The sequence below is a fragment of the Rheinheimera sp. B2H12 genome (assembly GCF_059620065.1).
On the sequence record NZ_CM184363.1, the window covers coordinates 459,726 to 921,098 of the forward strand.

Here is a 461,373-nt window from a genome sequence, read left to right on the forward strand (position 1 = left end):
GCCCGACAGCTGGCGCAAGGCCAAAAACCGACACTACAGCAAGTCTTGCTGACGCCAGCCAATGCAAAACGCGTTACGCAGCAGCTGGCGCATATGCGTGGTGCGGCGATGAAACTTGGCCAATTGTTATCGATGGATGCCGGCGACCTGTTGCCACCGGCGCTCAGTGGCATATTGGCGCAGCTCAGAGCGCATGGCAGCCCGATGCTACCGGCCCAACTGGCTGCTGTGCTGAAGCAAGAATGGGGCGCCGACTGGCAGCGTCAATTCAGTCACTTTAGTTTTGCGCCGCTTGCGGCCGCTTCGATTGGCCAGGTGCATGCAGCAAACCATGACAATGGCCGGCCGCTGGCCGTCAAAATCCAGTATCCGGGCATCAGCACCAGTATCGACAGCGATGTGGATAATGTGGCGACCTTGTTACGCATTAGCGGGTTGCTGCCGCAAGGACTGGCTATCGAGCCATTGCTGGCCGAAGCGAAACAACAGTTGCATCAAGAAGCGGATTACCTGCAGGAAGCCTGCTACCTACAGCGCTATCAGCAGCTGCTCGCCGCAGATCAACGCTTTTTACTCCCAGCGTTATACCCTGAGCTATCCAGCCGTCATATTCTGACCATGGGCTTTGTCGACGGCGTCGCACTGGATGAGTTAAGCCGGCAACCACAGGCGCTGCGGGATACCGTGATGAGCTGGTTGTTTGAGCTGTTATTTCTGGAGATCTTTCGTTTCCGGTTGGTCCAAACCGACCCGAACTTTGCCAACTACCGCTATAACCTGGCCGCCAATCAGCTGGTCCTGCTGGATTTTGGTGCCTGCCGCGATTATAGCCAAACCGTCAGTGACGGTTATCGGCAGCTGTTCCGTGGTCTATTGCAACAAGACCAAAGCATCCAACTGCAGGCGCTGCAACACATTGGTTATTTCAGTACCGACATAGTGCCAGCCCAGCAACAAGCCGTGCTGGATTTGATCAGCCTGGCGGCGGAGCCCCTGCAACAAACTGTGTATGATTTTGCCGCTTCAGATTTAGCACCGCGCATGCGTGACGCCGGATTGCAGCTATCGACCCGCTTGCGCTATTGGCATACGCCACCGGTCGATGCGTTGTTTTTACATCGTAAAATGGCAGGATTATTTTTACTGGCCAAACAGCTGCAGGCCAAAGTAGCGGTGCGGGCCTTGCTGGAGCCATTTTTATAAGCTTACCGGCAAGACCTGTCAGACTGGCTGGTAACGCTGTCAAAACTAGAGTTTGTAACTTGGACAAATATGAACTGATCTTTGAGAATGAATTTCGGATCAACCAAAGGTCCGCAACTAAGGCAAAGCCAGCATTTATTTTTTCCGAGAGCCTAAGTTTTGGGCCACTACTTTTCGCTTAAAACGCTGATCGTGCCGCAGCAAAAGCGGACGGCAGAAACCAGAATGAGTTATAGGTGTCTGCGGGGTTAGAAGCCAGAGCATGATGCTCTGGCCTCTTCGTTTTCTACAGTACGAACCTGTGTGGCTGGGTTTTCTTTACTAACCCCTGAGCGTTACAAACTCTTCGGCCGAAGTCGGGTGAATAGCAACGCAGTTGTCAAAATCGGCTTTGGTGGCGCCCATTTTAATGGCGACGGCAAAGCCTTGCAGCATTTCGTCGGCGCCAAGGCCGATGACGTGCAGGCCCACCACTTTTTCGTCAGGGCCGGCGCAGATTAGTTTCATCCGGGTCGGTTGGCGGTGTGAGGTTAACGCGCTGTACATGGCGGTAAACTCACTGTTGTAGACCTTCAGGTCGTCGCCATAACGTTGCCGGGCTTCAGGTTCGGTCAAGCCTATGGTGCCGATGGCCGGATGGGAAAAGACCACGGTTGGCACCAGTTCATAATCCAGATGTAACTCAGTTTTGCCATTAAACAGCCGCTCCGCCAGCCGGCGCCCTGCGGCTACTGCGACCGGGGTTAATGCCAAGCGGCCGGTATTGTCGCCAATGGCATAAATACCTGTGACATTGCTGTTCTGGTATTTATCGGTGCGGATAAAACCCTGCTCATCAGTCACCACACCAGCAGCGGCCAGATTTAACTGATCAGTTGCTGGCGCGCGGCCAATGGCCCAAATCAGACAATCCACCGTCAGGCAGGCACCATTTTGTAAGCTTAATTTTAAAGCGCCGCTGGCCGTTTTCTCGACAGCCTGCACCTCGCTGTGTGGATGCAGCGTCAGGCCATCGCGGGCCATTTGTTGCACCAGCGTATCCGACAGTACCGGATCAAAACTGCGCAGTGGTTTATCATGCCGCACCAGCAGATGCGTCTCTGTACCCAGTGCATTCAGTACACCGGCAATTTCCACTGCGATATAACCAGCACCGACCACAGCCACTGATTCCGGTTGCTCGGTCAGGGCAAAAAAGCCATCGCTATCGATACCAAGTTCAGCCCCCGGGAGCTGCGGCCACTGTGGCTTGCCGCCGGTGGCGATACAAATATGATCGGCACTATAGTGCTTGCCGTTGACTTCGACAGTGCGGGCATCGACAAAACGGGCAAAACCCTGAATCACAGTGACATTGTTTTTTGCCAGCACCCGATCGTACGAGGCATGGATCCGGCCTATATATGCTTGCCGACTTTTGATCAGGGTTGACCAGTCCAAAGCCTGGGCTGTGACGTTAAAACCATAATCCGGTGCCAGTTGCAGTGTTTCGGCCACCTGACCGGCAAACCACATGGCTTTTTTAGGGACGCAACCGACATTGACGCAAGTGCCGCCCAGCGCTTTAGCTTCGATAATGGCGCATTTTTTGCCGTGGCTGGCGGCGCGGTTGGCGCTGGCGATGCCGCCGCTGCCACCGCCAATGGCGATATAGTCAAAATGTTCGGTCATCATAGCGTTTCCTGTGGTGAAGTCAGTGCAGTTAGCAATAAGGCTGAGGTCAGTTATATGGGGTTCGGCAGGCAATTACAAGGGCAGGCCAGGGCAAGCGGCAGCCGACAGTGGGCTGATTTGGTAGGCGATGCGGTGAAACCGCTGTATAGTAACACAGTGCTTTATTCTCGATAGCTTCAGGAAAATCTCAGCGATGATCAATTCGTTACTACCGTTTTATCCAGACTGGCGCGGAACACAGCATACCGCAGGGAGAGGCTGATGACGCAGTGGGGGCTATGGGCAGGTTATGGCCTGGCGGGGTTAGCATTGTTGTGGGTGCTCGCTTTGTGGCGCAGGCTCGCCGGGCATGACAGCCAACAGACAGAATTACAGCTGCTGGCCGCCCGTTTACAGGCGCAATTAGAAGCGGCGCAGTCGCAGTTGCAAGAACAAAAGCAGCAGTATTATCAGTTGCAGGATGAGCAGCGCCAGCAGCAGCAACATTATCAGCATCTGAAAGAAAAATATGATCGGCTGACCGTGCTGTTGCAAGAAAGGCAACAGCAGTATCAGGCGCAACTGACGCTGTTGCAGGACAATAAATTGCAACTCAAACAAGAGTTTGAGTTGCTGGCCAATGATATTCTGCAACGGAAGGGCGCCGAGTTTAACCGCCAGAGCCAACAGAGTTTACAGCAATTATTGCAGCCGCTGCAGGCGGATATGAAAGGTTTTCGGGACAAAGTTGAAGCTATTCACACCGAGGAGCTGAAACAGCGCTCAGAGCTGAAAACTGAGCTGGTGAATCTGCAAAAACTCAATTTTGCCATTACCGATCAAGCCGCCCGGCTGACCAATGCCTTACAGGGACAAAAGAAAACCCAGGGCAATTGGGGTGAATTGATGCTGGAAAATGTGCTGGAAAACTCAGGTCTGCGCGCCGGGGTGGATTATCAGCGTGAAGTCAGCTTTCAAACGGATGAAGGCCGGCGCCGGCCGGACGTGATTGTTTATCTGCCACAACAAAAACATCTGGTGATCGATGCCAAAACCTCGTTGGCCGCTTATACCCGATTGATGAATGCTGAGCTGGACACCGAGCGTGAGCTGGCGTTGGCTGAGCATTGTCAGGCGGTGCGGGATCGGATCAACGAATTGGCCGATCGCAATTATTACCAACTGGCCGGGCTCAACTCGCCAGAAGTGGTGTTTATGTTTGTGCCTATTGAATCGGCTTATGTCGAAGCGCTGAAACATGATCCACAACTGTATCAGAAAGCGCTGGAGCGCAATGTACTGGTGGCAACCCCGACGACTTTGCTGACCAGTCTGAATATAGTGCGGCAACTGTGGCGCTTTGAAGACCAGAATAAACACAGTGCCGAGCTAGCGAATCGGGCAGAAAAATTTTATGCCAAGCTGACCGCTTTTCTCGACAGTATGCAGGGGGTTGGTAAACAGCTGGAAAAAGCCCGCGAAAGTTACGACAAAGCTTTTGCGCAACTGTATAGCGGTAAAGGTAATTTAATTAAACAGGCCTCTGAATTTAAAGAATTAGGCGTGGCGGTTAAAACGGAATTGGCCGCCGAGTTGGTGGAAAAAGCCAGGCTTGAGCTGCCGGAAGGTGGCAGCTTGTGAGCTGGCGCTGCTGGCTTCACTGGTGTTGCAGCCTGCTGTTCATGAGCGGTCAGGTGGCAGCGACCGGCGTTTTGCCTGTGGCAGCACAGCCTTGTGTGCTGGTGGCGCATCTGAACGAGAGTGCAGACAATGTGGCCGGGCAACAAACCCAGCTGCCGCGTTGGTTCGATCTGCATCGGCGGTTATTGTTGTTGCTCACCGATACCGCTGGCTGTCAGTTGCGGGTGGTGGGTAGCCCCTGGCCACGATCGCTGGCGTTATTAAAACAAGGTCAGATAGATTTGATGCTGACCATGTCCTATACCGAACAGCGCAACCAGTTTGCCGATTTTATTGGTGCCCATTATCTGGAAGAGTCAGTGCTGGTGCTGAGAAAAGATCTCATTACCAAGGTCAAACAACTGGCCGATATCCGCTTTTTGCCCGGCCAGATTGGGGTGCTGAGGGATGCCTACTATGGTGAGCATTTTGCAAAATTAGCGCAGGATAAGCAGGTCCAGCCTTTTTTACTTTATGCCAACTCTTTGACACAAAAGCTCAATATGCTGAAAAAGCAGCGGGTGCTCGGCATGATCGAAGATAAAACCCAGTTTCTGGAGTGGAGTCGCAGCGAGCCTGCGCTGGCGGCCGATTATCAGATTGCGCTGATTTTACATCAGGCACCTGTCTATATTGTGGCCAGTCGCCGCAGTGTGCCAGCGCCAGTGCGGCAGAAATTACACCAGGCCTGGCAGCAGGTCTACGGCGGGCAACAGCATTTGGCAATTCTGGCTGAATTTGGCTGGTCTTTGCCATGAGTATGTTGCTGGCTAACCAAATACTTTGCTGTCAGAGCTGAGTCAGACCGAATCGGAGAATGGCGATGGCACATGCTTCTTTATCGTTGGGACACACTGTACAGCCGCAGGCGCTGAGTGAACTGCGCCCTGTCGCCTGGGTCGGTGGTGCTATGGATCAGCACACCCGCTTATTGCAGCGCCACCGGGCTTTGGATCAGCATTATTTCCAATGGTTTCAGCAACGGGAGCTGGCGGCATGGCTGCAAGCTCAAGCCGGACCCGCCTTATTGATTGGTCACAGTTATGGTGCTTGTACCGCAGCCGCCGTGGTCGCCAGTGGTATTACAGTCGCAGAACTGGTGACTATAGATCCGGTCAGCTGGCGTAAGCCATCCGGGCCAGCAGTACGGCGTTATGCCGGCCACTGGCGCAATTATCTGGCGGGCGATCAACGACTGAATTGGGCCAATCTGGTGGCCAGAGTGGGGGGGCAGTGGCAACAATGGCCAGCTCAATACGCGCATCAGCACCAGATATTGGCGGCCGATCATGCCACTGTGGTGGCGGCAGTGTTGCAATTATGGCGTCAGGGCAATTAAGTCTGCCTGCCAAAGTATATTTTTTAGATTGTTTGTTGATAATTTTTATATATTTTGTGTTTTTTGGTTGTTTTTTCGCGCCTTGGCGGCAAGCTGATCAGGCTGAATTGGCAGCACCCATATGCAGGTTTATTCTGCGTTGAAAAGGACACAAAAGTTATGAAATTACAATTAGAAAAAAAAGAACTGGTGCAATTATCTGATGATCCACAAGTATTGCCTTTAGCAATGACTGATGAAGTGGCTGGTGGCAAACATAAAATTCCATCTCAAATGTTGTCTGCCTTTTGCCAGGAAACACATGATACACCATGTGACGACCGTTAAATCCGGCTCGTTCTGTTAAAAGGTGATGTCAGCTGCTGATGCATTGGTTGTGCTTGGCAGCTGCCGCGATTTAGTCGCATTTCATTCTTATTTTCAACCTGAGCTTTGACAGTGTCTATGTCCCAGCCCTATTCAGACCAAGCGCTATCATCAAAGGCTGTTGTTATTGAGGCTATTTCAACGCAGTTACAGCGGATTTATCAGCAATGCCAGTCACAATTTAGCCGTATCAGCGATCCCTCTTTATTCACAGGACAGGCTGGTCTGGTGCTGTTTTGCTGGTACTGGCAAAAATGTCAGCCGCATCACCCTCAGTTGGCTGCGGATAGTCCTTGGCCGGAGCTTGATGTCTCTGTCCTGGTGAATCAGTTATTGCAGCCTCGGCAGCCTGGTGACAGCATCTCTGCTGTACATTTGCCTGGTGTTGCTTGGTTGCTGGAGCTGTTATTACAACAATCAGACTATGAGGCTGAGTTTAACCACCACTATAGTCAGCAGCTACAGCAGTTGTTGTCGGGAGTCGACCACTGGTCTGGCGAAATTGAACTGACGTTGGGGTTGGCTGGTTTGGCAGTGTTTGTCCGACGTCGCGCTGCGGTCAACGCCGATGCAGTGCAAACCTATCAGCACATCTTACGACTATGCGCTGGTTTGGCGGTTTATCCGCAGCCTGGCCTGGCGTATTGGCCAACCGCTGTGGGCTCATTTTTTCGCAAAAACAGTACTGCGGTGACCGAAGTGAATTTAGGGTTAGCGCACGGCATGCCTGCTGTTTTGGCGAGTATCATCCCTGCAATCAAGATACCAGCGCTCAGCTATCAGGCCAGCGGGTTATTAAACGCGGGTTGTCAGTGGTTGTTACAACAGCAGTTGCAGCAGGCTGACAGTTGTTTTCCTTATCGGGCTGGTGCTGGTGCTGACAGCAGATTGGGTTGGTGTTATGGCGATTTGTCATTGGCGCTGCTATTGGCGCGGGCAGGTCAGGCACTACAAAGCGCTGATTTGCTGGCGCAAGCACATCGTATCGCACTGCACGCTGCCGCACGGCAGCAGCAATCAGCCAGAGTCACAGATGCAGCCCTTTGTCATGGCAGTGCCGGTTTGATGCTGCAGTTTCGGTTATTACAACAATTTTTTCCGGATCCGGCGTTGGCAGAAGCGGCTTGTTACTGGCGGCAATTGACGCTGCAATTACTGCCACTTGCCATCGAGCAACAGGATGCCGGGTTGCTCAATGGTACTGCCGGCATTGGGCTGGCCTTATTGGTCGAATTGGGTGCTGATACGGTCTGGACTGAGGCCCTATTGCTCAGTTAGCCTGGCAGCAAGGCCCAAGATGATTGTGGTCAGAAAAGGGCTGTGTTGTCTTGGGCGGCAACAGGCTGTGCCAGTTGCAGCATAATAGCCGTGAGTTGCTGCCATTGCTGCTCCAGTTGCATCCAGTCGGTTTGCTGATCTTCTGGCAAGGCCGCTTGTTCCATAGCAGCAGCCTGCCTGGCCAGCTCGGTCAACCCAAACAAGGCCGCAGTGCCTTTAATGGCATGCGCCTGATAGCGGATCGCAGCCGCATCCTGTTGCTGTAGCAACTGTTGTAATTGTTGCTGCAACTGTGGCAAGGTCGACACAAAGCGCTGGGTCATTGCTGCCAGCTCGGCCGCTGGCAACTGTAATTGAGGTTTGGCCGGTAAACTGGGGAAAAACTGTTGTAACAAGGCGGCAAACTGGCTGCGGTCAACAGGTTTAGCCAAATGGCTGACAAAACCCGCCGCCAGATAACGTTGCACTTCATGCGCCATGGTATTGGCGGTTAACGCGACGCAAGGCGTATCCACCCCGGCGGCTTTGAGCAAGGCAATGGCACTGATGCCGTCCATTTTTGGCATCTGAATATCGGAGAAAATCAGTTCGAAATCGTCGCGCATCGCGGTCTCGACCAACTGCTCACCATTTTCTACCGCCACTACTTCCAGCCCGGTGTGTTGTAGCATTCTGACCAGTAATTGCCGGGTGTCGGCCTGATCTTCGGCCAGCAGCACCCGACCGCGGATTTGTTGCCGGCTGAGCTGTGCCGGCATTTGCTCGTCGGCATGCAGCGACAGCGGCGGCAGTTGTTGCAACCAACAACTACCATCGGCAGTTTGCAAAGTAATAGTGGCGACAAAACAGCTGCCCTGCGCTGAGCTGCTGGCAAGTTGCAGTTGGCCGCCGAGTTTCTCACACAATTGACGGGCAATCACCAACCCAAGGCCAGTGCCACCAAACTGGCGTTGGACTGAGGCATCTGCCTGACCAAAGGGCTGAAATAACAATTGTTGCTGGGCCGGGCTGATGCCAATGCCGGTATCGCAAATCCGAAATTCTAATTGTTGTTCCATGCAGGTCAGTTGCAGACTCACCTGGCCTTTAGCGGTGAATTTCACGGCGTTATTACACAGGTTCAGCAAAATCTGTTTCAGCCGGGTTGGATCGGTCAGCACCAATGATGGCAATGGAAAATGAAAATCTAATTGAAATTGCAGACCTTTTTGTCTGGCTTTGTCGGCAGATAACTGCACGACTTCCTGTAACAGTGCTGGCAGTGCCACTGGCAATAATTCAATGTCCAATCTGTTAGCGGCAATTTTGGATAAATCCAGCAGATCATTGAGCAGTGCCTGCAAATGTTTGCCATTCTGACAAATAATCCGGATCGCCTGTTGTTGTTCGGTTGCTGCAAATTCACCGGCCAGCATGGCTTCGGCGTAGCCAATCACCGAGGTCAGTGGTGTGCGGATTTCATGGCTGATGGTCGCCAAAAAACGGTTTTTCGCTTCATTGGCCTGGATCAGTTGTTGCGACAGTTGCTGCAACTCCAATCGTTGTTGCACCAGTTTCAACTGGGTTTGCACCCTGGCTTTGACGACCTCGGCGTGGAAAGGTTTATGAATGTAATCTTGAGCTCCGAGTCGCAGTCCTTGTTGTTCGTGTTCAGCCGATTGTAGGCCAGTAATAAAAATCACCGGCACCTGACATGTCAGCATGTCGGCGCGCAAGCGTTGCAGGGTTTCAAAACCATCCAGGCCCGGCATTAGCACATCCATCAGAATCAAATCCGGCACTTGTTGCTGACATTTATCCAGCGCTTGCTGGCCACTCTGTGCCAGTCGGATCAAATAATCCGGCCGTAAAAATTCTGCCAATACTTTCAGATTGGATTTTTCATCATCGACCAGTAACAAGGTTGCTTTGCCGGACATTAACAGTCTCCATTCTGATTGTTCGCTGTCCATAGCACCCGGTTTTTGCCCTGGTGTTTGGCTTGATATAACATCTGATCGGCGGCTGCCAGTGCCTGCTCGGCCGCATCCTGCTGACAGGGCAGGAAACTGATGCCGCCAGCGCTGAGGCTAAGCACCTGGCCGGCAGGCAGATGCGGGATTTGTAATTCCAGCACCGCCTGCAAACATTGCTGCACCAGTTGCTGCCCGGCAGGTGCCGGGGTATCTGGTAACACCAGCACAAATTCTTCGCCACCATAACGAGCGATAAAATCAAAAGGGCGTTTTAATTGCTGACTTAAGGTGCTGGCCACCTGCTGTAAGGCCCGATCACCAGCGGCATGACCAAATTGATCGTTATATAACTTAAAGTTATCAATATCCAGCATCACCAGCGATATCGGCCGCTGCGATCGCATTGCTCCCCGCCATTCCTGCAGTAAGATCTGTTCAAATTTACGCCTGTTGGCGATAGCGGTCAGTGGATCCAGATGGGCCAGTTGCTCCAGCAACATGCGTTGCCTGGACAGTTGCAAATGCAGCTGGATCCGGGCTTTGACAATCACACTGTGAAAAGGCTTATTAATATAATCACAAGCGCCGAGCAACAACCCCTGTTCTTCATGGCTGACATCATTCAGCGCCGTGATGAAAATGACCGGAATAGCGCTGGTAATAGCTTCGTGTTTCAGTCGGCGGATCACTTCAAAACCGTCAATGCCGGGCATCAGCACATCCAGCAGAATTAAATCTGGTCTGAGTTCACAGGCTTTACGAAAGCCCTGTTCGCCATCCTGCGCCAGCACAATATCGACCTCTGGCCGCAACATATCGCTGAGAATTTTCAGGTTGGCTTTTTGATCATCAACAATCAACACCCGTTGTTTCTGCGTTGTAGTCACCATCACCATCCTAAAGGTCTTACTCTTGCTGGCCCAGACCACCCGAGTGGCGCTGTGATCTGCATTGAGTGTTACAAAGAACCGCCAGATGTCAAATCCGGCTGGATACCGCGCATAGCCTGTCAGTCAGTGAGTTCGGCCAGTAATAACTGACATTGTTTCTCGGCTCTTTCGTATTCTAAGTCACTGATATCGTCTGCAATTTGGCATAATTGTGGCCATTGTGGCAATGATTTTGCCAGCACCAGTAACTCAGCGACCAAACTTTCAGCATTAAAATCTGAGTCTGCCAGCAAAGGTAACAGCAACTGCAACCCTTGTTGTAAATTACTCAGTTGTTGTTGCCGTGCTATGACTTGTGGCAATTGCGCCAGTTCGGCCAGTAATAGCGCTAGCTGCAGGCCAAGTTTCTGATAAAGCTCTGGTTTTTGCTGCTGATGCTGCAGGCTGGTCTCGGCCTGTTGACATAATTCCGACAGGGTATAAGCCCCAATATAAGCGCTGGTTGATTTCAGTGAATGGACCGCCAGATACAGAGCCTGCCAGTCTTGCTGCTGACAAAATTGTTGCAGCAAGGCCGGCTGTTGCTGGTGCTCGCGGCTGAAATCCTGCAACAAGGTCAGATAAAGCGCTGTCTTACCGCCCAGTTGTTGTAAAGCGCGTTGACTGTCGATAGATTTCAGTTGCTGCAGCTGTGCGAACTGGGCTTGCAACTGCAGATCCTCAGTCGTGTTTGGTTGAGGCCGGACCGGGTCTGGCTGCGGCTGACTGACTGCCGGCAAATACTTCAGCAAGGTCTGATACAGCCGTAGCGGTTCAATCGGTTTAGTCAGATGATCATTCATGCCAGCGGCTTTGCTTTTAGCAATATCCGCCGGCATGGCATGTGCTGTCATCGCGATCACCGGTAAGTCGGTTAACAACAGTTGCTGGCGAATATATTGACAGGCGCTGAGTCCATCCATCCGCGGCATCTGAATATCCATCAGCACTAAATCATAATGGCGTTGTTGCAGACTTTGTAAGGCGGCATAACCATCTTCGGCGATATCCAGCTGTACTTTGCTGTCTTTGAGCATCCCTATTGCCACCTGCCGGTTGATCGGGTGATCTTCGGCCAATAAAATACGGTAGGCAGATAAATCCGGCAGCAGTTGTTCTTCCGGTACTGCCTGCCAGGGCTGAATGGCATCCTGTTCCAGTAATTGGTAAACTGCATCCAGCAATTGCGATTGATTCACTGGTTTTTCAATAAACTGGTTAATTTGTACATCGGCCAATCTGGTTTTGGCTTCTTCTTTATCATAAGCAGACACCATCAGAATATGGGGCGCTTGGTCCAGTTGCTGAATACGGCGGCTGGTTTCAATGCCATCAATGCCCGGCATCCGCCAGTCCATCAGTACAAAATCATAGGGCTGATTCTGCTGACGGGCCTGTTGCACCATGTCAATGGCCTGATAACCATTATCAGTCTGCGCGGCCTGGATCCCGAGGTCCTGCAACAGATTGATCAGCACAGTACGGGCCAGCGCAATATCGTCGACCACTAAAGCCCGTAACGGTGGCAGCATGCCGCGCTGGTAACTGACTTGTTGCTCGTTGGCGGCGGCGAGTTGCAGTCGGAAATAAAAGGTGGTGCCAACCCCTGGCGTGCTGTCCAGCCAGATCCGACCTTGCATCAGTTCACATAATTGTTTACAGATCGCCAGCCCCAGGCCGCTGCCGCCATATTTACGGGTAATAGAATCATCGGCTTGGTGGAAGGATTGGAACAGTTGTTGTTGCTGCTCAGCATTGATACCGATGCCATTGTCGCTGACGGAACCCTGAATTTCTAATTCTGCACCTTCACGGCTAATCAGTTGTATTTTAATGCCGATGGCCCCCTGATCGCTAAATTTAACTGCATTACTGATGAGGTTCACCAGAATTTGCTGGATCCGCAGTGGATCGCCCAGCAGGTAGGGTGGCAGCTGTGGGTCCAGTTCACACACCAGTTCCAGTCCTTTGTGATGCGCCCGCAATGAATTCAGATTGATAGCCTTTTGTAGCACTTTATCCAGTTGGAAACGGGTGTGTTCCAGCTCCAGCTTACCGGCTTCAATTTTGGAAAAGTCCAGAATACCGTTCACCAGACTGAGCAGGGTCTCGCCGGATTCCTGAATTTTGCTCAGATAATCACGCAAATCAACATCCTGCGCGCCCTTCGCCGCCAGTCGGCTTAAGCCAATGACAGCGTTGATCGGGGTGCGGATTTCATGGCTCATCCGGGCCAGAAAGGCTGATTTAGCAGCGGTGGCATCTTCTGCTTTAATTTTGGCACTGGCGAGTTCCTGGGTTCGTTCCCAGACCTTTTGCTCCAGGGTTTTGTTAGCGGTGATCACCTGACGGTACAGGCGGGTGTTTTCAAACAAAATTGCTGTCTGATTGGCCAGCAACTGCAGTAAATTAATCCTGTCTTCGGTAAAAGCGCCGGTCAGTTCGGCATGCGCCAGATACAACATGCCATAGAGCTGGCCGCCGACTATCACCGGGATCACCAGCACTGAAGCTGGCAGTACAGTGCCGCTGTCGGTTGCAAACAGCGTGCTGTCGGCTTGCACGTCACTAATCAGCACTGGTTGCCCACTGCGGCGCACCATCGCCTGCAAAGACGCAGACAACTGGATCTGCTGTTGGCCGATCGGACTAGTGGCGGCTGGCTGTAATTGTTGCTGCTCATCGAGCAACAACAACTGGCCAGTCTGGGCGCCGGCATTTTCCAACATTAAATCGATCATCCGCTGTAAAAAGGCGGCTAAATCGATCTGGCCACTCAGCGCTTCGGCCGCTTTTAACACTGAGACCATATCCAACTGCTGAGGCTGTGCCTGTTGCACTGCCGGATGCTGTTGCTGTAACTGCCGCACTTTGGCATGGGCCTGCCACTGCTGATAGCTCTGCAGCGCCTGTTGTTGGTAAAGCCTGGCAAAGTCAGCTTTTTGCTGGCGTAGCCAATAAGCAGCAGCGGCTTCCTGTGCCAGCGCCAGATGCTGACGCATGCCACTGCTGCGGCTTAACCGGATCGCCGCGTCATAATATTGCCAGGCATCTGGTTGCCAGCTCAGGCAAGCCAATTCGGCTTCCAGTAATGCCACTTTATGTTGGTGATTGGCGCCAGCGCGTTTACTCCACTGTTGCAACATCGCCAGATAGCCGCGCGCCAGCGGCAGCCACTGCGAGGCTTGGAGCTCGCTCTGTCGGCTCAGCCGGCAACACAACAAGCCGGCGGCAAAATAAAACTCGGTCTGGTGGTACAAAGACATCGCGACCGGGGCCAGCGGCAAGCTGGCCTGATAGTGTTGCAGCGCCAGTTCATCCTGTTGATACAACAGGGCTAATTGTAGTTTCAGGCTATGGTAACAAAACAATAAGGTTGAATTTTGTTGTTGTTGCCACTGCGCCACTTGCACTGTTTCGTCAAAAGCCTCACCTATCAGTGCCAGCGGATCAGCTTGCTCAGCTTGTAAGGTCTGCACAAATTGCTGCCATAACCGGATAAATTCCAGGTTGTAGGCAAAACCTTTGGCAGCTATAAAATCGCGGTATTTCTGCAGATCTGCGGCCACTTTATCCAGCGCGACGCCACTTTGTACCTGATAGAAACTGAAAAACAACGCCGAGTGGACGGCATATTCCTGATTGCCAAGCGCTTGCGCCTGATAGACATTTTGTTCCAGCAACTGCAGACTGTCGGTGAGTGGAGCATTCCAGTGCAAAATAGTGCTGGCACGCTGGAACATCAGTTCTGGCAGATACTGTCCCTGATATTGCTTATTCACCACTAAAGCCAGATCTGAAAATTCCAGTGCTGGTCTGAATTGACCATAAGCGCCGGATAAAATACTGGCGTAGGTCGAATAGGCTTTCGCGGCAATAGCACTGTTGCCGTGGCGCAATGTCAGGCTGAGCAGGGCATGGCTGACCGCCATATATTGCAGTGGACTGACGATATAAGCCACTGTCAGTAATACGTTCAGAATTTCCAGTGCCAGTTGCAACTCCGCTGACTCAATGGCGGGTGATAAGGCTAAAGCGCCAATCTGCTCTGGATCATACAGCTGTTCCAGTTGTTGATATCGCTGCACGATTTCGTCCAGCGGCAGCAGTTCGACCCCAGCTTTTGCCAGCACAGCTGTGGCTAGGCTAAAGGCCGGTGCAAACTGATGTTCGGCAAACCAAATCAGGATCTGCAATCTGGCCAGTTGCATCTGCGCCAGCAAATCCAGTGCCTGTTGCTGTAACTGGCTGCAGTGCTCAATCGCCTGGCGATATTGTTGCGTTTGATACAAGGCCATCGCTTGGCCAAAACCGGCGCTCCAACGCAATTCAGTGGTATCAGCCGGGCAAATCAGCTCAGCCTGATGATAAAACACCAGTGCCTGTTGCCAGGCATTACTATTTTTCGCCACGGCGGCCGCTCGTAAATTCAACTCTGTCACCGTTAAGGCACCGTGATCTGCAATAGCGGCAGCTCCTGCTGCATTCAGATGACCGACCAGGGCAAAGAGTTCGGTATTGCTATAACCACGCTGCTGCTGCAGAAAATAACTGGCAATAGCGCGGTGCAGCAAGCTGGCCTCTGCTGCATCTGATAAACCTTGCGCGGCCTGTTGCAGCCGATCGTGATTAAAAGTCAGTTCGGTAATAGCCGCGCCTCGTTGTGGGCTATAAGCGGTCATAATGCCAGTTTGCACCAGGGCGACAATGGCGGCTTCTAATTGCGGATAACTGCTGTGCAACACGCTCAGCAGTAAATCGACTGCCACTCTTTCGCCACATAAAGCCGCGACTTTCAGCAGCTCTTGGGCATGGTCGGGCAGTTGCCTGATCCGCTCTATGGTCAGCTGTACCAGATTATCGGTGATTTGTTGGCGGGAAATCGCTGACAAATCCCATTGCCACTGGCCCTGGCTGTCACAGAATAACCACTTCTCCTGCTGCAGGCGGAATAAAAATTGCCGGACAAAAAACGGATTCCCCTGCGTTTTTTCTTGCACCAGCGCAGCCAGCCTGACCACATTGGCTAACGGTTGGTGTAGCACATCGGCCAGCAAGGCTTGAATGGCTGGTAACGACAGCGGCTGCAACACCAGTTGTGGCAGCCGAACCGACGCCTGCTGCCATTGCTGCAGCAGATGTTGCAGCGGATGCACTGCGGTTAGTTCGTGGTCGCGATAACAGAGCAACAGCAATAATCCAGCCAGTTGATCGGGTTGCCATAAGGCTTTTAACCAATGCAGACTAGCCAGATCGGCCCATTGCAGATCGTCCAGTTGCAGCACCAGCGGCCGGTGCAACTGATGGCAGAACTGCACTATCTGGCGGAAAAGTTTCAGCAGCAATTGGTCAAACGGCTGTTCCTGCTGCGGTTGGGTCTGACTGAGGGTTGCCGTGACCGCCAGCAGGGGTTGCCACTGCGGCAACCACAATTGTAGTTGCAGTAATTCATCCGGCTGCCATTGGCAGAGTGGCTGATACCAGGCTTGTAGCTCACTTTCACTGAGTTGTAACAACTGCGCCGCCAGCACAGTCAAAGCCTTCGCCAGCGCACTGTAGGGTTCACTTTGTTGATATTGTTCGAATTTACCCCGGCAAAAAAAAGGCCTGTCTGTCAGCGTCTGCTGATATAAGGCTTCAATCAGTGCTGTCTTGCCAACACCGGAATAACCGCAAATCAGTTGCAGTTGCTGCTCGTGCTGTTGCACCCGCTGATAGGCTTGTTGTAACTGTTGTAGTTCGGCTTCGCGGCCAAACAACTGGCTGGAAAACTGCAGTTGCTGATCGCCTAACCGCAAGGCCAGCGGGCGCAATTGCAGCGAACCCCCTTGCCGGCTTTGTTGCAGTGCTTTACTCAAATCATGCCAGACACCGTCAATCAGACTGTAACGCTGATTTGGATTTTTTTGCAACAAGGTGAGGATCAAACTGGCCAGATCGGCAGGGACGCTGTCCAGTGGCGGCGGTGGCAATGCCAGATGCGCATGGACCAGCTCAATCGGCTGTTGCTGCATAAAAGGGAAATGACCACTGGCAATAAAATAACATAAGACGCCGAGGCTATATAAATCACTGCGTTGATCCAGCACCGCATGGATCCGGCCTGTTGCTTCCGGGGCTGTGGTGCGCAATAACGCTGGATCCAACTGTTGCGGATTTTGTTGACGATGACTGGCGCTGATAGTACTGACGCCGGCATGGTCCAGCAGCACCAGGCTGTTGCTCTGAGCATGATAAAAAATCGCCTGTGGCCTGATTTCACCGATCACCAGTTGCTGCTGATGAAAACGTGCCACCAGCTCGGTCAGTTGTAACATCAGCGCCAGCCTAGCGGTTAAATCCTGCTTCGGCAGTTGACTGCAAAGTTGCAACAGATCCATTGTCAGCGCGGTTTTTGGGTAACTCCAGTATAAAAATTGATTATCTGACCATTGTTCCTGCGGCTGTGGCAGATCCGGCTGTAACCGGCAAGCACGCTGCAACACTTGTCCGGCGGATAAATCAGCGGGCAGCGGATACTGACAAATCCAGACCGCTTCGCCACGGCGGACGCCCTGAAACAAGCGACTTGTTGAAGAAAAAGCAGGTTGTTCAGTAACTTCTGAGAATTGTTGCCAGGCCAGCATCAGGGCGACTCCATGGACATATCAGGCGATGTTGTTCAGCTTATGCAGGTTGTCGGCAGGATGAAAGGGGGATTGTTGGCATTTTTCGGGAAAAATGTGGAAAAAAGTGCAGATTTTTGCGTTGACACTGGCTTCTGTCACAATCATCCGGCTATGCTTAGGTTCTTCAATGACCTGCACCTGGATGTGGCGACCGGCAAGTGATAGCCATCGACAGTTGTGAGCGCCTGTATTTTGAGCAAGAAAAACCAATTCCGTCCTCAGTTTGTGGCCGAGCATGCTGCTTTATCACCTGCAAAGGCTGGCCTTCAGCCTGGATTATCCAATCTCAGGCGAAATCTGTGCGCCGGTCTCTGTGTCATGCTGGCGGCACCTGCGAGTCTGGCGGCAGCGAGCAAAGCCGTTGCCGAGACCGAACAACAACTGGAAGTGATCACTGTCTATGCCCAAAAACGGCCACAGCCGAAAGTGGAAGTGAGTGTCGCGGTCAGCAGTATTGGCGGCGAAACCCTGGCTGCCCGCCGGCTTGGCAGCACCACAGCGCTGGATGGCATAGCACCGAATTTCAGCGCGTCCAATGTTTCCGGTGAAGGCACGACACCTGCACTGAATATCCGCGGAGTTGGGGTGTTTGATTACAACACGTCCACTATTTCACCGATAGCCGTTTACAGTGATGATGTGGTGGCTGGCGGTGCCAACTTTCTCAATGGCAGTCTGTTTGATCTGGCTCAGGTCGATATTTTGCGCGGGCCACAAGGCACTTTATTTGGCCGCAACAGCACAGGTGGCGCCTTGTTGTTGCGCTCGCAACTGCCGGAACAGGACTTTGGTGGTTATGTCAGTGCCGATATTGCCCAGCAGCATAGCCGTACCTACACTGCCGTATTAAATAGTCCGCTCGGAGACGATACTGCGGCCAGGCTGGCGCTGCACCAGCAGGATTATCAGTTCAGTATGCAGAATGTCTTTCCGCAGGGTCAAAATGGTGGCATGAAGCATCAGCATGCGCGTTTATTGCTCAGCTCCAGTCTGCAAGACTGGCAACTGTTACTGAAGCTGCAACAAGATCACTCGCGCGGCGCGCCCAAACCCATTTACAGCGCAGGTATTCTGGCGGCTGATGGCGAGCTTTGTGCACCAGCTCAGGTGGGCAGCCGGCAATGCAGTGATGCCTTTGGCTGGGTTGGGCCTAATGATGATTTCTGGCAAACCGAAACTGATACCTATGACAAGGGTCACAGCACAGATACTGACCATGCCAGTGTGCAACTCAGTCGTGAGCTGGCGGATGGTTATTTGCTGAAAGCCATCACCGGCTGGAAACAACTCACGCGACAACATAGTTTTGACTCCGATGGCCCGGGCAATTTTATTGAAGGTGCGTTGGGCTCAGCGCAGGATTTTTTCAGTCAGGAAGTTAGCCTGGCGGTCAGCAGTCCGGGGCGTTATTGGCAAAGCGGCTTGTTTTATCTTGCTGATGAACTGACGCAGCAGAATGAACTGGATTTATTCCGCGATTTTCGCCAGGTGCCGGGTCTGACCGATATTCCAGCCCATTTTTTTTATCATAACCAATTGGATAACTATTCCTGGTCGGCTTTTAGTCAGTTGGAGCAGCAGTTGTGGCAACAATGGACGCTGACGGTCGGTGCCCGTTATACCGATGAAGAAACCCGTTATCAAAGCCGGGCTGATCTGGATACGGTGGCAGCTTTTATCCCGCAGTTATGGCAATTGCGTGGCGAGGTGAAGGATCAGCACTGGTCAGGCAAAGTGGCGCTGTTACAACAACTGCAGCCGGATTTAAGCTGGTACGCCAGTATGTCCCGGGGTTTTAAAGCCGGCGGTTATAATGCCGGCTTTAGCAACAGTCCGGCGCAGGCTGCGGCTTCTGAATATGGTGCTGAGACGCTGAATGCCTGGGAAATTGGCGGCCACTGGCAGCCCAAAGCTGGTAATTTGGGTCTGGACTGGGCTGGGTTTTATTATGATTATCAGGACCAGCAGGTTTTTGTCAATCAAAGTAGCGGCACTGCGCCCATCCATGTGCTGAAAAATGCCGGTGATTCGCAAATTTATGGCCTGGAAACCGAATTCTGGTGGCGGCCTGAACCTGCTGCAGAGCTGCGCCTGGCGGCCGGCTATCTGCCGAAAGCCCAGTTAGGCGCTTATCAGACGGATGTGGTGCTGGTACCGGAAAATCGGTTGCCATTTAGCTCGCGCTGGCAATTGAGTGCCGAATTGCAATATGACCTGTCCGCCTGGTGGTCTAATCTGCGACTGGCGATAGGCACGGTCTGGCGTTCCTCCTTTTATTTTGACCAGTATCAGAACGCCTATACCGAACAACAAGGTTATGCCTTATGGCATGGTCGCTTGAGTTATCAGCCAACACCAGAGTTGGAATTTTCGCTGTGGGGTAAAAACTTGTTGAATAAAGAGTATACAGAACTTAAATTTGATTCGACCGCAGCACTGGCTGCGATCACTGAACTGCGCGGCGAACGCCGTCAGCTTGGCTTCGGCCTCAGTTATCATTTTTAAGCCGGCAGCCCGCCGGCGCAACAAGGAAAGTCTATGCGTTGGCAATTAGTCTGGCCCGTTCTGGCTACGTTACTCCTGCCGTTACTGGTGTCCTGGTGGGTCTATCCAACCCACCTGCCACCTGGTTTTGGTGAATTTCCTCCTCAATATGTCGCGACCGCGCCCGGTTTTAACCTGTGGTATTTCCTGGCGGTGTCGGTGGGTGTGGTCTGGATCAGTCTAATGATGTTCTGGCCAGCGAAAATGGGTTTTAAAGGCGCAACGCCAGCCCCGGCCTTGCCAAAGCAGCCATTGCCCTGGTGGTTTTATGCCGGTCTGGTGGTGACTGGCTTTTTCTGGTGGCTGATGTGGTCACATTCGATGGCGTTTGGCGACTTGGTGTACTGGTCTTTTACACCATTGTGGTGGGGTTTTATTTTTGTGCTGGATGGCGTGTTGTACCATCGTAATAATGGTCAGTCGCTGGTGTCGAAACAAGGCAAATTGTTAGGCTTTATGGCGCTGGTGTCTATTGTCGGCTGGGCTTATTTTGAATTCTACGACTACTTTGTGCTGGCCAACTGGTATTACCCGGATGCCTATCAGGCACCCTGGAGCAAAACCGTGCTGGTGCTGGAGTTTCTCATCACCTATAGCACTGTGACACCGGTGATCCTGCTGTGGTATTGCCTGCTGAATACCTTTCCAAAGCTGGTGGCTCGTTATAAAAATGGCCCGGTGCTGAAGCTCAATGGCAATCTGCTGATTACGGTCGGTGCTGTGTTGATTGGCCTGATGGTGCTGTATCCATACCCCTTGTTTTGGGTGGTGTGGATTGGTCCTTTTGCCGTGATGACCGGGATTTTGTTGAAGCTGAATATCTGGAATCCGTTTACCCCTATTGCCCGTGGCGACTGGAGTGCAGGTTTGCTGATTGGGATGGCATCGTTGCTGAACGGTTTGTTCTGGGAAGGCTGGAACTATGGCAGTCATGCGCTGGTGGCTGAGCCGCTGACCAACCCGAATTATTGGGTCTATAACATTCCTTATGTTGATGTGCTGCACTTCTACTCTGAAATGCCATTTTTGGGTTATTTTGGTTATATCCCGTTTGGCGTGCTGGTGTGGCAGGTGTTGATTTGGTCTGGCAAGCTGACTGGTATCAGCACCGATTTAACCATTTTACCGCCAGAGACCGACCGTTGAGTTGATGTCGCTGTTGTGGTCAGGCCTGATTGTCGTCGCGGACATTCGTCATAGACATTCGTCATAGACATTCGTCATAGACATTCGTCATAGACAGTCAGGCTTTTGCTGAGCAGCCTTGCTCTGGTCGCAGTTTCCGGCGTTTTTGCCGCATCGATTGGTAGGCTGTGACAAATTTGTTATGCTCTGGGTCAATATAAAAACCAGTCTACGGAGCATTTGATGAAGTACCTGACGATGAGCGCTATCACTTTGGCATTATTAACCGGCTGCGGCCCAAAAACAGAAACAAATACCACTGCAACCACGGCACAAGCAGTGCAACCTGCGGCAGTGGCGAAGTTGCAATATCCAGCCACCCGCCAGGCGGATACTGTGGATAGTTACTTTGATGTCAAAGTGGCTGATCCGTACCGCTGGCTGGAAGATGACCGCAGTGAAGAAACCGCGGCTTGGGTGAAAGCGCAAAATAAAGTGACCTTTGATTACCTGGCGCAAATCAGTTATCGTGAGCAAATTAAGCAGCGGCTGGAAGCACTGTGGAACTATGAAAAAGTAGGCACGCCAAGCAAAGAGGGTGACTACAACTATTTCAGCAAAAATGACGGTTTACAAAACCAATCGGTGATTTACCGGCAAAAAGACGGCGGCGCTGCTGAAGTCTTCCTGGATCCAAATACTTTCTCTACCGACGGTACCACCTCACTGGCCGATTTACAGTTTACCGAAGATGGTAAAATTGCCGCTTATGCCATTTCTGAAGGCGGTAGTGACTGGCGTAAAGTCTTTATTATCAACGCTGAAACTAAAGAAAAACTGGAGCCAGAACTGGTTGATGTGAAGTTCTCCGGTATTTCCTGGAAAGGCAATGAAGGTTTCTTTTACTCCAGCTATGACAAGCCACAAGGCAGTGAATTATCTGCTAAAACTGACCAGCATAAACTGTATTACCATAAGTTAGGTACAGCACAAAAAGACGATCAGCTGCTGTTTGGTGCTACTGAAGCTGAGAAACACCGTTATGTCGGTGGCACTGTGACCGAAGATGGCAAATACCTGATTGTGACGGCCGCCAATGCGACTTCAGGCAATAAACTGTTATTAAAAGACTTAACAGATGCCAACAGCAAATTTATTACGCTGGATGGTGAGGGCAGTGCCGATTATCAGTTGATCGATTCTGTCGGTGACAAGCTGTATTTCGAGACCAACTTTAAAGCACCAAACAACCGCCTGATCGTGATTGATGCCAAGAACCCGGCACAGGATCAGTGGCAGGATGTGATCCCTGAAACGAAAAATGTGCTGAGTGCCGCTAAAGGTGCCGGTTTCTTCTTCGCCAATTATATGGTGGATGCCGTTTCTAAAGTGCAGCAATACGACTACACCGGCAAACTGGTGCGTGACGTGCAGTTACCTGGGGTTGGTTCTGTTGGTGGTTTTAGCGGTAACAGCAAAGACAGCACGCTGTATTATGGTTTCACCAATTACAACACGCCGGGCACCAGCTATAGCTACAACCCGCAAACCGGTGAATCAGCAGTTTATTTCAAACCAGCGGTCAAATTTAACAGCGATGATTATGAGTCTAAGCAGGTGTTCTACACCTCGAAAGATGGCACTAAGGTGCCGATGATCATCACCCATAAAAAAGGTCTGCAACTGGATGGCAGCAATCCAACCCGGTTGTATGGGTATGGTGGTTTTAACGTCAGCCTGACGCCAAGTTTCAGTGTGGCTAACCTGGTGTGGATGGAAATGGGTGGCGTCTATGCGGTGCCTAACCTGCGCGGTGGTGGTGAATACGGTAAAGACTGGCATAACGCCGGTATTCAGCTGAAAAAACAAAATGTGTTTGACGATTTTATCGCTGCAGCTGAATACCTGATTGCCAACAAATACACCTCAAGTGCCAAACTGGCGATCAGCGGTGGTTCAAACGGTGGTCTGTTAGTTGGTGCTGCCATGACCCAAAGACCTGAGCTGTTTAAAGTGGCGCTGCCAGCGGTCGGCGTGTTAGACATGCTGCGTTACCATACCTTTACTGCTGGCGCCGGCTGGGGTTATGACTATGGGACTGCCGAGCAAAGCAAAGAAATGTTCGATTACTTAAAAGGCTATTCACCAGTGCATAACGTGAAAGCCGGTGTGGCTTATCCGGCCACTATGGTGACAACTGGTGACCATGATGACCGGGTGGTACCAGCGCATTCCTTTAAGTTTGCTGCGGAGCTGCAAGCCAAAGCGGGTGGCGACAATCCACAGTTGATCCGGATTGAAGTGAATGCCGGTCACGGTGCTGGGACCCCAGTGTCGAAAATGATTGAACAAACTGCGGATGCTTTTGGTTTCACCCTGCATAACATGGGTGTGAAAGAGCTGCCGAGGCCATAATTGTTGGCCTGTACAGATTAGCTGTACAGATTAGCTGTACAGATTAGCTGTCCAGCCAGCCTGGACTGAGTCAGCTGTTGTTAAATAAAAATCCCCCGCCGTGAAGCGGGGGATTTTTTAACGGTCACAGCTCGCATTTGTACGCAAGCGGAGGCGCTGCCTCAGCTGTGAGTGGTTAATACTGCTTGCCAAAACCTTTTTTCGGCCGGCCTGGTTTCTGCTGGCGGGTCACTTTGATGGTTAATTTTGTCTCGTCAAGCGGCAGCGTAACCGTCTGCACCGGGACTTCCTGCTGTTGCCATGGATGCCAGAGCTTTAACTGATAGCTGCCGGCTGGGACATCGGCAAAAGTCACCCTGCCTTGCTCATCCGTCACCGCTAAAAACGGGCTCTCGCCGACATAAATATAAGCTTGCATATAATCGTGGATATTGCAGCCAAGCGCGACGACACCTGCGGTGTCAAATAACACCGGCGCTTCTGGTTTGTCGGCATAGAGTTTGAGTTCAAACACTTTTGCTGGCGAAAATGAATACACATGATGGCGGGTTTTATCAAGGTTAGGAAAATCGACGGCGGTGCCGATTGGTACCGCTGACACAAAGGGCCGAAAAATTAAATCCTGCTGTGCTACTTTGGCTGTTTGCTGCAACTGCGGCTTATGGTTCGGATCCAATAACTCCACCACCGCATCGGCCAACGGCAGGCCTTGTTGATCAACCAGCACAAATTGTTGTGGCGCAGCTTGCAGCAAAGTCGCGCTCAGCATCAAGCCAGCACAGAGCAGTTTTAATACCATCAGAGTCCAGCCTCAACCAAATCAGAATGAAGTTTAAGTATAACAGCAGCTCAGCATGAAAAAACCACCCTAATGGTGTTTCCCGGTCTTGCCAACTGCTATGCTCAGCGCTCCACTGCTGAACTATGTAAAACGATGATCAAGCTCGATAAACCTATGCTGAAAATTGGGCGTCGCTGGCCGCAAGCCGTCATGCCAGCGCTGCTGTTGTTACCATGGTTAACGCAGGCTGGCGAATTGCAGCCTGAATTCACCTGGCAGGCGAAAGGCGAATTGAGTCTTTTGCAAATCCAGACGCAACCCGCCGGGTTAGCCCCCTGGTGGCAAGGCGGTACCGGCCAATTGGCGTATCAGCAGCAAGGGCTGCAGGCAGGGCCGCAATTATTGGCGCTGCAACTGGCAACTGACAGTCCTTGGTCGGCGACTGTGCATGGTCAATGGCATCGGATCCCTACCGCGGATCTTGGCATCACTGAAGCCTGGTTAAGTTATAGCCCTTTACCTGTGGCCGGTTATCGGCTGCGGGCCAGAGCCGGTTATTTTTATCCGGCGCTGTCACTGGAGAATACCGATATTGCCTGGTCTTCGCCCTACAGCAGCAATTTTTCCGTGATCAATAGCTGGCTCGGTGAAGAATTACGCGCCCGGGGCTTGGAAATCAGTCTGAGCCGGCCGGGCCGGTTTTTTAATTCTGCCGCCAGTTGGCAGCTGGTTGGCGGCTTATTTCAGGGCAATGATCCGCTCGGCTCTATCCTTAGTTGGCGTGGTTTTGCCAGCCATCCGTTTCAAAGCAATATTGGCGAGCAAGTCCGGTTTGCCGATTACCCCAGTATCCGCAGCGGTCCGTTGGCGGCACAGCCGGCCTGGGTGCAGCCGACCCGGGAATTGGATCACCGCACTGGCTTTTATACCGGTCTGCACTGGTTATATCAAAACGACACTGAAGTGCGGTTTTATCATTATGACAATAATGGCGATCCGCTGGTGATACGGCATGGCCAATACGCCTGGGATACTCAGATGCAAAGTCTGGCCTGGCAACAGCAGTTGAGCGAACACTGGCGATTGATCAGTCAGTATCTGACCGGCAGCACTGCAATGGGACCAGAAGCTGTCATGGTGGCTTTTAACAGCTGGTACAGCCTGTTGCATTATGATGCCGGCAGTTATCGGCTGAACCTGCGTTATGATCACTGGATACAACAAGATCAGGATCTGTATAGCGCAGATGATAACAATGGCCGCGGTCATGGCTGGAACCTCAGCCTGCAGTTGCCTTTATCGGCTCATTGGATGCTGGCGCTGGAGTGGAGCCGGCTCAACAGTTATCAGGCCAGCCGGGCGCAGTGGCAAGACTGGCCGCTACAGCAGAATTTTCAGCAATGGCAACTGTTACTGAACTGGCGGATTGATTAATACACAAAACGCTGCAGGCTGTTGCTGTGCTGGTGCCGCACTATAAACCAATTCTTTCGGTTTGCATTGGCGGGGCATCCTCCGGTAGCCAGCGTCGATAAATCTGTGCAAAGCTGCCATCGGCTTTGAGACTTATCAGCGCATCTTTCCATTGATCAATCTCGGCGCTGGGGGTTCCCTGCGAAAACGCAATATAAAGATGATTCTCTCTGATGGTATAGAGGGATTTGACGTCATCCATGCTGGCGCCTGCTTCGGCCAGAATACTCGGTGCGGTCAGATTGGCATTGCACCAGAGATCAATACGTTGCTTCAGCAGTTGTTTTGCACTCATCAGTGGGGTGGACGCAGGCGCGATATTATTAAAACCATGCTCCAGCAACAATTGTTCTTCCACGGAAGCACGGTACACACCGATGCTTTTTGCTTGTTTGGCATCCTCAATTGAGTTGATTTTCAGCTCACTATCTTTCAGGGCATAGCAGTTGGTGGTGCCAACCGCCACTGGACCCACCAAACTAAAGATGCGCTCGCGTTCAGGGGTACGTGTCATGGTAAACAGCATGGTATTGGGTTGTTCGGTGATCATTTTCCAGCCGCGGGCCCAGGTGATGACATGGATTTGGCTTTGATTATTGATGCGTTGTTGGATTGCCTGCACCACTTCTACCGCTAAACCACTGGGTTTACCAGCTACCGTAAAGCTGATTGGCGCCCATTCTTCGGTATAAATAGTCAGGCTCTCTTGCGCGACAGAAGTGTTGTGGCAGAGACAACTAGCAAGCACTAAAGGGGTAATACATTTCATCAATAACCCTACATCAATTTTAGGCCAGCCTGATGGCAATCTGATAAGTAAAGATGACATGTCGGCAGCTCGCAAGCAATCGCCGTAAAGTGTTCAGATTGGTAATGTGAAGTACTGGCGATGTTGCAATCGCTTTGAATTCTGTAGATACAGTCTGTAATGTTCAGCTGTTAGCAGAATGCAGGAGTGGGTTAAAGATGCACATCGGCATATTTGGTTAGGGAGATTGCCTGTAAAGCATATTTGCCGATAATGGCAAATCATCCTGAGATGACGCCAATATTCTGTAGCCGTAATGCTGAGCAACTGGCGACTCTGGCACGGCAATATCGTGTTGCAGAGATTTATACAGAGCGGACGATTTAATCGAAGCGCGACCTGATGCGGTATTGAACAATAGTGCCACGGGTTCGTACCTAGCGCTAGCCCGAGCCCTGCTCACCCAGTGCAGTCCGGTGTTTGTTGATAAACCGCCGTTTTATCCCCCGATCCAGCCGCTTGGTCATTATGTGGCTTTAGTGCAGCGACAGTTACAGAAAAGTAGACCTCGCCTGCCTGCACAGTCGAGGGTATTTATTTACGATGATTTTTTTCATGTGCTGGATACGCGGCGTTATATCGCGCCGGGGCTGTCAATGTGCAAACGCTGTTTTGTTGCTATGGCGGCGGCTTTTATAGAAAAAATTCGTAGCAGCAATGCCAGTGATTATGTCAGACATTCTGGCACCTCATCATTTTGTAGATATATAGTGATGAATGTAAATTTAATTGTTTTTGTATATCTATTGCGTAAACAAATAAGGTTGCCTAAACTTATAATTTATGGGTTCGCGCAGGCATAGAACTGTTAATTTTTTCATTTATTTAGTAATATAGAAGGTAGTTTTTAGCTTTTGATATGTAATCTGTCATTTCTATGAGAATACAATAATTTGAACGTCCGCAATATTACATAATGGATGATTTTGTCAATGGTAATTCATGGTGAATGTATTGATTAATTTTTCCTGTAGGTGATTTTTATATTGCATACGGTGTTATAGATAACTTTTTACTGCTTGGACATAATTATTTAATAGGGGTTTATGAAAAAAATATTTTTTATTCTACTGTTTGCAGGGGCATTAAAAGCGGAAACTACGTGGATACCCATCGCGAATGGAGATGTGACTATTATTATTCCATTTATCCCAAGAGATATATATCAGCAACCTTTAAATTTAAATATTGCAGATGATGTTGTTTCTTGGCAAGACGTATTGCATGCAAGTAACTATTTAGTGCAGGGTCTTACCTCTAATGATGAATGGATAGACATTGTCGTTACAAAAAATACAACTGAACGATTTGATAACAGATTCGTAGGGTTCGGGAAAATTCGAGTTAAAGCTTGTAACTATCTGACATGTGATCAAACAGGGCACTATGCAACACTAAATGTAGTAACTAAGCCTACTTATCGGTATAAAAAATATTCCTATGATGCATTAGGGCGTTTAGTATGCGAAAAAGACAGCGAATATGGCTCGGTAAAGTATGAATTGGATGCTGCAGGGAACAGAAAATCTGTTACCCAGCACACATGTGAGTGATATTTCAATCTCGCACTTAGTAGAAGTGTCAGCTGTTGGTGCTAATTTTAAGGAATCAATAATTTAATGTTTAAAATTTATAAGCAAAAAAATAATAAAATCGCAGTTTTATTACTTGTAACCTCTTTTATTTGCGCATTCGCATTTCCTGTGTTTTCAGAACAATTAGGCATATCACCAAATCCTCCCTACATTGGTATGCCAGAGTACAATGTGACAGATAGTAATAATATAAACGTGGTGTCTGGTAATCTAAGTTATAATTTAGAGGATCTTAAGATTGGGAGCGGAAAACATATCCTTAATCATAGTGTCCATATCAATTCAAATGATTTAGCTAACATTAGAGCATCTAAAGTTGGTTATAAAGACAAATATGATGGTGGAATCACTATAAGATTTGATGAAATACCTGGAGATAATCATTGTACAGTCGGCCGGAACAAAATTTTTGAATACATTTATGTTTATGATCACGAATCATCATATAGATTTTTACTAGAGAAAGGTTCATTTAAAAGTTTGTCAGATGTTAAGATAAAGTTGGATGTTTATGATAAGAATACTTATGTTATTACGAAGCCTGATGGAACTAAGGTGTACTTCTATTCTTATAAAAATATTCCAGCAACTCTAGACACAGGCTTTAGGCCTGAAGCGATCATGTCAAAAATTGTTTCTGCTGATGGATTTGAAATTTCTATACACAGAAAAGTTATGCATAACGGAAATCTGGGGCAAATAAAAAGTGTTACGTCGAACAACGGTCTACAGTTAAAATACATATATGACAGTGAGAAGCGCCCTTTAGCACCAAATAAGGTTTTGACAGCAGAATTAGCTGAAATGCAAAGTTACTACGGTAATGAATGGTTTGTTAACTTTCCAATAAAAATAATAGCAATAAATAATGCAGTCGAAACATGTCCTTTGCTGGATGATACATGCACTTTGAAACGAGTATGGCCGCAAGTAACTTACTCTTGGCCTGGTGGAATGCCTGCAGCTATGTTCATAGGCAATAGTGAGTTTGAACTGACTGACTATCGTGGGGTTAAAACAACATTTCGACATTTAGCGATAGACATGTGTAGAGACTACGAACCAGTTTCAATGTCAGCTGTTGGTTGCATCAAAAATACCAGATTTTATCCGCATATTGTAAAGGTAGAAAACAATGCTGGGATGGAGATTGATTATCAATATAAAGATACTATTTCATCATACGATAAGTATAAAGTCATTACGGAATCTTGTAACAATGGTCGATGTTCTTCTTATAATATTGGCGCTAACGTCACAAAATCTGAGTTAGGCGCTTGTAGAGAGCTACAATATACTTATGGTTCAACGTCTACATATAAAGGAGTAGTAAATTTTCATAACAGCTGGGAAAAATTAGGCGAATACAGAATTTCTGTGCCATTTTACATTGATGCATGGGATAAAAGAATTTATCTGGCTAAAAATCTGTCTAATGAAGTTAATAAAATTGAAAGCAAGTTGGATGGCGGAAAATCAAATTACGAGTATGACTCTTTGGGAAGACTGAAAACAGTAGAGGAGAATGGTGCATACAAAAGAATATCATACCCTTACTCATATAATGGGATATGTAGCAATTTCCGTTTTTGTCATAAACCGATTTATGTAAGCAATTTTCACGAAGAAAAAGCAACTAATGTTCATGCAACCTTTTATGAATATCATCCTGAATCAGGAAATATATCTTCAATTACATATCCTAAAGACAACCAGAATAAAGTTTTGCAAAGAGAATATAAGTATAAAAAATTGTTTGCAAGGTATCTAAACGTGAATAATGAAGTAGTTGAATCAGGAAGTCCTATATGGTTAATTTCTTCAGAATTCTACTGCCAAAATAGCATTTTAAAAGATGGAGTATGTTCAGGAAATGATAAAGTAACTACTAGTTATTACTACGGAGAAGGTAGTGGTTCTAATAATCTTTTTCTGATGGGTATGATAACTACTTCTGAAGCTGACAGTGCAAGCCGTACTTTATGCTATAAATATGATAATTATGGTAATGTAATAGAACAGAGCCAACCAAAATCTGGTATTACAGACTGTAACAGCGGTAGGGAGTTTTAAGAATGAGCAAGGTTAAAAATATTTGTTCAGCTGCTCTAAAATATTTATGTAAAGATGTTGCTTATTTAAGCTTGATATTTAGCATGTTTTTTGCTGGAACAGCTACAGCTTATCAGTCTGCAAAACCATATACTGATGCATTTCGTTATAATGTTCATGGTCAAATAACAGGTAAGATTAGTCCAGATCCTGATGGTGCAGGGCCGCTTCGTTATTCTGCTATCAGAAATAGTTATGCCGCCAATGGACAGTTAGTTTCTGTAGAAAATGGTGAGTTATATGAATGGCTTAATGAAAGCTATGAACCGAAAAATTGGACAGGTTTCACAGTTTTCAATTCGACAATTTATACCTACGATGCTCAGGGACGCATGGTCTCTGAGGCAGTAAAAGACAATTTTGGTCAAACTCAATCTTACAAACAAATGAGTTATGACTTGTATGACAGACTTGAATGCTCTGTCATCAGGTTTAACAAATCTTTATTTGATTCACTGAGTAAGAATGCATGTATTTCAACAGTGAATTCTGAAGGGGATGTTGATAGAGTTACAAAATATACTTATGACAGTATTGGTCAAATTTATGTAGTCTATAAAGCCTTTGGAACTCCGCTGCAGCAAGCTTATAAAACTAATGAATACTACGATGGTGATAAAGCAGGATTAATAAAAAGCGTACAGGATGCTAATAACAACAAAACTAGTTATTTTTATGATGGCACACCTGGGCTACTAACGAAAACTATCTATCCTGACCGCAGCGTTGAATTGTTTGAGTATGACTTACATAAGAATGTTAAAAAGAAAATAAAACGAAATGGGGCTGTTATTAATTATAGCTATGATGCTCGTCAACGTTTAATTATGACAGATTATGATGATAATTCTAAAATAAAAGATGTCTACCACAAGTATGATCTACGCGGACTGGTTTTAGAATCAAGAAGTGGCTCTTATGATGATACAAAATGGATTATAAATTCATTTAACGGTTTTGGTGATTTAGTTACAACTGTAACTGCTCAGGGCTATTACCCGACTATTAATAAACGTGAAATACATCATGAATATGACCAAAACAGTAATCGCGTTAGAATAACCCATCCTGATCGTAGTTACTTTGTATATGAGTATGACGGAGTAAATAAGCTAAAAAGCATACATGAAAATGGGGCTGAATTACTAGTTTCATTGAATTATTCAAATCAAGGATATGTTCAATCACATGTTCGAGGTAACACTTCATCAACCAATTATACTATGGATAAAATTGGTAGGTTAGTTTCTTTATCTCAAGATCTTGATGGTCGCAGTAATGATGTAACAGAAAATTTTGGCTATAATAGCGCCAGTCAAATGTTAACGATAGAGTCAAGTAATCACATATACAGTCATGACAGTAATGATTTGGTTGTCGGTAGTTATTCAGTCAATAACCTTAATCAATATACATCAGCTGGCGGGAGAACTATCAGTCATGATCCAAATGGCAATCTGATTTCTGATAGTTACAATACATATACCTACGATAACGAAAATAGACTAATTACAGTTTCTGGTCAGGATAATGCTTTATTAGATTATGATCCTCTTGGTCGTTTATATTCGATCACTGTACAGGGGCAGAAAAATTATTTTTTGTATGATGGTGATTATTTGATAGCCGAGTACAATTCTGCAGGTGATGTTATCAAAAGGTATGTTCACGACGCAGGAATTGATCAACCGTTAGTGCAGTACAAAAATGGTGTGATAAATGCAAATAATCGTCAATATCTTCATGCCAATTATCAAGGGTCAATTATTGCGTTAACGAATACTGATAAAACGCTAGCTCATATCAATACATACGATGCTTTTGGTATTCCTAAGTCATCAAATCAAGGTCGATTTGGGTATACCGGACAGTTGTATCTCCATGAGGTTGGATTAAATTACTATAAAGCGAGGATTTACAATCCAAGAATCGGCCGCTTTATGCAAACCGACCCGATTGGCTATGAAGATGATATGAACTGGTACGCTTATGTTGGAAATGATCCGATCAACCATATTGATCCAACTGGTGAAGCGAAGTATAAAGGAGACAAAAGCGGGATTGCAGCAGCCAACCTAGCCGCACGAGCTGTTGTAGCGGTTACTGAAAAGGGCTCGCCAATTAATAATGCCGCTCAGAGTGTTGCGGATACCACGCAGAAGTTAATTTATAATGATTCTGGATACAAAAAGCATGGAAATTCTGCACGGCAGTCTCAGAGTGGGGATGTTTCTCGTAAGCCCGTTGATGGACAAGCAGCGCTGAACAATTCCTTTCCTCTTGGAAAAAATACTAAAGCTCGTGTAGGCGTTGACGTTAATAATAGAGAAGTTGTTATTCTCAAAAATAATTCAACACCAATTAATGAATATCATGGCTACGTTCCAGGAAAACTCACGACACAAGAGGCAAATGTGGTAAAGAAAAACTTTGGTGGCGTTGTTGAAGTTAGTAAAAATGGAACTTGCAAAGTTAAATGTTAAGGACTAAATATGAAGCCATTTAACTATTATGGTTCTGCTATTAAAGCCACCCCGCTGCATTATTGTGAAACATATGATGAAGCAATAGAGTATCTTGAACAAGGATGGCGAGGAGATGAGCTATGCACAGGTATTTCTCCATACGTGCATAGTTGCGATGATATTCAGATTCTCGAAGAGTGTCTTAAGCGTGGAGCTAAAACTAGCAATGATATTTTGAAGACATCTGCCTTACATAGTCATAGCAAACTCAGCTTTATAAAATTACTAGTATCGTATGGTGCCGATGTTAACTACGTAAATTGGAATGGCTCAACACCTTTACACGCAGCGGATTACTTAGGCGTCATTAAATTTTTAATTTCGCAAGGAGCAAACCCCAATATATTAAATAATGACGGATTATTGCCAGGAGACGATTACCCTTCAGGAATTAAATGGGAGAAAATGAAAAATTATCTCCTTCAAGTTCGAAATTTTAAAACGTAATAATAATCAGAGCCTACGTTATAAAATAGGAAGGCCAAACGTGGCCACCCACAATATAAAAAGTTGTAAAATGGGCACCCATAAACCGGTGTCCTTTTCTTCGTCCAAACCGCGCAAAATCGCCAGCAGCTTGATCAGTCATTTCCAGTAGAACTGAACAACGTTCCACAGCAGGGCTGTCATTTTGCTGCAGCGCCTACATAGCTCTATAAAAAACGAACGTCCGCAATTAAGGCTAAGCCAACGTAATCGGTAATCGTAACACCAACCCCACATTCCCCCGTTAGCTAAACCACCATACCCTGTTTGCACAATTCACCAAACAGGGTTTTTTATGATCCGCAGAACTTCCGAACAATGGCTGGCGCTGATTGACCAGCACAAAACCAGCGGTTTAACACAGACCGAGTTTGCTAAACAACAAGGCATCGACCCGAGTTATTTCAGCCAGCGCAAATGACAATTACTTGCCTGGCAACAGGATGACAGCGACGGCTTTGTCGAACTAACACCGAACGGCATGCTGTTTCGTCAACCGATGATACTTAAAAAACGCGATGTTGAACTGCATCTACCTGCCGGAACTGATGCGGTGTGGGTCGCCACACTGCTCAAGGCAATGTCGCTATGAAGATGTTTATCGATACGCCTAAAATCTATCTGCACAAACAACCGGTCGACTTCCGTAAGTCTATCAATGGCTTGTCGATGTTGGTTGAGCATGAGATGCAGCAGTCGCCCTTTAGCGGTGCGCTGTTTGTGTTTTGTAATCAGCAACGCACCCGTTTAAAAGTGCTGTATTGGGACCAGACCGGCTTTTGCTTGTGGTACAAACGGCTGTAGGGGAATTTAAGGACACCCATAAACCGGTATCTTTTTTTTGATTCGTAAGCGTAACAACAACCTAACCGTTCATTCTACGGCGTCTTTAAGCCCTAATTCCCACGCGATAATCTATTTCACAGGAGGACGATCATGGCAAGAATTCATCACAGTGCCGCGCAGTGGCAACACTTTATTCAGTGATGGCAGGCTTCAGGCCAAAGCGCTGGCCAATTTTGTAAGTTGCATGGCTTGAGATACGTCACTGCAAACCATCCTTGAAGGTTACCAGCTAGCCTTGCCTCTTGAGCAAAAGTTGTGATCAAGAGACTGGCAGCTGTACGCCGTTTCAACAATGGCTAGAGTCAAGGGCAAAGTCATGCTTCGACCAGAAGGCGGATGGAAATTTAATCAGCATAACTGAGAAAATTGACGGAGCCTGAACGCTGGCTACGTCAATTCATCCCACTGAAGACTGTCAGTCATCTGTTGCGGAGCAAAAAATAGCATAACCTGCCACTGATTGCGCTGTGATCAGATGTCTGCCGCCAACATGTTGTGATCATAATGTAACCATCTGCAGTGGTTTAGCTGTGTTACAAGATATTTTTCATAATAGCGCAGGACCAAAGTACCAGTTTTTCAAAGGCGCCCATGCTGGATGAGCCGCATTCGTACAGTTATTGGATGGATCATCAAACCAGAATTGAACATTTCTGTCCGCCAGTTTGGCTGACATCAGAATTGACAGCATTGATTTGCAGGTTTCTGGAGGCACTCCATTATAATTCTCTGACACAGCACACAAATAAACCCAATTGATACTTCCAAATGACGCAACGAGTATGCCTGATGGTCCAACTACAACATTAGTAACCTTACCAACACATTCATATGCTTGTGCGCTGGCGCTAAATAAAGCTATAGATGTCAAAATGCATGTTATTACTTTTTTCATGGTTGCTCCGGAATTATTGAAATGTTGATGATTAAGTGTTTATAAACGCGATGATTTGAGGGCTGCTTATTATTTTTACTGCCAGATATGCGTTTATTTATTTTTTTGAAAGTTAAATTTTATTGTTCTTATATGGAACCTATGTTTTTGCTGTTTTACTCAAGTGCCAATTTTCAATCAAGTTTCCTGTCTAGAATTTTTTCAGTGACATTGAGAATGTTTCATGTAAATTAATTGATCTTTAATTGCAATAATCAATTCTATTGTAAGCGTAGTTTTCGATCATATCAAAATGTTTGTTATTGAAAGTGCAATATTCTGTATCAGTCAACCGTCAGTCAATCTGATGGTTCAATCCTACGGCGACTTGACTTGACAGCTGTTGAGGCACTGTTTGACTTGTAATTTCACCGGGCAGCAGATATTTTTGCCTTTATGCGAGGGTGGCGGGCAGGTTTTCGGTGAACAAAATTTTGAGGAAGGGGGCTGTGTTCGGCTGGCTGGCTGTTAGTCTGGCGATGGTCTTTGCCGCCGCGAGTCATGCTGCATCGGCTGGGTCGCTGCAGTCGTCGCCTGCTCCGTCCGGCAGTAGTCCCGCGCAAACGGTGTTATTGCTGCACAATGGGGATCGTCTGACCGGCACTTTACTGCAGCAGGATGAGCAGCAGTTTGTGTTACAGCTGGCTTATGCCGGTACTGTCAGTATTCAGCGTCAGGCTGTACAAAAGGTATCGACTGTGGCTGCGTCTGCAGCCGCTAAGACCGCTGCCGCCAGCACAGCGCCGATTGCCGCTGAACTAGCGAGCCTCAGCAGTCACTATGATTTGGATCTCAGTGCCAGCAATCGCCATGGCAAGCAGCAGGCCGAAAGTTACAGTGTGCAAAGCAGCAATGAATGGCGGCTGGCCCCCTGGCGCTGGTCGGTTGATGGTAAGTTTGATTATGAAATTAAAGAAACCGCCCGCAAAACCCATCAGTATCAGCTCAATCCCGGGCTGGATTATTTTTATAACGACAGCCTGTTTGGCCGGCTGAAACTGGATTACAGCTATAACTACCTGGCCAGCGACTATAAAAACCGTGACTGGGCAGCGGGTCCTGGCCTGAGTTTCTTTCGCGATAATGAGAATATCCGGCTGGAGCTGATGCTGTTGCTGGGTCTGAAACAAGCCTATTTCCGTGGTGATTTATTTTTACAGGGGTTGCTGAATGGTCAGGATCAGGTCGATTTTCGCTTTGCCTCGCTGGAGTGGGATCACTATTACCGGTTCAGTCAGCCCAAATTTGAGGTGTACAGCACAGGCACCCTGCTAAAAATGCTGAATCAGCCGCTGGCGCTGCTGGATTTTCGGTATGAACTCAATGCCACTGTCGGCCTGCGCTATTGGTTGAATCAGCAGATCCGGCTCAGTTGGTCGCTGGAATACGACAGAACCGCCTTGGATCTGATCCTGACTGGACTGCCGGAGATGCCACTGGATGTGCAGGATGTGCGGCAAAAACTCAGTATTGGTGCCAGATTCTGAATTTTGCACCCTCAGTCAGTTTATCCCCGCGCAGAGCTGCAGCCAGCTGCTTATTCTAGTTAAGAATATTAAATCGAAATTCAGGCTAAATGACAGAATATGTAATAGGCTAATATAGTTGCAACTTATTAAATAGGGATCTGTGATGCGCTTATTTGTTGTTTCTCCGCTGGCTTTATTCGTTTCCGCGATGGTGGCTGCCCCTGCAGTGGCCCAACAAAGTAAAGAAGACAGCATTGAAAAAATTTCGGTGATTGGCAGCCGGTTGTCAGTGCGTACTGCCACTGAAACGGCATCGCCGGTTGATATTATTGATGAAACCCAGCTAGCAGCCACCGGTGCTATTGAAACCGCCAAGGCGCTGCAGTTGCTGGTGCCAAGCTTTAACTTCCCAACCTCTTCAGTGACCGATGGTTCAGACGCAGTGCGCCCGGCCAGCTTACGTGGTTTATCGCCGGATCATACGCTGGTGCTGGTCAATGGCAAACGCCGGCATGGCTCGGCCCTGGTGCACCTGAACGGCACTATGGGGCGTGGCAGTTCGAATGTCGATTTAAATGCCATTCCGGTGGCAGCCATTAAGCGAATTGAGATTTTACGGGATGGCGCTGCCGCGCAGTATGGTTCTGATGCCATTGCCGGGGTGATCAACATTGTGCTGAAAGATCAAGCATCCGGTGGCAGCCTGAATGCCAGTACCGGCCAGACCTTTGAAGGCGATGGTGATTATTACAAAACCAGCCTGAATGCCGCCTTGGCGCTCGGCACTAACGGTTTTTTAAACCTGACGCTGGAACATCAGGATAAAAACAACACCAACAGAGCTGGTCTGGATCCGCGTGAGCAATACAACAAAATTAATGGTCAGCCTGATCCACGCGAAGCGGGTTTTAACCGGCTCAATCATCAGGTCGGTGATGCCGCTTACCAGCACAGTGCGGTGTTTTTTAACGCCGGTCTGCAACAAGGTGACACTGAGTGGTATAGCTTTGGCGGTTTTAGTTCACGTGATACCCAGTCCAGTGCATTTTTCCGCTTGCCGAAGGATGCGCGTAATATTGCCGAGCTTTATCCGGATGGTTTTTTACCGCAGATAGCGCCGACTTCGGATGATCATTCGGTCACTGCCGGGGTGAAATGGCCGCTGCTGGGCTGGCAACTGGATTTTTCTGCCGGTACCGGTCGTAGTACCTACGCTTATTATGTCAATAACTCACTGAATGCCTCTGTCGGTCCGACCAGCCCCACCAGTGCTTATGCCGGTCAGTTAAAAAATCAGGAACAAAACTACAATCTTGACGCCAGTCGCCGTTACAGCTTTATCAATGATTCCGAACTGGTGGTATCGACCGGTATTAGCCGGCGGCAGAACAACTACCGGATTGAAGCTGGTGATGAGCTGTCGTGGAAAAACTATGGTTATCAGAATAAAGCCGGTGGCATTCAAGGCTTTGGTGGTTTTACACCGGAGTCCAGAGTGAATGAATCGCGCCATAACAGTGCGATTTATCTGGAACTGGAAAATGCCCTGACCGACAATCTGACCTGGGGCAGTGCCGCCCGGTTGGAAGACTATTCAGATTTTGGTCGCGAAAGCAGCTTTAAATTGTCGGGCCGTTATCAACTGACCGACGCCTGGGCTGTGCGTGCCACCGCCAACGATGGTTTCCGCGCCCCGAGTGTGCAGCAACTGTATTTCTCCAATTTGTCGACGCTGTTTGTCGCCAACCCACAAACCGGTGTGCTGGTGCCAACCGAATCCGGTACTTTTAACAATATTTCAGCGGTCACCCGGGCTATTGGTCAGGGCGATTTGCAGCCTGAAAGTGCGCGTAGTGTCAGTGCCGGTATCACTTATCAGGGCGAGGATGGTTTCAGTCTGACGCTGGACAGCTATCAGATTAAGCTGGAAGACCGGATTATTCTGACTGGCTCTGTCACCCGTGCTGACAGTGCGACGCTCAATGCAGTGCTCGGCACTTCAGGGGCCAACAGTGTCAGATTTTTCACCAATGCAGTGGATACCACCAGCCGCGGGGTGGAAGCTGTGTTGGCTTATCAGTGGCAAACCAGTGGTTATGGCGACTTTAACAGCAGTTTAAGTCTGCAGTATAACGACAGTGATATTGATCAGATCAAAGTGCCGGCGCTGTTGGACGGGCTGCAGGCTAAGCTGTTTGATCGGGTGGAGCAGGTGCGGCTGACCAAGGCTAATCCGGCCAAAGCTGGGGTTTGGTCGCTGGGTCATCAATTGGGCGCGCTCAAAAGCAGCTTGCGGCTGAATTATTTTGGACCTTATACCTTAGGTTACGCCACGGGCGATAAAGAGTTTGCCGCTAAAACCACGGTCGATTTAACCCTGGGTTATGCTGTGACTGAGTCCTTTGACGTTACCTTGGGTGCCAGTAACCTGTTTGATGTCTATCCGGATGAACAGCCGGTGGTGAACAGCTTTAACGGTATCTTTAAGTACCCCAATACCAATGCACCTTTTGGTTTTAATGGCGGTTCTTATTATCTGGATCTGACCTATAAGTTTTAATGCTGCGCCGCAGCTCACAGCGCAGCAAGGTTAGCGCTGTGAGCCTTGCGGGGACTGGCGGCTTACTGCCAATGCTGACTCACTTGCTGCTGATCTGGTCGCCAGTCTTGGTCTAGCCAGTTCAGCAATTGCAAGCTGTAACTGGCAGCAAACAACAGATGTTGTTGGGCGGGGGCCAAATTCCGGCTTAACCAGATTTTTGGGGTTTGACCTGGAAAAGACATCGCCGCCACCATCTGGCCGCCATTCGAAATGTGTAACCCCTGAAAATTTGATGCAAAATCAGGTAGTTGTCGCCACTGATTGTCAACTTTTTCTACGCCATGGTGGATAGCTGTCAGTGGGTAGACGTCTGAACCAGATTGCAGCGTCAGTACAGGCTGCTGTTGCTCAGTGAGTGTGACCGTCAGTTGCCATTGACGGTCCGCCTGTTGTAAAACACAGGATAACCGGGTTTGTTGCCGGTCCAGCTCCCGCGCATGCTGGTTATTCTGTTCAACGCCAGCGGTTTTTTCTTGTTGTGGCCTGACTGTTTCCTGCAACAAGCTCTCATTCTTCAGTTGGCACTCCACTTTGATACTCTGTGCGCCATCACTGCTGTGAAATTGATACTCCCGTTTCTGTCGGACCTTGTAATGCTGCACCTCTGGGTCCTCATCCGAAAACAACTCATAAACCACTTTCTCCAGAGCATTGCCGCCTGGGGTCAGACTGTGTTTAGTGGTCGAAAGCCAACTGATATCGACCCGACTGATGGCAAAAGGACCACTTTGCTGGGCATAGCTGTCTCCAAAGACGGAGCTGGGTTGTTTCAGTTCATATTGCACTGCATTGGTTAAAAAAGGCGTCGGCAGCGGCACTGAATAATCGCTGACGCTTTTACAAGCCGTCAGTCCTAACAAAACAGTACACAGCGTTGGTACAGTGGCGAACAATTTCATCAGGCTCATCCTTGCTGGGGTCGGGATCAAAAGTGACTTTAGTGTACTGGAGCACCTCGGGTGTTGTGAAGACTAGAGCGTGTTGACTTTTGGTGTGTGAATTTTGTTCAATCGGGGGCCGCCAGCCCGCGAAAGGAGCTGCGAAGCTTAGTGATCTAAGCGAGTAGCGAGTGACAAAGGGCTGGCAAGTCCCCGGTTGAACCCTACGGGCAGCGTTTGGCTGACCTTTCTACGGCGTTATCGCCCGCTCATGTAGAATAACTACACATCGCGGGCTCTGCCTTGTATAAAAGCCAGCCAAACAGCTGCAAAAACATACACCAAAGGTCAACACGCTCTCATTAATATACTGAAAAATACTCTGCTTGCTGCCTGCGGATCAGTTGCTGAATAGATGCAATAAGCCCTTTTCTGACTAAAACGATTCAGTTTAACTTTTTGTCCGGCCTGGTTTTTTTGATTTGCGCCAATCTGGTGCAGTTGTTCCTCTGTCTGCACTGCCATAGCGCTTAGTTCGGTGGCTGAATACGTATTCATCTTGTGCATTTGGGCAGGGCTGCTTATTAAATGAACGTGTGTTTCAGAAAATGCTGAAGCAGTGTCAACAGCCATGGTGCAACAGGGCACCTGGTCATTATAAAAATCAGTCATGTTACTGGCACAACACCATTTCAACACCAGCACGGGGATAGAGGCATGTCAAAGTTTAAACTCAGTGTGTTAACGCTGACACTGGCTGCTGCCGGCGTGTGCCCTTGGGCACAAGCGATGCAGCAAACCAGTCCGGCGTCAACGCAAGTCAGTGCGACCAGCAGCTCAGACGACAACAGCAATAAAACGGCTAATAACAGCAAAGAACAAATTGAAGTGATCGAAGTGCGCAGCTTTGCTGGCAGCTTGATTAAATCGCTGAATTTGAAAAGATTTAACGATACTGTTTCCGAAACCATTTCGGCGGACGATTTAGGCGCGCTGCCGGATGTGTCGATGGCGGATGCCCTGACCCGGTTGCCTGGGGTGTCGGCGGTACGGACCGGTGGTCAGGCGTCAGAAATTAATATTCGGGGTATGGAAGGCGGTTTTGTGTTTTCGACCTTAAACGGCCGCGAACAGGTCTCCACCAGTGGTAAACGTAATATTGAGTTTGACCAATATCCGTCGGAACTGATCCAGTCTGCCGCTGTGTATAAATCACCCAAGGCCTCCTTGATTGAAGGCGGCGTTGCCGGCAGCGTCGAACTGCAAACCGCCAGCCCACTCAATGCCAGAGAGCAACATAACGTGGTGGTGAATGCCCGCGGCAGTTACAACGACCGGGCAGATGAAGTGTCTGATGCCACTGAATTTGGTGATCGCTTTAGTTTGTCTTATCAGGGCAAATATCTGGATGACACTTTAGGTCTGGCGCTGGGTTATGCCCGGTTGTTTCAGCCCAGTGTGGCCACTCAGTTTGTCGGTTTCCAGTATACCGATGAACTGGATTTGGATGGTGTGAAAGGTGACAGCGCGCAAGAGCTGGTCAGTGAAGGTTTTGAACTGCAGCACCGTGGTGGTGAAGAAACCCGGCATGGTTATGTCGCCGTGCTGGAGTGGGCACCGGATGACAAACTGAAAGTCAAAGCAGATGCATTTTTATCCAAATTTGATACTGAAGCTTTTGCCCGCGGGTTCCGGGTTAAATTCAAAGGGCCGACCGCTATTATCACCAATCCGGTGATTGTCGATAACGTGATGGTCGGCGGCACTGTGCAGCGTAAATCCAGTAACAGCGATACGCTGGTCGAGATGGTCAATGATGACAATACCGACCTGGATGAAGTACGCAGCTTTGGTTTTAATACCGCTTATCAGCTGACGGATAACCTGAATTTGAGTCTGGATATTGCACACTCCTCCTCAAAAAGTAATTTCCGCAATGGTTTGTTGTGGTCGCTGGTGGCGCAGGATGCGACGGCGGCTAAACCTGTGCTGGATCCCAATGTTTCAATAACTTATCAGCTCAACGGCCTGAATTTACCTGGGGTTGGTTTTAACCAAGCCGCTGCTTTTACTGATATTAACCGGATGATGGTTAGCCAATACGGCATCTATCCGACCATCAACTCGGATGAAGTGGATGCGTACCGGCTGGACGGTCAATACAAACTGGATAATCCGATTATCGGCTCGATTGAAGCTGGGGTGCGTTATTCTGAGCGGGATTACACCAACGACCGGCAAGTCTTTGTCTATGGTGCCGATAATCAGTTCCTCAGTAGTGAACCACCACTGCGGTTAACCGCCGATATGGTGGAAAAAGTCGACTTTAAAGGTGACTTTGCCGCTTTTCCCAGCTATTTAGCGATAGATATGCAAAAAGCGCTGAATGCCTGGTTCCCGAATGGCGTGCCGCAGCCTGTCCAAACCTGGGGCAATGGTTACACCGGCTTAGCGGATTCGCAGCGGGTCAATGGCGGCAAACAGACACCCTGGAGCTTGTTTGAAAGTGGCGATGTGTTTGAAGATGTGCTGGCAGCTTATCTGCAAGCCAATATCGATACTGAAGTGTTTGGCCTGGGCCTGACCGGTAATATCGGTGTGCGGATGGTCGAAACTAAACAGTTTGCCACCAATATGACCTTCGTCGATGGCGATCCAACCCAAGGCGCGCAGTACATCACCGATGAAGTTGGCCTGGTCAGCGATGATTATGCGCTGGGTTTAGTCGGGATGAAATACCGTGATTATCTGCCACAACTGAACCTGAATCTGGCGCTGACGGACAGCGATCAACTGCGCTTTGCTGCCGGTCGGGTGATGTCACGGCCACCGATCCATCAGTTATCCGCCCAAACCAGTTTTAACATTGCCAGTAATGGTGATGTCAGTGGGAGCGCCGATAAGAGTCCGTTTTTAAAGCCTTTTTATGCCGATCAGTTTGATTTGTCCTATGAGAAATATTTTACCGAAACTGAAGGCGCCTTTGTGGCGGCGTTGTTTTATAAAAATATTAAGTCCTTTATCCAGCGTGACACTATCGCTGATTTTGACTTTGCAGCCGCAGGCTTCCCATTACCGGCTTATGTGCCAGGGACTGAGCCGGGCAATCCGGACGGCTTACCGCCAAGAACACCAGATCCGATCGGAACTTATAATACTGCGGTCAACAATGACGAGGGCGGTTATATCCGTGGCGCTGAATTGGCCTTTACCCAGGTCTTTAAGTTTTTACCTTCCTACTGGTCAGGGTTAGGGATCAGTGCCAGTTATTCCTACACCGAAAGTGAAATCAGCACTGAAGTAATGAATGGCAAGCAAAGCTTTAAAGCTGACCTGAAAGGTCTGTCGCCGAACGTCTACACAGTGACGCTGTTTTATGAGTATGGCGATTTTGAAACGCGGTTCAGCACCAGATTCCGTGATGATTTTATTTCCGACCAGTCGGCGGAAAAAGATCAGGAAGTGCGTTATGACGCTGAAATGGTGATGGATTATCAGGCGTCCTACCAAGTCAATGACAATCTGGGGTTACTGTTTCAGATCAACAACCTGATGGATGAACCAACCAAAAGCTACTGGGGACAACAGGCCTACACCGGCACTATCCAGTATTTTGGCCGGCAGTTTTATCTGGGCGGTAACTACACCTTTTAACAGCTGAATATAAGCGCTGGCTGAAGGTATTGTCCTTGAGCCTGATCCCTGATTTGCGGAGTATTTAGGTTATGCGAACCATCTTCATTGTAAAATCACTGAGCCTGCTGACGGCTGCAGTGTTGTTAACGGCCTGTGGCGGCGGCGATTCCACCGCACCGGCCCAGCTATTATTGACCTGTAATTCACCAGAAGTACCCAATGCGGCTGGCACTGCTTGTGTGGCGCCGCAGCCAATCAAATGTAAAGCACCGACCTTCCCGGATGCGAAAAACGAAAGTTGTGTCATTGGTTACAATGCCAAATTGCCAGCGCCTGTGGTGACGCCAGCGGCGGAACAGGCCGTGCTGTTTTTTAATAAAAAAGGCAGTTATGACGGTTATCGGCTGCATACCTGGAACAATGAAAGCTGTGACGCTTATCTGGACAATTCACTGGCCAAATCCTGGGATAATGGCCTGGAACCGAATGGGGTTGATCCCGTCTATGGGGCCTATTGGCTGCTGAATCTTAAACCTGGGGTGGCTGGTAAAGCGGGTGCCTGTGGTAATTTTATTATCCACGTCGGTACTGATGATGCCGGTAAAGCCATGGGTGCCGGTGACTTTAAAATGGATTTAGGGCCAAAAGAGCCGGCTAAAGTGGCGCGGATGAGCTTTACCTTTAATGGTAATTCCTCGGTCTTTATTTATCCGGTCGATTCGCTTGGCGTGCAAATTGCAGATAACGCCGCGCACTGGCTGGATAAAAATACCTTTGTCTGGAATGGTGATACCAGCGGCGTCACTAAAATCAAATTGCACCATGCGGCTCAAGCCGATTTGGCGATTGATGATGATTTAGTGTTAAGCGGCGAGACCTTAGAGCTGGCGCCAGCCACGTTATCCGACGCCCAAAAAGCCCGGATCCCCGCCTTAGCGAACTGGCCTGCGTATCAGGTCAACCTGAGCAGCGAACAAGCCAAAACCCTGGTAAAAAATCAGTTAGCTGTGGCCGCTTATGATGCTAGCAATAAGCTGTTGACGGCGAGCTATGTGCAGGCGGCCAAGGTACTGGATGATCTGTACACCAGTGGTGCGCAAGATGCGAATGAAGCAACTTTGGGTGTGCAATATCTGGCGGGCACTATTAAAACCTCGGTCTGGGCACCGACTGCACGCTCGGTCAAACTTAAAGTCTATAACAGCAGTAAAGCCTTAACTGCGACTCAGCCGATGACGCTGGACGCTGCCACAGGGATTTGGAGTTACAGTGCGGCCACCGCCACGCTGGATAAACAGTTTTATCGCTTTGAGCTGGAGGTTTATCATCCACAAAGCAAAAAACTGGCAGTGACAGAAGCGACCGATCCCTATTCAGTGAACGTAGCTACCAATGGCCGTTACAGTCAGTTTGTCGATCTGAACGCCGCTGAGACTAAACCTGAAGGTTGGGATAATCATCAGATTAAGGCCGCGACAGCGCCGGAAGATATCGTGATTTACGAAGGACATATCCGCGATTTCAGTGCGATGGAGCCAACGGTTACCGCCGCTCATCGCGGTAAATATCTGGCCTTCACTGAACAGGATTCGGCACCGGTGCAACATCTGAAACAGCTGGCTGACAGTGGTTTAACTCATTTCCATCTGTTGCCGGCGACAGATATGGCAACTGTGAATGAAGATGCCAGTAAAAGAGTGGATTTAACCAGCACAGTAGCGGCTTTGTGTAAGCTCAATGCCAAAGCCAGCGTCTGCCAGGAAGCGCCGGAAAAAACCTTGTTGGATTTGATGCAGTCTTATCAGAATTCCGGTGAAAACGCCCAGGCGCTGGTGGAAAGCATACGTGGTAGCGACAGTTTTAACTGGGGTTACGATCCGCATCACTTTAATGTGCCAGAAGGTTCTTATGCGTCAAGCCCGGAAGGTGTGGCTCGGATCAAAGAAATGCGGGCGATGAATATGGCGTTGCATGGCTTGGGACTGCGGGTGGTGCTGGATGTGGTGTATAACCATACCAATGCCGCCGGTCTGAACGACAACTCTGTGTTTGATAAAATTGTGCCAGGTTATTATCACCGGTATAACCCGGTGTCAGGTGCTATTGAACGCTCGACCTGCTGTGACAATACCGCCACTGAACATGCCATGATGCAGAAGTTTGTCGAAGACTCGCTGGTCACCCTGGCAAGTGCCTATAAGTTTGATGGTTTCCGCTTTGACATTATGGGTCATCATCCAAAAGCCGGTATTCTGGCTGCCCGCAGCGCAGTGCAAAAAGTCGATGCCGACACCTATTTCTACGGCGAAGGCTGGAATTTTGGTGAAGTGGCTGACGATGCCTTGTTTGAACAAGCGCGGCAAGCCAACATGGCCGGTACTGAAGTGGGCACTTTTAATGACAGACCCAGAGATGCAGTGCGTGGTGCTAAATTGTTTGCCAATGATGCTGATGTGGGCAGTAAACAACAGCAAAACTACATCGAAATTGGCTTAGCCGGTACCTTAAAAGACTTTGTGCTGAAAGACTATCAAGGCAATACCGGTACTGCTGGCGGCGTGATCTGGAACAGCCAGCCAGCGGGTTATGCCACAGATCCGGCCGATATCATTAACTATGTCTCAAAACACGACAATGAGTCGCTGTGGGATAAATTACAGCTCGAACTGGCAGCAGACGTCAGCCTGAGCGAACGGGTGCGGATCCACAATATCGCACTGGCGATCCCCCTGTTGAGTCAGGGTATCCCTTTCCTGCAAATGGGCGATGATTTGTTACGCTCCAAGTCGCTGGATAGAAATAGTTATGATGCCGGCGACTGGTTTAACCGGGTTGATTTTAGTAAAACCAGCAACAACTGGAATGTTGGTTTACCACTGGCGCAAGATAACAAAGCCAGTTGGGACAAGATCAAAACTGTTGCCTTTAACCCACAAACGGCGGCCCAACCGGAAGATATCCAATTTGCTGGCACTGTGTTCCAGGAGTTCTTAAAAATCCGCAGTAGCAGCCCATTATTCCGGCTGACCACAGGGGAAGCTGTAATGGCCAGATTGGGTTTTCATAATATTGGTAAAAATCTGACTCCGGGTTTAATTGTGATGAGTCTGGATGATGGCACCGGGCTGGCAGATTTGGATCCGGCTTATGACGCCATCGTGGTGGTGATCAATGGCACTGACCAGCAGCAAAAGCATAAGGTGGCTACTGCCAGTGGTTTTAGCCTGCATCCGGTGCAGCAACAGTCGGTGGATGCTGAGCTGGATGCTGCTGCCTTTGTGGCCGCAGGTGCAGATGGCGAATTTGTAGTGCCGGCTTATACGGCTGCGGTCTTTGTCAAACCGCAACAAGGCGCACAGGGGCAAGGTCTGAAAGCCGATGCGACTATGGGCGCAGCGGATATCGCGCCTTATGGTTTGACGACGGTGTTTGTCCGCGGCAGCATCAATGGCTGGGGCGAAGTCGACGCCTTCACTTATGTCGGTGAAGGGGTATACAGTGCCCGTATCAATATTGCCGCCGGTGATTATGAGTTTAAAATCGCTTCAGGTGATTGGTCGACTGTTGATTTTGGTGCCCAGTCCGGTCAGGTCGATGTGCTGTTGGATGGCCAGAAAACGCTGGCAAAATCTGGTGCTAATATGAAACTGAGTCTGGCCAAAACCTCCAGCTACGTCTTTACGCTGGATGCCAGTGTGCCGACAGCGCCTGTGCTCACAGTGACCGAGTATGTGCCTTTTGCTGCTACCAAAGTTTATATCCGTGGTGGCATGAATGGCTGGGGTGAAGTCGATCAACTGAGCTATGATGGTGCCGGCAGCTACAGTGTGACACTGGATCTGGCAGCAGGGGATTACGAGTTTAAGGTTGCCTCTGCCGATTGGTCGACTGTCGATTTTGGCGGTGGCGCCGATGGCCAGAATGTGACTTTAGCCACAGACAAAGTGCTGGCGCGTAGTGGCAGTAACCTGAAACTGAATCTGGCCGTCGCCGGTCGTTATCGCTTCAGTTTTAATGCCACAGATACTGCAGCCCCTGTGCTCAACGTCAGTAAGTTATAAGCTGCAACATCAGCAACAGGCTGTTATCCGGCTGGTGTTGATGTGATAAACCCAACGCCACAGCAGTTTGCTGTGGCGTTGTTATTTGCGTAGCTGCAAGGCTTTTGAGGTTAGCTGTGATGGTCGTCTGTTTAATTGCCACAAGTTGTCTGTTTTTTTTACAATTAAAGTTTGAAAACTTTACACTATAATTTTAAATTATTGTTTTATATATATTTATTTTAATGGCGTACTTTATGCTTCAGGTCGCAGGGATTTTGGTATGGATATAAAAATGATAAAAAACATAGCGTTAGTCGTCGCACTTGCGACAGCCAGTTTTAGCAGTCAGGCCAGCAGTATTCAGTACGCGGGTTACAGCCGGGCAGACAATAGCAATATAGTACAAGGTTTTGGTTTGCAATGGCTCAGTTGGCAGAGCACCAACCATCAAAGTATCGATGCCGCATTGGCCACACATAACGGCTGGCGGTTGGCGAGTAATCAAGAGATGGCCACTTTGTTTAACCACTTTGGTTTTGGCGGGATCACCTGGACTGTCAGCGAAGATGAGATGCTGCTCAATGATGGCTGGACCCTGACTGAAGACAGCAGTTATGACTATTTTCTGCAGTTGTTTGGCGTAACTGAATCAGGCAATAACGGTCCTTGTGTGCAAAGCTGCTTCTACCAAACGGATCCGGACTTATCCACTGCGGCGTTGTTTGGCAGTGATGCCAATGGTAATGGCAAGTATAATGCCGTGGCCATTGTCAGCGATGCCACTTATAAACATCCGACCAAAGGCGATGTCCGTTGGGATCAGGAGGCTCGCTGGTACGGCGAATCGTTCGAGCGCAGCATGGCAGAAAGCGGACGGGGTGTTGCCCTCGTCAGGGATGCCACTGCATTGTCGGCGCAACCTGTGAATGCCCCGGCGACACTAGGTTTAGTGGCGCTTGCCTGGGTAGCACTGCGATTGAGCAAAAAACGCTGAGCTCAAAGATGGCGGGTGAGATGCGGACTGGCTCAAACCCGCTGTTGGCTGCTGTCGCTGCCTTAGGTTTTACCATTGATACTGTTGAGTGGCTGCTCGTTTCAATCAATATCATCCGCTGCCGACGGCTTGGCGATGTCATGGATAACCGTCATTGGATCGGCAAGCCGCTTTACACCGCCGCTATTTATCCTTAAATTAACTGCTCTTACCAGTCATTAACGCAGGCGTCATGGTGCAACATACCGAAACTTTATTGCCTTATATCGCTGATATTTTTCAGCAAATGCCGTTTAATCAGTTGCTTGGGTTACAGGTCACGGCTTTTACCGCCGAGCAGGCGGAAGTGCGGTTTGATTTCCGGCCTGAGTTAGTCGGCAACCCGGTACAGCAGATTTTGCATGGTGGCGTGATCAGCACTGTGCTGGATGTGGTGGGCGGTATTATGGCCGTGGCTTGCGCGCTGGAGAAACTGGAGCAGATTGATCCGGCATCGCTGGCAGCAAAATTAGGCAAAACCGGCACCATCGATTTACGCAGTGATTATTTAAGGCCAGGCCGGGGCAAGCAATTTATCGCTACAGCGCAGGTGATTAGGGCTGGCAACAAAGTCTGTGTCTGCCGGATGGAGCTACATAATGAAGAAGGCGTGCATATTGCGCTGGGAACCGGCACTTATCTTGTAGGCTGAGTTAGGCTACACTAACGGCCTTTTCACAGCCGCCGGGTTGTGGTGACTTTGCGCCCGCACAGTCAGGCCCGGCTTTGCGCCGGAGGCGCTTGTCATGCAGTTAAGTCGGGAACAAAAAATTGGCGGCAGTTTTGCCGTCAGTGCTTATACCTTATGGGGCATTGCGCCGCTTTATTTCAAACAACTCGCTTTTGTGCCGGCAATGGAAATTCTGTTGCACCGCATTGTTTGGTCTTTTTTATTACTCGCCATCATTCTGACTGTCTTGCAACAATGGCCCAAAGTGCAGGCGGTATTACGCCAGCCTAAATTACTGGCAGCCATGCTGGGGACGGCGTTATTGCTGGCCGGTAACTGGGGGCTATTTATCTGGGCGGTTAATAACGGCCATATGCTGGATGCCAGTTTAGGTTATTACATCAATCCACTGCTGAATGTCCTGCTCGGCATGCTGTTTTTAGGCGAACGGCTGCGTAAATTACAATGGGCGGCGGTCGCGCTCGCTGCGATTGGCGTGCTGATCCAATTGCTGACTTTTGGCTCTTTGCCCTGGATTGCGCTGGTGCTTGCCGGCAGTTTTGCCCTGTATGGCTTATTTCGCAAAAAGCTGGCGGTTGATGCCATCAGTGGATTGTTTGTCGAGTCGTTATTGTTGCTGCCGTTGGCACTCTGGTATTGGTGGAGTGTCGCTGATTCTGGCGCTGCCAACTTAATGGCCAACAGCCTCAGTCTGAATCTGACCTTGATGGCAGCCGGTATTATTACCACCATTCCGCTGCTGTGTTTTATCGCCGCCGCCAGACGGTTGCAGCTGTCAACGATGGGCTTTTTCCAGTATATAGGCCCGAGTTTTATGTTTGTATTTGGCGTGTTTTTGTATCAGGAGCCACTGGCGTCAGAGCGCTTGCTGACCTTTGGTCTTATTTGGACCGCTTTGCTGGTGTACAGTCTGGATACTTTCTGGCAATTAAGACAAGGCCGCCGGCAGTGATACGGGTGCACTCTGTGCACTCGTTTGGCTCAGGCTGCTGCTTTGCGGCAAGCAGCCAATCACAGCTTTAAGCCTGGGCGTAGATATCCCGATAGCCCAACCAACGCCTAATCAAGCCTTCGCAGGCGCGTGGGTCCAGTTGCCATAAGCGGGCGGCCGCTTGCTGCGCTGGCGCTATCAAGGCGCTGTCACGGCTTAAATCGGCAATTTTAAAGCTGGCAAGGCCAGTCTGGCGGGTGCCCAGCAGTTCGCCCGGGCCACGGATCTCCAGATCGCGCTGCGCAATGACAAAACCATCATTACTTTCTCTAAGGACTGCGAGTCTGGCCTGAGCTGTTGGCGATAAAGGCGCATGATACAACAACACACAATGACTGATAGCGCTGCCACGGCCGACCCGGCCACGTAGCTGGTGTAACTGTGCCAGACCGAGCCGCTCCGGATTTTCGATGATCATCAGGCTGGCGTTGGGTACATCGACGCCCACTTCAATCACAGTGGTCGCCACTAATAATTGGATCTCGCCTGCGCTAAAGGCTTGCATTACCGCTTGTTTTTCACTGCTCTTTAACCGGCCATGCACCAGGCCGATCTTTAACTCTGGTAATGCGATGGCCAGCTCGGCGGCGGTGTTTTCCGCCGCCTGGCACTGCAACACGTCTGATTCATCAATCAGGGTACAGACCCAATAAGCTTGCCGGCCTTGTTCCTGTACGCCTTGCCGCACTCTGGCCACCACTTCTGCCCGCCGGCTGTCCGGGATCACCACAGTGGTGACTGGCGTACGGCCCGGCGGCAATTCGTCGATCACCGAGGTATCCAGATCGGCATAAGCCGTCATCGCCAATGTGCGCGGGATCGGGGTGGCAGTCATCACCAACTGGTGTGGGTACTGGCCACTGTGGCTGCCTTTTTCCCGTAGTTCCAGCCTTTGATGCACACCAAAGCGGTGCTGTTCATCAATAATCACCAGCGCCAGCGCGGCAAATTGCACCTGCTGTTGAAACAATGCATGGGTGCCGATAATCAAGCCAGCACTGCCATCCTGGATCTGCTGCAACTGCGCATCCCGTGCTTTGCCTTTGGTTTTGCCGCCCAGCCAGGCGACTGTGATAGCCAGGGGTTCAAACCAACGACGGAAGGTGGCCGCATGTTGCTCCGCCAGCAGCTCGGTCGGAGCCATCAGCGCCACCTGACAACCGGCTGCAATCACCGGCAGCGCCGACAAGGCCGCCACCAGCGTTTTGCCGGAGCCGACATCGCCCTGCACCAGCCGCAGCATTGGGGTCGGTTGGGCAAGGTCTTGTAAAATCTGGCTGACTACCCGTTGTTGGGCGCCGGTCGGCTGAAAAGGCAGGCTTTGTAAAAACGCCGGACTCAGGCGCTGATCCGCGGCAAAGGGCCGCGCCGGCTGGCTACGGCTTTGCCCCCGGATCTGTAGCATACTGAGTTGCTGCGCCACTAATTCTTCAAAAATTAATCGTTGTTGCGCTGGATGTTGACCCGCTTCCAGCAGCTGTAATGACGCATCCGGTGGCGGCCGGTGCAAATAGAGCAGTGCCTGACTGAGTGACCAGGCTTGTGGGGTCAGCACTGGCGCTAACAATTCTTCCGGCGCACAACGTTGCAGTTCCTGCAGCGCTTGGCTGGTCAGTGTGCGCCAACTGGCTTGTTTTAAACCTTCAGTGGTGGGGTAGACTGGCGTCAGGGTTTCGGCCACTTCAGCCGGCCCATCGTCCTTGACGATTTTATACTCAGGATGCAGCATTTCAACACCGCGCATGCCGCGTTTCACTTCGCCAAAGCATCTGAGCTGCACGCCAGGCAGCACCGCATTTTTTTGCGCGGCGCTAAAATGGAAAAACCGCAGTGTGATACTGGCGCTACCGTCTTGCAGTACCACCACCCAACTCCGTCTTTTACCAAAGATGATGTCACTGCTGACCACCATACCCTGCACCGATACTTGTTGGGCTGGCCAGGCATCCGCAATAGGGCAGATACGGGTTCGGTCTTCATAACGCAGTGGCAAATGGAATAATAAATCCTGTACCGACTCCAGCCCGAGTTTGGCTAATAAAGCGGCGGTTTTAGCGCCAACCCCTTTCAGATGAGCAATAGCCAGGTTGGCCAGCAGAGTATGTTGCAAAAGTTGATCGCTGTGTTGACGGCATCAGATAGTCATATGATAACGGATTACCGATGAAAACAAAGTCTTCGCTTGGTACAGGCGTCATTTTGCTGCTCGCAAAGCGACAGGCTTATTGTTCCGCCAGAAAAGTCGGGCCAATTTTTTCCTGCTCGATCCGATACAAGCGCTGCACAGTACCATCCTCAACCATGCTGTTGATGGCTTGTTCGAGCTTGGTTTTCATGGCTGGATGTTTACTGTGGCGGGAAAAACCAATATGCACATAGCGGCGCTCGGCAAATTTAAAACTAAGCGCGGCTTTGCGAAATTTGTAGTGGAGTTGCGGATTATTGCGGATCACTTCCAAAGAGCTTTGGGTCGGCACTATCAGGCCATCGACCCGGCCTTTGCGCAATAATTCAAAACCTGCCAGCGTACTGTCGACTTCCAGATGCTGGCGTTGGCTTTTTAATAGCGTCATCAGCGTGGGGTTGTAAGTATAGTTACGGACTGTCACCAACCGCAGCTGCGACAACTGACTAAACTGATCAATCAGCCGTTGATCGCTGGCCTGCAGATACAAGGACTCCGGAATATTTTCATTGTAAGGCAGCAAATACATCAGTTGTGCCCGTTCTGCCGTATGGTTCAGATTGACCATTAAATCGGCTTCACCGGTACTGATCTGGCGAAAGCAGCGAGCCACCGGGGTGCGGTTACTGTAAGCCAGGGCAAAATCAGCCCGCCGTGCCAGTTCCTGCATCAGATCGACCGAAGGGCCGATCGGCGGATTGCGGCCGTGAAATTCATGAAAACGTGGGAAATGATCAAGGCACCAGTGCAAAACAGGTTTGTCGGCGGCTTGAACCGAACCCGACAGCAACAGCCAGCTGAGTATGATGCCTGCCATCGACTGCAAAGGCCTGTAAAGCCCTTGCAGACGATGGTGGCGTAGCACTGTCAGCGCACTTAGCATAAGAACGTCAGCATCATGTGACTCTGCTCGTCTGCAATTAGTTGGTTGAAGGCACTTCCATCACGCCATCAATTTCAATCTGACTGGCTCTTGGTAAGGCGCTGACCTGGACTGCGGCTCTTGCCGGGTAAGGGGCGCTGAAATGACGGGCCATGATTTCATTGACGGTGGCAAATTTGCTTAAATCGGTCAGGAAAATATTCACCTTCACCATATCATTTAAACTGCCGCCCGCCGCCTGGCAGACCGCGCTCAGATTCTGGAATACCTGTTCAGCCTGTTCGGCAAAATCTTCCGACACCAGTTGCATACTGACTGGAGACAATGGGATTTGACCAGATAAATACACAGTAGTGCCAATTTTCACCGCCTGACTGTAGGTGCCGATGGCAGCTGGCGCTTGGGCCGTGTTGATAATAACTTTCGACATTAAGATTATTTCCTTCGATAAACTTTCAGTACATCCGGTGTGACACGGATTTTGCGCATCACATTGGCTAAGTGGATCCGATCCCGTACCGACAAGGTGATTTTAATCACATAATCGCCGGTATCACGGTCATCGGTGGCCAGATCCTGAATATTGGAGTCCAGGCTGGCAATCACTGTGGTCAGTTTCGCCAGCATACCTTGTTTATTCACAATAAAGACACGAATATCACATAAAAATTGTTTGTCGCCGGTTTTATCCCAGCGCACCGGGAAATATTTGCCTGGTTCTTTTTCCCAGCCGCGGATATTACGACATTCGGCGCGGTGGACGTTCAGGCCTTTGCCTGGTGATGCGCTCGCAGCAATGGCATCACCCGGAATTGGACGGCAACATTTGGCGAATGTGGTGAGCATCCCTTCCGAGCCAACAATAAAAGCCTTGGGTCTGGCTGGTAACACCTGCTCGGTGGCACTGTCTTCATCAAATTCGCCGAGTAAACGGCGGGCGACTGCAATAGGCAACTGATTGCCCAGGCCAATATCAATACAAAGCTCATCCAGCGTTTTTTGTTTGCTGTTTTGCAGCACTTGCTCAATCCGCTCCGATGCGATGGAGGCCAGTGGCACTTCGCCCAAAGCCGAACTAAGCAGTCTTTTACCTAAGGCGATGGCTTCGCTTTGCTGTTGTTTTTTCAGGTAATTACGGATGCCCATAATGGCGCGGCTGGTTACTACATTATTCAGCCAGTTGGCGTTGGGTTTACCACCGGTACTGGTGATAATCTCCACCGTCTGGCCGGTTTCCAGCGGTTTACTCAGTGGATAGGGTTTGCGATCCACCCGGGCACCAACACACTTGTTACCGATATCGGTATGCACCGCATAAGCAAAGTCGACGGCATTGGCACCGATTGGCAATTCTACAATTTTACCTTTTGGCGTAAAGACATAGAGTTCATCCGGGTACAGTTCTGATTTGACGTTTTCGACAAATTCATAAGTGTTGCCAGCGCTTTGCTGAATTTCCAGCAAACTTTGCATCCAGCGCCGGGCACGGATTTGTGCTGTGGTATCGCCTTGTTCACCGGATTTTTTATACATCCAGTGGGCGGCAATGCCGTTATCGGCCATCTCATCCATTTCACGGGTACGCATCTGAATTTCGACCGGGATACCATGCGGGCCAATCAATGAAGTATGTAAAGACTGATAGCCGTTTTGTTTTGGAATGGCGATGTAATCTTTAAAACGGATTTCAATAGGTTTATACAGGTTATGCACCACACCGAGCACGCGGTAACAGGAATCGACACTGTCGACCAGCACCCGGAAACCATAGATATCCATCACATCGTTAAACATCAGCTCTTTGCTTTTCATCTTGCGATAGATGCTGTACAGATGTTTTTCCCGGCCTGACACTTCAGCCTGAATACCGGCATGGCGGATGCGGGCTTCAATCTCATTCTGAATTTTTTCAATCACTTCGCGTCTATTACCACGCGCCTGTCGCACTGCGGTTTCCAGCGCCCGATAGCGCATCGGGTACAAAGCGCGAAAACCCCAGTTTTCTAATTCGTTTTTGATATTGTGAATACCCAGCCGGTTGGCGATAGGGGCATACAGTTCCAGCGTTTCTTTGGCGATACGACGGCGTTTTTCTGGCTTTAAGGCGCCGATGGTGCGCATATTGTGCGTGCGGTCGGCGAGTTTAATCAGAATGACGCGGATATCCTGCGTCATCGCCATAAACATTTTCTGCAGATTGGTGACTTCAAACTCTTTGATATCTTTAAACTTTACTTTATCGAGTTTGGACACACCCTGCACCAGCTCCGCCACAGTGCTGCCAAAGCGCTGTTCCAGATCTTCTTTGCTGTATTCAGTGTCTTCAATCACATCATGCAGCAAAGCCGCCATCAGGGTTTCATGATCCATCCGCATCTCAGCCAGAATACTGGCTACTGCAACCGGATGGGTAATATAAGGTTCGCCACTGGAACGGGTTTGCGGTGCGTGTGCATCCCGAGCCAGTAAATAAGCTTGCTGCACCATGGCAACCTGCTCAGCTGGCAAATAAGCACTGATCTGCTGTTTCAGACCTTCAAATAAATACACTGCAACAAACTCCGCTTCAACAAGTCAGGTTTAGCCCCGCTATCGTTGAAAATATACGTGGAAATTGGCTGGTTGCCAATGTTTGGCTGCGGGTGGCTTGTGAAGAAAGCGGTAATTTTGTGGTCTTGAACCGCACTGGCTGCTCTGAATGAATGGCGATATTGCCTGCTGAAAACATTTGCATACAACTGCGACTTGCTCAGTCACGCAGCAATATGGCATCAATTGCTGCTCAAAGCGTGGTATTTAAGCATGCATGGGGGACAACATGCTGCAGCATAAACGTGAAGACTTAAAAACATTTTTGTTGCTAGCCACCGGTATGTGGACAGAGCTCGCGTTGTTACAAGCAGTGCGACAGTCAAAAACGCTGCTGATACTGGTGGTACTGAAGCTGGTGTTATTGGTGGGGATCGCCGGATTGCTATGGTATTTCGGTTGACATTTGTGCAGATGCAACAAATTTGCTGGGAGTCAGCTGGCTGTTGCAATTGTGTTTTTATGTTTAACAATTGGCTTTCTTTTCCCTAGTTAAGTTACAATCTTTAACCAGATGAAATAAGTTGATTTGGTATTGTACGATGGTGGTGAAATGATGATTCTGAAAAAGTTGCTCCCTGTTATGGCGATGTTGTGTGCTAATCACTGTCTGGCATGGGAAGCCGAAGTGACCAATGTATTACAGCATGGCGATTATGTTGCGGTGTATTTAAATCCTGATCCTGGCATTGGCAAATGTGCCGCCGGGCAGCCTTATTTACTCCGCGCTGATGGTACACCGGGCAATGAGCAGAAATTCAGTATGCTGCTGGTGGCGATGACAACCGGAAGAAAGATTTCCGGTTATGCAGATAGTTGCAGCACCGCTATTTGGGGGGTATCCAGACCGACCATTGAAAGATTACATTTAAGCAAGGCCTGATTTTCAGGTTGCACCTGTGCTGCAGCAATGTCCGCTCATCGGCTTGTGATCAAGCATAAGGTAAAACAACAAACCGGCCTGGAGGGCCGGTTTGTCAGCAGTCAGCTTTATCGGGCAATGGATTATTGCTCAGTGCCGATAATGGCGGCAACAGCGGCCATTTCTGAAGCTTCTTGTTGCAGCTGATCGCGGCGTTCCTGTTGGTCCAGGATAGCGGCTGTGATATAGCCTTTTTCAATTTCCCGTAGCGCTACGACTGTTGATTTATCGTTTTCGATATCAACCATCGGCTCTTTGCCTTCGACTGATAATTGGCGGGCGCGACGCGCTGCAACCAGGATCAGATCAAAACGGTTACCAATTTTATTTACTGCATCTTCAACTGTTACGCGAGCCATTCACCACTCCGGTATTCAAATTCTGACAAGACCGCATAGTCTACGCTATTTCGGTTAATTCGCCAACAGGCTGGCAAGTAAAGCCTGCTGCCGTTGTTGCTGTTTTACTAGACTCAGCCGGTGACTGAGCACGACATGCTGCAGATCCTGCAGACATTGCTGGAAATCATCATTAACCAGCACGTAGTCATATTCATCGACATGACTAATTTCACTTTGTGCCTGTTGCATCCGTTTGGCGATTACGTCCTTGCTGTCCTGACCCCGTTGATTTAAGCGGCGCTCTAATTCAGCCACGCTTGGCGGCAGAATAAAAATGCCACGCACTGAAGGCACTTGCGCTTTGATCTGGCGGGCACCTTGCCAGTCGATATCTAAAAAGACATCACGGCCCTGCGCCAGTACTTGTTCAATGGCGGTGCGTGAAGTGCCGTAATAGTTGCCAAAAACCTCGGCCCACTCTAAAAAGTTGCCTTGTGCAATCAATGCTTTAAATTCATCGACTGACACGAAGTGGTAGTGCACCCCGTCCACTTCACCCGGTCTTGGTGCGCGGGTGGTGTGCGAAACACTCAGTTGCATATCCTGGTGCTGACCCAGCAAGGCATGAATTAAACTGGATTTACCGGCGCCACTTGGCGCTGACAAAATAAAAAGATTACCGGGTAAATGTTGCATCAGCACACCTGAGGGAAAAACTAAAGGCAATAATTTTACGTGCAGTGACTGCCGGCTGCAAATTTAAAAATACTGCCGGCTCTGTCTTGATGCCGCCGGCTGTTATTTTTTCCGGCTGGCTTTGACTGACAAGGTCAGCTGAAACCTGGCCATTACTTCATCGCCGTGCAGTGAAGGGCAGGTGATCCGCACTGAGACGGTCTGGTTAATACGTTGGCCACTTTGCAGTGAATCGGCCAGCATCTGGTCAATCATCGCGCCGTCATCACTTTCAAACCAGACTTCGGCTTCTGGTCGTTTTAAAAACTCACCCTGCACATCTTTAAAGGCAAAATTGGCGTTGATACCCAGCTCTTTTGCTTTGCTAAACACCAGAAAAGCACCAGCCAGATCAGCGCCAATCGCCAACGCACCAAAATAGATGCTGCCGAGGTGATTTTTGGTTCGCCAACTGTGTGGCATGCTGATGGCAAGACTGGTGCTGGTCATTCGCCGAATGCGTGGCGTACAAAAACCAATCAGTGGAATGTAGCGCCAGCCAAACCACCACAGCCCCAAATTGGCTTTGGTTAACGATGTCATACAGGATTGCCTTGTCAAAGTCTCAATAAAGCCGAGCTTAGCACTCTGCTACTGGTCGGACAAGGTGCCTGTGGTTTGTTGTTGCCACAGCTGTTCAAATTCCAACTGTGCTTGCTGGCGTAACTCGGTACAAATCACCATCAGATGGGTTAACCTGACGCCAAAACAAAAACCAGGCTCCCGATAATAATCCAGCCAGGCTTGTAACTGTTTGCCCTGATATTTGGCTTTACTGACGATACTGGAAAATGTCAGTTGGCGCGCTGGCTGTGCGGCAGTTGCGATGGCCTGCCGGATGCGGCGCTGCGGTAAGCTGTTGCTGTGCGAGCCGCTCGCATGCTGTTGGCGCTGGCCGGCTTTGGCCAGCATTGCAGACTCTGCTGTTGGGCTGGCGCAGTGAAAATGCAGTTGTTGGGTGAGTTGTTGTTCGTTGGCTTTGATGCGCTCTGATAACTGCAAAGGCAGCCCGCTGCGTTGCTGCGCCCGCAAGTCAGTCAGTTCAACATTCAGTTGCTGACATTGTGATTGGCTGAACTGTTCGACCGCGGCAATTTGACTGATAAAAAATAACAGCATCAGCCCAAGCACAATCTGACAACCCAGCCAGAGCAAGGTGGTGCTTTTCATGATGTGTAAATTTATAGTGAATTAAAGGTGATTAAATATTGTTGAGGATGCAGTGTTTGTCCAGTCTGAGCAGAAAAAAACACCACAAGGGACCGCAAGCAGGCTTGTGAGTCCTTGTGATGTGGCGCTGATTCAGTTAGTGACGGACAAAACTGGTGCTGGTGATATGCATCACACTTTGTACCTGCTGTTTTGCCACTTGCTGCGGGCCTTTACTGGTGTAGCTGCTGACCAGCAGATATTGGCCGGACTCAGTGGCGGGCAGCTTAATTTTACCCTGGCTGTCGGTGACAAAGGTTTTCGACCAGAAGCCAGGTTTGTATAGTTGCAAACTGTGACCTGCCAGCGGTTTGCCTTGAAAGCTCAGCATAAATTCATCACCACCAGCCTTGAGCGGGGTAAATTCGAAATCTAACAGCGGCGCCTGATGCTGCTGACCAGTGCGGGCATATAAAATGCCGGCTTGTAAACCGTCCTCGGTTTGCCAGGGTTGCCAGACGCTGTCGGCGTAAAAACTGACATCCTTGCTACCTGCTGGCACCAGCAAATGGTCTGGTTGGACTTTCACCGCCAGTTGAGTGTTTTTACCTGCTTCCGTCAGAATAGCGTCTTTAAGCTGCAGCAGGCTTTCGCCTTGCTCCAGCTCAGTGCCGGGTTCACCAAAAAAGACCCGTACCGCTCCGGCGGCGTCACGTTCCAGCCAGACTTCATGGCCCGTGGCAGTCAGGCTGCATAGACCAAGCAGAGCGGCGGCGATCAATGATGATTTCATTTGAGTTCCTTGTTGATTAAAGTGCATAACGCAGGGTGAGGTTGCCGTTGCGCGGTTCTCCGTGATCGGCGTAACCCCACATCGAGCGGTAATAATGCTGATCCAGCACATTATTCAGATTCAGCTGGATTGAGAGCTGTGGACTGAGCTGATAATTCAGCATCAGATCCAGCAGCGAATAAGCCGGTTGTTGCTGCCGGTAAGGCACCGGCGGTGTCAGCCGGATGCTGCCTTCGTAATAACTGTCGCTTTGCCAGCGCCAACTGACGGCCAGATCCAGATCGGCCACAGTGGCGGATAAATCATATTTCGCCATCAGTTTCAGCACTTGAGCCGGCAAGTAAGTTTGCCGCAGCTGACCTTGTTTATCTTCAGCGGTATTGCGGGTGTAACCGCCGCTAAGCGTCAGGTCGTCAGTCAGTGCACCAGCCAGTTCCAGTTCATAACCATCAGTGGTGATCCCATCCACACTTTGGTAAATCCAGTAGCCGTTCGGTAACTGACCCAGGCCGGCAAATTCCGGTTCGCGGTCTTTTTGCGTGCGGTAAATAGCGGCCGACATATTCAGTGCACCGGCAAAAAAAGCACCTTTAACGCCAGCTTCAATATTGCTGCCTTCGGCGGGTGGCAGTAAGTTGCCATCGGCGCCAAAATAGCTGCCTGGTTTAAAAATTTCGGTTTTGCTGCTGTAAAGTGCCAGTTGCTCGGTCAGATCGTACACCAGGCCGACATAAGGAATAAAAATACCGCTGTTGTCGAGGCCGGCCGGCTTGGTGCTGCCAATTAAATCCTGATCCTGATAGGACCAATTGCTGAGCCGGCCACCTAACATCAGTTTTAACGGCTCTGCCAGTGTCAGCCGCACTGTGCCATAGACACCGGACTGACGTTGTTCGCTGCGCCGGCCATTACTGGGGCTGGTCGGGATGGCTGGGGGCTCGAAATTGCCAGCATCGCGCAGATGGTAAATCCGCAGGTTTGGATCTGCGGTATCGGAGTTGTAGTTCAGGTTATCAAACAGGTTTTTGCCGGCATTAAAGCCAACCACAGCGCTGTGATCCTGGCCAAATAAACTGAATTCGCCAGTGCTGTAGAGGTTAAAGCTATGAGTGTCCGACAGCCGTTCATGCAAAGCGGCATTGGTTTTATCCCAAACGCCGACAAAAGCGCCGCTGCTTTTGTCAATATAATCGCCCGGATAAAATGCCAGTGCATCGATAGTGGCGTGACCAAACCGATAGGCGCTGTACAGCAACCAGCCATTGTTAAACCGATGTTTCAACTCTGCCATCAGGCTATGTTGACTGACATCCCAGTAGGTCCAGGGCTGCGAGGTCGAAAAATGACGACCCAGTTCAACCGGACTACCATCGGTGTAGAACGCCGGGTTGGAGTTCCAGTTAAACACGCCATCGGTATTATTTTGCTGATAATCCGCCAGCAACGACAACTCAGTGGCTTCGGCCAGATGGGTTTCCAGCACGCCATAAAAAACCTGGCTGCGCCGCTGATAGCGGTCAACAAATGAATGTTGCTGCTGGACTGCGGCGACAGCCCGGCCTTTGACGGAGCCGGTTTCGTTCAGCGCTGAGCTGACATCGGCGCTCAGCCGGTAACTGTCCCAGGAGCCGACACTGGCGCTGCTGCTGAACTTTTGCTCGCGGCTGGGTCTTTTACGGATAAAGTTGACGGTGGCGGACGGCTCACCTAAACCACTTAAAATACCAGCCGCGCCTTTGAGCACTTCCACCCGTTCGGCGATCACCGGATCTAAGCCCTGATCCATCGAGCCGCTGTAGACATGAGAGGCTGAAGTGGTGATCAGGCCATCAATCTGGACCCCGGTATCCAGCGCATAACCGCGGACAAAAATCTGACTATTTTCCGAGGCATCCCCAACCATAGTGACGCCCGGCGTGTGATTCAGCACAGCCTCCATGCTGTGCAGATTTTTATCGCTGATCAGCTGGGCTGTCACCAGGGTGACACTTTGCGGCGTTTCTTTGAGCGACATCACCAGGCCAGTGGCGCTGTTCATGCTAGATGCGGTGTAGCTGCCACGCACTGAGATATGTTCAGTGTCGGCAGTGGACGCCGTTACTGGTCTGCTGTGACGGGTGGTGGCCGCGGCCAGCGAAGCAGATAACAGGCTCAGGCACAATGGCAACAATAGCACAGCATTAAACGAGCGGGGGCGGGCTGAGCCAGCAACGGGCATGATAAAACTCCTTGTGATCAGCGGTATTGCTACAAAAGCAGCAGCAGGCTAAGTTTAATCGGTACGTTAAGGTAAATGAGAATGGTTATCATTATATTGATTTTTCTATGCCAGTCTATGTTTTTCTGCGCGCCATCACGACTGTATGGCGGACTGCAGCAATGCGGGGCTGCTTAGTCATTGAGAGCGGGATAGTTGGAACTGATAGTCTGAAGCTTGCGGGCTCACATGGCCGGGCGAAGATTGCGGTTGGCGCTGCACCACTGCAGACAGCGTCAACCGCCACGTGCTATGTGACAGCGCCGTCAGGCTGCGGTTTGCTGGCGTCTGTGCCAGAACTGGGCTTGCTGCCAGCGCTGTTCACTCTGATAAAAATGCCGGCGTAATTGCTGATAAGCGGCAAAATGCGCCAGAATGTCCTGCTGATAGAGCTGGCGGCCGGTCAGCGCAGTCGGGCCTGCCGGATGGACGGCGGCTTGCTCCGACTGCAGCTCCGATACCACCAGTCTGGCGGCATGGCAGGCGGAACTGATGGCAAAACCCAGCCCCATCGATGAAATCGGATCAAAAGCGCACACCGCATCGCCAACCGCAATATAACGCTGCAGTTGGTGACTGTCGTTATACTGGCTGCCGGCATTGCGCAGCCAGGGTTGCATCGACAACGGCTGACAATGCTGCAACCGTCGTTTCAGTTGCTGGCTTTGCTGCAACCACTGCCACCAGTGCTGTTGCTGATTCAGCCGGAGCTGGCTTAGCAGATCGGCATCAGAAAAAAAAGTCGCGACATACTGCTGATTTGGCAATCTGGCCGCATACCACCAGCCATATTCAGTACTTTCAATCAGTTGTTCCTGTGCAGCCGCCACCTGATCCGGACAGTGGAAAAAACAACCGGCCCCCATCAGTTGGTCCAGCTTATGAGTCTTGCCGCCGAGTTGTCGACACAAGGCGCTGTTGCGGCCACTGGCGTCAATCAGATATCTGGCCCGGATCTGAAAGTCGGTTTGCTGTGGATGACTGCACTGCAACAGCCAGTCTGCAGTCGCGGCTGGCGCAGTGACCGTACAATGAGTGCGTGGAAATAACGTACCGCCTCGGGCTACCACTTGCTCAATCAACGTAAAATCAAAAGCTTGCCGATCCAATTGCACACTGGCATTTTCACTGCTGAAGATGGCATGCCGCACTCTGGGCAAATCACTGCCCCAATACGTGGTATCGCCATAACAGGGCAAAAAGCAAGCAGCAGGGAAATCTGTTTTCTGTAACTGCAGATAGTCCAGTAAACTGAACAGGCTGTCAGAGACATGTTCGCCGACCCGTGGCTGGCTGAAATCTGATTGTTCCACCACCACCACTCGCAGACTGGAATAGGTTAACACACTGAGGGCGGCGCAAGCCCCAGCCGGGCCTGCGCCGATAATAACCACATCAGTGCTGATGCTGTTGTCATGTAACATAAAGTGTTAACGTCTCACTCTGGTGCCAGAGCGCGGCGTACCCAGACCGCCGGCTGCCACGGCAATAGGCCGGAATGCCCGTTGTTCCAGCGCTTGCACCATCTGGGCGGCTCTGGCACTTTTGGCTTTGATCTGCTGGGTATTTTGCTCAATATAAAACACCGGAATGGTGGTTTCGTTATCATCCGGGTTGCCGGTAATAGTGCCAATACCAACTTCCTGATACGAGAAAATCTCGTGGTTGCGTTCTGTTTCAGTAAAGTATGGATAACCTGCGGCCTGATTGTTTTGATCACGAATAAACGCCAGCGCCGACCAGTGTTCCACCATCTGGACAAAAGTGTTAACGCCACGGGCATAATTGGCTTGTTGCCCGGCTGGTAAATGTGATGCCGCCTGTCCGGCGGCAGTGATATCGCCGGTCAGTACATCCCATGGACTTTGTGGCGGCCACCAGTAAGCATAATAAGTAGGTGGTAAGGGTTTACCATCCGTTTTATTCACTTCCGGTACCGTAAAGTTGACGGTTTGCACCGTACACTGGAAGAAATCGGCCTGCCATGGGCAAGCCATCCGTTTGGTCAGATCGCCTGGCTGACAACTGCCTTCGGCACATTCGTCACGGGACGGCGTTAAGCCGGTATGCTGGTAGCCATTTGGACCCATTTCATCGGCGATCTGATAAGGGGCAGCATAAATGGCCGGGTTTTGCATACTCCAGGTGACTTCAATGCCCGGACACATCGGCAAACCAACGCAATTACCGACGCTGCCCTGATCCAGCGGATGCACGGCGAATGGCGCGGCATCGGCCCTATTGTCAAAGCGGCCTGCGGCCCATTGACTGAGCAAAAATTGCTGGGTTTCATTCAGCGCCAGAAATTTCATAATCAGATCATTACTCACCGAGTTACTGCCGGAATTCAGCGGTAGCATCGGAAAGTTATCTTTAAACAGCACTTGCTGAGGTTGATCCGGTGACGGATCACCTTCTTTATTCAGGCCGCGGAAATAAGAAAAATACTGTTGACGGTTGGCCAGGTTCGCTTCGCTATTGTCCGCATAATCAAACTGCCGCGAATTAAAGGCGTTCATCGCCTGCACATTGGAAACCCACTGATAACGGCTGAGTCGTTCGACAATAGGTTGAATATCACGCTGATAATTGGCACGAAAATCCGGGTTAAACTGGCCCGAGCTATAGAGTTCCGGCACCAGATTAAAAAAGCGGACGCCAACATCAAACATCGTGTCAGATAAGGTCGAAATATTGACTATTTCCGGCGCAAAATCTGGCGACCCCACCACCACCCAGGCCTGCAACTGCTCAGTCCTGCCATCCTGAAAGGTGACGGTGCAATACACCGGACCATCGGAAATATCATCGTGCCAGGTATTGGATCCACCGTAGCTGGTCAGCGGCTCGTTGCCACCGGCATGACCATAACCGCCGAGCACGATCAGCCGGCCCAGGCTGTCAGTCAGCAAATCACCCAATGTGGTGACGGCGGTGCCGTACAAGACGGTACTGGGCGGATAAGACACCGGATAGCCGGCTGGCGCATGTGCCTGATCAAAGCCGATACTTTGCTGGCGGCCACTGACCACACGCGGGCCCGGATCGATGATCAGTTGTTGTCTGGCCTGTTCACCCACCAGATTCGGATTACGCAGCGGGACCTGTTGTTGCTGATAACTGTTTTGCGGACCATAGAGTAAATTGCCTTTTAACTCGCTGTACTGATACCAGGCGGCTTTTTTATTCGCCAGATGGACAGTCCACTGAATCGACTGCACGCTGGGGCTGTCGAGCGTCAATTCAGTGCCGTCATCTTGCAGCAACTGAAAGGGCTGCCCCTGACGCCGGACGCGGCCAACAGCATCTTTAAAGTGCTGGACCGGACCACCTTTATTACCAAAAGGATCGGCTTCAAAGGGTAATTGGCCAATTTGTTCCGGGGCCAGGTAAAACTGTTCCGGGCTGTTGCCTAAGCGGGCAACACCAACGGATGGGTGAATACGCAGAGCCATAGCTATGTTCCTTGTCTGGCTGGAATTGCAGTCTCAAATGACTGGCAATAGTGGGCGTAACATTCGGCAGCGCAATCAGTTGTCGGCCGAACCTTGCTACCAGTGCCTTTGCTGTGTCAGTCAAAGGCTGTTCAAGGCTAGCCGAGCAAGTAGAAAATGTTGTAGCAAAAGCATGATATTGTGCTGATATCGCTGTGATGCGGTGATAAAAATGGCTGCTATTTCAGCTTGATGCCGTCGTCGCAGGCCAAAAAATCTGCAGTTGTGGCCAGAGTTGTCGCCAGTTTTTTTGCCTGATCCGTTCGGTAAAAACGGCTGGTCTGGGGTGGAGCGGATTCATTTCAACCTGCAAAGACCAGTTGGCGGCCAGACCGAAGGCGGTGGTGAAACTGAGCCTATCATTGGCATCCAGATGCACACCGACACAGGTCGGAATTTCTACCCAGCGGCTGATGCCATCGGCACAATGTTGGTAGGGGGCATGACCATGCTGTAGATGCATCCGGGCTTGATTGCGCACTTCAAAGCGATAACCCGGTAATTGTTGCTGCAACCAGGCCTCTGCCTGTTGTTCGCGCTGACAGCTCACATCAGTGGCATCGAAATACACCAGGTCAATATCATTCAGTGGCGTCATCGGCAACTGATGCAGATGATCCCAAATGGCATTGCGTAAAAAACCAGCGCCCAGATACCAGTCCGGCAAATTCAACTGACGCGCCAGCTGCAGGCAACGCCAGCGGAATGCATCCTGTTGTAATAAAGTGGCTGTGCGTGCGGCGAAGTCCATGCTTATTCTGCCCATCGCTCTTTGATGGCTAAGATCTGGGGTAACTGACTGCTCAGCAGATCGACCAGGGCCGGTTCAAAATGCAAGCCGCGTTGTTGCTGCAGATAGTCCAGCGCCGCTGCCACTGTCCAGGCTTGTTTGTAAGGTCTGGTGCTGGTCAGGGCGTCAAACACATCACAAATCGCCACAATTCTGGCTTCAAGCGGAATTTGCTCGCCCGCCAGACCAAAAGGATAACCGCTGCCATCCCATTTTTCATGATGGTACAGCGCCACTGTTTTGGCACTTTGCAGCAACGCTGAATCACAATCGCCAATAATTTCAGCACCAATCAGCGGATGCCGTTGCATTTGCTGAAACTCCTCGCTGGTCAGCTTGCCGGGTTTGAGCAGAATGTGATCGGGAATACCAATTTTGCCAATATCGTGCATAGGCGCGGCATGCAGCAGGTTTTCTGCCGCCTGCGCACTGAACCCATAAGCCAGTGCCAGCACCTGCGCATAATGGCTCATCCGCAGAATATGCAAACCGGTTTCATTGTCTTTATATTCGGCAGCCCGGCCCAGTCGTTGGATCACCTGTAATCTGGTGTGTTTTAAGGTTTCGGCCTGCACCAGCGATAAATGGGTTTTCACTCTGGCTTTCACTACGGCCGGACTGATAGGTTTAGTAATGTAATCAACAGCGCCGACGGCAAAACCCTGGGCTTCATCCATTTCTTCTTTTAAAGCAGTGACAAAGATCACCGGAATGGCTTGGCTGGCAGGATCGGCTTTTAACTGGCGACAAAGATCAAAACCTGTCATGCCTGGCATCATCACATCCAGCAGAATTAAATCAGGCCGTTGTTGCTGTACCAGTTGCAGCGCTTCAGCGCCACTTTTGGCAAACAACAAGCGGTAATCCTGTTGCAAAATGGTGCGTAACACCCGTAAGTTGGTGGGCTCATCATCCACCAGCAATAAGGTTGGTTGTTCAGTTAGCATCGGAACCTCGCTGCCCGCTGGCAAGGTTGAACGCATCGCTCTGCAACTGCTGTTGCAGTCTGAGTAACAATTGCCCACCTTGCAGAAAATCAAAATCGTTGAGACTGTCCAGCAATAGTTGTACTTGACTTTGCCATGGCCCCTGATACTTCGCCAGTAATTCCAGCACCTGGTCATCCAACTGATGCTGTGCCACCAGCGGCACCAACTGTTGCAGGATATCGGCCAGTAACGTTGCGCTGACGCTGCTTTGGGTGTCGGTTACCTGCTGTTGCTGTTGCGACAATTGCTGGTATTGCGCGATAAACAAGGGCCAGCAATGCCATATTTTTTCAAGCAATTGTTGGCAGCGCTGCTGCTGCTGTTGCCGCGCCGCTTGTTCCAGCTCGGCACTGACTTTACTTAATGGATCCAATGCCAGATTGCCACTACTGCCTTTGATCGCATGCGCCAGTTGTTGCAGCGCCGGATAATCACCCTGTTGTAACCAGTCGCTGGCTTGCTGTAACAAAGGCTGTTGCTGCTGCAGAAACTGCTGCAAGGCAGGTAGATAGACCGACCATTGCCCCCAAAGTTGCAGTGCTTTGCTCTGATTCAGCATTGTTGACGACGGACGCTCTGGTAAGGCTGCGACGGTCAATGGCGGCAGAATGTCCAGTTGCAGCACAGTCGCCATTTCCAGACATAAGGCAGAAAAATCGACTGGTTTACTGGCGAAACCTTGCATTCCGGCGGCTGTGGCGGCACTTTTATCTTCCTCCAGCACGCTGGCGGTTAATGCAATCACCGGCAATCTTGGCCTGCCAGTAGCTTGTTCTTCTTGTCGTAATAAACGACAGGCCTGTAACCCATCCAGCACTGGCATCTGAATATCCATCAGCACCAGATCAAACTGCTGTTGCCGCACGGCCTGTAGCGCCTGCTCGCCATTGCTGGCAGTCCAGACCTGATGACCGGCGCGCTGCAGCAGCAGTTGTAACAGTTCCAGATTCTGTGGAATATCGTCGGCGATCAACAGCCGCAGCGGCGGTAACTGCGGCACATAACCGCTGCTTGCCTTGCTGCTGGCGACGCCAGGTTGCAGTGGCAAACGAAAACTGAAGCAACTGCCGACACCTTCGCGGCTTTGTACGCTGATAGCACCGCCCATCAATTCAACCAGTTGTTTACTGATGGTGGTGCCTAAGCCTGTACCGCCAAAGCGGCGGCTCATCGATGCATCGGCTTGGGTAAAGGCTTCAAAAATATGCTCCAGCCGATCATCAGCAATACCGATGCCAGTATCTGTGATGCTAAATTGTAGCCATTGCATGCTGGAGTCCGCTGCGCCAGCAACATCGGTCAGCAGTTGCACCTGCACCAACACCGAACCTTGTGCAGTAAATTTGATGGCATTCCCAATCAGATTCGTCAGCACCTGTCGCAACCGTTCCGGTGCACCGCGATAGTACTCACCCAGTTGCTGATCAAACTCCAGTTGCAGCGCCAGCTGTTTTTTTCGTGCCTGGATCCAGAGCGTAGAGACCACCGCATCCAGCACTGCTGGCAGCGAAAAGTCCTGCACTTCAAGTTCCAGCTTGCCTTTTTCCAGTTTGGCGCTGTCGAGAATATCATTCAGTAAATGTAACAACGAATGCGCCGAACTATGGATGGTTTGCAAATGTTTATGCTGTTCAGTGCTGAGCGACGAACTGAGTAACAGATCACTAAAACCAATAATGGCGTTCATTGGGGTGCGGATTTCATGGCTCATATTGGCCAGAAAGGCAGCTCTGGCTTCGGCAGCCTGCTCAGCTTTGTCTTTGGCTTCCCGCAGTTCAGTTTCCATTTGCTTGCGCTGGCTGATGTCCATGATAAAGCCGTCCAGCCATAAAATATCGCCCTGGCTATCGCGGATAGCTTCACCTTGTTCCAGCACCCAGTGTACTGAATCATCCTGATGCCGGATGCGGTATTCCAACTGATAACTGCCACTGAACAGCTCCAGTTGCTGCAGTTGCGCCTGATCGTCCGGATGCACCAGCTCCATCCAACTGCGACGCGGTGCTGGCAGCATAAAATCGCTGGCCGGATAACCACTGATGCTGCTGATGGCATCACTGATAAACAACATAGCCCAGTCCTGCTGGTACTGGCAGCGATAGGCAGCCCCTGGAATATTACTCAGCAACGAGCGTAGTTTGGCTTCGTTCTCCTGCAGTGCCTGTTCCATTTGCCGTCTGACACTGAGGTCGGTAATAAAAGCGACAAAAATATCTTGCTCCGGCAACCGGACATGGCCGATCGCCAACCGCACCGGCAATGGCTGGCCATTTTTATGCACGGCCTCGACATCACGGCCCACGCCAATAATTTTGGCGTTACCGCTGTGCAGATAATTCTCCAGATAAGAATCATGCTCGTCACGGATCACTTCAGGCGTCAGCAGATTCACATTTTGCCCAAGTAATTCAGCTTGTTGCCAGCCAAAAATTTGTTCAGCAGCTTTGTTCATGCTGAGGATCAAGCCCTGTGCATTAATAGTCACAATGCCATCGACAGCGGTATCCATCATGGCACTCAGCCGGCTTTCATTGGCTTTTGCCTGAGTGCTGGCCTCGCGATATTTCAGCAGCAGATTAATTGCGACCACCAGGCTGCAAATCACCAGTGTGGTAAAGCTAATCGCCATCGCCAGTACCAGCGGCATTTCACTGGCAGCCAGCTCAGGTCTGAAGCCGGCGGGGGGCACAAAGCGGGCTGCGGCCATGCCGGTATAATGCATGCCACTGATGGCACTGCCCATCACCAGACTGCTCAGCAGCGTCAGCCAGTGTGGTGCCAGTTGCAAACGTTTCAAACCAAAGCGGATCCAGATCGCCAGCACTGCTAACACCACAGCCACCAGGATGGAAAACAAAAAGGTGGTTAAATCGTATCGCAGCGCCACTGACATTTGCATCGCCGCCATGCCGCTGTAGTGCATAGTGCCGATACCGGCGCCAACCAGCAGGCCGCCGCTCAATAATTGCGGTAGCTGCAAGCGTTTTTTACTGATCAGATCCAGCGCCACCCAGGACGCAGCGATGCTGGGCAACATCGATAAAAAGGTCAGTCCCGGCTGATAACTGACGTCGGTACAGAGCGAAAACGCCAGCATGCCGATAAAATGCATCGACCAGACACCACCACCGAGCGCAATACTGCCGCTGCCCAGCATCAGTAAACGCAGTGACTTTTTCTGCACACTGATGGCCTGAACTGTGATTTGGATCGCCATGGCCGAGGCAAATACCGCAATCAGTACTGATAACAGCACCAGTCCCGGGCTGTAGGTACCGGCCAACAGCAGTGGATCGGTCGGGTAGTCAAACCAGGGGGCTAACCAGCTCATCATGTTCTCCTTAGGCGGCGCTGACTTTGTCGCTATGGTGCTGCCGGAGTGGCCTCATCAGTTCAAAGCAATTTTAGTTGAAAAAACTATGGCGGCAGCTGTGGTGGGTCGGTTTGAACCCCAGCAGTAACGCAGTGTTGGTCTAAATGACTTTATACTGCAGAGGTAAGCATATGATTACAAGGTTATTTTTTTATTTGTTTGCAAAAGTGGCTGCAGTTTCCAGTCATTTACCTGCCTGCTATCAGTTTTACACTCTATTCACCTGCAGACTGCAGCCGGGCCCTGAGCGGCGAATTTCACTGCAGTCCGGCAAAGAGTAAAACGGCGGCTTGCTGAAATCTATCTACGGACTACACTTTGTTAAATATTTTGATTAAAAGTGTTTTTTATGTTTAGGTTTATTCTATTACTGTGCTGTCTGCTCGTCGCTGCAGCCAGCAAACCTGATTTGCTGCTGGCACAGTTGTACGACGAAAGCATTGATGTGCGGCAGTATTGGATCAGCGAAAAACTCGATGGCGTGCGGGCGTTTTGGACAGGTCAGCAGCTCGTCACGCGTGGCGGTCAGGTGATCGCCACGCCGGACTGGTTTATTGCGCAATTTCCAGCGCAAGCCTTAGATGGCGAGCTTTGGCTGGGGCGGAATCAGTTTGCGCAGACTTTGAGTATTGTCAGTAAAGCACAGCCGGTGGAGCAGGAATGGCGGCAGATCCGTTATGCTATTTTTGAATTACCGAACGCTGCCGGTACCTTCACTGAGCGCATCGCAGCGATGCAAGCGCTGGTGCAGCAGTCCAACAGCCCTTATCTGTTGTTGATCCAACAATTTCGCTTACAGAGCAAAGCTGAATTAATGGCGAAACTACGTCAATTAGAGCAGCAAGGTGCTGAAGGCCTGATGTTGCACCATCAGGCTGCACTTTATAAAACCGGCCGCAGCGCTGATTTACTGAAACTAAAAAGTTATCAGGATACCGAAGCTGTCGTCATTGGCTATCGTGCCGGCAAAGGTAAATATCAGGGTATGGTAGGGGCATTAGTGCTGAAAACTGCAGAAGGTAAAACCTTTGCCATTGGCAGTGGCTTAACCGACGCGCTGCGGCAACAGCCGCCCCCGATTGGCGCGCTGGTGACATACAGGTTTAATGGCCTGACCAAAAATGGTCTGCCGAGGTTTGCCCGGTTTTTGCGGGTCCGGACTGACTAGCCAGCCTTGGGGCGACTGGGCGCTACTCAGCGGTTGCGTTTGGGTTAACCTTGGGTTGCAGCGTCGGTTTTTGCTCAGTCCAGAGTAACAAGGCATCCAGCGCCGGACACAAGGCTTGTCCCCAGGCCGTTAAGCGATATTCAACCTTGGGTGGCACTTGCGGATACACTTGTCGCTCGACCAGGCCATCGGCCTGGAGTTTTTTCAGTTGTTGCGCCAGCATTTTTTGCGAGGTAGCGGGGATCAGTTTTTCTAAGTCAGAATAACGTTGTACTTTGCCGTCAAACAAATGAAACAGGATCTGCAGTTGCCAACTGCCATCGAACAATTTAATTGCGGCCAGGGTGTCAGCCGCTGCGCTAGAAGGCGTATAAATCTTTCTCATCAGTCAGTGACTTACTTTTTTGTGCGTTCTTGTTTATCGCTCAGTCTAAGCAGAAACTGTTTCCCCAGCAACCTAACCAGGGAGACACTCAGATGAATAGTCCACTCAAAGCCCCGATCCAGCATTTTTTTACTGCCAGTCATCAGCAGGACCCACGCCAGTTGCAACAGTGTTTTCAGCCGGATGCTCTGGTGTTGGATGAAGGCGGCAGTTATAGCGGCCACAGTGCTATCGCCAACTGGTTTGTAGCCACCCGGCAGCACTATCAATTTAGCCTCACCCCGCTGCATAGCAGTAGCCGGCAGCAGGAGGAAGTGGTGGTGGCCGAAGTCAGTGGCAACTTCCCCGGCAGTCCGATCCAGCTTAGCTATAGCTTCTTGTTACAGCACGACAAAATTCAACAGCTGAAAATTAGTTGAGGTTGGCAGCGCAAAGAGCTGCAGCGAATTGGGGTCATCATCTGTATTACCGCTGTGATGACCCGTTGCAAGGCTAGTAGATAGAGTGGTCCTTGCTAAGCATCTGTATGGCCTGAAAAAAGCGTAGCGCCGCAGCTAGCTCTGCTGCTAGCATCCACTGCTTATTCAGCTTACTGAGTGCATGATGAAGACAAAACAACTTCTGACCACGAGCTGCCAACTCTGGATGGTCAGTCTGCTCGTGGCAGTGATGCCAGCTTTGGCCACCCCTGACATGGCGCCAGGGCCTGCAACAATGGTTGAAAACCGCTTGGCCATTTCAGACAGTAGATTTCTCGCTTAATGGGAAGTTGCCAGCGGCGACAAGCGGCAGTGGCGAATAACGCGCGGATTGGTTCATTCAGCGGTATCAGGACCGGATCCTACAGCATTAACGCGGCGACGAACCTCGGCAATATTATGCGGCACTATGCCGTTTCTATTCCAGCCAACGGTCAAATCAGCCCAGCTATCGGACTGCACAGCAACAGCATGTTCAGCATCTACTTCGGTTGCAGGCTTGCTGACTGTGCTGGTGAGCTGGGGGCGGCGGAGAAGGGCTCTGATTTTCCGGAAAGTATTCAGGTATTTGCTCAATTTGGCGCGCATGGTTGTTCTTGATGGAGATAAGCTTGATATAAAGCGGCAGCATAGGGCTGAATGGCCCTCCTTACAAGAGGTGCCATTACTGCTGGTTAAATGGCGCTCCCGCAGGGCCGGGGCAAAATATCCTCATATGGCGTTAAATTCCTTCGGTTTAGTTCACTAAACCTTCAGAAATTTGCCTTGTCTGAGTCCTATTTTGCCCACGGCTGCTGCCGTTTTTTAAACTGTTCGGTGCTCTAGGAAGTGGTGATAATTTTCAGCTGACGACCACTCTGGTAAACGTTTTCAATTCTTCACTAAAGATGCGAATGCCAGTCCACTTAATGAAAAACACTAACCAGTAAATCTGGTTAGCGAATAAGATTTTCCGTTTCCGTTCCGCCACCATCGAAATGCCAGCATTGCTGCCACAAAACAATTCGCTTTGCCGTAAGCCTGTCAGTGGAAATATCTGCTCAACGAATTTTGGTCGGTCTGCCGCCACAGGATTTTCGCAGCTATGAATTGCTTTGAGGATATGGCCCTGCGAATCAATCAGATTTTACTTAGATAAATCATCGTGTTGAATTTGTTGTTTTAGCCAAAGCAGTAGGTTATTGGCGAGGTCAATTTGTAGTTGCAGTTGGTTGTCGCCACTTGGGATCGCATTGATGGCATACTCAAAAATCTTGGTCAGAAAACGCGAAAACCAAGCTGCCGTTTCGCTGGTGCTGAGCTGGCACTCATCCAGATAAAAACGCTCGCGATCCAGATTTGCTTGCACTAGCTGGGTTATTCATTGCTGATAAATACCAAGTGGTTGCCTGTGTTTTGTTCCATCTGATGAAGTTTAGTGAAGGTCTTTGTGCGCAGCTTCTCAACCAGCAAACACGCGTTCCCTGTGATACGACAGATATTTCTGGTGGCTGTCACGAACTTTCAGCGTCATCTCAGGACGGATCCCGAGCATACTGGGGCGTTCGAGGGTTGAAGACAGCAAAATGCGACCACTTTTCGTAAAACTGATAAAACCTTTATCGAAGGCTTTATCCAGATTGGCTAGTAACAACAAGCCATTATTTGGATCAAGCCGTTCGAAATTATCGGCAGCGCGCCAAGGTTTAATATGTGATGCCACCAGCATGGCGGGCATTGGGTAGCCGGTGACTGCACAGCCTTGCCATTGCTGTAGCAAGTGTTCGCGAAAGCGACCTTGGCCGAGACGGCTATTGATCAACACTGTTTTTTCAGTCGGGGATAGACTTGTTGATTGTAGAATTTCATCCACATCAGCAGTTACATCGACTTGGCCGATATCCGCCAAAAACTCGCCATAGCTTTTTAAAGCATTGCTATACATTGCTTTGCCTTTGAGATCTTTGGCTTTAAATTCGGCAAGTTCACGCAATGGGGTAATGGTTTGCTGATAATGGTGGTAAGAGCTTATCTCGGATAATTTTCTATCAGTTAGACGATGCTGCTGTGCCAGATCACTGAGGCTCCCTTGGACTGCACCTAAATAATTTCGGACAGTTTTTGTCGACTTCCCCATTTGCTCTGCCCAGCGCTGATACAGCTCAGGTAAACGGGTTAAGTTGAGTGTAAGCGCTAAACGCAGGTCGGCGCTGATAATGCTGCTTTGAAAAAACTCAAATAATTCATCATCAAGATATGCAAAAGCGACTTTACTTTTGCTGTAGCGATCGACTTTGCTGGCATCTACCTCTGGTTGGAAGTGCAGGTGCCAAAAGCCTTCAGAGCGTAAATGGAAAAACGGATTTTCCGGGGTATCAGCGTCGTTCCCTGCACGTAACCTGGCAAAATGCAGGCTAAAACAATGTTTTAGTTCGGCATTTAATTCAATATGGTTATTTTGAATGGTTCCCATGCAAATTAAATCCATCACCGCCAACAACATACAGACTTTATGCGGTTTGCTGTGGCCATGTTGGCGCAGGGTATTTAAGTCTTGGAACTTTTGCAGATAAAACTCTAAGCTCATCCGTGGGTTACCTTGTTCATCCCTTTTTTAGTACCACAGTCTGCCACAGCACATCGCTGCGGCCAAGGACATCAGCAGCTAAGTGGGTAGTTAAGACTGACGAGAGTGAAAGTTGATGCTCAGAGATTAAATCGAACACCTCGTCGACACTGACAGGATAACTACTGCGGCCATCGGAAAAGTCGCCATGGCGCAGCGTCAGAACTAACAGTGCTTCAGGAGCCATCAGGCTGGCAAGCACTGGCAAAGCCAAAGCTCGCTCTTTGGCTGTTAAGTGCATCCACACGGCAGACAGCAGTACCAAGTCAAAACTTTGTTGCAGACCAATCACTTTGGGTAAGTTTGGCAATTGGTCGGCCAGCCACTGAATATCTGGGCGCGGAGCTGGGAGTTGTTGCCAGAACGAGATGGCTTGTCTTCGCAATACATCTGCAGGTTCAACAGCGGTCACGTGAAAGCCAAGCGATGCCAAAAAGCGTGCGTCGCGACCAGAGCCCGCGCCAATGTCCAGCGCCCGTCCTTGCGGTTGTTGGGGTAACAAGCCGAGCCAACAGTGATGCACTTCGGCGGCCGACGCTGTCTCATATTGGCGAAAAAAATCTGTCGCCTTGTCGTTGTACAAGCTCATGCCGAGATCCTTTGATATTGCAGATGTTGTCATCAATACTTTGCAAATCTATGCACCAAAAATCAGCTTTTGCCAACCACTACTTTTATCACCTCAGCCAAATTAACCCCAACCAATTCTCTTAAGTCCCGCTCAATGCAGCTTAATCTAAGCAGCAAGTTCGGTGCTGGGTTGGAATTTCTGCATCTAGGCTTACGTGGCTTTGCTGTTGTCATACTTGCTTTTGTGCTTGTACTGGCATGTAATGGCGCCGTTTTGTTGTCATCAGCCACAGGTAAACGTATGAAAAAGATGGTCAGAGATATTGGATTGTTTGTCGTTGCGCCCATCGTGCTGCTGGGCGGGTTGATGGTCTGGATGTTTGCTGCCACAACGCCATCCTGCAGCAATGGCATCACCCAGCAAGTACTCTCACCGGACGACCGCTTTAAAGCCGTGGTGTTTGTGACCAGTTGCAACACAGCGCCTGGCTTTAGTAGTCATATTTCCATTCTGGCCAAAGATGGCATCCTGCCAGAAGGCCCGGGCAATCTGTTTGCCAGTGAGGGTCATCCGGAACAGTTGGGGCTCACAGTGCAGTGGCTGTCTCTGGAAAAAGAACATTTGCAGTTGCAGGTTGTCAGCCTGCAGCGGGGCACAGTGTTGCATGCCGATCCGGTTTGGTCTGTCGACTCCAACATCACTGCGACTTATCAATTGGGCACACTACCTGCCAAATCTGGACACTGACAGCGCCGAACCGGCTTTTGTTTCAAACTTGTGGCAGGCAGTTGTCCAGCGTGTTGTTGAAGCTCACCGCAAAACCGAATTGTAGTATCGTGATCTGGTTGAGTGATCTTTCAGGCAGTGGTTACTTCGTTATTCACCTCCCAATTCCCCACCACACAGTGGATATTGAGAGGTGATATTTCTGGCAAAAAGGGAAAAAAACTTTGTAAATCAAGCTAAATTAGATTTTTAATTGATTCGGTGTTTGGATCTGACTTGAAAATTCGTCTTTAAAATAAATACGTTGCAACACTTTACAGCGATTTTTTTCGATCGCCACGCATATCACCACGTTCACTGGCTTGTTACCACTTGTTGCACTTTCGCCTAATGACCAGTTTCAGCGGTAAGCCAGATACGTTTAGGTCAGCGAAGAGCGATGGCAGACCTCCAGCTAAGGTGCTCACAAAAAAGCGAATTTCGGCTATGCTGTTGATGCTGAAATTCGATTTTGCTGAACTCAGAATCTCAGAACGTAACACTCCAAATATCACGACCTCATTCAGCACTTTACTGCACATCAATACTTGAATGCCAGTGCGGTTGCATATGGTCCGTTCAGAGGTTGCTCACGTACAAATTAAGTCTTGCGACTGAGATACTGCACCGTATAAAGGAAAAGTCCAAATGAAAAAATTAACAGCTTTATTGTCGGCTTTGTTAATACAAGCGATTTTTAGTCAATCAGCATTCGCACAGGATGGAAAAACCGCTTTAGTGCCTTTGCCATCGGTCGACGACTTCTCTAAAGGCGAAGATGGCTGGCACTTAGGGCTCGGCTTTGGCGTTGAATATGAAACAGCTTACGAAGGATCAGACGAATTTGGATTGGAAATCGAGCCTGCTGGCGGACTGCAATGGCGTAACGGTGACGATGTTTTCTTTTTTGCCGGTGAAGCCCTCGGCTGGCGTGGTGTTCGGGCTAATACCTGGTTGTTCGAGGCGCTCGTCGGCTTTGATGAGGGGCGGAAGGAAAGTGATTCTGACGACGGTCATTTGTTTGGGCTCGGTGAGCAAGAAGAAGGCGCTGAATTAGTGTTGCAAGCGCGTCGTGCGTTTGATGCCGATTGGCGCTATTGGCTGGTTGGTCGTATCGTGACGGGCGGTGACGGTAATCTGGGTCTGTTTGGTGTAGGTCGCCGCTTCGGTAATCAAAACGACGGCACAGGTTCTGAAGTGAACGTTGTGGTGGTTGTGCACGACAGTGAATACGCCAACAAAGGTTTCGGCATCAATTCAGCTCAAGCGATTGCATCCGGTTTCAATGAAACAAATCTGAGTGGTGGATTACGCTCAATTGGCGTCAATTACAATTTCCGTCATCATGTTCATGATAATTGGCAGATTTATGGCGAAGCACTTTTTGAATATTTTAGTAGCGAAGTTCGAGATAGCCCAATCGCCCGAAGTGACTATGAGGCCGAAATAGGCGTCGGTTTTATTTACATATTCTAAAAAGCTTTGCGAGTTAACTTGGTTCTTGATCGAAGAACATAGCGGGGCTGGCGCTTCTCGGAGTTTGTTGGTGGAACAACAGCAGTTATCGCGCGACAACACCCGCCTGGTACGTCTGCGCAAAGAAGCAGAATACGACTTCGGGCCAGTCCGGAGGCGCTGAAATAGCCTGCACGGCGTGGCATATGGCCAGAGCAACTGACGCCACTGCTGCAAGGGCATCACCTGAATTACGGTCAAAACGTGCTGCCCACCGGAGCCACAGGCGGCGGTAAAACCAATCTGGCCTGCACACTGGGGGAACAAGCCTGCCGACAGCAGTTATTTAAAGCAATTAAGCCAGCTGCAAAAGCTGAGCTTGCTGAATATGGACGACTGAGGATTCGCAGGGTTGAAAGTGATGAGAAGTTAAAAACTGCAGTAGTGTAAGCAACATATACTAGCAGGCAAATTGCTGGCACAGATTAACCCTGCTTTTTAGCAGGGAAGATCGTTGTCACCCGGCAACTTGGCACAGCGCCGTTGCTATTTTCAATCCCTACAGATAATGCCCAGCAGGGCCAGCATCAGCAATCTGCGCCAGAAAGCCCACCATTAACGCCTGAACCGAATGTCATTATCACTCTAGCTAGAGCAGTTGATTGACCAAGAGGCCATGCTGACTGGCAGAGAAAACGGCCTGCCAATCTTATTGGAGTTATCGCCTCATAGGGAAAGTTGTATTCGTGAAGAATTGAGGAAGATACGTTACGAGCGTTTGGTACTTCAATCTTGTTGGCAAGTGCTTAGTGAGTTTGGCTGGCGCTAACTCAAGGATACTGCGGTCTTCAACGGTCAATGTAATAAAAAGGTTTGTTTTTGTTGAGGTGAAAGCATGGATAATTAATTTAGTCATGGAAATAAGAATGATTGCCATTTACAATGCGGCTGCATTTATGGACAAATCAAGAGGACGTTATGAAGTATCCGTTAATCCCTGTCGTGACCTTATTGGGCCTGTCAGCGCAGCTGATGGCACAAACGCAATCTGCTCCGGGCAAGCTCCCCGAGGTGATGGTGTCTGGTGAGCTGTTATCCCGCAGTGCGGATGAAAGTGGCCAAAGTCTGGTGATCCTGGACGAAAAAACCTTAACTGAGCGTGTTGAACTAAGGAGCGTGCGGGATGTATTGCGTGAGATCCCAAATATCACCGATGTCAGTGGTACTGGCAAGGCACCGACGGTGCGCGGCGTTGATGGAACTGGCCCGGCTGAAAATGCCAATGCGTTTTTTGCCGGCAGCCGACCGCGGCTGAACTGGCAAATTGATGGTCGCTCAGCCACATACAATGAGGTGGTCTTTGGTGATATGGGGATCTGGGATCTACAAAGCATTGAAGTGTTTCGTGGGCCACAAAGTACTTTGGTCGGCCGCAATGCGATAGCCGGCACAGTCTTAGTCAGGACTCAGGATCCACAAGCAGAACAGCACTCAGCGGCACGCTTTGAAGCTGGCAATTTTTCGCAAAAACGCTTGTCACTGATGCATAACCAACCAGTCAGCGACAGCGTCTCATTGCGACTGGCTGCGGATGGATTTGGCCGTGAGTCTGCGGTGCATTATGACGATGTGGCCAGTGTTGGCGATCCTGCCGATATTGACGGTCACACAGTACGCGGCAAATTATTGTATGACCCCAAAAATGCTGAACAAACCCGTTTATTGTTGACGGTGACCGATGTCAGTTTTAGCGGTCCCAACGGTGAAATTGTGGTACGGCCATTTAAACAAAAGCGTTCGAATTATCCACAACAACCTGTGCATCAGCCACATACCACCAGTGCCGGCATTGAATTTAGCCGCTTTATCAGCGATGCAGTTGAACTGGAAATTGACGCCTCGGTAACCGATTTTACTTTTAAGCGTAAAACCGCGCCTGATGGCAGCCGGGCCGAAGTTACAGCGGATGAATATGTGGTGGAACCACGTCTACGCTACACCAGTGATAATGACAGTGAGTGGGTGGCAGGTACCCGGTTGTATCGGGCTGATCAAACGGAGTGGATCCAACTGGCAGGTATTCAGCAATTTACCGATCAATCCGATGCGTTTTCGCTGTATACCGAAGGATCGCTACCGCTCGCTGAGCAGTTTGAACTGACGCTTGGGGTGCGTTATGAAAAGGAGGACCGCCAGCGTGAGGGCGGTGACCCGACTCGCCGGTTGGTCAATATAAACGCCGATAAAAGTTACGATGCGTTATTGCCCAAACTTGGCCTGAGCTATCAGCTTAGCGATACTCAGGTCATTGGTGTGTTGTACTCCCGTGGTTTTAACGCCGGCGGTGGCGGTATCACCTTTGCTTTTCCAATTGTGAATTATGAGTACAACGAAGAGTATGTTGACTCTTTTGAAATTTACGGCCGCCAGCAGTGGCTTGACGGTACTGTGAAAACGACGCAGAACTTGTTTTACTCCTTGTACAAAGACATGCAATTGCCCTTTGATTTAACACCACAAAATGCCATCGACGAAGCTTTCGTGGTACGTAATGCCGATGGCGTGCGGGTACAAGGGCTCGAGCTTGGTTTGTCTTGGCAGTTGACACCGCAGTGGCATCTGTTTAGCAATCTGGCTTTGCTGGATACTGAGATCACTGATTACCCTAATTCTGGTATTGAGGGGCATAGGTTGTTTACCGCGCCGCCAGTTTCCCTGCAGTTTGGCAGCAGTTGGCAACAACAGCGTTGGCATGTGGTATTAAGCGGCCAAATCACCGGCGGTTATTACAGTAGCATCACCAATAACCCAGCCGGCAAAACCGACACATACGGCGCCTTACACGGCAGCGTCAGTTATCAACTGACGGATGCAATAAAGCTGTATCTGACTGCGCGCAATTTATTGGACGAAGACAATCCAATCGCTTTGTATCCGGGTGTGGCACCAAGTGGTAGTACGTTGCCGGATGAGCAGTTTGATACTGCGGTATTGCACCAGCCAAGGACAGTGACTATCGGCGCCCATTTTAATTTCTAAGCAGGCACTCATTTTCGCCATGAACCAAAGCGACCGCGGTGGTTCATGGTCCTGTGTATGGCCATTTAATGACTTAGTTATGCTGCTTTATGCACTGCATGCACTGCAAATGCAGCGAGCAAAGGCCCAGTGAAGGAAAACAACAAATGAGTTTATTGCAACATGATAGCCAGTTTTGGCCCGTCGCATTGACGTTAAATCGTGGTGAGGCCTCGCTGGCACAACATCTGGACTCGTTAGCAAGTTGGGATGCTTGGTTTGCCCGGGGTGAGCCGTTTCATGTGATCCGGGTATATTTGGATGCTGAATCGCTAAAACATCCTACAGGAGTCGGTCCGGCCACCCAACGCTGGATGCAAGAGGGCGCGGCAGAGCAGATGCGCCATTGGGTGCAATCAATGTTGATTGTGGTGCCGCCAGAGTCTTACGAACGGATGAAAAAAATGAGTGTCCGCAAAGCGTTTGGCATCCCAGGCGGTTTGTTTCCGTCGTTGGAGGCGGCCTATGCATGGCTGGCGAATCCAGCGGAACCGGTGAGCGGTTTACCCATTGCAGCACCGCTGTTACAGGCATTACAGCAACAGGTTGCGGCGATTACATAGTCACCTGCGTTAATTTGCTTAAGCATTGCAAGCTCAAATTCATGGGGTGGATGCTGATGAGAAAGTTGTTTGTCTGCGACAGCTGCGCCGCCAGCAAATGGCGGCGTTTTTCCATAAAATTGAGCCTTGCCTGATTGGCCTAGAAGCTTGTGCCAGCGTTGATTGTTGGGGCCGGCTGCTGCAAAACATGGAGTTGATTGCCGTCCAGTTCGTCAAACCTTATGTCAAAACCAATAAAAATGATGCAAACGATGCTGCAGCAATTTGCGAGGCACTCAGTCGGCTGCGTCTGCGCTTTGTACCAGTTCAAAATGGCTAAGTAACAGGATTGGCAGACGCTGCATCGGGTCCGCATAGCGCTCATCAGAGCACTGCAAAGGTCAACCAAACCCGCGGCCTTTTGGCGAAATATGCTGTCATAGTGCCGCCATCCGGGTTGCTCGACCAGCTGGCTAGCTCGAACAACCCGGTCTATGTGTAATGGTGGGCCGGTGCAATGATGTGCCCTTAGACTAAACGTGCTACCAGTTCAGTGTTGGCCACTTGTAGCGCCTGACGCTCGTGCAGCAGTAACAAACACTCATCGATGAGTAAATCGACATCATCTCCAAGCACTGCCGTTTGTGCTGCAAAGGCAGCAGAACGCAAGGCTCGGCGCAAACTGGTCTGGTTTTCGCCACCGCCAACCACAAGATGTTCACGGCTGCCTAAAATCTCAAAACCGGCTGCACGAACCCATTGTGATACATCCTCAATCGGATGCTGATACATTGCCAAGGGCGCGTCCACTAAACGGTGCCGCCATGCAGGCCGGTCGAAGACTTCTTGCAGGGTATCACGCAACATAAACCCCTGAGCCCGCGGTTGCCCACAGCTCCATTGCAATACCAAATGGCCGCCAGGTGCGACAGCGCCAGCCAGTTGCAGCACTGTCGGGCGGGCGTCTGGCAGCCAGTGGAGCATCCAAAAACTACTGGCGAGCTGATAGCTGCGTGCTGGCAGTTGTAACTGCCGGGCATCACAGACTTCCACCCTGACTGGCAGGCCCTGGCAGCGGTTTTGCGCGGCGGCCACCATGGAGGCTGAGACGTCGGTGGCATCCACTTGCCAGCCTTGTCTGGCTAAGGCTTCAGCAAGACGACCACTGCCACAACCAGCATCAACTGCGCGTCCGGCCGGCAAATGATGCCAGACACCGATACTATCCAGTGCCTGCCAGGCAGCGCGGAATTGTCCTTCATTACCGGCTTCGTATTCTGTGGCCGACCATTGTGGTGCGACGGGCTTCTGTGCCTGGGTCAATGTGGTGATTGGCCGCTTGAAAGTTTCTGCAGTCATAAATTAGCTGTTCCTTGAAATGTAACGTTATGGCGTGATTGTTGAATACTGTTGCTTAGTTGCTGACGAGCGATCTTGCCAACAGCGGTACAGGGGATTTCGGCGACAAATTCCAGTCTATCTGGCAGCATAAATCGTGCTGTACCTAACACACTGAGGTATTGACGTACGGCAGCTAGCGTCGGTGGCGCCGTTGCGTCAGTCAGCACAAAAACAGCACAGACCTGCTCACCAAGCCGCTCACAAGGCAAACCGACCACCGCGACGTCTTTTATGCCATCGAGTTGCGCCAGCATTGCTTCTAAGGCTTCGACTGCAACAGTCTCAGCGCCACGGCGGATCACTTCGCGTGCCCGGCCTTCGACGATAAGATGGCCTGAACTGAGTTGTCGGACTATATCGCCAGAACGGTAGTAGCCATCAGGGCTAAATGCACGTTGATTGGCATCAGCTGCTTTGTAATAACCTCGCAAGGTATAAGGGCCGCGGGTCCAGAGTTCACCACTTTTGCCGGCAGGCACATCGTTGCCTTGTGTATCGACAATCCGGATCTCGTCAAAAGCAGACAGCGGACAGCCTTGTGTGTTGTACACCAGCATGTCAGGGTCAGACAGGTGGGTATAATTAAGCAGCCCCTCGGCCATGCCAAAAACCTGTTGCAAAGCACAACCCAGTTCAGGGCGAATACGTCGGGCGGTTGCGCTGTCGAGTTTAGCGCCACCAACTTGTAATAACCGCAGGTTGGCTGGGGCTGTGCCTAAGTTCGCGGCATACTCCAGCCAGACCCGCACCAGAGGAGGGATTAACGCAGTGACGGTTGCCCCGGATCGCGCCAGATAAGGAAAAGCAATATCTGGGCTCGGGGACGGGCACATGGTCACACGGGCACCCACTTGAAAGGCGCCGAGTAATCCTGGGCAGGCCAGTGGAAAATTATGAGCCGCCGGCAGGGCAACCAGGTAACAATCGGTTGGTCCCAGTCCAGCCGCTTGGGCGCTCGCGGTGGCGTTGTACAAATAATCCCGGTGGGTTCGTGGGATCAACTTAGGTAAGCCGGTCGTGCCACCGGAACACAACAATAATGCGGTGCCGGCAGCATCAACCGCATTCCCGGGCAACGAGAGTTGTGGGTTCGCCGGGCTGAGTAATGAACTCAGGCTGCGATGAGGGGTATTTTTGTCGGTGTCGATAAAGACGTGCTCCAGACCGGGGATGGCTGTGCGTAGCTGGCTGCCGAGTTCATTGAAATCCATGCCTGCTTCGCCTGCGCTTGCCAGCCAAGCGCGGGCGTCTGTCAAACGAATAAAATGGGCGATTTCTCTAAAGCGATGGCCGGGCAAGGCCATCACTGGGATCACACCCACGAGCAACACGGCGAACAAGGTAATGACAAAGGCACAGCTGTTATCAAGTTGCAGGACCACCCGATCACCGGGTTTGAGGCCAATAGCCTGGAAGCCAGCCGCCATGTTACTGGCGGTTTGGTATAACGCTTGCCCAGACCACTCTTGCCAGCTGGTTCCGGCAAAGCCTGGTCCGCTCAGTGCCACCGGTTGTGGGTGCGTTTGCAGAACATGGCTAAGCCACTGTGCCAGGTTTTGTTCGCCCCAGAGGCCGGCCTGGCGATATTTGTCAACTGCAGAGGCTGGCCATAATGTCAGTCCATCAAATGCTGGATTAGTGGGTTCACTCATACCACCCCCTCCGAAGCCGCCAATAAGGTGGCGTCATCAAACTGCAAGATCTCGCAATAAATAGTAGCAATTTGTTCGATATGCTCTGCCGCTGCTGAGTTGGCAATTGCACTTGCGATGCCGGCGATCGTCGGGTTGTGAAACAACCGTTGCATATCGATGGCCGTCACGCCAAAAATCTCGCGGATTTGTGCGACGAGGCGATTCGCCAGCACGGAGTCACCACCGGCGGCAAACAAATTCAGGTGAATATGCTGACCATCACCACCTAGTACCTGAGTCCAGAGTGCTGCGACAGCTCTCTCTAACAAGGTGCGTGGTGGAGTAGCCGTTTGTTTGTGGCTGGTGATAGCCGCAGAGGCTGTGGCTGGCCGAACCCGCTCGGCGGGTAAATAGTCACTCAGGCAAGTCGACCAGACAGCGGGTTGATGTGCCAATGCTTCAATAGAGCGGCAGAAATAGCCAAACATGGCGTCCAGCACGCCGGCGACAAAGGCGTCCTCACGGCAGTCCCAATTAAGCAATATGCCTTGGTCCAGTTCGGTGATTTGGGCATCGAGTAATACTTGTGGACCTTGTGAGATGATCCAGATGGGGTCGCCAAAAACACGTCTGACCGCCGGATCAAACAACTCGCCAAGGTTCAGTGCGCTGGTAAATACCACAGGTGCTGTGACTTGTTTGCCTTGCAAGCGGCCCAGATCACGTAACACCTGCACTCCTGGGTAATCAGCATGCGCCACATCTTGATGTAGCTGGTTTTGCAGTTGTCTGGCGTGTTCAATAAAGGTTTTACGTTTGCGCAGGTCGACATCCAGCATCACTGAACTGCTGAAATCGCCAACAACTCCTGCATAACTTGGCCCCTCCAAAGGGCGTAAAAACAGCGGCACGTTTAATAAGAAACGCGCTTCGCTACTCCAACCGGCCAGTGTTTCCGCCAGTACGGTAGCGAGCACTGCAGCAGGTGTCAGGCCGTGTTGATGGCATTGGCTGTACAAAGCGTTGCGTAAATCGCTATTAAGCTGCAAGTGTCGTCTTGATGTTTGGGGTGTATCGCCAAATGTGGGCTGCAGCGGCAGTTGTGGGCCTGCGGGTAAGTCGGCCAAACGTTGTTGCCACCAGTGGCCAGCGGTGGCTTGAATGCTTGGCCAGCGCTGTTCGTTATTGAAACGAAATTGCCGGTAAGTGGCTTCAAGTGGCGCTAGTGGTGTGGTGAGATCGTCGCAGAGCAAAGCCAGTTCCCGCAGCAGGGTGCGGTAGCTGACGGCATCGGCGCAAATCATATCAAGGTCCAGATGCAAACGCGTGTTGCCATCTGGCAGCAGGCTTAATGCAATCGATAGCACTTCACCAGCCGTAATGTCCAGCATTTGGGCTGAATACCGCGCTCGAAGTATTTCCAGCCGCTGGTCAGCCTCAACTGCAGATAAATGGCGCAAATCCTCTACATGTAGTTTTAGTTGCTGCCCATCTGGTCGTTGGATTTGTTGTCCATCGGCAGTGACTTGTAAGCGTAATGATGGATGACGCTCACCCAATTGCTGTAGTGCTGCGGCTAACCGCTGTGGATCAGGTGACAAATGCGCCTGTGAGCCAGCATGTTGAAACTCTGTATAGAGATGTGCCGAAACACCACCAAGTGGTTGAGTCGGCTCACGACCAACCCAATAAGCGTACTGCATCGGGGCCAGCGAAAAGGGTTGTGTTGCGTTGGCAGGCAGCGAGGCTACTGAAGTAACCGCGGCGCTCTCCATCGGTAGTGGTGGTAATGCCAAATAGTCTGCCCAAGCGCTTGCACGCGGGTCACGTGCCAAGGTGGCAAAATCAACCTGATGGCCGGCAGCGCGCCAACTGGCGGCTAACTTCATCAAGGCGATTGAATCCAGACCTGCCACAAACAAGTCGGTATCGGCGGTGAGTGTTGTGACATCGACCTGCAGTTGTTGTGCGATCAATGGCAGTATTTCGGACAATTGGGCCGAGGAAGCGACGACATCATTCATTGAAATAATCTCCTGATTGCAACTTGCGTGTCACGGCGGTTGCAGCGTAGTTGGGGGTCAAATTGGTTTTGCCTTAGCGGCCAGTCGCGTACGCAACAGGTTCAAACGTTGTTGCTGTGCGTCTTGCTGCTGGGAGCGCCAGAGCGCCAATAAGGTCGCCTGATCCAACTTGCCATTTACCGTCAGCGGCAGGTCGGCGATGACTAAAAATGCTGTTGGGATACAATGCACTGGCAGCGTTCTGGCAAGAAATTGACGCAGCTCGGCCGGTACAGGCGGCGTACCTGCAGTCGGTTTGACCACTAGACAGGCCAGCAGCTCCTCCGCAGCACCGGTCGTATCAGATGGCAATGCAAGCAGGGCACAACGTTGGATGGCAGGATGGCTTGCCAGCGCAGATTCGATTTCGGCGGGTTCTATCCGAAAACCACGGATCTTGAGTTGCCGGTCGGCACGCCCCAGATACAGCAGTTGCCCGTCCCGCCGGATGGCGAGATCGCCCGAACGATAAAGGCGCTGGCCCGGCTCGGTTGGGTTGGCAATAAAGCGGCTGGCGGTTAAATCAGGCCGGCCAAGGTAGCCGTGCGCCAGCTGCATACCACTTACATAAATTTCACCAACGCAGCCATCTGCGACCGGCTGCAGCAGTTGATCAAGCAGATGTAATGTCAAGCTGGAAATGGCGCTGCCGATAGGACTGCCGTCCAACGATGCCATGGCTTGGGTTAATTCCAGCCAAGTCACATGCACTGTTGTTTCGGTGATGCCATACATGTTTATCAAACGGGGTTGGCCTTCAGGGTACAAGGCCCACCAGCGTTTGATTTGACTCATGTTCAGCGCTTCCCCACCAAAGATCACCTGACGCAACAGCAGCGGCTGAGTATCCCTGGTCAGTCGATGCTCTTCACTATCGAGCAGTTGATAAAAAGCCGATGGGGTTTGGTTGAGCACTGTGACCTGTTCGGTGCGTAATAAACTGGCAAATGCTTCGGCTGACCAGGCGATTTCCTGCGGCACGATAATCAGCTGTCCGCCGGTGGTCAGTGCTCCCCAAAGTTCCCACACCGAAAAATCAAACGCGAGGGAGTGAAACAAAGTCCAGCTGTCAGTATGGTCGCAGCCAAGCTGTGGCGTGACCGCGTCCAGCAACGTCAGTACCTGCTGGTGACCAATCAGCACCCCCTTCGGGTTGCCGGTCGAACCGGACGTAAAAATGACGTAGGCGACAGCCAGTGCTTGAAATGTGATTGCTGGCGGAGTCTGTGCCGCGCCTGGTGTGGCGACGTCTGGCTTAGCTGATTGTCCCGGCGCGTCTGGCGAGTGGCTAAGCCAGCGGATTTTGGCGCTAAACGCTGAGGGCACTTCGTCTTGCCACAGTAGCCGGGCGATAGCGGGCTGCGTGATCACCAGGACTGGTTTTGCTGCGTTGATCATCCAATCGACCCGTTCTGTGGGGTAATTGGGGTCAAGGGGGACATAACCCGCACCGGCTTTTAACACTGCTAATAACTCAATGACTAGTTCCAGACCACGGGGTAGCAGCAAGGCGACCAGATCACCTGCTTTAACCCCATCGGCTTGTAATTGCTGTGCGCGGTTGTTTGCCAAAGTATCTAACTGTCGGTAGCTGAGTTGCTGCTGACGAAATTTGAGCGCTATTCGCTCTGGCCAGCGTTGCGCCTGCTGGCTTACACGGCCATGCAGGCTATCCGGCAAAATGGAACCTCCGGCCGTCATGATTGGTCCGCCTGTGCCAAAAGCTGCAACGAGAGTGGCCGCAGATCAGTCCAATGCAATTGTAACCATTCAACGCATTGTTGGTGTGACCAAGGACCTTGCTCACAGCGCCAGCCATTGGGAATTGCTAACATCGACGGCCACATCGAATACTGCTGTTCATGATTGCTTAGCAGCAAAAAGTTAATGGACTCATCGTCAAACAAATTGTCACTCATGGTCAGTCTCCACTGTAGTGCAAACAGGCGCCTGCCTTGCGCCAGCTAGATCGGTTGTTGGGAAGGGCGCCAGTGCTGCGACAAGCAACCCCAGTTGGTGACGGAAAGTGTCCAGCAAGTGACGGGCGTCAAGCTGGCTAACGGTGGTTGGGTCGTAACTTAACCGCAACGCAGTGTTCTTTGCTGGATAAATAAATAACCCGGCGGTGTAGCCAATTGAGTCACGCCAGTGCTGCTCTTGAATCAGTGATACAGCGGATTGACCGGTTTTGCTGGTCAATTGGATTTGATCAGCGTCCAAAGCGTTTTCGATCACCAGCAGTGTGTCGAACAGCTCGCCAAGTTGCAGGCTGGCTGCCAACGTATCGATGCGCACCGGATGCAGCAATTGCCAGTCAAACTGGTTGGCCTGCAGGTCGCGCAGTTGTTGCGTAAGCGGCAAGGTATTTGTGGTGTTGATGCGCATTGGCACCAATTGCGTGACTAGCCCAACTAAACTGGCAAGACCCGGTAGAGGCAATGCACGTCCTGAATCAAACAAGCCAAATACCAAATCCTGTTGCCCCAGTGTGGCACTGAGCGTATGTGCCCATGCCAATTGAAACAATGCGGCAGGCGACACGCCAACTTGTTTGCAGCCTGTCACGAGCAGGTCGTGCTCTGTCTGTGGCAGAGTGTCATGTAAATCAGCACTCTGAACACGACGGCGACGTGTTGGGCGCAGCAAGGTCGTCTGGCTGAGGCCTTGCAGCTTTTGATTCCAATAGCGGCGGGCAGGTGCAGTGTCTTGTTGCTGTAAATAATTGAGATAGTCTGGCCAACTGAGCACTGGTGCTTCATCAACGGTGCTACCGATAGCCCCGGAGAGCCAATCGTGCAAGACTCTGGGCACTGACCAGCCATCGAGCAACAAATGGTGACTGTTGATCAATAAACGCCATTGAGCCTCATTGTGTTGTATCACCAAAAAACGCAATAAAGGCGGGGCGTCGAGGCGAAACTGATGCTGATACCATTGGCCACGTAGTTGTGTCAGCATCCCTGTTTGCTCGCTGGCCGGCACAGCACGCCAATCAAGCGCTTGCCAATCCGGGGTTAATGCGGTTGGGATAAAAGTTGTTGCACTGTCTGTGATAAAACCAGCGCGCAGTGCCGAGTGACGTGCCATCAGAGCGGCAGCGCTTTGGTGTAATGCAGCGGCAGTTAAAGTTAGTGTGGTTGGGCCAGATAGCAACAACTCCAGCTGCGTAGTCCAGGGATCTTCAGCCTTAGCGCAATGACGCAACATTTCATACTGCAGCGGGGTGACTGTATGCTGTTGTGCCGCGAGGATTTGATGCGGCCAAGTAGCTGGTTCGTCAGCAGGTTCAACGCCACTGAGCATATTGAACAACTCAGCTAATACTGCGAACAAACGCGTCAGATCGTCTTGAGTCATGCTGTTTTGAGGTGCAAGTGAGGTGAACTGTAAAGTTCGGCCATCAGCCACAGTGCAATAAAAGGCATTGATATCCAGCTGATGGCGTAGCGGCCAATGTTCACCACAAGCCGCACTCAGTACTTCCAGCCGAGGTTGGGCCACCCAGTGTTTTGCCTCGCTGACACTGCCGATTTCGCCAAGAAAGTTAACACCCAGTAGCCAAGGCTCAGCTGACAAAGCGTCAGGCCGCTGTTGATGGTGGTCGGTTTGTTCAATGGCACTGCACCAAAGCTGCAACAACCGACTGATAGATGCATAGCTTTCGTTGTTATTGATGGTGCTGCTGGTTGTGTTGGTGCTGATTAGAGGCACTCTATGCTCTGACGCAAACCAACCGATAGTGCGTGATAAATCTTGCCTGCGGTCGAACTGGCGCCCCTGTTGTTCAATCACCACAATCAGCTCGTTGGCGGGCGGGATTAAGCCGGCTTGTTGTGCAGCTAATGCCACGATGGCAGGTATTAACACGGCGACCGGCATGCCAAGTCGACGAGCGATGATTGCTGCTGGGCATTGCCCGTTTTGTTCAGCTAAAGACCAACTGAGTTGGCTGGCGTTGGCAAGCGTGGGTGGCGCTGTCTGTGGTTTTGTGACGTCAGTCTTAACAGCAAAACGCGGCAATGTTGCTGACCAATTGCGCCAGGCGGTTGGCACTGGCGAGAGTGCAAGGGGCTGATTTTGGCTCAGGGCCTGATAACCTTGTGCCAAATCCGCCACTAAAATATGCCAGGAGCTGGCATCGATGACGAGGTGATGCACGGCTAACCATAATGTCGCGCCTTGCAACGGCTCTGCTGGCTGCAATATGGCTGACATCATAATTCCTGCGTCTGGCGCAAGTTGTTCACAAAGGGCGCGTGCCAGCATCACGGCATGGCTGGTTGACGGTAGCCCAGCGACGCTTTGCTCAGCGCCGCTGTAAGCCAGTGTCGGCAGCAGCCGAACCGGTGTGGCTTGCTCAACTGGGGGAATTTCCAGATATGGCGTTGTTGTATTGGACTTTGTGGTATCGGGCCTGACCAACCGCGCCCGCAGCATGGCATGGTGTTGTATGAGTGCGTTCAGCAGGCTTTCGATTATGGGTTTATTGATGTCGTCAGGTAGCGGGATACTGACAATTTGGGCGAAACGTTGTAGTGGTAGTTGTTGCGCCAGATAGCTGGCCATCAAAGGGGTTGGCAGTGCGATGCCGCAATCGTCATTGTCGTGGCGTAACCAAGTTGCAGCCTGACTGGGGTCGGGACTGCTTAGTAGTGGTGCTAACCGGGCGACCGAACGCGCATCGAAGATTTGGCGTGCCGTCAGGTGGATGCCTTGATGCCGCGCCAAGCTAACCAAACGGATCACCGAGATACTATCGCCACCCAGCTCAAAAAATCCGTCATCCGGGCGCACCTCTGGGTGGCCCAACACCTGTGCCATTAACTGGCACAACTGATGTTCCAGCGGCGTTTGAGCCAGACGACTTGGCGCCATTTCTAAAGCCGCTGGCATCACCAAAGCACGCCGGTTGATTTTGCCATTCGGTAATCTTGGCAAGCGTTGGATAGGGATCACAAATTTTGGCTGCAGGTGACTGGGCAGACTGGTGGCAAAAAGCGCCTGCAACACTTTGATATCCACCAAGTGCTCCGCGGTCTCAACAAAACACAATAACTGCAAATGTCCGAGTAGGTTTGGGCGAGCCACGACGGCACAAGGTCGCTGCGCCAAGCGTTCGAGACTGGCTTCCACTTCCAAAGGTTCAACCCGAAAACCACGGATCTTGACTTGCTCGTCGATGCGGCCGATATATTCTAACTGTCCGTTGGGTAACCAGCGGACTCGATCGCCGGTGCGGTAGAGCCGGGAACCAGCTTGACCATGCGGATTGGCAATAAACTGTTGCGCGGTCAGATCGCCACGGTTCAGGTAGCCGCGGGCCAAACCGTTACCTGCGATTGCCAGCTCGCCGGCGACGCCGGGGGGCGCCAGTTGCCAGCAAGTATCCAGCACATAAATTTCAGCACCGGCGACCGGTCCGCCGATATTGGGTGGGCTTGCAACTTGTACTTTGGCGATGGTGGAATCCACACATGCTTCGGTTGGACCGTAGAGGTTAAAACCGCTGGTATTGGGCAACGTCAGGATCCGGTCCCACAGCGCCTGTTTCACCGATTCGCCACCAAAAGCAAGCAATGCAGGCACATGTGGTGGCAAAAAACGGCCTTGACTGTCAGTCAAACCAGCTTGTAGCCAAGGTAATACTTCAGCAAGCATGCCAGGAGTAAGCTCAATAAAATCTAACCGGCGGCTGATAATTTCCCGTGCTAATCCAATGGGGTCCTGCATGATATCCGCATCAAACAGGTGGATTTCATGGCCATCGAACATCCACAAAGTAGGTTGCCAGGCAGCATCAAAAGCGAATGACCAAGCGTGACCAATACGGAGCGACCGCTCACCGGTGTGACGGTAGGCGGTCTGATATAGATCCTCACGGTGGCTGCTGAGCAAATTGACAAAAGCAGCATGTGGTACAACCACCCCTTTAGGTTCGCCGCTAGAGCCTGACGTAAACACGATGCACACCGGATGTGCAGGCTGGAGCTGTTGCCGGCGTTCACTGTCGGGGATATTGTCAGTAGATAAACCAAGTGCCTGTGCGTTACGCATGGCGTCAGCAAATGTCAGCGTGATTGCATTGTGCTGTGCGAGCTGGTCGGCCATCGTCGATTGCGGGTCAGTGATAAACAACAAAGCGGGTTGGGCCAGTCGAACCACCCGGGCGATATAATCAGCTGGATAGGTTGGGTCAATTGGCACAAAAGCGGCACCTGCTTTTAAAGTTGCCAACATCACCACAAACCAATCAGACTGTCGGGGTAGGGCAATGGCCACCCGATCCTCCGGACCAATATCTTGCGTGATAAGCCAGCGTGCCAAGCGATTGGCACGGCCATTTAAGCTGGCGAAACTGATCCCGCCGGTGTGGTGGGGCATGTTAGTGTGGGCAATCGCCAGTGCGGTGGCATTGGGCTGTTGTCGCACTGTTTGCTCAAAACATCCCACCAATGTGTTGCTTGTTGTGGGCAAAGCAGACCGATTTCCCCAACGACTTAGTTGCTGCTGTTCACTTGGTAATAACAGCGAGTGGCATGCCAGTGGCTTATCCGGCTCAGCTACACAGGATTTCAGTAAAGAAGCCAAACGCTGTAAATGATTAGGCACGGTTTGCTCGTGAAATAATGCGCGTCGCCAGGTTGCCTGCAGCTGCAGCTGGTCTGATTGCAGTAGGGCGTCAAATGACAAATCAGTTTGTGTGGTACCGTTAAAGTGTTTTTGCCAGTCCACTTGCAAACCAGCCATTTGTGGCGCTGCCATACCGTGGTGCAAAAAGGTCACCATAGTATCAAGTAGTGGGTTTTGGGTGGACCCGCGCGGGATTTGTAAATGTTCCAGCAAATACTCAAAGGGGATATCAGCGTGGGCGAAGGCTGCGCGGCAGCGTGTCACGCATTGGCGGAGCAATTCGCGAAAACTCCATTGGCTGGCAACGGCCAAACGTAACGGTACAACGTTGCCAAAATTACCAATCACATCCTGCAGTTCAGCTAACTGGCGATGTGAAGCAACAGTGCCAATGGTGACTTCTGTTGCGCGTGACAACCGAGTGAGCATCAAGGCGATAACGGCAACAAGTACTTCAAAAGGGGTTGCTTGTTCTTGAGCTGCTAGTGCCAGAAACGCCTTTGATGATGTTTTATCTAAAGTCTCACTACACCATGCTCCAGCTTCATCTGCACCTGCACCTGCTGAGGCGGCAAAATCTGTTGGAAATCTCAGGGGGACTGGTAACGGGGACAATTGACTTTGCCAGAATGTCAGTTGCTGATCACGTTGTGTTGACGCCTGTTGCCAGTGCGCGCGGTGCCAGGCCGCGAAATCGATGTACTGCAACGGCATGCTTGGGTGATGCGCGGGTTTGTCATCGATGAAATGCTGATAACCTAACGCCAGTTCTTGAGAGAAAATGCCAAATGACGGGCCATCCCAGGCGATATGCTGGCCGACCATCACTAGCACATGTTGCTCTGCGGTTATGGTCACCAACACTAATCGTAATGGGCTTTTGGCGCTCAGATCAAAAGGTGAAACGCTGGCTTGTTGTGCGATGTGCTGTAACTGTCCGATGCGTTCATCAGCCGCAATAGTGCTGAGATCTGCCACCTGCCAATCCACAGGTAAAATGGCCAGCACTTGTTGACTGGCCACACCGTCGTCGCCTAGCTGATAAATAGTACGAAATATGCTGTGCCGCTGGATGATTCGGTCAACACTTGCTTGCAGTGCCGCGGTATTGAGGTTGCCGTGCAAATGCCATAACACACAGACATTGTAAGCTGAGGCGTTGGGGTCCAACGCATGCAAAAACCACATCCGCTCTTGTGCATGTGACAGTGGGATATGGTGTTGCGCTAAGACACGACTAATGGTGCGCGTTGTTTCCTGCTGACGGCTGGCCGAATGTGTCTGTGCCGGAAGTCCTCTTGAGACCGCCAAACGTTGCGCGAGTCGTTGCCGTAATTCAACTGTTGTCATCGTCATGTCCTATCGAAATCCATTTTCAGTATCAATATACGGGCAAATTTTTACTAATGCTAGTTGTAATGCAAATAATTAGCATTTACATTAATGTTTGTTTGAGTGGTCATTCACCACAACGGAACGTTACTTAACCTATAAAGGAACCCATCGTAATGACAAATGACTTGTTGGCCCCCACAAAGAAGCAGCACCTGATGCTGGAACAGAAATTAAGTGCCGCAGCACAGCTGGCTGATAGTCAATTGTTTACGGATTATCTGATTTATGAGCAGGATGGTAATTGTTGGTTTGGCGGCGGCGTGGTGCGTTCCGTGACATTGTTTGCTGATCGTCTCGAAAGTCGACATGGTGAGGTGGTGTCGGTGCGAAAAGTCGCAGGTAGCGAACTTTGTCAGGCCCTGGCTACTGAGTTGGCTGGCTGGCAAGGGGAATGGCAAGCAGGAGGCTGGGCATGTTTTGAACTGGCATATGCGTTGAATGCACCGCATTTATTAACCGAAGCCGAGCGTGCCGGCGAGGTCCCGTTGCTGTATCTGTGCCAGCCACAAGTTGTCGTCGAGTTGGGTGATGAGACCCGTATTGTCACTGACTCACCGGCTTTGGAGTGGCAATTAACAGCTTTGTTAAACAATAAGCCAGCACAACAAGACTACCGATATGCCGAGTTGAACATCGGCGAAAATCTGCCATATCAAAACGCGGTGCGTGAGGCGATCGAGAGTATTAATCGGCATGAGTTGGAAAAAGTTATTCTGTCGCGAAAGTTGTTATTGGATTTTACGCCGGATTTTGTCGCGACTTGGTTGACTGGTCGTCAGCATAATAATCCGTCTCGTTCATTTTCATTACAACTTGCTGGCTGGCAAGCCAGTGGTTTTAGTCCGGAAATTGTGGTGTCAGTTGATAAGCAGGGATGTGTTACCACAGAACCGTTGGCAGGAACCCGTCGACTCGACGGCTTGATAGCACAAGACCTCTCGCGTTTTAACGAGTTATATCGTGATCCAAAAGAAACCCATGAGCACGCAATCTCTGTGCGTCTGTCAGTGGAGGAGATGCTTGCGGTCTGTGAGCCATCAAGTGTGGTGGTACGTCAGTTTATGGAACGAAAAGAACGCGGATCAGTTCAGCATCTCGCGTCGACAGTTTGTGGTCAGTTAGCGGCGCAAAATAATGCTTGGCATGCGTTTGTCAGTTTGTTTCCTGCTGTCACAGCATCTGGCATTCCCAAGCGTGAATCTTTTGCAGAGATTAGACGTCTGGAAAAAGACAGTCGTGGTTTGTACGCAGGCGCAGTGCTACGTATCAATCATGATGGAACTTTGGATGCAGCTTTGGTGTTACGGAGTTTGCTTGGTCATCAACAAACCGCTTGGTTGCAAGCCGGCGCAGGGGTCGTCAGTGCGTCAAATCCACAACGCGAATTGACGGAAACTACAGAAAAGCTGAGCAGTGTCGCGCCTTGGGTTGTTAAGCGAGGTTGAGCAACGACTTGAGTTAAACGATGCAGTCAGGCGTTAAACAAACAATAGGCAAATACCATGGATAGTTCGAAGGGAACGGTCGTTTACGATTTGGTTGGGGTTGGTTGTGGCCCCTCAAATCTTGCTTTGGCCATTGCGTTAGAGGAGAAAAAATCAGGCCAACAGGCCCTAAATGCGGTATTTCTGGATAAACAAGCAGAGTATTGCTGGCACGGCAATACGATGACTGGCCACAGTGATTTACAGATTTCATTTTTAAAAGATCTGGTATCGCTGCGTTCACCCACCAGCCCATATTCATTTATCAACTACTTGCATATACATGGCCGTTTGGTGGATTTTATAAATCTCGGCACATTTTATCCAAGCAGGCTGGAGTTTAATGATTACCTGCGTTGGGTCGCCCAGCATTTTGCCGGCCAGTGTTGTTACGGCCAAGAAGTAACGGCAATTGAACCTGTTGTAACTGCTGGGCAGGTTAAAACAGTGCGCGTCTGGTCCCGTGATACCCAAGGCAGGACATCAGTCAGAGAAACACGGGCGGTGGTGATCAGTGCTGGGGGCACACCAAGCATCCCTGATCTGTTTCAACCCTTTCTTGCGGATAAGCGCATTTTTCATCACGCCCAGTATTTGCCTTCGCTTGCGAAGGTGGCGGCGAATAAATCGATGCCACTGCGGGTGGCAGTGATTGGGGCCGGACAAAGTGCTGCCGAAGTCTTTTTGGATCTGCAGCAGCAATATCCGTCTGCCAAAGTTGAGTTAGTTATCCGTAACTTTGCTTTAAAGCCGGCGGATTCCAGCCCTTTTGTGAATGAAATTTTTAACCCTGATACCACTGAGTTGCTATTTCGGCAGCCTGCATTGCAGCGTCAGCAATGGTTGTATGAGTATCGTCACACCAATTATGCAGCCGTTGATACATCGATGATCGAACAAATTTATGGCATTTTTTATCGCCAGAAAGTTGCTAAAGCGGCTCAACATGTTTTGCGTAATTTGTCTGTTGTTGAACACGTTAGTACAACAGCACAAGGTGTCCAGCTGACACTTCATCGGCTGGATAGCGGCGAACGGCTGGTCCAAGAGTATGACCTGGTGGTGCTGGCGACTGGCTATCAACGCCAAACACACCGTGAGCTGTTGGCGCCACTTGCCCCATATCTAGGGAACTACGACGTTGACCGCAATTACCGGCTGGAAACGACCGCAGATTTTCAGGTGCCAGTTTATCTGCAAGGTTATTGCGAGTCGTCACATGGGCTTAGTGATACTTTGTTATCTGTGCTGGCTATCCGCTCGGATGAAATCAGTACAGCATTGTTGGCTGCGCTCGATGGACCTGCACCATCAGCTGTGGTTGGAAAAAACGCGCATAGTCATCGGTTGTATCACGAAGAATGGCCAACATAAGCTGGTTTAAAAAGCGCTGATCGAAGCGCTTTCCCGCTTTACCCTGGTATCGGCCCGCCAATTTTCTTACACCAGAGATTGATGTAAATTGGCTTTGTGGCGCTCGATAATGCTGTTGTTGATTATGATGAAATTACAGCGCGATAGAACACAAGGAATACAAGGATTGCAGGATGACAACGAAATTCGGTGAACTCTGCCAACTGCTGTTAGTTGAGTCAGACCTCGGTGGTGCTGTCGCTGGTGCTTGCGCTGGCCCTGCCTGCATCCAACGTTGGTTTTCCCCGACGATGCCAGTCTGGCAGCGATTAAAGACCGCCAATGTTGTGATGAACAACACCAGTAGCGACGAGATTGACCGCAAAAGTCAGGCTAAACACATCAGCACCATCCAACCACTTCTGACGGCTGTACATCAAAGTGTTTCACAATTTTTTCAGCTGTTTCCGCAACATCAATTGATGTTGCTAAGTGGCGATCATTCCAGTGCTTGTGCTGCGGTGGCGGGCCTGAAAAACGCCTTTCCGGGCAGTCGCATTGGTGTCATTTGGATTGACGCACATGCTGATATCCATACACCGCTATCGACACCGAGTGGCAATTTACATGGCATGCCATTGGGTGCGATGTTGCGTCCAACAGCACCTGCGGGATCAGCAACACCGCTTTGGCTGCAGATCCAAGCGATGTGTGCAGGTGCCTTGCGAAGCGAGGACCTGGTTTATATTGGTATTCGTGATTTAGAAGCAGCCGAATGGCAAGTGTTAGAGCAGTTAAATATCCGCCACTGGACCGCGGCGCAGCTCGAACAATCAGGGACTGTCGTGGTTGCGTGCAACACTTTGTTGCACTTAGCTGAGGTTGATTTTATCTATTTGTCGTTTGATATTGATGCGCTGGATGCTTCGATTGCCATGGCTACGGGCACTCCGGTCACCGCAGGTTTGACCGAGCAGCAGGTTCAGACGCTGTTGCAGTTTTTCCTTGCAGATCAACGAGTGAAACTTTTTGAGGTGACCGAGTTCGCGCCTGCTCTTGATGAGCAAGGGATAACCGCCATGGTGTTGTCTCGATTATTGACTCAGGTGCTTCCTGCTTTAGCTGTGCCAAATCAAACCTTGACCGCGAACGGGTAGTGACGTTGTTTCGGGTTCATCCTGTGCACAACGACGTTCGTTAAGGAATCCACCGATGACGGTGGAAGCGTACCTGGATTCATTACAACGGCAGAAGCTGCCAATTTTGTCTCCAAATTACGCCAATTTGCCATGATACTATAAAAGTTCCGTAGGGAACTTTTGCCTGCTTTTATGTGCTAATTCCTGAACCCAACCAATTCATCCAAGGTGATTTACCCCCCAGTCAGTAGAGTTTGTATGCTATTACCCCCCAAAATACCCACCAATCAGTGGGCATTGAGAGGTAAAATATCTTGACGAAAAAAGGAAAATTCTTTTAAATCAATGGCTGTTAAGTTTTTGATTTTATTCGATATTTTTGATTTTATTCGATATTTTTGATTTGCTCTGATGTCTTTATTTTATTTAAAATCAATGACTTGAGTTGATTTTTAGTGATTTAAAACACGCTTACCCCCATATTACCCCCCACTTAAAAACACAGAAAAAGACGATAAAAAAATCATTTTTTAGGGTTGGAGTTTTGCGACGCTCGATGAATTGCAGTTCATTTATCATCTAATTGTTACTGCTTCCCACAACCGTTGTCGTGGTTCGCTTTCCATGCTATTAATAGAAACTTATATGCTTCTATTTATAAAAAAGAAACTAATGTGTTTCTTTTTAGATGCCCATATTGATAGAAAGTTTTGGAGCAGTCCATGGCAGATCCGTTATTGACACAAATGAGACAAAGAAGGCTGCAGCTGTCGCTGAAACAGCAAGACATGTACATGCGGGTGGGTATTTCGCGTCAGCAATATCACCGTATTGAGAATAAAGGTAATCCACGACTGGATACTCTTGAACTGATTGCGCAAGGCTTAAGTACAGAGTTGATGCTTATACCCAAAGAGCATGTTGAAGCAGTTAAAAAATTGCTAGCAACAAATTTGGTGAATAGCGAGTTGGTGGAGGAGCAAACAGACGAGCAAAGTAGTTTAGTAGATGATCCCTGGCAAAATTTGCTGTGAGTTTTTGCTGAGGGACTGACACATTTGAGTTCAGTTAAAGGTGGGATAAATGGAAAAACTAAGGCTGTTAGAACTGACATTACATGACAACTTAGTGGGGTATCTGGCTGGATTCCAAAGTGGCCGTAATGTTCTTTTATTTGATGACTCGTTCAGGAACGATTCCAATCGTGCAACATTAAGTGTGATCACCCGTCCAGACTTTCCAAAATCAGACCCATTGCTGGCGCAAGATTGGGTTAAAAACCACAAGCTGCATCCAATATTGTCCAATCTTTTGCCTGAAGGTTCATTACGTGAACTGATTGCACAGGGTCTGAAAGCGCATGTTGATCATGAATTTAAACTACTTGGTGCATTAGGACATGATCTGCCTGGTGCATTAATAGCAACGCCAATCAGGGCTGATCAAGTTCCGGCCTCGCTCAAACAACGGTTGCGCTTATCAAGTAATCAACCCTTTGAAATCACTGATGAAGAACGAATTCAAAACGATAAGTTTTCGTTGGCTGGCATACAAATCAAATTTTCAATGCGAGAAAACTCCGGCCGTTTCACATTAGGATTTAATGGTGCTAGTAAGCCTGAGCTAGGTGATTGGATCATTAAAACGCCTTCAGTAAAGCATCCAAATGTACCTTTGAATGAATACACAGCGATGAAATTAGCTGAGGCGGTTGGCATTGATATACCAGAAGTTCGACTGGTTGAGATGTCGCAACTCGACAACTTGTTGCCAGTCAACTTGCCAGAAGAGCAGTTCGCGTATGCGATTAAACGATTTGACCGCGAAAAAATGCCAACATCTCAAAGTGACCCGCAAAGCAGTGTGCTTCAACGCATTCACATGGAGGATTTTGCCCAGGTTCTGGTGAAGTACCCTTACCAAAAGTATGATTCAGCCAACTATGAACAAATTGGCCGCGTGATCCGTCAATTTTCAGCTGAACCAAATGCTGACTTGCAGCAATTTGCGCGTCGATTATTGGTTAATATTTTGTTGGCAAATGGCGATGCCCATCTGAAAAATTGGAGCCTGATCTATCGCGATCAAAAAAATCCAAGGTTGTCCCCAGCTTACGATATTCTGACAACCAGCCTATACATAAAAGATGAGCGTCAACTTTCGCTTAACCTTGCAAAAAACAAAGATTGGTATCAGGCCAATCTTGAACACTTTAAATTCTGGTCTGAGCAAGTGGATGTGCCTTGGCGAGTCATTAAACCGCATTTGGATGATACGCTCGAAAAGGCGAGGGATTTATGGCCTTCACTGATAAGCCAAATGCCTATCACTGATGCTCATAAAACTAAACTTCAAGAGCACTGGAAGTTATTGCGTACTGATTTCAGGGTTTAGGGCCGAGCCAGGTCATTTTAGCAGCGCAGCGGCAACGACGTTCGTTAAGGGGATCCACCGATGACGGTGGAATCGTATCTGGATCCACTACAACGGCAGAAACTGCCAATGTTTGTATCCAAGTTGCGCCAATTTGCCATGATGCTATAAAAGTTCCGTAAGGAACTATTGCCTGCTTTTACCTGTGCGAATTCCTAAAAACTGCCAATTGATTCGAGGTGGTTTACCCCCCCAGTCAGTCGAGCTTGTCTGCTATTACCCCCCAAAATACCCACCAGTCAGTGGGCATTGAGAGGGAAAATATCTTGACGAAAAAAGGAAAATCCTTTTAAATCAATAGATGTTAAGTTGTTGATTTTATTCGACGTTTTGTATTTGCTCCCGCATTTGCTCAATCAATACCTTCAGTTCCACTGCGGTATTGGTGATCTCGGTCGAAATCGCTTTTGAGGACAAGGTGTTCGCTTCGCGGTTGAATTCCTGCATCATAAAGTCGAGTCTGCGGCCGACGGCGCCGCCTTGTTTCAGGCTGTGGCGAGTTTCTTTGATGTGAGCGTCGAGGCGGTCGAGTTCTTCGGCGACGTCGGATTTTTGTGCCAGGAAGGCCATTTCTTGTTCGAGACGGTTATTGTCCAGATCGGCTTTGATTTCCTGTAAACGGGTATGCATTTTGTCGCGTTGCCATTGCAGGGCTTGCGGCAGGTGGGTGCGCAGCGTGGCGACGTGGCCGGCGATTTGATCGAGCCGGTCGCGGATCATTTGTTCAATGGCGGCGCCTTCACGGCCACGGCCGGCCTGGAAGTCTTTTAAGGCCAGTTCAAAACCGGCCAGCAAATCGCTTTGCAGACTGTCCATATCGGCTTCTTGCGTTTCCATCACGCCTGGCCAGCGTAAAATGTCAGTGACATTCAGCTGTGCTTGCGGGCATTTGTCCAGCAATTGCTGCGCGGCTTGCAGCAGTTGGGCGGCAAAGGCGTCGTTAATTTTCAGCTCGCTGCTTTGATTGGCGGCGGTGTAGCGCAGGTTAATTTCTAATTTTCCGCGATGCAGATTTTGCCGCAGTTTGTCGCGCAATAGTCCTTCAATACCGCGAAATTGCTCAGGTAACCGAAAATAACTCTCGAGATATCTTTGGTTAACTGAGCGAATTTCCCAGACGGCGTTACCCCAGTCGGCTTTAAGTTCATGGCGGGCGAAAGCGGTCATGCTATGGATCATGCGATTGTCCTGTTCAAAAGTAAGCAAAAAAACAGTATACCCAGAAGCAGGGCATTAGGCGAATGGCAGGATTTTTGTTATTTGTGCCACCCCTGACGGGTTTAGGCGGCGAGCGGGTGCGGCCTTGCTGTCAGTTCCTGTCGCTTTGCACCAATAGTTGCCGGTCTGTTGATGGCAATCTGCCTGCCAAGCCCCTATAATGGCCGATTGAAAATTCAGCCAAACCAGCAAACAGAGGTCCTTCATGCGTCCAAGCGGCAGAACAGCCAGTCAGATCCGTCCTATCAGTTTCACCCGTAATTTTACTGCCCATGCCGAAGGTTCGGTGCTGGTGGAATTTGGCAATACCAAAGTGCTGTGTACCGCATCTGTTGAAGAAGGTGTGCCCCGGTTCATGAAAGGCCAGGGCAAAGGCTGGATCACGGCGGAATATGGCATGCTGCCACGCGCCACTCATACCCGTAACGACCGGGAAGCGGCACGCGGCAAACAGAGCGGCCGCACCATGGAAATTCAGCGCTTAATTGGCCGGGCATTGCGGGCGGCAGTGGATTTGTCCTTGTTAGGCGAAAATACCATTATGTTTGACTGTGACGTGATCCAGGCTGACGGCGGTACCCGCACTGCGGCTATTTCCGGTGCTTGTGTGGCGTTATGTGATGCGTTAACGCACCTGCGTGCCAAAGGCGCCATTAAAACTAACCCACTGAAATATATGGTGGCTGCGGTTTCAGTCGGCATTTATAAAGGCGAAGCTGTGGCTGATCTGGAATATCTGGAAGATTCTGCCGCCGACACCGATATGAACGTGGTGATGACCGAAACCGGCAAACTGATTGAAATTCAAGGCACAGCCGAAGCTGAGCCATTTAGTTTTGAAGAAATGCAAGACATGATGGCCATGGCCAAAATTGCCATCCGTGAAATTATTGATGAACAAAAACGTGTATTAGCCTGAGGTGGTGATGAAAGCTTTTCAGATTGAATTTATTGAGTTTGCCCTGAGCCGTCAGGTGCTGAAATTTGGCTCTTTCACTTTGAAGTCAGGTCGCACCAGCCCGTATTTTTTTAATGCCGGTTTGTTTAACACCGGTGGTGATTTAGCCAAACTGGGTCGTTTTTACGCCGCAGCCATTCAGGACTCAGGCATTGAGTTTGATGTGCTGTTTGGCCCGGCTTATAAAGGCATTCCTATTGCGACCACCACTGCCGTGGCGCTGGCAGAGCATCATCAGCGCGATGTCCCTTATTGCTTTAACCGCAAAGAAGCCAAAACCCATGGTGAAGGCGGTAATTTGGTCGGTTCTGCGCTGCAAGGCCGTATTTTGCTGGTGGATGATGTGATCACGGCCGGTACTGCCATTCGTGAATCGATGCAAATTATTCAGGCGCAAGGTGCTGAGCTGGCAGGGGTGCTGATTGCGCTGGATCGGCAGGAGCGGGGGCAGGGCGAACTTTCTGCCATTCAGGAAGTCGAACGCGACTTTGGCACCCAGGTCATTTCTATCATTGGTCTGAACGACTTGATCAATTACCTGCAAGGCAAGCCTGAGTTAGCTGAGCATTTGGATGCGGTGACGGCTTATCGTGCCCAATATGGCGTGAGTCTGGCTTAAGGTCCGATTATTTCAGGTTTTGTTAAGCAAAACCTGCGATAACACAGCCTAGGCTGCAATGTTTTACCACAGACGGGAGTTTACTGTGCTTAATAAACCCAATGGCACTGGATTTGGTCGTATCCTCAAAGCCACTGAATGTTCACGCAAAGGCTTTGTTGCCGCCTGGCGCTTTGAAGCTGCTTTTCGCCAGGAAGCGGCGTTGGCGATTGTACTGCTGCCACTTTCTTTCTGGCTGGCTGATTCGTTGCAGCACTGGGCTGTGCTGGTATCGGTGTTATTACTGGTACTGATTGTTGAACTGCTGAATTCGGCGGTGGAAACTTTGACCGACCGGGTCAGTCTGGAACGGCATGAATTATCAGGCCGGGCCAAAGATTTGGGTTCGGCTGCTGTGACCTTGAGCCTGACCATTGTGACTGTGGTTTGGGGTGTGGCGCTTTATCAGCAACTCGCCGGTTAATGCGGCGGAGTGAGTGAGTAAAAACGGGCAGTTGCCCGTTTTTTTGTGGGTGTGGACTGATGGTAGCGTCTTAAGGTCGGGAACCAGCAAAGCCAACTGCTGTTAGCGCGGCTCGCCAAACAAACTATCGCGAAATACCTGCCACTGCGCATTAAAATGTGAGGTCGGCAAGCGGCTAAACCCAGAGCGGACAAACTGGTGAATTTTGCCTTCACAGCTGGCCAGCAGCAAGTTGGCCAAATCGCCTTCATCTTGCAGAAAACTTTTGCCTTCGCGTAACTTACGCTCGCGCAAACATTGTTTGAGCTGCAGTTCCAGTTTGTCGAACAACAAGGCCACCCGTTCCCGCAGGCGTTCCTGCTCACCCTGCAGGGCATCGCCGGTCAGGATGCGGCAGATGCCGGGGTTACGCTCAGCGAACAACAACAGCATATGCAGGATCAGTTCAATCCGTTGTTCGGTTTGTTTATGCTCCAGCAAAATGGCGTTGATGGTACTGAGTAACGTGGTTTCGATAAACTCGATTAAACCTTCAAACATCCGCGCTTTGCTGGGAAAATGCCGGTACAGTGCCGCTTCAGACACACCCACAGCAGCGGCTAGTGCTGCTGTGGTGATACGTTGCCCCGGATTGTTTTCCAGCATGGCGGCCAGCGCCTGCAGGATTTCTTCTTTGCGGTTATTACTTCGGACTGTTGCCATCTGTGGTACTGCTCAGTTTCAAATTCATCACCAGGGTCGAGCCGTTGTGCGGCCTGTGGTTTGGCCTTGTTTAGTGGCGGCCGGAATGGCCAAAACCACCTTCGCCGCGCTCTGACTGATCAAAGTCAGCCACCAGGCTAAAGTCCGCTTGCACCACCGGCATAAACACCAGCTGCGCGATGCGATCGCCAGGTTGAATGGTAAAACTGTCCTGACCACGGTTCCAGGTGGAGACCATCAACTGACCCTGATAATCCGAATCAATTAGTCCGACCAGATTGCCCAGCACAATACCGTGTTTATGGCCAAGGCCTGAGCGTGGCAGAATGGTGGCGCATAAATTGGCATCACCAATATGAATGGCGATCCCTGTTGGGATCAACACAGTCTCACCCGGATTTAACGTCAGCGGTGCATCCAGCAGCGCCCGTAGATCCAGACCGGCTGAGCCTGGCGTCGCGTAGGCCGGTAACGGATATTCAGTGCCGATGCGCGGGTCGAGGATCTTCAGTTCAATGCTTTTTTTCATGGTGGTATTGCTCAACAATCAATTGGATAAGTGAAGTGGCTAAAGCTGATTTGTCCTGCAGCGCCAGTGGTTGGGTCAGATCTTTGCCATACAGCGTGATGGCATTTTGTTCGCTGTTAAAACCTTGACCGGCAACAGACACATCATTGGCACAAATCAGATCTAAATTTTTTTCTGCCAATTTGCGTTTGGCGTATTGTTCGACCTGTTCGGTTTCAGCGGCAAAACCAACCGTATAAGGTCGTTGTGACGTTAATGCGGCAACGGCGGCAATAATGTCAGGATTTTTCACCAGTTGCAGCGTTAACAGCTCGCTGTCAGCGGTTTTTTTCAGTTTTTGTGGCGCCACAGTCGCCATCCGGTAATCGGCAACCGCAGCGCAACCGATAAAAATATCCTGCTGGACTGCAGCCTGCAGTGCGGCCTGATACATCTGTTCTGCACTTTGCACATCAATCCGTTGCACTCCGGCCGGAGTATCGAGCTGGACCGGGCCGCTGATAAGGGTGACAGCAGCACCGGCTTTGGCTGCGGCTGCAGCCAGTGCAAAACCCATTTTTCCTGAGCTGTGATTACTGATAAACCGAACCGGATCAATGGCTTCACGGGTTGGACCCGCAGTGATGGCTATTTTTAAACCTTGCAGCGGTTTTGGCTGTAGCCGGAAGTAATCAACCACCAGTTCGGCCAGTTGTACCGGCTCCAGCATCCGGCCCATGCCAACATCACCACAAGCCTGTTCACCAGCCGCCGGGCCATAAATGTGAATATTTCGTGATTTTAAAGTTGCTAAATTGGTTTTTGTTGCTATGTTTTTATACATCTGTTGATTCATCGCTGGCGCAACTGCCAGCGGTGCATCAGCAGCCAGAATACAAGTGGTCAGCAAGTCATTGGCCATGCCATAACAAATGCGGGCAATCACATCGGCTGAAGCTGGCGCCACCAAAATAAAATCAGCCCAGCGCGCCAGCTCAATGTGACCCATCGCGGCTTCGGCAGCTGGATCCAGCAAAGACTGGCCAACCGGATGGCCAGATAATGCCTGTAACGTCAGCGGGGTAATAAATTCTGCTGCCGCCGGAGTGAGGATCACCCGGACTTCAGCGCCGCGCTCTTTTAAGCGGCGCACCAGATCAGCAGATTTATACGCAGCAATACCGCCGCTGATCCCAAGCAGAATATGTTTACCTGCCAGCGGCAGGGCAGAGCAAGCTGTGGACATAACCTGATATCCAAACCGAAAAAACTGGGCACTAAGATAACATGAACCACAACGCAAGGACGAGCGATGAACATCAAACATTGGCCTGAAGCGGAGCGGCCGCGCGAAAAATTGCTGGCGCATGGTGCCGCAGCCTTATCAGATCCTGAGTTGTTGGCCATTTTTCTCGGCCATGGCTTCGGTGGTCTGGATGCCTTGGCACTGGCGCGGGAGTTACTTGGCGAATTCGGCGGCCTGAAACCTTTTTTTGCCGCCAGCCGGCTGCAGTTTTGTCGGCAACGCGGCTTGGGACTGGCACGTTACGTGAAAACCCAGGCGGTACTGGAATTATGTCGCCGCTGTATTTATCAGAATCTGCAGCGTGAAGCCGTGTTTACCGAGCCGGCGTTGGTGAAACATTATTTGCAATACAGCATAGGTTTAGAGTCGCGTGAAGTCTTTATGTTGTTGTATCTGGATAGTCAGCACCGGTTGATCAAAGCCGAACCGCTGTTTTACGGCACAATAGATGCAAGTCCAGTGTATCCGCGTATTGTAGTTCAGAGCGCTTTAGCGCATAATGCCGCCGCCGTTATTTTGGCTCACAATCATCCATCCGGAGTTGCTGAGCCGAGTCGCGCTGACAGAGCTATAACGGAGCGCCTGACCCAAGCCATGGCTTTGGTCGATATCAAGTTATTGGATCATTTTGTGGTCGGCGACGCAGAGGTCATTTCCTTTGCAGAACGCGGCTGGCTTTAAGATCTGATTGGATCGCAAGCAGGATCGGTTAAATTCGAGGCAGAATTACCTTGAATTTTTGGCCGCTATCGTGTATAAATTGCGCCCTTTCAGAAATCCGGGGCATTCTTCCAGGCCAGAAGGATGACGATAGCTCGAGCTGAAGTAATTTTGGAGAAACATTGACATGTCTAGAGTGTGCCAAATCACTGGTAAAGGTCCGATGGTAGGTAACCGTCGTTCACACGCCAACAACGCAACTAAGCGCCGTTTCCTGCCTAACCTGCAAACTCACCGTTTCTGGGTTGAAAGCGAAAACCGTTTCGTATCTCTGCGTCTGACCACGCGTGCGATGCGTATCATCGATAAAAATGGTATCGATGCAGTTTTAGCTGATCTGCGTAAGCAAGGTCAAAAGGTTTAAGGATTAGAAAATGCGCGATAAAATTCGTTTAGTTTCTACTGCTGGTACCGGCTTTTTTTATACAACTGATAAAAACAAGCGCACCATGCCAGAAAAAATGGAAATCAAAAAATTCGATCCTAAAGTGCGCAAGCACGTGATTTTCAAAGAAGCGAAAATCAAGTAATCGAATAAACAGAACCCGGCAATTGCCGGGTTTTGTGTTTTTACATCACGGTAAAAATTTTATTCAGACCAGTTTGGCAAGCAAACTGTGCCAAAACCTACCAGACGTTTTGGTGTTTTTACAGTCCGGCCTCAACCAGAGGCTGAGGCGTATGTCCGGCAAAACGCAAAACTATTTGCGTTTTGAGATCCCGAAAACACCCTTCTCTCTCTGATTCAGTTGACTGCCTTTGTTGAATTGCCCCGACGCTTCGCGCCGTATCGAGGCAAAGCTACCGCTGATAGCTGGCATCGATTGGATTCCGTTGTGCGGAACTTTTATCCCGTGTGATGTTCACATCATCAGGTTCTGTGCTTGGGTGACTAGGTTTGTGCGTCACAATCTATTACACTGCATTATCAAAGTTAAAAGGCTGGGGCTATGGCACTGAGTAAGCGCGACTGGAACAATATAATTATTTTCAGTGTATTAGCGATGCTGTTGTTATTTTTCTTTATTCCGCAGCAACTGATGGAACAACAACAGAGCCCGAATGCTCAGCAACAATTGGTCACTGCCGATGAACCTTTATTACAACTGCAGTTTGAAAGCACCAGTTTGCAACAGGCCGGCACTGAATGGCGTTTTCAGCCAGCCCTGGCAGAATCGTCCTTATCTCCAGCGCAATTGGCTCAATACTGGCAGCAAATGCAGTTGCCTGTGCCTTTAACGAAAAAACAAGCAGCCAAAGTTGAACTGGGCTCGCAGCCGCTGCGACGGGTGGTGTTATTACTGGCCGGAGCACAAGCACCGCAACATTGGTGGCTGTATCAGCAACAACAGCAATTTTATCTGCAACGCCAGGGTATGGCGGCCATCTATCCGTTAACCGCCGAGCAGGCCGACCAACTGATGCCAGCCGAGCTTAATCAGGTGGTTGAATAAGTCAGCCACCATTGTCTGCTGATCTCTGTCTGAGTCTGCGCGCAAATCCGAGGAATTTATGCCTGAATTACCCGAAGTCGAAGTCTCCAGACTCGGCATCAGTCCGCATTTACAAGGCCGAACCTTACAGCAGGTGGTGGTCCGACAACGTCAATTACGCTGGCCAGTGCCGGATGAAGTGCTGGCGATTCGGCAGCAGCCGATCCTTGGTGTGTCCCGACGCGCCAAGTATCTGCTCATCCATCTGCCAACCGGAGATATCCTGATCCATCTTGGCATGTCCGGCAACCTGAAATGGTTAGCGGCCAGTGTGGCTGCTGGCAAACATGACCATGTCGACTGGTTACTGGATGACGGTACTGTGTTGCGGCTGAATGATACCCGGCGTTTTGGTGCCGTATTATGGCAAGCAAAAGGCAGTGTACACCCGATGCTGGCTGCGCTGGGTCCGGAACCTTTGACTGAGGCGTTTACGCCTGAATTGTTATTTGCCTGCTGCCAAAAGCGCAGCAGTGCCATTAAACTGGTGTTGATGGATAATCATGTGGTGGTTGGGGTGGGCAACATCTATGCCAATGAAGCACTGTTTAAAGCGCGGATTGTACCGACCCGGCCTGCACGGCAGTTAACCCTGGCCGAATGTGCGGTACTGGTCAGGGTGATCCAGCAAACTTTGGCTTTTGCCATTGAGCAGGGCGGCACTACGCTGAAAGATTTCAGTCAGGTTGATGGCAAACCCGGTTATTTTAAGCAGGAATTATTGGTGTATGGCCGTGGAGGTCAGGATTGCCCGCAGTGTCAGCACCAACTGACTGAAATCCGTTTAGGGCAGCGCAGTACTGTGTTTTGTCACCATTGCCAGCAATAACACCGTCAGGCAAATAGGCGCTGGCCATTCGTTCTGGGCCAGCACAGTCTGCTGTCGTTTAAAACTCGCGTTTGGCGATCAGGCGCCAGCGCCAGCCGGATAATTCAGGGTTGTCGGTGACAGGTTTGGCCAAATCAATACTGATAATGCTACCGCGGCTGGAATGGCTTGGCAGGATCCGCAAACCAAGGCCGTAGCCATATAAAGCATCCTGGTCCAGCTTGTTTTGTGGCAGTGGATGATCCCAGGCCCGACCGGCATCGACAAAACCGGCAATCGCCACATCAAATAATTGATAAACATGCCAATTGGTAATATAGCGGTATTCACTGGACGCGATCAGCGCTTTGTTACCGGTTTGATAATACAGCGGAAAAGCCCGCATGCCATCGTCACCGCCAATGGTCAGTAACTGATCCCTAAACAAATTTTTACCAACGGACCAACGCAACTGGCTGATCCAAACCTGGTTTTCGCTGAGGTGGCGAATATAACGCAGATGGCTGCTGAACAGTTGCTGGCTTGGGATCTCGTCGGCGTCCAGTTGCATATAAGCACTGCTGAGTACCAGCCAGTCCCTGTCCGATAAAGCCCAGTTTTTTTCCAATGACGCTTGCCAGTGCCAGCCGCTGCTGCTGGCGCCAAGACCGCTTTGTAAGCGGCCCAGCCGGATATTGGCCTGCCAGCCAAAATTAATGTCTTCGGTGCGGTTAAATAAAAAGAAGTTCTGCAGTTTCTGATAATCCGATTGCAGAAATTCCCAGCCCAGCCAGACCTGAGACAAATCACGATCGGCCGGCTCCGGCCAAAACGACTGCTCGTTGTTACTAAACTGATGTTCGTCCAGCGTCACCCCGACCAACAGATGTTGCACCTGATTCTGTTGTTGGCTGATTTTCCAGCCGGTATGCAGATCCAAAAACTGGGCTTTGCTCTGATATTCATTCACTTCGTCGCCAAGCCAGTATTCAGTCAGATCTTTGATATTTTTTGCGATGGTAAAACCATAAGCCCGTTCAGAATTGAGCCGGTAAAAAGGTTTTTCCAGATTCAGCAGATAACTCTCGCCATCCGAGTTATCAGCGTAAAACATCGAAGTACGCCAGTGATTGCCGAAAATGTTCGGCGAGACAAATCTGAGCTGGAAGCCATCCCGTTCACTGTCATTGTAATATTCGGCCTGCAACTGATTACCGCTACCAAGCAGGTTATCTTCGGCAAAACCCAGCGCCGATTTGGTTTCGCCCCCTTCATGACCAAGATCGATTTTTGGCAATAACGACCAGTTATCCCAACTGGTGACAGTCACCACCACAGCCGCAGTGTCAGCGCAATAGTGGCTGACTTCGACTTCAGCATGACGCAAATAGCGCCGTGCCCGGAGTAACCGCTCTGTTTCAGCCAGTTCTGCCAGATCGAGCTTATCACCTTCGGTGAATAACAGATCATCCCGCAGCGTCCCTTCGGTGGTTACCACATGATATTCATTGGCAAAACGATGAAACCACAGGGTATTTTTAGCATTTAAATCAAAAATATCGTTACGGACAAATTCAATTTTGGCAATCTTCAGCGGGCCGGCCGGTAAGGACTGACCGGCGCCATGTGGCACACATTGGGCGGCACTGCCAGCAGACAGACTAAACAACACCGCAGCAACAACATATTTCAACATGGGGTTTTTCATCCTGGCAAACGACCTTATCTGCTTTGAACGCGACTGCGAAATAAAGTTTAGTACAGGCCTGTGATTCGTTTGATGTGACCTGTGTCTGGTGACTCTTGTTTAGTTAATGTTTTTTCTACAGAAATTGCAAGTCGCAATCCAGAGATCCGCTGAGGTGTCATTTGGTAGGTCAGACAGGATTTCCACCAGCACGCGGGTTTGGTCGCCGGTTGCCAGCTTGCGGCCATCCACAAAAGCCGTTACACTGCGCCGCAAACCAAGGGGTGCGTAAAGCTGAGACGCCGCAAGGCGAACCCTTAGAACCTGATCCGGATCATACCGGCGGAGGGATGGTACTTCTCACTTCCTTATACGCGGATGATCCTTCAATCAACATTGGAGTCGTTCGTTGATGCTGCCGAAATTTTCCCTGACTATTACCGCTTTATCTGTGCAATTACTGTTTGCAACTGGTGCATTGCAAGCTGCTGAGCAGCAAGTCCAACTGCAGGATATTGAAAGAATCGCTGTGCAAGGTGATTTTCGCCAGACCAATCTGCAAAAGCTGCCCGGCAGTGTGGTGTTGGTGTCAGAGCAGGAATTGCAGCGTCAGTCGGCGCAACATCTGGACGATCTGTTACAGCAAATCGGCAATCTGAATTTTGCCGCCGGCGCCTCGCGTGGCCGTTATCTGCAGGTGCGTGGTGTTGGTGAGCGCAGTGAATTTGTTGATACCATTAACCCTTCGGTCGGTTTGTTACTGGATGGCATTGATTATTCTAGTTTAGGTTTGCCGAGTTTGTTTGATTTGCAACAACTGGAAGTATTCCGCGGGCCGGAAGCGACCCGATTTGGTGCCAATGCCATGGCAGGCATGCTGAATGTCATTACCAATCAGCCGAGCTACAGCCCGGAAACCCGTTTATCCGCCACCCTGGCCAATTACCATAGTCACCAATTAAGTTTCAGCCACAGCGATAAAATCAATGACCAACTGGCGTATCGTTTCGCGGCCGATCAGCAACAATCCGATGGATTTATCCGCAATAATTTTTTGCAGCGCAAAGATAGCAACAACATCGACGAAAACCATCTGCGTGGCAAACTGAACTGGTTAGCGACTGAAGATCTGACACTGGATTTGGTGCTGAACTGGCATGATATCGACAACGGCTATGATGCGTTTTCGCTGGATCGTAACCGCGTGACTTTATCCGATGAGCCGGGTCAGGATCAGCAAGACATTAAAGCGGGTGCTATCAAAGCGCATTATCGCGGCTGGGACAGTGTTGATAGTTATACCCAATTGAGCGTGCTCAATGCCAACTCGGATTACAGTTTTGATGAAGACTGGAGTTTTCAGGCTATTCACAAAGATGCTTATGCCACCACTGATCAATATGTACGCGACCGCCACAACCTCAGTTTGGATCAAAGGCTGCAGGCGAAAGACAACCATTGGGTGGCTGGTGTTTATGCCAGTTCGCAACAAACCGATTTGACCCGCAATTATGGTGATTCTTTTGCCAACACTCTGACTGTGTTTAATAGTGAACTGACACGCGAGCATCTGGCGTTTTACGCTGAATATCAGCAGCCATTGCATAACGCGCTGACCTTGACCTCGGGACTGCGGGCTGAACGTTATCAGGATGAATACCTGGACAGCAATCAAATTGCCCAGCGCGGCGATGACTGGATGTGGGGCGGTAAACTCAGTCTGAATTATCAGGTCAGTCCGCAGGCGATGCTGTATCTGCTGGGCTCTCGCGGTTATAAAGTTGGCGGCGTGAATGGGGAAGCGCTGGCGAAAGCGCTGGATCCATCCTTTGCAGATATTGCGGCCAAGTTGCAGCAACAACCGACCTTTGCAGCCGAAATACTGTGGAATGCCGAATTTGGTGTGAAAGCCGCCACTGCGGATCAAAAGCTGGTCAGCCGGGTCGCCGGTTTTTATATGTGGCGCGAAGATATGCAGGTGAACTCCTGGATCAATCGTGGCACCAAGTTTATTGGTTATCTGGCGAATGCCGGCAGCGGCCGCAATTACGGTATTGAAATGGAAAACCGGTTGCAACTATTGCCTGAGCTGGCGCTGGAACTGAATGCCAGTGTGCTGCAGAGTGAAATTCGTCATTTCCTCACAGATAAAGGTGTGGACCAAACTGGCCGGGAGCAGGCACATGCGCCGGATTTCCAGTACAGTCTGGGGCTGGATTATGCCTTAAGTTCAGCCCTGAGCCTGCAAGCCGCTGTGCAGCATAAAGACGGCTTTTATTACTCGGACTCTCACAACAGTCAAGCCGAGGCGATGACACTGCTGAATCTGCGGCTGAATTACAGCTGGCAGCAACTGACGCTGGCATTGTGGAGTCGCAATGCGCTGGATGAAACCTATGGTGTGCGTGGCTTCTTTTTCGGCAACGATCCGCGCGATGGTTATGAAGACCACGTGTATGAGCAGTTTGGTGAACCACGCCGGGTTGGTGTGACAGTCAGCTATCAGTTTTAACCGGAGTTAAAGATGCAATTATCTATCGAAATTAGTAAGTACCCACTCACTGCCGATTATATTGAACCTATAGTTGGTTTTATTGCCGAGCTGAATCGCGAACCTGGCCTGCAGGTGGTGACCAACACCATGAGCACTCAGGTATTTGGTGAATATGAAACCGTGATGGCGGCGCTACAGCGTTGTATCCGTTGGTCGTTTGAACGCTATGGCAAAGTGGTGTTTGTGGTGAAGTTTATCCACGGTGATTTACGGCCATGACAGAGCTGCTGAGCGGTCTGCTGCAGGGGTGGCAATTACAGTCAGGCATTGAACTTTTTGCTACCTTACTGGCATTGTCTTATACCCTGCTTGCTATCAAGCACAGTTTATGGTGCTGGCCGGCAGCGCTGCTCAGCACTTTGCTGACGCTGCATATTATGGTGCAAAGTCAGTTGTTTACCGATGCACTCTTGCAGCTGTATTATGCCGGTATGGCCATTTATGGCTGGCTGAACTGGCGACGGATGACGGCGCAAAGTCATGGCGTGCCGGAAACTGTGGTGGAATGGGATTGGCTGCGACATCTGCAACTGATTAGTGGTACTGCCGCCGCCGGTGTGCTGCTCGGTTATCTGATGGCCACTTATACCAGCACAGATTTTGCTTATCTGGGCGCACAAATCAGTTGTTTTGCTGTGGTCAGTACCTGGCTGGTGGCAAAAAAAGTGGTGTCTAACTGGTTGTACTGGTTTGTGATTGATGCAGCTTCGATTTATATGTATCTGCAAAAAGATCTGTATTTCTTTAGTGCATTGTTTTTAATTTATACCGTGATCGTCATTATGGGGTATCTGGCATGGCGCAGCAGTTATCAACTGCAACAGAACAGCAAATCTGGCATTTATGTCAGCGGTTAGAGTTTTTCGCCTATCATCTGCCGCTGTCATTGCAAAAGCTGGCGACCAGCAGTACCAATGATAACTACTATATCCATACCCAGCGCGGCCATTATTTGCTGCGCCATTATGCGCCTTTTGTCGAAGGCGTATGCCGGCAGCAAGAATTGCGTTGTCAGCATGCGGCTGCCGCTGTGGGTATTGCGGCTGCCCCTTTGTGCCTGAATAACCATCAGCGGATGCTGGTCAGTGACTTTATTACCCATAGCCGGCATTTTGACTGGCAACTGCATCATGGTGAACTGGCGCAACTGGTGGACAAACTGGTGAGTCTGCATCAGCTTAAAGTGCAGACGCCATTGTTAGAACCCTGGCAATATTTGCAGCAATTACATAGAGCCATTGCAATCAGCCAGTGGACGAGCAGCGATGAGGCTGGCTGGAAACAGTTATTGCAGGCAGCGGCCAGTTTGGCGGCTTTATCCAAAGATATCGTGCTTTGCCATATGGATTTGCACAGCGGTAATATCTTATTACAGCAGCAGAAAATCTGGTTGATTGATTTTGAATATTGCCAGTTGGCTGATAGTTGTTTTGATTTGGCAGCCTTGTCGTTAAATCTGGCGATGACGGCAGCCGAAGAGCAGCAAATGTTGTTATTTTATTTGCAATACCGGCCACAAGCGGCGGTCGATTTAACGGAAAAACTGCAACTGGCGAAACAGCTTTACAGCGGCTTTTGCTGGTTATGGTATAAAAGCCAGCCATCCGCGGCGCAAAAAGCTGAGCTGGCGAGGTTGAAGCTGCGGCAGTTGGCACTGCCGCCAGAACGAAGCTTAAACTGATTTCAGTCAGGCTGTAAGGCTGAGACTGCTTGCTGCTCTGTTATCATCACAGCGGCAGTTGGTTCAGATACCACCCAGACGTTCAGCCAATACCTTATAACGCTTGACGTCTTCTTCATCAAACATCGGTTTACCGTTGTCATCTTTACCTGCTGAAACTAATAAGTTTTCGCGTGCCAGTCGTTCTACTCTGCTGTCCTGAATTGCCAGAAATACCGCGACTTCTGCTACTGTCATTAATGCCATGATCATGTCTCTGTTGGAATAATCCTTATAATATAAGCCTAAAAAGGTCAGTTTGTGAATAAAGAGCCGCAGTTGGCAAAAAAAACCAACGCAGCAGCGTGATCACCCTGCTTTTTATCGCAAGGCCACTGGAGCTGTTGCTGTGAGCGTGTTAAGTTTTGGTTTGCAAAAAGCAATAATCACATGAAGTAAACATTAAAGAGACCTAAACAATGGCAACATCAATCCATTATCTGTGTAGCGCAGTGCTGGCGGCTGCAGTGCTGCAAATAACTGCAGTGTCGGCAGCGACAGTCACGGCGCCGATTGCGGCTGAGAAACCTTATCTGGTGAAATCGGCGCATGGTGACCGCAACGATCCTTATTATTGGTTACGGGATGATCAAAGAACTGCGCCAGCAGTTCTGGATTATCTGAATGCGGAAAACCAGTATTATCAGCAATATGCCGCAAAATATCCGCAAATGACGAAAACCCTGACCGATGAAATTATTGGCCGGATCAAACAAGATGACAGTTCGGTACCGGCTGTGAAGGGCGATTACAGTTATTACACGCGTTATGAAAGTGGCAAACAGTACCCGATATACGCCCGTAAAGCCAAACAAGGTGGTACTGAACAAATCATGCTGGACGTCAACAGCATGGCTGCAGGCAAAGATTTTTACCAGATTGGCAATTACGCGGTCAGTCCGGATCAACAGCTGTTGGCCTATGTTGAAGATTTAAATGGCCGCCGCAGCTACACCGTCAAGATCCGCGATTTGCGCACTGGCAAGGACTTACCGGATCAAATTAAAGGTGCTGAAGCATCACTGGCTTGGTCTGCTGACAGTAAGCAGCTGTTTTATGTCGAAAAAGATCCGCAAACTTTACTCGGCAACAAAATTAAACGCCACACTTTAGGCCAGGCCGCAACCACGGATCAGCTGTTATATCAGGAAAAAGACAATAGTTTTTATATCGGCGTTGGCAACAGCAGCGATGATAAGTACGTGGTGATTTCGACCAGCAGTACTGTATCCAGCGAAATACTGGTGCTCAGAAGTGACGACAAGAGTGGCCAGTTTAAATCACTGGCGCCGCGGCAACGTGATTTTCAGTATGAAGCGGATCATTTGGGAGACCGCTGGATCATCAAAACGGATTGGGACGCGCCAAACTACCGGCTGATGGCGGTCAAAGACAGCGACATTGGTGATCGCCAGCGCTGGACCGAATTGCTGGCGCATGATAGCAAAGTCTTTATCGATTCTTTTCAGCTGTTTACTGATTATCTGGTGCTGAATGAGCGCAGTGATGCGCTGGACAGAGTCAGACTGTTGCCATGGGCCGATTTAACCAAAGCCCAGTATCTGGCGTCGGATGAGCCAGCCTATGTGTCCCGCACTGACAACAATCCGGAGCAAACCACCGACTGGTTGCGTTACAGTTATACCTCGCTCACTACGCCAGCGTCGATTTTTGAACTGAATATGAAAACCGGTGAAAAACGTTTGCTGAAACAACAGGAAGTGTTGGGTGGTTTTGATAAAAACAATTATCAGACGGAACGGGTTTGGGCGACAGCCAAAGATGGTAGTAAAATTCCGGTTAGCTTGTTGTATAAAAAAGGCCTGAAAAAAGACGGTACCGCGCCTCTGTACCAATATTCTTATGGCTCTTATGGTATTTCCAGCAGTCCGGCATTCCGCTCGACCGTGTTATCCTTAGTCGACCGTGGTTTTGTCTATGCCATTGCGCATATCCGGGGTGGCCAGGAGATGGGGCGGCAATGGTATGAAGATGGTAAGTTATTGAACAAAATCAATACCTTTACTGATTTCATTGCAGTGACTGATTATCTGGTGGCTGAAAAGTATGCTGCCAAAGACAAAGTCTTTGCGATGGGCGGCAGTGCCGGTGGTCTGCTGATGGGGGCTATTGCCAATATGGCACCGGAGAAATACCGCGGTTTAATGGCGCATGTGCCTTTTGTCGATGTGGTGACCACGATGCTGGATGAGTCTATTCCGCTGACGACCAACGAATTTGATGAGTGGGGCAATCCGAAACAAAAAGTTTATTACGATTACATGCTGTCGTATTCACCTTATGATCAGGTGAGAAAACAGGCTTATCCGGCCATGCTGGTGACCACCGGGCTGCATGATTCACAGGTGCAATATTTTGAGCCTGCCAAGTGGGTGGCGAAATTGCGTACCCATAAAACTGATCAACGTCCATTGTTATTCCGCACCAATATGGAAGCAGGGCATGGCGGTAAGTCGGGTCGTTTCTCCCGGATGATCGAAATTGCCGAAGAATATGCTTTTGTGCTATCGCTGCTGGAACCTCAGTCCTAACTGAAGCGCCGGCCTGTTGCTGCAGGCCGGCTGTTTTCTGCTCACGCTCTGCTAACAATTATCTAACCCACTGATTTATCTACAGCTGACGGCTATTCTCTGAACATGCCTAAAAAGCTGATTTTCGGCTTTCTGCGCGCTATCTTCATCCGGCTGTGATAGACAAGTTCGGTGAATCTCGGTATAAGAATCTGACTCAGATAGCATTTTTTGCAAAATTTCTGCAAGTTCCGGGCTGGAAATTATCGCACAGCAGTGAAGCTGGGCTATCTTTGTTCGAACAGGATCAGATCAGCACTGTCAACCAAATAAAAATAACTGCGGGTACAGGGTATGAAAGCATCAGGCATGTCGCTAGCAATTTACACTAACTTTCTTGGTCAGTCGCCAAACTGGTACAAACTGACAATTATTTTGTTTTTATTTCTTAATCCATTGGTTTTTATCAATAATCCATATATAGCCGGCTGGCTGTTAGTGATTGAATTTATTTTCACTTTGGCGATGGCGCTCAAATGTTACCCATTGCAACCCGGTGGTTTGCTGGCGTTGCAGGCGATTGCGATGGGTATGACCAGCACGACCAAGGTGATGCATGAAGTCTCAGTGAATATTGAAGTGATATTGCTGCTGGTGTTTATGGTGGCTGGCATTCACTTTGTCAAAGATTTACTGTTGTTTGTTTTTACCAAACTGCTGATCCGGGTCCGCTCTAAAATTGGTATTTCGCTAGCATTTACCACGATGGCGGCTTTTTTGTCGGCCTTTTTAGATGCCTTGACGGTGGTGGCGGTGATTATTGCCGTGGGGATAGGTTTTTACGCTATCTACCATAAAATTTCCTCCGGCAAAGGTTTTATTGACCCCCATGATCACAATGCTGACCATGAAGTCGCTGAATTATCCCGGGCTGACTTAGATGCCTTCCGTGGTTTTTTACGTAACTTGCTGATGCATGCCGGTGTTGGTACCGCTTTAGGTGGGGTTTCAACTATGGTTGGCGAACCACAAAACCTGATTATTGCCGCCGCCGTGGGTTGGGATTTTGCTGAATTCGCTTTGCGGATGGCTTCAATTTCTATCCCGGTGCTGCTTTGCGGCTTACTGACCACTGTGGTGGTAGAAAAATTCCGTATTTTTGATTTTGGTGTACGCCTCCCTGCCACTGTACAGGACGTCTTGATTGCTTATGACAATTACCAGAGTGCAAAAATGGTCAGCACTGATAAAGCGAAGCTTTGGGTTCAGGGCATTATCGCTGTGTTGCTGATCTTATGCCTGAGTTTGCATATTGCTTCTGTCGGTCTGATTGGTTTGATGGTGATTATTCTGGCGACGACTTTTTGCGGTGTCACCGATGAACATGCCATCGGCAATGCTTTTAAAGAAGCCTTGCCATTTACGGCCTTGCTGGTGGTTTTTTTCTCCATAGTCGCGGTGATTATCGACCAGCACTTATTTACGCCGGTGATTAACTGGGTACTGACCTTTGATGGTCAGTTGCAACTGGCGGTGTTATTCCTGGCCAATGGTGCTTTATCGATGGTCAGTGACAATGTGTTTGTCGGTACTGTGTACATCAATGAAGTGAAAGCTGCCTGGGAAGCCGGTAAAATCAGCCGTGAGCAATTTGAATTGCTGGCGATTGCCATTAATAGCGGTACCAACTTGCCAAGTGTGGCAACACCTAATGGTCAGGCTGCATTTTTATTCCTGTTGACCAGTGCACTGGCACCATTAATCCGGTTGTCGTACGCCAAAATGGTCTGGATGGCGATTCCTTATACCATAGTACTGACAGTGGTCGGTCTGCTGAGCACAGTGTTTATTTTACCGGAAGTAACCAGTTGGATGTACCAGGCAGGCTGGATCCATCATTATGTGCCAACTGCTACTGCAGTGAGCGGTCACTAAAAAAATGGGGTTTTATCGTTGGTAAAGCCCCGTTCACCGGCAGGACGCTTTAAAACACAGGCAACAGCCCCCAGAAAAGCATGGTAATCATCATCTGAAGTCGCGGGAGAAAACACACCGGGTGCCAGTTTGATATCAACAACATAAACTACAACCGGCAACATCATGCCGGTTGAACCAGAGAGGATCCTGTACTTTGATGACCCTGCTATGGATTGTGCTGTTGCCTTTAGTTGGCAGCCTGATGGCACTGATTGGGCGAAATTTACCCCGAAGTTATCTGGCGCTCGTCGTCGCGTTATTTCCAATCTCGGCATTGGCTTTGTTACTACAACTGTTGCCGGCGGTATTGGCTGGGCAGGTCCTGAGTTATCAACTGGACTGGCTACCGTTACTGGGATTATCCTTTACGCTGGTGTTGGATGGTCTGTCACTGCTGTTTGCGTTGCTGATCCTCGGCATCGGTCTGCTGGTTATCCTGTACGCCCGCTATTATTTGTCGGAACAGGATCCGATGCCGAAATTTTACGCCTGTTTGTTGCTGTTTATGCTGGCGATGCTCGGCATTGTGTTGTCTGGCAACCTGCTGCAATTGTGGTTTTTCTGGGAATTAACCAGCCTCAGTTCTTTTTTGCTGATTAGCTACTGGTGGCAGCAAAGTGATGCCCGTAAAGGGGCGCGGATGGCGTTAACCGTCACTGCCGCTGGCGGTTTGGCACTGCTGGCCGGTATTGTATTATTGGGCCAAATTGTCGGCAGTTATCAGTTAGATGTGGTGATAGCCAATGCGGCAGTCCTGCAACAACATGCGGCTTATCCGGTGGTGTTGGTGCTGATCCTGCTAGGCGCTTTTACCAAATCGGCGCAATTCCCCTTTCATTTCTGGTTACCCAATGCCATGGCCGCGCCTACGCCGGTCAGTGCGTACCTGCATTCGGCGACTATGGTTAAAGCCGGTATTTTCTTGATGGCCCGGTTATACCCGGTGCTGGCCGGCACTGACTTATGGTTTGTGATTGTCAGTTTAACCGGACTTGCCACTTTATTGGTTGGTGCTTATTTTGCCCTGTTTCAGCATGATGTGAAAGGCTTGCTGGCCTATTCTACGATTTCACATCTGGGCCTGATCACCTTGTTATTAGGGTTGGACACTGATTTAGCTGCCGTCGCCGCTATTTTCCATGTGATGAACCATGCCATTTTTAAAGCCTCACTATTTATGGCGGCCGGTATTATTGACCATGAAACCGGCTCAAGAGACATGCGAAAAATTAATGGCTTGTGGAAATATATGCCGGTGACGGCAACGCTGGCTATGGTCGCTTCGGCTTCGATGGCCGGGGTGCCGCTGTTGAATGGTTTCTTATCAAAAGAAATGTTTTTCACTGAAACCCTGCATCAGGGCGTACTTGGTTCGTTAAGTTGGCTGATCCCGTTATTGGCGACAGTGGCGGCAGTTTTTGCGGTGGCTTACTCGGCGCGTTTTATCCATGACGTGTTTTTTAATGGTGAATCCGTTGGGCTGAGTAAAACGCCACACGAGCCACCCCGTTATATGCGGGTGCCGATGGAAATCCTGGTCGCCATTTGTATTCTGGTCGGGGTATTCCCGCAGTTTGTGGCTGGTGATTTATTACAGCAAGCCGCCCGTGCCGTTTTGGCAGGTCAGGTCCCTGTATATAGTCTGGCAATTTGGCATGGCTTTAATCTGCCATTGCTGATGAGTGTGATTGCCTTGATCGGCGGTATTTTGCTGTATATCAATCGTAAAGCCTTGTTTTTATTTCAGGCCGGTTTTGTGCAGCAGGGTGCTATCTATCGATTTGAAGCTGTGATGCAACGATTAGTACACCGTTGCCGCTTTTGGCTGGAACAGGTTGAAGCCGGTGGTTTTCAGCGTTATGCCTTGTGGGTGCTACTGGCAGTCTTGCTGCTGGCTGGTGCGCCGCTGTTGGAGCTGACCAGTTTGACCGGTGCCAGAGCCGCGCTGCCACTGGATCCGCTGGTGTTCGCTGGGGCTGTGGTTATGATGATCACGGCCATTGCCACTGTGTTGCTGATGCGGCAGCGGTTATTGGCACTGGTGATGATCTCTGTGGTTGGCTTGATGGTGAGCTTGGCATTTGTCCGTTTTTCCGCACCTGATTTGGCGTTGACGCAATTATCGGTGGAAGTCGTGACCGTGGTGCTGCTGATGTTGGCGCTGTATTTCCTGCCGCATAAGTCAGTAAAAGAATCATCGCCAGGCAAAGTGATCTGGCACCTAGTACTGGCGGCGGCTGTTGGTGTTGTGGTTGGCAGTCTTGCTTATGGCATGATGACACAGCAAGCCAACTCTATTGCTGGCTACTTCTTGGCAAATGCCAAAACCGGTGGTGGTGGGACCAATGTGGTGAATGTCATTCTGGTTGATTTTCGTGGCTTTGATACGCTGGGCGAGATTACCGTGCTGGGGATTGCCGCGCTTGGCATCTTTAAATTACTGACCGGTATCCCACGATTTATGGCTGGTGCAGATGGTGAAGGCCGGCGCTGGACGGCTGATCGGCATCCGTTACTATTGGCTGTGGTTTCCCAGGCGTTATTGCCGCTGGCCTTGCTGGTGTCGGTGTATATTTTCTTCCGCGGTCATAACCTGCCCGGAGGTGGTTTTGTGGCAGGTCTGATCACTGCTGTCGCGATGATTTTACAGTATGTCGCTCAGGGCGTGGATTGGGTCAAACCCAGATTACGGCTGGAGTACTCCAGTCTGATTGCGGCTGGCATTTTGCTGGCCACCGCCACCGGCGTAGCCAGTTGGTTGTTTGACCGGCCTTTCCTGACCTCCTGGTTTGATTATTTTACTATCCCGTTGTTGGGCGAAATTGAATTGGCCAGTGCTATTGCCTTTGACTTAGGGGTGTACCTAACCGTCGTTGGTGCCACATTGCTGATCCTGGCCAATCTTGGCAAGCTGACGACCCGTTACCGTCCCGTGCATAAGGAGCAAGCTTGATGGAATTATTGATGGCTGTGGTGATAGGTGTGTTAACCATGTGTGGGGTGATGATGATCCTGCGCGCCAGAACTTTTGCTGTGATGCTGGGACTGACGATGCTGTCTTATGCGGTGAATTTATTTATTTTTACCAGTGGTGGTTTAACCGCCGGGCAGGGCGCAGTGCTGGGGCAAACGGCACAATATACCGATCCTTTACCACAAGCGCTGGTGTTGACCGCTATTGTGATTGGTTTTGCCATGACGGCTTTTCTGGTGGTACTGGCGATTCGTGCCCGGGCTGAGCTTGGGAATGATCATGTGGATGGTGCTGAGTTAAAAGCAGCGCAGTCACTGCCGAAAAAGCGGGGGCGCTAATGCAACATGCTGTAATTTTACCCATTTTAATTCCTTTGATTGTTGGTGCGCTGTTATTACTGCCTCCTTTGCAACAGTCAGCACAAAGCAGACGCTGGCTCAGTGGTGTTGGTATTGCACTGTTGTTAGCTGTATGCGGTTGGAATCTTAGCCACAGTAGCGATGGTATTAGTCAGTATTATTTGTTAGGGAACTGGCCGGCACCTTTTGGTATTGTGCTGTTGCTTGACCAGATTTCAGCGTTGTTTGTGGCGCTGACCGCAGTGTTGGCTGCCGGTGCATTTATCTACAGTTGTGCCGGTGAAGACGAGCGTGGTGCGTATTTTCAGTCGTTATTGCAGTTTTTGCTGATGGGGATTAATGGGGCATTTCTGACGGCGGATTTATTTAATTTATTCGTCTTTTTTGAAGTGCTGCTGATTTCTTCTTATGGCTTGCTGTTGCACGGTGGTGGCAAGTTACGCACCAAAGCTGGTCTGCATTATGTGTTATTGAATCTGTTGGGATCGGCCATATTTCTGCTGGCGCTGGCATTGCTATACGGCGTGACCGGCAGTCTGAATATGCAGGATATTGCAGTTCGAATCACTGAGTTATCTGCGCAGCAGTTACTGTTATTAAAATCTGCCGCCGCTTTGTTATTGATTGTATTTGGCTTAAAGGCGGCCATTCTGCCATTACATTTCTGGCTGCCGTCCGCCTATGCGGCAGCGTCACCCGCTGTGGCTGCTTTATTTGCCGTGATGACAAAAATTGGTGTCTATTGTCTGTTGCGGGTATTCCATACTTTGTTTGCAACGGATGCCAGCCTGCTAACCGACTTTATCCAGCCGCTGTTGTGGTGGACCGGCTTGCTGACACTGGCACTGGCTGCGGTTGGTGTGGTTGCAGCCCAGAGCCTGAAACGACTGGTGGCTTATCTGGTGTTGTTATCGGTTGGCACTATGGTGACCGTGTTGTCGATAGGCACAGTGGCTGCTGTGGCGGCTGTGTTGTATTACAGCATCCATTCGACCCTGATTGCGGCTACGTTGTTTTTACTGGTGGATTATCTGTCTCAGCAACGTGGTACCGTGGCGGACCGGTTGGTTTCAGCCAGACCCCTAGCGAATCCGCTGTTGATTGGCGGTTTGTTTTTTCTTTGCGCTATCACAGTGATTGGTATGCCACCTCTATCTGGTTTTGTCGGGAAAATCTGGTTGTTGCAGGCAGCGACTGAGGGGACGCAGCGGTTCGGTTTATGGTTCACTTTGCTTGGCAGCAGCTTGTTCGTGCTGATTGCGCTGAGTCGGGCCGGCAGCACTGTGTTCTGGCGGGTCAGTCAACAACCGGCATTACCGGCACATGCATCAGGCAGGCAACTGGGCGCTATTGTGCTGTTATTGCTGAGCAGCCTGTTACTGGTAGTGCTGGCGGCACCTGTGATGCAATTTTGCCTGGATGCCGCCCTGCAGTTGCAGGCCAATGACGTCACTGGAGGTCAGGCATGACAGCTTTACTGCAGCGTATTTTTCCAAGTCCAACCCGCAGCCTGTTGTTGTTTGTGGTCTGGTTGTTGCTAAACAATAGTGTGGCTCCTGTGCATCTGGTCGCGGCCTTGCTGTTAGCTGCACTGATCCCATTACTGACAGCTGGTTTTCGTGATCCGCAACCACGGATCAAAAAACCTGGGCTGGCCATTGTGTATGTATTAAGGGTGTTGCTGGATATTGTGGTGGCAAATTTGCAGGTGATCCGGTTGGTGCTTGGACCCAATCAGCGGTTAAAGCCTGGTTTTGTGCTGATCCCGCTGCAACTGACCGAATCCTTGCCGCTGACCATTTTGGCAGGCACTGTGTCATTAACACCTGGCACCGTCAGTGCGGAAATTCTGCCATATGAACATGAATTAACCACCGCTGCGACCCAGCGTTTTTTACTGGTGCATGTGCTGGATTTACAGGATGAAGCAGCCTTGATCCAGAGTATCCAGCAACGTTACGAAGCACCTTTACGGGAGATGTTCTGATGCTGCACACTGTGTTGATTGTGGCCATGCTCCTGATAGGGCTGGCGTTACTGTTAAATTTGTTGGCGTTACTGCGCGGTCCCTCGTTACCAGATCGGTTGCTGGCGCTGGATACAATGTATATCAATAGCATTGCGCTGTTGTTGTGTTATGGCATTTATGGCGCTAGTCAGCTGCATTTTGAAGCAGCGCTGTTGATCGCCATGCTGGGCTTTGTCAGTACAGTCGCAGTCTGTAAGTTTATGTTGCGCGGCGATATTATCGAATAGAGGGCTGAAATGAGTATACTGGAGTGGATAGTGGCAGTGCTGGTGATCCTTGGCGCTTTGTTTGTATTACTAGGCTCGGTCGCGCTGGTGAAATTACCCGATTTTTATACACGGCTGCATGGCCCGACCAAAGCAACCACCCTTGGGCTTGGTAGTTTAGTGCTGGCGTCGCTGTTATTTTTTAATGGCATCCAAGGCGAGCTTAGTCTGCAGCAGTTGCTGATTGCGTTGTTTTTGTTTATTACTGCCCCTGTAACGGCTTATATGCTGATCAAAGCCGGTATTCATCAACAGTTAAAGGCGACTGCAGCCACCAGTCGACAGGAACTGCTGCAGCATCATAAAGCCAAAGCTCAATAACTCAGTTTTCGTCAAAGCCGTTGCTGATCAATTCAACCACGGCTTGCAGCGCGGCTTCTGCTTCGTTGCCGGAGCTGATGACTTCAACATTTTTGCCTTTACTGCTCGCCAGCATCAATAACGCCAATACACTGCTGGCGTCTGCGGTTTTGCCTTCCTGCTGCAGTTCAATTTTAGCGTCTAGCCGCTGACAGAGTTGGGCCAGTTTAGTGGCAGCTCTGGCATGTAAGCCCAGCTGATTGACGATAGTGACGGTTTGTGAACATCTATTTGCCATGGTGTCTGACCAATTCCCGATGCCGGATCTGTACATCTTCTCGCAGCGTCCGGAAACTTGCTGCCAGCGATTCCACAATATACACGGAACGATGCTGACCACCGGTACAACCTATGGCAATGGTCAGATAACTACGGTTATTCCGTTCCAGCTGTGGCAGCCAGGTGGTAATAAAACTATTAATTTGGTGGGTGTATTTTTCAACCACAGCCTGCGACTCCAGGAAGTCGATCACCGGTTGATCCAAGCCGGTCAGAATTTTCAGCTCAGGCACCCAATGTGGGTTGGGCAGAAAGCGGGCATCAAACACATAATCGGCATCCTTGGGGATACCATATTTAAAGCCAAAAGACTCAAACAGGATCACTAACCGGCCGGTTTTCTGACCCAGGATCCGCTCTCTGAGCTGTTCGGTCAGTTGGTGAACGTTCAGCTCAGTGGTATCAATATATAAATCAGCGCGGCTGGAAATAGGGTCCAGCAGTTGTTGCTCACGCTGAATGGCTTCATCCAGCGACATCGCCTGATGTGACAACGGATGTAATCTTCTGGTTTCACTGAATCTTTTGATTAGACTGGTATGGTCTGCATCCAGATATAGAATGGTCAGTTCCACTTTGCGTGGTAAATAAGACAGGATCTCGGTCAGTTCTTCCGGTTCCTGTGGCAGGTTGCGTACATCAATGCTGATAGCAACCCGTTCATATTGTCCCATCACGGCGTTTGCCAAGGTTGGCAATAAATTGACCGGGATGTTATCGACACAATAATAGCCAAGGTCTTCCATCACCCGCAGTGCGACTGATTTACCTGAACCGGATCGTCCGCTGACCACCAGAAGTTTCATTTTCCTGCCGCCATCTCTGAATGGGTTAACAATAACTGATATAAACCGGCATCAGATTCTGCATGCCTGATCTTACGCGTCAAATCTTTCTGACTGAGTAGCCTGGCAATGCCTGCCAGTGTACTGAGATGAGTCTGGCACTGATTTTCCGGGATCAGGATCGCACAGAAAATATCAACCGCCTGATTATCGATAGCATCAAACTGGATCGCATCCTGGCTGACCACAAAGATCAACACCGGGCTGGTGACATCTTTCAATTTGCCATGCGGGATGGCGATACCACCGCCAATACCGGTCGAACCTAGTTTCTCCCGCGCCATCAGCGCTTCAAAAATGCTGGATTCCGGTAATTGCGGCAATTGCTGATGGGCAAGCTCGGCAATATATTCCAGAATGCGTTTTTTACTATTAAAAAGGACCGCACTTTTTGTGCAGTCCTTCGATAACATTGAGCTTAAGTTCATAAGTCCGTAATCAGTGACGAGAAATTTTCTCTTTGTGTTTAATAACTTGTCGATCAAGTTTATCGATCAACTGGTCGATCGCGGCGTACATATTATCATCTTCGCTGATTGCAAACACCTCTCCGCCGTTTAAATGCATTTTGGCTTCGGCAATTTGTTTTAATTTCTCCACATTCAGCACAACATGGACGTTGTTGATGTGGTCAAAATGCCGTTCAAGTTTTGAAAACTTGCTGTCTACATACTCTCTCAGTGCTTCAGTAATTTCAACATGGCGACCAGTTAGATTGATTTGCATAGACATTTCCTTCTTTGATGAGCACTTATAGCAAGCTCTTGCGCTGATTTGACGGCGGAATGTACAGAGACTCACGGTATTTGGCGATGGTCCGCCTTGCTACGTTGATGCCCTGTTCAGAAAGAATTTCTGCCATCCTGCTATCGCTTAACGGCTTTGCAGGATTCTCCGCTGCCACCAATTTTTTAATAAAGGCTCTGATGGCGGTCGACGAACATTCGCCACCACTCTCTGTACTTACATGACTGGAAAAGAAGAACTTAAGTTCAAAAATTCCACGTGGTGTATGCATAAATTTCTGGGTGGTCACCCTGGAAATGGTCGATTCATGCATGCCAACCATCTCAGCGACATCATTCAGCACCATAGGTTTCATCGCTTCTTCGCCATGTTCAAAAAATGCCTGTTGTTGCTGCACTATGCAGTTGGCAACTTTGAGCAGAGTTTCATTCCGACTCTCCAGACTTTTCAGAAACCATTTGGCTTCTTGCAGGTGCGAGCGGATAAACTGGCTGTCCGATGAATTACGGGCATGGCGTGACATCGCCGCGTATTGTTCATTAATTTTAATCTTTGGAAAGGCATCCGGATTTAATTCAACCATCCAGCGGCCTTTGACTTTTTTCACTGATACATCGGGAATGGTGTATTGCTGCTCTTCCCGGATCACATCGGCCCCTGGTCTTGGGTTCAGGCTGTGGATCAGACGCATCACTTCCCGCAAATCATCTTCTTTCAGTTTAGCCACCCGCATCAGAGAACGGAAATCACGATTGGCTAAATATTCACTATGATGACGAATAATATCGCAGGTTTGCGCAAGGAAAGGGGTATCTGGATCAAATTGACGCAATTGCACCAGCAAACATTCCTGAATACTGCGGGCACCCACCCCAATGGGATCAAAAAACTGGATGCGTTTAATCACGGCTTCGACTTCATCAGCTTCCACTTCTGGCATGCCAAGCGAGTCCAGAATGTCTTCAGTGCTGATGGTCAGCAGGCCATTGGCATCGATCGCTTCAATAATAATTTCAGCAATCGCCAGATCGGTATCAGAGAATGGGGTTAAGCGCATTTGCCAACGCAGATAATCCTGCAGGGTTTCAGTGGTCTCGCCCTGAAACACCATGTCTTCGTCACCGTTGTAAGTGCCGGAAACCGGGGCTGCACTGACCATATCGTCCCAGTTGCTGTCGAGTGGTAAGTCTTCTTTGATGTTTTGTTCCGTCATCGCCTCACTGCTGTCAGGGATGTCAGGTTCACTATGTTCATCGTTATTAAAACTGTCAGTCTCAGGATGTTCACGGCGGTCAGAATCAGCCGCAGCGCCGTTGTCATTGAAGTTGGTGTAGTCATCATCAGCTGCTTCGAGCAGCGGGTTTGCATCCAGCGCTTCCTGAATTTCTTGTTGTAATTCAATCGTTGACAATTGCAGTAGCTTAATCGCCTGCTGCAATTGCGGCGTCATGGTCAGCTGCTGTCCAAGCCGGAGTTGTAAAGATGGCTTCATGTACTTCTGGTCACTCCTGACGGCCAGTGAAACTGGCTTTTTGCTAACTATAGCCTGAATTGCTCTCCGAGGTATACATCTCTGACCTGCTGATTGGCTAATACTTCAGCCGGTGAGCCGGAAGCAATCAGTTCTCCATGACTGACAATATAGGCAATTTCACAAACATCAAGGGTTTCCCGGACGTTGTGGTCGGTAATGAGCACCCCAATACCGCGGTCACGCAGGTGCTGGATAATTTTTTTGATATCCAGTACTGAAATGGGGTCAACCCCGGCGAAAGGTTCATCCAGTAAAATAAAGGCCGGATTAGCCGCCAGCGCTCTGGCGATTTCAACCCGGCGTCTTTCACCACCAGACAAACTCATGCCCAGGCTATTGCGGATATGGGTAATGTTAAATTCATCCAGTAACTCATCGGCTTGTTGCTCGCGCTCTATGGCGGATAAGTTTTTCCGGGTTTGCAGAATCGCCATCAGATTATCGTAGACAGTTAATTTGCGGAAAATAGAGCTTTCCTGGGGCAAATAACCAATGCCTTGTCTGGCTCTGGTGTGAATAGGATCAAAGGTAATGTCCTGTTCACCCAGCGTGATAGTGCCTTTGTCCGATGGCACCAGTCCGACAATCATATAAAAAGTGGTGGTTTTGCCGGCACCATTAGGTCCGAGTAAACCGACGATCTGACCGGCATTGACTGCCAGACTGACATCTTTAACGACCTGACGGCCCTTGTAACTTTTGGCCAGATGGGAAGCGACTAGTGTTTTCAAATTATTTTTTCTCAGGTGTGAAAATAGTACTGACACGTTCGTTGTCTTTACCGCTGCTGGCGTTCAGGCTTTGTTTAGCTAAGTCATATTTGATCACAGAGCTGCGGACCAGACTGCCGCTCTGATTAATTTCAGCTTTACCGGTTAATGTCAGGATCCGGCTGGCAAAGTCATAGCGAATTTCGTTCGCCATCGCTTTGATTGGTTTGTCACCTTCCAGTAACTGGGCATATTCTGCCGGCTGACCGGTGGCAATAAACACTTCTTTGCCTTCACCAGCTGAGCGGTCAACTTCGAGCTTGTCTGCTTTGATACTCAGACTGCCCTGGGTGACTAATACATTACCAATATACAGCAGCTTTTTATCTTCGATACTGCCGCCAAAATTATCAGAAGTGACGCTGACAGCCTGGGCAAAATCGCTGTCTTTGGCCAGGCTACTGTAAGCCAGCATACTGAGCAGAAGGGCTAGAAAAATTTTATTTTTCATGACGGTAGACCGTTCCTTTGTGTTGTTTTAACTTAAATTTTTTGCTGGCTAAATCAATACTGACGCCACGTCCGGTGATGGCAAAACCGTCGCCGGTGATCAGCACGCCAGCATTGGTCAGTAATAACTGCTGTTCGAATAAATATTCCAACTGCGGCGTTTCTAGCTTTTGAAATAACTCGTCGGTTTTCAGATTGTCCAGTGTGACGTCCTGATCCAGTACCACTTTATCATCCGGGTATAACACGCCATTACGGCTGCTGATCTGCCATTTTGGCAGTTGCTGCTCAAAAATGGTATAGGCTGGCTGGTCGAGCTGAATTTGCCCTAGCTGTTCAAAATGCGACATCTGGCTGGCGCGGATCATACCGGACAAATTGCCTTGCTCGTCAAAGCTGGTGCGGATTAAATCATAAGCGACAAAATCCGGTGCCATGTCGTTTTCTGTCTGTAGTTGCACCGGATCCTGCAGATCCAGCCAGACATATAAAGCTGCGCTGCCGGCCAGCACCAGTAAAAACCAAAAAAATTGCCGGATCATGAGCTGCTGCCAGTAAAACGGGCAAATTGCTGCTGACTGATCAGCAACAGATCACAGAGCTCGCGCACGGCACCAAAACCACCACTCAAACTGGTGCAATAATCACTGTGCCGCCGCAGATAGGGATGAGCGTCTTTGACGGCCACACTCAGCCCACAATGTTGCATCACAGCCCAATCTGACAAATCATCGCCGATGTAAGCGATTTGCGCTGGCGTCAGCTGCAATTGTTGCTGTAATTCGGTAAATGCTGGCATTTTATTTTCTTGCCCCTGATAGACATAAGGCACAGTTAACGAGCGCATCCGGTTACTGACAATGTCAGACTTACGGCCAGTAATGATCGCAACTTCAATGCCAGCCTGACGCAAGGCTTTAATGCCATAGCCATCGCGGGTATGGAAAGCTTTTAATTCTTCACCCTGATTACCCAGATAGATGCGGCCATCGGAAAATACGCCATCAACATCACAAATCAGCAACCGGATCTGACTGGCTTTTTGTAATAAGCTCTCTGCTACCTGCTGGTACAATTCGCTGAATAAATCAGACATCAAATCACTCCGGCTTTCAGTAAGTCGTGCATGTTCATGGCACCAATCGGGATCTGCTGTTCAGACACCACAATCAGGCCGTTAATTTTGCGCTGTTCCATAATTTTTAACGCCTCTGCCGCCAACATCTCTGGTTTGGCAGTGATACAACGTCTGGTCATCACTTCGGCAATGGCGGTGTGATGAATATCGAGTCTGGAATCAAGAATACGACGTAAATCACCATCAGTGAAGATGCCCTGCAGCACACCGTCTTCGTCGACGACTGCGGTCATGCCAAGGCCTTTTTCGGATATTTCTAACAGAGCTTGCTTAATGGAGGCTGAAGTGAGCACTTGCGGGATCTGGACGCCCTGATGCATCACATCGGCCAGCCGTAATAATAACCGGCGGCCTAAGCTACCGCCTGGGTGAGATAAGGCAAAATCATCCGCAGAAAAACCACGAGCTTCCAGCAAAGCAACTGCAAGCGCATCGCCCATCACCAGTGTGGCGGTGGTACTGGCGGTCGGAGCCAGTCCTAATGGGCAAGCTTCCTGTTCTACTTTGACACATAAATGGATATCAGCCAACCGCGCCAGTGTGGACTGCGGATTGCCGGTCATTGCAATCAGTTGAATACCCTGGCGTTTGAGCACCGGGACTATCAGGATCACTTCTGCGGTTTCACCAGAGTTGGATAATGCCAGCACTATATCGTCTTTGGTAATCATGCCAAGATCACCATGACTGGCTTCGCCCGGATGGACAAAAAAGGCTGGGGTGCCGGTCGATGCCAGCGTGGCGGCAATTTTGTTACCAATATGGCCGGATTTGCCCATGCCGATCACGATGACCCTGCCTTTACAACTCAGCATTTGCTGACATGCTTGTTCAAAGCTGGCATCAAGATATTGATTTAAACCGTTAATCGCAGCGGCTTCAATAGCAAAAACGGTTCTGGCTTTGGCACAAAAATCGGTGGTCACGCTTTTTCTCCTGCTGCCGTGAGGCAGATGACAAGGTTTTATTAAGCTGATATTCAGCTTGGTGCGACAAAATGCGAATACTTTGTCAATGCAATCACATGCAGCGCAGTAGTGATGGCTGGTGGCGGCGGGTCTGCGGTCCAACACCCAGACGCTAGCCCTGATGGTCAGGGATAAAACACAATTGAGAGCTATTTTCCTGTTTCTGTCAGGGAATTGCAAAAAAAACCTCTGTCATTGCTGACCTTTCGATGACAGCAAATGATTATTACAATTTTTTCTACCTATAGTGACAGCTTTTGCGGGTAAAATGCACAGCACAAATAAACGTCAGTGTTGCATCCCGCCACTATCGTCATTATATTGCGCGGCGTTTTGCCGGGTCGCCGAATGGATCAGCGGTTCTGCACCAATGATGGGAATGAGTTTTAACTTATGAAGAAACAGGACGTGGCAACGCCACTGGTTGATATCCGCAATCTGACTTTCCGCCGCGGTGAGCGTGTCATTTATGATGATATGAGCATGCAGTTTATGCGCGGTAAAGTGACGGCCATTATGGGGCCGAGCGGTATCGGCAAGACTACTTTATTACGGCTGATTGGTGGCCAGCTCAAACCTGATCAGGGTCACATCTGGTTTGATGGTCAGGATATCCCGACGCTGCCGCGTAGGACTTTGTATCAGGCGCGAAAAAAAATGAGCATGCTGTTCCAAAGTGGGGCGCTGTTCAGTGACATGTCGGTGTTTGATAACGTCGCTTTCCCGATCCGCGAGCACACCAAATTGCCGGAACAAATTATCCGGATGATGGTATTGATGAAGCTGGAAGCTGTGGGGTTGCGTGGTGCCCGTGATCTGATGCCTGCCGAATTATCCGGTGGTATGGCGCGACGAGCGGCTTTGGCACGTGCTATTGCCCTGGATCCGCAACTGATTATGTATGATGAACCTTTTGCCGGTCAGGACCCGATTTCAATGGGCGTGATAGTCCGGTTGATCCGATCATTGAATGATGCGCTTGGGCTGACTTCTATTGTGGTCTCTCACGATGTCAACGAAGTGATGAGTATTGCCGATTATGTCTATGTCGTGGCCGAGCGGCGGGTAATAGGTCATGGTACGCCGGAGCAATTACGGCAACATGAATCGCCACTGGTGCAGCAATTCCTGCAAGGGCTGGCGGACGGACCTGTGCCTTTCCATTTCAAAGCCGCCGACTATGCGACCGAATTAATGGAGATAAACAGCTAATGCTCGATAAGTTACAACAAATTGGCGCATCGACGCTGGCAACAGTGCAGGGTTTTGGCCGCGCCACCCTGATGTTGCTCGGTGCTTTGTGGGGCAGACCGCGTTTTGTCAAAGCCTGGCCATTGTATATAAAGCAGTTTTATGTGGTTGGTGTGCAATCGCTGCTGATCATTCTGGTGTCAGGTTTATTTATCGGCATGGTGCTGGCCCTGCAAGGTTATACCGTACTGTCGAAGTTCGGCGCTGAACAAATGTTAGGCCCATTGGTGGCATTGAGTTTGTTACGCGAGCTTGGTCCTGTCGTGACGGCATTGTTATTTGCCGGCCGCGCTGGTAGTGCGCTGACGGCAGAAATTGGTCTGATGAAAGCGACAGAACAATTATCCGGCATGGAAATGATGGCGGTTGATCCGTTGCGTCGTATTATCGCGCCAAGATTATGGGCCGGTATTGTTTGTATGCCGATGCTGGCGATTATTTTCACCGCAGTCGGGATCCTGGGTGGCCATCTGGTCGGGGTTGACTGGTTGGGCGTTGATGCGGGTGGTTACTGGTCGGCGATGCAGGCTAATGTCGATCTGCAGCAGGATGTTTACAATGGGGTGATTAAAAGTATTGTGTTTGCCATTGTGGTGACAGTGATTGCCTTACACAAAGGATATGACGCGGTTCCGACTTCGGAAGGGATCAGCCGGGCAACAACTCAGACGGTGGTGACAGCTTCACTGGCGGTGCTGGGTTTTGATTTTGTATTAACAGCTGTGATGTTTGGCGGATAAAAAATGACCACACGTAAATTAGAAATTTTTGTTGGCGCTTTTGTTGTAATTGCAATTGCTGCCCTGATGTTACTGGCACTGAAAGTTGCCAATACTGGTGTCACAGGTTCGGACCAGAGTTATAAACTGTACGCCAAGTTTGACAATATTGGGGGGTTGAAGCCGCGTTCGCCGGTCAAAGTCGGTGGTGTTGTGGTGGGTCGTGTGGCCAGCATTCAACTGGATCCGGCGCAATTTCAACCTGTGGTAACGCTGGAAATTAGTAGTAATTACAGTAATTTCCCTGAAACCAGTTCTTTGGCGATCCTGACGTCAGGTTTACTGGGGGAGCAATATATCGGCTTACAACCAGGTTTTGTCGATGAAAGCGTAGAAATTCTGGCAGATGGTGACCATATCGAAGACACTAAATCTGCCATCGTACTGGAAGAGCTGATCGGTCAGTTCTTATTTAATCGTGGGAATCAATAATGAAATCTTTGTTTAAAATGGCGGCAGCCTTGCTGCTCGGTACTGCCAGTCTGGTCAGCCAGGCGCAAACCAAACCAGTGCCAACTTACAGCGATCCATACAAAATGATGGAAGTGCTGGCGGATCAAACTTTTCAGCGTATTGCCAGAGAACAAGCTGAAATTAAGAAAAACCCGGAGATTCTGCGGACTATTGTCACCGATGAACTGGTGCCTTATATCGATAGCCGGTACGCTGCAGGTTATGTGATTGGTCAGAGCGTGAAGCTCAACACAGTGCCAAAAGAAGATTTTAATACCTTTGTCTCTGCGTTTCAGAATTACATGGTCGGCACTTATGCGGGAGTCTTTACCCAGTATCGTGACCAGAAAGTTATTATTGAACCTGGTCAACCGATTGATGATAAACGCAAAATTATCACCATTAAAACTCGAGTGATAGATCCGGGTAAACCTGATATCAAAATTGAGTTTAAACTGCGCCGTGGCAAAAATGCCGAAAACTGGCTGGTGTATGACATGGTGGCGGAAGGTATTTCGTTATTGGACAGCAAGCGTTCTGAGCTGAGCAGTTTGTTACGGCAACAGGGTCTGGTCAGCGTAGCGGCCTTGCTGGAAGAAAAAGCCAAAGCGCCGATTAAAGCACCAGAGAAAAAACCTAATGCTTGAGATTAACCTGACAGGTCATCAGCTGAACTTTAGCGGCGAACTGGATTGTCATACCGTCGTTGCACACTGGCCGTTTAAGTTACTGGAGAAACTGCCAGCAGTGGCTGAATTTGATTTGGCTGGTTTGCAGCATGTGGATACTGCAGGTCTGGCCTGGTTGCTGCAACAATTGGCGCAGGCGAACCAACGCGGTATCAAGGTTTCATTGCTGAATATGCCGCAACAATTGCAATCACTGGCGACTGTCAGCGATGTATTACCACTTTTACCTGTTCGTTAGCTGAAATCCGCTGCAACTCAGGCTATAATCGCCGGCCTGGCATTGCAGCGGTTGCTGCTATCCTCTGTTTAGGCAGAGCAAGGATGCCAGCCGCTGTTGCTGTATCGGCAAACAGTGGTTGATGTTAAGCGCTGCATCACCCCTGGATCTGTCGGGGGCAATCGCCATAGTGTTTCTGAACTGTAGGTAGCCTGATGGATTGTAAACAAATCGAACAACGTTTAATTGAGCAGTTGCAACTGGCTGAAGCCTATGTGACTGCTGATGGCAGTCATTACGCAGTGATTGCTGTAGGTGAGTGCTTTGAAGGGCTGAGCCGGGTCAAACAGCAACAAATGGTGTACGCACCTTTAATGGCTGAAATTGCCGATGGTTCTATCCATGCACTTTCGATAAAAGCTTTTACGCCAACGCAATGGCGGCGTGAAAAACTTCTGAACCCTCCACCGGTATAAGCATTCATGCAACAATTTTTAGTTTCAGGCGGCGCCACCTTAACCGGCGACGTAACTATTTCCGGCGCTAAAAATGCAGCGCTGCCTATTCTGTTTGCCACTTTATTGGCCGAACAACCTTCTGTGATCAGCAATGTACCGCAGCTGCGCGATATTGATACCACGTTTAAACTGCTGAGTATGTTTGGTGCCGAAGTGCAACGTGACGGTGATCAGGTTGCGGTTGATGCCAGCCATATTCACAGCCAAATGGCACCTTATGAACTAGTGCGCACCATGCGAGCTTCTATTCTGGCATTAGGGCCATTATTGGCGCGGTTTGGTCATGCCGAAGTGTCGTTACCAGGCGGTTGCGCTATTGGGGCACGGCCGGTCAACCTGCATATTGATGGCCTGCGGAAAATGGGCGCGCAGATCAGTGTTGAAAACGGTTATATCAAAGCCAAAGCGGAGCGGCTGAAAGGCGCGCATCTGGTGATGGATATGGTTAGTGTCACTGGCACCGAGAACCTGCTGATGGCGGCGGTATTGGCCGATGGTGTCACCATTATCGAAAATGCCGCCCGTGAACCTGAAGTGGTGGATTTAGCCAAATATCTGACCGCCATGGGTGCTCAGATCTCCGGTGCTGGCAGTGCGACTATCCGGGTGGAAGGGGTGGCAAAACTGACAGGTGCGGCGCATCGGGTGTTACCGGATCGGATTGAAACCGGTACTTTCCTGGTTGCAGCTGCAGTCACAGGTGGTGATGTCACTTGCCGTAATACCGATCCTGCCGAGCTGGAAGTGGTGCTGGAAAAGTTGCGCGAAGCCGGTGCTGATGTCACGACCGGTGACGATTGGATCCGGTTAAATATGACAGGCCGGCAGTTAAAGTCGGTGAATGTCAAAACAACGCCACATCCTGGTTTCCCGACGGACATGCAAGCCCAGTTTACGGTGCTGAACGTGTTGGCTGAAGGGGTTGGTATGGTGACAGAAACGATTTTCGAAAATCGTTTTATGCATGTACCGGAATTACAACGGATGGGGGCGCAAATTCAGTTAGAAGGCAATACCGCGGTTTGTCAGCACAGCACTCAGCTCACAGCAGCTCAGGTGATGGCGACTGATTTACGTGCTTCTGCCAGTTTAGTGATTGCAGGTTTAGTCGCCAGCGGTGATACCATCGTTGACCGGATTTACCATATCGATCGCGGCTACGAGCAAATTGAACACAAATTGCGGGCCTTAGGTGCACGCATCGAGCGGATTAATGCTGCTGTTTGAGCTGTAAAAGAGCAATAGCGAAAGAGTTCTGAGCCGGAGCACAGTGATGCACTCCGGCTTTTTTATTCGGTATCCAATCTGGTACCAATGCGGGTATTGATGGTCATGCGTTCACCTCGGCGTTCAATCAGGATCGGCACTGCTTTATCAGGTTCGGCTTCTGCCACTATATCCAGTGCCTGGCTGACACTGCTCAGCGCCACCCCTTTGATTTCCAACAAAATATCATCAGCCAGCAAGCCCGACATCGCGGCCGGTCCAAAGCTGTCAACATCGGTGATTTTCATGCCATAAAAATGCTGACCGGTAGATACTTGCCGTTCGCCGGCAGAGTTTATCACCGGCTCACCGCTCAACCCGAGATGACCACGAACCACCCGGCCATGTTTAATCAGTTTTTCCATCACGGTATGCGCCAGCCGGTATGGTACGGCAAAAAAGATGCCTTGTACTTCCAGATTGCGCTGGCGCTGAAAAGCAGCGGTATTAATCCCGACCAGAATGCCATTGCTGTTGACCAAAGCGCCGCCGGAATTACCAGCATTAATAGCCGCATCCATCTGCATAAAGTCGGTATAGTTGTTGGTGCTTAACCCGGCCCGGCCAGTTGCGCTGATGATGCCTTGGGTGATGGACTGACCTAAATTCAGTGGATTTCCGATCGCCAGCACCAAATCACCAACTTGCGGCTCAATTTCGGCCTGCTGCGGGATCACCGGTAAATTTTCAGCGGCCACATAAAGCACTGCCAAGTCCGTCATCCGATCTTGTCCAATCAGCATAGCTTCCAACTGGCGGCCATCCTGCAGCGCCACCACAATTTGGTCCGCGCCATTCACAACATGGTAGTTGGTTAAAATGTAACCGTCAGCACGCATAATAACACCTGAACCCAAGGATTCATTACGGATGATGCGACGTTGATAAGAACGCGGATCTTGCTGGGTGGTGACGGTATAGACATTGACCACCGCCGGTGCTGCTGCGCGCACGGCTTTGGCATAGGAAATTGCGGCTGGCATATTGTCCTGCGTTCTGAATAAATCGCGCAGGTTCAACTGGCTGTTTTGCTGAAAGAATAACAGCCATACCAATGCAGCTGCCAGGCCGTAGGCAATGCTTTTAAGCAAAAAGATGAGATGTGTAGCCAATTTGGATAATTCAATGCAAGCCAAAGTTCAGGCAGCATAGCATTTAAACAGCTGAAGATGTAGCGTAAATCAGTTCGCGTCTGGTGAAACTGCAACCAACAAAAAGCCCCGCCACCAATCAGTTGCGGGGCTTGATGTTCGCTGCCAGCCTGTTAGCGGATCAACACATAATAGACATTATTATCGCGCTGCACCTGCAGTGCCACTACGCCCTGTGCTTTGCTCAGAATCTCCTGCAGCTGTGCAATAGTGTTTACCTTGGTGCGACCGATGCCAATAATCACATCGTTCTTTTGCAGCCCTAACTGTGCCGCCGGAGAGCGATCGGCCACTGCAGTCAGTACCACACCTGGTGTGCCATCTTCGGTTTTGCCATTACTGAACTCGGCACCGGCCAGCATCTGATGCATTTCCGCAGCCGCAGCATTGACCTGTTCGCCTTCAGTGAGCTTGACCTCGAGTTCAAGTTTTTTATCTTCGCGCAAAATGCCGAGTTTGACGGATTTACCCACCCCAAGCGTGCCCACTTTGGCCCGTAGCTCCGACATCGACTGAATAGCTTTACCATTTAAGCTGACAATCATATCGCCAGAGCGGATGCCGGCTTTATCAGCACCGCTATTTGGCGTGACCTGACCAACAAACACGCCTTTATTCGATTTAACACCCATGGCTTTTGCCACTTCCTGCGTCATATCGTTGCCACTAATACCCAGCACACCACGTTTGACCTTACCAAATTCGGCCAGTTGCCCGACCAGGTTTTTCATCATTGTGGATGGAATGGCAAAACCGATACCCACGTTACCGCCGGCTGGGCCAATGATGGCGGTGTTAATGCCAATCAGTTCGCCGCGCAGATTCACCAGGGCTCCACCCGAGTTCCCCGAGTTAATTGCGGCATCGGTTTGAATAAAATCTTCATATTTTTCAATGTTCAGGCCACCGCGGCCCAGCGCGCTGACAATACCTGAGGTGACGGTTTGACCCAGGCCAAAGGGGTTGCCAATCGCAATGGTAAAGTCGCCGACCCGCAGACTGTCCGAATCGGCAATCTTGATTTCGGTTAAGTCGTCGGCCTGAATTTGCAGCAAAGCAATATCACTGTCCGGATCTTCGCCGATTTTTTTCGCATCAAAACTGCGGCCATCGGTCAGCGTGACCCGAATTTCGTCCGCCTGATTAATCACGTGGGCGTTGGTCACGACATAACCTTTTTTCGCATCAATAATGACCCCCGAACCTAAACCCCGGAACGGCTGGGCCTGGCGTAATTCACCCTGACCAAAAAATTGTTGAAAGGCATCAGGCAGCCGCTGCCGGACTTCCCGGTTACCGGCGACATTGATATTCACCACAGCAGGGGTCACTTTTTCCAGCATAGGTGCCAGACTCGGCATTTCTTGGCCGGCTTCTGCACCGAAAAATGGGATTTTGGCACTGGCTGGGAGGGTGTGACTGAATAAGAAGGCGGCCAGAACACTGGCGGTCAACACAGATAACTTCATTTTCATTACAGCATAGTCTCCATAGGAACGATGGCTATAGAGACTATGATAATGCAAAAAAGTTTCAGTTGCCGACAGATTTTTCTGTTGGAAAGGTCTTCATCAGACCGCTGGAATGGCCTGCATAATCAAGCGGTTGTTCGGCGGCTGGTTCAACTTTTTTCCGCCGTTTTTCGTCAATTTTGTCAATCGACATCCGTAATTGTTCGGCGGTATCGGCAGATAAGTAGCTAAAACCCTGCTCTTCGCTGAAGGTAGGCCGTTCGATCAGCTGCATCTTGGTTCTGGCCATATGGCGGGCAATTTTTTCGTAATTGTCCTGCAACTGAGTCATCAGTTGATGGGTAGTTTCCAGGTGGCTGGAGACGTCAGAGCGATATTTTTGTAACTGCTGACGACTTTCATCCAGTTCAACCTGTAATTTATGCTGGTTAAACTGGCGCAGGCTATAAAAACGGGCGGCGGCGGCACCAATCACAATGCCACCAATTAACCACAGAATGGCGATAGATAAACTCATAACAACTCCTGAAACTGCTGTAAATCCTTTCTAGTGTAACCTAACTTCTTAAACAGAGTGGTAAGCCGTGTTACTATACCAGCTAATTATCACTCCAGCATGCCAGATCAGATTTCCAGCCATGACGACTCCGCTGCAAAAATATCAGCTCGATCTTCAACGTCCAGATTTTCAGTTTGATGCCGCTCAGCAAAATGCTGTAGAGCATCTGCAAAGATTGTATGACGACTTTTGTCAGCAAAGGCCCCAGCAGCAGAGTTGGTGGCAGAAACTGCGTGGCAAAAAACCAGCCCAGGCACCGCTGCAGGGCTTGTATTTCTGGGGCGGGGTTGGCCGTGGTAAAACTTATCTGGTGGATACATTTTTTGAGTGTTTGCCAACAGAACGTAAGTTGCGGGTCCATTTTCACCGTTTTATGCACAAAGTCCACACCGAGCTGACGGCCTTGTCTGGTCAGAGCGATCCGCTGGAGCTGGTGGCGGACCATTTTAAACAACAAACCGATATCATCTGTTTTGATGAGTTTTTTGTCTCTGATATCACGGATGCCATGATCCTTGGCACGCTGATGCAGGCGTTGTTCGCCCGTGGTATCACGCTGGTCGCGACTTCCAACATAGAGCCTGATGGTTTATATAAAAATGGACTGCAGCGGGCGCGGTTTTTACCAGCCATCGCGCTGATTAAACAGCATACTCAGATCGTGAATGTCGACAGTGGTATCGATTACCGCTTGCGTACTTTAACCCAGGCAGAAATTTATCATGCCCCGCTGGATGCTGTTGCCAGCAGTAATTTACTCAGTTATTTCCAGGCGTTATCACAGGAACCGCGCCATGCCGATGCTGTGATTGAAATAGCCCACCGGCCACTGACCACTTGTTATGAAGCTGAAGGCATCGTTTGGTTTGAATTCGCTGAGTTGTGTGAATCGGCGCGCAGTCAATATGACTATATGGAACTGAGTAAAATTTATCACACTGTGCTGCTGGCCAATGTGCAGCAAATGGGGCAGGGCACTGATGATGTCGCTCGGCGTTTTATCGCGCTGGTGGATGAATTTTATGAACGCAAAGTAAAGCTGATTATCTCGGCGGCAGTGCCGATGGAACAGCTTTATAGTCAAGGGATTTTAGCTTTTGAGTTTAAGCGTTGTCTGAGCCGGTTGCAGGAGATGCAATCGCAGGATTATCTGGCGCTGGCCCATTTGCCCTGAACGCGGTCCGGTCCGCTTAATTGGTGATTTTTTTTGCAAAACTGCTGTTTTTTAGCAGTGCTTGCTATATAATCCGCGGCCGGCCCACGTTACAGCCTGAATCTGCCGTAGCCTGGCAGTTTGATGTACTCGAAGGGGTACGATAAACGACATAATCTTTGCCCGAAGATTATGTGAGGTGTAACTGATAATTTTTTTGGATAGTTTGATGAAAACTTTTACTGCTAAACCAGAAAGCGTAACACGTGACTGGTTCGTTGTTGACGCCGCAGGTAAAACCCTGGGTCGTATCGCAACTGAAATCGCTCTTCGTTTACGCGGAAAGCACAAGCCAGAATACACGCCACACGTTGACACCGGCGACTACATCATCGTAGTTAACGCTGACAAAGTGACTGTAACTGGTAACAAAGCGAAAAACAAAAAGTACTACTCTCACTCTGGTTTCCCAGGTGGCATCAAAGAAATCACTTTCGAGAAGCTGCTGGAAAAGAAACCTGAGATGGTACTGGAGACTGCGATCAAAGGCATGCTGCCAAAAGGTCCACTGGGTCGCGCTATGTTCCGTAAGTTGAAAGTGTATGCAGGCGCCGAGCATCAGCACGCTGCCCAGCAACCACAAGTTTTAGACATCTAAGCGGAGCATATCGATATGGCACAGAATCAATATTACGGTACTGGTCGTCGTAAGACCTCTACAGCACGTGTATTCCTGAAAGCGGGCGCTGGTAACATTGTTATCAACCAACGTTCTATCACTGAATACTTCGGTCGTGAAACTGCTCGTATGGTTGTGATGCAACCATTAGAGTTAGTTGAAATGGTTGGCAAGTTTGACATGTACATCACTGTGAAAGGTGGTGGTATTTCTGGTCAAGCCGGTGCTATCCGTCACGGTATCACCCGTGCACTGATGGAGTTCGACGAAACTCTGCGTCCAGCCCTGCGTAAAGCCGGTTTCGTTACCCGTGATGCGCGTAAAGTTGAACGTAAGAAAGTCGGTCTGCATAAAGCCCGTAAACGTCCACAGTACTCAAAACGTTAATTCGTTTTTACTGTTCAAAACCCGGCCTGGTGCCGGGTTTTGTGTTTTTACATCCCTGTAAAAATCTTGCCAAGACCAGCCAGCCAAGCTGGCAGTGCCAAAACGCTCCGGCGGCCAACACTTGTTCCCAATAATGTTAATGCTGCAGCAGCTGGCTACTTTTTTGTTGCATCCTGTTACAACTTCCCGCCTTCGTACATTGCCCCTCGCCAGTTGGAAGCGCTACTATAGCCAAACAGTTTGACCATCCCTCCTGTTACGGAACCTATAACAATGAAAAAAGTTACCCTATTGGCTGCCAGTGTTGCTTTAGCGCTGGGTTTAGTTGCCTGTGATAAAGCACCGCAAGTACCAGCGACTACAGAACCAGCAACAACGACTCCAGCTGTGGCTGCGGCACCGTTAAAATCAGGCATCGATAGCCAGAATTTTGATCCGGCTGTCAAACACAGCGAAAACTTTTTCTACAGCGTGAATGGCAAATGGCTGGCTGAAACTCAGATCCCATCTGACAAAGCCAGTTATGGTGCATTCCACAAATTATACGATGACTCGCAGTTGGCGCTTCGCACTATTATTGAAACCACCGCAGCCAAAAAAGACAAAGCTGCTGGTTCTGATGAACAGAAGCTGGGAGACTTTTACCAGAGTTACATGAATGAAACTGCCATTGAAGCATTGGGCGTGCAGCCACTGGCGGCGGATTTAGCTAAAATCACGGCGCTGAAAGATCACAACGAAGTCACCACACTGCTGGCGCAGTTACAACAAGACGGTATCAGTACGCCGCTGTCCTGGTATGTGAATAACGACGCGAAAAATTCCAGCCAGTATGCTGTGTACCTGGGGCAAAGCGGTTTAGGTTTGCCGGATCGGGATTATTATTTAAAAGATGATGAAAAATCTGTGGCCATTCGTGCTGCTTATCTGAGTTATATCAAAGATATGCTGGCAATGGCCGGTGTTGCTGACGCTGAAAAAGCGGCAGACCGGGTGCTGGCGCTAGAAACCAGCATCGCCAAACAACACTGGACACGGGTAGAAAATCGCGATGCCGATAAAACCTATAACAAAGTCAGCAAAGCCGAGTTAGCCACGTTGTTAAGCGGCTTCCCATGGCCACAGTACGCCAGCACGATGCAGCTCGACCAGGTCAATGATTTTATCGTTGAGCAGCCAAGTTACTTCAAAGCTTTTGGTGAGTTATTTACCGCCACCGACTTACAAAGCTGGAAAGATTATTTATCCATCCGCCTGCTGTCTTCTTTTTCTGAGCAATTGAGCAAAAATTTTGTCGATCGTCACTTCGAAATGTATGGCAAAACTTTATCCGGTACCACTGAACAGCAACCACGCTGGAAAAAAGCCGTCGATGCGTCTGACTCAGTGTTAGGTGAAATTCTGGGTAAACTTTATGTCGCCGAACACTTTAAACCAGAAGCTAAAGCGCGGATGGAAGTGTTGGTGAAAAACCTGATTGAAGCCTATCACCAGAGTATTGATACGCTGGAATGGATGACGCCAGAAACGAAAAAAGCTGCCCATGAAAAACTAAATAAATTCACACCAAAAATTGGTTATCCGGATAAGTGGAAAGATTATTCGGCGCTGACTATCAGTGCGGATGATCTGGTCGGTAACTACCGGGCGGCCTCACGTTTTGGTTATCAGCAGATGATCAATAAGTTAGGTAAGCCAATCGACCGTTCTGAGTGGTTTATGACGCCGCAAACAGTGAATGCTTATTACAACCCGGTTAACAATGAAATCGTGTTCCCGGCCGCTATTCTGCAACCACCGTTCTTCCACATTGATGCGGATGACGCCGTGAACTATGGTGGCATTGGTGCGGTGATTGGCCATGAATTAGGCCATGGTTTTGATGATCAAGGCGCGAAGTTTGATGGTGACGGTAATCTGCGCAACTGGTGGACAGATACCGATAAAGTCGAGTTTGAAAAACGGGGTAAACAACTGGTTGAACAGTACAACCAATATGAACCGCTGCCAGGCCTTAAGGTGAATGGTGAGTTGACGCTGGGCGAAAACATCGGTGATTTGGGTGGTCTGACGGTGGCACTGCGTGCTTATAAACTGTCATTGGCTGGCAAAGAGGCGCCGGTGCTCGATGGTTTTACCGGGGAACAACGCTTCTTCCTGAGCTGGTCACAGGCCTGGAAAATCAAAATGCGTGATGAAGCCGCACGCAACCAGTTGATGACAGATCCACATTCACCGGGTCAATACCGGGTGATTGGTATTGTGTCGAACATTCCGGAGTTCTACAGCGCCTTTGGCGTGAAAGAAGGCGATAAAATGTATATTGCACCAGAGAAACGGGTCAAAATCTGGTAATGACAGTTTACTGCTGAAAAAAAGTTAACTTCACAGGGCCGCAAGATGCGGCTCTGCTTTTTAGGGCGTTAGCTTGCGTGGTTCAAGTCAGGCGTATCAGCCTCAGCACCTGACAGTGATGGTTATTTTGCACTCAAAGCCAAGTCTGTTCGTGTTGAACTTCGCGATAAAAATGTCGTCAAATCAATAATTATTATCATTCTGCGTTTTAAACGCTGCTATCATTCAGCAAACTTATACCCAGTATAAGCCCGGCTGCTTATACTGGCATGTCAATTCAGGCGTTTTTTTCTTATAATCCAGCCTGTTTAGATTTGACTGATAACCGCTGTAATACAGGTTGCAGTGGACCAACCAGAGGACATTACTGTGCTACAACAATACCGTGAACATGTGGCCGAACGTGCCGCCCAGGGCATTCCTCCGCTGCCGTTAAACGCTCAACAAGTAGCGTCATTAACCGAATTATTAAAAAATCCACCGCAAGGCGAAGCAGCTTTTCTGGTTGATTTGTTAGAAAACCGTATTCCACCAGGCGTTGACGAAGCCGCTTATGTTAAAGCTGGTTTTTTAACCGCAGTTGCCAAAAGCGAAGTTGTCAGCCCGTTAGTGACGCCAGAGCGCGCCACTGAACTGCTCGGCACTATGTTTGGCGGTTACAATATTCAGCCAATGATTGATTTGCTGGACAGCCCAACCTTAGGTGCGTTAGCCGCCAAAGGTTTGTCTCACACCTTGCTGATGTTTGATTCTTTCCATGATGTGAAAGAAAAAGCCGATGCTGGCAATGCGCACGCTCAAGTGGTGATGCAAAGCTGGGCCGATGCTGAATGGTTCACCAGCAAACCAGCAATCCCGGAAAAAATCACTGTGACCGTGTTTAAAGTCACAGGCGAAACCAATACCGATGACTTATCCCCAGCACCTGATGCCTGGTCACGTCCGGATATTCCACTGCATGCTTTAGCCATGCTGAAAAACGTCCGTGATGGCATCGAGCCGGATGCAGCTGGCTCTAAAGGCCCGGTCAAGCAAATTGAGGCACTGATCGCCAAAGGTTTCCCACTGGCTTACGTTGGTGATGTGGTGGGTACTGGTTCAAGCCGTAAATCAGCCACTAACTCAGTGTTGTGGTTTATGGGTGACGACATGCCATTCGTGCCAAACAAGCGCACTGGTGGTGTCTGTTTAGGTGGTAAAATTGCACCCATTTTTTTCAACACCATGGAAGATTCCGGTTCATTGCCGATCGAACTGGATGTGAATAAAATGGCGATGGGTGATGTCATCGACATTTTCCCACATCAGGGCGTAGTGAAACGTCATGGCACTGATGAAGTGATTTCTACTTTTGAACTGCGTTCAAACGTGCTGTTAGATGAAGTGCGTGCCGGTGGCCGTATTCCATTGATTATCGGTCGTGGTTTAACGGACAAAGCGCGCGAAGCTATGGGTCTGCCACATTCAACGGTATTCCAGCGCCCAGCCGTGACTGAAGTCACCAACAAAGGCTTTACCCTGGCCCAAAAGCTGGTCGGTAAAGCCTGTGGCGTGAAAGGGATCCGTCCAGGCCAATACTGTGAACCCAAAATGACGACTGTCGGTTCACAAGATACCACAGGCCCGATGACGCGTGACGAGCTGAAAGACCTCGCTTGTTTAGGTTTCTCCGCTGATCTGGTGATGCAGTCATTCTGTCACACGGCTGCTTATCCGAAGCCAGTGGACGTCAACACACACCACACGCTGCCAGATTTCATTATGAACCGTGGCGGTATTTCGCTGCGTCCGGGTGATGGTGTGATCCACAGCTGGTTAAACCGCATGCTGCTGCCAGACACAGTGGGTACTGGTGGTGACTCGCACACCCGTTTCCCGCTGGGTATTTCTTTCCCGGCCGGTTCTGGTTTAGTTGCCTTTGCTGCTGCCACGGGCGTGATGCCGCTGGATATGCCTGAATCTGTGCTGGTGCGTTTTAAAGGTGAAATGCAACCAGGGATCACATTACGTGATTTGGTGCATGCCATCCCTTATTACGCCATTCAGCAAGGTTTGTTGACGGTCGAGAAAAAAGGCAAGGTCAATATTTTCTCTGGTCGCGTGCTGGAGATCGAAGGTCTGGAACAATTAACTGCAGAACAAGCCTTTGAATTGTCAGATGCATCTGCTGAGCGTTCTGCAGCTGGCTGTACTATCACGCTGTCTGAAGCTTCAGTGGCTGAATACCTGCAATCGAACATCGTGATGCTCAAATGGATGATTGCCGAAGGTTACGGTGACCGCCGCACTATCGAACGCCGCATCAACGCGATGGAAGCCTGGCTGGCTAATCCGAAGCTGGAACGTGCAGACGGTGATGCTGAGTATGCAGCTGTGATCGAAATCGATCTGGCAGACATCAAAGAGCCAATTCTGTGTGCACCAAATGACCCGGATGATGCCCGTCTGTTGTCTTCAGTGCAGGGCGATAAGATAGATGAAGTCTTTATCGGTTCTTGTATGACCAATATCGGTCACTTCCGTGCCGCCGGTAAACTGTTAGACAAGTTCAAAGGTCAGATCCCAACACGGTTGTGGATTGCGCCACCCACCAAAATGGATAAAGACCAACTGACTGAAGAAGGTTATTACGGTATTTACGGTCGGGTTGGTGCCCGGATTGAGATCCCGGGTTGTTCACTCTGTATGGGTAACCAAGCCCGTGTTGGTGACAATACGACTGTTGTTTCGACCTCAACCCGTAACTTCCCGAACCGGTTAGGTCAAGGCGCTAACGTCTATCTGGCTTCGGCTGAATTAGCGGCAGTTGCTTCTATCACCGGTCGTCTACCGACAGTCGCGGAATATCTGGAATACGCCAAGCAGATTGAAACTACGGCAGCGGATACTTACCGCTACCTGAATTTCCATCAGATGCCACAATACACCCAAGTGGCGTCGAATGTGATTGTGCAACAGGCAGTCTAAAGCCGGTTGATAGCGTTCGTATCAAGGCCCGCTTGCGGGCCTTTGTCATTTTAGCGGTGACCACACTCTGTCAGTGGTCGTCTCATACAGCTGCTGCCAAATACTGCTGCGGACTTAAGGAAACCAAGCCTGATGGAATTTGATTTTATCTACTTGCCGGACAGCCGGACTTATCAATTACAGTTACCAATGGAGCAGCATGCACTGCAACGTTTTTTACTCGACGAATTTGAACGTCGCGCCAGCGCATACCAGCCATTATTAGAGGCTTTATTGGCGTTAGGCCCTTATAGTGACTACCAGTTTGCTGGTCGTGAGTACTGGTTGAAAGTAGAACGGCAGGAAGTGTTGGTCTGTCATCACAGCGTCGGTGTGCCGATGCAGGCTGACGCTGAGTTAGAAGATGGTCTGAGCACTGATGATGCCAGTTTAACGGCTGAATGTGGTCTGGAAGATCTGGTCCATCTGTTACAGCAATGGCAGCAGTTTTTACCTGCGAAATAATCGGGCGGCTTTTGTTTTAGATCCTGCGCCTGCACTTCACGATCACTTCACACTTGGCTTTTTATGCTAGCGGACCAGGTAAACAGTTTTGTTTTTATGACAGAACTGTTAAGTTCGTTCGCTAAAATAATAAGGATCGAAATAACGGCCTGAAATTGTTTCAGCCCGTTTGTTATCGATTGCTGTCGTCAGCTGCAATTTAAGGAAACCTTAAGTTTAAGTTTGCATGCTGAGGTGGTTGCAGAGTGCAGGGGAAATGTGTGTTTGCGAAGAATGTATTAAGCCGTGTATTGAATTGGAGCGGACCTTATCAAATATTGCTGAGTTTTGTATTGCTCAGTGTGTTGTTGTTATCAATAAGCCGGCTTGGTTTGATGCTGTGGCAATGGGACAGGGTCAGTGATGCTGGTTCCGTTGGCTGGATGCTGCTACAAGGCTTACGTGCGGATTTAATTTTGCTGGGGATGCTGGTGGCTATTCCAGTGTTGCTGGCTCCATTCTGGGGCAGGGCGCGCTGGCTCAACAGCTGGAATCAGTTTTGTTTTGGCTGGAGCTTACTGGCGCTGACGCTCATTGTCTTTATTGAGTTATCAACACCTTCTTTTGTTGCACAATATGATGTGCGGCCAAACCGGCTTTATGTCGAATATCTGAAATACCCGAAAGAAGTCTTTGCCACTTTGTGGCAGGGCTTCCGTTTGCCGTTGTTATTAGGCACTGGCCTGACGTTGTTGCTGTTATATCTGGCTGCCCGCTTGTTAGCAAAAGCCAAATGCCGGCAGAAAAGTACCACAAACTTCAAGTTATGGCTGAGCTGGCCGCTGATTGTGCTGTTGGTGTTTGCTGCTATCCGCTCTACCACTAACCACAGACCGGCCAATCCGGCGCTGTTTGCTATAACCGCCGACGCGCTGGTGAATTCACTGATTATCAGTTCGCCTTATTCGGTGTTTTATGCGGTTTATAGTATGCGTCATGAGGCCCGTTCGACGGAACAATATGGTAAATTAGCTGAAACTGATATGCTGCAGCGAGCTTTGGATTGGCCCTGGTTGAAATCTTATCAGTTCAGCGATGCTAAGTTTCCAACTTTGCATTACCAGCAAGCGACGGTGCAACGGCCTAAACCACTGAACATTGTCATTGTGTTGCAGGAAAGCATGGGGGCAACTTTTGTGCAGTCGCTGGGCGGGGTGGCGGTCACGCCTGAGCTGGAAAAGTTAAAAGCCGAAGGCATCTGGTTTGAACAACTCTATGCAACAGGTACTCGTTCGGTCCGTGGTATTGAAGCTGTGGTTGCAGGTTATCTGCCGACACCAGCACAAAGTGTGGTGAAGCTATCAAACAGTCAACACAATTTCACCACTCTGGCGTCTATTTTAAAAGCGCAGGGGTATCACACTCAGTTTGTGTATGGTGGGGAAGCCCATTTTGACAATATGCGCAGCTTTTTTACCGGCAACGGTTTTAGCGATATTGTTGATTTACCCAGGATGAAAAAACCAGCCTTTGTCGGCAGTTGGGGCGCCAGTGATGAAGATTTGTTTCAAACTGCGCATCAGCAACTATTGCAGTTACATCAGCAAGCGCAACCTTTTTTCAGCCTGATTTTTACTTCCTCTAACCATGAACCTTTTGAGTTTCCGGATGGCCGGATCGAGCTGCATGAACAGCCAAAAGATACCGTCAATAATGCCGTGAAATATGCCGATTGGTCGATGGGCCAGTTTTTTCGTCAGGCAAAAGCCAGCCCATACTGGCAGGATACGCTGTTTTTGATCGTGGCCGATCATGACAACAGAGTCTATGGCAATGAGCTGATCCCGATTAATAAGTTTCAAATTCCAGGGTTAATTCTTGGCGCTGATGTGGTGCCAGAAAAGTTATCGGTGCTGAGCAGTCAGGTCGACTTAGCGCCAACCCTGTTGTCGATGGCTGGCATTTCTTCCTGTCATCCGATGGTTGGCCGTGATTTAACCTTGGACAGAACCAGCCCTGGCCGGGCGCTGATCCAGTTTGATGATTATTTTGCTTTGCTTGAGCCCGAGCAGGTGACTGTGCTCAAACCGAATCAGCAGGCACACAGTGGTCGATATGATTTTACCCGCCATGATTTACAACTCAGCGAACAACCAGCCAGCACAGCAGCTTATCAGCGGGCGCTGGCACAGGTTCAACTACCCTCTTATTTGTACCGGGAACAAAAGTATCAGCAACAGCAACGCAGTGGTCCCGGCTGCACTTAGTCAGTGAAACAACGCACCTAGATGGTGCGTTTTTTTTACCCTTCGGTTTTGATTCATGCCTAACTAAATGATTTTTATGAAAATAAAAACATGGCACAAGGTTTCCTTATCTATTTGGCGAATGCAATAAATCACTGGTCTGGTTTGCGCCCGGCCACAGCCAAAAAGGATAAAAATATGAAACTGGTATGTGCCATTATCAAGCCATTTAAGCTTGATGATGTCCGTGAAGCCATCGCGGACATTGGAATAGAGGGCCTGACGGTGACGGAAGTCAAAGGTTTTGGCCGGCAGAAAGGCCACACCGAACTTTACCGCGGTGCCGAGTACCAGGTGGATTTTCTGCCGAAGGTCAAACTGGAAATCGCCACTCTGGATGAGAACGTTGATCGTTTATTAGCCGCGATTGCCAAAGCTGCTCATACCGGTCGCATCGGTGACGGTAAGATTTTTGTGTACGATCTGGAACAAGTGATCCGGATCCGGACAGGTGAAATGGACTCAGAAGCCATCTAGGAGTAGCTTATGCAAGAACAAATTTTTCATTTACAGTTTGCCCTCGATACCTTTTATTTCCTGGTGTGTGGTGCTTTGGTGATGTGGATGGCAGCTGGCTTTGCCATGCTGGAGTCTGGCCTGGTCCGGTCGAAAAACACCACTGAAATCCTGACCAAAAACTTCGTGTTGTATGCCATCGCTTGTTTGATGTATCTGGTCTGTGGCTATCAACTGATGTACGGCGGTGGATATTTCCTGTCTGGCATTGAAGCATTGGATGTAGATGCCACACTGGCTGGTTTTGCTGAGCGGGAAAATGGCTTTACCGGTAAAGCCATGTACTCCAAAGCGGCGGATTTCTTTTTTCAGGTGGTGTTTGTGGCAACGGCGATGTCTATTGTGTCCGGTGCTGTCGCTGAGCGGATGAAATTGTGGGCTTTCTTTGCCTTTGCCGTGGTGATGACTGGGTTTATTTACCCAATGGAAGGTTCCTGGACTTGGGGTGGTCAGTCAGTATTTGGTCTGTACACGCTGGCAGATTATGGTTTTTCTGATTTTGCCGGCTCAGGGATTGTTCACCTGGCAGGTGCGGCTGCGGCTTTAGCTGGGGTGTTGCTGTTAGGCGCACGAAAAGGCAAATATGGCAAAGATGGCAAAACCCATGCTTTCCCTGGTGCCAATATGCCGATGGCAACGCTCGGTACTTTAATCCTGTGGTTAGGTTGGTTCGGTTTTAACGGTGGCTCCATGTTGAAGCTGGCCGATATTGGCAATGCCCATGGGGTCGCTATGGTGTTCGTCAACACCAATATGGCGGCCGTTGGTGGTGCACTGGCGTCCTTGGTGGTATCGATGCTACTGTTTCGTAAAGCCGATTTAACCATGGTTCTGAACGGTGCGCTGGCTGGATTGGTCGCGATCACGGCTGAACCTTCAACGCCAACCCCATTACAGGCGACTCTGTTTGGTTTGATTGCTGGTGTGATTGTCGTGATGGCGATTATTGGCCTGGATAAACTGAAGATTGATGATCCGGTCGGGGCTATTTCTGTGCATGGCGTGGTCGGATTATTTGGTTTGCTGATTGTGCCTTTGACCAAAGATTCCGCCAGTTTCGCCGGTCAGTTACTAGGTGCAGCGACTATCTTTGTCTGGGTATTTGGCGTCAGTCTGGTGGTATGGACCGTGTTGAAAATGACCATGGGTATCCGGGTCACTGAGCAGGAAGAATATGATGGTGTAGACCGGTCAGAATGTGGCATTGAAGCCTATCCTGAGTTTGTTGGATCATCCAAGTAAGCAGTCTGGCAAGTTCGGTGGGGACTTGTCAGGAGCGGTTTGCAGAGTGAACAACCCAGCCCGGATGGCCACTCTGCAAACAAACCAGACCCACTAAGTCGTCTATCCTTGTCCTTTGTCTTTATCAGACGGCCCCGCTGGTTCATGCCTGCGGGGTTTTTTATAATGTTAGCTTTGACTGCGCAGCATGCTTGCCGTTGTTCTTGGCAGCAGCAGTAATGTAGCAGTACATTTATTGCTCGGAAAGTACAAAAACTAACAAGTGAAAATCTTTCATCTGTCTGCGTTCATCTGTCGCCTTTGCCAGGCAGGGGATCATTCCCATCGTCGTGCTGGCTGAATGCAGCATTTATAGGCGATGGCGGCTCTGCTCGGTCAAAACCATTTTGTCAGCTGCAGAAAAAGGAAAGCCGCACTAAAAAGTGCGGCTACCATAAGACTTTGATAACATCCATATTTTACCCTTGCGGGCTAGTCATCCCTGCTCCAACAGGAGTAGAAAGTGCGCTGTGAAGGTAGCAACATCCGTGCCGGGCAAACATCGCAAAAGCAATGTTGTACTGCAAACTTGTCCAAAGCTGTCCGTTGTCCTTCATGACATCATCCTGACGCCAATACGCATCCAGCGTAGTCCGTTATCCTTTTAGCATCATCCTGATGCCAATACGCATCCAGCGTAGTCCGTTATCCTTGTGACATCATCCTGACGCCAATACGCATCCAGCGTAGTCCGTTATCCTTTTAGCATCATCCTGATGCCAATACGCATCCAGCGTAGTCCGTTATCCTTTTAGCATCATCCTGATGCCAATACGCATCCAGCGTAGTCCGTTATCCTTTTAGCATCATCCTGATGCCAATACGCATCCAGCGTAGTCCGTAATCCTTTTAGCATCATCCTGATGCCAATACGCGTCCTGCGTAGTCCGTAATCCTTGTGACATCATCCTGATGCCAATACGCGTCCAGCGTAGTCCGTAATCCTTGTGACATCATCCTGATGCCAATACGCGTCCAGCGTAGTCCGTTATCCTTGTGACATCATCCTGATGCCAATACGCGTCCAGCGTCGTCCTTTGTCCCTGTGACATCATCCTGATGTCAGCGCACTGTACGTGTTCCTTGCTAAACTTATCCGTTCGTCGCCATCGCCGTGTTGAGCTATGGCTGCATCCGTGCATTCAGTAGGTATATTATGCGCAAAAAAGCATAGCCATAGAGGCACTTTTCCTACATGGCATGGTTTGAAATAATATTGTCACGGCCTTTTTGTGTTGAGTTTTAAATTAAAAACAAAGACTTACTGTTTTTTTGTTTGGTTAGTCAGAGGTAAGAATCTGTCATTGCTCACTGATTTGTGAGATATATCTCACACGGCTATAGCAGATTTGGCTGTCATTGCTGAAACTCTGGTATTCTGTTCGTTGTAATTATATTCTTGTTTTATTTCATAAATCCCCAGTAGGGCATTCAGGCAGAGTCATGGCGCGTGAGCAGTTAGGCATTTGTGCAGAACCAAATTTACATGGATTGGTATTTTTACTGAACGCCCGGGATGGTAATCAGGCGACACTACGCTGGCAACTGGCAAAAATTCCGGCGCTCATGCAACGTCTGTCAGAACAATTTTCGGAAGCGAATCTTTCTGCAGTGGTGGCTGTTGGAGTCAATTATTGGGATACACTTTACCCGTCTTGCCGGCCAGCAGATTTTCAGCCTTTTCCTTCTTTACTGCTGGATGAAATCAAAATGCCAGCCGAACCTTATGATCTGTTTTTGCAAATTCGCTCCGACCGTTATGATGTACTCCATCTGGCTGCCCAGCAAAGTTATCAGTTGCTGCAGTCCTATGTGGACGTGGCTGAGCAAATCCATAGTTTTCGTTATCTGGATGGCAGGGAACTGACAGGTTTTATTGACCAACCTGATGCGCCAAAAGGCCGGCGTAAAAGAGCGCTGGCGTTAATTGAGCAGCAGCAACCCGGTTTTGCCGCTGGCAGTTACTTGCATTTTCAGCGTTATCGGTTGGATCTGGCCCGTTGGCAACAATTGACACAGCCACAGCAAGAAGCAATTATCGGGCGGAAAAAAATGGACGGTACTCTTTTGGCAATGGCACAACGGCTGGAAAACAGTCATGCCAATAAAGCGGCGCTGGTTGATGGTACCGGGCAGCCACTGCCGCTGCTATTTCAGAATATGCCCTTTGGCCAGTTAAAAGTGCAAGGCTTGTTATGCCTGGGTTTTTCCTGCAGTGGCCTAGCTTATCCAGCCTGGTTAGCAAAAAGGGTAGGATATCCGCTTGGTAACCCGGAAGAAACCAGCGCTGTTGCGGCACAATCGGAGGCGATCGTTGCCGACTATGACTTGTTGCTGGACTATACCCAGGCTGATGCCGGTGCCGTGTTTTTTGCCCCCTCCATCAGTTTTATTGAACAGCAGGCAGGTTTATGACCGAGAGAACGACTAAACCTGCCTGAGTGGGTAGACGGGTCAAACTTTCTCGAATAATTCCGTGACTTTTTTCAGCGTAAAATTGATATTTTTCACGCTGGTCGGGGCGATGAAAATGGTATCGTCACCGGCAATAGTGCCGAGTACACCTTCCGCTTTACCCACTGAATCCAGCAATCTGGCGATCAGTTGTGCCGCCCCCGGACTGGTACGAATGATGATCATCACATCGTTGTGTTCAATATCCAGCACCAGTTGCCGTAATGGACTTTTGGTGGTGGGTACCCCCAATTCCGGCGGTAAACAATACACCATTTCCTGACGGGCATTGCGGGTACGGACTGCACCATATTTACTGAGCATCCGTGAAACTTTAGACTGGCTGACGTTATCAAAACCTTCGGCTTTTAACGCTTCAACAATGTCACTCTGAGAGCCAAAACGCTCTTCTTTTAATAAAGATTTGAAGGCTGAAATCAGCGCTTCCTGTTTGGATTGTTTGGTCATCATCTGCTGTTCTTATCAATTTTTCCGGCCAATGCTAGCAAAGTTAACACAGCCGGACAGTCATGGCAGTAAAATCGGTTTAATTGCGCTAAAATGGGGGGCAAACCCTAGACTTTAGGCGTAAGTCATTTGTAATTTGCGCGTGATTTCAGTATTGTTGGGCGCGTTTTTTAATGAACCGTTAATTGGGAGAATAGCATGAAAGTTGCCGTATTAGGTGCTGCTGGTGGTATTGGTCAGGCCTTATCTTTATTACTGAAGTTAAATCTGCCAGCCGGCACAGATTTAGCATTATATGATCTGGCGCCAGTGACGCCAGGTGTTGCGGTCGATTTAAGCCATATCCCGACAGCTGTCAAAGTGACTGGTCATGGTAAAGAAGATTTAAACACAGCGTTAGCTGGCGCTGATATCGTGATGATCCCCGCCGGTATGCCGCGTAAGCCAGGTATGGACCGTTCTGATCTGTTTAACATCAATGCCGGTGTGGTGAAAACTTTGGCCGAAGCTATTGTGCAGCAATGTCCAAAAGCCTTGGTCGGTATTATCACCAACCCAGTCAACACCACAGTTGCGATTGCTGCTGAAGTGTTTAAAAAAGCTGGTACCTATGATCCGAAACGTCTGTTTGGTGTCACGACGCTGGACGTGATCCGGGCTGAGACTTTTGTTGGTGAATTAAAAGGTAAAAACCCGGCTGAACTGATCGTTCCTGTCATTGGCGGTCATAGCGGTACAACCATTCTGCCATTGCTGTCTCAGGTTGCTGGCGTAAGCTTCAGCGATGAAGAAGTTGCTTCATTAACTTACCGTATTCAGAATGCAGGTACTGAAGTCGTTGAAGCCAAAGCCGGTGGCGGATCAGCAACACTGTCCATGGGGCAGGCTGCAGCTCGTTTCTGTGTCTCTTTAGTCAAAGGTCTGCAGGGCGAAGTTGTCACTGAATACGCTTATGTTGAAGGAAATGGCGAATACGCGCGTTTCTTCGCTCAGCCAGTGACCTTAGGCAAAAATGGTGTGGAAGCACTGCTGCCAATCGGTACTTTAAGTGCTTATGAAGAAAAAGCCATGCATGATATGCTGCCAACTTTAAAAGCAGATATCACTTTAGGTGAAGACTTCGTCAATAAAGCTTAATGACAGAAACTGTGCCGTTGCTGACTGTGGTTATCAACGGCAATCAACCATGAAAAAAGCCAGCATCTGCTGGCTTTTTTAGTATGGTACGCCGATCAGTGGTTACGTTCTACCGCCATATCAGCCAGTGTCAGTAAAGCTTGTTTGTAAGCTGTCTCTGGCAGAAACGCGATGGCATCACGGGCTTTTTGCGCTTCTTGTTCGGCTTTGTGCCGGGTGTAGTCGAAGGCTTTGGTCTCAGTCAGTGCCGCCATAATGTCATCCAGCCGGCTTAAACCATTGCCTTGCAGGATGGCTTCGCGGATCAGCGCTTGTTGCTGGCTGTTGCCATGTTTCAGGGCATGGATCAGCGGCAGCGTTGGTTTGCCTTCGGCCAGGTCATCACCGATATTTTTGCCAAGTTCATCCACGTTGGCCTGATAATCCAATACATCGTCAATCAATTGAAAAGCAGTGCCTAAATGCATGCCATAAGCCTGCATCGCTTTGATCACGCTTTCATCCTGATCAGACAGCACTGCCGCCAACTGAGTGGCAGCTTCGAACAACTTCGCAGTTTTGCAATAGATGACCTGCAGATAACTTTGTTCTGTGGTATCCGGGTCATTGATATTCATCAACTGCAGCACTTCACCTTCCGCAATGATATTGGTGGCATCGGCCAGAATTTCCATCACCCGCATCCGACCCAGCGAAACCATCAACTGGAAAGAGCGGGTATAAAGGAAATCACCGACCAAGACACTGGCCTGATTACCAAACACTGCGTTTGCGGTTTCTTTGCCGCGCCGTAGCATCGATTCATCGACCACATCATCGTGTAATAACGTCGCGGTATGAATAAATTCAATGATAGTGGCCAGGGTCACATGTTGTTGACCCTGATAACCCAAAGCTCTGGCTGCCAGTACCGCTAACAGCGGCCTTAAACGTTTACCGCCACTGTTGACGATATAAATACCGAGCTGATTGATTAAAGCAACATCGGAGCTGAGCTGGGAAAATATATGCTGGTTCACTGCTGCCATGTCGTCTTGACTTAACAGCCTGATTTCATCGAGCGTCATTCTGAATAACTGCACCAACGGTTAAAGTGAGTCGATTCTACACCAAGAGCCAGATCGGCAAAACTAAAAGTCGATCATTTTGTGATCTGCTGATCTTTTTCAGAATTCCTCTTGCGACAGTAGGGGAAATTGCGTACAATTCGCGCCCTGTGAATATAATTAACACGCCCCTTATCTGGCTGGCGTGATCTGTACGGAGTTAACTATGTACGCGGTTTTCCAAAGTGGTGGTAAACAGCACCGTGTGACTGAAGGCCAAACCCTTCGTCTAGAAAAACTGGACTTAGAAAAGGGCGCAACCATTGAATTCGCAGCATTGATGATTGTCAATGGCGAAGAAGTCAAAATCGGTACTCCTTTAGTTGAAGGCAGTAAAGTAACTGCGGAAGTGGTCAATCATGACCGTGGCGATAAAGTTAAAATCGTCAAATTCCGTCGTCGTAAGCACTCACGTAAACAAGCTGGCCACCGTCAGTGGTTTACTGAAGTGAAAATTACTGGCATCAGTGCTTAATTCAGGAGTAACGACTCATGGCAAGTAAAAAAGGTGTAGGTAGTACACGCAACGGTCGGGATTCAGAAGCGAAACGCTTAGGTGTTAAGCGCTTCGGTGGCGAATCAGTTTTAGCTGGTAACATCATCGTGCGTCAACGTGGTACTAAATTCCACGCTGGCACTAACGTTGGGATCGGTAAAGACCACACTTTATTCGCTTTAACTGATGGTAAAGTTCAGTTTGAAGTGAAAGGTGAATACAATCGTAAGTTCGTGAGCATTGTCAGCGAATAATCCGAAAGTTTCCGGAAAAAGCCCCGCCCAGTGCGGGGTTTTTTTTACTTTCGGCGGTCAGTACTTTAACGCTGACTGCAACACCGGAACTGAGTGAATTTTTCATACAGCGCTTGAACTGGCCACAGGCCACAAGCAAAATTTCCAGTCAGCAGACTGGCACCGCGCAGACATCTGTCAGATTTAGCTGATTCTGCGCATTCGGTTTATACTAAACCGTCGGTAACAACAGCAGGATATAGTCGATGAAATTCGTAGATGAAGCGGAAATCCGCGTCGAAGCCGGTGACGGTGGTAACGGTATAATCAGTTTCCGCCGGGAAAAGTTTGTCTCCAAAGGTGGTCCAAATGGGGGCGATGGTGGCGATGGTGGCGACGTCTACCTGTTGGCAGATACCAACTTAAACACCTTAGTTGATTTTCAGTTTGAAAAAATTCATATCGCCCAGCGTGGTCAGAACGGTATGAGTACCAACTGTACGGGTAAACGCGGTGAAGATTTAGTGCTGCGGGTCCCGGTCGGTACCCGCGCCGTTGACGTGGATACCAATGAGTCATTAGGGGATTTAACCCAGAATGGCCAAAAATTGATGGTTGCCAAAGGCGGCTGGCATGGCTTAGGCAATGCCCGTTTTGCTAGTAGTACCAATAGAACACCCCGTAAAAAAACCAATGGTACACCAGGTGAAGTGCGGAATTTACGCTTAGAGCTGTTGCTGCTGGCTGATGTTGGTATGTTAGGTTTGCCAAATGCCGGTAAATCGACCTTTATCCGCGCTGTGTCTTCAGCCAAGCCAAAAGTGGCTGATTACCCCTTCACGACACTGGTGCCAAACCTCGGTGTCGTCAGAACCGAAAGCAGTAAGTCTTTTGTGATTGCAGACATTCCAGGCCTGATTGAAGGCGCCTCTGAAGGTGCAGGTCTGGGCATCCAGTTTCTGAAACACCTGGAACGTTGTGGTTTATTACTGCATATGGTTGATGTACTGCCAGCGGACGGTTCTGATCCGGCAGAAAATGCGCAGATTATCATTCAGGAACTGGCGAAATACAGTGATAAGCTGGCGCATAAGCCACGTTGGTTAGTCTTCAACAAAATTGATTTGGTGTTGGAAGATGAACTGGAAGCCATTATGCAGCATGTAATTGAGACCATTGGCTGGGATGGCCCGGTCTATCAGGTTTCAGCGGCATCGCGCACCAATACTGAACAGATGTGTCGTGAAATCCAGAACTATTTAGATCTGCTGCCAAAAGAACAACCGACAGAACAATTACTTGATCCTGTGCAGTTTAAGTGGGATGACTATCATGAACAAGTGATGGATTTATCCGATGACCTAGATGATGACGATGATTTTGATGAAGATGACTACGATGTCGAAGTCATTTATCAGCGTTAAGTAGCCGTAGAGGACGTTCGATGAAACTAGCTTTAGTGGCAGCCATGGCCAATAACCGGGTGATAGGGCTGAATAATCAAATGCCTTGGCATATGCCAGCGGATTTGGCGCATTTTAAAGCGGTGACATTAGGTAAGCCTGTGATCATGGGTCGCAAGACCTATGATTCAATTGGCCGTTTATTGCCTGGGCGTCGCAATATTATTGTCAGTCGGCAGCCCGCACCGGCTGGGATGGCGGCAGATTGGGTTGATTCCATCGCCGCAGCTTTAGCCTTGGTTGAATCTGAGCCTGAAGTGATGATTATTGGTGGCGCCGAGTTGTATCGCCAGATGCTGCCCCATGCAGACCTGCTTTATTTGACGCTGATCCAACATGAAACGCCGGGAGATGCATTTTTCCCGGATTATCTGGCGGCAGCGGATTGGCGGCAGATTTCTGCTCAATCACATCAACCAGATGCACTTAATCCATATCCTTACAGGTTTTTATTGCTGGAAAAAAATACCTCTATTGCTGACTGATTGCACAGCTAACCACATGTTGCTACTATTAGTTCGCTGTTAATGTTCATTGTCTGAGGGGTATTTTATGAAATTCATACCAGCGATTGTATGTTGTTCGCTGCTTACTGCCGCAGCTGTCGGGGTTGCTCCGGTGCAGGCTGCTGATCAATTGGCTGCATCAATGTGCGATTATATTAAAGCCGACGATAAAAATCGGTTGCGTAAATTACTGAGTGATAACAGATTAAGACTTCGTAATATCTATGATGGCATTATGTGTAACGGTCAGAATATGGTCCGTTTTGCAGTCAGCAGTAATGCCAACGGTGTTGGTGAATTTATTATTAAGCAGTTACCTGCGGCTCAGATTAGCGCTTCAGAAGATATTGCCTGGGTAGAAGCAAATCATGCCAGTTCAGGGTTACTGGCAGTGTTAAAGGAACGTGCCGGTGGCGGTGATTAAACTGCCTCTGCATTGAAGCAACATTGCCAGCATCATCGCTGGCTTTTTTTATGGCGTGAAACAAGCTCGACTCGATAACAAGGGGGGCAGAGCCCCGATAAAAAAAGCTCCCGCAGGAGCTTTTTTTATCGGGGGTTTAATCAGACTTTAAACTGATCAACGGATAAACGTAGTTCTTCAGCCAGTCTGGCGACTTCATGGCTTGAGTCTGAGGTTTGCTCAGCACCAGCCGCTGTTTCTTCAGCGATATTTACAATAGATTCCAGCAGTTTACTGATTTCATGGGAGACATGATTTTGCTCCCGGGCGGCATGAGAGATTTGTTCGCTCATATCGTGTGCCAGATGGACAGCATGGGTAATAGAGTCCAGCGCCTGATCGGCAATTTCAGTCTGAGCAACGCAATTTTCTGCCTGACGACGACCTTTGTTCATTGCCTCTACCGCAGCCTGAGCACCATTTTGCAGTGCCTGGATCATCGATTGAATTTCCTGGGTAGAAGACTGTGTTTTACTGGCCAGTGAACGTACTTCATCAGCGACTACGGCAAAACCACGACCTTGTTCACCGGCACGGGCTGCTTCAATTGCAGCATTCAGCGCCAACAAGTTGGTTTGTTCAGCAATACCACGGATGACATCCAGGATACTGCCGATAGACGCGCTGTCTTGATGCAGTTTGTTGATGACCTTGGATGCTTGTTCCACTTCTTGTGATAACTGCAGAATAGTCTGTTTGTTATTGTTTGAAATACCTTTCACGCGTTCAGCTTCACTATCAGCGTGTTTAATTTCCGCCAGTGCGTCGCTGGAGCTTTGCATCACGCCTTGTGAAGTACTGCTCATTTCAGTGGTGGCGGTTGCTGCTTGCGTTACCTGCGATTTTTGTTCACGAATCGACTGAGTCGATTGCACAGTAATGGCGGAGGTTTGTTCAGAAGCGGCGGCCAGCTGGGTGGAACGCGAAATAATACCTTGGATTAACTGCCGCAGATTGCTGATCACTTTATTGCAGTTACGTGCCAGTTCGCCAAATTCATCAGTAGCGCTATCATCCAGGCGCTTGGTCAGGTCGCCTAAAGCGACGATGCCCAGCACTTCATTGACTTTGGCCAGTGGTGTGGTGATGCTACGGACCGTCAGTAATGCAATACCGGCAGCAAGAGCAATCGAAATCACGACCACAATAAAGATCATCAGAATGGCATTACTGACGCTGGATTCTGCTTCCGACTGAATGTCGCCGGCAGCACTGCGTGCTTTTGCCAACAACTGGTTCAAAGCTGACACGGCATCGGCAGTTTGTTGTTCTGCTTTGGCCAACATTTTTTCAGCAGCATCGCCAGCGACTAATTTTTGTTGTTTTAAAGCGATAATGCCATCAGCGCCATTTAATAATTCATTGATTTCGTTTATTTTTTCATCAAGTTCGGCCACCATTTCAACCGAGCTGCCTGCTTCTTCAGTTAAAATAGCCATTTTACCGCTGATTTCAGTCATGCGGTTTTTCACTTCATTCGCCAGCGTTTCTGTGGTCGCGGCTGAATTGGTGCGGGTTAAATCAACCACTGTTGAGACCAGCGAATTCAGGCTGGTTTCCATTTCATTGGCGGCGTTATAGGCTTTCGGAAAACGACGGCTGACATCACGGATGTCGGTAAAATCAAGGATTAATGACGCTGAATCATCAGAATTACCTTCCAAATCTGACAGTTGGCTCACCATCTTATCCCGTAAGGTCAGGCTTTTTTTCAGGTCAGTAAATAAGCTGCTACTGGTCGGGATAAAGTCGCCGTAAGTTGAAGACACCAGTTTAAAGCTATTGGCTAATTCAGGTTCTTCCGCCACAACACTTTGTAATGACGTTGCCGCGGCGTCATATAAAGCTTTTTCAGCCGCGAATTGAGTTTCTAATTCGCCGACTTTTTTCACTTCTTCTGCATAAAACGCCTGCAAACTGATTTTACTCATTTTGACAAATTCGCTTTGCAGCACCGCACTATTTTCCAGCGCCGGGATCGAGATGGTATTGACCAGACTGGTCGAATCCCGAATTGTGCTTAATTTGGAATAAGAGGTGATACCGATAAATAGCAATAACAGTGAGATAACACCAAAGCCACCTACAATTCGCAGTGCTACAGTTAACTTCATATGGAACTCCCAACGGGTTTATCATTTGTCGCGTAAAACCGCGAGCGGCTTGGTCTGAAGACCTACATGTGTCTCTGGAAAACGACTGTATTATAGTTGTTTTTTATACCCCGCTACACTATATCGTTGTTCAGACTCAATACAATAGGCAGTTAAAGAATTACCCCAGACACATCCTGTGTCAAGCGCTTCAATCCTGTCCAGTGGGCATTTTCCGTTTAAAGCTGCCCAATGGCCGAACAAAATTCGCGGATGCGGTTTGTTGTTCCAGAATTGAAACCAGGGCACTAAGTCTGGATTTGCCGTGATTTCGCCTTTTTCCTGTAACTCTAATCTGCCATCCGGATAACAGTAACGCATCCGGGTGCAGCTATTGATAGTGAATCTGTGTTGTGCTGCCAAAGTTGTGGCCTCTTGCCATAAATCCGGCTGATTGCCATACATTTGCCGGAAAAACTCTGCCGGTTGTTGTTGCATGGCCATACAGGCCGCCGTTGCCGCCGTGACGGCTTCAGTGGGCGTCCACAGCGGAGCCAGCCCGGCATGCACCAGTAAGAGTTGTTCAGCGGGCAGGTGATGGATCAGTGGCAATTGCAGCAGCCAATCGGCCAGTTGCCATTTATCCGTGGCATGAATTAACTCATCCAGTTGATCAGCACGGCTGATTTTGCCATAACCGAACAAAGATGCGAGGAAATTTAAGTCATGATTACCTAAAACTGCGACTACATTCGCATCCAGCTCGCGCAGAAATCTTAACGTCGCTAATGAGTCTGGTCCACGCGCGATCAAATCGCCGCAAAACCATAACTGATCCCTGTCGCTGCGAAAGTTGAGCAGTTGCAATAATTGCTGCAACTGCGTAAAACAGCCCTGCACATCGCCAATGACATAACGTGCCATTTAGTTCAGGATCCGCGGCACTGCCAGCCGAAATAACGGAATTTCAGCGTTAAAATCGATACCTGACTGACTACGCATTTCATAATGGCCTTGCATGGTGCCGACCGGAGTTTCCAGCACGGCACCACTGGTATAACTATAACTGCTGCCAGCTGGCAGCTCTGGTTGTTCACCAATCACGCCATCGCCGTAGACTTCGCTATGTTTACCATTCGCATCTGTAATTGACCAGTAGCGGCGTAACAGCTGCACCTGTTCTGCACTGTTATTTTGAATCGTGATGGTGTAAGCAAACACATATCTGTTAGCACTAGCATCCGATTGCTGTTCGATGTAAAAGGTTTCTACCCGAATTGGAATATCAAAAGCTGCCGTCATGAGGTTGTTTCCGGTTGTTGTGACAACCACTTGGCGACCCGAATAAATTCGCTGACCGCTAATTGTTCTGGTCTTAACGAGGGATCGATCCCCAACTGCTGAATTTGCTCGGCACTGGCAAAATTGCTAAAACAATTACGCAGGGTTTTACGGCGCTGGTTAAAAGCTTCCAGACAGACCCGGTTTAATACCGTGACTGGTACACCATCGCGTTCGCTGTCAGCTTTTGGGATCAGTCTGACCACGGCTGAATCAACTTTAGGCGCAGGCTTAAAAGCTCCGGGTCCAACTTCGACCACCGGCATGGCGTGGCAAAAAAACTGCGTCATCACACTGAGGCGGCCATAAGTTTTGGAACCATGACCCGCCGTCATCCGCTCGACCACTTCTTTTTGCAGCATAAAGTGCATGTTTTCAATGGATTCAGTGAACTCAAACAAATGAAACAATAATGGCGTTGAAATGTTATAAGGCAGATTGCCGAAAATTTTCAGCTTCTGACCTGCGGTGACTAAGCTGCTGAAATCAAATTTCATCGCATCACCCTGATGGATGGTTAGCTTGTCGGCCAGTGTCGGATGTTCCCGCAGCCGTTGCGCCAGATCCCGGTCCAGTTCAACGACGGTTAAGTGGCCACTGCGTTCAGCCACCGGCTCAGTTAATGCACCAAGGCCAGGGCCAATTTCAACCAGGTGATCACCAGGTTTAGGCGCTATTGCTTTGACGATTCTTTCGATGACGACAGGATCGTGCAGAAAGTTCTGGCCAAATCTTTTGCGGGCGGTATGGCCCATATGTACTTTATCAGTCATGAATTTATTTCGATTGAGTCGCTAAAAAAATCGCCTGATCCAGCGCGTGCAACAGGCTGCCTGCATCGGCTTTCCCGCTGCCTGCTAAATCAATAGCAGTGCCATGGTCGACGGAAGTGCGGATCAGCGGTAAACCAAGGCTGATATTGACCGAACGGCCAAATCCTTTGTGTTTCAGCACAGGTAAACCCTGATCATGGTACATCGCTAAGACCGCATCTGCGTTGTCGAGATATTTTGGCTGAAACAGCGTATCTGCAGGTAAGGGACCTATCAGGTCCATGCCTTCGGCACGCAGTTCATTCAGGGCCGGAATGATCACATCTAGCTCTTCCCGGCCGAGATGGCCATCTTCGCCAGCATGCGGATTTAAACCACAGACATAAATCCGTGGTTGGGTAATGGCAAATTTCTGCTGCAAATCCTGTTGCAAAATCCGCAATACTTGCAGCAGTCGTTCGCGGGTGATCGCTTTGGCGACATAAGCCAATGGAATATGCGTGGTTGCCAGCGCCACCCGCAACCCTGCAGTTGCCAGCATCATCACTACATAAGGTGTATTGGACTGATGGGCAAAAAACTCGGTATGTCCACTAAATGGAATACCTGCTTTATTAATAATGCCTTTATGCACAGGACCCGTGACAATAGCGGCAAAACCACCGTTCATGGCCTGCTCGCCGGCAAAGGTCAGAGTATCAACAACATACCGGCCGTTGTTTTCGTTTAAAATGCCTGGGATCACGGCCTGCGCCACCTGAAACGGCGCTATCGTCAGGGTGCCGGCAGCTTGCGGCTGAGCAGGTTGCCCACTTTGGTAGGGCAATAGCTGTAACGGCAGTTGTAACTGAGCTGCTCGCGCGGTCAATACCTCAGGATCGGCACAGACCACCAGTTCAACTGGCCAGGCTTGCTGGGCCAGTTGCACCACCAGATCAGGACCTATCCCCGCCGGTTCTCCTGGTGTAATCCCAATTCTAAGGGTCATTCAGTCTCCGCCAACACTTCGATAAATGCCTGATCCCTTAATTCGCGCAGGAAATTACTGGATTCTTCATTATAACGACGGTTGTAAATCAGCCGGGTCACTTGCTCACGTTTTTTCTCGGCAGTGGCATCAACAGTACGACGGTCATGCAACTGAATGACGTGCCAACCAAAATCAGAGCGGAAGGGCTCACTGATTTCGTCTTTTTTCATGCTGGCCAAAGTGTCACGGAAAGCAGGTACGTAGTTGCTCGGATCAGCCCAGCCCAGTTCACCGCCTTTGAGTTTTGAACCTGGATCTTCGGAATGTTCGATGGCGAATTTAGCGAAATCAGCTTTGCCAGCTTTATAATCACTGACAAATTTTGCCAGCATGTTTTTCGCTTTTTCTTCACTGATAATGATCGAAGGTTTGATCAACACATGGCGCGCATTCACTTCTTCAAATTCCACCACATTGCTGCCACGGATATCAAAAATTGTCAGAATATGGAAACCAGCACCAGAACGTAACGGGCCAATCAGGTCTTTTTTCTTTCTGCCACGGATTTGGTCAGCAAATAAGGTTGGCATTTCATTGATATTCAACCAGCCCAAATCACCACCTTCCAGTGCCGTTTCAGCTGAAGAAGAGTTCATCGCGATACGCTTGAAGTCGTTGCCGGAGTTTAACAACTCCAGAACTTTGTTGGCTCTTTCTTCTGCTTCTTTCATTTGTGCCGCATCTGGCTGACTTGGCAATGCAATCAGAATGTGACCGATGTTGTATTCTTCGTTACTGGCGCCTTGCTCTTCCATCAGCCGGGTCACAGTGTCAATTTCCTGCGGGCTGATATAAATACGACGCTGGATATTGGCTCTCATGACTTCACCAATGGTGATTTCTTCCCGTAAACGCTCACGGAATGCTTCATAACTGCCTTCTTCCTGCACCACTTGGGCGCGGAATTGTTCCAGTGACATTTTTTGTTCGCCAGCAATATTCTGGATGGTTTGATCCAGTTGTGGATCGGTAATTTGCAGACCCATCCGCTTGGCCATTTGCATTTGTAAGCTGGTCAACACCAAACGGTCCATCGCCTGGGTCCGTAATGCCCGATCCGACGGCAGGGTTTGTTGCTGCTTGGCGGCATTACTTTTCACCCGGGCGACCATTTCATCTACTTCACTTTCCAGCACCACTGAATTATTGACCACAGCAGCCACTGCATCAATTTTGGTTTCAGCAGCCTGACTGGCCATGACAATACAGGTGGAAAGCGCAACAGCGATTAACTTTTGTAACTTCATAGATATCCACATTAATTATTTAGAAGGTAAGGGCGGCGATAACCAAAAATTCCGCTCGACAACATATCAGAAACATCAAATCCGGCAGAATCACCAAATCCTTTTAACACAAACCGTAACGCAATACCGCTATCGAGTTTCACCGGATAGTTCAGGTTGTTAATTGCCACATCAAGATTGGTTTCAATCTGACGGCGGGCAACCAGCCGAATAGCCCAGCAACAGGATTCATATTGGATGCCGATATTGGCTTCAATCATCCGGTCATGCTCAATATCACGATAATAACTGGCGACCGCCTGCCATTGTGCCGTGATTGGCAGAGTGCCGAGTGCACCCAACTGAACAATTTCGTTATCTGAGACATCCCGGCTGTAGCGATGGTTCAATTGCAACACTTTTTTATCATCAGCCCGGTAATCCAGCGTCACGCTACTTTTTACCATCCGATTTGTTTTGGCATCATATTGCAGACCGCTGTTCAAATACCAGCGTTGTTGCCAGTGCAGCAGTGTTTCGGCGGCAAAAATAGATTCTGTGGCCGAAATGGGTTGTGTCAGCCGTTGTTCTGCTGGTTTTGGGTCGGACAAAAACAGGATCTGGCCCATGCTAAACCGAAAACGTTCAGTATCCTGTTGATCATACAACCTGGTGGTCCAACCGATCGTCAGTTGATTGGCATCGTTAATCCGGTCTAAGCCTGAATAACGATTTTCACGGAATAAGCCGTAATAGTCGTCCTGCAGCCTGGTTGTATCGTACAAACCAATATTGTTCTGATCGCGGTACGGAATATACAGATACTGCACCTGTGGCTCCAGTGTCTGTAAATAAGGTTGTTCAAACCAATGGGTATCCCGCTCAAAATTCAGTTTGCCATTGAATCTGACTTTAGGAATAGCACGTTGCACTGAGTCGTCAAGAGTCTGCAACTGTGGATTAGACTGTTGTGACCGGATATCCTGCTGATAATAAGTCTGCAGCAAGCTGCTTTCAAACATCAACTCCATCGCCGGTGTGTAATAAGGCAGCCTGATACTGGGTTCAAGGTGCAATCGGTCTGCGCTCTGGATCAGCTGTTGATCATTCTCAAAATGGGCATACTGACCATTCCAGAGAAACTCCAGTCCGGCTCCGAGCGGAATAGGTTTGGCGGCTTTGATATCAAGCTGTGGTAGCGCTGCGTAAGAAGATTGATAATTTCCAAGCGTTTCAAAACCTTGCAGCCGTAACTCTGAACGAATTGTATCGCCGAAATAACTCAGGCCGGCCTGGCGGTACAGTTGGGTATCACTCTGATTATTAATATCTGAACCCAGCTCAGTGAGATATGCATCATCGCTGACGTCGGTAAAATCGACACTGGCGCGCCAGCGAGAATTAAAATCAGCCAGGTGCTGAAAATTGGCCAAATAGCGGCTGCCAAAAGCAGTTGGTTTTTCCTGATCTTTGTTCAGGTATTCCAGATGCAAAGTACCGTGATGTTCTGCTGTCAGATATCTGAATTCCGATTTCAGCTGAGTACCACGTTCGCTCATGTAACGCGGTGTTAAGGTTAAATCATAATTCTCTGCCAGATTGAGATAATATGGCAGCTCAATATCCAAACCGAGCTTCTGCGAGCTGCCAATTTTTGGAAATAACAGCCCGGTTTTGCGTTTATTGCTGACCGGATAGGTCATATACGGCAGGTACAACACCGGAATATCCTGCACCCGGATCACTGAATTCCAGGCTTCACCCCAGCCGTCATCGGCATTAATCTGAATTTTTTCGGCGGTGATGGCCCAGCCATTATCGCCTTCAGGGCAAGTAGTAAAACTGGCCTGGTTCAGTTGCACCTGTCGCTCAGAAGCGGTGAGTACACTGGCATAACCCCGTCCCGCCTGGCTAAGGAAACGGTACTCGGCATCTTTTAACAACACTTTGTTTTCAGCCATTTTGGCACTGAAAGAACTGCTGCTGACTTTGAGCATGGAGTTGTAATAGCTAATGCCACCATCGGCCGACATGCTTTGTTGCTCATTACTGAAATGGGCATTGGGTGCTGTCAGCAACGTATCGGCAAAACTAAGGGTGACGTTACCGGCAAAATTGGCGGTTTGGTTGTCCAGAATTTCGGCATGGTCTGAGTCAATCCGCAGACGGTTATCAGATTTATCCAGACCGCTCACTGCGGTTGGTATGGTTAAAGTCGGATAACATTGCTGCACAGGCACTTTGGCAGGAGTCTGTTCCTGCGCCAGCGTTTGTGTTGACATGGCAGCAATCGCCAATATGACCCATTGATTGATAACAGTTCGTTTCATCCAGCAATCTCAAAGTTTGTGCTGTGTTGGCTGCGGGACGGCAAAACAGCAAGGTCGTTATAATAAAGCAATTTTCTGGTTGTTGCTAATCGGATATAGTGCAGCCTTTGACTATGCGGGAGCAAAAAGTGTCCGAGCGTTTGAGAATAATTGCTAATTTTTTGGCAGGGGTCTGGCCTGAGCAGACTTATAGCTTGGCAGCCATCAGTGGTGATGCCAGTTTCCGCCGTTATTTCCGCGTCAGCACTGCTGATTCTGCTGCAGTGACTGTGCATTATGTGCTGATGGATGCTCCCCCGGCGCTGGAAGACTGCCAGCGTTTTATCGCCGTACAACAAGCCTGTCATATTGCCGGACTCAGAGTGCCGGCGATCGTTGCCGCCGATGCAGCCCAGGGCTTGCTGCTGTTGGAAGATCTGGGCGATCAATTGTTAATGCAGCAGTTGAACCATGACAATGTCCGGCACTGGTATCAGTTGGCGTTAACGCAATTAGCAGATATCCGCACGATCCACGCCACCAGCCAAGGGCCTTTGCCGCTGTTTGACCGCGCTTTTTTACTACGGGAAATGCAGTTGTTTATTGATTGGTTTGTGATCAAACATTTGCAGTTGGAACTCAGCCCGGCTGAAACGCAAATGTTGCAACAACTATTCGAATTACTGGCCGACTCAGCGCTGCAACAGCCGCAAGCCGGGATGCACCGGGATTACCACGCCCGTAATCTGATGGTGCTGGCTGATCAACAATTAGCAGTGATTGACTTTCAGGATATGGTGTCAGGTCCCGTCAGTTATGATGTGGTGTCGTTATTAAAAGACTGCTACATCCGCTGGCCGCAAGCGCTGGTGCAGGAACTGGCCATGGCTTATTTCCTGCAATTGCAACATCAGGGCGTCTATACGTCCGATTGGACGCAAGCTACATTTTTGCGCAGTTTTGATTTGATGGGTTTACAGCGGCATTTGAAAGTCTGTGGCATTTTCAGCCGTTTGTATCATCGGGATCAAAAAACTGGTTATCTGCCGGATTTACCCAGAGTGCTCAGCTATGTGCTGGATACTGCAGCGATTTATCCGGAATGTGCCGGGCTGCATCAACTGCTGCAAAGTAAAATTCTGCCGCGTTTTCGTGAGATTTCATGATGAAAGCGATGATTCTGGCGGCTGGTCGCGGCGAGCGGATGCGACCACTGACTGACAGCCTGCCTAAACCTTTATTGCCGCTGGCGGCCAAGCCGCTGATTGTGTATCACATCGAAGCGCTGGCCAGAGCGGGTATCACCGATATTGTCATTAATCATGCCTGGCTTGGGCATTTGCTGGAACAGCAATTAGCAGATGGCCGCCAATTTGGTGTCCGTTTACAGTATTCTGCCGAAGGCGCCACCGGATTGGAAACTGCCGGCGGCATTCGTTTGGCCCTGCCACTGCTAGGGAATGAGCCGTTTCTGGTGGTCAATGGCGATATCCACACTGATTTTGATTTTGCCAGCTTACTGGCACAACCTGTGGCAGATGTACTGGCGCACCTGGTGCTGGTGCCGAATCCGCCGCAACACCCAGCCGGCGATTTTGCTTTGGCTGCGGATAGTGGTTTAGTGGCAGCTTCAGGTGCAATTCAGCATACCTTCAGTGGGATAGGGGTATATAAGCCTGAGTTTTTCAATGCAGTGCCGGCTGGCCCGCAGAAGCTGGCGCCTTTTTTACGTTGTGCCATGCAATCAGCTTTAGTCAGCGGACAACTTTATCAGGGGTATTGGGCTGATATTGGCACCCCAGAGCGCTTGGCACTGGCAGAACAATGGCAGTTGCAGTCAGAACGAGGTCAGTATGTGGGGTAAAATTTTAGGCGCTTTATTTGGCATGGCGCTGGCAAAATGGCCAGGCATGTTGCTGGGTCTGTTAGTGGGTCATTGGTTTGATCGGAGCTTGCGTTCTTCCTTTGAAAATGCCGGTGGTTTTGCGGCATTAAAGCGTGAATCCGCTGATCCGCAAGGCCTGTTTATGTACAGCACTTTTGCGGTGATGGGACATTTGGCCAAAGCAGATGGGGTCGTGACTCAGGCTCATATCGAAAAAGCCAATTTATTTATGCAACAGCTTGGTTTAGACAGTACACAGCAACAAGAAGCACAGCGTGCATTCAGAGAAGGAAAAGCGGCCGATTTTCCGCTGCAAAGCCAACTGAACCAGCTAAAACAAGCGTTTCGCTGGCGGCCAGACTTGTTGCAAATGTTTCTGGAAATTCAGATCAGCGTTGCTTATGTCGATGCCCGGCTTAGTCAGACAGAATTGCAATTATTACAGCAAGTTGCTACGGCGTTATCGATTTCAGCCAGTCGATTACATTATCTGTTGGGCCGTTTTGAAGCAGAGGCGCGTTTTGCCAACCGCTCGCCCAAGCCCGAGGCGAAGGCATCAACACTACAGGATGCTTACTTGTTATTAGGTGTTGGCAGTCAGTGTAGTGAAACTGAACTGAAAAAAGCCTATAAAAAGCAAATGGCGCAGCATCATCCGGATAAACTGATGTCACAGGGGTTGCCCAAAGAAATGTTGGAGCTGGCCAAGCGCAAAACGCAAGATATTCAGGCTGCTTATGAGCTGATCAAACAGGCTCGCGGCCGTTAAGGAAGCGAGTCTGCTTTACGTTCAGTTTTTGTGATAAAACATAAAATAAACAGCGCCAAGCAGGCAGATACCGGCATAGACATAATTCCATTTAAATGGTTCTTTCATATAAAACAAGGCAAAGGGGATAAATACCGTCAGTGTGATCACTTCTTGCAAAATCTTCAGTTGTGCCAGCGACAGCACCTGGGAGCCAATGCGGTTGGCTGGCACCATCAACATATATTCAAACAGCGCTATGCCCCAAGACACTAAAATGGCGATGTAAATCGCAGAGCCTTTCAGGTGCTTCAGATGACCGTACCAGGCAAAGGTCATAAAAATATTGCTCAGCAACAATAAAACCACAGTGCTGAACATAGGTGACAACTGCAACATAAAAATCTCCGATAAAAATGATGTGTTTATCTGCTGGATCCGCCGCTGCTGCCGGATGGATCTCAGCTATGTAAGCCATTACAAATATAACGACCGAAAAGCTTGCAAATCTGCACAGGTACCCTAAGTTTATCGGGATACGACGACCAACTCCGAATTATTTTTCACCGGATATCAATCACAAAGGGATTACTGCGCTATGCGTAAGAATTTGCCTGTCACCAATACCGAACGAACTTTTCCAACTGAACAACGACTGATTTCTGCCACTGATACCCAAGGTGTTATCCAATACTGTAATGATGATTTTGTCGCCATCAGTGGTTTCCTGCGCGAGGAAATCGTCGGACAGCCGCACAATCTGGTCAGGCACCCGGATATGCCGGAACAAGTTTTTTCCCTGATGTGGAACTATTTAAAAGCTGGTAAATGCTGGATGGGCATTGTCAAAAACCGCTGCAAAAATGGTGACTATTATTGGGTGAATGCCTATGTTACGCCGATCCTGGAGCATGGCAAAGTAGTCGGGTATGAATCGGTACGAATTAAACCTAGCTATGAGCAAATCCAGCGGGCACAACAATGTTATCAGCGGATTAATGAAGGTAAAGCTGCGGTGAACGGGCATAGCCTGTTGCAACACTGGCCGTTATTGCTTGGTTTGAGTCTGGTGAGCGGATTAAGCTGGCTGGCCAGTGCGATGGCGGGAAATATGGCGGTGGCTGCCACTGCCGGTCTTGGCAGTGGCGCATTATACTTTTTGGCCAGTCAACGCCAAACCAACGCTTTGCAGTCGTTAAAATCGCAACTGACTGAACCGTTTTTATGTCCGATTTCAGCGCAGATTTATACTGGCAGAGCAGATGACTGGGGACAGTTGCAATTAGCCATAGTAACTGAAACAGCCCATTTGCGTACTGTGTTAACCAGATTACAGGATGCGGCTTTATTGGCATCAAAAGAGTCTTCGCAGGCGTATCAACTGGCGAAAGCAACATTGGGATCGATTAATGCGCAGCAACAGGAAACTGATCAGACCGCCACTGCGATGAATGAAATGACGCATACCATTGCTGAGGTTGCACAAAATGTGCAGCTAACCTCGACTGAAGCGGCCAATGCCAGTGCATTAACTTTGCAGGGCCAGACTGTGGCACAGCAAACCAAAGATGCGATCAACACACTGGCCAAAACAGTACAGGCTATATCTGCAGCGGTGTCAGAACTGGCGACCCAAACCTCCAGCATCAGCCAGGCTTCTGAAATTATTCAGCAAATCGCCGAACAAACTAATTTGCTGGCGCTCAATGCGGCGATTGAAGCTGCCCGTGCCGGTGATCAGGGGCGTGGTTTTGCTGTAGTAGCGGATGAAGTACGTCATTTGGCACAGCGCACGCAAGAATCCACCAAACAAATCCAGCAGATTATTAATAATCTGCAGTCAGGTGCCAGTTCTGCGGTGTTGGCTGCTTCACAAGGTATGCAAGCCACTGAAATTGGTGTCAATAAAGTGCAGGAAAGTGAACGGATGCTGCATGGCATTATGGAAGCAGTCAATATGATTGCCAGAATGGGGCATCAGATTGCGGTTGCTGTCGAAGAACAAGCGCATGTTTCCGAGGATATCAATCGGCAGGTGACGCGAATTGCCGAACTGGCTGGGGATTCATATCGGCAAAGTGAAGAATCTGCCACCGTCAGTAGTGACTTGGAACAAAATGCCCGTTCTTTATATCAGTTAGTCGAGAGGTTTAAGAAATAGCTGGCACTGCTGACAGTGGTTGCCGGATCAGAAACCTTGCGCATTTAACCAGCCGTACACTTCTTTAAACAGCCAATGCTGATATTGGCTATCATCTATTGAACCTGGTAATAAACGTTGGCGGTAGCTGTTTTTCAGATGTTTGCGGACCAGTTGCTGCCTTAACTGGGCCTGTGCCATGGCAAAAGGATGATCAACCTGCTGTTGGATATCCAGCGTTGGCACTTTATGCTTTGCCAGCGCTAAGGAGACGGTTTGGTTGAGTTTTTGCTCTGCCAGATAGGCACTGAGTAAAATAAGGCCTTGTGGTGCAATCAGTTTTTCCGATTGATACAGCTGGTTTAATAATGCGCCGCTGCTGCCTTGGGCAATCACAATAATATTTTGGTAGGGTGCTTTGGCTTGTTCCATCAGTACTGTCAGGCGTTGTGCTAACAGGTCCTGGTAGACCAGCATATTTTCAGTATCTGGCTGCGGGATGCTCTCCGGCACCAACAAGGACATGGTGTTCCAGCCATAATCGACCAATTGCTGCCGAAGCATGTCAATCGCTCTCGGGCTGGCGGCATGCTGACTCCAGTCTGGGACCAGGATTACCGTGCCTTTGGTGTAGCTGGTCATGGCGGCTTTTTGTAAAGTCAGGAATTCCTGTTCACCCCCTTTGACTAATTTTGCTTCGTCACTGCCAAATTTATGCTGCAGGTCGAGGGTATATAAGCTTTCGATGCTGGCAGGGGCCTCTGCTGCAATCATGTCGCCAGCCAGGGCACTCAGCAACACAAGCAAGATGCGCTTTTTCATTTGCAGCAGACTCCGTTCAGTTTGAGAACAGTTTATCGGCAACAGTAGCACAAACTTAACCAGCATTGTTGCTGGCAGGACCCTGCAGTCTATGCAATCTTAAAGTGCCTTTGAGTTTCTGGCAAAGTGAACTGGTCCAGAGCCCGAAGCTGTAGTTTTCGACTACGCAGCTAAAAAAAAAGCCACCCGAAGGTGGCTGTTTGTAACACAACGATTAACGTTGTACTGCTTCTTTTACAGTTGCAGTCACAGTCGCTTCAATACGACGGTTTAAAGCGTGAGCAGCAGCAGTTTTGCCGGTCGCTCTTGGTTTGGTGATACCGTAACCAACAGCTTTTACGCGTGCACGGTTGATACCGAATTCAGTGACCAGAGTATTGGCAATTGCATCAGCACGACGTTGTGACAGCGCCAGGTTGTAAGCTGGAGTACCAACGTTTGACGCATGACCACCAATTTCAACATCAGTATTTGGGAAACGTTTTAAGAAGTTTGCCAGTTTTTCGATGTCAGCATGGTACTGAGTTTTTACCACAGAAGAGTCATTGTCGAACTGGGCATTTAAGGCAATGCTCACTGAGTTTTCAGTGAAGATTGAACAGCCAACAGTGTCAACTTTATCTGTGATTGGGGTGTTAGGGCACTGATCTTTATCATCAGTAACGCCGTCTTGATCTGCATCACCGATCACTGGCTGTGGTGCTACCACTGGCTCTGGTGCTGGTGTCGGTTCGTTTGCCGGCGCATCACCAAAGAAGTAACTCGCACCAACTTTGATACCTGCATCGCCGAAGCCTTTGCTGATACCTTGGTAACGATTTGCTTCGAAAAACATGGCTACGTTGTCGCTCACGAATACGTTTGCACCGATGCCAAGGTTAACGGCAGAAGCAGAACGACCAGTTGTGAAATTCTTTACACCACCGAGGATATAAAATGCACTGTTTGGCAGGTGGTAACCAAGGTCTAAACCAACCCGGTTGCCTTCTACATCAGCTTTGTCGACATTCAGAATATCCAGCTTCTGGCGGGCGTATTCAGCACGAATGCTCCAGCTTGGGCTGATGCGGTAACCGATATTGATACCTTTGCCTTCACCTTTATCTTGAAATTTCCAATCTGCAGAAACAGATTTGTCGCCATCTGGCAGATAAATTTCATAGAATGCTGAACCGAATACGCGGTCTTGTAATTGTTCCGCTGTAGGTGCATTTGCTGCAGCCATCAGAGGTAAAGCTGCCAGAATGGCGATTGCGCTAGTTTTGAGTTTCATCCGTATCTCCTTAGGGGTTTTTCCAACTCGCTAATTTTATTTGATTTGTGCTTAATAAACAAACACTGTTCAAGTTTATTACTAATAAAATTGCTAATTTTATGGCGAGATAGCACTATTTTAGCATTTTAAGCTGAACTTTGCATGAACCATATTAGTCTAACGACTCTTTAGAAGGCTAAAATGGACTGGTTAGCGTAAATTCTAGCCATTGTTGACTGTGCGGATGAGACAATGCCAAATACTCGGCATGCAGTTGCAAACGCGAGGCTGCTGCTAATCCCGCTGCTGAAGCATAAAATTTATCTCCCAAGATCGGATGTCCCAACCATTGCATATGCACTCTTAATTGGTGAGAACGACCAGTGACAGGGGTGAGCCGAACTCTGCTGCTGTTGTTTTCGACCGATAGCAGGCTGAAATGGGTCAGTGCTGGTTTACCGTGTTGAAAGCAGACCATTTGTTTAGGCCGGTTTGGCCAGTCGCAAATCAGCGGCAATTGCACAGAGCCCTGATTGACCGGCAACAGACCTTCCAGCCTGGCAATATAATGTTTTTTGGTCTGGCGTAATTCAAATTGCCGGTTTAAGTGACGTTGGCTGTCAGCACTAAGTGCCATCACCACCAAGCCGGAAGTTGCCATATCTAACCGATGTACAATGCGGGCGGTCGGGAACACCCGTTGCACCCGTCGTTCCAGGCAATCCTGATGTTCAACGGCTTTACCTGGCACAGTCAACAAACCACTGGGCTTATTCAGCACCAGCAGTTGGTCATCCTGATACACAATCTCCAGGTAGGGATTGGTTGGCGGATCATAATGGATTAGCATGCTGCTGCCTGTGGCCGCATCATCCAATACTGGCCTTTATTCATGGCTGGCCACAATGACCCGAATGGCATCAAACTTCAAGCGGGCTTTGCTGATGTAGTCGCTCAGTTGGCTTTGCATGGATTGCAAATGGCTGATTTCTTCCTGTCGCACCGATGGATTGATTTTGGCCAGCGCCGTTAACCGCTCGATCTGAGCTGTCAGCGCTTGCTGCATTTTTTGCTGCGCTTCTTGCTGAATATGCGCCAATTGAGTACTGGCATAAGCTTCAGCTTTGGCAATCAGCGGATGGATAGTGGTTTGTAAAGCTCCCACCAGTTTAGTGGCAGTCTGGCGGCCCACCGGTTTTAACTGACGATTAAAGTTATCAAACGGCACATTTGGTGCCAGGTTTTTGCCGCTTTTTTCCAGCAATAACCGGATCGGTGTCGCCGGTAAATAACGCCCTAACTGTAATTCAGCTGGCGCACTGGCTTCTGCCACATAGATAAACTCGACAAAAAAACTGCCGACAGGGAGTTGTTTGTTAAACAGCACCGCAGCAGAGCTGTTGCCCATACTGTCGTTGGTGACGATATCCAAAGTGCCTTGTACCATCGGGTGATCCCAACTCAGGAACTGAATATCTTCTTGTGCCAGTGCAGTATTACGGTCAAAGGTTACACTGACTCCTTCTTCATCTAATCCGGGGTAGTGTCCCTGCGTTTGTTCAGATGGGGTCAGTACTATACTGGTATCGCTGCGATCATCCTGATTAATACCGAGGATATCCCAAGCCTTAATCATGTACAGCGGTAGCACAGTATCGTCGTCCTGTAACCGGATTTGCTCGGCGATACTCGCGGCCTGACCACGGCCGGCTGAATTCATTTCCAGCAGTTTATCCCGGCCTTGTTCCAGTTTTTGTTTCAGTGCGGTATTCAGTTCCTGCGTTTGGGTAATTAAAGCAGTGACGTCATCCTGCGCCGGCTGATGACTGGCCAGTAGTGCCAGCAGTTGTGGCTGGACTTGTTCAAACACGGCACGACCGGTCTGGCTGGTGTGGGCAAAAGCCTGTAAGCCCTGATGATACCAGTCGAGCAAAATCTGCTGTGGGTGATTGCTAAAGTGCGGCAGATGGATTTGGATATCGTGTTGCTGACCAATCCGATCGAGCCGACCAATCCGTTGTTCCAATAAATCCGGGTTCAGCGGTAAATCAAACAACACTAAATGATGGGCGAACTGGAAGTTACGACCTTCACTACCAATTTCAGAACAGATCAACGCCTGAGCAGCGTTATCATCCTGGGCAAAATAAGCGGCAGCTTTGTCGCGTTCAACAATACTCATGCCTTCGTGGAAAACCGCCGCTCTGATACCTTCTTTCACCCGCAAGGCTTCTTCCAGCGCAATGGCGGTATCGGCATGGGCGCAGATAATCAGAAACTTTTTATATTTGTTGGCTTTAATCCGTTCGATAATCAGCTCGACTCTTGGGTCAAACTGCCACCAACTGCTTTTACTGCCTTCAAACTCCTGGAAAATCCGCTCCGGGAATAACTGGGCGCGTGCTTTTTGCGCATCAGTCTGACCGCCGTTAAAGGCTTGCTGCACTTTAATGGCATTTTTATATTGCTCTGGCAATTCCAGTGGCAGCAACTGTGGCTGACGTTGTGGAAAGCCCGCAATCGCAGCACGGCTGTTGCGGAATAAAATCCGGCCTGTGCCGTGTCGATCCAGTAACTGGCTGATCACCGACTGCTGCGCCTGACGACGGCCATCATTGTCATCGTTCTGTTGTAATAAGGCTAATTCAGCCGTTAAATCGGTTTCGGCAATTTTTTGCTGTAGGGCTTTGGCGGTATCGGCCGAAATCACCGGGGCATCCAGCACTTCACGCGCCAGCTCGGCAATTGCTTTATAATGCTGCTCTTCAGCGACAAAGGTCGGATAATCATAAAAACGGGCTGGGTCTAATAAACGCAGGCGAGCGAAATGGCTTTCGTGGCCTAACTGATCCGGTGTTGCCGTCAATAGAATGACGCCTGGTGTGTCTTGCGCCAGTTCTTCAATCCGGCTGTATTCAGTGCTTGGATTATCCTCGCTCCACTGTAAATGGTGCGCCTCGTCGACCACCAGTAAATCCCAGTGCGCTTCGGTGGCGGCGGCATGCCAGCTTTTCTTTTTACTGAAAAACTCCAGCGTGGTCAGCACCAGTTGCTCTGATTCAAATGGATTACCGCCATCGCCTTTGGCTTCGGTGCAACGTTCTTCATCAAAAATGGCAAACTTAAGGTTAAAACGCCGCAGCATTTCGACCAGCCATTGGTGCATCAGCGATTCCGGTACTACCACCAGCACGCGCTGAGCTAAACCGGCAATCAGTTGCTGATGAATAATCAGACCGGCTTCAATGGTTTTACCCAGACCCACTTCGTCAGAGAGCAAGACACGAGGGGCGTGACGTTTGGCCACTTCATCGGCGATATAAAGTTGATGCGGGATCAGGCTGACCCGGCCACCGGCCAGACCCCGCAGTGGGTTTTGTTGCTGGTGGTGAATATGTTGCCAGCTGTGATAACGCAGCGTGAACCATTCAAAACGGTCAATTTGGCCAGCGAATAACCGGTCTTGTGGTTGATTAAAACTGATGAAATGATCAAGGAATGTTTCCCGCAGGCTGACGGCTTCGCCATCATCGGTACGATGGCCGTGGTAAACCAGCGTCTGATTTTTTTCTTCAATACTGGCCACCACCAGGCTGAAACCCTCCGCACTTTTGACGGTATCGCCCGGATTAAACTGCACTCGGGTTAATGGCGCTTCTGCAATCGCATATAAGCGGGTTTCGCCACTGGCTGGAAACAGCAGAGTCAGCATGCGGCCTTCAATACCAACCACAGTGCCTAAACCTAAATCTGACTCTGAATCACTGATCCAACGTTGCCCAAGTGCAAATTTCATCATATTTTTTACCACTCCGAAAAAGGGGCTGCATGGTACTAAGAATCGTCGCAAACTGCATCTGAATGCTGCGGTTTTTTTACCATAGCTGAAAAACTGTCATCCGAATGTCATCCACGGCATTGATTCTTGCTCTACATTAAACAAGACAGCTTAGTTGTTTTTGTTGTTTTGCTCGACCCACGCTAAGGAGCTGCATATGGCGCGAAGAAAAAGCAAAGAGAAAAAAATCTACGTCCTTGATACCAACATTCTGCTACACGAACCTTTTGCCTTTTTAAACTTCCAGGAACACGATGTGGTGATTCCGATGACGGTGCTGGAAGAACTAGACCATATTAAAGATAAACATAAAGATGTCAGTCGGGAAGCCAGAGTGGCAATCCGGGCGCTGGAAGATGTGCTCAAAGATGCCAGTCCGGAGGAAATGCTGCAGGGGGTCGCTTTACCAACGCCAGGCGAGCAAAAAGACGCCGGCCACTTATATATCGTCAACGACCACCATTTATCTGATCAAATCCCCGGCTTACCCGGTGGTGAAAATGATCATTTGATCATTAATACGGCATTATTTTTACAGCGGGAAAAAGCGCCAGTCAAAGTAATTCTGGTCACCAAAGACATTAACATGCGGCTAAAAGCCAAAGGCGCCGGTTTAAAGCAGGTGGAAGATTACCGTACCGACCAGTTGATTGATGACGTGCGGTTTTTGTACAAAGGTTATTATAAATTTGCTGGTGATTTCTGGAGTCAGGTCAAAGACTGCAAAAGTGTGAATGAAGGTCGTGAAACCTATCACTATTTACCGCGCGCTGTGTTGCCAAATCCTTATCTGAATGAATATCTGCTGGATGAGCATGAAACTTTTGCCGGCCGGGTGGTTGCTATCACGGAACAGCAGATTAAGGTGCTGGATTTAGGCTTTGAACGTTTGTTGCATAAAAAAGCCTGGGGTGTGCAGCCGAAGAATATTTATCAGGCGATGGCGCTCAACGCTTTACTTGATCCGGAGATGGATTTGGTGATCCTGACCGGCCCGGCCGGTTGTGGTAAAACCTTGCTGGCGCTGGCAGCTGCGCTGGAAATGGTGATTGAACGCGGTTTGTATGACAAAGTGATTGTGACGCGTAATACGCCAGAAATTGCTGAATCTATTGGTTTTTTACCCGGCACTGAAGAAGAGAAAATGGCGCCCTGGCTAGCAGCTATTACCGATTCACTGGAAGTGCTGCACAAAACCGATGAACACCCACACGCCAGCGTCAATTACATTATGGATAAAGCCAATATCCAGTTTAAATCAGTCAACTTTATGCGCGGGCGCAGTATCCAGAATGCCATTGTGTTGTTGGATGAGTGTCAGAACTTATCCGCAGCCCAGCTAAAAACCATCATCACCCGCTGTGGTGAAGGTACTAAGCTGATTTGTTCCGGTAACCTCTCGCAAATTGACAGCAACTATCTAACTGCGGTGACTTCGGGTTTGACCTATATTGTCGAGCGGTTTAAAAACTTTGAAGGCAGTACCACCATTAATCTTAATGGCGTGGTGCGTAGCCGGCTGGCTTCTTTTGCCGAGGCTAATTTGTAAACAGGTTGACTTGAACCCCTGATCCGTTAGGCTAGTCACTTAAAGATCAGCAAGGAAGTGTAACTGCGGTGAAATGGTTCTCATGGTCAGCTCTGGTGTATCTGTTATCGCTGCTGTTTATCTGGAGCTGCGGTTACTGGTTGTTGTTACAAAGCAGCAACTGGCAGCTGCAGCAACAAAAGAGCAGTATCAGTCAACAACTGGACAGAGGCGTTGCTTTGCTGCAAGACTGGCAGCAAGGTTATCAGCTGCATCTGGCTTATTTACAAAGCCGTGCTGAGACTTTATCCGTGACAGCCGACAGCACACCGCTGGCGGATCCATTACAAGATATCGATGACAGCATCCGTCGGGTCTTATGGCCAGATCCGTTATTGGCTTATGTCGTGCTGGACCATGACCAGCGTGTTCTTCGATTCAGCTCGGCTGCGGCCAGTAATTTTTTCAGTCAGACCCGATTGCCAGCAGCGCCGGAGCAAGTATTTTTACCCCCTTTGGTTTTTCCTGGCCAGTGGGTGATGCCACTTCGGGTCCGTCAGCCTGACCAGACGTTGTTATTGTGGTTTGATGCGGCTCAGTTGCAGCGGCAATTGCAACAACTGACCTTAAGTTTTAATCATGCCACTGAATTACTGCTGCTCGACAGTCAGGCTGAGATTTACTCACGCAGCCGTTATCAGATCCCACTGCTGGCCAGACTGGGTCAGGTCAGCAGCGATCCTTATCAAGTGTTGCGGCTCTATGCGAAACGGCCGCCGGAAAATTTACTGCGCAGTAAACAACGTTATCTGGATGCTGGCGTCTGGCCGCTGACCACGGTGGTCAGTCAACTGGGCAATAGTAATGCCGGGTTTCTGAGCAGTCATTATCTGAACTACCTGGGCCGGCCCACTCTGGCAGGCTGGCAATTATTACCGAACTGGCAGTTGTATGCTGTGGTTGAACGTGATGCCAGTCTGTTGCTGGCGGATTTGGCGAAGTTAAAACAGCAATTGTTGTTGTTGCTCAGTGCCACGACTGTGTTGTTAACGCTGATTTTCTGGTGGTTACATCGCCGGTTGCAACGCTATAGTGCCCAACAGGCGGCCGCAGCGGATTGGACAGACGATACCGAAGTAGCGCCGTTTGATACTGTCAATGCCGGCTTCGCCAATTTGCCCGACAGCCAATTGGCGGTTGCCGGGCTCACTGCTGGTTCGCTGCTGGCAGAACATCCCACCGCAGTGACAGTTGCCTCAGTGCCAGCCGTTTCGGTATTGCTGGAAGCCTGGCTAAAACAAGCGGATGCCGATCCGCGACTGGCGGATCTGAGCCGTCACTGGTTACAACGCCAGCAAGCGAACCAGGCCCAGGCTTGCTGGGTCTGTCCGCTGTCGACTGAGCTGACGTTATGGTTACAACATTGGCAGCAACAGCATGAGTTGCAACTGACTTGTATCCTGGCGCCATCGCTGCCGGTCTTGTTGCAGTTTGAGCAACAACTTTGGTTCAGGCTGTTGCAGTTGTTGCTGCAAGCCACTGCCAGTCAGGCAGGGCAGGGTCATGTGCAACTGACAGTGTCGCTGCAGCCAGGGTCACAACTACAGGTAGAGCTGCTTGATCTGGCCAATGGGCAAGCGGTGCCACAATGGCAGTCCGGGCTACAGGCTGCGGCAACAAACAGCAGTGCGCCGCTGCGTGCTGACAGTTGCCATATCGAAGAATTATGCCAGTTGATGCAGCCTTTATTACAGGCCAGTGGTGGCCAGTTGGTACTGGAACCACAAGCATCAGGCTATCTGTTGCGCTGGACCACGCCAGTGCTGGTGCCTGAGTTCCAGCCAGTGCAACGCCCGTTCAAGGTGAACGGGCGGGCCATGCTGTTGTGTCCAGCCGGATTTTTGCAACAGAATTATCAGCAGTTATTACAGCAGGCCGGCCTAGAGCTATTGCCACTGGATGATAGTCAACAACTGCTGCAATGGTGCGCAGGTACCCCGTTACCGCTGGATAAACTGATCATTGACGAGGGCTTTGTCAAATCGGACCCCCATCTGGCGCTGAAAGTCGCGCAAGTAGTCAGGCGCTATTTTCCTGAGGTTCAGGTGCTGCTGACGGTCAGTAAACCCCAGCGCTGGCAGCAGTTGCAACCAGAACTGCTGCTGTTAGCCAAACCTTGTACCTGGCTGTCGTTGCAGCAGGCCTTTGCCCAGTCAACAGGTCTGGTTCGGTTGCAACGGCCAAAAGTCTGGTTGTATCTGCCGGATCCACTGGAACTTTGGTGGTTGGAGCAAATGTGTCAGCAGTTAGGTTTTGAGGTGCTTGCGATCAACCATTGGCCCCAATTACCAGGCGAGTTGCAACAAGATTGTTATTGCCTGCCCTGGCAGTGTCATCCGGAGTTATCCGGACCCGTGTTGCCGACGCGGTTGTTATGGTGCTTACCTGAAGTTGCCGCTCTTGCCGCCGAGCCGCTGGCTGGTTGGCGACTTTCGGACGGCCCGGCGTCATTGAGTGAAAAATTGTTTCAGCTGTTGTCGCAGTCAACAGTAGCTGGGGAAACCACCCTGCCTGTCAGCCAGGCACCAACAAAGATGGATTTAGTTGATGAACCCACTGCATCTTGAATATAAAAGATCTCAGCGCACGGCGTTGCTACTGGTATTACTGCTGGCGTTGAGTGCTGCTGCTGTTGATTATTTCTGGGGCTTACAGCAAAGGTTAAGCCAGCGGCAGGCCATGTTGTATTCAGCCACCGAAGATTTAGAACACCAACTGACGCCAATGCTGGAATTGCTGCAATTATTACGGCAGGAAGCAGTACAACAATTAGCACTTGATGCCCCAACCAGCCCGGTCAGCCCTCTGCCAGGCGCACAATGGTCGCTGGACAAAACGCAGCAAAAGCAACTGAGTAGCACTGAGCTGCAGATGCTGCAGCAATTACAGCCATTGCTCTTATTCAGCCAGCGCTCAGTGGCTGGTGTCAGGCAGTTGAGTTATCTGTCTGCGAACGGTGTCTGGTATCAGCCGCAAACGCAACGCAGTGTTGCAGCGGAACCATTGTCTGAACTGTATTGGCAGCAATTTCAGCCACAGCAGCTGTTGACGATGCCACAGGTAAGGCTCCACAAACTGCAGACCCAGTCGGCCAGCTACGTGCTGAGCATTGCTATTTTCCATCAACAGCAGTGGCAGGGAGAGTTCCTGCTGGAATTTGATTTACCGCTGTTGCTGCAAAAAACCGCCAAAGCGCAACAAGGGGCTCAGCTGCAGTTATTTAATGAAAGTGGTGATCTGTTGTTAGCTGTCAGCAATGGTGAGTTGTCGCCAGTTCCGGCCCAAGTTCAACCCATGCATCATAGTGATCAGTTAAAAATGTTAACTGTATTACCACTATCCTTGCATATTGAAGCGGAGCAATATCAGACTTTTTCTATTGAAGTGATTGATTTTATTGTTCATTTCTTTTTGTTTTTGCTGGTGTTACTGCTGTTGCTTGCTTATTGTCGTCGTCGTTACCGCGCTAAAGTTTTATCGCCGTTCCAGCGTTTGCTGGTGCATATTGACCGTTTATTACGCGGTGATGCGCAAGGTGTTAGAAATGTCCCCGTTGAGTGGCAGCCATTGTTCCGGCAGGTTGAGCAACTCAAACCAGAGCAGCAGGATCAAAATAACCGGTAGTTAAACTGGCGGTTATACAGATAGAGCTGATAAGGCTTGGCTAGGGTGCCAATCGCATTTTCAGCGGGGCCGGTGGCATCAATCACTAACAAGGTTTTGCCTTCAATGCTGACTGTCATTTCATCTTTGATGGCCGGGATTTGCGCGGCAATCACGGCATGATCTGGAAAATACAGGATAGCCAGCTTCATCGTCGGAAAAATATGCTGCATGACACCGGCAAATAACACGGCTTTGCTGTCACAGTCACCACGGTGTTGTTGTAGCAACTGCCAGGGCGAAACAAAACCAGTGCCGGCTGACTGGCGTCGGTCTGATAAATCCTGGTAAGGAATTTGTTGGATCCAAAGCACCACCTGGCTGGTAATTTTGCGGATATTATTCTGGCCGTATAAAGCCACAAAGGCGTTGGCGACAGGTTTCAGCAGGGGGAATTGCTGTTTGAGCACCGCCACATGGTCCGGAATAATGTAACTGGCGCCCTGAGGCGTGGTCAGACGGTAAAACTGACCTTGCTGCAAATATTGCTGGTAAGCCTGTTGTTGCAGTTGCTGTAGTTGTTGTTGCACTTTGCTCAGTTGGCCGGGCTGACCACTGAGCTGAAAGCTCAGCGGCTGAGCCGGTGGAGACAGTTGCAGCCGCACACCTTGCTGGGCTAGTTTCACCGCTTCCTGCAGCAGTTGCTGACGAATAAAAGCCTGGGCAAGTGCTGGCGAGTAACGGCGTGCGCCGCCAGCTTGCGCTGGCAGGCTGGTTGGATCTAACACAAAAGTGAGCCAGGGCTGTTGCTCGCGCTGATAATTGAATTCAATACCCGCCGGTAATTGTTGCTGTTGCAGGCTGAGACTGGCAGCTGCAGCCGGTTGCAGCTGCGCGCAACAGAGCAGGACACAGCAGTAAAGCTTAGCACTTCGACCGAAAAGGCTTGGCAACAGAGCGACTCCGCCGGTATACACTCAGCAAGCTTAACCCCAATACCGCCAGAATTCCAAGACTGCCACCAGATTCTTCCCGTACGATCACCGCGACATAACTGTCTTTTTGCTGATCTTCCAGTGCCAGTCGATCCATAGTCTGATTATCGTAACCTGACATTTCCGCCAGCACATAACCGGTTTGGGCATCCCTGAGCTGAATTTTCAGTTTGTAATAATCACGACTAAATTGCTGCAGGTCAGTTTCGATGGAAAACCAGTCACCGCTACTGTCTTTATATAAAGTAAAAATGGAGCTGGTATGAATGATCCGCTCTTGTCCGATACTGTTAATCAGACTGTAGACCGCGTAGACAGGCTGACTGCTGTACTGGCTGTTGGCATCAAAACGCACTCTGAGCTGGCTATAAAAACCATTGTTATTCAGATCATGCCGTAAGGTTAAATCCAGCGTATGAAACCAGGCCGTACTCTGATAAGCCTGTTCCACCGATGGCTGACGCTCGGCCTCGATCCCGGCTTGCGCCGAGTTTATGACCGCCGCCTGGCTGGCAGGCAGGAATTGTTCTTTGGTAGGTTGCGGTGTGTCTAGTACAGTGTCAGCAGACACAGCGCCAGTCAGTAATATGGCAGCGGTAAATATCAGGCAATCGCGGGTTTTCATAGTCAGGTCTCCGGCAGCTTTGTTATCATTCTGATCCTGAATGGCTGAATAGCTCCTGAATCTTCGGTGGCTGGTGCAATAAGCCGGATAATTGTTGGAAAACTGATGAAAATAACTAAAACCATCCTGGTGCAACAACCGAGCCTGGCAGCAGATTTACTGGCCGAGCAGGTACCCGCTTTGTCTAAAGGCCGGATCAAAGACGCGATGAATAAAGGTGCGGTGTTGTGGCAGCGCGGTAAACAACAAAAGCGCTTGCGCCGGGCGCAAAGTAAAATTGCCGCAGGTGAACAACTGCATCTGCATTATGATGATGACATCTTACAGCGTCAGTGTGAGCCCGCAGTTTGCATTGCGGATCAGCAGAGTTACAGTATTTGGTACAAACCGCCCGGCATGTTATCGCAGGGCAATGAGTGGGGCGACCACTTAAGTTTATTACGCTTTGCCGAGCTGCATTTTGACAATAAACGCCAAGTTTATCTGGTGCACCGGCTGGATCGTGAAGCCAGTGGTTTGGTGATCCTGGCGCATCAAAGTAAAACTGCCGCTTTGTTCAGCCAGTTGATCCAGCAACATCGCATCAGTAAACAATATCAGGTGCTGGTGCTGGGGCAATTGCCGCCGGAGCTGCTGCTGGCTGGTAAAGTAACACTGCCGCTGGATGGCAAAGCCAGTGAAACTCGTTTCCGTCTCGCCCCGTTACAGCCGCAGGCGGAACACAGTTTGTTAGATATTGAGCTGATCAGTGGCCGCAAACATCAAATCCGCCGTCATTTTGCCGCCTTGGGTCATCCGGTGATGGGAGATCCGCGTTATGGCGAGCAGAATCAGGATCCAGCCGGACTTGGCTTACAAGCGGTAGCGTTATCTTTTCAATTACCTGGCCAGTCGCAGCGCCAGCAGTTTGGCTTGCCAGCGGGACTGCGACGTTATCCTCAAAGTTGAGGCCGCATCAGTGTTCTGCTGTTGCAGTGTAATTCCAGCAGTCCCAGCTTCAGCGCATTGATAATGTCCGGCCGCACGTGATCAGCGGACCAACTGCAAGGGGCTGCCTGGGGGCAACTGGCGACTAAACGATAATGGGTTTGCCCTGGCTGTTGTTGGCGGGCTTCTGACCAACCCAGCCAAATCAGTTCCCGTAATCCAGTCAAATCAGCAGGCTGCCAGTGTGGTCCCAGCAAAGGTGCGAGCGGTGCAATAAAGGAATACAGCGTTGTCTGCGTCGGTAATTGCTGTTGCAACTGTTGCAACTGACTTTGAAATTGTTGTTGTGCTTCAGCCAGTTGATCGGGTGGACAGCGCCAAACCAGCCAGAGTGCATCAGTGTGCACTGTGTAGCCGGCCAATAATTCCGGGGCTATGCTGCTGATACATTGTTGCATCACTTCCCGCAGTGGTTGTTCGCCAAAACGGAATTTCAGCAATTGTGGTTCTGCCAGTTGCAAGCTCTGCAAATGTAAGGCTTCATGCCGATGACGATGCAGCTTGCGGCTAAACTCATGCCAACTGATGGCCAGCGGGGCATTGACGTTTTCCACTGGTTCAGGCGGCGACTGACGCCGGCGCAGCCGCCAACCCAGCAACAATGCTCCGATGAGCAATAAACCTAGCAGCAGACTGAGCACTTGCCATTGCTGGTTCTGCTGTTGTAATTGCTGCAATTGTTGTTGCTGCTGTTGTTGTTTTAAATTTTGTTGCAGCAAATCCAGGGTATTTTTTTGCTGCATACTCAGTTGACTGAGTTGTAAATCGCTGGCTTGCTGTCCAGCCTGATAAGCTTGTTGCCACTGAGCCTGGGCGGCAAACAATAACTTGTTCAGCTCCCAGTAGCGGTTTTTCAGATAATCGGCTGCCTGGTCAAACTCCTGCAACTGAGGTAACTGGCTGGCGGCAGCTGCAGTGTCGTTTAACTTCAACAGCACTTCTGCCAGCGCCAATTGTAGTTCCAGTCGCATACTGTCATTTTGCAGCTGACTGTAATATTGCAAGGCTTTATGCAGCAGTTGCCTGGCTTTTTCCAGTTCCGCGTTCAGTAACGCCAGTTGTGAGAAGCCATAATTGACCAGCGCCACCAAATGAGCATTTTGTTGTTGTTCTGCCGAGGCCATGGCTTCTGTTAACACCGCTTCGGCTTTGTCGCCATCTTCCATCTGCAGGTAGGTCTGGGCAATATTGACCTGGGTATAAGTATGTTGTTCTTTTTGAGCTTTACGCAAATACAGTTGTTCAGCCTGCAGCAGATGCTCCAGCGACAGAGAATATTGTTCCAGTTTGCGGTAGGCCATGCCGAGCCGCAAATGGATAGAGGCCAGTGGCTGTTCTGTTTGCAGTTGCTCTGCCAGTTCCAGAGCCCGCGACAGTTGCATCTGGGTCATGGCAAAGTTGTTTTGTTGCAGTGCCAGCCGGCCCGCAATTAACCGCCCCTGTAATTCAGCTTCCGGCAGTTGGTTTTCGGTGGCGATGGCGATGCTTAGTTCGGCGTAACGCGCTGCTTCAGCGATATTGCCTAACTGATTGTAAGCTTGCGCAAAACTTTCATAAATACTGGTCTGGGATTTGGCTTTGTACTGAGGTTCCAATTGATCCAGTAATTTTTCCGCTTGTTGCAAAGCACTGATCGCGGTTTTGGTATCACGAAACAGCAGACCATACACCACGGCCTTATGTTCCCAAATTTGTACTGCCAACGCCGGATCAGGCTTTAATTTCAGCGCAGCATCAATGCTTTGTAAGGCCGCATCTTTATTGGATAACTGCAAATAGGCGAAACTGAGCTGGTACCAAAGTTCGGCCTTGGGGTGCTGCTGGACTTGCTGACTTAATTCAGCGGCCGCTTTCGCCGGATCTTGTGCAATTGCCGCTTTTTCAGCCGATAAATCGATTGCAAGCACGCTGTGGTTCCACAGCAGCAGAATAAAAAACCAGCTAAATTTCACCCCAGACCCCTTTTTTACTTTGCGCTGAACGAGTTATTTTGACATCAGCTGCATTTATTTTTGCAGCAGTGTACCCTGCCCAAGTGGTCACAACCAGTAGCCTTTGCTGCTATTTTCTGCTTTTCAGTTGCATTGCCGTATTGGGCTGCCGGCGAGGAAGGCCTGAATATTTTCCGTGGTTTGGTTAATCAGTGCCTGCATGGCTTGTTGACTGGCCCAACCCACATGTGGCGACAACAACAATCCCGGAATATCTGCTTGCAGTAGCGGATGATCGGCCGGTGGCGGTTCCACATCCAGTACATCCAGCGCTGCTCCTGCCAGCTTGCCGTTTCGCAGAGCCGCAACCAGCGCCTGACTATCAATTAAACTGCCGCGGGCGGTGTTCAGCACAATGGCATCACTTTTTAACCAACTAAGTCGCTCCGTGTTAAGCAGATGGTGATTGTCCGCTGTTGCCGGGCAGTGCAGTGACAAGACATCAGCCTCGGCTAAAGCCTGCCGGAAGCTGAGGCGGCCTGGCCGGATCTCGCTGGCATCAGGTCGCTCTGCAATGAGCACCTGCATGCCAAAGGCCGCTGCCAGCCTGGCCGTGGCCTGACCTAAACCACCATAGCCCAGTACACAGAACTTCATCTTGGCCAGTTGCCGGATAGGGTAATCCAGCAGACAAAACATCGGACTGCTGCTCCATTGACCGGCGCGAATGGCTTGCTGATAGGGCAGAATCTGATTTACCAGTGCCAGTAACATGGCCATGGCATGTTGCGGCACCGCCTGCAGAGCGTAATCTTTGGCGTGACAGACCAGGATGCCAAGTGCGCGGGCTGCCGCCAGATCAATATTGTTGACGCCGGTAGCTGTGACACAAATCAAACGCAGTTGCGGTAATTGGGCCAGCATAGTCGCGTTCAACTGGACTTTATTCACCACCAGAATGTCCGCTGATTGTGCCCGGTTCAGCACCTCTGATGGCATGGTGCTGGCGTAACACTGTAATTGGACTGGCAGTTGTAGCCAGTTGCCAAGCTCAGTGCCCGGCAGACTGTCCCGTTCCAGAAAAACCATCTTATGCATGATCTGCTCGCAAAAGTGTCAAAAACCTAAACTCGAAATAAGCGTACGACTTATTCAGCATTATTCATCAGCCTGAAATCAGCATGGACTATTTTTCGCACCAGTACTTTGGTACTCATTACCCAAGGTTGAGGCTAAAAAGCTTGCTTTTACCAGATGAAACACCTATCAATAAAGCAGTTTTTTCTGATTTTGCAGTTTTAGGGCTAAAACACGGTATTAAGTGCATGCAGAAGTTGATTGCTGTTGGAATAAACCGATTGTGGTCTGGTTTGCTGCTGTCTGTTTGCGTTTGGTATAGCGTGGTCAGTCAAGCCAAAACGTTAACAGTCGCGGCGGCGCAATGGCCTGGTTATACCCATGCTGATGGCACAGGGCTGTATTTTCAGATCCTGCGCGAAGCACTGGCGACAGAAAATATTCAGTTAAATATCCGCACCAGTAACTGGAAAAGAGCCAAGCATATGTTCCAGGCCAACAGAGCCGATATCCTGATCTGCGATTATCGCTCGGCCGATCCGATGCGCTTATGGCCACGTTGGCATCTGGATTATGACCAGCCTATTTTATTATTCAGTCTGCAACAGCTCAGCAGCCTGCAACAGCTGCAGGATCAGCCGGTGGGCTGGTTGTTGGGGTATGATTTTGACCGCTACCTGCCAGTTTCGGTGAAGTCTTATGAAGTGGCGACAGATCAGGAAGGATTTACCTTATTGCAGCATGGCCGGCTGACGGCTTTTATCAGCTACCAGATGCATCTGCCAACAACGCTGAAAAGCCGGTTTTACAGTACAGAATTAGCGGCAGCACAGCCAATGTACCCGGTGTTCCATAATGATTTTAACGGTCGCATGCTGGCGCGCGCTTTTGACGCAGGCATGCGACGCTTGTATCAGAGTGGCAGACTGGCAGAACTCTTTAATAATCCTCAGCTTTATCAGCATGCCCGTTTTGAACAGCTGGCCCAGTCACTGGAACGGTTTTAACGATAGACCACATCGCCGTACATGGGGGCTAATAGTCCCAGCAACTGATTCTGTGCACTGATCGCGATCTTTTGCGCTGTCATCACTTTCATCAGATGGCGTACCAGATTGTCAAAATCGGCCTGGGTGATCTGAAAGCCGGTATGACTTTCCTGCATACTGACACCGGTGTATTTGCACGGTCCACCGCTGAGTTCGCATAATTGTTCAATTAAAAGTCTGCGGAAGCGTTCGATGTCGGTATCCTGGAAATGATGCACAATTTGCGGATCATGTTCGATTTCGTGTAATAAACCATCCACGATCTGGCTGATGCCCGCCTGCTGACCTAGTTGCTGATAGAGTTGATCTGCAGCAGGTTTTTGCTGACAACCACTGCCAGCACCCAAGCTGATGAGCAACACCAGCAGACACCCAATCCGATTTACCATGTTGCCTCCACAGCCAGATAATAACCTTGTTGCTCAGCCAGGCCGGCAATCTTACCCAAATCAACATAACCCGCCACGACGCTGAGGTGCTGGTTGATAAACCAGCCGACAAACAGATCGCGCCAGTGTTCTTCAGCAGCAAAAGCCAATTGATTTGGTTTTTGCCGGAACTCCACCCCAACCGCCAGCGCTGGCGTCAGCAGCACAGCGGCGGACGTTTCCAGCATATAACGATAACTTTGCGAACTGGCGCTGCTAAAACCGAGCAAACCGGTTTGATTGGCTTTGGTGGCGCGGACTGTGGCATTGAGCAGCAGATTACGGCCAGCAACCGCATTAAAATAAACTTTGGATGCGGCCAGATACCAGTCAATGCCGCTATCTTGTCGCGCCCCGACCAGGGCGGGTAAAGTAAAATTACGATGTTTTTTGTATTGCATGCCGACACTGATTTGCGGCATTGCGGTGTAAAGCAGTTCACCCGCCAGATGGTACTTCAGGCCAATAACATCCTGTTGTAAATCTCCACCTAGGGTATCAAGCTGAAATTTTTGCCGGCTGAAACTGATTTCATAATGGTTGTCATAGCTCAGGCCTACCCCAGTGCTGTGCAGGGTGAAATCATCCACCCCAACCTGATTACGCATGGCGCTGACGGACCACTGTCCGCTGCTGGCATAACCTTTAATCACCGCCCAGGGCACAATACCACCACCGGCTGCACCTTCGATAGTGCTGGCGCCGCCAGTGGCTATCACTTTGCTGCCAGCCTGTGCCGGCAGGGCACAGCACAGCAGCAGTAATGCCAGATATTTCATCAAATCTCCCAGGGTCAGTTGACCTTAGTTGCGGTTGCTTAAGTGGTGTTCAGGTGCTCAAACAGCGCTGGCAGCCTGACTCAGTGACTGCTGGCTTTGCCTGAGACGGCTGCAGTCAGGCTGATGTCACCAAACCAGCGGTTTCGTTGTTGGCTGAACTCGCTGAGCCAGCGGGAAAAATCGGCAGCCGGTAGCGGTTTCGAAAAAAAGTAACCTTGTACTTTATCAATGCCATGCTGTTGTAGTTTGGCCAATCCGGCCAAATTTTCCAGCCCTTCTGCAGTGACTAATAAACCAAGGCCATGTGCTAGTTGGGTGGTAGCCTGAACGATCAGTTCATCATTGCCGTTGTGTTCAATATCTTTGACAAAAGCCCGATCAATTTTCACTTCATGCACAGGCAATTGTTTCAGATAAGCCAGCGAAGATTGTCCGGTGCCAAAATCATCAATGGCTAGTTCTATGCCCATACATCTTAATTCGGTCAGGATCCGGATCACTTGTTGGGGATCCTGCATCACCGCACCTTCGGTAACCTCCAATGCCAGCGCTGTGGCATCCAGCGCGAAGTGGCTGAGGCGTTGTGCCAGCCGGGCCGGTAGCTGCGGATTGGTCAGATCGTGTGCCGACAGGTTAATTGCCACTTTCAGCCGGATGCCTTGTTGTTGCCACTGTGCCAGTTGCGCCAATACCTGCTCTGTCATCCAGTCGGTGATTTGGGCAATTAAGCCTGAGTGCTCTGCCAGCCGGATAAATTCATCCGGTGGAATAAACCCCAGCACCGGATGTTGCCAGCGGATCAGCGCTTCAGCACTGTGGCAACGCTGACTGTCAAGCTCGACCTTAGGCTGATACACCACAAACATCTGACCTGTGGCTAACGACAGCGGTAAATCCTGCAAAATGGTCAGTTCACGCTGATGGCTTTCATCCTGGCCCTGCTGATAAACCGCAATATGATCATTGCGCTGTTTGGCATGCATCATGGCGATAGCGACCCGGCGCAGCGCATCGTTGGCACTCAACTGGCTTTGAGACGGATCGCTGGCTGTGGTGGTGGTATAAACCGCCAGTGCCAGCGTCAGATTCAAGCCAGAGTTACCAAGCCGGAAATCACGACTGAGTTTTTGTTGGATCTGCAGCAGCAGGCTCATGTCCATGATCTGCTGATGCACCAGCAAAAACTCATCTCCACCTAAGCGTGCGACCAAGGAGGGTTGCAACTGACATTGTTGTAACCGCTGTGCCAGTTGTTGCAGTAACAGATCGCCATTCTGATAACCAAAGGCGTCATTGATATGTTTAAAATCTTTGATATTAATCAGTAATAATTGCTGTGGCTGCAATTGCAGCAATTCAGGCAGTTTGATTTCTGCCAGACTGCGGTTCGCCAGACCGGTCAAGGAATCATATTGCGACTGAAACAACAGTTGTTGCTCACGTTGCTGCAGGTCCTGTTGCATCCGGTTTAGCGTCTGACTCAGTAAACCGACTTCGCCTTTGTGTACTTTCGGCAGCGAGGCCGTTACACCCTGGCCGATGTTACGGGCAAAATCGGTGAGTTGCCGTAAAGGTTCAGTGATACTGCGGGCGACTGTATAGGCCAGTAATAAAGCCAGAAATAAACCCAGGCCAAAAATCAGCAGGAGCTGGCTGCGTGCCAGCAGATAATTGTCACGCCAGCGTTGGGTGGGTAAATGCAGCAAAGCCCAGAGTTGTTGCTGTTGATCCAGCGCGACGGACTGATTCAGGTAAGGTGGCATACTGTCGTTGAGGACCAAATCCACCATTTGTTGTGGCTGGGCTTTGATATCAGAGCTTTGCTCTTCGCCATCCAGCGTGCTAGCGAGAAGTTGTGGCTGACCTTGTCTGACGGCGGTAAAACTGATGTCGAGTTCGGTGACGCCTTTAATTTGTAACGCCAGTGCGCGGTCCAGCACAAACCCCATACCTACCCAGCCGATGATTTGCGGCGCTTTCACCGGTTGCATCACTAACTGATAGGCTTGATCACCGAGCAGCAGGATATCGGCATCGCTATCCTGACCATTTTCTTTCATGCGCTGAAAAAAAGGCGAGATCTGACTGGCTGAAATGGGTTGGGTACTGGCGACTATCTGACCATCCAGTGACAGCAGCATACTGATGTTTGCATCAATACGGCCACCGTGGTTTTCCAACACTGAACTAATGGTATCTTGTTCTGAGGTTGCAACCGCATGACGAAAACCAAAATCACTGCTGACAATCCGGACCGAATCGGCCAATTGTTTGACTCTGTTGGCCAGCAATTGCTGAAATACCTTCTCCGCCACAGACAAGTTTTTTTCCGCTTGGCTGTAGCTGTCCCGTTTCATCGCACTTAAAGTGGCTGCGCCAATCGAAACGGCCATCAGGCTGAGTAAACCAAGCAGTAACAGGATCAATCGGCTGCGTAACGAATCGAACATGAGACCTCGGGTTGGCATCTGGTCTGAAAGTGGCAGCATAGCATATCAGCAACACTGCATAGAATCAGATTTCACTTCAAAATCATTATCTTGTCACAGTTTTTTTCAGCTTGTGGCCAAGCCACAAGCTGAAAATGTCCAGCCGGCATTGGGTTATCCGATCACTGGATTTGGCTGCAAGTATAGATGTAATTCAAGCAGTGGCTGCAATAAATGGCTTTTGTCGCAGCATGGATACAGCGCATCGCAACTGCAATACTTTGCTATCTACCTGAACCAGATGACAGCAAAGCCATCCATGTCCGGAGCAGCATAAAAAACAGGCCGCAGAGCGGCCTGTTTCAAGCGGGGGGTCGCTTAGTGCTGGCGGCGGCGTAACAACCACAGCGCTGGTAACAGCAGCAGCAGCGTGGCAGGTGCCGGCACTGAGGCTGGTCCGCTGATCTGGGCTGTGGCAGAGCGACCACGGGTTTCATTATCCGAATACTCCGGACCATCTTCTGGCGTGTACAGCACAGATAAACCGCGCAGCGCAAACTGATTGGCACCTGCTTTTAACGCTTTAAAGCTGACAGTCGCCAGTACAAAAGGACTGTTGGCCTGTACCTGGCTTAACTCAAACAGATCTTCCGTCGAGAAGCCAAAAAACAGCTCATACAGATCGACTTTACCGGCGCTGCGAATGTCACCTTGATCACTGCCTACAGCTGGCAGCGATAAGAAGTCACCGAATTTGACTTCCGTCAGTTCCACCAGGCTTTGGTTAAACAGCAGGCTGGCATCAAAACCAGTCACCAGGGCTTGAATTTCAGTCAGCACCAGACTGGCTTTGATGGTATCACCAACGTTGTAACTGGCTTGGTCCAGATCCACGGTGATCAGCGTGGCATTGGCCTGTACGCTGAGCAACAAAGCTGCAGCGGCAAATAATTTTTTGAACATCATACTTCCTTTTTAATATTTAAGTTATTTCACTGCACAACGGGCGTATGTACAAAGTGAAGACATCACCCGGGCATCCAGGCTGTTGACTTTGCCGTCTTTATTAAAGTCATAGCTTATTGACAGTGGCTGACCGCTGCGCAGTAAGGTATTGAACAGGCTGATATCTTTAGTGTCGACATCACCATCTTTGTCCAGATCAGCTGGGTTGGCGCCAGCCAGTGCCAAGGCAACAATCACCGGATCATGGTCAGACGAACGATAAGCGTTGGCCTGATAATAATCAGTTTGTTGCTGTTGGGTTTTAAATTCAACATTGTAATCAAAACTGATGGGTTCATCCGAGTTGATATGCCATTCAATGGCTTCTACTACTTGGGCAGACAGGCTAGTGCTGGCCAGGGCATGGTCCAGGTAACCGGCTTCGCCATTAAAGCTGTAGCCATAGCCATGTTGTCCCTGGTATTTCTCCACCAAATCAACAAAACCATTGCTGGTAAAGGTATGAATTGGATCTTCTTTGGCGTAAGCGTTTAAGTCACCCATCACCAGTACATCCGGATCGGTCTGGCCGGTCGGGTTGCCAGCTAACCAGCTCATCAACTGAGTGGCGGCTTGCACTCGGGTGGCATTCCAGCAGCTCTGGCCATCGCCTTTGTCAGCATCCTGACCACCTGTTGGGCAACTGCCTTTGGACTTAAAGTGGTTCACCACCACAGTGAAGACTTCATCACTCGCCAGTTCACGGAAACTTTGCGCCAGTGGCTGACGGTTGCCGGTGGCGAAAATACCACTGTTGGTGGTTGCCGCTGCGCCCACCGGGGCTACCGTCAGGCGGTTATACAACAAACCAACGGTAATTTCGTCGGAGCCAATTCTGTTGCTGCCTGCAACCTGGGCAAAGGCATAACGGTTTTCACCGACTTCGGCATTCAGGCGACCGACTAAGTCCGCAATAGCGCTGGTGCTGCCAAAGCCATCGTTTTCGATTTCCATCAGACCAACCACGTCTGCGTTCATTGCAGTCAGTGCTGCCACAATTTTGTCAGCCTGACGTTCGAATTCAGCTGCAGTCGTGGCGCCGCGAGAAGTTGGGAAACCACCGCCAGTGCCATTGCCGTTAAAGTAGTTCAGCACGTTAAAACTGGCGACTTTCAGGCTGCCTTCGCGGCGTAATTCCGGTGCTTCCTGCCGTGGGTTTGTCTGGATAAATTGCGCAGTGACTGCCGGCATTAAACGCCAGGCACTGAAGCTGTAATCCAGCACACCACGCAGGTTTTGCACTTGATCGCCCATCCGTACCGGGTTATCCATCGACAAGCCCGGCGCCGGGAATGGTACCACAGCCGGGTTCTGGCCGTTTTGTTTGTCATCCAGCACAATACGGTTACGGCTGTTTTTAGCTGCCAGCGCTAATGCTTCAGCTGAACCTGGACGGTACAGATTGGTCGGAATATACAAGCGATCAGCAGACAGCGTCAGTTCACCGTAGCGACCCAGCTTAAAGGTGTCAGAGACGGTCAGTGTCTGGTCAAAATGCACTTGCATATTTTCCAGTGACTCCAGCAGGTTGTTGCTGGCAAGTGGTAATTGCAGCGTCACGCTGGAAACCGCTGGACCCTGACCACAGTCGACCCAGGCAGTGGAGCGTTTTAATTGGGTCTTAGTGAAGAACTCTTCCACCACACCCATGACGCGGACTTTCTGACCTGGCTCTGGATAGCCAGTGACGCCGTTGTTATAGACAAAAATAGCTTCTGAGGTATTGGCATCCTGGTCGGCATCGGCGTCTTCTTCTTGCAGATAAAAACCGCTGGCAGTTGGCAGTTGTAGGGTAACCACACCTTCGACGACGTGGGTTTTACCGACTTCAGGTGACACATCAGTGTTGCCCTGAATACGGCTGACCAAGGTTGCGGCAGCGCCACACTGACCAATCAGTGGGTCCGGCGTGGGTTCCGGATCTGGATCAGGCGTTGGATCCGGGTTGCCGCCACCTGCCGCACTGTGACTGCCTAAATAAGTAAAAGTATTGTTTTCATAACTCAACCACTGCACGGCCGGATCAAAAGCATCGTTACCAATTGCATCCCCAGCGGTCACTTCAGGTTTACGCACCAGTGTTTTGTCCAGCGTTTGCACATCACCGTTGATCCAGCCTTTGCCCGGATCTTCACCAATACGGCCAATCACATCAATCAGCGTGGTGCCTTTATACAAAGCAACCACGTCGTTGCCGTTAAAGTTACCGGTGCCAAGAGTTAAATCGTTTGAACTTTGTTTGGCTTTTAAATCGGCCACCGCTGCGGTGTCGACCAGCACCAAGACCCCTTTGGCTGCAACTGAGCCTTTTAAGGCGATCGTTTTGCTAACGGTGGTTTTACCGTTGGAGTAGACCTGTAGGCTGTAACCGGTCAGATCCAGCGGCGTTGCTGCCGGATTATAAATTTCAATGGCTTTGTTATTGCCTGAACCTTCTACATATTCGGAGATAAAAGGTTCAGCCTGAATTGCCGGCGCCATGAAGGCGGACAAAAGCAGTAATTTAGCGTTCATAGGTATTTCCATATGGCTGAGTGGCAGTGATTGTGTTTTTGATGTTTTTCAGCGAAATACGCTGAAAAGTTGTTCAACTTTCCAGCGAATGGGGTACGTTAGATGAACATTATGACAATTTCAATGGATACTTATTAAGTTTTTTTGAATCTGGTCTCGAGGTTGTCATCTGCCTGCGACAAAAGCGTTAAATGATTGCTGCGCTGTCCTGAGCATTGGCAGTGGCGGCACAGTCGGCTAAGCTGGTGACATTCAGAGCAAGGGATAAATCATGCGGATGGGTTGTACCGGATTAGGTCGTTTGGGCCTGGTGATGCTGTGTTGGTTGAGTCTGTGGCCTGGGACTGAACTGCAAGCAGCCCAAAGCCCTTGTGCCAAAGTGCTGGATCGCCCTTGTGTGGCGCTGGTGCTGGGTGGCGGTGGTGCCCGCGGTGGTGCCCATGTCGGTGTATTAAAAGAACTGGAACGGCGCAGTATTCCGGTCGATTTGATTGTTGGCACCAGTATCGGTGCTTATGTCGGTGGTTTATATGCGCTAGGCCACAGCCCGGCTGAAATTGAACAGATCATGCAACAAACCTCCTGGGGCCAGGGCTTTCGGGATCGGGTTGAGCGTGATGAAATGCCAATGCGCCGCAAACAACAACGCGATGATTTCCCTATAAATCTCGATCTCGGTGTCGACAGCCGTGGCCTGAAGCTGCCCAAAGGGGTATTGCATGGCCAGGCCATGGCGGCACTGATCCAGCATGCCTACGGCGTGGTGCCGGAATTTAGCAGTTTTGACCAATTGCCTATTCCATTTCGCGCTATTGCCACGGATCTGGTCAATCGCGACACTGTGGTGTTGGCGGATGGCAGTCTATTGCTGGCGGTGCAGGCATCTATGTCCATCCCGGGCGTGGTACGGCCGATGGAAATCAATAACCGCTGGCTAGTCGATGGCGGGGTCGCCAATAATTTGCCGATCAGTGTCGCCAAGGCGTTGGGAGCCGACCAGGTGATTGCCGTTGCCATTGATGCGCCTTTGTTGCAACAGCAACAGCTGGACAGTGCGATGGCGATTACTGAACAATTGACCAGTTTTCTGGTGCGCGAAGCGGTGGAGCGTCAGTTGAAACTACTGGGGCCACAGGATCTGCTGTTACAGCCGGCATTACAGCAAATTGGTACGCTGGATTTTGGCCAAATTGACATTGCGATCAAGGCGGGTGAAGACGTTGCGCAACAAGCGGCGCCTTTGTTGCAGAATTTCAGCCAGCCAGCGCATTATGCCAACTGGCGGCAGCAGCATCGGCGACAGGACCATAGCAGTATGCAACTGGCGGATGTCGAGTTAGATAACCGCACCGGGTTAGCGGATGAGTTACTGTTACAACGGCTGGGCCTTAGTCAACAGCAAAAACTAAACAGTGCTGATATTACCGCAGCCTTGCGCCGGGTCTATGGGCTGGATACGCTGGAACGGATCAGTAGTAGTCTGATCCGCACGCCAGATGGCAAACAACGGCTCAAACTACAAGCCTTACCAAAAAGTTGGGGGCCGGCTTATCTTAATTTTCGCTTTCAGTTAGAGGATGATTTTAGCAATACCCACAACTATCAAATTGCAGCCTCCTATTTGTGGACTGAGCTGTCAGCTTTTGGTGCCGAATGGCAAACCGATCTGGCACTGGGCAGCGATAAACTGTTGAAGTCTGAATTATATTGGCCACTGGCTGATTCTGGCTTTTACACTGCGGGCCGGCTGCAGCAGAGTCGTACTTTGCTTGGGCTGGAAAATAGTGTTGGGTTATCCGATGGCGAATTAAACAATACTGAGTTTCAGTTTGGCGCTGAGTTTGGTTTTCATCCGCTGGACAACGCCAATCTGAGCCTTGGTTTAGTGCAACGGGATGGGTATTACCGTTTTCCGGCAGCTATCGCAACCCAGTTCAACTTTGGCACCTTGTCCTATTTACGCCGGGGCGTTGAAACGGCACTGGTCGTTGATACGCTGGATCAACTCAGTTTTCCGACCCGTGGTTATAAGGTAGAGGGCAGTGTGCAGCGGCTGCAAGATAATGTGCTGGGCGGGCGCACTCATAGTCACAGTTCTTTGCTGCGGGCTGAAACCGCTTATCGGCTGGGGGCCCATATCTGGCGCGGCCGGTTGCGTTGGGATAATTTTTCCGGTGCAGATGGCACAGTGGCACTGGAGCAGTTTACGCTGGGTGGTTTGCTGAATTTATCTGGTTATCCGAAAAATTATTTGTTTGGCTCTCAAGTCCGCTTTGGCAGTCTGGTGTATTTGTATCAGCTCAGTGACAGCAGATTCAGTTTTTTTAATGCGCCGTTTTATCTGGGCGCTTCGCTGGAACGAGGCATGGTGACTGAGCCCAGATTTGGCGATCGTAATTTGGCACAACATGATCAGTGGTTGTGGGCTGGTAGTGTATTTGCCGGCTGGGACAGCCCGTTTGGGCCTTTATATCTGGGTTACGGTCAGGCGGAAGCGGGTCCACAGCAAAAACCCTATCGTTTTTATCTGTCACTGGGGCAGACGTTTTGATGGCTGCGGTTTAGAGGCAAGGACATAAGATGCTGAAAAAATATCTGCAACAGATCCGGGCCGGTAAACCGGTGCAATATCAGAAATTTTTGCAGTTGTTACCGCCTGGTTTTTATCAGCGTAAGGCCGAGCTGTTTAAAGTGCGGGCCACCGGTGCTGGCAAATGGCAACTGACCATCCTCGATCCGCAATTATTTGACCAACTCTGCCAAAGTGCCGAGGCACCAGCCAGCAGGCTGGAAGCCAGTTTACAGGGCGACTCGCATCAGGCTGGCACTTCGCACAGTTATCTGCTGGTGTATCACAGCGGACAACACAGTGACAGACCAGATCTGGTGCTGAGCCGCAGTGGTGCCGATGGTGGCGCTCAGCTGTCACTGGGGTTCAATGTGAAAAAACAAGCCTTACTGATTGAAAATGAAGAAAATTTTTTCAGTTATCCCAAGGTGTTGCAATTGGCAACCCAGATGCTGGCACAGCCGTTTTCGCTGGCGGATACCGATGTGATTTTCGCTGCCGGCTCGCGCATCAGTGCGGCGCTGTTACAACCTTATCTGCAACTTTATCGCAGTTTGTATTGTGCTTTTGATTATGATGCCGCCGGGCTGGAAACTTTCGACACGCTGCATAAACGCCATGGCGATAAGGTTAGGCTGCTGACGGCACCTGATTTGACGCCCTGGCTCAGTGGTTTTATCCACAAACCCAAACAACAGCCACAGTTGGTGAAAGCCATAGCGCTGGCAGAAAAACATCATCTCTATGGTCTGGCTGATGCCTTTAACCGCAGCCAGCGTTTCCTGGAACAGGAAGTGTTGTTACAGCAACTCAGCTAAACTGAGCTGAGGGTCAATTGTGGTGGTGGTGACAAACCGGCGCGTCACTGCTGCTGGTTTTTTATGCTCTGACCTTGACGTTCTTTCGATGCCTGACTAATCTCCAAATCAAGAGACAAATAAGACATTTGCGTCAAATGAGTAAACTGCAGCTGCAGTTGCTGGTTTGCGTTTTGGAGACACTGCTGATGGCCCTGCAATTGACAATCGCTGATGACTCATTGTTATCGCGCAAAAATATCCGCAAAGCTTTACCGCCAGCGCTGGATGCGGCGATCACTGAGGCCTGTAATGGTGCCGAAGCCTTACAGGCGGTGGCGGCCGGTAAAGCCGAATTATTGTTACTGGATTTGCAAATGCCGGTGCTGGATGGCTTCGGCGTGTTAGCCGAATTACAGCAGCAGGAAGTGAATACGGTGATTATTGTGATTAGTGCCGATATTCAGCCACAGGCCGTGGCCAGGGTGTTGAGTCTGGGAGCCGTTGGTTTTTTACAAAAACCGCTCAATGCCAGTCAATTGCAGCAGTTATTACTTGAGGTGGGGTTGCTATGAATAGCCAGGCCGCGGCAGAACCTGATGCTGCTGATCAAAACCCTGCGATGAATGAGCTGCAACGGGATGCGTTGCAGGAAGTGATGAATATTTCGATGGGACAAGCCGCCAATGCGCTGGCGCTGTTGATTGATATCCAGGTGACCTTATCCATTCCAAAGATTGCCATTACGACACCGCAGGGCTTGGATAGTTTTTATCAACAGGCCAGGGATCATTATTTTGCCCGTCAGTCTTTTATGGGCGATTTACGCGGGGAAGTGATTTCCATGATCAGCCATCAGGGTTGTGCTCAGCTTGGCGAGAGCATGGCGTATGAGCAACCGATGGATGACAACAGTTACGATGAGCTGGTACTGGAGCTGAGTAATATTCTGGCTGGCGCTTGTCTCAAAGGCATGGTCGAGCAGCTGTCAACGAGGTTGCATCTGGCGGCACCGGCGCTGTTTAAGCCTGAGCTGCGGCAGGATCATTACAGTTGGCAGCATGCCTTGCTGCTGGAAATCAGTTTTACTATCGAACAGGTGGCATTCAGCTCGAAAGTGATGATTTGTCTTGATGAAAAATCGATCCGGGATTTGCAACAGCGGATTGATACCTTGCTTAGTTAGTGGGCAATGGCGGGAGGGGATAATGCAGCAACAAAGCTTATTTCAGCATGTGGTGACTCAGTTATCCATCGGCGCCTGCGTGGTTGATGCCAACTATCGTATTTTGTTTTGGAATGATTTTTTTGCTGATCGGCTACAGCTACCGCTGAGTAGCGTTGAAGGTCAGTCCATTCTGGCGTTGTTTCCGCAGCAGGCAGCTTTTCTGAAACGCAAAATTAACAGTGTGTTTGTACTGAAAAATGCCACTTACTCTTATTGGGAACAAAGGCCGGCGGTGTTTGAATTTCATAGCAGCAGGCCTATCACTGGCGAAGAATGCCAGATGTATCAAAACGTTGAAATTTATCCAATTTTTGCTGATGACAACGAGGTGAGCTGCGCTTGTATTACGGTGCATGATATGACAGTGACAGCCAGTTATCAGCAGGAGCTGGTCCGGCTGACTGAAACGTTGGAGCAGGAAAAACAGCAACAACAACAACTGATCCTGAAGTTAGAGCAAGCGCAGAATCAGTTACTGCAATCGGAAAAAATGGCCGCCATAGGTCAGTTGGCAGCTGGGGTGGCGCATGAGATTAACAACCCGGTCGGATTTATCTTTTCCAATTTGCAGTCCTTGGCTGATTACAGTAACAAGATGCTCAAAGCCATTGAAGTACTTGGCAAAATGGTCGATAAAACCGCGCAGCCAGCGCTGGTCAATTTAAAAGCCGATCTGTTTCAGCGGCTGAATTTGGCGTTTTTACTGCAGGATTGTCCTGAGCTGATCAAGGAGTCTCTGGATGGCGCGCGCCGGGTGATGGAAATTGTTAAAAGCTTAAAAGACTTCTCCCATGTCGACAGCCAGGACTGGCAGTTGGCTGATGTCAGTGCCGGTCTGGACAGTACTTTACGAATTTTACAAAATGAGCTGAAGTTTAAAGCGGAAGTGATCAAAAACTATCAGCCGGATTTGCCGCAGTTATATTGTCAAGCAATGCAGCTCAATCAGGTGTTTATGAATCTGCTGGTCAATGCTGCCCAGGCGATTGAAGGTTTTGGTCGTATAACTATCGACTTGTGTCAGCAAGACGAAGCCCTGCAGGTCAGGATTTGTGATAGCGGCAAAGGCATAGCGCCTGAACATCTGACAAGGATTTTTGAGCCTTTTTTCACCACTAAAGCGGTTGGTGAGGGCACAGGTCTGGGGTTGTCGTTATCCTACAGTATTATCCACCGTCATCAGGGTAGTTTACAGGTGGAAAGCGAAGTCGGTAAAGGCAGTTGCTTTACCATCCGGTTGCCGCTGCATCAGACGGCGGCCGGTCCGGCGCTGGCTCGCAGCCTCTGAGGCACTCAATTGGAGGTTGAGATGAGTGACACAAGTCGTGACAGCCAATCTCCCGCCAACATGACGGTGCTCTGTGTCGACGATGAACCGAACATTTTAGCATCACTGCAAAGATTGCTGGCGGGGCAGGGATTTCAGTTGTTACTGGCCACTTCCGGTGCTGAGGCACTGCAGTTGTTAGCGAGCCAGCCTGTTAATCTGGTGATGTCAGATATGAAAATGCCGCAGATGTCAGGAGCCGAGTTTCTGACCGAAGTCGCCAGGTTATATCCGGCTACGTACCGGATTATTCTCAGTGGTTATGCCGATATGGCGTCGACATTGGCGGCGGTGAATCAAGGTCAGATCCATCGTTATTTGCAAAAACCATGGCACCAGCAGGATCTGTTGACCGCTTTGCGCGATGGTTTAGATAAAGTGGCGTTGCAGCAACGTAATAGCGAGTTGCAGCAGCAACTTCAGCTGCGGAATCAACAGCTGGAGCAGTTTAATCAGCAACTGGAGCAGCGGGTAGAAGAGCGCACCAGTCTGCTGCGCCAACTGATCCGGCAGTTACAGTATTCACAGCAGCAACTGCAGCTAGATCAGCATTCAACCTTAAAAATTTTATACAACATCATCAGTTGCCAGCCGTTGTTAGATGGTGCTTACGCCCAGAATGTCAGCAAATTAGCTGGCAGTCTGGCACAGCGCAGCGGGCTGGATAAAGCTGGCTGTGAGCAAGTGGCGTTGGCAGGTTTGCTGGCCGAGCTTGGGTTACTCACTTTACCGGCTGAACTGATCCAAAAACCTTTTTATCAGCTCGATTTACATGAACGGCAACGCTATCTGCAGCACCCGCAACAAGCCCAGCTGTTGATGGCACCAGCCAGTCACCTGCATGCTGTGGCCGATATGATTGCGCATCAGTACGAACGTTTTAATGGCACTGGCAGTCCAGACCAACTGATTGGCGAACAGATCCCGCTTGGTGCCCGTATTCTGGCACTGGCGCGGGATTTCTGGGGGGCGATGCTGGCACGGCTGAGCAAAGACAAACTCAGTAAACTCAAAGCGCTGCAGCAGATAAAGCTGCATCTGGGCAGCTTTTATGATCCGCAGTTAGTGCAGTTACTGGAGCAATTGGTATTGACGATGGACGACGCGGTGACGGATCATGCCGTCCATCCGCTGACCACTGCAAAACTGCAGCCTGGCATGCAGTTATTACAGGCCTTGTATAACGACAAAGCGATACTGCTGTTGCCAGAAGGCCATATCTTCAGTCTCAGCAGCATTATGCGGATCCGGCAACTGGAACAAAAAACCAATCAGCATTTTGCGTTGCTGATTAAACCAGATAGTACTGCCGCCGGTTAACAGATTAGGCAGACTAGCTGGCAGCGATAGCTTGTTGTACCTGCTGGCGTAAGGCCGTTTGCAGCGCCGGATCTAATTGCATCTGCCGCGCCAACTCCTGCAGATAAGCTTTTTCCATAAAATTTTCTTCATCGACTACCAATAAACTGGCCAGATAAATTTCTGCTTTCATGCTCTGATCCGTGGCTAAGGCGGCTATCTCGGCCGGATCCAGTGGTTTTTGCAGTTCACTGTCGACCCATTGTTGTACCCTGGTATCGGCGGTCAGTTTGGCAATTTCAGCATCGATCAGACCACGTTCACGGGCATCAATATGACCATCGGCTTTGGCGGCAGCAATTAATGCGCACAGCAGGACCTGGCAATGCTGTTCCTGCTGGGGAGCAGATAACTGCTCAAGCGGTTGTGGTGCAACTGCGGTGGCTTGTTGCTGCTGATAATTCTTCAATGCCTGGTAGGCCAGGGTACCGAGTGCCGCCAGACCACCATAAGTCAGCACTTTGCCGCCGATGTTGCGGCCACTTTTGCTGCCAAGTAACAAACCCAGGGCTCCACCTGCCAGTGCGGCGCCGCCCTTACCACTGAGCATACCGCTGACTTGTTGCAACAGGCTTGAGCCCGTGCCGGCATGACCGCCAGCACCTGAACTTGCTATTGGCTGTTGAGCCGGGTTTTGTTGTTTTAGCAATGCGCTGCCTGATTGCAACAGTTGTTCCAGCAGATGTTTGGTATTGAGCATAAGAATGACCTTGCAACGAAGCCAGCACTGCAGCTGGCAGCTGTGGATGAAAAACCAGCATACATGCCAGGCACAGGCCGTCGCAAGCAACGCAGGCGGGCAAAGTGTTGCTGAATGTTGCGGCGGGTCTGGCGGCGCATTACCACTTTGGCTGGCAAAGACGATAAATGGCTGGTTAAATATACAGTTGTTTGCTAAGCTCAATGCTATCGAACAGAGCCTATGGTCGGGGTATCGGATGGCCAAAACCTTACCGCTGTTACCGGCAGATTATTATCTGCAGCATTTCAACGAATTATTACGCCATCTGCAATTGCATTATCAGCCTGTGCTGACCGACGAATTTTGCCAACTGGCACAAGCCTTTATGCATTTACCGCTGGCTGCGCAAAGGTTATGGGTGCGGTTACTGAATCGCAAGGGGCCGGCGTTTGCCCTAGCGGATATTCAGTACCCTGAAGTACCGGATCAGGCTGCGGCCTTGGCAGCTTTACAGCAAGCTGGCTTGATTGCTGCGCTGGAAACTGAAGACGATTGCTGGCATTGGCTGCAGCGGGCCACTAAACCTGAACTGCAACAGTTGCTGCAACTACTGCACACTGAGAGCAGTTCGACAGCCATGACTGCCCTGAAAAAAACCGCCAACCGTTCGCAGTTAGTGGCGCAGATTGCCGGTTTGATGCCGCTTGAAACTGGCTGGTTACAGGCGATCACGCCGACTGTGGTACTAAGGCAGCAACAGACTCTCCAGTACGGTTATTTTTTGTTTTTTGGCCGGATTGAAAATAACCTCAGTGCTTTTACGCTGCGTGATCTCGGCCTGCAGCAAAATAGCAATTTTAAAAGCAGTTATCGCGCCCGATATACTGAACCTGAACTGGCGCAACAGGCATTTTTTTATGCCAGCTTGCAACATGAATTCCGCCAATTACAACTGCAATGGCCCAAACTTGCAGCTGAGCAGCAGCAACAAGCCCTGCTGAACTGGCAGCGGCAACTGGCTGACTGGCCGGCAGCACTGGATGAGCGTAATCAACTCGTCCTTGAACAGTTGTGTGAAAAACTGGGCCGGTTAGCGGAGAAACAGGGTGATGCGCTGCTGGCTATCCGGTTTTATCAACACTGCCGGGCTTATCCGGCTTCCGAGCGCCTGGTGAGGTTGTATTATGCCAGGCGCCAGCAACCTCAGTATCTGGCTGCGCTACAGCAACTGCTGCAACAAATGCAGCAAGATCCATGTTGTGATGATGAATACTGGTTTGCGCATGATTTTTCCAGCCGAAAATTTGGTCAGCAAAGCCACTCTGATCTCACTCAGATGCTGCAGCAGGCCAGTTCAATCCGGCTGGATGAACTGTGGCAAGGCCAGACGGAAGCGGGGGCCTGCCGCTATTATCTGCAGCAGGGTTGGCAGGCTTTTCAGGCTGAAAATCAACTGTGGCAGGCTTTATTTGGCTTATTGTTCTGGCAGGAACTGTTTTTGTCCGCCGACAGCGCTATTTATAATGAGTTTGAAAAACGTCCCCGTGATTTAACCAGTGGTGGGTTTTATCGCCGGCAAGCTGCAGCTATTGAACAAAAACTGCAACTGCTGCTGCAGCCGGAACAGGCCATCCAACTGTTATTGCAAAATCTGACGCAGTTTTACCCGCTGCCCAATGCCGTGTTTAACTGGCGGCCTGAGCTGGCCGAACAACTGCCATTATTATTGCGCGGCTTGCCCGGATCGGCGCTTGCGACCTTATTAAGGCAAATGGCAACAGATTTTCGCCGTTACAGCCATGGTTTTCCGGATCTCTGTCTGGTTTCTGAGAGTGGCGAGCTCCGCTTTGTGGAGTTAAAAGCGCGCGGCGATTCAGTGCGGCGCAATCAGTTGAGTAAAATGTTGACGATGCGCCAACTTGGTCTGTCGGTGCAATTGGTCAAAGTCGATTGGTGGGCCGATCCGGATCGTTGTTATGTCGTGGTCGATGTCGAGACTACTGGGGGCCGGCCTGAGCAGGACCGGATTATTGAAATTGCGGCGTTAAAGGTGCAGCGTGGCGTTATTATTGACCGCTGTTGTTATTTGCTCGATCCAGAGCGGCGCTTGCCTGGTTTTATTACCCGGCTGACGGGGATCACGCCCCAGATGCTGCAACATGCCCCACGTTTTGCGCAGATTGCCGACGAATTGTCTGCTTTTCTGGCAGACAGCATTTTTGTGGCCCATAACGTGAATTTTGATTACGGCTTTGTCCGGGCTGAATTGCAGCGCTGTGGATATAGCCTGGGGCCCAGTAAACTCTGTACTGTGGTGCAGATGCGGCGTTGTTATCCTGGACTCGCATCTTACGGGCTGGCGGCTTTATCAGCGCATTTTGCTATTCCATTGACTTCACATCATCGCGCCGAAGCCGATGCCACTGCCACTGTCGCCCTGCTGGCCTTGATCCATCAAGCCGAGCAAGTGGCGGCCCCTGCTGAGCATCACAGCATAGCTCTGATCAGCCCGAGTGCCACCCCAGTTGTGGCAGTCCAACATGCCTAATAGCAACCTTATCTATGTTGCCTGTTGGACGCCACGCGTTGGACGCCAAGCGTTGGACGCCAAGCGTTGGGCTGCCCCAGTGCAAACGCCGGGTCGAATCCGACGATTAAATTAACATATCAATATGTTGATTTTGCTTAGATTTGAATGGGTGGATCACAACACCAAAGTGTTCACTAAAACCGCGCTCGCTACATCTGTTTAAACTGACCGGCATAGTTACGGCTTAATGGCAGCAACTGTGGGTGATCTTTCAGGTGGATATGCTGACGGCCAAAAATGTCTTTTTCGATATGCCGCACTGCTGCCAACGCCACCAGATAAGCGCGGTGGACCTGTACATACTGATCCTGCGGCAGTTTTTGTAATAAGGTCTTTAGTGACATTCTGAGTAAGTGCCGCTCATGGCGGGTGACTAATTCGGTATATTTATCGCACGCTTGAAAAAACAGCACTTCCGACAGATGAACCAGCCGGGTTTGCTGCGCCAGCCCGACATGAAACCATTGCAGCGGGGCGACCGCTGGCTGCAGTTGTTGCAACAACTGCTGCAATTGTTGTTGTAACTGCAGCGGCGCTTGCAGTTGTGGTTGGTGGGCAAAAGTGGCTTGCAACCGACGGATACAATGTTGCAGCCGTTCATCAGTGACAGGTTTGAGCAGATAATCCAGCGCTGCCTGCTCAAAGGCTTGTATCGCATAATCATCATAAGCAGTAATAAACACCCACCGACTATGGCAAAGCGGCTGACCGGGCTGGGGTTCAGCCAGTTGCGCCGCAACCTGCAAGCCGGTCAGCCCCGGCATCTGAATATCCAGCAACACCAGCTCAGGTTGATGTTGCCGGATCAGCGCAAGTGCTGCCAAGCCATTGTTGGCAGTGGCGACTATCTGTAATGCCGGCCAGTACTGGCTGAGTTTTTGCTGTAAATAATCCAGCAACACCGGCTCATCATCGGCCAGAATTGCCCGTACCATCCCTGTTTCTGCCATCAAAGTTGTGCTCCGTTGTTCACTGCGGCTTGGCGCTTTGTTTATGCGGTCACTGCGATATGGTGCAGCGGTAGTTGTAATTCGGCGATAAAGCCTCCCTGAGGACCGGTACTGAGTTGCAGCCGCCCGGTTGCGCCATAAAGCTGATGTAACCGTTGCCGCACATTCAGCAAGCCAACGCCGCCACTATTGGCTGTCTGGTTGCCGCCGACAGGCAAGCCCGGGCCATTATCTTTCACCTGCAAATAACAAATGCCTTGTTGTTGCCAGCCGATGATCTGCAGTTCAGCACCGGCCAGCATAGGTTCAATACCGTGGCGTAAGGCATTTTCAACCAAGGGTTGCAACAATAACGGCGGCAGGGGCAGGTTGGTCAGTTCGGCGGGGATCTGCAAGCTATAACTGAAACGTTCGCCCAGTCGGATGCGGGCAATGCCAATCAGCGCTTCGACCAGCTCTAGCTCGTCGGCCAGGGTCACCATGTGGCGGCGCGTGCGCTGTAAACTGGCACGCAGATAAATATTCAGTTGCTCCAGCATATGTTTGGCTTGGGCTGGATTTGCCGTGATCAGCCCTTGCACATTGGCGAGGGTATTAAATAAAAAATGCGGTTCAATTTGTGCTTGCAGCAACTTTAACTGGGCTGAGGTTTCAGCTTGTTGTAGTTCGGCCCGCTGGCGTTTTTCCTGTTCCAGTGCAGCGCGATACTGCAGGGACTGGTAACGTAACAGGAAAAATCCGGCGGCTGCACTACAAATCAGCAGCGTGACCAGCAGGCTGCGCCAGTCAGGGGATTGCAGCAGTTGCTGCCAGTGCAGACTGGTTAAGGCAGACCAACTGACATTGGCTGCTGGCAGTCCGAGTATGCCAACCAATTGAAAGCCTAGCCACAGCCCACAACATACCGCGGTCAGTTGGATCAACCAAGGTGATAACCAGGCTGCGACCAGTTTATCCAGCAGCTTGGCCAGCAGCCAGATACAACTGCCAATGACATAAGCATAAATCAGCTGGTCGCTGAGCCTGGCATCCGCATTGAGCAAAAATAACAGCAGCGCAATCAGCAGATTAATCAGCATCAACCAGCGTAAGTCCCGCAACCAGCTGTTTGTCATCAATCGTTGATAAAAACGCATATCAGCTACTCCTGCCTGGACTTTGATGGCGTCTGAACTGTTGTTTGGTTGCATGACTGTGAGCAGCCTGTCAGCAAATTGCAAGGAATATTCAGCAGTATAAGGAACTCAATGCAAAGCGGGCAGATTTTGTGATAACAGGTCGCCAGCGCCGATGAATAGCGCCAGCGCTGGTTTAGTGGTGCTCTAGAGCACCGAACAGTTTAAAAAAACGGCAGCCGCCGTGGGCAAAATAGGACTCAGACAAGGCAAATTTCTGAAGGTTTAGTGAACTAAACCGAAGGAATTTAACGCCGTATGAGGATATTTTGCCCCGGCCCTGCGGGAGCGCCGGAAAAACACGCATCCGGCGTTGGGCAAAATGAGCAATAGAATGACTATTGCTCATTTTGCCCGCCTTGCCTGCGAGTTTTTTCGTCAGCTCTGCTGTTCGCTTTTTGAACTGTTCGGTGCTCTAGTCGTTGCGAAACCAGCCGGCGATGCTAAAGCGCTGTTGCTGGGCTGGTAACACCTGATGCGGGAAACGCACACTTTCAAAAGCAACCAATAACCCGGCCTCTGGTAGCACCCGCTGTATTTCTTGCTGTTGCTCGTTATAAATCACCAACTCACCGCCAGCACTGACTGAATTCAGATAGAGTACTGTGGTTAATACCCGGTTGGAGCGGCCGACAAAAGCATCCAGATGGGTTTGATAGAAGTCGCCAGGTTGATAGCGGGCAAAATGACATTCGTGATGGGTCAAGCCAAGAAAACAACGCCGGTTCATCTGCATCTGCAGTGCTGCCATCAACGCCAGATATTGCTGTTGTGCCGGGCTACTGCCATCCAGCCAGGCGGTTTGATCACGCCGGATGTCGCTGTTCAGTTGCAGCTGTTGCTGTCTGCCAACACCAGCGCTGCGCAAATCGGTATGTTGTTGCACTTCCTGCAATAAAGCGCGGCACAATGGCGCCGGCACGGCTTGTCGCAGGATGGCCAGACCATGCTGATAAAAGTCAGGCAGCAGTTGTTCAATCCAATCATCCTTGGTTGGCCAATCAGGGGGCAACAGTTCAGCAGTCGTCATCAATACAGTCCGGCGGTACAAGTGAGGCGTTTTTACTCAGTCTGGCTGTTACTGTCAAGCCAGAAAAACAGCGGGCGGTGAAATCCATGCGGACCGCCCGCTTTGGTTGAAGCGCTTAATACTGATAATAATCGGCTTTTTTCAGCAAGTCGCTGGCATTCAGTTTACCGCTCACACATTGCTGAATATCCGATTTTTTAAACAGCCAATATAAATCTTTACTGTCGCGGCCATGGTCTGTGGTCAGTTGCAAAGAGACAAACTCATCATTGTTCAGCTCGCGCAGACTGGCGCCGTAATCACATAAAGTGGTCGCAAAATTTCGGCTGATGCTGCTGATTAAACTGGCCGTTTTTTCTGCTGCCAGTTTTTGTTGTTCGGCCTGCTTGGTTTGCATTTCTTTGTTAAAAGTGGCGGTTTGTTGTTGTAACTGCGCCAGTTGTTGCTTGATACCGGTTTCTTTACTGCTCAGCTCATTCAGCTTTTTTTGTTGCTCGGCATCTTGTTTACCCACTTTACGGGTAAATTCAATATCACGTTTTTCCCGTTCTATCTCACGTAAATCCCGTTCCAGATCACGGGTTTGATCGCGTAAATCCCGCATCTGTTCCTGCAACTGTTCAGTTTGTTCCATCATCTGTTCTGCCGCTTCAGACGCTTGATCGGCAATGGCATCGATTTCTTCTTCTGACAACACGCTACCACTTTGGGCGGCCATGGCGACCTGCGCCATTTTGTTGGCATTGCTGGTAATAGTTGATAAGTCCGGGATCGGCGGTAAACCTGGCATCATTTGGAAAAAGTGACCAAAATTGCCACGGGTTTCAGTGCGGAACAACACGCCCTGGCCAGCCAGATAGCTGTGGCTAATCCGGTTGATCCCCGCATGCTGATCCTGTTTCAACGAGGTTTGCAGAATATTCTCCATGATGGCCAGATTCTGTTTCAGTTTCGGGCTGATGGTGCTGGCAGCTGTCGCCTGAGTGGCCGTCAGCAGACACAAGGCGGTCAGCGTGAAAAAAGGGCGGCTAAAATTCATAACAAGACTCCATTAGTGGCTGTCGCGGCTGGGTTGGGCCGCCGGGATATAATTTAATCGGGCCTGGCTCGGCTGGACATTGTCCTGCCAGTACTGCCAATCGGCCTGACGTTGCTGATTGAGATATTCCACTAGCTCGACCATATCGCTGCGCCGGGCTTTTTGTTCATTTTCAGACAGATAGTCTTTGAGCATAATCAACTGACTACTTTGTTGCTGCTGCGATATCGCCAGTTGTTGTTGCAGATATTTCTGCTGTTCTAACTGGAAACTGGCCAGCATAGTGCTCAGTTGTTGTTCGTCCTGTTGCTGACTCCAGCTCAGAGCCAGAGCTCCGGACTGCAGTTGCAACTGCAACGGAGAAATACTGATGATCAGGGCCAGCGCTGACATACCGACACTCAGTTGTGGCCACCAGCTTTGCCAGCCACGGCTGGGCCGCTGATGACCCCACTGTTGCCGGAACATGCTGCTGGTATCTATGTCTGGCATCGGCTCAAACCTTGGTGCACTGGCATCCCGGCGGATCATTTGCGCGCTGATAAAACGCTGATACCAGTCACTGTCCGGGGTTAATTGCCGGGCGCATTGTTCATCACTGATAGAGCCTTCGAGCCAGGCTTCAAAAATTTGCTGATTGTTCAACATCATGGACCTCCAACTGCGGCCGCAGTTTATCAAGAGCGGCATAAAATCTGGACTTGGCGGTGTTGCTGGAAATGGCCAGTTGCATGGCAATTTCGTCAAAGGTAAATTGCTGATAAAAACGCAGTTCCACCACCAGTCGTTGTTCCGGTGGCAGCAGTTTTAGCTGCTGCCTGACATCTTGTTGTCGTTGTACAGTATCCAGTTGCTGCTCCTGGCTTTGGCTGTCATCACAGAGCTGATCGCTGACATCCGCCAAATCCTGCATCGGTTTGCGTTTGCGCAGCATATCTACAGCCCGGTAATTGGCAATACCAAATAACCAGGTTTTAAAGCTGCTGTCGCCGCGGTACTGCGCCAGATTGCGGCATAACACCAGCAATACATCCTGCAATAAATCGCGGGCGTCATCAGCATTGCCCATCAGTCGCAGGCTGTAGCAATACAGCATGCTCTGATAACGACTGACCAGTTGTTGCCAGGCGCGTTCATTGCCATCCAGTGCCTGTCGGATCAGGCTGTCGTCACTGCGTTTAAACACCTTGGTCTGCTTCCCGCTTTATTGTTATTTACTGGTCTGTCGTTTTGTTGTTGCTGATTGGTCGAAGCTACACTGGATTTAGTTTGCTGCATGTTGAAATTTTTTATTATTTTTCTAACGTTCTGATCTTTCTGCGTATTTCATCTTAGCTTTGCAAATAGGTCCGGTAAAGCGACAACTTTGGATCCAGCCAGCCTGTGCTTGCGTACTTGTGTCATCAAAGTTTTTTTCTGGAGGGAGTCATGCGTCGTTCAGCGTTGTGGGTCAGTTTACTGGGTTTATTTGGTTGTAGTCAGTCGGTGCAGGATTATCAAGCGTTGCAGCCGGCTTTTAGTTTGCCCGGTTTTTTTCAGGGCAGCAGCCAGGCTTTTGGCGTGATGCACGATTGGCAAGGTAAGCAGTCGGTGCGTTTTACCGCCGAACTCTGTGGTCAATGGCGTGGCATGGAAGGGGATCTGTATGAGATTTTTACCTTCAGTGATGGCCGTATCGATAAAAGACACTGGCGGTTGCAACAAAGTGCCGATGGGGCCGTCAGCGGCAGTGCCGAAGATGTGGTAGGGGTTGCGACCGGCCAGTTAGCTGGCAATACCTTGTACTGGCAGTATGTGCTGAGAATTCCACAACAAGGGGATTATATTGATGTCACTGTCAAAGACTGGTTGTATCTGATTGATGCGGATCAGTTGATTAACCGTTCCACCTTACATAAATTTGGCCTGACCGTTGGTGAACTGACGCTGGCCATTACCCGGCAGGATCGGGCGGCCGATTGCACGGCCTTTATCAATCGGTATCAGCAAACTGAGCGTACTGTGGCGCTGGTGCCGGTGCCTGCTCAACCCTGATGATCCGGGTAAGCATCACGAATGGCAATAAACTCGTCGATGTTACTTAACAAGATATCGACCAGCACAGGGTCAAACTGTTTGCCTTTTTCATCGGCCAGATACTGCAGTACTTTTGGCATTGGCCAGGCGGCTTTATAACAACGTTCGCTGGCCAGTGCGTCAAACACATCGGCCAAGGCAGTGATGCGACCGGCAATCTGGATTTGTTCGCCAACCAGACCCCGCGGATAACCCTGTCCATCCCAGCGTTCATGATGTTCATAGGCAATCACTGCGCCTTGCTGCAAGATCTCGTTTTGTGATTTTTGCAAAATCTGATAACCAATTTCGGCGTGCTGGCGCATGATGGCCCATTCATCGGCATCATGTTTACCCGGTTTATTCAGAATATAATCCGGGATGGCGATTTTACCGACATCGTGCAGCGGCGATGCCAGTTTGATTTTTTCCGCGTCATAATGACTGAGGCCATATTTCAGTGCCAGCATAAAACTGAAGTTTGCTACTCTTTTGACATGACTGCCGGTTTCTTTCGAACGTTTTTCCACCGCCTCGCCCAGGATATAAGACAGCTCGCGCTGGCTCTCTTTAATCAGCTCGCGCAACCGGATATTTTCATAGGCCACCGCAATATTGCTGGAGAAATAACTGAGCAGATGATGATCAACCTGATCAAATTTGCTGTCTTTACTGACATACAACAGATTTTCCAGACCACGGCTGGTGGTAAAATAACCGACAAAATAATCGTCGCCCTGATAGGACTGCTTCAGGTGATGGACTCGGGTCAGTTTTTCTACCACATCGGCCGGCAGTTGTGGATTGTGGCTCAGATCCAGGCCGCTGGCTGCGATAATATCCAGCGACAGATGTTGTTGTTTTGGATCGCCGGTGGCGGCACAACAATAAATTTGCTGATGATCAAGCCCCAGCAGATGGGCGGCTTGTGCCAGAATATTTGAGGCAAATTCGGTCAGACTTTCACATTCTAAAAAACTGACCGTTGAGGCGATAATTTTTTCCAGGCCCTTTTTGTTGTTATCAATAATGCAAATATCCCGGTACGACCTTAACGAGGAATACAACAGGGTTTTGAGCTTAATGGCGGTGACTTCGGTTTTGTTTTTGTAATCGTTAATATCGTAATCGCGGATCACACTTTCTTCCGGCGCTTCGCCAGGTTGGCCGGTGCGTAAAATCAGCCGGATTTGATGTTGTTGCAGCTCACCACGGATGGCTTTAATCAGATCCAGACCAGCATGATTGGTCTCCATCACGACATCCACAATAGCCACCGCAATATTTTGCTGCTGTTCCAGCATCTTACGTGCTTCTTTGGCACTGTAGGCATGTAATAGTTGGACAGGCCGGCCTTCAAAGCTAAAACCACGCAGCACCAGACTGGTGATCTGATGGATGCTTTCATCATCATCCACAATCAGCACCCACCAGGGTTGCTGACTGCCGATTTCAGGTTCAGGATCTTGCGCCCAGGTCAGTGCGGTATCCTGCTGGAAAAGAAAATCTGTATGACTCATAGACTCAGCTCAGAAGAATGAACCTGTTAACTATGGCTGAGTTTTATCAAATTGGCAGGGCTAATGATTGATAAAATATTGAGTTATCGATTTTCTAGTGATTCCAGTTCAATGTTGATGGCATGACAGGAAATCTGGATTTCATATAAAGAAATCAACAGGCTTAATAACAAGCTGGCTAAACTGGCGCCAAAACACAGCTGCCCAACCAACTCCCAGTTCAGAAATAAGCCAAACATTGACAAGGTACAAAGCATAAAACTAATCACGCCCCAACGTTGCATCGAGCGGATCAGCACAATGCGCTGGCGCAGGTTAACGATTTGCCGTTTGGCTAAATCCCGCACCTGATCCCCTTCGCGGTTGTTTAATTGCCGGATCAACTGCGCCAGTACCAGAAATCTGTTGGTATAAGCCAGCAGCAATAATGAAATGGCTGGAAACAGCAAGGCCGGTGTGGTGATTGTCATCATCAAAAAACTCCTGCAGTGGCAGTGCAAGCAGCGGATGCTGATCGCAACAAATTGATTCGCCTGAATTCTGAACACAGATTACACTGGAATGAGCATAGTATACCCGAGGGGCTGATACAGATGGCAGTGGATTTATGGAGCGCGATGCTCACGTTGTTTCTGATTATGGATCCGCTCGGCAACTTGCCGGTGGTGGTAGCTATTTTAAAAGACTTAAAACCCGAACGCCGTCGTTTTGTGCTGATCCGCGAGCTGTTGTTATCTTTGCTGATCCTGGTGTTGTTTTTATATGGCGGTCAGAGTTTCCTCAGTGTATTGGGGGTGAAAGAAGAAGCCGTCAGTATTGCTGGCGGTATTATTTTGTTTTTAATTGCCATCCGGATGATTTTTCCGCCACCAGGTGGCGTGGCAGGTTTAAAAGAAGGCGAAGAACCATTTTTATTTCCGCTGGCGGTGCCGATGATCGCCGGACCTTCGATCCTGGCGGCGCTGATTCTGCTGGCTAATCAGCAACCCGGCCAGATGCTGGATTGGACCTTGGCGCTGGTCGGCGCCTGGGCGCTCAGTTCAGCCATTTTACTGTTTGCGCCTTTATTGCACCGGGTGTTAGGTGAGCGAGGTCTGACCGCGATGGAAAGGTTGATGGGCATGATCCTGGTGATTATTGCGGTACAGATGTTCTTAAACGGCTTGGGTCATTATTTTGGGCAATAGCATCTTGCTGGTTCTGGCGCGGCGCCTTGGTGTATCATGGCGCCAGTTTAAATATGCTGCCCGCAGGGCAAATTCAGCGACAACAATGGATACCTGATGAATTCGAAAGCCAATAATTTTCAGCTGATGCGCGGTTTGGGGTTTTACCAGCAAGCGGCCATCGCGGCCACTTTACTGGAGAGAATGATCCCCAGTTACCAGTTGTTTGCCGAAGTCAGTCAGTTTGGGGATGCGGCCTTGCCACGGCATGTGCTGGATCTGGTGTGGGAATGGCTGCAGGTGCGCCGTGCCAAAATCAACTTTGATAAATTACAGGAAGAGCTGGAACTGATCACACCTGAAGTGAATAACTTTGATATGTTTGGTGTTTATCCGGCACTTGATGCGATGACGGCGCTGGATACCATGCTCAACGGTATCACCCAGCAAGACAGCACTGATTTTATTGACGTGGCTAAAATCTCCCAGGCGTCAGTGGCGCGGCTGATTGAGCATGAATCTGCTGATTTGGACATCACCACCGAAGCCGAGTTGAAAAAAGTGGTGCGTGAGCATGAACTGATGCATTACGAGATGGATTGCCTGGCCGAATTAATTGCGCTGGTGCAACCTATCCAAAGTTTTGGTCGCACCGAAGTGCAACTGCTGAAAAGCTGGGTACAGGAACAAGGTGTCACCAATCTGGGCATGGAACTCTGAGTCAACTCAACCGGTGCCGGAACTGGCACCGGTGTCGACGCTAAACCAGGTTGCTCGTTACCGGTGGTTGAGCCGTGTTGACGTCCTGCCGTTGATACAACCGGTAAGCCAGTTGGCCGGCGATACTTTCTTTGTACAGGCGCCAGTGTGCTGGCAGGCTGGCCAGGTTCAGTTCCTTTTCACATTCCAGATAAATCAGCGCATCTGCGGCCAGCCAGCCTTGTTGTTCCAGCAATTGTGCCGCCGGTAATAATAACTGCTGGCGAAAAGGCGGATCCAGAAATACCAGATCATAGACACGTTTGGCAGGTTGTTGCAGATATTGCAGGGCGTTGGTCTGGATCACCTCTGCGCGCTGGCAGTTCAGCGTCTGCAGATGTTGTTGTAATTGCCGTACTGCGGTTTTATCCAATTCCAGCAAAGTGGCAAATTCAGCCTGACGCGATAGGGCTTCCAGCGCCAGACTGCCACTGCCACTGAAACAATCCAGCACGGTCCGGCCTGCCGTTTCCTGCATCAGCCAGTTAAATAAAGTTTCTTTCACCCGATCTGTGGTTGGCCTTAAACCCGCTGCATCCAGCACTGGTAAACGCCGGCCACGCCACTGCCCGCTAATGATCCGGACAAAACCTGGTCCGTTATGGCTGGGGGCTGGGGGCTTTCTGCTGCTGGATTTCATCTGGAGTTTATGCCTGATTAATAAAAGTGATAGTATAAGCGGCGATTTTACCTGAGTTTCTGAATTCTGACAGCGAACCCTATGACAAAACCTAACAAACTGTTTTCCTGGCTCGGCTTTGGTAAAAAACCAGCCGCTGATAGCCAGCCAGCCAATACACCGGCGACTGCGACTGAAACCGTCGCGCCAACGACGGCGACCGAAGCCGTCATCATGCCTGCAGCCGTCAGTCAGAGCGAATTGGCCACTGCGGTGGCGCCTGTTGCAGAGCCAGTACCTGAGCCTGTGGCAGAACCGGCGGCACCAGTGTTAGCCGCGGCTGAGCTGGTAGCACCGACGGCAGCTGAGGTGACTGAAATCACTGCGGCAGCAGCTGTCATTGCGACTGTACCAGCACCTGGCCAAGCTGAAGCTGCGACTGCCGTCACGGCAGTGACAGCTCCAGCTCCGGCAGCAATTCCACCTTCAGCACCCATTCAAGCACCAGCACCAGTTGCCATACCGGCGCCGGTCGCAGTGACAGCTGCCACCACAACCTCAGCACCTGCTGAGAAAAAACCAGGCTTTTTTGCCCGGTTGAAACAAGGTTTGAGTAAAACCAGCCAGAATCTGGGCAATGGCTTAGCCAGTTTGTTTCTTGGTAAAAAAATTGATGACGATCTGTACGAAGAGTTAGAAACTCAGCTGCTGATGGCCGATGTCGGGGTGGACACCAGCCAGAAACTGATCAAGCAACTGATCCAGCATGCCGATCGCCGCCAGTTAAAAGATGCCGACAGTCTGTATGAAAAATTACAGCAGGAAATGGCGCAGTTGCTGGATGTGGTGGAAAAACCACTGCAGGTCGACAATCCGGATGGGCCTTTTGTCATTCTGATGGTTGGCGTCAATGGCGTCGGCAAAACCACCACCATCGGCAAAATGGCGCAGCAGTTTAAACAACAGGGTAAATCAGTGATGCTGGCTGCGGGTGATACCTTCCGTGCTGCCGCAGTTGAACAGTTGCAGGTCTGGGGCGAGCGCAACCAAATTCCGGTGATTGCCCAGCACAGCGGGGCCGACAGCGCTTCGGTGATTTTTGATGCTTATCAGGCGGCCAAGGCGCGCAAAATTGATGTACTGATCGCCGATACCGCCGGTCGGTTGCAGAACAAAGCCCATTTGATGGAAGAACTGAAAAAAATCGTTCGGGTGATGAAAAAAATTGACGGCGCCGCTCCGCATGAAGTGATGCTGACACTGGATGCCGGCACCGGCCAAAATGCCCTGAGTCAGGCGCGGTTATTCCACGAAGCAGTGGAGCTGACCGGTATTTCCCTGACCAAACTGGATGGGACGGCCAAAGGCGGGGTGATTTTTGCCATTGCCGATCAGTTTAAATTACCGATCCGCTATATCGGCGTCGGTGAAAGTATTGATGATTTGCGGGTCTTTCACAGTCAGGATTTTATTCGGGCGCTGTTTAACAAGGAATTTTAACTATGCTGCGTTTTGAGCAGGTCAGCAAAAGTTATCCGGGTGGTTTTACCGCGCTGGACAGGGTCAATTTTCATCTGGCTAAAGGTGAAATGGCTTTTCTGACCGGCCATTCCGGCGCAGGTAAAAGTACCTTATTACGGCTGATCAGTCTGATAGAGCGGCCTTCCGCCGGGCGGGTAGTGATTAACGGTGTTGATTTATCGGCAGTGAAAGCCGGGCAAATCCCCTATGTGCGGCGTGATATCGGGATGATTTTTCAGGATCATCGCTTGCTGGCCAATCATACCGTGTTTGATAACGTGGCGTTACCGCTGGTGATTGAAGGTTTTACCGGCCGGGATATGGCGCGACGGGTGCATGCGGCGCTGGATCAGGTCGGTCTGCTGGATAAAGCCCGTTGTCTGCCTGCTACTTTATCCGGTGGTGAAGCGCAGCGGGTTGGGATTGCCCGGGCTATCGTGAATAAACCGCCGCTGCTGCTGGCAGATGAACCGACCGGCAATCTGGATCCGGATTTATCTAAAGATGTAATGCGGATGTTCGAAGCTTTTAATCATGCCGGCGTTTCAGTTTTGATTGCCAGCCACGATTTGGGGCTGATTGCCCGCATGCGTTACCGCACCATGACGCTCAAACAGGGCCGGATGATTAACGACGGTCTGACCCATCAGGAGGAGAGCCTGTGAGTTTGTTATTTTCCGGTCGTGCGGTTGGCGCCAGTGCGGCGCAACCTGGCTTGCTGCAACGCTGCAGCCGGTTTTTCCTGACCCATCTGCGTCAGGCCATTACCAGCCTGGGTGAACTCTGGCGCTCCCCCTTGTGGGCCTTTGTCACTATTATGGTGTTGGGTGTCAGTATGACACTGCCAACCACTTTACATCTGTTGGTGAAAAACGTGCAGCAGGTCAGCGACAGTTATGATCAGTCGTTTGAAATCAGTTTGTTTTTGCAGACCAACGCCAGCCCAACCGATGTCGCCACATTGCTGACGATTTTACAGGCTGATAGTCAGGTCGCCAAAGTGCGGTTGATTGATAAAGACTCCGCCATGACTGAATTTAAACAGCAATCCGGTTTTGGTGAAGCGCTGGCGTTTCTGGATGACAATCCACTGCCTGATGTGTTGCTGGTGACACCAAAAATCAATCAACCGGCAGTGGCTGAAGCCTTGATGCAAAAACTGCAAAAAGAGCGTTTTGTCGAGCTGGCTAAACTAGATATCAGTTGGCTGGAGCGGCTGGCTGCCATGATGGCGTTGTTGCAGCAAGCGGTTTATACCATAGCCGCCTTGTTGCTGACGGCCGCCTTGTTGGTGATTGGTAATACCATCCGTTTGTCGATTATGGACAAAAAAACTGAAATCGAAGTGATGAAGCTGGTCGGGGCGACTGATGCCTTTATTCAGCGGCCGTTTTTGTATACCGGTATCTGGCTGGGCTTGTTTGGTGGTTTACTGGCCTTTTTGGTGGTTGAACTGATGTTGTGGTGGTTAACGGGCGCTATTGGTAAAGTAACTCAGTTGTATCAAAGTGACTTTCAATTGACGTCGCTGAGTTTTGCTGAATTCGGCATCTTATTGGCCATCGCCATTGCGCTTGGCCTGACCGGCTCTTATATCGCGGTGCGCAGTCATATCAGCGCCATTGAGCCTTAAAAAAGCAGGCTGGTGCCGCTCTGGTGCCAGCCTTGTTTACTTTTGGCTTACCTTGCACCAACCGCAAAACTGAACAGACCAATGGCGGCACCAAACACGCCACCCCATACCACCAGCCAGCCCAAATGTTGTTGGATCAGATCCTGGATCAGGCTTTTCACCAGTTCAGGTGTCAGCTCGTCCAGTCTTGCTTGCACTATCGCGGCGATTTTCGGTTGCAACTGCGTCAGATTATCCGCTGACGTCAGTTGTTGTTGCAGTTGTTGCTGCACCGCGTCGCTGTCTGCCATTTCCAGCAATGAAGCACGCAGATTATCGGTAAAAGGTTGTTGTAACGGTAATAACACCTGGGCGCCGCCAAACATCGCCAGCATGCCGCCGAGTGATGATTTTTGCACTGTCTCCAGCAAAGCATGAAAGGCCGGGCTTAAATCGATGCTTTCCAGCACCGGTCCCAACTGCAGTTTGGCAGTGGAATTGTCGTCGCCAGGAGCCAGCCGCTGTAAATTGTCGACACTGAAAAACTGCTCCATCACCAAGCGGTGTAAGGCTTGTTTTAACTCGGTAAAACGGGCCGGGATCACACCTGAGCCATAGAGCAGTGGCACTTTTTCAAATAACATATGTACTGCCAGCCAATTGGTGACAGCGCCGGAAAAAGCAAATAACCCCATGGTCCAGAGCCAGGGCAAAGCTGCCAGCCAGCCCGCAGCCATCGCCAGTAACGCTAACAGATTGGTAACCAGACTTTTATTCATCAACAGACTTCCTGCAAAAAATGTGGATTTTAATCAGCCGGCAATTGTAGAGCAAGACAGGCCAATGCACGATGACAATTATGTGGCTGTCACCGGCAATTGCTGGAATCTTGTTATACTCAGTGTTTGTCGTTCCGAGAGTCGTTCCGAGTGTCGTTCCGAGAGCCATGCCAGCACCCTTGCCTGTCCGCCACTGTGCTGGTCCGGTGATCGTTGCTGCCGGCATGGCCGCAGTGCAAACAGGAACCGCTGAAGAGGTGATAAGATGCAGCAGCCTGAACAAGACATCATGGATAATTTTCAGCGCTATTTTTTTCATTCGCTGGATTTGATCCCGGTGCCGGTGCTGGTATCGGCACCTGAATTGGATCCTGTCAGCGGACAAGAGATGAATCGCCGCCATTTGCATCTGAACAAAGCATTTGTCGAGGAATTGGGGTACCAGCTGGCCGATGTACCGGATATGCATAGTTGGTTTGTCCGGGCTTATCCGCAGTCTGAACATCGGCAGTACCTGCTGCAACAATGGCATCAGGCGGTGCAACAAGCGTTAGCCAGTGGCGAAGACAGAGTGCAGATGCCCGGTCTGATTACTTGTGCTGATGGCCAGCAACGCTGGTTTGAAGTGCGGGCGCAATTAAAAACCTATTCGCAATTGCCACAGGCCAGTCTGCCAGACTGGCATATTGTCACCTTCAAAGATATCCATCACCTGCGTTTGTCGCTGGATCAGATCCAGCTGTTGTCAGATAAAGATCCACTGACCCAGTTGTACAACAGGCGTGGCATGGAACACTGGTTAAGTCAGCACCAGCCCAGCAAACTAGGGGTGGTGCTGATCGATCTTGATCACTTTAAGCAGATTAATGATTTTTATGGCCATTTTGCCGGCGACCATCTGCTGGTGCTGGTTGGCAGCTTGCTTAATCAAAGCTGCAACACGGCAGAATGTGCAGTGCGCTGGGGTGGAGAAGAATTTGTACTGCTGATTGCCGGTGCCGATCTCAGTCACACCCTGCAACGGGCGGAACAACTCCGTTGTCGTTTTATGGCGGAAACCTTCAGCTGGTATGGCGAACAAATCAGTGCCACTTTCAGTGCCGGCTGTAGTAGCGGCCCTATCAGGGCCGATGCCGCAACCGACCTGAGCAGTCAACAACAACTGCAGTTATTGCTGCAACAGGCCGATTTAGCTTTATATCAGGCCAAACTACAAGGCCGGAATCGGGTATTAGCAGGTTAAGGCATTTGCCTGCGGTTAAAAATTGTATTTAAAACCAACAGCTGCTGAATTGTCATCGGTGCTGACAAAATCCAGATCTGACAGCATCGCATAGATGGTCAGATCTTTTTGCAGGGTGTAATCCACGCCCAGACTCCATAAGGTGCCGGTTTCTTTGGCGCGAATTTTACTGTCATCGCGTTGCCATTGCAGCTTGTAGGTCAGGCTGTCACGGGCAAAAGCCAGTTCGGCCATCAGCGTATCTCCTTCCAGTGGCCGGCTGATATGCTCGCTTTTTTGATACATCAGGCCGCCGGATAAAGTGCCTTGCAGCATGTCGACCAGTTTCATATGCAATAAAATACGTTCGGCATCCAGATTATTCAGCTCATGGGTTTGACCAATCGCCAGATAATAGCCATGGGTTTTAAAACTGGCATCGCCATAACTCAAAGTCCAGTCATAACCGCCGGCAATTTCGTCGCTGGCACCAGTCTGGTAAGTGGCAGACCACTGCCAGCCCATCATCACTGGTGAAGAGTAACCAATAATATTTTCCAGCCGATCCTGCCCTGGTGTTAACTGCGCTATATCATTCAGGCTTTCGTTAAATAAGTCGATTTTGCCTTCAGACTTTTTAAAGCGGGTATCGTTTTTACCAAAAAACACTTCACCAAAGCTACCGGCCAGACCAATATAAGTATTGCGGCTACCAAGTTTGTGATCTTTGTTGGCTTTGTCCAGGCCATTCACCTGCCACTCATACACCATAATCAGATCGACATCGTCGGTCAGTTGCTGTTTGGCTTTAAAGCCCAGCCGGCTGTTTGGCGCTTCAATTTGCCAGCCCTGATCGGCATAACGATACAATCCATTGTCGACATGCAGAGCTTGCAGTTCAAGTTTGCCATACAGATCCCATTCAAAAGCGGCGGCCGGTTGAGCCAGCATGGCACTGACGACACATAAAGCGGTACGACAGATTGTTATTTTCAAAACGTTTCTCCTGCAAAGATGCTGTGGCAATGTTCAGACTGCCACTGGTTATCCCTGCAAGTTTAGTGGCAGGATCGGCAAATCGGCAAATAATGCTTGTCTCTTTTGTCCTGAATTGTGGTTTTAGCTGGAAAATTAGTCGGTGATCGCTGGTTTTTTTAGCGTTTACGGTTGTGACTGCTGCTTGCTCTGCTACAGAGTCAGGCAATTATTTGGCAAAAAATAAGATGATTATCGGGACAAATGCTGCTTTTGCGCTGCAGGGCTAAGAAAGCATTAGCAAGTTACAATCGCTTGCGGCTAAAATAGCGCGCTTCGGTCCTGTCGGGTTCGTCAGGATCTCATTTCAGTAACATCAGTTGGTACCTGAACGACACAAATTCAGCATTTTGAAAATTGTCGCCTATAGTAAAGAAACGCTAATCACCACAAGTGGCAGATTTTTATCTGCGCGCTTAGGTATTTCGTTGTTGCTTACCAGTTGAACCATGCTGAAACCAGCTCACAGGAAGTCTCATGTTTAAAAATACCTCATTGAAAAATATCATTTTTACCATTTTATTACTGTTCAGTGCCGCTTTGGTGACGCTCAGCCTGTATTCCTGGAATAATGCCCGCGCCAGTGAGCAGGGCATGATCGATTTGTATCAACTGTCGGCGTTACAGGTGAACCCTATCACCGATATCTATGGCTTGACCTTGCGTAGCCGGTTGGCACTGGCAGGTGGTTTTATTGAGTTACAGGACGGCCAAACCGATAAAGCCCAGATCAGTGCGCAACGGGCAGAAAAACTGTTAAAGGATGCTGAAGCGAAGTTCAGCACCTTTATTGACATTGGCCTGAAGACCGAAAACAAAGCGCTGGTGCAGCAATTGCAGCAGGCTTTTGATGTTTATTTTGCGGCGGTGGAAAAAACCGCGTTTGAACTCAGTAACGGCACAGCACAAAGTTATATCACAGCCAATCTGGCGGCGCGGGATGCCAATTCGCAAGTCGCAACTTTGTTACAGCAATTTGTCGAGCAGGCCAATACCACTAACACCGAATATATGAAAACCGCTGCCAGCCGTTATACCGGCACCACAGTGATTTCAGTGGTATTTATGGTGCTGGCGGTGCTGGCATTATTTTTGAGCTGGCAGATCATTAAGAGTATGTTGATTGCGCCGCTGCAACTGGCGGGCAGTCATTTTGAACGGATGGCGAGTGGTGATTTGACTGGCCGCATCGACAATGACAGTCATAACGAAATTGGGCTGCTGTTCTCTGGCATGCAACATTTGCAGCAAAGCCAAAAAGATACCATTAGCCAAATCCATAGCACTGCCACTCAGTTGGCTTCGGCGGCGGAAGAGCTGAGTATTGTCACTTCTGAGAGTTCAAATGGCCTGGATTTACAAAACGCCGAGTTGCAACAGGCGGCGACAGCCGTCACTGAAATGACGGTGGCGGTGGAAGATGTGGCGCAAAATGCCTTATCCACGTCAGATGCATCGCAACAATCCAATTTGCTGGCCAGCCGCAGTCTGGATGAAATGAAGTTGACCATAGCGCAAACGCAAAAAATGGCGACGGAAATGCAAACCTCTGCCGCGCTGGTGCAGGAATTATCAGTGCAAGCCAGTAACATTGGTCAGGTGCTGGATGTGATCCGCGCTGTGGCCGAACAAACCAACTTGCTGGCGCTGAACGCGGCCATCGAAGCGGCCAGGGCTGGCGAAGCCGGTCGTGGTTTTGCCGTGGTGGCGGATGAAGTCAGAGCGCTGGCACATCGCACGCAAAATTCGACCCGCGAAATTGAGCAACTGATTAAACATATCCGCCTCGGCACAGCGCAAGCCGTCAGTTCGATTGAGGCCAGCACCGGCTTAGCCGATAACACTGTTGCCATGGCAAATAAAGCAGGGGATGCCTTTGAACAAATTTGCCAGTCTATCAGCCATATCAATGAACGTAATTTATTGATTGCCACGGCATCCGAGCAACAAGCACACGTCGCCCGCGATGTGGACCGCAGCCTGGTAGCGATTAAAGACTTAGCGGTACAAACCTCCGCCGGTGCCAACCAAACCAACGCCGCCAGCCAGGAACTGGCCAGCATGGCCAGCCATCTGATGGATATGGTGAAGAAGTTCAGGTTGTAATTAGAACCTTTATTGACAGCGGCGGCGGTTGTGGCTGCTGCTGTCAGCGCACGTTCTTCACGCCGGAACGGCAAGATAAAAAGCTCGGCTGTTCGCATGAAAATTATCACACGGCTGCACCAGTGGCAGCTGGAACAGGCCGTAGCTCGCTCTTTACTTTTACTTGGAGAAATTAAATCTGCCATAACATCAAAATACTTGTCTGCAAGTTTAGTGTAGAAGTCAGGAACATAATATTTGCAAAAACTGATATGCCTACTTAAAAAAGTCTGTCTATCGATGAAGCAACGGGGCGCAGTTCAGAAAACCGGATGGGTTTGATTTTCAATTTGTGACAGGCCCCTAAGTTACAGCCTGCCTTGTGCCTCGACAGCTAGGGTATCTGCTACAACCAAAAAAGGAATTACCGGCATTTGCTCCGCGCTTAGCTGTTCTCAATACCATCTGGCTATTACAAATTGGACACAATATGAAGTTCGGTGAATTGCTTTCTAGTTGAGTCGGGTTGGTTAAGTTTGCAGGTATCTGTAGTCTGTTTTTAATCGAATGAAGCAGTAACCTGCCGTCAACAAGCTCAATTGCTTTGCCTTTTGCAAAAGTTGCTGCATCAGCTGTAAATTCGCCAGAGGCAACAACAAAAGCACCGTTTGCATATTCTGCTTTCATCACACCGTAGATTTCTCTGACGACATTGACCGGAACTTTACTGCTTTTCCAATGCTTACATTGTACCAAAAATAATTCGTCATTTTCGGAACGTAACCGCAGATCAACACCACCATCGGCTCGTCCTCCTGTTTCTACCACTTTATAACCAAGCTCTTTAAAATACTGCCCAACGAGCATTTCAAATTCTGACCAGGTGATTCTCTCGAGTGCTTTGCTGGCTTCTACATGAGTGTTATTCCGTACCCCAGTGATTAATGAAAGACGTTTTAACATGCTCAATGCTGATTTCAAGGATCCAAGCATGATCACTGCTGGAAGAACGTAACGTGCAATACTGGCAACTTGATAAACTATGCTGTCAAAAAGGTGCGCTACAGGTTGTTTAGGATCAAGTGTTGGCATCACAACAAAACTGTTGATGAAGAAGTAACTGACAGGCGCAAGAATGATACCTAACCACCATGGTAGTTTACTGAAGATGAAATAAAGGTCGTTGAGAAAAGTTGATTGATCGCGTCTTGCCATCCTTGAATAAATCCTTGCTAAAATCCATTTAATTTCATGCTATTTCACGAAGTATTCATTTACCCATCAGTTTGTAAAAATCATTCATATCAGTGATTTAATAAATGAATATCTATAAAAAATAACACAACTCAAATAAAAAACGAATTGAAAAATGCTCTCAGTGGTCTGTCTCTATACTTTTTCACCAGCACATTATGCTGTGATACATCACTGAGTTATCGATACCTAAAAAAAGTCACGACACGAAGCTCGTTCTAGCTACAGCTTCAATAGTCTTAGAAACATTGTCCGCGTAGTAAAGATAGCTATGAATACTTATACTGATTGATTCGTGATTTTTAATAGATAATTAATAAATTTAATCAATCATTGATTTGTTGAAATTATTTATTGTGATTCTTTAAAGGTCAAAAACTCCTTTCTGATTATTATTTATTAAGTCTGTAGTCAATAATTGCAAGCTCAATTCTTTTCAAAATTGTGCTGAATAGATTGAAATCAATTTGTTTTCTCATTTTTTGTACTACAGCTATTGAGAATATATTTTTACCATATTCGGTGCTAGTGTCAGTGTCATTTTTAGGATTAAAAATTTTGTTTCCTATTTTTATTTGTAAAATATCAGGAGGGAAAAAGTCTTCCATTGTTGTTTTGTGCTTTACATCATTTCTTGGAGTGAAAATAACATAGAGGTTTTTAGTTATGCGTACAAAATCGGCATCCCTGATATAATCGTTTTTTTTGTATAATGGATGGTTTTTAGTGCCTGCAATGAGTGAAACTATATCATTGGCACCGTCATCGTTATCCAGAAGGATTATTACAGGATTTTCAGGTTTCCAGAATTTAATGTGCTTAATTTTCTCATTGTAATTTTGAATTAAATTTTTAAGATAGCTTGTTCCGCCGTATAGTCCCATTAAATACTTTGTTCTGTCGTTATATTTTAGAAAATCGATGAGAAGTTCAAGTTTATCTGCCTTTCTTTCGCAGAGCTCATTGTGATTTTTTCCAATGCTTCTTAATGCTTCCTTTAGATAAATTATATCAGTTTTACCTTCGCATAATATCATCGGCGCTTTGTTGGCATGAAAGTTTTTGTAAAATAAAAATTTAGAAAAATTTCGTTCCCTTACATTTAGTAAAGGAAATTTATCGATAGTGTGACTTTCGTTTTTATATATTGGCTTTATATGCCCTTTTGGCCTTTTGTTATTCAGTTTATCTAAAGAGTCAATGAAGTTAAGCATTCCATAGATACGATGAATGCTACCTTGGACAACTTCTCCTTTATCATTTAGATATGTATAAGCGCCACTAGTAAAAAGCGAGTGGCACATTGCCCTAGCATTGCGCCAATACTCACTTTTAACATTAAGCTTTTTATTGACAACGACGCCAGTTACGCTTTGTCTAGAAATATTAAGATCTATTCTCGTTTTTTTCTCATTCACTGAAAATCCAGATCTTGATATTTCTTGTTTTACTGAACGCCCTATATGGATTATGTCATCTTTTACGTATGCAACTGATTTGCTTAGCGCCTGCTCTCTTGTTGAAAATGTTATATCATCTGCATAACGACTATAAGAAGCATTGTTTTTTTTGGCGATTCTAGACAGTCTAATGTCTAATGACTGGGCTATGAAATTTGATATTACAGGGGAGCAAGGACTGCCTTGAGGTAATTTATTATCATAGCAGGCGATCTTTGCAATTAGCGTTGCTACATTTTTATTCAATTTGAAGTTGTGGTTTTTAATGAAGAACCCTCTAACTCGTCCAAAATTAATGCTAGGAAAGAAGTCTTTTAAATCGATATTTAGTAGTGACTTTTTATTTTTGTGTAGTTCGGCGTTTGTGAATATCGATTTTTCTCTTTCAAAACCATGGTTGAGGCAGTTTTTTGTTTTCGTGTTTTCTAATATTTCTGCCTTGCAATCCATTAGCAAATTAGAAAGCCGAGACTGTATGTCTTTTAATTTTTTATTTGGAGCTAGTATTTCTCTTGTCCCTCCCGACTTTTTTGGTATTTCGAATCTTCTATAAAGTTCGTCAGGTGGGTCGATATATAAAGTTCTAGTTAGAAACGAAGGTTTGATGTCTAACAGATGTGCAATATCTTGTTTGGTTGCGGAGTTTTTCAGTAATTGAAGTTTTGTAAGAGTGTGCATCCATTCTCTCTTCGGATTAAATTAAAAGTGGGTCTATAGGCACTCCTATGCGCGGCTGGGCTATCGAGATTCGACGAGCTAACCGATTAAAGCGTGTCCATCGGACATTTGTTTCACAAGTTGCGAATCACAACTCAAAAATCTGCCTATAGACCCGTTAAAAATACTACATGAATTGTATTTGTTTTGGAAATAGATATTTGAGTGCTTCATTCGAAGTGAATGTATTATTTCATTTAAATTCATTGAAAATGCTTTTTATGTAAATTTTTTTTGTTAATTACAGCTGTAGTATAGAGCGGTTTTTTTCATTAAATTAATGTTTTTAACAAATGACCCCATAGCTAAACTAAGAGTAAACCATGATGTTTAGATGACTTCAGAATTGCTCAGTAAGTAAGTTGCATCCGAAACTGCATTTTTGCATTGAAAACAGCATATGCAAAAACTCCTGCTTGAAGATGTCCTTTTTCATTAATATTCAATTAAATCAATGTGATTCGTACCAACACTTTTGGACACCTTGCTAAGTGCTTAAAAGGTTCTATTAGCGAAGCAAAGCGTAACTTAGATGAAGCTACCAGATGGAACTCTCGATATGTATTGTCATCTAAGTTTGACAACGACTTAAAAGCTCTGTTTACTGAAGGTTCAGAAGTGGAAAATACTTTTGGAGTAACTTAGAGTCTTTGTTATAATGCGCGTCCACGGGGAAGTAGTTGGAGGAAAGGGCTATATGTATAAACTTAATGATGAGACTTGGGTTTAACGCTTTAAACGAATTACACGACCCAACCAAATTTTATGAGCCGATTAGGAAACTAATCGGCTTTCTAATTATTAAATCCCATCAAAAAATAACCTTAAGAACCTGATACAACATCGCCCTCACTAGACTAAATACATCTAGTTCATTATTACACGCGATAAATCTGCAACATGGGCGCTGCATGGAGAAAGTGACAGCTTCGCAACGTCAAAACGGCAATCCTGCCGTTTTTGACTCGCCGCATGCTGCGACTCGCCCTGCGCGCTGTGCCAAAACGCTCCAGGCGTTTTGGTCGAAGAAGGTTCAAATCTGTGTATACACCAAACAAAAAAACCACCGCAAGGGTGGTTTATTGTTTGGCGCACACATCAGGATTCGAACCTGAGACCTCTGCCTCCGGAGGGCAGCGCTCTATCCAGCTGAGCTATGCGTGCGCGACGGTTGGCATTGTATGGTGCCGGGCGGCGCTTGTCCAGTTGCAAAAGCGTTGCTTTGCTTACTTTATCAATCGATTAGTCAAATTTTAACCAATTCGGGCTGTCGGGGGGCAAGCCGTGCTGGTTGCCTGCTTGCCATTGCTGAAATTATCAGCAATATCCGTCTGGGTTAGCCGCAGCCGCGGCGTCATGGCGTCCGGTTTAGAGCAACTGGCTGATTTTGTGATAATCCGGCATGCTGCTGGCTGGGATCCATTCCGGCTGAATTTGTTGCAACAGTTGGCGGGCTTGTTGTGGTTGGCCGAGCCGGTACTGGCATTCAGCCAGATATAAAGCTGACAGATTTTGCAGGGCGATATCGGCAATGTGCTGATAACCTTGTTGCGCCTGCCGGAAATGCTGCTGCGCCAGTTGCCAGTGATTGGCGGCATAATAATTTCGCGCCAGATTATAATGTGCTTCTGCCAGCTTGGCCGGATGTTCGATCTGGCTAATCATGACCAGCGCCTGTTGCCGATAAAATCTTTCTTGCTCACGCTGATCGAGCCGCAAAGCGAAATGCCCCAGATTATTGTACAAATCATATTTTAAGATCAGGTCGCGGCTATGGTGTAACTGATGCTCCAGCGCACGTAATTGCTGGTAACCCAAGTCATATTGCTGCATATAGAGCAGTAAATTGGCCAGCCTTAATTGGGTGACAAACTGCGGCGAGGCTTGTTGCAACTGGTCGAGCAGCGCGATCGCTTGTTGGACAAACAGCTGGCTTTGGCTGTGATCATTAAATAAATACAATAACTTGGCATGATAGATATAAAGCCGGGCCCGGAAAGCGGGCGGCGCATCTTTGGCGCTTAACAACGCCGTCGTTTCGCTCAGTAAGGCTTTTTCTTGCCTGAGGGTAAACATGCTGTCGAGCTTTAATAACATCAGCTCATACCACAATAAGCTATGTGGCCGGCTTTGCTCTAGTTGTTGCTCAACCTGCGCCAGACAGCGGGCACCGCTGAAATTGCAGTCTTGTTGGACTTTGCTGCTGATTTGCTGCAACTGTTCAGCCGGACTGCTCACCGTATCGTTATTGAACTGTGCAGTCGCTGCGCCGGACAGCAATAACAACGGTATTATCTGAGGTAATTTTATATGTTTCAGCATCAAGCCGCCTTGTCGTGCCAAGGTGATTGTCCGTTACAGTGCAGGCTGCCAGGATGGCCGACAGCCTGCTGGCAACTTAGACTTTTAACAGCCAATTGAGTGATTGTTCAGCATAAAAGGGCACAATCGGGCTCCCATCCGGCAGGGTGATTTCAGCCGGTACCTGCCAGGGTTGCCGTACCAGCGTGATAGTGCCCTGATTGCGTGGTAAACCATAAAAATCAGCACCATAATGGCTGGCAAAAGCTTCCAGCTTGTCCAGCACGCCAAGTTCTTCAAACACTTGGGCATAAAGTTCAATCGCACTCCAGGCACTGTAGCAGCCAGCACAACCACAGGCTGCTTCTTTACGATGCTTGGCATGTGGCGCCGAATCAGTACCGAGGAAAAACCTCGGATGGCCACTTTGTACCACAGCCCGTAAAGCTTGCTGGTGCGTGCTGCGTTTGAGCACCGGCAAACAATAATTATGCGGCCGGATACCGCCAACCAACATATCATTGCGATTGAGCATTAAATGTTGTGGCGTAATAGTAGCGGCCACATTGGCTGAACTGTTGCGGACAAACTCCACCGCATTGGCAGTGGTGATGTGTTCCAGTACCACTTTCAGTTCAGGGAAACGAGCCACGATTTGCGTCAGATGTTGGTCAATAAATACTTGTTCGCGGTCAAAAATATCGACATGCGCATCTGTTACTTCGCCATGCACTAATAACAACATCTGGTGTTGTTGTAAAGCTTCCAGCACCGGGTATAAGCTGGCTAAACTGGATACACCTGAATGTGAATTGGTGGTGGCACCCGCCGGATACATTTTGGCAGCCAGCACACCGGCGGCTTTTGCGTCCGCGATATCCTGCACTGTGGTTTGATCAGTCAGATAAATAGTCATCACAGGGGCAAAATTGCTACCCGCTGGCCTGGCGTCGAGGATACGCTGGCGATAGGCGGCAGCCAGTGCACCAGTGGTCACTGGCGGGACTAAATTTGGCATCACCACAGCACGGGCAAAACAACGGGCAGTGGCAGGCACAGTTTCCCGCAGCATGTCGCCATCGCGGAAATGTAAATGCCAGTCGTCTGGGGTCTGGATGGTCAGTTCGGTCACGGAATGCTCCTCGCGCTTGCTAAATTAATCTGCCGGATAAACCGGCTAAGTGTATCATTAAGCTTAATGCGGATGGCACAGGAATGTCAGCCCAAGCTGGCTTATGCTGATATTTTCAGGCAAGTTTTTGGCCGTTGTTGCCTGACAACCATAGGATGCTGCATCTTAGGCTGCAACAGATCAGACAAAAGAGGTGGTATGAAACAAAACTCCGGGCAATTACGGCGCTGGCAGTGGTTATTATTACTGCTGTTGTTGCTGATTTTTGCTGCTGTGACAGAGTTGCTGTTGTTTCAGGAGCGCGAGCGGCGGCAGCATGTGGCGCAATTGCAGGTGGGTGCTGTGGCGGGGCAGTTACGGGCTTTGCTGGAAACGGAAATTAATGCGCCTTTGTATTTAACCAGCGGTTTGGTGGCTTATATTCAGGCGGCACAAGGCAAGGTTAGTGCCGCAGAATTTGCTCTGTTGCTGCCGGCGTTACATCAGCAGGCCCGCCATCTGCGCAATCTGGGCATAGCGCCTGGCAACAGATTAACTTATATCTATCCTCTGCAGGGCAATGAGGCTGCGGTGGGGATCTATTACCCGGATCTGGCCGAACAATGGCCGGATATTGCCAATCTGATCCAACAACGCAAACCTTTACTCAGCGGGCCTTTGTTACTGGCGCAAGGCGGCATGGGCTTTGTGCACCGGACGCCAGTCTATCTGACAGATGGCCAGTACTGGGGTATTGTCAGTACAGTGCTGAATATTGATTCCATCTGGCAACTGCTGGCTGCGCAGGCACAAAGCCACCAGATGCAGGTAGCATTGCGGCGCAATGGCCCGTCGCACTGGAGTGATGTGCTGTTTGGTGAGCGGGATTTATTTAACGATCACAATGTTATTTTAGATTTAAATATTTCCGGCGCCCGCTGGCAACTGGCGGTGGCCGAGCCTCAGTTGGCGGCGCAGAGTTCCGACTGGCCACTGCGGCTGGCAGGCTGGACGCTCAGTTTACTGTTATTAAGTCTGTTCGCTGCCATGCAAAAAGCCAATCGGCGCTGGATCAGTACCGCCAACGCGCTGCAACAAAGTGAAAAATATTATCGTACTGTGCTTGATCATGTCGCAGATGCCATCATTGTGCTGGATGCGCAGGGCCGGATTGAAAATCTGAACCGGGCGGCGCTGAGTCTGCTCGGTTATCAGCCGGTGCAACTGCTGGGACAATCCTATCAGTTGTTATTCGCAGAACCCTTGCAGCTGCAACTGACGTTACAACCGCAGGAATTATCGGTCCGGCATCAATCTGGTTCTGCTTTGCTGGTCGAGCTGATGCTGACTCGGATTAACGAGCCACGGCAGGTGCTGACGCTGTTGTTATTGCATGACATCACTGAACGTAAAAGAGTCGAACAGCTGAAAAATGAGTTTGTCTCCACGGTCAGTCATGAATTACGCACCCCGCTGACCGCCATTAACGGCGCTTTGGGGTTATTGACCGGTGGCGTGGTTGGTAGTCTGGTGCCAGCGCAACAGCAACTGCTGGATATTGCCTGGCAGAACAGTCAGCAATTGGCCAATCTGATTAATGATCTGTTGGATATTGAAAAACTGGCGGCGGGTAAAATGCAGCTGTACCTGCAGTTATTACCGGTGTTTGCGCAGGTGCTGCAGGCCAAAAATCGCAATGCGCCACTGGCGGAACAAGCTGGCGTCAAAATCAGCATCCGTTCTGATGTGGCAGATGAAGTGAAAATCCTGATTGATGAAAGCCGCTTGCAGCAAGTGTTTGCCAATTTGCTGGCCAATGCCATCCGTTTTTCTCCGCCTGGTGGCGTGGTGTTGCTGGAAGTCAGGTTAATTGGTGTGCAGGTACGGATTTCGGTCAGTGATCAGGGGCCTGGGGTGCCGGATGATTTTGTGCCGAGGCTGTTTCAAAAGTTTTCTCAGGCCGACAGCTCGGACAGTCGCCAGTTAAATGGCACCGGACTCGGGCTGGCGATTTGCCGGGAATTGATGGACCGGATGAATGGCAGCATTGGTTATCAGCCGCGAGAGGGCGGTGGCGCTTGTTTTTATTTTGATTTACCTGTGCAGTAACTGGCTGACACAGTTGCAGTTTTAATTGATTGATGGAGTTGACATGCAGTATGCGTTTCCCTGGCTAGACATCATCGCTGTGCTCTGGTTTCTTGGTGTCTGGATTGGTTATACCTTGTTCGCGAAAAAGCGGGCCAGAACCGTGAGTTGTTTATCCTATGAATTAAGGCGTAAAAGAACCGACTGGATGCGGCAGATGCTGACGCGGGATATCCGGCTGGCAGATGTATCGCTGATTAGCGCGCTGGAGCGCAATGTCAGCTTTTTTGCCTCCAGTTCAATGCTGATCCTGGCCGGTATTCTGACCGCGATAGCATCCAGCGATACCATCGCCAAAGTGTTGCATCTGGTGATGCCCTGGCAGCAGTATCCGGACGCTTTGTTACAGGTGAAGTTATTATTTCTCGGGTTGATTTACGTCTTCACTTTTTTCCAGTTTACCTGGGCACTGCGTCAGTATGGTTTTGGCGGTGTGCTGATTGGCGCGGCGCCGGATGGCAAAGGGTTGCCAGAAGCTGAATTGATGCAATATGCCAATAAAGCCGCCAAGGTGATTGATCAGGCAGCGCATTCTTTTAACTATGGCTTAAGGGCGATTTATTTCTCGCTGGCGACCCTGGCATGGTTTATCGATAGCTGGTTATTTATGTTATCGACCGTGGTGGTGCTGCTGGTGATGAAACATCGTGAATTCCATTCCAAAGCGTTAAAAGCGCTGCAGCAGGTTTGAGGCTGTTACAGTCAATCTACTGATCCATCACAGACTTCATGCAAATCGGACTCGACACGGCAGCGCCGGGCAGTCCGACTTGCATCAAATTATCAACAACTGACCGTTACTCCGTAGTTAGCCAACTCAAGCTAAAAGTACGCCGGACTGGCACACTGCTGCTTTCCGGCAATAGTTGACCTGGTAAATCGGCCAGATAAGGCGGATGCCAGTGCTGCAGCTCCATCACCGGGACTTCGATCACCGGATCCAGCAATTGTGGTTGTGGTGCTGTGCTGCTATTGACCTTGTCCGTGGTGTGGCTTGCGGTGGCTGAGGCGGCGGCGATTGCTGCCACTGCGGGCTGCTTGCTGACCGTTGCGGTATGGTTGTCGTGCGCCGTGGCTGGCGCTTTGTGCTGTTCAGCGGCAGTTGTTGCCAGCTTAGCTGCAGGCGTTAAAGCCAGTAACCGTGATGCCGGCACCAGCTCAATGCCTTCAGCGGCCAGCCTTGGCAGATTTTTCTTCAGATAAGCATAAGTTTCCGGGTAGGGATGGCCGATGGCAATCGCGCTGCCCTGACGTTTGGCCAGGCTGATCAACTGGTTAAATTGCTGATCAATAGCGGCATAAGCTTTGTTGTTATCCAGAAAAATATCGCGACTGCGGTTGGCAATGCCATGGCGGGCCGCAGCAGCCGGGACAGCGCTACGACTGGTGGTTTTACTGTCGATAAAATACAACCGGCGCTCTGCCACCAGTTGCATGGTCCAGTCCATCGGTTCGGCCAGGCTGGTGTACAAACTGCCCATGTGATTGTTGATGCCAACGGCCTGCGGCACCTGTGCCAATGCCTGTTGCAAGGCGGTCCGCACTTGTTGTTGCGTCATCGGCTGGCGTAAAGCACCTTTACCCAGCAGATGATTTTGCGCCACCGCTTCCATCGGCATATGCAACATCACTTCTTTCTGCCGGCTGGCGGCCAGCGCGGCCATTTGTTGACCTTGCGGCGTAAAAGGCATCACGGCAAAAGTCAGCGCATAAGGCAGTTTGATCAGTTGCGGATCGGCTTTCTGGTAACCAATATCATCGATAATAATCGCCACTTTAGCGGGCATCGACTGAGCCGTAACCGCAAAACTAAGACTCAACAGCACAACAGCAAACAATTTAGCCACAGCAGCATACTTCACTGACAAAAATGAGAACCAAAGCCCTGCAAGTGCGGGCCGCAAAAAACCGCGCCATTATGCCTGACGAATGAGCGCCTGACTATTGCGCGCCTGACGATTGAGCACGCAACCAGCGACGCGGATCAACCGCACTACCTTTTTGTCGGATCTCAAAGTAAAGCCCAGGCTGATTCTGGCCACCGCTCTGACCGACCAGCGCCACCGCATCACCGGCTTGCACTGTATCGCCAGGCGCTTTCAGTAAAGTCTGATTATGGCCATATAAACTCATCAGACCGCTGCCGTGGTCCAGTACAGTGACCCAGCCATAACCTTTTAACCAGTCGGCATAAATCACCTGGCCACTGGCCACCGCTTTCACTGCAGTACCGGCATTGGCCTGAATAATTAAACCACTGGCAGAAGTGCCACCCCCCTGGCGGTTGCCAAAGTTCTGGCTGACGTGACCTTGCACTGGCCAAGGCAACTGACCGGCTTTGGCCACTGCAGCCTGGCTTTTGCGCTTGGCCGCTTCGGCTTTTAATTTATTCAAGGTGGTTTGCAGGCTTTGTTCATTACTTTTCAGATAAGCCAGTTGTTGCTGCTGATCACTGAGTAAGGCCTGAATTTTCTGCACCGATTGTTGCTGTTCAGCGCGGGCATTCGCCAATTGTTGTTGCTGCTGGGTCAGGTCGGCTAATTGTTGCTGCTGCTGCGCCGTGGCCGCCGCTGCATCCAGCTTGACCTGTTCCAGCTCGGTCACGGTTTGTTTCAGTGCCTGTAATTGCTGCATTCTGGCATTGTTGAAGTATTGATAATACGTCAGCAACCTTTCCAGTTTGGCGGCATCCTGTTGATTAAGCAGCATCTGGGTATAGTCGTGACCGCCGACCTGATAAGCCGCTTTAACCTGAGCTGCCAGCAACTGTTGTTGTTGCTGTCGTTGTTGCTCCAGTTGCTGTTGTTGTTGCGCTAACGCCAGTAACTGCTGTTGCAACTGCGCCAGTTGTTGCTGTTGCGTCCGCACCGCTGCCGCCGCTGTGGCAAGTGCAGCATCGGCTTGCTGTAAGCTGGCTTCGGCTTTTTTCAGCAATTGGCGCTGGTCGCGACGCTTGCGGTCAGTTTGCTGAATTTCAGCTTTTAAGGTCGCCAGTTCAGCGGCGGTTTTATCCGCCGACTGCGCCGCACAAAGCACTGCCGGCCAGCTGGTCAGCAGCAGGACTGAAACCAGCGGCCAGTATTTCAGAGGGAACCTTAGTACCATCAGTCGACTTTAAACAACAGTTTACCTGTCATTTCTGCCGGCACTGGCAGCCCCATCAGTTGTAACATGGTCGGCGCTATATCACTGAGGATGCCGCCGTTGATGGCTGTTGCTGGCCGGCCGACATAAATCAGCGGCACCGGATCACTGGTGTGAGCGGTATGGGCCTGACCAGATTCGTGATCGACCATTTGTTCGGCATTACCGTGATCGGCGGTGATCAGACATTCGCCACCGACAGCAGCCAGTGCTTCGACCACCCGGCCAATACAATGATCCACCGCTTCTACGGCTTTGATGGCCGCTGACATAATGCCGGTATGACCGACCATATCGCCATTGGGATAGTTGCAGATAATGACGTCGTAACTGCCGCTATGAATAGCTTCCACCAGTTTATCTGTCAGCAGAGTGGAATTCATTTCTGGTTGTAAGTCGTAAGTCGCTACCGCTGGCGATGGGATCAAAATCCGTTCTTCGCCCGGGAACACCTCTTCGCGGCCGCCGCTAAAGAAAAAGGTGACGTGCGCGTATTTTTCGGTTTCCGAGATCCGCAGCTGGGTTTTCTGATGTTTCGCCAGCCATTCCCCCAGCACATTATGCAGACCGGTCGGTGGATAGGCGACTGGCGCTTTAATATCCGCAGCATATTCAGTCAGTTGAACAAAAGCGCCCAATTGCGCCTGACGGCAGCGGACAAAACCATTGAAATCGGCTTCGGTAAAAGTCTTGCTGAATTGACGGGCACGGTCGGCACGGAAATTCATAAAAATCAGTGCATCACCGTCTTGTAATGTCACTGGCTGGCCTGCGCTGTTGAGGATAGCTGTCGCTTTGACAAATTCGTCATTTTCATCGCGCTGGTAAGCAGCATGTAACGCAGCGACTGCATCAGTGGCCTGAAATTCGGCGCGGCCATCAACAATTAACTCATAAGCCAGTTGCACCCGATCCCAGCGTTTATCGCGGTCCATGGCAAAATAACGACCAATCAGGCTGGCAATCTGACCATGGCCAAGCTCGGCAAATTTTTGCTGCACTCGTTGTAATGACGCTTCGGCACTGCGCGGCGGTGTATCACGGCCATCTAAAAAAGCATGCAGGTAAATGGCACTGGCGCCTTCGCGGTGTGCCAGTTCAATCATCGCTAACAAGTGATCTTCATGACTATGGACGCCACCTGGCGACAACAGCCCCATCAGATGGACGGCTTTGCCAGCCTGCGCGGCAGAGCGTACCGCATTGACCAGCACCGGGTTCTGATAAAAATCGCCATCCTGAATGGCCTTGGTGATCCGGGTAAAATCCTGATACACCACCCGACCTGAACCTAAATTCACATGGCCCACTTCTGAGTTGCCCATCTGGCCTTCAGGTAAACCAACATCCATGCCTGAACCTGAAATCAGACTATGCGGGTACTGTTGCCATAATCTATCCATTACCGGGGTGTTGGCCTGGAGAATGGCATTATCAGCCGGATCTTCACGATAGCCCCAGCCATCTAAAATCAGGAGTACTAAAGGTTTGCTGGACTTTGTCATGACTGCTCCGCGTCTTGTTGCTTGATCATCATTTTGCCTGCGGCCATCTTACCGAAATTTCCGTGCGACTCCAATCGCTGTCGGCGGACAAAATGACAGCAAGTACGGCGGAACGACGCGCTTTTTCCACGACTTTGCCACATCGCAAGGCCTGGCAGGGCTGTTTTTGACCCTGAAAGCCGTTATACTCGGCGCCAACTGAACGAATGATGGAAGCAGAAGTAATGCAACAATATATTGAATTTGCCACCAACCATCCTTACCTGAGCCTGGCATGGGCCGGTATTTTTATTGCTATCCTGGTGACCTGGGTGCAATCACTGCTGTCAAAAATTACTTTTGTCAGTCCAGGTGAGCTCACGCTGAAAGTAAACCGCGAAGATGCCAGCCTGCTGGATATCCGTACTATCGATGACTTTAAAAAAGGCCACATCACCGGTGCGAAAAATATTCCACTGGCTGAGCTGAAGCAAAAGCTATCCAGCCTTGAAAAGGCCAAAGACGCACCCATTATTGTGATCTGCCAAATGGGCATGTCAGCACAAGGTGCGGCCAAACAGCTGGTCGCGGCTGGTTTTTCTCAAGTTGCGGTGCTGCGTGGTGGTATGACCAAGTGGCAGGAAGCAAATTTACCTGTGGTAAAAAAATAACCGGAGAGCGTGATGAGTCAGGTCAGCGTTACTATTTACACTAAAGCTTATTGCCCGTATTGTGTTCGCGCAAAAGCCTTATTGACAGCAAAGGCTGTGCAGTTTTCTGAAATCAAAATTGATGAACAGCCTGAACTGCGCCCTGAGATGATCAATAAAGCAGGTGGCAGAACCACAGTGCCGCAGATTTTTATCAATGAACAACATATTGGCGGCTGTGACGATCTTCATGCGTTGGAAGCGCAAGGAAAGCTGGACACTCTGCTGTTTATATAACAATTTTTATTCAGGTTAGGATTATCATGGCTGACGAACAAATCAACGCAGTTGCCGACGAGCAACAGGTACAATTCGCAATTCAACGCATTTACGTCAAAGACATTTCTTTTGAAGCGCCAAATTCACCGGCTATTTTCCGCAAAGAATGGACACCGGAAGTGAAATTGGATCTGGATACCCGCAGTGAAAAGCTGGATGACTTCTCTTATGAAGTGGTGTTATCCCTGACGGTGACCACCACCATCGGTGCTGAAACGGCTTTCCTGTGTGAAGTACAACAAGCCGGTATCTTCACTGTGCCAGTGTTATCTGATGCTCAGATGGCGCATATGCTGGCCGCATTCTGCCCGAACATTCTGTTCCCTTATGCCCGTGAAGCAGTTTCTTGCCTGGTCAACCGTGGTACTTTCCCACAACTGAATCTGGCACCAGTCAATTTTGACGCTCTGTTTGCACAATATGTGCAACAGCGCCAGGCTGAAGCGCAAGCTCAGCTGCCAAACTAAGTCTGCGTTGTCTGCCATGTCTGCGGCTATCACAGTTTTAGGTGCCGGTTCTTACGGCACCGCGCTGGCTATTTGTCTGGCGCGGAACGGTCATCAAACCTTGTTGTGGGGCCGTAGTCAGGACGACATTCAGGCGATGCGGCAAGACCGCATCAATCACAAGTATCTGCCGGATATCCGTTTACCGGAAGCACTTACGGTAACAGAAGATTTGGTGACTGCGGTCCAGGCCAGCCAGAATGTGCTGGTGGTGGTGCCGAGTCACGCCTTTGCCGATACCTTAAAACAGATCAAACCTTATTTGTTGCCGCATGCCCGGGTGGCTTGGGCAACCAAAGGGCTGGAGCCGGAAACTGGCCGGCTGTTACAGGATGTCGCCCGCGATATCCTGGGTGACGAGGTATCGCTGGCGGTTTTATCAGGGCCGACTTTTGCCAAAGAGCTGGCGCAAGGTTTACCGACTGCGATTTCTTTATCCTCCACCGATGCTGAATTTATTACCGTGTTGTCGGATTTACTGCATTGCGGCCGTACCTTCCGCGTTTATACCAATCCGGATTTTATTGGCGTGCAACTGGGTGGGGCGGTGAAAAACGTGATTGCCATCGGTGCCGGCATGGCGGATGGCATAGGTTTTGGTGCCAATGCCAGAACTGCGCTGATCACCCGGGGCCTGGCGGAAATGTGCCGGTTAGGTTGTGCCCTGGGCGCGCAAAAAGAAACATTTATGGGCATGGCAGGGCTGGGTGATTTAGTGCTGACCTGTACCGATAATCAGTCACGTAACCGCCGTTTTGGCTTATTGCTGGGGCAGGGTGCTGATGTCGAATCGGCGATGGCCAGTATAGGTCAGGTGGTGGAAGGTTATCGCAATGCTAAAGAAGTATTTAATCTGGCCAGCAGAGTCGGGGTTGAAATGCCGATCACTGAACAAATTTATCAGGTGTTGTATCAGGGTAAAGATGCCCGCGCTGCGGCACTGGATTTATTAGGCCGGGAAAAGCGCGACGAATAACAGTGCGTTTAGCTGACAAACCTGACGCTGTGGTAAGGATCCTGTCCTGATAACAGCTGACGGGTTTGTGGCATATCCAGCGGTTTGCCAAACAAGTCACCGCTACCGGACAGACAGCCCATCACATGCAATAAATAGCCCTGCATTTCATTGTCGATGCCTTGCGCATACACATGTAATTGTTGGTAATGAGCCAGCCGGATCAGACTGGCGCAGGTATTGCGTTCGGTCTCCAGGGTTTCCAGTGGCGCCACCAGTTCCGGCGCCAGCATCACACCAGCCCAGCAGTCCTGTTGCAGCAATTGTAACGAACAGATACCACTGCCATAACCTTGCCAAATCAAAGCAAAACCAGCTTGTTGTAAGGCGCTGAGTTGTTTCAGGCTCTCGGTCGGTTGCAACAACCAATGCTGCTCCGTCAACAGTAATTCAAACAGCTGACTTGGTAAATGCCATTCCTGCAGATGATGTTGTAAAAAGGCTACTAAATCAGGTTGTTGTAGCTGTAACGTCGATAATTCCAGGCGGAATTTCGGCAAATTCAGCCCTTGTTGCTGCCATTGCCATAAATGCTGACAGAGCTGTTGAAAACACCAGCGTTCAATTGCCAGCAGCAGATGATTATGTTCAGCTAACTGGCGAAATTGTGCCAGCCATAACGTACCTTGCTGCGGCGAATGCCAGCATAATTTCACTTCCAGTGCCTGTAACTGACGATCGGCCAGCCGGTAATCAGCCAGATAAAACAATTCAAACTGATACTGTGCCAGTGCCTGTTGCAAATCGACCGCCAGTTGCCAACTGGCTGAATCCGGTTGACCAGCCTGCTGCCACAGCCGGATGCCACGCGGTTGCAGCAGACTTTGTTGCAGAGCCTTGTCGGCATGCAATAACAGGGTTTCACTGTCTTTACCTGCCACAGGGTAAGTGGCAATCCCAATATTCAGCGGGACCAGCACTGCCACTTCATCCAACTGGCAAGGGCCGTGTGCTGCGACCTGGCATTGCCGCGCCAGTTGTTCTGCCACCAGCGCCGGCTGATGCAGGCAGCTGTGGCTGCCAATCAGCAGGACAAACTGATCGTCACTCCACTGCCCAATTTCGCAGCCCGCCGGCAACTGCTGCTGCAGTTGCTGCGCCACCCAAGAGCTGTAAGTTTCACTATGGCTTTGACCAAATTCGCGGCGAATTTTGCCAAGCTCGGTCATTTGGACCCGTGCTATGGCAAATTCCAGTTGACCGGCCAACGCCCGCCGCAGTTGACTGTGTAATTGCGCCAGCCATAAAGCCCGGTTAGGTAAACCGGTCAGGGCATCATGAGTACTGAGTTCGGCCAGCGAATGCTGCAGTTGTTGCTGTTGACTGACATCCTGTTGCAGCACCAGGTAAAGTCGTTGTTGTGGGTCGACCAGAGTCACTGTGAGTTCGTAGGCGCGCAGACCTGTTAGTTCACCAGCCCAGACCAGGCCGCGCCAGAAACCGTGTTGCTGTAATTCCTGCCTGATCTCCGGCCAGGCCAATTGCTGACAAGCCGGGCTCAGATAAAAAGCCGGTGTCTGACCCTGTTGCCAACTGCTGATGCCTAAAGCCGGATTGGCCTGTAACAGACTGAAGTTACGGTCAGCCAGCCAGGCTGGCGTCGGACAATGATGAAAGAAGTCATCCAGCCGGTGTTGCTGGGCCAGACTCAGTCGTTGCCAGTGCCAGCGATAACCACCGATCAGCAACAACATCAGCGCCAGCCAGAAACCCGGGTTATTGAGACTGAGTGCAATAGTTTGCAGCAAAGTGTCGGACCAAGACATGGGATAATTCCTTTTTTGCAGCCATCCTTATGGTTATGTTCCGAAAACTATAGAAGCTGCTGAAAAAAACGCCAGTCGCTGCTGGTTTGGCCTGCCGCCCGGATTTGGGTATACTGCCGGTTCTGAATTGATGCTGACCGGTAGAGCCATGTTTCATATCGCATTATTTGAACCCCGTATTGCACCCAATTGCGGTAATATTATTCGCCTGGCGGCCAACAATGGTTGTAGCCTGCATTTAATCGAGCCATTAGGCTTTGATTTTGAAGAGAAAAAATTACGACGAGCCGGTCTGGATTACCATGATTTAGCCAATGTCAGTCGTTATCCGGATTACGCCGCATTTTTACAGGCGATGGCAGGACGACGGATTATCGCCTGTACCACCAAAGGCAGCCGGCCTCATACCCAGGTGCAATATCAACCGGATGATGTGTTATTGTTTGGTTCTGAAACCAGCGGTTTGCCAGATGAGGTGCGTAATGCCATTCCGGCCGAGCAACGCATTCGTATTCCGATGATGCCGGATGCCCGCAGTCTGAATCTGGCGAATGCGGTGGCCATCATCAGTTATGAAGCCTGGCGTCAGCAGGGGTTTCAGGGCGCCGTTTGAGTTTGTTCCACTTAGCAGCATAACAGGAGTGCATTGATGTCAGCCCCGACCGCAACTACCGCAACCGCCACCCAGCAGTATGCGCTTTGGGTTCGTCGTTCAGGTTATCTGACCCTGCTGGTGGCATTGCTGATTGTGGTGCTGAAACTCAGTGCCGCTATTGTCACCAATGCTGCGGCTGCGCTGGCTTCTTTTATGGATGCCTTGCTCGATATGCTGGTGTCGCTGCTGAATTTTTTTGCGCTGCGTTATGCGCTTAAACCCGCCGATGACGATCATCGGTTTGGTCATGGTAAAGCCGAAGCGCTGATGGCGTTATTTCAGGCGGCTTTTCTGACCGCAGCCGCAGTGTTGCTCTGTTATCAGGGCATCAGTCGGTTTTATAGCCCTGAACCGGTTGGAGCACTGCAAAGTGGCATCTGGCTGACGTTAGTCTGTACCGCCTTAACCATTGCTCTGGTGCTGGCACAGCGCTGGATTATCCGTCGTACCGGCTCTTTGGCGGTGCAAGCCGATTTAGCTCATTATCAGAGTGATATCTTACTCAATGCTGCAGTATTGCTGGCGTTAGTGCTGGTGGCCAACAGCCTGTTGTGGGCTGATGCCGTGATGTCGGTGCTGATTGCGGGTTATTTGCTGTGGAATGCACAGCATCTGGCGCGGGATAGTTTTACCCACTTACTCGATGCCGAACTTGCCCCTGAGTTACGGCAGCAAATCGTTGACCAGCTGTTGCTGTTACCCCAGGTGCTGGGGGTCGATCAGTTACGCAGTCGCCGGGCCGGCCCCCGCGTTTTTGTGCAGTTGCGTTTGGTACTGTCTGACGAGCTGTCTTTATTGCAGGCGCACGATATCGCTGATGCGGCAGAGCGAAAAATTGCTTTATTATTCAGCGACGCTGAAGTGATTATTCATGTCGATCCGGCATCAGCGGTCGCCAGCGCTGAGTATCAGGCGGTTAACACGACTCGCTCCTGAGCGCAGCCTGAAACTCTGCCAGCGCCTGATACCAGCGTAGCCGGATAAAATCGCTTTCTGAGAGCAACTCATGGCGGGCACCTGGTAATAACAGGCTGCGGCTGGCTGGGTGGAACTGCGGTTGTTGTTGCCACAGCAGCCAGAGCCGGCGTTGGGCTTGGTTGCTGACAACACGGTCAGCACCGGCCTGCAGCAGCAAACAAGGTAGCTTAGGTGCTGCATCCTGCGCTAATTGCCGGCACGCCCGCAGCGCCTGTGCCAGCCAACGCCAGCTGGCACCACCAAGCTGATAGTCAGGATGTTGCTGATAGAGCTGGCGGAACCATAAATAACGTGGCTCGCAGGATGTTAAATCATTGCCGGTAAAGACTTTATCTTGATAATCCCCCTGACCAGGCAAATACCAGCCTTGCTGACTGCATTGTTGTGCCAATAGTTGCATCCACCGCGCGATAGGGCCAGCCAGTAACTGCGGCAAGGGGGCCGTATGGATCCCCCACATCGGCGAACTAAAGACCGCAGCCTGTAGCAGGTTGTCCGGTTTGGTTTGCAGATAACGGGCTAAAATGGCTGCGCCCATCGAATGCGCAATGGCCAGCATGGGTAACTGACAAACAGGTGCAACAACTTGCTGGATAAACTGCTGTAAATCATCAACATAATCATTGAAATCAAGCACATCCCCCAGCATTTTGCCAGGATGCAACCGCTCAGAACGTCCCTGACCCCGATGATCAAGACAAAATACCTGATACCCGGCGCTGGTGGCATCATCAATAAATTCAATATACTTGTGTGCCGTTTCAATGCGACCGGCCACCAGCAACAGAGCAGCCTTTGCCTGCGCCGGTCGCCAGCAGCTGTAACTCAGTTGCAAGCCATGCCGGCTGGTGAAACTGCCATGCTGACCTTGTTGCCACAGTTGGGTCAGGGCCGCTGGCATCTGACCACTGCTAAAATCTGTTGCCGTCCAGCGCGGCTGGAGCACGGGCCATATGGTTGCGCTCTGACTGCGCAATAACGATTCCATCAGCGCTGGCTTCCTCTGTTGTCTTGTTCAGACGTAGTCCGTTCAGACGGTGTCCGGCCTGCATAACTATGGGCGGTCGCGGTGCGGTCCGACAAGGCCGGAAAAGCAAAGCTGATGGTCAGGCCGCCGGTGGCAGGCAGACTGGCGCTGATCTGGCCGCCATGCTGACGGGCAGCCTGTGCCGCAATGGCCAGGCCGAGCCCGGTGCCGCCGGTTTGACTGTTTCTGCTGTCAGAGACGCGGAAAAAAGGCGCAAAAATCTGTTCCAGATGAGCTGGCGGTATGCCAGGCCCCTGATCGGTGATCGAAAGTAATAAGCCATGCTCGTTCTGCTGCAGAACAAAGCTGATTGCGCCTGCGACCGGACTGTATTTAATGGCATTGCGTAACACATTCTCCAGTGCCCGGCCCATCAGCCGGCTGTCACAGTCAAACAGGCAGGGCGAAGGGCCGTCATAACGTAACAGCAGTTGTTTTTGCTGGGCTTCCAGTTGGTTGACGGCAAAAATTTCTTCAATCAGTTCGGATAAATCCAGCTCCTGGCGCTGTAATTGGTACTGACCTGCATCCAGCCGGCTAAAGGTCAGCAGCTCATCCAATAACTGATCTATCCGTTCTAACTCTTGTTGCAGTCTGGGCAGTTGTTCGCCACCGCCCTGACGTTGTTCCAGTGCAATCGCCAACTGGGCCCGGGTCAGTGGCGAGCGTAATTCATGCGATACGTCGCGCAGCAGACGCTGCTGATTTTGCAATAAATCGGCAATTTTATCGGCCATATGGTTAAAACCACGGCTGAGCTCACCAATTTCATCGACCCGACGGGCCGGCGCACTGACACGGGCTGCCAGATCGCCGGCCGCAAACTCCAGATGTTTTTGTTGCAGCTGCCGCAAGGGCTTGGTGATGGTCAGTGCCAGCACCACGCTAGCCAGCGCAGACACCAGCACCAGCAACATCGGCAGCACATAAGGCGGCAGATTTATCAGATCCAGCCCTTGCGGCGCAGGTCTGGTGCGCAATTGGTACAGCGCCAGTGGCCGGTCTTTAAAATTCACCAGAAAGGGGCCAGCAATCAGGGTGTTTTTATGAAATAACAGCCGGGGCTTGTTGAGCTGCGATAATTCAGTCAGCCAGTTGCGGTCAAACTTTTTCGGCAGTATTTCACTGTTCAGCACTGTGTTGGTGGCAGGTTCGACCACCAGCCAGCGATTGTGATCGCGCCGGTTAATGCGACGGGAAAACTCCTCCAGTGTGTCGGCATAATGCATGGTTCGAAACAGCGGCGCCAGTTGTTCGCTGCTGTCATGTGGCAACCGCCGGATCTGAGTCTCTTCATTGACATTCTGCGCCAGTAACCAGGCGCCGCCGACGGTCAGTAACAGTACCAGCCAAAACCAGCTAAACAGCCGAAAGGCCAGCAGCCGCATCGGATTGAGCCATTGCAATTTCATGCTTGCTCCAGAAACAGATAACCACTGCCACGTAAGGTCTGAATCTTTTCCTGCGGATCGCAGCAGGCCAGTTTTTTGCGGATATTACTAATATGCACATCCAGGCTACGGTCGTATTGTTGTAAAGTGCGGCCGAGTACGGCTTTACTCAGGTTTTCTTTGGTGATGACCTGGCCGGCATGGCGCATCAGATATTCCAGCAACTGAAATTCGGTGGCCGTCAGTGTCAGCAACTGGCCCCGGCAATGCACCTGGCGATTTTGCCGGTTTAACTGGACATGATTCAGTTCCAGCAGGTTTTGCTGCTGCTCAGACTGGCTCTGCTGGATCAGTTCGACCCGGCGCAAAATGGCTTTGACCCGGGCGCTGAGTTCGCGGGGATTAAAGGGCTTGGCCAGATAATCATCGGCGCCCAGCTCCAGCCCGACAATCCGGTCAATATCGTCGCCACGGGCGGTCAGCATCAGTACCGGGCAATAGCTGGACTGACGCAATTGCCGCAGCAACGACAAACCATCCATGCCTGGCAGCATTACATCCAGCAGGATCAACTGGTACTGTCCGGTTTGCGCTTTGGCGAGGCCAGTGACGCCGTCTGCAGCCAGCTCCAGCACAAAACCATCCAGCGTCAGATAATCGATCACCAGTTGGCTCAACTCCTGATCATCATCAATTAACAGAATTTTACTTCTCACCTGTATTCTCCTGCATCAGCCCTGTGACAGTGTAAAGTGCCGCTATCACCGGACAAGCCTCTTTACACAACCTTTACGCCAGGCTGGCGTTACTTTGCATTGGCGGGAGTATGCTTGTTTCATTGCTGTGGCGTCCAGTTTTTGCCGCAGTTCCTGCAACAGCAGCTGGAACAGTTCCTGGAGCAGTTCCTACAATCTTTGGAGAGTGTGATGAAAAAATTAACCTTAGCAAGTCTGGTATTAAGTACTGTGTTCGCTGTTAGCCTGGCTGCGCCAGCAATGGCCGCTGGTCATGATGGTGGCCATGATCGTGCATCACGCCATGGTGGTCCGCACCAGATGTTCGGCATGAAAATGTTTAAAGGGCTGGATCTGACCGACGCGCAGAAAACTAAGTTAGAAAGCATGCTGGCTGAGCATCGTGCCGGTTTAAAAACCAAAGCCATGCCAGCTGCATTGCAGGCAGAACAGCAACAACTGCAGACTTTGCTGCAAGCGGACCAATTTGATGAAGCGGCCGCCCGGCTGGTACTGGAAAAACAGCAGAGCAACCGGCTGGAACATGAGGTTGAGCGACTGAAATTGCAACATCAATTGCTCTCAGTGTTAACTGTGGAACAAAAAGCCAGACTGGCAGAACGGCAGGCTAAAATGCAGGCTAGAATGGCGGAAAAAATGGCTGCCAGCACGCAACCGCAGGACAGTAGCGCACGATAAAATGTCAACTGCGGCGGCCTGAACGTCAGCCGCAGGCAGAGCACAAAGACCGACCGGAACGCTGCCGGCCGGTTTTTCTGCATGGTAAAAATTATGATAAATCAGTGATATAAAAAAATTTTAAAGTAATTACTTTAAACACAGGCTGAGACTGGGTTATGGTACTTGCAACGGACTGATGCCAGACTTAACCGGGCTGGCTGCAAACAGGAGACGTTGCGCAGACGGATATTTAAACAAAAGCCGATCACAGCAGTCTGTTGTTGTCACCAAGCTGGTTACAGCAGCTATTGTGTTCAGCCATGGTTGTCTTATCTTGTGTGCTGTCTGGCAGGCCGAACCCGGCCGCCAACATCAGCAACCATCAGCACACGGAGCGCGAAGATGAAATTAATGTATGGTCTGGCGGCCGCAGCCGCTTTCAGTTTACCGCTACAGGCAGCTGTATCTGGCTATCAGGTGGTTTTGGTGCAGGGGTTTCAGCCTGCACAGTTGAAGAGCAAACCGGATGCTGCCGCAGTTGAGCAAGCCGGAGTGGCTTACTGGCAAAGTTTCTGGAATGCCAAAGCGGATGCGCGGATCGACTGGCCTTCACATGAACGGATCAGCGGTAAAATCGCCACCGATTATCTCTGGCCTAAACTGCAACAGCTGTCGCGTAATGGCACCTGCCGTACCGGCTGTATTTTTGTCAGTCATTCCACCGGCGACTTAATTACCCGTTATATCATCGATAATCAGGCGCTCTGGTTGCAAAATGCCGGCCTGACGCCGCTGAACATTGTGGCAAGTTTTGATTTTGCCGGTGCTGGCGGTGGCTCTGAACTGGCCGATTTAGCCGCCAACGTGGCTACTGGCAGCAGTGGCATTGATGCGGCGTTAAAAGCGGCCATCAGTTTATGGCTGGGAGAAACACCAACCGCGGGCAATATTGGCGTGCTCAATGATTTACGGGTAAACAGCGCCCGGCAACTGGCCGCGGTGCCCGACAGCCGGGTACCCAGGTTGCGCTTTGCCGGTTCCGCGACGGCTTTTTATGGCCTGACCAGTCCGTTTTTACCTGGTAACGACGATGGGGTCGTGTCACCTCATTCCAGTTGTGGTGCTGCCACCGCAGCCTCCTTTGACAGTTGTTCATCCTCGGTCGCTTTTGACGGCAAACTCAGTTCGACCACAGGCGTCAGTCAGTTTATGCCTTATCATTATCCGTTGCTGATGAGTGGAGATTATCATCATAGTAACCTGATAGACGCAGAGCGGCAGGGCCTGGTGACCGCTGCCAACAAGCAGAAAAACTATCTGGATGGTCGCGAGCTGAAGTTTACCACCTATGATGAAAGTCGCGGCTGGTGGGTTTTTAAATCGCAATACCGGGTGGTCAGCGGTTCTGAACGCTTCAGTATGTCCGATTTATTGTACCGGACTGCGGAGCAGAGATAAGCATGAACTGGCGGGTGGGGGTGATGTTACTGGCGTTGGCGGCGCTGCTGCTGTGGTGGTGGTGGCCGTCGCCGTCCGTGGTCGTGGCTCCAGTGCGTCCGGTGCCACAACAGGTTGCAACCGCAACTGCGGTGACTGAAACATCAACAGCCCCGCCATCTGGCTCGGCCATCACGGTGAAAGAACAACTGCCGGAGCCGGTGGCTGCGAGCTTTGCCCTGGTGGCACAAAGTTATGCGGCGGAATTAGCCACTCCGGTTTACTCCAGGCCGCTGACTGCGGCTGACAGTCAGTTGTTAAACCCCAATCAGTTCTTCGCCCAGTCGATCCCGGCCGCCGGTGGCGGCAGTTTCCGACTGGAAGCCAGCCAGTATCGTTTTAGTTACCCTGAACCTGTGGTGGTCAGCTTAATCGCTGATGGGGTACAGCTCAGCGCGGTGCGGGTGACCTTAGTGGCAGAACTGACGGGTCGCCAGCTCGCCAGTCAGGCTGTCGAAGCACAAGATGGCGAAGAAGGAAAGGGGAACAGGTATCGCGCCAGTTTAAAGGCTGCAGCAGACTGGGATGGCCCTGTCACGGTGCAGTTTAGTTTTGATTATCGGGGAGACGCGCAGCAATTGCAGACCGGCATTGAATACAGCCAGCCGGTAGCGGAAATTACTGCCGTTGGCCGTTCATCAGCCCGAGGTGCCGATCTGGTGATCCCGGTAAAGTTGCGGGTCAAACTGGCCGGGCATTATCGTTTGCGGGCGAATTTACTGACAGCAGAGCATGAACCTGTGGCTCAGCTGACCGCACGACAAGCCTTGGGCAAAGGCCCGCAACAGTTGCTGCTCAGAGCCCACAAAACTGCATTGGCCGGCCGCGGCGGGCCTTATCTGCTCAGCACCTTTGTACTGGAGCGGATGTCACCCCAGCCAGGCGAACCCACCCGCTATGGTCACAGCAGCCAGACTGAATTCGAGGTAGAAGCGATAGCGCTGGACAGCCTCAGCGATGAACCTGTGGCTGTTTCAGCCGAAGAGCAACAACGGCTGGAGTTGTTGCAGCGGCTGGCAGTTGATAAGCCATAAAACTGTTTGGTTTTGCTGGCAGCAGGCTAATGTTAAGACCCCTGATCGCTCGACAGCGCTTGCGCTAAACAGCTTTAGCTGCGCTGAAGGGCAGGGCGCAGCCCTTGCAAAGATTACAATAAAATCAATGGTTTGAGGCGCTGGTACAACTCGGTGCCTCGGCGTCACATGACTAGTGTCGGCAACCGCAAACACTCCAACTGGTCGCCACGCGATTAAAACCTCAAACCACTAATTTTAATGCTGCTCGCAGAAGGGGCCAACAGCTCACTTTGAGCAAGTTGCGGAGGTTAACTATCAAAGCTGCCGTATACTTAAGCGTATCAAGCAAGAACGGCGATGCTGACTTTGTTTATCAGCGATTAAACTGTTTATTTATACAGCTCGAATATGGATTTACACAATTTATAGTGCTAAAATTGCGCGCTGTTGTTAAGTTATATAAGTACATGGGAGGACTTTATGGCAAATTTACAAGATGTCGCTCAGTGCTTCCTTTACTTGGATGGCACTAACGAAGGTGACGGCATTTCAAATCTGAAACTCCAAAAGCTAGTTTATTACGCACAAGGCTTTTACAGCGCAATATTTGAGAAGACATTGTTTGATGAAGAAATTCATGCTTGGACACATGGTCCTGTTGTTCCTGAACTATATCATCAGTACAAACATCATGGTAGCAACCACATACCGCCAATTGATAACTTCGATACGAACTCTTTAACCAAGGAAGAGATTGAACTTATTGCAGAAGTATATGAAGTTTTCGGCCAATACTCTGCATGGAAGCTGCGAAATATGACTCATGAGGAGTCCCCATGGTTAGCCCATGAAGCTGATGCAGGTGTTATACCTAAAGAAGCCATTGCCGAGTACTTCAAAACACGAATCAATTAATGGGCCGAATTCGAAAACAAAAGCCTCAGCAAGGAAATTTGGTTAAGTCAGTGGAGCCCACTGACTATGATCAAAAACCACCTATCTTCTCTCTGGAAAAACTCCAATCAGGAAAATATTGTTTTTCTGAACTTGATCAAGAGAATAAGGCAATGTTTGCCGACGCTATTTTTCGTAGAAAGAACTTAACTTGGAATGAAATCAAACGCACAGACAGACACGGTTTAGGTACAGAGAAAATTGCAAAAGATGCCATTAAAGCACCTACACCGAGGTTTATAACTGAAGACGTTGATTCCTATTTAGTCTTTAGATACCACGGCATGAGACCAATGGTCGGATATAGACAACGGGATGTTTTTTATGTTTTGTGGTTTGATTCTGACTTTACGTTATATAATCATTAATGACTCATTTAACTAAAATTTAGTCTGCAGCGAAAAGTTAATCCGTAAGCGTCCGGCCATCACATCTTTTATTAACTGACTGATCACGCATCATAGCTGTCACTGTTCCCAACCGTGAGAGTTTTTAATGTCTGCCTTAAAACCATCCGATGTGCGTCGGAGCTTTTCGCCCGAGTTTAAATGGCAGGTTGTGCAGGAATCCAAAGCCAGATTACTGTCGGCCTCTGCGTTAGCGCGCAAATATGATGTGAATACCAATCAGCTGTTTCGCTGGGGGCGGGAAGCTCAGCTTGGCAAAGCACTGTGGGTCCGGCGGGCCAAAAATGAGCAAGCAACTCCTGAGCAACTAAGCCCGTTCCTTCCCATCAGCGTCCAAGCCACTGAACCACCTCCGGTTGTTTATCAAGGCGCTGTAACTGTGTCGTTTCGTAACGGTCACCAATTGGTTTTGCACGATGCAACGCCAGACATGCTGCGTCAACTGGTGGCGGCACTGTCATGATGATGTTATCGCACGATGTGCGCATCTGGCTGTGTGCGGGTTACACCGATATGCGCAAAGGCTTTGATGGTCTGGCAGCCATGGCGCAGCATGTCCTGCAAAAAGACCCATTCAGTGGTCATGTGTTTGTCTTTCGTGGGCGACGCAGTGACCGGGTTAAATTACTCTGGTGGGATGGCCAGGGATTATGTTTGTTTTACAAACGCTTGGAGCAAGGCCAGTTCGTCTGGCCACACGTCAAAACCGGTGCTGTACACTTAACTCAGGCCGAGTTGGCGTTGTTGCTCGAAGGCTTAGATTGGCGGCCACCTGCCCGAAAAAATGCGCCGAAAAACACCACATAAGCGCCATTAATCAATGAGTTAGCTTGTTTTTTGTGCTATGATGCACGACATGAAAACGATGGCATCTTCCTTACCCAATGATCCGAAACAGTTGCAGGCAATCATCCTACAGCTGCAGCAAACACTTGCTCAGCAAGAGTCGGTGATTGCCACCTTACGCCATCAATTATCGGTGTTAAAGCGGGCGCGTTTTGGTCGCTCCTCTGAGCTGCTCAACACGCAAATCCATCAGTTGGAACTGCAACTCGAAGAGCTGGAGATGCAGACTGCTGCGCTTCCTAAGCTCAGTGCGCCAACCACCGAAGACACAGCAACACCACGTCGACGCGCTGCTTTACCTGAGCAACTGCCGCGGGAAGAACTGCGCGTTGAAACTACGTGCCAATGCCCGGCCTGCCAGGGTGAATTGACTCATATTGGGGATGACGTCTCAGAAATGTTGGATGTAGTCCCGGCTTCATATCGGGTCATTCGCATTGTTCGGCCTAAATTCAGTTGCCAGCATTGCGACATTTTAGTGCAAGGTGTAGCACCAGAGCGTGTGATTAAAAAAGGACTCGCCAGTGCAGCATTGCTCACGCAAGTGGCTGTTGATAAGTACCTCGATCATCAACCGCTGTACCGTCAGGCAGAGCGGATGGAGCGCGAGGGCATTGATGTTGAACGCTCGACCTTAGCCGATTGGGTCGGGCAAATTGGCGCTTTACTCACACCACTTGCAGATGCCATCGGACGTCATGTCAAAGCAGCGCAACATATCTATGCGGATGATACCACGGCACCAACCCTGTCTCCGGGCAAGGGGCGCACACAAACAGGCCGATACTGGACCTATGTGCGCGATGGTCGAACCTGGGGTGATACCACAGCACCAGCAGTCTGGCTGCAATACAGCGAAGACCGAAAAAGCCTGCACCCGACAGCCCATTTAAAAGGCTATCAAGGTTCATTGCAGGCCGATGCTTACGCGGGTTACAACGAGTTATATCAACAAAAAATCCAACAACATGGCTGTTGGGCGCCTGTGCGGCGTAAATTCTATGAAATCACTCAATCCGGCCCATCACCTATCGCCGACGAAGCGATAAAGATAATCCAATCGCTGTATGTGGTTGAAAAGCAAGCACGCGGCCAACCACCGAATGCACGACAACACATCCGGGCGACACAAGCAAAGCCAATTCTGGAGCGCTTCCATACCTGGTTGCAGGCAACCTTGCGCACCTTATCAAAAGGCTCGCCGTTGTCCAAAGCCATTCACTATGCGCTTAAGCAGTGGGATGCGCTGGTTGCGTATGTCGACAATGGCTATGCTGAATTAGACAATAACAGCGCAGAGCGGTCATTGCGCCCCATCGCCTTGGGCAGGAAAAACTACCTGTTTGCAGGCTCTGTCGCCGGTGGGCAGCGTGCGGCTGTACTCTACTCGATACTCGGTACTGCCAAACTCAATGGCATCAACCCGAATCACTATCTAACTGCCGTTTTCAAACGCATCGGCAATCACCCAATCAACCGCATCGATGAACTACTACCATGGAACATCGACTTAGCACCACAATCTGGCGACGCAATTTAAGACACTAAGTGTCCACTAAAAATAAGTGGGCACTTAAATTAGAGCATCAACCTGTGATCGCCGGACGCTTACGTTAATCCGACAGTGTCTTGTTTTTTTTGTTAGTAGATAATGGGTGATATGGTCGGTTCACATGATTAATCTAAATACTGCTTTAACCAATTAACCATATCCTGCCGGGCTTTAAGCCGCACAGGGTTAAAGCTGTGATCAGCGCCAGGGTAAATCAGTAATTGATGGGGGTGTTTTAATTCCTTCAGTTTCAATGCTAATTGTTCGGCATTTTCAACCGACACCTGCTTATCCTGAGCACCGTGTTGGATCAAAATTGGTAATGCTGCAGGCAGTTGCTCTGGCCAGTGCGCCACAGAGCGCTCTGTCAGCGCCGCCTCTTTATTGCTGCTGTAATTTGGGATCCGTGCCTGATACACCCTTTCCATCGCAGGGCGAATGTCCAGCTCTTTGGCTAAATCTGTTGGCCCAGCTGCGATAACGATGGTTTTTAACTCAGGCATAGTTTTAGCCAGCAAATACGTCATCATGCCGCCTCTGCTGTGACCCCACATTGCAATTTTGTCAGTGTCTGCCTGTTTCATGCCCTTAGCAATAGGCATCAGGGCTTTGACATCTGCCAGTTCAGCGCCACCAAACTCGTCAAATCCAGCATGCTCCACCAATGCTTCGCCCCAGTTATGTTGGCCTCGGTAATTGCTGGCCAGAATAATAAAACCTTGGTCGGCTATTGGCATCAGCTCATGCATCACAAAACCAAACACCAGTTGGCCAAAGTCTGCATTGCCGCCTCTGTTATAAATCACCACAGGTGCTTTACCGTTGATTTTTTTAGGTTTAATCATAAAACCACGGACAGGTACGTCGCCGACTTTATACACAAACTCCTTACAATCCAGCTTTTGCAGGAAACGTTCATATACTCTCTGCGGCAATTGAGCTCTGAGTGCGGCTTCGGAAACATTCGGCCGGTTTTTTGCCATCTTTAGGCGAAATGCAAGATAGCCTTGGTAACTCTGAAAAGGGCCCCTGAAACAATTACTGCTGCTTTGCAGGTTGGGTGCTGTGCTGAATAACTCAAGAGAAGTTGTTGCCTGTGTTGTTACTGGGGGCGTGTTTGCAGAAACAATACCCGTCCAACCGGCCGTGAAGGCTAAACAAAATAACCATTTTCTCATTGCAACATCCTTGTTTGAAATGCGGAAAAGACAGCTTGGTGAATAATCTGCAACGGATCAGATCGAACATCGGCAAAATTAAGCAGTACCAAGCCCTGATGCTAGTCTTTGCCATGGATGACATGAAGTATTTTTTCTGTCATACGGCTTGACCTGACAGCTGTGCTGGCAAACTGCCTGAACTCAGCTTCTGTCAGGCGATACGGGTTGGGCTTTATAGTTGTCAGGTCTAGCAGGCGGTAAACATTTGCTGAGGTATGCGTTTTTTCGACGAAAAGCAAACTGTCAGGAAGATCATTGTGCCTGGGTCTTAGGCTCACCGGGTGAACTTTGGATACTTCGTCAATAAAGCCAAGTGTAAACGCCACTTTGTCACTGATAGTTGGCAAAGATAAAAAAACCTCGTCAAAGCGGGCAAACATCTGATCAAAATCCCGATGCGACATCGTCGCTTTGCCGCTCCAGGCGTGTATTTTTTGCAGGCAGTGCGGCTGGTTTTGTAAGTAGTCAGGTAGCGCGGGGTCCGTTGCAGCAAGCAGCAGGGACGTAGACCAGTGTGTGCAATGGGCCTGGCTCGGGCTGCTTGTGTTATTGAGGAGCTGAGCTTCAGATACATTGTTTGCATGCACAATACTGCCAATTGTAGACAGCACAAAACCCAACACCAGTGATAATTTTTGCATCAATCAATCCATTGCTAGAAAAAGGCGGTGGCGCATCACCCTCAATCGGCCAGGCTGAGCAGGGGGGCTAATTAGCTGCATCTGCTTTGTGCTGCGATTGGTTAAATTCTGCTGAAATTGGTTGCAAGTACATCACGGCTAAAATTATTCCATAGCATGCTGTTAATAATTCGTTGAGTGCTGATTCCCAGCCGAACTCAATTGTTGGTCCCAACAGCGCAATAAAAAGCAAACCCCCTACAAAACTAAACACTGTAAGTATTCTGCCCCAATTTTTAAACAGCAGAAGACCTAAAACAGGTATTAGCCAGACCCCAATTAAGGCTACGAGAGCCAATACCGAGACTACAGAGTTAGAAAAAAAGCTATCAAGATCTACATCCTTTGGTAAGACCTCAAAAGCGGCATCAAACTGTCCGTTATATAAATAAGCATAAAGCAAGGCCGAAAACCAATAGCCAAGATTTGTTGCAATGACAAAGGCTCTAAATTTATTTCTTCGATTCATTTTCGTTTAACTATCAAAATTTCCCGTCGCAGCCCATGCCTTGCATGGGCAATTCATATTCAATCACGTGGACTCACCATCACTATCCGACATCTAAGTGCCACTCTGATGGTAATAAAACAAACAGTCACAACGAAGGGGAGGCCCCAGCGAACAGTCTATACAGTGTGAGCGCGATATTGCAAATGCAGTGTTTAAAATTAATTTCTAAAACGATAAATTTTTGGGCGTAGATGATGAATAAAATGGTAAAGTCTTACTTCTGGAACTTCTTTAAATTATTGAAAATATTAGATAAATTGGTTTTTTAAGGCAAAAATCAAACTAAACCAAAGACAGAAGACAACACCCAAACCTCGAGCTTGCTTACAAACCTGAGCCTGCGTAGATAACCCTCAATGGGCCAGGCTGAGCAGGGGGCTAATTAGCCGTGCCCGCTTTTTATATGCTTTGCCTCTAAGGTTAGCAACGGATATACAGCTAAACCGACTAAGACTAGCAAAGTAAACCAAAACAGAAATGGCTGATTGTCCATCGATAATTCACGGTTATGCTTTAGCGGAATTTTTCCATAGTAAATGCATGCAACTGCTGCCATGAAGAATATTGCTGAGCTGATAATTTTTTCTTTGCTGCTGCTTTTTTGTTCATTTTTATAAATTCCGATGTCGGCACTGCAGCTTCACGCAAAGCGATTTCATGCAACAGTTCTTGATATCTTTCGGGATATTTATCCTTGTCTATGCGTTCATTCACTTCATGAAGTTCTTCGAGACTGTAGGACTTATAATCAGGTTTCATCAGATATTTCCATAGATACTTAACGTCGAGCTAAGCGGCAGTTTTTAAGTTGCGGTTTTGTGGATTACTTTTGCGCAACGAAATCACAAAACTGCGACTTAAAAACTGTCCAGCGCACAACGTGCGCGATGCTTGAGCTACTTGTTAGGGCTTCAGCAACACTTAGCATTTTCTTCCAAATATGCACCAAAGCTATTCCAAGCTTCAAGCACGATAACCTTTACAGAGTTGGAGACAGCATCTATGTTTTGGCCCACAAGTAAGGCGGCTTCATTAAACCCTTGAGTACTGAAACCGACCTCCATTTGCATGGATCCTTTTCCGAAAGCATGTGCTACGCCATCTATTGGGTTTGTATATCCAGTAAATAATCCTTTCAGGAAACCACCTAGACCTGAGTTTCTATTTAGCACTTCGAGATGAGCCCGAGCTAGACTTACAAGGTTATTCAACTGAGATATTGTAGAATTAACTTCGCCAATTACTTTTGAACGGACACGCCCTGTATAAAAATAATTGTTTGATATGATAATTATGTCTTCTTCAAAATAATTATTTTCTGTCAAGCATTGTCGGCATTGACTACGTAATTCCAATTCAATTTGTGAAATTATACCATCCAGCCTTTTTTGAACTAGAGCTACGTCAAGACTACTCAGTACTTGCAATGATTTCTTTCGTTCGCCTTTTGGATCGCTAAGATACTGGGCTGCATCGGATAAAAATTCAGAATTGAATGCTACCAACAATTTTCCGATCTCATTCTGGAACTTCTCAGGATTCCAAGACACAATATTCTCCCTGTAGCCCTAACAGTATTTTTTCAACGGCTAAGAACCCGCAAGTTGCTGCCGTTTTTCATGACAACTGGTGATTTAAACTATCCGCTTTTTGTCTGACTTCAACAAGATATAAACATTAGTTGTGGTTCAGGGAACGAGAAAGAAGGGGTTGCGCCCGCAAGACGCGCAAAAATAACTCAGGGTTTGTTTTTAGGCGATTTTTGGGTTTTGTATTTGTTAATGTCGAATATCAGCTTTTGGCATAAACCAACCTTCAAATCCCAACGCTTTTGGCCCCGTTTTAGTGAGCCGCTTTAAAATCAGTGGTTTGAGGTTTTAAAACGCCGAGTGTTTGAGCGGGCTGACGTTAGCAGCACGCGAGTTGCGGCGTTGCCTCAAACCATTGATTTTATTGCGGGCTTTCGAACGATCCGGGGTCGCCTTTTGTTGGTTACTTATTTTGGCGAAGCAAAATAAGTAACTCGCCAACGGCGAAAGCTTTTCAAACAGCCAGCTGCAAGTGAATAACACCAGTCATGTTCACGGCATCCATGTCTGACTGCCCCAAAGCTGCGCTCTGGGTCGAGTCAGACCTACCAAACTTCACAAGGCTTTAGCGAAAGCTTTGAAAAAAGCCAGCAGCAAGGGAATAAAACCAGTCATGTTCACGGCATCCATGTCTGACTGCCCCAAAGCTGCGCTCCGGGTCGAGTCAGACCTACGAAACTCCACAAGGCTTTAGCGAAGGCTTTTAAAAAGCCAGCTGCAAGCGAATAACACCAGTCATGTTCACGGCATCCATGTCTGACTGCCCCAAAGCTGCGCTCTGGGTCGAGTCAGACCTACGAAACTCCACAAGGCTTTAGCGAAGGCTTTTAAAACAGCCAGCTGCAAGCGAATAAAACCAGTCGTGTTCACGGCATCAATGTCTGACTGCCCCAAAGCTGCGCTCCGGGTCGAGTCAGACCTACGAAACTCCACAAGGCTTTGGCGAAAGCTTTTAAAAAGCCAGTTGCAAGCGAATAAAACCAGTCGTGTTCACGGCATCAATGTCTGACTGCCCCAACGCTGCGCTCCGGGTCGAGTCAGACCTACGAAACGCCAACTGCTGTCACGGCAACCAACCCCAGCCGTGACAGCGGCAACCCCAAACCTACTCCATATCCAATTCTTTCAGCTTCCGCGTCAGGGTATTGCGTCCCCAGCCGAGCCGTCTGGCGGCGTCTTGCTTATGGCCATGGGTAAACTGTAATGCTTGTTTTAGCACGATCCGCTCAAATTCAGGGCCAGCCTGGGCCAGAATATCTTCTTCGCCGGCGCTGAGTTTTTGCTGCACCCAACTGGCCAGTGCTTCTTGCCAGCTATGGTGCGGATCTGCGCCGGTTGGGCTGAATACTTTCGGTGCTGCGGTCAGTTCTGGCGGTAGGTCTGCCAGTAGCACCTGCTTACCGCTGGCCATCACGGTCAGCCAGCGACAGGTATTTTCCAGTTGCCGTACATTGCCGGGCCAGTCTAATTGCGCCAGATATTTTTCGGTTTCTGCGGCCAGACTTTTCACTTCGACATTCAGCTCTTTGGCGGCTTGTTGTAAAAAATGCTGCGCTAATTTGGGAATATCCTGTTTCCGATCTTTCAGCGCCGGAATATGGATGCGGATGACATTGAGCCGATGGAATAAGTCCTCACGGAATTTGCCTTCGGCCACCAACTGCTCCAGATTCTGATGGGTGGCGGCGATGATCCGCACATCTACATTGACTTCCTGATGACCGCCGACCCGGTAAAACTGGCCGTCGGCCAGCACTCTGAGCAAGCGGGTTTGTACATCAAGCGGCATATCGCCAATTTCATCCAAAAACAAAGTACCGCCATCGGCTTGTTCGAAGCGGCCTTTGCGCAAATTGGCGGCCCCGGTAAAGGCGCCTTTTTCATGACCAAAGAGTTCAGATTCAATCAGATCTTTCGGAATAGCCGCCATATTCAGCGCGATAAAAGGCTGTTCTGAGCGCGGACTGTGTTTGTGCAGTGCATGTGCTACCAGCTCTTTACCGGTGCCACTCTGACCATTGATCAAGACGCTGATACTGGAGCGAGACAAGCGGCCAATAGCCCGAAACACTTCCTGCATGGCTGGCGCTTCACCGATAATCTCGGTCAGTGCTGTTGGGGCCGCTGGCTGTGCTTTGGGTTTTTTCGCTTTGGCATGATCCAGCGCCCGGCTAATCAGCGCCACAGCTTCATTGATATCAAAGGGCTTGGGCAGATACTCAAAAGCGCCGCGTTTAAAGGCGTTGACGGCGCTGTCCAGATCGGAATGGGCCGTCATAATAATCACCGGTAATTCCGGCGCCAGCTGTTGTAATTTGCTCAGCAGCGCCATGCCATCGGTGCCCGGCATCCGGATATCGGACACCACCACGGCTGGTTGTTCGAATTCCAGCCGTTGCAGCATCAAATCTGCTGAGGCATAACTTTCACAGACAATACCGGCGCGGGCTAAGGCTTTTTCCAGTACCCAGCGGATCGAGTTGTCATCATCAATAATCCAGACATTTTGATGCATTAAGCAGCTCCTGTGTTGTGGGCGTGGATCGGCAGATAAATGGTAAATTCAGTGTGACCAGGCCAGCTTTCGCAATCAATCCAGCCGTCATGCTGGTGGATCAGCGTCTGAGCTATCGATAAGCCAAGGCCGGTGCCACCAGGCTTGCCGCTGACCATTGGATAAAACAAGGTATCTTTAATCTCGGCTGGAATACCCGGGCCGTTATCGATGACTTTAATGGTTGCCACCAACCGATGCCGGCGGCCATGGATAGTGTGCTGATGTAAAATCCGGCTTTGTAACACGATCTGGCCACCTTGCGGCAATACTTGCTGCGCATTGCGGACAATATTTAGCAACGACTGTTCAATCAGTTCAGGATCGAGTAAAAAGTCCGGAATGCTGGGATCATAATCGCGGATAAACTGCACTGCCGCCGGATTGTCCATTTGCGCCAGTTGGCTGACCCGTTCAATAATCTGATGCAGATTAGCGCTTTGTCGTTGTGGCGGTTTATAAGGCCCAAGCAAACGGTCCACCAGATTCCGTAAGCGGTCGGCTTGAGCAATAATCAGCTGGGTATATTCTTTTTGTTCTTCGTTCAGTGATTCTTCCAGTAACTGGGCCGCACCACGTAAGCCACCGAGTGGATTTTTAATTTCATGCGCCAATCCACGGATCAGCTCACGGGCAGCCAAATGCTGATGTTGTTGCAGGCTTTCCATGCTGATTTTGCGTTGTTGATCAACCTGACGAATTTCAATCAATAAACTGGCCGGTTCGGTTTCCAGACAACTGGCAGTGATATCGACCAACAGATGGCGGCCGTCCGGCATCACACAATGCACGTCACTGATGCCAAAGCCCTGTTTATTATGCAGGGTGCTGACCAGATGGCTGGCATGTAGATCGCTGAACTGAAACAGCGCCGGGAAATATTGTTGCTGTAGCCGTTTTTCCCCGATGCTGAGTAAAGCACAGCATGCGGTATTAAAAGATTGCACCTGCAATTGTGCATCCAGCACCATAATGGCAGTGGTCAGGTGATTGGCATAATCAATACCGGCCAGCGGTAACATGGCTGTCTGTGTCACTGAAAGTCCCTCTGCACCATTTTAGTGCGTCATGACCGCCAGTGTAGCTGGGGCAGGCCGTGAAAACAGCTCAAACGCACTATTTTGGTGAAATAATCGAAGCTTTGTGCAAATAGAAGGTGGTCACAGGACTGGTTGCAATAATCTTGCCGCTTTGGTTCAGCAGTTCAAGCCGTAGCTGATGTTCGCCACGGTCAATGTTGTGCAGGATAAAATTGGCGTTGCCGGTCGGGCCGGCCACTTGTTTTTCATCCAGATAAAGCCGGACCCGTAAGCCTTGGGAAAACATCGGTTTGATTTGACCTGAGACGTAGACAGTGCCGTTATTTTCCCGCAGGGTTTCTTGCTCCGCCGGTTTGGCAATCGCCACTTCATACACCGGAACTTTCGGTTTCTTCACTTGCACTTGCTGCGGTGTGACTGGCAACATCAGATTGTTGCTGTCTTTAATATTCAGCTCGGTAGAGCCTGGGGTAGGGCTGTCGGAAAACACCAAATTGTTGTTTTTATCGACAGTGACAAATACCTTTTTCTGTTCAGCCTGCGCCAACGTGCTAAGCAACAACAACAAAATGCAGGTCTGATTCATGGGTGCCTTAAGCTGCTCAATGAGTTTCGCAATGTTTTATTAACTTTATCGTGCTTCTTCAGATTTGACCAGTATAAAAAGCCCGCAATTGCGGGCTTAGAGTCAAACTTGCAGGGAAATTCCGCTGCTGTTATTAAACGCTGTAGTACAGTTCATATTCCAGTGGGTGCACAGCCATAGAAACGCGTTTGGCTTCAGCGCGTTTCAGTGCGATATAAGCGTCGATCATTGCATCTGACATCACGCCGCCTTTGGTGAAGATAGCGCGTGACTGGTCCAGATTGTCCAGCGCTTCGTCTAAAGAACCACAAACCTGAGGGATCAGTGCTTCTTCTTCTGGTGGCAGATCGTACAGATCTTTATCCATGGCTTCGCCCGGATGGATCTTATTCTGGATCCCATCTAAACCAGCCATCAGCTGTGCTACGAAACACAGGTACGGGTTAGCTGCTGGATCTGGGAAACGCACTTCAATCCGACGTGCTTTGGCACTTGGCACCAGTGGAATACGCACAGATGCAGAGCGGTTACGGGCCGAGTAAGCCAGCATCACCGGCGCTTCATAGTGTGGTACTAAACGCTTGTAAGAGTTGGTTGACGGGTTCGTGAACGCATTGATGGCTTTGGCGTGCTTGATGATACCGCCAATGTAATACAGGGCCAGTTCAGACAAACCAGCATATTTATCACCGGCAAACAAGTTAACGCCGTCTTTGGCTAAAGACTGGTGGCAGTGCATACCTGAACCGTTGTCACCAACGATTGGTTTTGGCATGAAGGTCACTGTTTTGCCATACATGTGCGCCACGTTGTGCACCACATATTTCAGTAACTGAGTTTCGTCAGCTTTTTTGGTTAAGGTATTGAAGCGAGTTGCGATTTCGTTTTGACCAGCAGTCGCAACTTCGTGGTGATGTGCTTCAACCACTTGACCTAATTCTTCCAGCACCATGCACATAGCACTACGGATGTCGTGGTGTTGATCCACAGGTGGTACCGGGAAATAACCGCCTTTCACACCTGGACGGTGCGCTTTATTGCCTTCTTCATAACCTTTGTCTGAGTTCCAGGCCGCTTCAGTTGAGTCAACTTTGTAGAAAGAACCTGACATATCGGTTTTGAAACGGACGTCATCAAACATAAACCATTCTGGTTCTGGTCCAAACAACACAGTGTCAGCGATACCGGTTGATTTTAAGTACTCTTCTGCCCGTTTGGCGATAGAACGCGGGCAACGGTCATAACCTTGCATGGTGCTTGGTTCGATCACGTCACAGGAAATGTTGATGGTGGTTTCTTCGAAGAAAGGGTCCAACTTCATGGTGGATGCATCTGGCATCAGGATCATGTCAGAGTCATTGATGCCTTTCCAGCCAGCAATGGAAGAGCCGTCAAACATTTTACCGTTGTCGAAAAAATCTTCGTCGACTGAGCTGACAGGAATAGTCACATGCTGCTCTTTACCCTTGGTATCAGTAAAACGTAAATCAACAAACTTCACGTCGTTTTCTTTGATAAAACTCAGAACGTTCGATGCAGACATGCAATCCTCCGGATTATTCGGGTTGTAAATCAGGCTGTTTTTCAGGTTTTCGGTTAGACCGACAAGTTGCGCTATGCAAGCCAGTTTTGTGCCAATACTATAACTAGTTGATTTTTAATAGAGTATTTAAGATGACGCTTACCTTTCATTTTGATTATGCACCACTTTGGTTCGGTGGCGCGCCAATTTGGTGCATCAATGTCACTGCTTGCACCAAATCGGATACCGCGCTAACCATAGCAAGTTTTTGGCTAATTTTGCGCACCTCTGCTAACTTTTTCAGCGGCTGATGTCTGTGGTGAAACTGAAAAGTGTTAAAGCCTAAGTTTGTCAAATCAGCCAGAGAAAGTGTGGGCATGGTTACAGACACCGACAGTTGGTTTGTGCTTGTCATGGGTAGGAAGCGCAGCGAAATAAGCTAAGTAAGAGCATTGAAAATATTCAGAAATTTGTAATCTCAATAAGTGCAGAAAATGACTACAAGCAGATAAATTTCCCTCAGCCTCACAAAGAGGGTAAAATGCGCGCACGAATTTTTCGGGTACTTGCTGTGATTTGATACATGCGGGTACACATTAACACTTCACAAAGCGAGCACCACATAAATGTCTTATGATCTCAGCAAGTTGCGCAATATCGCCATCATTGCGCACGTTGACCACGGTAAAACTACACTTGTTGACAAACTCCTGCAGCAGTCTGGCACCTTCGATGCCCGTGCTAAGTTACAAGAGCGGATGATGGATTCAAATGCTCAGGAGTCTGAGCGCGGTATTACCATCCTGGCGAAAAACACTTCAGTACGCTGGAACGGTTATCACATCAACATTCTGGACACTCCAGGTCACGCCGATTTCGGTGGTGAAGTTGAACGTGTTCTATCAATGGCTGACTCAGTGTTACTGTTAGTTGACGCTGTTGAAGGTCCAATGCCACAAACACGTTTTGTGACGCAAAAAGCTTTTGCCCACGGCTTAAAGCCAATCGTTGTCGTCAACAAAATCGACCGTCCAGGCGCACGGCCGGATTGGGTTATTGACCAGGTGTTCGATCTGTTTGACAACTTAGGTGCCACTGACGAGCAGTTAGATTTCCCAATTGTGTACGCATCAGCCATCAATGGTTGGGCAACGCTTGATTACAACGAACCAAAAACTGACATCAACGACCTGTTTGCCGCTATTGTTAAACACGTGGCGCCACCAAAAGTTGAACTGGATGGCGACACCCAGATCCAGGTTTCTCAGTTAGATTATTCCAGCTACCTTGGCATTATCGGTATCGGCCGGATCAAACGTGGTTCATTAAAAGTAAACCAACAAGTCACGGTATTAGGTGCTGATGGTTCAAAACGTAACGGTAAAGTTGGTCAGGTTTTCAGCTACTTAGGCCTTGAGCGGATTGAAACTCAAGAAGCAAACGCCGGTGACATCATTGCATTCACTGGTTTAGGCGAACTGAAAATTTCTGACACTATTTGTGCCACTACCAACCTTGAAGCATTACCACCATTACAAGTCGATGAGCCAACAGTGACCATGACCTTCCAGGTCAACACCTCGCCATTCGCTGGTAAAGAAGGTAAGTTCGTGACTTCTCGTCAAATTTTAGAACGTTTAAACAACGAGCTGAAACACAACGTGGCTTTGCGCGTAGAAGAAACTGAAGACGGTGACAAGTTTAAAGTGTCGGGCCGTGGTGAATTACACTTAGGCGTGTTGATTGAAAACATGCGCCGTGAAGGTTTTGAACTGGCCGTTTCTCGCCCAGAAGTAATCATGAAAGTGGTTGATGGCGCGAAAATGGAACCTATTGAGAACGTCACGATAGACGTGGAAGAGCAGCACCAGGGCTCTATCATGGAGAAAATGGGCGAGCGTAAAGCTGAAATGACCAATATGCAGCCAGATGGTAAAGGCCGCATTCGGATGGATTTCCAAATGCCAAGCCGTGGTCTGATCGGTTTCCGCACTGAGTTTATGACGTTAACTTCAGGCACCGGCCTGATGTATAACAGCTTCGACCATTACGGTCCATTCAAAGGCGGTTCAATCGGTCTGCGGATGAACGGTGTACTGATTTCTAACGCTATGGGTAAAGCCGCTGGTTACGCGATTTTCTCGCTGCAAGAACGTGGCCGGATGTTTATCGGTCATGCTGACGAAGTGTATGAAGGTCAGATCATCGGTATTCACAGCCGTAGCAATGACTTAACAGTTAACTGCCTGAAAGGTAAGCAACTGACTAACGTCCGTGCTTCTGGTACTGATGAAGCTATTAACTTAGTGCCGCCAATCCGCTACACGCTGGAACAGGCACTGGAGTTTATCGATGATGACGAACTGGTTGAAGTGACGCCACTGTCCATCCGGATCCGCAAACGTCATTTAACAGAAAACGACCGTAAACGCGCCAGCCGCGGTTAATGTTGTTGTTTTGATTGAGGCCAGCTATTGCTGGCCTTTTTACTATCCGCCTATCCCGATGCTTGCCTGCCATTTTTCAGCTGAAAAAAATCACTAATTCTGTTAATGTTTTGCTGCATTCTGGTCGCTATACAGCTTAAGTTGCTGTGTCTTCTCAGGCCCAATGATATTTTTTATAGTTAACCCGTTGAATTTTAAGTGTACTTTGCACTGATGCGCAGTTCACAGGAGCAGGTAGCAGCATGACAACGCGGCGCGCGTTTTATAAAATCAAGACCGTATTAGTGGTCGATGATTCTGATCAGATCCGCAGTTATCTGAAAAGCATGCTATTGCTGATCGGCTTTGAAGAAGTGGTGTTGGCACGGGATGCCGATGTTGCGCTCAGTATCTGCCGCCGGATGTCGTTTGATTTTATTTTATGCGATTTTAAGCTGGGTCACGGCCGGGATGGTTATCAGCTGTTTGAAGTGCTGCGCAGCGAAAGGTTACTCAAGGCAGAATGTTGTTTCCTGGTGGTCAGCGCCGAGCGGCAACGTCAGTCGGTGTATGGCATGATTGAACATCAGCCAGCCGATTATCTGTTAAAACCTTTTAGTTATGCTGAGCTGGAGCGACGGATTGCACGGGCTTACCATATTCGGCAAGCCTTGCAACAAACTTATCTGGCGATTAGTCGGGGTCAGTTTGAAGAAGCCGTTGTCGCTTGTGATGACGTGGTAGCCAACCGCAGTCAGTACGCCATGCATGCCTCCCGCCTAAAAGCTGAGTTGTTGACCCGATTGGAACGCTTCGATGAAGCTGAACATTTATACCGTTGGGCACTGACGGTGCGGGATTTTGGCTGGGCCAGACTTGGTCTGGCGGTGACTTATGGTTATCAGGGCCGGCGCGAAGAGGCGGAAGCACTGTTACAGGAACTGGCGACAATGCCAGACACTAAAATTGAAGCACTGGACTGGCTGACCCGGCTTTATATCAGCCAAAACAGGCCAGCCGAAGCCTTCACGGCCATTGAAGCTGTGGTGAAAAACTCACCGCGCAATTATTTGCGGCAGCATGTGCTGGCCAATCTGGCCGTGGTGCAAAATCAACCTGAAGTGGCGGTCGCTGTGCATCAGCGGTTATTAACCACAGCCCGTTATTCAATGTATGACACCGCCGATAATATGCTCAATTATGCCAGGGCCTTGCTGGAACTGGCGAAAGAGCAGGCACAAAAAGAGCGCAGTGAGACGCTGAGCCGGATTGATACCTTTGTCACTACCATCAAAAAGCGCTTCCATCCGGCCAGTTTTGAGCATGATCGGCTGGTGCTGGATGCCCGCATCTTGTTATTGCAGGGCAAAAACACCAAAGCGCTGGAGTGCCTGGATAAAAGTGAAAAAATGTCGCTGGACAGGCTGATTTCGGCGGCTGGCATGTTAGATCGCTCGCGTGCTTATATTGAAGCAGGCAATCTGGCGATGTGTGACCATTATCTGGCTTGTTTGAGCACAGTGGCGCAGGATGACAGCCTTTACAGCAGTGCGGTTAATCTGCTGATGCATTATGAGCAGCAAAAACAGCAGCAACGACGCCAGCAACTGACGCAGCAAAATGCCAGTTTTATGGCGATCGAATATTTCCGCCGCGCTTTGGAGAGTATGCCGGGCAATGTCAATATCGCGCTGAATTTGTTACAGGCGATTAGCGTTCGTGAGCAGTTAAATCAGGATTTACGCGATCTGGCGCAACATTGTGTTGATGTGATTATTGATGGCCGCTTACCGCATGATCAGATCAAAAGGTATCAGGTGATCATGAGCCATATTCAGCTCTGATCTGATAGCACGCCAGACCTGGCCAGTCGCCCACGCCGGTCGCCCACGCTGGTCGCCCACGCTGGTCGCCCACGCTGGTAATTGCCAGCGGCATTTTGTACACTGCAACCTGTTCTTGTTACAGGGTTAAGAAAATGAATGCTTTATTTCTGCGGTTGGCAGGCCTGGCAACACCGGTATTCTGTGCTGTCTCTTTAGCTGCCTGTTCACCGGCCGATCCGCTGCAAAAGATGTCCGGACCAGCGCAAGGTTCCAGCTATAACATTAGTTACTGGAGCGAAAAGCCTGTTGACCACAGCGTGTTACAACAGCAAATTGAAGCAGAGCTCAACAGAATTGATCTGGCGATGTCGAACTATCGGCCAGACTCAGTGCTGGAGCAATTTAATGCGCAGCAAAGCACAGCGCCAGTCGAAGTGGGTACTGAGTTAGTGCAAATGCTTGAACAAGCCCGTTTTGTCTCCTCCCAAAGCCAGGGTTGTTATGATGTGACCGTCAAGCCGCTGTTTGATCTCTGGGGTTTTAAAGCGGATAAATTTCATTTGCCGACAGCAGAAGAATTAGCCGCCACGCAGAAAATTGTCGGGATGGATAAAATTCATCAGGCCGGGCCGACCATGCTGGCGAAGCAGGTGCCACAACTTAGGGTCGATGTGTCTTCGATTGCGCAGGGCTGGACTGTGGGTCAACTGGCTAAAATCCTGGAGCAGGCTGGTGTGCAGAATTATCTGGTTGAAGTCGGTGGTGAATTGATCGCCAAAGGCAAAAAACCAGAACAACAGGCCTGGCGGGTGGCGATAGAGAAACCACTGCCCGGCGAACAGAAACTACAAAAAGTTATTACCATTCATCAATCTGAAGCACTGGCTGTTATTTCATCCGGCACTTACCGGCATTATTTTGATGCCAATGGTCAGCGTTACAGTCATGTGCTGGATGCCCGCAGTGGGGCGCCAGTGAAACATCAGACGGTGGCAACCACTGTGCTGATTGACAATCCAACCTTAGGCGATGCCTGGTCGACGGCGTTTTTGTGCCTGGGTAGCCAAGACGGTAAAGCCGTCGCCGATCGGCTTGGGATGAAAGTGTTATTTATCGATCAAATTGGCGATGAACTGAAAGAAATCAGCAGCGAAGCCTTGCTGGCCACTAAAACGGTCAGTTTGCAGTAAGCCAATCTGGCGGTGACGCTGTCGCTGTGGTTACAGCGTTGCCGCAACTTGTGAAAGGACAACATCACTGTGCACACTTTCAGTCGCTGGCGTCAGCGCAGCTGTCTGCTGATACAGCAAGCAAAACTTTATTTACAACGTTGTCAGCATGATCAAATCGGTATGATTGGCGGTTATCTGGCCTATATTTCACTGTTATCGCTGGTACCGCTGGTGGCGGTGGCGTTTTCGGTACTCAATGCTTTTCCGATGTTTTCAGGTCTGAGACTGGACATTGAACACTTTGTGTATGCCAATATTGTGCCGTCGCGTGGGGAAGAAATTCAAATCTATATCAATGGTTTTGTTGAAAATATTGGCCGGATGACTACAGTGGGTGTGTTATTTCTGGTGGTGGTGGCGCTGATGCTGATCCACAATATTGATAAAACCCTGAATAAAATCTGGCGGGTGCATAAAAGACCACGCCTGATGATCTCTTTATCTATCTACTGGATGATCCTGACACTGGGCCCTATCATGCTGGGTGCCTCGATTGCGCTGACATCTTATCTGGCTTCGCTGACTCATCTGGCGGACAATTATACCCCGGGTTTGTCCAGCCTATTGTTAAGGTTGGCGCCTTATGCAGTGTCATTATTGGGCTTTTTTATGCTGTATCAGTTGGTACCCAATACCAAAGTCAGATATAGCCATGCGTTGTGGGGGGCCTTGTTCAGTAGTGTGTTATTTGAAATGCTGAAAAAGGCTTTTGCCTTGTATATTCATCATTTTCCTTCTTATCAAGCCATTTATGGCGCGCTGGCGCTGGTGCCGATCTTATTTGTCTGGGTGTATTTATCCTGGTTGGTGGTGTTGTTAGGGGCAGAATTGACTGCGCTGTTGCAAGAGTTACAGCATCAGCGGCAGCAAACGATGGCCACGATCGCCCAGAGCAGTACTAAGCCGGAGTCTGAACATGTATCAAGCTGAACCCGTTGATTGTTATCACAGCGAGTTTTTAAACCGACCTGATGGCCAGCGCATTTACTTAGAACAAAGTGGTCATCCGGCTGGCATTCCGGTGCTGATGTGTCATGGTGGACCGGGTGGCGGTAGTTCACCGTTTCAACGCACCTTATTTGATGTCGAGCGCTACCGGATTATTTTATTTGATCAGCGTGGTTGTGGTCAGTCGACGCCTTTTGCCTGCCTGGCGCACAATACCACGACCGATTTGCTGGCCGATATCGAAGCCATTCGCCAGCATCTTGGCATCGACCAATGGGTGCTGGCCGGTGGCTCCTGGGGCAGCACGCTGGCGCTTTCGTACGCCGAACAGTATCCACAGCATTGTCTTGGCCTGATTTTACGCGGTATTTTTCTGGGGCGGCCAGAAGATATAGACTGGTTATACCGGCCAGGCGGCGGTGCCAGTCAGTTATTTCCGGATTATTATGCCGATTTTCTGGCGCCGGTGGCGGCGCTGCCGGGGCTGGATATTCTGGTCGCTTATCAACAATTGTTGCAACATTCAGATCCCTCAGTGCAACTGAAAGCCGCGCAAGCCTGGAGCTTATGGGAAGCGCGGGTGGCGAGTCTATTGCCCAATCCGGCGATGCGACTTGGGGCTATCGAGCCGGAATCTGCCTTACCCCTTGCCAGAATTGAAAACCATTATTTCCTGCACCACTGCTTTCTTGGTCCCAATCAACTGCTACAGCAATTGCCGCAAGTTCAGCATTTGCCTTGTTATATCGTGCATGGCCGTTATGACGCTGTCTGTAAGCTGGAGAATGCCTGGTCCCTGGCACAGCCCTGGCCTGGGGCAGTGCTAAAAATTGTGCCGGACGCCGGTCATTCTGCCAGTGAAGCGGGGATTGCCCGCGCTTTGTTTGATGCAGCCAGTCTGTTGGCTGATCGGCTGGAGGCCCGCTGATGATTGCTTTATTACAACGGGTGCGGCGCGCCGCTGTTGAGGTGGATGCGCAGCAGGTCGGGGCCATCGGTACTGGTCTGTTGGTTTTGTTGGGGGTTGAAGCCTTGGACAACTCTGCTTCGATGCAAAAGCTGGCAGATAAAGTTTTGAAATATCGGCTGTTTAATGATGAAAACGGCAAAATGAATCTGAATGTGCAACAAGCTGGCGGTGCTTTGTTGGTAGTGTCGCAGTTTACACTGGCTGCTGATACCCAGTCCGGTTTAAGACCCAGTTTTACGCCGGCAGCATTGCCAGCGCAAGCAGAGCCATTATATCTCGCCTTTGTCGACTATTGCCGTGCGCAGGGGATGACGGTAGCGACCGGCCGCTTTGGTGCGGATATGCAGGTGAGTCTGGTCAATGACGGTCCGGTCACGTTCTGGTTGCAAAGTAAAACGGCGTCCTGAGCTCAACTGCTCGATTGCAGACGGCAGAGCTGATTCTGATAACCGGCAAATGACTGGCTGCTGAACTGATGTGGCCATTGCTGTTGTAATTGAGCGCTTTGTGCTGCCACTGCCGGTAATAAGCTTGGGTCCGTCAGGTTTAGCCATAATTGTCCGTCGACAGTCAGTAAAGGCTGTAACAAGACTAACCAGTCGGCGAGATCTGCTGGCGTCGGGTAGAGGTCGACAAATATCAGCTCGAAGTCGCCTGATGCCGCCTGCTGCAAAAAATTGTAGGCATCCTGGCAACAGCAGTGTTCCCGCGAGTCTGAAAGTTGAAAATATTGTTGGTAAAGTGCAATCACTGCGGCGCTACTTTCGACGGTTAGCAGCGATACGTCCGGCCAGCCCCGGCAAAGCGCCCGGTTGAATTCGCCGCCGCCAAGGCCAAGTTGGAGCACGGTATGAAGTTGCGCAGGCAGTTGCGCCAGTATGGCTTGCAGATGCGGATAACAGACCTGTGCCGGATCACTGTACAGCAGTTGGCTCTGACACTGCTGATTAATCCATAAGTAGCGATGCTGCTGATCGCAGGTCACCGCGAGATGCAGCGGACCTTCTTGCTGCCAGTGCAGCAGTTGTTGTGCAGGTTCTGCGGTAAAAAACGTCATCAGGTATGCCTGTTGGCAGATGCCAGCTGTCAGGGCAGTGGCTTTGCACCTGACAGTACGGACTAAGTTGTTAAGGGAAGCATAGATGAAAACATGGTTAGTCTCGCCACAAACGCCGGCACAATGGCAAAAATACTTTGAGTTACGTTATCAAGTGCTGCGCGCGCCCTGGCAACAACCGCCCGGTTCAGAACGTGATCAGCAAGAAGACCAAGCTTTTCATCTGATGCTGGAAACGGCAGAGGGGACAGTACTGGCGGTGGGTCGTTGTCAGTTGTTAGATGCCGCTACCGCGCAAGTACGTTATATGGCGGTGGCACCAACGGCACAGGGGCAGGGACTGGGTCAACAAGTGCTGGCCGGTCTGGAGCTGTGGGCACAACAACAAGGTGTGCAGCAACTGCTGCTGAATGCGCGTGACAGTGCGATCGGTTTTTATCATAAACAAGGTTACCGCGATGGTGCCGTTCAGCCGCCGTTGTTTGGTATTCCACATTTGCAAATGTGGAAAACGCTCTGTCTTGGCGCAACAACGGATATCCGCCAACACTGGATCAATCAGTTACAACAAACCTGGCACCAGACCATTCCGCTATCTGCTTTTATGCAGTTAGCGGTGCAAAGTTTTGATGGCAAGACGCTATGTTGTCAGGCTCCTTTGGCGCCGAATAAAAACCTGCATCAGTCGATGTTCGCCGGCAGCATTTACAGTCTGGCGACCCTGACCGGCTGGGGCATGCTGTATCTGCAGTTAAAAGCGCTGGATTTGAGCGGTGATATAGTGCTGGCCGACGCCAATATCCGTTATCTGGCACCTTTGTTGACGGTGCCTAATGCCCGCGTCAATCTGTTGCATTGTCAGGGCGATCTGACCAGGCTGCGGCAGGGGAAAAAAGCGCGACAACAGGTACAGGTGCAGCTGTTTGCTGCCGATCAACTGGTCGCAGAATTCAGCGGCCGTTTTGTGGTGTTACCGGCAGCGCACTGAAGCTTGGCGATGAGGTCGATATGATGCCCTGCGCAAATAGCTATCCTTGGCAGATGGAGTTCTGATGCAAAAAGTAGTGATTATTGGTTGTGGCTGGTTAGGCCAGCAACTGGGGCTGACGCTGGCGCAAGCTGGTTTTCAGGTGTTTGGCAGTCGGCAGAGTGTCGTGGCGTTATCGCAGTTACCGCCGCCAATCCAGCCGCTGTTGTTGCAATTACCCTGTCGCCAGCCAGAGCCGGCATTGCTGGCGATACTGCAGGATGCCTGGCTGATTTGTGCCTTGCCGCCAGCTGTTCGTCAGCAAGGTCCGGAGTATTATCCTGCGGTGTTACAAAATCTGGCGCAACTGGCACAACAAGCCGCAGTGCGGGGCGTGATCCATTGTTCCAGCAGTGGAGTTTATGCTGGCCTCAGTGGTGATGTTACAGAGCAAACAGCACTGCGTCTTACTGGCAAAGCCGCCTATTTACAAGCGGGCGAACAGGCGTTGCAGCAGCTGAGCCCTTGCCTGACTTTGCGGCTGGCAGGGTTGATAGGTCCGGGCCGGCATCCGGGACGCTTTGGTCGTAGTGGCACTTTGGCCGGTGCCGATTTGGCGGTCAATCTGGTGCATGTCGCCGATATAGCTGCTTTTATTCAAGTGCTGCTGACGCAACAACAGCCAGCGTCAGACTATGTTAATTTATGTTGTCCGCAGCATCCGACCAAACAGCAATTTTACCCGCTGGCGGCAGCCCACGCCGGTTTGCCAGCCGTTAGTTTTAGTGTTGCCGACGAACCGGTACGGACGGTGAACAGCGACCGGAGTCAAACTTATGCCGGTTTCAGTTATCGCTTTGCATCGCCGTTGCAAGCGCTGGATTTCTGTTGAAAATTGATGCTAAGCCATTGATATCAGGTTTTTATCAGCAAGCTATCATGAAAGCATAGTACTCAAACTGAATAATTATTTCCTGTGTTGTCAGTGAAGAAAACAGTTGATGTTGCAGAAGTGGATTTCTCTGGCTCTGTGTTGTGCTTTGCTCGGTATTCTGGCCGGGCTGGGTTATCTGTTGATTCCGATGGTGGCGGCCACTCCCTATCATTCGCCGTTGCAACTGGATTGGCTGATTTGGTTGTTCTGCGGCATGCTGTTGTCATCGCTGTTGCTGAATATTATGGCCTTTTTTGGGGCCGAAACCTGGTCTGGTCAATGCCGGTGGCTGTCATGGTTCCGCCAGCGGCAGCAGGAACCATCACAACAATTAAGTTTGTTTTTACAGCAACATGCCGCTCAGTTGCGTCAGTTAAGCCCAGCGGCTGATTTATTTTTATGGTCGCATCAACAGCAGACGAGTCTGATTAAATTAGTGACGCCGGCTCAATTAACTTCAGTTGCCGATGGGGTTGGTAGTATCAGTCAGATGCGGCAATTATTTCAGCAAAAATTACAGTACCAATGCCGGCAAGCTTATTGGCTCAGTGCTGAGCCGGTCGAGCTGATTGCCAGAATTTATGCGCGGGAAAGCGGCATTCAATGCCTGCAATTTCATCAAATTTCGCAGTTAGGTCAAACGGATAACTAAGTAACCTGAACTCCGGTTAAACAATACCATTTCATAGGTATCTTTTCGCGCCTCTGTGCGTTGCTTTTTCTAGCCATAGCCAGCTATGACGTACGAAAAGCGCCTTGATATGCACGAAAATCTACCCATGAAACCTTTAATTCGTGCTGTTCTTATGAGTCTTTGTGCACGGTACTTATTAACCCGAGCTCAGGTTAAGTGTTTTTTCGGTAAAAATGTACAAAAATGAAGTTTTTTGCAAGTTACACTTGTTTGTTATTTAGCATTATTGTTAATATTTAACCAAGAAAGGAACTTACAAAGTCCAGGATGGACGCAAACACTGCCTGCCTTGCCGGAGCGGACGCCAAGCCACTCCGGTTTTTTTTGCAGCAAAATGCTGTTTTAGTGACCAAAGCTAGTGATCGTTATATTTTAAAAGCCTGGATCGACTGTTGCAGATCAGCTGCGCTCTGCGCTACTGCGGCGCTGTGTTCCAGCGTGCTATTGGCTTTGCCACTGCTGTGACCGGCCAGTTCCACCATGGTACTCATATTCAGTTGAATGGCATGACCAAGTTGTAATTGCTCCGTGGTCGCCCTGGCAATAGCGGTACTGATGCCCTGCATTTGCGCAATTGCCTGATTGATATTGCTAAGCGAAGCGACCAGGCCAGCAGTATGGCCAACACAAGTGTCAGCATCGGTTTTACCGCGGCTGACGGCGGATACTGCAGCGGTACTTTGTTGTTGCAAATTATTGATCATAGTACGAATTTCGTCTGTGGCGGCTTGACTACGCACGGCCAGACTACGCACTTCATCGGCCACCACGGCAAAACCCCGGCCTTGTTCACCGGCTCGTGCCGCTTCGATAGCAGCATTGAGCGCCAGCAGGTTGGTTTGTTCGGCAATGCCGCGGATAGTGGCCAGTATGCTGCCGATATTATTGGACTGCTCATTGACCTGCAGCATCATACCGGCGGTTTCGGTCAGTTGCTCTGCCAGCCTGGTAATTAATTGATTATTTTCCTGCGAAATACTGTCGATATGCTTGCTCTGGGCGCTGGCTTGATCCATCTCGCTGACGGCTTGTTCAGCATGACTGGCAATCAGATTGGTATTGGCCGCTAATTGCTGGGTGGAATCATTGACTGCTGCAATTTGCTGCTGCTGCTGTTCCAGTGCCAGGCTGATTTCACCAACCTCCTGCCGCGACAGCGCCGAGCTTTGTTGTAATTCGTTGGCATTGAGCACAATCCCTTTGATCAACTGACTCAGGGCCTGGATCAGGCTGTTGACCTTGGCCGATAAAGCACCAAATTCGTCATCATTATTAATATTAAGCTGGCGGCTTAAATCGCCGGCGGCAACTTCTCCCAGCACTTTGTTAATGCCCGCCAGCGGTTTGAGCATGGCATTAATGGTGAAATAGGCCGTTACTGCTGCCAGTGCTATCAGCACCAGCATCAGGATAAAGGTACGGACTGTGCCAAAACTCAGGGTGTCGGACATTTCGTTTTGTAACTGATTAAACTGGCCGGTGGCAGCGGTCAGGACTAAGTCCAGTGCTGTCACAGCCTGAGTGACCGCTTGTTCTGACTGTGCCAGCTGTTGTTTTGCCTGTTGGGCTGCCGTCAATTGTTTGGTTTTGATTGCAACCAGATTCTCAGTCGCACCGATACGTTGAGTTAACTCAGCCAATTGCTGGTTAAAGTCTTGCCATAAGTCTTCGGCCTGCACTTCTTTCACCAGATTACCAATGTAATCCAGATTGCCTTGCATATCACTCAAGCCAAATTCGAGATTTTGCTGACTTTCCGCCAGTTGCGCCACATCGGTAAAAGCATTAGTTTCCCGAATGGTTTGCATCAATGTCAGCAACTGGCCATCGACCCGGCCAGCCGCTCCGGCAATCAGCTCTAGCTGGGCTTTTTTGCCGGGCGCTGGTCGATAAGAAATATCCAGTAAAGTGGCACCGGCATCGTCAATCAGTTGCACTAACTGACTCAGTTCCGCCGCTGCGGCGGCTTCAGCTGCGACTGTGGTCAGTTTGGCGCTGAACATTTGATTTACAGCACTGACGTAAGCAGTGTAATGCTGGCTGGCTTCAGCAAGCGGCTTGGCCAGTTGCGGATCGGTTTTCAGCAATTGCTGTAACCTATCGATATTCTGATGATACTGTTGTTCGGCGCTGCTAAAATCCGCCTGATATTTACTGATGGCTGCTTGTTGTTCCGCGGTATAACCCAGAGCTGATAGCTTGGCCAGTTTGAGCAATTGGATTTGGGCACTGTTGCTTTGTTGTTGGGCGGGTACCGCAATTTCATTGACATGTTGGCTGGCGGAGGAGACAACGCTAAAACTCCAGAGCGAGGACAGACTGGCCACCAGCAGTAATAAGGCGATAAAACCAAAACCAATAATAACCTTCTGCGCGACGCTCAGCTTCATCTGTTGCCCCTGTGATTTTGTCATTGTTTTTATTGTTGTTTGAGTATTGACGAACTTTGCCGAAGGTCAAAGTTGCACCGAAAGTTAACAGAGATATAGCAGCTGGTCTAGCCAGTTGTTAAGAAAATATGCAATTAAAATGCGCTGAAACTGGCGGTTAAATGGGGCAGCGGTCAGGATGGTAAGCTGTGGTAAGCAGGCCAGTCTTGGCGGCTAGCCTGAAGCTGGCAAGGCTGATTAGCGCTGTGGCGCCGGCTGAAAGGTTAATTGGCCACCTAAGCGGTAACGGCTACCCGCAGAGGTTAAAAAGGCAAAACTGACGGCACCCTCGCGGCTGAAGGTGCGGCGGGTTAATCGAAGACAAGGTTCAGTTTTATTAATTTTCAAATGCTTGCAGGTAAAATCATCTGGCAGTATCGCTTCAACTACATGGTCGGCTTTGGTCAGCGGTGCCACTGCACTTAAATATTCATGCGGGGTCTGGCTGACAAAATCCTGCGCCAGATAAGCTGGCACCTGAGCCGGATTGACATAACGCGCCTCCAGTTGTAACGGCTGCTGATTGTCATAATGCACAATCAACGAGAAAAACACTGGTGCATTGCGCACCAGACCGAGCGCGGCAGCCACCACGGCCGGGCAGGGCAGTTCAGTCAGTTGTACCAGTTGTGCCGAATGGAAATGGCCGCGCGCCTGAATTTCATCGGCGATGTTGCGGATTTCCAGCAACGCCGACTGCGACTTTGCGCTGGCGACAAAGCTGCCGACTCCCTGTGTTCGGTACAATACCCCTTGTTCGGTCAGTTCTTGCAGTGCACGTCTGGCCGTCATCCGGCTGACGTTAAACTGGTCACAAAGTTCGTGTTCTGACGGTACTCTGCTGTGTTCAGGCCAGTTGCCAGATTCGATCTGGCTGAAAATGAATTCTTTAATGGCAGCAAATTTGGGCGTGCTGGCACCGCTGTTGTGATTCATGGGTCTATCACAGCCTGCTGTTGGCAAAGAATATTGGAAAATTAGCGGCTTTTGATTGTATATACAAGCGGCTGCGTTAGAATATTTCGGCAGCCATAGGTCGCTGACTGGTGATCAGGGCCGTGTGCGCAGCGCTTTTATCCATCAATCCCACCCACAGGAGTCTGTAATGGCCAACACCGAGCAACAGTTTGACGCCGTCTGGCACAACGTACAATTGGCAACCATGAGCAACAATGGTCAGCCTTATGGCGTGATCCATGATGCGGCGCTGGCGGTGAAAGATGGCCTGATAGCCTGGTGCGGTCCCAAAGCTGAGTTGCCGCCTTGTGATTTACTGACAACGCCTTTGTATGATGGACAGGGCCAGTGGCTGCTGCCAGGGCTGATTGACTGCCATACCCATCTGGTTTATGCCGGCAGCAGGGCCAATGAATTTGAAATGCGGCTCAATGGCGCGACCTATCAGCAAATTGCTGCAGCCGGTGGTGGCATCAAATCGACAGTCGCGGCGACCCGTGCCGCTTCCCATGAAGAACTTTTTGTGCTGGGTAAAGACCGGCTGAATGCGTTATTGCAGCAGGGCGTCACCACGGTTGAAATTAAATCCGGGTATGGTCTGGATCTGGCATCAGAGCAAAAAATTCTCGAAGTGGCGCAGCTGTTAGGGGAACATCATCCGATCTGCGTCGAAAAAACCTTTTTAGGTGCCCATGCACTGCCGGTGGAATATCAAGATAACAGCGATGGTTATATTGAGCTGGTCACCGAAACCATGCTGCCACAATTACAGCAACTGGGGCTGGTCGATGCGGTGGATGTGTTTTGCGAAGGGATTGGCTTTTCGGTGGCGCAAAGCCGGCGTTTGTTTAACAAAGCCAAAGCCCTGGGATTACCGGTCAAAGCCCATGCCGAGCAGTTATCCAGTTTGGGTGGCGCCGCACTGGTGGCTGAGTTCGCTGGCTTGTCGGCCGATCATATTGAGTATCTGACCGAAGCTGATGTGCAGGCGATGGCTGCAGCTGGCACTGTGGCGGTGTTGTTACCGGGCGCTTATTATTTTTTACGCGAAACCAAACAGCCACCTATTGCGCTGCTGCGGCAATATCAGGTGCCGATGGCGATTTCCACTGATTTGAATCCTGGCACTTCGCCTTTGTGTCAGCTGCCGCTGATGCTGAATATGGCCTGTACTTTATTCAAACTCACCCCGGAAGAAGCCTTGCGCGGTGTCACTGTGCATGCAGCTAAGGCGCTGGGTAAAACTGACCGCGGTGTATTGGCGGCCGGTTATCGGGCTGATTTTGGCCTTTATGCCATCAACCAGCCGGCCGAACTCTGTTATCAGTTCGGCGTCAGTTGTTTAAAGCAGTTGGTCATTGCCGGGCGTGAAGTGCCTTTACAGCGCTGATCGGCTGCGCTGTGTTTCAGCACGCTTTGGTCGCCGCCGCAGTTTTGGCCTGGATAAATGCCAGCACCAAGGCGGTTAACACTTGTCCGGCTTCAGACATGCCTGCAGCCAGCCCCGCCGGGTGCTGCGCAGGCGCGGCTTCGGCCAGGTGCAAGTAGGCGCTTTGCGGTAAACTGCCAAGCTGCCAGACATATAATTCAGCTTCCCGCACTGTCAGACCGCAGTTGGTAAAGGCACTGACCGGCATCAGACTGATGCTGTCGGTATCCAGTTCGATGCCAAGTGGCGCTGGTGTCAGGTCGGTAAAAGCGATGGCTGCTGTCACCGCCTGGCTGAAGCTTTGTTGCTGGCGCAGATACAGATCCTGATAACTGCAAAAGCCTACACCCGCCTGTTGCATCTGCTGCAAAGCGCTGGCGGAGTTTTTCAGTTCATGCAACCCCAGCACAAAATACTGGCCCAGCCAGCCGCGCTGCTTTGCATAGCTGAAACCATTGCCACTATGCCGGCCTTCCAGCAAACGGAAGTCGCAGTGTGGATCCAGATTGATCGCATTCACGCTGCTGCCATGCTGCTGAGCTAACGCCTGCAACAGCGGCAATGCATTGTTATGACCGCCACCAATCACAATGGGCCACAAACCAGCGGCAAAAATCTGTTGCAGCACAGGGGCGGCCCGTTGGTCGATGTCGACACAAAGTTGTCGCAGTTGGGCTAGCTGTTCCGGCACGCTGCTGTGTAAACCGGCACTTTGTTGCTGTAAATCGCGGCATTCAATTTCGCCCAGTAACAGAATTTGCTGGCCATCGATAAAAGCATTGGCCTGCAGATTTAAAAAACGCCGTAAAAAGGCTTCAAAACCTAAAGTCGCGCCGCCATTGCCAAAATTGGCCCTGGGCCCGATATCTTCAGCAATCCCCAGCAACACAAAACGTACACCCTGAGCTTTCGCCTGTAGCAGACATTCAGCCAGTGGCAGAGTTGGGTGGGGCCAGGCTAAGGTTTCACCGAGACGGGTTTCACCGCTTCTTTGTTGTTGAAAGGCCGCCAAAGTGGCGGCCTGATATCTGATCAGTTGTGCTGTCATGATTGCTTTGGCATTCAACTATTATTCAATATCAAGCGCTTCAGCCGACAAAATAATGCCGGTGCTGTCAGCGTACAAATGATCTTCTGGCAGGAAAGTGACACCGGCAAAGTTCACTGGAACCTCAGTTTCACCAAAACCCTGATCATCAGCGCCAACCGGAATGGCATTGACCGCCTGAATGCCGATATCAAAGTCTTCCAGCGTATCTACATCCCGCACACTGCCGTAACAGACAATGCCTTCCCAGCCGTTTTCAGCAGCCAGGGCCGCCAATTCAGCGTCAATCAGCGCGCGTCTGGCTGAACCACCGCCGTCAATCAACAGCACTTTACCTGTGCCTGGCTCAGCCAGCATCTGCCGGATCAGGCCATTGTCTTCAAAACATTTGACGGTATGGATCATGCCACCAAAAGAACGGCGGCCGCCGTAGTTGGCAAACAGAGGTTCCACCACGTCGATCATGTCGGCATACAAGTCACATAATTCGGAAGTATTGTATTGCATCTGTTGCTCCAGCTGATAACTCATTGATCTGAAGCACAGTATAAACTGATCCGGGTGAAGCTCAAGCAGGATCTGGTATCTGCTTTGTAGCCAGAGTTGCCAGGCTGCTATATGCAAAGCTTTGATGAGTGTGTTAATTTTTAATTTCACTCGCAAGCTCTGTCAGGATGTTTTAGTTGAGCACAGAATTAATCCTCAGCCGATTGTCACTTTTCTTCATCCAGACCGGCCTGGCCTTGGTGCTGATGCTGGTGCTGTGGCATTTTTATCGTATCTATCAGCGCCATTATCTGAAATCCTGGGCGCTGGCTTTTCTATTATTTGCCTGTTATGTGTTGAGTCTGACAGCGTACAGCATGCTGAATTCACAGCAAGGCAGGCTCGCTGTGCTGCCTGCGTTGCTGGAGTTTAGTTATATTTTCAGCTGTTATGCTTTTGCTATCTGGGTGCTGGTCGGTGTGCGTGAGGCGGTGACCACAGAGCGGATCCCCGCGCGGCTGGTGAATCAACTGCTATTGCTGGTCGCTCTGTTAGCGCTGGTCTCGGTGTTGTTGTTTGCCTTTGATGGCAGTCTGAATCCATGGAAATATTATCTGCAGGTCAATCTGCGGTTACTCTTTATCGGCTCGGCTTTATTAGTGGCCGGCGTCTGGTTATTTACCTTACCAAATAAAACCTTTGTCACCCGGCTGGTCGGCTGTAGTGTGCTGTTATGGGGTTTGCAGCAAATCCTGGTGGCTTTAATCTCGGTGTGGCTGGGTCAGGGCAGCACCCTGGACCGGGTGGTGCTGATCAGCAAGCATCTGGAATTATTTTGCCAGACCATTCTGGGACTGGGGCTGATTATCTGGTTGCAGGAGGATGAAAGGCTGGCCAATCAACAACTGACCGCCAAAACCCGTTATCTGGACAGCCATGATCATCTGACCGGCGCTCTGAACCGGGATGCCTTATTGGAGCAGTTGACTGATCTGCTGCAACAGCAGCAGCCATTTCTGCTGATTATGCTGGGGCTGGATCGGTTTAAAACGGTGAATGAGTCGGTTGGGTTAAAACAGGGCGATCGGATTTTACGCGAAGTGAACCGTCGTTTCGAAGCCAGTATTCTCAAACCCAGGCTGATAGCCCGCACTGGGGGGGATATTTTTGCCCTGGTGTTGACTGATGTGCATACCGAGAAACAACGACAATTCAGTCTGCAGCATTTAGAGCAGCAGGTGGAAAAACCTTTTAATTTTGATAATTCTCAACTGAAACTGACCGCCAGCATGGGGATTGCGCTGTATCCGGAGCATGCCGGCAGTGCCGAAACCTTGTTACAAAAAGCCAATATCGCTTTTCACCATGCCAAACGGCAACAGCAGCGCTGGGTGCAGTATCAACTGGGGATGGAGGAAGAGTCTGCCCGTTTGTTGCTGCTGGAAAAAGAGTTGTTACGGGCTATCGCGCAAGATGAGCTGGTGTTATATTTTCAACCGCAATGGAATATGCGTGAACAACGGATTGATGCTTATGAAGCGCTGGTGAGATGGCAGCATCCGGAGCGTGGTTTACTGATGCCCGGCCAGTTTTTACCGGCGGTGGCGCAGCTGGGTCTGAGTCAAAAGCTCGACCTAGCTTTGCTGGAAAAAGCGGTGGCAACCTTGGGTCGTTGGCGGGCGCAACGTATTATGTTGCCGGTGGCGGTGAATATGTCGCCGATCCATTTTGAGCAGGAAGGTTTGAAACAAAAAATTCAGCAGCTGTTGCAGCAGTATCAGGTGCCGCCGACCATGCTGGAGCTGGAAATCACCGAAAATACCGCGATGGGGGATATGGAGAAAGGCCGCAATTTTGTCACTGAGTTGCAGCAGATGGGGATCCGGGTGTCGATTGATGATTTTGGCACTGGTTATTCATCCTTAGGCTATTTGCGCAAAATGCCGATCGATAAAATTAAAATCGATCGCAGTTTTATTATGGATATGGCCGGTAGTGATTCTGACATGATGATCGTCAAAACCATGATTACGCTGGCGCATGGTCTGGGTAAACGCATCTTGGCGGAGGGGGTGGAAGATGAACATCAATTCAGTTTATTGCGCCATATGGCCTGTGATGCTGTGCAAGGTTACCTGATTGCCAAACCTTTACCTGAAGCCGAAGCGCTGGCCTTATTAAAGAGGCCGGTGCAGCCAGGTCACTGAATTTGCCGCTTGCCGGCTGTTGTTGTAGCAAGCCTTGGTCGTGCTGCTTTGCTGATTGTCATGGCGTTGTCATCTGTAGCCGCTAAGTTAAAACAACCAGCGGCACTGGCAGGACAGCCTGATGAAAATGACAAGACTCGCGGCCTGGGATCAGCGTTTTTTTATCCGGGTTTTTCAACGATGCGCAAGCCAGCAAGTGTTCCGGTTTTGTTATTGGTTTTCCAAAACGGCCGACGGGCCTTTGTATCTGTTGCTGGCGATATGGCTGTATTTTTGGCAACCAGCTGGTTATCTGCAGTTTATCCAGTTGCTGGCTGCAGGTTTTGCCATTGAATTACCCTTGTATTTATTGCTGAAAAACAGTGTCCGCCGCTTAAGGCCCGCTGATTTATTACAGCAGCATATCCAGTCTTATATAGTGCCTTCCGATAAATTCAGTCTGCCTTCCGGCCATACTGCCGGCGCTTTTGTGCTGACCACGACTGTCGCGTTGGTTTATCCATTGTATTTACCTTTGCTGTTACCCTGGGCTTTGGCGGTCGGACTGAGCAGGGTGCTGTTGGGAGTGCATTTTCCCTGCGATATTCTGGCGGGCATGCTACTGGGCAGCAGCGCGGTGGTTACGGCCGCTTTATGGCTGTGGTGAGCAGGTATGAGTTTCTAAAATGGTTACAATGCAGCGCTAAAAGTCTGATCCTGATCAAAAGGCCGAATTATTTGCTGTCACAAAGCGCAGCCGCGCTGTTTCTTTCCTATGCTTAGGTCTGTTTTTCAGCACAGGATCATCAATATGCTTCGCAATTACTCCATCAAACAGCGCTTGTTGTTCAATGCAGTTTCAGTTGGTATAGCTCTGTTACTGATGCTGGCGTTGCTGATTTACCAAAGTGCCCAGCAAACTGAGCTGGCGGAACTGCGGTTAAAAGTTTCAGAGCTGAATAATGATGTACTGGCGCTACGCCGGCATGAAAAAGATTTTCTGATGCGACTGGAACTGTCTTATCAGGAAAAATATCAGCAGGAATTTCAGCGTCTGCACCAGGACAGTCAATTGTTGAAATCCGGCTTGCAACAGGCGGGTATCTCAACAGCGCCGCTGGACGATTTTCTGCGCCAGACCGATTTGTACCAACAGCAGTTTCAGCAGTTGGTCAAACTCAGCACCGACGTTGGGCTGACACCGCAATCGGGTTTATATGGCCAGCTCAGAACTGCGGCTCATCAACTAGAACAACAGTTTAAACAGGTGCAGAATGATGGCCTGCTGGTCAGTCTGCTGCAATTGCGACGGGCAGAAAAGGACTTTATGTTAAGGTCGGATTTGAAGTATTTGGATAGTTTTAATCAGCAGTTTCAGCTATTTACCACTCAGTTGCAGAGCCTGAATTCAAGCGCTGATTTACTTAGTGCTGCCAGCGATTATCAGCAGGCTTTTACCGCACTGGTGCAGGGCAAGCAGCAAATAGGCTTGTCGCCAGCTGAAGGGGTGATGGCGTCCATGCGCGGTGCTATTCATCAGACAGAACAAAGCCTGGAAAAAATGTCTGCCGATGCAGCCAGCGCTGTGGATGCTGCGGTGAACACCACCCGGACACTGGCGTTTAGTATTTTTATACTCGTCTCCATCGCTGTGCTGTCGTTGGTGCTGTTAACCAGCCGTAGTATTTTGCAGCCGATTGCTAATGTCTGCCGCACTATTGGCCTGATCCGTACTGACAATGATTTCCGGCAAAGAGTGGATGTCAGTGGCAATGACGAAATGACCACGCTGGCGCAGGATTTTAATCAGTTGCTGTCCGATGTACAGGGCTTAGTCGGAGAGGTAAACCAGGCCTTGCAGATGCTGGATGATGCCACGAGTGAGCTGGCGCAGTCCACGGCTGCCACCAGCCGTGGCATGGGCCAACAGCAATTGGAAAGTGATATGGTGGCGACCGCAGTTACTGAAATGGGCGCCACCATTGATGAAATTGCCGGCAACACCGAAAACACCGCCAACAAAGCACAGGCTACCAATCGTAATGCCAGTGATGGCATGAAAGAAGTGCAGCAAACTGTGGCCCGGATCAGTGCTTTATCTGCCGATTTACAACAAGCCGCCTTAGTGATGGGAGAGCTGGAGCGCGACAGCAGCACTATCGGTTCTGTGCTTGATGTGATCCGTGGTATTGCCGAGCAAACCAATTTATTGGCGTTAAATGCCGCTATTGAAGCAGCCCGAGCCGGCGAGCAGGGCCGGGGTTTTGCCGTGGTCGCAGATGAAGTGCGAAGTCTGGCGCAGCGCACTGCGGAATCAACCCGGCAAATTGAACAAATTATTCAGGGGCTGCAAAAAAGGACCAAACAAATTGTCACGGCGATGCAAAATTGCCGGCAGCAAGGTGAGGCAGGGGTGGAGCAGGCTGGGGTGGCCAGTGCTTTGCTCAGTACTATTACCGACGATGTGACGCTGATTATGGATATGACCACCCAGATCGCGACTGCGATTGAACAACAGAGTCATGTGGCGGCAGAGGTGAATAAAAACGTTATTCGGATCCGGGATATTTCTGAGGACTCCTTAGCAATCGCCAGGCAAAATGCCCATATCAGTGAAGAGGTGGCAGTACAAGCGGCCAGATTACATCAGACAGTCGATAAATTCCGCGCCTGAAATCATCCTCAGCATGGGGTTGCCCTACAGGCTACCCCTGCTGCTTACAACTGACGGAAGTTCAGCTGTGTTTCTCTGTTGCTGTTGGCATCTGTCAATCGCTGCAGATAGTCTTGCCACAACGCTTCGCGGTTGTCATGGAGCTGGCGTAAATAAGGCCAGCTGTAGATGCCGCTGTTGTGGCCATCATCAAACACCAGTTTGGCGGCATATAAACCGACCGGCAAAATCTGCTTGATGGCAACTTCGCGTTTATGGCTGACCAGTTTTGGCTGGCCATGCCCCCTCACTTCGGCGGAAGGCGATAACACGCGGAGCATTTCCGCGCTAAAACTTGCCATCACGCCGTCGCTAAACAACACATCCAGCACTTTTGCTTGTTGATGGTAATGTAGTCGGCTCACCTGATGCATAGGGACTCCTTGCGACAACAGGCCCGAGTCAGCGGGCCTGTTTATGGTTTGGACTGTTGATCTGCACTACTATGTATCGTAGTAAGCGCTTGCTTACAGAATAAAGCGGCTTAAATCTTCATCCTGCACCAGCGCATCCAGATGGCTGTCGACATAAGCAGCATCAACCACCACCTGTTGACCAGCATGATCAGAGGCTTCAAACGACACTTGCTCCAGCAAACGCTCCATCACGGTATATAAGCGGCGGGCTCCGATGTTTTCGGTTTTTTCGTTCACTTGCCAGGCTGCTTTGGCTATCCGCTCAATACCATCTTTGGTGAAAGATAAAGATACACCTTCGGTGGCCAGCAAAGCACGAGTTTGTTCAGTCAGTGATGCTTTTGGTTCAGTCAGGATGCGTTCAAAATCAGCGGCAGACAACGCCTGCAGCTCGACCCTGATCGGCAAACGGCCTTGTAATTCCGGCACTAAGTCCGAAGGTTTGGCCATCTGAAAAGCACCAGAGGCGATAAACAAAATATGGTCGGTTTTCACCATGCCATGTTTGGTATTGACGGTACAACCTTCAATCAATGGCAGTAAATCCCGCTGCACGCCTTCACGCGATACGTCCGGGCCTGAGGTTTCGCCGCGTTTACAGATTTTGTCGATTTCATCAATAAACACAATGCCGTTTTGTTCAACCGCTTCCAATGCTTTGGCTTTGAGCTCTTCCGGATTGACCAGCTTGCCAGCCTCTTCTTCGACCAGTTGCTTCAGCGCATCTTTAATTTTCAGCTTACGCTTTTTGGTGCGATCAGCGCCCATATTCTGGAACATGCTCTGCAATTGCTGAGTCATTTCTTCCATGCCTGGTGGTGCCATAATTTCGACCCCCATGGCTGGCATGGCCAAATCCAGTTCAATTTCTTTGTCGTCGAGCTGACCTTCGCGCAATTTTTTGCGGAAAATTTGCCGGGTATGGTTATCACTGTCAGAGGCTTCAGCTTCACCCCAAGTATTTTTAGCCCGTGGTAACAGCACATCCAGAATGCGCTCTTCGGCGGCTTCTTCGGCGCGGAAACGGTTTTTTGCCACTTCCAGTTCGCGCACCATTTTCACCGCGCTATCGGTCAGATCGCGGATGATGCTTTCCACTTCTTTGCCGACATACCCCACTTCAGTGAATTTGGTTGCTTCGACTTTGATAAAAGGCGCATTGGCCAGTTTGGCCAGTCGGCGGGCAATTTCAGTTTTACCAACACCAGTCGGGCCTATCATCAGAATATTTTTCGGCGTAACTTCTTGTCGCAACGCAGGCTCAAGCTGCATCCGGCGCCAACGGTTACGTAAGGCAATCGCCACGGCCCGTTTGGCATCCTGCTGGCCGATAATATGACGGTCCAGCTCGTGAACTATTTCTCTTGGGGTCATTTCAGACATAACGGGCCTTCTTACAAATCTTCAATCGTGTGGTGCTGGTTGGTGTAAATACAGATATCACCAGCAATAGTTAAACTCTTTTCCACGATATCGCGTGGAGACAGCTCGGTATTTTCCAGCAATGCTTTGGCTGCTGCCTGGGCAAAAGGTCCGCCTGAGCCGATGGCAATCAGATCCTGCTCTGGCTGGATCACATCGCCATTGCCGGTAATGATCAGTGAACAATTGGCATCCGCCACCGCCAATAAGGCTTCCAGCTTGCGTAGCATCCGGTCGGTGCGCCAGTCTTTGGCCAGCTCGACCGCTGCGCGCATCAGATGGCCCTGGTGTAATTCCAGCTTGGCTTCAAATCGTTCAAACAGGGTAAACGCATCTGCAGTACCGCCAGCAAACCCAGCCAGTACTTTGCCGTGGTATAAACGACGGACTTTGCGGGCATTGCCTTTCATTACGGTATTACCCAGGGTCACCTGGCCGTCGCCGCCTAAGGCAACCTGGCCGTTACGACGGACAGAAACTATTGTAGTCATGAGGTCTCTTTGAAAGAAATGAGCCAGCAACAAGCTGACTGTGGCTGAACAGATGCAGCATTAATAAGGCTGCATTTGCAATATTTCAAGGTGAGCAGACAGAAAAGAACCGTTGACGACGCTGGGGGCAAGCCGCAGGCGATTTCAGCAGCAGGCCGGCGTCAAGCCGGCAACTGCGGATTTAGTACACCCAGCAATCGGCGATTTTTTGCCGTTTTAGCAGGTTTTTATCGGCGGTAGCCTGACGTTTACTGGAATAAGGACCAGCAACCACCCGGTATTTGCCATTGGACTCTTTGATTTCGGTGCTGACGCCGGCAAAGGCGATTTTGGCTTTCATTTGCTGCGCGCCTTCCAGCGCTTTAAACACGCCACAGGTCATATTGCCCGGTGCTTTGGCTGCCAGTTCCGCCGCCGTGACTTTCACTTCTTTGGTTTCCAGCTCTTTGATATAAGTGTAAGGCTCTTTTGACGGTTTGGCCGGCAGTTCATCCTGCGGTTTTTTCGCCGCCATTGCTTCAGCTTCGGCTGCTGCGGCGGCTTTAGCTGCAGCTGCGGCAGCCTCGGCACCTGGCCGGTGTGAGATATGCCATAAGAAATAGCCAAACACCATCACCAATAATATGACCACGGCAATCAATAGCTTAGGCACCGGCGATGGTGTTTTGGCTTTTTTTCTCGACCGGGGTTGCGGGCGGGCGGCTTTGACATAATCTTGCTGCGGCATATTGGTTTGCTGAAATCACACTTTTTAACAGTCGGACCGGCATTCTACTGAAAAACTGTGACAAATGACACCCTGATCCTTGCCAGTTGTCGGAGCAGGGACTGTTCGCCACTGCGATCCTCAGGATAAATCCAGCGGATCGATATCCAGTTGCCACTTCAAACGCCGTTGCGGGCCTTGCTGCTGAATTTGCTGTAATAACAGCTGCAACAGTTGATGTAGTGACTTGCGCTGCGGACTGAACAATTGCAATTGCCAGCGATATTTACCGGCTTTGCGTTCCAATGGCGCCTTCACCGGCCCCAGCCATTGCAGCTGTCCGGCAGGGCTGAAGCTGGCGGTGCTATCGGCCAGTTGCTGCAAAAATTGCTGGCACAGCGCCGTGTCATCGGCTTCGGCACGAAATAATGCCATATATAAATAAGGCGGTAACCGGGTTTGCTGCCGTTCCCGCAGTGCACTGCGGGCAAAGGAGGCGTAACCGTTCTGGATCACATCCTGCAACAGCGGATGACCCGGATAGTGGGTTTGTAACAGCACTTTGCCGGCGACATCACCACGGCCGGCGCGGCCTGATACCTGGGTCAGCAACTGCGCCAGCTGTTCACTGGCGCGAAAATCGCTGCTATACAAAGCGCCGTCGACATCGACCACCACCACCAGACTGACCGCCGGAAAATGGTGGCCCTTGGCCAGCATTTGGGTGCCGATAATCAACTGCGGGGTGCCGCTCTGAATGGTGGCCAGATGCGCTTCCAGGCTGCCTTTACGTCGGATGCTGTCCCGATCCAGCCGAGTGATTTGTACCTCTGGCAATACATGGCTCAGTTGTTCTTCCAGTTGTTCTGTGCCCTGACCAACGGGAGCTAACTGGGTACTGCCACAATGGCCACATTGATGAGGGACAGCGCGGCTGGCGCCACAATGGTGGCAAACCAATTGCCGGCTTTGTTTATGATAAGTGGTAAAAGCACTGCAGTGCAAACATTCCGTCAGCCAACCGCATTCATGGCAAATCAGGGCTGGCGCATAACCCCGCCGGTTTAAAAACAGCATCACTTGCTGGCCACGTTGCAGGGTTTGCCGGATCTGCGCCAGGGTGCCATCCGCCAGACCGTGTTTGAGCACCTGCTGTTTCAGATCCAGCAATTCAATCACCGGCACCTGCTGTGACGTCGCGCGCTGCGGCAGGCTCAGATGCTGGAATTTTTTCTGCTGGACGTTATACAAAGATTCCAGACTCGGGGTGGCCGAGCCCAGCAAAATCGGACATTGATGCAAGCTGGCTCTTTTGATGGCCAGATCGCGGGCATGATAGCGAAAGCCATCCTGTTGTTTAAACGACTGATCATGCTCTTCATCGATAATCAGCAGCCCCAATTGTAAAAACGGCAAAAACAGTGCCGAGCGTGTACCGATAATAATGGCAGCATCCCCACTCTGGCTACGTTGCCAGCAGCGCAAGCGGTCACCGTCATTCATATTCGAATGCCAGGTCAGCATCGGCACGGCAAAACGCTGTTCAAACCTCGCCAGTGTCTGTGGAGTCAGGCCTATTTCCGGCACCAGCACCAGCACTTGCTGACCTTTGGCCAGCACAGGCTGGATGGCTTGCAGATAAACTTCGGTTTTACCTGAGCCTGTCACCCCCTCCAGTAACAAGCAACTGAAACTGTCGAGTGCCTGCACCACAGCGGCGACGGCCAGAGCCTGCGCTGGATTGAGTGGTAATGGTTTTTGTTTTTCCGCCTGATAAACAAAAGGGCTGAATGGTTCAATCTGCCATGCGACCAGTCCTTTTTGCAGCAACTGGTTCAGCGTCAACCTGCTGTGCAGCTGTAATAGTTCGGTTTCTGCAACCGCACCTTGCTGTAGTTGTTGCCATACCGCCAGTTGCTTCACTGAACGCGAAAAATCAGTGGCACTGGCTTGCTGGCCGGTGGCGGTCAATTGCATGACCTGTTGTTTTTGCGTTGACAGCTGCCGACCTTCCCGTAACAGCGCGGGCAGGGCGCTGGTCAGGACATCGCCCAGCGGATGATGATAATAATCGGCAGCAAAGCTGAGTAAATCGCGCAGCAGGTTGTCAAATACCGGTTGTGGATCCAGCACCTGAGTGACTTTTTTCAAGCCGGCACCGCTAAAACTATCCGTTGGGTCCAGTTGCCAGACCACACCTACGAGCTGACGACTGCCAAAAGGTACCAGCACCCTGGCACCGATACAGACAGACTGCTCTGCGTCGGTTTCCAGTTCATAATCAAAATGTTGGCGCAAAGGCACCGGTAACGCAACACGAACTATGGCCACAGTGATCTTCCGGGAATCAAGTGTGAGCAGTGTACAAAGCCTGCAAGGCACTGAACAGGCTTTTTTCCTGCACTGCATAAGTGGCAGAATATTTAGTGTCGGCACTGTTTTTTTGTTGAATAAGCGCTGTTGATCTATTAAGCTACGCGGCCTAATTTAACTGAAATACGTATGGTGTTTGACAGCAAGACTGCTCAGATTGCGATACGGCCCAACGAGGTAAGCCATGAAACCAGGTATCCACCCGGAATACAAAGAAATCACTGCAACCTGTACTTGCGGTAATGCATTCAAAACTAGTTCAGCTCTGTGCAAAGACATCCACTTGGACGTTTGCTCAGCTTGCCACCCGTTCTACACTGGTAAGCAAAAAGTGCTGGACGTAGGTGGTCGTGTTGACCGCTTCAAAAAACGTTTCGCGGTACTGGGCGCCAAGTAAGCTGGCAACTGGTTCAGAAACAACAAAGGCACCTGCGGGTGCCTTTGTTGTTTTTGCGTATAACAACCTCAGGTTCACAACCTCAGGTTCACAACCTTAGATTGCGGCACTGGTTTGATGTGACTGGTAACTTTTTGCTTGTTGCATAATATTCAATCTGAAAATTTATAAAAAAATATCTTTGTTATTGAATATATTAGTTTTTTCTCATCTCTGTAGCGCTTATCTGCGTTAGTTCCGTTAATTCAGCCCTAAAAGTCTGCGCTTATGCTGGGTTGTTGGATGAATATTCACGGTTATTTATTCTGATCCGACCAGTTGTTGGTTTTCTGGTTGGCGGCAATAGAAAAAGTTGTTATAACTAAATTGCACAAACTTCCGCCAGTAAGAGCTACTGGCTTTGCTGCGCACAGTGCATACTGTGAGAGCTGGCGGAGCTTTGCTGTCAGTCACCGGCTGGCGGCAGTTCCCCTCCGCGGGAACTGCCGGGCAGTTGCTGAGTGGTACGATCAGCAAGTTATTGATTTGCATACGACTGTCTGCTCATTAAAATGAGCAGCCTTTTCGCCCCTACAAGCGCAAAGATTGGCAAATACAACTAAAGCCTAATGGGCTCAGCGTCAGGAACACTCTTACCATGTCAGATTTCAGAGAACAAGCACTGCGGTATCATGCCGAACCCAAACCCGGCAAAATCAGCGTTGAAATCAGTAAACCTGCTGAAACGGTGAAAGATTTAGCATTGGCCTACAGTCCGGGCGTGGCTGAACCTGTGCGGGAAATTGCCGAAAACGTCGATAACGTTTACAAATATACGGCCAAAGGTAATCTGGTGGCAGTGATTAGTAATGGCACCGCTATTTTAGGACTGGGCAATCTGGGGCCTATGGCTTCTAAGCCAGTGATGGAAGGTAAGGCACTATTATTTAAGCGCTTTGCCGGATTGGACTCTATTGATATCGAAGTCAATCACCGCACCACCGAAGACTTTATCAATACGGTAGCCAATATCGCCGATACCTTTGGTGGTATTAATCTGGAAGATATCAAATCACCTGAGTGTTTTGAGATTGAAAAAGAACTGATCAAACGCTGCAATATTCCGGTATTTCATGATGACCAGCATGGTACCGCTATTGTCACTGCAGCTGGTCTGCTGAATGCGCTGGAAATTCAGGGCAAAGACATCCGCAAAGTCACTATCGTCTGTATGGGCGCCGGCGCTGCTGCCATTGCCTGTATGGAACTGCTGATTAAATGTGGCGCCAAACGCGAATATATCTACATGCTGGATACCAAAGGTGTGATCCACACCCGGCGTGATGATTTAAATAAATACAAAACCTTATTTGCCAATAACACCGATAAACGCACGCTGGAAGATGCGCTGGAGGGGGCGGATGTGTTTGTTGGTGTATCAGGTCCAGATGTGTTGCCAGCTGAAGCGCTGAAACTGATGGCGGATAAACCGGTGATTTTTGCCTGTTCGAACCCGGATCCTGAGATCAAACCAGAATTAGCCCATGCAGTACGCACCGATCTCATCATGGCCACAGGCCGCTCTGATTATCCGAATCAGGTCAATAACGTGTTGTGTTTCCCGTTTATTTTCCGCGGCGCACTGGATGTGCGTGCCAGTGTGATTAATGATGAAATGAAAATTGCAGCTGTGCACGCGATCCGGGCTATCGCCAAGGAACCTGTCCCTGCAGCTGTGTTGGTGGCGTCACAAGTGGCCAGTCTGGAATTTGGTAAAGAGTATATCATTCCAAAACCGATGGACCCGCGTTTGTTACCAAGAGTGGCCAAAGCTGTGGCTGATGCCGCTGTTGCTTCCGGCGTCGCGCGGATTGAAATGCCAGTGGGTTATATGCAGTCATCGCCTGTGAGTTAAATAAGCGGATAGCCGTTAAAAAGAAACCCGCCTGTTGGCGGGTTTCTGCGTCCTGTTGTTTTGTCATTATTGTTATAAAACTGTCAGTCCGGCACTGCGGCTGCAGTTTATTCTTCGTCGGATTCAGCTTCCTGAATCACCGGAATAGGTTTGCCCATGCTGGTCAGAATATTGCGGACCTCAACCGGAATTTGATGCGGGTTGTCTTTGCGCAAATCTTCATCTGCTGGCAGTGGCTGGCCAGTGAAAGCATGCAGAAAGGCTTCGCACAATAATTCGCTGTTGGTGGCATGACGTAAGTTATTCACCTGGCGACGGGTTCTTTCGTCAGTCAGCACTTTTAATACATTGAGCGGGATAGACACGGTGATTTTTTTCACCTGTTCAGATTTCTTGCCGTGTTCTGCGTACGGGTGAACGTATTCACCATTCCACTTTGCCATAGTTGTAACCTTGAGTTAATTTTTTTGTTGTATGTTTGCCTGTCTTTTCCGGCATCCGCCAGAACCCGTGCCTGCGGTACCGGCACCCGGTTGCTGAACTGTCAGCAGCTGAATGCTACGTTAATCTTCTACCGAAACGTCAACAGACCTTTACGCACTTGGGCCGAAATTTTACTTCTTTATACGCCCGGATACAAACAATGCGCAAGAAATAATCATTGTAGACGTCTAAATGTTTTGACTTCTTTTTTTTCGACAGTATACTTTTAGACGTCTAAACGCCTAATTAAGCATGAGGTTAACTATGTCGAGCCGTCATTCCGCTACTATCACCGCCCGCGCCGGCATTGCGCAGGATCCGGCTTACGGTGCTGTAACTCCGCCCTTGTATTTAACCTCAACCTACGAATTAAAAGCTTTTAAACAACCGGGTAAATACGATTATTCCCGCTCTAACAATCCAACCCGTGATCTGCTTGGGGATGCCCTAGCCGAACTGGAATGTGGTGCTAAAGGCCTGGTGACCAGCACTGGCATGTCTGCTTGCCTGCTGGCATTACAACTGCTGACGCCCACCGACACGCTGGTGATCCCCCATGATTGTTACGGTGGCAGTTACCGGTTGTTTGTCAATCTGGCCAATCGCAAACAGGCTTTTAAAGTCGTCATCGTCAACTTCCAGCAGCCAGACTGGGCTGAGTTAGTCCAAAACGCGGCACCAAAAATGATTTGGCTGGAAACACCAAGTAACCCCTTACTACAAATTACCGATGTCAAAGCAGTGTGCGAGCTGGCGCAACAACTCAAGGCTCTGGTCGTGGTGGATAACACCTTTTTATCGCCAGTGCTGCAACAGCCATTATTGTTAGGCGCTGATATTGTGGTGCATTCGACCACTAAGTATCTGAATGGTCACAGTGATATTGTTGGTGGCGCACTGATCACCAAAGATGCAGCCATCGGCGATGAACTCAAATGGTGGGCCAACTGCCTTGGTGTGACTGGCGGTGCTTTTGACTCTCATCTGGTACTGCGGGGGATCCGCACCTTGTTGCCACGGATGAAAGCCCATCTGGAAAACACCGCGCTGGTGGTGGATTTCCTGCAACAGCAGCCATTAGTGGCAAAAACTTATTATCCGGGACTGGCCGACCATCCGGGACATGCCATCGCCAAGCAACAGCAATACGGCTTTGGTGCTATGGTCAGTTTTGATTTAGCGGCCGATGAGCGGTATTTACCGGTATTTTTTGCCGCTTTACGTTGTTTTACGCTGGCGCAGTCATTGGGCGGTATTGAAAGTCTGATTTGTCATCCCGGTACTATGACCCACGCATCCATGGACGCCGCGGCACAAAAAACCGCAGGTATAGGTCCGACCTTAATCCGCCTGTCGGTGGGGATTGAAGATAGCCGGGACTTAATCGCAGATCTGGTGCAGGCCTTTGCTGCTGTCACTGAGGCGATTGAGGCAGAGCAGCCTGCCGCCCCATCGGTATGCCAGCTGTCAGTCGCCACCCCGCAACCATCTGAAGCGGCAGCGGCTGACACCTTACAATTTCGTTCTAATCCGGCTCTGGCCGCTTTTTGGTGAGTGTTATGACAGTATCTGTAGTTCCGTCAGCGGCCTCTGCGCTGGTCGTGCATAAATTTGGTGGCAGTAGCCTGGCCTCAGCCGAACGTTTCCATGCCGTGGCCGATATTTTACTGGCACAACCACAGGCCAATGCCTGGGTGGTGGTGTCGGCACCCGGCGATACCACGGATGCATTATTGGCTTTGCTGGAAGCGCTGCCAGTGCAATTGGAGTTCGAGCAACAATGGCAGGCTTTATCACAACAACTCAGGTTGTTGGTGAGCCGGACTTTATCGGCGGCAACTGCACCGCAGGTGCTGAATCAACTCAATGGCTGGCTGGCTGAATTGCCAACGGCTGCTCTGGCTGGCCGGCATAATGACGTACTGGCGCTGGGTGAAAAGTTATCTGCCTTGTTGCTGAGCGCATTATTGCAAGACCGCGGACAGCAAGCCAGTGCGGTGGACGCACGTGATTTTCTGCGGCTGGACGCTCAGCAGGTGCAATGGCAACAGTCTGCCACCTTATTACAACCTTTTTGTCAGCCTGGTTTTATCATTGTCACTGGTTTTATCGCCAGAACTGTGGCTGGTGACAGCATCACACTGGGTCGCAATGGCAGCGATTATTCCGCCACTATTGTAGGCCGGTTAGTGCAGGCACAAACCATCAATATCTGGACTGATGTGGACGCGATCTATAGTGCCGATCCACGCAAAGTACCCTCAGCCCGGGCTTATCGCCAGGTACCATGGGCGCAGGCCCGCACACTGGCACAGCTGGGGAACCCGGTGCTGCATGCCAAAACTTTAAGTCCACTGGCTGATTATCCGGCGGAGCTGGTGGTTCGTAGCAGCTATGAACCGGAACAACCCGGTTGTCGCGTCAGCCGGCAGGCGGCGATTGAAGTGCAGTTTGTCACCGATTTAGCCGATGTGGTGCTGGTCACTTTATCCAAAGGGGTTGCCATCATGGCGGAGCAAGCCGCCACTGATTTACAACTGACAGTGTTTGCGGTGCCAACTGATGTGCATACCTGGGTGGTGGCACAGAAAAATCTGGAACAACTGCTGCGTTATTTGGGCCAGCAGCAGATTTATCCACGGGTCAGTAGTCAGCATTATCAGGCCGTTGCCTGGGTGAAACCGGCGGCGAAACAACAGCAACAGTTATCTTTACAAGCAGCGCACTGGCTGGAACGTCAGCAACCCGCTTTCAGCTTTGCCAATCAGCAACTGGCGCTGTGGTTATTTTTGCCAGCGCTAACCGCACGTGAACTGACTGAGTTCCATCAGTTGTTATTGCCAACCCAGGTGCAACTGAACGTGGTGGTGGCTGGTACCGGCAATGTTGGTTCTGAGTTTCTGGCGTTGCTGGCAAAACAACAACACGCCTTTGCCGGCCAGATTGAACTGAAGCTGGCTGGGGTATTTAATTCCCGCCAGGCCTGTTTTGCCGACGAGCTGTCAGTGCAGAACTGGCCGCAGTTATTGGCGACAGCACCTGCTTACCAAAAACAGGATCTGCTGGATTATTTAACGGCGCTGCCGGATCCGAAAGTGTTGGTCGATATCACCCCGAGCAAAACTTTTGCCGAAGGCTATATCGATTTTGTTCAAACCGGCTGTCATCTGATCAGTGCTAATAAACAAGGAGTGACTTTACCCTTGGCGCAATATCAGCAAATCAGTGCAGCTGTAGCGGAGCAACAGGTCAGTTGGCTGGCCAATACCACAGTAGGCGCCGGTTTGCCGGTGCAACGAATTTTGCAGGAATTGCAAAGCTCTGGTGATCAGATCCATCAGATCAGTGGCATCTTCTCCGGCACTTTGTCCTGGTTGTTATGTAAATATGATGGCAGTGCGCCTTTTTCTGAGTTTGTGTTACAGGCGCAGGCGGAAGGCTTAACCGAACCGGATCCACGCGATGATTTATCCGGCAAAGATGTGCAGCGTAAATTGCTGGTGTTGTCACGCGAGCTGGGACTGACCCTGGATATCAATGATATCGCGTTGACCCCCTTGTTGCCGCTCGGTTTGGAGCAGGGCAACTGGCAACAATTCTGGTTACAGCGTGAAGCGCTTGATCAAGCCCTTGCGACCACCTATGCCAAGGCCAAAGCCGAAGGCAAAGTGCTGCGTTATGTCGCCACTTTAACCGTCACAGCCCAGGGGCCGCTGGCGGACGTAAAATTACTCAGTGTCGGTGCCGATCATCCGCTGGCGGCAATCCAGGCCTGCGATAATGTGTTTGTGATTGAGTCAGACTGGTATCAGGCCAATCCGCTGGTGTTAAAAGGACCGGGCGCTGGCCGGTTGGTGACCGCAGGGGGTATCCATGCCGATCTGGCTATTTTGGCCAGGCAACAAATGGCAGCTGCCAAAGCGGCGCGCCACAGTCAGGCGCAAGCGGCAGCCTGGGCGAACGAACGGGCTTAATTGCGGCCGATTTTGGCAAAGAACTGCCAGCGCAAACACCGGCTAAGGCCGGTGTTTGCTTAATTTACGTTGTAAGGTCCGTCTGTGCATGCCAAGCAAGCGGGCGGTCTTTGAAATATTGCCTTGTTGTTCTTGCAGGATGCGCTGGATATGTTCCCATTCCAGTTGATCCGTTGATAACAACCCGGCCTCGATGCTATCGCAGCCAGCAGCGGTATCGGCTACTTCCAGCGGATTGAGACTGCTCAGCAGCAAACTGAAATCCACCGGTTTGGTCAGATAATCGTCGGCTCCGGCTTTCACCGCCTGCACCGCGGTGGCTATGCTGGCAAAACCCGTCATCACCAGAATACGGCTGTGGGGCAGAGCAGAGCGCAGTGGTGTGACAAAATTCAAACCACTTTGCTGACCAAAGCGCAAATCCAGAATATAAGCATCGGCACGCAATATTGCTAATTGCGCTGCGCTACAGGTGTCACTGATGCCACTGACCTGATGGCCATGCTGCGTCAGCCGGCGGCTCAGGGTTCGGACTAAGGTTTCATCATCATCTACCAACACTATATGCATCAGGCACGACTCCGATAACTGATCACCGTCAGCGTGCCACCTTGTGGCAGGTTCGCGCGCTGAATATGCCCGCCCAAGCGTTCAATCGACGCGTTGGCCAGTAACTGTCCCAGTCCCAGGCCCTGACGACTGGGCTGTGGCATTAAACCCAGCTCAGCTAATTGCGGCTCGGTCAGGCCGTTGCCAAAATCAGTTAACTTACAACAGAACAACCCCTGCTGCAGCGTTAATTCCAGCTGCAGTTCAGCCCGCTGATTGGCCAGACTGGCATCTGCAGCATTATCCAGAATATTAAATAACGCTGCTGACCAGGCTAATGCATCCTGCAACTGGCAGGCGGACTCATCTTGTTGACTATTCATGGCAATACAAATATCCGGCCGGCTGACTAACCACAATTGGATGGCTTGTTGGGTGACATGTAACACCGGTTGTGACTGGCCTTTCTGGCTGCGAAGTTGCTGGGCGTTCAGACGCAGTTGCTGCACTATCTGCTGGCAACGCGCCACTTCGGTTTGCAGATCGGTCAGTAAGGCGGGATCCGGCGCTGTTTGCTGGTTAAGTTGGGCGAGTTCATCGCTGAGCAAGGTCAAATTTTGTAACGGCGTGGCCAAATCATGCGCGGCGTTGGCGGCATAAGTGGCGACCGCCAGCATTTGTTCTTGCCGGCTCTGTTGTTGTTGCAATAAATCCAGCTGTCTCGATTTTTGGCTAATCAATTGGGCTTGTGCACTGATAAACCAGGCAATCAGCAATGCTGATAGTGAAAAAGCCCAACCCATTTGCAGCAGATGCTGATTAAAAGGTTGCTGCGCCATCAGATGCATCTGGTGCCCATGGTGTTCCATCGACTGGCCTAGCTGCAGCAGCAAGGCATAGCAGGTTACCGCCAGAATAGCGCACAGATAAGCCTGCAATGCCGGCAATAACACGGCGCAAACCGCCACCGGTAACAGCAGCAACGCAATAAAACCATTGCTGGCTCCCCCGGTGAGCGCCAGCAATAGCGTCAGGATCAATAAATCGGCCAGTACCCCGAGAATAAAGAGCCGTTGCGGAAAGCGCTGACTGCCAGGCCAGAGCGGTAACACCAGGTTGCTACAGCCATGTAAGGTCAGCAGCAATAACAATAATGGCCAGTTCGACACCGGATAATCCAGCACAAATGCCAGTAAAGCTGCCAGATATTCGGTGATGATCAAGCCCCAGCGAAATTGTTGAAATTGACGGATTTGCTGGGCGGGTGCCAACTGTGGCGCAATAACTAAAGAAGGGGTCATATCAGACTCTTTAAAAAAACGGGTGCCGCAGCACCCGGTGCAAAAACTGACAGAGAAAACCTGAAGTGCGCCAGGGCAGCAGACTGACCTTGAGCTATTTAGACCTTCACCTCGTCCAGAACACTATAGCGGGCACTTGCGATGGCTGCGATGTGGCATTTTGTCGCAGTGCCGGAGTTTTGTCACCTGCTGCCGTGTCGGTCATGCCTGAACGTCAAAGAATTGGCTTTTATCCTTGCCGCTCGGCATAACTTTGCCGTGCGATTGCCGCTCACAGGCAATGGCGGCTGAATTCTGCAGCCTTGCCAGGGGTGTTGCCGCCGTTGCAACTGGCTACAAAAACGCAATTTTTGTGGCTGAAACAGGAATTCACACCGCCTGCGCTATTTTTTCAGCTGTTGGCCTGATAGTTGCTATTTACTCAGCAGAGGGATGATGTGTTAGCTCGAGGATCAGAGCTTCGAAATTGATATGCGCTAAATCTAAATAAATAAACATTACAAATTAGGGATTTACTCGTTATGAAATTCAATGCACAATCGAAATCATTCGTGAATGCCGCTGTTGCGGACCCAGTTAAAACTGAAACTACTGAAGCACAGGCTGCAATGCTGGAGTTATCGCAAGAAGCTTTAGCGATGATCGGTGGTGGCGTTGCGATGCAAGCTATCGGCGAAAGTCGTTTACCACCATGGCCACCAAAATCAATCTGGAAATAATCAGTCAGTGAAACACAGATACAGCGCTAAAGACTTATTCACATTCTTTTGTATGATTATGTCCTTAGTCGCTGTCAGTTATTTTCGGCACCACCCGAATATCCCGTTTCTGCTGACGATGGTCATCATTGCTTTTGTTGCCATCGCCAGTCTGCAGCGGCGTGAGAATCTGCCAGTGCTGGCTATAGTGCTTGGTATCAAACTCTGCGAAGTCTTGCTAAGCCAATTGTTGTTTGAAGCGGACATGCTGATCTATTTTATGTCGGCGGCTATGCTGGATCTGATCCTGGCCTTTGTGATGGTGCATTATCACAATGATGAGTTTTTGCTAAAGTTATTCCGCGTCAAACCCCCATACCGTCATATCCCACAAGTTTTCCTGATGTCATGGTTACTGGCATTGTCGTCGTTGATATCACTGGCTTTAGCCAGTGAAGTGATTTTTTTCACGCTGGACCCGGCATTTTTTCAGGGCAATACCCCGCCAGTGTATTCAGTGGCTGAGCCGCTACGTTTTAGCCTGAAGCTGTTATTTGATTTGGCGATCTGGACTTTGTTACTGAATCCATCGCATTGGCGGCTGTTACAACAAATCCAGCTCCGTTATCGCAAGCACTTGTAAGGCCAAATCGCCTGGTTTGCTGCTGTTGTGTCAGCTCCTTCGCTTGTGTTCCGCAATTTTCCACCGCATTTAACCTGAATCCAGCTGATTTAGGTTATGCTGTTGTTATTACTGAATTTCATCGATTGCTGTTGCCATGTCTCATCGCGCTTATCTGTTTTCATTGCGTATCGCCCATGCGTTGCGGGAAACCGCAGCTGAAGGTTATGGACGTCAGCAGCTTGGTAAAGATCTGCTGGCCGGCCTCACGGTTGGCATTATTGCCATTCCATTGGCGATGGCGCTGGCGATTGCCAGTGGCGTGCCGCCGCAATATGGCCTTTACACCGCCATTATCGCCGGTTTTATTATTCCGCTGTGCGGCGGTTCCAGGTACAGCGTTTCTGGTCCTACGGCAGCTTTTGTCGTGATCTTGTATCCGGTGGCGCAAAAATATGGTCTGGGCGGCTTAATGCTGGCGACATTATTGTCTGGCGGCTTGCTGGTGATGATGGCCATGTTAAGGCTGGGTCGGTTAATCCAATATATTCCAGAATCTGTCACGCTTGGCTTTACTGCAGGTATTGCGGTGGTGATTGCCACTTTGCAGTTAAAAGATATATTTGGCCTGCAACTGGCGGTGATGCCGGAACATTATATCGAAAAATTACATGCGCTGATGCTGGCGGCGGATTCAGCGCATTGGCCCAGTATGCTGGTGGCGGCCGTCACCTTGCTGGTGATGTTCAAGTGGCCAGCGTTAAAAACCCCGGTGCCGGCGCATTTACCTGCAGTCGTGGCGGGGACTGTCACGGCGCTGATCCTGGCCTGGTTTGAATTGCCGGTTGAAACCATTGGTAGCCGTTTTCATTATACCGATGCTGCCGGTGTCGCCAGTCGAGGTATTCCGGATATGTTGCCCGCTTTTGCCTGGCCCTGGCAGCAAGCGGGTGCTGACGGGCAGGCCCTGGTCTGGAGCTCGCAGATGGTGAAAGATTTACTGGCGGCGGCTTTTGCTATGGCTATGCTAGGCGCTATTGAATCTTTGTTGTGTGCTGTGGTGCTTGATGGCATGACGGGGCGGCGGCACAGTGCCAATTCCGAATTATTGGGGCAGGGTATTGGCAACCTGGTGGCACCCTTTTTTGGCGGTATTACCGCCACAGCTGCCATTGCGCGCTCAGCGGCGAATGTCAGAGCAGGTGCCCAGTCGCCGCTGGCTGCAATGATCCATGCTCTGGTGGTGTTACTGGCCTTGCTGGCGCTGGCAAAATTACTGGCTTATTTACCGATGGCGGCAATGGCGGCCTTATTAGTGATGGTGGCCTGGAATATGAGTGATGCCGGCAAAGCGCTGCATCTGATTAACACGGCGCCGCGCAGTGATATTCTGGTGTTTTTGGTTTGTTTTTCTTTTACCGTGCTATTTGACATGGTGGTGGCCATCACCTGCGGCATTATTATCGCAGCGCTGTTATTTGTGCAGGATGTGGCTGAAATGACCAAGGTGTCTGATGTCACTGAAAGTCCAAAACTGGTGCCGGAAAAATTGGCCGCCGGCCATAAAATTTTCCGCATCAGCGGGCCATTATTTTTTGCCGCCGCTGACCGGGTGTTTGCAGAACTGGCGCTGCTCAGTAAAGGGCAACAGAGTGTGGTACTGCTGATGGATGGTGTGTCATTGCTGGATGCTGGCGGCTTAGTGGCACTGGATAAGTACATCAGTTTTTGTGATAACAATGATTGCCAGCTGTTGCTGGTTGATTTGCAGTTTCAGCCATTAAAAACATTGGCCAAAGCCAAAATTCGTCCGGTGGAAGGTTTACTGGCGTTTTATCCGACCCTGCATGAGGCGTTAAAAGTGCTGCCTAAGTGTCAGGATCAACGCCAGTATCAAACGGCACATATGTTAGATAACGCCGGTTTATAACTTAATCCGCCGCTGCGATCACTATGCTCCGGTGGCGCTCGTCCCAAGCGGCACTGCAGCTTGCGATGCCTCGTCAGTGTTTGTTGCCAGTGCTTGCTCCCCTGATGCTGTTGCTGGCCAGTCGCAACAACTGGCTGATGGGGGTTTTACGGCTACCGTCTTACCATTAATCGCATCGATGGATAAATTCATGTTTATTCAGCCTGATTTTGCTTAAAATCCGCTAATCTTGTTGGGTCGCAAGCAGCAAGATAGCTATTGCCTGGATGGTTGCTATATAAAAATTCATAAATTCAGCATAAAAATTCTTGAATATGCATGAGCGACTCAGTACACTGGCCACAGTTTTTTGATGTGGCCCGGTTTTATTGTTTTTTGGAGACAGACGTCTGATGTCATCACAATTGAATGCCACTGCTGTGATTCAAACACCTAAGGTTCGTGCAGCAGTGTTGGGTGCTGCCGGTTACAGCGGCGCTGAACTTTGTGCTTTGCTGACCAGAAACCCTCATTTTGAGCTCTGCTTTGCTTATGCCTCTGCCGGGCGCAAACCGGAGCCTTTTTCTTCGTTATATCCAAGATTCCAGCAACAAGTGGATATTCTGGTACAACCCTGGACCGATGCTGAAATCAGTCAGATCCAGGGCCAGGTTGAGGTGGCATTTTTAGCGCTGCCGCATGAAGCCAGTGAAGAAGTCACGCCTAAGCTGCTGGCGGCCGGCATCGTGGTCGTTGATTTATCCGGTGCTTTCCGTTTAAAGCAGCCTGAGCTTTACCCAAAATTTTATGGTTATGAACATCAGCATCCTGAGTTATTAAATGCTGCGGTTTATTCCCTGATGGAATGGCTGGATCAGGATTTGCCGCAGTTGATTTCGGTGCCAGGTTGCTATCCAACGGCTTGTTCGCTGGCTCTGTTACCTTTGCTCAAAGCAGGATTAGTGGCGGATGACTGTATTCCGGTGATTAATGCCACCAGCGGTGTGTCTGGTGCTGGCCGTAAAGCGGCGTTAAATACCTCATTTTGTGAAGTTGGCCTCAATGCCTATGGCTTTTTTAAACATCGGCACAGACCGGAAATTGAACAGAATTTAGGCCGTAAAGTGGTATTCACGCCGCATTTAGGTAACTTTAAACGCGGTATTCTGGCCACCAGTGTGGTTACCCTCAAAGCCGATGTCAGCTCGCTGCAAGTGCAGCAGGCCTTTGCCAGTGCCTATGCCAATAAACCGCTGGTCAGGTTAACTGCGACGTCACCAAATGTGGCTGATGTGGAAGGGTCGCCATTTTGCGATATTTTCTGGCAACAGGATGGCGAACAACTGGTGGTGGTGTCCGCCATTGATAACCTGCTCAAAGGTGCAGCCGCCCAGGCGATGCAAGCGGCCAATGTTAAGTTTGGCAAACCGGAAACTGCCGGTTTGTTCAGCTTTGCAGCAGGAGCTCTGTGATGACCCAAACCACACCTTTAGTGTTAAAAATGGGTGGCCGTTTACTGCAGGACAATGCAGCACTGGACGCCTTATTAGCTGTCGTGGCCGAACTTTCGACGCAGCATCCGATTGTATTGGTGCATGGTGGTGGCGATCAGGTCGACAGTTGGCTGGCAACTTTTGGTTTCAGCACCCAGAAAATTGACGGCCAACGCGTGTCGCCGGCTGAACAAATGCCGGTCATTACCGGTGCTCTAGCCGGTGCCGTGAATAGCCTGATGGTGTCGCGGGCACAGCTGCAAGGATTAAAAGCAGTTGGTTTAACCCTGGCCGCTGGCCGGAGCCTGAAGTTTGACGTCAATCGCAAACTTGGTGCTGTCGGGATTGCCAAAGCCAACGACGGCACTTTGGTCAACACCTTATTACAAAGTGGTTTTGTGCCGGTATTCAGCTCCATTGGTCAAAGTGATGATGGCCAATTATTGAACGTCAACGCCGACTTAGCCGCCGCCGCCATTTGCCAATTAGTGCAGGGGCAACTGGTGTTATTAACGGATGTGCCGGGCATTCTGGACGCCGAAGGAAAGCTGATCAGCAAGCTGGATGGTAAAGGCGCGCAAGCGCTGGTCGACAGTGGCGTGATTAAAGGTGGCATGAAAGTGAAGTTAGACGCTGCACTGGAAACTGCGGCTGCATTGCGACGATCGATTGTCGTAGCAGGCTGGCAACAGCCAGATGATTTATTAAAACTGATGCAACACCAGACCGTCGGTACTTGCATCAGTGAATAAGGGGCTTTATTGGTCTGTTGTAATGCCCTCAATCCCACTGAAATCCGCTCCAACGAAAGCCTGACAGGGTCGGCTTTCGGGCCGATTTCCCCAATAAGGAAGCCGCAGCGCGGTGAAGCAGTGTGAGTTATGAGTCAATTAAAACAGCTGTTATGTTTAGCTGAACTGGATCAACAACAATTGGCGGGCTTACTGGATTTAGCCCTGGAGATTAAACAACACCCAGCGCAGTATAGTACGGCGCTCAAAGGCAAAAGTATTGCGCTGTTGTTTGAAAAACCGTCTTTGCGCACCCGGGTCAGCTTTGATGTCGGTATTCACAAACTCGGTGGTCACAGTGTTTACCTGGATCAGCAAAATGGTGCTATGGGTGTGCGCGAGTCGGTTGAGGATTTTGGCAGCAACTTAGCCTGCTGGACTGATGCGATTGTGGCGCGGGTTTATTCGCAGCAAAGTTTAATCAAGCTGGCGCAAAGCAGTAAAAAGCCAGTGATCAATGCACTCAGTGACTTGTACCATCCTTGTCAGGCGCTGGCGGATTTACTGACTTTAACAGAGCAATTTGGTGATTTAACCAAGGTGCATCTGGCGTTTGTCGGTGATGGCAACAATGTTTGCCATTCGTTGATGCTCGGTGCCGCTATTATGGGCATGACGCTGACAGTGGTAACGCCACCAGGTTTTGGCCCGGATGCCCATGTGCTGCTCAAAGCTCAGGCATTGGCGCAGGAAAGCGGTGCTAAGCTGACCTTAAGCCAGCATGTCTCTTCTGCTGCCGGTGCCGACGCTATTTATACCGATACCTGGATGTCGATGGGCAACAAAGCCGATCCGGCCGTGGTAGAGGCGGTATTTGCGCCTTATCAGATTAATACGGCCGTGATGCAGCGGTTGGCAGTGAAAAATTTTATGCACTGTTTACCGGCCCATCGTGGCCATGAAGTGACCAGCGAAGTGCTGGATAGTGACTGTTCTTTAGTATTGCAGCAGGCGGAAAACCGCATGCATGCGCAAAATGCCGTTTTAGTAAGTTTATTTGCCTGAGGCCGAACATGAGTAATGCAAAACAAAACGTGAAAAAAGTAGTGCTGGCGTATTCCGGTGGTCTGGACACTTCAGCCATTGTGCCTTGGTTAAAAGACAACTACGACTGTGAAGTGATTGCCTTTGTCGCCGACGTTGGTCAGGGCGCAGAAGATTTAGCCGGTGTGGAAGAAAAAGCCATTAAATCCGGTGCCAGCAGCTGCTACATCGTTGATTTACGAGAGCAGTTTGTCAAAGAAGTGATTTATCCAACGCTCAAAGCCGGTGCTGTGTATGAAGGCCAGTATTTACTGGGCACTTCGATGGCGCGGCCAATTATCGCCCGTGCCCAGGTCGAACTGGCATTGAAACTGGGTGCTGATGCGCTTTGTCATGGTTGTACCGGTAAAGGTAATGATCAGGTGCGGTTTGAAGGCGCCTTTGCCGCTTTAGCACCACAACTGAAAGTGATAGCGCCATGGCGCGAGTGGGAATTTAATTCCCGTCAGTCGCTGCTGAACTATCTGGCTGAAAAGAAGGTACCAACCACAGCAACAGCCACCAAAATTTATAGCCGCGACGCCAACTTATTTCATATTTCGCATGAAGGCGGTGAGCTGGAGAATCCCTGGAACGAACCGTCTGAGCAAGTCTGGATGTGGACCAAGTCACCGGAGCAAGCACCGGATAAAGCTGAATATCTGCAGCTGAGTTTCGAAAAAGGCGAACTGACCGCTATTAACGGTAATCCGGTTGGCGCTATTGAAGCCATTGAGCAGCTCAATGCCATCGGTTCTGAACATGGGGTTGGCCGGATTGATATCGTAGAAAACCGTTTGGTCGGGATGAAATCACGTGGCTGTTATGAAACTCCAGGCGGCACTATTATTGTGGCGGCACTGCGGGCGCTGGAGTCTTTGGTTTATGATCGCACTTCATTAAAATACCGCGAAGAAGTGGGTTTGGAAGTGGCACAACTGGTGTATGACGGCCGTTGGTTCACGCCGCTCAAAGACGCGTTATTTGCAGCTTCTAACTCGCTGGCAGAACAACTGACCGGTGATATCGTGGTAAAACTGTATAAAGGTCAGGTCACTGTGGCAAAACGCCGCTCACCAAACAGCCTTTACTCAGAAGCTTTTGCCACTTTTGACGGTGACGAAGTCTATAACCAGAAAGATGCTGCCGGCTTTATCCGTTTGTATTCGCTGGCCAGCCGTATTCGGGCTTTGCACAGCAAAGCTTAAAACGCCGCTGTGATCGGCAACACCGGGCAAAACATACAGCGGTTTCGGCCGCTGTTTTTATATTCAGGATTGTGGAGAATACAAGATGGCGATGTGGGGCGGACGTTTTCAGGAAGCCAGTCTGGCTGAATTCCGGGCTTTTAATGACTCCTTAAGCTTTGATTATTTACTGGCGCAGCAGGATATTGCGGCATCGCGCAGCTGGGCTATAGGTCTGGCCGAGGCCGGTATTATCACGGCAGCAGAAGCGACCTTACTGGACGGCGCATTGGCAGAACTGGCAGCTGAAGTCGAAGCCAACCCGGAGTTGCCGCTGCAAACCCAGGAAGAAGATATTCATAGCTGGGTGGAAGCCAAACTTGGCGAAAAAATTGGTCATGCGGCGAAAAAGCTGCATACCGGCCGCTCGCGCAATGATTTGGTGGCCACTGATTTACGGCTCTGGAGTAAACTGAATGCCGGTCTGGTGCGCAATGCTTTGCAAGCTGCCATCGGCGCTTTATTAACTTTCGCCCGCAGTCATCATGGCTTAGTGATGCCGGGTTTTACTCACTTACAACGGGCGCAGCCGGTACTGGTCAGCCATTGGGCTTTGGCTTATGTCGAAATGTTCCGCCGTGATTTAAGCCGGCTGGATGATGCGCTTGCCAGAATGGATGTTTGCCCACTCGGCTGCGGGGCTTTAGCGGGCACCGGTGTGTTGTTAGATCGGGTGGCGCTGGCTGAGCGGTTAGGTTTTGCCGCTGCCGCCCGCAATAGCCTAGATGCCGTCTCAGACCGCGATTATGTGGTGGAACTCTCCGCCGCCGCCAGTTTATGTTTAACTCATTTATCACGCTTATCGGAAGATGTGATTTTCTTCTGCTCTGGCGAAGCCGGTTTCTTTAAACTGGGGGATGCAATTTCGTCTGGTTCATCTTTGATGCCGCAGAAGAAAAACCCGGATGTGTTTGAATTATTGCGCGGTAAAACCGGCCGGGTGCTGGGGCATTTAGTGGCGATTTTACATGTGCTTAAAGGCCTGCCGCTGGCGTATAACAAAGATATGCAGGAAGACAAACAAGGCTTTTTTGATTTGATGTCGACCTGGCAACAATGTTTACTGGTACTTTCGACAGTGCTACCGCATTTGTCGGTCAATGCTGGTCAATGCCGCCGCGCCGCGGAACTGGGTTATAGCAATGCCACCGATCTGGCCGATTATCTGGTCAGCAAAGGCGTGGCATTTCGCGATGCCCATGAATTATCCGGCGAACTGGTGCTCAAAGCCGCTGCCCAGCAAAAGCCGCTGGAGGCTTTGGCGTTAACCGAACTGCAACAAGTATCGCCACTGATTGCTGATGATGTTTACGCGGCACTGACCATTGAAGCTGGTCTGGCAAAACGGGCCGCCTTAGGCGGTACTTCACCTGAACAGGTCGGTGCAGCTCTGACGGCAGCTGAGTTGTGGTTTGCGGCTCAGTTGCCGATGTGATGGATAATTGTTGTCAGCACAAAGGTTGGACTCAGGTCAGAAGAAGCTGCCGCCTGTCTCACAGGCGGCAGCTTTTTCATTATTTTACCGGTGTGAGTGTTAAATCAGGACGCGGTAACTCAATCACTTGCTGGTGCACTGTGCCGGTTGCCAAAAACTGTTGCATCAGCGTCAGCACTTGCGGTGAGCTTTCCAGCAAGTTGTGGCCGCCGTATCGGACTGTGACCAATTGTTTTGCGCTGAGTCCGGCGACTGCTTGTTGTTGTTCGGCGAGATAAGTACGACCGTCGAGGGTACCACTGAACACCAGCGTAGGAATGGCGTGGCTGGCTTCCTGGCGAAACGCCGGTCCAAGGTCCAGGCCAGGGATGCTGCCGTTTAACTGTGGCATCGGGAAATTCAGCATGCCACCTAATAAAGCGCCGGGTTGCTGCTGATTGAACAACATCTGCCGTGGTGCTGAAATGCCGGACGCCAGATCGGTCATCAGTGGCATCAGCCGCAGTTCAATAGGGCCGGCGGCAAAACCATCCATGATGCCACTGCTGATAAGCTCCGTCAGCATGGGTTTCATCGCCTCAGGCTCTGTGTGTAAGCCTTGATATAACTGCAATAACAGACCCAGACGCTGGTTAGGGTCAGCCAGTGACATTGAGGTGAGCAGCTGTAAATGGAGGCGCTGAAACAAAAAGGGCCGGGTTTTGCCGTTAGCCTGCGGCAGACTCAGCTGAATTGGCGCGCGTTGCAGTTGGGTCAGCACCTGCTGCATCATCGCTCTGATGTCGGGCCACCGGGCTTGTTGCACCGGATCCAGGGCAATAAGTTGCTGCACGCGCTGTAAATACAAGCTGGTTTCGGCTGGCAGCTTCACGGTTTGGTCCAAACCTTCTACACTGGCCAAAATTAGTTTATCCAGTTGTGCCGGGATCAGTTTGCTGGCTGCCAACGCCAGATGAGTGCCGTAGGAGATCCCCCATAACGTCAGTTTTTTTGCGCCCAGATGCTGACGCAAATCAGCCAAATCCAGCGCATTCTGGACTGTGGTATAGCCAAGCACATCCGCGCCTTGTTGCTGCCAGAACTGGCTGCACTCCAGCGCTGCTTGCTGGTGTAATGCGCTGAATTTTTGTTCATCAAGCTGCTGATCGGCTGCTACCACCACCTTTGACACACAATTGGGCATATCGGCGGATAAACCTGTGCCACGCTGGTCCAGCGCTATCACATCCGCATGCTGGCTCAAACCGGTAAACAACGGATAACGCGGACCTTTTGCCGTATGAATGCCTGAACCGCCCGGACCACCGGCCAGATACACCACCGGTGAGCCGGGCTGGTCGGTTTGCGCCGGGAAACGCACATAGTGTAGTTTCAGCAGGCGACTACCTGCGCGCTGACGATTTTCCGGCACCAGCAAGAATCCGCTAAACGCGGCGATGTTGTCGCCGTTGCCAGCAGTAAAGCGGATAGCTGTTTCATTGGCATACTGGCGTTGTTTGTCTGTGCTGCTCACTGCTGTAGCATAAGCCGGCACAAGACTCGCCCCCACAGTCACTATGCTCAGGAACAACAGCCAGCCAAACTTGTGGCGGCATTGACTGCTTGTGCTTATACATTTCAATAACATAACATACTCTCCTTGGGTTACTTGATTGCAGTAAAGCAAGGCTGTTACAGCACGGCGAGTGTTATTCTGCCAGCGGTATCAGAAAACGCAGCGCGAATGCTGAACGGTAGTGTTTTTGCCGCTAACAGGTGGACTTTTTCCACACCATGGAGTTGTCAATGCAGAGCCCGGAACTGGCCAAAGTTCGTTTTTCCCGTTATGGTGCTGTCACATTGCTGCTGTTGTTACTGGCTTGCCTGTGGCTGGTATTGCGTCAGCCGATGTTGCCAGCGCAGTTGCAACCGCTGACTATTATCGCCTGGTGTGATGGGCTGCAAGTCCGGGCAATGCCTGCAGACTTTCAGCAAGCTCACTGCCAGCAACAAAACAACGTTGCGGCGGATCCACAAGGACGGCTGTTGTGGCTGCAACTGTCATTTGAGCTGCCGCTGCAGTCTGCAGTTGAAACATCAGGCGAAAATCCAGCTGCTGAACAACAGCTACAGCAGGCAAACTTAACTACAGCAGAGCCGTCACTGCCGCTGGCGCTGTTTATTAACGCCAGGGCTTCCAGTGCGGTTTATCTGAATGGTCAGTTGATTGGTCGAAATGGCCAGCCGGGCTTGCAGGCAGATGAAGTTCCTGGCGCGATGGACAGTCGTTTTTATTTGCCACCGTCTTTGCTGCGGCCTGGGCATAATCAACTGGTGCTGCAGATGTCAGCCCAGCATGGTTGGCTGACACTGGCACAACCCATTCATTTTATTGGGATTGGTCCTTATGCTGCTGCCAATGCGCATCTGCAGCAGCATAGTGAATTGGGGCTGGTCCTGCTGGGTATTTTGCTGACTGGGTTGTTGTATTTCAGCGTGTTAGCGCTGCGTAGTCAGCATGCAGAGACAGTTGTTTTTGCCGCCATGCCACGACGCTGGCAAACGACGCTGCTGGCGCTGCTGTGCTTTTTTGCTGCGGGTCAGCTCTGGCTGGAAATGGCGCGGGGTCTGGTGGGGTATCGCTATCCACTGCATGATTTGCGGCTGCTGGCTATTTTGTTTTGTGCCTGTGGTTTTGGTTTTTGTCTGTTGCTGCTGACCGCGTTACGTTATCAGCGTGCGCACTGGCATTCCTGGTTAGCGGCCACAGTGCTGCTGACGTTGCCGTTGTTGCTCTGGCTGGATAGTTTTGATGTGCGCATTGCGGTTGCAACATTATTGCCAGTCTGCATTGCTGCCTTGTTGGCAGCTTTCCGCTGGCATCTGGCTGATAAGCTGGAGTATCCCGCTGCTGATGGTGCCGGTACCAGTGCTTTGTTATTGCTGTTGTATCTGCTGCTGGCGGTGTTGCTGACCGGCATCTTTCAGGAGATCCTGGCCTTTGTGCTGATGACGCTGCTGTTATGTGCTTTGTTTATCGAGCAGGCGGTGCAGCATCAGCAGCAGCAACAGTTACAATGGGCTGATCAGCAACTGATCCGACAATTACAGCAACAACTTCAACAGCAGCATCATACGACTGAACCAAAAGCGAATCTGACCTTAACCAGCGCCGGCAAAGTGCAGCTGTTGCCGGTAGATGAGATAGCCTATTGTCAGGCGGCACGTGACTATAGTGAAATCTGGTTGTTGGATGGCCATCAGCAGTTGTATAGCGGAACTCTGCGCTTGCTGGAACAACAATTACCAGCGCGGTTTATCCGGGTGCATCGTTCTTATCTGGTGAATGTGCGGCATGTGCGGCAATTTCGCACCACCACAGATGCCGATAGTGGCAGTGGTGCAGTGTTATTGTTGGCGAGCGGCCAGCAGGTTCCGGTTAGCCGCCGGTTGATCCCGGCGGTGCGCAGCGCCATGCAGGAGGTCGCTGCGGATTAGCGAGGTTTGGCGCCATCAGCGCAAACTGCCAGTTTCGGCTTGGACCCGCGCGACGCGGCGAGTCCAACCTTGTCTGTCGAAACCATCAGCGGAAAATATCGATTTCCTGCTGTTGTTGCTGGTTTTGCGGTAAATCCGGGTTATTCGGATTGGCATATTGGGTTGGTTCTGTGCCTTGCCGGAAGAACTCAAAACTACTGCTGCTGTCGGTGGCCTGACTTAGCAGACCGGTAGCATTGTCAATCCGGACTGATACGATGCCAACAGGTGCTGCTGGAAACTTTTCCGGCAGGTCTTTCAGGGCTGCAGCCGCGAATTTTTGCCATGGCGGCAGGGCAGTGCGGGAACCTGATTCACCGCCGGCAATTTGGTCGGTGCCCAAATTACTGTTCCAGGCTGCTTTGCCGAGCACACTCTCGGCATCATCAAAACCCACCCAACTGGTGATCACCAGATCTGGGGTAAAGCCAGAGAACCAGGCATCTTTCACATCGTTGGTGGTACCGGTTTTTCCTGATAGATCACGCCGTTTTAATGCTTTCAGATTTTTGGCCGTGCCATCCCAGCCCGGACCGCCCCAAATGGCACTTTTCATCGCCTCTGAAATTAAAAACGCATTTTGGGCTGAAATCACCTGCGGAGCATAACGTGGCGCTGTTGTCGGTGTGCTGGCAGTGGCTGGTGCTGGCTCTGTTGTATCAGCAGCCGCAGCCGTTGCAGTCTCAGTGGTGGCACAATCCTGGCAAATCTGTATTGGTTCATGCTGATAAATCAAATTATTTTGATCATCCAGAATTTTGGTAATCACATAAGGCTTGACCAGATAACCGCCATTGGCAAACACGGCATAACCCGTCGCCAGTTCCAGTGGCGTCAGTGAGGCTGAACCCAGCGCCAGTGTCTGGTTACGTGGTAAATCTGTTTTGTGAAAACCAAACTTCTCCAGATGATTGATGGCGTTATCTATGCCGACGCCACTGATCAAGCGCACCGAAACCGCATTTTTCGATTTCGCCAGTGCCTCACGTAAGCGGATCGGACCATCATACACATCGGGTGAATTTTTCGGCCGCCAGGCGGTGCCTGAACCGGCATCCCATTCATGGATGGGGGCGTCATTGATAATAGAAGCCAGGGTATAACCATGTTCCAGTGCGGCAGAATAAATAAAAGGTTTAATATTCGAACCGACCTGACGGTTAGCCTGAGTGACCCGATTAAACTGGGTCTGGCCAAAGCTATAACCACCGACCAAAGCACGGATAGCGCCTGTTTGCGGATCCAGCGCCACTAAAGCGCTGCTGGCTTGCGGCAATTGCGATAAGCGCCACTCGCCCTGATACTCCCGCACCATCACGTGCATGCCTGGCGCCAGGATCTGGCTGGCAGCTTTGGGCGGATTAGCCTGGCGTTCATGGCTGATAAAAGCCCGCGCCCATTTCAGTCCGTCCCAGCCCAGTTTCACTTTACGTCCACCGGCAATCATCACTTCGGCACTGCGTGTTTCCACCGCGGTGACTACGGCCGGGATCAACTGCTCAATGGCATCTTGCTGATCCAGATAAGCCAGAATGGCTTCATCAGATAAAGGTTCTTGTTCTTTAAAGCTGCTGTTGCCTGTATCATCCTGTTGTAAGGTGGCTGGCCACACCACGGCAACTGGGCCACGATAACCATGCCGTTCATCGTAGTTGTATAAGTTTTGTTGTAACGCCGCTACCGCAGTGGCTTGCTGGCTGGCGTTCACTGTGGTGAATACCTGGAAGCCTTTGGAATAAGCTTCTTCTTCGCCATAAGTGTCGACTACTTCTTTGCGGACCATTTCCGCCAGGTAAGGTGCTGACGCGGTAATTTGGGCACCATGCAGTTTTGACACCACCGGCGCCTGGATGGCTTCGTCATACTGTTGCTGGGTGATGTAACCAACAGTCAGCATCCGGCCTAACACAATATTGCGCCGGGCGCGGGCGCGACTGGGTGAGCGCACCGGATTCAACACTGAAGGTGCCTGCGGTAAACCGGCAATAATGGCAATTTCAGATAAGGTCAGATCCTGAATATTTTTGCCAAAATACACCTGAGCGGCCGCGCCAACACCAAAAGCGCGTTGACCAAGTTCAATCCGGTTTAAATACAGTTCCAGAATTTCGTCTTTGCTGAGCAATTCTTCGATATGGATGGCCAGAAAAGCTTCTTTAATTTTGCGGACGATTTTCTTTTCCCGGCTGAGGAAAAATAGCCTGGCTAATTGCTGGGTAATAGTACTGGCGCCCTGGGTGGGTTCACCGGTGGCGACGACCACAGTAAAAGCCCGTAACACCCCAATCACATCAATACCCGGGTGTTCATAAAATCTGGCATCTTCAGTGGCGAGCACCGCTTTGATTAATAAAGGCGGAATTTCATCAATTTTCAGTGGAATACGGCGCTTTTCACCAAATTGCGAAATCAGTTCGCCGTCTTCGCTGAACACCCGCATCGGGGTTTGCAGCCGGACGTCTTTTAATGTTTCTACACTGGGCAGGTCATCTTTCAGGTAAAGATAGCTACCAAATATAAAGGTTATGCCAGCGATAAAGCTGCATAAAGTGATTATTAAAAGTTTTTTAAGCCAAGACACTGAATAGCCCCAATTTTTGCTCCCATTTCACAAAATAGGCTGCTAGTATAATTTTTTAGCAGTCGTTTTACAGACAATTTTAGTCCGAAATCCGACCAGCCCGACGTTCATGCCATCATGTTCATAATTTGATACGGCCGCAGGAAGCTATGATAAAACGTCTGTTTCAATCGAAAAGCCCTTTAATTCTGGGCGTTGATATTGGTGCCCACACCGTCAAGGCGGTGTTACTCAGCCAACAGGGTTTGCATTATAAAGTAGAAGCCTTTGCAATTGAACCCATGATTAAAGGTTCTGTGAATGAACGTGAGATCCAGGACATTGAAGCAGTCGCCAATGTAATTAGCAAGATCCGGAAAAAAATACCAAAATCAGTTAAATTTGCCGCTGCCGCCGTCTCGGGCTCTACAGTGATTAGTAAGGTTATTTTTATGGATGCCAGTCTGTCAGACGCTGAGCTGGCCAGTCAGATTGAAGTTGAAGCCGATAGCCTGATCCCTTATCCACTGAGTGAAGTCAGTATCGATTTTGAAAAGCTTGAATTGAATGCCAATGACCCTTCTAAAGTCAATGTGTTACTGAGCGCAGCCCGTACCGAAAGTGTTCAGACCCGTGCCAGCGCGCTGGAGAATGGCGGTTTTGTTGCCAAAGTCATCGATGTCGAAAGTTATGCCTTAAGCCGGGCGGCCGAACTCTGTGCCAGCCAGTTGCCACAGGATGCCCGGCATAAACTGGTCGCTGTGGTCGACATTGGCGCTACTATGACCCTGCTCAGCATTATCGAAGATGGTAAAACCTTGTACACCAGAGACCAGATGTTTGGCGGTGAACATTATACCCGCAGCATAGTGTCATATTACGGTAAAAGTTACGAAGAAGCAGAAAGCAACAAAGTCAGAAACGAATTACCGCAAAATTACCTGTTCGAAGTGCTGGCACCATTCCAGACCATGTTATTACAACAAGTGCGCCGTGGTTTACAGATGTACCTCACCACCTCAGGTCGCGACAATATCGATTATTTGTTGTTGTCCGGCGGCAGCAGCCTGATTGCCGGCGTCGATAAATTACTGACTGAAGAGCTTGGCATTCATACGGTGCTGGCCAATCCATTCCGCGCGCTGGAGACTGCGCCTGCGGTGGATAAACTGCATCTGGAGCAAATTGCACCGCAGTTGATGGTGGCAACCGGGTTGGCGTTGCGGAGTTTTTCACCATGGCATTTATAAACCTGCTGCCCTGGCGGGAAGCGCAGAAAAAACAACAACAAACCCGTTTTATGACACTGCTGACTGCTGCTGGCTTGGTCAGTTTTGGTGTTATTTTTGCGCTTGCAGCTGTGTATTCAGCCCAGATTGAAGGCCAGGAGTATCGTAACAGTTTCTTGCAGAATGAAATTAGTATCCTGGAACAGCGGATTGTCGAAATTCGTGAGCTGGAGCAACGGAAAAAAAATCTGCAAAAACGGATGGAATTGATTGCCCAGTTGCAAAGCAGCCGTAATTTGGGGACCCAGATTATGGACGAAATTGCCACAGTAGTGCCAGCGGGTGTTTATCTGACCAACCTGCAAAAGCAGGGGCCTTCCCTGTTACTGGTGGGTAAAAGTGAATCCAATAACCGCTTATCCGCCATGATCCGCTCGGTCGAGAGTTCGGGTTTGCTCGGCCAACCCTTGCTGGAGTTTATCGAAGCCGGCAAAGATCAGACACAGTTACTCAGTGATTTTAAAATTCACCTGACTGTGAAAGGTTTTGAAGCTGTCCAGGGCGCTGCCAAAACAGTGCCGTCGACCGCGGGCGGGGGCACAAAATGAAGCTGAATATCGACTGGGAAGAGCTGAATCATCTGGATCTGGCCGATATGGGCAACTGGCCCACAGTGGCAAAAGCACTGGTCACCTTGGTCCTGGTGCTATTGATTGGAACTTTGTCGTATTTTCTGCTGGTGGATGACAAAATTCTGCAGTTAGAAATGTCGGAAGCAAAAGAGCAGGAATTACGCCAGATTTACCGGGTGAAATACGCCTCGGCGGTGAATCTGGAACTGTATAAAACGCAAATGGCCGAAATGGAGCAAACCTTTTCTTATTTGCTGAAACAGTTACCTGCCACCCATGAAACGCCAGGTTTATTAGATGATATTACCTTTGCCGGTACCTCAACCGGCTTGACCTTTGTCCGCATCCATTGGCTGCCTGAGATTGAAAAAGATTTTTACACCGAACTGCCAATTAAAATAGATGTGGTCGGTGATTATCACCAATTTGGTAATTTTGTCAGTGAAGTGGCGAAACTACCGCGGATAGTCTCGTTACATGATTTCTCCGTCAGCACCGATCAAAATGAGCGACTGGTGTTTAATGTGGTGGCAAAAACTTATCGTTATAAGGAGGCCAAATAGTGAGGGCTTCCTTGGCACTGCCATTATTGCTGCTGTGCTTAACCGGCTGTTATGACGAAATCGGTGATATCCAGCAATTTATGGACACAGTTAAAGCGAACACTCCGGCCAGAATTCCGCCTTTGCCGCAAGTGCAGCCTTTTGTGCATATCCCTTATAAATCAGCCGATGCCCGCAGTCCGTTCAGTAGCCCAAGACCGGAAGCGATTCAGGAAAAATTTTCGCAGTTGCAAGACTGCCTCAGTCCTGATCCAACCCGGCAAAAAGAGCCGCTGGAAAAATATGCACTGGATAACCTGAAAATGCGTGGTACTTTGGGAGATGCCGATAACGTTTGGGCTTTAATTGAAGCTTCGGATAAAACTTTACATCGGATCACTCAGCATAATTATCTGGGATTGTTCCATGGGCAAGTGGTGCAGGTGGGGCCGAGCCAGATTGATATTCTGGAATTAATTCCCGATGGCGCAGGTTGCTGGAAAGAGCGCACCACAGTGTTACAAATGGCCGGACCGGCAACGGAAGCTGGAAAATAATATGTATGAGCTGAAAATGAAAAAAATAACTATACCTGATCAGATCAAAACCTGGCTGCGCTTCTGGCTGCTGAGCAGTTTACTTTGGCTGGCGTTACCAGCTTTTGCCGTGCCGTTATTGTCGGAAATCCGTTACAGCCCGTTACAAAGTGGCGATACCGAAGTGGCTTTTGTGTTTGACGAGAAGCTCAGTGTCATGCCGCAATTGCAGGTGCAAAATAACCCGGCCCGTATCAATGTGATTTTTAACCAGGCTGATTTTGCCGAAAATCTGTCAACTGTGCTGATTGATAAAGCTGGCATCCAAAAGGCTAGTACCGAATTTCTCGCCGACGGCTTTATCACTGCAATTTATCTGGACCAATTACAGGTGTATAACGGCCGGGTGGAAGAGAATATCTTTTATCTGCATATCGCCGACAGCAGTAAGTCCCGGCTTGGCAATCAGCGCAGTAATCAGGCACAACTCTATATCAACAAAATACAGTCGATTGATTTTCGTCGCGGCGAAAAAGGCGAAGGTCGTTTGTTCGTCTTCCTGAAAGAAAACAGCAGCGCCGTGAATGTGGCAGAAAAAGATGGCAAAGTGGTGGCTGAGTTTTATAACACTGATATTCCGGATGACTTGTTGTATCAACTGGATGTAATGGATTTTGGCACTGTCGTCAAAGGCATCGAAACTTTTAAGGAAGGGGCAGTCACCCGACTGGTGATTGAACCGCTGGCGGCCTTTCACTACAAATATCAGCAACTGGACAATGTCTTTACGCTGGATGTGGAAAAAGATCTGAATGCCACTGGTTTGATGAATCAGGGTAAAGAGTATAAAGGTCGGGCGATTTCTTTGAATTTTCAGGATATTCCGGTTCGGACTGTGCTGCAGATTATTGCCGACTATAACAGTTTTAACTTAGTGACCAGTGACTCGGTGACTGGCAACGTGACGTTGCGGCTGGATGCGACCCCTTGGGATCAGGCGCTGGATATTGTGTTAAAGGTCCGTGGCCTCGACAAGCGGATGGATGGCAATATTCTGATGGTGGCGCCGACCGAAGAACTGGCCGATCGGGAAGCCAAAGAGCTGGAAGCACGGAATAAAGTGGCTGAACTGGAGCCGCTGTTTTCGGAATTTATTGCGGTGAATTATGCCAAAGCCGCAGACCTCGCGAAGTTGCTCAGTAATAAAGATGCGTCTTTACTCAGTAGCCGTGGTGTGGTGTCGGTGGATGAAAGAACCAATACCATGCTGCTTAAAGACACCGCCAGAGCGATTGAAAATGTGCGGCGTTTAATCGAGCGGCTGGATGTGCCAGTCAAACAGGTGCTGATTGAATCGCGGATGGTGACGGTTAAAGACAGTGTGGCCGATGAGCTGGGGATCCGCTGGGGTTTTAATGATCAGCAGATGACAAAAGCCGTGGGCGGCTCGCTGGAAGCGGCCAATGAGCTGGCCAATGGCCGGATCCCGTCATTGGCCGGTAATAGCCGTTACAACGTCAATTTACCACTGACCAATACCTCGGCTGGCCGGATTGGTTTCCATATTGCCAAATTAGGCGATGGGACCTTAATTGATTTGGAACTGTCGGCGCTGGAAGAAGAAAACAAGGCTGAAATTGTCGCGTCGCCGCGGATTTCGACTGCTAATCAGAAAAAAGCCCGCATTGAGCAAGGTGTGGAAATTCCTTATGTCTCAGCGGCCTCCAGTGGCGCGACCACAGTGGAATTTAAAAAAGCCGTGCTGAGTCTGGAAGTGACACCTCAAGTCACACCGGATAATAAAATTATTCTGGATTTGATTGTGACTCAGGATACCGAAGGCAAAGTGGTGCAAACATCAACCGGCAATGCGGTGGCTATTGATACCCAGCGTATCCAAACCCAGGTGCTGGTCGACAATGGTGAAACTTTGGTGCTGGGTGGTATTTACCAGCAACAAACTATCAATACCGTGCAAAAAGTGCCTTTTCTGGGTGATATTCCTTATGTCGGCCTGATGTTCCGCCGTTCCTTGGATAAGACAGAGAAAAAAGAATTATTGATCTTTGTCACGCCCAAAATTTTGAATGAAAACAAATAGCCGCGCTAGCAAGCCAACACCGGATGCGCCAGCGTCCGGTGAAATATAGCTTGCTAACAACTCGGCAAAGCTGACATAATTCAGCGCTTCAAATTTTCGTGGGAGCTTTTAGGCCCTGACATTAACCCTCACTAGTTAGCTGATTAGCATTACGACATATGGCAGAGAAACGAAATATCTTCCTTGTTGGCCCTATGGGCGCAGGAAAAAGTACCATTGGCCGTCATTTAGCAGAAATGCTGCATCTCGACTTTTACGATTCAGATCAGGAAATTGAGCGCCGTACCGGTGCGGATATTGCCTGGGTTTTTGATTTGGAAGGCGAAGAAGGTTTCCGGGTACGTGAAGAAAACGTGATTGAAGACTTAACAGGTTTGCAAGGCATTGTGCTGGCAACCGGTGGTGGTTCAGTTTTAAGTAAAGAAACCCGCAACCGTTTATCGGCGCGTGGCATTGTGGTGTACCTGGAAACTCCAATTGAGAAACAGGTGGCCCGGACCCAGCGCGATAAACGCCGTCCGCTGTTACAGACGGAAGAAGCACCGCAACACGTGCTGGAACGCCTGGCAGCTGAACGCAATCCGTTGTATGAAGAAATCGCCGATTTCACCATCCGGACCGACGAGCAAAGTGCTCGTTCTGTTGCTAATCAAATTGTTGAACAACTGGGTTTTTAATTTTTCCAGCTAAGGGGGCTGCCAGTGGAAAAAGTTGCCGTTCAACTTGGCCAGCGCAGTTACCCTATTGTCATTGCGCCTGATCTGTTATCAGGTGCAAGGCAAATTCCTGAGCTGTTCATGCTCTGGCGTTACGCCAAAGTCGCTATCATTTCCAATCCGCTGGTTGCAGAGCTGTATTTGCCTGCAGTGCGTCAGCTTTTTGCCGGTCAACAGCTGTTTGAACTGTTGCTCCCTGATGGCGAAGCCTATAAAAACCTGGCGTCCTTTGAACAGGCCAACTCATTTTTACTGCAAAACAGCGTGCCACGTGATGCGTTATTGGTCGCGCTCGGCGGTGGTGTGATTGGCGATATGACGGGGTTTGTCGCGGCCTGTTATCAGCGTGGCATTGATTTCGTCCAGATCCCGACCACTTTGTTATCGCAGGTTGACTCCTCAGTTGGAGGTAAAACTGCGGTCAATCATCCGCTTGGCAAAAATATGATCGGCGCTTTTAAACAGCCGCAAGCCGTGCTGATTGATACCACTGCGTTGCGCTCATTACCTGCCCGTGAATTTGCGGCTGGTATGGCTGAAGTGATTAAATATGGCCTGCTGGGTGATGCCGCATTTTTCCATTGGCTGGCACAGCAGCAGCACGCCATTGTGCAGTTGCAGGAGCCGGCGCTCAGTCAGATGATCCGACATTGTTGTCAGATGAAAGCTGATATTGTCAGCCGCGATGAAACTGAACAGGGCGAGCGGGCACTACTGAATTTAGGCCATACCTTTGGTCATGCGATTGAAGCCTGGTTAGGCTATGGTCAGTGGCTGCATGGTGAGGCTGTGGCGGTTGGCATGATGATGGCGTTTGAACTGGCAGCCAGCCGCAACTGGGTCAGTCAGGCGGAAGTGACCCAGGTCCGCCAGTTGCTGCAGCATTTTGGCTTGCCGGTCGTGGCACCTGCCAAGATGCAGATCAGCGATTTTATGCCTTATATGAAAACAGATAAAAAAGTCAAAGCCGGCCGGATGCGGTTTATTCTGCCACAACAGCTGGGACAGGCCATCATTTGTGATGATGTGACCGAAACTGAATTACTACAGGTATTTGCCAGAAAAGATGTCTGATTTACAAAAAAAGCTGAAACAGATGAAAGGGTTATTACCATCGCAACAGCAGTGGTTAGAACGTTTGGTATTTCAGCTGGAATTTAATCCTTATCAGTTGATCCATCTGGTGGGTGGCCCCGGCACTGGTAAAAGTACCCTGACGCTGGCGATTGCTGATTTACTCTCCGGCGAATTTAATCTGGCATTGCTCAAAGCCGAACCTGAACTGACCACAGTGCGGGTGCGGCAACATCTGGTCGAAAGCTGGTTTGGTTTTTGTAAAGATGCCAGCCGTACATTGCTGCAACTGGTTGGTGAACGCCAGTCTGAACAGCCGCTGGCACTGGTGCTGGATCAGGCAGAACAACTGCCGCTGGAATTATGGGCCGAGTTGGCCGAATTACCTTGTCTGGTGGTGGCGGCAACGTTACAACCGGATCCGCATGCCGAATTAAATCTGCCGTTACCAGGCCTGACGCTGGAAGATGCTACTTTGTTATTGCAGGATCAGCAGCTCAGCACGCTGTCGGTGGCAGACAGGCTGGATATCGCCAATGGTAATATGCATATTTTGTTGCAGCCGGCGCTGGCCAAAGTGAAAAAGCCTGCCCCTGTGGTCACAGGGAAAGGCTCGTTAGTGCCGCCGTTGCTGGTATTTAGCACTGGTATGGTGGTGATTGCCGCTGTGGTCGGGTTCTGGTTCTGGTCAGAACAACAATTGCAATCGGATGGTCTGGGCGAACTGACTTATTTACCGGCTGAGCAGGAAATCAATGCTGAACCGCAACCTGCCGCACCTGTGGTGCATGCCAGCAAGGCGGTGGTCGAGCAGTTGGTTGAGCAATTAGAAGAAGTCAAAACGCCAGCCGGAACTTCCAAAGTGGCTGGCATGGCGCCAAAAGTTGATTTTAGCGGCACGGCTGAAACCGTCGATAGCACAGCGCCTCAGGCTGCAGAGACGGAGCCCGCAGTTGTTGCTGACTCACAAAGCTTGCCGGATCGTACCTTGGCTGCCGCCAATGCCGCGCAGCCGCAAGCGGCTGCCGTTGAGGCTGATGTGGCCACAGCGCCCTCGACTGAAGCTGTGGCGACTGAAAGTTCACTGGAGCAGCAGATGGCTGCCGAGTTGGCGTTACCCCAACAGCAAGTGGTGCCTGAAACTGTCGCTGTTGAACCGGAAGAGGATTTAGCTGCCCAAGCGGCCGCTGAAATAGCCGCTCAACCCACGACTGTTGCCCCTGCTGCGACAGCGTCAAGCCGCCCGACAGCGCCAACTGGCGGTTATTTGTTTGCCGAATCTGAGTTGTTATCGATGTCTGGTCAGCAGGTTGCATTGCAGTTGGTGGTGTTTTCCAATGACGTGGCGCAACAAAACTTTATTCGGAATAACCCGCAATTAAAAACCCATACCTATCAGCGCAGCAAAAATGGCCAGCGGCAGTTGGTTGTCGTGTTGGCTCCTTTTGCCGATGCTGCCGCGGCCAAAGCCAAAATTTCGACGCTGCCAGCACCGCTGCAACAGGCCTTTGTGAAGTCGCTGGCCGATATCCACAGCGAAATCAGTACTCAGTAAGCAGGTGGACAGGCTTTGAAAGCAACTTTGGCAAGCAAAAAACAGCGGGCATTTCTGAAATGGGCTGGCGGCAAATTTAATCTGGTCGAAGCTATTACCGGTCATTTGCCAGCGGCTGATGTGCTGGTTGAACCTTTTGTCGGCGCTGGCTCCGTGTTTCTGAATACTGATTTTCAGCATTATCAGCTCAATGATATCAATGCTGATTTAATCCATTTGTATCAGGGCTTGCAACAGAATGCCCCGCAATTGATTGCCGATGCCAAGCTGCTGTTCAAAGCGGAAAACAATGATAAAAGTACTTTTATCGCGTTACGTCAGCAGTTTAATCAGACGGTGGATCCTTATCAGCGCTCCTTGTTATTTTTGTTTTTGAACCGGCATTGTTACAACGGTTTATGTCGTTACAACCAGTCCGGTGCTTTTAATGTGCCTTTTGGTTCCTATAAAAAGCCTTATTTTCCGCAAGCTGAATTGGAAGCTTTTGCGGAAAAAAGTCGCAAAGCCACTTTCACCTGTCAAAGTTACCAGCAGGTATTTGCCAGTTTACCTGCCAATAGTGCGGTGTATTGTGATCCACCTTATGTTGCTTTGTCGAAGACGGCTAATTTTACCTCTTATGCCAAAAACAGCTTTAATCTGGATGATCAGGCAGACTTGGCTAATCTGGCGGAACAAGCGCAGCAACAGGGTCATCATGTGTTGATTAGTAATCATGACACCAGTTGGACCCGAAAGATTTATCATGCAGCGCAGTTGCACAGCATTCAGGTTGGACGTTCGATCAGCCAAAAAGGCAGTAGCAGAGGCAAGGTGGCGGAATTGTTTGCATTATACCGGGCGACAGCGGTAAAAAAGTAACCAATCAGGGCAGTACCCAGCTGACCAGCAGTAATAAACTACCAACAAAAAACAGCGTCATCAGCACGCCAACCACAATATAAGGCAATGGCCCTGAACTATTAAAGTCTTGTTGGCGCTGTTGTTCTGACTGCACGCCAATAAAGGCACCAGCCACGGCTTTAAGTAATTGTTTCAGCCCTGGCTTGGTTGCCATCAGTGTGACTCGTGTTTAAAGCTGTTCAGCAATTCCAGTAAGTCTATAAAGTGGAACTGAGTGGAACGGCTTTGACCACTGAACCATGCTAGCCAGCTTTGTTGGGGGGCAGGCTGACATTGTTGCTGATAGGTTTCAATGCCATAGTCGCTGACGGTGACTAATTGCAGACAGCTGGCTTGCACAGGATTGGGTTCAGCTTGCAACAAATAAGTACCTGCGACCAGGCTGAGCAGCAAGCTGGTAGTTTTCAACAGGACTGATGTCTTCATTACTAAGCCTAGGTTGTGGAAAAAACCGTCAAAGCATAACGCAGAAGCGAAAAATTAACAAGTCTGCAATTAACGTTGCGGCTAAAAAGCCAACACAGCGAATGCGTTCATTGCATGCGCTGCGCTGTCATTCAACGGCGGGTTGTGATTGTGACTGGTATTAGAACGCTTTGGTCAGGCTCAGCACAACACGGCCATCACATAAATAACATTCGGCTGAATTTTCGATATCGGTATCGGCGTATTTCAGCGCCACACTGCTGCCAAGCACAGTGGTCGTCACACCCACACTCCAGTCGATGTAAGAGTCACCACCGACCGGGCCTGCCGCCAGAAAAGTGCTGTATTGAGCATTATCTTCAAATTGATTCAAGCCAGCGTGAAATTGTAAGCTGAAAGTATCCGACAGATTGTAGTTGTAATCGCCTGACAGATAATAATATTTGTCGACGTCAGTGCCAAAGTAATCACTGGAATAGGCCAGGCCAAGCGTCAGGCCGCCATAAATCAATTTGCTGTAGAATTCGACAAAGTTAAATTGGTCAGTGGCGTTATCGCCATTTGGATAACGATACTGCATCACGCCAATATCTGTGGTCCATTCCTCAGATAACTGACCTGTCCAGCCCGCCAATACATCTAATTCCATTGAGCCCTGGCCAAAATTGATATTAGAACCCCAGGCGGACAGATAAAAACCAGTATCGCCAGTCAGCGTTAAACCACCTTGCAGCGCCATGCCTTCGTCAGTTTGTGAAATACCACGGAATAAATAGTCTGAGGTCAGGCTCAGATTACCGCTGACTTTCGGCTCGGCCATCGCTGTACCGCTGCCAAGACCAAGCACCAGCAGCAAAGCGCTGGTTAAAACTTTACTGCGGGAGTTCATCATTGTTGCTGCGCTGTGTTTCATTTGCATTGCCCTTTATTATGAGTATCCCAATCTGCTATTCCAGTTTTATGCCATGGGTTGATGTTATTTAATTTCAATCACTTAGTGAGAATATAGTGTAGCGCTGAACCGCTAATGTGCAAACTTGGTGCGCCGTTGCCTGTTTTTTGGGCGACTGGGACAGCAGGCTTGGGCCATCCGACTGCCAAAACGCTGCTGGATCGGTTAAAGTAGCCGTTTTGTGAACCACCGGATTGCTGGAGACCTTGCTGATGCAGCCATTTTTAATAGCGCCTTCTATTTTATCGGCCGATTTTGCCAGACTAGGCGACGATGTTGCGCGGGTACTGGCGGCTGGAGCCGATGTGGTGCACTTTGATGTGATGGATAATCATTATGTACCGAATCTGACCTTCGGACCGATGATTTGCAGTGCACTGCGCAATTACGGTATTACCGCACCTATTGATGTGCATTTGATGGTGGAACCGGTGGACGCTTTGATCCCGCAATTTGCCAAAGCGGGCGCCAGTATCATTACTTTTCATCCGGAAGCCAGCCGCCATGTTGACCGCAGCCTGCAGTTGATCCGCGAGCATGGCTGTCAGGCCGGCTTGGTGTTTAACCCGGCCACACCGCTCAGTTACTTAGATTATGTGCTGGACAAAGTCGATGTGATTTTGCTGATGTCAGTCAATCCAGGGTTTGGTGGCCAAAGTTTTATTCCGGCCACCCTGGACAAACTGACCAAGGCGCGCCAAATCATTGACCAAAGTGGTTTACCGATCCGGCTGGAAATCGATGGTGGTGTTAAAACAGATAATATCGCCGACATCGCCGCTGCCGGGGCCGATATGTTTGTCGCCGGTTCGGCCATTTTCAGTCAACCGGATTATGCCACTGTGATTAGCGCCATGCGCGCTGAACTGGCCAAAGTACGCCGTTGAGCAGACTGCCAATTTCAGTGCTGGCAGGCTATAATCGCGACAATTTTTTGCTTAGCCGCAGGCATCTTGCCTGCCTCAGACAGGATCATTCATGACAGCAACAACATCGGCCGCCAAGCCTATTGTATTAAGCGGTGCCCAGCCTTCCGGGCAATTGACCATCGGCAACTATTTAGGTGCATTAAGACAGTGGGATCAGATGCAGGATGCCTATGATTGTTTGTATTGCATTGTCGATTTACACGCCATTACGGTGCGGCAAGATCCGCAGGCGCTGCGCAATGCCTCGTTAGATTCGCTGGCATTGTATCTGGCCTGTGGTATTGATCCGAAGCGCTCTGCGGTCTTTATGCAGTCGCATGTGCCTGAACACAGTCAACTTGCCTGGGTGCTGAATTGCTATACCCAATTTGGTGAATTAAGTCGGATGACACAATTTAAAGATAAGTCAGAGCGGCACAATAATAACGTCAATGCCGGTCTGTTTACTTATCCGGTGCTGATGGCCGCTGATATTCTGTTGTATCAGGCCAATCAGGTGCCGGTTGGTCATGATCAAAAACAACATCTCGAACTGGCTCGTGATGTGGCGATGCGCTTTAACGCCAGCCATGGTGATATTTTTACCGTGCCGGAACCTTTTATTGCGCCAGTGGCCGCGCGGGTGATGAGCCTGCAGGAACCAACCAAGAAGATGTCAAAGTCGGATGAAAATCCGTGGAACTTTGTTGGCTTGCTGGAAGATCCTAAAATAATCAGCAAGAAATTCAAAAAGGCGATGACAGATTCCCAAGATCCACCACGGGTGTATTTTGATTTGGAACAGAAACCAGGCGTTGCCAATCTGTTAAGCATTTTATCCGGTGTCACCGGCAAGCCTATTGATGCCTTAGTTGCTGAATATGAAGGTAAAATGTACGGACATCTAAAAGGCGATGTGGCGGATGCAGTGATTGCATTATTAGAGCCTGTCCAACAGCGTTTTGCCGAGCTGCGGCAGGATCAAAGTACACTGAATGCCGTGATGCGTGCCGGCGCCGAAAATGCCAGAGCGCGGGCGGCCCGGACTTTGGCTCAGGTCAACGCAGCGGTCGGTTTTGTTTTACCCTGAGCAGGATAGTTGCAGCAACTGGATTGTCAGTTGAAAAATGGGTCGCAGTTGCGGCCCATTTTAGTTTTATTCTTTCGGTCTTTTCGTTTTATCCCAGACTTTGGATTCTTTACCCTGCCATAACCTGACAATATTCTCGCGGTGTCTGATCACAATAAGAATGCTGAGCATTAGTACCGGAATGGTATACAAGGGTTTAATAAACCAGGTAAAAATGGGCGCCAGGCTGACAGTAATCACGGCGGCAAAAGAAGAATAACCAGTGGCCCCGACCAGAATAATCCAGGTGGCGACTAATAAACCGGCCAGATCCAATCCAATCGGCATCATAGTGCCAAAAGCGGTGGCAACGGCTTTACCGCCCTGAAAACCGAAAAACAGCGGATAGATATGGCCGATACAAGCGCAAACGGCGATCATGCCCAGATAAAAAGCTTCGATGCCGAGAAAATAAGAGCCCCAAACCGGGATGGTGCCTTTGAGCACATCAAAAAGTAACACCAGCACGGCAGGCAGGGTGCCGCCGAGTCTTAACACATTGGTGGCACCAGGGTTGCCAGAACCATGCAGGCGCGGGTCCGGTAACCGGAACAGTTGGCAGACAATCACGGCAGAAGACACTGAACCGCATAAATATGCGGTTACCATCATCAGTCCGATCTCAGATGTTATCAATGGATTTCCTCAACACCCGCTTTTGCGTTAAGATCGCATCGGCTTTAAAACTGCGGTCAGATTATAGACTTTTTAAGCATTTGCCTATCCGACCAGCCTACCTGAACCTTTAGATAACGCAATGCGGAACCGTCAAAATGGATATTGTTTTTATCAAACAGCTACAGATCGACACTGTGATTGGCGTGTATGAATGGGAAAAAACTATTCAGCAGCGGCTTGAAGTGGATCTGGAACTGGCCACCGATATCCGTCAGGCAGCAACTGCTGATGATATTCGGCTGACGCTGGACTATGCCGTGATTGCCGAGCAGGTGCAACAGCTGATTTGTGCTGAACCTATTGAATTGATTGAAACTGTCGCGGAAAAAATTGCCAGCATGTTGTTGAGCCGTTTTGCCACGCGCGGCGTAATGGTCACAGTGTCCAAACCGGGCGCGGTCAAAACCGCCGCGACTGTGGGTGTGCGGATCCGGCGGGGACAGTGGTAATGGCAGACATTTATATCAGTGTCGGCAGCAACAATAACCGCGAGCATCACCTGCGGATGGCGGTGCAGGAGTTGCAACAGCAGTTTGGTACTTTGCAATTATCTTCGGTGTATGAAAGCGATGCGGTCGGCTTTCGCGGCGATCCTTTTTACAACATGGTGATAGGTGCCAGCACTGAACTGGCTATTGCCGATTGTGTGGCGCTGTTTAAAACCATCGAAGACCGGCATGGCCGGGTGCGGGATGGTGAAAAATTTTGTGGCCGGACTTTAGATTTGGATTTGTTGACCTATGATCAATGCGTTTGTCAGCAGCCGATTGAGTTACCCCGTGGCGAAATTACTGAAAATGCCTTTGTGCTCTGGCCATTGGCTGAAATTGCGCCAACTGTGTTACATCCGGTAACAGGCCAGAGCTATGCTGAACTGTGGCAGCAATACCAGAAACAGCAAAAAATCTGGCAGGTACCTTTTCAGTTTTGAATGGTGGTCCCGGTGCTGCAAGCCGGTTTGTTTCACAAAAAGTTACAGAATTGCTGATTTTATCAGCTGATCTGACTCGAAATTGTGCACAAAGCATGGTATTTTATACAGCGGTTCTCGACAATTGAGAATTGTTCCTAATTAGATTTATTCACCAAACTGGCGAGTTTCATGAAACCATTAAAATCCATTCTGATTGCACTTGGTCTGTTAGTGCTGGTGTTTGCTGTGATTGCAGGCATCAAAGGCGAACAGATTTCTATGATGATCAAAAGCGGCGAGTCTTTTGTGCCGCCGCCTGAGAGTGTCAGCCTTTATACCGCCGGCACCCAAAGCTGGCCTCATACCTACACTGCAATCGGCACCGTGGAAGCGGATGAAGGTATTACCATTTCAGCCCAGGTTCCAGGTAAGGTGAAACGGATTGCTTTTCAGAGTGGCGCTCAGGTCAAAGCCGGCGAAGTGCTGATTGAACAAGAAGCGGTGAATGAAAAAGCCCAGCTCAATGCAGCGCAAGCACGGTTAAAACTGGCGCAAGCCAGCTATCAACGTTTGGTTGAATTACGCAAACGTAATATCGCCAGCCAAAGTGAACTTGATAGCGTGATCCAACAAGTGGAATCAGCCAAAGGGGATGTAGACGACTTACGGGCGACTCTGGAGAAAAAGCAAATTCGCGCGCCATTTGACGGTCGGGTTGGCATTCGCCAGGTCGATTTAGGCACAGATTTACAAGTCGGCACTGCGATTGTGTCCTTACAAGCCACCAACAGAGTGCGGGTGAATTTCCCGGTGCCACAAGACTGGTTGGTAAAAATCAGTCGTGGTTTACCTGTGACTGTTACCACAGCCAATGACACTGTGGTACAAGGCGAAGTCACGGCGATTGGTTCTGAAATCAGCACCACCACCCGCAATGTAATTGTGCAATCGTCGATGGAAAATCCGGATAACAAATTAATCCCTGGCATGGCAGTTTCAACCACTGTGACACTGAGTGATCCACAGCAAGTACTGGCTATTCCAACCACAGCCATTATTTATGCCCCTTATGGCGATACCGTGTTTATTGCCGATGCAGCCGATGGTGGTCTGGTCGCCCGGCAACAATTTGTCCGGCTTGGTCAATCACGCGGTGATTTTGTTGAAGTGCTGGATGGTTTAAAAGCAGGCGAGCAAGTGGTCAGCGCTGGGGCTTTTAAGTTGTTTAACAAACAGGCGTTGGTGGTGAGTAAGATGCCAACACCTGAATTTAAGTCTGAACCTAAACCGACGGATAGTTAACCGGGGTGAGTTAAACCGGATGGATAGTCAGCAGGCGCTGAGCGCTGGCTGACCACTGCAGCCGTCTTTTTTGCTGCACAAACAGCTTTTTTCAGGTGAAGCATGAATATTACCGATATTTTTATTAAAAAACCGGTGCTTTCCATTGTGGTCAGTTTACTGATCCTGTTGGCCGGTTTTCAGTCGTTCAGCAATATGTCCGTGCGGCAGTATCCGCGCAGTGATATTGCTGTGATTAAAATTACTACTGTGTATGTGGGGGCCAATGCTGAATTAGTGCGCGGTTTTATTACCACGCCCATTGAACGGGCTATTGCCTCAGCCGGTGGTATCGATTATGTGGCGTCGCAAAGTACCATGGGTGTGTCAACCATCAGTGCGCATTTGCAGCTTAATTATGACCCACTGAAAGCGATGACCGAAATTACCGCCAAAGTCAATCAGGTGCGGGGCGAGTTGCCGCCGGAAGCTGAGGTACCTTCAATTGAAATTGAAGCAGCTGACAGCCAGTTTGCGTCTGCCTACTTAAGTTTCAGTTCCGACATTCTGGAACAGAACCAGATTACTGAGTTCTTAACCCGCTCAGTGCAACCGCGCTTGATTGCGATTGCCGGGGTGCAAAAAGCCGACATTCTGGGTGGTCGTACTTTTGCCATGCGGATCTGGTTAAAACCAGAAAAAATGGCTGCTTACAGTGTGACGCCAACCGACGTACGCAATGCCTTAGCCGATAATAACGTGCAAGCAGCCATTGGCCAGACCAATGGCAGTTATACCGCGGTCAACCTCAGCGCCAACGCCGATATGAACCATGTGGAGGATTTCCGCCGGTTAGTGGTGCGGCAAAATGCTGAAGGTGTGGTGCGGTTGCAAGATATTGCCGATGTGGTGTTAGGTGCCAATGATTACAGCACAGAGGTGAATTATTCAGGTCAAACGGCGGTATTTATGGGGGTCTTTGTGGCACCCAATGCCAACAGCCTGGATGTGATTAAAAAAGTTAATGAAGAAATGCAGGCCATTCAATCGGATTTGCCGGCCGGTTTATCTGCGGAAGTGTCTTATGATGCAACTAAATATATTCAGGCTGCGATTGATGATGTGATTAAAACTCTGGCGGAAACCCTGATCATCATTATCATCGTGATTTTCCTGTTCTTGGGTTTTAGCCGCTCAGTGTTGATCCCGGTGATTGCCATCCCGCTGTCGTTAATAGGCGCGCTGTTTATCATGCAGGTGTTTGGTTTTTCGCTCAACCTGCTGACATTGCTGTCGATCGTGCTGTCAGTCGGTCTGGTGGTCGATGATGCCATCGTGATGGTGGAAAATATCGAACGGCATATTCAGGAAGGTTTAAAGCCGTATAAAGCAGCGCTGGTCGCGGCGCGGGAACTAGCCGGTCCGATCATCGCCATGACTGTCACGCTGATTTCAGTGTATGTGCCTATTGGTTTACAAGGTGGCTTAACCGGGACCCTGTTCCGTGAATTTGCCATTACGCTGGCGGGGGCGGTGGCAATTTCCGCCGTGGTTGCTATCACCTTGTCGCCGATGATGGCCTCGCGGATGCTGAAGCCACATAGTGAATTAAAAGCGCCGTTGTCCAAAGCCTTTGACCGTTTTGCCGTGTTTTATAGTGCCAAACTGAATCAGACCTTGCATAACCGCTGGGGCGTTTATCTGTTCTGGCTCGGGATTACCGCGCTGACAGTACCGCTGTACAGCATGTCTGCCAAAGAGCTGGCGCCGATGGAAGATCAGGGCGTGATCTTTGGTATTGTTGACTCCTCAGCCAATGCCACTATTGACCAATCGTCCTTCTACGGCAAGCAGGTGAATGAAGTCTTTATGAATGTGCCGGAAACCGACTTCACCTTCCAGATCACGTTCCCGACTGGTGGTTTTAGCGGCATGGTGGTGAAACCCTGGGATGAGCGCGAGCGCACGACCGCCGACATTGTGCCTGAAGTGCAGCAAAAGCTCAGCGAAATTGCCGGGGTGCGGATTTTACCTATCACGCCAGCACCATTACCGGGTGGCGGCGATTTCCCGGTTGAGTTTGTGATTGCTTCAACCGCCGACTCACGTGAAATTTACGATTATGCGCTGAAGCTGCAGGAAAAACTGACGGCCAGTGGCATGTTTGCTTTCCCGCCATTGCTGGATATGAAAGTGGATCAGCCGGAGTATCAGCTGAATATTGACCGGGAAAAAGTGGCGGATCTGGGCCTGGATATGCGCACTGTCACCCAGGACCTGGCCACCTTATTGGGTGGTGGTTATGTCAATCGTTTTAACATGGCGGGTTTGAGCTACAAGGTGATCCCACAGGTGAAACGTTCTGGCCGCTTAACGCCAGACGATTTGAAAAATCTGTATATCACAGGCCCGGATAACAGCATGATCCGGCTCGACGAAATTGCCAGTATGGATCACATTACGGCGCCACGCAGTATTAACCGGATGCAGCAGCTCAATGCGGTGAAAATCAGTGGCGTGACGTTAAAACCGCTGGATGAAACCTTACGTTATATGGAAGCAGAGGCGAAGAAACTGCTGCCATCGACTTACACTGTCGATTACACCGGTGAATCGCGGCAGTTAAAGCGGGAAGGTAATACTTTCCTGCCCGCCTTTATCATGGCGCTGACGATGATTTTCCTGGTACTGGCGGCTCAGTACAACAGTTTCCGCGACCCTATTGTGATATTGGCCGGTTCAGTGCCACTGGCCATGTTTGGTGCGCTGGTGTTCACTTTCCTGAAAATTCCGGCACCGATGCCGCACTACACCGACGCTTTTACCAGCACGCTGAATATTTATTCGCAGGTGGGTCTGGTGACGCTGGTCGGTTTGATTGCCCGTAACGGTATTCTGGTGGTGGAGTTTGCCAACAAGTTGCAGGAAGAGGGCATGAGTAAGATTGAAGCGGTGCGGCAAGCTTCAGTATTGCGGTTAAGACCTGTACTGATGACCAGTATCGCTACCGTTGCTGGTCACACGCCACTGATTTTCGCCGAAGGTGCCGGCGCTGCAGCCCGCAATTCTATTGGTATAGTGCTGGTGTTGGGGATGACCATCGGGACCATCTTCACACTGTTTGTGTTGCCATCTATTTACGTCTTGCTGGCCAAGGATCACCAGGCTGATCGGGCTCAGGCGGAAGAGCTGGAAACAGCCTGATAGCTTTGTACTGGATGAAAACGGCGCTGCGGCGCCGTTTTTGTTTATCGTGCGCAAGTAATCTGATGCTATCTGCACGAGGTTCGGGTTGATATTGTTACGCCGTCACATTAAGCCTCCGGCGGCATAGCCTGACGGATAGTGGCTAACCGCGCCGCGGCCACGGCACTGCGCATGGCTTCGCCCTGATGGCCTTGCGCCACCAGCGCTTTGATATCGACACTGCGGGCGGCCTTGGCCAGTGCGCGCAGATAATCGGCTTGCGGATAGTCGGCTTGTTCAAAACCGGTGCGACCGCGCAAATCAGCAATACAGCAGGTGAGTAACAGCTCCAGCCGCTCTGGTTTACGCCACAGATCGATGCCGTCAAATAATTTTTGCACTGTGACAGGCCGCAACTCACGTGCTTTGTGAATGAGTTGATGATATTCGCTGGCCAGCAGTGCCAGCTCTTTGCAGTCATTGGGGACCCGCAGCCGCTGACAGAGTTCGTTGATCCGCGGCAGACCCAGCGTTTCGTGGCCATGATGGGATGGCCAGTGCTCGGCTGGGGTTTCGCCTTTACCGATATCGTGGCAAAGAGCGGCAAAACGCACATCCAGCCTGTCAGATAATAGCGCCGCTTGGCTCAGCACCAGCATACTGTGAATGCCGGTATCAATTTCCGGATGCCATTTGGGCGGATTTGGAATGCCCCAGAGTTTGGCTAGTTCAGGCATCAGCACATCCAGTGCGCCAACTTCCTGTAATAACTCAAAATAGGCCGCCGGGGTTGCTTCCTGCAGCGCGCGGGCGGTTTCCTGCCACACCCGTTCGGCAGTCAGATGCTGCAGCTCACCTTGTTGTACCAACTGTTGCAGTAATAGCTTGGTGTCTGGGGCCACTGTAAAACCCAACGGATAAAAACGGGCGTAAAAACGCGCTAACCGCAGTACCCGCAGCGGATCTTCGACAAATGCCGCTGACACATGGCGCAGCAGTCGTTGCTGTATATCCTGCTGACCGCCGTAGGGGTCAAATATTTCACCGGTCTGCTCGTCCTGTGCCATGGCATTAATGGTCAGATCGCGGCGCAATAAATCCTGTTCCAGCGTGACATCAGGGGCAAAATAACAGGCAAAACCGGTATAACCCTGGCCTTGTTTCCGTTCGGTCCGGGCCAGCGCATATTCTTGTTTAGTCCTGGGGTGCAAAAATACCGGGAAATCTTTGCCAACACTCTGGTACCCTTGCGTCAGTAATTGTTCGGGGGTACTGCCGACCACCAGGTAGTCGCGGTCTTTGATGGCCAGGCCCAGTAACTGGTCGCGTACAGCGCCTCCGACAAGATATATCTTCACATGCTTTCCTGACTGCGGTTTTTTTGACATTATAACGAGAGAGCAACAAAGTCGCCTTATCTGATTCAACAGGATGTTATGTATACCGGATTTTTTGGCCTGAACAGCCAGCCTTTTTCGATAGCGCCAAACCCGGAATTTATGTATCTGGGGGCTCGTCATACTGAGGCGCTGGCGCATTTGCGTTATGGTCTGGGTGATGCCGGTGGTTTTGTGTTGCTGACCGGCGAAGTCGGCACTGGTAAAACCACAGTCTCCCGTTGTTTGCTGGCAGATCTGCCAGCCAATACCCAAGTGGCATTTATTTTAAATCCGACGCTATCCGAACTGGAATTGCTTGGCGCTATTTGTGATGAGCTGAAAATTCGCTATAAAAAAACCGACGCCAGTCTGAAACTACTGACCGATAAAATCACCGCTAAGTTACTGAAAAATCATCAGGCTGGCATGAATACCATTCTGATTATTGATGAAGCCCAGCATTTACAACCGGCGGTGCTGGAGCAACTGCGGCTGTTGACCAATCTGGAAACCAATACCAAAAAATTGCTGCAGGTGATTTTAATCGGCCAGCCGGAATTACAGCAGCTATTACAGCGCCAGGACTTACGCCAGTTAGCGCAGCGCATCACAGCCCGTTATCACTTAATGCCACTGACGCTGGCTGAAGTGCAATATTATGTGCAGCACCGCTTGCAGGTGGCCGGTTGCAGCCGGCCGGTCTTTACCGAAGCGGCGCTGAAAAAACTGTTTCAGTTGTCTGGTGGTATCCCGCGACTGGTGAATCTGATTTGTGATCGGGCTTTGCTCGGCGGCTACAGCCAGCAAAAAGCCTTGATTGATGTACCACTGGTACAGCAAGCTGCTGGCGAAATTTTGGCAGTGCGCCAACCCGAAGCAGCCAAGGTCCGGCCTTGGTGGTTATGGCCGTTATTGGCTTTTGTATTTTTGTTATGTATCGGGGTGGGAGTATTGGTTACGCTGCTGCTGCACCCTGGCGGAGTTTGAGGTTATGTCGTTATTAATGGATGCCCTAAAAGTGCAGCAACAACAGGATCTGATGCCAGCGGCTCCAGTGCCAGCGGCAGAAACGTCTGCATCGCAGCAAGGCTGGAAAGTGCTGGCGCTGTTATTGCTCATGCTGGTCGGAATTCTGCTGGGGTTTTTACTGGCGGATTGGTGGCAACAACGGCAACAACAGGTTGTGATCCCTGTGGTGCCGGCGACAGCAGCGCAGATTGTTGGCGAAATTCTGGCAGTCAAGGCACCAATAGCGCCAGAGGTGCCGGCGACTGAAGAACCGCAATTACTGGTGTCGGCGTTACCTGGCGGCGGCAAACAAGCCAAAACACTGCAGCACAGTCAGTCGGACGCTGAAATGCTGGCTGCTGAGGCATTGACCGGGCAGGATGACTTTGTAGCAGAAGCTGAGATGGCAATGGCGGATCCGGACGAAGAAGTGCTGGAGTTACCCGCCCAATTGCCGGAGCTGACTGCCGCCGAAGTCCCGGACGAACTGAAGCGTAAATTTGAACTGGCGCTGGCGCAGACCGATCAGTTACCGGCACATCAGCGCATCACCGAATCCGCTGCGCCAGCGCGTGATATTCATAGCCTGGATGAATTGCTGAAACGACAAATTCCGCCGCTGCGCTTTGAAGCCCATGTCTATGCCAGCACGCCGGAACAGCGTTGGGTCAAGGTCAACGGCAAAGATTTACAGGAAGGGCAGTGGGTAACGGCCGATATTCAAATCAAAGAAATTACCGCACAGTATGTATTACTGCAGATGGGACGGCAGCTGTTTAGTATGGAAGCTTTAACCGAATGGTCTTACCGGTTGCCGTCAGCGCCCGGCCGCTGAGCATGTTAGCAATAGTGTTGTAACTCAAGCTGATAATCAGCTAAATCGACACAAGCGTCCAACCGCTCCTCTGGTTGTCTGGCTAAATCCACCAGTTTAGCTGGCAGATGATGGCGGAGCCGGCTGTGGTAAAATACTTTCACTCTGGGTTTGTCACTATGCTGGGGATGATTCTCCAGCACCAGGCCAATACGGCCAGATTTCAGCCGAACAGCACAACCCGGACTGTAGAGCCCGACACAACGTAAAAAGTCCTGCAATAAGCTGCGGTCCAGACTGTGATCGGCTCTTCGCTGCAGCAACTGTGCCGCCTGGACTGAGCTGGTTTTTTGGCCTTTGGCCATCAGCTTGCTGTAGCAGTTCACGATGGCCAGCATTTTGCCACCTGGACTTTGTTGTTGCGCCAGACCCAGACAATGTTCATTGATGCTTTGCAGTAGTACTGCCGGACAGTCGGCTTGTTGCTGTAGCAGCGCCACACTGGCGGCGGCAGCGGCGCTGTCGTTAAAGGGGCGGCCGGATAAGCTTAATTTCAACTGCAATGCCCCGACATCATGTAACAACGCCGCCATCGTCAGTTGTTCTGCCAGTGGCTCCTCCAGCGCCTGATGGGCGCAAAATGCCGCCATCAGGCAAGCACAGCTGATGCTGTGTTGCAACAGCGCATCATCCTGCTGGCTGACTTGCTGTAAAAATAACAAGGCTTGACGGTTTCGTCTGGTGCTTTCCAGCAGCCGGCAACTGAGGTTATTTAAGCCGCTAAAATCAACTTGCTGCTGCAGGATTAACTGACTCAGCGCCAATTCGGCTTGTTGCTGGCTCAGTCGGAATACCAGTTCAGCCCGGCTGATTTCCTGCTCAAAGCTAATTTTGGCTGGCCGGCGCTCTGACACAGAGGGGAGCGCGACAGTGCTCTGGACTGCTGGTGGTAATTGTCTGGCCGGATCTATGGCGACTTCCAGCACACCGCGTTGGCGCAACAAAGCGATACTGTGCGCTGAGGTGACCCAACCCGCATGCTTCACCACTACATCACCTTGTTGCCGGGTTACGGCCACCACGTAGCTGCCAATAGGTAATGCGGTCACTGCGACTCGTTGTAATGCCATTTGTGCTGTTCACCCTCCTGGTTCAGTCTGGCCAGAACATAAGCTGGAAAGACACAAAAAGCAAGCCTAAGCCTGATACCCCGCAGTGGCAGATTGCAGCAACAACGCTTGCAGTTGGTCAACTGCAATGGGTTTGGATAACAGATAACCCTGTACTGAATCACAGCCTAACTGACAAAGGGTTTGCAGGGTCACCTGATCTTCCACCCCCTCGGCCACTGTGTGTAAACCAAGGGTGTTGGCAAGTACGATTATCCCTTTGATTAAGCTAAAGTTTTGTGGGGAGTCATGCAATTTTTTGATAAAAGACTGATCAATTTTCAGCGTGGCAGCTTTAAAACGGCTGAGATAATGTAGATTGGAATAACCAGTACCAAAATCATCAATGGCAAACAGAATGCCTTGTTCCGACAGCACTGCGATTTGGGCGTCTATGCCATTTTGATCCTGCATTAGCATTGATTCGGTAATTTCCAGTTCCAGATAAGCCGGAGGCAAAGCGGTGGCGGTTAAAATCGCCTGAATTTGTTCCGGTAACTGCCCGCTACTCAGTTGGGCAGGCGACAGGTTGACGGAGACCGGGATTGGATGGCCTTGTGCAATCCACTGTCTGGCATCGCTGCAGGCGCGTTGCAGTACAAACAGGCCAATGTCATTGATGAGGCCAGTTTCTTCCGCCAGCGGGATAAAAGTGGCTGGGCTGACCAGGCCAAAGTCGGCGGATTGCCAGCGGACCAGAGCTTCAGCACCATTGATCGTTAATGAATTGGCATGATATTTCGGCTGATATTGCAAAAACAGCTCGTCGCGGCTAATGGCCTGGCGCAGTCCCTGGATCATATCCAATTTTTTGCGGTGTTCGTCCTGCCAGTTGGGATCATACAAAGTGGCTAAATTACGACCAGCGGCTTTGGAGCGATACATCGCCAAATCGGCCAGCCGGCACAGTTCGTTAAAGTCGCTGGCGTGCGCCGGATAATGCGCTACGCCAATAGAAGCTGAAATTTTAAACAGTCGTAAATCCAGTCTGAGTTCTTCGGCAATCAAGGCTAAAAACTGCTGATAGCGTGTTTCGCCATGGCTGGTATCGCTATATTTGAGGATTAACACAAACTCGTCGCCGCCAAAACGGCAACAGAGTTCACCGGGCTCAGTCAGTTGCTGGATGCGCTGGGCCAGAATTTTCAGGGCCATATCGCCATAAGCGTGGCCGTAAGCATCATTAATAGGTTTAAAGTTATCCAGGTCAATAAAGATCACGGCCAGCGCCTGTTCAGTGGCGATCAGCCGGTTAAACTCCTGTTCGGCATGTTGACGGTTCGACAGGCCTGTCAGGGGATCTAAAGTGGCGATCCGTTTGACTTCATTTTGTGAACGCTGCGACAACTGGTTTTCATGGATCAAATCACGTAACAAGGTTTTAAAATCTTTAGCAAGGAACCAGGCGCTTAAACCGGAAATCGCCAGAATAATGTTGATGGCCGCCACTGAAGTCCAATCAACCTTGGGCGCTGGTGTCGACCAATCGCCATGCAGAATGGCAATCAGCAGCACTGAGCAGTAACAGGCAATAAAGAGTAATAACGAGAAAAACAGCCGCCGGCTGGAAAACAAAGCGGCATACACCAGCAGCAAGGCATAACAAATCATCAGCGGATCGTAAATCGCATGATTCATACTGATTAAACCACTGATCAACAGGGTACATAACCAAAGAAAGCCGCTAATGGCCAGCGGTTGGTGCTGTGGATGACGCGCCAGCAACATGATGCCAGCCATACACAAAGCCGCCAATAGTAAAATCAACCGCGAGCTGGGACCCGAAATCAGCGCGCCAATCAAAGCACCGATCAGGCATAACAGCACCACCTGGATAAAACGGCGGTGTTGTTGCGGATGTACTGTCGCAGTCTGATACTGCATGATCAATCCTTGTGGCAATTTTTGATTTTGCTGAAGCTTTGGCAAGGTAACAAACTTAAACCTTGGGTGCAAATGGCTATGTTGCCATTCGGGGTAAAAAAAAGCCCGGACGATTTGCGCGCCCGGGCTTGACAGCGTTAACTGCAGACCTTAACCCAGATTATCACTCATGGTCATCAAGGACGCGTTTCCGCCAGCCGCTGTGGTATTCACAGTGACGGTTTTTTCGGTCACTAAGCGGTGGATCAGGCGCTCATCGGCTGGTGTGGTGACCAGTGGCGAAATGGCACCGTTGCGGGCTGCAATCAGCTCGCCAGTCAGGGCTTTGACGGCGCTGCCGGCTTCGACAATAGCGGCTGCCACTAATGGCTGGCTGATCAGGGCTTTGAGCTGATTCAGTTTTACCACCTGGAACAGCGCAGGCGCGAGTCCAGCTTTTAGCAGCACTTTACGGCAAGCTTCGGCTTCGGCGACAAATTGCTCTTCCACCGCCACTACCACCGCATTACCGGTTGCCAGTGCGGTCATCAGGCTCAGCATCCAGTATTTAAAGCAAGCACTGTCATCCCGCACAGCTGCCACTACACCACGGGCTTCCAGGTGTAACTGGTTTGATTCACCGGTCGGTCCTGGCAGCGTGATTGGCGCGGCCAGTTGTTTTTCGATATCCAGCAGTAAATGCCGTGCCGCTTCAATCACTTCTGGCAAGTCACGCTCTTGTTGCAGCACCAGGCTGTTGGAGGCTAATTGTGCCAGGAACTGCCGGACCACAGAGCTGCGTTTGGTGATATCCAGTGCCGCCCAGGCCGGTTGCGCCTTGGTCGCTTGTTGTAACAGTTGATCGATAGCAGCATCCTGACCTGCTGCGCTCATTAACTGCACGCGTTTTTCTGCCGGCAATGGCGCTTCAGTCACCGCCAGATTGTCTTTCACCAGCCGCGTCAGGTAGAAAGGACCACCGGCTTTTGGACCTGTGCCTGACAGACCACGGCCACCAAATGGCTGCACACCAACGACGGCACCGATCATATTGCGGTTAACATAGATATTACCTGCTTTCACGTCGCGAGCCACTTGGGCTGTGACTTCCGCAATACGGCTATGCACCCCCATGGTCAGGCCATAACCTGTGGCATTGATTTGGGCAATGACGTTATCCAGCTCATCGCCTTTAAAGCGGATGATATGCACCACTGGGCCAAAAACTTCGCGTTGCAGCACTGATAAGTCTTTGATTTCATACAAGCGCGGTGCGAAGAAGAAATGGCCTTCGCCGGTTGGTGCCTGGCAAGCATAGTGCAGCGTAGCTTTACCGGTCAGGTACTCGACATGATTGTTCAGGCCGGTTAAGGCTTTTTGGTCAATCACTGGGCCAACGTCAGTACTTAAGTGCGCAGGATCACCAACATGCAGTTCCATCATGGCGCCTTTGATCATGGTGATAATCTTATCGGCGACATCTTCTTGCAGGAATAATACCCTAAGGGCGGAACAGCGCTGGCCAGCGCTTTGGAAACCAGAAGAAACGACATCATCCACCACTTGCTCTGGCAATGCGGTTGAATCGACGATCATACAGTTCTGACCACCGGTTTCGGCAATCAGTGGCACTGGCTCGCCACCGCGTTCGGCCAGTTTACGGGCAATCCAGCTACCGGTTTCAGTCGAACCAGTAAACATCACCGCCTGAATACGCAGATCCGGCACTACATGTTCACCGACAGCGCGGCCTGGTGCAATCACCAGTTCCACCACGCCGGCCGGTAAACCTGCTGCACGCCACAGTTCAATGGCGCGAACGGCAATCAGGCTGGTTTGTTCGGCAGGTTTAGCCACCACAGTGTTACCGGCAGCGACAGCTGCGGCCACCTGGCCTAAGAAAATAGCCAGCGGGAAGTTCCACGGGCTGATACAAAGCACTACACCACGGCTTTGCTGCGGCGTGGCAAACATTTCTTCCGCACGGGCCGCATAATAACGGCAGAAATCCACCGCTTCACGCACTTCAGCCACGCTATCGCCGACCGTTTTACCGGCTTCTTTCACACAAATGGCAATCAGTTCATCGCGATTGGCTTCCAGCGCATCAGCCAATTGGCGCAGGCTGTCGGCACGGGCTGCGACTGGCGTGGCGGTCCAGGCCGGGAACGCAGCTTCGGCGCTGTCAACAATAGCTTGCATCTGCTCTGGCGTGGCGTGCTGATGATAACCAATAACTTCAGCGTGATTGGCTGGGTTACGGACGGCTTTCGCGCCTTCGACTGGCGTTTGGGCTGTGGCTTTGGCAACCCAGTTTTCTAAGTTGGTACGCAGCGGTGTTAAGGCATCAATTTCAGTTAAATCAATGCCCTTGGAGTTTTTCCGCTCGCTGCCATACAAGTTAATCGACAGCGGGATTTGAGTATTGCGTTTTTGTTTCCAGCCACGCACTGTTTCGACCGGATCTTTTAACAAGGATTCGACCGGAATGTTTTCATCGACGATGTTATTGACAAAGGAGCTGTTGGCACCGTTTTCCAGCAGACGGCGGACTAAATACGCCAGCAGATCAGAATGTTCGCCAACAGGCGCGTAAATCCGGCATGGCACCCGATCTTCGGCCACTACTTGGTCATACAGGGCATCCCCCATGCCGTGCAGGCGCTGGAATTCATAACCGGTGCGATCTGGCGCCATTTCCAGAATGGTGGCCACAGTGTACGCATTGTGAGTGGCAAACATTGGGTAAATGCTATCGCGGTATTCCAGCAACTTACGGGCACAGGCCTGATAAGAGACATCGGTCGACGGTTTGCGGCTGAATACCGGGAAGTCGTCATGGCCTTCAATCTGGCTGACTTTGACTTCCGTATCCCAGTAAGCGCCTTTGACCAGCCGCACCATCAGCTTGCGGCCCACTTTCACCGTCAGTTCACGTAACCATTCCACTAAGTGGATACAACGTTTGGAGTAAGCCTGAATAGCCAGACCAAAACCTTCCCAGCCGTCCAGTTCTTTGTCAGCGAACACAGCTTCAATGATGTCCAGCGACAGATCCAACCGATCGGCTTCTTCGGCATCTACTGTGAAGCTGATGTTGTATTTTTTCGCCGCCAGCGCCAGAGTTTTCAGCTTTGGCACTAATTCATTCATCACGCGGTCACGGTGCGAGAATTCATAACGTGGGTGGATGGCTGATAATTTCACTGAAATACCCGGGCTTTTAAAAGGCCCACGGTTTTGTGCAGCTTTACCGATGACGTTAATCGCCATCATATAACTTTGGAAATAACGCTCAGCATCGGCCATGGTGCGCGCACCTTCACCGAGCATGTCGTAAGAGTAAGTAAAGCCTTTGTTTTCCAGCTCAACTGCCCGTTCCACCGCTTTGTCGATGGTGGTGCCCATCACAAACTGGGTGCCCATGATTTGCATGGCATAACGCACCGCTTGACGAATGACTGGCTCGCCTAAGCGGCCACAGGTGCGTTTTAACAGACCAAATTGATGTTTTTTCTGATCATCGCTGTAATTGACCAGTTTGCCGGTCAATAACAAACCCCAGGCTGAAGCGTTGACGAATAAGGACTCGCTGTTGCCCAGATGCGAGCTCCAGTCACCTTGTGACAGTTTGTCGCGGATCAGTTTGTCGGCAGTGTGGCTGTCTGGCACCCGTAATAAGGCTTCGGCCAGACACATCAGCACCAAACCTTCTTCGGTCGATAACGAGAATTCGTTCAGCAGTGCATCAACACCGCCTTTACCAACCTGGGCTTGACGGATATTGACCACCAGTTGCCGGGCTTTTTCCCAGGCTCTGGAGCGCGCTTGCACGCCGACATCGGCCAGCGGTAATAATAAATCCAGCACTTTTTCTTCGTCGGCGCGATAAAAATCACGTAACGTTTGGCGTAGCGGGTTGGTTGCGGTCAGGTTGCCGTCAAATAGCATAATTTTTGTCCCGGTTGATACAGAAATAAATGCTGCATTCTAGTGAAAAGGCTGCCGTATTTGGTGGTTTATTTACTGCTATAACCCTATATAATTCGGTTTAACTCAATTGCAACCAGAAAAAATACGGTTATGACAGAACACAACAAAACCCGTCCACTCGACAGGATCGACCGGACAATTTTAGACACTCTGCAAAAAGATGGCCGGATTTCCAACGTCGAATTGGCAAAAAGAGTCAACTTGAGTCCAAGTCCTTGTATTGACCGGGTGCGGAAGCTGGAACAAGAAGGTTATATCGAAGGTTATGGCGCCAAACTGAGTGCGTCCAAACTGGGGCTTGGCACCGCAGCTTTTATCCAGGTCACGCTGGATCGCACCACGGGGGCAGTGTTTGATCAGTTTCGTGATGCGGTAGTGAATATTCCTGAAGTGGCGGAATGTCATATGGTGGCTGGCGGTTTTGATTATCTGCTGAAATTACGTTTATCCAGCATGGAAGCTTACCGCGCCGTATTGGGCCGTATTGTTGATTTACCCGGCGTGTTACAGACTCATACCTATGTGGTGATTGAAAAAGTAAAACAGGATTCTGGTTTGCCACTCTGAAGTTGGCGAAATTAACAGCAAACGCGCTGGGCGGCTGCCAAAATTAGCAAATGCTGATAGGGGCGGCAGTGGAGTTTTGTTATGTTGACAGCAGCAGGTAAAGGTGAGCAGACACAAATGAAAACTATAAAAATTCAGCAGGCTGCCGTTGGGATGTATGTAGTGGCGGTCAGCCGGCAGCAAGGTCAGGTCGCAGTGAAATCCGAAGGCTGGATCCGTTCAGAACAGATGCTGACGCAACTGAAACAAAAAGGTGTGCTGGAGCTGCAGATTGATCCGGATCGCCAACTGGAAGACGCGGCGCCTGTCACAGCGACGCCCACTGCAGAAATCGCGACACCGATCCATCCCGGCCGGCCGAAAGTGAAGTTGAATCAGGAACTCGGCAAAGCCAAACATTTATATCAACAAGCGCGCGATTTACAGCGCAAGGCTTTTGCCGATATTGCCACTGGCAAAAGTATTGATGCCGAGCCATTCCGGCAATGTGCTGAAGGTTTTATCGAATCGGTATTTCGCAATCAGGATGCGCTGTTGTGTATGAGCCGTATTCGCGACAAAGATGCCTATTTACTTGAGCATTCGGTCAATGTCTCTATCCTGATGACGGTGCTGGCCAAACATTTGCAACTACCCGCTGAGGTGATTCAGCAACTGGCAACCGGCGCTTTGTTGCATGATATTGGTAAAATTAAAGTACCGGATCATATTCTGCATAAACCCGGCAAACTGACCGAGGCTGAATTTAAGCTGATGCGCGATCATGTGGTGTATAGCCGCGAAATTTTGCAGCAAGTGCCGGGGCTGTCGCCGATTAGTTTAGATGTGGCAGCCGCCCATCACGAACGCCTGGATGGTCGGGGTTATCCATTAGGACTCAGTGGCGAGCAGATTTCGTTGTACGCCCGTATGATTGCCATTGTCGATACCTATGATGCGATTACGGCCAAGCGGGTGTACAAAGAGGGCATGACCTGTCTGGCGGCGCTGAAAATTTTACGCAAAGATAGCGGCAGTCATTTTGATACCGAGCTGGTGAATCGTTTTATCAGCGCGGTCGGCATTTATCCGCCAGGGACTTTGGTGCGTTTGAGCAGCCAGAAAATTGGTCTGGTCACTGAAACTAACTGGGATGATGCCACCAAGCCGAAACTGAAAACCTTTTATCACGCCAAGTTTCAGCGTTATCTGGAACTGCAGGAGCTGGATCTAGCCAGCAGTAAAGTGGAAGATGTCATTGAAGCCATTGTTAAACCTGAAGATTATGGCATTGATCTGGTGAAGTTTTTCCATCAGGTGTTGGTGGTGTCCCCCTGATTGAGTCTGTGCTTAAAAGGTCAGTAGCTGGCCCTCCAAGCGACATTGAATTTGTTCGTTATGCAGCAATCGCAGCTGCCATTGACTGGCGATGGCGGCCAAGGTGCCGTTTTGTTGTAATTGTTCTGCTGCTTGTTGCCAGCGCGCTACTTCAGCCGCTGGGGTTTGCCGTGACATCAGCAGCCAGACTTCTGAACTGTGAAGCTGCAGCGACTGCCGGTAAGCACTCAGGCTATGGCCCGCTTCCCGTGTCAGGTATTGCATGCCTTGTGGTTCAAACGCAATCGCATCCAGTCGGCCACTTTGCAGCCGGGCCAGATTTTGGGCGTGGCTGGCTGATGCTTGCAGATTGGTAAAACCTTGTGCCAGCAACCATTCTTCGCGGATATCACCCCGTACCACGCCAATGCTCGACAAAGCGCGGGCTTCATCCAGGCTACGGACCGGGTCTGGATCTGTGCTGCGCTGATACAAAATCCAGCTTTTGCGGGCCAGCGGCATAATCCAGTGATAGTTATTTTCCCGATCGATAGTGCGGGAAAAACCATAGAGTAATACCCTGGGCTGGCGATTGGCGGTCAATAAAGCCCGTGATTCCGGCATCAATTGGATCTGGGTCCGATCCTGCAACTGTCGTTGTAAAGCCCGGATCTGTTCTGTGGCATAACCGGTGAGTTGACCATGACTGTCGAGATAACTGGAAGGGGGTTCAATCACAGTGATGATTTGTAGTATCGGCGCAGCCGCCAACACAGTAAACGAGCCGCTACTGCCGATAGTGAACAGCAGATAAACCACAGCAATGCGGACAAAGTAGCGGGTCAGCATCTGGCAACTCCGTTTGCAGTCACAGCAACTAAACCTTGAGTTTAGTTGCTGTTAATGGAACTGCAACTATAGCCAGCAGTTGAAGTTGCGGCCTGAGCTGGGTGCGACTGATTATTGAAGATCAAAACTCTGCGCTGTGCGACCAACATAAATGGCCATCACACCTGCATCTGTGGCAGCTGCGAATTGATAGGCATTTTCTGCCAGTCCAGATCCAGCCAGCGCCGCGCCTATTTTTATCCCCAGCGCCAAAGACTGTGCGCCCTCAGTCTGTACTTGCAGGCGGCACACGCTGGTGCGGCAGTCGATATCCTGATATAGCAACGTACAGGTGCTGCGATGATAAATCGAAAGTTTCCTTCCGAAGATAGGCTGACAGTTGTATTGCTTAGATTGGTCGAAGCATGCACTCGCGGAAGTGCGGCGACAGCAAAAAACAAAAATGTAGTATAAATTGCGTTCAAGATAAATTTGTTCGTTATAACTCCGTGTAAATTATGTGAGTAAATATGCCAACAAGGCTTTGCAATAAAACCATCTGATTGAATCTTGTAATTGATATTTTATTGATTTTTTGAATATTTTTTGCTGACTGGAGCATAAGTGACTGATTACAGCTCTGACGTGTCACTGCACCCACTGTCAACAGCATCCAGTTCAAGGCAACCTGGCCATTTCCCAGCTTTGGATCACTTGCTTGCGCTGCTCACCCCAGTGATAACCGCCGGCTTCGCCATTGTGCCGGATCACGCGATGACAGGGGATCAACAAGGCCACCGGATTAGCGCCGACCGCCAGGCCAACAGCCCGGCTAGCGGCAGGCTGGCCGATGGCGCTGGCGATCTGGCTATAACTGGCTAACCCGGCGGCAGGGATCTGCAGCAAAGCCCGCCAGACACTGATCTGAAAATTGGTGCCAGTGACATACAAAGATAAGGGCCGCTCGCTGGATGGCGCTGCACTAAACAGCTGCTGACCCAGTGCCAGACAACTGGCAGGCTGATGGCTGAAACTGGCTTTGGGCCATTGTTGTTGCAGCACCTGTAGTTGTGGTAACTGCGCTGGCGTTGGCAGGGCCTGTTGCTCATCACTTAAAAACGCCAGGCTACAGATGCCCCGCGCCGTGCTGGCGATAAAGGCGGCACCAAAAGGCGTCGGGATCACGCCATAAGTCACCTCTAGCCCGGCACCTTGAAGCTTGTATTCACCCGGCGTCATGGCTTCGAGCTGAATAAAATGATCATAAAGCCGCGAGCCGCTGCTGAGGCCCACTTCATCTGCCACCGCTAATAATGGCCAGGATTGTTGTAACAACTGTTTGGCTTTTTCGACTGTCATCACCTGTAAAAACTGTTTTGGCGTGACGCCAGCCCAGCGACTAAATAGCCGCTGGAAATGGTAAGGGCTGAGGCCAAGATGCGCAGCGACTTCGGCCAGGCTGGGTTGTTCCGTCACCCGGCTACGAATAAACTCAATCGCACTGGCGATCCGTTGATAATCGGACATCAGACTGATTCCTCCTGGTCAGGGTCATTTTGTGTTATTGCAAGTGGTCAGCGGCTAACCACGATACACCGAGATACCGCCATCGGCCAGCAGCGCGCTGCCGGTGGTAAAGCTGGATGCATCTGATGCCAGATAAAGCGCTGAACGGGCAATTTCTTCCGGTTGCGCCAAACGTTTTAATGCATGCATTTGCTGCACAAACGCCAGACTGGCCGGATCCTGCGTCACACTCTGGCCCATCGGCGTATCTGTACCGCCGGGCAATAATGCATTAACCCGAATACCTTGTGGACCCACCTCGGCTGCCAGTGCCTTGGTCAGACCAATCAAGCCGGCTTTGCTGGCGGCATAAGCGGCCATCCCCGCCATTCCGGCGCTGTAACCGACAAAACTGGAGGTGAAAATCAGCGAGCCGCCGCCATTGGCTTGCATGGCCGGTAGTTGATATTTTGCCAGCAAAAAAGCGCTGGTCAGATTGCTGTGCAGGCAATGTTGCCAGTCGGCCAGTGTTAACTGCGGCAAAGGGGCTAGCGTGCCGAGGGTGCCGGCATTGTTAAAAGCAATATCCAGTTTGCCAAATTTGCCACACGCCAGTTCTGTCAGGGCGCAGGCATAAGTTTCGTCGGCGACATCACCAGCCAGTGCAATGGCTTGGCCGCCTTGCGCTTCAATGCGCTGTACCAGTTGTTGTAATTCGTGCTCACGGCGGGCCGCCAGTACCAGTTTGGCGCCCTCGGCGGCAAATAACAGCGCTGATGCATAACCAATACCAGAGCTGGCACCGGTAATAATTGCGACTTTGCCGTGCAATGCATGGCTGCTTTGTGGTGGGGTAGACTGTTGCATATGATGATCCTTTGCTATGAGATTGAGCAAAGTATCGTACTAAGGACTGTGGCAAGGCGACCCGGATCTTGCGGTCCGGCCAGTTGCAGTTGGACTGACGCTGGCTCAGGGGGGCCAGACGTCGGATCCAACTTGAAGATTATCCGTGCTGATGGTTAAAAATATTACATCCAGCGGTCTTTGCGGCGGCGATTTGGCATCAGCACCGGCAGTAATAAACCCAGCAGCAAACCGGCAGCTAAAATACCACCGCCGATAATCATTTTGTTTTTCGCCAGCGGCGGGTTTTCTGCCGCCAGTTGCCGGGTCAGGGCGGCCGTGGTTTGTTTGGCCAGTTCGCTGTCCTGTACCGCTTGGTCGCGGGCGGCTTCTGCGGCCGTCACTGCTTGTTGCAGTTGCTGCCGTTCCTGCTCAAACTGCGCCACGATCATTTCCTGTTGCCGTAACTGCTGTTTTAAACTTTCAGTGCTGGCTTTTGGACTGGCGCTATAGGTGATGTATTCACCGCTGAGCCAGCCTTCAGCCCCATCGGCATCCCGCACTTTAATAAAACCATTGGCCGGATTCTGGCCGATATAAGTGACATTTTCACCGGCGCGGACACTGGAAATGGTGCGATATTCATTGCCTGGGCCTGAACGCAGCGGGGTGCTCAGGCTATCAATGATAAAAGCAGGTTTTTCCTGTACTGTTGCTTTGTCGGCCGCACTGCTGGTGGCAGCCTGGGAGGCAGCAGTTGTTGCTTGCTGTGGGGTTGTTGTTGCAGCAGGGACCGTTTCCGGTGCTGTTTGCAACAGCGCAGCAGCAGGCAGGCTGAGGGTCAGGGCTGTGCCCAGCAGCACACAACGGGTCAAATCAGACATATAGTTTCCACATTCCGGCGAGTCACATTCATAATGTGCTGGATCATAGGGAGTTGTCCCGGCCTTGACAAGTAAAAACACTTGCTGCGACCTGACGGATATCCTATGTTGCCGTCATCTGAACGTATTGCGGCCAGGAGGCCTGAATCATGAGTCTGGAAGTTGAATTAAAATTAACCCTGACCGAAGCCCTGAGCCCGGCGTTGAACCGTCAGATTGAACAGGTTTTAACCGGCCTGGCTCAGCATTGCCAGCCCATGCCAGCCAGTCCCTTGCTCAATGCCTATTTTGACACCGCTCAGCAGTGGTTTCGCCAGCACGACAGTGGTCTACGCAGCCGGCTAAAGCAGGGGCGTTATGAGCAAACCATTAAACTGGCGGGACAGCAGCATGGTGGCGCCCATATCCGGCCTGAATATAATCTGCCCTGTGATTCGGTGGTGCCACAATTGCAGGCCTTTCCTGCTGAGATTTGGCCAGCGGGGACTGATATTGCCATGCTGCAACAGCAGTTACAGGAGTTATTTCGCACCGACTTTATCCGGCAGGGTTGGTTACTGACCCTGGCCGATGGCACTGTGGTGGAAGCAGTGCTGGATCAGGGCCAGGTGCTGGCGGCAGATCAGGTTGAAGCTATTCTGGAGCTGGAGCTGGAATTAGTGCAGGGCGATGCTGCGCAGTTATTTAGCCTGGCACAGCAACTGATCCGGCAGTTGCCGTTGCAGCTTGGCTTTCAATCCAAAGCAGAGCGTGGTTACCGGCTGGCACAACAACAGCCGTTACAATTACAACAGAGCAACGCGGATGCGCCGCTCAGTCAATTCTTGCGGGCTGTGCAGCAAAATCTGTGGCTGCAACAGCAAGGCAGTTCAGAGACAGCTCGCCAGGCCGCCACAGCGCTGCTACAACAGCAACAGTCATTATTACAGCTAAGCTTGGCGCAAAGTGCGGCTGAACCTCAGCTTGGTGCAGCCATGCCAGCACTTGCCAGCGCCAGTCAGACCGAGTTGGCGTCATGGTTATTACAATTGTCCTACTGGATGTATCTCCAAAGTCAGCAAGGAGGCTAACATGACGCAACTTCAGCTTGGCGGATTGCCAGCAGCCTTACAACAAGCTTTAACGTTGCAATGGCAACAATTGTGCGCTGCCATCCCGGCGCTGTCGCAGCTGGCTGCGCCAGCGCAGGCGCAATTGCAACAATTGCTGGCAGCCAGTCCTTTTGCCGGTCGGGTGTTACAGCAACAACCTGAGCTTTATGCGCAGTTGCTGACCCAGGATGCCAATCAAATCAGCACGGCCATCACACTGCCAGATACCCTGACTGAAGCGCAAGCCATGACTGCACTGCGAAAACAGCGTAATGCAGTGCTCTGTCAGTTGCTGGCAGCCGATGTCTGGCAACAACAAAGCATCATGCAGTCGCTGCTGCAAGTCTCATTACTGGCTGATGCGCTGATTAATGCCGCTTACCACTTTGCCTATCAGGAATTGGCGAAACAGTGGGGCCAGCCACTGGATACCAATGGTCAGCCGATGCCGTTGTTGATCCTGGGTATGGGCAAACTGGGTGGTCGTGAGCTAAATTTCTCTTCCGATATCGATTTAATTCTGGTGTATCCGCACAATGGCGACACCAGCGGTGGCCGGCGCAGCTGCGACAATCAGCAGTTTTATACCCGGCTGGGTCAGAAGCTGATTGCGCTGTTGCATCAGGTCACTGCGGATGGTTTTGCCTATCGGGTCGATATGCGGTTACGGCCTTTTGGCGACAGTGGGCCTTTGGTGCTGAGCTTTGCCGCCTTTGAAGATTATTACCAGGCACAAGGCCGGGACTGGGAGCGTTATGCCATGCTCAAAGCCCGCATTCTGAATCCGGTCAGCCCTTATGCCGAGGAATTACAGGCACTGCTGAAACCTTTTGTTTACCGCCGTTATATCGACTTTTCTGCTATTGAATCGCTGCGGCGGATGAAGCAACTGATTGAGCAGGAAAACCGCCGTCGCAACCGGGTTGATAATATTAAGCTTGGCGCCGGCGGCATCCGTGAAGTTGAATTTATTGTACAAACGTTGCAACTGATCCGCGGTGGCCGCATCCCACAATTACAACAACAATCTATTTTTGCGGCGTTGCAGGCGCTGGCGGATAACGACATTCTGACGCCAGCCCAGACCAGCCAGCTGCAACAGGATTATTTGCTGTTACGCCAGGCCGAGCAGTTGCTGCAAGGCATGGATGATCAACAAACTCAGACCTTGCCGCAAGATGAACTAAGCCGGGCCCGGTTAGTGCTGGCCTGTGGTGCCAGTGACTGGACTGCGTTAGTGACGCGGTTGCAACAAGCGATGCAGAGCGTCCACCAGCAGTTTAAACAGGTGATTGCCGCGCCGGATGAGCAGGCAGAAACGGATCTGCAGGTGACAGGCCGGATGTTATGGGACAGTGAACTGCCAGTCGCTGAACTGGCAGATGAAGTTGGCTGGCTCGGCGCCAGCGATGGCAGCCGCCTGATTGAGGTGTTGCGACAATTTAAACAGGATTGCCAGAAACGCAGTGTTGGCCCCAGAGGCCGGGATTTACTGGCGCGGCTGATGCCACAATTGTTACTGTTATTACAACAGGAACGGGCGGGCAGTGCAGTGCTGGAGCGGGTGCTGGCGGTATTCCGGCAGATTGTCAGCCGTACCGCTTATCTGGAGTTGTTATTTGAAAATCCGGCGGCTTTGTTACAACTGGTGAAACTCTGTGCGCGCAGTGGTTGGTTGTCAACGCATTTAGCCCGCTATCCGATGTTGCTGGATGAACTGATTGATCCTGAGCAGTTGTATCAGGTGGCGACCGTGACGGATTACCATGACCGGCTCAGGCTGCAGTTGCTAAGGGTACCCGAGGATGATCTGGAGCTGCTGATGGAAACGTTGCGCCAGTACAAACAGGCACAGCAGCTGAGGATCGCAGCAGCCGATATCAGCGGGATGTTACCCCTGATGAAAGTCAGTGATCATCTGACCTGGCTGGCGGAAGCGGTGATGGCAAAGGTGGTTGAGCTGGCCTGGCAACAAATGATTGAAAAATATGGTTATCCGGCCGGTTTAGCCGCAGGAGCGGCGAAAAATTTTGCGGTAGTGGCTTACGGTAAACTGGGTGGACTGGAACTGGGTTATGGCTCAGATCTGGATCTGGTGTTTTTGCATCAATGTGATTCGATGGCGGAAACCAGCGGCATTAAATCGATTGATTCAAGGCAATTTTACTTAAAACTGGTGCAACGGATTTTACACCTCTGTACCACTCGTACCGCCAGTGGCGTGTTGTATGACATTGACACCAGGTTGCGGCCGTCTGGTAATGCCGGTTTGCTGACGGTGCATATCGAAACCTATCGCGATTATTTGCTGCAGGATGCCTGGACCTGGGAGCATCAGGCGTTAGTGCGGACCCGGCTGATTTATGGCGATCCGGCCATTGCCCAGCGTTTTGACCAGATCCGTGCCGAAGTGCTGGCGCTGCCGCGTGACAAAAACACCCTAGGCCTTGAAGTACAGCAGATGCGTGACAAGTTACGCCAGCACCATGGTGTGGATTCAACCGAAGTGAAACACGCCAGCGGCGGGGTGGTTGATCTGGAATTTATCAGTCAATACCTGGTGTTGGCTTATGGCGGTCAACAGCCAGCTTTGTACCAGTACAGTGATAATATCCGTATCCTGGAGGCTGCCGCAGCCGTTGGCTTGATGCCAGCGTCGGAAGCGCAGGCTTTGCAGCAGGCTTATCAGGATTTACGCGGTATCAGCCATCGCCTGACGCTAGAACCCGCAGCAGAGACAGTGTTACCCGATGTGTCTGCTGCGATGTTACAGGTGCAGGCTAGCTGGCGGCAGGTTTTCGCGGTTTCGGCACCGGATCCGGATTGAGCCTCTGACAGCTCGACTGCACAAAGGCGTTGGTTTTATCGGTAACCACGGCTGCCCGTTCATTCGGGCAGAAATACACCAGAATTGGGCTTTCAAAATCCGGTGCTATGGCGGTGGCGATTTCTTTTAAGGTAGTCAGATAATCGCCTTCAGTATGAAAATAATGTTTGACGATATAATCCCGCGGCAGGGTCCACAGCAGTTCAACCCCTTCGGTATCGGCATAGGCGGTCATTTCGTCGCGGATTTTACTGCCAGGCTGAAACCGGCGTTGTAACGCTTTACCACGCCAGTTGGGTTCCAGCGGTGGGACTGTATTGGTGCGGTCCAGCAGGGTATTTTCTAGCTGACTGCTGGTGTCTTTTAGTTTGACAATAAACTCATCAGAGATATTGCCGGTGGAATCGAGTGAAAAACGGATTTGTTCATAGAAGTCGGTAAACTGCACAGCGGCATTTTTAGACGTTACCGCAATCTGTGGTGTTACCGTCTGAAATTTTTCCGGGAATAGCAGTAAGATAGCCGCCAGCATTATCAGAATCACTGCTGCTGCCAAATGTTTGACCCAAAACCACATAATGCCAGATCCCTTACTTGTCCCTTGCCGCCATACTAGTCAAAATCAGTCTGACTGCCAACTTTATTTCCGGGCAACAGCCCGAGCGCTTGCCGTGTTAATATAACGACGGTGCGTCCGGATCAGGCCGGGTTTTAAATCGGCGGTGCAGCCACATATATTGGGCCGGATGTTGTAGCACCGCTTGCTCTACCCACTGATTGACACGCTGACAATCGGCTTTGTCGTCACCGGACGGAAAATCTGTGAAGGCGGGCAATGCTTCAATCTGATAACCAGCATGATTTGGCAGGCTGCTGCTGTAAATCGGGATCACACTGCAATTGGCGGCATTGGCAAATAACAGCGTGCCAGTCGTAGTCGCGGTGTCAGTGACGGCGAAAAAGGGCACGAATTCAGCTCTGTTGCGGCCATAGTCCTGATCCGGCAGATAAAAACACACTTCACCCTGATTCAGCGCCTGGATCAGGCCTTTGACATCTCTTTTGCCAATCATGTATTTATTGCCACGGCTGCGGCCACGGTACATAAAAAATTCCATCACCGGATTATTGTGTGGCCGGTAAAAACCAACGCTCGGATGAGTAAAGCCAAAGACCCGACAAGCCGCTTCCAGATGCAGCATATGAGAAGCCAGCAACAGCACACCTTTGCCTTTGGCCAGTTCTGCTTCGATATGCTGGTAACCTTTAAAGTGGGCCAGGGGTTTAAAACGCCAGTCCGGCCACCACCAGGCGATAATCGTTTCCATCGCCGCACAACCGGTGTGCTGAAAATTTTGCCGCAGTAATTGCTGCCGCTCTGCGACTGATTTTTCCGGAAAACACAGTTCAAGGTTACGCGCTGCCACTTTGCGCCGTGATTTCAGCAGTTTCAGCATCAATACACCCAGGCCACGGCCCAGTGCCATCAGCACGCGGTAAGGCAGCCAACTAAGGAGATAGGCGATGGCCAGTGCCAGCCACAGCAACCAGAAACGCGGGTGTAACATTGACCATTGAAAGGGGGGGGCTTTAATCACAGCAGGTCCTCAAGTAACAAACCCGGGCATTGTAATGCAAATGAGCAGGCAAACCAGCAAAAAAAAGGTCTGGCCAGTGGCCAGACCTGATGCAGCAGAGCAGGTGGTTAAGCGCTCAGGGAGCGGTTAATTAATGCCAGATCTTCTTCAGTCAGGGTTCCGGCGGCTTGTTTTAACTGCAGCACTGCCAGAATGTAGTCATAACGGGCTTTAGTCAGGTTACGACGGGCGTTAAACAGGTTTTGTGTACTGATCAGGACGTCTACGATAGTCCGGGTGCCGACTTCAAAACCAGCTTCAGTGGCTTTTAATGCACTTTCGGCTGAAATCACCGCTTGCTCTAACGCTTTAATCCCGGCGATGTTGGCACCAACGGTATTATAGAAACTACGAGTTTGGCGCAGTACTGAGCGATGGCCTAATTCCAGATCTTCACTGGCGGCGACATAGTTAGCGCGTTGCACATCCTGATTGGCGCTGGTGGCACCACCTGAGTACAGCGGCACTGTCAGCGTCAGACCTACCGAGTCGGTATCGCTTTGCAAAGTGTCGCTGCTGTCACTCAGGGTCTTGCGGGCGTTTAAACCAAGGGTTGGATAATGGCCGGCATCGGCAATATCAATATTATTCTGCGCGATTTCTACCGCCAGTTTGCGCACCTTTAAATCCAGGTTGTTTTCTTCAGCCAGCGCCACCCAATCTATCGCATTGGCAGGTTGTGGGGCTGTCGCTTTAAACACTGTGGTATTGAGTGGTGACAATTGTGAATGGTATTCGCCGGTAATTTCCTGCAGTGCTTCTTTGGCATTTTCCAGCGCGTTGATGGCAGCAATTTCCCGCGCGACCACGCTGTCGTACTGCGCCTGCGCTTCATGCACATCGGTAATGGCGGTTAAACCGACGGCAAAACGTTGTTTGGTTTGTTCGAGCTGGCGTTCAACCGCGCGTTTTTCTGCCACCACAAAGGTTAAATCATCATTGGCGCTCAATACATTAAAATAGGTCTGCGCTACCCGGACAATCAACCCCTGAATAGTGGCGTTATAATTGGTCTGATTTTGTAACGCCTGTTTTTCTGCGGTGGATAATTTGGACCAGTCTGACCAGTCAAAAATAGTTTGTTGCAGGTTAATTGTGTTGGAATAGCTGGTACCAAAGCTACCGGTCGCCTGGCTGGTGCTGGTGCGGTCTTTGTCAATTTTTGAAGTGAGACTGATATTCGGTAAAAAACTGGCTTTGCTGATATCAATCGCGGCATTGCTGGCATCACGCTGCGCGGCAGCTCTTAACACTTGCGGATCTTTTTTCAGCGCTAATTGGTAAATATTTTGTAAGTTTTCAGCGCTGGCTTGCAGACTGAACAAACCGATTGCAGCGCAAATCAGTGTATTTAATAAATTTTTCTTCATGACCCAATCCTATGGATAAACAAATTGACCGAATAATATCGTGTTAGCGTACACTAAGTCACAATAATTGCGTAAAAGTTATACCGCGAAGTGTAACAGAATGTGAGTTCGAATATGTCTGAAATCAAGGGGATCCAGTATCCCAGCTTTTATCCGGCGGATTTGCAAATCCTCGACCAACGCACAGTTTTTCAGGGTTTTTTTCGGATTAATGAATACAAAATCCGCCATCGGTTATTTAATGGTGGCTGGAGTGAAGTCGTCAGCCGTGAAATGTTTGAACGCGGTCATGCGGTGGTGGTGTTGCCTTATGATGTTGCGAGTGATCAGTTGGTGCTGGTGGAACAAATCCGGTTAGGGGCCGCTGCGACCAGCAGTACCCCCTGGTTGTTAGAAGCGGTGGCCGGCATGGTCGGCGCCGGTGAAAATGTCGAAGAGGTAGCCAGACGGGAAGCCCTGGAAGAAGCGGGTTTAACCTTAGGCCGGTTACAGCCGATGCTGAGTTATTTATCCAGCCCAGGTGGCACCACTGAGCGGATCCATCTGTTGTTAGGTGAATTAATAGCGCCGGTACAAACCGGGGTTTTTGGTCTGGCCGAGGAGCATGAGGATATCAAAGTGCATCTGCTCAGCCGCACTGAGGCGATGCAACTGCTGGCGGCAGGAAAAATTGATAATGCCGCCACTGTGATTGCACTACAATGGTTGGAATTGCATGGTGCCACAGTCCGCGCCGCCTGGAAGTAAGGAGTAGCCATGACGTTGTTGGCGAAAAAACGCAGTTATCAGCCTTATGTACCGGACTTCCTGTCGTTGTGCGAGAGGAATTATGCCCAGTTGCGCCATTTATTGCCGCTGTCGGCCCATCGCAATGGCAGTAGTCGTTTTATCTCGACGCCGCCAAGCACAGTGGACAGCCAGTTGATCCAGATTAATCCCGAGGAAGGCTACCGCATCCGTTTGTTGGAGCTGTGCAAATTCACCACCACCATCAAAATTGAACATGTCAGTCAAACCGCACTTGGCTGGCTCAGACCGCAATTTGAAGTGCGGTTGTATCATGATGCCAGGCTGGCGGAAGTGATTTCCTGTCAGCAAATGCGCCGCTTTAAAGCAGTGTACGATTACCCCAACCTGGAAATGATGCAACCGGATGAAAAACGGCAAATTAATATGTTATTGCGCGACTGGCTGATGTTATGCCAGCGCCAAGGTTATCATAGTGTGGAAAGCCTGAGTTAAAGTCAGTGGCTGTCCTGCCGTCGGCATGGAGTTTAATACTGTGCGTTATCAATTGCCGGCCAAAGCCGGATATCGCTTGTTACAACTGAGTGACTGTCATTTGCTGGCAAGTAGCGATGGGGTCTATCAGCAAATCCAACCTTGGAGGCATCTGAAACAGCTATTGCAGCAGTTGCAGTCAGAGCAGTTTGATGCGGTGATCTTAACTGGTGATTTAACCCAGGATCATAGCCTGGCGTCTTATCAACAGCTGGCTGCGTTATTTGCCGACTGGTCGGGACCTGTGTTGTATCTGTCTGGTAACCATGATGAGCCCGCACTGATGGCGCAGGCTTTTGCTGCCGCGCCTTTTGTGGCTGCCACTGAATTATGCTCTGAACACTGGCGCTGGTTGTTACTCAACACCAAAGGCGAAACCCCGGCTGGTTATTTTCCGGCTGAGCGCTGCGCTGCGTTGGCGCAACAACTCGGCAGCGATACCAGGCCGGTTTGGTTGTTTTGTCATCATCAACCGCTGCCGATTGGCGCCAGTATCGATGGACATGGCCTGCAGCAACCTGAGCTGTTGCTGAGCACCCTGGCACGTTTTCCGCTGGTTCAAGGACTAGCGCATGGGCATTGTCATTATCATTACCAGCGTCGTTATGCTTATCCGCAGCAACAGGGCAGTTTGCAGTTGGTGGGGTGCCCGGCCACCTCGGTGCAGTTTTGTCTGACGCCGGACTGGCAAACTGAAGATCAAGGGCCACAAGGCCTGATTTGGCATTTTTCAGCCAATGCCGAAGTGAGCTGGCAACCAGTCGCCTTGTCGACTCCGTTAAACTTTCAGGAGTAGTCGTTTGTCTGAATCGAAATTAGTGTTGTATTTACATGGTTTTGCCAGTTCTTCCCGTTCGGAAAAAGCCTTACTGACGGCTGATTATTTCCAGCAGCATCTGCCGCAGCATCAGCTGTTACTGCCGGATTTACCTTATACCCCAGCCGAAGCTGTGGCTGCGATTGAACAGACACTGGCAGGTCGCAGACCGGATGCCGTGATTGGCAGTTCCTTAGGTGGTTTTCTGGCGACCCGGCTGGCACTGCAACATCAGTGTCAGGCGGCGCTGATTAATCCGGCGGTGCAGCCGCATTTATTGCTGGCAAAACATCTGGGCTGTTATCAGCATCCGGTGTTGCAACAGCAGTATCAGGTAAGGGCTGAACATTTGCCGGTGTTGGCTGCTTTAGCACCACCGCAACCGGTTGCGCCCACCCACATCAAAGTGTTTTTACAAAGCGCGGATGAAGTGCTGGATTACCGTGATGCGGTTAATTTTTATCAATATTGTCAGTTAGATGTACAAGAAGGCGGCGATCACAGCTATCAGGGCTATGCCAACAGGCTGCCGGATATTGTCAAATTCTGCCAATTAGCGTAAAACACTGGTGATCAATACAGTGACTTTGCACCGGTACGCTTCAGCGTAGCCGGATTGCCCATAGCACCCAGAGTAAAACCATGACTGAACAACTTTATAATGCCGATTCGATTGAGGTACTGACCGGGCTTGAACCTGTACAGCGCCGTCCCGGAATGTATACCGATACCACCCGTCCTAACCATATGGGGCAGGAAGTCATCGATAACAGCGTCGATGAAGCATTGGCCGGTCATGCTGATCAAATCCAGGTGATATTGCATACCGATCATTCACTGGAAGTGATCGACAATGGCCGTGGCATGCCGGTGGATATCCACCCGGAAGAAGGCGTCAGCGGGGTCGAACTGATTTTATGCCGCTTACATGCCGGCGGTAAATTTTCCAATAAAAACTATCAATTTTCCGGTGGTTTACACGGCGTTGGTATTTCAGTGGTGAATGCCTTATCCACCCGGGTGGAAGTGGCGGTTCGTCGCGATGGCCAGGTCTATGAAATGGCGTTTGAGCACGGTTTTAAAGTCAGTGAACTCAGTGTCACCGGCACCGTCGGCAAACGCAATACCGGCACCCGCGTGCGGTTCTGGCCTGATCCGAAGTATTTTGATTCCAATAAGTTCTCAGTCAGCCGTTTGTTGCATGTGCTGAAAGCCAAAGCCGTGTTATGCCCGGGTCTGACGGTGAAGTTTGAGGATAAAGTCAACGAACAGAGCTACAGCTGGTGTTATATCGCCGGTATTCGCGACTATTTAATTGATGCGGTCAAGGAGATGACGGCACTGCCGGAAACACCATTTACCGGTAATTTCGCTGCCAGTCATGAAGCGGTGGAATGGGCGGTACTGTGGTTGCCCGATGGCGGCGAATTAGTGACTGAAAGTTACGTTAATTTGATCCCAACAGCGCAGGGCGGCACCCATACCAATGGGTTGCGCCAGGGTTTGCTGGACGCACTGCGCGAGTTTTGTGAATTCCGTAATTTATTGCCACGCGGCATTAAGCTGACGCCAGAGGATGTCTGGGATCGCTGTAGTTATATTCTGTCTTTAAAGATGCAGGAACCGCAGTTTGCCGGTCAGACCAAAGAACGGTTATCCAGCCGGCAGGCGGCCAGCTTTGTCAGCGGGGTGGTGAAAGATAGTTTTAGTCTGTGGCTGAACGAGCATACCGAAATCGCCGAAATGCTGGCGGAATTCTGTATTAACAATGCACAAAAACGGTTAAAAGCTGCGAAGAAAATAGTCCGGAAAAAAGTCACGGCAGGGCCAGCCTTGCCGGGGAAACTGGCGGATTGTAGTGGCGCCGATGTCAGCCGTTCAGAACTATTTCTGGTGGAAGGGGATTCGGCTGGTGGTTCGGCCAAACAAGCGCGCGATCGTGAATTTCAGGCCGTGATGCCACTGCGTGGTAAAATTCTCAATACCTGGGAAGTTGAATCGGAACAAATCCTGGCGTCGCAAGAAGTACATGATATTTCGGTGGCGATTGGGATGGATCCAAATTCCGCCGATTTAACTCAGTTGCGCTATGGCAAAATCTGTATTCTGGCCGATGCCGATTCGGATGGTTTGCATATCGCTACCTTGTTGTGTGCGCTCTTTATGCAGCATTTCCGCGCGCTGGTGGATGCTGGGCATGTGTTTGTGGCGATGCCACCGCTGTATCGGATTGATATCGGCAAAGATGTGTATTATGCCCTTGATGAAGAAGAGAAAAACGGTATTCTGGATCGGCTGGAGGCCGAGAAAAAACGTGGCAAAATTAATGTGCAGCGCTTTAAAGGTCTGGGTGAAATGAATCCATTGCAGTTGCGCGAAACCACCATGGATCCGAATAGCCGCCGGCTGGTGCAACTGACCATTGATGATGCCAAACAAACCATCGAAATGATGGATATGCTGCTGGCGAAAAAACGTGCTTCGGACCGGCGTGAATGGCTGGAGCAAAAAGGCGATCGGGCCATTATTGCCTGATCTTGGCTCACCTGATTACTGCACAGAAGGGACATGGAATTGGCAAAAGCCCGGATAGTATCGGCCTTGTTCTGCACTTTGTTGCTGGTCAGCAAGCCATTGCTGGCTGACAGTCAAACTTCGGCTGTGGCGGCAACTAGTTCTGATGCAGCATCCGACCTCGCTGCTACTACTGTGACCACTCAGGTGTTGCCAGAATGGTTATTGCAGATTAAACGCAGTAAATATCAGCAGCCGGAAGCGATGTTACAGCTCGCCAAGCAGCATGAAGCTGAATATGGCCGCTGGCCGGTGGATATTCAAGCGCATTGGCTGAATGAATTAGCTGCGATTTATGAAGTGCTGGGCCGGCACCGCGAGCAATTGGCTGTGGCAGAACGGGGTCTGGCACTGCTGGGTAATCAGCCTGAGCCGGTGCGGGTTGAGCTGTTGTACAGCATGGGTTTCGCGCTGGAGATGCAGCAGGAATATGGCGTTGCGGATGACTATTATGAAAAAGGCATGGCGCTGGCAACCCAGCTGAATAACGAAAAACTGATGATTGAAGGCCTGACCAACCTGGCGGCGATGCGGGCGGAAGAAAGCGAAGATCCCAAAGCGCTGGATATGCTGAAACAAGCCTATGACAGAGCACTGAAATTGCAGGACAAAGAAACGCTGGCGCTGGTACAGGCTGAACTCGGCATGATGTATGCCCAGCTTGGGGTTGACGACGAAGCCCGACAGTTTTTGGAAGCTTCTTATCAAATTCTCGACGAATTAGGCTGGGTGAAAAGTAAATTATCCGTCTGGTACAATCTGGCATCGATTTATCAGTATTTGCAAAAACCAGCACAGGCATTGCAGATTTATGACGAAATGCTGAAAATTAGTCTGACGCAGGAAGACCCGGTCAGTCTGTATTTTTCTTATCTGGGACTGGCGCGCGCCAGTCAGGATGTCAAACGGCTGGATGCAGCCCTGGCCTATATCGAAAAAGCTGAGCAATATTTGCCGCATCTGCAGTCGACCTTTCAGATTGGTGAACACCATTTTACCAAGGCCCGGATTTATCGCAGTTTAGGCCAGACCAATCTGGCGATGCAGCAGGTGGATTTGGCATCGGCGCAACTGGATAACAGCAGTAATACCTCTGATAAGTTTTTTGCGCTGTATTTTGAAGAACTAAGGTCGCGTCTGTATGCCGATACCGGCGATTACGAAAAAGCCTATCGGACGCTGAATAAATTTGTGCAGTCTTATATCCAGTTGCAAGATGATAAACGCGACCTGGATGTGCAGAAACTGCGGCTGAGTTTTGATGCCGAACGGCAACAAGCCCGCAATGAATTACTACAAAAAGACAATGAGTTACAAGCGCTGCGTCTGCAGGAAATTGAGCATAACCGCCATATGCAGTGGTTATGGATCGGTTTGTTTGCCGGGACTTCGCTGATTTTATCTTTTTTACTGTTATGGCAATGGCGTCGCCGCCGTGCTTTGCAGCGATCTGCTGCCGCCTGAACACTGAGCTTTGCTGGAACCTGAAATGACTGAAATTATCTTGTCCCAAGACGGGGTGGAACAACTACCACTGCGGCGTTTTACTGAAGACGCTTACCTGAATTATTCGATGTACGTCATTATGGACCGGGCTTTGCCACATATTGGTGATGGCCTGAAACCGGTGCAGCGCCGGATTATTTACGCCATGTCGGAACTGGGCTTATCCCATCTGGCCAAGTTTAAAAAATCTGCCCGTACCGTCGGTGACGTGCTGGGTAAATTTCACCCGCATGGCGATAGCGCCTGTTATGAAGCCATGGTGTTGATGGCGCAACCGTTTTCATACCGTTACCCGCTGGTCGACGGCCAGGGCAACTGGGGGGCGCCGGATGATCCAAAATCATTCGCCGCCATGCGGTATACCGAAGCGAAGTTATCCCGTTTCAGCGAATTACTGTTAAGCGAGCTGGGGCAGGGCACTGTCGATTGGGTGCCGAATTTTGATGGCACGCTAGATGAACCTAAAGTGTTACCAGCGCGATTGCCGCATATTTTGCTGAACGGTATCACAGGGATAGCCGTCGGTATGGCCACCGATATTCCGCCGCATAACGTGCGGGAAATTGCCGCTGCGGCTTGTCATTTACTGGATCATCCAACGGCGTCAGTACCGGATTTATTGCAATTTGTGCAAGGGCCGGATTATCCGACTGATGCCGAAATTATCACGCCACGGCATGAACTGCAGAGCATTTATGAAACCGGCCGTGGCTCGGTGCGGATGCGGGCCATTTATACCCAGGAAGATGGTGATATCGTCATCACCGCACTGCCGCACCAGACCTCAGGCTCTAAGGTGCTGGAACAAATCGCGGCGCAGATGAATGCGAAAAAACTGCCGATGGTGTCCGATTTACGCGATGAATCGGATCATGAAAGCCCGACCCGGATTGTGATAGTGCCGCGCTCGAACCGGATTGATGTCGAGCAACTGATGCAGCATCTGTTTGCCACCACAGATTTGGAAAAATCCTATCGGGTGAATCTGAATATCCTTGGGCTGGATCAGCGACCACGGGTGAAAAACCTGCTGGAAATTCTGTCTGAGTGGCTGGTGTTCCGTCGGGATACCGTGCGGCGGCGTTTGCAGTACCGGCTGGATAAAGTGCTGGACCGCATCCATGTGCTGGAAGGTTTGCTGATTGCGTTTTTGAATATCGATGAAGTGATCCGCATCATCCGGGAAAACGATGAACCTAAGCCAGTGCTGATGGCGCATTTTGGCATTACGGAGCGCCAGGCCGAAGCCATCCTGGAACTGAAGTTACGTCATTTAGCTAAGCTCGAAGAAATGAAAATCCGTGGTGAACTGGCGGACTTAGCCAAAGAGCGGGATCATTTACAAGGCATTTTAGGTTCTGAGAAAAAGCTGACTAAGCTGATCCGGGATGAACTCAACGCTGATGCGCAAAAATACGGCGACAACAGACGCAGCCCGCTGGTGTCACGTGGTGAAGCCAAAGCGCTGAGTGAAAAAGAATTATTGCCAAGCGAAGCTGTGACTGTAGTGTTGTCAGAAAAAGGCTGGGTCCGTTGTGCCAAGGGCCATGATGTCGACGGCAACAGCTTGCAGTACAAAGCCGGCGACGGTTATAAGTCATCTGCTATTGGCCGCAGTAACCAATATGCTGCTTTTATTGACAGTAGCGGTCGCTGTTTTGCCGCCGAAGCGCATGAATTGCCATCGGCACGCGGTCAGGGTGAACCGCTGACCGGGCGTTTTGCGCTGGTGGCGGGTGAAAGTTTTGAACATGTGTTGATGGCCGATGACAGTCAGCAATTATTATTAGCCTGCGATGCTGGTTATGGTTTTGTCACCAGCTTTGCTGACCTTATCAGCCGCAATAAAGCTGGTAAAGCCTTGTTGTCACTACCAACCGGTGCCAAAGTGCTGACGCCATTGCCGATCAAACAGCCGGAAACCGATCAGGTGGTTGCCATTTCCAACGAAGGCCGGATGCTGGTATTCCCTATTGCTGAGCTGCCGAAACTCAGCAAAGGCAAAGGCAATAAAATCATTAGTATTCCATCAGCCCGCGCCGCTTCGCGCGAGGAATATATCAAGTTGCTGGCGGTGGTGCCGGCTGATTCTGGTATTACGCTGGTGGCCGGGAAACGCAAAATGACGATTAAAGCGGCCGATCTGGCGCATTATGTTGGCGAGCGTGGCCGTCGCGGCAATAAGTTACCCCGCGGCTTGCAGCGGATTGATGAATTGCTGGTCGGTGAAGTGGAATAAGGCTCAGAGCTGTGGCACGCTCTGGACAAGTACCACTCAGATCCGCAGCATTAAAACGAGCTGGCGACTTGAGGTCGTGACAGTCGCAAGCTGTGTCATGCGCTGCTGGTCTGGGCCAGCGCATGACCAGCCGATGAGCAAGTCAATGAATGTTCTATTTCAGAAACTTAATGCTCAAGGGGTAGACCCAGATTTGCCCTTGATTCGCTTTGAGGGCCGCGACAATAGCAAAGATGAAATTAAGTAGCGCAAGAATAATCAAACCCAAGGCGCCGACAAGGATGAAGGTTAACACCGCACAAATGATCGAGTAAATGAATAGGCTGATCAGCCAATTGATGGTCACTTTGCCATGGGTGTCGATGAGTTCGTTTTTGTCTTTATTGGCAACCCACATCACAATCGGCATGATCAGACCTAAACCAGGAATGACAATGCTGGTTAGCTGGCTTAAATGTATCAGCATGCAATAGGTTTTTAACGGCATTCCCCAATATTCTTGTTTATTTAGGTCCATTTAATTCTCCGGTTAAAGCATCAAACACAACTGTCGCCCCAATGGCGGTCGAGCTAAGGGTCCATCGGACAGCTGCGGCGAAGTTGCAACTATTGCTGCGCGCCGGGCCAACAGATGAATTTGTGAGGTACAAATCCTGCGCAGATAGCTCACCGTTAATGCTATTGCATTCGTACAGTAAACGATAACCTTGAGTGAATGGCAAGGCTAAAATCGTGTAAAGCTTTTTGGTACAGCAGCAGAGCGGCCAGCGCTGAGTACGGCTATATTCAAGGCTAGAACCCATCAGCACAGATCAAACCAGCCACCGGACAATAATCCGCTATAATAGGCGGCTTTTTTCTGTGCTGAGGTTGTGCCTGTGCTTGCTGTGATCCGTTTAGTGTTACTGGTGTTGTTTATTGTGCTGGCGTCCAGCCTGGGTTTGTTGATTTGCCTGGTAAGGCCTTTTCATCCGCATAATGTCGGGTTGTTTTCATCCTGGTATGGCAAAGCCAGCTGGTTATTTGGCGTGGAAGTGGAAATTCGCCGGCCGCCAAGCGTCGCGGCGGCGATGCCTTGTGTTTTTGTCGCCAACCATCAGAACAACTATGACTTGTTTACCATCAGCGGTGCTTTAATGAAAGGCACCGTCACTATTGGCAAAAAGAGTCTTAAATTTATTCCGTTTTTCGGTCAGTTGTATTGGCTCAGTGGCAATATCCTGATTGACCGCGACAATAAAAGCCGCGCCGTCGGCACTATGCAAGGCGCGGTTGAGCGCATCAATAAAGATAAAGTCTCGGTCTGGGTGTTTCCGGAAGGGACCCGTAGTTATGGCCGTGGTTTACTGCCGTTTAAAACCGGCGCTTTTCATATCGCCCAGCAGGCTGGGGTGCCGATAGTGCCGATTTGTATGAGTCAGACCCATGGCAAAATTAAACTGAATCGCTGGAATAACGGCAAAATTATTATCGAATTTCTGCAGCCACTGCTGCCGGAAGACTTCGCCGTGCCGGCGCGGGAAGCGGCGCAACAAGTGCGTACTTTAATGGCAGAAAAAATTGCCGCGCTTGATAGCGAGTTAGCGAGCGATTACACTGCGCCTACCACCACAGTTGCAGGATAACCTTATGGAAAACTGGCAGGAATTTACCAACGACACCATCAGCGCTTTGCTCGAAGACGGTAGCGATCCGGATGCGGAATATACCATTGAGCATCACTTTTACGATGTTGACTTTAACAAGCTGGAAAAAGTAGCGGTTGAAGTGTTTAAGCTCGGTTTTGAAGTGACAGATGCCGAAGAAGTTGAATTTGAAGATGGCGGCAGTGCCTGGGTATTTGATGCCATTCGTGAGCAATCACTGGATGCTGACAGTATTACGGCGGATGCGATTAAGCTCGAAACGCTGGCGCGCAAATTCGACGTTGAATACGACGGCTGGGGCACCTACTTTGAAGGTGAAGACGACGAATTTGACGAAGACGACGAAGAGTAATTTGAATAAAACCCGGTGCGCCGGGTTTTGTTATTTTTAGCCTGCCTTTCATGGCATCCAAGCCACCACTGACCTGATCTGTCATTATTTTGTCGACAAGCTGCATTACAATGTCCGCTTTGCCAGGCAGGATCAACACGCGCATGTGGGATAACAGAAATAGCTTCCGGGGTTGGCTGCTGACGATGACTTGGCTGGGGGCCATGTTGGCGCTAGTCAGTTGCGAGTTGCCAACAGCTCAGGTGACTCAGTCGCCAGTAAATCCGGCTGTGCCAAGCCCAACACCAGCTCAGCCATCGCAGGGGGTGTTGCTGATTTCCATTGATGGTTTTGCCCGTCATTATCTTGAGCGTTATCCCGCTCCAGCCATTCAAGCGCTGGCGGCTGCCGGCAGCATAGCTGAAGCGATGCAGCCCGCTTTTCCAACCAAGACCTTCCCCAATCACTACAGCATAGTGACAGGTTTATACCCGGCCCATCATGGCATTGTGGAAAACAATATTTATGATGCCGGTTTTGACAGTATCTTCCGGTTAAATAAACCGGAAGAAGTGAAAAATGCCCGCTGGTGGCTGGGAGAACCGGTTTGGGTGACCGCTGAAAAACAAGGGGTGAAAACCGCCACTTTCTTTTATCCTGGCTCAGAAGCAGCTATTCAGGGCATACGACCGGCTTTGTGGCAAGCTTATGATGGCAGCATCGACAATCTACAGCGGGTGCGCTCGGTACTGCAGTGGCTGGATTTGCCAGCGACTGAGCGGCCGGCTTTTCTGACGCTCTATTTCAGCAGTGTCGATGATGCCGGTCACGCTTATGGCCCGGATTCGCCCGAGGTGGCGGCCGCTATTGCCGAGGTGGACCGGGCTATTGCTCTGCTGGTGGCTGGTCTGAAACAACGGGGCCTGTACGGCAAACTGGATCTGATGCTGGTGTCGGACCACGGCATGGCAGCCGTACCAGCACAGCAGGTTATTTTACTCGATCAGCTGTTTGATAGCAGCAAAGCCGCGCTGGTGCTGTGGACGCCGGAAATTGTGTCGATTTTTCCCAAACCTGGTGAACTGGAGCCTATTTATCAGCAGTTACAGCAACAATTACCGGCGACAGCGAAGGTCTACAAAAAGTCTGAGTTGCCAGCCCGCTGGCATTATCAGCAGTCAAAACGGATTGCGCCTTTGCTGGTGATCCCGGAACCTGGTTGGCGCCTGATGCAGCAGGCCAGACAGCAGCAATGGTTGGCCACCCATGGCGAGGACAAAGTGACCGGCAGTCATGGTTATGACAATGCCAGCCCTGAGATGCAGGCGATTTTTATCGGGCAGGGCCCCTCTTTTGTGGCAGGTCGCACGTTAGCGCCTTTTGCCAATATTGAACTCTATAACCTGATGTGCGGCATCTTAGGGATCACACCCGCCGCCAATGACGGTGATCCGGCCTGGGCGGATGCGATGCAGGCAGCGGCGAGCGAAGCTGCGGCTAAAACCTTGGGTCCAGCAGCGCGGGCAGAGTAATTTCACGGATAAAACAGGCATTGGACAGCCCGAGGATAGTTCGAACCACAGCAACGACATCATGCAGCGGGATTAATTCGCCCTGACCACGGGCGACAGCCTCGTTCAGTGGGATATGCAGTTGATCCTCGGTATTAAGATAACCCAGTTGCAGGCAGGTCACCGCCAGTTGTTGCTGGCGATAGCCTTCCCGCAGTGCATCAGCAATGCCATTTAATGCGTGTTTACAGGCGCTGAAGGTCACTTCAGGCCGGCCACTCTGGCGTAAGCCAGAAGTCGAGCCAGTCAGGATAATCTGTGGTTTGCTGCTGCAGAGTAGCCTTGGCAACAGACGCTGCAGCAACAAAATGGTGGCGCTCAGATTGACCTGTAGTAACTGGATAATTTCTGTTTCTTCATCCCCGGCAAAGTCATAGTCGGTACTGAAAGCCTGCGCTTCCCAAATCCCCAGATTATAAATAATGACATCTAACTGCGCTGGGGCGGCAGCTGCAACTTGCGCGACTGCCTGCTGCGGCTGGGCAAAATCAGCGCAAATCCAGCGGATGGAGGCTGAGGTTGTCAGCAGATCTGCCGGTGTCGTGCGGGACACCCCAGTCAGTTGGTGGCCATCACTGGCCAGCGCTGTGACTAAAGCTCTGCCAAGACCCTGGCTGGCACCGATCACCATAATTTCCATTGTGACTATTCCTCGTTTGCTTGATGTGAGCCGCCTGCGATGGCTGGTTTGTGACAAAGCGGCTTGAGACTGCTGTCATCACTTTGTAGGTTAAATAGGTACTTTAACGCAGTCTACTCAGTAACACCAGTTGGCAGCGTCATTTCGCTGCTGCAAAAACCCCGAACAACAGCTTTGGCTGGCCGCTTTTTCGACTGAACGCTGAGTCAGGGCAGCAACAAAAGCCCGGTCAGGCTGCGCAGCACCGATAACGCAGTACCCATAGCACAGCTGGAACAGCGCAGTGGGTGCCGGACTGTTCTCCATCTATTGGTTGCAGATGGGATGGAGCGGTCAGTTAGTTTGCCTGTTATTGCGCAAACGGAAGGTAAAGGGAGCGTGACGGCAAATCAGGTAAAAGAGCAAGGCCCAGCATAATTCGCCCAACATAATATTGCGGTTTGACCAGGTGGCAATACCAAATTGGGAAAACTCCACCAACTGACCGGCAGAGAGCAGATAAACCGGCACATTCACCACATAGAGCCAAGCCAGCGTCAGCAATTCCAGCAGGGGGCTGGCAGGCAGCAGCAGAAAAGCCAGCAATGGCAGGTTCAACAGCAGCATTGCCGCAGCAAAGCAAAGCGAGCGGGAGGCTTGCAGCATGATAGTTATTCCTTGTCTTGCAGTGCTTGTAACAAAAATTGGTAATCAGCTGATGGATTGAGCGTCAGTTGTGACTGGATCTGACGCCGAATTGTCGCCAGCTGCGCAGGGGAGAGCAGTGCAGTTTCAAATTCCAGGCCCTTTTGATACCAATATAAACTCGCGTTATAGTTGCGTTGGACGACTGACCAGGTGAGAAAGTTCAACTGCAGCTCGTTTGATTGAACTTTATAATCCAGCTCAGGTGGCGCATAACTTTCCAGTTCTGCCAGAATTGCCACATCAGCACCAGCAGCTCCAGAGACGACACTAAAAGCCAAGCCTGAAGGATAAATACCCAAAGCGGCAATTTGTTTGCGCACCGCAACAGGGGCATTTGCCATGAGTGCCATGTCAAAAGCGGTGGCGGCCACGCCATTAAATTCCCCGTGTCGGCGCAGATCTCCATTCCGCAACAGGGTTAAAAATTCCGTCCAGTCGTTCTTTTTCCGCACCTGCCGGATGGTTTCTAAAAAAGTAGTGTCTGTCATGAAACTCGCGTCCAGTTCGGTTGCGGCGGGTTGTGGCGATAAATCAGCAGCCATAGTGACTGCTGACGTTGCCGTTGTTGCAACCGACGCTGTACTGTTTGCTGTGTGAGGTACCGCTGGTTTGCCAATGCCAGTGCTGTGCTGTGGCCAGAGATAGCACAGCAGCAGTCCAAGGCCCAATAACAGTATAAATATGACTTTTTTCATCAATGCTCATCCGTTACAATATTTGTTGCGCAGCGCCTGCCATCCATCACAAGTTGACATCTTCTGGGCGTTTTCATAAAAAAAGCTGCCAAAAAGATCGACGGCGGTAAAATATGTTGCCGCTTTTTGATTGCATTCGCGCAGCCGCTTACCTCCTGCTGTATCATTGTCTAAATCCTCTAAACAGGTTAGTTCCATTGCTGATTTACATTGTTGAGCACTGCTTGCTTGGCTACCTAAAATGTACGTGTAGCATCTGTCATGATGAGTGCTGGACGAGTCAACATATGCATGCCAATGACTCGCACCTGAGAGTGGATTGCTATCAACTTACTTGTTAATTCATGGTAATATTTGACGTTTAAAAGGTCTTTATGTCAAATTTTATTTTCATTTGTTTTTTTATGTTTGTTAATTTGATTTATTTGTCAAAAAATAATATTTAAAATGTCATAAAAGCTTCCCCTGCTGGATTGGATGCCGCCAGCTTTCGTCAGTTTGCGGCTCAGACTGTGGTGTCTGCAAAGGTCAAACTGCCAATCTAACCGGCTGCAGATGCGTTCGACAATCACTCAAGCATAACCTTTGCTGTCCTGTTGCGGCTGACAGGCATAGGTGATGGGCAGGGTCCATTGTGACAACCTGATACTGATTTCACCTTCGCCGTATAAAAAACGTTTTTCAGCAGCTTATGCTGAGTCGAAAAAGCTGCCATGTTGTTGTGGGGGGCTCGCAACAGCGGAAGATCGCGGACAACTGGTGTTGCTAAGCATACTGCGTTAAAGGACCTATTTAACCTACAAAGCTATGGCAGCAGTCTCAAGCCGCTTTGATACAAACCTGCCATAGCTGGCGGCTCCCATCAATCAAACCAAGAATAGTCAAGATGGAATAGTATCTTTAATGGGTACTGTGTCGCTGTTTATTATCCAAAACCAGCACTGCTGGATAATTATTCTGCTGGTATGTCAGGCGCAGACTGCTTAGGATATTCATCAGTTGATGAATTAGAGCGCAGGTACGGATGCCAAATCAAATCGGCAGGCCAACGGGTGAAACGGATACCCGGCAATTATTGCTGCATCAGGCCAGATTATTATTTGCGGCACAGGGTTACCAGAAAGTCTCAACCCGGCAAATCGCCCAGGCTTGTGATGTCAATGCGGCGATGATTCGGTATTACTTTGGTGATAAAGCCGGTTTGTTCGAGGCCGTCCTGATCGAGACTATTGCTCCGCTATCACAATTACTGCAGCAGCAACTGCACAATCCACAGCAACTGCCCCCCGCTATTTTTATTCAGTTGTATTACCAGTTAATGGGCCAGGCACCGGATTTACCTAAACTGATTTTTCGTTCTTTGCAGGATCCGGCCTCAGCGGAACATCAAATTGTCAGCCGGGTATTTGGCCGCTTTTTACAGCAAACGCTGGCAAATTTACAGCAGATGTTGCAGCGTCCAGGCGTGTTATGGCCAGGTCTTCATGCGCAAAACGCTGTCTTGTCCTGTCTCAGTTTGTCGGTATTTCCATTTTTATTGCCTGAACTGGTGAAAAACCTGCTGCAGATTGAGCTGACGCCAGCTTTTTTGACGCAGCTTGGTCAGCATCAGCAGGTGTTATTGCAACAGGGATTAGGTCCGGTCGGAGATGACACACATGCGTAATATTGGCATCAGTCTGTGCTGTTTGCTGCTGCTGGCTTGTCAGCCAGAGCTGAAGCCAGTGGCTTTGGGCACACTGGAGCGGGAAAGGGTCGTGCTCAGAGCGCCAGTCACTGAATTGATCAGCGCAATCAAGGTGAGTAAGGGCCAGCCGGTGCAGGCTGGTCAGTTGTTGTTGCAACTGGACAGCCAGTCGCAGCAGCTAAAAGTCAGTCAGCAGCAGGCTGAAGTCAGGCGCTGGCAGGCGATGCTGGCTGAACAGCGCAATGGCAGTCGACCTGAGCAACTGGCTGGGGCAGAGGCCGAAGTCCGGCGTCTGACGGCTGCGGTGTTGTTGGCCAGACAGCAATTAAAGCGTCAGCAACAGTTGCGCGGTCGTGGCCTCAGTAGTCAGGCAGAACTGGATAATGCCAGCGCACTGCTGAAAAACAATCTGGCGGCACTGGCGGTAGCCGAGCAACAGCAATTACAACTGCAACATGGCAGTCGTGCTGAAGTATTGCAGCAGGCCGAAGCTGCGCTGGAAGTACAACAGCAGTTACTGGCGCAGGAACAGAAAAAGCTGCAGGATTTGTCAATCACCGCCAGTCGGGCCGGGCTGCTGGAAGATCTGCCTTATTACGCTGGTGAGCGGGTGATGCAGGGTGCCAGTCTGGCCATTATCGCTGCTGACAGTGCGCCTTTTGCCAGAGTCTATCTGCCACAAGCGTATCTGATCCAGTTTCAGCTGGGGGCGGCTGTTCAGGTGCTCGTCGAAGGACGGCCTGAGCCGCTGAGCGGCCGGATCCGGTATATCGCGCCGACCGCCAGTTTTACGCCCTATTACGGCCTGCAACAAAGTGAAAGAGCCAGGCTGATGTTTCTGACTGAAATTGAGTTAACGGATGCTGCACAGCTGCCCACCGGCATTGCGGTGCAGCTACTGACCGGTCAGATTGACGGAACCCGCTCATGACAGCACTGGCGATTGATGTGCACGGCATGAGCAAACAATTTGGCGATTATCAGGCGGTCAGCCAGTTAGATTTACAAGTGCCAACCGGCTGTATCTATGGGTTTCTCGGGCCTAATGGCTGCGGGAAATCGACCTCGATCCGGATGCTGACCGGTCTGCTGACACCCAGCAGTGGCAGTCTGCAGGTGCTCGGTCTGCAACTGCCGCAACAGGCCGAACAACTGCGCTCGCAGGTAGGCTACATGACGCAGAAGTTTTCTTTGTACGACAATTTAACCGTGCAGGAAAATTTGCAGTTTGTCGGCCAGATTTATGGCCTGCCGCGCCGGCAACGGCAGCAACGACAGCAAGAGTTATTGCAGCTGTATCATCTGGATGACAAACGGCAGGTGATGGCAGGTCGGCTGAGTGGTGGTCAGAAACAACGGTTAGCCCTAGCTGCCGCCACGATACATCAGCCGAAATTGTTATTCCTGGATGAACCCACCTCGGCGGTTGATCCGGAAAACCGACGGGATTTCTGGGAACGGTTATTTGATTTAAGTGAACAGGGCACCACCATTCTGGTGTCGACACATTACATGGATGAAGCCGAACGCTGCCATCAGTTGGCGATCCTGGAACTGGGACAAAAACGCATTGCTGGCGCGCCGACGACGCTGATGCAGCAACTGCATGGTCGGGTGATTGAATTACGCGGCAGCGGGCTGCGGCCACTGAAAACCGAACTGGAGCAGTGGCCTGAAGTGCTGTCGGTCGCGCAGATAGGTCAGAGTCTGCGGCTGTTATTGCGGCTTGCCTTGCCGGAACTGAGCTGGCTGACGGGCCGGTTACCGGCCGAGATCAGCGCCGAAGTGGTACGTCCTTCGTTGGAAGATGTGTTTGTGGCACATACCGGGAGGGCTTATGCTCAGTCTCAGTAGAATGCAGGCGGTGATTAGTAAAGAGTTACGCCAGTTATCCAGGGATCGGATTACCTTCGCCATGATCGTGATGATCCCATTTATTCAGTTGCTGCTGTTTGGGTATGCCATCAATACTGATGTACGCCAGGTGCCAGCGGGTCTGGTTGATTTGCAAGGGGGAGCGGCAGCCCGGCAACTGGTCCATGAGTTACAGGCCAGTCAGGCGGTACAGTTTGTCCGGCAGTATCCGCATATCAGTGAGGCCGAGGCGGGCCTGACGGCAGGGGACGTCAGTGCAGTGCTGGTGATCCCGGCCGATGTGGAGCGCCGGCTGTCAGACTGGCGGCTGGGGCTGGCGGATCGAGAGCTGGTGCAGTGGCTCAGCGATGCCAGCGATCCGATGTTATCGGCGGTGATCCATGGTCTGAAACAGCTGCCGCTCGGGCAGACGGCGATGTTGCAGGCTGGGCCGCCGCTCAGCACTGCAGCTGTGGTGCATTATTTTAACCCGGAGCGTCGCACTGCCGTGAATATTGTGCCAGGTCTGATTGCGGTGATTCTGACGATGACGATGATCCTGTTCACCTCAGCAGCTATTGTTCGGGAGCGGGAGCAGGGCAATATGGAGTTTCTGATCAACACGCCAATCCGACCACTGGAACTGATGCTGGGAAAAATTCTGCCGTATCTATTGATTGGTGTGCTGCAAACGGCGTTGATCCTGGGGCTGGGACATCTGTTGTTCCAGGTGCCGCTGCCGCAGGACTGGTTGTCGTTGTGGCTGGTAACCCTGCTGTTTATTCTGGCCAGTCTGACGCTGGGGCTGCTGATTTCAACCAAAGCACAAACACAGTTGCAGGCCATGCAAATGACGGTATTTGTGTTGTTACCATCCATTTTACTGTCAGGTTTTATGTTTCCATATGCGGCGATGCCAACAATAGCCCAGTGGCTGGCGGAAATATTACCCGCCACTCATTATGTGCGGATGATCAGGGCCGTGGTGCTGCGCAATACCCACTGGCTGGAGTTATGGCCAGATGTGCTGGCATTACTCTTGTTTACCTGCATTGGCTTATTGCTGGCGACATTACGCTTTAAGAAAAAACTGGATTAACTGGCTGTCGCTCTGTGCTGGTGGCTGGAAACGTCAGACTGGCGCTAAACCGCTCTGGTTGTTGTTGCAGGCTCAGTTGCCACTGCAGGCGACTGCAGATCCGTTCAACGATGACCAGACCATAGCCATAACCTTTACTGTCCTGCTGCGGCTGACAGGCATTGGTGATGGTCAGGGTCCGTTGTTGCAACCTGATACTGATTTCACCTTCGCCGTATAAAAAAGCGTTTTTCAGCAGGTTATGCAGCACCACCAGCAGGAAACTTTCCGGTGCGCAGAGCGACAGATCCTGCTGCAGTTGCAGTTGCCAGTGGCAACTGTGGGCTGTCACTGCATTGCTGGCAATCGGCAATTGCTGGGTCAGCACTTGTTGCAGCGACAGCTGTTTAAAATGTTGCGCTTCGATATGCTCACGGCCTAACAGCAAAAAAGTGTCGGTTAACAAAGCAATATCCTGACAAGCGCGTTCAATCCGGCGTAACGCTTTCTGACTGCGGGCATCCGTTGGCAGCATTTTCTCCAGCAATTCAGCTGAACCTTGCAGGACCATCAAAGGCGTGCGGATTTCATGGGCGGCAAAACGACTAAACTCCTGTTCACGCTGAAAAAAGGCGGCAATATGACGCTGGCTATCCGACAGTGCCTGTTCTATGGTGCGTAGTTCGGCAAATTTGGCTTCGACCGCGAGCCTGGGTTGATCGGGCGACATCTGGTTGATTTTACTCACCACATTACGTAGTGGTTCCGCCATCCGCCGCACCATCCATAAGCCGGATAGCAGCGCCAGCAAGGCGATGCTAAAGCCCAGCGCCAGCGTCACCAGATGTAGTCTGGATTCATATTCGTCCAGATAATCGTCGGCGTTGTCTTTAAACACCACATAAAACAAACCCTGACCTGACGGATGTGGCCGTACCAGAAAGTGTTTATCTTCGGGTCCGAGATGATGCTCGTAAAAACCCGGCGTTTGATAAGGTTGCAACCAGGCCGGCAGCTCTGCTTCACTCCAGTAACTGTCAAATTCATAGTGGTTCGGTAAATCTGCTGCCTCGCCATTAAACTGATAGTCCCGCTCAAACATCCGGGCTTCTGCATCCAGCCAGTGGTGCAGACTAATCACTTCCATCTGGTCTTCTGCCACCAGGATCACGCCCCAGAACAGCAGGATAAACAACAGGCTCAGACTCGTGAACGTCAGGGTGAGCTGGCGGAAAAAACTGCGGTTAGCCAACAAGTTTGTAGCCCTGGCCATGCAAAGTCTCCAGTCGCGGTGGGCTGTCATCCTGCGCCAGTGCCTGACGCAGCGCATAAATATGGCTGCGCAGTGCATCGCTGGCGGGTTCTTCGTCGCCCCAGATCTGCTCAATCAAATCGGTTTTTTTCACCATGGCCGGCGCTTTTTGTAATAACAGTTTAAGTATTTGTAATTGGATCCGGCTGAGTTTCAGCGGCCGGCCCGCTTTGGTGGCCAGCAGACTCTGGGCATCCAGTTGTAACTGGCCCAAACTCAGCCGGCTTAAATCCTGCCGTTGCCCGCGTTTACTCAGCGCTTCTAACCTCAGCAGCAATTCTTTCAGCGCAAAAGGTTTCACCAGATAGTCATCACCACCGGCGGCAAAAGCGGCTTCTTTATCCGGCAGATTGTCTTTGGCGGTGAGGAATAAAATCGGCGTCTGACATAATAATTGCTGGCGGATTTGGCCCACGGCACTGATGCCATCCAGTTTTGGCATCATGATATCCATCACAATCACATCAAACTGATGCTGGCTGAGAATGCTCAGGGCGGATAAGCCGTTATATGCGCAATCGACGATAATCCCTGACATTTCCAGATAATCTGTTAAAGTTTCCATCACTTGCTGATTGTCTTCGACGAGCAGAACCTTCATGCTGAACCCACTGACAAATTAAGTTGCCGCCTAGTCTATGCATCTGAACTGCCTGATACCAGCCCTGCAAAAAAATATGTTTTTTAGCGTCAAACTTCACGAACACTTCACGCGGCAGCTGTTGCAATGCCGGCAGTTTTCAACACTGCTGAGCTGGCATCAGCGTCAACAGCAGCACTTTTGCAGGGAAATCATCATGAAAAAAATCGCACTTGGTCTGTTACTGGTTGGTAGTCCGGCCCTGTTGGCTAATCCTTATCTGGGGCTGAGTTATCAACATTTGAGTCCAAGCCTGCAGCGCTCAGATGCCGGCATTCAAATCGGTGGCCGGACCCTGGATTTAAATCAGCAGGGCAGTCGCGGTAGTGCAGCCTTGTTGCTGGGGTATCAATTAACCCCGGCCTGGGCACTGGAAGTCAGTGGCTGGCAACAAGAGGGTGGCGACAGCGTGGAAAACCGGCTATCCGCCCAACAGGATGAAGAATGGGAGGCTGAACTGGACGGTCGTCATCTGAACCTGGCAGCAGTCTGGCAGCAGCCGTTGAGTTCAACGCTAAATTATTCGCTCAGTGCCGGTCTGTTGTACAGTCGTTATGATATCCGTGCCAGCCATAGTCTGGACAATGAAGATGCAGAAGATGTGGTGCTGGCGGCCAGCAAGCAGCAACAGTCAGAATTGGGCTTTAGCGTTGCAGCTCAGCTGACGATGCAACTATATCCGCAGTGGTCGGTGCGGGCGGGTTATCGTTATCAGCAAGATAGTCTGCTGCGCAGTCATGGCCCGGTGTTATCGGCGGTTTATCATTTTTAAGCCAGTTGGCACTGCCGGCCAGCGGCAGTGCCAGTTCGTGGCGATAAGTAGTGAGGTCAAAGGATGAAGCGGATGTTTGCAACCACAGTGTTATTGCTGGTCAGTACCGGTGCCATGGCCGGTTATAAAGGGCCACAGGCGCCATTACAGCGGGATATTGCCGCAGTGCTGGCCGAACCGGTCGATAATCAGGGCGTGCAGCTGAGGGGTTATCTGGTAGAAAAACTCAGTCATGAAAAATACTGGTTTTCCGATGGTCAACACAAAATCAGGGTTGAAATTGAGCCGGAAGATTTCCCGGCGGCAGAGTTCGATGAACAGGATTTGATTGAAATTCATGGTGAAGTCGAAAAAGATTTTCTGGAATCGCCTGAAATTGATGTCGAACTGATCCGGATTATGCCAGCACAGTCTTAAGACTGTGCTGTTGAACTGCAGACTGTCGTGTTGATTACAAGCCGATCGGGGTCAGACCTTTAGCGCGATTTTCAATGGCTTCATCCAAATCAAAACCACCTTTGATCCAAGCCTGAGCTTCAGTCGCCTGGAACTTTTGCTGATGCCATTCTAACGCATCATCCAATTCAAAATTGGCCTGAGTCCAGCTGTGGGCAGCGGCCGGATCAAAACCTTCGCTGCGCCAGCTTTGGGCCGTTTTGGCATTAAAGCCAACCTGTTGCCATTGACTGATTTCATCGGTACTCATACCGCTCCAGTCGCTAGGGACAGAGCTACAGGCGCTGAGGAGTAACAATGAGGCTGCCAGCAACAGTTGGCGGGCAGAACTACGGCGATAAGATTGCGGGCTGAACAATGCGGCCATTTGAAATTTCCTTTTGAAGGCACCGCAGACTGCGGTCGGCGGCTATGATGCCAATTTATCGGCAGTGACGCAATCGGCGACTTTGGCTTTTGTGATGTGCTTATCTGCTAAAGTGCAGCACGTTGTTATTGCCATGCAGCTTTGCTGGTGTGACAGACAGGCAGTAACGTCTATTCCTGCCAATAAAAAACCCGGCGCAGCGGCCGGGTTCTGTGTTGGACTGCGTGTTACATCGCCAGATAAATAAAGCCGCCAAAAGCCAATGCTGCCGCAATCAGGCAATATGGTAGCTGTGTGACCGCATGTGAAATCAGATCACAACCTGAGCCTTGTGCCGCCAGCACGGTCGAGTCACTGTAAAAACAAGCCTGCGACCCAAAAGAGGCCGCCGATAACAAGGCACCTATCACCAACGGAATATCAGCATTCACCGACTGTGCCAGTGGCATGACAATAGGGATAGACACCGCAAAAATGCCCCAGGATGAACCCGTGGCAAAAGAGAGGATGGCCATCGACAGGAAGACCAGCGCCGGTAACATTTGGGCTGTCATGTAAGGGGTCAGGTTTTCAATCACAAACTGTGGCAACAGTAGCTTGTCGCAGACGTCTTTAAAGATAAAGGCGGCGACCACAGTGCTGATGGCTGGTAGCATGGTTTTAAAGCCATTCATCATCACTTCCATCATGTCGGTGATGCTCATCAGCCGCTGGGCTGAATAATACAAAATGGTGCAGACCAGGGTGGCAATCACGCCTTTTAACACATCGATATCAAAGTAAATGGTAAAGCCAATCAGTGCCAGCATGGGCACCACAAAGTTGTGCAGTTGGCCTTGTTTATTGCCTTGTTCAAATTCTTCTTCAATCGAATGCATCGCATATTCATCACTGGTGTGATGCGGCATTTGTTGCGATGCATGGTGCTGGGCATGCGGCGCTGCAATGGTTTTCTTTTGATCCTGGGCCAGCTCGCAGTCAAAGGGCTGACCGGCCTGGGTGGCCAGCTCTGCTTTTTTCATTGGACCGAAATCTGGCAGCAACTTCAAGGCAACCAGCAGCACGCACAACAGCGCCAGCCAGGGGTAAAACATATAAGGAATAGCGTTGATATACACGCTGATGCCTTTGTCTTCCGCCGAAGCAACACCGTTATCGACCAGCAAGCCACCAAAGAACACGGCCCAGGTCGAAATCGGAATAATGACACAAACCGGTGCCGCAGTAGAATCGACAATATAAGCCAGTTTCTGCCGCGACACTTTGTATTTGTCAGTGACCCTTTTCATCGCTTCGCCGACGGATAAAGCGTTCAGATAATCATCAATAAAAATGATCATCCCGAGCATAAAGGTCATAAACATGGAAGAACGTGGACCTGTGGCTAATTGCGAGCCAAAGCGACCAAAAGCCAGCGCACCGCCGGTATGGATCAGCAAGCCAATCAAGGCTCCAAAGCCGCCACAAACCAGGATCAACCAGCCAATGGTTTCATCCTGCATCACTTTTAACGCGATTTCAGAAAAACTGGTCAGGGAATCCGTTGGGTTGAGCATCAATAAACCGACCACAGCGCCTACAACCAGCGCCAGAATTGGACGTTTCAGCCAGATGGCAACTGCCATCACAACCACGGGAGGAATTAAACTTAACGCACTGGGTGAATCCATCAGGGGTTCCTTACAAAAAACTCCAGGTGACTGGTTTGGTTACACCACGACAAGCGGACTTGTCGTCTGATTTCACTCGGGCTGTAGCAGATTGTGGCCTGCGGGGGCCTTTGTAGTTATGAATTTATATCCGGCAATTTGTCAGAAGTTGCGGCCGGATATGATAACAAATATTTTTTCTGCATCAATGATTGATTCAGGGAAAGTGAGGCTGTGGTGCTGAAATCTGCGGGGCTGGTTCAGTGTTTGCCTGAGGTGGCCGGATTGTTGGCGGCGTCTGCTAAAGTTTTTTGCTGTACACCAGCGCTCTGCTGGGTGTTGCTGTTGTTCTGTTGCGCTTGTAACTGCTGGCGATACCAGGCGTTGCGGCGTAGTAGCTGTTTTTTATGCGGTAGCATCTGTACTCCAAAATTAAGTGGCTGCTGTTGGTTTCTTAGCCTAAAAACAATTGATGGCAAATTTATGACAATAAACCACTGATTTGATAATTTTGCCGGGCTGACCGCGCTTTAGTCGTCCTGTTGCAGCCTGATGACGATAAAGGTTAAAATTAATTGTATAATTGTTTTTTTTGTTAAATAAAGCAACAGGAAGCACCATGAAATATGTATCGATAGCCGCAGCAGTTAGCCTGCTGTGGCAGACGCCGTTACAGGCGGCAGAAGATCATCAAAGCGGCAATATCATCAATATGACGTCGACCGCCGCCGGATTGATGATTATGCTAGATAGCGGCATCCCCAATCATTGCCGTGGCACGCCTTATGGCTGGCTCTTGATCAAAGAAGAAAACAAAGCAATGACAGCGGTGGCGTTAGCCATGTGGGCTGCTGGCAAAAAAGGCGCAACCATCTATACGGCACCAGTCATTGCGGGAAATTATTGCACTGTGACACAATTAGATCCGTATGAATAACTGCATGTCGGCTGCTGTTATCGCTCAATCGGCGCTGTTGTGCTGTTGCAGCAGCCACTGATACAGATCCCAGCCAGCATACACCTGGCGCCAGGCATCGTGTTCAGCTTGCTCCAGCATGCTAAAACGGACATTGTGATGGCCGAGTTGGCGCAAGGTGTCGATGCCAGGGTAAAAGTAGTTTTTATTGATGGCCGAATCGCGACCCGCCGCATGTACCCACAGCGGTATCCGGGCACGGGCTATTGGTGCCATCAGATCCGGGTGGCCCCAGCCTACCACAGGTGCCACTGCCGCGAATAACTCAGGCTGACGGCTGGCCAGATACCAACTGCCAAAACCGCCATAACTGATGCCAGTCAGATAATAGCGCTGCGGATCGGTGTTAAATTGCTGTTTGACCGTACTGAGCATGGTCAGCAGATCTTGCTCTGCGCGCTCCCAGCCATCCGGCAATAATGGCGGCACTTCTGTCATAGTCGCAACTGGGCTGGCAGGACTGATGGCGGCGTTGGAACTAAACATGCTGGGTCTGGCCGGCACCCCTTGCTTTTGGCGGCGCGGGATATCAGCCCGGCTGCGATTGGCGATATAAGGCAGGCTTGCCATATTAAACATCTGTAATTGCGGCACCACGATAATAAATGGCAAATCACGTTTTTGGATCCAGGCTTCATACAAAGGACCATGGATCAGAGTGTAGTCAAGTTCATCCAGCCCATTACCACGCTCGCCATTGCCATGCAAAAATAGCAGGACAGGCCATTTTTGAGCGCTGCGCTGCTGATAGCCTTTAGGTAAATAGACAAAATATTGCCGGGCTTGCTGGTCGATGCTACTGGTGTAATCCAGCCGCAACAATTGTGCTTCGCTCTGTTGTGATGGCGTCACTGCGGCGGAGCCATTGGCTGGTGGCTGGGTCTGACAGGCGCTGAGCGTGAGCAGACCTAACAGCAGTAGCTTGATTTTATTGTACATTGATCCTCCACCACTTAGTTAACCTGTACATGACGCCAGCTATTGCCCCAACTGCGTTGGCATCGCCGGTGCTGGCACCGGATAGCGCGCTGGTTGTTGTTGCAACTGCTGCAAGGTTTCGCTGATGGCTCGTTCCAGTTGCACATCCCGGCCCTGATTCACCGCCAGTGGATCCAGTTCCAGCTCGATATCCGGTGTCACGCCTTCATTCTCCACCCGCCATTGTTGATCCGGTGTATAAAAACGAAAAAACGGCACTGTATGGAAACCGCCATCGATCAAAGGAGGATTGGTGGCAACACCTATTAAACCACCCCAGGTGCGGGTGCCGATCGTTTTGCCCAGTTGCAGTCGCTGAAAAGCCCAGGGCAGAAAATCACCACCTGAACCGGCGTCCTGATCGATTAACATGGTTTTAGGGCCATAAATAGCGCCACCCGGCGTGCTGAAAATCAGTCCATCGCGATCTTTCCAGCCAGCTAAAAATGGCCGTGACAGAATATCCGTGATGTAGTTCGCGGCCTGACCACCGCCATTTTTACGCTCGTCGATAATCAGTGCCTGTTTATCTACCTGGGCGAAAAACATCCGGTTAAAAAAGTAAAAACCACCAGCGCCGGTGTTGGGCAGGTAAACATAAGCCACTTTACCCTGGCTGGCTTGTTCTACTTGTTGCCGGTTTTGTTCCACCCAGTGCCATAACCGCAACTCAGTTTCACTGGCGACAGGTTCGACCCTGATCTGACGTTGGTTTTTACCATTGGCCTTGTCTGCCAGGGTTAGCAGCACTTGTTTACCCTGAGTATTGTCCAGCAACTGATAAATATTGGTTGTCGCATCCAGTGCCACACCGTTGATCGCCAACAGAAAATCTCCGGCTTTGGCGCTTTGGCCCGGTGTTGCCAGCGGCGCTTTTAAAAATGGGTTCCAGCGATCGCCCTGATAAACCGTTTTTAACTGATAATGCCCATCACGGATGACAAAATCTGCGCCGAGCAGACCGACTTTAGTTGGCGTTTCCTGATGGATATCGCCACCACCGATGCGGTTATGACCAACCTGTAATTCGGCAATCATCTCAAGCAACAGCTCGTTTAAATCTTCCCGCCGCTGCACAAATGACAGCAGCGGTTGATATTTGTTATACATCGCCTGCCAGTTGATGCCATGCAGTTTGGCATCATAAAAATAATCCCGCTGCATCCGCCAGGTGTCATCAAAGATTTGCTGCCATTCTTCTGCCGGATTGATATAGGCCTGCAGACCAGACAGATCCAGCGCTGTTAAATCGGCTTTGGCGCTGGCTGAACCCTGCTGTAAGCTGCCTGGAACCTTGAATGTCAGCAGTTGTTTGCCATCGGCGCTGAACTGATAATCCGCCAGTCCCTGTTGGATGGTGTTTAGTTTTTTCTCTTTAAAATCAAATCGATGTAATGTGGCAGTGTTGCGTTGATCGGCCGTTGGCCCTTCATTGCTGGCACCGGGCTGACTATATTCCAGCAACCAGAGTGCGCCATCAGCGGCAACTTTAAGCTGACCATAATTTTTTTCTGCCAGTGGCAGCGGCACAATGCGTTGTGCTATCCCCGCCAGATCAATTCGGGTTTGGCTGGTTTTCGCTGCGATTTGCGGCGCTGTGGTGATAGCTGCCACCGGTTCATCCCCGCTGCCGACTGCCAGCGGGGAACTGCCGTCTGCAGCCAGCACTGCGGCATAAATGCCCTGGCGTAACGGCCGTTCCTGAGTGGAGAGATCCAACCCGACCTGCGACGGCCCGGTATTGACCGAGGCGGTGAAATACAAATGCTCTGCGCCAAATGCCGGATTAGCGGCATGACTTAAACCATCAGTCAGCCGGCGGCTGCTGGCTTTGGCCAGATCAAACAAGTAAAGCTGCGAGAAATAATTGGCTTCAATCAGGGTGTAAGCCAGATAGCGGCTGTCATGGGAAAATGACAGCTGGAATGGCCCCCGTCGCTTGGAGCTGGCGATCACCTTTGATTGTTTGCTGCTGAGCTCTAGTTTATAAAGAGTTAAGTGATTATCTTGATAAATCAGGTGCTTACCATCTGGTGACCAGGCCAGTAAATTAAAATAGCCAGTTTTCCCCAAAGCAATAGTACTGGTTTTGCCCTGGCCATCCTGCGTACTCAGCACCAATTGATGCTGGCCGCCCTGATCAGACAGATAAGCCAGTTGTTGCCCATCCGGCCGCCACAGCGCATCAAATTCGCGCACGCCACTGGTTTGGGTCAGGTTGCGGATACTACCGTCTTTGAGGGGCAGGGTAAAAATTTCACCACGGGCTGAAATAAGCGCGCGCAGTCCTGTCGCCGACAACTGGGCCGACGTGATGGTTTTGCTGACATCCTTCCACTGCGGCCGGCGCTGCGCCGACATGGTGTCGATTTGCACCACAATTGCGCTACTGCTGCCGGTTGTTACATTCAACTGATATAAAAAGCCACCGGCTTCATACACCACAGTGTCACCAAAACCAGCAGCGCTGCGCAGATCCCAGTCGGTATTGCGGGTGAGCTGGCTGACTTGCTGCTGCTGGTATTTGTAGAGATTGACCGCTTTATTGTCACGATCAGACAAGAAATACAACTCGTGATTTAACCAGAACGGATTGCTGTCATTGGCATTCGGATGCGGTACTTTTTCCAGTTGCTGCTTGTTCAGATCAATGATCCAAATCGGTGGTGTGCTGCCACCGCGATGCAAGCGCCAGCCACTCGGACCGCTGTAAGCGGCGTTATTGGGCCGGTATGCCAGTTTACTGCCATCGGTCGACCAGCGACCTTCCACGGCCACTGCTGCCATCACTTTTTGCTCATAACCGCCGGTCACTGCTACTTCATACAACTGATTACTGCGGCTGTTGGCCACTTCCCGATTGGAGGCAAATAGAATTTTGCTGCCATCCGGACTCCAGCCATTGACGATATCGGCCCCCGGATGCCAGGTCAGTCGCTTGGCCTGACCACCAGCCACTGGTCGCAGATAGACATCAGTGTTATTGTCGTAACTGGCTGAAAATGCTATCCATTTGCCATCTGGCGAAAATTTGGGCGCAAACTCTGCTGCTGGATGAGAAGTGAGTTGTCTGGGATGCTGGCCTTGGCGATCGGTCAACCACAAGTCGCCGCCATAGACAAACACCAGTTGGCTGGCAGAAATATCGGGTTGGCGCAATAAACCAGTGCCAGCGGCCATCGCTGATGATGGTGTCAGGGCGAGTGAGCAAACCAATGCCAGCGAACAGAGTTTGAACATAAACAGAACCTTTTGGCGTATCAGCAAAAAATCAAAACTAGCACGGCGGTGGAAAATGATACAAGCTGGCCTGGTTCGCAATTGATATTTTTCCGCTGATACCCCCTTTTAGTGCGGTTAAAAGCAGCGCAGTTGCTTGTCACAGGAGATTAGCCTTGTATATCGGAGCATTAGCAGCTGCCACAGGCAGTACGCCAAGAGCCATTCGGTTGTATGAAGCGATGCAGTTGCTGCAAGTGCGGCGGCAGGGTCAATACCGGATTTATGATCAGTCCCATATTGAATTTGTGCAGTTAATTAAACAGGCCCAGAGCCTGGGAGTGCAACTGAGCGAACTGCAACAATTGCGAAGGCCCAACAACCAATTGGACTGGCCAGCGCTGCATCAGTTGCTGGCGAAAAAATATCAGGCGTTAGCACAGCAGATTAACCAGCAACAGGCAGAATTACAGCGGATTGCTTATTATCAGCAACTGATAGCCGACTGTGTGGCAGCAGAGCAAACTGCTGTTGCTGGGTGCGGTGATGCGTTGGTGCATGTGCAGCAAAGCGCTGACTAACGTGCTCACAATAAGGCTTGACTCTGACCTTAGGGTCAGGGTTTAGCATGGCAACTCCCAACCAAAGGAGTTTGCCGGTGAAGAAAATTTTAGTGCTGAATGCCAATCCAAAATCAACCAGTTTTTGTCATGCCATTGCCCAAAGTTATGTCGAGGCTGTCGGCGAAAAGGCGGAGGTGGAATTGCTCCATATGGCCAATTTACAGTTTCAGCTTGATTTGAACGAGGGTTATGACCGACCGCAAGTGTTGGAAGCCGATTTAGTGCGGGTGCAACAGTTATTGTTATGGGCCGACCATTTGGTATTGATTTGCCCGGTGTGGTGGGGCGGTATGCCAGCTAAGTTAAAAGGATTATTCGACAGGGTGTTGTTGTCAGGTTTTGCTTTTAAGTATCACCAGGGTCAGACAGTGCCGGAAAAGTTGTTACGGGGTCGCACCGCCGAGTTATTGCTGACACTGGATACACCGGTATTCTGGTATAAGTGGTGGCAGCGGCAGCCTCTGTATTATCAGTTAACCCGCACTATTCTGGATTTTGTCGGTATTAAAAATCTGGCCAGCCATTATTTTGGTCCAGTGATCAGTGCTGATGCTGCCAAACGCGAAGGCTGGTTGCGACAGGTGCGGCAACTGGCTAGACGCCGCTGGGAGTGATGAACAAAGTAGTGCCATAGTCTGTGGCATTGCTAGTTGTATGCAAAGGATGACGCTGGCTGCGTAATAGAGCAATTGTGCCTGCTGCGGTGCTGAATACCGTCTGTTGAATCTTTGTTATGCTGCTGCCTCTGTTTGAGGTAACTAACCACAGTGGATCAAAGGTGAAATCTGATGCAAAACTTAATTGATGCCAAAATGCTGCTCAGGGTATTTAGTTTAACTGAACAACTGGGCCAGCCGGTGACCACCCCGGTTGGCGCCGGTTTTATGCTGGATGGGCTGCAAGTCGCGACTGGCTTTGATGGTTACGACTTATATTTTTTCGCCGCAGGTGTGACGCTGACACTTGGTTTTCACCAGAAGTATTTTATTGATGCACAGAACGAGCAGCAGGTGGAGCAGTTTATTCAATTACTGCAGCAGATCCAGCGGCAGGGGGCTTAGCTTTATGTCAACAGCGATCACTTGTGCCGATAATTCCTGAACATCGAAACTATGATCACAGCAAAAAAACCGCACAGTTCACTTTAAAACTAAAGAATTAGTTGCAAACCTTTCGCAGCATGGTTATCTTAAAACTAATTCATTAGTAGGAGGTGGCCATGGCCAGAAGCCAATCCGGCGAACTCACCGCTGCCGAGCAAAAAATTATGCAGGTGTTATGGCAGCAAGGACCGAGTTCAGTCAAAGACATTGCTGCAGTGCTGAGCCAGCATAGTCCGGTAGCTTACACTACGGTGCAAACCCTCTGCCGCATCTTGCTGGATAAAGGCCATGTTCAGGCCGAAAAACAAGGCAAAGCTTTTATTTATCAGGCCACCACAGTGCAGCAGGAAGCGCGCAGTCAGGCGTTGCTGAGTTTACTAAAAAAGTTTTTTGGCGGTTCACCGGACCTGCTCGCGCAACATTTACTGCAAGAACAGGCAGTTTCACCGCAACTGGCGGCGCAGTTGCAGGCGCAGATTGATGCCGCAGCTGAGCAGGTTGCGGCGGCGGGTAGCAAGGACGCTGCCACGGAAAATCCAGCCACCACTGACGGGCCAGCCCGCTAACAACGCAGTCATCAGGAGGCAGTGTTGATGGATATCAGTTGGTTAGCCTTTTATATCTGGTTGCATTTGCTGTTAGCTATGCTGTTGGTGCCATTGTTAGTTTGGTGTAGTCGCCAGCCGGTACTGTGGTCGCCAGCATTGATGCTCAGATTGTGGACGTTTTGTGCAGTACTGTTGTTGCTATTGCCGGTCTTGCTGTTACAGCCCTGGGCTCTGGACGCGCAGTTGTTGCCTTGGTTTAGCCATGGCATCCAGCACGTGGTTGCTGGCGCTCAGACGACAGTGTTGACCGCTGGCACTGTCCAAACGCTGGCAGCGCAGCAACCTTTGCCAGCGTTGACGATAGTGCAAGTGCACTGGCCTTTGCTGTCGCAATTATTGGCCTGGTTAGCACCACCAGCCTGGTGCTGGTGGTTGTTGCCGCTGGTCAGTGCTGGCAAAGTATTGCAGCTGTTAGGCAGTTATCTGGCGACGCTGCGGTTACGCCAACAAGCCAGCCCGATCCGGCAAGCATTACCTTGCTGTCCGCTGCCGGTCAAATCGCACCCAAGTATCACCAGCGCAATGTTACTGGGCTGGCGCCGGCCTTTGATCCTGTTACCGCAGCCTTATTTAGAACGGTTGGATGAAGCACAGTTAGCGCTGGTGCTACAGCATGAGGTTTGCCATCAGCAACAAGGAGATCTGCGCAGTTATCTGCTGCAGCAATTACTCGGCACTTTGCTCTGGTGGAGCCCGGCCTGGCATAAAATCGCGGCTGAGCTTAACCGCTGGCGGGAATTACGTTGTGATGCTTTGGTCAGTCGCACTTTGCCAGCGCCGCATCATTATGCCCAAACTTTATTGGATTGCGCGCAACTCACGCCAGGCTCAGCTGCGCCTGTGCTGGCACAACGTTGGTGGCAGCCAGCGTTGTTGCCGCAGCGGATTGCATTGGTGCTGCAACCGCCAGCGCAGTCGGGTTGGCGTTGGTATGCTGTACTGCTGACGTTGTTGTTATGGCTGCTGGGGAGTTTATGGCTGGCGCAGCAATGGCAGTTGGCAGAATTACCAGCCCGCCATGCCAAAATACGGCTGTCTGAGTTAGCGCCACTGACAGAGTTATTGGCTGCAGTTGCCGCCAATGATGAGCTTAATGTCCGTCAATTGCTGGCTGCCGGGACACCGCTGGATCTGGCACAACCAGGTAAAGGATCGGCACTGATGGTGGCGGTGCGGCAGCAGTTGCCGCAAATGGTGGCATTGTTGCTGGCGGCAGGCGCCGATCCGAACCTGAGTAGTCGTGGCGATGGCAATGCGCTCATTATTGCTGTTCAGCACGGCGATTTGTCCTTAGCCACCCTGTTGCTGGATGCCGGCGCTGATGTCAATGCTGCAGTGCTGGCCGATGAAACGGCCTTGATTAATGCCAGCATGCGCGGCGATCTGGCGATGGCTGAGCTCCTGCTGGATCGGGGCGCGCTGATAAATCTGCAGGTACAAACACCCATTTCGGATGGCAGCCGTTGGCGCTCAGCGCTACAGCAGGCTGCTACTCCGGCCATGCGGGATTTTCTGCTTGCGCGGGGTGCCCGCTAATGTCGCCTTAATTTTTCTCCTCGTTTCGCTGGCCGCCGCCTTCGGCAAGTACGCGCAAGTGCGTCTTCGTCCCGGTCGGTTGCTGGTTCCATTCTCAGTTGCGTGTGACCAAGGCGCTTGGTGCGTCTTGGCCTGCTGCTGCCGCCTGAAAGCACAGTAGCGTCTGCAAGCTGGATTGATGGTTCTTTTTCTCTGCGCTGCAGCCGTTAGCCATCGCGGTTGTGGCCAAACACAAGCAAAAATCAGTCAATAAGGAGTCTGGTGATGATCAAACAAGTATTGCCATTAAAAGTATCTATGTTATGTCTGGGCTTGAGTTCCTGTGTGCTGTGGTCACCTGATGAACCCGTGCCGCTGGATGCCCCGTTAGCAAGTAAGTTATTTGCATCGCCGTTGGCAGCCACTTTTAGCGACGCTGCCACGGCGGCTGCACGTCAGTTGGAAGTTTCCCGCGCGCAGCAACAATGGCCGGGCATGACGGCTGCTGTGGCCTGGCGTGGTCAGTTGCTGTGGGCGGGTGCCGCCGGTTATGCCGATCTGGCGGCGCAGCAGCCTGTCAGTATCAATTCACAGTTTCGTCTTGGCAGTACCTCCAAAGCTGTGACAGCCACTGTCGTGGCCAGGGCTGTGGCTGCGGGTTTGGTCGATTTGGATACGCCGATTGGTCACTACAAAGCCGACTTACCCAATCCGGCCTGGCAGCAGATGACCTTGCGGCAACTGCTGTCACATACTGCGGGCTTTCCTGGTTATGATGGCAATACCGATCGGATTGGCGCTATCCGCAGTTGGTTAAAATGGGGGAGTTTCACTGATGTTGAGCAGTCGCTGGCGCTGTTTGATGATTCAGCGCTGTTAGCGCCGCCCGGGCAGCGTTTTCATTACAGCTCTTTTGATATCAACTTAGCCAGTGCCGTGTTGCAAAGTGCCGCCAAGCAGTCATTTTTAACTGTTCTGCAGCAGCAAGTGAGTACCCCTTTGGGCTTAAAATCGCTGGCGGCGGCTGAGGTGCCGAATCCACAGCAAGTCCGTTTTTATGAAAGCAGCGCTGGTGTGGCAAAGCTGCACCGGCCAGTGAATTTAAGCCAAAAGTGGGCCGCTGGTGGCCTGGCCGCAAGCTCAGTCGATTTGGTCAGCTTAGGTTCGGCCTGGTTTGATGCCAGTTTTATTCCGGCGTCTTTGCAACAACAGTTCTGGACGCCGCAATTATTGGCTGATGGCAAGGTCAATGAGGAATTTTATGCGCTGGGCTGGCGGCATTTTCAGCACAATTTTTTGTACTGCGACCGCAACAATCTACTGCCACAAGAAGTGAGTTATGTGCATCACGGCGGGGTGTCCGATGGCGCCCAAAGCTTGCTGGTGATCTATCCCAAATGGCAGTTGGTGGTGGCAGTCAATATCAACACTCAGACCAAAACCTGGTGTGACTTTGCCCGCGAAGTCAGTTTACTGACCAAGCCATTTTTGCAGCAAATTGCGCCGGAATTGGCTATTTAAACAGCCAGTTGCGCTATAAACTCAGGCAACTGGCACTGATGCCGGTGACCAGCTCTGGTCACCGGGGTTACTTAGCGCTGTGTTGTGCTATGACAATGTCAGCCATTCTGGCTGACATTGTACTCTCGATATCTGCCTAAGCCGCGCTATTTCGACTGCGCCGCAATGACAGCACCACAGAAGAGCCGATGATCAGGGCGACCACTGCCAAAGAGACACTGACCGGAATTTTATAAAGATCAATCAGCAGCATTTTGCCACCGATAAAGATCAGCACTAACGCCAGGCCATATTTTAACAAACTGAAGCGATCCGCCATGTCGGCCAGTAAGAAGTACATAGCCCGCAGACCCAGGATGGCAAAGATATTCGATGTCAGCACGATAAAAGGATCTGTGGTGATGGCAAAAATCGCCGGAATTGAATCCACGGCAAAGATCACATCGGAAAATTCCACCAGTACCAGCACCAGAAACAGCGGCGTGGCATAACGCACCCAACGGCCATTGATCTGACGTTTGACAAAAAATTTCTCACCTTCCAGTTGCTCGGTCACTTTAAAACGTCGCCGCAGCCATAATACCAGCGGATTGTTGGCCAAATCAGGCTCTTTGTCGGCAGCCCACCACATTTTGATACCGGTGAATAACAGGAAAGCACCAAATACATACAGTAACCAGTGGAACTGTGTGATTAGCCAGACGCCGGCAAAAATCATGATAGTTCGCAAGATAATAGCACCGAGCACGCCTAACACCAGCACGCGCTTTTGCAATTCAGGCGGAATCGCAAATACACTGAAGATCATCAGCCAGACAAAGACATTATCGATAGCCAGAGATTTTTCAATCAGATAACCGGTCACAAATTCCAGCGTCTTGGCATTGGCAACTTCCGCGCCGGCAGTATCGCGCAGGTACCACCATAAACCTGCCGCAAACAGCATGGAGACAGACACCCAAATGACCGACCAGATGGCCGCTTCTTTGACTGAGACTTTATGTTGTTTACCGCCACCGACGACAAATAAGTCGATTGCGAGCATGAATAGCACCAGACTGAAAAAAACAGTCCAGAGCCAGGGGTTGGCAATTGTTTCCATGAATACACTCCAAACAGGGTAGCAGGGCTGGTTGTGACCAGCACGGTCCGACCCACACTGGCCGGATGTCCTGTTTAGAGGGGGATCTTTGCCAGCATGGCAAAGGTCTTGCTCATCAGATGATCTGACCCGGTTACCGGAAACCTATTGGTTTCGGCATGACGATAAGCCGGCGTGGAGCTACTCCCCTTTGGGATGGCGCGAATGTAGCAAAGTCAGAGTAATTCAGTCAACTATTCTGCCGGTAAAATATTCGCTATCCGGGTTGGCAGCCTTGCCTGCTGTTAAGCTGCAGGGTAAATAGGCAGCGTCTGGTCAGAAGGTGGCTTGCTGCATTAAATGTGGCGACGGAATAACACTGGTATTTTTTTGCGCTATGGCCGGGGCAGTTGGCTTTGCAGTGCACAGGACGCCACCACAGGTTTTAGCTGCGCAGGGGGGCAAAGGCGGTAGACATTCTGCGCTAAGCGCTGGTCAACTAAAGCGGGCTGCGGTTTCCTGCCAAAGGAACTTCAGTGTGGATAGCTTCAAGCATATTCAGATCTTTAAACTGGCCGACCGATGCTGCAATTACTTCGCGGGCGATCGCTGTTTGTGCTTCGCTGTTGGTTTCTACCACTAATACCACATCGCCTTGTTGAATAGCTGTCATGATCAGTTCAGCAAAGCGCCCCTGTGGCTCACCACTTGCTTCAGATGCACCAACCACAGCGCCGGTCAAAGCGCCCAGGCTGGCGCCCCAGCCGAACAGCATTAGAGGTGCCAGTAACGGGCTGGCGACAAACACGCTGACATTGGCTGCCACTAATGCGACGGTCGTCAGACCACCGAGGCCAGTTCCGATAACGGCACCGATCGAGCTGTCAACCAACATATCTTTGAGCACGGTATTACTCTGTTTCAGTGGTTCAGGTGCTGGCGGAGCATCGGCGTCACCGCTGAATATTTGTAATTGTGCTGCACTAAAACCCCGGTCCAATAACACATTCATGGTGGCGTCCGCCGGGGCCCGGTTGGGAAAAAAACCTGATACATGATGCCGGTAAGTGGTCATAAAAACCTCCAGAGTCGTCACTAAGCCATTCAGTGTGATTGGCAGATTAGCAAGAGTGCTGCGCATTGTCTGTGCGCAACCGAACTCTGTGTCAAGCGAACTGGTGGCAGGAATCGCTGGATTGGCTGCTGTTAGGCTCATGATTTATGTGTGTGAAATCCTGATCAGTCAAGAGGTTCAGTTTCTGTCAGCAGTCTAAAGTGCCCAGATCATTGAACGATAACTCCCGGCGATTTTTCACCGAGTTCGCTTGGAACGACAGGTGTTTGCCAGACGACATAACCGCATGCTTAAATAGTCGCACGACAACACCCGTCGATGTTTGATGCTGTTGGTTTGCAACGACCGATGTTTGCCACTGATTTCCACCGCCAATCCCAGCATGTAATGAAGCCAGTTGGCGAGCGCAGCAAGCATCAACAGCACTTTGAGACGTTCCTTTTTATAGGTCTGATGCGCGTTGCTGCCAAGACCATATGTCTGGCTTTTCTGGTCGCGGCAGCTCTCTTCAATTTGCATTCTGGCGCTGTAACACTTAGCGATTTTTGAAGCATAATCAGTTGTTTGCGCTAATGAACTGACCAGTAACCACGGCTCTTTGTATGACTTATGTTTATCGCGTTTTCGAAGTTTCCAGTGCGTGCCGACTAACACTGCTGTGGTTACATAACGCTGGCTGCTGGTGAGCTTAATTTTACCCAAACACTGCGGCGTCGTTCTGGCTTTTTGTAGAGCTGGTCAATACTGATAAATGCAATTAAATCAAATTGTTATGGCGTCTGATTACCGCACGCCCGCGCAATATAATGCCAGCCCAACTGACGAATTTGTTTCAGCCACGGCACCTTAAAACCGGCGTCGGTGACGATCATCGGCTGGCAATCCGCTGGCAGGCTTGCCTTGAGGCGCAGTAAAAATGCCTGATGCACGCGTGGGCAGTTGTACTCATCAATCGCTTTCACTTCTTGCAGCAAGGTCAAATAGCGGCCTTCGAGTGCGAGGCTGGCCCGCAAGATAAAGTGACGCTTTTTATTGTCGGCGTTACGCCAATCAACCAGGATAGGAGGTTGTTTAGTTTGAACTAATGCCTTCGTCAGTGCCGCATAAATCAGCGGAATGTCGTCCTGTAAACCTTCGTTACTCAGCAGCCGGTCGGCTCTTTTAATACAGCTTTTTTCAGTGGCGGCACTTTGAATGCCGCGACCGATGGCAGTGACCGTACATTTGCCGTTGGTGACCAAACTTTGCAACGACGCGCAAAGTGACGCCATTCTGGTTTTATGGATGTTTTTTGGCGTGACAAATGAGAGAAAATCAACGAGCATTCGTTGAACATTCATGGCTTGGTCCTCGGTGGGGTTTAGTTTTGGCGAACGATCAGATCAGGAACTGCCATGAATGTTCCCATCTCGCCTAACTATTTGTTTTACCTACTCCATTTGTGGGGATTCCTCAGGTGATTTTGTTCGCCAAGTTAGTTGACTGATCAAACCATTTTTTGGCATTTGCGGCAAATAGCGGCTAAGTTGGTAATCCCCCCTCAAATTAACTGACGTCAAAAGTAGAATTTTCTCGTAACATAAACGCAGGAGATTCACTATGAAAACATCAAAATTCACTGATAGCCAAATCATGGCAATCCTTAAACAAGCTGAAGCCGGTACTCCAGTCCCAGAATTGTGCCGCGAACATGGCATGAGCTCTGCGACTTTTTACAAGTGGCGAGCCAAATTTGGCGGCATGGATGCGTCATTGATGGCTCGTCTAAAAGAGCTTGAAGCTGAAAATGCCCGACTGAAAAAGATGTATGCCGAAGAGCGGCTAAAGGCCGATGTCATTCAGGAAGCCATGGCAAAAAAGTGGTAAAGCTGTCGCAACGTAAAGCGATGGCTCAGCATGCAGTTGCAAATCGAAAAATTAGTATCCGTTTGGCCTGTGCAGCATTTTGTATCAGCGAAACCTGTTACCGCTACCGGCGCGTTAATGACGACGAAAATGCAGAGATTGCTGAATTTCTTGTCGAATTAACTGAAAAAGAATCGGATTGGGGATTTGGTCAGTGTTTTAATTACTTACGCAACGTAAAAGGCTTTGCTTGGAACCACAAGCGTGTATACCGAATTTACTGCGAATTAGCGTTAAATCTGCGGATAAAACCACGCAGAAGGTTAAAACGAAATGCACCAGAGCCGCTGAAAGAGCCAACTAAAGCCAATCAGGTTTGGTCGATAGATTTTATGCATGACCAGTTATCAGATGGACGAAGCTATCGACTGTTCAACGTGATTGATGACTTTAAACGTGAAGGGCTTGCGATTGAAGCAGGTTTTTCATTGCCAACAATGCGAGTGCTGCGAACCCTAAATCAGCTACTTGAAGGGCGACCCAAACCAATCGCGATCCGTTGTGACAATGGACCTGAATTTATTAGCCACGAATTTACGGAATGGGCGAAAAAACATGAGATCAGGATTGATTACATTCAACCTGGTAAGCCGCAACAAAATGCGTACATTGAACGACACAATAAGACAATCAGATACAGCTGGGTAAGCAAACATTTATTTGATACGCTTGAAGAAGTTCAGGACTATGCCACAAAATGGTTATGGTTTTACAATCATGAACGGCCGCACAAAGCAAATGGCGGAAAACCGCCATTGATGGCTGCATGAACTCTACTTTTAACTTCGGTTAAAAATGGGAGGATTACCAGTTGGCGCTTTAATATCGCTGGAACATCATCATCTTCAATTTTAAAAGTTGTTTCATTGGCAGAAGCTCGAAATTAGTTGGAGGGAGACCGGATCGTGCTTGGTTTTGTCACAAAAGGTCACAAATGACCTACAACCTTGCCTTGTGATGATTCAATATATGTACATATAAATGGCTTAATATATAAATATTGTTGTTTTGCAGGTTATTTTTGATATATTGTTTTATTTGTTGTCGGTCAGTGATGTATGTGACATTCTCTGGTGAATTTTTCACAGTTTATATCTAAGGAAATGTGTTATGCGTATATTAAGTTTTATGTTTTTTCTCATGTTTGTGAGCTCTAATGCTACTGCTGATTACTTTTGTGAGACAACTGTAAGTAGGGTCTTGATTTATAAAGATGGAGGTGTAAATGTCCTTCATTCTGGACGCGGTGATTATACTGTTATTTGCAATCTAAAAACTGAGCGTGAAGATGTTAGCATTACCACATGTGCCATGTGGGCAAGCATGTTACAAAATATAAAAAAGAATAATGGAAAAGCAATTTTTTATTATGCAGGGTCAGGTTCATGTAATAATTTACCTACTTATGCTGATGCACCTGCGCCTATTTACATTGGTGATATGTAAAACTTGAAACCTGACGTTTGTTAATAAGCTAGATAAAGCCCGAATACGGGAAAAAGCCGCCAAAAGCTGGACATCCACACACTAAACATCCAAATTTAAACTTTAATTTAACTTTTTTTAAACTATTTTTAGTGGCATGAGTTTTTTCAGTCAGGATGACACCATGCCAAAACCACGCTATCAACAAATAAGTGTGAGTGAAACACCTTATTATCACTTGGTCAGCCGTTGTGTGCGAAGGGCATTTTTATGTGGCGTGACTAGTGGTGCGGGTTGATGCGGCCAAAGCAGCCGCCTGGAGCGCTCAGGAGATTGCGAAGAGCTGGCAGCTGTTATTTTGTTTGCCGGTGTTGGTTGAGCGTTATCTGACTGGTGGCTCCAGTGGTGAAGCAGAAAACCAAGTAACTGAAGCTATTCTGGAAAAATGGCGTACCAGACTTTGCGACATTAGTTGGTTTATGCGCTGTCTGAATGAGCATATCGCGAGACAGGCCAACCTTGAGGACCACTGCACAGGCCGATTTTGGGAAGGCCGGTTTAAATCGCAGGCGCTGCTGGATGAAAAAGCCCTGCTCACCGCCATGGCTTATGTCGATTTAAATCCTATTCGCGCCAAGATGGCCGAAAGGCCCGAAACTTCTGACTACACCAGTATCCAGCAACGGCTTGGCAAAGCCATCCACTCTGTCTTTCATGGACCGTTGTTGCAATTTGCTGGCAATAGCCAGCAACAGAATGCACAGCAACATGTTCCGTATCATTTTATTGATTATGTTGAACTTGTTGAGTGGACAGGTCGTCAGTTGCGCGATGACAAACGTGGTGTGATTGACCAGAAACAACCTCCCATCCTGGCGCGTCTTGGTATCTCAGAGGCTTGTTGGCTACAAAACTGCCAGCAGCTTGAAACCGATTTTTATCAAGTGATTGGCCCTATCAGCTCACTGAAACAATTCTGCCAAAAACTAGGACTACGCTGGTTGCATGGTCAAACCGCCTGCCGACGAAGTTTTGGCTAAGTCCAAAATTTTCCACCGCAAAATTGATAAGAAACCGCAGCAGCGGCAATAACGGCTGCCTAAAAGTTAGTTTCTCCTGCCAAGCGCACTTTTTTGCTGCAATTTGAAGTCTTCAAATCCACATCGACAAGCTTGAATTTAAAATATTGTGACCAAAGAAACCATATTTTAGAAACAGCTGATTGCACTGTTTCCAAAGAGTGGGTGGCTTGTTTTGTTGCTCAGCAGCAGGTTATTGCTGTTGTACTGATAATTCAGCGTCTGCGCACCTAAGTGCTTGGTTTTGATATTCCCAAGCGGATCATAGCTGAAGGAGCCGTTGCCCCAACTGCCGTTGGCGCTGCTGAGTCGGTCCAGGCCATCATAGCTGAGCGTGAGTGAACGCTGGCTGTTGACCAGATCCGTTATTTTGTCGACATTCTGATGCTGGTCGTAAACATATTGCTGACCCAGCTGCATGGCAGCGGCTTTGGTGATCTGGCGGGTTTCTGGCAGATACTAGGCGTTTAAGGTCTGACTGAAACTGAGGCCATTGCCATAAGTAAAGCTGCTGAACTGGCCATTAGGGTGATACAGAATATTGCTGGCGTAAACAGTGCTGGCCTCTTTTACCTGGGTGGGCTGGCCAAAGGCGTCAGGCAGATAGGTGAGGGTAGCGCCACCATAAGTACGGCTGCTCAGATGGCCGAGCATTTTAAAATATGGCTGTCCTTAATTGCCCTTGCTGCTAACGGCCGAATAATCGGTGCAAGTGCGGCCAAGACCGCTGACACCTTCGGCAAAAGAGTTGAGCTGACCGAGACTATCATTTTAAAATGTGGCTGTCCTTAATTGCCCCTCCGGCAATAGCCAGCAACAGAATGCACAGCAGCATATTCCGTATCATTTTATTGATTATGTTGAACTTGTTGAGTGGACAGGCCGACAGTTACGCGATGACAAACGCGGTGTGATTGACCAGAAACAACCTCCCATCCTGGCGCGTCTTGGTATCTCAGAGGCTTGTTGGCTACAAAACTGCCAGCAGCTTGAAACCGATTTTTATCAAGTGATTAGCCCTATCAGCTCACTGAAACAATTCTGCCAAAAACTAGGACTACGCTGGTTGCATGGTCAAACTGCCTGCCGACGAAGTTTTGGCTAAGTCCGAAATTTTCCACTGCAAAATTGATAAGAAACCGCAGCAGCGGCAATAACGGCTGCCTAAAAGTTAGTTTCTCCTGCCAAGTGCACTTTTTTGCTGCAATTTAAAGTCTTCAAATCCACATCGACAAGCTTGAATTTAAAATATCGTGACCAAAGAAACCATATTTCAGAAACAGCCGATTGCTCTGTTTCCAAAGAGTGGGTGGCTTGTTTTAATTCGTTAATTGCCCTTGCTGCTAACGGCCGAATAATCGGTGCAAGTGCGGCCAAGACCGCTGACACCTTCGGCAAAAGAGTTGAGCTGACCGAGACTATCATTTTAAAATGTGGCTGTCCTTAATTGCCATTCTGATTTAAAACGCCTTATATTTGACCGTATTTTAAACTGCAAATAGCGGCAGCCTGAGCAGCACTGAACAGTAGAAGTGATCAGTGCCTGCCAGCAGAAAAGATCAAAGCTTCCAGTGCAGCCAGTTGTAGGCGCTGTACCACATTGCCAGCCCTGCTGGTGAGGACTGATCACTTCTACTGGAAATGACTGACCAGGCTGCTGGTGGTTTTGCGCAGTTTGGAATGAAAAAGGACACCAATGCTAGGTGTCCTTTTTTATATGGTACGACAAGGTGTTTGACCAATCATATACGTGGTCTACGTAAACATGCATAGGCAAAAAGCAATACTTTATGTTCTGTAGCTTAAATATTACTTCAAGAAAACCATATTCAAATATTTGGTAATGTTGAAACAATAAAAACATTACATTCTAGCCTATCTTCCATAATACTATTGATTGCTCGGCTGTTATTAAGTTCTAGGTCACTTGGTGCCAATGGAGGCTTTCTTCCCGTCCAAATTGCGTCGAGCCTCGATTCAAAGCCCGGATTGCGCCATATACCACCTTCAACACATGCTACAGCGATATTTTTTTCAGCTAAACACTCGCAGAGTGCGATTGCAGCATCTGGGGTTAGCTTCATTAAGTTGTTTCCATTTAAGTCAAAAAAAAGATTTGGATTGTCATACAAGACATCACGTTTAAATGTCATTTTTTATCCTCGTTCCACTCTATTCTGCTGTCTGGTTGCCAGTTCGGATCATTTTTATCGGTCACTTGGACAACTTCGTTCGTCCTATCATTGATCACAACATGTTTATCTTTTGACCCATATACGCTAGCAGAATCATTTCGACCCTGACCATCATCGGTCTTGGATGGTCCTCGTTTGTCCACTGTTTTTCCTGCTGGCTCCCCGCTTGCTAAATCATCAATTTCGCCTTTGCTCCAACCGCGATCAGAAACTTGCCCCTGCTTTACTTCTTCAATTACAACACCTCCACTTTCTGAAGAGTTATCGGCCTCTGATGATTCCCCAGATGTAGCATTGAGCGTTCCGCTAATACCGTGCGCTACTGCCGCTATAGTTGCAGCTGTCAACGCAATACCTTCAGGTGTCGCTAATATAACTAAGAATGCAGCCCTGCCATCCGGGTCAGTAAACTTATACGGATTGTTATTGGCATATGCATAGCGATTAAACATCATCGGATTAGAAGTTTTAAATCCGACTGGATCATTCGAATAGAATCTGCCAATAACCGGATCATAATACCGCTGCTGCATATAAGTCAGACTCAGGTCCTGATCGGTCAGGTGGCCTGTGTAGCCTGGGGTGTCTTGTGGCGTGTGTACCATGCCGGCTTTGGCAAGCAGGGTATTGCCCAAATGAATATAACGGACTTGCCCTTGCTCGCTTTCGGTCAGCAGTAATTGACCGGCGACATTATACACACTGTAACCTCGGGTATTGCCAGACTTGTGGACTCGTCTGTTGTGGCCGTCATAGCGATAACTGGCGGTGCCGGAGCTGATCAGCTGATTGGCGCGGTTAAAATTAAAACTGCGCTGGCCATTGTGAATAACATTGCCCCGGTCATCATAGATAAACTGATAGTGTCCTGGGATACTCAGCAGCAGGTTATTGCTGTTGTACTGATAATTCAGCGTCTGCGCACCTAAGTGCTTGGTTTTGATATTCCCAAGCGGATCATAGCTGAAGGAGCCGTTGCCCCAACTGCCGTTGGCGCTGCTGAGTCGGTCCAGGCCATCATAGCTGAGCGTGAGTGAACGCTGGCTGTTGACCAGATCCGTTATTTTGTCGACATTCTGATGCTGGTCGTAAACATATTGCTGACCCAGCTGCATGGCAGCGGCTTTGGTGATCTGGCGAGTTTCTGGCAGATACTCGGCGTTTAAGGTCTGACTGAAACTGAGGCCATTGCCATAAGTAAAGCTGCTGAGCTGGCCATTAGGGTGATACAGAATATTGCTGGCGTAAACAGTACTGGCCTCTTTTACCTGGGTGGGCTGGCCGAAGGCGTCAGGCAGATAGGTGAGGGTAGCGCCACCATAAGTACGGCTGCTCAGATGGCCGAGGGCGTTATAACCTGAAGTGATGGCAAAGGTTTTACCATCGATGGTTAAAGTCTCAGCCGTCAACTGATGCTGACTGTTATAGCGGTAAGACCAGGTACTGTGGCCATTGGCCAGCGCCAGCAGGTTGCCAGACGCATCGTAGGTGTAGGTGACCGCAGGAGAGCCATCCGCATAACGGATATTATGTTGTTCACCACGATTATCGTAGGCCAGGGTAATGATACTGCTGCTAACGGCAGAATAATCGGTGCAAGTGCGGCCAAGACCGTTGACCCCTTCGGCAAAAGAGCTGAGCTGACCGGCACTATTGTAGCTGAACACCTTGATGCCGGTATCGGCGCGTTTAATCAGGCATAACTGTTGGGCACTGTTGTAGTGGCGTGTTTCATACTGACCATCTTGTTGTATTTGGGTGACATGGCCAAACAGATTATAACTGAGCAAGGTCGTGACACTTTCCGGTTGGCTGATACTGACCGGCTCGCTGGTGGCAGGGCTGCCATAGGCGAGAAAACTGGTGTGGGTGCTGTAACCTTTGCCATTGGTGATGGTGATATTGTGGCCGCCATCATAGCTGTAACTCAACAGGCCCTGAGCTGTATTGGTGACAGATAAAGGGCGTTGCAAGCCATCATAGGTGGTATGGCTGCCAAAGCTTTCAGTGGCTGAAGCTGAAGGCACAGAAACAAAAGTCGGGTTATTGTAACTGTTGAACTGTTGGTTGACATAACGGCGGATTTGGCTGTTGGCATCCCATTCTTCGGTGAAGATGGGCCGCATTAAGGCATCCAGGGTGACCAGTTTACGATAATCGCCACGCACGGTCAGTTGCTGCAATGCACCCAGGTGTGGTGCGATATCCTGGTAACTGATGGCGGTGTCGCTGAAATTCGCATCGCCAATATCCACAGTGCTTAATCTGCCCAGAGCGTCGTAGTGATACTTCGTGTGATGGCCGTTGAAATCGGTCACTGCAGCGACGGTACCGTCATCGTTGATGCTGCGGGACATACTCACAGGGGTCGTCTGATAGCGGTCGGGTACAGTGATCACTTGTGGCTGACCAGCTTTGTAGTCAGCAAAAGCTTGCCAGCTATTTTTCTGATGCAAAGTGATGCGGGCGGGTAAGCCTTTACTGCCCGCTGTGGTGTGGTAGCTGTCGACGGTCTGTTGCAATTGGCCAAAGCTTTTATACTGATAGGGCAGTAATGGATAAGCACTGGTGGCAGGATAATAACTGGTGGCAGCAACAGTGGTATAACTGGAGTTGTCTGCCGATACCTGTGTGCTGAGGGGTAAATCCAGCAGCCACAAATTCGGGTCGGTTAAAAAAGTACGTTTGGTATATTTGGCCTGGGTACTGAAATTATTAAATTCGTGCGTTAACTGCGCGCTGCCATAAGGGGTGAAATCACTAAAGTGGGTGCTGTACTTTGTTTGCTGCAAAGTGGTTTGCACCGATACTAAATATCTGGCGTGGTCTGTGCTTTCTGAATTTGCATCAAACATAGCCGCAGCGCCCAGCATAGGCCCCCTGGCGTAACTTTTTTCGATCCGTTTCAGTAAGGTGGCCGCATCTGTATCATAATATTCAGTCAGGACTTCAGCGCCTTCAGTGAAGTCAAACCGTCTGCTGTGGTAATGTAAAGTGACACTGCCATCTGGGGCCACAACCCTGGTTGAGCGTAAATCACCAGCGTCCATGGCGGACGGCGGTGTCAGATGAGCATTGGGTACAGGTTTGGCTGCCCCCACAAAAGCGCCGTGATTTTCGGAATAGCTGTAATGCCAGCTCTGAGTCTGGACTGCAGGCCCTGATAATTGCTTGGTAATCAGACTATATTGGTTATAACAAGGCTGAACGGCATAATAGTTCTTCATATCTTTATACCATTTCGGCACCTCGGTGCGGCCAAACACGCGTGGCGCTAAGGTAAAGGTGGCGACCATGCCATGCGGGTGAGTGATAGTTGCAGTCCGCGAAGCTGCCATACTCCGTTCGCAACCCGTTGAAAGTTCTCGGGTCGGGATCGCAGGTTGGCCCAATGCATTAATTTCTGCCAGGGAAAATAGCCAGGATTTATGGTCCGGCCGCACCACTTGATGCAGGCTGTTTTGAACCTGACTGGTTGCTGGCAAGTAATTGTAGTACCAGGTTTTACCCGCACCGCTGACGGCACTGACGTAATTTTTAAAAGGGCCAGTGCCGCCATGATAAGTCAGGGTGATGTTGCGGCCATCATTCGCTTCGATGCTGTGCAACTGAGTGCCATGGTAGCGATAGACCACATAATTACCAAAACGATCTTCGATCCGGCTGACCAGCATTTGCGCATAGAAGCGCGCTGTTATTTTGGTCTTGACGAAACCTTTCATCTGGATAAGCCGGGGGACATCAAACGTGTATTTAACCCCGGTCGGTGAAATCGCCTGATAGCCCTGGCCTTGACCGTCAGCACGGCTGATACAATGAATTTTCCAGTGTGACTGCGTGGTATAAGTTTCTCCGGTTTGCAACAGCATTTGGGAGCCAGCACCGGGAATATTTAATTGGGTACCATTCCAATAGTCTGATTCTTCAATGTTATCCGGTGCGTTGTAAATTGGACCAGGCCTGTTCTGCATACATTCCTGGCCTGTGCTCCAGCCCCCTGAGTAACGGGGCACGTTGTTACGCAAAATAGTGTTTTGTATCATGGGTAAATCGAGCTGCCAGTCGGCAAACTCAAAGCTGTTGGTGGCATAACGAACGCCCTGGAATTTTCGATGGATGGCAACTTCAAGCGCGGAATTCCCCGGCAGACTTAAATCTGTCTGGCGAAATGATAAAGCGCCACCATTCAGATCGATCTGTTCACCAATCAAGTCCGTGGTTTCAGGGGTTGTGCCTGGTTGCGTCGGCAGTCGGTCAAGCAGGTGGTCATATGTCGGTACATACCCAGCGGTATTGCCGCCACCAGGTGCGGCGGCAGCTCGTGCCATCGCCTGGGCCACCGGCATTTTAGCAGGCGCAGCCGGCATGCTGAGACCACCGGCGATACGGTTATCCATATAAAGCGTTCTGGCCGCGTCGTCCGCCATAGCAACGCGGGAACCAGCAGAGAAAGTCAGTAGCAGCAACAAAAGTGCATGTAATGACTTGATGGCAACATTAACAGACATTGATCGTCTCCATATCCATGAAACAGTTCGCCGCAACTACAGCTGTGGCAGCCTTCAGCAAAGAGGATGTTTAGTGAGGTTTGATTTCACCAAAAGGCTTATATTCGTTGGTTTTAATCAGGTTCCCTTGTTGATCGCTTTCCCCGATCACTGAGCCTAAAATATCGGTATGAATAAACACCACACCATAAGTTGTTGGTGTAGGAACCAGATAGACTTTGCCCTGGCTGTCCGTGACATCCAGATAACCATCATTATTCAGATCACGTAACTGGTAACCAGAGCCTAAAACAGCAGTTCCAGCTGCAGCAAACGTCTGATAATTCATGCCTTGACTAAACAGCAGCAGAAAAGGCGTCGCTGGTTTTGTGGTTTCGATAAAATAATCCAGGCTCCCATCGGCATTTAAGTCAATCACTCTGATACTTTTAATCAGTGCGCTGCCAGCAACTTTGCTGCTGGCATGCCACTGCTGCGCACTGAGGGGTTGCACTGTCCAGACATTATTTGTGTTGGAAATTTTATAATAAGGCTGCTCAGACTGGACAAAGAGGGGGATGTCCACATGACTATGGAGCAACACAAATTTAGATTTTTCCAGTAAATAGGTATTATTTTGCTGATCGGAAAAAATTTCATAGTGTTTGGCGTGGGCATGGGTCGACAAGGCGCAAGCCAATAACAGGCAGTACTTCAATACTGGCTTGAAGGATGGATGAAACATAACAATTCCTTTTATTACCGCTGTTGTCACCCGCTATTGGCTTTGCGGGAGAACAAAACGGTTGATAGTTGCGAGCGATGCAGCACGAGCTTGGCGATTATGAATGTCATGTTAATTCAAATTTGCTATTTGTGAAATACTTAGTTTGACTGGTATGTTAGTTGGCTGAGTTGGTCCATGAGCCTATTGAGCATGCGCTTTCGTACACTGTATGCATGTGCTTTTTGTTGCTGCTTAAATGTTTATTTGTGTTGTCAATCATGCGCGGCCAATGTTGGGCAGCAGTCAGCGGATTCGGTCTGGTGTGACAATACTGAGTAAGCATGTGGGGAAGGGTCTGCAATTGTTGTGCGAGCAAAACCTTGATAGTCACTCACATCAAAGCGCTCCCGCAGGGCCGGGGCAAAATATCCTCATACGGCGTTAAATTCCTTCGGTTTAGTTCACTAAACCTTCAGAAATTTGCCTTGTCTGAGTCCTATTTTGCCCACGGCTGCTGCCGTTTTTTTAAACTGTTCGGTGCTCCAGGTACAGAATGACCAAAGGCGACTTGTAGATCGCCTTTGGTTAGGTGTGCCGGACAGATAAGTGACTACAGCTTACAGCGCCGCAATCTCCGCCTGTTGTGCCAATAGTTTCACCACAGCCGCCTCTGCATCTGCCAGTTTTTCCCGCTCTTTTGCCAGCACTGCTTCCGGCGCTTTAGCGACAAAACCTTCGTTGGCGAGCTTGCCGGCGACCCGGGCTGTTTCTTGCTGCAGTTTTTCCAGTTGCTTGGCGATGCGAGCCAGTTCAGCGTCTTTGTCAATCAGACCCGCCATTGGGATCAGAATATCCATCGACCCCAGTAACTGGGCGGCGCTGGCTGGGGCAGTGTCGGTAGCTGTCAGCACTGTGATGCTGTCAAGCTTGGCCAGATTTTGCAGTAGCTGCTGGTTTTGCTCTAAACGACGGCTGTCATCAACAGCTAAATTGCGCAGCAGCACCGGTAATGGTTTGGTCGGGGCTATATCCATTTCACCGCGGATGTTGCGGATGGCAACGATAAAGTTTTTCACCCATTCAATATCGGCAGCGGCCTGGTCATTGATCAAAGCAGCGTCACTTTGTGGATAAGCCTGTAGCATAATGCTATCGCCAGCGTTCAGATCGGTGCGGATCATTGGCGCGACCCGTTGCCAAATTTCTTCGGTGATAAACGGCATGATCGGGTGCATTAAGCGTAACAAGGATTCCAGTACCGTCAGCAAGGTATGGCGGGTACCACGTTGCTGCGCTTCATCACCTTTAAATAATACCGGTTTGGTCAGTTCCAGATACCAGTCACAGAACTGGTTCCAGGTGAACTCGTACAGGGTATTGGCTGCCATATCAAAACGATAGCTGTCCAGATACTGACGGAATTGCGCGACGGTTTGCTGATACTGGCTTAAGATCCACTGATCAGCCAGCGACAGTGTCATGTCGCCGCCTGCGACCCCACAATCTTTGCCCTCGGTCATCATGGTGACATAACGGCTGGCATTCCACAGTTTGTTACAGAAGTTGCGGTAACCGTCGAGGCGTTTCATATCCCAGTTGATATCGCGGCCAGTCGACGCCAGCGCGGCCAGGGTGAAGCGCAGCGCATCGGTACCACAGGCATCGATGCCGTCCGGGAATTGCTTTTTGGTCTGGTTGCCGATTTTTTCTGCCAGTTGTGGTTGCATCATATTGCTGGTGCGTTTGGCTAACAAATCGTCCAGGCTGATGCCGTCAATCATATCCAGCGGATCGATGACGTTGCCTTTGGATTTCGACATTTTATCGCCGTTTTCGTCGCGGATAAGACCAGTCACATACACAGTCTTAAACGGCACTTGCGGCTTGCCGTTTTCGTCTTTGACAAAATGCATTGTCATCATAATCATCCGGGCCACCCAGAAGAAAATGATGTCAAAACCTGTTACCAGTACGTCTGTTGGGTGGAAGGTTTTTAACTCTTCAGTATTGTCTGGCCAGCCGAGCGTGGAGAAAGTCCAGAGCGCAGAACTGAACCAGGTATCTAATACGTCATTGTCCTGACGCAGCGCGACATCTGCAGCTAAACCATGTTTGGCACGCACTTCAGCTTCATCGCGGCCGACATAAACTTTACCGTCGTTATCGTACCAGGCCGGAATGCGGTGACCCCACCACAGCTGACGACTGATACACCAGTCCTGAATATCGCGCATCCAGCTGTAGTACATGTTTTCATATTGTTTTGGCACAAACTGGATGTCGCCGTTCTCCACCGCTTCGATGGCGGTTTTGGCCATAGGCGCAACCCGCACATACCATTGGTCGGTCAGCATCGGCTCAATCACCACGCCAGAGCGGTCGCCGTAGGGCAGGGTGTTGGTCAGGGCTTCGATTTTGTCCAGTAAGCCAGCGGCATCAAAAGCAGCGACAATAGCTTTGCGGGCGGCGTAGCGATCGAGGCCTGCCAGTTCGGCTGGGATCGGTGCGGTTAAATTCGGGTTTTCTTCGCCATTGGTAAAGAAACACTCACCTTCAGTGCGGATGGTGGCGTCTTTGGTCAGCACATTGATCAGCGGCAGTTGATGACGTTTACCCACTTCATAGTCGTTAAAGTCATGCGCCGGCGTGATTTTGACACAACCCGAGCCTTTTTCTTTATCAGCATGCTCGTCGGCAATGATCGGAATACGGCGATTGACCAGTGGCAGTAAAATTTCTTTGCCAATTAATGACTGGTAACGCTCGTCATCTGGATTAACGGCAACGGCGGTATCACCCAGCATGGTTTCCGGCCGGGTGGTGGCAACCACGACATAGTTTTTACCATCAGCAGTTAAAGCGCCATCGGCCAGCGGGTAACGCAAGTGCCAGAACTGGCCTTGTTGTTCTTTGCTTTCGACTTCTAAATCGGAAATTGCGGTGTGCAGTTTTGGATCCCAGTTCACTAGACGTTTGCCACGGTAAATCAGGTCGTCTTGGTATAAGCGGACAAAGACTTCCTGCACTGCGTTCGACAGACCATCGTCCATGGTAAAACGTTCTTTATCCCAATCGACTGAGTTGCCTAACCGACGCATTTGTTCGGTGATAGTGCCACCCGATTCGGCTTTCCATTGCCAGACTTTTTCGATAAAAGCCTCACGGCCCATGGCGTGGCGATCGGGTTTACCCTCGGCGGCCAGTTTGCGCTCCACCACCATCTGAGTGGCGATACCTGCATGGTCAGTACCGACTTGCCATAAGGTGTTTTTACCTTGCATCCGCTGGTAACGGGTCAGCGCATCCATAATGGTTTGCTGGAACGCATGGCCCATGTGCAGGCTGCCGGTGACGTTTGGCGGCGGGATCATAATGCAATAAGCGCCGTTTGAGTTGTCACCTGAAGGTTTGAAATAGCCTTTGCTTTCCCAGGCCTGATACATAGCCTGTTCGATTTGACTTGGGTTAAATTTAGTTTCCATTGCGATACCTGTTTCAGCTGGCCGGCACGGTTTGCGGTGTCACACCTAGCTGGCGATAGTGTTTATACTTTTGCCGGGCTATGTCTTTATCAGACTCTGCCGCTGGCACAAATTCGATGATCTGACTGAACCTTTGGACAAAATCCGGTACAGTTTCAGTTAAATTGATCAGCACCTGGCGCTGAGTTCTGGGGGCTGACCAGCTGATTTCAACCGGAGCGCCCCGGGCCGGACCTTCACCGGCCAGATTATGCGGCACAAAGCTGTGCGCATCGAACTGCCATAATACCTCATCGACCAGTTCAGCGTCTTGCTGATTTGCGCAGTAGACAAAGACTTTCAGACTTTGCCGGTACAAGCTGGCGCATAACTGGCAAACCCGGTGCATATGTTGCAGCCGCAGTTCCGTCGCCAATTTGTTTGCATCATGGCCGGGCTGGTCAGTCGGCTGCGGTGGCGGCAGATAAAACTGTACTTGCATGGGATCTGCCTCTGGTTCAGATGGTGTTGCGATGACACCAAAACAACACTGGCCAGGATAACCGGGCCAGTGGATGGTGATGGTCGCTGTCGGGTTCAACCGCCGCGACCAGCAACGGCTGGAAGCGCGAGCTGTTAATGCTCCGGATGCGCACCAGCCCGGTTAATTAAAAATTGCGTCAGCAGCGCCACCGGGCGGCCGGTCGAGCCTTTGTCTTTGCCACCACTGCGCCAGGCAGTACCCGCGATGTCCAAATGCGCCCAGTTATATTTGCGGGTGAATTTTGACAAGAAACAGGCTGCGGTAATAGTGCCAGCGGCACGACCACCAAGGTTACTGAAATCGGCAAAGGGGCTTTCCAGCTGATCATGGTAATCATCCCATAATGGCAGACGCCAGGCCCGATCACCACTTTGCTCTGAAGCATTGAGAATTTCATGTGCCAGCGGGTTATGGTTACTCAGCAAGCCAGAAGCATGTTTACCCAGAGCCACCACACAAGCGCCGGTTAAAGTGGCGACGTCAATCACCACATCCGGATCAAAACGTTCGACATAGGTCAGGGCATCACAGAGCACTAAGCGACCTTCGGCATCGGTATTCAGTACTTCAACCGTCTGGCCTGACATGGTGGTCAGAATATCGCCTGGCCGGTAGGCTTTGCCATCCGGCATGTTTTCAGCAGCAGCGAGTACCCCAATCACATTCAGGGGTAAACCTAAGCTGGCCACTGCATTCATGGTGCCGAGCACAGAAGCGGCGCCACACATGTCGTATTTCATTTCATCCATGCCATCGCTTGGCTTGATGCTGATACCGCCGGTATCAAAGGTCAGGCCTTTGCCGACCAGCACCACTGGCGCGCTGCTATCGGCGGCGCCCTGGTATTTGATCACAGCCATTCTGGCTTCGTTGTCAGAACCACGTGCTACCGCCAGATAAGAATGCATACCTAAGGCCGTCATTTCCGGTACGCCCAGTACTTCAATACTGAGTTTTTCGCTGATGCCGCCAAGGGTTTTGGCTTGTTCTGCCAACCAGGCTGGCGTACAGATATTCGGTGGCATATTGCCAACGTCTTTACATTGTTTAATGCCAGCGGCAATGGCCAGTCCATGTTCGACCGCTTTTTCGCCGATGGTTAAATCGCGTCGGGTCGGTACATTAAAGACAATTTTACGCAACGGCCGACGGGTTTCGTCTTTTTTGCTCTTCAGCTTGTCGAACACATACAGACTGTCCTGCGTGGTTTCCACCGCATGGCGCACTTTCCAGTAGGTATCGCGGCCTTTGACATGCAGTTCCGACAGGAAACAAACGGCTTCCATCGAACCGGTTTCGTTGAGGGTGCTGATGGTTTTGGCGATGATCTGCCGGTATTGCCGTTCGTCCAGTTCACGTTCTTTGCCGCAACCAACCAGCAACACCCGCTCACTTAGTACATTCGGCACATGGTGTAATAACAGCATCTGCCCTGGTTTGCCTTCCAGATCACCACGGCGCAGCAGGTTACTGATATAACCTTCACTGATTTTATCTAATTGTTCGGCCACCGCAGATAAGCGGCGCGGTTCGTACACGCCAACGACAATACAAGCACTGCGTTGTTTCTCCGGACTTCCGCTTTTAACGCTGAACTCCATGTCAACTCCTGATTCTAACAGACGATGTTCGGGGTGAAACCGAGTTTAAACCGGCCTGAAATGGCTGGCATTAATAAAAAAGCTCGGATTTCATCGGACTTTAGTCGATAATAATTGCTATAAATATCCAGTTTACTTAAAAATTGCCAGCGTGCCAGCAAAAAGACTGGTTTTTGGGGGGCATTTTGATTGTTTTTCGTTATTTGATTGGCGAAGTGTTTAAATCGCAGCTGGCGGTGTTCCTGATCCTGATCACTATTATTCTCAGCCAGCGTTTTGTCAAAATCCTCGCTGATGCCTCGGAAGGGGAATTGCCGGGGCAATTAGTGCTGACCCTGGTGGCGCTGAAGCTGCCGCAGATGGCGATTCTTATTTTACCGCTGGCGGCTTTTTTAGGCGTATTAATCGCTTACAGCCGGATTTACGCCGAAAGTGAGATGACGGTGTTGCATGCCACTGGCATCAGCGAATGGTTTGTCGGGCGTATCACTTTGGTACTGTCGTTGCTTGTCGCCCTGGCTGCGGCCGGTTTAACGCTGTATGTCAGTCCCTGGGCCGCCGAGCGCGAATATCATCTGATGGAAAAAGCAACGGCTGATTCCGGTTTGTCGACGTTAATTCCGGGGCGTTTCCAGCAAACTTCCAATGAAAAAGCTGTGGTGTTTGTCCATGATATCAGCCGGGATGGCACGACCTTGTCGAAGGTATTTCTGGCGCAACAAGCGACGGCAGAAGGGATGCCGCATTCGGTGGTTTATGCCGAAACGGGTCAGGTGATGGAAGACAGTTCAGGCGCGCAACGACTGATGCTGAGCCAGGGCCGGCGTTATTCCGGTGCTGTGGATGCACCTATGTATGATGTGCTGGAGTTTGGTCGTTATGATTTACAAATCCGCGAGCAACAGGCCGAGCAACGGCGGCGCAAGCTCAGCAGTTTACCGACGCTGGAATTGTTGCAGCAGTCTGGCGCTGAAGCCCGCGCTGAATGGCATTGGCGCTTGGCCATTCCATTGTCGATCCCGATTTTGATGTTACTGGCAGTGCCGCTCAGTCGCGTTAATCCACGGCAGGGTAAATTTGGCCGTTTGCTACCCGCCTTTAGCTTGTTTCTTGGTTATTACATTTTGCTGATTATCAGTCGCTCGTTGCTGGAAGACGGTAAATTACCGTTGGCACTTGGGATGTGGTGGATCCACGCCCTGGCCGCTATGCTGGCGGCAGCCTTGTTTTTGCAGCACCGTGCCGGAGCCCAGCGGTTAAAAGCCCGTCTGTTTGGTCGGGGGGATCATGCTTAGTATTGTTGATATCTATATTGGCCGGATTATTTTATCGACTTCGGCCTTGTCGTTGTCGGTGCTGCTGGCGTTGTCCGGCATGTTCCGTTTTATTGACCAGTTACGGCTGATTGACCGTGGTGATTTTACCATTCTGACGGCGGCAATCTTCAGTCTGTGCAGCATTCCGGGCGATGTGATGTTATTTTTCCCGATGGCGGCGCTGATTGGGGCTTTGATCGGGCTTGGTATGCTGGCCAGTAACAGTGAGCTGGTGGTGATGCAGGCGGCGGGCATGTCGCGCTTGAATATCATCATGTCTGTAATGAAAACCTCGGTGCTGATGATGTTGCTGGTGATGGCCATTGGTGAGTGGGGCGCGCCGGCGTCAGAAAAATTTGCCCGTGAACTGAAAACCAAAGCCATCTCCGGCGGTAATTTATTTGCCGCCCAACAAGGTGTTTGGGCCAAAGATGGCGATGATTTTGTCAATATCCGGCGCGTGTCGGATAGCGGTGAATTAAAAGACGTCACGATTTATGAATTTTCACCCGAGCTGGTGTTGCAAGCGATTGTGAATGCCAAAAGTGGCGTGTTCAGTGGTGGCGTCTGGCAACTGGAACAGGTCAGCCGGTTGCATTTTCGTGATGATAAAGTCGAGCAGCATCGCTGGCCGTTACAACGCTGGCGCTCCAGTCTGACGCCGGACAAACTCGGTGTGGTCAGCGTCAAGCCTGAGCTGTTGTCTTTACAAGGTTTGTCGAGTTATCTGGATTATCTGCAAAGTAACCAGCAGGAAAGTAGCCGTTATCAACTGGCATTCTGGCGTAAAGCGACGCAGCCGCTGACGATCGTGGCGATGATGTTGATGGCGCTTTCTTTTATTTTTGGGCCGCTACGCAGTGTGACCATGGCCGCCAGGGTGCTGATGGGGATCCTGACCGGTTTTGGTTTTTATCTGGCCAATGAAGTATTTGGCCCGGTGGCGCTGGTGTATCAGTTACCGCCCTGGTTAGGGGCTGTGTTGCCGAGTCTGTTATTTATCAGCGTCGCCAGTTATCTGATGCAGAAAAAGTAGTCAGGGCGTAGGTTGTTGCTGATAACTTTGCACCAACTGTTGCAATTGACCTTCAGCGGCCAGCTCAGTTAAAGCTTGTTGCAGCGCCTGAGCTGTGGCGGCTGGCACTGCCGGATGCAGCGCCAGAAAATTCTGACCAACATCGCTGATATCCAACACGGCTTCGACCTCGGCCGTTGTGTTTGGTTGTGATAACCAATTGCTCAGCATCAGTTCCGAGGCGATGAGTAAATCAATTTTTCCTTTTAAAAATAACGGCACAGGCTCAGATTTGGTCGAAAACTTCACCAGATTTTTGCCATGCATAAAACCCTGCGACAAGAAAAACTCTTCATAAATATCGCCGTGCGCCACCCCAATAGAATAGGCTTTGGCATCACTGAGTTGCTGTAACTTAATTTCAGGGCGGCGTTTTAACCGGTACAAATAAGCTTTGGACGATGCCAGCGGCCCCAGCCACTGAAACAAGGGTGCCCGTTTGGGGGTGCGCACTATCGAAAAAATGCCGCTGTGCGGATTTTTTTGTGCCAGTTCAAAAGCTCTTAACCATGGATAAAGCACAAATTCGCACTGGATGGCGGCCCGTTCACAGGCGAGCCGTAACAAATCTGCGTTAATCCCTCTGACTTGTTGCTGCTGCACAAAACTATAAGGTGGAAAATGTTCGGTGTATAACGTCAATTGTGCCTGCTCTGCGGCCATCGCGGGCCGCACAGTGAGCAGATCCAAGCATAGCAACAGGATAGTACCAAAGCATGACCTGTGCATGCTTAGCGCCCGCCTGGTGCAAGCTGCGGGGTGGCAGGTTTTAACGCCATCCTTAACAAGTAACTGCTGGCGGTGATATAGATATATTGCCGATCTTCACTCAAGGCCAGATTGGCCGCAGCCACTGGCAACTGCAATAAACCCAGTTGTTGACCGCTGGCGCTGAAGACCCAAATACCGCCGGGGCCAGTGGCCAGGATCTGACCGGATGACAGCACTTTCAGACCATCAGGTAAACCCGGCTTGCTGCTGGCGGCATGGGTGGCATCTGCAAACAATTCAGCTGCGGCCAGCGAACCATCTGGCTGCACTGCAAAACGCCACCACTGGGCGGCGGCGGGATCCGAGTTGGCGACATATAACCAACGCTGATCCGGTGACAACGCCAGTCCATTAGGTTTGCTCAGACTGCGTTCCAGCAATTGCAGTTGTAAATCAGGCGTCAAGCGCCAGATACCATTAAAAGCCAAATCTTTGGCACTGGAACGATCGCCTTGGGCCAGGCCATAAGGTGGATCGGTAAAATAATAAGATTGGTCGTTATGCTGCACCAGATCGTTTGGACTATTCAGCCGGCGTTGATCCTGTACTGTAGCGCCAGCTTGCTGGCTGGCCAGCGTCTGATACTGCGGCTTGCCGTCTTTAAAACCTGTCAGCACAGCCAGCCGGCGGTCACCATGCTGTGCCAGCACCAGTTGTTGTTGCTGATTAAACAGCAAGCCATTGGCACCTTGTTTTAAGCTGTCATCCGGCCACAGTCCGGTCGCGCCGGACGGACTCAGATACAGCTGTAAACCCTGGCCGGGATGCCAGCGATAGACTTTATTGGCCGGCACATCGGAAAACAGGATGGCACCAGTGCCAGGCTCCGCCACTGGCCCTTCGGACCAGTCAAACCCCTCAGCCAACAGTTCAAACTGGGCGTCAGCCGCCACCAGTTGTAATAGTTCAGGTTGTAGCACCTGCACTGGTTTGGCCAGAAATTGCGCCGGTAATACCTTGGATTGTTGCAGCTCAGTGCTGGGGTCATTGCCCGCCATCACAGTGCAAGGCAACATACTTAACAGCAGAATAGGGAATAATATTGGCATCATCAGACTGGCTTGTGGTTAAAACTTAGCCAAGCCTAGCATTGTTTCTGGCGTGAAGAAATGGACCAGGCTGTTTTTCCTGTCAGCCTTTTTATGTCATGCTGGGCATCACATGCTGGGCATCACATGCTGGGCATCACATGCTGGGCAACAACATAGGAGAATTGATGATGTCACAACAGGAAGCAAGCAGAACACAGGCTTTAATTGCCGAATTTAGCCGGACTGATGGCGTAGATCCAAGCCGGCAATGGCTCGGCAAACATCAAAAAATGGCGGGCAGTGCCTTTCGCTTTTTACGCGGCAGTTCGGGTTTATTTTATGCCGATATCGCCAGTGGGCTATTCGCTTTGCCTCAGAGCCTGCTGCAGTGGCCAGTGACCACTGTGATGGGAGACTGCCATCTGTCGAATTTTGGTTTTTTTACCGAAGAGGGCAGCTCTGGTTCTGAGGTGATTTTTGCGCCCAATGATTTTGACGATGCCTGCATCGGCCATGCCGTCTGGGATCTGAGCCGTTTTGCCGTTAGTTTGTTATTGGCGGTGGATGAATCGCAGCAACAACTGGCCAGCAGCCTTTCAGTACAACCGCCATTGCAGGCTGCTACGGCTGAGCAAGCCGCTGCAGCAGTGTTATTGTTTTTCCGCCAATATGCCAGACAATGTCAGCAGATTGCTGCAGATCCTGAGTTACGCTATCAAGCGCAACCGGCTTTTGCCAAACAGCATGTGCTGCATCAGGCGCAGAAAAAGGCTCGTCGTCGCGCCACAACCGGCGAGCATTTCCTGACCAAAAGTACTCTGGCCAAACTGGTTGACCTGCATGCCCGGCCACTGCAGTTTAAACAGGACCCGGACAAATTTTTACGGTTATCCTCTGAGCACTATCAGCAGGTTGCCAGCAGTTTCCGGCCTTATGTCAATGATGAGATCCTGGATATCGTCAGCCGGCAAGGCGCGGGCACAGGATCGATGAACTTACAGCGTTATTATTTGCTGGTAGGACCCAAAGCGCTGCTGACTGCGGGGGAGCAGGGCGCCGAAGATCTGATGTTGTGCCATGTGGTTGAAGCCAAACAACAGCGGCGCTCGGCCCCGTTACACTTTTTTGCCGGGTTGGATCCGGTGAATCAACTCAATGACGCCCACCTGACGGTGGACTGCCAAAGGTTGATGCAGCGAAGGCCCGATCTGGTGCTGGATGAACATTATTTTGCCGGCGCGCATTATCTGGTGCGCTCGCTGCACCATGCCAATGTTGATTTGGATCCGGTGGATATTTGTCTGCATCCGACCGCGCCTGAACAGCAGTTGCTGGATTATGCCAGCGCTTGTGCTGATGCGCTGGCACTGGCCCACAGTCGTGGTGATCGGCGTTCAGTGCGTTTTGAACAAGCAGTGGCTGCCACTTTACCCGCGCAAGCGACCCTATTGCTGCAACTATGTCAGCAATATGCCGGGCAGATGCGCCTTGACTGCGGTTTATTAGCTGGATTGTTGGAGCAGCAATCCGTTTAAACAACGAGCAGTAAACCATTGAACAAAGCGCTCTGTGCCGATGTTGATGATTGAGTCGCAGCGTGATTGGCATTTGGCGTTCTGCAAAATCCAAGATATACTGTTTATTCATACAGTGTCTTTTGGAGGTTGCCATGTCGACAGTTGCTTTATTGGGGCAAGCCAGTCCACAGTCTGGATTGGCGTTACCGCTGTTTGCCGATCGGGTAGCGGCCGGTTTTCCATCGCCGGCGGCCGATTATATTGAGCAGGCGCTGGATTTAAATGAGTTGTGTATCAGCCGGCCTGCCGCCACTTTTTTTGTCCGGGTCAGTGGCGATTCCATGGTCGATGCCGGTATTTATCCGCATGATGTGCTGGTGGTCGACCGGTCGCTGACACCGCAGCAAGGTGATGTGGTGATTGCTTGCTTGAATGCCGAGCTGACGGTAAAAGAACTGCAATTAACGCCTTGTGTGCGGTTATTACCGCGCAACCCACGTTATGCGCCGATTGAGCTGGCACCTGATCAGGAGCTGCAGATCTTTGGCGTGGTGACGACTGTGGTGCGGCAATGCCGGCGCCGGCACAGCTAAGCTGTGGCTGTTGAGCGCAACAGCGCTGTTGTCGGCACGGCGCTGGGCAGGAGGATGCAGCCGCAACGACCGCCAGATCGTCAGACTGTCGCTGCGACAGCGGTGGCGCCAGCCTTTGCGCTGGTCGATTGCAACAATTTTTATGCCTCTTGCGAAAAGCTGTTCCGGCCGGATCTGGCGACTAAGGCCGTGGTGGTATTATCCAATAATGATGGTTGTGTCGTGGCGCGCTGTCCGCTGGCCAAGCAACTGGGGGTGCGGATGGGTATTCCGGCCTTTCAACTGCGTCCTTTGCTGCAAACCGGGGCTGTGGTGGCATTTTCTTCCAATTATGCCTTATACGCCGATATGTCGGCCCGGGTGATGCAAACGCTGGCAGAGTTGGCGCCAGCCGTTGAGGTGTATTCAATTGATGAAGCTTTTTTGGATGTGAGCGGATTGTCAGCCACGGATAGAGCGCAGCTGGGTCAGCAGATCCGGCAGCGGATCCGGCAGTGGCTGGGGCTCAGCGTTTGTGTTGGGATAGCGCCCAGCAAAACGCTGGCCAAGCTGGCAAATGCAGCTGCCAAACAGTATCCGGCCACCGGCGGGGTGGTGGATCTGACTGATCCGGTACGGCAGCGCAAGTTACTGGCGCTGACACCGGTTGGCGAGGTGTGGGGCATTGGTAACAAACTCAGTCAGCGTTTGCAGAGGTTGCAGATCAACACTGCTTTGCAACTGGCCACTGCGGATGCCGGTTTGATCCGGCAGCAGTTTTCGGTGGTGGAACAGCGGATAGTGCAGGAATTGAATGGCCAGTCCTGCCTGATATTGGAAGATCTGCCGCAGCCTAAACAACAAATTATCAGTTCACGTTCTTTTGGCACTGTGATCTGCGATCGACAACAGATGAGTGAGGCACTCTGTGAATATATCAGCCGTGCTTGCCAGAAACTCAGGCAGGAGCAGCAACAGGCTTGTCAACTGACGGTGTTTTTGCGGACCAGTCCTTTTGCCAGGCAGCCATATTATGCCGATAGCCGTTCTGGCCGTCTGGCGTTGCCAAGCAGTGACACCCGTGATTTTTTCCAACTGCTGCCAGCTTTACTGGCGGCGATCTGGCGCGATGGCCATCGTTACAGCAAAGCTGGTGTGATGCTGACCGATTTTTATCCGGCAATGCAGGTGCAGCCGGATCTGTTTGTCAGTAGCAGCAGTGCCGATCCGACCGGTCGTGGTGCACAGCTGATGCAAGTGCTGGATCTGATTAATCACAGCGGCCGCGGTAAAGTCTGGTTTGCCGGTCAGGGCATCCGACAATGCTGGCAAATGAAACGGCAGAGTTTATCACCGGCTTATACCACCAATTGGCAGCAACTGGCCTGGGTTCGTTAAATCGCCGCCGATAAGGGCAGGCTGTTCGTCGCGAAAATAACAACTGATGGGCAGAATAGCTGGCAGATCAGCCAATTAGCGTTATAGTTTGCAAAGTTAAATATTGCATTGACCAAGTCGCCTCAGCGGATGTGCTGCTCCCAGCCTTGAGCTGCCAAGATGTTCACAAGAGCTGGCGGAACGGACTGCGCAGTCATCATGCCGATGCCGATGCCGTATCCGTTGCGTCTGGCGCGCTTACAATCAGGAGGCTCTATGGCTTTTTTCCACACTGTTGGCGGGCGTTTGTTATTGATACCCATAGTGGCTCTGCTCGGTTTTGTGTTGTTGGCTGCGGTGGCACTGAATGCTTTGCAGCACAGCCTGATGCAGGGGCGGGAAGCGAAGGTCATGGCAGTGGTGGCCAGTAGCCTGAGTTTGGTCAAGCATTATCAGAGCCTGCAGCAAGATGGCAGCCTGACCGAACAGCAGGCACAGCAACAGGCGATCGCTGCCATAAAAGCCATCCGCTATGAAGGGACTGAATATATCTGGATCAATGATTTAAGCCGGCCTTACCCTATCATGATGATGCATCCGACCGTGCCGGCGCTGGATGGAAAACCGCTGGATAGTCCAAACTTTAACCACGCGACTTTGTTGCGTAATGTCGATGGCAGTTCGCAGCAACCATTGAACAATGCCAATTTATTTGTCAGTTTTGTTGATACTGCCGAGCGGTTTGGCCAGGGTTTTGTCGAATATCAATGGCCAAAACCTGTTGCCGGTGGTGGTGTCACTGCAGAGCGTTATCCGAAACTATCCTATGTGGCCAAAGATCCCGGCTGGGGCTGGGTGTTGGGCTCTGGTATTTATATTGATGATGTCAAAGCGGCTTTTTGGCAGGTAGCGCGGCAAATTGCTGGGGTGGTGCTGCTGGCGATGCTGCTGACCGCCGCTTTATCCTGGTATATCCGGCGTTGGTTGTTGCAAAGTTTAGGTGGCGAAGTCAGTACCGCCACAGCCTTGGTACAACAAGTGGCCGGCGGCAATTTTGCCGTGCAGTTTCAACTGACACCAGGCGATCAGCATAGTTTGTTAGCGGCTTTGAGTACACTGGTGCAGAAATTGCGCGACATTATTGGCCAGCAAAGTCAGTTAGCAGACCAATTGGCCGATCAGTCAGCGCTGCTGGATGATAACAGTCAACAGACGCAACATATTATGCAGGATGTGATGCACCAGACGTCGCAGGTGGCGACCGCTGTGCATCAGATGAGCACCACTTGTGAAGATATGGCGCGTAGCGCTACGCTGGCGGCCCGTTCGACCCGCGAGGCCGGCACTGAAGCTGAAGCCGGGGTGAGTGCAGTGGCGCAGACCATCAGCGCTATTGATGGCTTAAAAAATCAGCTGGAACAAGTCAGTCAGGTGATTAGTTTGTTATCTAAACGGGGTCAGGAAGTCGGTGCTGTCACGGATGTGATTGGTGCTATTGCCGAACAAACCAACCTGCTGGCACTGAATGCCGCTATTGAAGCGGCCAGAGCTGGGGATATGGGGCGTGGTTTTGCCGTGGTGGCCGATGAAGTCAGAACCCTGGCCAAACGTTCGCAGGATTCAACCGTTGATATCAATAAAAAAGTGCTCGGCATTCAGCAAGATTCAGCTCAGGCTGTACAGTCGATGGCGCAAAGTCAGCAGGATACCAGCCGGACTATCGAATGTTCACAACTAGCCAATACTGCGTTGCTCAGGATCAGCAGTGCGGTCGGCAGTATCACAGATGTGAATGATCAACTCGCCAGTGCCACCGAGCAACTGGCGGTGGTATCGGCCACGATCAATGAAAACATGGAAAACATTGCCGGAGCTGTGCAAAGTACCAGCAGCAAGTTCAGTCAGTTGTCGGCCGCCAGTCAGCAATTACGTCAGATGGCCGCGCAAATGAAAACCTCATTAGCAGCCTTCAGGTTATAGCGCTTGGTGTCATCGCACGCCAGTTAGGGCGCGCTATTGATTTAATAGTGCAATCACGCGCCTGTTTGAGCGCGTTTTGTTGCATAACGCGGCAGCAGCTGCGCTTCGGTGCATTTCACAACTTTATGCTGGCGCTGCATTCGCCTGTTGCAGATACGCCAGTGCTAAGGCTGATAATTCCGCCATGGAACTGACTCTTAACTGACGATAAATCGTTTTCCGATGGTTGCGCACTGTGCCGCAGCTCAGTTGCAAGCGTTGCGCTATCGCTTGATTATCCAGCCCTTGTAATAACAACTGCAGCACCTGATAAGGCCGGGTTGGCAATAACGCCAGACCAAATTGTTGCAGTACGGGCTGCACCTGAACTGGCATCGTTTGTTTGGCTGTGTTTAGCTGAAACAGCCGCTGATGCTGCTGACATAAGCTCTGGCAGAGATTCAGATAAGGCTGTAACTCTGTTTTGGCCCGTTCAGCCGCCGCCGCATCAGGCAGCGTCATCGATAATACCCACCAGAATTCAGGTTGCAGTTGTACCAGGCAGACCAGTTCATGTTGCCAGCCGGTATGCTGATAAAATTGCTGCTGGTAGGGTTGTTGCGCCAGCGCACGAACATCAGTGGCATAATCGCGCGCGAGCTGACTGGCGAGATAAAAACCCGGTTGAATGCCTTGCCGGATGGCCTGGAACACCGGATCCTGCTGAAAAAAATGCGGCAGATATTGTTCAAACAATAAATCGCGCGCCTGTTGCAATTCATCATAAAGATAAAGGGGCCGCTCCCGCTGATCAATCGCCAGCACCACCACTTGCTCCAGTACGGCCAGGCTGCGAAACCAGCCAACCAGCGCGGCAGCAAAGCCGGGTTGCGCCAATTTTTGTACCAGCTGTGTCAAGGCTGTCAGCGCCGCCACTGAGTCAGTGCTGACAAGCTCAGTGGCCACTGTGGTCGGGTTGTTGCTGCCTGGTACTTGGGGATTGTTGCTCATACCGAACGCATCTGCTGCTGAAACTCGCCTGAAATGGTTGTTCAGATTATCCCAAATGGGATATCTGGCCAAGTGGGTTTTGTGTGTGACACTGACGGTTCATCACTCAACCCTCATTGAGCTCAGTCGGAGATATCGGATGGATAGCCCTTCATTACTGGATGATTTGGCCGCTCGCGGCTTGATCGCCCAGTCCACTCCATTAGTGCAACTGCAGCCATTGCTGGCCGAACCACAGCAGCAGCCAGTGCGGCTCTATTGTGGTTTTGACCCCACAGCCGGCAGTTTGCATATTGGCCACTTGGTACCTTTATTGTTGCTGCGTCGTTTTCAACAGGCTGGCCATCAGGTGATAGCGCTGATCGGCGGTGCCACCGGCCTGATTGGTGATCCCAGTTTTAAAGCCAGCGAACGCGGTTTGCAATCTGCCGCTCAGGTTGCCAGTTGGGCCGAACAGCTACAGCAGCAGATCCGGCAATTGTTGCCGCAGGATGGCGCTGGTTCTGTGTTGATCCTGAATAATGCCGACTGGCTCAGTCAAATGACGGTGCCACAATTACTGCGCGATGTTGGCAAACATTTTTCCGTCAATGCGCTGCTGCAGCGTGAATCTGTGCGGCAACGGCTACAGCGGCCTGAACAAGGCTTATCCTTTACCGAGTTCAGTTATGTGCTGCTACAGGCCTATGATTTTGCGATGTTAAACCGGCATTATGGCTGCCAGTTGCAAATTGGCGGACAGGATCAGTGGGGCAATATTGTCAGTGGCATCGATTTAACACGGCGGCTGAATCAGCAACAGGTCTATGGCCTGACACTGCCGTTGATCACCAAAGCGGACGGCACTAAATTTGGTAAAACCGAAACCGGCACCATTTGGCTGGATCCGGCGCTGACATCGCCTTACCGCTTTTATCAGTTCTGGCTTGCGGTCAGCGATCGGGATGTTTACCCCATGCTACGTTGGTACAGCAGTATGAGCATCGAGGCGATTGCGGCTTTAGAGCGCAGTGACCAGCAACAACAGGGCAAACCGCAGGCGCAACAACTGCTGGCGGCTGAGCTGACCGCCCTGGTGCACGGCCAGTCCGGTCTGGCGGCGGCACTACGCATCAGTCAGGCTGTATTTCAGACTGAGTCTGGCCAGCTCAGTCGCAGTGACTTAGCGCAGTTACAGCAGGACGGGATGCCGGCGCAACAGGTGGATGCCCGGTTGGAACTGCAACAATTATTGTTGCAAAGCGGTTTGCTCAGTTCAAAACAGCAATTGCGGCAACTGCTGCAAGCTGGGGCTTTGCAACTGAATGACAGGCAAATCCAGCCAGCGCAACTGACGCAGCCGCTGGCGGCACAACCGGCACTGCAGCAGCAGTATTGGCTATTGCGCAAAGGTAAAAAAACGACCTTATTATGGTATAGCGCTGCCAGTGCTGAGTTACCGTCATAAAAGTGTCATTGTTGTAATGGACGGACACAGTACAATAGTCTGACAGGCATCAGCCTCTCGTCGCTAGCATTGCAGTCAGCGGCGAGGGGCTGAGTTTAATGTAGTCAATGGAGCTATCCTCTTGTCCCAAACCTTGCCAACCACCAAGTCACAGAGCGGACTCAGCGAACCAGCGCAGCCCGATGGCCGTTATTGGCAAATTTTCCGGTTATTTTGTTGGCTGGGTTGCACCAGCTTTGGCGGTCCGGTGGCACATCTGGAGGTCTTTCGCCGGGTCTTTGTGGAACAGCGCCGTTGGTTCAGCGCCGGCCAATATGCCGATCTGGTGGCTTTGTGTCAGTTTTTACCCGGGCCTGCCAGCAGCCAGACCGGGATTGCCATCGGCTTGCTACGTGCCGGGTACCCCGGCGCTTTATGCGCCTGGTTGGGTTTTACCTTGCCGTCTGCCTTGCTGTTGGCGGCTTTTGCTTGGTTGCTACTGTCAAACAATGGCCAGTGGCTGAGTGGTGTCGGTCAGGGACTGGCGGTGGCAACTGTGGCTGTGGTGGCACAAGCTTTGGTGGGCATGAGCCGGACCTTAGCACCAGACTGGCCGCGCCGCTTGGGGGCAGTCAGTTGCGCCTTGTTGCTGTTCTGGGCTGAGCACTGGGCCTGGCAACTGCTGTGTTTGTTGTTGGGGGCTGTGATTGGTTGGGCTTGGTATCGCCGCAAGCTTGAATCGCCAGCCAATCACAATGCCGATTGGCGGCAAGCAGGTCAGTATGTGCCCAGCCGCCAGGCTGGCGCTGGCTGGTTACTGCTCTGTGCTGCGCTGTTATTGTTGTTACCGTTGCTGGCACAGCAACAGCCAGTGCTTTGGCTGCAACTGAGCGATAGTCTGTATCGGGCCGGCGCTTTAGTATTTGGTGGCGGTCATGTGGTGTTGCCCTTGTTACAGGCAGAAGCAATACCGGCTGGCTGGCTCAGTGACGAACAATTTCTGGCCGGTTATGGTGCCGCCCAACTGGTACCTGGGCCTTTATTCAGCTTTGGCACTTTTATCGGCTATCTGGCCGGCGGTTGGCTGGGCGCTCTGTTGGCCACAGTGGCGATTTTTTTGCCAGCCTGGTTGCTGCTGGTGGGGGCTTTACCTTTTTGGTTGCAGGGGCTGCGACAGCCCGGACTGCAAGCCGCTTGTGCCGGTATTCATGCGGTTGTACTAGGTTTTTTGCTGGCGGCTTTTATCCAGCCGGTGCTCAGTCACGGTATCCGCAGCTGGCTGGATGCCATGCTGGCGCTGCTGGCTTTTGTTGCGTTGCAGTATGGCCGGTTGCCGGTGTGGCTGGTGGTGCCCTTGACCGCCAGCGTTGTGCTGCTGGCAACTTAACCGAAACCTGCTGGCTTGCTGTCAAAATTTTTTCATCAACAGGTCATCAATTTGTCGTGTAGGCTCGGCATCATACGCCTATGACAACCCCCCTGTTGTCTGTGCTGTCCTGGTTGTTTTTGTCCGAATTTGCTTGGATATGGAGCTCAATTGAGCTCCTTTTTATTTGCTAAAAGTTAAACAGCATCACGCCCAGGCCAATGCTGTGTTGACGTTGATTATAATCGAGCAGCGTTTCGCCATAACCGGAAAATAGCTGCAGGTGCCAGCGCAGGCCATCCAGTTTCTCACTGGTAAAAGGGTAGGTCATATCTAATTGCCAGGAGCCGCGGCTGAGATGAGAAAAATCGTTGCGCCAGACCAGACTGGCTGTCGCCAGCCCCGGCAACCAGGTCGCCGTCAGTTCGTGGCTGCCGATATAATCAATCAGATCCGGGTTATCGTCATCAGCGCTGTTCTCTGGTAAACGCTGATGATAGCGCCAGTTCAGGCCAAATTCGTTTTTATCCAGCGCCAAGCCAAAACTAACCTTATTCCAGCTGCGCGATAACGGATCGCTCTGGCCATTGGACTGATGGGCAATCCCAGCCTGTAACATCCGTACCCGCCAACCGCCCGGTAAAGTGCCAAATCTTTTCGCCAGCGGCAGTACATAAATCAGTTCCGGCTGGTAATCGGTGCTGCGAAATGGCGCTGAATCCTGTGAATTCCACAGTTGCCACATCGAACGCTGAGTAAAAGCAAACCAAAGATCGGCATTGTGCCAGAGCAAATTGCTGGCGATTTTGGTGCGTAACGAGATCTGTAACTTGGATTCTAACTGGCGATAATTATCATTGGCCGGACCCGGTTGTTTGACCGGACTTTGCGGCTGGCGGTTGATATTGGAGCTGTAATGCAAGGGCAAAAAGAAACTGGCCTGGTAACTGCGAAAGACGTACAAATCGCGTTTTTCGGTCTGGGTCAGCTCCCAGTATTTATCTAAGATGGTCGCCACTTCCAGCACGGGCTCGGTACTGATGCTGATGTTGCCAGGCGTTGGCGGTAATACGGCCAGCGCCTGTTCGGCCTGTCGTTGTGCAGTGTCGTCAACTGATGCGCGCTGCTGGCTGGCTGGGGCTCGTTGCGTGTCTGCTTGCGTGCCTGCAGTGGCGGCGCTGGGGTCAGCCGCAAACAGTTGATCGTAACAAGCCAGTCGCTGCCGGTCATCGCTGAACTGGCGGCAAACCGCCACGTCTTGCTGCGCTGCGGCTAATGTGGCCGGACTTAGCGTCAGACTCAGGCCACCAAGCAGCCATGGGGGAAAAAAAGTGGCGCTTTTGCTGTTTAACAAGAGGTGATGTCCCTATGCGAGTCACATGCAGAGCATTGTGGCAGAGATAGCGGCAGCTTGCATCGGCTTTTATCAACTTGCTGTGTTTACTTGCTCAAAGTGCGCCAATCCTGCTTTGCAGAAATTGCAGCACCAGTTTTAACCCGGCTTTCATATAAGCGCGGTGCGGATACACCAGATGGACCGGCAAAGGCGCTGGCATAAAGTCAGTCAGCACCGGCACCAGCAAGCCAGCCTGCAGTTCTTCTTCAACCTGATAGCGGGTTACAAACATAAAACCCATGCCACTGAGTACTGCAGGTTTGGCTGCTTTATTACTGTTGGTATGCAAGGGGCCCTGGATCGGCACCGAGAGCGGCTGATCCTGTTGCTGAAATTGCCAGTATTTCTCCGGGCCGCCGCTGGCGGTACTGATGCACTGATGTTGGGTTAATTCCATTGGATGTTGTGGAATACCATGGTTAGCCAGATAAGCAGGCGACGCGACCAACACTATCGGTAACCGGGTCAGGGGTCTGGCAATCAAACTGGAGCTGGCCAGCTTGCCAAAGCGGATGGCGACATCCACTTCTTCGGCCACTAAATCGACCAGCCGATCGGCTAAATCCAGCTCAATTTGCAGTTTGGGATAACGTTGCAGCAACTCTGGTAATAATGGCGCTATCACAGTGGCGCCAAAAGTAATAGCCACACTGATCCGGATCAGGCCAACAGGTTCATCACGCAGTTCAGCCAGATGATGTTCGGCTTGATCGGCCTGATCCACCACTTGCTGGCAGTAATTAAAAAAAGCCTGACCTTCAGCGGTCAGCCGCAGCGTTCTGGTGGTGCGTTGTAATAATCGCATCGCCAGATGGTGCTCCAGCCGGGCAATGGCTTTGCTGACTGCACCTTTGGACATTTGCAGTTGTAATGCCGCTAGGGTAAAGCTGCCGTGTTCAACCACTTTGGCGAAAATAGCCATGTCACTGAGCCTTTGTAGTAACGACATAAGCTGGGATCCTAGCGTTATTGTTTCTTTTAGGAAACAAAGTATCTCTGCTTTGGCGGCTAATCAAGCAAAACTAATAGGCGTAAAATCAGCATCAGTCGGTTGAGGCTGGGTTTGCCAGGAGTTAAGTGATGTTTTTACATAGACTTTTTTCGGTATTTAAAGGTTTGTTAGAAATGGATGGCTATCGAACCGATACTGTGCCAAAGGAAACTGCGCAACCGGCAGTTGCCAATACCCACAGCTGTGCTGAGCTGAATGCACCCTGCTTAAAAGTCTGACTCAACGCTTGGCGTCCAACGCTTGGCGTCCAACGCTTGGCGTCCAACGCTTGGCGTCCAACGCTTGGCGTCCAACCATCAGTCGCTTTGCAGGGCTGTGATGGGATCCAGTTCGGATGCCCGGATCGCCGGATAGACACCAAAAACGATACCGATCAGCGCGCAAATACTAAAAGATAACAGGATGGCGGGCAGGGACCAGGACACAGCCCAACCGGAATAAAAGGCAATCAGCTCCGATAGCAGGATGCCAAACAGAATGCCAAGGATACCGCCGACGATGGCGATGCTGAAACTTTCTGCCACAAACTGCAGTTTGATATCGCGCCTGGTGGCGCCGACCGCCCGTAACAAGCCAATCTCTTTGGTGCGTTCCAGCACTGTGGCCAGCATAATATTCATAATACCGATGCCGCCGACCAGCAAGGAGATACCAGCGACACAGGACATCACGATATTAAAAATCTGCTGGGTTTTTGCCTGTTGTGCCAGCAGCGCGGCAGGTACCGTGATCTGATAATCATCAATATCTTTATGGCGTTGTTTTAACAAGAAATCCAGCGCTTTGGCTACCGCAGCGCTATTGGCATTTTCGGCCAATTTCAGGCGGAAAGCTGTCAGCTCGGCAGCCAGTTTGTCACTGCCAAAGCGCTGACGGGCCGTATTGAGTGGCATAAACAATTGATTTTGTTCGCCGCCAATTTTAACGCCCTGAAAATTATCTTTGCCATGCTCGACCGGGGCCAGCACCCCGACGACCGTCAGCCAGACATGGTTTACTTTAACCTGTTGCCCCAATGCCGACTGGGCCGGAAATAAGGTTTCGGCCAGCTGTGCTCCCAGAATCGCCACCTGCGCTGCATATAACTCTTCGGCGGCAGTGAAATTCCGGCCAGCGGCAAACTGCAGGCTGCTAAGCTGAAAAAAGCTGGGGGTAATGCCAACAGCTTTACCATCACTTTTTGCCTGATGGCTGAGCAGGGCATAGGTTTCGACCTGGCGCTCGGCACTGGAGGCCAGCACGCCGGGCAAGGTACTGACTGCAGCGGTTAAATCACTCTGACTGAGGCCCAGTGAGTGTTTGCGCTGTTCCAGTAAAGTTTTTTCATCGGCAGTCCGGCCTGTCACTATCAAATTATGCAAACCCATACTGGCAATGGTTTTCAGCGCTTCACGCTCAGCGCCGGTACCAATATTCAGCATCGCAATCACAGCGCCAACGCCAAAAATCATCCCGAGCAAGGTTAAAAAAGTACGCAGTTTATGCTGCGCCAGTTCGGCCAAAGTATCCCGCAGTAACAGCTGATAATTCATAAGTTAGGGCTCTTGTTGCCAGTTGTTGACATCCAGCAGCGCCACCTGGTCTGCTGCGGTCAGTCCGCTGGTGATTTCGGCATGGGTCAGGCTTTTGGCTCCAACCTGCACCTGTTGCGGCACAAACCCAGTGGCTGTGGCTTTCCAGACATACAGATGTTGCTGCTTACTAAACAGCGCCTGCAAAGGCACCTGCAGCACAGCGGCTTTTTCCTGCACCAGGATAGTCGCCTGTACTTTATTACCAGGCAAAAACGCCGCATGTTGCGCATCCGGCGCCACTATCACTTCGATATATTTGCGCGGATCGCGCCGTTGTCTGGACTGGGCATTACCTGAAACCGTTAATACTTTACCGCTGAGCTTCAGCTCAGGTCGGGCCAGCATGACAAAACTGACCGGCTGACCTGGTTTGATGCCAGCCGCTTCCTGTTCAATCACCTGCAGTTTCAGCTGTTGCAGTGACAGATCCGGAATACTGCCAATTTTTTCCCCTGGGAATACCATAGTCCCGATGCTCGGTTTTTCGCCGCGCCAATCGGCGTCAAATAACAGCATGCCTTGATGCGGCGCTTGAATATCCAGAGAATTCAAGCCAGCGTCGGCCTGACTGAGCAGATGTTGCTGTTGTTGTTGCTGGGCCTGGATCAGCCCCAGCTCACCGCTGATTTTTTCGCTGAAGCTCTGGCTTTGCCAGCCGAGGTAACTTTTTTTCTGTTGCAGGTACTGTTTATTTTGCAACGAATCAAGAATTTCCAGCCGGGAACGAATTTGCACATCATCAATGGTAAAACGTTCGGCAAAACCATATTCCTGCAGCACCAATTGTTGCTCCAGGTTCAGTTTCTGCTGATCCGATTGTTGTTCTGTCTGTTTTTGCTGCAAATCGGCATTCAATCCGGCTAAAGTGCTATTGGCTTGCCGCTGGTCTTTATGCAACTGACGAGCAGCAAAACTCACCACCACATCGCCGGGTTGCACTTGGGAATAATCGGCTTTGATGCTGGCAATAAAACGCGGACCACCGTCCAGCGTTGGCGCGACCACTGCAGTGGCGTTGACGGCATATAATTCGCCTTCAGCACTGATCTGATGTCTTAAGGTGGCTGGTTGCAACTGAACCTGCGGGATTTCCGTCACGGCCGGTTGACAGCCACAGAGCAGTAAAAACGTGCCGATTATTGCCAAGGCAGGCAGCGGTAGACCCGGCTGATGCAGACCCTGTGCTGCCATTATGGCGTCTCCTTTGTCACTGTGCTGGCGATGTCGGCAGGTTCAATCAGCAACCGGACACTCTGGCCAGGCCGCATCAGGCTCAGATCGGCCTGGTCGATGCTGATACTGGCATCCACCACCCGGCTGAAATCGTTGTAAGCTTTATCCCGCACCGAAGTGCCGAGACTACTGAGCTGACCGCTAAAACTTTTATCCGGATAAGCGTCCAGCAAAATTTGCACTTTCTGCCCGGTTTTCAGCTGTTTTAAATCAATTTCATCAATCACTGCATGTACATACAAGGTATCAAGCTGGCTGATACTGGCTAGGGGTGTGCCAAATTGCACTGTATCGCCAACCGCGTATTTTTCGCCTTCGTAATTGGTCTGGTATAGCATCATGCCGGTAAAGGGCGCCTTAAATTGCATCCGGCTGATATCAAGTTCGGTCTGACTGACTTCTGCAGTGAGCCGGTCAATTTTGGCCTGCAGGATGCTGGTTCTGGCCTGTCGTTGTTGCTGGTTGGCCTCAAGCCGGCTGTTGGCCAGTGCCAGTTGATTGACTGCCAGGGTGAAATCGAGCTGCGCTTTACGTCTGTTATTGGCTGAAGTGGCCTGGTCGACAATATCGGCTTTGCGTTTGGTCCGGTCGAAGTCCATCTGGCGCTCTGCCAATTGCAGCTTTAACTCCTCTAATTTTTGTTGATCCTTTTGTTGCTGATTTTGCAGCTCCTGCCGGGCATTTTCTAGTTCAGCCCTTTTATTGTTCAGGGTGCTTTGTAAGGGCTGATCATCAAACTGTACCGCCAGATCACCCTCTTGCAGCAGGCTGCTTTCCGGCGCCATTTGTTTCACATTGTATTGCCATAAATCCTGCACCGCTGGTGGCGTGAGCTGGATGGTATGCGCAGCCATCAATTCACCGGTGGCTTTGATTTGGCTTGGTTGGGGACTGGTCCGGTCTGAAGTGACCGGCTGACAGGCACCGAGCAACAAACTGCAAATCAGCAGTAAACTACAGAGCAACAGTGGAGTCAGGCTGATGAGCCGCTTCATGGCACCACCTCAATCTGCAATCCCATGCCCAATAAAGGTTTGGCTAATGGCAACTGAGCTGCACTAAACAGCGCGCGGTAATAACTGGCCGAGCCCCAGGCCTGGCGTTTTTCGCCCTGAGCTGCCAGTTCACTGAATTGCAGCGGAAAACTCTGGTTTGGCGCCACATCAAAACGGCCGACAAAGGCTGTCGCTTGTTGCACACGGGGCACATCCATTTCATGGACCCAGGCTTCGATAAAAAGCGCATCAGTACCGTTGACTTTGGCCACTTGCCAGCCTGGTTGTAAGGTACTGCCAACAAATAGTTTTTCGCCATTCCATGGATGCAGGCTGTAACTGATAGCGCCATCGCGGCTGGCATAAACTTTCATGCTCTCCAGCGTTTGCTCAGCTTCGGTCAATAATTGTTGTTGTTGCTGAATTTGCAGTTGTTGTTTGGTCAGTGTGCTGCGTTGCAGTGCCTTGGCGGTTTGCAGTGCCAGCGCCGCTTTTTCGGCTTCAGTCCGGGCTTTGTGATGCTCAAGCTGGTATTTTTCGTAATCATAACGACTTTGAAATTGTGGCGGGACGCCGGCATCAATGGCGGCTTTTTCTAACAGTAACTGCTTGTTTTTTAAATCATAACTGGCTTCCATTACCAGCAACTGATGCTCACTTTGCTGTTGTTTTAATAATTCTTTTGCGCTGAGTAGTTCATTGGTTAAACGTTTGATGTCGCTTTGACTGGTGCCGGCATTAAACACGGCGATTAAATCACCTTTGTGGACCGCTTCAGCTTCGGGTTTGAGCCATTGCAATTGAATTTGCCAGTTGTCTGACAGCGGCGCTGTGACTTCCTGCCGTCCGGCAGCGGCCAAAGTGGCGGTGAGTAAGACCGGCGTGGTGACAGTGGCGGGCTCTGGCTCATTGCTGCTGTAGACCGGCAAGCTCACCGCAAGCAGTAAAGCTGGCAGTGTGCATGGCAGCAGGCTTGTCCGTTGGCAACTGAGTAGCATCAGCTTACCCCCTTATGCGGAGTTGCGAGCTCGGCTGGCCGGTTTGGCTGATCCGCCACAATCCGGCCATCCCGCATCCGGATCACCCGGCTGGCATAAGCGGCGATGTCTTCTTCATGGGTGACTATCACAATGGTATTACCCTGCTGATGTATTTCGGTCAATAAAGTCATGATGTCGGTCGAGGTTGCACTGTCGAGGTTACCGGTCGGTTCGTCAGCAAAAATCACTTTGGGCTGATTGATCAGGGCTCTGGCAATAGCGACCCGCTGGCGCTGGCCGCCGGACATTTGTTGTGGTTTATGCGAAAGGCGGTGACCAAGACCAACCCGCTGTAACAGCGCAGTGGCGCGCTGCAGCGCTTGCTCCGGACTGACGTCGCTGTATCGTAGCGGTAAAGCGACATTTTCAGCAGCACTGAGGCGCGGTAGCAGATGAAAAGATTGAAAAATAAAACCAATATGGCGGTTGCGGATGGCGGATAACTGCTCGTCACTGAGCTGGCTCACTGGCTGACCATCCAGCAAATACTCGCCCGCTGTGGGTCTGTCCAGACAGCCCAGCAGATTCATCAGCGTCGATTTACCTGAGCCGGACGTGCCCATTACGGCGATAAATTCGTTGGCCTGCACTGTTAAATCGACTGCGGCCAGTGCCTGTACTTTACTTTCACCATCGCCAAATATTTTTTCTAAGCCACGCACCTGGATCATCAGGACGTCCTGTACCGCTGTTCACTGGGTTAGACAGTCTGCCATAACGGCACAATGTTGCCAATAAGAAAACAAAGTGCAAACAAATGACGGATAAAGTGAGAGTGGTAGCGGGCTTGCCACTGCAATCCTGAGATGGCGGTGGCTGTTGCGTTAGTTCGTGTTGGTCGCTGATGCTTGCAGCAACTGCCAACAGGCATCTTCTTCCGGTCTGAGTGTCAGTACTTCGACGCCATTAGCGGTGACTGCCACCGTGTGCTCCCACTGCGCCGACAGTTTTTTATCTGCGGTCACCACGGTCCAACCATCTTTTTTAGTTTTTACCCTGGCGCTGCCCTGATTCAGCATAGGTTCTATGGTAAAGGTCATGCCTTCTTTGAGCAGTAAGCCGGTGCCGGCTTTACCATAATGCAGCACTTGCGGCTCTTCATGCATCAGGCGGCCAATGCCATGACCACAATAATCCCGCACCACGCTATAGCCATGCCGGCGGGCATGCTGTTCGATGGCAAAGCCAATATCGCCCAGCCGGGCGCCAGGCCGCACCGCGCGGATGCCAAGCCACAGCGCCTGATAACAGACTGCGCTCAGTTGCTGTGCGGCTGCAGACACCTGGCCAATCAGATACATTTTGCTGGAATCGGCAATAAAACCCTGTTGCTCCAGCGTGATATCCAGATTCACGATATCGCCATCCTGTAAGCACTGGCTGGCCGACGGCATGCCATGGCAAACCACCTCGTTGATCGAGCAGTTCAGTACAAACGGATAATCATATTGGCCCAGGCTGGCTGGTCTGGCGTTGAGCTGATGTCGAATAAAATGCTCCACCCGCTGGTTGATGTCCAATGTGGATAAACCGGCGCCGATCCATTGATCAATGTCCTGAAACACCTGCGCCAGTAACTGGCCGGATTGCCGCATGACGGCAAGTTCAGCCGGGCTTTTCAACATTATGCTGTTATTGGTCATACCGACTCAGTCCCGGCATTGGGCTCTGGCCTGACCACAGGTGCCAGTACGCCCAGTTGTTGTTGCAGGATATCGCGGTAGGTCAGGGTTGGATTCAGTTCTGCCAACATGCCAATTTTGATCCAGAATTCGGCTTGCGCGTTAATGGAGCGCATCATGGCATCACTGGCGAGGCGTAAGTCCTGATGCAGTTCATCGTTGATTTTAACAATACCCATAGTTTTTCTTTATATGTTTTATATATGAAGCATATATTAACCGTATATTGTGACTTTGCCAACTGCAACGGCATCAGATGTTTAGCCGGATGGCACAATGGCGGTGCTGTCGGTGCTGATTTTAGCCGGGGGTTGTTGTTGCCACTGTTGTTTTAACTGAGGTAATTGCTGCCAGAGTTGTTGGATCAGTACTGAGTGCTGGTCATAACTGCGCTGGCTAAACACCAGGTAAAGTGACTGGCGAAAAAACGGCGGCTGTAGTTTTTTGATCAGGTGACGTTGTTTGTACTGTTGCAGATGTTGATCCATCGCACCTTCTGCCAGTACAAAACCGTCAATCCGCTGCTGCAAAGTCAGCCGCAAAGCGGCATCAATCTCGGCGTCGGTCTGTGCCAGGGCTCCGAGCGCTGCCAGTTTATCGGCTGTGATAAAGCCTTTGGGGGCCGCGATGCCATAGCGCAGTTGCTGCAATTGCTGACCATCCCAGCTCAGCAGACTATCGACTTTGGTGTAGATATGATAATTCAGCGTCAGCAGAGCTTTTTGTTCGTCAGGCTGACCTTTGGCATCCAGCGGAAACTGGATCAGGGCGGCACGTTCAGCCGTCCAGCCGACGCCAATGGCGGCATCCAGTTGGCCTGCGCTGACGGCTTTTAAGCACCGCAGCCATGGTATACGCTGCAGTTGAAACTGCACTTGTTGTTGCTGTAAGGCTGCCACGGTTAAGGCGGCATGTAAACCCGCTACCTGCACAGCACCGACCTGATACAGCGGCAAATTCGGGCTTTGACTTTCGGCTTCGTAACAGAGCCTGAGTTCTGTCGCGGCCAGTGGCGTGCAACAGAGCAGCAGCCCGCTTTGCAACAGCAGACGCCTGATGCTGGCATAGGGCCATGGATAGGATACCGTCATGAATCAGCCTGCTTGATTGACCTCCTGATCAGCATAGCTGCAATCTGCCCGATCGTCAGCCAACTGTTGCTGCCCGTCGCATGACTAGTACGAGCTGGCACCTGAACCAGGGCGGTCATTGTTTTGCCGCACAGCTATTGACTTTAGCAGGGACAAGCAGCAGTTTTGATCCAGAGCGAGTTGCCACAGTGGCCGCCTGCTGGTTTCGTCTTTTTCAGGAGCATGGTGATGAGTCAAACCCCTTATATCCCGCCAAAAGTCTGGACTTTTAATCAGCCCAATGGTGGTGCTTTTGCCAGTATTAACCGGCCACAAGCCGGCGCCACCCATCCGCAGGAATTACCCAGCGGTCAGCACCCCTTGCAGCTGTATTCAATGGCCACCCCCAATGGGGTGAAAGTCACCATTTTGCTGGAAGAATTATTAGCAGCGGGCCATAGCGGCGCTGAATACGATGCCTGGTTCATTGATATCCGTCAGGGCCAGCAATTTGGCAGTGGTTTTGTTGAGGTCAATCCTAACAGTAAAATTCCGGCGTTATTAGATAACAGTGTCGAGCCGCCGCAGCGGTTATTTGAGTCCGGTTCGATGCTGCTTTATCTGGCCGATAAGTTTCAGGCCTTTTTAGCCAAAACGGGCACTGAGCGCACTGAAACGCTGAACTGGTTATTCTGGCAAATGGGCAGTGCGCCTTTTCTTGGTGGTGGCTTTGGTCATTTTTTTGCTTATGCGCCGGAAAAATATCAGTACCCGATTGACCGTTACAGCATGGAAGTGAAACGACAATTGGATGTGTTGGACCGACAGCTAGCGCAGCATCATTTTATTGCCGGCAGCCAGTACAGCATTGCCGATATCGCCATTTGGCCCTGGTATGGCGCGCTGGTGCTGGGCGAATTGTATGTCAGTGACGCCTATAACGCGGCCGAGTTTTTACAGGTGGATAGTTACGTCCATCTCAAACGCTGGGCAGAACAAATCTGGCAAAGACCGGCGGTACAACGTGGCTGGCGGGTTAACCGCAATTGGGGAGAGGCCGCGCTGCAACTGCCAGAGCGGCACAGCGCGGCGGATTTTGATTAGAGCCCAAGTGGAACTAAGCAGCGCCGTAAGCGCCAGAGCACTGACGGCGTATCCGTTAAAAGCTGTAACTGGCGCTCAGGCGGGCGTTGCGGCTTTTACCCGGCATGCCACCTAAATACATGGCCTGGCTGTAATAATCGCTATCGAGTAAATTGGCCAGATTCAGCTGTAATTTCCAGTTGTCCTGCTGATATTTGATGGCAGCATCCCACAGGGTGTAAGACGGCACGTAACCAAAGGGAATACCAAAGCTGCTGGCATCGGCACTGCGTTGATCGACATATTTCACCCCAAGACTGAGTTGCAGCGGCGCTGGCAAGCTAAACCAGCCAGCCTGATAACTGACCCAGGTGCCCGTGCTGACATAAGGCACACCTTTTTGCCGGCTGTTGTAAGTCTCAGTGCCAGGTTGCTGCTTATTACGGGCATCCTGATAGACCGCATTCAGGTTCAGTTGCCATAAGGTCGCCAGTTTGGCGCTGAAATCCAGCTCCACACCACGGCTTTGGTCACTGCCGTTGTAGAAAAACTCCGGCACACTGGCATCCGACACTCCAGCCTGATAATCGACGTTGTTGTAACGTAAATTAGTCCGGGCGGTATCAAATAACACCACGGAAGCCAGCCACTGATCATCGGCACCTTTGACGCGCAGGCCCAAATCGTAGCTTAGTGACTCTGAGTCTTTGCGGTCTTTTTCATTGCCGCTAATGGCGCCTAATACGCTGTAAGCAGTGCGGCCTTTGGCGTGATTGGCAAAAATCGACATTTGCTCCAGTGGCTGATAAGTCAGGCCAACGGCATAGGTCAGGCCATGATCCGAAGTATCCTGTTTTGGTGTCGGGTTGGCGGCACTGGCGCTGTAACGGGCATCGACGCCAAAATGCTGATAAGACTGATCAATGGTATTCACCGCCAGGCCCAGCCGGCTGGTCCATTGTTCGCTCAGATAGCTGACTTGTTGCAGGCCGACACCCCAAGCTTTGACGCCTTTTTCGTAATTACTGGTCTGCAGTGGATCATAGTCTTCAAACTGGCGATCGCCCCAGTTTGGCTGACGGATATCATAGATATACGGCAGCTTGCCCTGATAAATGGTCTGACCAGCTTTGTTTTTCAACACCTGATCGGCATCCCAAATCGACCAGTCTTGCAACTGGATACTGCGATCTTCGGCGTTGGCGCTCAGCAACCACTCGTGGTTGATGCCCGCGTAGGCCAGGTCATAGCGTAAGTCAGCAAAGTACTGCCAGGATTTTTCGGTGGCATCCACTTTGCGGTATTCCTGCCGGCGGGCAGAAAACGGATATAAAGTGTTATTGACCAGCAATGGCGCCCGTGGATCGGCATTGATCACCCCAGCGCGGTTCCAGTACACATAGTTATAAGCACCAGTCTGGCGCACATAGTCTGAACTGTAATTGCGGTGTTGCAACTGCTGATTCAGCTGCAGTTGCTCTGTCAGCGCGATATTGTGATTGAGTTTCAGCCGCAGCTCTTCACCCTGATTTGGCCGCGTCAATGGCGACACCAGGCTGGTTTCCCCCAGCGCATAGGGCGTGCGGCCGTCGCTGGCGGTTAAAGATTGATACAGTTGTTGCTGCTGTGCCGGGGTGAGTTTCAGACCCCGGTTTTTGCCGTCGTTGACTAAATCCTGCCAGCCGATATCGGCAGGGGTTTTCAGGCCGGTGTTATCGACATTAAAGATCCGGATCGGATCGCCGACGGAGTCGACTTGCACCGCATCGTCGATATAAGCGGCGGATAAAGTCAGGTCTTGCTGATTGCTGATAAAATATTTGCCGGATAAATATACTTCATCGCGGTCATTACTGATGTCACGAAAACCAGCGCTGCGGGCATGTTTGGCCACCAGCCGCACTGCTTTGTCGGCGCTGATGGCGCCAGTACTATCGAGCATCACACTGTAGCTGTCCCACTGACCTAATTCAGTGCTCAAAGTGGTGGCGCTTTGCAGCTGAGGTTTTTTCTCAATTAAATTGATAATACCACCAGCGCTGCCCATGCCATACAGCCCGGTCGCCGGGCCTTTTAACACTTCAATGGTTTCGACATTGGTTCTGGAGCGGCTGGGGTTAAAGCTGTTGCCAAGGCCAGCACCACCGTACATGCCGTCATAAGTGTAATTGGCGTCCAGACCCCGCAGACTGAGGTTATCACCGATGCCATAGTTATTACCGGCCTGGGTCAGACCACTGACCTGGCCGACGATATCCTGCAAGCTGACCGCACCGATAGAATCCAGCAGCTCTTTATCCAGCACTACAATGGCGGCTGGCGTTTCCATCAGTGACATTTGCGATTTTGTCGCCAGACCCGAACTCATCACCAGATCGTTGGTCCGGCCATATACCGTGATATGTTCGGCGGCAGCTTCAGCCTTGGCATTGTCATATGCGGGCTTGTCAGCGGCAATAGCGCTGCTGGCGACAGACTGGCAGCAACTGGCAACCGCAATGGCCAGTAATGAGGGGGAAAACAGCTTCATTAGGGGGATCCTTGCAAAAAAGTTGCAAATGATAGTGATTTGCATTTTCATGTCAAGGGTTTACCTAAATTAGCAACTTGGCGGGCTCACCTGCAGCTGCGATGGCGGGCAGACAAAAATTGCGGCAAGCCCTACAGTCTGCGGCTAAGCTGATGGACTAAGCCATAGGCCGCAACCAGCAACACAGGAGTGCATATGACAGCAAGCAGCCTCAGATCTTTACTTGGTGCCCAGGTGCTGGGAGTTGCCAGCCATTATCAGCAACAGCAACTGAACGCGGCAGTTTGTGGCGTCTTTGTGCATCCGCAAAATCAGTTGCATTGTGCTTTTCCAAAAGGGCATGCGCTGCAGGTCGGCGATCTGTTAACAGTGCATCTGGATAACCGCACCGGAGTGAGTGATTATGATGCCGATTTATCCGTCTATCGCTGTTCCTACAAAGGCCAGGTACAGCAAGTGATGCATGATTTAGTGTTGCTGCAGCCGCTGCAATTTAGCGTGTTTTATGGCAACCGGCAGGTGCTGGAGTATCAGGCTCCGGGTTATAGCTACCCACAGGACGAAAGACCGGCCCAACTTATTGCAAAGACGCCGCTGACGGCATTACCGCAGATTGATGCCGCTGAGCATGACAACAAAGTCGGGGTGCTGATCACCAAAGCGCTGCAGCAACCTCATACCACAGTGATGGCCTTTTTATCCTCGGCGCAGGACGATATTTTCTTTATTACTTTTGCCAACACCTTTAAAGCCCAATTACTGGCGCGTGATCCGTCCTGCATCTTTGCCATTGATTCCAGAGCCGATTTCACTTTCGTCCAGGCCATCGACTGGAATTACAGCCTGGTGCGTGGCGAGGTGTGTCTGGTCCCGCGCCAGCATCCGCTGTTTGTGCCGGTGAAAGAATTGTTTATCGCCAAAAACCCGTGGGAAGTTGGCTTTTTCGACCATCCGGCAGTGGAGATGTACCATATCAAACCAACAGCGCAACTGGCCAATCAGGCTTGGTAAATCACCAGACCCCGGCTGGCCAGCTTAACTGGTCAGCTTAGCTGGTTAGGTTAACTGGTCAGGTTAACTGGTCAGCGTCAAATAACGGATATGACCGATAAAGCTGCGCGCCACCGGGCCTAATAAATCGGCGTCATCAAAATTCAGATAAAAGGTAGCGCTGCGGCTGGCGCCGCGGGGCAATTGCAGGATTTGCAGGCTGCCATCGTCCAGATAAGGTTGCACGGCATGACGGGGTAACCAGGCAAAACCGAGATTTTTCCGCAGCAATTCCACCGAAGTAGCGACATGACTGACAGTCCAGCGTTGCTCTGATCCCAGCCAGCCAATATCCTTTTTTTGCTCCAGTGCTGAGTCACGCAACACAATTTGCCGGCAATTTTTCAACGCTTCCAGCTCCAACAAACGTTTGGGCTGATTCAGTGGGTGCGTGCTACCAGCCACCGCAACAAATTCCACCTGACATAAATCTTCCGATAAATGATGCGGCAGGGTAAAAGGCGACAGCGCAATTTCGGCTTTGCCCTGGGTTAACAACTCGTTGGCGCCGGTCAGGATGGTTTCCAGCAGCTCGATCCGGATTAGCGGATATTCGGCGGACACTGCCGCTAAAGCCTGATAGAGCACAGCGCGCGGAAAAGCTTCATCCACGGCAATCTGCAAGCTGGACTCCACGCCGGCCTGCAGATTCAAAGCGACGTTTTCCATCCGCTCGGCTTCTGCCAGCAAATAATTCACCCGTCGCAATAATTGCTCACCGGCGGCCGTCAGCAGCATTTTGCGGCCTTCGGTTTGGAACAGAGTCACGCCAAGCAATTGTTCCATTTTATGCACGGCATGGTGAATGCTGGACTGACTTTTATAAATGGCGTCAGCCGCTTGCTGAAAACCACCATGATCGGCAACGGCTTTAAACATCCGCCATTGTTCCAGAGTTGAGCGTGGCATCGGATTTCCTTCTGATGTCTGACAAATACTGCGTTACAGCAGCGCCTGACCGGCGAGTTTCAGCCCGGTTAATAATAATAAAAGGTGGATCAATGGCATAAAATAGTGCTCCGGACAATGCTGCTTCAGCCAGACCCCCAGTTGAATGGCGAAAAAACACAAAGGGGTAAATGGCAAAGCCCAGGCCAGTTGTTGCCAGCTCAGTTGATCATTCAGCACAAAAGCCGGCACTTTGAGCAGATTCAGTACGGTAAAAAACAAGGTTGCAGTGCCGATATAGCTGGTGGACGGCAATTGCCTCGCTGATAAATGCATGGTCAGCGGCGGCCCACCAGCATGAAACAAGGTTGAGCTGATGCCACTGATCAACCCCAGCATCAGGCCGGCGCTGCGACTGCCAAGCCAGTGCAGACGATTGGCTTTGCGTTTGAATAAAGTCTGCTGCAAAAAATAACGCAGCGCAAACAGCATAGAAGCTATCCCCAGTAACAGCTGGAACATGCTCACCGACAATTGTTGCAGCAACAGACTGGCCAATAACACACCCAGCATAGCGGCTGGCAGCAATTGCCGTAATAACGGCCAGCTCCAGCGTTGCCAGTAACTGCGCAGGGCAAAACCATCCAACAACATCAAAATGGGCAACATCACGCCCAGCGCCAGTTGCGGTGGCCAGACCAGCAATAATAACGGCATTGCCAATAAACCCAGGCTGCCGGCAAAAGCGGCTTTGGAGACACCGGCCAGTATCACCACCAGCGCCAGCATCCCAATCATCGGTAGATCCATCCCGTCACTCCACAGCAAAAGACCCGGTCGGGATCGTTAAAAGCGGGGACTGCTGCGAAGCCGTCCCGCTGTTGTTAAATGAGCATTTTTCGCTGTCTTTAAACCGGCGGTAACTCAAACCAAAGCGCCCGTACCTGGCCTGCCTGCGCCTGGACTGTCAGGACAGTGTCCAGCGCCGCCAGTTTGATACCATCACCTGGCTTTAACTGCTGCTGACCTTCCGGCAAGGCCAGTTGCAGATCACCGGCAATCAGTTGCAGGTAATAACTGCGCTTGGCGGTCAGCGGCAGTTGCCATTGCTGACCATCGTCCAGCAGCAACTGGCCAAGGCTGGCATCCTGGCGGATCTTAAGGGTGCCGTCGCGGCCATCCGGCGTGATCACGGTCGTCAAACCATGGTGCTGACCAAAGTCTTTTTGCTGGTAACCAGGTTCAGTGCCGGTCTCGGCCGGAACTATCCAGATTTGCAAAAACTTCAATGGCTCGCTGCGGCTGGCGTTAAATTCGCTGTGGGAAATACCACGGCCAGCGCTCATCAGCTGAAATTCACCAGCCGGCAGCACTTCCTGATTACCGGCTGAATCTTTGTGGGCAATGCTGCCTGCAAGCACATAACTGATAATTTCCATATTACGGTGGCTGTGGGTCTGGAAACCAGCCCCGGGCGCGACTTCATCGTCGTTAATCACCCGCAGCGCTGAAAAGCCCATTTGCGCCGGATTGTAATAATCGCCGAAGGAAAAACTGTGTTGGCTTTTTAACCAGCCAAAGTGCGCACGGCCACGCTGTTCTGAACGAATAATCTCAAACATGCTAAATTCCTCAGGTTGCTCTGGGTTGATGATGGTTGCGCTGGCACGGCCAGGCTTCAGAATTTCTGCGCCAGCCAGCGGTCAACCGCAGCTTTACCACCGCCGCTGTGCAGCAATGACAAACTGGCTGCCAATAACGCCAGGCCAAATTCATAGCCATTGTTACTGATAAATAAACCGTTACTGAAGTGAACACTAAAAATAGCTACCAACATGGCAATACTGAGGGCAAAAGCCGCCGGCCGGGTCAGCAACCCCAAAATCAGCGCCAAACCGCCAAAAAACTCGGCACCACCGGCCAATAACGCCATCAGTAGACCTGGTGCCAGGCCGATACTTTCCAGCCAGCCAGCTGTGCCGGTCAGACCATAACCGCCAAACCAGCCAAATAATTTCTGTGCACCGTGGGCAGCAAAAATAATGCCGACCGGCACCCGCAGCACCAGTGCGGCTAAACCTGCGTCTGTTGCCAGCATTTGTTTCAGTGTCGCCTGGTTAAAAGTACGGCTTAAAATATTGTTCATGTTATCCACCTTTTCTGTTGAGTTGCAGCTTGCTGAGCTGATGGAACTACTATAAACCCAGAGGTGAAATTAATTAATTGGATAAAATTGCGCATTAAATCCTTATTTTTAGGATTAAATGCCGGGGATATGCAAAGCCAGGCATCTTCGCATCGGCCATAGCTCTGCTCATTTGAAGGTTGGCAGTAACAGCGGCGCGACTTGGTAGCTACCAAGTGCGCCTGTTGGTTAGTGTGATGACTGAATAAAACGCGCCATTTCGGCGTCCAGTATTTCCAGCGGTAAGGCGCCATTGGCCAGCAGCGCATCATGAAAAGCGCGCAGGTCAAATTTTTTGCCTAAGGATTGCTCAGCCTGAGCGCGCAGCTGACGAATTTTAATTTCGCCCATTTTGTAGGACAGCGCTTGTCCGGGCCAGGAGATATAACGGTCCACTTCTGCCCTGACATTGGCGGCGGATAACGAGGTATTGTCAGATAAATAGTCCAGTGCCTGCTGGCGGCTCCAGCCCTTGGCATGGATGCCGGTATCAATCACTAACCGGCAAGCGCGCCACATTTCGTAGCTTAAACGGCCAAAGTGCTGATAGGCATTTTCATAAATACCCATTTCGACGCCAAGCCGCTCGGCATATAAGCCCCAGCCTTCGCCGTAGGCACTGAGGTATAAATTGCGCCGAAATTGCGGTACGTTTTTAAGTTCCTGTGACAAGGCACTTTGCAGGTGATGACCAGGCACAGCTTCGTGCAGCGTCAGCGCCACCAGTTCATATAAAGGCCGTTGATCCAGTGCATGGGTATTGAGCCAATACGCGCCGCCGCGGGTGCCGCCAATCGCGGCCGGATTATAAGACGCCGTGGTGTAGTTAGGCGCTATTTCTGCCGGCACCGGCACCACGCCATAAGGCAGCCGTGGCAAGCTGCCAAAAAACTGTGGCAACACATAGTCAATCCGTTTGGCGATATAAGCTGCCTCTTTGAGCAAGTCACGCGGCGTTTTGGCATAAAACTGCGGATCTGTGCGTAAAAAGTGTGTAAATTCAGCAAAACTGCCGGCAAAACCAGTGGTTTTAAGCAGTGCATCCATCTCGGCGCGGATCCGCTTAACTTCGGACAAGCCAATGGCGTGAATGTCGGCCGGATCCATGTCTGCCGTGACATAGGTATTGATGGCATGCCGGTAATAAGCTTTGCCGTTTGGCAGTTGTTCTGCCGCCAGACTGTCGGTGGCGGCAGCTAAATAGTCACCTTCGAGGAAGTCGGCTAAGTTGGCAAAAGCGGGCAGGGCGACCCCGGCAATTGCCTGTTTGGCGGCTTGTTGTAATTGCTGTTGTTCCGCCTGGCTGAAGCTGGCCGGTAATGTTACAAAAGGCTGATACAAGCTGCTTTGCGTCGGATCCGGATAGACCTGAGCCCGCACTGTCGGCGCTATGCCCTGCACCACTATTTTCGGCAGCACAAAACCGTCTTGGATGCCCTGGCGCATATTGGCGATATTTTCGGCAAAATAACGGTCAAACTCCTTGATGCGGCGGATATAGTGCTGATAATCCGCCACTGTGGTCATGCTGATGCCCTGACTGGCTTCTAAGGCTGAGCTCCAGAAACTGTAAAAGGTATTGGCCGGAATGCGGTCCAGAAACAGCTGATTAGCGCTGATTGAATTGCGCAGCACCCAACTGAGCAATTGATGATTAACCCGATCGGCTGGCGTCAGTTGGGCTGGTGCTATCGCTGTTAGCCGTTGTAAAAATTGTTGTTCGGCGGCAAGGCGACGGGCCCGATCCGCGGCGGTGACGCCAGGCAAACGATGGTTATAACCGCTCAGCCCCATCCGGCCAGCGGTGATTGGATCTTCCTGCAAGCTGTATTGCCAGTGATCGGCAATCACTTGTTGCAGCTGGTCACTGGCTGTGGCCCTCGCGAGTGCAGCCAGCGGTAACGTCAGCAGCATGAGACCAAGCAGCACCAGCGGCAGTAAAATTGTTATTCTGTTGATTTTGAACACTAGGGATCTCCACATCTATCATTGTTGGGCGACTATAACGCCAGCCATCCAGTGGCAGCAAATAAGGGTCACCGCCGGTTGCTACCTGACTTGAGTCAAACGTGCATTTTTATGGCGAAAAGCGTTGTCAGCAGCGACAGCGCAGGATGCAGCTGTTGGCAGATAAGGTTGCATCGTGGCAGGCCAGGCCTGGCTGAGTTCAGGCAGCCAGCACTGTAATTGTTGCAACAGCAGGCGTAGTTTGGCAGCCAACACTGCATCTTTTGCAAACATCGGGCTGACTTGCCGCCAACTGTCGCGGGCCCAAATCACAGTCCAGATTTCGGCTTTATCCTCTTCAATGCCGCTCATGGCGTAGCTATTGATAAAACCAGGCGCAGGATGGGAAAAAGTCGCAGCCGCGGCCTCGCGCGTGGTGCTGCCACCCTTGCCATAACGAAAGCCCGCCGGATTCAGCGCTAACCAGTCAGGGTCCTGATAATAAGCACTGCCATACAATTGTTGCTCCAGCATATGGTAAAACTCGTGATGTACCACATGACGCAGATAAGCGTCATGCCGCCTACTGATATCGTAATACAACACTTCATGGTGATAATCAGGCACTGCAGCTCTGGGCTGGGACGCAATGGCCAGATGCCGGACAAAGGCTACTGTCTTCAAGGCAGACAATTGCACCAGCGCGGCTGGTAATTTTTGAAATTCTTCGGCAAACAATGGCAAATAATGCTGCAGCTCTGCTTGCTGCCTTGCTTTGACCGGCTGGTAACGCAAATCCCATGGCGAAGCGGTTAAGTTGGCTGTTGCTGTGGTAAAGCGCACACCGGTTCGTTGTTGTTGTTCCGGTAATAATTGAGTGGGGAGCCCGGCAGGCGCACTGCTACAACCGGCCAGCAACAGCAACCATCCGGCCAAGAATCCAGCTTTCATGGTGACTCCTGTGTCAGTTGTCGAAACAAATGCTGCGCACTGCGGCTGACCGGTAAGGCTTGGTTGACGCCTTTGACAATCACCTGAAATTGTTCCGGTTCACTCACATTGACATGATCCAGATGCAGCAGATTGATCACGATACTGCGGTGAATGTGCCAGAAATACTCAGGATCCAGTTGCGTCAGCAGTGATTTCAGTGGGGTACGCAATAATGCCTCCCGTTGTTTGGTGACGACTTTGACATAACGGCCGGCTGCCTGCAGATACAGAATATCTTCCACTGCAATCAGCCAGATCCGATGACCGATCTGCACTTTCAGTCGTTTCAGATAAGGAGGCCTGTCCTGATTGTATAAACCTTGTAACACCTGGCTGATATCTGGCGGCAATTGCTGTAAACGCTGCTGTACTCTGCTGATGCAAGCCTGTAGCCGTTCATCTGAATAAGGTTTGAGCAGATAATCAACAGCTCCGGTTTCGAAGGCAGATACCGCATAGTGATCAAAGGCAGTGATAAAGACAAAATGGCATTGCTTTGGTGCAGTTAAGGCGACGTCAATACCGCTCAGGTTGCCCATCTGAATATCCAGCAACGCCACTTGCACCTGTTCTGTCTGCAGGACTTCCAGTGCTTCCTCCCCAGAAGAACAACGCGCCAGAATGGTGGCCTGCGGCCAGTAGCGCTGCAGTTTATGGGCCAGACTGTCGAGCAGGATCGGCTCGTCATCGGCAATGATCAGTTTAGTCATCCAGTGGAAACTCCAGTTGTGCCATGGTCAGTCCGGGTGTGTTGTTGATGCTGAACGTGGCGCGGCCAGCATAGACTTTATCCAGCCGGGCCAGCAAATTGCTGAGGCCGGTGCCTGGTCGCACTTGCTGCAGCAGCGCTACATCATCCGTCACCACAATCCGCAGCCGGTTGGCGTCGATGTTGGCATGAATGTCGATACAGCCGCCATAACGGCTTTTTTCAATACCATGTTTAATGGCATTTTCGACCAGGCTTAAAATGGCCATTGGCAGGATCTGCTGCGAAGCTGCAGACTCACTGAGCTGAATATGAAAGGTCAATTTATGGCCATAACGAATTTTCTGAATATTCAGGTAACGCCGCACAATCTCCAGTTCTTCCTGCAGACTGATAAAACGTTGCCTGAACTGCGGGATGGTCGAACGCAGATAACTGGTCAGTTCTTCCAGCAGCAATTTGGCTCTGTCCTGATCGATGTCGATCAGATTATGTAAATTGGCCAGGGTATTAAAGAAAAAGTGCGGTTCCAGCTGCGCCTGAAGTAGATGTAATTCCAGTTCAGCTTTATCTCTTTGTTCGGTCGTTTCATCAATCTGGTCGCGCAGATACTGAAATTGCCGTTGCGATTCGCGTCTTTTGATATAAATGATGGCAAAAATGGCCCAGGCGGACAGTAATAGTTTACCCAGAATATAGCTGGAGGCGGCCAGTAGCGGATGGACAATTTTGCCAGCCCAGGGGTAAATCAGAAAACTGACCGGCAAACAAATAGCAAAAGCCAATCCGCCAATGGCCAGTACCCGCCAGAAACTCAACCGCGCATCGGGCCCCGGCGACAACAGTAAATAAGACAACACCAGCGCAAAACCAAGTAAATTATACACTTTAATGTATTCGCCGATATTGGCGTAAAAAGCCGCCAGATCGGCGCCGTCTACCAGCAAATAATGCAATGCATTGAGCAGGGCACCAAGCGTATTGAGCAAAAATACCACCACGATATCGCGCAGCGTGATCAAGCTATACAAAGCGCGCATTTTATTTAGCATCAGTGCTAACTTGAGCATCAGGGATCCAATAGTGCCCGCCAAAGTGCGGGCACGCTTTCATGTCAGAATTGATGATTAAATGACAGAGTATAATAGCGACCCAGCGTCGTATAGAGGCCAGCGGTATAACCCATCTCCCAGCTGGCACCACCGGTATTGGCGCCAGGAACCTGGGGTGTTTCCCGATCTGACAGATTCGACAGGTACAGATTGAGGCTGGAATTTGCCGTCAACTGATAGCCAAGCCCGGCATCCAGATACCAGAGCCTGCCGGTTTCGGCAATGGCATACTCACTTGGATCCCCTGCTAAATCAGGTGTTTGTGAGCCAATGTAATGTGCAGTGAGCGACAGGTTCCAGCCACTATTCCAGACGGTTAAACCGGTTCGGCCCCGCCATTTCGGAAAGGCCATACCTGCTAAAGTTCTGCTGATCTCAGCGTTTGGATCCGATTGCAGATCACGTTGTAGTAAACGGCTCCAGTTGCTGCGCAGTGCCATTTGCAGCCCATTGACAGGTAAATCAATGCGGTATTCCAGCGCGTAATCAACGCCCCTGGTCTGGTGTTTGGCCAGATTCAGGTAAGCAACATTAATTTGCGTCAAGTCGGGCTGATACTCAATCATGGCACAGAAGATATTATCCAGCGTCGGGCTGTCCATGCAGTTGGGGTAGATGCTTGCCCAATTGAGCGTACCAATTTTATCCACCAGATTGATATCCCAGTAATCCAGCGTCAGATGCAGATTTTCCAGTTGTTGAGGTGCATAAACCAAACCGGTGGAGAAGGTATAAGCCCGCTCGGCTTTGAGTTGTTGATTGCCAGAATTGACAATTAAGGCATCGTTATAATAATTGTCCGGATCTGCCAGTCCCCGCGCGTTACAGTTGGCCTGCCGATAGGCAGAGCCTTGTTCCCGATAAGCTGAGTAACAGACTTCGTACACATAGTTGCGGCTTTGGCTTTCTTGCTGAAAAATTTCGGTGATATTCGGTGCCCGCGCTGCTTTGGCGCGGCTGATCCGCAGTTTCAGTGCGTCAAACGGCATCCAGTCCAGGCCTGTCATCCAGCTATGGCTGGTGCCGGCAGTGCTGTACTTTGCGCTGCGCCAGGCACCGTTGATCTCCAGTGTTTTTGCCATGGGGACGGCGCTCAGTAATGGCAAACTGATTTCAGTAAAGGCCTCAGTCACCTGGTAGTTGCCGGTTAACGGCTTGGCCTGATAGTTATTGGCGCCCAGCCCCGCCAACTGAGTTGCAGAAGGGAGGTCGCTGCTTTTTTCCCGTCGGTGCTCAAGCCCGGCCGCGATGCTGGCGTCACCTGCCGGCAGTTCAAACAAGGCACCGTCGATACTGCTGCTCAACACCGACTGGGTCAGTCTGGCATGGCTGGTGTGAGGATCCAGCTTTAACGCCGCGATGTTTTGCGCCGTTAACGGCTGAAAAACATCAATGGCACAACCTGCTTCACAACTGCTTTCAAAAGACCACTTGGTGCCGGTCCAGACCCAGCCGGTGCTGCCCCAGACCTGTTTATCCCAGTAGGCCTGGGAATAATCATTGACGGTGGTGGTGTTGACTCTGGTCTGACCGTGCTGAGCACTGAATTGCCAGCGATAAGTGTCAGCGAGCTCACCTTCTAGTGCAACCAGCGCCTGATACAGATCATATTGATAATCGGCTCCTCTTCTGCCAAGTTCAGGAAAATAACCACCAAATAACAGGCCTTGGCCGGTTCGGTTGACTTCGGCTTGCTGCGCTGCCGAGTAAAACGGGTAATTGCGGGCCAGCCGGGTGACGCCATATTCGCTTAAAGGCTCAGTGCGGCTTGCTGAATCGGTGCTGACATACTTCAGCTCAGAGGTCAGTTGGATGGCACTGGTTAACTGCCGGCTCAGGTTCAGATTTAAATTCAGCTTATCGACTGGAACCGCCAGTCGGCCCCAATGGTATCGGGTATAAAAGTTTGCATTGCTGGCATCCACTGTCAGTGCAGCCAACTGGCTGCTGCTGCTGCCGTAGATGGCTTCGCCTGCAGCAGTCATGGCGACCGGACTGCCATCGGCATTGAGCTGATAAGGACGGCCCGACAGCAAAAAGACCCGTTGGCTACTGGCGTACAGTGGGCTGCGATTGCCAACCAGATAGGTTGGCGAGTCGCCTGCAGTATTGCGGATATAGGTTAAATCATTGGCGACATAAGATCTGGTATTGGCTTCAACTTCGTCTGACGTCTGATAACTGGCGTGCAGACTGTAACTGCCGTTGCCGTCAGTAAAATGGTCACCGTGTGTCAGGCTGGTATACCAGCGCTGACCATCCCCTGCGCCCGTGACCTGATAAGAAGCCGTTGCTTCAGTGCCGATAAAGTCCTTTTTCAGGATAATATTCACCACGCCTGACACGGCATCGGCGCCATAAATGGCAGAAGCGCCGCCGGTCATAATATCGACTCTCTCGATCAAGGCGGTTGGAATTGACGAAATATCCACTTCACTGGTGCCGGGTACGGAAGGCACATGACGGCGGCCATTCACCAGCACCAAAGTCCGGTTGGAACCAAGTCCCCGTAAATCTTGCCGGCTCAAACCGGCATAACCATTGCTGTTACTGGTTTCGGTGCCACCTGCCGGTACCATGCTGGGCAATTCATTGAGCAGCTCACTGATGTTCACAGTCCCGGTTTTAGCGATTTCCTCCGCCCCCAGGCTGACGACAGGAGTATTGGTTTCCAAATCGGTGCGGCGGATCCGGCTACCTGTCACTTCGATCACTTCAACTTTACTGTCGTCCTGCGGCGGTTTTTGCACTGAGACCGTTTGAGCCAGGCTCAGGGGGCTGCACGCCAGCACGGCGAGTGACAGCAAGGAATAACGGTATTGTGGCCAGAGATGGTGTTGCTGTTGCATAGTGTGTGTTTCCGTTTTGTTATTGCTTTATGGGACTGTGCAGCCAGCTTGCTGGTTGATTTTTCAGCTGGCTATGCACTTGAACCTATCTGCAAAGCAATAAAAAGAGGCTTTGGGCATGAATGGCTGGCTGAGGGTATTTAGCTTCAGGTTTAGCGTGATCAGCGACTTTGACCCAATGCGGTCTGGCTGGCAGGCTGAGCAGAACAAAGCAGGGGGCGGCGCTATCGCCTGCTTGATAGCGCTGTTGTGATGAGAGCGTGTTGACCGCTACTGTGGCGACAATAATTGCTCGGTAAAGTGCTGAGCCTGGCTGATTTCAGCTTCCGTCATCCGGGTCAGCAGTCTGTCCCGCTGCCATTGCAACTGGCTGTAGATCTGGTTATTTCTGCTGGTTTGAAGCATAAAATCGAGATAAGCCAATGCTTTATCATAACTTTGCCCACCTGTGGCCGGATCATAATGCTGATAACCACTGATCAGCATGAGCGCCGCCTGCTCACCTCCAGCCTGCGCAACTGCTGCCGCCAACTGATACTGCTGTTGTTTAAATTGTTGTTTACGCTTGATTTTTTCATCACGTGGCAAATCAGCCAGTTGCAATTGCTGCACTAATTCTGGCTCAGCCAGAGTCCAGAGTTGTTGCACCGCAGCATCAGAGCCAAGCGCTGCGGCTTGCAGCAACAAATTCAGATAGTTGTGCTGCTGTGCTGGTTGCGGACTGGTATTGGGCGCATTGCTGTGGTTGGTTGTGGCCAGGAAGTGTTGTTGACACTGTGCAAAGCGCTGCTGCATGCCGAAGATTTGCTCCGGCGTCTGGTGCCCTTGGGTCGCTTGTTGCAACCAGGCCTCCAGCGCCGGTTCATCCAGCGGCACATTCCAGCATTGGCGTAATGTGACCGCCTGTTGTAACAAAGCTGCGGCTTTGGTTGCGGTGTCAGCTTTGCTGGCTGTTGGCAAGGCAGCAATAGCGGCAACAGCAGAGGGTTGCACTGCTGTCGGGGCGCTTTGACTCGTTACTGTGGCCGATATTGGCTCAATCAAGGGCATCGGCGACGTTAAATCTGGCGACGTGAATTCCGGGGCGGCATCAGAGGATTGCCACCACAGATAACCGAGCAGCAAGACTGTCAGCAAGATGATGTTTTTGCGCATGGGGCAGTCTGGCAGAACCCTGGTCAGCAATAGGCGGCTGAGCATAACAAAAGCGACTTATCAACGGAAGTTAATGATGCTGTTGGTTTTTAAGCAACAAGCACCAGTCGGATCAGAACAACCGGATGAGCATCTGCAACTGGCTGGCCAGCGCTGACTGAGGGATGTTACCAGCTGTTACTGCGGTTGACTGGCTCGTTTAAGCGGCGTTTTATCCAGTCATCAACACTGACATAACGACCGCCGCCGATAAAAAATAGCGCCAGCAACAGCAGAAAATAAGTGGCGGCAAATTCGATGCCGTTGTTGAGGATCACCAGCTTGCCGCTGCTGGTTAACCATTCATAATTGCCATGCTGCTGCAGGATAGCATTGGCTGCTGCCAGTTTTTCCGGTGCAGCCTGCACGCTGGCATTGCTGAAAATTGTGCCGTCGGCCAGCCAACTGGAGGCATCTGCAATTGCCAGCCAGCCATAAGGCCAGTGCACTGTTGTGATCGCGACCAGCATCGTAATCATTAAAGGAAGAGTGACCAGCCGGGTCATAGCGCCAGCCAGTAACAGGATAGCGCCGAGCAATTCAGCGAGGATCGCCAAAGTGGTGAATACTGCCGGGAAGGGCAGGCCAAGTCCCCATTCAGTGTTGCCAAACCATTCGACGGTATCGGAAAAATGCTGATATTTGTTCCAGCCGGCCTGCATCATTACCGGGGCCAGATATAACCTCAGCAGCAACGCCGGTACTCCATCAAAGCGCAGGATCGTCTCGCGCCATTGTTGATAACGCTGGTAGCTGCTGTGGATGATATTCATGCGGATAACCTCTGCTATGCCTGGCGTGATGGCAGACCGAACCAACTAAGATGTTACTTTTAGTGCTGGCTGGCGCTGACGCTAACTGCAATGCAGGCATCCAGGCTTAGGGCGCTGCAGCGACTCACAATGAACACAGGGCAGTCCAGCCAAGCCCGCGTAAAACCAAGCCCGCTTAAAGCCAACCGGGGCGCGGCAGCTCCGGTCAGCGATTAAGCCTGCCCGATTAAACTAAACCACCACACTTGGCTTCTTTGGCTTTGTCATCGGTGGTTTTTTTGTCGCCACCACACTTGCCCTCGCCACATTTGCCTTCTTTGGCTTTGTCTTCAGTGGCTTTTTTGTCAGCACCACACTTGCCCTCGCCACATTTCGCTTCTTTGGCCTTATCGGCGTTGTCGGTTTTTTGTTTATCAGCACCGCAGGCGGCTTCCATCGCGGCCACTTCATAACCCGCGGTCATTGGCACCGCAGCAAATGCAGTGCCGCTTGCCACTGTGACCGTTGCCAATGAAGCCAGTACTAACGCATTCAGAGCCGATTTATGTTTCATCGTTGTGTTCATCATCATTTTCCTTTCACTGTGGGTTAAGTATCGTCACTGCAAAATGGCAGCGTCATGCAACAAGACCTTAGCAAGTGTGATCTGATTTCAGAGAATTGGTATCAATCAGCACATTTTTTATTTTATTGCCAGCGCGAAAGGTTGCGCTGCAATAGGCGGTCTATAGTGAGTTAAGCAGCCAACCCACCCTGATAAGGATATCTGTCCATGCGTTCAGACTCGATCAATAGCCGGATCCTGACCGGTTATATCGCAATTTTAGTCGCCACCCTGATTGCAGCTTTGTTCCTGCACCACAGCAATCAAACAGTGACCCAGGAAGTGAATGGCTTTGTCGATGATTCCCTGCCGGCATTACAGGCTGTCAACACCACTCAAAGTACCGCCAGACAATACGTGCTGAGCGGGTACGAGTTATACGGCACCACCATCACGGCCGCGGAATTTTCCATTAAACAACAGGAGCTTAGTGCGCTGCTGGCAGGGCAGTTTGGCAAGCTGACCGGATATGACCATCAGGCGGTTGCCGCACAGTTTCAGCAACTGGATCAAGCTTTAAGCCAACTAAGCCAGTTGATGCAGGCAGATCCGGTCGATTGGGATGCTGCCCGGGAGCAACTGACACAAATCAATCAGCGCGCCACTGAGTTTAATCAGGCCACAGAAGCGCTGGCACAGCGGATCACCGCCAAGGCTAAGACCAATACCTCGACCATTAACGGTGCGCTGACAGCCAACTCCTACACTGTATTTGGTTTGTTGCTACTGATTTTTGCTGTTACAGCGGCCTTTTTCCTGTTGGCACAGCAGCAAATTGCCCGGCCTATCGTCAGGCTGTCTGACGATCTGGCCGATATTGCCAAGTCGAGGGATCTGACCAAAGTGCTGGCTCCGGCGCCTGTGGTCGAAGTCAACCAGGTGGCAGGCAGTGTCAATCATCTGCTCAGTGTGTTTAAAGACGGTATTTTTGAAATGCATCAGGCAATGAATGGCATCGATCACGCCGTCGGTGCGCTGGCGGGCAGTTCCGGCCAGTCCTCCAGTGCCATTAGCGTGTTACAGCAAAAGCTGTTGTTGCTGGTGCAAAGTATGACCGAGCTGGAACAGCAGATGGAGGATAGTGTCAGTCGCTCCAGTCATGCCGCCGATTCTGCCAAGGCAGGGGCAGAGTCGATGTCCCAAAGTAAAAAAGCTGTGGTTGAAACTTCTGGCAGTATCAGTCAGTTGTCAGCAGATATCGAAACAACGGCACAGATGTTATCTACCTTACAAGCGACCGGGGATCAGGTGGCTGGGGTGGTCAATAGCATCGCCGAAATTGCTTCCCAAACCAACTTGCTGGCGTTAAACGCTGCCATTGAAGCGGCCAGAGCCGGTGATTCAGGCCGTGGTTTTGCCGTGGTGGCAGATGAGGTGCGGACGCTGGCGGTTCGTACCCAGCAATCCACTGCCGAAATTAATAGCATGCTGGCGAATATCGTCAGTTCCATCCGCGCTGCCGTGGCCAATATGCAATCAAATCGTGCCACAGCGCAGCGTTCCGTTGAATTGGCTGCGATGCTGGTGCAAACTCTGGAAGGCGGACGGCAAGTGATCCTGGAGCTAGCGACTGTCAGCCAGCAGGCCGCTGCGTTGGCAGAGCAGTCGCAGCATAAATCACATGAATTACGCAACGAAATTCTGGCCTTTGAGCAATTGGGTAGCAGCGTGTCCGCTGCCAATCTGGCAGTGGCTGATACCAGCCAGTCGTTGACCGGACTCTCAGCCCAGCTGCGACAAACCGCCGGCTTGTTCCGGCATTAACCCTGAGGGGCTGGCGGGCCATGGCCGCATCGTTGCTGTCGGGCATAGACCGCATCTTTGAAAGTTATCTTGCTGTGGCACGGTCCTCTTGCACAGCAGGTGGTAACACCACGCAACAGAGCCGGCAGCCAGTTTTTCAATTCAGAGGTCGATGGTACAGATGATGTTAGCAACAACTAGTCAGCCCAACGCAGAGTTAGCCGCCATTCCGCTGGTGGGGCTGGGTTTACGTCGTGAACACTTGCAAGACTTACTGACCAGCAGTTGTCCAGAGCTAGGTTTTCTGGAACTGGCACCAGAGAACTGGTTACCCTTTGGCGGACTGTTACAGAAAAAACTGGCGGCAATTGCCGAGCGCTATCCATTGGTATGTCACGGCCTGTCGCTGAATATCGGTGGACCTGATCCACTCAGTACCCGTTTTTTGACGGATCTGACACAATTTTTCCGCCAGTTGCCGCTGCTTTGTTACAGCGAACATCTGAGCTACACCGCCGCCGGCGGGCAGTTGTATGACTTGTTACCAATGCCGTTTCGGCGCGATGCGGTGCAGCATCTGGTGTCACGCATCCATCAGGTGCAGGATCTGTTACAGCGGCCGCTGGTGCTGGAAAATATTTCGTATTACACCCCGGTGGCGGCTGAGATGTCGGAGCTGGAGTTTTTACTTGAAGTGCTGGAGCAAGCCGATTGTCAGTTGCTGCTGGATGTCAACAATGTGTATGTGAATTCGGTCAATCATGGTTATGATCCCTATGCTTTTATTCGCGCCTTGCCATCCAGCCGGATCCGTTATGGCCATATTGCTGGTCATTATGAACAACATCCGCAGTTGCTGATTGATACCCATGGTGCCGATGTTTGTCAGCCGGTCTGGCAATTGCTGGCTTATGCTTACCAGTGCCATGGCGTGTTTCCAACCTTGCTGGAGCGTGATTTTAATTTGCCTGCGCTGACCGAACTCAGGGTTGAACTGAAACAAATCCAGCACATTCAGCAACAATATGCCGTCAGCTCACTGCAACAGGTGGCCGGATGACGTCGTTATTTGCCATTCAACAGCAATTTGCCGCCGCGGTGCGCAATACTGCAGCTGAAGCCCCGGCCGGTATTGCCGCCGAGCGGCTGGCGGTATATCGCGAGTTGGTGATAAATAATGTTGCCAATTTTGTCCGCAGCACCTTTCCGGTATTAAGACAGCTGTGCCCGCCAGAGGTGTTTGAGCAGAAAATCAGCCAGTTTTTTCAGCAAAGTCAGCTAGATAGCCCGTATTTTATCGAGATCCCGGCAGCCTTTTTGCAATGGTTGCCAGATCACTGCGACGACTTGCCACCTTTTGCCCTGGAACTCGCCCATTACGAATGGCTGGAACTGGATTTATTCCGCCGCGAAACGCCGCATGTATCGGCCACCAGCGCAGCGCTGCAACCCGAGCTGTTGACTGAGCAGTTGCAGGCAGGTCACCGCATCCAGCTATCGCCGCTGTTAGCAGTAGCTGCTTATCAGTTTCCGGTGCATCAGTTATCCGTCAGTTACCAACCGGCGACAGCGCCAGCCCAGCCGACGTTTTTAGCCATCTATCGTGGCCAGGATGATCAGGTGCATTTTATGCAACTGGACGCCCTCAGCTGCGCCACCATGCAGTTACTGCAAGACAGCGGGCAAAGTCTGCCTGAATTAGTGACCACTTTGGCGGCATTGGTGCCAGCCATGAGCGGCAATCACATCCAGGCCGGGGTGGTGAAATTACTGCAGCAACTGAATCAGGCTGCGCTATTGAGGTTGGGGTAAATAACGCCAGGATTGTTAACCGAAAAAGCAGCCAAACTCATTCGGCGTAATTAGTTGCGGGGCTAATCTGACGAGCGGCTGCTGCCGGTGTATCGCCAGATCATCCCACTGAGTAAGCACTAAGTGCAGCTGTTGGAACTTATTAGTTTAACTTCAGTTCGTTCCGTACACTGGCAACACCGTTCACATTGCGGGCTATGGTGGCTACCTGCTCGATTTGCGACTGAGTGTCCACCATTCCGGTTAAATGAACATCGCC

At 50.4% G+C, this 461,373-nt stretch carries 406 protein-coding genes, 1 tRNA gene and 1 riboswitch (2 of these 408 running past the window's edge); of the genes, 213 read left to right on the forward strand and 194 right to left on the reverse strand.

Annotated features, from left to right (window positions below; all coding sequences use genetic code 11):
- Nucleotides 1–1,203, forward strand: partial view of an ABC1 kinase family protein gene (locus AC53GJ_RS02055; RefSeq protein WP_496730869.1) — the 3' portion only. The gene continues 105 nt to the left of window position 1, outside the view; 1,203 of the gene's 1,308 nt are visible here — the last part of the coding sequence; its start codon lies off the left edge, out of view; its stop codon occupies nt 1,201–1,203.
- Between the two features lie 321 nt (nt 1,204–1,524).
- Here AC53GJ_RS02055 and gorA read toward each other — a convergent pair whose 3' ends face one another.
- Entirely contained in the window at nt 1,525–2,874 is a 1,350-nt protein-coding gene (gene gorA / locus AC53GJ_RS02060; protein WP_496732751.1) for a glutathione-disulfide reductase, read from the reverse strand.
- A 264-nt stretch (nt 2,875–3,138) separates the two neighbouring features.
- Here gorA and AC53GJ_RS02065 point away from each other — a divergent pair, with 264 nt between their 5' ends.
- The 5 genes from AC53GJ_RS02065 (at nt 3,139) to AC53GJ_RS02085 (ending at nt 7,519) form a co-directional block, all read left to right on the forward strand.
- Entirely contained in the window at nt 3,139–4,497 is a 1,359-nt protein-coding gene (locus tag AC53GJ_RS02065) for a DNA recombination protein RmuC (protein WP_496730870.1), read from the forward strand.
- Between the two features lie 41 nt (nt 4,498–4,538).
- The gene (locus AC53GJ_RS02070; protein ID WP_496730871.1) at nt 4,539–5,294 is read left to right on the forward strand and encodes a substrate-binding periplasmic protein; all 756 of its coding nucleotides are present in this window, start codon (nt 4,539–4,541) and stop codon (nt 5,292–5,294) included.
- A 65-nt stretch (nt 5,295–5,359) separates the two neighbouring features.
- A complete protein-coding gene (locus tag AC53GJ_RS02075) occupies nt 5,360–5,875 on the forward strand; it encodes a hypothetical protein (protein ID WP_496730872.1) in 516 nt (171 codons plus the stop codon).
- A 159-nt stretch (nt 5,876–6,034) separates the two neighbouring features.
- A complete protein-coding gene (locus AC53GJ_RS02080; protein WP_496730873.1) occupies nt 6,035–6,202 on the forward strand; it encodes a hypothetical protein in 168 nt (55 codons plus the stop codon).
- 117 nt (nt 6,203–6,319) lie between these two features.
- Complete coding sequence (locus AC53GJ_RS02085; protein ID WP_496732752.1) at nt 6,320–7,519, forward strand: lanthionine synthetase LanC family protein; 1,200 nt, start codon at nt 6,320–6,322, stop codon at nt 7,517–7,519.
- 29 nt (nt 7,520–7,548) lie between these two features.
- Here AC53GJ_RS02085 and AC53GJ_RS02090 read toward each other — a convergent pair whose 3' ends face one another.
- The 4 genes from AC53GJ_RS02090 to AC53GJ_RS02105 all read right to left on the reverse strand — a co-directional run bounded on the left by AC53GJ_RS02090 (nt 7,549) and on the right by AC53GJ_RS02105 (nt 17,308).
- Nucleotides 7,549–9,438: a hybrid sensor histidine kinase/response regulator gene (locus tag AC53GJ_RS02090; RefSeq protein ID WP_496730874.1), complete on the reverse strand. Its 1,890-nt coding sequence runs from the start codon at nt 9,436–9,438 to the stop codon at nt 7,549–7,551.
- Nucleotides 9,438–10,364 carry a diguanylate cyclase domain-containing protein gene (locus tag AC53GJ_RS02095; protein WP_496730875.1) on the reverse strand — a complete coding sequence of 309 codons (927 nt, stop codon included), beginning with the start codon at nt 10,362–10,364 and terminating at the stop codon, nt 9,438–9,440. The genes AC53GJ_RS02090 and AC53GJ_RS02095 overlap by 1 nt, the downstream gene beginning before the upstream one ends.
- Before the next feature lie 119 nt (nt 10,365–10,483).
- A complete protein-coding gene (locus AC53GJ_RS02100; RefSeq protein ID WP_496730876.1) occupies nt 10,484–17,029 on the reverse strand; it encodes a response regulator in 6,546 nt (2,181 codons plus the stop codon).
- A 21-nt stretch (nt 17,030–17,050) separates the two neighbouring features.
- Nucleotides 17,051–17,308 (reverse strand): hypothetical protein, encoded by a 258-nt coding sequence (locus tag AC53GJ_RS02105; protein WP_496730877.1) that lies wholly within the window; start codon nt 17,306–17,308, stop codon nt 17,051–17,053.
- An 81-nt stretch (nt 17,309–17,389) separates the two neighbouring features.
- On the opposite strand from AC53GJ_RS02105, the gene AC53GJ_RS02110 reads away from it, so the two are divergent.
- The 3 genes from AC53GJ_RS02110 (at nt 17,390) to AC53GJ_RS02120 (ending at nt 23,155) form a co-directional block, all read left to right on the forward strand.
- Nucleotides 17,390–19,576, forward strand: a complete 2,187-nt coding sequence (locus tag AC53GJ_RS02110; protein ID WP_496730878.1) for a TonB-dependent receptor — start codon at nt 17,390–17,392, stop codon at nt 19,574–19,576.
- A 33-nt stretch (nt 19,577–19,609) separates the two neighbouring features.
- Complete coding sequence (locus tag AC53GJ_RS02115) at nt 19,610–20,761, forward strand: hypothetical protein (RefSeq protein ID WP_496730879.1); 1,152 nt, start codon at nt 19,610–19,612, stop codon at nt 20,759–20,761.
- 222 nt (nt 20,762–20,983) lie between these two features.
- The gene (locus AC53GJ_RS02120) at nt 20,984–23,155 is read left to right on the forward strand and encodes a prolyl oligopeptidase family serine peptidase (RefSeq protein ID WP_496730880.1); all 2,172 of its coding nucleotides are present in this window, start codon (nt 20,984–20,986) and stop codon (nt 23,153–23,155) included.
- A gap of 175 nt (nt 23,156–23,330) precedes the next feature.
- Here the strand turns inward: AC53GJ_RS02120 and AC53GJ_RS02125 are convergent, their stop codons facing one another.
- Nucleotides 23,331–23,954: a methylamine utilization protein gene (locus tag AC53GJ_RS02125; RefSeq protein WP_496730881.1), complete on the reverse strand. Its 624-nt coding sequence runs from the start codon at nt 23,952–23,954 to the stop codon at nt 23,331–23,333.
- A gap of 135 nt (nt 23,955–24,089) precedes the next feature.
- Here AC53GJ_RS02125 and AC53GJ_RS02130 point away from each other — a divergent pair, with 135 nt between their 5' ends.
- Nucleotides 24,090–25,370 carry a hypothetical protein gene (locus AC53GJ_RS02130; RefSeq protein ID WP_496730882.1) on the forward strand — a complete coding sequence of 427 codons (1,281 nt, stop codon included), beginning with the start codon at nt 24,090–24,092 and terminating at the stop codon, nt 25,368–25,370.
- 40 nt (nt 25,371–25,410) lie between these two features.
- Here AC53GJ_RS02130 and AC53GJ_RS02135 read toward each other — a convergent pair whose 3' ends face one another.
- Nucleotides 25,411–26,238, reverse strand: a complete 828-nt coding sequence (locus AC53GJ_RS02135) for a substrate-binding periplasmic protein (protein WP_496730883.1) — start codon at nt 26,236–26,238, stop codon at nt 25,411–25,413.
- Nucleotides 26,239–26,633: 395 nt separating this feature from the next.
- Here AC53GJ_RS02135 and AC53GJ_RS02140 point away from each other — a divergent pair, with 395 nt between their 5' ends.
- The 7 genes from AC53GJ_RS02140 to tnpB (AC53GJ_RS02170) all read left to right on the forward strand — a co-directional run bounded on the left by AC53GJ_RS02140 (nt 26,634) and on the right by tnpB (AC53GJ_RS02170) (nt 33,739).
- Nucleotides 26,634–27,020 (forward strand): hypothetical protein, encoded by a 387-nt coding sequence (locus AC53GJ_RS02140; RefSeq protein WP_496730884.1) that lies wholly within the window; start codon nt 26,634–26,636, stop codon nt 27,018–27,020.
- A 243-nt stretch (nt 27,021–27,263) separates the two neighbouring features.
- Nucleotides 27,264–27,770, forward strand: a complete 507-nt coding sequence (locus AC53GJ_RS02145) for a hypothetical protein (protein ID WP_496730885.1) — start codon at nt 27,264–27,266, stop codon at nt 27,768–27,770.
- A gap of 66 nt (nt 27,771–27,836) precedes the next feature.
- The gene (locus tag AC53GJ_RS02150; protein WP_496730886.1) at nt 27,837–29,885 is read left to right on the forward strand and encodes a hypothetical protein; all 2,049 of its coding nucleotides are present in this window, start codon (nt 27,837–27,839) and stop codon (nt 29,883–29,885) included.
- A 2-nt stretch (nt 29,886–29,887) separates the two neighbouring features.
- Nucleotides 29,888–32,407 (forward strand): RHS repeat-associated core domain-containing protein, encoded by a 2,520-nt coding sequence (locus AC53GJ_RS02155; RefSeq protein ID WP_496730887.1) that lies wholly within the window; start codon nt 29,888–29,890, stop codon nt 32,405–32,407.
- 9 nt (nt 32,408–32,416) lie between these two features.
- Nucleotides 32,417–32,896 carry an ankyrin repeat domain-containing protein gene (locus AC53GJ_RS02160; RefSeq protein WP_496730888.1) on the forward strand — a complete coding sequence of 160 codons (480 nt, stop codon included), beginning with the start codon at nt 32,417–32,419 and terminating at the stop codon, nt 32,894–32,896.
- Nucleotides 32,897–33,230: 334 nt separating this feature from the next.
- Complete coding sequence (gene tnpA / locus AC53GJ_RS02165; protein WP_496730889.1) at nt 33,231–33,356, forward strand: IS66 family insertion sequence element accessory protein TnpA; 126 nt, start codon at nt 33,231–33,233, stop codon at nt 33,354–33,356.
- A gap of 167 nt (nt 33,357–33,523) precedes the next feature.
- Entirely contained in the window at nt 33,524–33,739 is a 216-nt protein-coding gene (tnpB, locus tag AC53GJ_RS02170) for an IS66 family insertion sequence element accessory protein TnpB (protein WP_496730890.1), read from the forward strand.
- A 589-nt stretch (nt 33,740–34,328) separates the two neighbouring features.
- Here the strand turns inward: tnpB (AC53GJ_RS02170) and AC53GJ_RS02175 are convergent.
- The gene (locus tag AC53GJ_RS02175) at nt 34,329–34,676 is read right to left on the reverse strand and encodes a hypothetical protein (RefSeq protein WP_496730891.1); all 348 of its coding nucleotides are present in this window, start codon (nt 34,674–34,676) and stop codon (nt 34,329–34,331) included.
- Nucleotides 34,677–35,164: 488 nt separating this feature from the next.
- Here AC53GJ_RS02175 and AC53GJ_RS02180 point away from each other — a divergent pair, with 488 nt between their 5' ends.
- Nucleotides 35,165–36,202, forward strand: a complete 1,038-nt coding sequence (locus AC53GJ_RS02180) for a DUF481 domain-containing protein (protein ID WP_496730892.1) — start codon at nt 35,165–35,167, stop codon at nt 36,200–36,202.
- A 145-nt stretch (nt 36,203–36,347) separates the two neighbouring features.
- Nucleotides 36,348–38,744: a TonB-dependent receptor plug domain-containing protein gene (locus AC53GJ_RS02185; protein ID WP_496730893.1), complete on the forward strand. Its 2,397-nt coding sequence runs from the start codon at nt 36,348–36,350 to the stop codon at nt 38,742–38,744.
- Between the two features lie 62 nt (nt 38,745–38,806).
- On the opposite strand, the gene AC53GJ_RS02190 is transcribed toward AC53GJ_RS02185, so the two are convergent.
- Together AC53GJ_RS02190 and AC53GJ_RS02195 are read right to left on the reverse strand one after the other, a co-directional pair.
- Entirely contained in the window at nt 38,807–39,685 is an 879-nt protein-coding gene (locus AC53GJ_RS02190; protein WP_496730894.1) for a hypothetical protein, read from the reverse strand.
- 327 nt (nt 39,686–40,012) lie between these two features.
- Complete coding sequence (locus tag AC53GJ_RS02195) at nt 40,013–40,336, reverse strand: hypothetical protein (protein WP_496730895.1); 324 nt, start codon at nt 40,334–40,336, stop codon at nt 40,013–40,015.
- A 45-nt stretch (nt 40,337–40,381) separates the two neighbouring features.
- Between AC53GJ_RS02195 and AC53GJ_RS02200 the strand changes: the two genes are divergently transcribed.
- The 6 genes from AC53GJ_RS02200 to rarD all read left to right on the forward strand — a co-directional run bounded on the left by AC53GJ_RS02200 (nt 40,382) and on the right by rarD (nt 50,019).
- Nucleotides 40,382–43,318 carry a TonB-dependent receptor gene (locus AC53GJ_RS02200; protein WP_496730896.1) on the forward strand — a complete coding sequence of 979 codons (2,937 nt, stop codon included), beginning with the start codon at nt 40,382–40,384 and terminating at the stop codon, nt 43,316–43,318.
- Between the two features lie 71 nt (nt 43,319–43,389).
- On the forward strand, nt 43,390–47,361 hold the full coding sequence (pulA, locus tag AC53GJ_RS02205; protein ID WP_496730897.1) for a pullulanase-type alpha-1,6-glucosidase: 3,972 nt from the start codon (nt 43,390–43,392) through the stop codon (nt 47,359–47,361).
- Between the two features lie 274 nt (nt 47,362–47,635).
- Nucleotides 47,636–48,337 (forward strand): hypothetical protein, encoded by a 702-nt coding sequence (locus AC53GJ_RS02210; RefSeq protein ID WP_496730898.1) that lies wholly within the window; start codon nt 47,636–47,638, stop codon nt 48,335–48,337.
- 20 nt (nt 48,338–48,357) lie between these two features.
- Nucleotides 48,358–48,534, forward strand: coding sequence for a hypothetical protein (locus tag AC53GJ_RS02215; protein WP_496730899.1), 177 nt, complete (start codon nt 48,358–48,360; stop codon nt 48,532–48,534).
- Between the two features lie 35 nt (nt 48,535–48,569).
- Nucleotides 48,570–49,028 (forward strand): thioesterase family protein, encoded by a 459-nt coding sequence (locus tag AC53GJ_RS02220; protein WP_496730900.1) that lies wholly within the window; start codon nt 48,570–48,572, stop codon nt 49,026–49,028.
- 94 nt (nt 49,029–49,122) lie between these two features.
- Complete coding sequence (rarD, locus tag AC53GJ_RS02225; protein ID WP_496730901.1) at nt 49,123–50,019, forward strand: EamA family transporter RarD; 897 nt, start codon at nt 49,123–49,125, stop codon at nt 50,017–50,019.
- Nucleotides 50,020–50,086: 67 nt separating this feature from the next.
- On the opposite strand, the gene recG is transcribed toward rarD, so the two are convergent.
- The 4 genes from recG to spoT all read right to left on the reverse strand — a co-directional run bounded on the left by recG (nt 50,087) and on the right by spoT (nt 55,676).
- Nucleotides 50,087–52,168: an ATP-dependent DNA helicase RecG gene (gene recG, locus AC53GJ_RS02230; RefSeq protein ID WP_496730902.1), complete on the reverse strand. Its 2,082-nt coding sequence runs from the start codon at nt 52,166–52,168 to the stop codon at nt 50,087–50,089.
- 112 nt (nt 52,169–52,280) lie between these two features.
- On the reverse strand, nt 52,281–53,060 hold the full coding sequence (locus tag AC53GJ_RS02235; protein WP_496730903.1) for a substrate-binding periplasmic protein: 780 nt from the start codon (nt 53,058–53,060) through the stop codon (nt 52,281–52,283).
- Between the two features lie 103 nt (nt 53,061–53,163).
- On the reverse strand, nt 53,164–53,556 hold the full coding sequence (locus AC53GJ_RS02240) for a RidA family protein (RefSeq protein ID WP_496730904.1): 393 nt from the start codon (nt 53,554–53,556) through the stop codon (nt 53,164–53,166).
- A gap of 5 nt (nt 53,557–53,561) precedes the next feature.
- On the reverse strand, nt 53,562–55,676 hold the full coding sequence (gene spoT / locus AC53GJ_RS02245) for a bifunctional GTP diphosphokinase/guanosine-3',5'-bis pyrophosphate 3'-pyrophosphohydrolase (protein WP_496730905.1): 2,115 nt from the start codon (nt 55,674–55,676) through the stop codon (nt 53,562–53,564).
- A gap of 268 nt (nt 55,677–55,944) precedes the next feature.
- Here spoT and AC53GJ_RS02250 point away from each other — a divergent pair, with 268 nt between their 5' ends.
- Both AC53GJ_RS02250 and AC53GJ_RS02255 read left to right on the forward strand, forming a co-directional pair.
- A complete protein-coding gene (locus AC53GJ_RS02250; protein ID WP_496730906.1) occupies nt 55,945–56,118 on the forward strand; it encodes a hypothetical protein in 174 nt (57 codons plus the stop codon).
- Nucleotides 56,119–56,268: 150 nt separating this feature from the next.
- Entirely contained in the window at nt 56,269–56,598 is a 330-nt protein-coding gene (locus AC53GJ_RS02255; RefSeq protein WP_496730907.1) for a hypothetical protein, read from the forward strand.
- A 122-nt stretch (nt 56,599–56,720) separates the two neighbouring features.
- Here the strand turns inward: AC53GJ_RS02255 and rpoZ are convergent, their stop codons facing one another.
- The 11 genes from rpoZ to AC53GJ_RS02310 form a co-directional block, all read right to left on the reverse strand.
- A complete protein-coding gene (gene rpoZ, locus AC53GJ_RS02260) occupies nt 56,721–56,996 on the reverse strand; it encodes a DNA-directed RNA polymerase subunit omega (RefSeq protein WP_496730908.1) in 276 nt (91 codons plus the stop codon).
- Nucleotides 56,997–57,050: 54 nt separating this feature from the next.
- Complete coding sequence (gmk, locus tag AC53GJ_RS02265) at nt 57,051–57,674, reverse strand: guanylate kinase (protein WP_496730909.1); 624 nt, start codon at nt 57,672–57,674, stop codon at nt 57,051–57,053.
- 102 nt (nt 57,675–57,776) lie between these two features.
- Complete coding sequence (locus AC53GJ_RS02270) at nt 57,777–58,256, reverse strand: hotdog family protein (RefSeq protein WP_496730910.1); 480 nt, start codon at nt 58,254–58,256, stop codon at nt 57,777–57,779.
- 48 nt (nt 58,257–58,304) lie between these two features.
- The gene (locus AC53GJ_RS02275; RefSeq protein WP_496730911.1) at nt 58,305–58,883 is read right to left on the reverse strand and encodes a hypothetical protein; all 579 of its coding nucleotides are present in this window, start codon (nt 58,881–58,883) and stop codon (nt 58,305–58,307) included.
- Between the two features lie 136 nt (nt 58,884–59,019).
- Nucleotides 59,020–59,655 carry a hypothetical protein gene (locus AC53GJ_RS02280; RefSeq protein ID WP_496730912.1) on the reverse strand — a complete coding sequence of 212 codons (636 nt, stop codon included), beginning with the start codon at nt 59,653–59,655 and terminating at the stop codon, nt 59,020–59,022.
- 16 nt (nt 59,656–59,671) lie between these two features.
- Nucleotides 59,672–61,873: a TonB-dependent siderophore receptor gene (locus AC53GJ_RS02285; RefSeq protein WP_496730913.1), complete on the reverse strand. Its 2,202-nt coding sequence runs from the start codon at nt 61,871–61,873 to the stop codon at nt 59,672–59,674.
- 305 nt (nt 61,874–62,178) lie between these two features.
- Nucleotides 62,179–63,336: a lysine-epsilon-oxidase maturase LodB gene (gene lodB, locus AC53GJ_RS02290; RefSeq protein ID WP_496730914.1), complete on the reverse strand. Its 1,158-nt coding sequence runs from the start codon at nt 63,334–63,336 to the stop codon at nt 62,179–62,181.
- 6 nt (nt 63,337–63,342) lie between these two features.
- Nucleotides 63,343–65,367: a CTQ-dependent lysine 6-oxidase LodA gene (gene lodA / locus AC53GJ_RS02295; RefSeq protein ID WP_496730915.1), complete on the reverse strand. Its 2,025-nt coding sequence runs from the start codon at nt 65,365–65,367 to the stop codon at nt 63,343–63,345.
- Nucleotides 65,368–65,590: 223 nt separating this feature from the next.
- The gene (locus AC53GJ_RS02300) at nt 65,591–66,157 is read right to left on the reverse strand and encodes a nucleotidyltransferase family protein (RefSeq protein WP_496730916.1); all 567 of its coding nucleotides are present in this window, start codon (nt 66,155–66,157) and stop codon (nt 65,591–65,593) included.
- A gap of 2 nt (nt 66,158–66,159) precedes the next feature.
- Complete coding sequence (locus AC53GJ_RS02305; protein ID WP_496730917.1) at nt 66,160–67,143, reverse strand: response regulator; 984 nt, start codon at nt 67,141–67,143, stop codon at nt 66,160–66,162.
- Entirely contained in the window at nt 67,133–70,519 is a 3,387-nt protein-coding gene (locus tag AC53GJ_RS02310) for an MHYT domain-containing protein (protein WP_496730918.1), read from the reverse strand. Before AC53GJ_RS02310 ends, AC53GJ_RS02305 begins: the two co-directional genes overlap by 11 nt.
- Before the next feature lie 388 nt (nt 70,520–70,907).
- On the opposite strand from AC53GJ_RS02310, the gene AC53GJ_RS02315 reads away from it, so the two are divergent.
- A complete protein-coding gene (locus tag AC53GJ_RS02315) occupies nt 70,908–71,726 on the forward strand; it encodes a DNA ligase (protein WP_496730919.1) in 819 nt (272 codons plus the stop codon).
- A 22-nt stretch (nt 71,727–71,748) separates the two neighbouring features.
- Here AC53GJ_RS02315 and AC53GJ_RS02320 read toward each other — a convergent pair whose 3' ends face one another.
- Nucleotides 71,749–72,111: a winged helix-turn-helix transcriptional regulator gene (locus AC53GJ_RS02320; RefSeq protein ID WP_496730920.1), complete on the reverse strand. Its 363-nt coding sequence runs from the start codon at nt 72,109–72,111 to the stop codon at nt 71,749–71,751.
- 92 nt (nt 72,112–72,203) lie between these two features.
- Here AC53GJ_RS02320 and AC53GJ_RS02325 point away from each other — a divergent pair, with 92 nt between their 5' ends.
- Nucleotides 72,204–72,530: a nuclear transport factor 2 family protein gene (locus tag AC53GJ_RS02325; protein WP_496730922.1), complete on the forward strand. Its 327-nt coding sequence runs from the start codon at nt 72,204–72,206 to the stop codon at nt 72,528–72,530.
- A gap of 396 nt (nt 72,531–72,926) precedes the next feature.
- Here the strand turns inward: AC53GJ_RS02325 and AC53GJ_RS02330 are convergent, their stop codons facing one another.
- From AC53GJ_RS02330 to AC53GJ_RS02345, 4 genes are all read right to left on the reverse strand, one after another.
- Entirely contained in the window at nt 72,927–73,178 is a 252-nt protein-coding gene (locus AC53GJ_RS02330) for a hypothetical protein (RefSeq protein WP_496730923.1), read from the reverse strand.
- 538 nt (nt 73,179–73,716) lie between these two features.
- Nucleotides 73,717–73,938, reverse strand: a complete 222-nt coding sequence (locus AC53GJ_RS02335) for a hypothetical protein (protein ID WP_496730924.1) — start codon at nt 73,936–73,938, stop codon at nt 73,717–73,719.
- Between the two features lie 93 nt (nt 73,939–74,031).
- The gene (locus tag AC53GJ_RS02340) at nt 74,032–75,156 is read right to left on the reverse strand and encodes an HNH endonuclease (protein WP_496730925.1); all 1,125 of its coding nucleotides are present in this window, start codon (nt 75,154–75,156) and stop codon (nt 74,032–74,034) included.
- A gap of 16 nt (nt 75,157–75,172) precedes the next feature.
- The gene (locus AC53GJ_RS02345; protein ID WP_496730926.1) at nt 75,173–75,784 is read right to left on the reverse strand and encodes a class I SAM-dependent methyltransferase; all 612 of its coding nucleotides are present in this window, start codon (nt 75,782–75,784) and stop codon (nt 75,173–75,175) included.
- A 282-nt stretch (nt 75,785–76,066) separates the two neighbouring features.
- Here AC53GJ_RS02345 and AC53GJ_RS02350 point away from each other — a divergent pair, with 282 nt between their 5' ends.
- The 6 genes from AC53GJ_RS02350 (at nt 76,067) to AC53GJ_RS02375 (ending at nt 81,946) form a co-directional block, all read left to right on the forward strand.
- The gene (locus AC53GJ_RS02350; RefSeq protein WP_496730927.1) at nt 76,067–76,513 is read left to right on the forward strand and encodes a hypothetical protein; all 447 of its coding nucleotides are present in this window, start codon (nt 76,067–76,069) and stop codon (nt 76,511–76,513) included.
- Nucleotides 76,514–77,179: 666 nt separating this feature from the next.
- Entirely contained in the window at nt 77,180–78,007 is an 828-nt protein-coding gene (locus AC53GJ_RS02355; RefSeq protein WP_496730928.1) for a MipA/OmpV family protein, read from the forward strand.
- 243 nt (nt 78,008–78,250) lie between these two features.
- Nucleotides 78,251–78,436 (forward strand): hypothetical protein, encoded by a 186-nt coding sequence (locus AC53GJ_RS02360; RefSeq protein ID WP_496730929.1) that lies wholly within the window; start codon nt 78,251–78,253, stop codon nt 78,434–78,436.
- A gap of 528 nt (nt 78,437–78,964) precedes the next feature.
- Nucleotides 78,965–81,025, forward strand: coding sequence for a TonB-dependent receptor (locus tag AC53GJ_RS02365; RefSeq protein ID WP_496730930.1), 2,061 nt, complete (start codon nt 78,965–78,967; stop codon nt 81,023–81,025).
- A 146-nt stretch (nt 81,026–81,171) separates the two neighbouring features.
- Complete coding sequence (locus tag AC53GJ_RS02370; protein ID WP_496730931.1) at nt 81,172–81,627, forward strand: hypothetical protein; 456 nt, start codon at nt 81,172–81,174, stop codon at nt 81,625–81,627.
- A 187-nt stretch (nt 81,628–81,814) separates the two neighbouring features.
- Nucleotides 81,815–81,946 carry a hypothetical protein gene (locus AC53GJ_RS02375; RefSeq protein WP_496730932.1) on the forward strand — a complete coding sequence of 44 codons (132 nt, stop codon included), beginning with the start codon at nt 81,815–81,817 and terminating at the stop codon, nt 81,944–81,946.
- Nucleotides 81,947–82,134: 188 nt separating this feature from the next.
- Here AC53GJ_RS02375 and AC53GJ_RS02380 read toward each other — a convergent pair whose 3' ends face one another.
- Genes AC53GJ_RS02380 through AC53GJ_RS02405 form a run of 6 tightly spaced genes read right to left on the reverse strand, consistent with a single transcriptional unit; the run spans nt 82,135 to nt 94,684 of the window.
- The gene (locus AC53GJ_RS02380) at nt 82,135–82,965 is read right to left on the reverse strand and encodes a class I SAM-dependent methyltransferase (protein WP_496730933.1); all 831 of its coding nucleotides are present in this window, start codon (nt 82,963–82,965) and stop codon (nt 82,135–82,137) included.
- Entirely contained in the window at nt 82,962–84,659 is a 1,698-nt protein-coding gene (locus tag AC53GJ_RS02385) for a (2,3-dihydroxybenzoyl)adenylate synthase (RefSeq protein ID WP_496730934.1), read from the reverse strand. Before AC53GJ_RS02385 ends, AC53GJ_RS02380 begins: the two co-directional genes overlap by 4 nt.
- Nucleotides 84,656–86,665, reverse strand: coding sequence for a condensation domain-containing protein (locus tag AC53GJ_RS02390; RefSeq protein ID WP_496730935.1), 2,010 nt, complete (start codon nt 86,663–86,665; stop codon nt 84,656–84,658). Before AC53GJ_RS02390 ends, AC53GJ_RS02385 begins: the two co-directional genes overlap by 4 nt.
- A 57-nt stretch (nt 86,666–86,722) precedes the next feature.
- A complete protein-coding gene (locus AC53GJ_RS02395; RefSeq protein ID WP_496730936.1) occupies nt 86,723–88,405 on the reverse strand; it encodes an amino acid adenylation domain-containing protein in 1,683 nt (560 codons plus the stop codon).
- Nucleotides 88,402–88,623, reverse strand: a complete 222-nt coding sequence (locus tag AC53GJ_RS02400) for an MbtH family protein (RefSeq protein WP_496730937.1) — start codon at nt 88,621–88,623, stop codon at nt 88,402–88,404. Before AC53GJ_RS02400 ends, AC53GJ_RS02395 begins: the two co-directional genes overlap by 4 nt.
- Nucleotides 88,616–94,684 carry an amino acid adenylation domain-containing protein gene (locus AC53GJ_RS02405; RefSeq protein WP_496730938.1) on the reverse strand — a complete coding sequence of 2,023 codons (6,069 nt, stop codon included), beginning with the start codon at nt 94,682–94,684 and terminating at the stop codon, nt 88,616–88,618. Before AC53GJ_RS02405 ends, AC53GJ_RS02400 begins: the two co-directional genes overlap by 8 nt.
- Nucleotides 94,685–94,932: 248 nt before the next feature.
- Here AC53GJ_RS02405 and AC53GJ_RS02410 point away from each other — a divergent pair, with 248 nt between their 5' ends.
- From AC53GJ_RS02410 to AC53GJ_RS02440, 7 genes are all read left to right on the forward strand, one after another.
- Entirely contained in the window at nt 94,933–96,174 is a 1,242-nt protein-coding gene (locus AC53GJ_RS02410; RefSeq protein ID WP_496730939.1) for a salicylate synthase, read from the forward strand.
- Nucleotides 96,175–96,231: 57 nt separating this feature from the next.
- Nucleotides 96,232–97,587, forward strand: a complete 1,356-nt coding sequence (locus AC53GJ_RS02415; protein ID WP_496730940.1) for a lysine N(6)-hydroxylase/L-ornithine N(5)-oxygenase family protein — start codon at nt 96,232–96,234, stop codon at nt 97,585–97,587.
- Between the two features lie 173 nt (nt 97,588–97,760).
- Nucleotides 97,761–98,723, forward strand: a complete 963-nt coding sequence (locus AC53GJ_RS02420) for an arginase family protein (protein WP_496730941.1) — start codon at nt 97,761–97,763, stop codon at nt 98,721–98,723.
- 55 nt (nt 98,724–98,778) lie between these two features.
- Nucleotides 98,779–98,859 (forward strand): hypothetical protein, encoded by an 81-nt coding sequence (locus AC53GJ_RS02425; protein ID WP_496732753.1) that lies wholly within the window; start codon nt 98,779–98,781, stop codon nt 98,857–98,859.
- A 568-nt stretch (nt 98,860–99,427) separates the two neighbouring features.
- On the forward strand, nt 99,428–99,739 hold the full coding sequence (locus AC53GJ_RS02430) for a helix-turn-helix transcriptional regulator (RefSeq protein ID WP_496730942.1): 312 nt from the start codon (nt 99,428–99,430) through the stop codon (nt 99,737–99,739).
- Nucleotides 99,740–99,788: 49 nt separating this feature from the next.
- Nucleotides 99,789–101,099 (forward strand): type II toxin-antitoxin system HipA family toxin, encoded by a 1,311-nt coding sequence (locus AC53GJ_RS02435; RefSeq protein WP_496730943.1) that lies wholly within the window; start codon nt 99,789–99,791, stop codon nt 101,097–101,099.
- A 60-nt stretch (nt 101,100–101,159) separates the two neighbouring features.
- Nucleotides 101,160–101,249 (forward strand): hypothetical protein, encoded by a 90-nt coding sequence (locus AC53GJ_RS02440; RefSeq protein WP_496730945.1) that lies wholly within the window; start codon nt 101,160–101,162, stop codon nt 101,247–101,249.
- 207 nt (nt 101,250–101,456) lie between these two features.
- On the opposite strand, the gene AC53GJ_RS02445 is transcribed toward AC53GJ_RS02440, so the two are convergent.
- Entirely contained in the window at nt 101,457–102,317 is an 861-nt protein-coding gene (locus AC53GJ_RS02445) for a YicC/YloC family endoribonuclease (RefSeq protein WP_496730946.1), read from the reverse strand.
- 244 nt (nt 102,318–102,561) lie between these two features.
- On the opposite strand from AC53GJ_RS02445, the gene rph reads away from it, so the two are divergent.
- The 3 genes from rph (at nt 102,562) to AC53GJ_RS02460 (ending at nt 104,396) form a co-directional block, all read left to right on the forward strand.
- Nucleotides 102,562–103,275, forward strand: coding sequence for a ribonuclease PH (gene rph / locus AC53GJ_RS02450; RefSeq protein ID WP_496730947.1), 714 nt, complete (start codon nt 102,562–102,564; stop codon nt 103,273–103,275).
- A gap of 7 nt (nt 103,276–103,282) precedes the next feature.
- Nucleotides 103,283–103,933 carry an orotate phosphoribosyltransferase gene (gene pyrE / locus AC53GJ_RS02455; protein ID WP_496730948.1) on the forward strand — a complete coding sequence of 217 codons (651 nt, stop codon included), beginning with the start codon at nt 103,283–103,285 and terminating at the stop codon, nt 103,931–103,933.
- A gap of 85 nt (nt 103,934–104,018) precedes the next feature.
- The gene (locus AC53GJ_RS02460; protein WP_496730949.1) at nt 104,019–104,396 is read left to right on the forward strand and encodes a diacylglycerol kinase; all 378 of its coding nucleotides are present in this window, start codon (nt 104,019–104,021) and stop codon (nt 104,394–104,396) included.
- A 102-nt stretch (nt 104,397–104,498) separates the two neighbouring features.
- Here the strand turns inward: AC53GJ_RS02460 and slmA are convergent, their stop codons facing one another.
- The 3 genes from slmA to coaBC form a co-directional block, all read right to left on the reverse strand.
- The gene (gene slmA / locus AC53GJ_RS02465; RefSeq protein ID WP_496730950.1) at nt 104,499–105,098 is read right to left on the reverse strand and encodes a nucleoid occlusion factor SlmA; all 600 of its coding nucleotides are present in this window, start codon (nt 105,096–105,098) and stop codon (nt 104,499–104,501) included.
- Between the two features lie 70 nt (nt 105,099–105,168).
- Nucleotides 105,169–105,627, reverse strand: coding sequence for a dUTP diphosphatase (gene dut, locus AC53GJ_RS02470; protein ID WP_496730951.1), 459 nt, complete (start codon nt 105,625–105,627; stop codon nt 105,169–105,171).
- Nucleotides 105,611–106,852: a bifunctional phosphopantothenoylcysteine decarboxylase/phosphopantothenate--cysteine ligase CoaBC gene (gene coaBC, locus AC53GJ_RS02475; RefSeq protein WP_496730952.1), complete on the reverse strand. Its 1,242-nt coding sequence runs from the start codon at nt 106,850–106,852 to the stop codon at nt 105,611–105,613. Before coaBC ends, dut begins: the two co-directional genes overlap by 17 nt.
- Before the next feature lie 66 nt (nt 106,853–106,918).
- On the opposite strand from coaBC, the gene radC reads away from it, so the two are divergent.
- The 5 genes from radC to mutM all read left to right on the forward strand — a co-directional run bounded on the left by radC (nt 106,919) and on the right by mutM (nt 109,954).
- Nucleotides 106,919–107,593, forward strand: coding sequence for a RadC family protein (radC, locus tag AC53GJ_RS02480; protein ID WP_496730953.1), 675 nt, complete (start codon nt 106,919–106,921; stop codon nt 107,591–107,593).
- Nucleotides 107,594–107,759: 166 nt separating this feature from the next.
- Complete coding sequence (gene rpmB / locus AC53GJ_RS02485; RefSeq protein ID WP_068067773.1) at nt 107,760–107,996, forward strand: 50S ribosomal protein L28; 237 nt, start codon at nt 107,760–107,762, stop codon at nt 107,994–107,996.
- A 10-nt stretch (nt 107,997–108,006) separates the two neighbouring features.
- Nucleotides 108,007–108,162, forward strand: coding sequence for a 50S ribosomal protein L33 (gene rpmG / locus AC53GJ_RS02490; protein WP_068067767.1), 156 nt, complete (start codon nt 108,007–108,009; stop codon nt 108,160–108,162).
- A gap of 420 nt (nt 108,163–108,582) precedes the next feature.
- Nucleotides 108,583–109,086 carry a hypothetical protein gene (locus AC53GJ_RS02495; RefSeq protein ID WP_496730954.1) on the forward strand — a complete coding sequence of 168 codons (504 nt, stop codon included), beginning with the start codon at nt 108,583–108,585 and terminating at the stop codon, nt 109,084–109,086.
- A 58-nt stretch (nt 109,087–109,144) separates the two neighbouring features.
- Entirely contained in the window at nt 109,145–109,954 is an 810-nt protein-coding gene (gene mutM, locus AC53GJ_RS02500; protein WP_496730955.1) for a bifunctional DNA-formamidopyrimidine glycosylase/DNA-(apurinic or apyrimidinic site) lyase, read from the forward strand.
- A 58-nt stretch (nt 109,955–110,012) separates the two neighbouring features.
- Here mutM and AC53GJ_RS02505 read toward each other — a convergent pair whose 3' ends face one another.
- Entirely contained in the window at nt 110,013–111,629 is a 1,617-nt protein-coding gene (locus AC53GJ_RS02505) for a BamA/TamA family outer membrane protein (RefSeq protein ID WP_496730956.1), read from the reverse strand.
- Between the two features lie 261 nt (nt 111,630–111,890).
- A riboswitch (TPP riboswitch) is annotated at nt 111,891–111,988 on the forward strand.
- 44 nt (nt 111,989–112,032) lie between these two features.
- Here AC53GJ_RS02505 and AC53GJ_RS02510 point away from each other — a divergent pair.
- From AC53GJ_RS02510 to AC53GJ_RS02525, 4 genes are read left to right on the forward strand one after another with little or no spacing between them, the layout of a single operon-like run.
- The gene (locus AC53GJ_RS02510; protein ID WP_496730957.1) at nt 112,033–114,132 is read left to right on the forward strand and encodes a TonB-dependent receptor; all 2,100 of its coding nucleotides are present in this window, start codon (nt 112,033–112,035) and stop codon (nt 114,130–114,132) included.
- Between the two features lie 12 nt (nt 114,133–114,144).
- Complete coding sequence (locus tag AC53GJ_RS02515; protein WP_496730958.1) at nt 114,145–114,393, forward strand: YkoF family thiamine/hydroxymethylpyrimidine-binding protein; 249 nt, start codon at nt 114,145–114,147, stop codon at nt 114,391–114,393.
- Complete coding sequence (pnuC, locus tag AC53GJ_RS02520; protein WP_496730959.1) at nt 114,390–115,031, forward strand: nicotinamide riboside transporter PnuC; 642 nt, start codon at nt 114,390–114,392, stop codon at nt 115,029–115,031. The genes AC53GJ_RS02515 and pnuC overlap by 4 nt, the downstream gene beginning before the upstream one ends.
- Nucleotides 114,971–115,855, forward strand: a complete 885-nt coding sequence (locus tag AC53GJ_RS02525; protein WP_496730960.1) for a phosphotransferase — start codon at nt 114,971–114,973, stop codon at nt 115,853–115,855. Before pnuC ends, AC53GJ_RS02525 begins: the two co-directional genes overlap by 61 nt.
- Nucleotides 115,856–115,918: 63 nt before the next feature.
- On the opposite strand, the gene AC53GJ_RS02530 is transcribed toward AC53GJ_RS02525, so the two are convergent.
- Nucleotides 115,919–116,101 (reverse strand): helix-turn-helix domain-containing protein, encoded by a 183-nt coding sequence (locus AC53GJ_RS02530; protein ID WP_496730961.1) that lies wholly within the window; start codon nt 116,099–116,101, stop codon nt 115,919–115,921.
- 212 nt (nt 116,102–116,313) lie between these two features.
- Between AC53GJ_RS02530 and AC53GJ_RS02535 the strand changes: the two genes are divergently transcribed.
- The gene (locus tag AC53GJ_RS02535; protein ID WP_496730962.1) at nt 116,314–118,446 is read left to right on the forward strand and encodes a S9 family peptidase; all 2,133 of its coding nucleotides are present in this window, start codon (nt 116,314–116,316) and stop codon (nt 118,444–118,446) included.
- A gap of 348 nt (nt 118,447–118,794) precedes the next feature.
- Entirely contained in the window at nt 118,795–120,360 is a 1,566-nt protein-coding gene (gene nhaB, locus AC53GJ_RS02540; protein ID WP_496730963.1) for a sodium/proton antiporter NhaB, read from the forward strand.
- Here nhaB and AC53GJ_RS02545 read toward each other — a convergent pair.
- Complete coding sequence (locus AC53GJ_RS02545) at nt 120,357–120,527, reverse strand: hypothetical protein (RefSeq protein WP_496730964.1); 171 nt, start codon at nt 120,525–120,527, stop codon at nt 120,357–120,359. The genes nhaB and AC53GJ_RS02545 overlap by 4 nt on opposite strands.
- A gap of 32 nt (nt 120,528–120,559) precedes the next feature.
- Here AC53GJ_RS02545 and AC53GJ_RS02550 point away from each other — a divergent pair, with 32 nt between their 5' ends.
- The 6 genes from AC53GJ_RS02550 to AC53GJ_RS02575 are packed head-to-tail and all read left to right on the forward strand — an operon-like array spanning nt 120,560 to nt 126,351.
- Nucleotides 120,560–123,355, forward strand: a complete 2,796-nt coding sequence (locus AC53GJ_RS02550; RefSeq protein WP_496732754.1) for a monovalent cation/H+ antiporter subunit A — start codon at nt 120,560–120,562, stop codon at nt 123,353–123,355.
- Nucleotides 123,355–123,714 (forward strand): Na+/H+ antiporter subunit C, encoded by a 360-nt coding sequence (locus tag AC53GJ_RS02555; RefSeq protein WP_496730966.1) that lies wholly within the window; start codon nt 123,355–123,357, stop codon nt 123,712–123,714. Before AC53GJ_RS02550 ends, AC53GJ_RS02555 begins: the two co-directional genes overlap by 1 nt.
- A complete protein-coding gene (locus tag AC53GJ_RS02560; RefSeq protein WP_496730967.1) occupies nt 123,714–125,204 on the forward strand; it encodes a monovalent cation/H+ antiporter subunit D in 1,491 nt (496 codons plus the stop codon). Before AC53GJ_RS02555 ends, AC53GJ_RS02560 begins: the two co-directional genes overlap by 1 nt.
- Nucleotides 125,201–125,722 carry a Na+/H+ antiporter subunit E gene (locus AC53GJ_RS02565; RefSeq protein ID WP_496730968.1) on the forward strand — a complete coding sequence of 174 codons (522 nt, stop codon included), beginning with the start codon at nt 125,201–125,203 and terminating at the stop codon, nt 125,720–125,722. Before AC53GJ_RS02560 ends, AC53GJ_RS02565 begins: the two co-directional genes overlap by 4 nt.
- Entirely contained in the window at nt 125,722–125,991 is a 270-nt protein-coding gene (locus AC53GJ_RS02570) for a K+/H+ antiporter subunit F (protein ID WP_496730969.1), read from the forward strand. The genes AC53GJ_RS02565 and AC53GJ_RS02570 overlap by 1 nt, the downstream gene beginning before the upstream one ends.
- Before the next feature lie 9 nt (nt 125,992–126,000).
- Nucleotides 126,001–126,351 carry a Na+/H+ antiporter subunit G gene (locus AC53GJ_RS02575; protein WP_496730970.1) on the forward strand — a complete coding sequence of 117 codons (351 nt, stop codon included), beginning with the start codon at nt 126,001–126,003 and terminating at the stop codon, nt 126,349–126,351.
- Nucleotide 126,352: 1 nt separating this feature from the next.
- On the opposite strand, the gene AC53GJ_RS02580 is transcribed toward AC53GJ_RS02575, so the two are convergent.
- The 10 genes from AC53GJ_RS02580 to AC53GJ_RS02625 are packed head-to-tail and all read right to left on the reverse strand — an operon-like array spanning nt 126,353 to nt 133,079.
- On the reverse strand, nt 126,353–126,628 hold the full coding sequence (locus AC53GJ_RS02580; protein ID WP_496730971.1) for an HPr family phosphocarrier protein: 276 nt from the start codon (nt 126,626–126,628) through the stop codon (nt 126,353–126,355).
- Nucleotides 126,618–127,475: an RNase adapter RapZ gene (gene rapZ, locus AC53GJ_RS02585; protein WP_496730972.1), complete on the reverse strand. Its 858-nt coding sequence runs from the start codon at nt 127,473–127,475 to the stop codon at nt 126,618–126,620. The genes AC53GJ_RS02580 and rapZ overlap by 11 nt, the downstream gene beginning before the upstream one ends.
- Complete coding sequence (gene ptsN / locus AC53GJ_RS02590; protein WP_496730973.1) at nt 127,472–127,942, reverse strand: PTS IIA-like nitrogen regulatory protein PtsN; 471 nt, start codon at nt 127,940–127,942, stop codon at nt 127,472–127,474. Before ptsN ends, rapZ begins: the two co-directional genes overlap by 4 nt.
- Nucleotides 127,943–127,952: 10 nt before the next feature.
- Nucleotides 127,953–128,240 (reverse strand): ribosome hibernation promoting factor, encoded by a 288-nt coding sequence (gene hpf, locus AC53GJ_RS02595; RefSeq protein WP_496730974.1) that lies wholly within the window; start codon nt 128,238–128,240, stop codon nt 127,953–127,955.
- A gap of 25 nt (nt 128,241–128,265) precedes the next feature.
- On the reverse strand, nt 128,266–129,753 hold the full coding sequence (locus AC53GJ_RS02600; RefSeq protein WP_496730975.1) for an RNA polymerase factor sigma-54: 1,488 nt from the start codon (nt 129,751–129,753) through the stop codon (nt 128,266–128,268).
- Between the two features lie 47 nt (nt 129,754–129,800).
- On the reverse strand, nt 129,801–130,526 hold the full coding sequence (gene lptB / locus AC53GJ_RS02605) for an LPS export ABC transporter ATP-binding protein (protein WP_496730976.1): 726 nt from the start codon (nt 130,524–130,526) through the stop codon (nt 129,801–129,803).
- A 1-nt stretch (nt 130,527) separates the two neighbouring features.
- Nucleotides 130,528–131,016 (reverse strand): lipopolysaccharide transport periplasmic protein LptA, encoded by a 489-nt coding sequence (lptA, locus tag AC53GJ_RS02610; protein ID WP_496730977.1) that lies wholly within the window; start codon nt 131,014–131,016, stop codon nt 130,528–130,530.
- Complete coding sequence (gene lptC, locus AC53GJ_RS02615) at nt 131,006–131,557, reverse strand: LPS export ABC transporter periplasmic protein LptC (protein ID WP_496730978.1); 552 nt, start codon at nt 131,555–131,557, stop codon at nt 131,006–131,008. The genes lptA and lptC overlap by 11 nt, the downstream gene beginning before the upstream one ends.
- On the reverse strand, nt 131,554–132,111 hold the full coding sequence (kdsC, locus tag AC53GJ_RS02620) for a 3-deoxy-manno-octulosonate-8-phosphatase KdsC (protein ID WP_496730979.1): 558 nt from the start codon (nt 132,109–132,111) through the stop codon (nt 131,554–131,556). The genes lptC and kdsC overlap by 4 nt, the downstream gene beginning before the upstream one ends.
- Nucleotides 132,111–133,079, reverse strand: coding sequence for a KpsF/GutQ family sugar-phosphate isomerase (locus AC53GJ_RS02625; protein ID WP_496730980.1), 969 nt, complete (start codon nt 133,077–133,079; stop codon nt 132,111–132,113). Before AC53GJ_RS02625 ends, kdsC begins: the two co-directional genes overlap by 1 nt.
- Before the next feature lie 435 nt (nt 133,080–133,514).
- Between AC53GJ_RS02625 and mlaF the strand changes: the two genes are divergently transcribed.
- From mlaF to murA, 7 genes are all read left to right on the forward strand, one after another.
- Nucleotides 133,515–134,333 carry a phospholipid ABC transporter ATP-binding protein MlaF gene (gene mlaF, locus AC53GJ_RS02630; RefSeq protein WP_496730981.1) on the forward strand — a complete coding sequence of 273 codons (819 nt, stop codon included), beginning with the start codon at nt 133,515–133,517 and terminating at the stop codon, nt 134,331–134,333.
- Complete coding sequence (gene mlaE / locus AC53GJ_RS02635) at nt 134,333–135,112, forward strand: lipid asymmetry maintenance ABC transporter permease subunit MlaE (protein ID WP_496730982.1); 780 nt, start codon at nt 134,333–134,335, stop codon at nt 135,110–135,112. Before mlaF ends, mlaE begins: the two co-directional genes overlap by 1 nt.
- A 3-nt stretch (nt 135,113–135,115) precedes the next feature.
- Nucleotides 135,116–135,583: an outer membrane lipid asymmetry maintenance protein MlaD gene (gene mlaD, locus AC53GJ_RS02640; protein ID WP_496730983.1), complete on the forward strand. Its 468-nt coding sequence runs from the start codon at nt 135,116–135,118 to the stop codon at nt 135,581–135,583.
- A complete protein-coding gene (locus AC53GJ_RS02645; protein ID WP_496730984.1) occupies nt 135,583–136,251 on the forward strand; it encodes an MlaC/ttg2D family ABC transporter substrate-binding protein in 669 nt (222 codons plus the stop codon). Before mlaD ends, AC53GJ_RS02645 begins: the two co-directional genes overlap by 1 nt.
- Complete coding sequence (locus tag AC53GJ_RS02650) at nt 136,244–136,531, forward strand: STAS domain-containing protein (RefSeq protein ID WP_496730985.1); 288 nt, start codon at nt 136,244–136,246, stop codon at nt 136,529–136,531. Before AC53GJ_RS02645 ends, AC53GJ_RS02650 begins: the two co-directional genes overlap by 8 nt.
- Nucleotides 136,532–136,725: 194 nt before the next feature.
- On the forward strand, nt 136,726–136,986 hold the full coding sequence (locus AC53GJ_RS02655) for a BolA family protein (protein WP_496730986.1): 261 nt from the start codon (nt 136,726–136,728) through the stop codon (nt 136,984–136,986).
- Nucleotides 136,987–136,992: 6 nt separating this feature from the next.
- Nucleotides 136,993–138,255, forward strand: a complete 1,263-nt coding sequence (gene murA / locus AC53GJ_RS02660; protein ID WP_496730988.1) for a UDP-N-acetylglucosamine 1-carboxyvinyltransferase — start codon at nt 136,993–136,995, stop codon at nt 138,253–138,255.
- Between the two features lie 62 nt (nt 138,256–138,317).
- Here the strand turns inward: murA and AC53GJ_RS02665 are convergent, their stop codons facing one another.
- The 3 genes from AC53GJ_RS02665 to AC53GJ_RS02675 form a co-directional block, all read right to left on the reverse strand.
- Complete coding sequence (locus AC53GJ_RS02665) at nt 138,318–139,277, reverse strand: trypsin-like peptidase domain-containing protein (protein ID WP_496730989.1); 960 nt, start codon at nt 139,275–139,277, stop codon at nt 138,318–138,320.
- Between the two features lie 281 nt (nt 139,278–139,558).
- Nucleotides 139,559–140,920: a Do family serine endopeptidase gene (locus tag AC53GJ_RS02670; protein WP_496730990.1), complete on the reverse strand. Its 1,362-nt coding sequence runs from the start codon at nt 140,918–140,920 to the stop codon at nt 139,559–139,561.
- A gap of 58 nt (nt 140,921–140,978) precedes the next feature.
- A complete protein-coding gene (locus AC53GJ_RS02675; protein ID WP_496730991.1) occupies nt 140,979–141,434 on the reverse strand; it encodes a Z-ring associated ZapG family protein in 456 nt (151 codons plus the stop codon).
- 121 nt (nt 141,435–141,555) lie between these two features.
- On the opposite strand from AC53GJ_RS02675, the gene zapE reads away from it, so the two are divergent.
- The 10 genes from zapE to AC53GJ_RS02725 all read left to right on the forward strand — a co-directional run bounded on the left by zapE (nt 141,556) and on the right by AC53GJ_RS02725 (nt 156,018).
- Nucleotides 141,556–142,650, forward strand: a complete 1,095-nt coding sequence (zapE, locus tag AC53GJ_RS02680; protein WP_496730992.1) for a cell division protein ZapE — start codon at nt 141,556–141,558, stop codon at nt 142,648–142,650.
- A gap of 208 nt (nt 142,651–142,858) precedes the next feature.
- The gene (gene rplM, locus AC53GJ_RS02685) at nt 142,859–143,287 is read left to right on the forward strand and encodes a 50S ribosomal protein L13 (RefSeq protein ID WP_306519814.1); all 429 of its coding nucleotides are present in this window, start codon (nt 142,859–142,861) and stop codon (nt 143,285–143,287) included.
- Nucleotides 143,288–143,302: 15 nt separating this feature from the next.
- Nucleotides 143,303–143,695 (forward strand): 30S ribosomal protein S9, encoded by a 393-nt coding sequence (gene rpsI, locus AC53GJ_RS02690; protein ID WP_496730993.1) that lies wholly within the window; start codon nt 143,303–143,305, stop codon nt 143,693–143,695.
- Nucleotides 143,696–143,968: 273 nt separating this feature from the next.
- Nucleotides 143,969–146,050: a M13 family metallopeptidase gene (locus AC53GJ_RS02695; RefSeq protein ID WP_496730995.1), complete on the forward strand. Its 2,082-nt coding sequence runs from the start codon at nt 143,969–143,971 to the stop codon at nt 146,048–146,050.
- Nucleotides 146,051–146,419: 369 nt separating this feature from the next.
- Complete coding sequence (acnB, locus tag AC53GJ_RS02700) at nt 146,420–149,017, forward strand: bifunctional aconitate hydratase 2/2-methylisocitrate dehydratase (protein WP_496732755.1); 2,598 nt, start codon at nt 146,420–146,422, stop codon at nt 149,015–149,017.
- 132 nt (nt 149,018–149,149) lie between these two features.
- Nucleotides 149,150–149,521, forward strand: a complete 372-nt coding sequence (locus tag AC53GJ_RS02705; RefSeq protein ID WP_496730996.1) for a YacL family protein — start codon at nt 149,150–149,152, stop codon at nt 149,519–149,521.
- Between the two features lie 260 nt (nt 149,522–149,781).
- Nucleotides 149,782–151,767, forward strand: coding sequence for an LTA synthase family protein (locus tag AC53GJ_RS02710; RefSeq protein ID WP_496730997.1), 1,986 nt, complete (start codon nt 149,782–149,784; stop codon nt 151,765–151,767).
- A 177-nt stretch (nt 151,768–151,944) separates the two neighbouring features.
- Nucleotides 151,945–152,283 (forward strand): P-II family nitrogen regulator, encoded by a 339-nt coding sequence (locus tag AC53GJ_RS02715; protein WP_496730998.1) that lies wholly within the window; start codon nt 151,945–151,947, stop codon nt 152,281–152,283.
- A 9-nt stretch (nt 152,284–152,292) separates the two neighbouring features.
- On the forward strand, nt 152,293–153,564 hold the full coding sequence (locus AC53GJ_RS02720) for an ammonium transporter (RefSeq protein ID WP_496730999.1): 1,272 nt from the start codon (nt 152,293–152,295) through the stop codon (nt 153,562–153,564).
- A gap of 1,482 nt (nt 153,565–155,046) precedes the next feature.
- Nucleotides 155,047–156,018, forward strand: coding sequence for a Dyp-type peroxidase (locus AC53GJ_RS02725; protein WP_496731000.1), 972 nt, complete (start codon nt 155,047–155,049; stop codon nt 156,016–156,018).
- A 39-nt stretch (nt 156,019–156,057) separates the two neighbouring features.
- On the opposite strand, the gene argR is transcribed toward AC53GJ_RS02725, so the two are convergent.
- Nucleotides 156,058–156,528, reverse strand: a complete 471-nt coding sequence (gene argR / locus AC53GJ_RS02730; RefSeq protein ID WP_496731001.1) for a transcriptional regulator ArgR — start codon at nt 156,526–156,528, stop codon at nt 156,058–156,060.
- Between the two features lie 195 nt (nt 156,529–156,723).
- Here argR and mdh point away from each other — a divergent pair, with 195 nt between their 5' ends.
- Nucleotides 156,724–157,662: a malate dehydrogenase gene (mdh, locus tag AC53GJ_RS02735; RefSeq protein ID WP_496731002.1), complete on the forward strand. Its 939-nt coding sequence runs from the start codon at nt 156,724–156,726 to the stop codon at nt 157,660–157,662.
- Nucleotides 157,663–157,757: 95 nt separating this feature from the next.
- On the opposite strand, the gene ispB is transcribed toward mdh, so the two are convergent.
- The gene (gene ispB / locus AC53GJ_RS02740) at nt 157,758–158,729 is read right to left on the reverse strand and encodes an octaprenyl diphosphate synthase (protein WP_496731003.1); all 972 of its coding nucleotides are present in this window, start codon (nt 158,727–158,729) and stop codon (nt 157,758–157,760) included.
- Nucleotides 158,730–158,934: 205 nt separating this feature from the next.
- Between ispB and rplU the strand changes: the two genes are divergently transcribed.
- The 5 genes from rplU to AC53GJ_RS02765 all read left to right on the forward strand — a co-directional run bounded on the left by rplU (nt 158,935) and on the right by AC53GJ_RS02765 (nt 161,890).
- On the forward strand, nt 158,935–159,243 hold the full coding sequence (gene rplU, locus AC53GJ_RS02745; protein ID WP_496731004.1) for a 50S ribosomal protein L21: 309 nt from the start codon (nt 158,935–158,937) through the stop codon (nt 159,241–159,243).
- A 17-nt stretch (nt 159,244–159,260) separates the two neighbouring features.
- A complete protein-coding gene (gene rpmA / locus AC53GJ_RS02750) occupies nt 159,261–159,518 on the forward strand; it encodes a 50S ribosomal protein L27 (RefSeq protein ID WP_496731005.1) in 258 nt (85 codons plus the stop codon).
- A 245-nt stretch (nt 159,519–159,763) separates the two neighbouring features.
- Nucleotides 159,764–160,921: an Obg family GTPase CgtA gene (gene cgtA, locus AC53GJ_RS02755; protein ID WP_496731006.1), complete on the forward strand. Its 1,158-nt coding sequence runs from the start codon at nt 159,764–159,766 to the stop codon at nt 160,919–160,921.
- Nucleotides 160,922–160,965: 44 nt separating this feature from the next.
- On the forward strand, nt 160,966–161,445 hold the full coding sequence (gene folA, locus AC53GJ_RS02760) for a type 3 dihydrofolate reductase (RefSeq protein WP_496732756.1): 480 nt from the start codon (nt 160,966–160,968) through the stop codon (nt 161,443–161,445).
- A gap of 67 nt (nt 161,446–161,512) precedes the next feature.
- A complete protein-coding gene (locus AC53GJ_RS02765; RefSeq protein WP_496731008.1) occupies nt 161,513–161,890 on the forward strand; it encodes a DUF3718 domain-containing protein in 378 nt (125 codons plus the stop codon).
- 140 nt (nt 161,891–162,030) lie between these two features.
- On the opposite strand, the gene AC53GJ_RS02770 is transcribed toward AC53GJ_RS02765, so the two are convergent.
- The 7 genes from AC53GJ_RS02770 to AC53GJ_RS02800 all read right to left on the reverse strand — a co-directional run bounded on the left by AC53GJ_RS02770 (nt 162,031) and on the right by AC53GJ_RS02800 (nt 170,722).
- Entirely contained in the window at nt 162,031–164,043 is a 2,013-nt protein-coding gene (locus AC53GJ_RS02770; protein ID WP_496731010.1) for a methyl-accepting chemotaxis protein, read from the reverse strand.
- A gap of 90 nt (nt 164,044–164,133) precedes the next feature.
- Entirely contained in the window at nt 164,134–164,946 is an 813-nt protein-coding gene (locus tag AC53GJ_RS02775) for a symmetrical bis(5'-nucleosyl)-tetraphosphatase (RefSeq protein ID WP_496731011.1), read from the reverse strand.
- Nucleotides 164,947–165,324, reverse strand: coding sequence for a Co2+/Mg2+ efflux facilitator ApaG/CorD (gene apaG, locus AC53GJ_RS02780; RefSeq protein WP_496731012.1), 378 nt, complete (start codon nt 165,322–165,324; stop codon nt 164,947–164,949).
- On the reverse strand, nt 165,321–166,136 hold the full coding sequence (gene rsmA / locus AC53GJ_RS02785; RefSeq protein ID WP_496731013.1) for a 16S rRNA (adenine(1518)-N(6)/adenine(1519)-N(6))-dimethyltransferase RsmA: 816 nt from the start codon (nt 166,134–166,136) through the stop codon (nt 165,321–165,323). Before rsmA ends, apaG begins: the two co-directional genes overlap by 4 nt.
- Before the next feature lie 4 nt (nt 166,137–166,140).
- Nucleotides 166,141–167,124, reverse strand: a complete 984-nt coding sequence (pdxA, locus tag AC53GJ_RS02790; RefSeq protein WP_496731014.1) for a 4-hydroxythreonine-4-phosphate dehydrogenase PdxA — start codon at nt 167,122–167,124, stop codon at nt 166,141–166,143.
- A complete protein-coding gene (gene surA / locus AC53GJ_RS02795; RefSeq protein ID WP_496731015.1) occupies nt 167,121–168,413 on the reverse strand; it encodes a peptidylprolyl isomerase SurA in 1,293 nt (430 codons plus the stop codon). Before surA ends, pdxA begins: the two co-directional genes overlap by 4 nt.
- Nucleotides 168,414–168,424: 11 nt before the next feature.
- Complete coding sequence (locus AC53GJ_RS02800) at nt 168,425–170,722, reverse strand: LPS-assembly protein LptD (RefSeq protein ID WP_496731016.1); 2,298 nt, start codon at nt 170,720–170,722, stop codon at nt 168,425–168,427.
- 194 nt (nt 170,723–170,916) lie between these two features.
- On the opposite strand from AC53GJ_RS02800, the gene AC53GJ_RS02805 reads away from it, so the two are divergent.
- Genes AC53GJ_RS02805 through djlA form a run of 3 tightly spaced genes read left to right on the forward strand, consistent with a single transcriptional unit; the run spans nt 170,917 to nt 173,355 of the window.
- The gene (locus tag AC53GJ_RS02805) at nt 170,917–171,867 is read left to right on the forward strand and encodes an aminoglycoside phosphotransferase family protein (RefSeq protein ID WP_496731017.1); all 951 of its coding nucleotides are present in this window, start codon (nt 170,917–170,919) and stop codon (nt 171,865–171,867) included.
- Nucleotides 171,867–172,565, forward strand: coding sequence for an N-acetylmuramate alpha-1-phosphate uridylyltransferase MurU (gene murU / locus AC53GJ_RS02810; protein WP_496732757.1), 699 nt, complete (start codon nt 171,867–171,869; stop codon nt 172,563–172,565). Before AC53GJ_RS02805 ends, murU begins: the two co-directional genes overlap by 1 nt.
- On the forward strand, nt 172,555–173,355 hold the full coding sequence (gene djlA / locus AC53GJ_RS02815; protein ID WP_496731018.1) for a co-chaperone DjlA: 801 nt from the start codon (nt 172,555–172,557) through the stop codon (nt 173,353–173,355). Before murU ends, djlA begins: the two co-directional genes overlap by 11 nt.
- Before the next feature lie 21 nt (nt 173,356–173,376).
- Here djlA and AC53GJ_RS02820 read toward each other — a convergent pair whose 3' ends face one another.
- Entirely contained in the window at nt 173,377–173,733 is a 357-nt protein-coding gene (locus tag AC53GJ_RS02820) for a DMT family protein (protein ID WP_496731019.1), read from the reverse strand.
- A 199-nt stretch (nt 173,734–173,932) separates the two neighbouring features.
- Between AC53GJ_RS02820 and AC53GJ_RS02825 the strand changes: the two genes are divergently transcribed.
- Nucleotides 173,933–175,495 (forward strand): methyl-accepting chemotaxis protein, encoded by a 1,563-nt coding sequence (locus AC53GJ_RS02825; protein ID WP_496731020.1) that lies wholly within the window; start codon nt 173,933–173,935, stop codon nt 175,493–175,495.
- Between the two features lie 27 nt (nt 175,496–175,522).
- Here AC53GJ_RS02825 and AC53GJ_RS02830 read toward each other — a convergent pair whose 3' ends face one another.
- From AC53GJ_RS02830 to rapA, 4 genes are all read right to left on the reverse strand, one after another.
- Nucleotides 175,523–176,296, reverse strand: a complete 774-nt coding sequence (locus AC53GJ_RS02830; RefSeq protein ID WP_496731021.1) for a DUF3530 family protein — start codon at nt 176,294–176,296, stop codon at nt 175,523–175,525.
- Between the two features lie 214 nt (nt 176,297–176,510).
- Complete coding sequence (locus AC53GJ_RS02835; protein ID WP_496731022.1) at nt 176,511–177,521, reverse strand: OmpA family protein; 1,011 nt, start codon at nt 177,519–177,521, stop codon at nt 176,511–176,513.
- 226 nt (nt 177,522–177,747) lie between these two features.
- On the reverse strand, nt 177,748–178,401 hold the full coding sequence (locus AC53GJ_RS02840; RefSeq protein WP_496731023.1) for a pseudouridine synthase: 654 nt from the start codon (nt 178,399–178,401) through the stop codon (nt 177,748–177,750).
- A gap of 36 nt (nt 178,402–178,437) precedes the next feature.
- Entirely contained in the window at nt 178,438–181,350 is a 2,913-nt protein-coding gene (gene rapA, locus AC53GJ_RS02845) for an RNA polymerase-associated protein RapA (protein WP_496731024.1), read from the reverse strand.
- A gap of 196 nt (nt 181,351–181,546) precedes the next feature.
- Between rapA and AC53GJ_RS02850 the strand changes: the two genes are divergently transcribed.
- The 3 genes from AC53GJ_RS02850 to AC53GJ_RS02860 all read left to right on the forward strand — a co-directional run bounded on the left by AC53GJ_RS02850 (nt 181,547) and on the right by AC53GJ_RS02860 (nt 186,601).
- A complete protein-coding gene (locus tag AC53GJ_RS02850) occupies nt 181,547–182,938 on the forward strand; it encodes a PhoH family protein (protein WP_496731025.1) in 1,392 nt (463 codons plus the stop codon).
- Nucleotides 182,939–183,006: 68 nt separating this feature from the next.
- Nucleotides 183,007–185,544 (forward strand): hypothetical protein, encoded by a 2,538-nt coding sequence (locus tag AC53GJ_RS02855; protein WP_496731026.1) that lies wholly within the window; start codon nt 183,007–183,009, stop codon nt 185,542–185,544.
- Nucleotides 185,525–186,601 carry a hypothetical protein gene (locus AC53GJ_RS02860; RefSeq protein ID WP_496731027.1) on the forward strand — a complete coding sequence of 359 codons (1,077 nt, stop codon included), beginning with the start codon at nt 185,525–185,527 and terminating at the stop codon, nt 186,599–186,601. The genes AC53GJ_RS02855 and AC53GJ_RS02860 overlap by 20 nt, the downstream gene beginning before the upstream one ends.
- On the opposite strand, the gene AC53GJ_RS02865 is transcribed toward AC53GJ_RS02860, so the two are convergent.
- Together AC53GJ_RS02865 and AC53GJ_RS02870 are read right to left on the reverse strand one after the other, a co-directional pair.
- Nucleotides 186,586–187,533, reverse strand: coding sequence for a hypothetical protein (locus AC53GJ_RS02865; protein WP_496731028.1), 948 nt, complete (start codon nt 187,531–187,533; stop codon nt 186,586–186,588). The two genes, AC53GJ_RS02860 and AC53GJ_RS02865, sit on opposite strands and share 16 nt — an antisense overlap.
- Complete coding sequence (locus AC53GJ_RS02870; RefSeq protein ID WP_496731029.1) at nt 187,505–188,200, reverse strand: choice-of-anchor H family protein; 696 nt, start codon at nt 188,198–188,200, stop codon at nt 187,505–187,507. Before AC53GJ_RS02870 ends, AC53GJ_RS02865 begins: the two co-directional genes overlap by 29 nt.
- A gap of 105 nt (nt 188,201–188,305) precedes the next feature.
- Between AC53GJ_RS02870 and AC53GJ_RS02875 the strand changes: the two genes are divergently transcribed.
- Complete coding sequence (locus AC53GJ_RS02875; protein ID WP_496731030.1) at nt 188,306–189,148, forward strand: RluA family pseudouridine synthase; 843 nt, start codon at nt 188,306–188,308, stop codon at nt 189,146–189,148.
- On the opposite strand, the gene AC53GJ_RS02880 is transcribed toward AC53GJ_RS02875, so the two are convergent.
- Nucleotides 189,139–191,139: a tetratricopeptide repeat protein gene (locus AC53GJ_RS02880; protein WP_496731031.1), complete on the reverse strand. Its 2,001-nt coding sequence runs from the start codon at nt 191,137–191,139 to the stop codon at nt 189,139–189,141. The genes AC53GJ_RS02875 and AC53GJ_RS02880 overlap by 10 nt on opposite strands.
- Nucleotides 191,140–191,262: 123 nt before the next feature.
- A complete protein-coding gene (locus AC53GJ_RS02885) occupies nt 191,263–192,216 on the reverse strand; it encodes a D-2-hydroxyacid dehydrogenase (protein ID WP_496731032.1) in 954 nt (317 codons plus the stop codon).
- A 227-nt stretch (nt 192,217–192,443) separates the two neighbouring features.
- Here AC53GJ_RS02885 and AC53GJ_RS02890 point away from each other — a divergent pair, with 227 nt between their 5' ends.
- Nucleotides 192,444–193,202 (forward strand): transporter substrate-binding domain-containing protein, encoded by a 759-nt coding sequence (locus AC53GJ_RS02890; RefSeq protein WP_496731033.1) that lies wholly within the window; start codon nt 192,444–192,446, stop codon nt 193,200–193,202.
- Here AC53GJ_RS02890 and AC53GJ_RS02895 read toward each other — a convergent pair.
- The 5 genes from AC53GJ_RS02895 to AC53GJ_RS02915 all read right to left on the reverse strand — a co-directional run bounded on the left by AC53GJ_RS02895 (nt 193,199) and on the right by AC53GJ_RS02915 (nt 200,399).
- On the reverse strand, nt 193,199–193,633 hold the full coding sequence (locus tag AC53GJ_RS02895) for a group I truncated hemoglobin (RefSeq protein ID WP_496731034.1): 435 nt from the start codon (nt 193,631–193,633) through the stop codon (nt 193,199–193,201). The two genes, AC53GJ_RS02890 and AC53GJ_RS02895, sit on opposite strands and share 4 nt — an antisense overlap.
- The gene (locus tag AC53GJ_RS02900) at nt 193,627–194,451 is read right to left on the reverse strand and encodes a DUF3034 family protein (RefSeq protein ID WP_496731035.1); all 825 of its coding nucleotides are present in this window, start codon (nt 194,449–194,451) and stop codon (nt 193,627–193,629) included. The genes AC53GJ_RS02895 and AC53GJ_RS02900 overlap by 7 nt, the downstream gene beginning before the upstream one ends.
- An 80-nt stretch (nt 194,452–194,531) precedes the next feature.
- Nucleotides 194,532–196,901 carry a bifunctional diguanylate cyclase/phosphodiesterase gene (locus AC53GJ_RS02905; protein WP_496731036.1) on the reverse strand — a complete coding sequence of 790 codons (2,370 nt, stop codon included), beginning with the start codon at nt 196,899–196,901 and terminating at the stop codon, nt 194,532–194,534.
- Between the two features lie 357 nt (nt 196,902–197,258).
- Nucleotides 197,259–197,846: a hypothetical protein gene (locus AC53GJ_RS02910; protein ID WP_496731037.1), complete on the reverse strand. Its 588-nt coding sequence runs from the start codon at nt 197,844–197,846 to the stop codon at nt 197,259–197,261.
- A 21-nt stretch (nt 197,847–197,867) separates the two neighbouring features.
- Nucleotides 197,868–200,399, reverse strand: coding sequence for an ExeM/NucH family extracellular endonuclease (locus AC53GJ_RS02915; RefSeq protein WP_496731038.1), 2,532 nt, complete (start codon nt 200,397–200,399; stop codon nt 197,868–197,870).
- A 271-nt stretch (nt 200,400–200,670) separates the two neighbouring features.
- On the opposite strand from AC53GJ_RS02915, the gene AC53GJ_RS02920 reads away from it, so the two are divergent.
- The 6 genes from AC53GJ_RS02920 (at nt 200,671) to nosR (ending at nt 207,640) form a co-directional block, all read left to right on the forward strand.
- The gene (locus AC53GJ_RS02920; protein WP_496731039.1) at nt 200,671–202,950 is read left to right on the forward strand and encodes a patatin-like phospholipase family protein; all 2,280 of its coding nucleotides are present in this window, start codon (nt 200,671–200,673) and stop codon (nt 202,948–202,950) included.
- 29 nt (nt 202,951–202,979) lie between these two features.
- The gene (locus AC53GJ_RS02925; RefSeq protein ID WP_496731040.1) at nt 202,980–203,786 is read left to right on the forward strand and encodes a hypothetical protein; all 807 of its coding nucleotides are present in this window, start codon (nt 202,980–202,982) and stop codon (nt 203,784–203,786) included.
- Between the two features lie 188 nt (nt 203,787–203,974).
- On the forward strand, nt 203,975–204,340 hold the full coding sequence (locus AC53GJ_RS02930) for a response regulator (protein ID WP_496731041.1): 366 nt from the start codon (nt 203,975–203,977) through the stop codon (nt 204,338–204,340).
- A complete protein-coding gene (locus AC53GJ_RS02935) occupies nt 204,337–204,951 on the forward strand; it encodes a chemotaxis protein CheC (RefSeq protein WP_496731042.1) in 615 nt (204 codons plus the stop codon). The genes AC53GJ_RS02930 and AC53GJ_RS02935 overlap by 4 nt, the downstream gene beginning before the upstream one ends.
- Before the next feature lie 22 nt (nt 204,952–204,973).
- A complete protein-coding gene (locus AC53GJ_RS02940; RefSeq protein ID WP_496731043.1) occupies nt 204,974–206,281 on the forward strand; it encodes a sensor histidine kinase in 1,308 nt (435 codons plus the stop codon).
- Nucleotides 206,282–206,302: 21 nt separating this feature from the next.
- Nucleotides 206,303–207,640, forward strand: coding sequence for a response regulator c-di-GMP phosphodiesterase, NosR family (nosR, locus tag AC53GJ_RS02945; RefSeq protein WP_496731044.1), 1,338 nt, complete (start codon nt 206,303–206,305; stop codon nt 207,638–207,640).
- A gap of 13 nt (nt 207,641–207,653) precedes the next feature.
- Here nosR and AC53GJ_RS02950 read toward each other — a convergent pair whose 3' ends face one another.
- Entirely contained in the window at nt 207,654–208,379 is a 726-nt protein-coding gene (locus AC53GJ_RS02950) for a tellurite resistance TerB family protein (protein WP_496731045.1), read from the reverse strand.
- Between the two features lie 238 nt (nt 208,380–208,617).
- Between AC53GJ_RS02950 and AC53GJ_RS02955 the strand changes: the two genes are divergently transcribed.
- On the forward strand, nt 208,618–210,909 hold the full coding sequence (locus AC53GJ_RS02955; protein WP_496731046.1) for an exonuclease domain-containing protein: 2,292 nt from the start codon (nt 208,618–208,620) through the stop codon (nt 210,907–210,909).
- A gap of 191 nt (nt 210,910–211,100) precedes the next feature.
- Here AC53GJ_RS02955 and AC53GJ_RS02960 read toward each other — a convergent pair whose 3' ends face one another.
- The 6 genes from AC53GJ_RS02960 to AC53GJ_RS02985 all read right to left on the reverse strand — a co-directional run bounded on the left by AC53GJ_RS02960 (nt 211,101) and on the right by AC53GJ_RS02985 (nt 216,331).
- Nucleotides 211,101–211,901 carry a LytR/AlgR family response regulator transcription factor gene (locus AC53GJ_RS02960; RefSeq protein ID WP_496731047.1) on the reverse strand — a complete coding sequence of 267 codons (801 nt, stop codon included), beginning with the start codon at nt 211,899–211,901 and terminating at the stop codon, nt 211,101–211,103.
- Between the two features lie 41 nt (nt 211,902–211,942).
- On the reverse strand, nt 211,943–213,037 hold the full coding sequence (locus AC53GJ_RS02965) for a sensor histidine kinase (RefSeq protein WP_496731048.1): 1,095 nt from the start codon (nt 213,035–213,037) through the stop codon (nt 211,943–211,945).
- A gap of 454 nt (nt 213,038–213,491) precedes the next feature.
- Entirely contained in the window at nt 213,492–214,106 is a 615-nt protein-coding gene (locus tag AC53GJ_RS02970) for a 2OG-Fe(II) oxygenase (RefSeq protein ID WP_496731049.1), read from the reverse strand.
- A 115-nt stretch (nt 214,107–214,221) separates the two neighbouring features.
- Nucleotides 214,222–215,145 (reverse strand): hypothetical protein, encoded by a 924-nt coding sequence (locus AC53GJ_RS02975; protein WP_496731050.1) that lies wholly within the window; start codon nt 215,143–215,145, stop codon nt 214,222–214,224.
- Between the two features lie 12 nt (nt 215,146–215,157).
- Complete coding sequence (locus tag AC53GJ_RS02980) at nt 215,158–215,796, reverse strand: hypothetical protein (RefSeq protein WP_496731051.1); 639 nt, start codon at nt 215,794–215,796, stop codon at nt 215,158–215,160.
- Entirely contained in the window at nt 215,768–216,331 is a 564-nt protein-coding gene (locus AC53GJ_RS02985) for an RNA polymerase sigma factor (protein ID WP_496731052.1), read from the reverse strand. The genes AC53GJ_RS02980 and AC53GJ_RS02985 overlap by 29 nt, the downstream gene beginning before the upstream one ends.
- 242 nt (nt 216,332–216,573) lie before the next feature.
- Here AC53GJ_RS02985 and AC53GJ_RS02990 point away from each other — a divergent pair, with 242 nt between their 5' ends.
- Nucleotides 216,574–217,179 (forward strand): DUF3833 family protein, encoded by a 606-nt coding sequence (locus AC53GJ_RS02990; protein WP_496731053.1) that lies wholly within the window; start codon nt 216,574–216,576, stop codon nt 217,177–217,179.
- On the opposite strand, the gene AC53GJ_RS02995 is transcribed toward AC53GJ_RS02990, so the two are convergent.
- Nucleotides 217,170–218,720: a DUF3369 domain-containing protein gene (locus AC53GJ_RS02995; RefSeq protein ID WP_496731054.1), complete on the reverse strand. Its 1,551-nt coding sequence runs from the start codon at nt 218,718–218,720 to the stop codon at nt 217,170–217,172. The two genes, AC53GJ_RS02990 and AC53GJ_RS02995, sit on opposite strands and share 10 nt — an antisense overlap.
- Before the next feature lie 83 nt (nt 218,721–218,803).
- The gene (locus tag AC53GJ_RS03000) at nt 218,804–219,193 is read right to left on the reverse strand and encodes a DUF2721 domain-containing protein (protein ID WP_496731055.1); all 390 of its coding nucleotides are present in this window, start codon (nt 219,191–219,193) and stop codon (nt 218,804–218,806) included.
- Between the two features lie 120 nt (nt 219,194–219,313).
- Here AC53GJ_RS03000 and AC53GJ_RS03005 point away from each other — a divergent pair, with 120 nt between their 5' ends.
- Nucleotides 219,314–219,907 carry a YhgN family NAAT transporter gene (locus AC53GJ_RS03005; RefSeq protein ID WP_496731056.1) on the forward strand — a complete coding sequence of 198 codons (594 nt, stop codon included), beginning with the start codon at nt 219,314–219,316 and terminating at the stop codon, nt 219,905–219,907.
- 96 nt (nt 219,908–220,003) lie between these two features.
- Nucleotides 220,004–220,606, forward strand: a complete 603-nt coding sequence (locus AC53GJ_RS03010) for a YjaG family protein (RefSeq protein ID WP_496731057.1) — start codon at nt 220,004–220,006, stop codon at nt 220,604–220,606.
- Between the two features lie 40 nt (nt 220,607–220,646).
- On the opposite strand, the gene rsmD is transcribed toward AC53GJ_RS03010, so the two are convergent.
- Entirely contained in the window at nt 220,647–221,285 is a 639-nt protein-coding gene (rsmD, locus tag AC53GJ_RS03015; RefSeq protein ID WP_496731058.1) for a 16S rRNA (guanine(966)-N(2))-methyltransferase RsmD, read from the reverse strand.
- 81 nt (nt 221,286–221,366) lie between these two features.
- Between rsmD and ftsY the strand changes: the two genes are divergently transcribed.
- From ftsY to ftsX, 3 genes are read left to right on the forward strand one after another with little or no spacing between them, the layout of a single operon-like run.
- Nucleotides 221,367–222,764, forward strand: a complete 1,398-nt coding sequence (gene ftsY, locus AC53GJ_RS03020; protein ID WP_496731059.1) for a signal recognition particle-docking protein FtsY — start codon at nt 221,367–221,369, stop codon at nt 222,762–222,764.
- A 2-nt stretch (nt 222,765–222,766) separates the two neighbouring features.
- Nucleotides 222,767–223,450, forward strand: coding sequence for a cell division ATP-binding protein FtsE (ftsE, locus tag AC53GJ_RS03025; protein ID WP_496731060.1), 684 nt, complete (start codon nt 222,767–222,769; stop codon nt 223,448–223,450).
- The gene (gene ftsX / locus AC53GJ_RS03030; RefSeq protein WP_496731061.1) at nt 223,447–224,418 is read left to right on the forward strand and encodes a permease-like cell division protein FtsX; all 972 of its coding nucleotides are present in this window, start codon (nt 223,447–223,449) and stop codon (nt 224,416–224,418) included. Before ftsE ends, ftsX begins: the two co-directional genes overlap by 4 nt.
- 47 nt (nt 224,419–224,465) lie before the next feature.
- Here the strand turns inward: ftsX and AC53GJ_RS03035 are convergent, their stop codons facing one another.
- Nucleotides 224,466–225,176, reverse strand: a complete 711-nt coding sequence (locus AC53GJ_RS03035) for a DUF445 domain-containing protein (protein WP_496731062.1) — start codon at nt 225,174–225,176, stop codon at nt 224,466–224,468.
- 265 nt (nt 225,177–225,441) lie between these two features.
- On the opposite strand from AC53GJ_RS03035, the gene AC53GJ_RS03040 reads away from it, so the two are divergent.
- Nucleotides 225,442–226,419, forward strand: coding sequence for a sensor domain-containing diguanylate cyclase (locus tag AC53GJ_RS03040; RefSeq protein WP_496731063.1), 978 nt, complete (start codon nt 225,442–225,444; stop codon nt 226,417–226,419).
- A 15-nt stretch (nt 226,420–226,434) separates the two neighbouring features.
- Here AC53GJ_RS03040 and AC53GJ_RS03045 read toward each other — a convergent pair whose 3' ends face one another.
- A complete protein-coding gene (locus AC53GJ_RS03045) occupies nt 226,435–227,394 on the reverse strand; it encodes a porin (protein ID WP_496731064.1) in 960 nt (319 codons plus the stop codon).
- A 516-nt stretch (nt 227,395–227,910) separates the two neighbouring features.
- Between AC53GJ_RS03045 and AC53GJ_RS03050 the strand changes: the two genes are divergently transcribed.
- On the forward strand, nt 227,911–229,539 hold the full coding sequence (locus AC53GJ_RS03050; protein ID WP_496731065.1) for a methyl-accepting chemotaxis protein: 1,629 nt from the start codon (nt 227,911–227,913) through the stop codon (nt 229,537–229,539).
- Nucleotides 229,540–229,881: 342 nt separating this feature from the next.
- On the opposite strand, the gene AC53GJ_RS03055 is transcribed toward AC53GJ_RS03050, so the two are convergent.
- The 5 genes from AC53GJ_RS03055 to pyrC all read right to left on the reverse strand — a co-directional run bounded on the left by AC53GJ_RS03055 (nt 229,882) and on the right by pyrC (nt 236,382).
- Nucleotides 229,882–230,733: a restriction endonuclease gene (locus tag AC53GJ_RS03055; protein WP_496731066.1), complete on the reverse strand. Its 852-nt coding sequence runs from the start codon at nt 230,731–230,733 to the stop codon at nt 229,882–229,884.
- Between the two features lie 431 nt (nt 230,734–231,164).
- On the reverse strand, nt 231,165–232,910 hold the full coding sequence (locus AC53GJ_RS03060; RefSeq protein ID WP_496731067.1) for a retron Ec67 family RNA-directed DNA polymerase/endonuclease: 1,746 nt from the start codon (nt 232,908–232,910) through the stop codon (nt 231,165–231,167).
- Between the two features lie 1,126 nt (nt 232,911–234,036).
- A tRNA-Arg gene (locus AC53GJ_RS03065) sits at nt 234,037–234,113 on the reverse strand.
- Nucleotides 234,114–234,317: 204 nt separating this feature from the next.
- Nucleotides 234,318–235,271: a hypothetical protein gene (locus tag AC53GJ_RS03070; protein WP_496731068.1), complete on the reverse strand. Its 954-nt coding sequence runs from the start codon at nt 235,269–235,271 to the stop codon at nt 234,318–234,320.
- A 76-nt stretch (nt 235,272–235,347) separates the two neighbouring features.
- The gene (gene pyrC, locus AC53GJ_RS03075; RefSeq protein ID WP_496731069.1) at nt 235,348–236,382 is read right to left on the reverse strand and encodes a dihydroorotase; all 1,035 of its coding nucleotides are present in this window, start codon (nt 236,380–236,382) and stop codon (nt 235,348–235,350) included.
- Between the two features lie 198 nt (nt 236,383–236,580).
- Here pyrC and AC53GJ_RS03080 point away from each other — a divergent pair, with 198 nt between their 5' ends.
- Both AC53GJ_RS03080 and AC53GJ_RS03085 read left to right on the forward strand, forming a co-directional pair.
- Nucleotides 236,581–238,470: an ATP-binding protein gene (locus tag AC53GJ_RS03080; protein WP_496731070.1), complete on the forward strand. Its 1,890-nt coding sequence runs from the start codon at nt 236,581–236,583 to the stop codon at nt 238,468–238,470.
- Between the two features lie 43 nt (nt 238,471–238,513).
- On the forward strand, nt 238,514–239,200 hold the full coding sequence (locus AC53GJ_RS03085; protein WP_496731071.1) for a DUF599 domain-containing protein: 687 nt from the start codon (nt 238,514–238,516) through the stop codon (nt 239,198–239,200).
- A 106-nt stretch (nt 239,201–239,306) separates the two neighbouring features.
- Here the strand turns inward: AC53GJ_RS03085 and AC53GJ_RS03090 are convergent, their stop codons facing one another.
- The 3 genes from AC53GJ_RS03090 to gpmM all read right to left on the reverse strand — a co-directional run bounded on the left by AC53GJ_RS03090 (nt 239,307) and on the right by gpmM (nt 243,158).
- On the reverse strand, nt 239,307–240,296 hold the full coding sequence (locus AC53GJ_RS03090) for a divergent polysaccharide deacetylase family protein (protein WP_496731072.1): 990 nt from the start codon (nt 240,294–240,296) through the stop codon (nt 239,307–239,309).
- Nucleotides 240,297–240,450: 154 nt separating this feature from the next.
- On the reverse strand, nt 240,451–241,614 hold the full coding sequence (locus AC53GJ_RS03095) for a murein hydrolase activator EnvC family protein (RefSeq protein ID WP_496731073.1): 1,164 nt from the start codon (nt 241,612–241,614) through the stop codon (nt 240,451–240,453).
- Nucleotides 241,614–243,158, reverse strand: coding sequence for a 2,3-bisphosphoglycerate-independent phosphoglycerate mutase (gene gpmM, locus AC53GJ_RS03100; RefSeq protein ID WP_496731074.1), 1,545 nt, complete (start codon nt 243,156–243,158; stop codon nt 241,614–241,616). The genes AC53GJ_RS03095 and gpmM overlap by 1 nt, the downstream gene beginning before the upstream one ends.
- A gap of 224 nt (nt 243,159–243,382) precedes the next feature.
- On the opposite strand from gpmM, the gene AC53GJ_RS03105 reads away from it, so the two are divergent.
- From AC53GJ_RS03105 to gpsA, 4 genes are read left to right on the forward strand one after another with little or no spacing between them, the layout of a single operon-like run.
- On the forward strand, nt 243,383–243,808 hold the full coding sequence (locus tag AC53GJ_RS03105) for a rhodanese-like domain-containing protein (protein WP_496731075.1): 426 nt from the start codon (nt 243,383–243,385) through the stop codon (nt 243,806–243,808).
- Nucleotides 243,809–243,820: 12 nt separating this feature from the next.
- Complete coding sequence (gene grxC / locus AC53GJ_RS03110) at nt 243,821–244,084, forward strand: glutaredoxin 3 (RefSeq protein WP_496731076.1); 264 nt, start codon at nt 243,821–243,823, stop codon at nt 244,082–244,084.
- Between the two features lie 26 nt (nt 244,085–244,110).
- The gene (gene secB / locus AC53GJ_RS03115; RefSeq protein WP_496731077.1) at nt 244,111–244,593 is read left to right on the forward strand and encodes a protein-export chaperone SecB; all 483 of its coding nucleotides are present in this window, start codon (nt 244,111–244,113) and stop codon (nt 244,591–244,593) included.
- Nucleotides 244,594–244,609: 16 nt separating this feature from the next.
- Entirely contained in the window at nt 244,610–245,608 is a 999-nt protein-coding gene (gene gpsA, locus AC53GJ_RS03120) for an NAD(P)H-dependent glycerol-3-phosphate dehydrogenase (RefSeq protein ID WP_496731078.1), read from the forward strand.
- An 8-nt stretch (nt 245,609–245,616) separates the two neighbouring features.
- Here gpsA and AC53GJ_RS03125 read toward each other — a convergent pair whose 3' ends face one another.
- Entirely contained in the window at nt 245,617–247,413 is a 1,797-nt protein-coding gene (locus tag AC53GJ_RS03125; RefSeq protein ID WP_496731079.1) for an EAL domain-containing protein, read from the reverse strand.
- A gap of 148 nt (nt 247,414–247,561) precedes the next feature.
- Between AC53GJ_RS03125 and AC53GJ_RS03130 the strand changes: the two genes are divergently transcribed.
- Together AC53GJ_RS03130 and AC53GJ_RS03135 are read left to right on the forward strand one after the other, a co-directional pair.
- Entirely contained in the window at nt 247,562–248,026 is a 465-nt protein-coding gene (locus tag AC53GJ_RS03130; protein WP_496731080.1) for a tRNA (cytidine(34)-2'-O)-methyltransferase, read from the forward strand.
- 36 nt (nt 248,027–248,062) lie between these two features.
- Entirely contained in the window at nt 248,063–249,004 is a 942-nt protein-coding gene (locus AC53GJ_RS03135; RefSeq protein ID WP_496731081.1) for a cation diffusion facilitator family transporter, read from the forward strand.
- Here the strand turns inward: AC53GJ_RS03135 and AC53GJ_RS03140 are convergent.
- Genes AC53GJ_RS03140 through AC53GJ_RS03150 form a run of 3 tightly spaced genes read right to left on the reverse strand, consistent with a single transcriptional unit; the run spans nt 248,985 to nt 252,180 of the window.
- Nucleotides 248,985–250,034, reverse strand: a complete 1,050-nt coding sequence (locus AC53GJ_RS03140) for an alpha/beta fold hydrolase (RefSeq protein WP_496731082.1) — start codon at nt 250,032–250,034, stop codon at nt 248,985–248,987. The two genes, AC53GJ_RS03135 and AC53GJ_RS03140, sit on opposite strands and share 20 nt — an antisense overlap.
- Complete coding sequence (locus tag AC53GJ_RS03145) at nt 250,034–251,485, reverse strand: ATP-binding protein (RefSeq protein ID WP_496731083.1); 1,452 nt, start codon at nt 251,483–251,485, stop codon at nt 250,034–250,036. The genes AC53GJ_RS03140 and AC53GJ_RS03145 overlap by 1 nt, the downstream gene beginning before the upstream one ends.
- Nucleotides 251,482–252,180, reverse strand: a complete 699-nt coding sequence (locus AC53GJ_RS03150; protein WP_496731084.1) for a response regulator transcription factor — start codon at nt 252,178–252,180, stop codon at nt 251,482–251,484. Before AC53GJ_RS03150 ends, AC53GJ_RS03145 begins: the two co-directional genes overlap by 4 nt.
- 210 nt (nt 252,181–252,390) lie before the next feature.
- Between AC53GJ_RS03150 and AC53GJ_RS03155 the strand changes: the two genes are divergently transcribed.
- The 8 genes from AC53GJ_RS03155 to tnpC all read left to right on the forward strand — a co-directional run bounded on the left by AC53GJ_RS03155 (nt 252,391) and on the right by tnpC (nt 259,139).
- A complete protein-coding gene (locus tag AC53GJ_RS03155; protein WP_496731085.1) occupies nt 252,391–252,897 on the forward strand; it encodes a Spy/CpxP family protein refolding chaperone in 507 nt (168 codons plus the stop codon).
- Nucleotides 252,898–253,281: 384 nt separating this feature from the next.
- A complete protein-coding gene (locus tag AC53GJ_RS03160; protein WP_496731086.1) occupies nt 253,282–254,337 on the forward strand; it encodes a hypothetical protein in 1,056 nt (351 codons plus the stop codon).
- 2 nt (nt 254,338–254,339) lie between these two features.
- Complete coding sequence (locus AC53GJ_RS03165) at nt 254,340–255,410, forward strand: hypothetical protein (protein ID WP_496731087.1); 1,071 nt, start codon at nt 254,340–254,342, stop codon at nt 255,408–255,410.
- A gap of 462 nt (nt 255,411–255,872) precedes the next feature.
- Nucleotides 255,873–256,307, forward strand: coding sequence for a Panacea domain-containing protein (locus tag AC53GJ_RS03170; RefSeq protein ID WP_496731088.1), 435 nt, complete (start codon nt 255,873–255,875; stop codon nt 256,305–256,307).
- Nucleotides 256,307–256,714, forward strand: coding sequence for a hypothetical protein (locus tag AC53GJ_RS03175; RefSeq protein ID WP_496731089.1), 408 nt, complete (start codon nt 256,307–256,309; stop codon nt 256,712–256,714). Before AC53GJ_RS03170 ends, AC53GJ_RS03175 begins: the two co-directional genes overlap by 1 nt.
- Nucleotides 256,715–256,841: 127 nt before the next feature.
- On the forward strand, nt 256,842–257,216 hold the full coding sequence (locus tag AC53GJ_RS03180; RefSeq protein ID WP_496731090.1) for a transposase: 375 nt from the start codon (nt 256,842–256,844) through the stop codon (nt 257,214–257,216).
- Nucleotides 257,213–257,560, forward strand: a complete 348-nt coding sequence (gene tnpB / locus AC53GJ_RS03185; RefSeq protein WP_496729402.1) for an IS66 family insertion sequence element accessory protein TnpB — start codon at nt 257,213–257,215, stop codon at nt 257,558–257,560. Before AC53GJ_RS03180 ends, tnpB (AC53GJ_RS03185) begins: the two co-directional genes overlap by 4 nt.
- Before the next feature lie 49 nt (nt 257,561–257,609).
- Nucleotides 257,610–259,139 (forward strand): IS66 family transposase, encoded by a 1,530-nt coding sequence (gene tnpC, locus AC53GJ_RS03190; protein ID WP_496731091.1) that lies wholly within the window; start codon nt 257,610–257,612, stop codon nt 259,137–259,139.
- 137 nt (nt 259,140–259,276) lie between these two features.
- Here the strand turns inward: tnpC and AC53GJ_RS03195 are convergent, their stop codons facing one another.
- From AC53GJ_RS03195 to glnA, 9 genes are all read right to left on the reverse strand, one after another.
- Nucleotides 259,277–260,032, reverse strand: coding sequence for an alpha/beta hydrolase family protein (locus AC53GJ_RS03195; RefSeq protein ID WP_496731092.1), 756 nt, complete (start codon nt 260,030–260,032; stop codon nt 259,277–259,279).
- Nucleotides 260,033–260,430: 398 nt separating this feature from the next.
- Nucleotides 260,431–261,012, reverse strand: coding sequence for a hypothetical protein (locus AC53GJ_RS03200; protein WP_496731093.1), 582 nt, complete (start codon nt 261,010–261,012; stop codon nt 260,431–260,433).
- A 67-nt stretch (nt 261,013–261,079) separates the two neighbouring features.
- Nucleotides 261,080–261,520 (reverse strand): hypothetical protein, encoded by a 441-nt coding sequence (locus AC53GJ_RS03205; RefSeq protein WP_496731094.1) that lies wholly within the window; start codon nt 261,518–261,520, stop codon nt 261,080–261,082.
- Nucleotides 261,521–262,075: 555 nt separating this feature from the next.
- Entirely contained in the window at nt 262,076–262,321 is a 246-nt protein-coding gene (locus AC53GJ_RS03210) for a hypothetical protein (protein WP_496731095.1), read from the reverse strand.
- A gap of 152 nt (nt 262,322–262,473) precedes the next feature.
- Nucleotides 262,474–263,112: a hypothetical protein gene (locus AC53GJ_RS03215; RefSeq protein ID WP_496731096.1), complete on the reverse strand. Its 639-nt coding sequence runs from the start codon at nt 263,110–263,112 to the stop codon at nt 262,474–262,476.
- A 1,144-nt stretch (nt 263,113–264,256) separates the two neighbouring features.
- Nucleotides 264,257–265,666 carry a nitrogen regulation protein NR(I) gene (gene glnG, locus AC53GJ_RS03220; protein ID WP_496731097.1) on the reverse strand — a complete coding sequence of 470 codons (1,410 nt, stop codon included), beginning with the start codon at nt 265,664–265,666 and terminating at the stop codon, nt 264,257–264,259.
- Nucleotides 265,666–266,742: a nitrogen regulation protein NR(II) gene (gene glnL / locus AC53GJ_RS03225; RefSeq protein WP_496731098.1), complete on the reverse strand. Its 1,077-nt coding sequence runs from the start codon at nt 266,740–266,742 to the stop codon at nt 265,666–265,668. Before glnL ends, glnG begins: the two co-directional genes overlap by 1 nt.
- A 79-nt stretch (nt 266,743–266,821) precedes the next feature.
- Nucleotides 266,822–267,331, reverse strand: a complete 510-nt coding sequence (locus tag AC53GJ_RS03230) for a DUF4124 domain-containing protein (protein WP_496731099.1) — start codon at nt 267,329–267,331, stop codon at nt 266,822–266,824.
- A 133-nt stretch (nt 267,332–267,464) separates the two neighbouring features.
- Nucleotides 267,465–268,874, reverse strand: coding sequence for a glutamate--ammonia ligase (glnA, locus tag AC53GJ_RS03235; RefSeq protein ID WP_496731101.1), 1,410 nt, complete (start codon nt 268,872–268,874; stop codon nt 267,465–267,467).
- A 605-nt stretch (nt 268,875–269,479) separates the two neighbouring features.
- On the opposite strand from glnA, the gene typA reads away from it, so the two are divergent.
- The 6 genes from typA to dtd all read left to right on the forward strand — a co-directional run bounded on the left by typA (nt 269,480) and on the right by dtd (nt 276,662).
- Nucleotides 269,480–271,300: a translational GTPase TypA gene (typA, locus tag AC53GJ_RS03240; RefSeq protein WP_496731102.1), complete on the forward strand. Its 1,821-nt coding sequence runs from the start codon at nt 269,480–269,482 to the stop codon at nt 271,298–271,300.
- Between the two features lie 242 nt (nt 271,301–271,542).
- Complete coding sequence (locus AC53GJ_RS03245) at nt 271,543–273,123, forward strand: response regulator (RefSeq protein WP_496731103.1); 1,581 nt, start codon at nt 271,543–271,545, stop codon at nt 273,121–273,123.
- A 134-nt stretch (nt 273,124–273,257) separates the two neighbouring features.
- Nucleotides 273,258–274,295: an FAD:protein FMN transferase gene (locus AC53GJ_RS03250; protein ID WP_496731104.1), complete on the forward strand. Its 1,038-nt coding sequence runs from the start codon at nt 273,258–273,260 to the stop codon at nt 274,293–274,295.
- Nucleotides 274,296–274,364: 69 nt separating this feature from the next.
- Nucleotides 274,365–275,267: a virulence factor BrkB family protein gene (locus AC53GJ_RS03255; protein ID WP_496731105.1), complete on the forward strand. Its 903-nt coding sequence runs from the start codon at nt 274,365–274,367 to the stop codon at nt 275,265–275,267.
- Nucleotides 275,254–276,213, forward strand: a complete 960-nt coding sequence (pip, locus tag AC53GJ_RS03260) for a prolyl aminopeptidase (RefSeq protein WP_496731106.1) — start codon at nt 275,254–275,256, stop codon at nt 276,211–276,213. The genes AC53GJ_RS03255 and pip overlap by 14 nt, the downstream gene beginning before the upstream one ends.
- On the forward strand, nt 276,213–276,662 hold the full coding sequence (dtd, locus tag AC53GJ_RS03265; protein WP_496731107.1) for a D-aminoacyl-tRNA deacylase: 450 nt from the start codon (nt 276,213–276,215) through the stop codon (nt 276,660–276,662). Before pip ends, dtd begins: the two co-directional genes overlap by 1 nt.
- Nucleotides 276,663–276,664: 2 nt before the next feature.
- Here dtd and AC53GJ_RS03270 read toward each other — a convergent pair whose 3' ends face one another.
- Nucleotides 276,665–277,312, reverse strand: coding sequence for a polyamine aminopropyltransferase (locus AC53GJ_RS03270; RefSeq protein ID WP_496731108.1), 648 nt, complete (start codon nt 277,310–277,312; stop codon nt 276,665–276,667).
- Nucleotides 277,313–277,397: 85 nt separating this feature from the next.
- On the opposite strand from AC53GJ_RS03270, the gene AC53GJ_RS03275 reads away from it, so the two are divergent.
- The 3 genes from AC53GJ_RS03275 to AC53GJ_RS03285 all read left to right on the forward strand — a co-directional run bounded on the left by AC53GJ_RS03275 (nt 277,398) and on the right by AC53GJ_RS03285 (nt 279,865).
- Complete coding sequence (locus AC53GJ_RS03275) at nt 277,398–278,300, forward strand: bifunctional GNAT family N-acetyltransferase/hotdog fold thioesterase (RefSeq protein ID WP_496731109.1); 903 nt, start codon at nt 277,398–277,400, stop codon at nt 278,298–278,300.
- Between the two features lie 64 nt (nt 278,301–278,364).
- Nucleotides 278,365–279,171, forward strand: coding sequence for a Rossmann-fold NAD(P)-binding domain-containing protein (locus tag AC53GJ_RS03280; protein ID WP_496731110.1), 807 nt, complete (start codon nt 278,365–278,367; stop codon nt 279,169–279,171).
- 109 nt (nt 279,172–279,280) lie between these two features.
- Nucleotides 279,281–279,865, forward strand: coding sequence for a hypothetical protein (locus tag AC53GJ_RS03285; RefSeq protein WP_496731111.1), 585 nt, complete (start codon nt 279,281–279,283; stop codon nt 279,863–279,865).
- Between the two features lie 407 nt (nt 279,866–280,272).
- Here AC53GJ_RS03285 and AC53GJ_RS03290 read toward each other — a convergent pair whose 3' ends face one another.
- Both AC53GJ_RS03290 and hutC read right to left on the reverse strand, forming a co-directional pair.
- Nucleotides 280,273–282,297: a methyl-accepting chemotaxis protein gene (locus AC53GJ_RS03290; protein ID WP_496731112.1), complete on the reverse strand. Its 2,025-nt coding sequence runs from the start codon at nt 282,295–282,297 to the stop codon at nt 280,273–280,275.
- Nucleotides 282,298–282,534: 237 nt separating this feature from the next.
- On the reverse strand, nt 282,535–283,272 hold the full coding sequence (hutC, locus tag AC53GJ_RS03295) for a histidine utilization transcriptional repressor HutC (protein WP_496731113.1): 738 nt from the start codon (nt 283,270–283,272) through the stop codon (nt 282,535–282,537).
- A gap of 169 nt (nt 283,273–283,441) precedes the next feature.
- Between hutC and hutI the strand changes: the two genes are divergently transcribed.
- Nucleotides 283,442–284,683: an imidazolonepropionase gene (hutI, locus tag AC53GJ_RS03300; RefSeq protein ID WP_496731115.1), complete on the forward strand. Its 1,242-nt coding sequence runs from the start codon at nt 283,442–283,444 to the stop codon at nt 284,681–284,683.
- Nucleotides 284,684–284,699: 16 nt separating this feature from the next.
- Here hutI and AC53GJ_RS03305 read toward each other — a convergent pair whose 3' ends face one another.
- Nucleotides 284,700–285,770, reverse strand: a complete 1,071-nt coding sequence (locus tag AC53GJ_RS03305; protein ID WP_496731116.1) for a formimidoylglutamase — start codon at nt 285,768–285,770, stop codon at nt 284,700–284,702.
- A 21-nt stretch (nt 285,771–285,791) separates the two neighbouring features.
- Complete coding sequence (rraA, locus tag AC53GJ_RS03310) at nt 285,792–286,277, reverse strand: ribonuclease E activity regulator RraA (RefSeq protein WP_496731117.1); 486 nt, start codon at nt 286,275–286,277, stop codon at nt 285,792–285,794.
- Between the two features lie 176 nt (nt 286,278–286,453).
- Here rraA and AC53GJ_RS03315 point away from each other — a divergent pair, with 176 nt between their 5' ends.
- From AC53GJ_RS03315 to AC53GJ_RS03325, 3 genes are all read left to right on the forward strand, one after another.
- Complete coding sequence (locus AC53GJ_RS03315) at nt 286,454–288,463, forward strand: putative bifunctional diguanylate cyclase/phosphodiesterase (protein WP_496731118.1); 2,010 nt, start codon at nt 286,454–286,456, stop codon at nt 288,461–288,463.
- Nucleotides 288,464–288,584: 121 nt separating this feature from the next.
- Nucleotides 288,585–289,109 (forward strand): phosphatase PAP2 family protein, encoded by a 525-nt coding sequence (locus AC53GJ_RS03320; protein WP_496731119.1) that lies wholly within the window; start codon nt 288,585–288,587, stop codon nt 289,107–289,109.
- A 144-nt stretch (nt 289,110–289,253) separates the two neighbouring features.
- Nucleotides 289,254–291,116 (forward strand): methyl-accepting chemotaxis protein, encoded by a 1,863-nt coding sequence (locus AC53GJ_RS03325; RefSeq protein ID WP_496731120.1) that lies wholly within the window; start codon nt 289,254–289,256, stop codon nt 291,114–291,116.
- A 44-nt stretch (nt 291,117–291,160) separates the two neighbouring features.
- On the opposite strand, the gene AC53GJ_RS03330 is transcribed toward AC53GJ_RS03325, so the two are convergent.
- The 5 genes from AC53GJ_RS03330 to priA all read right to left on the reverse strand — a co-directional run bounded on the left by AC53GJ_RS03330 (nt 291,161) and on the right by priA (nt 296,521).
- Complete coding sequence (locus tag AC53GJ_RS03330; protein ID WP_496731121.1) at nt 291,161–291,529, reverse strand: gamma-butyrobetaine hydroxylase family protein; 369 nt, start codon at nt 291,527–291,529, stop codon at nt 291,161–291,163.
- Between the two features lie 93 nt (nt 291,530–291,622).
- The gene (gene hslU / locus AC53GJ_RS03335; RefSeq protein WP_496731122.1) at nt 291,623–292,954 is read right to left on the reverse strand and encodes an ATP-dependent protease ATPase subunit HslU; all 1,332 of its coding nucleotides are present in this window, start codon (nt 292,952–292,954) and stop codon (nt 291,623–291,625) included.
- Between the two features lie 11 nt (nt 292,955–292,965).
- Nucleotides 292,966–293,484, reverse strand: a complete 519-nt coding sequence (gene hslV / locus AC53GJ_RS03340) for an ATP-dependent protease subunit HslV (protein ID WP_496731123.1) — start codon at nt 293,482–293,484, stop codon at nt 292,966–292,968.
- A 181-nt stretch (nt 293,485–293,665) separates the two neighbouring features.
- Nucleotides 293,666–294,211: an SPOR domain-containing protein gene (locus tag AC53GJ_RS03345; RefSeq protein ID WP_496731124.1), complete on the reverse strand. Its 546-nt coding sequence runs from the start codon at nt 294,209–294,211 to the stop codon at nt 293,666–293,668.
- A gap of 120 nt (nt 294,212–294,331) precedes the next feature.
- Nucleotides 294,332–296,521 (reverse strand): primosomal protein N', encoded by a 2,190-nt coding sequence (gene priA / locus AC53GJ_RS03350; protein ID WP_496731125.1) that lies wholly within the window; start codon nt 296,519–296,521, stop codon nt 294,332–294,334.
- A 226-nt stretch (nt 296,522–296,747) separates the two neighbouring features.
- Here priA and rpmE point away from each other — a divergent pair, with 226 nt between their 5' ends.
- Complete coding sequence (rpmE, locus tag AC53GJ_RS03355) at nt 296,748–296,960, forward strand: 50S ribosomal protein L31 (RefSeq protein ID WP_082971527.1); 213 nt, start codon at nt 296,748–296,750, stop codon at nt 296,958–296,960.
- Nucleotides 296,961–297,597: 637 nt separating this feature from the next.
- Nucleotides 297,598–298,854, forward strand: coding sequence for a malic enzyme-like NAD(P)-binding protein (locus AC53GJ_RS03360; protein ID WP_496731126.1), 1,257 nt, complete (start codon nt 297,598–297,600; stop codon nt 298,852–298,854).
- A 107-nt stretch (nt 298,855–298,961) separates the two neighbouring features.
- Here the strand turns inward: AC53GJ_RS03360 and metJ are convergent, their stop codons facing one another.
- Nucleotides 298,962–299,297 carry a met regulon transcriptional regulator MetJ gene (gene metJ, locus AC53GJ_RS03365; protein ID WP_260655934.1) on the reverse strand — a complete coding sequence of 112 codons (336 nt, stop codon included), beginning with the start codon at nt 299,295–299,297 and terminating at the stop codon, nt 298,962–298,964.
- 304 nt (nt 299,298–299,601) lie between these two features.
- Between metJ and metB the strand changes: the two genes are divergently transcribed.
- Both metB and metL read left to right on the forward strand, forming a co-directional pair.
- Entirely contained in the window at nt 299,602–300,891 is a 1,290-nt protein-coding gene (gene metB / locus AC53GJ_RS03370; RefSeq protein WP_496731127.1) for a cystathionine gamma-synthase, read from the forward strand.
- A 5-nt stretch (nt 300,892–300,896) separates the two neighbouring features.
- Nucleotides 300,897–303,311: a bifunctional aspartate kinase/homoserine dehydrogenase II gene (gene metL / locus AC53GJ_RS03375; RefSeq protein WP_496731128.1), complete on the forward strand. Its 2,415-nt coding sequence runs from the start codon at nt 300,897–300,899 to the stop codon at nt 303,309–303,311.
- A 42-nt stretch (nt 303,312–303,353) separates the two neighbouring features.
- Here the strand turns inward: metL and AC53GJ_RS03380 are convergent, their stop codons facing one another.
- Together AC53GJ_RS03380 and AC53GJ_RS03385 are read right to left on the reverse strand one after the other, a co-directional pair.
- Nucleotides 303,354–303,881, reverse strand: coding sequence for a response regulator transcription factor (locus AC53GJ_RS03380; protein WP_496731129.1), 528 nt, complete (start codon nt 303,879–303,881; stop codon nt 303,354–303,356).
- Nucleotides 303,881–305,161 (reverse strand): ATP-binding protein, encoded by a 1,281-nt coding sequence (locus tag AC53GJ_RS03385; RefSeq protein WP_496731130.1) that lies wholly within the window; start codon nt 305,159–305,161, stop codon nt 303,881–303,883. The genes AC53GJ_RS03380 and AC53GJ_RS03385 overlap by 1 nt, the downstream gene beginning before the upstream one ends.
- Before the next feature lie 521 nt (nt 305,162–305,682).
- Between AC53GJ_RS03385 and AC53GJ_RS03390 the strand changes: the two genes are divergently transcribed.
- The 8 genes from AC53GJ_RS03390 (at nt 305,683) to argH (ending at nt 314,379) form a co-directional block, all read left to right on the forward strand.
- On the forward strand, nt 305,683–305,880 hold the full coding sequence (locus AC53GJ_RS03390) for a hypothetical protein (RefSeq protein ID WP_496731131.1): 198 nt from the start codon (nt 305,683–305,685) through the stop codon (nt 305,878–305,880).
- A gap of 58 nt (nt 305,881–305,938) precedes the next feature.
- Nucleotides 305,939–306,502 carry a hypothetical protein gene (locus tag AC53GJ_RS03395; protein WP_496731132.1) on the forward strand — a complete coding sequence of 188 codons (564 nt, stop codon included), beginning with the start codon at nt 305,939–305,941 and terminating at the stop codon, nt 306,500–306,502.
- Between the two features lie 136 nt (nt 306,503–306,638).
- A complete protein-coding gene (dauA, locus tag AC53GJ_RS03400; RefSeq protein ID WP_496731133.1) occupies nt 306,639–308,411 on the forward strand; it encodes a C4-dicarboxylic acid transporter DauA in 1,773 nt (590 codons plus the stop codon).
- A gap of 392 nt (nt 308,412–308,803) precedes the next feature.
- Nucleotides 308,804–309,862 (forward strand): N-acetyl-gamma-glutamyl-phosphate reductase, encoded by a 1,059-nt coding sequence (gene argC / locus AC53GJ_RS03405; RefSeq protein WP_496731134.1) that lies wholly within the window; start codon nt 308,804–308,806, stop codon nt 309,860–309,862.
- On the forward strand, nt 309,862–310,635 hold the full coding sequence (argB, locus tag AC53GJ_RS03410; RefSeq protein WP_496731135.1) for an acetylglutamate kinase: 774 nt from the start codon (nt 309,862–309,864) through the stop codon (nt 310,633–310,635). The genes argC and argB overlap by 1 nt, the downstream gene beginning before the upstream one ends.
- 129 nt (nt 310,636–310,764) lie before the next feature.
- Nucleotides 310,765–311,679 (forward strand): ornithine carbamoyltransferase, encoded by a 915-nt coding sequence (locus AC53GJ_RS03415; protein WP_496731136.1) that lies wholly within the window; start codon nt 310,765–310,767, stop codon nt 311,677–311,679.
- Nucleotides 311,680–311,687: 8 nt separating this feature from the next.
- The gene (locus AC53GJ_RS03420; protein WP_496731137.1) at nt 311,688–312,905 is read left to right on the forward strand and encodes an argininosuccinate synthase; all 1,218 of its coding nucleotides are present in this window, start codon (nt 311,688–311,690) and stop codon (nt 312,903–312,905) included.
- Between the two features lie 85 nt (nt 312,906–312,990).
- Nucleotides 312,991–314,379, forward strand: a complete 1,389-nt coding sequence (gene argH, locus AC53GJ_RS03425; protein WP_496731138.1) for an argininosuccinate lyase — start codon at nt 312,991–312,993, stop codon at nt 314,377–314,379.
- A 79-nt stretch (nt 314,380–314,458) separates the two neighbouring features.
- Here the strand turns inward: argH and AC53GJ_RS03430 are convergent, their stop codons facing one another.
- Nucleotides 314,459–316,006 (reverse strand): alpha/beta hydrolase, encoded by a 1,548-nt coding sequence (locus tag AC53GJ_RS03430; protein ID WP_496731139.1) that lies wholly within the window; start codon nt 316,004–316,006, stop codon nt 314,459–314,461.
- A 158-nt stretch (nt 316,007–316,164) separates the two neighbouring features.
- Between AC53GJ_RS03430 and AC53GJ_RS03435 the strand changes: the two genes are divergently transcribed.
- Nucleotides 316,165–317,856 carry a LytR/AlgR family response regulator transcription factor gene (locus AC53GJ_RS03435; RefSeq protein WP_496731140.1) on the forward strand — a complete coding sequence of 564 codons (1,692 nt, stop codon included), beginning with the start codon at nt 316,165–316,167 and terminating at the stop codon, nt 317,854–317,856.
- A gap of 85 nt (nt 317,857–317,941) precedes the next feature.
- Here AC53GJ_RS03435 and AC53GJ_RS03440 read toward each other — a convergent pair whose 3' ends face one another.
- Nucleotides 317,942–320,335: a penicillin-binding protein 1A gene (locus AC53GJ_RS03440; protein WP_496731141.1), complete on the reverse strand. Its 2,394-nt coding sequence runs from the start codon at nt 320,333–320,335 to the stop codon at nt 317,942–317,944.
- Between the two features lie 290 nt (nt 320,336–320,625).
- On the opposite strand from AC53GJ_RS03440, the gene AC53GJ_RS03445 reads away from it, so the two are divergent.
- From AC53GJ_RS03445 to AC53GJ_RS03485, 9 genes are all read left to right on the forward strand, one after another.
- Entirely contained in the window at nt 320,626–321,705 is a 1,080-nt protein-coding gene (locus tag AC53GJ_RS03445; RefSeq protein WP_496731142.1) for a pilus assembly protein PilM, read from the forward strand.
- A complete protein-coding gene (locus AC53GJ_RS03450; protein WP_496731143.1) occupies nt 321,693–322,292 on the forward strand; it encodes a PilN domain-containing protein in 600 nt (199 codons plus the stop codon). Before AC53GJ_RS03445 ends, AC53GJ_RS03450 begins: the two co-directional genes overlap by 13 nt.
- Nucleotides 322,289–322,879 (forward strand): type IV pilus inner membrane component PilO, encoded by a 591-nt coding sequence (locus tag AC53GJ_RS03455; protein ID WP_496731144.1) that lies wholly within the window; start codon nt 322,289–322,291, stop codon nt 322,877–322,879. The genes AC53GJ_RS03450 and AC53GJ_RS03455 overlap by 4 nt, the downstream gene beginning before the upstream one ends.
- Nucleotides 322,879–323,415, forward strand: coding sequence for a pilus assembly protein PilP (locus tag AC53GJ_RS03460; RefSeq protein WP_496731145.1), 537 nt, complete (start codon nt 322,879–322,881; stop codon nt 323,413–323,415). The genes AC53GJ_RS03455 and AC53GJ_RS03460 overlap by 1 nt, the downstream gene beginning before the upstream one ends.
- 16 nt (nt 323,416–323,431) lie before the next feature.
- Nucleotides 323,432–325,495, forward strand: coding sequence for a type IV pilus secretin PilQ (locus tag AC53GJ_RS03465; RefSeq protein WP_496731146.1), 2,064 nt, complete (start codon nt 323,432–323,434; stop codon nt 325,493–325,495).
- A gap of 158 nt (nt 325,496–325,653) precedes the next feature.
- Nucleotides 325,654–326,172: a shikimate kinase AroK gene (gene aroK, locus AC53GJ_RS03470; RefSeq protein WP_496731147.1), complete on the forward strand. Its 519-nt coding sequence runs from the start codon at nt 325,654–325,656 to the stop codon at nt 326,170–326,172.
- Nucleotides 326,173–326,196: 24 nt separating this feature from the next.
- Entirely contained in the window at nt 326,197–327,285 is a 1,089-nt protein-coding gene (gene aroB, locus AC53GJ_RS03475) for a 3-dehydroquinate synthase (protein WP_496731148.1), read from the forward strand.
- Nucleotides 327,286–327,307: 22 nt separating this feature from the next.
- Nucleotides 327,308–328,840, forward strand: coding sequence for a hypothetical protein (locus AC53GJ_RS03480; RefSeq protein ID WP_496731149.1), 1,533 nt, complete (start codon nt 327,308–327,310; stop codon nt 328,838–328,840).
- Nucleotides 328,841–328,855: 15 nt separating this feature from the next.
- Nucleotides 328,856–329,701, forward strand: a complete 846-nt coding sequence (locus AC53GJ_RS03485; RefSeq protein WP_496731150.1) for a Dam family site-specific DNA-(adenine-N6)-methyltransferase — start codon at nt 328,856–328,858, stop codon at nt 329,699–329,701.
- Nucleotides 329,702–329,705: 4 nt separating this feature from the next.
- Here AC53GJ_RS03485 and AC53GJ_RS03490 read toward each other — a convergent pair whose 3' ends face one another.
- From AC53GJ_RS03490 to AC53GJ_RS03500, 3 genes are all read right to left on the reverse strand, one after another.
- The gene (locus AC53GJ_RS03490) at nt 329,706–329,897 is read right to left on the reverse strand and encodes a DUF2970 domain-containing protein (RefSeq protein WP_496731151.1); all 192 of its coding nucleotides are present in this window, start codon (nt 329,895–329,897) and stop codon (nt 329,706–329,708) included.
- Nucleotides 329,897–330,151, reverse strand: coding sequence for a hypothetical protein (locus AC53GJ_RS03495; RefSeq protein ID WP_496731152.1), 255 nt, complete (start codon nt 330,149–330,151; stop codon nt 329,897–329,899). Before AC53GJ_RS03495 ends, AC53GJ_RS03490 begins: the two co-directional genes overlap by 1 nt.
- Before the next feature lie 178 nt (nt 330,152–330,329).
- Nucleotides 330,330–331,082 (reverse strand): TorF family putative porin, encoded by a 753-nt coding sequence (locus AC53GJ_RS03500; RefSeq protein WP_496731153.1) that lies wholly within the window; start codon nt 331,080–331,082, stop codon nt 330,330–330,332.
- A gap of 251 nt (nt 331,083–331,333) precedes the next feature.
- On the opposite strand from AC53GJ_RS03500, the gene rpe reads away from it, so the two are divergent.
- Complete coding sequence (gene rpe / locus AC53GJ_RS03505; RefSeq protein ID WP_496731154.1) at nt 331,334–332,008, forward strand: ribulose-phosphate 3-epimerase; 675 nt, start codon at nt 331,334–331,336, stop codon at nt 332,006–332,008.
- A 91-nt stretch (nt 332,009–332,099) separates the two neighbouring features.
- Nucleotides 332,100–333,119, forward strand: a complete 1,020-nt coding sequence (trpS, locus tag AC53GJ_RS03510) for a tryptophan--tRNA ligase (RefSeq protein ID WP_496731155.1) — start codon at nt 332,100–332,102, stop codon at nt 333,117–333,119.
- A gap of 66 nt (nt 333,120–333,185) precedes the next feature.
- Here the strand turns inward: trpS and plsY are convergent, their stop codons facing one another.
- Nucleotides 333,186–333,770 carry a glycerol-3-phosphate 1-O-acyltransferase PlsY gene (plsY, locus tag AC53GJ_RS03515; RefSeq protein WP_496731156.1) on the reverse strand — a complete coding sequence of 195 codons (585 nt, stop codon included), beginning with the start codon at nt 333,768–333,770 and terminating at the stop codon, nt 333,186–333,188.
- 161 nt (nt 333,771–333,931) lie between these two features.
- Here plsY and folB point away from each other — a divergent pair, with 161 nt between their 5' ends.
- From folB to AC53GJ_RS03535, 4 genes are all read left to right on the forward strand, one after another.
- Nucleotides 333,932–334,285, forward strand: a complete 354-nt coding sequence (folB, locus tag AC53GJ_RS03520; protein ID WP_496731157.1) for a dihydroneopterin aldolase — start codon at nt 333,932–333,934, stop codon at nt 334,283–334,285.
- Nucleotides 334,285–334,767 (forward strand): 2-amino-4-hydroxy-6-hydroxymethyldihydropteridine diphosphokinase, encoded by a 483-nt coding sequence (folK, locus tag AC53GJ_RS03525; RefSeq protein WP_496731158.1) that lies wholly within the window; start codon nt 334,285–334,287, stop codon nt 334,765–334,767. The genes folB and folK overlap by 1 nt, the downstream gene beginning before the upstream one ends.
- Nucleotides 334,768–334,938: 171 nt before the next feature.
- Nucleotides 334,939–336,051 carry an efflux RND transporter periplasmic adaptor subunit gene (locus tag AC53GJ_RS03530; protein ID WP_496731159.1) on the forward strand — a complete coding sequence of 371 codons (1,113 nt, stop codon included), beginning with the start codon at nt 334,939–334,941 and terminating at the stop codon, nt 336,049–336,051.
- 102 nt (nt 336,052–336,153) lie between these two features.
- Entirely contained in the window at nt 336,154–339,234 is a 3,081-nt protein-coding gene (locus tag AC53GJ_RS03535; protein ID WP_496731160.1) for an efflux RND transporter permease subunit, read from the forward strand.
- Between the two features lie 110 nt (nt 339,235–339,344).
- Here AC53GJ_RS03535 and AC53GJ_RS03540 read toward each other — a convergent pair whose 3' ends face one another.
- Nucleotides 339,345–340,574: a multifunctional CCA addition/repair protein gene (locus AC53GJ_RS03540; protein WP_496731161.1), complete on the reverse strand. Its 1,230-nt coding sequence runs from the start codon at nt 340,572–340,574 to the stop codon at nt 339,345–339,347.
- Between the two features lie 78 nt (nt 340,575–340,652).
- Between AC53GJ_RS03540 and AC53GJ_RS03545 the strand changes: the two genes are divergently transcribed.
- Nucleotides 340,653–341,582 (forward strand): ExeA family protein, encoded by a 930-nt coding sequence (locus AC53GJ_RS03545; RefSeq protein ID WP_496731162.1) that lies wholly within the window; start codon nt 340,653–340,655, stop codon nt 341,580–341,582.
- A gap of 4 nt (nt 341,583–341,586) precedes the next feature.
- Nucleotides 341,587–342,438, forward strand: coding sequence for a general secretion pathway protein GspB (locus AC53GJ_RS03550; protein WP_496731163.1), 852 nt, complete (start codon nt 341,587–341,589; stop codon nt 342,436–342,438).
- 5 nt (nt 342,439–342,443) lie between these two features.
- Here AC53GJ_RS03550 and AC53GJ_RS03555 read toward each other — a convergent pair whose 3' ends face one another.
- From AC53GJ_RS03555 to putA, 3 genes are all read right to left on the reverse strand, one after another.
- Nucleotides 342,444–343,547 carry a DUF3391 domain-containing protein gene (locus AC53GJ_RS03555; RefSeq protein WP_496731164.1) on the reverse strand — a complete coding sequence of 368 codons (1,104 nt, stop codon included), beginning with the start codon at nt 343,545–343,547 and terminating at the stop codon, nt 342,444–342,446.
- 66 nt (nt 343,548–343,613) lie between these two features.
- Entirely contained in the window at nt 343,614–345,470 is a 1,857-nt protein-coding gene (locus AC53GJ_RS03560; RefSeq protein ID WP_496731165.1) for a putative bifunctional diguanylate cyclase/phosphodiesterase, read from the reverse strand.
- A 150-nt stretch (nt 345,471–345,620) separates the two neighbouring features.
- Complete coding sequence (putA, locus tag AC53GJ_RS03565) at nt 345,621–349,400, reverse strand: bifunctional proline dehydrogenase/L-glutamate gamma-semialdehyde dehydrogenase PutA (protein ID WP_496731166.1); 3,780 nt, start codon at nt 349,398–349,400, stop codon at nt 345,621–345,623.
- A gap of 132 nt (nt 349,401–349,532) precedes the next feature.
- Here putA and AC53GJ_RS03570 point away from each other — a divergent pair, with 132 nt between their 5' ends.
- Both AC53GJ_RS03570 and AC53GJ_RS03575 read left to right on the forward strand, forming a co-directional pair.
- Entirely contained in the window at nt 349,533–350,009 is a 477-nt protein-coding gene (locus AC53GJ_RS03570; RefSeq protein WP_496731167.1) for an Lrp/AsnC ligand binding domain-containing protein, read from the forward strand.
- Between the two features lie 117 nt (nt 350,010–350,126).
- A complete protein-coding gene (locus AC53GJ_RS03575) occupies nt 350,127–351,326 on the forward strand; it encodes a cyclic di-GMP phosphodiesterase (RefSeq protein ID WP_496731168.1) in 1,200 nt (399 codons plus the stop codon).
- A gap of 12 nt (nt 351,327–351,338) precedes the next feature.
- Here the strand turns inward: AC53GJ_RS03575 and AC53GJ_RS03580 are convergent, their stop codons facing one another.
- The 4 genes from AC53GJ_RS03580 to AC53GJ_RS03595 form a co-directional block, all read right to left on the reverse strand.
- Nucleotides 351,339–352,154, reverse strand: coding sequence for a substrate-binding periplasmic protein (locus tag AC53GJ_RS03580; RefSeq protein ID WP_496731169.1), 816 nt, complete (start codon nt 352,152–352,154; stop codon nt 351,339–351,341).
- A gap of 657 nt (nt 352,155–352,811) precedes the next feature.
- Nucleotides 352,812–353,660 carry a bifunctional transcriptional activator/DNA repair enzyme AdaA gene (locus tag AC53GJ_RS03585; RefSeq protein WP_496731170.1) on the reverse strand — a complete coding sequence of 283 codons (849 nt, stop codon included), beginning with the start codon at nt 353,658–353,660 and terminating at the stop codon, nt 352,812–352,814.
- A gap of 54 nt (nt 353,661–353,714) precedes the next feature.
- Entirely contained in the window at nt 353,715–354,506 is a 792-nt protein-coding gene (locus tag AC53GJ_RS03590) for an SDR family oxidoreductase (RefSeq protein ID WP_496731171.1), read from the reverse strand.
- A gap of 164 nt (nt 354,507–354,670) precedes the next feature.
- Nucleotides 354,671–355,369 (reverse strand): TIGR04211 family SH3 domain-containing protein, encoded by a 699-nt coding sequence (locus tag AC53GJ_RS03595; protein ID WP_496731172.1) that lies wholly within the window; start codon nt 355,367–355,369, stop codon nt 354,671–354,673.
- Nucleotides 355,370–355,518: 149 nt separating this feature from the next.
- Between AC53GJ_RS03595 and AC53GJ_RS03600 the strand changes: the two genes are divergently transcribed.
- Both AC53GJ_RS03600 and glnE read left to right on the forward strand, forming a co-directional pair.
- Nucleotides 355,519–356,439, forward strand: coding sequence for a CYTH domain-containing protein (locus AC53GJ_RS03600; protein WP_496731173.1), 921 nt, complete (start codon nt 355,519–355,521; stop codon nt 356,437–356,439).
- A gap of 1 nt (nt 356,440) precedes the next feature.
- Nucleotides 356,441–359,287, forward strand: coding sequence for a bifunctional [glutamate--ammonia ligase]-adenylyl-L-tyrosine phosphorylase/[glutamate--ammonia-ligase] adenylyltransferase (glnE, locus tag AC53GJ_RS03605; protein ID WP_496731174.1), 2,847 nt, complete (start codon nt 356,441–356,443; stop codon nt 359,285–359,287).
- Here glnE and AC53GJ_RS03610 read toward each other — a convergent pair.
- From AC53GJ_RS03610 to tolC, 3 genes are all read right to left on the reverse strand, one after another.
- Nucleotides 359,241–359,819, reverse strand: a complete 579-nt coding sequence (locus AC53GJ_RS03610; protein WP_496731175.1) for a TcpQ domain-containing protein — start codon at nt 359,817–359,819, stop codon at nt 359,241–359,243. The two genes, glnE and AC53GJ_RS03610, sit on opposite strands and share 47 nt — an antisense overlap.
- A 142-nt stretch (nt 359,820–359,961) precedes the next feature.
- Nucleotides 359,962–360,885, reverse strand: coding sequence for an LpxL/LpxP family Kdo(2)-lipid IV(A) lauroyl/palmitoleoyl acyltransferase (gene lpxL, locus AC53GJ_RS03615; RefSeq protein WP_496731176.1), 924 nt, complete (start codon nt 360,883–360,885; stop codon nt 359,962–359,964).
- A gap of 107 nt (nt 360,886–360,992) precedes the next feature.
- The gene (gene tolC / locus AC53GJ_RS03620; protein WP_496731177.1) at nt 360,993–362,294 is read right to left on the reverse strand and encodes an outer membrane channel protein TolC; all 1,302 of its coding nucleotides are present in this window, start codon (nt 362,292–362,294) and stop codon (nt 360,993–360,995) included.
- A 114-nt stretch (nt 362,295–362,408) separates the two neighbouring features.
- Between tolC and nudF the strand changes: the two genes are divergently transcribed.
- The 7 genes from nudF to parC all read left to right on the forward strand — a co-directional run bounded on the left by nudF (nt 362,409) and on the right by parC (nt 370,711).
- Complete coding sequence (gene nudF, locus AC53GJ_RS03625; protein WP_496731178.1) at nt 362,409–363,041, forward strand: ADP-ribose diphosphatase; 633 nt, start codon at nt 362,409–362,411, stop codon at nt 363,039–363,041.
- Between the two features lie 9 nt (nt 363,042–363,050).
- Entirely contained in the window at nt 363,051–363,536 is a 486-nt protein-coding gene (locus tag AC53GJ_RS03630; RefSeq protein ID WP_496731179.1) for a DUF1249 domain-containing protein, read from the forward strand.
- 25 nt (nt 363,537–363,561) lie between these two features.
- Entirely contained in the window at nt 363,562–364,371 is an 810-nt protein-coding gene (locus AC53GJ_RS03635) for a metallophosphoesterase (RefSeq protein WP_496731180.1), read from the forward strand.
- A gap of 4 nt (nt 364,372–364,375) precedes the next feature.
- Nucleotides 364,376–364,954, forward strand: coding sequence for a YqiA/YcfP family alpha/beta fold hydrolase (locus AC53GJ_RS03640; RefSeq protein ID WP_496731181.1), 579 nt, complete (start codon nt 364,376–364,378; stop codon nt 364,952–364,954).
- An 80-nt stretch (nt 364,955–365,034) separates the two neighbouring features.
- On the forward strand, nt 365,035–366,927 hold the full coding sequence (parE, locus tag AC53GJ_RS03645) for a DNA topoisomerase IV subunit B (RefSeq protein WP_496731182.1): 1,893 nt from the start codon (nt 365,035–365,037) through the stop codon (nt 366,925–366,927).
- 33 nt (nt 366,928–366,960) lie between these two features.
- Entirely contained in the window at nt 366,961–368,430 is a 1,470-nt protein-coding gene (locus AC53GJ_RS03650; protein WP_496731183.1) for a tetratricopeptide repeat protein, read from the forward strand.
- 25 nt (nt 368,431–368,455) lie between these two features.
- The gene (parC, locus tag AC53GJ_RS03655) at nt 368,456–370,711 is read left to right on the forward strand and encodes a DNA topoisomerase IV subunit A (protein WP_496731184.1); all 2,256 of its coding nucleotides are present in this window, start codon (nt 368,456–368,458) and stop codon (nt 370,709–370,711) included.
- A gap of 154 nt (nt 370,712–370,865) precedes the next feature.
- On the opposite strand, the gene AC53GJ_RS03660 is transcribed toward parC, so the two are convergent.
- On the reverse strand, nt 370,866–371,228 hold the full coding sequence (locus tag AC53GJ_RS03660) for a DUF4870 domain-containing protein (protein ID WP_496731185.1): 363 nt from the start codon (nt 371,226–371,228) through the stop codon (nt 370,866–370,868).
- Between the two features lie 361 nt (nt 371,229–371,589).
- Here AC53GJ_RS03660 and AC53GJ_RS03665 point away from each other — a divergent pair, with 361 nt between their 5' ends.
- From AC53GJ_RS03665 to AC53GJ_RS03675, 3 genes are all read left to right on the forward strand, one after another.
- On the forward strand, nt 371,590–372,336 hold the full coding sequence (locus AC53GJ_RS03665) for a 1-acylglycerol-3-phosphate O-acyltransferase (RefSeq protein WP_496731186.1): 747 nt from the start codon (nt 371,590–371,592) through the stop codon (nt 372,334–372,336).
- 4 nt (nt 372,337–372,340) lie between these two features.
- The gene (gene rraB, locus AC53GJ_RS03670; protein WP_496731187.1) at nt 372,341–372,709 is read left to right on the forward strand and encodes a ribonuclease E inhibitor RraB; all 369 of its coding nucleotides are present in this window, start codon (nt 372,341–372,343) and stop codon (nt 372,707–372,709) included.
- 143 nt (nt 372,710–372,852) lie between these two features.
- The gene (locus AC53GJ_RS03675; RefSeq protein WP_496731188.1) at nt 372,853–374,220 is read left to right on the forward strand and encodes an alkaline phosphatase family protein; all 1,368 of its coding nucleotides are present in this window, start codon (nt 372,853–372,855) and stop codon (nt 374,218–374,220) included.
- On the opposite strand, the gene AC53GJ_RS03680 is transcribed toward AC53GJ_RS03675, so the two are convergent.
- From AC53GJ_RS03680 to AC53GJ_RS03695, 4 genes are all read right to left on the reverse strand, one after another.
- Nucleotides 374,186–374,899: an SDR family NAD(P)-dependent oxidoreductase gene (locus AC53GJ_RS03680; RefSeq protein ID WP_496731189.1), complete on the reverse strand. Its 714-nt coding sequence runs from the start codon at nt 374,897–374,899 to the stop codon at nt 374,186–374,188. The two genes, AC53GJ_RS03675 and AC53GJ_RS03680, sit on opposite strands and share 35 nt — an antisense overlap.
- A 333-nt stretch (nt 374,900–375,232) precedes the next feature.
- Nucleotides 375,233–375,544 carry a hypothetical protein gene (locus AC53GJ_RS03685; RefSeq protein ID WP_496731190.1) on the reverse strand — a complete coding sequence of 104 codons (312 nt, stop codon included), beginning with the start codon at nt 375,542–375,544 and terminating at the stop codon, nt 375,233–375,235.
- A gap of 5 nt (nt 375,545–375,549) precedes the next feature.
- Complete coding sequence (locus AC53GJ_RS03690; protein ID WP_496731191.1) at nt 375,550–376,128, reverse strand: hypothetical protein; 579 nt, start codon at nt 376,126–376,128, stop codon at nt 375,550–375,552.
- Nucleotides 376,129–376,287: 159 nt separating this feature from the next.
- Nucleotides 376,288–376,479: a hypothetical protein gene (locus AC53GJ_RS03695; RefSeq protein WP_496731192.1), complete on the reverse strand. Its 192-nt coding sequence runs from the start codon at nt 376,477–376,479 to the stop codon at nt 376,288–376,290.
- Between the two features lie 826 nt (nt 376,480–377,305).
- Here AC53GJ_RS03695 and AC53GJ_RS03700 point away from each other — a divergent pair.
- Genes AC53GJ_RS03700 through AC53GJ_RS03715 form a run of 4 tightly spaced genes read left to right on the forward strand, consistent with a single transcriptional unit; the run spans nt 377,306 to nt 380,921 of the window.
- The gene (locus AC53GJ_RS03700; RefSeq protein ID WP_496731193.1) at nt 377,306–377,947 is read left to right on the forward strand and encodes a TetR/AcrR family transcriptional regulator; all 642 of its coding nucleotides are present in this window, start codon (nt 377,306–377,308) and stop codon (nt 377,945–377,947) included.
- Complete coding sequence (locus AC53GJ_RS03705) at nt 377,940–378,899, forward strand: HlyD family secretion protein (protein ID WP_496731194.1); 960 nt, start codon at nt 377,940–377,942, stop codon at nt 378,897–378,899. The genes AC53GJ_RS03700 and AC53GJ_RS03705 overlap by 8 nt, the downstream gene beginning before the upstream one ends.
- Nucleotides 378,896–379,822: an ABC transporter ATP-binding protein gene (locus AC53GJ_RS03710; protein WP_496731195.1), complete on the forward strand. Its 927-nt coding sequence runs from the start codon at nt 378,896–378,898 to the stop codon at nt 379,820–379,822. The genes AC53GJ_RS03705 and AC53GJ_RS03710 overlap by 4 nt, the downstream gene beginning before the upstream one ends.
- The gene (locus AC53GJ_RS03715; RefSeq protein WP_496731196.1) at nt 379,806–380,921 is read left to right on the forward strand and encodes an ABC transporter permease; all 1,116 of its coding nucleotides are present in this window, start codon (nt 379,806–379,808) and stop codon (nt 380,919–380,921) included. Before AC53GJ_RS03710 ends, AC53GJ_RS03715 begins: the two co-directional genes overlap by 17 nt.
- On the opposite strand, the gene AC53GJ_RS03720 is transcribed toward AC53GJ_RS03715, so the two are convergent.
- Nucleotides 380,902–382,173 carry a sensor histidine kinase gene (locus AC53GJ_RS03720; RefSeq protein WP_496731197.1) on the reverse strand — a complete coding sequence of 424 codons (1,272 nt, stop codon included), beginning with the start codon at nt 382,171–382,173 and terminating at the stop codon, nt 380,902–380,904. The genes AC53GJ_RS03715 and AC53GJ_RS03720 overlap by 20 nt on opposite strands.
- Nucleotides 382,145–382,813 (reverse strand): response regulator transcription factor, encoded by a 669-nt coding sequence (locus tag AC53GJ_RS03725; protein ID WP_496731198.1) that lies wholly within the window; start codon nt 382,811–382,813, stop codon nt 382,145–382,147. The genes AC53GJ_RS03720 and AC53GJ_RS03725 overlap by 29 nt, the downstream gene beginning before the upstream one ends.
- A 196-nt stretch (nt 382,814–383,009) precedes the next feature.
- Here AC53GJ_RS03725 and AC53GJ_RS03730 point away from each other — a divergent pair, with 196 nt between their 5' ends.
- Both AC53GJ_RS03730 and AC53GJ_RS03735 read left to right on the forward strand, forming a co-directional pair.
- Nucleotides 383,010–383,624 carry an outer membrane beta-barrel protein gene (locus AC53GJ_RS03730; RefSeq protein WP_496731199.1) on the forward strand — a complete coding sequence of 205 codons (615 nt, stop codon included), beginning with the start codon at nt 383,010–383,012 and terminating at the stop codon, nt 383,622–383,624.
- Between the two features lie 72 nt (nt 383,625–383,696).
- Complete coding sequence (locus AC53GJ_RS03735; RefSeq protein ID WP_496731200.1) at nt 383,697–384,041, forward strand: NirD/YgiW/YdeI family stress tolerance protein; 345 nt, start codon at nt 383,697–383,699, stop codon at nt 384,039–384,041.
- 34 nt (nt 384,042–384,075) lie between these two features.
- Here AC53GJ_RS03735 and AC53GJ_RS03740 read toward each other — a convergent pair whose 3' ends face one another.
- From AC53GJ_RS03740 to AC53GJ_RS03750, 3 genes are all read right to left on the reverse strand, one after another.
- Nucleotides 384,076–384,447, reverse strand: coding sequence for a hypothetical protein (locus AC53GJ_RS03740; protein WP_496731201.1), 372 nt, complete (start codon nt 384,445–384,447; stop codon nt 384,076–384,078).
- A 227-nt stretch (nt 384,448–384,674) separates the two neighbouring features.
- Nucleotides 384,675–386,117, reverse strand: coding sequence for a Na+/H+ antiporter NhaC family protein (locus AC53GJ_RS03745; protein ID WP_496731202.1), 1,443 nt, complete (start codon nt 386,115–386,117; stop codon nt 384,675–384,677).
- Between the two features lie 239 nt (nt 386,118–386,356).
- Nucleotides 386,357–386,515: a hypothetical protein gene (locus AC53GJ_RS03750; RefSeq protein ID WP_496731203.1), complete on the reverse strand. Its 159-nt coding sequence runs from the start codon at nt 386,513–386,515 to the stop codon at nt 386,357–386,359.
- Nucleotides 386,516–386,715: 200 nt separating this feature from the next.
- Here AC53GJ_RS03750 and AC53GJ_RS03755 point away from each other — a divergent pair, with 200 nt between their 5' ends.
- On the forward strand, nt 386,716–387,033 hold the full coding sequence (locus tag AC53GJ_RS03755) for a hypothetical protein (RefSeq protein ID WP_496731204.1): 318 nt from the start codon (nt 386,716–386,718) through the stop codon (nt 387,031–387,033).
- 24 nt (nt 387,034–387,057) lie between these two features.
- Here the strand turns inward: AC53GJ_RS03755 and AC53GJ_RS03760 are convergent, their stop codons facing one another.
- Nucleotides 387,058–388,011, reverse strand: coding sequence for a carboxylesterase family protein (locus tag AC53GJ_RS03760; protein ID WP_496731205.1), 954 nt, complete (start codon nt 388,009–388,011; stop codon nt 387,058–387,060).
- 39 nt (nt 388,012–388,050) lie between these two features.
- Nucleotides 388,051–391,290: a S41 family peptidase gene (locus AC53GJ_RS03765; protein WP_496731206.1), complete on the reverse strand. Its 3,240-nt coding sequence runs from the start codon at nt 391,288–391,290 to the stop codon at nt 388,051–388,053.
- Between the two features lie 155 nt (nt 391,291–391,445).
- Here AC53GJ_RS03765 and AC53GJ_RS03770 point away from each other — a divergent pair, with 155 nt between their 5' ends.
- The 6 genes from AC53GJ_RS03770 (at nt 391,446) to AC53GJ_RS03795 (ending at nt 396,639) form a co-directional block, all read left to right on the forward strand.
- Complete coding sequence (locus AC53GJ_RS03770) at nt 391,446–391,850, forward strand: MerR family transcriptional regulator (RefSeq protein WP_496731207.1); 405 nt, start codon at nt 391,446–391,448, stop codon at nt 391,848–391,850.
- 77 nt (nt 391,851–391,927) lie between these two features.
- Nucleotides 391,928–392,506: an NAD(P)H-dependent oxidoreductase gene (locus AC53GJ_RS03775; RefSeq protein WP_496731208.1), complete on the forward strand. Its 579-nt coding sequence runs from the start codon at nt 391,928–391,930 to the stop codon at nt 392,504–392,506.
- Between the two features lie 174 nt (nt 392,507–392,680).
- Complete coding sequence (locus AC53GJ_RS03780) at nt 392,681–392,953, forward strand: DUF3081 family protein (RefSeq protein ID WP_496731209.1); 273 nt, start codon at nt 392,681–392,683, stop codon at nt 392,951–392,953.
- Nucleotides 392,954–393,111: 158 nt separating this feature from the next.
- On the forward strand, nt 393,112–393,561 hold the full coding sequence (locus AC53GJ_RS03785; RefSeq protein WP_496731210.1) for a BlaI/MecI/CopY family transcriptional regulator: 450 nt from the start codon (nt 393,112–393,114) through the stop codon (nt 393,559–393,561).
- A gap of 27 nt (nt 393,562–393,588) precedes the next feature.
- Nucleotides 393,589–395,139, forward strand: coding sequence for an ankyrin repeat domain-containing protein (locus AC53GJ_RS03790; RefSeq protein ID WP_496732758.1), 1,551 nt, complete (start codon nt 393,589–393,591; stop codon nt 395,137–395,139).
- A gap of 264 nt (nt 395,140–395,403) precedes the next feature.
- Nucleotides 395,404–396,639 carry a serine hydrolase domain-containing protein gene (locus tag AC53GJ_RS03795; RefSeq protein WP_496731211.1) on the forward strand — a complete coding sequence of 412 codons (1,236 nt, stop codon included), beginning with the start codon at nt 395,404–395,406 and terminating at the stop codon, nt 396,637–396,639.
- A 136-nt stretch (nt 396,640–396,775) separates the two neighbouring features.
- On the opposite strand, the gene AC53GJ_RS03800 is transcribed toward AC53GJ_RS03795, so the two are convergent.
- From AC53GJ_RS03800 to AC53GJ_RS03815, 4 genes are all read right to left on the reverse strand, one after another.
- On the reverse strand, nt 396,776–397,684 hold the full coding sequence (locus AC53GJ_RS03800; RefSeq protein ID WP_496731212.1) for a TerC family protein: 909 nt from the start codon (nt 397,682–397,684) through the stop codon (nt 396,776–396,778).
- Between the two features lie 535 nt (nt 397,685–398,219).
- Complete coding sequence (locus AC53GJ_RS03805; protein WP_496731213.1) at nt 398,220–398,795, reverse strand: hypothetical protein; 576 nt, start codon at nt 398,793–398,795, stop codon at nt 398,220–398,222.
- 237 nt (nt 398,796–399,032) lie between these two features.
- Nucleotides 399,033–399,497, reverse strand: a complete 465-nt coding sequence (locus AC53GJ_RS03810) for a transposase (RefSeq protein ID WP_496731214.1) — start codon at nt 399,495–399,497, stop codon at nt 399,033–399,035.
- Nucleotides 399,498–399,565: 68 nt separating this feature from the next.
- Nucleotides 399,566–400,135, reverse strand: a complete 570-nt coding sequence (locus AC53GJ_RS03815; RefSeq protein WP_496731215.1) for a transposase — start codon at nt 400,133–400,135, stop codon at nt 399,566–399,568.
- A gap of 259 nt (nt 400,136–400,394) precedes the next feature.
- On the opposite strand from AC53GJ_RS03815, the gene AC53GJ_RS03820 reads away from it, so the two are divergent.
- From AC53GJ_RS03820 to AC53GJ_RS03830, 3 genes are all read left to right on the forward strand, one after another.
- Nucleotides 400,395–401,470, forward strand: a protein-coding gene (locus AC53GJ_RS03820) for an IS3-like element ISSod2 family transposase (RefSeq protein ID WP_496731216.1) whose coding sequence is annotated in 2 segments (ribosomal slippage) — nt 400,395–400,647 and nt 400,647–401,470 — 1,077 coding nt in all. Because the reading frame shifts where the segments join, the coding sequence is not laid out codon by codon here.
- 340 nt (nt 401,471–401,810) lie between these two features.
- Nucleotides 401,811–402,146, forward strand: a complete 336-nt coding sequence (locus AC53GJ_RS03825; protein ID WP_496731217.1) for a hypothetical protein — start codon at nt 401,811–401,813, stop codon at nt 402,144–402,146.
- Nucleotides 402,147–402,412: 266 nt separating this feature from the next.
- Nucleotides 402,413–403,165, forward strand: coding sequence for a transposase (locus AC53GJ_RS03830; protein ID WP_496731218.1), 753 nt, complete (start codon nt 402,413–402,415; stop codon nt 403,163–403,165).
- Nucleotides 403,166–403,333: 168 nt separating this feature from the next.
- Here AC53GJ_RS03830 and AC53GJ_RS03835 read toward each other — a convergent pair whose 3' ends face one another.
- Together AC53GJ_RS03835 and AC53GJ_RS03840 are read right to left on the reverse strand one after the other, a co-directional pair.
- Complete coding sequence (locus tag AC53GJ_RS03835; protein WP_496731219.1) at nt 403,334–403,624, reverse strand: hypothetical protein; 291 nt, start codon at nt 403,622–403,624, stop codon at nt 403,334–403,336.
- Between the two features lie 39 nt (nt 403,625–403,663).
- Nucleotides 403,664–403,858 (reverse strand): hypothetical protein, encoded by a 195-nt coding sequence (locus tag AC53GJ_RS03840; RefSeq protein WP_496731220.1) that lies wholly within the window; start codon nt 403,856–403,858, stop codon nt 403,664–403,666.
- A 124-nt stretch (nt 403,859–403,982) separates the two neighbouring features.
- Here AC53GJ_RS03840 and AC53GJ_RS03845 point away from each other — a divergent pair, with 124 nt between their 5' ends.
- Nucleotides 403,983–404,309 carry a hypothetical protein gene (locus tag AC53GJ_RS03845; protein ID WP_496731221.1) on the forward strand — a complete coding sequence of 109 codons (327 nt, stop codon included), beginning with the start codon at nt 403,983–403,985 and terminating at the stop codon, nt 404,307–404,309.
- A gap of 59 nt (nt 404,310–404,368) precedes the next feature.
- Here the strand turns inward: AC53GJ_RS03845 and AC53GJ_RS03850 are convergent, their stop codons facing one another.
- The 7 genes from AC53GJ_RS03850 to pepA form a co-directional block, all read right to left on the reverse strand.
- Entirely contained in the window at nt 404,369–404,581 is a 213-nt protein-coding gene (locus tag AC53GJ_RS03850; RefSeq protein WP_496731222.1) for a hypothetical protein, read from the reverse strand.
- Between the two features lie 452 nt (nt 404,582–405,033).
- Nucleotides 405,034–405,357, reverse strand: a complete 324-nt coding sequence (locus AC53GJ_RS03855) for a colicin immunity protein (protein WP_496731223.1) — start codon at nt 405,355–405,357, stop codon at nt 405,034–405,036.
- Nucleotides 405,354–409,907, reverse strand: coding sequence for an RHS repeat-associated core domain-containing protein (locus AC53GJ_RS03860; RefSeq protein ID WP_496731224.1), 4,554 nt, complete (start codon nt 409,905–409,907; stop codon nt 405,354–405,356). Before AC53GJ_RS03860 ends, AC53GJ_RS03855 begins: the two co-directional genes overlap by 4 nt.
- 70 nt (nt 409,908–409,977) lie before the next feature.
- Nucleotides 409,978–410,631, reverse strand: coding sequence for an FG-GAP repeat domain-containing protein (locus AC53GJ_RS03865; protein ID WP_496731225.1), 654 nt, complete (start codon nt 410,629–410,631; stop codon nt 409,978–409,980).
- A 599-nt stretch (nt 410,632–411,230) separates the two neighbouring features.
- Nucleotides 411,231–414,095, reverse strand: coding sequence for a valine--tRNA ligase (locus AC53GJ_RS03870; RefSeq protein ID WP_496731226.1), 2,865 nt, complete (start codon nt 414,093–414,095; stop codon nt 411,231–411,233).
- Between the two features lie 13 nt (nt 414,096–414,108).
- Nucleotides 414,109–414,576, reverse strand: coding sequence for a DNA polymerase III subunit chi (locus tag AC53GJ_RS03875; RefSeq protein WP_496731227.1), 468 nt, complete (start codon nt 414,574–414,576; stop codon nt 414,109–414,111).
- Nucleotides 414,577–414,710: 134 nt separating this feature from the next.
- Complete coding sequence (gene pepA, locus AC53GJ_RS03880; RefSeq protein ID WP_496731228.1) at nt 414,711–416,219, reverse strand: leucyl aminopeptidase; 1,509 nt, start codon at nt 416,217–416,219, stop codon at nt 414,711–414,713.
- A gap of 185 nt (nt 416,220–416,404) precedes the next feature.
- Here pepA and lptF point away from each other — a divergent pair, with 185 nt between their 5' ends.
- Together lptF and lptG are read left to right on the forward strand one after the other, a co-directional pair.
- Nucleotides 416,405–417,514, forward strand: coding sequence for an LPS export ABC transporter permease LptF (lptF, locus tag AC53GJ_RS03885; RefSeq protein ID WP_496731229.1), 1,110 nt, complete (start codon nt 416,405–416,407; stop codon nt 417,512–417,514).
- Nucleotides 417,507–418,571, forward strand: a complete 1,065-nt coding sequence (gene lptG, locus AC53GJ_RS03890) for an LPS export ABC transporter permease LptG (protein ID WP_496731230.1) — start codon at nt 417,507–417,509, stop codon at nt 418,569–418,571. Before lptF ends, lptG begins: the two co-directional genes overlap by 8 nt.
- Here the strand turns inward: lptG and AC53GJ_RS03895 are convergent, their stop codons facing one another.
- Entirely contained in the window at nt 418,572–419,339 is a 768-nt protein-coding gene (locus AC53GJ_RS03895; protein ID WP_496731231.1) for a substrate-binding periplasmic protein, read from the reverse strand.
- Nucleotides 419,340–419,341: 2 nt separating this feature from the next.
- Nucleotides 419,342–420,433, reverse strand: coding sequence for an SMP-30/gluconolactonase/LRE family protein (locus tag AC53GJ_RS03900; RefSeq protein WP_496731232.1), 1,092 nt, complete (start codon nt 420,431–420,433; stop codon nt 419,342–419,344).
- A 164-nt stretch (nt 420,434–420,597) separates the two neighbouring features.
- Here AC53GJ_RS03900 and AC53GJ_RS03905 point away from each other — a divergent pair, with 164 nt between their 5' ends.
- The 4 genes from AC53GJ_RS03905 (at nt 420,598) to AC53GJ_RS03920 (ending at nt 425,858) form a co-directional block, all read left to right on the forward strand.
- The gene (locus AC53GJ_RS03905; protein WP_496731233.1) at nt 420,598–421,947 is read left to right on the forward strand and encodes a DUF2252 family protein; all 1,350 of its coding nucleotides are present in this window, start codon (nt 420,598–420,600) and stop codon (nt 421,945–421,947) included.
- A gap of 134 nt (nt 421,948–422,081) precedes the next feature.
- A complete protein-coding gene (gene umuD / locus AC53GJ_RS03910) occupies nt 422,082–422,522 on the forward strand; it encodes a translesion error-prone DNA polymerase V autoproteolytic subunit (protein WP_496731234.1) in 441 nt (146 codons plus the stop codon).
- 54 nt (nt 422,523–422,576) lie between these two features.
- Nucleotides 422,577–423,899: a translesion error-prone DNA polymerase V subunit UmuC gene (umuC, locus tag AC53GJ_RS03915; RefSeq protein WP_496731235.1), complete on the forward strand. Its 1,323-nt coding sequence runs from the start codon at nt 422,577–422,579 to the stop codon at nt 423,897–423,899.
- 255 nt (nt 423,900–424,154) lie between these two features.
- On the forward strand, nt 424,155–425,858 hold the full coding sequence (locus tag AC53GJ_RS03920) for a methyl-accepting chemotaxis protein (RefSeq protein WP_496731236.1): 1,704 nt from the start codon (nt 424,155–424,157) through the stop codon (nt 425,856–425,858).
- A 123-nt stretch (nt 425,859–425,981) separates the two neighbouring features.
- Here AC53GJ_RS03920 and AC53GJ_RS03925 read toward each other — a convergent pair whose 3' ends face one another.
- Complete coding sequence (locus AC53GJ_RS03925; RefSeq protein ID WP_496731237.1) at nt 425,982–426,848, reverse strand: LuxR C-terminal-related transcriptional regulator; 867 nt, start codon at nt 426,846–426,848, stop codon at nt 425,982–425,984.
- A gap of 139 nt (nt 426,849–426,987) precedes the next feature.
- On the opposite strand from AC53GJ_RS03925, the gene tyrS reads away from it, so the two are divergent.
- Complete coding sequence (gene tyrS / locus AC53GJ_RS03930; RefSeq protein ID WP_496731238.1) at nt 426,988–428,295, forward strand: tyrosine--tRNA ligase; 1,308 nt, start codon at nt 426,988–426,990, stop codon at nt 428,293–428,295.
- 121 nt (nt 428,296–428,416) lie between these two features.
- On the forward strand, nt 428,417–429,661 hold the full coding sequence (gene chrA / locus AC53GJ_RS03935) for a chromate efflux transporter (protein ID WP_496731239.1): 1,245 nt from the start codon (nt 428,417–428,419) through the stop codon (nt 429,659–429,661).
- Between the two features lie 169 nt (nt 429,662–429,830).
- On the opposite strand, the gene AC53GJ_RS03940 is transcribed toward chrA, so the two are convergent.
- Both AC53GJ_RS03940 and AC53GJ_RS03945 read right to left on the reverse strand, forming a co-directional pair.
- The gene (locus AC53GJ_RS03940) at nt 429,831–430,994 is read right to left on the reverse strand and encodes a phospholipase A (protein ID WP_496731240.1); all 1,164 of its coding nucleotides are present in this window, start codon (nt 430,992–430,994) and stop codon (nt 429,831–429,833) included.
- A gap of 94 nt (nt 430,995–431,088) precedes the next feature.
- Complete coding sequence (locus AC53GJ_RS03945; protein WP_496731241.1) at nt 431,089–431,985, reverse strand: LysR family transcriptional regulator; 897 nt, start codon at nt 431,983–431,985, stop codon at nt 431,089–431,091.
- Between the two features lie 131 nt (nt 431,986–432,116).
- On the opposite strand from AC53GJ_RS03945, the gene AC53GJ_RS03950 reads away from it, so the two are divergent.
- The gene (locus AC53GJ_RS03950) at nt 432,117–432,266 is read left to right on the forward strand and encodes a hypothetical protein (protein WP_496731242.1); all 150 of its coding nucleotides are present in this window, start codon (nt 432,117–432,119) and stop codon (nt 432,264–432,266) included.
- A 78-nt stretch (nt 432,267–432,344) separates the two neighbouring features.
- Here the strand turns inward: AC53GJ_RS03950 and AC53GJ_RS03955 are convergent, their stop codons facing one another.
- From AC53GJ_RS03955 to AC53GJ_RS03990, 8 genes are all read right to left on the reverse strand, one after another.
- A complete protein-coding gene (locus AC53GJ_RS03955; protein ID WP_496731243.1) occupies nt 432,345–433,580 on the reverse strand; it encodes an ABC transporter permease in 1,236 nt (411 codons plus the stop codon).
- 3 nt (nt 433,581–433,583) lie between these two features.
- Nucleotides 433,584–434,813, reverse strand: coding sequence for an efflux RND transporter periplasmic adaptor subunit (locus AC53GJ_RS03960; RefSeq protein ID WP_496731244.1), 1,230 nt, complete (start codon nt 434,811–434,813; stop codon nt 433,584–433,586).
- A complete protein-coding gene (locus AC53GJ_RS03965; protein WP_496731245.1) occupies nt 434,813–435,850 on the reverse strand; it encodes an HlyD family secretion protein in 1,038 nt (345 codons plus the stop codon). The genes AC53GJ_RS03960 and AC53GJ_RS03965 overlap by 1 nt, the downstream gene beginning before the upstream one ends.
- A complete protein-coding gene (locus tag AC53GJ_RS03970) occupies nt 435,847–436,848 on the reverse strand; it encodes an efflux RND transporter periplasmic adaptor subunit (RefSeq protein ID WP_496731246.1) in 1,002 nt (333 codons plus the stop codon). The genes AC53GJ_RS03965 and AC53GJ_RS03970 overlap by 4 nt, the downstream gene beginning before the upstream one ends.
- Complete coding sequence (locus tag AC53GJ_RS03975) at nt 436,848–437,561, reverse strand: ABC transporter ATP-binding protein (RefSeq protein ID WP_496731247.1); 714 nt, start codon at nt 437,559–437,561, stop codon at nt 436,848–436,850. Before AC53GJ_RS03975 ends, AC53GJ_RS03970 begins: the two co-directional genes overlap by 1 nt.
- Nucleotides 437,562–437,714: 153 nt before the next feature.
- Nucleotides 437,715–438,533, reverse strand: a complete 819-nt coding sequence (gene map / locus AC53GJ_RS03980; protein ID WP_496731248.1) for a type I methionyl aminopeptidase — start codon at nt 438,531–438,533, stop codon at nt 437,715–437,717.
- On the reverse strand, nt 438,530–438,751 hold the full coding sequence (locus AC53GJ_RS03985; RefSeq protein ID WP_496731249.1) for a ParD-like family protein: 222 nt from the start codon (nt 438,749–438,751) through the stop codon (nt 438,530–438,532). Before AC53GJ_RS03985 ends, map begins: the two co-directional genes overlap by 4 nt.
- Nucleotides 438,752–438,832: 81 nt before the next feature.
- Nucleotides 438,833–439,663, reverse strand: a complete 831-nt coding sequence (locus AC53GJ_RS03990; protein ID WP_496731250.1) for a transporter substrate-binding domain-containing protein — start codon at nt 439,661–439,663, stop codon at nt 438,833–438,835.
- 228 nt (nt 439,664–439,891) lie between these two features.
- On the opposite strand from AC53GJ_RS03990, the gene yghU reads away from it, so the two are divergent.
- Nucleotides 439,892–440,746 carry a glutathione-dependent disulfide-bond oxidoreductase gene (yghU, locus tag AC53GJ_RS03995; protein WP_496731251.1) on the forward strand — a complete coding sequence of 285 codons (855 nt, stop codon included), beginning with the start codon at nt 439,892–439,894 and terminating at the stop codon, nt 440,744–440,746.
- A 55-nt stretch (nt 440,747–440,801) separates the two neighbouring features.
- Here yghU and AC53GJ_RS04000 read toward each other — a convergent pair whose 3' ends face one another.
- On the reverse strand, nt 440,802–443,255 hold the full coding sequence (locus AC53GJ_RS04000) for a TonB-dependent receptor (RefSeq protein ID WP_496731252.1): 2,454 nt from the start codon (nt 443,253–443,255) through the stop codon (nt 440,802–440,804).
- Between the two features lie 195 nt (nt 443,256–443,450).
- Between AC53GJ_RS04000 and AC53GJ_RS04005 the strand changes: the two genes are divergently transcribed.
- A complete protein-coding gene (locus AC53GJ_RS04005; protein ID WP_496731253.1) occupies nt 443,451–444,266 on the forward strand; it encodes a pyridoxamine 5'-phosphate oxidase family protein in 816 nt (271 codons plus the stop codon).
- Nucleotides 444,267–444,329: 63 nt separating this feature from the next.
- On the opposite strand, the gene AC53GJ_RS04010 is transcribed toward AC53GJ_RS04005, so the two are convergent.
- From AC53GJ_RS04010 to AC53GJ_RS04065, 12 genes are all read right to left on the reverse strand, one after another.
- Nucleotides 444,330–445,214, reverse strand: coding sequence for a LysR family transcriptional regulator (locus AC53GJ_RS04010; protein ID WP_496731254.1), 885 nt, complete (start codon nt 445,212–445,214; stop codon nt 444,330–444,332).
- Nucleotides 445,215–445,247: 33 nt separating this feature from the next.
- Nucleotides 445,248–446,003 carry a sulfite exporter TauE/SafE family protein gene (locus AC53GJ_RS04015; protein ID WP_496731255.1) on the reverse strand — a complete coding sequence of 252 codons (756 nt, stop codon included), beginning with the start codon at nt 446,001–446,003 and terminating at the stop codon, nt 445,248–445,250.
- A 98-nt stretch (nt 446,004–446,101) separates the two neighbouring features.
- Nucleotides 446,102–446,815, reverse strand: coding sequence for a pirin family protein (locus AC53GJ_RS04020; protein ID WP_496731256.1), 714 nt, complete (start codon nt 446,813–446,815; stop codon nt 446,102–446,104).
- A gap of 56 nt (nt 446,816–446,871) precedes the next feature.
- On the reverse strand, nt 446,872–447,339 hold the full coding sequence (locus AC53GJ_RS04025) for a DoxX family protein (protein WP_496731257.1): 468 nt from the start codon (nt 447,337–447,339) through the stop codon (nt 446,872–446,874).
- A gap of 228 nt (nt 447,340–447,567) precedes the next feature.
- Nucleotides 447,568–449,346: a DUF885 domain-containing protein gene (locus tag AC53GJ_RS04030; protein WP_496731258.1), complete on the reverse strand. Its 1,779-nt coding sequence runs from the start codon at nt 449,344–449,346 to the stop codon at nt 447,568–447,570.
- Nucleotides 449,347–449,427: 81 nt separating this feature from the next.
- Nucleotides 449,428–450,276 carry a putative zinc-binding metallopeptidase gene (locus AC53GJ_RS04035; RefSeq protein WP_496731259.1) on the reverse strand — a complete coding sequence of 283 codons (849 nt, stop codon included), beginning with the start codon at nt 450,274–450,276 and terminating at the stop codon, nt 449,428–449,430.
- On the reverse strand, nt 450,273–451,028 hold the full coding sequence (locus tag AC53GJ_RS04040) for a LytR/AlgR family response regulator transcription factor (RefSeq protein WP_496731260.1): 756 nt from the start codon (nt 451,026–451,028) through the stop codon (nt 450,273–450,275). The genes AC53GJ_RS04035 and AC53GJ_RS04040 overlap by 4 nt, the downstream gene beginning before the upstream one ends.
- Nucleotides 451,021–452,097, reverse strand: a complete 1,077-nt coding sequence (locus AC53GJ_RS04045; RefSeq protein ID WP_496731261.1) for a sensor histidine kinase — start codon at nt 452,095–452,097, stop codon at nt 451,021–451,023. The genes AC53GJ_RS04040 and AC53GJ_RS04045 overlap by 8 nt, the downstream gene beginning before the upstream one ends.
- Before the next feature lie 44 nt (nt 452,098–452,141).
- Entirely contained in the window at nt 452,142–454,988 is a 2,847-nt protein-coding gene (locus AC53GJ_RS04050) for a TonB-dependent receptor plug domain-containing protein (protein WP_496731262.1), read from the reverse strand.
- A 270-nt stretch (nt 454,989–455,258) separates the two neighbouring features.
- Nucleotides 455,259–456,143 carry a hypothetical protein gene (locus tag AC53GJ_RS04055; RefSeq protein ID WP_496731263.1) on the reverse strand — a complete coding sequence of 295 codons (885 nt, stop codon included), beginning with the start codon at nt 456,141–456,143 and terminating at the stop codon, nt 455,259–455,261.
- A gap of 167 nt (nt 456,144–456,310) precedes the next feature.
- Nucleotides 456,311–456,955: an HvfX family Cu-binding RiPP maturation protein gene (locus tag AC53GJ_RS04060; protein ID WP_496731264.1), complete on the reverse strand. Its 645-nt coding sequence runs from the start codon at nt 456,953–456,955 to the stop codon at nt 456,311–456,313.
- A gap of 226 nt (nt 456,956–457,181) precedes the next feature.
- Nucleotides 457,182–457,508: an HvfA family oxazolone/thioamide-modified RiPP metallophore gene (locus AC53GJ_RS04065; protein ID WP_496731265.1), complete on the reverse strand. Its 327-nt coding sequence runs from the start codon at nt 457,506–457,508 to the stop codon at nt 457,182–457,184.
- A 219-nt stretch (nt 457,509–457,727) separates the two neighbouring features.
- On the opposite strand from AC53GJ_RS04065, the gene AC53GJ_RS04070 reads away from it, so the two are divergent.
- From AC53GJ_RS04070 to AC53GJ_RS04080, 3 genes are all read left to right on the forward strand, one after another.
- Complete coding sequence (locus AC53GJ_RS04070; RefSeq protein ID WP_496731266.1) at nt 457,728–459,323, forward strand: methyl-accepting chemotaxis protein; 1,596 nt, start codon at nt 457,728–457,730, stop codon at nt 459,321–459,323.
- 160 nt (nt 459,324–459,483) lie between these two features.
- A complete protein-coding gene (locus AC53GJ_RS04075) occupies nt 459,484–460,362 on the forward strand; it encodes an HvfB family MNIO-type RiPP peptide maturase (protein ID WP_496731267.1) in 879 nt (292 codons plus the stop codon).
- On the forward strand, nt 460,359–461,114 hold the full coding sequence (locus tag AC53GJ_RS04080) for an HvfC family RiPP maturation protein (RefSeq protein WP_496731268.1): 756 nt from the start codon (nt 460,359–460,361) through the stop codon (nt 461,112–461,114). The genes AC53GJ_RS04075 and AC53GJ_RS04080 overlap by 4 nt, the downstream gene beginning before the upstream one ends.
- Nucleotides 461,115–461,256: 142 nt before the next feature.
- On the opposite strand, the gene AC53GJ_RS04085 is transcribed toward AC53GJ_RS04080, so the two are convergent.
- Nucleotides 461,257–461,373 carry the 3' end of a BON domain-containing protein gene (locus AC53GJ_RS04085; RefSeq protein WP_496731269.1) on the reverse strand. 243 nt of this gene lie beyond the right edge of the window, so 117 of the gene's 360 nt are visible here — the last part of the coding sequence; its start codon lies beyond the right edge, outside the window; it ends in the stop codon at nt 461,257–461,259.

Excerpts from the sequence above, each read along its gene's own strand:
- gorA (WP_496732751.1), bottom strand. The coding sequence starts at position 2,874 with ATGACCGAACATTTTGACTATATCGCCATTGGCGGTGGCAGCGGCGGC.
- AC53GJ_RS02065 (WP_496730870.1), top strand. The coding sequence starts at position 3,139 with ATGACGCAGTGGGGGCTATGGGCAGGTTATGGCCTGGCGGGGTTAGCA.
- AC53GJ_RS02070 (WP_496730871.1), top strand. The coding sequence starts at position 4,539 with ATGAGCGGTCAGGTGGCAGCGACCGGCGTTTTGCCTGTGGCAGCACAG.
- AC53GJ_RS02075 (WP_496730872.1), top strand. The coding sequence starts at position 5,360 with ATGGCACATGCTTCTTTATCGTTGGGACACACTGTACAGCCGCAGGCG.
- AC53GJ_RS02080 (WP_496730873.1), top strand. The coding sequence starts at position 6,035 with ATGAAATTACAATTAGAAAAAAAAGAACTGGTGCAATTATCTGATGAT.
- AC53GJ_RS02085 (WP_496732752.1), top strand. The coding sequence starts at position 6,320 with ATGTCCCAGCCCTATTCAGACCAAGCGCTATCATCAAAGGCTGTTGTT.
- AC53GJ_RS02090 (WP_496730874.1), bottom strand. The coding sequence starts at position 9,438 with ATGTCCGGCAAAGCAACCTTGTTACTGGTCGATGATGAAAAATCCAAT.
- AC53GJ_RS02095 (WP_496730875.1), bottom strand. The coding sequence starts at position 10,364 with ATGGTGACTACAACGCAGAAACAACGGGTGTTGATTGTTGATGATCAA.
- AC53GJ_RS02100 (WP_496730876.1), bottom strand. The coding sequence starts at position 17,029 with ATGCTGGCCTGGCAACAATTCTCAGAAGTTACTGAACAACCTGCTTTT.
- AC53GJ_RS02105 (WP_496730877.1), bottom strand. The coding sequence starts at position 17,308 with ATGCTCGGCCACAAACTGAGGACGGAATTGGTTTTTCTTGCTCAAAAT.
- AC53GJ_RS02110 (WP_496730878.1), top strand. The coding sequence starts at position 17,390 with ATGCTGGCGGCACCTGCGAGTCTGGCGGCAGCGAGCAAAGCCGTTGCC.
- AC53GJ_RS02115 (WP_496730879.1), top strand. The coding sequence starts at position 19,610 with ATGCGTTGGCAATTAGTCTGGCCCGTTCTGGCTACGTTACTCCTGCCG.
- AC53GJ_RS02120 (WP_496730880.1), top strand. The coding sequence starts at position 20,984 with ATGAAGTACCTGACGATGAGCGCTATCACTTTGGCATTATTAACCGGC.
- AC53GJ_RS02125 (WP_496730881.1), bottom strand. The coding sequence starts at position 23,954 with ATGGTATTAAAACTGCTCTGTGCTGGCTTGATGCTGAGCGCGACTTTG.
- AC53GJ_RS02130 (WP_496730882.1), top strand. The coding sequence starts at position 24,090 with ATGATCAAGCTCGATAAACCTATGCTGAAAATTGGGCGTCGCTGGCCG.
- AC53GJ_RS02135 (WP_496730883.1), bottom strand. The coding sequence starts at position 26,238 with ATGTCATCTTTACTTATCAGATTGCCATCAGGCTGGCCTAAAATTGAT.
- AC53GJ_RS02145 (WP_496730885.1), top strand. The coding sequence starts at position 27,264 with ATGAAAAAAATATTTTTTATTCTACTGTTTGCAGGGGCATTAAAAGCG.
- AC53GJ_RS02150 (WP_496730886.1), top strand. The coding sequence starts at position 27,837 with ATGTTTAAAATTTATAAGCAAAAAAATAATAAAATCGCAGTTTTATTA.
- AC53GJ_RS02155 (WP_496730887.1), top strand. The coding sequence starts at position 29,888 with ATGAGCAAGGTTAAAAATATTTGTTCAGCTGCTCTAAAATATTTATGT.
- AC53GJ_RS02160 (WP_496730888.1), top strand. The coding sequence starts at position 32,417 with ATGAAGCCATTTAACTATTATGGTTCTGCTATTAAAGCCACCCCGCTG.
- tnpA (WP_496730889.1), top strand. The coding sequence starts at position 33,231 with ATGATCCGCAGAACTTCCGAACAATGGCTGGCGCTGATTGACCAGCAC.
- tnpB (WP_496730890.1), top strand. The coding sequence starts at position 33,524 with ATGAAGATGTTTATCGATACGCCTAAAATCTATCTGCACAAACAACCG.
- AC53GJ_RS02175 (WP_496730891.1), bottom strand. The coding sequence starts at position 34,676 with ATGAAAAAAGTAATAACATGCATTTTGACATCTATAGCTTTATTTAGC.
- AC53GJ_RS02185 (WP_496730893.1), top strand. The coding sequence starts at position 36,348 with ATGCGCTTATTTGTTGTTTCTCCGCTGGCTTTATTCGTTTCCGCGATG.
- AC53GJ_RS02190 (WP_496730894.1), bottom strand. The coding sequence starts at position 39,685 with ATGAAATTGTTCGCCACTGTACCAACGCTGTGTACTGTTTTGTTAGGA.
- AC53GJ_RS02195 (WP_496730895.1), bottom strand. The coding sequence starts at position 40,336 with ATGACTGATTTTTATAATGACCAGGTGCCCTGTTGCACCATGGCTGTT.
- AC53GJ_RS02200 (WP_496730896.1), top strand. The coding sequence starts at position 40,382 with ATGTCAAAGTTTAAACTCAGTGTGTTAACGCTGACACTGGCTGCTGCC.
- pulA (WP_496730897.1), top strand. The coding sequence starts at position 43,390 with ATGCGAACCATCTTCATTGTAAAATCACTGAGCCTGCTGACGGCTGCA.
- AC53GJ_RS02210 (WP_496730898.1), top strand. The coding sequence starts at position 47,636 with ATGATAAAAAACATAGCGTTAGTCGTCGCACTTGCGACAGCCAGTTTT.
- AC53GJ_RS02215 (WP_496730899.1), top strand. The coding sequence starts at position 48,358 with ATGCGGACTGGCTCAAACCCGCTGTTGGCTGCTGTCGCTGCCTTAGGT.
- AC53GJ_RS02220 (WP_496730900.1), top strand. The coding sequence starts at position 48,570 with ATGGTGCAACATACCGAAACTTTATTGCCTTATATCGCTGATATTTTT.
- rarD (WP_496730901.1), top strand. The coding sequence starts at position 49,123 with ATGCAGTTAAGTCGGGAACAAAAAATTGGCGGCAGTTTTGCCGTCAGT.
- AC53GJ_RS02235 (WP_496730903.1), bottom strand. The coding sequence starts at position 53,060 with ATGGCAGGCATCATACTCAGCTGGCTGTTGCTGTCGGGTTCGGTTCAA.
- AC53GJ_RS02240 (WP_496730904.1), bottom strand. The coding sequence starts at position 53,556 with ATGTCGAAAGTTATTATCAACACGGCCCAAGCGCCAGCTGCCATCGGC.
- AC53GJ_RS02250 (WP_496730906.1), top strand. The coding sequence starts at position 55,945 with ATGCTGCAGCATAAACGTGAAGACTTAAAAACATTTTTGTTGCTAGCC.
- AC53GJ_RS02255 (WP_496730907.1), top strand. The coding sequence starts at position 56,269 with ATGATGATTCTGAAAAAGTTGCTCCCTGTTATGGCGATGTTGTGTGCT.
- rpoZ (WP_496730908.1), bottom strand. The coding sequence starts at position 56,996 with ATGGCTCGCGTAACAGTTGAAGATGCAGTAAATAAAATTGGTAACCGT.
- gmk (WP_496730909.1), bottom strand. The coding sequence starts at position 57,674 with ATGCAACATTTACCCGGTAATCTTTTTATTTTGTCAGCGCCAAGTGGC.
- AC53GJ_RS02270 (WP_496730910.1), bottom strand. The coding sequence starts at position 58,256 with ATGACATCGTTAACCAAAGCCAATTTGGGGCTGTGGTGGTTTGGCTGG.
- AC53GJ_RS02275 (WP_496730911.1), bottom strand. The coding sequence starts at position 58,883 with ATGAAAAGCACCACCTTGCTCTGGCTGGGTTGTCAGATTGTGCTTGGG.
- AC53GJ_RS02280 (WP_496730912.1), bottom strand. The coding sequence starts at position 59,655 with ATGAAATCATCATTGATCGCCGCCGCTCTGCTTGGTCTATGCAGCCTG.
- AC53GJ_RS02285 (WP_496730913.1), bottom strand. The coding sequence starts at position 61,873 with ATGCCCGTTGCTGGCTCAGCCCGCCCCCGCTCGTTTAATGCTGTGCTA.
- lodB (WP_496730914.1), bottom strand. The coding sequence starts at position 63,336 with ATGTTACATGACAACAGCATCAGCACTGATGTGGTTATTATCGGCGCA.
- lodA (WP_496730915.1), bottom strand. The coding sequence starts at position 65,367 with ATGGCTCTGCGTATTCACCCATCCGTTGGTGTTGCCCGCTTAGGCAAC.
- AC53GJ_RS02300 (WP_496730916.1), bottom strand. The coding sequence starts at position 66,157 with ATGGACTTCGCCGCACGCACAGCCACTTTATTACAACAGGATGCATTC.
- AC53GJ_RS02305 (WP_496730917.1), bottom strand. The coding sequence starts at position 67,143 with ATGCTAACTGAACAACCAACCTTATTGCTGGTGGATGATGAGCCCACC.
- AC53GJ_RS02310 (WP_496730918.1), bottom strand. The coding sequence starts at position 70,519 with ATGATGAGCTGGTTAGCCCCCTGGTTTGACTACCCGACCGATCCACTG.
- AC53GJ_RS02315 (WP_496730919.1), top strand. The coding sequence starts at position 70,908 with ATGTTTAGGTTTATTCTATTACTGTGCTGTCTGCTCGTCGCTGCAGCC.
- AC53GJ_RS02320 (WP_496730920.1), bottom strand. The coding sequence starts at position 72,111 with ATGAGAAAGATTTATACGCCTTCTAGCGCAGCGGCTGACACCCTGGCC.
- AC53GJ_RS02325 (WP_496730922.1), top strand. The coding sequence starts at position 72,204 with ATGAATAGTCCACTCAAAGCCCCGATCCAGCATTTTTTTACTGCCAGT.
- AC53GJ_RS02330 (WP_496730923.1), bottom strand. The coding sequence starts at position 73,178 with ATGCGCGCCAAATTGAGCAAATACCTGAATACTTTCCGGAAAATCAGA.
- AC53GJ_RS02340 (WP_496730925.1), bottom strand. The coding sequence starts at position 75,156 with ATGAGCTTAGAGTTTTATCTGCAAAAGTTCCAAGACTTAAATACCCTG.
- AC53GJ_RS02345 (WP_496730926.1), bottom strand. The coding sequence starts at position 75,784 with ATGAGCTTGTACAACGACAAGGCGACAGATTTTTTTCGCCAATATGAG.
- AC53GJ_RS02350 (WP_496730927.1), top strand. The coding sequence starts at position 76,067 with ATGAAAAAGATGGTCAGAGATATTGGATTGTTTGTCGTTGCGCCCATC.
- AC53GJ_RS02355 (WP_496730928.1), top strand. The coding sequence starts at position 77,180 with ATGAAAAAATTAACAGCTTTATTGTCGGCTTTGTTAATACAAGCGATT.
- AC53GJ_RS02365 (WP_496730930.1), top strand. The coding sequence starts at position 78,965 with ATGAAGTATCCGTTAATCCCTGTCGTGACCTTATTGGGCCTGTCAGCG.
- AC53GJ_RS02370 (WP_496730931.1), top strand. The coding sequence starts at position 81,172 with ATGAGTTTATTGCAACATGATAGCCAGTTTTGGCCCGTCGCATTGACG.
- AC53GJ_RS02375 (WP_496730932.1), top strand. The coding sequence starts at position 81,815 with ATGGAGTTGATTGCCGTCCAGTTCGTCAAACCTTATGTCAAAACCAAT.
- AC53GJ_RS02380 (WP_496730933.1), bottom strand. The coding sequence starts at position 82,965 with ATGACTGCAGAAACTTTCAAGCGGCCAATCACCACATTGACCCAGGCA.
- AC53GJ_RS02385 (WP_496730934.1), bottom strand. The coding sequence starts at position 84,659 with ATGAGTGAACCCACTAATCCAGCATTTGATGGACTGACATTATGGCCA.
- AC53GJ_RS02390 (WP_496730935.1), bottom strand. The coding sequence starts at position 86,665 with ATGAATGATGTCGTCGCTTCCTCGGCCCAATTGTCCGAAATACTGCCA.
- AC53GJ_RS02395 (WP_496730936.1), bottom strand. The coding sequence starts at position 88,405 with ATGACGGCCGGAGGTTCCATTTTGCCGGATAGCCTGCATGGCCGTGTA.
- AC53GJ_RS02400 (WP_496730937.1), bottom strand. The coding sequence starts at position 88,623 with ATGAGTGACAATTTGTTTGACGATGAGTCCATTAACTTTTTGCTGCTA.
- AC53GJ_RS02405 (WP_496730938.1), bottom strand. The coding sequence starts at position 94,684 with ATGACAACAGTTGAATTACGGCAACGACTCGCGCAACGTTTGGCGGTC.
- AC53GJ_RS02415 (WP_496730940.1), top strand. The coding sequence starts at position 96,232 with ATGGATAGTTCGAAGGGAACGGTCGTTTACGATTTGGTTGGGGTTGGT.
- AC53GJ_RS02420 (WP_496730941.1), top strand. The coding sequence starts at position 97,761 with ATGACAACGAAATTCGGTGAACTCTGCCAACTGCTGTTAGTTGAGTCA.
- AC53GJ_RS02425 (WP_496732753.1), top strand. The coding sequence starts at position 98,779 with ATGACGGTGGAAGCGTACCTGGATTCATTACAACGGCAGAAGCTGCCA.
- AC53GJ_RS02430 (WP_496730942.1), top strand. The coding sequence starts at position 99,428 with ATGGCAGATCCGTTATTGACACAAATGAGACAAAGAAGGCTGCAGCTG.
- AC53GJ_RS02435 (WP_496730943.1), top strand. The coding sequence starts at position 99,789 with ATGGAAAAACTAAGGCTGTTAGAACTGACATTACATGACAACTTAGTG.
- AC53GJ_RS02440 (WP_496730945.1), top strand. The coding sequence starts at position 101,160 with ATGACGGTGGAATCGTATCTGGATCCACTACAACGGCAGAAACTGCCA.
- AC53GJ_RS02445 (WP_496730946.1), bottom strand. The coding sequence starts at position 102,317 with ATGATCCATAGCATGACCGCTTTCGCCCGCCATGAACTTAAAGCCGAC.
- rph (WP_496730947.1), top strand. The coding sequence starts at position 102,562 with ATGCGTCCAAGCGGCAGAACAGCCAGTCAGATCCGTCCTATCAGTTTC.
- pyrE (WP_496730948.1), top strand. The coding sequence starts at position 103,283 with ATGAAAGCTTTTCAGATTGAATTTATTGAGTTTGCCCTGAGCCGTCAG.
- slmA (WP_496730950.1), bottom strand. The coding sequence starts at position 105,098 with ATGGCAACAGTCCGAAGTAATAACCGCAAAGAAGAAATCCTGCAGGCG.
- dut (WP_496730951.1), bottom strand. The coding sequence starts at position 105,627 with ATGAAAAAAAGCATTGAACTGAAGATCCTCGACCCGCGCATCGGCACT.
- coaBC (WP_496730952.1), bottom strand. The coding sequence starts at position 106,852 with ATGTCCACAGCTTGCTCTGCCCTGCCGCTGGCAGGTAAACATATTCTG.
- radC (WP_496730953.1), top strand. The coding sequence starts at position 106,919 with ATGAACATCAAACATTGGCCTGAAGCGGAGCGGCCGCGCGAAAAATTG.
- rpmB (WP_068067773.1), top strand. The coding sequence starts at position 107,760 with ATGTCTAGAGTGTGCCAAATCACTGGTAAAGGTCCGATGGTAGGTAAC.
- rpmG (WP_068067767.1), top strand. The coding sequence starts at position 108,007 with ATGCGCGATAAAATTCGTTTAGTTTCTACTGCTGGTACCGGCTTTTTT.
- AC53GJ_RS02495 (WP_496730954.1), top strand. The coding sequence starts at position 108,583 with ATGGCACTGAGTAAGCGCGACTGGAACAATATAATTATTTTCAGTGTA.
- mutM (WP_496730955.1), top strand. The coding sequence starts at position 109,145 with ATGCCTGAATTACCCGAAGTCGAAGTCTCCAGACTCGGCATCAGTCCG.
- AC53GJ_RS02505 (WP_496730956.1), bottom strand. The coding sequence starts at position 111,629 with ATGTTGAAATATGTTGTTGCTGCGGTGTTGTTTAGTCTGTCTGCTGGC.
- AC53GJ_RS02510 (WP_496730957.1), top strand. The coding sequence starts at position 112,033 with ATGCTGCCGAAATTTTCCCTGACTATTACCGCTTTATCTGTGCAATTA.
- AC53GJ_RS02515 (WP_496730958.1), top strand. The coding sequence starts at position 114,145 with ATGCAATTATCTATCGAAATTAGTAAGTACCCACTCACTGCCGATTAT.
- pnuC (WP_496730959.1), top strand. The coding sequence starts at position 114,390 with ATGACAGAGCTGCTGAGCGGTCTGCTGCAGGGGTGGCAATTACAGTCA.
- AC53GJ_RS02525 (WP_496730960.1), top strand. The coding sequence starts at position 114,971 with ATGGCGCAGCAGTTATCAACTGCAACAGAACAGCAAATCTGGCATTTA.
- AC53GJ_RS02530 (WP_496730961.1), bottom strand. The coding sequence starts at position 116,101 with ATGGCATTAATGACAGTAGCAGAAGTCGCGGTATTTCTGGCAATTCAG.
- AC53GJ_RS02535 (WP_496730962.1), top strand. The coding sequence starts at position 116,314 with ATGGCAACATCAATCCATTATCTGTGTAGCGCAGTGCTGGCGGCTGCA.
- nhaB (WP_496730963.1), top strand. The coding sequence starts at position 118,795 with ATGTCGCTAGCAATTTACACTAACTTTCTTGGTCAGTCGCCAAACTGG.
- AC53GJ_RS02545 (WP_496730964.1), bottom strand. The coding sequence starts at position 120,527 with ATGATGTTGCCGGTTGTAGTTTATGTTGTTGATATCAAACTGGCACCC.
- AC53GJ_RS02550 (WP_496732754.1), top strand. The coding sequence starts at position 120,560 with ATGACCCTGCTATGGATTGTGCTGTTGCCTTTAGTTGGCAGCCTGATG.
- AC53GJ_RS02555 (WP_496730966.1), top strand. The coding sequence starts at position 123,355 with ATGGAATTATTGATGGCTGTGGTGATAGGTGTGTTAACCATGTGTGGG.
- AC53GJ_RS02560 (WP_496730967.1), top strand. The coding sequence starts at position 123,714 with ATGCAACATGCTGTAATTTTACCCATTTTAATTCCTTTGATTGTTGGT.
- AC53GJ_RS02565 (WP_496730968.1), top strand. The coding sequence starts at position 125,201 with ATGACAGCTTTACTGCAGCGTATTTTTCCAAGTCCAACCCGCAGCCTG.
- AC53GJ_RS02570 (WP_496730969.1), top strand. The coding sequence starts at position 125,722 with ATGCTGCACACTGTGTTGATTGTGGCCATGCTCCTGATAGGGCTGGCG.
- AC53GJ_RS02575 (WP_496730970.1), top strand. The coding sequence starts at position 126,001 with ATGAGTATACTGGAGTGGATAGTGGCAGTGCTGGTGATCCTTGGCGCT.
- AC53GJ_RS02580 (WP_496730971.1), bottom strand. The coding sequence starts at position 126,628 with ATGGCAAATAGATGTTCACAAACCGTCACTATCGTCAATCAGCTGGGC.
- rapZ (WP_496730972.1), bottom strand. The coding sequence starts at position 127,475 with ATGAAACTTCTGGTGGTCAGCGGACGATCCGGTTCAGGTAAATCAGTC.
- ptsN (WP_496730973.1), bottom strand. The coding sequence starts at position 127,942 with ATGAACTTAAGCTCAATGTTATCGAAGGACTGCACAAAAAGTGCGGTC.
- hpf (WP_496730974.1), bottom strand. The coding sequence starts at position 128,240 with ATGCAAATCAATCTAACTGGTCGCCATGTTGAAATTACTGAAGCACTG.
- AC53GJ_RS02600 (WP_496730975.1), bottom strand. The coding sequence starts at position 129,753 with ATGAAGCCATCTTTACAACTCCGGCTTGGACAGCAGCTGACCATGACG.
- lptA (WP_496730977.1), bottom strand. The coding sequence starts at position 131,016 with ATGAAAAATAAAATTTTTCTAGCCCTTCTGCTCAGTATGCTGGCTTAC.
- lptC (WP_496730978.1), bottom strand. The coding sequence starts at position 131,557 with ATGATCCGGCAATTTTTTTGGTTTTTACTGGTGCTGGCCGGCAGCGCA.
- kdsC (WP_496730979.1), bottom strand. The coding sequence starts at position 132,111 with ATGTCTGATTTATTCAGCGAATTGTACCAGCAGGTAGCAGAGAGCTTA.
- mlaF (WP_496730981.1), top strand. The coding sequence starts at position 133,515 with ATGAAGAAACAGGACGTGGCAACGCCACTGGTTGATATCCGCAATCTG.
- mlaE (WP_496730982.1), top strand. The coding sequence starts at position 134,333 with ATGCTCGATAAGTTACAACAAATTGGCGCATCGACGCTGGCAACAGTG.
- mlaD (WP_496730983.1), top strand. The coding sequence starts at position 135,116 with ATGACCACACGTAAATTAGAAATTTTTGTTGGCGCTTTTGTTGTAATT.
- AC53GJ_RS02645 (WP_496730984.1), top strand. The coding sequence starts at position 135,583 with ATGAAATCTTTGTTTAAAATGGCGGCAGCCTTGCTGCTCGGTACTGCC.
- AC53GJ_RS02650 (WP_496730985.1), top strand. The coding sequence starts at position 136,244 with ATGCTTGAGATTAACCTGACAGGTCATCAGCTGAACTTTAGCGGCGAA.
- AC53GJ_RS02655 (WP_496730986.1), top strand. The coding sequence starts at position 136,726 with ATGGATTGTAAACAAATCGAACAACGTTTAATTGAGCAGTTGCAACTG.
- murA (WP_496730988.1), top strand. The coding sequence starts at position 136,993 with ATGCAACAATTTTTAGTTTCAGGCGGCGCCACCTTAACCGGCGACGTA.
- AC53GJ_RS02665 (WP_496730989.1), bottom strand. The coding sequence starts at position 139,277 with ATGCCAGCCGCAATTTCCTATGCCAAAGCCGTGCGCGCAGCAGCACCG.
- AC53GJ_RS02670 (WP_496730990.1), bottom strand. The coding sequence starts at position 140,920 with ATGAAAATGAAGTTATCTGTGTTGACCGCCAGTGTTCTGGCCGCCTTC.
- AC53GJ_RS02675 (WP_496730991.1), bottom strand. The coding sequence starts at position 141,434 with ATGAGTTTATCTATCGCCATTCTGTGGTTAATTGGTGGCATTGTGATT.
- zapE (WP_496730992.1), top strand. The coding sequence starts at position 141,556 with ATGACGACTCCGCTGCAAAAATATCAGCTCGATCTTCAACGTCCAGAT.
- rplM (WP_306519814.1), top strand. The coding sequence starts at position 142,859 with ATGAAAACTTTTACTGCTAAACCAGAAAGCGTAACACGTGACTGGTTC.
- rpsI (WP_496730993.1), top strand. The coding sequence starts at position 143,303 with ATGGCACAGAATCAATATTACGGTACTGGTCGTCGTAAGACCTCTACA.
- AC53GJ_RS02695 (WP_496730995.1), top strand. The coding sequence starts at position 143,969 with ATGAAAAAAGTTACCCTATTGGCTGCCAGTGTTGCTTTAGCGCTGGGT.
- AC53GJ_RS02705 (WP_496730996.1), top strand. The coding sequence starts at position 149,150 with ATGGAATTTGATTTTATCTACTTGCCGGACAGCCGGACTTATCAATTA.
- AC53GJ_RS02715 (WP_496730998.1), top strand. The coding sequence starts at position 151,945 with ATGAAACTGGTATGTGCCATTATCAAGCCATTTAAGCTTGATGATGTC.
- AC53GJ_RS02720 (WP_496730999.1), top strand. The coding sequence starts at position 152,293 with ATGCAAGAACAAATTTTTCATTTACAGTTTGCCCTCGATACCTTTTAT.
- AC53GJ_RS02725 (WP_496731000.1), top strand. The coding sequence starts at position 155,047 with ATGGCGCGTGAGCAGTTAGGCATTTGTGCAGAACCAAATTTACATGGA.
- argR (WP_496731001.1), bottom strand. The coding sequence starts at position 156,528 with ATGATGACCAAACAATCCAAACAGGAAGCGCTGATTTCAGCCTTCAAA.
- mdh (WP_496731002.1), top strand. The coding sequence starts at position 156,724 with ATGAAAGTTGCCGTATTAGGTGCTGCTGGTGGTATTGGTCAGGCCTTA.
- ispB (WP_496731003.1), bottom strand. The coding sequence starts at position 158,729 with ATGACGCTCGATGAAATCAGGCTGTTAAGTCAAGACGACATGGCAGCA.
- rplU (WP_496731004.1), top strand. The coding sequence starts at position 158,935 with ATGTACGCGGTTTTCCAAAGTGGTGGTAAACAGCACCGTGTGACTGAA.
- rpmA (WP_496731005.1), top strand. The coding sequence starts at position 159,261 with ATGGCAAGTAAAAAAGGTGTAGGTAGTACACGCAACGGTCGGGATTCA.
- cgtA (WP_496731006.1), top strand. The coding sequence starts at position 159,764 with ATGAAATTCGTAGATGAAGCGGAAATCCGCGTCGAAGCCGGTGACGGT.
- folA (WP_496732756.1), top strand. The coding sequence starts at position 160,966 with ATGGCCAATAACCGGGTGATAGGGCTGAATAATCAAATGCCTTGGCAT.
- AC53GJ_RS02765 (WP_496731008.1), top strand. The coding sequence starts at position 161,513 with ATGAAATTCATACCAGCGATTGTATGTTGTTCGCTGCTTACTGCCGCA.
- AC53GJ_RS02770 (WP_496731010.1), bottom strand. The coding sequence starts at position 164,043 with ATGAAGTTAACTGTAGCACTGCGAATTGTAGGTGGCTTTGGTGTTATC.
- AC53GJ_RS02775 (WP_496731011.1), bottom strand. The coding sequence starts at position 164,946 with ATGGCACGTTATGTCATTGGCGATGTGCAGGGCTGTTTTACGCAGTTG.
- apaG (WP_496731012.1), bottom strand. The coding sequence starts at position 165,324 with ATGACGGCAGCTTTTGATATTCCAATTCGGGTAGAAACCTTTTACATC.
- rsmA (WP_496731013.1), bottom strand. The coding sequence starts at position 166,136 with ATGACTGATAAAGTACATATGGGCCATACCGCCCGCAAAAGATTTGGC.
- pdxA (WP_496731014.1), bottom strand. The coding sequence starts at position 167,124 with ATGACCCTTAGAATTGGGATTACACCAGGAGAACCGGCGGGGATAGGT.
- surA (WP_496731015.1), bottom strand. The coding sequence starts at position 168,413 with ATGAAGTTACAAAAGTTAATCGCTGTTGCGCTTTCCACCTGTATTGTC.
- AC53GJ_RS02800 (WP_496731016.1), bottom strand. The coding sequence starts at position 170,722 with ATGAAACGAACTGTTATCAATCAATGGGTCATATTGGCGATTGCTGCC.
- murU (WP_496732757.1), top strand. The coding sequence starts at position 171,867 with ATGAAAGCGATGATTCTGGCGGCTGGTCGCGGCGAGCGGATGCGACCA.
- djlA (WP_496731018.1), top strand. The coding sequence starts at position 172,555 with ATGTGGGGTAAAATTTTAGGCGCTTTATTTGGCATGGCGCTGGCAAAA.
- AC53GJ_RS02820 (WP_496731019.1), bottom strand. The coding sequence starts at position 173,733 with ATGTTGCAGTTGTCACCTATGTTCAGCACTGTGGTTTTATTGTTGCTG.
- AC53GJ_RS02825 (WP_496731020.1), top strand. The coding sequence starts at position 173,933 with ATGCGTAAGAATTTGCCTGTCACCAATACCGAACGAACTTTTCCAACT.
- AC53GJ_RS02830 (WP_496731021.1), bottom strand. The coding sequence starts at position 176,296 with ATGAAAAAGCGCATCTTGCTTGTGTTGCTGAGTGCCCTGGCTGGCGAC.
- AC53GJ_RS02835 (WP_496731022.1), bottom strand. The coding sequence starts at position 177,521 with ATGGCTGCAGCAAATGCACCTACAGCGGAACAATTACAAGACCGCGTA.
- AC53GJ_RS02840 (WP_496731023.1), bottom strand. The coding sequence starts at position 178,401 with ATGCTAATCCATTATGATCCGCCAACCAATCCCTACCTGGAGATTGTG.
- rapA (WP_496731024.1), bottom strand. The coding sequence starts at position 181,350 with ATGATGAAATTTGCACTTGGGCAACGTTGGATCAGTGATTCAGAGTCA.
- AC53GJ_RS02850 (WP_496731025.1), top strand. The coding sequence starts at position 181,547 with ATGGCGCGAAGAAAAAGCAAAGAGAAAAAAATCTACGTCCTTGATACC.
- AC53GJ_RS02860 (WP_496731027.1), top strand. The coding sequence starts at position 185,525 with ATGAACCCACTGCATCTTGAATATAAAAGATCTCAGCGCACGGCGTTG.
- AC53GJ_RS02870 (WP_496731029.1), bottom strand. The coding sequence starts at position 188,200 with ATGAAAACCCGCGATTGCCTGATATTTACCGCTGCCATATTACTGACT.
- AC53GJ_RS02875 (WP_496731030.1), top strand. The coding sequence starts at position 188,306 with ATGAAAATAACTAAAACCATCCTGGTGCAACAACCGAGCCTGGCAGCA.
- AC53GJ_RS02885 (WP_496731032.1), bottom strand. The coding sequence starts at position 192,216 with ATGCATAAGATGGTTTTTCTGGAACGGGACAGTCTGCCGGGCACTGAG.
- AC53GJ_RS02890 (WP_496731033.1), top strand. The coding sequence starts at position 192,444 with ATGCAGAAGTTGATTGCTGTTGGAATAAACCGATTGTGGTCTGGTTTG.
- AC53GJ_RS02895 (WP_496731034.1), bottom strand. The coding sequence starts at position 193,633 with ATGGTAAATCGGATTGGGTGTCTGCTGGTGTTGCTCATCAGCTTGGGT.
- AC53GJ_RS02900 (WP_496731035.1), bottom strand. The coding sequence starts at position 194,451 with ATGAAATATCTGGCATTACTGCTGCTGTGCTGTGCCCTGCCGGCACAG.
- AC53GJ_RS02905 (WP_496731036.1), bottom strand. The coding sequence starts at position 196,901 with ATGTTCGATTCGTTACGCAGCCGATTGATCCTGTTACTGCTTGGTTTA.
- AC53GJ_RS02910 (WP_496731037.1), bottom strand. The coding sequence starts at position 197,846 with ATGATGTTCAAAAAATTATTTGCCGCTGCAGCTTTGTTGCTCAGCGTA.
- AC53GJ_RS02915 (WP_496731038.1), bottom strand. The coding sequence starts at position 200,399 with ATGAACGCTAAATTACTGCTTTTGTCCGCCTTCATGGCGCCGGCAATT.
- AC53GJ_RS02920 (WP_496731039.1), top strand. The coding sequence starts at position 200,671 with ATGCGGATGGGTTGTACCGGATTAGGTCGTTTGGGCCTGGTGATGCTG.
- AC53GJ_RS02925 (WP_496731040.1), top strand. The coding sequence starts at position 202,980 with ATGCTGAAAAAATATCTGCAACAGATCCGGGCCGGTAAACCGGTGCAA.
- AC53GJ_RS02930 (WP_496731041.1), top strand. The coding sequence starts at position 203,975 with ATGGCCCTGCAATTGACAATCGCTGATGACTCATTGTTATCGCGCAAA.
- AC53GJ_RS02935 (WP_496731042.1), top strand. The coding sequence starts at position 204,337 with ATGAATAGCCAGGCCGCGGCAGAACCTGATGCTGCTGATCAAAACCCT.
- AC53GJ_RS02940 (WP_496731043.1), top strand. The coding sequence starts at position 204,974 with ATGCAGCAACAAAGCTTATTTCAGCATGTGGTGACTCAGTTATCCATC.
- nosR (WP_496731044.1), top strand. The coding sequence starts at position 206,303 with ATGAGTGACACAAGTCGTGACAGCCAATCTCCCGCCAACATGACGGTG.
- AC53GJ_RS02950 (WP_496731045.1), bottom strand. The coding sequence starts at position 208,379 with ATGCTCAATACCAAACATCTGCTGGAACAACTGTTGCAATCAGGCAGC.
- AC53GJ_RS02955 (WP_496731046.1), top strand. The coding sequence starts at position 208,618 with ATGGCCAAAACCTTACCGCTGTTACCGGCAGATTATTATCTGCAGCAT.
- AC53GJ_RS02960 (WP_496731047.1), bottom strand. The coding sequence starts at position 211,901 with ATGGCAGAAACAGGGATGGTACGGGCAATTCTGGCCGATGATGAGCCG.
- AC53GJ_RS02965 (WP_496731048.1), bottom strand. The coding sequence starts at position 213,037 with ATGCGTTTTTATCAACGATTGATGACAAACAGCTGGTTGCGGGACTTA.
- AC53GJ_RS02970 (WP_496731049.1), bottom strand. The coding sequence starts at position 214,106 with ATGACGACTGCTGAACTGTTGCCCCCTGATTGGCCAACCAAGGATGAT.
- AC53GJ_RS02975 (WP_496731050.1), bottom strand. The coding sequence starts at position 215,145 with ATGAATTTTAGCCGCCCTTTTTTCACGCTGACCGCCTTGTGTCTGCTG.
- AC53GJ_RS02980 (WP_496731051.1), bottom strand. The coding sequence starts at position 215,796 with ATGATGTTGAACAATCAGCAAATTTTTGAAGCCTGGCTCGAAGGCTCT.
- AC53GJ_RS02990 (WP_496731053.1), top strand. The coding sequence starts at position 216,574 with ATGCGTCGTTCAGCGTTGTGGGTCAGTTTACTGGGTTTATTTGGTTGT.
- AC53GJ_RS02995 (WP_496731054.1), bottom strand. The coding sequence starts at position 218,720 with ATGAGTCATACAGATTTTCTTTTCCAGCAGGATACCGCACTGACCTGG.
- AC53GJ_RS03000 (WP_496731055.1), bottom strand. The coding sequence starts at position 219,193 with ATGATGACAATCACCACACCGGCCTTGCTGTTTCCAGCCATTTCATTA.
- AC53GJ_RS03005 (WP_496731056.1), top strand. The coding sequence starts at position 219,314 with ATGGCAGTGGATTTATGGAGCGCGATGCTCACGTTGTTTCTGATTATG.
- AC53GJ_RS03010 (WP_496731057.1), top strand. The coding sequence starts at position 220,004 with ATGAATTCGAAAGCCAATAATTTTCAGCTGATGCGCGGTTTGGGGTTT.
- rsmD (WP_496731058.1), bottom strand. The coding sequence starts at position 221,285 with ATGAAATCCAGCAGCAGAAAGCCCCCAGCCCCCAGCCATAACGGACCA.
- ftsY (WP_496731059.1), top strand. The coding sequence starts at position 221,367 with ATGACAAAACCTAACAAACTGTTTTCCTGGCTCGGCTTTGGTAAAAAA.
- ftsE (WP_496731060.1), top strand. The coding sequence starts at position 222,767 with ATGCTGCGTTTTGAGCAGGTCAGCAAAAGTTATCCGGGTGGTTTTACC.
- AC53GJ_RS03035 (WP_496731062.1), bottom strand. The coding sequence starts at position 225,176 with ATGAATAAAAGTCTGGTTACCAATCTGTTAGCGTTACTGGCGATGGCT.
- AC53GJ_RS03040 (WP_496731063.1), top strand. The coding sequence starts at position 225,442 with ATGCAGCAGCCTGAACAAGACATCATGGATAATTTTCAGCGCTATTTT.
- AC53GJ_RS03050 (WP_496731065.1), top strand. The coding sequence starts at position 227,911 with ATGTTTAAAAATACCTCATTGAAAAATATCATTTTTACCATTTTATTA.
- AC53GJ_RS03055 (WP_496731066.1), bottom strand. The coding sequence starts at position 230,733 with ATGGCAAGACGCGATCAATCAACTTTTCTCAACGACCTTTATTTCATC.
- AC53GJ_RS03060 (WP_496731067.1), bottom strand. The coding sequence starts at position 232,910 with ATGCACACTCTTACAAAACTTCAATTACTGAAAAACTCCGCAACCAAA.
- AC53GJ_RS03070 (WP_496731068.1), bottom strand. The coding sequence starts at position 235,271 with ATGCTGAAACATATAAAATTACCTCAGATAATACCGTTGTTATTGCTG.
- AC53GJ_RS03080 (WP_496731070.1), top strand. The coding sequence starts at position 236,581 with ATGAAACAAAACTCCGGGCAATTACGGCGCTGGCAGTGGTTATTATTA.
- AC53GJ_RS03085 (WP_496731071.1), top strand. The coding sequence starts at position 238,514 with ATGCAGTATGCGTTTCCCTGGCTAGACATCATCGCTGTGCTCTGGTTT.
- AC53GJ_RS03090 (WP_496731072.1), bottom strand. The coding sequence starts at position 240,296 with ATGCCCGCTAAAGTGGCGATTATTATCGATGATATTGGTTACCAGAAA.
- AC53GJ_RS03095 (WP_496731073.1), bottom strand. The coding sequence starts at position 241,614 with ATGGTACTAAGGTTCCCTCTGAAATACTGGCCGCTGGTTTCAGTCCTG.
- gpmM (WP_496731074.1), bottom strand. The coding sequence starts at position 243,158 with ATGACAAAGTCCAGCAAACCTTTAGTACTCCTGATTTTAGATGGCTGG.
- AC53GJ_RS03105 (WP_496731075.1), top strand. The coding sequence starts at position 243,383 with ATGCAACAATATATTGAATTTGCCACCAACCATCCTTACCTGAGCCTG.
- grxC (WP_496731076.1), top strand. The coding sequence starts at position 243,821 with ATGAGTCAGGTCAGCGTTACTATTTACACTAAAGCTTATTGCCCGTAT.
- secB (WP_496731077.1), top strand. The coding sequence starts at position 244,111 with ATGGCTGACGAACAAATCAACGCAGTTGCCGACGAGCAACAGGTACAA.
- gpsA (WP_496731078.1), top strand. The coding sequence starts at position 244,610 with ATGTCTGCGGCTATCACAGTTTTAGGTGCCGGTTCTTACGGCACCGCG.
- AC53GJ_RS03125 (WP_496731079.1), bottom strand. The coding sequence starts at position 247,413 with ATGTCTTGGTCCGACACTTTGCTGCAAACTATTGCACTCAGTCTCAAT.
- AC53GJ_RS03130 (WP_496731080.1), top strand. The coding sequence starts at position 247,562 with ATGTTTCATATCGCATTATTTGAACCCCGTATTGCACCCAATTGCGGT.
- AC53GJ_RS03135 (WP_496731081.1), top strand. The coding sequence starts at position 248,063 with ATGTCAGCCCCGACCGCAACTACCGCAACCGCCACCCAGCAGTATGCG.
- AC53GJ_RS03140 (WP_496731082.1), bottom strand. The coding sequence starts at position 250,034 with ATGGAATCGTTATTGCGCAGTCAGAGCGCAACCATATGGCCCGTGCTC.
- AC53GJ_RS03145 (WP_496731083.1), bottom strand. The coding sequence starts at position 251,485 with ATGAAATTGCAATGGCTCAATCCGATGCGGCTGCTGGCCTTTCGGCTG.
- AC53GJ_RS03155 (WP_496731085.1), top strand. The coding sequence starts at position 252,391 with ATGAAAAAATTAACCTTAGCAAGTCTGGTATTAAGTACTGTGTTCGCT.
- AC53GJ_RS03160 (WP_496731086.1), top strand. The coding sequence starts at position 253,282 with ATGAAATTAATGTATGGTCTGGCGGCCGCAGCCGCTTTCAGTTTACCG.
- AC53GJ_RS03165 (WP_496731087.1), top strand. The coding sequence starts at position 254,340 with ATGAACTGGCGGGTGGGGGTGATGTTACTGGCGTTGGCGGCGCTGCTG.
- AC53GJ_RS03170 (WP_496731088.1), top strand. The coding sequence starts at position 255,873 with ATGGCAAATTTACAAGATGTCGCTCAGTGCTTCCTTTACTTGGATGGC.
- AC53GJ_RS03175 (WP_496731089.1), top strand. The coding sequence starts at position 256,307 with ATGGGCCGAATTCGAAAACAAAAGCCTCAGCAAGGAAATTTGGTTAAG.
- AC53GJ_RS03180 (WP_496731090.1), top strand. The coding sequence starts at position 256,842 with ATGTCTGCCTTAAAACCATCCGATGTGCGTCGGAGCTTTTCGCCCGAG.
- tnpB (WP_496729402.1), top strand. The coding sequence starts at position 257,213 with ATGATGATGTTATCGCACGATGTGCGCATCTGGCTGTGTGCGGGTTAC.
- tnpC (WP_496731091.1), top strand. The coding sequence starts at position 257,610 with ATGAAAACGATGGCATCTTCCTTACCCAATGATCCGAAACAGTTGCAG.
- AC53GJ_RS03200 (WP_496731093.1), bottom strand. The coding sequence starts at position 261,012 with ATGCAAAAATTATCACTGGTGTTGGGTTTTGTGCTGTCTACAATTGGC.
- AC53GJ_RS03205 (WP_496731094.1), bottom strand. The coding sequence starts at position 261,520 with ATGAATCGAAGAAATAAATTTAGAGCCTTTGTCATTGCAACAAATCTT.
- AC53GJ_RS03210 (WP_496731095.1), bottom strand. The coding sequence starts at position 262,321 with ATGAAACCTGATTATAAGTCCTACAGTCTCGAAGAACTTCATGAAGTG.
- glnG (WP_496731097.1), bottom strand. The coding sequence starts at position 265,666 with ATGCATCAAAATGTCTGGATTATTGATGATGACAACTCGATCCGCTGG.
- AC53GJ_RS03230 (WP_496731099.1), bottom strand. The coding sequence starts at position 267,331 with ATGAATCAGACCTGCATTTTGTTGTTGTTGCTTAGCACGTTGGCGCAG.
- glnA (WP_496731101.1), bottom strand. The coding sequence starts at position 268,874 with ATGTCTGCATCGAACGTTCTGAGTTTTATCAAAGAAAACGACGTGAAG.
- typA (WP_496731102.1), top strand. The coding sequence starts at position 269,480 with ATGTCTTATGATCTCAGCAAGTTGCGCAATATCGCCATCATTGCGCAC.
- AC53GJ_RS03245 (WP_496731103.1), top strand. The coding sequence starts at position 271,543 with ATGACAACGCGGCGCGCGTTTTATAAAATCAAGACCGTATTAGTGGTC.
- AC53GJ_RS03250 (WP_496731104.1), top strand. The coding sequence starts at position 273,258 with ATGAATGCTTTATTTCTGCGGTTGGCAGGCCTGGCAACACCGGTATTC.
- pip (WP_496731106.1), top strand. The coding sequence starts at position 275,254 with ATGTATCAAGCTGAACCCGTTGATTGTTATCACAGCGAGTTTTTAAAC.
- dtd (WP_496731107.1), top strand. The coding sequence starts at position 276,213 with ATGATTGCTTTATTACAACGGGTGCGGCGCGCCGCTGTTGAGGTGGAT.
- AC53GJ_RS03270 (WP_496731108.1), bottom strand. The coding sequence starts at position 277,312 with ATGACGTTTTTTACCGCAGAACCTGCACAACAACTGCTGCACTGGCAG.
- AC53GJ_RS03275 (WP_496731109.1), top strand. The coding sequence starts at position 277,398 with ATGAAAACATGGTTAGTCTCGCCACAAACGCCGGCACAATGGCAAAAA.
- AC53GJ_RS03280 (WP_496731110.1), top strand. The coding sequence starts at position 278,365 with ATGCAAAAAGTAGTGATTATTGGTTGTGGCTGGTTAGGCCAGCAACTG.
- AC53GJ_RS03285 (WP_496731111.1), top strand. The coding sequence starts at position 279,281 with ATGTTGCAGAAGTGGATTTCTCTGGCTCTGTGTTGTGCTTTGCTCGGT.
- AC53GJ_RS03290 (WP_496731112.1), bottom strand. The coding sequence starts at position 282,297 with ATGAAGCTGAGCGTCGCGCAGAAGGTTATTATTGGTTTTGGTTTTATC.
- hutC (WP_496731113.1), bottom strand. The coding sequence starts at position 283,272 with ATGAATCACAACAGCGGTGCCAGCACGCCCAAATTTGCTGCCATTAAA.
- hutI (WP_496731115.1), top strand. The coding sequence starts at position 283,442 with ATGGCCAACACCGAGCAACAGTTTGACGCCGTCTGGCACAACGTACAA.
- AC53GJ_RS03305 (WP_496731116.1), bottom strand. The coding sequence starts at position 285,770 with ATGACAGCACAACTGATCAGATATCAGGCCGCCACTTTGGCGGCCTTT.
- rraA (WP_496731117.1), bottom strand. The coding sequence starts at position 286,277 with ATGCAATACAATACTTCCGAATTATGTGACTTGTATGCCGACATGATC.
- AC53GJ_RS03320 (WP_496731119.1), top strand. The coding sequence starts at position 288,585 with ATGAAAATGACAAGACTCGCGGCCTGGGATCAGCGTTTTTTTATCCGG.
- AC53GJ_RS03325 (WP_496731120.1), top strand. The coding sequence starts at position 289,254 with ATGCTTCGCAATTACTCCATCAAACAGCGCTTGTTGTTCAATGCAGTT.
- AC53GJ_RS03330 (WP_496731121.1), bottom strand. The coding sequence starts at position 291,529 with ATGCATCAGGTGAGCCGACTACATTACCATCAACAAGCAAAAGTGCTG.
- hslU (WP_496731122.1), bottom strand. The coding sequence starts at position 292,954 with ATGTCTGAAATGACCCCAAGAGAAATAGTTCACGAGCTGGACCGTCAT.
- hslV (WP_496731123.1), bottom strand. The coding sequence starts at position 293,484 with ATGACTACAATAGTTTCTGTCCGTCGTAACGGCCAGGTTGCCTTAGGC.
- AC53GJ_RS03345 (WP_496731124.1), bottom strand. The coding sequence starts at position 294,211 with ATGCCGCAGCAAGATTATGTCAAAGCCGCCCGCCCGCAACCCCGGTCG.
- rpmE (WP_082971527.1), top strand. The coding sequence starts at position 296,748 with ATGAAACCAGGTATCCACCCGGAATACAAAGAAATCACTGCAACCTGT.
- AC53GJ_RS03360 (WP_496731126.1), top strand. The coding sequence starts at position 297,598 with ATGTCAGATTTCAGAGAACAAGCACTGCGGTATCATGCCGAACCCAAA.
- metJ (WP_260655934.1), bottom strand. The coding sequence starts at position 299,297 with ATGGCAAAGTGGAATGGTGAATACGTTCACCCGTACGCAGAACACGGC.
- metB (WP_496731127.1), top strand. The coding sequence starts at position 299,602 with ATGTCGAGCCGTCATTCCGCTACTATCACCGCCCGCGCCGGCATTGCG.
- metL (WP_496731128.1), top strand. The coding sequence starts at position 300,897 with ATGACAGTATCTGTAGTTCCGTCAGCGGCCTCTGCGCTGGTCGTGCAT.
- AC53GJ_RS03380 (WP_496731129.1), bottom strand. The coding sequence starts at position 303,881 with ATGCATATAGTGTTGGTAGATGATGATGAAACCTTAGTCCGAACCCTG.
- AC53GJ_RS03385 (WP_496731130.1), bottom strand. The coding sequence starts at position 305,161 with ATGACCCCTTCTTTAGTTATTGCGCCACAGTTGGCACCCGCCCAGCAA.
- AC53GJ_RS03390 (WP_496731131.1), top strand. The coding sequence starts at position 305,683 with ATGAAATTCAATGCACAATCGAAATCATTCGTGAATGCCGCTGTTGCG.
- AC53GJ_RS03395 (WP_496731132.1), top strand. The coding sequence starts at position 305,939 with ATGTCCTTAGTCGCTGTCAGTTATTTTCGGCACCACCCGAATATCCCG.
- dauA (WP_496731133.1), top strand. The coding sequence starts at position 306,639 with ATGTCTCATCGCGCTTATCTGTTTTCATTGCGTATCGCCCATGCGTTG.
- argC (WP_496731134.1), top strand. The coding sequence starts at position 308,804 with ATGTCATCACAATTGAATGCCACTGCTGTGATTCAAACACCTAAGGTT.
- argB (WP_496731135.1), top strand. The coding sequence starts at position 309,862 with ATGACCCAAACCACACCTTTAGTGTTAAAAATGGGTGGCCGTTTACTG.
- AC53GJ_RS03415 (WP_496731136.1), top strand. The coding sequence starts at position 310,765 with ATGAGTCAATTAAAACAGCTGTTATGTTTAGCTGAACTGGATCAACAA.
- AC53GJ_RS03420 (WP_496731137.1), top strand. The coding sequence starts at position 311,688 with ATGAGTAATGCAAAACAAAACGTGAAAAAAGTAGTGCTGGCGTATTCC.
- argH (WP_496731138.1), top strand. The coding sequence starts at position 312,991 with ATGGCGATGTGGGGCGGACGTTTTCAGGAAGCCAGTCTGGCTGAATTC.
- AC53GJ_RS03430 (WP_496731139.1), bottom strand. The coding sequence starts at position 316,006 with ATGTTATTGAAATGTATAAGCACAAGCAGTCAATGCCGCCACAAGTTT.
- AC53GJ_RS03435 (WP_496731140.1), top strand. The coding sequence starts at position 316,165 with ATGCAGAGCCCGGAACTGGCCAAAGTTCGTTTTTCCCGTTATGGTGCT.
- AC53GJ_RS03440 (WP_496731141.1), bottom strand. The coding sequence starts at position 320,335 with ATGCGGGTGTTCAGCGAAGACGGCGAACTGATTTCGCAATTTGGTGAA.
- AC53GJ_RS03445 (WP_496731142.1), top strand. The coding sequence starts at position 320,626 with ATGATAAAACGTCTGTTTCAATCGAAAAGCCCTTTAATTCTGGGCGTT.
- AC53GJ_RS03450 (WP_496731143.1), top strand. The coding sequence starts at position 321,693 with ATGGCATTTATAAACCTGCTGCCCTGGCGGGAAGCGCAGAAAAAACAA.
- AC53GJ_RS03455 (WP_496731144.1), top strand. The coding sequence starts at position 322,289 with ATGAAGCTGAATATCGACTGGGAAGAGCTGAATCATCTGGATCTGGCC.
- AC53GJ_RS03465 (WP_496731146.1), top strand. The coding sequence starts at position 323,432 with ATGAAAAAAATAACTATACCTGATCAGATCAAAACCTGGCTGCGCTTC.
- aroK (WP_496731147.1), top strand. The coding sequence starts at position 325,654 with ATGGCAGAGAAACGAAATATCTTCCTTGTTGGCCCTATGGGCGCAGGA.
- AC53GJ_RS03480 (WP_496731149.1), top strand. The coding sequence starts at position 327,308 with ATGAAAGGGTTATTACCATCGCAACAGCAGTGGTTAGAACGTTTGGTA.
- AC53GJ_RS03490 (WP_496731151.1), bottom strand. The coding sequence starts at position 329,897 with ATGGCAACCAAGCCAGGGCTGAAACAATTACTTAAAGCCGTGGCTGGT.
- AC53GJ_RS03500 (WP_496731153.1), bottom strand. The coding sequence starts at position 331,082 with ATGAAACACAGCGCAGCAACAATGATGAACTCCCGCAGTAAAGTTTTA.
- rpe (WP_496731154.1), top strand. The coding sequence starts at position 331,334 with ATGCAGCCATTTTTAATAGCGCCTTCTATTTTATCGGCCGATTTTGCC.
- trpS (WP_496731155.1), top strand. The coding sequence starts at position 332,100 with ATGACAGCAACAACATCGGCCGCCAAGCCTATTGTATTAAGCGGTGCC.
- plsY (WP_496731156.1), bottom strand. The coding sequence starts at position 333,770 with ATGATGGTAACCGCATATTTATGCGGTTCAGTGTCTTCTGCCGTGATT.
- folB (WP_496731157.1), top strand. The coding sequence starts at position 333,932 with ATGGATATTGTTTTTATCAAACAGCTACAGATCGACACTGTGATTGGC.
- folK (WP_496731158.1), top strand. The coding sequence starts at position 334,285 with ATGGCAGACATTTATATCAGTGTCGGCAGCAACAATAACCGCGAGCAT.
- AC53GJ_RS03530 (WP_496731159.1), top strand. The coding sequence starts at position 334,939 with ATGAAACCATTAAAATCCATTCTGATTGCACTTGGTCTGTTAGTGCTG.
- AC53GJ_RS03535 (WP_496731160.1), top strand. The coding sequence starts at position 336,154 with ATGAATATTACCGATATTTTTATTAAAAAACCGGTGCTTTCCATTGTG.
- AC53GJ_RS03545 (WP_496731162.1), top strand. The coding sequence starts at position 340,653 with ATGTATACCGGATTTTTTGGCCTGAACAGCCAGCCTTTTTCGATAGCG.
- AC53GJ_RS03550 (WP_496731163.1), top strand. The coding sequence starts at position 341,587 with ATGTCGTTATTAATGGATGCCCTAAAAGTGCAGCAACAACAGGATCTG.
- AC53GJ_RS03555 (WP_496731164.1), bottom strand. The coding sequence starts at position 343,547 with ATGGCATTACAACGAGTCGCAGTGACCGCATTACCTATTGGCAGCTAC.
- AC53GJ_RS03560 (WP_496731165.1), bottom strand. The coding sequence starts at position 345,470 with ATGCAGTATCAGACTGCGACAGTACATCCGCAACAACACCGCCGTTTT.
- putA (WP_496731166.1), bottom strand. The coding sequence starts at position 349,400 with ATGCTATTTGACGGCAACCTGACCGCAACCAACCCGCTACGCCAAACG.
- AC53GJ_RS03570 (WP_496731167.1), top strand. The coding sequence starts at position 349,533 with ATGACAGAACACAACAAAACCCGTCCACTCGACAGGATCGACCGGACA.
- AC53GJ_RS03575 (WP_496731168.1), top strand. The coding sequence starts at position 350,127 with ATGAAAACTATAAAAATTCAGCAGGCTGCCGTTGGGATGTATGTAGTG.
- AC53GJ_RS03580 (WP_496731169.1), bottom strand. The coding sequence starts at position 352,154 with ATGCTGACCCGCTACTTTGTCCGCATTGCTGTGGTTTATCTGCTGTTC.
- AC53GJ_RS03585 (WP_496731170.1), bottom strand. The coding sequence starts at position 353,660 with ATGTCCGATTATCAACGGATCGCCAGTGCGATTGAGTTTATTCGTAGC.
- AC53GJ_RS03590 (WP_496731171.1), bottom strand. The coding sequence starts at position 354,506 with ATGCAACAGTCTACCCCACCACAAAGCAGCCATGCATTGCACGGCAAA.
- AC53GJ_RS03595 (WP_496731172.1), bottom strand. The coding sequence starts at position 355,369 with ATGTCTGATTTGACCCGTTGTGTGCTGCTGGGCACAGCCCTGACCCTC.
- AC53GJ_RS03600 (WP_496731173.1), top strand. The coding sequence starts at position 355,519 with ATGAGTCTGGAAGTTGAATTAAAATTAACCCTGACCGAAGCCCTGAGC.
- glnE (WP_496731174.1), top strand. The coding sequence starts at position 356,441 with ATGACGCAACTTCAGCTTGGCGGATTGCCAGCAGCCTTACAACAAGCT.
- AC53GJ_RS03610 (WP_496731175.1), bottom strand. The coding sequence starts at position 359,819 with ATGCTGGCGGCTATCTTACTGCTATTCCCGGAAAAATTTCAGACGGTA.
- tolC (WP_496731177.1), bottom strand. The coding sequence starts at position 362,294 with ATGAAGAAAAATTTATTAAATACACTGATTTGCGCTGCAATCGGTTTG.
- nudF (WP_496731178.1), top strand. The coding sequence starts at position 362,409 with ATGTCTGAAATCAAGGGGATCCAGTATCCCAGCTTTTATCCGGCGGAT.
- AC53GJ_RS03630 (WP_496731179.1), top strand. The coding sequence starts at position 363,051 with ATGACGTTGTTGGCGAAAAAACGCAGTTATCAGCCTTATGTACCGGAC.
- AC53GJ_RS03635 (WP_496731180.1), top strand. The coding sequence starts at position 363,562 with ATGGAGTTTAATACTGTGCGTTATCAATTGCCGGCCAAAGCCGGATAT.
- parE (WP_496731182.1), top strand. The coding sequence starts at position 365,035 with ATGACTGAACAACTTTATAATGCCGATTCGATTGAGGTACTGACCGGG.
- AC53GJ_RS03650 (WP_496731183.1), top strand. The coding sequence starts at position 366,961 with ATGGAATTGGCAAAAGCCCGGATAGTATCGGCCTTGTTCTGCACTTTG.
- parC (WP_496731184.1), top strand. The coding sequence starts at position 368,456 with ATGACTGAAATTATCTTGTCCCAAGACGGGGTGGAACAACTACCACTG.
- AC53GJ_RS03660 (WP_496731185.1), bottom strand. The coding sequence starts at position 371,228 with ATGGACCTAAATAAACAAGAATATTGGGGAATGCCGTTAAAAACCTAT.
- rraB (WP_496731187.1), top strand. The coding sequence starts at position 372,341 with ATGGAAAACTGGCAGGAATTTACCAACGACACCATCAGCGCTTTGCTC.
- AC53GJ_RS03675 (WP_496731188.1), top strand. The coding sequence starts at position 372,853 with ATGTGGGATAACAGAAATAGCTTCCGGGGTTGGCTGCTGACGATGACT.
- AC53GJ_RS03680 (WP_496731189.1), bottom strand. The coding sequence starts at position 374,899 with ATGGAAATTATGGTGATCGGTGCCAGCCAGGGTCTTGGCAGAGCTTTA.
- AC53GJ_RS03685 (WP_496731190.1), bottom strand. The coding sequence starts at position 375,544 with ATGCTGCAAGCCTCCCGCTCGCTTTGCTTTGCTGCGGCAATGCTGCTG.
- AC53GJ_RS03690 (WP_496731191.1), bottom strand. The coding sequence starts at position 376,128 with ATGGCTGCTGATTTATCGCCACAACCCGCCGCAACCGAACTGGACGCG.
- AC53GJ_RS03695 (WP_496731192.1), bottom strand. The coding sequence starts at position 376,479 with ATGGAACTAACCTGTTTAGAGGATTTAGACAATGATACAGCAGGAGGT.
- AC53GJ_RS03700 (WP_496731193.1), top strand. The coding sequence starts at position 377,306 with ATGCCAAATCAAATCGGCAGGCCAACGGGTGAAACGGATACCCGGCAA.
- AC53GJ_RS03705 (WP_496731194.1), top strand. The coding sequence starts at position 377,940 with ATGCGTAATATTGGCATCAGTCTGTGCTGTTTGCTGCTGCTGGCTTGT.
- AC53GJ_RS03710 (WP_496731195.1), top strand. The coding sequence starts at position 378,896 with ATGACAGCACTGGCGATTGATGTGCACGGCATGAGCAAACAATTTGGC.
- AC53GJ_RS03715 (WP_496731196.1), top strand. The coding sequence starts at position 379,806 with ATGCTCAGTCTCAGTAGAATGCAGGCGGTGATTAGTAAAGAGTTACGC.
- AC53GJ_RS03720 (WP_496731197.1), bottom strand. The coding sequence starts at position 382,173 with ATGGCCAGGGCTACAAACTTGTTGGCTAACCGCAGTTTTTTCCGCCAG.
- AC53GJ_RS03725 (WP_496731198.1), bottom strand. The coding sequence starts at position 382,813 with ATGAAGGTTCTGCTCGTCGAAGACAATCAGCAAGTGATGGAAACTTTA.
- AC53GJ_RS03730 (WP_496731199.1), top strand. The coding sequence starts at position 383,010 with ATGAAAAAAATCGCACTTGGTCTGTTACTGGTTGGTAGTCCGGCCCTG.
- AC53GJ_RS03735 (WP_496731200.1), top strand. The coding sequence starts at position 383,697 with ATGTTTGCAACCACAGTGTTATTGCTGGTCAGTACCGGTGCCATGGCC.
- AC53GJ_RS03740 (WP_496731201.1), bottom strand. The coding sequence starts at position 384,447 with ATGGCCGCATTGTTCAGCCCGCAATCTTATCGCCGTAGTTCTGCCCGC.
- AC53GJ_RS03745 (WP_496731202.1), bottom strand. The coding sequence starts at position 386,117 with ATGGATTCACCCAGTGCGTTAAGTTTAATTCCTCCCGTGGTTGTGATG.
- AC53GJ_RS03750 (WP_496731203.1), bottom strand. The coding sequence starts at position 386,515 with ATGCTACCGCATAAAAAACAGCTACTACGCCGCAACGCCTGGTATCGC.
- AC53GJ_RS03755 (WP_496731204.1), top strand. The coding sequence starts at position 386,716 with ATGAAATATGTATCGATAGCCGCAGCAGTTAGCCTGCTGTGGCAGACG.
- AC53GJ_RS03760 (WP_496731205.1), bottom strand. The coding sequence starts at position 388,011 with ATGTACAATAAAATCAAGCTACTGCTGTTAGGTCTGCTCACGCTCAGC.
- AC53GJ_RS03765 (WP_496731206.1), bottom strand. The coding sequence starts at position 391,290 with ATGTTCAAACTCTGTTCGCTGGCATTGGTTTGCTCACTCGCCCTGACA.
- AC53GJ_RS03780 (WP_496731209.1), top strand. The coding sequence starts at position 392,681 with ATGCAAAACTTAATTGATGCCAAAATGCTGCTCAGGGTATTTAGTTTA.
- AC53GJ_RS03785 (WP_496731210.1), top strand. The coding sequence starts at position 393,112 with ATGGCCAGAAGCCAATCCGGCGAACTCACCGCTGCCGAGCAAAAAATT.
- AC53GJ_RS03790 (WP_496732758.1), top strand. The coding sequence starts at position 393,589 with ATGGATATCAGTTGGTTAGCCTTTTATATCTGGTTGCATTTGCTGTTA.
- AC53GJ_RS03795 (WP_496731211.1), top strand. The coding sequence starts at position 395,404 with ATGATCAAACAAGTATTGCCATTAAAAGTATCTATGTTATGTCTGGGC.
- AC53GJ_RS03800 (WP_496731212.1), bottom strand. The coding sequence starts at position 397,684 with ATGCTCGCAATCGACTTATTTGTCGTCGGTGGCGGTAAACAACATAAA.
- AC53GJ_RS03805 (WP_496731213.1), bottom strand. The coding sequence starts at position 398,795 with ATGACCACTTACCGGCATCATGTATCAGGTTTTTTTCCCAACCGGGCC.
- AC53GJ_RS03815 (WP_496731215.1), bottom strand. The coding sequence starts at position 400,135 with ATGAATGTTCAACGAATGCTCGTTGATTTTCTCTCATTTGTCACGCCA.
- AC53GJ_RS03825 (WP_496731217.1), top strand. The coding sequence starts at position 401,811 with ATGCGTATATTAAGTTTTATGTTTTTTCTCATGTTTGTGAGCTCTAAT.
- AC53GJ_RS03835 (WP_496731219.1), bottom strand. The coding sequence starts at position 403,624 with ATGCAGCTGGGTCAGCAATATGTTTACGACCAGCATCAGAATGTCGAC.
- AC53GJ_RS03840 (WP_496731220.1), bottom strand. The coding sequence starts at position 403,858 with ATGCTCGGCCATCTGAGCAGCCGTACTTATGGTGGCGCTACCCTCACC.
- AC53GJ_RS03855 (WP_496731223.1), bottom strand. The coding sequence starts at position 405,357 with ATGACATTTAAACGTGATGTCTTGTATGACAATCCAAATCTTTTTTTT.
- AC53GJ_RS03860 (WP_496731224.1), bottom strand. The coding sequence starts at position 409,907 with ATGTCTGTTAATGTTGCCATCAAGTCATTACATGCACTTTTGTTGCTG.
- AC53GJ_RS03865 (WP_496731225.1), bottom strand. The coding sequence starts at position 410,631 with ATGTTTCATCCATCCTTCAAGCCAGTATTGAAGTACTGCCTGTTATTG.
- AC53GJ_RS03870 (WP_496731226.1), bottom strand. The coding sequence starts at position 414,095 with ATGGAAACTAAATTTAACCCAAGTCAAATCGAACAGGCTATGTATCAG.
- AC53GJ_RS03875 (WP_496731227.1), bottom strand. The coding sequence starts at position 414,576 with ATGCAAGTACAGTTTTATCTGCCGCCACCGCAGCCGACTGACCAGCCC.
- pepA (WP_496731228.1), bottom strand. The coding sequence starts at position 416,219 with ATGGAGTTCAGCGTTAAAAGCGGAAGTCCGGAGAAACAACGCAGTGCT.
- lptG (WP_496731230.1), top strand. The coding sequence starts at position 417,507 with ATGCTTAGTATTGTTGATATCTATATTGGCCGGATTATTTTATCGACT.
- AC53GJ_RS03895 (WP_496731231.1), bottom strand. The coding sequence starts at position 419,339 with ATGCACAGGTCATGCTTTGGTACTATCCTGTTGCTATGCTTGGATCTG.
- AC53GJ_RS03900 (WP_496731232.1), bottom strand. The coding sequence starts at position 420,433 with ATGATGCCAATATTATTCCCTATTCTGCTGTTAAGTATGTTGCCTTGC.
- AC53GJ_RS03905 (WP_496731233.1), top strand. The coding sequence starts at position 420,598 with ATGATGTCACAACAGGAAGCAAGCAGAACACAGGCTTTAATTGCCGAA.
- umuD (WP_496731234.1), top strand. The coding sequence starts at position 422,082 with ATGTCGACAGTTGCTTTATTGGGGCAAGCCAGTCCACAGTCTGGATTG.
- umuC (WP_496731235.1), top strand. The coding sequence starts at position 422,577 with ATGCAGCCGCAACGACCGCCAGATCGTCAGACTGTCGCTGCGACAGCG.
- AC53GJ_RS03920 (WP_496731236.1), top strand. The coding sequence starts at position 424,155 with ATGGCTTTTTTCCACACTGTTGGCGGGCGTTTGTTATTGATACCCATA.
- AC53GJ_RS03925 (WP_496731237.1), bottom strand. The coding sequence starts at position 426,848 with ATGAGCAACAATCCCCAAGTACCAGGCAGCAACAACCCGACCACAGTG.
- tyrS (WP_496731238.1), top strand. The coding sequence starts at position 426,988 with ATGGATAGCCCTTCATTACTGGATGATTTGGCCGCTCGCGGCTTGATC.
- AC53GJ_RS03945 (WP_496731241.1), bottom strand. The coding sequence starts at position 431,985 with ATGTCGTTACTACAAAGGCTCAGTGACATGGCTATTTTCGCCAAAGTG.
- AC53GJ_RS03950 (WP_496731242.1), top strand. The coding sequence starts at position 432,117 with ATGTTTTTACATAGACTTTTTTCGGTATTTAAAGGTTTGTTAGAAATG.
- AC53GJ_RS03955 (WP_496731243.1), bottom strand. The coding sequence starts at position 433,580 with ATGAATTATCAGCTGTTACTGCGGGATACTTTGGCCGAACTGGCGCAG.
- AC53GJ_RS03960 (WP_496731244.1), bottom strand. The coding sequence starts at position 434,813 with ATGGCAGCACAGGGTCTGCATCAGCCGGGTCTACCGCTGCCTGCCTTG.
- AC53GJ_RS03965 (WP_496731245.1), bottom strand. The coding sequence starts at position 435,850 with ATGAAGCGGCTCATCAGCCTGACTCCACTGTTGCTCTGTAGTTTACTG.
- AC53GJ_RS03970 (WP_496731246.1), bottom strand. The coding sequence starts at position 436,848 with ATGCTACTCAGTTGCCAACGGACAAGCCTGCTGCCATGCACACTGCCA.
- AC53GJ_RS03975 (WP_496731247.1), bottom strand. The coding sequence starts at position 437,561 with ATGATCCAGGTGCGTGGCTTAGAAAAAATATTTGGCGATGGTGAAAGT.
- map (WP_496731248.1), bottom strand. The coding sequence starts at position 438,533 with ATGACCAATAACAGCATAATGTTGAAAAGCCCGGCTGAACTTGCCGTC.
- AC53GJ_RS03985 (WP_496731249.1), bottom strand. The coding sequence starts at position 438,751 with ATGGGTATTGTTAAAATCAACGATGAACTGCATCAGGACTTACGCCTC.
- AC53GJ_RS03990 (WP_496731250.1), bottom strand. The coding sequence starts at position 439,663 with ATGACGGTATCCTATCCATGGCCCTATGCCAGCATCAGGCGTCTGCTG.
- yghU (WP_496731251.1), top strand. The coding sequence starts at position 439,892 with ATGAGTCAAACCCCTTATATCCCGCCAAAAGTCTGGACTTTTAATCAG.
- AC53GJ_RS04000 (WP_496731252.1), bottom strand. The coding sequence starts at position 443,255 with ATGAAGCTGTTTTCCCCCTCATTACTGGCCATTGCGGTTGCCAGTTGC.
- AC53GJ_RS04005 (WP_496731253.1), top strand. The coding sequence starts at position 443,451 with ATGACAGCAAGCAGCCTCAGATCTTTACTTGGTGCCCAGGTGCTGGGA.
- AC53GJ_RS04010 (WP_496731254.1), bottom strand. The coding sequence starts at position 445,214 with ATGCCACGCTCAACTCTGGAACAATGGCGGATGTTTAAAGCCGTTGCC.
- AC53GJ_RS04015 (WP_496731255.1), bottom strand. The coding sequence starts at position 446,003 with ATGGATCTACCGATGATTGGGATGCTGGCGCTGGTGGTGATACTGGCC.
- AC53GJ_RS04020 (WP_496731256.1), bottom strand. The coding sequence starts at position 446,815 with ATGTTTGAGATTATTCGTTCAGAACAGCGTGGCCGTGCGCACTTTGGC.
- AC53GJ_RS04025 (WP_496731257.1), bottom strand. The coding sequence starts at position 447,339 with ATGAACAATATTTTAAGCCGTACTTTTAACCAGGCGACACTGAAACAA.
- AC53GJ_RS04035 (WP_496731259.1), bottom strand. The coding sequence starts at position 450,276 with ATGAAAGCTGGATTCTTGGCCGGATGGTTGCTGTTGCTGGCCGGTTGT.
- AC53GJ_RS04040 (WP_496731260.1), bottom strand. The coding sequence starts at position 451,028 with ATGACTAAACTGATCATTGCCGATGACGAGCCGATCCTGCTCGACAGT.
- AC53GJ_RS04045 (WP_496731261.1), bottom strand. The coding sequence starts at position 452,097 with ATGCTCAAGTTAGCACTGATGCTAAATAAAATGCGCGCTTTGTATAGC.
- AC53GJ_RS04050 (WP_496731262.1), bottom strand. The coding sequence starts at position 454,988 with ATGCAACAGCAACACCATCTCTGGCCACAATACCGTTATTCCTTGCTG.
- AC53GJ_RS04055 (WP_496731263.1), bottom strand. The coding sequence starts at position 456,143 with ATGCGCAAAAACATCATCTTGCTGACAGTCTTGCTGCTCGGTTATCTG.
- AC53GJ_RS04060 (WP_496731264.1), bottom strand. The coding sequence starts at position 456,955 with ATGAATATCATCCACAGCAGCTACCAGCGTTATCAACAATGGCGCGAG.
- AC53GJ_RS04065 (WP_496731265.1), bottom strand. The coding sequence starts at position 457,508 with ATGAAACATAAATCGGCTCTGAATGCGTTAGTACTGGCTTCATTGGCA.
- AC53GJ_RS04070 (WP_496731266.1), top strand. The coding sequence starts at position 457,728 with ATGCGTTCAGACTCGATCAATAGCCGGATCCTGACCGGTTATATCGCA.
- AC53GJ_RS04075 (WP_496731267.1), top strand. The coding sequence starts at position 459,484 with ATGATGTTAGCAACAACTAGTCAGCCCAACGCAGAGTTAGCCGCCATT.
- AC53GJ_RS04080 (WP_496731268.1), top strand. The coding sequence starts at position 460,359 with ATGACGTCGTTATTTGCCATTCAACAGCAATTTGCCGCCGCGGTGCGC.